Annotated in this window: 425 protein-coding genes and 7 pseudogenes (2 of these 432 running past the window's edge); 237 read left to right on the top strand and 195 right to left on the bottom strand. The window is 58.3% G+C overall.

Annotated elements, in window-relative coordinates; genetic code table 11:
* Positions 1-135: the end of a sigma-54-dependent response regulator transcription factor AlgB gene (algB, locus tag ACF0H7_RS32135; RefSeq protein ID WP_397450792.1), read on the top strand. 1,212 nt of this gene lie to the left of the window's left edge; 135 of the gene's 1,347 nt are visible here — the last part of the coding sequence; its start codon lies off the left edge, out of view; the stop codon is at positions 133-135.
* A 10-nt stretch (positions 136-145) separates the two neighbouring features.
* Positions 146-1,933, top strand: a complete 1,788-nt coding sequence (locus ACF0H7_RS32130; protein ID WP_397450791.1) for an ATP-binding protein — start codon at positions 146-148, stop codon at positions 1,931-1,933.
* Positions 1,934-2,031: 98 nt separating this feature from the next.
* On the opposite strand, the gene ACF0H7_RS32125 is transcribed toward ACF0H7_RS32130, so the two are convergent.
* From ACF0H7_RS32125 to ACF0H7_RS32095, 7 genes are all read right to left on the bottom strand, one after another.
* Entirely contained in the window at positions 2,032-3,639 is a 1,608-nt protein-coding gene (locus ACF0H7_RS32125; RefSeq protein ID WP_397450790.1) for an EAL domain-containing protein, read from the bottom strand.
* 88 nt (positions 3,640-3,727) lie between these two features.
* Complete coding sequence (locus tag ACF0H7_RS32120; protein WP_397450789.1) at positions 3,728-4,507, bottom strand: N-acetylmuramoyl-L-alanine amidase; 780 nt, start codon at positions 4,505-4,507, stop codon at positions 3,728-3,730.
* Positions 4,508-4,616: 109 nt separating this feature from the next.
* Positions 4,617-6,722, bottom strand: a complete 2,106-nt coding sequence (locus ACF0H7_RS32115; protein WP_397450788.1) for a diguanylate cyclase — start codon at positions 6,720-6,722, stop codon at positions 4,617-4,619.
* Positions 6,719-7,597, bottom strand: coding sequence for an endonuclease/exonuclease/phosphatase family protein (locus tag ACF0H7_RS32110; RefSeq protein WP_397450787.1), 879 nt, complete (start codon positions 7,595-7,597; stop codon positions 6,719-6,721). The genes ACF0H7_RS32115 and ACF0H7_RS32110 overlap by 4 nt, the downstream gene beginning before the upstream one ends.
* A 12-nt stretch (positions 7,598-7,609) precedes the next feature.
* Positions 7,610-8,251 carry a thiol:disulfide interchange protein DsbA/DsbL gene (locus ACF0H7_RS32105; protein ID WP_397450786.1) on the bottom strand — a complete coding sequence of 214 codons (642 nt, stop codon included), beginning with the start codon at positions 8,249-8,251 and terminating at the stop codon, positions 7,610-7,612.
* Between the two features lie 196 nt (positions 8,252-8,447).
* Positions 8,448-9,062, bottom strand: a complete 615-nt coding sequence (locus ACF0H7_RS32100; RefSeq protein WP_397450785.1) for a c-type cytochrome — start codon at positions 9,060-9,062, stop codon at positions 8,448-8,450.
* 46 nt (positions 9,063-9,108) lie between these two features.
* Positions 9,109-9,399 (bottom strand): c-type cytochrome, encoded by a 291-nt coding sequence (locus ACF0H7_RS32095; protein WP_397450784.1) that lies wholly within the window; start codon positions 9,397-9,399, stop codon positions 9,109-9,111.
* Between the two features lie 194 nt (positions 9,400-9,593).
* On the opposite strand from ACF0H7_RS32095, the gene yihA reads away from it, so the two are divergent.
* Complete coding sequence (gene yihA / locus ACF0H7_RS32090; RefSeq protein WP_397450783.1) at positions 9,594-10,235, top strand: ribosome biogenesis GTP-binding protein YihA/YsxC; 642 nt, start codon at positions 9,594-9,596, stop codon at positions 10,233-10,235.
* Between the two features lie 294 nt (positions 10,236-10,529).
* Here yihA and polA read toward each other — a convergent pair whose 3' ends face one another.
* Positions 10,530-13,292, bottom strand: a complete 2,763-nt coding sequence (gene polA, locus ACF0H7_RS32085; protein WP_397450782.1) for a DNA polymerase I — start codon at positions 13,290-13,292, stop codon at positions 10,530-10,532.
* 74 nt (positions 13,293-13,366) lie between these two features.
* On the opposite strand from polA, the gene ACF0H7_RS32080 reads away from it, so the two are divergent.
* Both ACF0H7_RS32080 and ACF0H7_RS32075 read left to right on the top strand, forming a co-directional pair.
* Positions 13,367-13,654, top strand: a complete 288-nt coding sequence (locus tag ACF0H7_RS32080) for a DUF2782 domain-containing protein (RefSeq protein ID WP_397450781.1) — start codon at positions 13,367-13,369, stop codon at positions 13,652-13,654.
* Positions 13,655-13,690: 36 nt separating this feature from the next.
* The gene (locus tag ACF0H7_RS32075; RefSeq protein WP_397450780.1) at positions 13,691-14,641 is read left to right on the top strand and encodes a homoserine kinase; all 951 of its coding nucleotides are present in this window, start codon (positions 13,691-13,693) and stop codon (positions 14,639-14,641) included.
* Positions 14,642-14,734: 93 nt separating this feature from the next.
* Here ACF0H7_RS32075 and ACF0H7_RS32070 read toward each other — a convergent pair whose 3' ends face one another.
* Entirely contained in the window at positions 14,735-15,658 is a 924-nt protein-coding gene (locus tag ACF0H7_RS32070; protein ID WP_397450779.1) for a zinc ABC transporter substrate-binding protein, read from the bottom strand.
* Positions 15,659-15,724: 66 nt separating this feature from the next.
* On the opposite strand from ACF0H7_RS32070, the gene ACF0H7_RS32065 reads away from it, so the two are divergent.
* The 4 genes from ACF0H7_RS32065 to ACF0H7_RS32050 all read left to right on the top strand — a co-directional run bounded on the left by ACF0H7_RS32065 (position 15,725) and on the right by ACF0H7_RS32050 (position 18,597).
* Positions 15,725-16,207, top strand: a complete 483-nt coding sequence (locus ACF0H7_RS32065; protein WP_397454099.1) for a Fur family transcriptional regulator — start codon at positions 15,725-15,727, stop codon at positions 16,205-16,207.
* Positions 16,207-17,004: a zinc ABC transporter ATP-binding protein ZnuC gene (gene znuC, locus ACF0H7_RS32060; protein WP_397450778.1), complete on the top strand. Its 798-nt coding sequence runs from the start codon at positions 16,207-16,209 to the stop codon at positions 17,002-17,004. The genes ACF0H7_RS32065 and znuC overlap by 1 nt, the downstream gene beginning before the upstream one ends.
* Complete coding sequence (znuB, locus tag ACF0H7_RS32055) at positions 16,997-17,779, top strand: zinc ABC transporter permease subunit ZnuB (RefSeq protein ID WP_397450777.1); 783 nt, start codon at positions 16,997-16,999, stop codon at positions 17,777-17,779. The genes znuC and znuB overlap by 8 nt, the downstream gene beginning before the upstream one ends.
* Before the next feature lie 101 nt (positions 17,780-17,880).
* On the top strand, positions 17,881-18,597 hold the full coding sequence (locus ACF0H7_RS32050) for a PA5502 family lipoprotein (RefSeq protein ID WP_397450776.1): 717 nt from the start codon (positions 17,881-17,883) through the stop codon (positions 18,595-18,597).
* Positions 18,598-18,703: 106 nt separating this feature from the next.
* Here the strand turns inward: ACF0H7_RS32050 and katE are convergent, their stop codons facing one another.
* The gene (gene katE, locus ACF0H7_RS32045; protein ID WP_397450775.1) at positions 18,704-20,872 is read right to left on the bottom strand and encodes a catalase HPII; all 2,169 of its coding nucleotides are present in this window, start codon (positions 20,870-20,872) and stop codon (positions 18,704-18,706) included.
* A gap of 367 nt (positions 20,873-21,239) precedes the next feature.
* Between katE and ACF0H7_RS32040 the strand changes: the two genes are divergently transcribed.
* From ACF0H7_RS32040 to ACF0H7_RS32025, 4 genes are all read left to right on the top strand, one after another.
* Entirely contained in the window at positions 21,240-22,247 is a 1,008-nt protein-coding gene (locus ACF0H7_RS32040; RefSeq protein WP_397450774.1) for a methionine ABC transporter ATP-binding protein, read from the top strand.
* The gene (locus tag ACF0H7_RS32035; RefSeq protein WP_397450773.1) at positions 22,247-22,921 is read left to right on the top strand and encodes a methionine ABC transporter permease; all 675 of its coding nucleotides are present in this window, start codon (positions 22,247-22,249) and stop codon (positions 22,919-22,921) included. The genes ACF0H7_RS32040 and ACF0H7_RS32035 overlap by 1 nt, the downstream gene beginning before the upstream one ends.
* Positions 22,922-22,977: 56 nt before the next feature.
* Positions 22,978-23,757, top strand: coding sequence for a MetQ/NlpA family ABC transporter substrate-binding protein (locus tag ACF0H7_RS32030; protein WP_397450772.1), 780 nt, complete (start codon positions 22,978-22,980; stop codon positions 23,755-23,757).
* Between the two features lie 101 nt (positions 23,758-23,858).
* Entirely contained in the window at positions 23,859-24,284 is a 426-nt protein-coding gene (locus tag ACF0H7_RS32025; RefSeq protein WP_397450771.1) for a VOC family protein, read from the top strand.
* A 10-nt stretch (positions 24,285-24,294) separates the two neighbouring features.
* Here the strand turns inward: ACF0H7_RS32025 and ACF0H7_RS32020 are convergent, their stop codons facing one another.
* The 5 genes from ACF0H7_RS32020 to ACF0H7_RS32000 are packed head-to-tail and all read right to left on the bottom strand — an operon-like array spanning position 24,295 to position 28,229.
* Complete coding sequence (locus ACF0H7_RS32020; RefSeq protein ID WP_397450770.1) at positions 24,295-24,927, bottom strand: SCO family protein; 633 nt, start codon at positions 24,925-24,927, stop codon at positions 24,295-24,297.
* Entirely contained in the window at positions 24,924-25,823 is a 900-nt protein-coding gene (gene cyoE, locus ACF0H7_RS32015) for a heme o synthase (protein ID WP_397450769.1), read from the bottom strand. Before cyoE ends, ACF0H7_RS32020 begins: the two co-directional genes overlap by 4 nt.
* 35 nt (positions 25,824-25,858) lie before the next feature.
* Entirely contained in the window at positions 25,859-26,920 is a 1,062-nt protein-coding gene (locus tag ACF0H7_RS32010) for a heme A synthase (protein ID WP_397450768.1), read from the bottom strand.
* 9 nt (positions 26,921-26,929) lie between these two features.
* Entirely contained in the window at positions 26,930-27,523 is a 594-nt protein-coding gene (locus ACF0H7_RS32005) for a hypothetical protein (RefSeq protein WP_397450767.1), read from the bottom strand.
* On the bottom strand, positions 27,489-28,229 hold the full coding sequence (locus ACF0H7_RS32000) for an SURF1 family protein (protein ID WP_397450766.1): 741 nt from the start codon (positions 28,227-28,229) through the stop codon (positions 27,489-27,491). The genes ACF0H7_RS32005 and ACF0H7_RS32000 overlap by 35 nt, the downstream gene beginning before the upstream one ends.
* A 91-nt stretch (positions 28,230-28,320) precedes the next feature.
* Here ACF0H7_RS32000 and ACF0H7_RS31995 point away from each other — a divergent pair, with 91 nt between their 5' ends.
* A complete protein-coding gene (locus ACF0H7_RS31995; protein ID WP_397450765.1) occupies positions 28,321-28,524 on the top strand; it encodes a twin transmembrane helix small protein in 204 nt (67 codons plus the stop codon).
* Between the two features lie 6 nt (positions 28,525-28,530).
* Here the strand turns inward: ACF0H7_RS31995 and ACF0H7_RS31990 are convergent, their stop codons facing one another.
* The 4 genes from ACF0H7_RS31990 to coxB form a co-directional block, all read right to left on the bottom strand.
* Positions 28,531-29,418, bottom strand: coding sequence for a cytochrome c oxidase subunit 3 (locus ACF0H7_RS31990; protein WP_397450764.1), 888 nt, complete (start codon positions 29,416-29,418; stop codon positions 28,531-28,533).
* A 55-nt stretch (positions 29,419-29,473) separates the two neighbouring features.
* Positions 29,474-30,025 (bottom strand): cytochrome c oxidase assembly protein, encoded by a 552-nt coding sequence (locus tag ACF0H7_RS31985; RefSeq protein ID WP_397450763.1) that lies wholly within the window; start codon positions 30,023-30,025, stop codon positions 29,474-29,476.
* A 1-nt stretch (position 30,026) separates the two neighbouring features.
* Positions 30,027-31,622 carry a cytochrome c oxidase subunit I gene (ctaD, locus tag ACF0H7_RS31980; protein WP_397450762.1) on the bottom strand — a complete coding sequence of 532 codons (1,596 nt, stop codon included), beginning with the start codon at positions 31,620-31,622 and terminating at the stop codon, positions 30,027-30,029.
* A 70-nt stretch (positions 31,623-31,692) separates the two neighbouring features.
* Complete coding sequence (gene coxB, locus ACF0H7_RS31975; RefSeq protein ID WP_397450761.1) at positions 31,693-32,820, bottom strand: cytochrome c oxidase subunit II; 1,128 nt, start codon at positions 32,818-32,820, stop codon at positions 31,693-31,695.
* A gap of 382 nt (positions 32,821-33,202) precedes the next feature.
* Here coxB and ACF0H7_RS31970 point away from each other — a divergent pair, with 382 nt between their 5' ends.
* Positions 33,203-33,856 (top strand): hypothetical protein, encoded by a 654-nt coding sequence (locus tag ACF0H7_RS31970; protein ID WP_397450760.1) that lies wholly within the window; start codon positions 33,203-33,205, stop codon positions 33,854-33,856.
* A gap of 34 nt (positions 33,857-33,890) precedes the next feature.
* On the opposite strand, the gene ACF0H7_RS31965 is transcribed toward ACF0H7_RS31970, so the two are convergent.
* The 6 genes from ACF0H7_RS31965 to ACF0H7_RS31940 all read right to left on the bottom strand — a co-directional run bounded on the left by ACF0H7_RS31965 (position 33,891) and on the right by ACF0H7_RS31940 (position 41,581).
* Positions 33,891-35,417, bottom strand: coding sequence for a SulP family inorganic anion transporter (locus ACF0H7_RS31965; protein WP_397450759.1), 1,527 nt, complete (start codon positions 35,415-35,417; stop codon positions 33,891-33,893).
* A 109-nt stretch (positions 35,418-35,526) separates the two neighbouring features.
* Positions 35,527-36,249, bottom strand: a complete 723-nt coding sequence (locus ACF0H7_RS31960; protein ID WP_397450758.1) for a carbonic anhydrase — start codon at positions 36,247-36,249, stop codon at positions 35,527-35,529.
* A gap of 193 nt (positions 36,250-36,442) precedes the next feature.
* The gene (locus tag ACF0H7_RS31955; protein ID WP_397450757.1) at positions 36,443-37,501 is read right to left on the bottom strand and encodes a PA0069 family radical SAM protein; all 1,059 of its coding nucleotides are present in this window, start codon (positions 37,499-37,501) and stop codon (positions 36,443-36,445) included.
* Between the two features lie 262 nt (positions 37,502-37,763).
* The gene (locus tag ACF0H7_RS31950) at positions 37,764-39,041 is read right to left on the bottom strand and encodes a c-type cytochrome (protein ID WP_397450756.1); all 1,278 of its coding nucleotides are present in this window, start codon (positions 39,039-39,041) and stop codon (positions 37,764-37,766) included.
* 12 nt (positions 39,042-39,053) lie between these two features.
* A complete protein-coding gene (locus ACF0H7_RS31945; RefSeq protein ID WP_397450755.1) occupies positions 39,054-40,838 on the bottom strand; it encodes a GMC family oxidoreductase in 1,785 nt (594 codons plus the stop codon).
* A gap of 2 nt (positions 40,839-40,840) precedes the next feature.
* A complete protein-coding gene (locus tag ACF0H7_RS31940; protein ID WP_397450754.1) occupies positions 40,841-41,581 on the bottom strand; it encodes a gluconate 2-dehydrogenase subunit 3 family protein in 741 nt (246 codons plus the stop codon).
* Between the two features lie 313 nt (positions 41,582-41,894).
* Here ACF0H7_RS31940 and ACF0H7_RS31935 point away from each other — a divergent pair, with 313 nt between their 5' ends.
* The 6 genes from ACF0H7_RS31935 to ACF0H7_RS31910 all read left to right on the top strand — a co-directional run bounded on the left by ACF0H7_RS31935 (position 41,895) and on the right by ACF0H7_RS31910 (position 47,967).
* Positions 41,895-42,827: a LysR family transcriptional regulator gene (locus ACF0H7_RS31935; protein ID WP_397450753.1), complete on the top strand. Its 933-nt coding sequence runs from the start codon at positions 41,895-41,897 to the stop codon at positions 42,825-42,827.
* An 11-nt stretch (positions 42,828-42,838) separates the two neighbouring features.
* A complete protein-coding gene (locus ACF0H7_RS31930) occupies positions 42,839-43,783 on the top strand; it encodes a GlxA family transcriptional regulator (protein ID WP_397450752.1) in 945 nt (314 codons plus the stop codon).
* Positions 43,784-43,928: 145 nt separating this feature from the next.
* The gene (locus tag ACF0H7_RS31925; RefSeq protein ID WP_397450751.1) at positions 43,929-44,609 is read left to right on the top strand and encodes an alpha/beta hydrolase; all 681 of its coding nucleotides are present in this window, start codon (positions 43,929-43,931) and stop codon (positions 44,607-44,609) included.
* A 125-nt stretch (positions 44,610-44,734) separates the two neighbouring features.
* On the top strand, positions 44,735-46,033 hold the full coding sequence (locus tag ACF0H7_RS31920; RefSeq protein WP_397450750.1) for an MFS transporter: 1,299 nt from the start codon (positions 44,735-44,737) through the stop codon (positions 46,031-46,033).
* A 29-nt stretch (positions 46,034-46,062) separates the two neighbouring features.
* A complete protein-coding gene (locus ACF0H7_RS31915; RefSeq protein WP_397450749.1) occupies positions 46,063-47,172 on the top strand; it encodes an alkene reductase in 1,110 nt (369 codons plus the stop codon).
* Positions 47,173-47,211: 39 nt separating this feature from the next.
* Positions 47,212-47,967 carry an SDR family oxidoreductase gene (locus tag ACF0H7_RS31910; protein ID WP_397450748.1) on the top strand — a complete coding sequence of 252 codons (756 nt, stop codon included), beginning with the start codon at positions 47,212-47,214 and terminating at the stop codon, positions 47,965-47,967.
* 52 nt (positions 47,968-48,019) lie between these two features.
* Here ACF0H7_RS31910 and ACF0H7_RS31905 read toward each other — a convergent pair whose 3' ends face one another.
* Entirely contained in the window at positions 48,020-48,301 is a 282-nt protein-coding gene (locus ACF0H7_RS31905; protein WP_397450747.1) for a YheV family putative zinc ribbon protein, read from the bottom strand.
* Positions 48,298-50,349, bottom strand: coding sequence for an oligopeptidase A (prlC, locus tag ACF0H7_RS31900; RefSeq protein ID WP_397450746.1), 2,052 nt, complete (start codon positions 50,347-50,349; stop codon positions 48,298-48,300). The genes ACF0H7_RS31905 and prlC overlap by 4 nt, the downstream gene beginning before the upstream one ends.
* Before the next feature lie 103 nt (positions 50,350-50,452).
* Between prlC and ACF0H7_RS31895 the strand changes: the two genes are divergently transcribed.
* A complete protein-coding gene (locus tag ACF0H7_RS31895; RefSeq protein ID WP_397450745.1) occupies positions 50,453-51,001 on the top strand; it encodes a gamma carbonic anhydrase family protein in 549 nt (182 codons plus the stop codon).
* Between the two features lie 42 nt (positions 51,002-51,043).
* A complete protein-coding gene (locus ACF0H7_RS31890) occupies positions 51,044-51,691 on the top strand; it encodes an HAD family hydrolase (RefSeq protein ID WP_397450744.1) in 648 nt (215 codons plus the stop codon).
* A 136-nt stretch (positions 51,692-51,827) separates the two neighbouring features.
* Here the strand turns inward: ACF0H7_RS31890 and ACF0H7_RS31885 are convergent, their stop codons facing one another.
* Entirely contained in the window at positions 51,828-52,892 is a 1,065-nt protein-coding gene (locus ACF0H7_RS31885; RefSeq protein WP_397450743.1) for an aminopeptidase, read from the bottom strand.
* A gap of 95 nt (positions 52,893-52,987) precedes the next feature.
* On the opposite strand from ACF0H7_RS31885, the gene ACF0H7_RS31880 reads away from it, so the two are divergent.
* On the top strand, positions 52,988-53,401 hold the full coding sequence (locus ACF0H7_RS31880) for a hypothetical protein (protein WP_397450742.1): 414 nt from the start codon (positions 52,988-52,990) through the stop codon (positions 53,399-53,401).
* On the opposite strand, the gene ACF0H7_RS31875 is transcribed toward ACF0H7_RS31880, so the two are convergent.
* Both ACF0H7_RS31875 and ACF0H7_RS31870 read right to left on the bottom strand, forming a co-directional pair.
* Positions 53,402-53,635, bottom strand: coding sequence for a DUF1161 domain-containing protein (locus ACF0H7_RS31875; protein WP_397450741.1), 234 nt, complete (start codon positions 53,633-53,635; stop codon positions 53,402-53,404).
* Between the two features lie 111 nt (positions 53,636-53,746).
* Positions 53,747-54,175, bottom strand: a complete 429-nt coding sequence (locus tag ACF0H7_RS31870; RefSeq protein ID WP_397450740.1) for an OsmC family protein — start codon at positions 54,173-54,175, stop codon at positions 53,747-53,749.
* A 238-nt stretch (positions 54,176-54,413) separates the two neighbouring features.
* On the opposite strand from ACF0H7_RS31870, the gene ACF0H7_RS31865 reads away from it, so the two are divergent.
* On the top strand, positions 54,414-55,415 hold the full coding sequence (locus ACF0H7_RS31865; protein WP_397450739.1) for an LLM class flavin-dependent oxidoreductase: 1,002 nt from the start codon (positions 54,414-54,416) through the stop codon (positions 55,413-55,415).
* 171 nt (positions 55,416-55,586) lie between these two features.
* On the opposite strand, the gene ACF0H7_RS31860 is transcribed toward ACF0H7_RS31865, so the two are convergent.
* Positions 55,587-55,808: a DUF1161 domain-containing protein gene (locus ACF0H7_RS31860; RefSeq protein WP_397450738.1), complete on the bottom strand. Its 222-nt coding sequence runs from the start codon at positions 55,806-55,808 to the stop codon at positions 55,587-55,589.
* A 136-nt stretch (positions 55,809-55,944) separates the two neighbouring features.
* On the bottom strand, positions 55,945-56,160 hold the full coding sequence (locus ACF0H7_RS31855) for a dodecin (RefSeq protein ID WP_397450737.1): 216 nt from the start codon (positions 56,158-56,160) through the stop codon (positions 55,945-55,947).
* A 153-nt stretch (positions 56,161-56,313) separates the two neighbouring features.
* Between ACF0H7_RS31855 and ACF0H7_RS31850 the strand changes: the two genes are divergently transcribed.
* Entirely contained in the window at positions 56,314-56,640 is a 327-nt protein-coding gene (locus tag ACF0H7_RS31850; RefSeq protein ID WP_397450736.1) for a YqjD family protein, read from the top strand.
* A gap of 1 nt (position 56,641) precedes the next feature.
* Here the strand turns inward: ACF0H7_RS31850 and ACF0H7_RS31845 are convergent, their stop codons facing one another.
* A complete protein-coding gene (locus ACF0H7_RS31845; RefSeq protein ID WP_397450735.1) occupies positions 56,642-57,541 on the bottom strand; it encodes a LysR family transcriptional regulator in 900 nt (299 codons plus the stop codon).
* 139 nt (positions 57,542-57,680) lie between these two features.
* Here ACF0H7_RS31845 and trpB point away from each other — a divergent pair, with 139 nt between their 5' ends.
* The 3 genes from trpB to ACF0H7_RS31830 all read left to right on the top strand — a co-directional run bounded on the left by trpB (position 57,681) and on the right by ACF0H7_RS31830 (position 60,304).
* A complete protein-coding gene (gene trpB / locus ACF0H7_RS31840; protein ID WP_397450734.1) occupies positions 57,681-58,910 on the top strand; it encodes a tryptophan synthase subunit beta in 1,230 nt (409 codons plus the stop codon).
* A complete protein-coding gene (gene trpA / locus ACF0H7_RS31835; RefSeq protein ID WP_397450733.1) occupies positions 58,907-59,719 on the top strand; it encodes a tryptophan synthase subunit alpha in 813 nt (270 codons plus the stop codon). The genes trpB and trpA overlap by 4 nt, the downstream gene beginning before the upstream one ends.
* 123 nt (positions 59,720-59,842) lie before the next feature.
* A complete protein-coding gene (locus ACF0H7_RS31830; protein ID WP_397450732.1) occupies positions 59,843-60,304 on the top strand; it encodes an anti-virulence regulator CigR family protein in 462 nt (153 codons plus the stop codon).
* Here ACF0H7_RS31830 and ACF0H7_RS31825 read toward each other — a convergent pair.
* Positions 60,301-60,642, bottom strand: coding sequence for a DOPA 4,5-dioxygenase family protein (locus ACF0H7_RS31825; protein WP_397450731.1), 342 nt, complete (start codon positions 60,640-60,642; stop codon positions 60,301-60,303). The two genes, ACF0H7_RS31830 and ACF0H7_RS31825, sit on opposite strands and share 4 nt — an antisense overlap.
* 68 nt (positions 60,643-60,710) lie before the next feature.
* On the opposite strand from ACF0H7_RS31825, the gene ACF0H7_RS31820 reads away from it, so the two are divergent.
* Positions 60,711-61,379: an NAD(P)H-binding protein gene (locus ACF0H7_RS31820; protein WP_397450730.1), complete on the top strand. Its 669-nt coding sequence runs from the start codon at positions 60,711-60,713 to the stop codon at positions 61,377-61,379.
* 98 nt (positions 61,380-61,477) lie between these two features.
* Here ACF0H7_RS31820 and ACF0H7_RS31815 read toward each other — a convergent pair whose 3' ends face one another.
* Positions 61,478-62,428, bottom strand: a complete 951-nt coding sequence (locus tag ACF0H7_RS31815; protein WP_397450729.1) for a choline sulfate utilization transcriptional regulator — start codon at positions 62,426-62,428, stop codon at positions 61,478-61,480.
* A gap of 114 nt (positions 62,429-62,542) precedes the next feature.
* Between ACF0H7_RS31815 and betC the strand changes: the two genes are divergently transcribed.
* The 3 genes from betC to ACF0H7_RS31800 all read left to right on the top strand — a co-directional run bounded on the left by betC (position 62,543) and on the right by ACF0H7_RS31800 (position 66,718).
* The gene (gene betC / locus ACF0H7_RS31810; protein ID WP_397450728.1) at positions 62,543-64,048 is read left to right on the top strand and encodes a choline-sulfatase; all 1,506 of its coding nucleotides are present in this window, start codon (positions 62,543-62,545) and stop codon (positions 64,046-64,048) included.
* A gap of 36 nt (positions 64,049-64,084) precedes the next feature.
* Complete coding sequence (gene choX / locus ACF0H7_RS31805; RefSeq protein ID WP_397450727.1) at positions 64,085-65,008, top strand: choline ABC transporter substrate-binding protein; 924 nt, start codon at positions 64,085-64,087, stop codon at positions 65,006-65,008.
* Positions 65,009-65,149: 141 nt separating this feature from the next.
* Positions 65,150-66,718 carry a SulP family inorganic anion transporter gene (locus ACF0H7_RS31800; protein WP_397450726.1) on the top strand — a complete coding sequence of 523 codons (1,569 nt, stop codon included), beginning with the start codon at positions 65,150-65,152 and terminating at the stop codon, positions 66,716-66,718.
* A gap of 1 nt (position 66,719) precedes the next feature.
* Here ACF0H7_RS31800 and aroE read toward each other — a convergent pair whose 3' ends face one another.
* Positions 66,720-67,544 (bottom strand): shikimate dehydrogenase, encoded by an 825-nt coding sequence (aroE, locus tag ACF0H7_RS31795; RefSeq protein WP_397450725.1) that lies wholly within the window; start codon positions 67,542-67,544, stop codon positions 66,720-66,722.
* 113 nt (positions 67,545-67,657) lie between these two features.
* The gene (hemF, locus tag ACF0H7_RS31790; protein ID WP_397450724.1) at positions 67,658-68,572 is read right to left on the bottom strand and encodes an oxygen-dependent coproporphyrinogen oxidase; all 915 of its coding nucleotides are present in this window, start codon (positions 68,570-68,572) and stop codon (positions 67,658-67,660) included.
* Positions 68,573-68,739: 167 nt separating this feature from the next.
* On the opposite strand from hemF, the gene ACF0H7_RS31785 reads away from it, so the two are divergent.
* Positions 68,740-69,714 carry an NADPH:quinone reductase gene (locus ACF0H7_RS31785; protein ID WP_397450723.1) on the top strand — a complete coding sequence of 325 codons (975 nt, stop codon included), beginning with the start codon at positions 68,740-68,742 and terminating at the stop codon, positions 69,712-69,714.
* Between the two features lie 9 nt (positions 69,715-69,723).
* Here ACF0H7_RS31785 and ACF0H7_RS31780 read toward each other — a convergent pair whose 3' ends face one another.
* The 3 genes from ACF0H7_RS31780 to ACF0H7_RS31770 all read right to left on the bottom strand — a co-directional run bounded on the left by ACF0H7_RS31780 (position 69,724) and on the right by ACF0H7_RS31770 (position 72,579).
* The gene (locus ACF0H7_RS31780) at positions 69,724-70,281 is read right to left on the bottom strand and encodes an L-threonylcarbamoyladenylate synthase (RefSeq protein WP_397450722.1); all 558 of its coding nucleotides are present in this window, start codon (positions 70,279-70,281) and stop codon (positions 69,724-69,726) included.
* A 37-nt stretch (positions 70,282-70,318) separates the two neighbouring features.
* Positions 70,319-71,431: a DNA-processing protein DprA gene (dprA, locus tag ACF0H7_RS31775; RefSeq protein ID WP_397450721.1), complete on the bottom strand. Its 1,113-nt coding sequence runs from the start codon at positions 71,429-71,431 to the stop codon at positions 70,319-70,321.
* Between the two features lie 122 nt (positions 71,432-71,553).
* Entirely contained in the window at positions 71,554-72,579 is a 1,026-nt protein-coding gene (locus ACF0H7_RS31770) for a LysM peptidoglycan-binding domain-containing protein (RefSeq protein WP_397450720.1), read from the bottom strand.
* Positions 72,580-72,727: 148 nt separating this feature from the next.
* Between ACF0H7_RS31770 and def the strand changes: the two genes are divergently transcribed.
* The 5 genes from def (at position 72,728) to ACF0H7_RS31745 (ending at position 77,494) form a co-directional block, all read left to right on the top strand.
* Positions 72,728-73,234 carry a peptide deformylase gene (gene def, locus ACF0H7_RS31765; protein ID WP_397450719.1) on the top strand — a complete coding sequence of 169 codons (507 nt, stop codon included), beginning with the start codon at positions 72,728-72,730 and terminating at the stop codon, positions 73,232-73,234.
* Positions 73,235-73,357: 123 nt separating this feature from the next.
* The gene (gene fmt, locus ACF0H7_RS31760) at positions 73,358-74,317 is read left to right on the top strand and encodes a methionyl-tRNA formyltransferase (protein WP_397450718.1); all 960 of its coding nucleotides are present in this window, start codon (positions 73,358-73,360) and stop codon (positions 74,315-74,317) included.
* Entirely contained in the window at positions 74,314-75,636 is a 1,323-nt protein-coding gene (rsmB, locus tag ACF0H7_RS31755) for a 16S rRNA (cytosine(967)-C(5))-methyltransferase RsmB (protein ID WP_397450717.1), read from the top strand. Before fmt ends, rsmB begins: the two co-directional genes overlap by 4 nt.
* Positions 75,637-75,675: 39 nt before the next feature.
* Complete coding sequence (trkA, locus tag ACF0H7_RS31750; protein WP_397450716.1) at positions 75,676-77,049, top strand: Trk system potassium transporter TrkA; 1,374 nt, start codon at positions 75,676-75,678, stop codon at positions 77,047-77,049.
* A gap of 124 nt (positions 77,050-77,173) precedes the next feature.
* Positions 77,174-77,494, top strand: coding sequence for a tetratricopeptide repeat protein (locus tag ACF0H7_RS31745; protein WP_397450715.1), 321 nt, complete (start codon positions 77,174-77,176; stop codon positions 77,492-77,494).
* A gap of 55 nt (positions 77,495-77,549) precedes the next feature.
* Here ACF0H7_RS31745 and ACF0H7_RS31740 read toward each other — a convergent pair whose 3' ends face one another.
* Together ACF0H7_RS31740 and ACF0H7_RS31735 are read right to left on the bottom strand one after the other, a co-directional pair.
* Entirely contained in the window at positions 77,550-78,437 is an 888-nt protein-coding gene (locus ACF0H7_RS31740) for a lysophospholipid acyltransferase (protein ID WP_397450714.1), read from the bottom strand.
* A gap of 38 nt (positions 78,438-78,475) precedes the next feature.
* Positions 78,476-79,027 (bottom strand): DNA-3-methyladenine glycosylase I, encoded by a 552-nt coding sequence (locus tag ACF0H7_RS31735; protein WP_397450713.1) that lies wholly within the window; start codon positions 79,025-79,027, stop codon positions 78,476-78,478.
* A gap of 82 nt (positions 79,028-79,109) precedes the next feature.
* Here ACF0H7_RS31735 and glyQ point away from each other — a divergent pair, with 82 nt between their 5' ends.
* The 4 genes from glyQ to ACF0H7_RS31715 are packed head-to-tail and all read left to right on the top strand — an operon-like array spanning position 79,110 to position 83,513.
* The gene (gene glyQ / locus ACF0H7_RS31730; protein WP_397450712.1) at positions 79,110-80,057 is read left to right on the top strand and encodes a glycine--tRNA ligase subunit alpha; all 948 of its coding nucleotides are present in this window, start codon (positions 79,110-79,112) and stop codon (positions 80,055-80,057) included.
* Positions 80,054-82,108 carry a glycine--tRNA ligase subunit beta gene (glyS, locus tag ACF0H7_RS31725; protein WP_397450711.1) on the top strand — a complete coding sequence of 685 codons (2,055 nt, stop codon included), beginning with the start codon at positions 80,054-80,056 and terminating at the stop codon, positions 82,106-82,108. Before glyQ ends, glyS begins: the two co-directional genes overlap by 4 nt.
* 17 nt (positions 82,109-82,125) lie before the next feature.
* Complete coding sequence (gene gmhB, locus ACF0H7_RS31720; RefSeq protein WP_397450710.1) at positions 82,126-82,704, top strand: D-glycero-beta-D-manno-heptose 1,7-bisphosphate 7-phosphatase; 579 nt, start codon at positions 82,126-82,128, stop codon at positions 82,702-82,704.
* Positions 82,705-82,742: 38 nt separating this feature from the next.
* A complete protein-coding gene (locus ACF0H7_RS31715) occupies positions 82,743-83,513 on the top strand; it encodes a lysophospholipid acyltransferase family protein (protein WP_397450709.1) in 771 nt (256 codons plus the stop codon).
* A 139-nt stretch (positions 83,514-83,652) separates the two neighbouring features.
* Here ACF0H7_RS31715 and ACF0H7_RS31710 read toward each other — a convergent pair whose 3' ends face one another.
* Positions 83,653-86,286 carry an MGH1-like glycoside hydrolase domain-containing protein gene (locus ACF0H7_RS31710; RefSeq protein WP_397450708.1) on the bottom strand — a complete coding sequence of 878 codons (2,634 nt, stop codon included), beginning with the start codon at positions 86,284-86,286 and terminating at the stop codon, positions 83,653-83,655.
* 199 nt (positions 86,287-86,485) lie between these two features.
* Between ACF0H7_RS31710 and ACF0H7_RS31705 the strand changes: the two genes are divergently transcribed.
* Complete coding sequence (locus ACF0H7_RS31705) at positions 86,486-87,115, top strand: DJ-1/PfpI family protein (RefSeq protein ID WP_397450707.1); 630 nt, start codon at positions 86,486-86,488, stop codon at positions 87,113-87,115.
* Positions 87,116-87,605: 490 nt separating this feature from the next.
* On the opposite strand, the gene gyrB is transcribed toward ACF0H7_RS31705, so the two are convergent.
* From gyrB to dnaA, 4 genes are read right to left on the bottom strand one after another with little or no spacing between them, the layout of a single operon-like run.
* Positions 87,606-90,023, bottom strand: a complete 2,418-nt coding sequence (gene gyrB, locus ACF0H7_RS31700; RefSeq protein WP_397450706.1) for a DNA topoisomerase (ATP-hydrolyzing) subunit B — start codon at positions 90,021-90,023, stop codon at positions 87,606-87,608.
* A 4-nt stretch (positions 90,024-90,027) separates the two neighbouring features.
* Positions 90,028-91,131, bottom strand: coding sequence for a DNA replication/repair protein RecF (gene recF / locus ACF0H7_RS31695; RefSeq protein ID WP_397450705.1), 1,104 nt, complete (start codon positions 91,129-91,131; stop codon positions 90,028-90,030).
* A 24-nt stretch (positions 91,132-91,155) separates the two neighbouring features.
* Positions 91,156-92,259, bottom strand: a complete 1,104-nt coding sequence (dnaN, locus tag ACF0H7_RS31690; protein WP_397450704.1) for a DNA polymerase III subunit beta — start codon at positions 92,257-92,259, stop codon at positions 91,156-91,158.
* A gap of 38 nt (positions 92,260-92,297) precedes the next feature.
* The gene (dnaA, locus tag ACF0H7_RS31685; RefSeq protein ID WP_397450703.1) at positions 92,298-93,812 is read right to left on the bottom strand and encodes a chromosomal replication initiator protein DnaA; all 1,515 of its coding nucleotides are present in this window, start codon (positions 93,810-93,812) and stop codon (positions 92,298-92,300) included.
* A gap of 603 nt (positions 93,813-94,415) precedes the next feature.
* Here dnaA and rpmH point away from each other — a divergent pair.
* The 22 genes from rpmH to ACF0H7_RS31575 all read left to right on the top strand — a co-directional run bounded on the left by rpmH (position 94,416) and on the right by ACF0H7_RS31575 (position 116,101).
* The gene (gene rpmH, locus ACF0H7_RS31680; RefSeq protein ID WP_003213577.1) at positions 94,416-94,550 is read left to right on the top strand and encodes a 50S ribosomal protein L34; all 135 of its coding nucleotides are present in this window, start codon (positions 94,416-94,418) and stop codon (positions 94,548-94,550) included.
* Positions 94,551-94,566: 16 nt separating this feature from the next.
* A complete protein-coding gene (gene rnpA, locus ACF0H7_RS31675) occupies positions 94,567-94,968 on the top strand; it encodes a ribonuclease P protein component (RefSeq protein WP_397454098.1) in 402 nt (133 codons plus the stop codon).
* Positions 94,961-95,206 carry a membrane protein insertion efficiency factor YidD gene (gene yidD, locus ACF0H7_RS31670; RefSeq protein ID WP_020292031.1) on the top strand — a complete coding sequence of 82 codons (246 nt, stop codon included), beginning with the start codon at positions 94,961-94,963 and terminating at the stop codon, positions 95,204-95,206. Before rnpA ends, yidD begins: the two co-directional genes overlap by 8 nt.
* A 2-nt stretch (positions 95,207-95,208) precedes the next feature.
* Positions 95,209-96,891, top strand: a complete 1,683-nt coding sequence (gene yidC, locus ACF0H7_RS31665; protein WP_397450702.1) for a membrane protein insertase YidC — start codon at positions 95,209-95,211, stop codon at positions 96,889-96,891.
* 79 nt (positions 96,892-96,970) lie between these two features.
* Complete coding sequence (gene mnmE, locus ACF0H7_RS31660) at positions 96,971-98,341, top strand: tRNA uridine-5-carboxymethylaminomethyl(34) synthesis GTPase MnmE (protein ID WP_397450701.1); 1,371 nt, start codon at positions 96,971-96,973, stop codon at positions 98,339-98,341.
* A gap of 563 nt (positions 98,342-98,904) precedes the next feature.
* Positions 98,905-100,797, top strand: coding sequence for a tRNA uridine-5-carboxymethylaminomethyl(34) synthesis enzyme MnmG (gene mnmG, locus ACF0H7_RS31655; RefSeq protein ID WP_397450700.1), 1,893 nt, complete (start codon positions 98,905-98,907; stop codon positions 100,795-100,797).
* A 5-nt stretch (positions 100,798-100,802) separates the two neighbouring features.
* Positions 100,803-101,438, top strand: a complete 636-nt coding sequence (rsmG, locus tag ACF0H7_RS31650) for a 16S rRNA (guanine(527)-N(7))-methyltransferase RsmG (protein ID WP_397454097.1) — start codon at positions 100,803-100,805, stop codon at positions 101,436-101,438.
* Positions 101,439-101,456: 18 nt separating this feature from the next.
* The gene (locus tag ACF0H7_RS31645; RefSeq protein WP_397450699.1) at positions 101,457-102,248 is read left to right on the top strand and encodes a ParA family protein; all 792 of its coding nucleotides are present in this window, start codon (positions 101,457-101,459) and stop codon (positions 102,246-102,248) included.
* Between the two features lie 9 nt (positions 102,249-102,257).
* Positions 102,258-103,130, top strand: coding sequence for a ParB/RepB/Spo0J family partition protein (locus ACF0H7_RS31640; RefSeq protein WP_397450698.1), 873 nt, complete (start codon positions 102,258-102,260; stop codon positions 103,128-103,130).
* Positions 103,131-103,275: 145 nt separating this feature from the next.
* Positions 103,276-103,683 carry a F0F1 ATP synthase subunit I gene (locus tag ACF0H7_RS31635; protein ID WP_397450697.1) on the top strand — a complete coding sequence of 136 codons (408 nt, stop codon included), beginning with the start codon at positions 103,276-103,278 and terminating at the stop codon, positions 103,681-103,683.
* A gap of 16 nt (positions 103,684-103,699) precedes the next feature.
* Complete coding sequence (gene atpB / locus ACF0H7_RS31630; RefSeq protein ID WP_397450696.1) at positions 103,700-104,569, top strand: F0F1 ATP synthase subunit A; 870 nt, start codon at positions 103,700-103,702, stop codon at positions 104,567-104,569.
* A 131-nt stretch (positions 104,570-104,700) separates the two neighbouring features.
* The gene (gene atpE, locus ACF0H7_RS31625) at positions 104,701-104,958 is read left to right on the top strand and encodes a F0F1 ATP synthase subunit C (protein ID WP_002555987.1); all 258 of its coding nucleotides are present in this window, start codon (positions 104,701-104,703) and stop codon (positions 104,956-104,958) included.
* 57 nt (positions 104,959-105,015) lie between these two features.
* Complete coding sequence (locus ACF0H7_RS31620; protein WP_397450695.1) at positions 105,016-105,486, top strand: F0F1 ATP synthase subunit B; 471 nt, start codon at positions 105,016-105,018, stop codon at positions 105,484-105,486.
* A gap of 12 nt (positions 105,487-105,498) precedes the next feature.
* Complete coding sequence (locus tag ACF0H7_RS31615) at positions 105,499-106,035, top strand: F0F1 ATP synthase subunit delta (protein ID WP_397450694.1); 537 nt, start codon at positions 105,499-105,501, stop codon at positions 106,033-106,035.
* A gap of 21 nt (positions 106,036-106,056) precedes the next feature.
* On the top strand, positions 106,057-107,601 hold the full coding sequence (gene atpA / locus ACF0H7_RS31610) for a F0F1 ATP synthase subunit alpha (protein ID WP_397450693.1): 1,545 nt from the start codon (positions 106,057-106,059) through the stop codon (positions 107,599-107,601).
* A 50-nt stretch (positions 107,602-107,651) separates the two neighbouring features.
* On the top strand, positions 107,652-108,512 hold the full coding sequence (atpG, locus tag ACF0H7_RS31605) for a F0F1 ATP synthase subunit gamma (RefSeq protein WP_397450692.1): 861 nt from the start codon (positions 107,652-107,654) through the stop codon (positions 108,510-108,512).
* Between the two features lie 27 nt (positions 108,513-108,539).
* Positions 108,540-109,919: a F0F1 ATP synthase subunit beta gene (gene atpD / locus ACF0H7_RS31600; RefSeq protein WP_397450691.1), complete on the top strand. Its 1,380-nt coding sequence runs from the start codon at positions 108,540-108,542 to the stop codon at positions 109,917-109,919.
* 44 nt (positions 109,920-109,963) lie between these two features.
* Entirely contained in the window at positions 109,964-110,389 is a 426-nt protein-coding gene (locus tag ACF0H7_RS31595) for a F0F1 ATP synthase subunit epsilon (RefSeq protein ID WP_397450690.1), read from the top strand.
* A 123-nt stretch (positions 110,390-110,512) separates the two neighbouring features.
* A complete protein-coding gene (gene glmU / locus ACF0H7_RS31590) occupies positions 110,513-111,880 on the top strand; it encodes a bifunctional UDP-N-acetylglucosamine diphosphorylase/glucosamine-1-phosphate N-acetyltransferase GlmU (RefSeq protein ID WP_397450689.1) in 1,368 nt (455 codons plus the stop codon).
* 253 nt (positions 111,881-112,133) lie between these two features.
* Positions 112,134-112,904 (top strand): DeoR/GlpR family DNA-binding transcription regulator, encoded by a 771-nt coding sequence (locus ACF0H7_RS31585; RefSeq protein ID WP_397454096.1) that lies wholly within the window; start codon positions 112,134-112,136, stop codon positions 112,902-112,904.
* A gap of 9 nt (positions 112,905-112,913) precedes the next feature.
* A complete protein-coding gene (glmS, locus tag ACF0H7_RS31580) occupies positions 112,914-114,749 on the top strand; it encodes a glutamine--fructose-6-phosphate transaminase (isomerizing) (RefSeq protein ID WP_397450688.1) in 1,836 nt (611 codons plus the stop codon).
* A 932-nt stretch (positions 114,750-115,681) separates the two neighbouring features.
* Positions 115,682-116,101 (top strand): hypothetical protein, encoded by a 420-nt coding sequence (locus tag ACF0H7_RS31575; protein ID WP_397450687.1) that lies wholly within the window; start codon positions 115,682-115,684, stop codon positions 116,099-116,101.
* A gap of 6 nt (positions 116,102-116,107) precedes the next feature.
* Here the strand turns inward: ACF0H7_RS31575 and ACF0H7_RS31570 are convergent, their stop codons facing one another.
* The 5 genes from ACF0H7_RS31570 to ACF0H7_RS31550 form a co-directional block, all read right to left on the bottom strand.
* Positions 116,108-117,994: an acyltransferase family protein gene (locus tag ACF0H7_RS31570; RefSeq protein WP_397450686.1), complete on the bottom strand. Its 1,887-nt coding sequence runs from the start codon at positions 117,992-117,994 to the stop codon at positions 116,108-116,110.
* 42 nt (positions 117,995-118,036) lie between these two features.
* The gene (locus ACF0H7_RS31565) at positions 118,037-119,329 is read right to left on the bottom strand and encodes a hypothetical protein (protein WP_397450685.1); all 1,293 of its coding nucleotides are present in this window, start codon (positions 119,327-119,329) and stop codon (positions 118,037-118,039) included.
* Positions 119,330-119,335: 6 nt separating this feature from the next.
* The gene (locus ACF0H7_RS31560) at positions 119,336-120,646 is read right to left on the bottom strand and encodes a hypothetical protein (RefSeq protein WP_397454094.1); all 1,311 of its coding nucleotides are present in this window, start codon (positions 120,644-120,646) and stop codon (positions 119,336-119,338) included.
* Between the two features lie 477 nt (positions 120,647-121,123).
* Positions 121,124-122,743, bottom strand: a complete 1,620-nt coding sequence (locus tag ACF0H7_RS31555; protein ID WP_397450684.1) for a glucan biosynthesis protein D — start codon at positions 122,741-122,743, stop codon at positions 121,124-121,126.
* A gap of 351 nt (positions 122,744-123,094) precedes the next feature.
* Positions 123,095-123,724, bottom strand: coding sequence for a LysE family translocator (locus ACF0H7_RS31550; protein ID WP_397450683.1), 630 nt, complete (start codon positions 123,722-123,724; stop codon positions 123,095-123,097).
* 143 nt (positions 123,725-123,867) lie between these two features.
* On the opposite strand from ACF0H7_RS31550, the gene ACF0H7_RS31545 reads away from it, so the two are divergent.
* Positions 123,868-124,341 (top strand): Lrp/AsnC family transcriptional regulator, encoded by a 474-nt coding sequence (locus ACF0H7_RS31545; protein WP_397454093.1) that lies wholly within the window; start codon positions 123,868-123,870, stop codon positions 124,339-124,341.
* A gap of 17 nt (positions 124,342-124,358) precedes the next feature.
* On the opposite strand, the gene lpdA is transcribed toward ACF0H7_RS31545, so the two are convergent.
* Positions 124,359-125,759, bottom strand: a complete 1,401-nt coding sequence (lpdA, locus tag ACF0H7_RS31540; RefSeq protein WP_397450682.1) for a dihydrolipoyl dehydrogenase — start codon at positions 125,757-125,759, stop codon at positions 124,359-124,361.
* A gap of 1,045 nt (positions 125,760-126,804) precedes the next feature.
* Between lpdA and hflK (ACF0H7_RS31535) the strand changes: the two genes are divergently transcribed.
* From hflK (ACF0H7_RS31535) to cfaB, 5 genes are all read left to right on the top strand, one after another.
* Positions 126,805-128,778, top strand: a complete 1,974-nt coding sequence (gene hflK, locus ACF0H7_RS31535) for a protease modulator HflK (RefSeq protein WP_397450681.1) — start codon at positions 126,805-126,807, stop codon at positions 128,776-128,778.
* Between the two features lie 11 nt (positions 128,779-128,789).
* The gene (gene hflC, locus ACF0H7_RS31530; protein WP_397450680.1) at positions 128,790-129,827 is read left to right on the top strand and encodes a protease modulator HflC; all 1,038 of its coding nucleotides are present in this window, start codon (positions 128,790-128,792) and stop codon (positions 129,825-129,827) included.
* The gene (gene hflK / locus ACF0H7_RS31525) at positions 129,824-130,882 is read left to right on the top strand and encodes a protease modulator HflK (RefSeq protein ID WP_397450679.1); all 1,059 of its coding nucleotides are present in this window, start codon (positions 129,824-129,826) and stop codon (positions 130,880-130,882) included. The genes hflC and hflK (ACF0H7_RS31525) overlap by 4 nt, the downstream gene beginning before the upstream one ends.
* 50 nt (positions 130,883-130,932) lie before the next feature.
* Positions 130,933-132,819, top strand: a complete 1,887-nt coding sequence (locus ACF0H7_RS31520) for a cation-translocating P-type ATPase (protein ID WP_397454092.1) — start codon at positions 130,933-130,935, stop codon at positions 132,817-132,819.
* Positions 132,820-133,102: 283 nt separating this feature from the next.
* Positions 133,103-134,287 (top strand): C17 cyclopropane fatty acid synthase CfaB, encoded by a 1,185-nt coding sequence (gene cfaB / locus ACF0H7_RS31515; protein WP_397450678.1) that lies wholly within the window; start codon positions 133,103-133,105, stop codon positions 134,285-134,287.
* A gap of 71 nt (positions 134,288-134,358) precedes the next feature.
* Here the strand turns inward: cfaB and cls are convergent, their stop codons facing one another.
* Positions 134,359-135,798, bottom strand: a complete 1,440-nt coding sequence (cls, locus tag ACF0H7_RS31510) for a cardiolipin synthase (RefSeq protein WP_397450677.1) — start codon at positions 135,796-135,798, stop codon at positions 134,359-134,361.
* A gap of 160 nt (positions 135,799-135,958) precedes the next feature.
* Between cls and ACF0H7_RS31505 the strand changes: the two genes are divergently transcribed.
* On the top strand, positions 135,959-136,480 hold the full coding sequence (locus ACF0H7_RS31505; protein WP_397450676.1) for a DUF3617 domain-containing protein: 522 nt from the start codon (positions 135,959-135,961) through the stop codon (positions 136,478-136,480).
* Between the two features lie 125 nt (positions 136,481-136,605).
* On the opposite strand, the gene ACF0H7_RS31500 is transcribed toward ACF0H7_RS31505, so the two are convergent.
* Entirely contained in the window at positions 136,606-137,505 is a 900-nt protein-coding gene (locus ACF0H7_RS31500; protein ID WP_397450675.1) for a metal ABC transporter solute-binding protein, Zn/Mn family, read from the bottom strand.
* A 49-nt stretch (positions 137,506-137,554) separates the two neighbouring features.
* Positions 137,555-138,451, bottom strand: coding sequence for a GTP cyclohydrolase FolE2 (folE2, locus tag ACF0H7_RS31495; protein WP_397450674.1), 897 nt, complete (start codon positions 138,449-138,451; stop codon positions 137,555-137,557).
* A 103-nt stretch (positions 138,452-138,554) separates the two neighbouring features.
* Between folE2 and ACF0H7_RS31490 the strand changes: the two genes are divergently transcribed.
* The gene (locus ACF0H7_RS31490) at positions 138,555-139,790 is read left to right on the top strand and encodes an N-acetylmuramoyl-L-alanine amidase (protein WP_397450673.1); all 1,236 of its coding nucleotides are present in this window, start codon (positions 138,555-138,557) and stop codon (positions 139,788-139,790) included.
* Between the two features lie 8 nt (positions 139,791-139,798).
* Here ACF0H7_RS31490 and ACF0H7_RS31485 read toward each other — a convergent pair whose 3' ends face one another.
* Entirely contained in the window at positions 139,799-140,188 is a 390-nt protein-coding gene (locus ACF0H7_RS31485; RefSeq protein WP_397450672.1) for a glutamine synthetase, read from the bottom strand.
* A gap of 106 nt (positions 140,189-140,294) precedes the next feature.
* On the opposite strand from ACF0H7_RS31485, the gene zigA reads away from it, so the two are divergent.
* The gene (gene zigA, locus ACF0H7_RS31480; protein ID WP_397450671.1) at positions 140,295-141,503 is read left to right on the top strand and encodes a zinc metallochaperone GTPase ZigA; all 1,209 of its coding nucleotides are present in this window, start codon (positions 140,295-140,297) and stop codon (positions 141,501-141,503) included.
* A 1-nt stretch (position 141,504) separates the two neighbouring features.
* On the opposite strand, the gene ACF0H7_RS31475 is transcribed toward zigA, so the two are convergent.
* Positions 141,505-141,861 (bottom strand): NADH:ubiquinone oxidoreductase, encoded by a 357-nt coding sequence (locus ACF0H7_RS31475; RefSeq protein ID WP_397450670.1) that lies wholly within the window; start codon positions 141,859-141,861, stop codon positions 141,505-141,507.
* Between the two features lie 41 nt (positions 141,862-141,902).
* Here ACF0H7_RS31475 and ACF0H7_RS31470 point away from each other — a divergent pair, with 41 nt between their 5' ends.
* Positions 141,903-142,880 carry a CobW family GTP-binding protein gene (locus tag ACF0H7_RS31470; protein WP_397450669.1) on the top strand — a complete coding sequence of 326 codons (978 nt, stop codon included), beginning with the start codon at positions 141,903-141,905 and terminating at the stop codon, positions 142,878-142,880.
* Between the two features lie 39 nt (positions 142,881-142,919).
* On the opposite strand, the gene ACF0H7_RS31465 is transcribed toward ACF0H7_RS31470, so the two are convergent.
* Positions 142,920-143,312, bottom strand: a complete 393-nt coding sequence (locus ACF0H7_RS31465) for a DUF3301 domain-containing protein (protein WP_397450668.1) — start codon at positions 143,310-143,312, stop codon at positions 142,920-142,922.
* Between the two features lie 208 nt (positions 143,313-143,520).
* Positions 143,521-144,006, bottom strand: a complete 486-nt coding sequence (locus tag ACF0H7_RS31460) for an acyl-CoA thioesterase (protein ID WP_397450667.1) — start codon at positions 144,004-144,006, stop codon at positions 143,521-143,523.
* A 259-nt stretch (positions 144,007-144,265) separates the two neighbouring features.
* On the opposite strand from ACF0H7_RS31460, the gene ACF0H7_RS31455 reads away from it, so the two are divergent.
* On the top strand, positions 144,266-146,029 hold the full coding sequence (locus ACF0H7_RS31455; protein ID WP_397450666.1) for a cation:proton antiporter: 1,764 nt from the start codon (positions 144,266-144,268) through the stop codon (positions 146,027-146,029).
* 47 nt (positions 146,030-146,076) lie between these two features.
* On the opposite strand, the gene ACF0H7_RS31450 is transcribed toward ACF0H7_RS31455, so the two are convergent.
* The 3 genes from ACF0H7_RS31450 to uvrD form a co-directional block, all read right to left on the bottom strand.
* Positions 146,077-146,484, bottom strand: coding sequence for an SMI1/KNR4 family protein (locus ACF0H7_RS31450; protein WP_259100943.1), 408 nt, complete (start codon positions 146,482-146,484; stop codon positions 146,077-146,079).
* Between the two features lie 135 nt (positions 146,485-146,619).
* Entirely contained in the window at positions 146,620-147,477 is an 858-nt protein-coding gene (locus ACF0H7_RS31445; RefSeq protein WP_397450665.1) for a Tim44 domain-containing protein, read from the bottom strand.
* A 265-nt stretch (positions 147,478-147,742) separates the two neighbouring features.
* Positions 147,743-149,926 (bottom strand): DNA helicase II, encoded by a 2,184-nt coding sequence (gene uvrD, locus ACF0H7_RS31440; protein ID WP_397450664.1) that lies wholly within the window; start codon positions 149,924-149,926, stop codon positions 147,743-147,745.
* Between the two features lie 243 nt (positions 149,927-150,169).
* Here uvrD and ACF0H7_RS31435 point away from each other — a divergent pair, with 243 nt between their 5' ends.
* The 3 genes from ACF0H7_RS31435 to ACF0H7_RS31425 all read left to right on the top strand — a co-directional run bounded on the left by ACF0H7_RS31435 (position 150,170) and on the right by ACF0H7_RS31425 (position 154,500).
* Positions 150,170-153,046: an EAL domain-containing protein gene (locus ACF0H7_RS31435; RefSeq protein ID WP_397450663.1), complete on the top strand. Its 2,877-nt coding sequence runs from the start codon at positions 150,170-150,172 to the stop codon at positions 153,044-153,046.
* 230 nt (positions 153,047-153,276) lie between these two features.
* Positions 153,277-154,143 (top strand): transcriptional regulator HexR, encoded by an 867-nt coding sequence (hexR, locus tag ACF0H7_RS31430; protein ID WP_397450662.1) that lies wholly within the window; start codon positions 153,277-153,279, stop codon positions 154,141-154,143.
* Positions 154,144-154,263: 120 nt separating this feature from the next.
* Positions 154,264-154,500 carry a PA3496 family putative envelope integrity protein gene (locus tag ACF0H7_RS31425; RefSeq protein ID WP_397450661.1) on the top strand — a complete coding sequence of 79 codons (237 nt, stop codon included), beginning with the start codon at positions 154,264-154,266 and terminating at the stop codon, positions 154,498-154,500.
* On the opposite strand, the gene ACF0H7_RS31420 is transcribed toward ACF0H7_RS31425, so the two are convergent.
* Positions 154,442-155,404 (bottom strand): LysR family transcriptional regulator, encoded by a 963-nt coding sequence (locus ACF0H7_RS31420; RefSeq protein ID WP_397450660.1) that lies wholly within the window; start codon positions 155,402-155,404, stop codon positions 154,442-154,444. The two genes, ACF0H7_RS31425 and ACF0H7_RS31420, sit on opposite strands and share 59 nt — an antisense overlap.
* Before the next feature lie 191 nt (positions 155,405-155,595).
* Here ACF0H7_RS31420 and ACF0H7_RS31415 point away from each other — a divergent pair, with 191 nt between their 5' ends.
* Both ACF0H7_RS31415 and oadA read left to right on the top strand, forming a co-directional pair.
* Positions 155,596-157,011, top strand: a complete 1,416-nt coding sequence (locus ACF0H7_RS31415) for an acetyl-CoA carboxylase biotin carboxylase subunit (RefSeq protein WP_397450659.1) — start codon at positions 155,596-155,598, stop codon at positions 157,009-157,011.
* Positions 157,012-157,021: 10 nt separating this feature from the next.
* Positions 157,022-158,830 carry a sodium-extruding oxaloacetate decarboxylase subunit alpha gene (gene oadA / locus ACF0H7_RS31410; RefSeq protein WP_397450658.1) on the top strand — a complete coding sequence of 603 codons (1,809 nt, stop codon included), beginning with the start codon at positions 157,022-157,024 and terminating at the stop codon, positions 158,828-158,830.
* Positions 158,831-158,917: 87 nt separating this feature from the next.
* Here the strand turns inward: oadA and ACF0H7_RS31405 are convergent, their stop codons facing one another.
* The 4 genes from ACF0H7_RS31405 to ACF0H7_RS31390 form a co-directional block, all read right to left on the bottom strand.
* Positions 158,918-159,490, bottom strand: a complete 573-nt coding sequence (locus ACF0H7_RS31405) for a hypothetical protein (RefSeq protein WP_397450657.1) — start codon at positions 159,488-159,490, stop codon at positions 158,918-158,920.
* 273 nt (positions 159,491-159,763) lie between these two features.
* Positions 159,764-160,438, bottom strand: a complete 675-nt coding sequence (locus tag ACF0H7_RS31400) for a GNAT family N-acetyltransferase (RefSeq protein ID WP_397450656.1) — start codon at positions 160,436-160,438, stop codon at positions 159,764-159,766.
* An 18-nt stretch (positions 160,439-160,456) separates the two neighbouring features.
* Entirely contained in the window at positions 160,457-160,903 is a 447-nt protein-coding gene (locus ACF0H7_RS31395) for a GNAT family N-acetyltransferase (RefSeq protein WP_397450655.1), read from the bottom strand.
* Complete coding sequence (locus ACF0H7_RS31390; RefSeq protein ID WP_397450654.1) at positions 160,900-161,538, bottom strand: FMN-binding negative transcriptional regulator; 639 nt, start codon at positions 161,536-161,538, stop codon at positions 160,900-160,902. The genes ACF0H7_RS31395 and ACF0H7_RS31390 overlap by 4 nt, the downstream gene beginning before the upstream one ends.
* 89 nt (positions 161,539-161,627) lie before the next feature.
* Between ACF0H7_RS31390 and ACF0H7_RS31385 the strand changes: the two genes are divergently transcribed.
* Both ACF0H7_RS31385 and ACF0H7_RS31380 read left to right on the top strand, forming a co-directional pair.
* Entirely contained in the window at positions 161,628-163,187 is a 1,560-nt protein-coding gene (locus ACF0H7_RS31385; RefSeq protein WP_397450653.1) for a PLP-dependent aminotransferase family protein, read from the top strand.
* Between the two features lie 53 nt (positions 163,188-163,240).
* Positions 163,241-164,452, top strand: coding sequence for a YeeE/YedE family protein (locus tag ACF0H7_RS31380; protein ID WP_397450652.1), 1,212 nt, complete (start codon positions 163,241-163,243; stop codon positions 164,450-164,452).
* Between the two features lie 77 nt (positions 164,453-164,529).
* Here ACF0H7_RS31380 and tkt read toward each other — a convergent pair whose 3' ends face one another.
* The 4 genes from tkt to ACF0H7_RS31360 all read right to left on the bottom strand — a co-directional run bounded on the left by tkt (position 164,530) and on the right by ACF0H7_RS31360 (position 170,113).
* Positions 164,530-166,593 carry a transketolase gene (tkt, locus tag ACF0H7_RS31375; RefSeq protein ID WP_397450651.1) on the bottom strand — a complete coding sequence of 688 codons (2,064 nt, stop codon included), beginning with the start codon at positions 166,591-166,593 and terminating at the stop codon, positions 164,530-164,532.
* 182 nt (positions 166,594-166,775) lie between these two features.
* A complete protein-coding gene (locus tag ACF0H7_RS31370; protein WP_397450650.1) occupies positions 166,776-167,876 on the bottom strand; it encodes a polyamine ABC transporter substrate-binding protein in 1,101 nt (366 codons plus the stop codon).
* Positions 167,877-167,901: 25 nt separating this feature from the next.
* A complete protein-coding gene (locus ACF0H7_RS31365; RefSeq protein WP_397450649.1) occupies positions 167,902-168,930 on the bottom strand; it encodes a histone deacetylase family protein in 1,029 nt (342 codons plus the stop codon).
* 184 nt (positions 168,931-169,114) lie between these two features.
* Positions 169,115-170,113 (bottom strand): AraC family transcriptional regulator, encoded by a 999-nt coding sequence (locus ACF0H7_RS31360; protein ID WP_397450648.1) that lies wholly within the window; start codon positions 170,111-170,113, stop codon positions 169,115-169,117.
* 238 nt (positions 170,114-170,351) lie between these two features.
* On the opposite strand from ACF0H7_RS31360, the gene ACF0H7_RS31355 reads away from it, so the two are divergent.
* Together ACF0H7_RS31355 and ACF0H7_RS31350 are read left to right on the top strand one after the other, a co-directional pair.
* Positions 170,352-170,723, top strand: a complete 372-nt coding sequence (locus ACF0H7_RS31355) for a type II toxin-antitoxin system RelE/ParE family toxin (RefSeq protein WP_397450647.1) — start codon at positions 170,352-170,354, stop codon at positions 170,721-170,723.
* The gene (locus ACF0H7_RS31350) at positions 170,716-171,021 is read left to right on the top strand and encodes a helix-turn-helix domain-containing protein (protein WP_397450646.1); all 306 of its coding nucleotides are present in this window, start codon (positions 170,716-170,718) and stop codon (positions 171,019-171,021) included. The genes ACF0H7_RS31355 and ACF0H7_RS31350 overlap by 8 nt, the downstream gene beginning before the upstream one ends.
* A 15-nt stretch (positions 171,022-171,036) precedes the next feature.
* On the opposite strand, the gene ACF0H7_RS31345 is transcribed toward ACF0H7_RS31350, so the two are convergent.
* Positions 171,037-172,041 (bottom strand): asparaginase, encoded by a 1,005-nt coding sequence (locus tag ACF0H7_RS31345; RefSeq protein ID WP_397450645.1) that lies wholly within the window; start codon positions 172,039-172,041, stop codon positions 171,037-171,039.
* 183 nt (positions 172,042-172,224) lie between these two features.
* On the bottom strand, positions 172,225-173,649 hold the full coding sequence (aspA, locus tag ACF0H7_RS31340; RefSeq protein ID WP_397450644.1) for an aspartate ammonia-lyase: 1,425 nt from the start codon (positions 173,647-173,649) through the stop codon (positions 172,225-172,227).
* Positions 173,650-173,829: 180 nt separating this feature from the next.
* Here aspA and ACF0H7_RS31335 point away from each other — a divergent pair, with 180 nt between their 5' ends.
* Complete coding sequence (locus ACF0H7_RS31335; RefSeq protein ID WP_397450643.1) at positions 173,830-174,741, top strand: LysR substrate-binding domain-containing protein; 912 nt, start codon at positions 173,830-173,832, stop codon at positions 174,739-174,741.
* 29 nt (positions 174,742-174,770) lie between these two features.
* On the opposite strand, the gene ACF0H7_RS31330 is transcribed toward ACF0H7_RS31335, so the two are convergent.
* Positions 174,771-175,424, bottom strand: a complete 654-nt coding sequence (locus ACF0H7_RS31330; protein ID WP_397450642.1) for a hypothetical protein — start codon at positions 175,422-175,424, stop codon at positions 174,771-174,773.
* A gap of 414 nt (positions 175,425-175,838) precedes the next feature.
* On the opposite strand from ACF0H7_RS31330, the gene purE reads away from it, so the two are divergent.
* From purE to ACF0H7_RS31310, 4 genes are all read left to right on the top strand, one after another.
* Positions 175,839-176,330, top strand: coding sequence for a 5-(carboxyamino)imidazole ribonucleotide mutase (gene purE / locus ACF0H7_RS31325; RefSeq protein WP_397450641.1), 492 nt, complete (start codon positions 175,839-175,841; stop codon positions 176,328-176,330).
* 9 nt (positions 176,331-176,339) lie between these two features.
* Positions 176,340-177,422: a 5-(carboxyamino)imidazole ribonucleotide synthase gene (locus ACF0H7_RS31320; RefSeq protein WP_397450640.1), complete on the top strand. Its 1,083-nt coding sequence runs from the start codon at positions 176,340-176,342 to the stop codon at positions 177,420-177,422.
* A 220-nt stretch (positions 177,423-177,642) separates the two neighbouring features.
* Complete coding sequence (locus tag ACF0H7_RS31315; RefSeq protein ID WP_397450639.1) at positions 177,643-177,888, top strand: GlsB/YeaQ/YmgE family stress response membrane protein; 246 nt, start codon at positions 177,643-177,645, stop codon at positions 177,886-177,888.
* A gap of 88 nt (positions 177,889-177,976) precedes the next feature.
* On the top strand, positions 177,977-178,510 hold the full coding sequence (locus ACF0H7_RS31310) for a DUF3299 domain-containing protein (RefSeq protein WP_397454091.1): 534 nt from the start codon (positions 177,977-177,979) through the stop codon (positions 178,508-178,510).
* A 6-nt stretch (positions 178,511-178,516) separates the two neighbouring features.
* On the opposite strand, the gene ACF0H7_RS31305 is transcribed toward ACF0H7_RS31310, so the two are convergent.
* Together ACF0H7_RS31305 and ACF0H7_RS31300 are read right to left on the bottom strand one after the other, a co-directional pair.
* Positions 178,517-179,419 carry a D-hexose-6-phosphate mutarotase gene (locus ACF0H7_RS31305; RefSeq protein ID WP_397450638.1) on the bottom strand — a complete coding sequence of 301 codons (903 nt, stop codon included), beginning with the start codon at positions 179,417-179,419 and terminating at the stop codon, positions 178,517-178,519.
* A gap of 84 nt (positions 179,420-179,503) precedes the next feature.
* The gene (locus ACF0H7_RS31300) at positions 179,504-179,905 is read right to left on the bottom strand and encodes an acyl-CoA thioesterase (protein WP_020291610.1); all 402 of its coding nucleotides are present in this window, start codon (positions 179,903-179,905) and stop codon (positions 179,504-179,506) included.
* Between the two features lie 445 nt (positions 179,906-180,350).
* Between ACF0H7_RS31300 and ACF0H7_RS31295 the strand changes: the two genes are divergently transcribed.
* From ACF0H7_RS31295 to ACF0H7_RS31260, 8 genes are all read left to right on the top strand, one after another.
* Positions 180,351-181,652, top strand: coding sequence for an MFS transporter (locus ACF0H7_RS31295; protein WP_397450637.1), 1,302 nt, complete (start codon positions 180,351-180,353; stop codon positions 181,650-181,652).
* Positions 181,653-181,821: 169 nt separating this feature from the next.
* On the top strand, positions 181,822-182,823 hold the full coding sequence (locus tag ACF0H7_RS31290) for a phosphate ABC transporter substrate-binding protein PstS family protein (protein WP_397450636.1): 1,002 nt from the start codon (positions 181,822-181,824) through the stop codon (positions 182,821-182,823).
* A gap of 425 nt (positions 182,824-183,248) precedes the next feature.
* On the top strand, positions 183,249-185,282 hold the full coding sequence (locus ACF0H7_RS31285; RefSeq protein WP_397454089.1) for an ABC transporter permease subunit: 2,034 nt from the start codon (positions 183,249-183,251) through the stop codon (positions 185,280-185,282).
* 69 nt (positions 185,283-185,351) lie between these two features.
* Positions 185,352-186,968 carry a phosphate ABC transporter permease PstA gene (pstA, locus tag ACF0H7_RS31280; protein ID WP_397454088.1) on the top strand — a complete coding sequence of 539 codons (1,617 nt, stop codon included), beginning with the start codon at positions 185,352-185,354 and terminating at the stop codon, positions 186,966-186,968.
* A gap of 71 nt (positions 186,969-187,039) precedes the next feature.
* Positions 187,040-187,873, top strand: a complete 834-nt coding sequence (gene pstB / locus ACF0H7_RS31275) for a phosphate ABC transporter ATP-binding protein PstB (RefSeq protein WP_397450635.1) — start codon at positions 187,040-187,042, stop codon at positions 187,871-187,873.
* Positions 187,874-187,991: 118 nt separating this feature from the next.
* The gene (gene phoU, locus ACF0H7_RS31270) at positions 187,992-188,753 is read left to right on the top strand and encodes a phosphate signaling complex protein PhoU (RefSeq protein WP_397450634.1); all 762 of its coding nucleotides are present in this window, start codon (positions 187,992-187,994) and stop codon (positions 188,751-188,753) included.
* 159 nt (positions 188,754-188,912) lie between these two features.
* Positions 188,913-189,851 carry a response regulator gene (locus tag ACF0H7_RS31265; protein ID WP_397450633.1) on the top strand — a complete coding sequence of 313 codons (939 nt, stop codon included), beginning with the start codon at positions 188,913-188,915 and terminating at the stop codon, positions 189,849-189,851.
* Positions 189,852-190,108: 257 nt separating this feature from the next.
* A complete protein-coding gene (locus ACF0H7_RS31260) occupies positions 190,109-191,005 on the top strand; it encodes a peptidoglycan DD-metalloendopeptidase family protein (protein WP_397450632.1) in 897 nt (298 codons plus the stop codon).
* 45 nt (positions 191,006-191,050) lie between these two features.
* Here ACF0H7_RS31260 and ACF0H7_RS31255 read toward each other — a convergent pair whose 3' ends face one another.
* The 3 genes and pseudogenes from ACF0H7_RS31255 to phoB all read right to left on the bottom strand — a co-directional run bounded on the left by ACF0H7_RS31255 (position 191,051) and on the right by phoB (position 194,553).
* Positions 191,051-192,391 (bottom strand): hemolysin family protein, encoded by a 1,341-nt coding sequence (locus ACF0H7_RS31255; protein ID WP_397450631.1) that lies wholly within the window; start codon positions 192,389-192,391, stop codon positions 191,051-191,053.
* 112 nt (positions 192,392-192,503) lie between these two features.
* Positions 192,504-193,805: a phosphate regulon sensor histidine kinase PhoR gene (phoR, locus tag ACF0H7_RS31250; RefSeq protein ID WP_397450630.1), complete on the bottom strand. Its 1,302-nt coding sequence runs from the start codon at positions 193,803-193,805 to the stop codon at positions 192,504-192,506.
* A 59-nt stretch (positions 193,806-193,864) separates the two neighbouring features.
* A pseudogene (gene phoB / locus ACF0H7_RS31245) lies at positions 193,865-194,553 on the bottom strand (phosphate regulon transcriptional regulator PhoB).
* 148 nt (positions 194,554-194,701) lie between these two features.
* Here phoB and ACF0H7_RS31240 point away from each other — a divergent pair.
* On the top strand, positions 194,702-195,088 hold the full coding sequence (locus tag ACF0H7_RS31240; RefSeq protein WP_397450629.1) for a hypothetical protein: 387 nt from the start codon (positions 194,702-194,704) through the stop codon (positions 195,086-195,088).
* A gap of 41 nt (positions 195,089-195,129) precedes the next feature.
* Here ACF0H7_RS31240 and ubiA read toward each other — a convergent pair whose 3' ends face one another.
* On the bottom strand, positions 195,130-196,020 hold the full coding sequence (gene ubiA, locus ACF0H7_RS31235; RefSeq protein WP_397450628.1) for a 4-hydroxybenzoate octaprenyltransferase: 891 nt from the start codon (positions 196,018-196,020) through the stop codon (positions 195,130-195,132).
* Positions 196,020-196,583, bottom strand: coding sequence for a chorismate--pyruvate lyase family protein (locus ACF0H7_RS31230; RefSeq protein WP_397454087.1), 564 nt, complete (start codon positions 196,581-196,583; stop codon positions 196,020-196,022). The genes ubiA and ACF0H7_RS31230 overlap by 1 nt, the downstream gene beginning before the upstream one ends.
* Before the next feature lie 213 nt (positions 196,584-196,796).
* Between ACF0H7_RS31230 and ACF0H7_RS31225 the strand changes: the two genes are divergently transcribed.
* From ACF0H7_RS31225 to ACF0H7_RS31210, 4 genes are all read left to right on the top strand, one after another.
* Positions 196,797-196,964 (top strand): rubredoxin, encoded by a 168-nt coding sequence (locus tag ACF0H7_RS31225; protein WP_397450627.1) that lies wholly within the window; start codon positions 196,797-196,799, stop codon positions 196,962-196,964.
* A gap of 41 nt (positions 196,965-197,005) precedes the next feature.
* Positions 197,006-198,154, top strand: a complete 1,149-nt coding sequence (locus ACF0H7_RS31220; RefSeq protein WP_397450626.1) for an NAD(P)/FAD-dependent oxidoreductase — start codon at positions 197,006-197,008, stop codon at positions 198,152-198,154.
* Positions 198,155-198,343: 189 nt separating this feature from the next.
* A complete protein-coding gene (locus ACF0H7_RS31215; protein ID WP_003177201.1) occupies positions 198,344-198,619 on the top strand; it encodes an HU family DNA-binding protein in 276 nt (91 codons plus the stop codon).
* A gap of 219 nt (positions 198,620-198,838) precedes the next feature.
* Complete coding sequence (locus tag ACF0H7_RS31210; RefSeq protein ID WP_397450625.1) at positions 198,839-199,216, top strand: SCP2 sterol-binding domain-containing protein; 378 nt, start codon at positions 198,839-198,841, stop codon at positions 199,214-199,216.
* A 139-nt stretch (positions 199,217-199,355) separates the two neighbouring features.
* On the opposite strand, the gene ACF0H7_RS31205 is transcribed toward ACF0H7_RS31210, so the two are convergent.
* The 6 genes from ACF0H7_RS31205 to exbB form a co-directional block, all read right to left on the bottom strand.
* Complete coding sequence (locus ACF0H7_RS31205; protein WP_397450624.1) at positions 199,356-200,756, bottom strand: aminoacyl-tRNA deacylase and HDOD domain-containing protein; 1,401 nt, start codon at positions 200,754-200,756, stop codon at positions 199,356-199,358.
* Between the two features lie 76 nt (positions 200,757-200,832).
* Entirely contained in the window at positions 200,833-202,908 is a 2,076-nt protein-coding gene (gene recG / locus ACF0H7_RS31200; RefSeq protein WP_397450623.1) for an ATP-dependent DNA helicase RecG, read from the bottom strand.
* A complete protein-coding gene (locus tag ACF0H7_RS31195) occupies positions 202,905-203,840 on the bottom strand; it encodes a hydrogen peroxide-inducible genes activator (RefSeq protein ID WP_397450622.1) in 936 nt (311 codons plus the stop codon). The genes recG and ACF0H7_RS31195 overlap by 4 nt, the downstream gene beginning before the upstream one ends.
* A gap of 92 nt (positions 203,841-203,932) precedes the next feature.
* Positions 203,933-204,676 carry a TonB family protein gene (locus ACF0H7_RS31190; RefSeq protein ID WP_397450621.1) on the bottom strand — a complete coding sequence of 248 codons (744 nt, stop codon included), beginning with the start codon at positions 204,674-204,676 and terminating at the stop codon, positions 203,933-203,935.
* Positions 204,673-205,101 (bottom strand): TonB system transport protein ExbD, encoded by a 429-nt coding sequence (gene exbD / locus ACF0H7_RS31185; RefSeq protein WP_397450620.1) that lies wholly within the window; start codon positions 205,099-205,101, stop codon positions 204,673-204,675. Before exbD ends, ACF0H7_RS31190 begins: the two co-directional genes overlap by 4 nt.
* A 3-nt stretch (positions 205,102-205,104) precedes the next feature.
* Entirely contained in the window at positions 205,105-206,064 is a 960-nt protein-coding gene (gene exbB / locus ACF0H7_RS31180; RefSeq protein ID WP_397450619.1) for a tonB-system energizer ExbB, read from the bottom strand.
* A 220-nt stretch (positions 206,065-206,284) separates the two neighbouring features.
* Here exbB and ACF0H7_RS31175 point away from each other — a divergent pair, with 220 nt between their 5' ends.
* Positions 206,285-207,139 carry an SDR family oxidoreductase gene (locus ACF0H7_RS31175; RefSeq protein ID WP_397450618.1) on the top strand — a complete coding sequence of 285 codons (855 nt, stop codon included), beginning with the start codon at positions 206,285-206,287 and terminating at the stop codon, positions 207,137-207,139.
* A gap of 111 nt (positions 207,140-207,250) precedes the next feature.
* Here ACF0H7_RS31175 and ACF0H7_RS31170 read toward each other — a convergent pair whose 3' ends face one another.
* The 6 genes from ACF0H7_RS31170 to ACF0H7_RS31145 all read right to left on the bottom strand — a co-directional run bounded on the left by ACF0H7_RS31170 (position 207,251) and on the right by ACF0H7_RS31145 (position 212,522).
* Positions 207,251-207,985 carry a hypothetical protein gene (locus ACF0H7_RS31170; protein ID WP_397450617.1) on the bottom strand — a complete coding sequence of 245 codons (735 nt, stop codon included), beginning with the start codon at positions 207,983-207,985 and terminating at the stop codon, positions 207,251-207,253.
* A 56-nt stretch (positions 207,986-208,041) separates the two neighbouring features.
* A complete protein-coding gene (locus ACF0H7_RS31165) occupies positions 208,042-208,422 on the bottom strand; it encodes a RidA family protein (RefSeq protein ID WP_397450616.1) in 381 nt (126 codons plus the stop codon).
* Positions 208,423-208,447: 25 nt separating this feature from the next.
* Positions 208,448-210,556 carry a bifunctional GTP diphosphokinase/guanosine-3',5'-bis pyrophosphate 3'-pyrophosphohydrolase gene (gene spoT / locus ACF0H7_RS31160; RefSeq protein ID WP_397450615.1) on the bottom strand — a complete coding sequence of 703 codons (2,109 nt, stop codon included), beginning with the start codon at positions 210,554-210,556 and terminating at the stop codon, positions 208,448-208,450.
* A gap of 60 nt (positions 210,557-210,616) precedes the next feature.
* A complete protein-coding gene (gene rpoZ / locus ACF0H7_RS31155; protein WP_002551500.1) occupies positions 210,617-210,880 on the bottom strand; it encodes a DNA-directed RNA polymerase subunit omega in 264 nt (87 codons plus the stop codon).
* A 148-nt stretch (positions 210,881-211,028) separates the two neighbouring features.
* Positions 211,029-211,649, bottom strand: coding sequence for a guanylate kinase (gene gmk / locus ACF0H7_RS31150; protein ID WP_397450614.1), 621 nt, complete (start codon positions 211,647-211,649; stop codon positions 211,029-211,031).
* Positions 211,650-211,658: 9 nt separating this feature from the next.
* Positions 211,659-212,522, bottom strand: a complete 864-nt coding sequence (locus ACF0H7_RS31145) for a YicC/YloC family endoribonuclease (protein WP_397450613.1) — start codon at positions 212,520-212,522, stop codon at positions 211,659-211,661.
* Between the two features lie 277 nt (positions 212,523-212,799).
* Between ACF0H7_RS31145 and rph the strand changes: the two genes are divergently transcribed.
* Positions 212,800-213,522 (top strand): ribonuclease PH, encoded by a 723-nt coding sequence (rph, locus tag ACF0H7_RS31140; RefSeq protein WP_397450612.1) that lies wholly within the window; start codon positions 212,800-212,802, stop codon positions 213,520-213,522.
* 45 nt (positions 213,523-213,567) lie between these two features.
* Positions 213,568-213,936, top strand: a complete 369-nt coding sequence (locus tag ACF0H7_RS31135; protein WP_397450611.1) for a DUF4870 domain-containing protein — start codon at positions 213,568-213,570, stop codon at positions 213,934-213,936.
* A 150-nt stretch (positions 213,937-214,086) separates the two neighbouring features.
* On the opposite strand, the gene ACF0H7_RS31130 is transcribed toward ACF0H7_RS31135, so the two are convergent.
* Positions 214,087-214,866: an exodeoxyribonuclease III gene (locus ACF0H7_RS31130; RefSeq protein WP_029289816.1), complete on the bottom strand. Its 780-nt coding sequence runs from the start codon at positions 214,864-214,866 to the stop codon at positions 214,087-214,089.
* 82 nt (positions 214,867-214,948) lie between these two features.
* On the opposite strand from ACF0H7_RS31130, the gene pyrE reads away from it, so the two are divergent.
* The 7 genes from pyrE to ACF0H7_RS31095 all read left to right on the top strand — a co-directional run bounded on the left by pyrE (position 214,949) and on the right by ACF0H7_RS31095 (position 221,799).
* On the top strand, positions 214,949-215,590 hold the full coding sequence (pyrE, locus tag ACF0H7_RS31125) for an orotate phosphoribosyltransferase (protein WP_397450610.1): 642 nt from the start codon (positions 214,949-214,951) through the stop codon (positions 215,588-215,590).
* Positions 215,591-215,603: 13 nt separating this feature from the next.
* Entirely contained in the window at positions 215,604-216,197 is a 594-nt protein-coding gene (locus tag ACF0H7_RS31120; protein WP_397450609.1) for a DUF4124 domain-containing protein, read from the top strand.
* Positions 216,198-216,717: 520 nt separating this feature from the next.
* Complete coding sequence (locus ACF0H7_RS31115; RefSeq protein WP_397450608.1) at positions 216,718-217,203, top strand: Hcp family type VI secretion system effector; 486 nt, start codon at positions 216,718-216,720, stop codon at positions 217,201-217,203.
* Positions 217,200-218,675 (top strand): hypothetical protein, encoded by a 1,476-nt coding sequence (locus tag ACF0H7_RS31110; RefSeq protein ID WP_397450607.1) that lies wholly within the window; start codon positions 217,200-217,202, stop codon positions 218,673-218,675. The genes ACF0H7_RS31115 and ACF0H7_RS31110 overlap by 4 nt, the downstream gene beginning before the upstream one ends.
* Entirely contained in the window at positions 218,672-219,058 is a 387-nt protein-coding gene (locus ACF0H7_RS31105) for a hypothetical protein (protein ID WP_397450606.1), read from the top strand. The genes ACF0H7_RS31110 and ACF0H7_RS31105 overlap by 4 nt, the downstream gene beginning before the upstream one ends.
* A gap of 386 nt (positions 219,059-219,444) precedes the next feature.
* Complete coding sequence (locus ACF0H7_RS31100; RefSeq protein ID WP_397450605.1) at positions 219,445-219,831, top strand: hypothetical protein; 387 nt, start codon at positions 219,445-219,447, stop codon at positions 219,829-219,831.
* A gap of 1,512 nt (positions 219,832-221,343) precedes the next feature.
* Positions 221,344-221,799, top strand: coding sequence for a hypothetical protein (locus tag ACF0H7_RS31095; RefSeq protein WP_397450604.1), 456 nt, complete (start codon positions 221,344-221,346; stop codon positions 221,797-221,799).
* 383 nt (positions 221,800-222,182) lie between these two features.
* Here the strand turns inward: ACF0H7_RS31095 and ACF0H7_RS31090 are convergent, their stop codons facing one another.
* Complete coding sequence (locus tag ACF0H7_RS31090) at positions 222,183-222,701, bottom strand: Hcp family type VI secretion system effector (RefSeq protein WP_397450603.1); 519 nt, start codon at positions 222,699-222,701, stop codon at positions 222,183-222,185.
* Between the two features lie 729 nt (positions 222,702-223,430).
* Here ACF0H7_RS31090 and tssA point away from each other — a divergent pair.
* From tssA to ACF0H7_RS30985, 21 genes and pseudogenes are all read left to right on the top strand, one after another.
* Positions 223,431-224,984 (top strand): type VI secretion system protein TssA, encoded by a 1,554-nt coding sequence (gene tssA, locus ACF0H7_RS31085; RefSeq protein ID WP_397450602.1) that lies wholly within the window; start codon positions 223,431-223,433, stop codon positions 224,982-224,984.
* Between the two features lie 33 nt (positions 224,985-225,017).
* The gene (tssB, locus tag ACF0H7_RS31080) at positions 225,018-225,524 is read left to right on the top strand and encodes a type VI secretion system contractile sheath small subunit (protein WP_397450601.1); all 507 of its coding nucleotides are present in this window, start codon (positions 225,018-225,020) and stop codon (positions 225,522-225,524) included.
* A 28-nt stretch (positions 225,525-225,552) separates the two neighbouring features.
* On the top strand, positions 225,553-227,028 hold the full coding sequence (tssC, locus tag ACF0H7_RS31075; protein WP_397450600.1) for a type VI secretion system contractile sheath large subunit: 1,476 nt from the start codon (positions 225,553-225,555) through the stop codon (positions 227,026-227,028).
* A gap of 14 nt (positions 227,029-227,042) precedes the next feature.
* Positions 227,043-227,450, top strand: coding sequence for a type VI secretion system baseplate subunit TssE (gene tssE / locus ACF0H7_RS31070; RefSeq protein WP_397450599.1), 408 nt, complete (start codon positions 227,043-227,045; stop codon positions 227,448-227,450).
* A gap of 114 nt (positions 227,451-227,564) precedes the next feature.
* Positions 227,565-229,340, top strand: a complete 1,776-nt coding sequence (tssF, locus tag ACF0H7_RS31065; RefSeq protein ID WP_397450598.1) for a type VI secretion system baseplate subunit TssF — start codon at positions 227,565-227,567, stop codon at positions 229,338-229,340.
* Positions 229,304-230,311 carry a type VI secretion system baseplate subunit TssG gene (gene tssG / locus ACF0H7_RS31060; RefSeq protein ID WP_397450597.1) on the top strand — a complete coding sequence of 336 codons (1,008 nt, stop codon included), beginning with the start codon at positions 229,304-229,306 and terminating at the stop codon, positions 230,309-230,311. The genes tssF and tssG overlap by 37 nt, the downstream gene beginning before the upstream one ends.
* Positions 230,312-230,323: 12 nt before the next feature.
* On the top strand, positions 230,324-232,924 hold the full coding sequence (tssH, locus tag ACF0H7_RS31055) for a type VI secretion system ATPase TssH (protein ID WP_397450596.1): 2,601 nt from the start codon (positions 230,324-230,326) through the stop codon (positions 232,922-232,924).
* Between the two features lie 49 nt (positions 232,925-232,973).
* Positions 232,974-233,114 (top strand): type VI secretion protein, encoded by a 141-nt coding sequence (locus ACF0H7_RS31050; RefSeq protein WP_397450595.1) that lies wholly within the window; start codon positions 232,974-232,976, stop codon positions 233,112-233,114.
* Positions 233,115-233,133: 19 nt separating this feature from the next.
* Positions 233,134-234,258 carry a type VI secretion system-associated FHA domain protein TagH gene (gene tagH / locus ACF0H7_RS31045; protein ID WP_397450594.1) on the top strand — a complete coding sequence of 375 codons (1,125 nt, stop codon included), beginning with the start codon at positions 233,134-233,136 and terminating at the stop codon, positions 234,256-234,258.
* A gap of 5 nt (positions 234,259-234,263) precedes the next feature.
* Entirely contained in the window at positions 234,264-234,752 is a 489-nt protein-coding gene (gene tssJ / locus ACF0H7_RS31040; protein WP_397450593.1) for a type VI secretion system lipoprotein TssJ, read from the top strand.
* A 2-nt stretch (positions 234,753-234,754) separates the two neighbouring features.
* On the top strand, positions 234,755-236,086 hold the full coding sequence (gene tssK / locus ACF0H7_RS31035; RefSeq protein WP_397450592.1) for a type VI secretion system baseplate subunit TssK: 1,332 nt from the start codon (positions 234,755-234,757) through the stop codon (positions 236,084-236,086).
* Between the two features lie 5 nt (positions 236,087-236,091).
* Positions 236,092-236,979, top strand: coding sequence for a type IVB secretion system protein IcmH/DotU (gene icmH / locus ACF0H7_RS31030; RefSeq protein WP_397450591.1), 888 nt, complete (start codon positions 236,092-236,094; stop codon positions 236,977-236,979).
* On the top strand, positions 236,979-240,482 hold the full coding sequence (tssM, locus tag ACF0H7_RS31025; protein ID WP_397450590.1) for a type VI secretion system membrane subunit TssM: 3,504 nt from the start codon (positions 236,979-236,981) through the stop codon (positions 240,480-240,482). Before icmH ends, tssM begins: the two co-directional genes overlap by 1 nt.
* Entirely contained in the window at positions 240,482-241,210 is a 729-nt protein-coding gene (locus ACF0H7_RS31020; protein WP_397450589.1) for a PP2C family protein-serine/threonine phosphatase, read from the top strand. Before tssM ends, ACF0H7_RS31020 begins: the two co-directional genes overlap by 1 nt.
* Positions 241,204-242,088, top strand: a pseudogene (locus ACF0H7_RS31015) (serine/threonine-protein kinase); the annotation flags it as partial. The gene ACF0H7_RS31020 and the pseudogene ACF0H7_RS31015, both read left to right, overlap by 7 nt.
* Positions 242,089-242,202: 114 nt before the next feature.
* Positions 242,203-244,263, top strand: coding sequence for a type VI secretion system tip protein TssI/VgrG (tssI, locus tag ACF0H7_RS31010; RefSeq protein ID WP_397450588.1), 2,061 nt, complete (start codon positions 242,203-242,205; stop codon positions 244,261-244,263).
* Positions 244,260-245,138, top strand: a complete 879-nt coding sequence (locus ACF0H7_RS31005; protein ID WP_397450587.1) for a DUF4123 domain-containing protein — start codon at positions 244,260-244,262, stop codon at positions 245,136-245,138. Before tssI ends, ACF0H7_RS31005 begins: the two co-directional genes overlap by 4 nt.
* The gene (locus tag ACF0H7_RS31000) at positions 245,131-248,532 is read left to right on the top strand and encodes a toxin VasX (protein WP_397450586.1); all 3,402 of its coding nucleotides are present in this window, start codon (positions 245,131-245,133) and stop codon (positions 248,530-248,532) included. Before ACF0H7_RS31005 ends, ACF0H7_RS31000 begins: the two co-directional genes overlap by 8 nt.
* A gap of 10 nt (positions 248,533-248,542) precedes the next feature.
* The gene (locus tag ACF0H7_RS30995; RefSeq protein ID WP_397450585.1) at positions 248,543-249,244 is read left to right on the top strand and encodes a hypothetical protein; all 702 of its coding nucleotides are present in this window, start codon (positions 248,543-248,545) and stop codon (positions 249,242-249,244) included.
* A gap of 134 nt (positions 249,245-249,378) precedes the next feature.
* Positions 249,379-249,924: a hypothetical protein gene (locus ACF0H7_RS30990; protein WP_397450584.1), complete on the top strand. Its 546-nt coding sequence runs from the start codon at positions 249,379-249,381 to the stop codon at positions 249,922-249,924.
* Positions 249,925-250,586: 662 nt separating this feature from the next.
* Positions 250,587-251,582, top strand: a complete 996-nt coding sequence (locus ACF0H7_RS30985; RefSeq protein ID WP_397450583.1) for a hypothetical protein — start codon at positions 250,587-250,589, stop codon at positions 251,580-251,582.
* 340 nt (positions 251,583-251,922) lie between these two features.
* On the opposite strand, the gene argB is transcribed toward ACF0H7_RS30985, so the two are convergent.
* From argB to coaBC, 4 genes are all read right to left on the bottom strand, one after another.
* Positions 251,923-252,828 carry an acetylglutamate kinase gene (gene argB / locus ACF0H7_RS30980; protein ID WP_397450582.1) on the bottom strand — a complete coding sequence of 302 codons (906 nt, stop codon included), beginning with the start codon at positions 252,826-252,828 and terminating at the stop codon, positions 251,923-251,925.
* Between the two features lie 28 nt (positions 252,829-252,856).
* Positions 252,857-255,472: a phosphomannomutase/phosphoglucomutase gene (locus tag ACF0H7_RS30975; protein ID WP_397450581.1), complete on the bottom strand. Its 2,616-nt coding sequence runs from the start codon at positions 255,470-255,472 to the stop codon at positions 252,857-252,859.
* 112 nt (positions 255,473-255,584) lie between these two features.
* Positions 255,585-256,040, bottom strand: a complete 456-nt coding sequence (gene dut / locus ACF0H7_RS30970) for a dUTP diphosphatase (protein ID WP_397450580.1) — start codon at positions 256,038-256,040, stop codon at positions 255,585-255,587.
* Positions 256,041-256,046: 6 nt separating this feature from the next.
* Entirely contained in the window at positions 256,047-257,255 is a 1,209-nt protein-coding gene (gene coaBC, locus ACF0H7_RS30965) for a bifunctional phosphopantothenoylcysteine decarboxylase/phosphopantothenate--cysteine ligase CoaBC (RefSeq protein ID WP_397450579.1), read from the bottom strand.
* 132 nt (positions 257,256-257,387) lie between these two features.
* Here coaBC and radC point away from each other — a divergent pair, with 132 nt between their 5' ends.
* The gene (gene radC, locus ACF0H7_RS30960) at positions 257,388-258,062 is read left to right on the top strand and encodes a DNA repair protein RadC (RefSeq protein WP_397450578.1); all 675 of its coding nucleotides are present in this window, start codon (positions 257,388-257,390) and stop codon (positions 258,060-258,062) included.
* 121 nt (positions 258,063-258,183) lie between these two features.
* Here radC and ACF0H7_RS30955 read toward each other — a convergent pair whose 3' ends face one another.
* Positions 258,184-259,761 carry an ABC transporter substrate-binding protein gene (locus ACF0H7_RS30955; protein WP_397454086.1) on the bottom strand — a complete coding sequence of 526 codons (1,578 nt, stop codon included), beginning with the start codon at positions 259,759-259,761 and terminating at the stop codon, positions 258,184-258,186.
* 371 nt (positions 259,762-260,132) lie between these two features.
* On the opposite strand from ACF0H7_RS30955, the gene rpmB reads away from it, so the two are divergent.
* The gene (gene rpmB / locus ACF0H7_RS30950; protein WP_002551514.1) at positions 260,133-260,366 is read left to right on the top strand and encodes a 50S ribosomal protein L28; all 234 of its coding nucleotides are present in this window, start codon (positions 260,133-260,135) and stop codon (positions 260,364-260,366) included.
* A gap of 11 nt (positions 260,367-260,377) precedes the next feature.
* Positions 260,378-260,533, top strand: coding sequence for a 50S ribosomal protein L33 (gene rpmG, locus ACF0H7_RS30945; protein WP_062379766.1), 156 nt, complete (start codon positions 260,378-260,380; stop codon positions 260,531-260,533).
* Between the two features lie 59 nt (positions 260,534-260,592).
* Here the strand turns inward: rpmG and ACF0H7_RS30940 are convergent, their stop codons facing one another.
* Positions 260,593-260,955 carry a cupin domain-containing protein gene (locus ACF0H7_RS30940; protein WP_397450577.1) on the bottom strand — a complete coding sequence of 121 codons (363 nt, stop codon included), beginning with the start codon at positions 260,953-260,955 and terminating at the stop codon, positions 260,593-260,595.
* A gap of 169 nt (positions 260,956-261,124) precedes the next feature.
* Here ACF0H7_RS30940 and ACF0H7_RS30935 point away from each other — a divergent pair, with 169 nt between their 5' ends.
* On the top strand, positions 261,125-262,618 hold the full coding sequence (locus ACF0H7_RS30935) for an aldehyde dehydrogenase (protein ID WP_397450576.1): 1,494 nt from the start codon (positions 261,125-261,127) through the stop codon (positions 262,616-262,618).
* Between the two features lie 172 nt (positions 262,619-262,790).
* A complete protein-coding gene (locus tag ACF0H7_RS30930; protein ID WP_397450575.1) occupies positions 262,791-263,936 on the top strand; it encodes an MFS transporter in 1,146 nt (381 codons plus the stop codon).
* On the opposite strand, the gene ACF0H7_RS30925 is transcribed toward ACF0H7_RS30930, so the two are convergent.
* The gene (locus ACF0H7_RS30925) at positions 263,933-265,504 is read right to left on the bottom strand and encodes a phospholipase D family protein (RefSeq protein ID WP_397450574.1); all 1,572 of its coding nucleotides are present in this window, start codon (positions 265,502-265,504) and stop codon (positions 263,933-263,935) included. The genes ACF0H7_RS30930 and ACF0H7_RS30925 overlap by 4 nt on opposite strands.
* Before the next feature lie 54 nt (positions 265,505-265,558).
* Positions 265,559-266,992, bottom strand: a complete 1,434-nt coding sequence (locus tag ACF0H7_RS30920; RefSeq protein WP_397450573.1) for a PLP-dependent aminotransferase family protein — start codon at positions 266,990-266,992, stop codon at positions 265,559-265,561.
* Positions 266,993-267,170: 178 nt separating this feature from the next.
* On the opposite strand from ACF0H7_RS30920, the gene ACF0H7_RS30915 reads away from it, so the two are divergent.
* Entirely contained in the window at positions 267,171-267,413 is a 243-nt protein-coding gene (locus tag ACF0H7_RS30915) for a DUF1127 domain-containing protein (RefSeq protein WP_397450572.1), read from the top strand.
* Here ACF0H7_RS30915 and ACF0H7_RS30910 read toward each other — a convergent pair.
* Positions 267,410-268,726: an NAD(P)/FAD-dependent oxidoreductase gene (locus tag ACF0H7_RS30910; protein ID WP_397450571.1), complete on the bottom strand. Its 1,317-nt coding sequence runs from the start codon at positions 268,724-268,726 to the stop codon at positions 267,410-267,412. The genes ACF0H7_RS30915 and ACF0H7_RS30910 overlap by 4 nt on opposite strands.
* A 149-nt stretch (positions 268,727-268,875) precedes the next feature.
* Between ACF0H7_RS30910 and ACF0H7_RS30905 the strand changes: the two genes are divergently transcribed.
* Positions 268,876-269,229 (top strand): YkgJ family cysteine cluster protein, encoded by a 354-nt coding sequence (locus ACF0H7_RS30905; protein WP_397450570.1) that lies wholly within the window; start codon positions 268,876-268,878, stop codon positions 269,227-269,229.
* A 24-nt stretch (positions 269,230-269,253) separates the two neighbouring features.
* Here ACF0H7_RS30905 and ACF0H7_RS30900 read toward each other — a convergent pair whose 3' ends face one another.
* Positions 269,254-269,742, bottom strand: a complete 489-nt coding sequence (locus ACF0H7_RS30900; protein ID WP_397450569.1) for an Lrp/AsnC ligand binding domain-containing protein — start codon at positions 269,740-269,742, stop codon at positions 269,254-269,256.
* A gap of 156 nt (positions 269,743-269,898) precedes the next feature.
* On the opposite strand from ACF0H7_RS30900, the gene dadA reads away from it, so the two are divergent.
* From dadA to ACF0H7_RS30870, 6 genes are all read left to right on the top strand, one after another.
* Positions 269,899-271,200, top strand: a complete 1,302-nt coding sequence (gene dadA / locus ACF0H7_RS30895) for a D-amino acid dehydrogenase (protein ID WP_397450568.1) — start codon at positions 269,899-269,901, stop codon at positions 271,198-271,200.
* On the top strand, positions 271,172-271,525 hold the full coding sequence (locus tag ACF0H7_RS30890) for a RidA family protein (RefSeq protein WP_397450567.1): 354 nt from the start codon (positions 271,172-271,174) through the stop codon (positions 271,523-271,525). The genes dadA and ACF0H7_RS30890 overlap by 29 nt, the downstream gene beginning before the upstream one ends.
* Positions 271,526-271,651: 126 nt before the next feature.
* The gene (gene alr / locus ACF0H7_RS30885; protein ID WP_397450566.1) at positions 271,652-272,725 is read left to right on the top strand and encodes an alanine racemase; all 1,074 of its coding nucleotides are present in this window, start codon (positions 271,652-271,654) and stop codon (positions 272,723-272,725) included.
* A 161-nt stretch (positions 272,726-272,886) separates the two neighbouring features.
* On the top strand, positions 272,887-273,435 hold the full coding sequence (locus ACF0H7_RS30880; protein WP_397450565.1) for a cupin domain-containing protein: 549 nt from the start codon (positions 272,887-272,889) through the stop codon (positions 273,433-273,435).
* Between the two features lie 193 nt (positions 273,436-273,628).
* Positions 273,629-274,054, top strand: a complete 426-nt coding sequence (locus ACF0H7_RS30875; protein WP_397450564.1) for a c-type cytochrome — start codon at positions 273,629-273,631, stop codon at positions 274,052-274,054.
* 132 nt (positions 274,055-274,186) lie between these two features.
* Positions 274,187-276,109 (top strand): acetyl-CoA hydrolase/transferase C-terminal domain-containing protein, encoded by a 1,923-nt coding sequence (locus ACF0H7_RS30870; protein ID WP_397450563.1) that lies wholly within the window; start codon positions 274,187-274,189, stop codon positions 276,107-276,109.
* Positions 276,110-276,209: 100 nt separating this feature from the next.
* Here ACF0H7_RS30870 and ACF0H7_RS30865 read toward each other — a convergent pair whose 3' ends face one another.
* Both ACF0H7_RS30865 and rep read right to left on the bottom strand, forming a co-directional pair.
* The gene (locus ACF0H7_RS30865) at positions 276,210-276,782 is read right to left on the bottom strand and encodes a xanthine phosphoribosyltransferase (protein ID WP_397454085.1); all 573 of its coding nucleotides are present in this window, start codon (positions 276,780-276,782) and stop codon (positions 276,210-276,212) included.
* A gap of 44 nt (positions 276,783-276,826) precedes the next feature.
* Positions 276,827-278,836, bottom strand: coding sequence for a DNA helicase Rep (rep, locus tag ACF0H7_RS30860; RefSeq protein WP_397450562.1), 2,010 nt, complete (start codon positions 278,834-278,836; stop codon positions 276,827-276,829).
* Between the two features lie 203 nt (positions 278,837-279,039).
* Here rep and ACF0H7_RS30855 point away from each other — a divergent pair, with 203 nt between their 5' ends.
* Entirely contained in the window at positions 279,040-280,704 is a 1,665-nt protein-coding gene (locus tag ACF0H7_RS30855) for a putative bifunctional diguanylate cyclase/phosphodiesterase (protein ID WP_397450561.1), read from the top strand.
* Positions 280,705-280,832: 128 nt separating this feature from the next.
* Here ACF0H7_RS30855 and ACF0H7_RS30850 read toward each other — a convergent pair whose 3' ends face one another.
* Positions 280,833-282,230, bottom strand: coding sequence for a NorM family multidrug efflux MATE transporter (locus tag ACF0H7_RS30850; protein WP_397454083.1), 1,398 nt, complete (start codon positions 282,228-282,230; stop codon positions 280,833-280,835).
* Between the two features lie 155 nt (positions 282,231-282,385).
* On the opposite strand from ACF0H7_RS30850, the gene ACF0H7_RS30845 reads away from it, so the two are divergent.
* The 3 genes and pseudogenes from ACF0H7_RS30845 (at position 282,386) to ACF0H7_RS30835 (ending at position 285,477) form a co-directional block, all read left to right on the top strand.
* The gene (locus tag ACF0H7_RS30845; RefSeq protein WP_397450560.1) at positions 282,386-283,306 is read left to right on the top strand and encodes a LysR substrate-binding domain-containing protein; all 921 of its coding nucleotides are present in this window, start codon (positions 282,386-282,388) and stop codon (positions 283,304-283,306) included.
* A 167-nt stretch (positions 283,307-283,473) separates the two neighbouring features.
* Positions 283,474-284,619, top strand: a pseudogene (locus tag ACF0H7_RS30840) (Cache 3/Cache 2 fusion domain-containing protein); the annotation flags it as partial.
* Positions 284,617-285,477, top strand: coding sequence for a methyl-accepting chemotaxis protein (locus tag ACF0H7_RS30835; protein ID WP_397454081.1), 861 nt, complete (start codon positions 284,617-284,619; stop codon positions 285,475-285,477). The pseudogene ACF0H7_RS30840 and the gene ACF0H7_RS30835, both read left to right, overlap by 3 nt.
* Positions 285,478-285,727: 250 nt before the next feature.
* Here the strand turns inward: ACF0H7_RS30835 and ACF0H7_RS30830 are convergent, their stop codons facing one another.
* Together ACF0H7_RS30830 and ACF0H7_RS30825 are read right to left on the bottom strand one after the other, a co-directional pair.
* Positions 285,728-287,221, bottom strand: coding sequence for a YifB family Mg chelatase-like AAA ATPase (locus tag ACF0H7_RS30830; protein WP_397450559.1), 1,494 nt, complete (start codon positions 287,219-287,221; stop codon positions 285,728-285,730).
* Between the two features lie 221 nt (positions 287,222-287,442).
* Positions 287,443-287,703 carry an accessory factor UbiK family protein gene (locus tag ACF0H7_RS30825; protein ID WP_397450558.1) on the bottom strand — a complete coding sequence of 87 codons (261 nt, stop codon included), beginning with the start codon at positions 287,701-287,703 and terminating at the stop codon, positions 287,443-287,445.
* 419 nt (positions 287,704-288,122) lie between these two features.
* Between ACF0H7_RS30825 and glnK the strand changes: the two genes are divergently transcribed.
* The 5 genes from glnK to ACF0H7_RS30800 all read left to right on the top strand — a co-directional run bounded on the left by glnK (position 288,123) and on the right by ACF0H7_RS30800 (position 292,216).
* Positions 288,123-288,461 carry a P-II family nitrogen regulator gene (glnK, locus tag ACF0H7_RS30820; protein ID WP_002555808.1) on the top strand — a complete coding sequence of 113 codons (339 nt, stop codon included), beginning with the start codon at positions 288,123-288,125 and terminating at the stop codon, positions 288,459-288,461.
* 35 nt (positions 288,462-288,496) lie between these two features.
* Positions 288,497-289,840, top strand: a complete 1,344-nt coding sequence (locus tag ACF0H7_RS30815) for an ammonium transporter (RefSeq protein WP_397450557.1) — start codon at positions 288,497-288,499, stop codon at positions 289,838-289,840.
* 179 nt (positions 289,841-290,019) lie between these two features.
* On the top strand, positions 290,020-290,445 hold the full coding sequence (locus ACF0H7_RS30810; protein WP_397450556.1) for a secondary thiamine-phosphate synthase enzyme YjbQ: 426 nt from the start codon (positions 290,020-290,022) through the stop codon (positions 290,443-290,445).
* Positions 290,446-290,545: 100 nt separating this feature from the next.
* Entirely contained in the window at positions 290,546-290,875 is a 330-nt protein-coding gene (sutA, locus tag ACF0H7_RS30805; RefSeq protein ID WP_397450555.1) for a transcriptional regulator SutA, read from the top strand.
* A gap of 112 nt (positions 290,876-290,987) precedes the next feature.
* Positions 290,988-292,216, top strand: a protein-coding gene (locus tag ACF0H7_RS30800) for an IS3 family transposase (protein ID WP_397449392.1) whose coding sequence is annotated in 2 segments (ribosomal slippage) — positions 290,988-291,339 and positions 291,339-292,216 — 1,230 coding nt in all. Because the reading frame shifts where the segments join, the coding sequence is not laid out codon by codon here.
* A gap of 137 nt (positions 292,217-292,353) precedes the next feature.
* On the opposite strand, the gene ACF0H7_RS30795 is transcribed toward ACF0H7_RS30800, so the two are convergent.
* Genes ACF0H7_RS30795 through ACF0H7_RS30770 form a run of 6 tightly spaced genes read right to left on the bottom strand, consistent with a single transcriptional unit; the run spans position 292,354 to position 296,950 of the window.
* Positions 292,354-293,049, bottom strand: a complete 696-nt coding sequence (locus tag ACF0H7_RS30795; RefSeq protein WP_397450554.1) for an HAD family hydrolase — start codon at positions 293,047-293,049, stop codon at positions 292,354-292,356.
* Positions 293,039-293,944, bottom strand: coding sequence for a tyrosine recombinase XerC (xerC, locus tag ACF0H7_RS30790; protein WP_397450553.1), 906 nt, complete (start codon positions 293,942-293,944; stop codon positions 293,039-293,041). The genes ACF0H7_RS30795 and xerC overlap by 11 nt, the downstream gene beginning before the upstream one ends.
* 11 nt (positions 293,945-293,955) lie before the next feature.
* Positions 293,956-294,684: a DUF484 family protein gene (locus ACF0H7_RS30785; protein WP_397450552.1), complete on the bottom strand. Its 729-nt coding sequence runs from the start codon at positions 294,682-294,684 to the stop codon at positions 293,956-293,958.
* A gap of 13 nt (positions 294,685-294,697) precedes the next feature.
* Entirely contained in the window at positions 294,698-295,528 is an 831-nt protein-coding gene (gene dapF, locus ACF0H7_RS30780; protein ID WP_397450551.1) for a diaminopimelate epimerase, read from the bottom strand.
* 4 nt (positions 295,529-295,532) lie between these two features.
* Positions 295,533-296,780, bottom strand: coding sequence for a diaminopimelate decarboxylase (lysA, locus tag ACF0H7_RS30775; RefSeq protein ID WP_397450550.1), 1,248 nt, complete (start codon positions 296,778-296,780; stop codon positions 295,533-295,535).
* An 8-nt stretch (positions 296,781-296,788) separates the two neighbouring features.
* Positions 296,789-296,950 carry a lipoprotein gene (locus ACF0H7_RS30770; RefSeq protein WP_397450549.1) on the bottom strand — a complete coding sequence of 54 codons (162 nt, stop codon included), beginning with the start codon at positions 296,948-296,950 and terminating at the stop codon, positions 296,789-296,791.
* A 242-nt stretch (positions 296,951-297,192) separates the two neighbouring features.
* Between ACF0H7_RS30770 and cyaY the strand changes: the two genes are divergently transcribed.
* Entirely contained in the window at positions 297,193-297,525 is a 333-nt protein-coding gene (gene cyaY / locus ACF0H7_RS30765; protein WP_397450548.1) for an iron donor protein CyaY, read from the top strand.
* A 2-nt stretch (positions 297,526-297,527) separates the two neighbouring features.
* Complete coding sequence (locus ACF0H7_RS30760; RefSeq protein ID WP_397450547.1) at positions 297,528-297,755, top strand: DUF1289 domain-containing protein; 228 nt, start codon at positions 297,528-297,530, stop codon at positions 297,753-297,755.
* 26 nt (positions 297,756-297,781) lie between these two features.
* On the opposite strand, the gene ACF0H7_RS30755 is transcribed toward ACF0H7_RS30760, so the two are convergent.
* The 4 genes from ACF0H7_RS30755 to argH all read right to left on the bottom strand — a co-directional run bounded on the left by ACF0H7_RS30755 (position 297,782) and on the right by argH (position 303,070).
* Positions 297,782-300,634: a class I adenylate cyclase gene (locus tag ACF0H7_RS30755; RefSeq protein ID WP_397450546.1), complete on the bottom strand. Its 2,853-nt coding sequence runs from the start codon at positions 300,632-300,634 to the stop codon at positions 297,782-297,784.
* Positions 300,635-300,818: 184 nt separating this feature from the next.
* Complete coding sequence (locus ACF0H7_RS30750; protein WP_397450545.1) at positions 300,819-301,064, bottom strand: TIGR02647 family protein; 246 nt, start codon at positions 301,062-301,064, stop codon at positions 300,819-300,821.
* 209 nt (positions 301,065-301,273) lie between these two features.
* Positions 301,274-301,561, bottom strand: a complete 288-nt coding sequence (locus tag ACF0H7_RS30745; RefSeq protein ID WP_397450544.1) for a hypothetical protein — start codon at positions 301,559-301,561, stop codon at positions 301,274-301,276.
* Positions 301,562-301,675: 114 nt separating this feature from the next.
* The gene (gene argH / locus ACF0H7_RS30740) at positions 301,676-303,070 is read right to left on the bottom strand and encodes an argininosuccinate lyase (RefSeq protein ID WP_397450543.1); all 1,395 of its coding nucleotides are present in this window, start codon (positions 303,068-303,070) and stop codon (positions 301,676-301,678) included.
* Positions 303,071-303,210: 140 nt separating this feature from the next.
* Between argH and ACF0H7_RS30735 the strand changes: the two genes are divergently transcribed.
* The 8 genes from ACF0H7_RS30735 (at position 303,211) to rsd (ending at position 310,809) form a co-directional block, all read left to right on the top strand.
* Positions 303,211-304,290 carry a sensor histidine kinase gene (locus ACF0H7_RS30735; RefSeq protein ID WP_397450542.1) on the top strand — a complete coding sequence of 360 codons (1,080 nt, stop codon included), beginning with the start codon at positions 303,211-303,213 and terminating at the stop codon, positions 304,288-304,290.
* On the top strand, positions 304,287-305,033 hold the full coding sequence (locus tag ACF0H7_RS30730; protein ID WP_397450541.1) for a LytR/AlgR family response regulator transcription factor: 747 nt from the start codon (positions 304,287-304,289) through the stop codon (positions 305,031-305,033). Before ACF0H7_RS30735 ends, ACF0H7_RS30730 begins: the two co-directional genes overlap by 4 nt.
* A gap of 86 nt (positions 305,034-305,119) precedes the next feature.
* A complete protein-coding gene (gene hemC / locus ACF0H7_RS30725; RefSeq protein WP_397450540.1) occupies positions 305,120-306,061 on the top strand; it encodes a hydroxymethylbilane synthase in 942 nt (313 codons plus the stop codon).
* On the top strand, positions 306,058-306,828 hold the full coding sequence (locus tag ACF0H7_RS30720; RefSeq protein ID WP_397450539.1) for a uroporphyrinogen-III synthase: 771 nt from the start codon (positions 306,058-306,060) through the stop codon (positions 306,826-306,828). The genes hemC and ACF0H7_RS30720 overlap by 4 nt, the downstream gene beginning before the upstream one ends.
* 73 nt (positions 306,829-306,901) lie before the next feature.
* Complete coding sequence (locus ACF0H7_RS30715; RefSeq protein ID WP_397450538.1) at positions 306,902-308,023, top strand: uroporphyrinogen-III C-methyltransferase; 1,122 nt, start codon at positions 306,902-306,904, stop codon at positions 308,021-308,023.
* Positions 308,020-309,258 carry a heme biosynthesis protein HemY gene (locus ACF0H7_RS30710; RefSeq protein WP_397450537.1) on the top strand — a complete coding sequence of 413 codons (1,239 nt, stop codon included), beginning with the start codon at positions 308,020-308,022 and terminating at the stop codon, positions 309,256-309,258. Before ACF0H7_RS30715 ends, ACF0H7_RS30710 begins: the two co-directional genes overlap by 4 nt.
* Before the next feature lie 351 nt (positions 309,259-309,609).
* Positions 309,610-310,101, top strand: coding sequence for a disulfide bond formation protein B (locus ACF0H7_RS30705; protein WP_397450536.1), 492 nt, complete (start codon positions 309,610-309,612; stop codon positions 310,099-310,101).
* Between the two features lie 237 nt (positions 310,102-310,338).
* Entirely contained in the window at positions 310,339-310,809 is a 471-nt protein-coding gene (gene rsd / locus ACF0H7_RS30700; protein WP_397454080.1) for a sigma D regulator, read from the top strand.
* A 65-nt stretch (positions 310,810-310,874) separates the two neighbouring features.
* Here the strand turns inward: rsd and ACF0H7_RS30695 are convergent, their stop codons facing one another.
* A complete protein-coding gene (locus tag ACF0H7_RS30695; RefSeq protein WP_397450535.1) occupies positions 310,875-311,552 on the bottom strand; it encodes an FKBP-type peptidyl-prolyl cis-trans isomerase in 678 nt (225 codons plus the stop codon).
* Between the two features lie 214 nt (positions 311,553-311,766).
* On the opposite strand from ACF0H7_RS30695, the gene ACF0H7_RS30690 reads away from it, so the two are divergent.
* Positions 311,767-312,846, top strand: a complete 1,080-nt coding sequence (locus tag ACF0H7_RS30690) for an AlgP family protein (RefSeq protein WP_397450534.1) — start codon at positions 311,767-311,769, stop codon at positions 312,844-312,846.
* On the opposite strand, the gene ACF0H7_RS30685 is transcribed toward ACF0H7_RS30690, so the two are convergent.
* A complete protein-coding gene (locus ACF0H7_RS30685; RefSeq protein ID WP_397454079.1) occupies positions 312,843-313,307 on the bottom strand; it encodes a TIGR02444 family protein in 465 nt (154 codons plus the stop codon). The genes ACF0H7_RS30690 and ACF0H7_RS30685 overlap by 4 nt on opposite strands.
* Positions 313,308-313,353: 46 nt before the next feature.
* Here ACF0H7_RS30685 and ACF0H7_RS30680 point away from each other — a divergent pair, with 46 nt between their 5' ends.
* From ACF0H7_RS30680 to ACF0H7_RS30670, 3 genes are all read left to right on the top strand, one after another.
* A complete protein-coding gene (locus ACF0H7_RS30680) occupies positions 313,354-315,264 on the top strand; it encodes an ATP-binding cassette domain-containing protein (RefSeq protein ID WP_397450533.1) in 1,911 nt (636 codons plus the stop codon).
* A gap of 88 nt (positions 315,265-315,352) precedes the next feature.
* The gene (locus ACF0H7_RS30675; protein WP_397450532.1) at positions 315,353-315,985 is read left to right on the top strand and encodes a LysE family transporter; all 633 of its coding nucleotides are present in this window, start codon (positions 315,353-315,355) and stop codon (positions 315,983-315,985) included.
* 5 nt (positions 315,986-315,990) lie between these two features.
* Positions 315,991-316,458, top strand: coding sequence for a YaiI/YqxD family protein (locus ACF0H7_RS30670; RefSeq protein WP_397450531.1), 468 nt, complete (start codon positions 315,991-315,993; stop codon positions 316,456-316,458).
* Between the two features lie 121 nt (positions 316,459-316,579).
* Here the strand turns inward: ACF0H7_RS30670 and elbB are convergent, their stop codons facing one another.
* Positions 316,580-317,248, bottom strand: a complete 669-nt coding sequence (elbB, locus tag ACF0H7_RS30665; RefSeq protein WP_397450530.1) for an isoprenoid biosynthesis glyoxalase ElbB — start codon at positions 317,246-317,248, stop codon at positions 316,580-316,582.
* A gap of 161 nt (positions 317,249-317,409) precedes the next feature.
* Here elbB and ACF0H7_RS30660 point away from each other — a divergent pair, with 161 nt between their 5' ends.
* The gene (locus tag ACF0H7_RS30660; RefSeq protein WP_397450529.1) at positions 317,410-318,648 is read left to right on the top strand and encodes a sterol desaturase family protein; all 1,239 of its coding nucleotides are present in this window, start codon (positions 317,410-317,412) and stop codon (positions 318,646-318,648) included.
* On the opposite strand, the gene ACF0H7_RS30655 is transcribed toward ACF0H7_RS30660, so the two are convergent.
* Entirely contained in the window at positions 318,626-319,252 is a 627-nt protein-coding gene (locus ACF0H7_RS30655) for a DedA family protein (RefSeq protein WP_397454077.1), read from the bottom strand. The two genes, ACF0H7_RS30660 and ACF0H7_RS30655, sit on opposite strands and share 23 nt — an antisense overlap.
* A gap of 205 nt (positions 319,253-319,457) precedes the next feature.
* Here ACF0H7_RS30655 and hemB point away from each other — a divergent pair, with 205 nt between their 5' ends.
* Positions 319,458-320,468 carry a porphobilinogen synthase gene (hemB, locus tag ACF0H7_RS30650; protein ID WP_397450528.1) on the top strand — a complete coding sequence of 337 codons (1,011 nt, stop codon included), beginning with the start codon at positions 319,458-319,460 and terminating at the stop codon, positions 320,466-320,468.
* Positions 320,469-320,486: 18 nt separating this feature from the next.
* Positions 320,487-322,697 carry a polyphosphate kinase 1 gene (ppk1, locus tag ACF0H7_RS30645; protein WP_397450527.1) on the top strand — a complete coding sequence of 737 codons (2,211 nt, stop codon included), beginning with the start codon at positions 320,487-320,489 and terminating at the stop codon, positions 322,695-322,697.
* Here the strand turns inward: ppk1 and ppx are convergent.
* The 7 genes from ppx to glnA form a co-directional block, all read right to left on the bottom strand.
* Positions 322,684-324,186: an exopolyphosphatase gene (ppx, locus tag ACF0H7_RS30640; protein ID WP_397450526.1), complete on the bottom strand. Its 1,503-nt coding sequence runs from the start codon at positions 324,184-324,186 to the stop codon at positions 322,684-322,686. The two genes, ppk1 and ppx, sit on opposite strands and share 14 nt — an antisense overlap.
* 192 nt (positions 324,187-324,378) lie before the next feature.
* The gene (ntrC, locus tag ACF0H7_RS30635; protein WP_397450525.1) at positions 324,379-325,815 is read right to left on the bottom strand and encodes a nitrogen regulation protein NR(I); all 1,437 of its coding nucleotides are present in this window, start codon (positions 325,813-325,815) and stop codon (positions 324,379-324,381) included.
* A complete protein-coding gene (gene glnL, locus ACF0H7_RS30630) occupies positions 325,812-326,897 on the bottom strand; it encodes a nitrogen regulation protein NR(II) (RefSeq protein ID WP_397450524.1) in 1,086 nt (361 codons plus the stop codon). The genes ntrC and glnL overlap by 4 nt, the downstream gene beginning before the upstream one ends.
* Before the next feature lie 291 nt (positions 326,898-327,188).
* Positions 327,189-327,842: a DUF4124 domain-containing protein gene (locus tag ACF0H7_RS30625; protein WP_397450523.1), complete on the bottom strand. Its 654-nt coding sequence runs from the start codon at positions 327,840-327,842 to the stop codon at positions 327,189-327,191.
* Complete coding sequence (locus tag ACF0H7_RS30620) at positions 327,826-328,344, bottom strand: DUF4124 domain-containing protein (protein ID WP_397450522.1); 519 nt, start codon at positions 328,342-328,344, stop codon at positions 327,826-327,828. The genes ACF0H7_RS30625 and ACF0H7_RS30620 overlap by 17 nt, the downstream gene beginning before the upstream one ends.
* Positions 328,345-328,479: 135 nt before the next feature.
* Entirely contained in the window at positions 328,480-329,037 is a 558-nt protein-coding gene (locus ACF0H7_RS30615) for a chorismate mutase (protein ID WP_397450521.1), read from the bottom strand.
* Positions 329,038-329,187: 150 nt separating this feature from the next.
* Entirely contained in the window at positions 329,188-330,594 is a 1,407-nt protein-coding gene (gene glnA / locus ACF0H7_RS30610) for a glutamate--ammonia ligase (protein WP_397450520.1), read from the bottom strand.
* A 332-nt stretch (positions 330,595-330,926) separates the two neighbouring features.
* Here glnA and thiI point away from each other — a divergent pair, with 332 nt between their 5' ends.
* Together thiI and typA are read left to right on the top strand one after the other, a co-directional pair.
* On the top strand, positions 330,927-332,381 hold the full coding sequence (thiI, locus tag ACF0H7_RS30605) for a tRNA uracil 4-sulfurtransferase ThiI (protein ID WP_397450519.1): 1,455 nt from the start codon (positions 330,927-330,929) through the stop codon (positions 332,379-332,381).
* A 141-nt stretch (positions 332,382-332,522) separates the two neighbouring features.
* Positions 332,523-334,343 (top strand): translational GTPase TypA, encoded by a 1,821-nt coding sequence (gene typA, locus ACF0H7_RS30600; RefSeq protein WP_397450518.1) that lies wholly within the window; start codon positions 332,523-332,525, stop codon positions 334,341-334,343.
* Between the two features lie 97 nt (positions 334,344-334,440).
* Here the strand turns inward: typA and ACF0H7_RS30595 are convergent, their stop codons facing one another.
* Positions 334,441-334,875 (bottom strand): YkgJ family cysteine cluster protein, encoded by a 435-nt coding sequence (locus tag ACF0H7_RS30595; protein ID WP_397450517.1) that lies wholly within the window; start codon positions 334,873-334,875, stop codon positions 334,441-334,443.
* Positions 334,876-335,038: 163 nt separating this feature from the next.
* Between ACF0H7_RS30595 and ACF0H7_RS30590 the strand changes: the two genes are divergently transcribed.
* Positions 335,039-335,605, top strand: coding sequence for a phosphonate degradation HD-domain oxygenase (locus tag ACF0H7_RS30590; protein ID WP_397450516.1), 567 nt, complete (start codon positions 335,039-335,041; stop codon positions 335,603-335,605).
* A 107-nt stretch (positions 335,606-335,712) separates the two neighbouring features.
* Here ACF0H7_RS30590 and ACF0H7_RS30585 read toward each other — a convergent pair whose 3' ends face one another.
* Positions 335,713-337,077 carry a GTPase/DUF3482 domain-containing protein gene (locus ACF0H7_RS30585; protein ID WP_397450515.1) on the bottom strand — a complete coding sequence of 455 codons (1,365 nt, stop codon included), beginning with the start codon at positions 337,075-337,077 and terminating at the stop codon, positions 335,713-335,715.
* Entirely contained in the window at positions 337,070-338,461 is a 1,392-nt protein-coding gene (locus ACF0H7_RS30580; RefSeq protein WP_397450514.1) for a DUF2868 domain-containing protein, read from the bottom strand. The genes ACF0H7_RS30585 and ACF0H7_RS30580 overlap by 8 nt, the downstream gene beginning before the upstream one ends.
* Before the next feature lie 76 nt (positions 338,462-338,537).
* Here ACF0H7_RS30580 and ACF0H7_RS30575 point away from each other — a divergent pair, with 76 nt between their 5' ends.
* Entirely contained in the window at positions 338,538-339,050 is a 513-nt protein-coding gene (locus tag ACF0H7_RS30575) for a dihydrofolate reductase (RefSeq protein ID WP_397450513.1), read from the top strand.
* Positions 339,051-339,061: 11 nt separating this feature from the next.
* Here ACF0H7_RS30575 and ACF0H7_RS30570 read toward each other — a convergent pair whose 3' ends face one another.
* Positions 339,062-340,069: an AraC family transcriptional regulator gene (locus ACF0H7_RS30570; protein ID WP_397450512.1), complete on the bottom strand. Its 1,008-nt coding sequence runs from the start codon at positions 340,067-340,069 to the stop codon at positions 339,062-339,064.
* A 126-nt stretch (positions 340,070-340,195) separates the two neighbouring features.
* Between ACF0H7_RS30570 and ACF0H7_RS30565 the strand changes: the two genes are divergently transcribed.
* The 7 genes from ACF0H7_RS30565 (at position 340,196) to ACF0H7_RS30535 (ending at position 346,398) form a co-directional block, all read left to right on the top strand.
* Complete coding sequence (locus tag ACF0H7_RS30565; RefSeq protein ID WP_397450511.1) at positions 340,196-341,269, top strand: fatty acid desaturase; 1,074 nt, start codon at positions 340,196-340,198, stop codon at positions 341,267-341,269.
* A 326-nt stretch (positions 341,270-341,595) separates the two neighbouring features.
* Positions 341,596-342,399: an energy transducer TonB gene (locus ACF0H7_RS30560; protein WP_397450510.1), complete on the top strand. Its 804-nt coding sequence runs from the start codon at positions 341,596-341,598 to the stop codon at positions 342,397-342,399.
* An 84-nt stretch (positions 342,400-342,483) separates the two neighbouring features.
* The gene (locus ACF0H7_RS30555; RefSeq protein ID WP_397450509.1) at positions 342,484-343,197 is read left to right on the top strand and encodes a MotA/TolQ/ExbB proton channel family protein; all 714 of its coding nucleotides are present in this window, start codon (positions 342,484-342,486) and stop codon (positions 343,195-343,197) included.
* Between the two features lies 1 nt (position 343,198).
* Entirely contained in the window at positions 343,199-343,600 is a 402-nt protein-coding gene (locus ACF0H7_RS30550) for an ExbD/TolR family protein (RefSeq protein ID WP_397450508.1), read from the top strand.
* A 296-nt stretch (positions 343,601-343,896) separates the two neighbouring features.
* Complete coding sequence (locus ACF0H7_RS30545; protein ID WP_397450507.1) at positions 343,897-344,478, top strand: alpha/beta hydrolase; 582 nt, start codon at positions 343,897-343,899, stop codon at positions 344,476-344,478.
* An 84-nt stretch (positions 344,479-344,562) separates the two neighbouring features.
* Positions 344,563-345,456 (top strand): sigma 54-interacting transcriptional regulator, encoded by an 894-nt coding sequence (locus ACF0H7_RS30540; protein WP_397450506.1) that lies wholly within the window; start codon positions 344,563-344,565, stop codon positions 345,454-345,456.
* Positions 345,457-345,615: 159 nt separating this feature from the next.
* Positions 345,616-346,398 carry a MetQ/NlpA family ABC transporter substrate-binding protein gene (locus ACF0H7_RS30535; protein ID WP_397450505.1) on the top strand — a complete coding sequence of 261 codons (783 nt, stop codon included), beginning with the start codon at positions 345,616-345,618 and terminating at the stop codon, positions 346,396-346,398.
* Positions 346,399-346,405: 7 nt separating this feature from the next.
* Here ACF0H7_RS30535 and ACF0H7_RS30530 read toward each other — a convergent pair whose 3' ends face one another.
* Positions 346,406-346,570: a hypothetical protein gene (locus ACF0H7_RS30530; protein ID WP_397450504.1), complete on the bottom strand. Its 165-nt coding sequence runs from the start codon at positions 346,568-346,570 to the stop codon at positions 346,406-346,408.
* Positions 346,571-346,789: 219 nt separating this feature from the next.
* Here ACF0H7_RS30530 and ACF0H7_RS30525 point away from each other — a divergent pair, with 219 nt between their 5' ends.
* The 8 genes from ACF0H7_RS30525 to ACF0H7_RS30490 all read left to right on the top strand — a co-directional run bounded on the left by ACF0H7_RS30525 (position 346,790) and on the right by ACF0H7_RS30490 (position 353,799).
* On the top strand, positions 346,790-347,686 hold the full coding sequence (locus ACF0H7_RS30525; protein ID WP_397450503.1) for a TauD/TfdA dioxygenase family protein: 897 nt from the start codon (positions 346,790-346,792) through the stop codon (positions 347,684-347,686).
* Between the two features lie 65 nt (positions 347,687-347,751).
* Complete coding sequence (locus ACF0H7_RS30520) at positions 347,752-348,579, top strand: ABC transporter ATP-binding protein (RefSeq protein ID WP_397454076.1); 828 nt, start codon at positions 347,752-347,754, stop codon at positions 348,577-348,579.
* A 111-nt stretch (positions 348,580-348,690) separates the two neighbouring features.
* Positions 348,691-349,560, top strand: a complete 870-nt coding sequence (locus ACF0H7_RS30515; protein ID WP_397450502.1) for an ABC transporter permease — start codon at positions 348,691-348,693, stop codon at positions 349,558-349,560.
* 131 nt (positions 349,561-349,691) lie between these two features.
* Positions 349,692-350,711, top strand: a complete 1,020-nt coding sequence (locus ACF0H7_RS30510; protein WP_397450501.1) for an ABC transporter substrate-binding protein — start codon at positions 349,692-349,694, stop codon at positions 350,709-350,711.
* Between the two features lie 113 nt (positions 350,712-350,824).
* A complete protein-coding gene (locus ACF0H7_RS30505) occupies positions 350,825-351,490 on the top strand; it encodes an amino acid ABC transporter permease (RefSeq protein ID WP_397454075.1) in 666 nt (221 codons plus the stop codon).
* Entirely contained in the window at positions 351,471-352,130 is a 660-nt protein-coding gene (locus tag ACF0H7_RS30500) for an amino acid ABC transporter permease (protein WP_397450500.1), read from the top strand. Before ACF0H7_RS30505 ends, ACF0H7_RS30500 begins: the two co-directional genes overlap by 20 nt.
* Positions 352,127-352,903: an amino acid ABC transporter ATP-binding protein gene (locus ACF0H7_RS30495; RefSeq protein WP_397450499.1), complete on the top strand. Its 777-nt coding sequence runs from the start codon at positions 352,127-352,129 to the stop codon at positions 352,901-352,903. The genes ACF0H7_RS30500 and ACF0H7_RS30495 overlap by 4 nt, the downstream gene beginning before the upstream one ends.
* A gap of 11 nt (positions 352,904-352,914) precedes the next feature.
* The gene (locus tag ACF0H7_RS30490) at positions 352,915-353,799 is read left to right on the top strand and encodes a transporter substrate-binding domain-containing protein (protein WP_397454074.1); all 885 of its coding nucleotides are present in this window, start codon (positions 352,915-352,917) and stop codon (positions 353,797-353,799) included.
* A gap of 126 nt (positions 353,800-353,925) precedes the next feature.
* On the opposite strand, the pseudogene ACF0H7_RS30485 reads toward ACF0H7_RS30490, so the two are convergent.
* From ACF0H7_RS30485 to ACF0H7_RS30415, 15 genes and pseudogenes are all read right to left on the bottom strand, one after another.
* Positions 353,926-355,087, bottom strand: a pseudogene (locus ACF0H7_RS30485) (AAA family ATPase).
* Between the two features lie 207 nt (positions 355,088-355,294).
* Positions 355,295-355,894, bottom strand: a pseudogene (locus ACF0H7_RS30480) (methyl-accepting chemotaxis protein); the annotation flags it as partial.
* Between the two features lie 258 nt (positions 355,895-356,152).
* Positions 356,153-357,085: pseudogene (locus tag ACF0H7_RS30475) on the bottom strand (cache domain-containing protein); the annotation flags it as partial.
* A gap of 442 nt (positions 357,086-357,527) precedes the next feature.
* Positions 357,528-358,154, bottom strand: a complete 627-nt coding sequence (locus tag ACF0H7_RS30470) for a class I SAM-dependent methyltransferase (RefSeq protein WP_397450498.1) — start codon at positions 358,152-358,154, stop codon at positions 357,528-357,530.
* 61 nt (positions 358,155-358,215) lie between these two features.
* Positions 358,216-358,860: a methionine ABC transporter permease gene (locus ACF0H7_RS30465; RefSeq protein WP_397450497.1), complete on the bottom strand. Its 645-nt coding sequence runs from the start codon at positions 358,858-358,860 to the stop codon at positions 358,216-358,218.
* On the bottom strand, positions 358,850-359,971 hold the full coding sequence (locus tag ACF0H7_RS30460) for a methionine ABC transporter ATP-binding protein (protein ID WP_397450496.1): 1,122 nt from the start codon (positions 359,969-359,971) through the stop codon (positions 358,850-358,852). Before ACF0H7_RS30460 ends, ACF0H7_RS30465 begins: the two co-directional genes overlap by 11 nt.
* 3 nt (positions 359,972-359,974) lie before the next feature.
* Positions 359,975-360,763 carry a MetQ/NlpA family ABC transporter substrate-binding protein gene (locus ACF0H7_RS30455; protein WP_397450495.1) on the bottom strand — a complete coding sequence of 263 codons (789 nt, stop codon included), beginning with the start codon at positions 360,761-360,763 and terminating at the stop codon, positions 359,975-359,977.
* A 128-nt stretch (positions 360,764-360,891) separates the two neighbouring features.
* Entirely contained in the window at positions 360,892-362,256 is a 1,365-nt protein-coding gene (locus ACF0H7_RS30450; RefSeq protein ID WP_397450494.1) for an LLM class flavin-dependent oxidoreductase, read from the bottom strand.
* Entirely contained in the window at positions 362,256-363,461 is a 1,206-nt protein-coding gene (locus ACF0H7_RS30445; protein ID WP_397450493.1) for an SfnB family sulfur acquisition oxidoreductase, read from the bottom strand. The genes ACF0H7_RS30450 and ACF0H7_RS30445 overlap by 1 nt, the downstream gene beginning before the upstream one ends.
* 22 nt (positions 363,462-363,483) lie before the next feature.
* Positions 363,484-364,725 carry an SfnB family sulfur acquisition oxidoreductase gene (locus ACF0H7_RS30440; protein ID WP_397450492.1) on the bottom strand — a complete coding sequence of 414 codons (1,242 nt, stop codon included), beginning with the start codon at positions 364,723-364,725 and terminating at the stop codon, positions 363,484-363,486.
* A 329-nt stretch (positions 364,726-365,054) separates the two neighbouring features.
* Positions 365,055-365,774: a hypothetical protein gene (locus tag ACF0H7_RS30435; protein ID WP_397450491.1), complete on the bottom strand. Its 720-nt coding sequence runs from the start codon at positions 365,772-365,774 to the stop codon at positions 365,055-365,057.
* Positions 365,775-366,071: 297 nt separating this feature from the next.
* The gene (gene tcyN / locus ACF0H7_RS30430) at positions 366,072-366,815 is read right to left on the bottom strand and encodes an L-cystine ABC transporter ATP-binding protein TcyN (protein ID WP_397450490.1); all 744 of its coding nucleotides are present in this window, start codon (positions 366,813-366,815) and stop codon (positions 366,072-366,074) included.
* 3 nt (positions 366,816-366,818) lie between these two features.
* Positions 366,819-367,487: a cystine ABC transporter permease gene (gene tcyL / locus ACF0H7_RS30425; RefSeq protein ID WP_397450489.1), complete on the bottom strand. Its 669-nt coding sequence runs from the start codon at positions 367,485-367,487 to the stop codon at positions 366,819-366,821.
* The gene (gene tcyJ, locus ACF0H7_RS30420; protein WP_397450488.1) at positions 367,484-368,281 is read right to left on the bottom strand and encodes a cystine ABC transporter substrate-binding protein; all 798 of its coding nucleotides are present in this window, start codon (positions 368,279-368,281) and stop codon (positions 367,484-367,486) included. The genes tcyL and tcyJ overlap by 4 nt, the downstream gene beginning before the upstream one ends.
* 214 nt (positions 368,282-368,495) lie before the next feature.
* A complete protein-coding gene (locus tag ACF0H7_RS30415; protein WP_397450487.1) occupies positions 368,496-369,494 on the bottom strand; it encodes a D-cysteine desulfhydrase in 999 nt (332 codons plus the stop codon).
* Positions 369,495-369,709: 215 nt separating this feature from the next.
* On the opposite strand from ACF0H7_RS30415, the gene epsC reads away from it, so the two are divergent.
* Positions 369,710-370,660: a serine O-acetyltransferase EpsC gene (gene epsC / locus ACF0H7_RS30410; RefSeq protein ID WP_397450486.1), complete on the top strand. Its 951-nt coding sequence runs from the start codon at positions 369,710-369,712 to the stop codon at positions 370,658-370,660.
* Positions 370,661-371,086: 426 nt separating this feature from the next.
* Positions 371,087-372,124, top strand: a complete 1,038-nt coding sequence (mgrA, locus tag ACF0H7_RS30405; RefSeq protein ID WP_397450485.1) for an L-glyceraldehyde 3-phosphate reductase — start codon at positions 371,087-371,089, stop codon at positions 372,122-372,124.
* 97 nt (positions 372,125-372,221) lie between these two features.
* Here mgrA and ilvD read toward each other — a convergent pair whose 3' ends face one another.
* Entirely contained in the window at positions 372,222-374,069 is a 1,848-nt protein-coding gene (gene ilvD / locus ACF0H7_RS30400) for a dihydroxy-acid dehydratase (protein WP_397450484.1), read from the bottom strand.
* Positions 374,070-374,550: 481 nt separating this feature from the next.
* On the opposite strand from ilvD, the gene ACF0H7_RS30395 reads away from it, so the two are divergent.
* Complete coding sequence (locus tag ACF0H7_RS30395) at positions 374,551-375,291, top strand: magnesium transporter (RefSeq protein WP_397450483.1); 741 nt, start codon at positions 374,551-374,553, stop codon at positions 375,289-375,291.
* Between the two features lie 45 nt (positions 375,292-375,336).
* Here ACF0H7_RS30395 and ACF0H7_RS30390 read toward each other — a convergent pair whose 3' ends face one another.
* Positions 375,337-376,533 (bottom strand): class I SAM-dependent rRNA methyltransferase, encoded by a 1,197-nt coding sequence (locus tag ACF0H7_RS30390; RefSeq protein ID WP_397450482.1) that lies wholly within the window; start codon positions 376,531-376,533, stop codon positions 375,337-375,339.
* Between the two features lie 266 nt (positions 376,534-376,799).
* Between ACF0H7_RS30390 and ACF0H7_RS30385 the strand changes: the two genes are divergently transcribed.
* The 3 genes from ACF0H7_RS30385 to ACF0H7_RS30375 all read left to right on the top strand — a co-directional run bounded on the left by ACF0H7_RS30385 (position 376,800) and on the right by ACF0H7_RS30375 (position 378,960).
* The gene (locus ACF0H7_RS30385; protein WP_397454073.1) at positions 376,800-377,612 is read left to right on the top strand and encodes an HDOD domain-containing protein; all 813 of its coding nucleotides are present in this window, start codon (positions 376,800-376,802) and stop codon (positions 377,610-377,612) included.
* A 31-nt stretch (positions 377,613-377,643) separates the two neighbouring features.
* Positions 377,644-378,456, top strand: a complete 813-nt coding sequence (gene mutM, locus ACF0H7_RS30380; protein ID WP_397450481.1) for a bifunctional DNA-formamidopyrimidine glycosylase/DNA-(apurinic or apyrimidinic site) lyase — start codon at positions 377,644-377,646, stop codon at positions 378,454-378,456.
* A 168-nt stretch (positions 378,457-378,624) separates the two neighbouring features.
* Complete coding sequence (locus ACF0H7_RS30375; RefSeq protein WP_397450480.1) at positions 378,625-378,960, top strand: multidrug transporter; 336 nt, start codon at positions 378,625-378,627, stop codon at positions 378,958-378,960.
* A 46-nt stretch (positions 378,961-379,006) separates the two neighbouring features.
* Here the strand turns inward: ACF0H7_RS30375 and ACF0H7_RS30370 are convergent, their stop codons facing one another.
* The 5 genes from ACF0H7_RS30370 to ACF0H7_RS30350 form a co-directional block, all read right to left on the bottom strand.
* Positions 379,007-379,258, bottom strand: coding sequence for a YfhL family 4Fe-4S dicluster ferredoxin (locus ACF0H7_RS30370; protein WP_397450479.1), 252 nt, complete (start codon positions 379,256-379,258; stop codon positions 379,007-379,009).
* Positions 379,259-379,340: 82 nt separating this feature from the next.
* On the bottom strand, positions 379,341-379,820 hold the full coding sequence (gene coaD, locus ACF0H7_RS30365) for a pantetheine-phosphate adenylyltransferase (protein WP_397450478.1): 480 nt from the start codon (positions 379,818-379,820) through the stop codon (positions 379,341-379,343).
* Positions 379,821-380,058: 238 nt separating this feature from the next.
* Entirely contained in the window at positions 380,059-381,654 is a 1,596-nt protein-coding gene (locus tag ACF0H7_RS30360; RefSeq protein ID WP_397450477.1) for a GMC family oxidoreductase N-terminal domain-containing protein, read from the bottom strand.
* 51 nt (positions 381,655-381,705) lie between these two features.
* Positions 381,706-382,251: a twin-arginine translocation pathway signal protein gene (locus ACF0H7_RS30355; protein ID WP_397450476.1), complete on the bottom strand. Its 546-nt coding sequence runs from the start codon at positions 382,249-382,251 to the stop codon at positions 381,706-381,708.
* 39 nt (positions 382,252-382,290) lie between these two features.
* Complete coding sequence (locus tag ACF0H7_RS30350; RefSeq protein WP_397450475.1) at positions 382,291-383,721, bottom strand: coniferyl aldehyde dehydrogenase; 1,431 nt, start codon at positions 383,719-383,721, stop codon at positions 382,291-382,293.
* A gap of 176 nt (positions 383,722-383,897) precedes the next feature.
* On the opposite strand from ACF0H7_RS30350, the gene ACF0H7_RS30345 reads away from it, so the two are divergent.
* Together ACF0H7_RS30345 and ACF0H7_RS30340 are read left to right on the top strand one after the other, a co-directional pair.
* Positions 383,898-384,569, top strand: a complete 672-nt coding sequence (locus ACF0H7_RS30345) for a TetR/AcrR family transcriptional regulator (protein ID WP_397450474.1) — start codon at positions 383,898-383,900, stop codon at positions 384,567-384,569.
* 51 nt (positions 384,570-384,620) lie between these two features.
* Positions 384,621-385,475, top strand: coding sequence for a sulfurtransferase (locus ACF0H7_RS30340; RefSeq protein ID WP_397450473.1), 855 nt, complete (start codon positions 384,621-384,623; stop codon positions 385,473-385,475).
* A 94-nt stretch (positions 385,476-385,569) separates the two neighbouring features.
* On the opposite strand, the gene ACF0H7_RS30335 is transcribed toward ACF0H7_RS30340, so the two are convergent.
* The 7 genes from ACF0H7_RS30335 to ACF0H7_RS30305 form a co-directional block, all read right to left on the bottom strand.
* The gene (locus ACF0H7_RS30335; protein ID WP_397450472.1) at positions 385,570-385,893 is read right to left on the bottom strand and encodes an AzlD domain-containing protein; all 324 of its coding nucleotides are present in this window, start codon (positions 385,891-385,893) and stop codon (positions 385,570-385,572) included.
* Complete coding sequence (locus tag ACF0H7_RS30330) at positions 385,890-386,615, bottom strand: AzlC family ABC transporter permease (RefSeq protein ID WP_397450471.1); 726 nt, start codon at positions 386,613-386,615, stop codon at positions 385,890-385,892. Before ACF0H7_RS30330 ends, ACF0H7_RS30335 begins: the two co-directional genes overlap by 4 nt.
* A 31-nt stretch (positions 386,616-386,646) precedes the next feature.
* Positions 386,647-387,498: an AraC family ligand binding domain-containing protein gene (locus ACF0H7_RS30325; protein ID WP_397450470.1), complete on the bottom strand. Its 852-nt coding sequence runs from the start codon at positions 387,496-387,498 to the stop codon at positions 386,647-386,649.
* A 1-nt stretch (position 387,499) separates the two neighbouring features.
* Positions 387,500-388,516 carry a hydrolase gene (locus ACF0H7_RS30320; RefSeq protein ID WP_397454072.1) on the bottom strand — a complete coding sequence of 339 codons (1,017 nt, stop codon included), beginning with the start codon at positions 388,514-388,516 and terminating at the stop codon, positions 387,500-387,502.
* Between the two features lie 248 nt (positions 388,517-388,764).
* A complete protein-coding gene (gene rsmD, locus ACF0H7_RS30315) occupies positions 388,765-389,364 on the bottom strand; it encodes a 16S rRNA (guanine(966)-N(2))-methyltransferase RsmD (protein WP_397450469.1) in 600 nt (199 codons plus the stop codon).
* Positions 389,364-390,857, bottom strand: coding sequence for a M16 family metallopeptidase (locus ACF0H7_RS30310; RefSeq protein ID WP_397450468.1), 1,494 nt, complete (start codon positions 390,855-390,857; stop codon positions 389,364-389,366). Before ACF0H7_RS30310 ends, rsmD begins: the two co-directional genes overlap by 1 nt.
* Positions 390,850-392,205, bottom strand: a complete 1,356-nt coding sequence (locus ACF0H7_RS30305) for a M16 family metallopeptidase (RefSeq protein ID WP_397450467.1) — start codon at positions 392,203-392,205, stop codon at positions 390,850-390,852. The genes ACF0H7_RS30310 and ACF0H7_RS30305 overlap by 8 nt, the downstream gene beginning before the upstream one ends.
* A gap of 226 nt (positions 392,206-392,431) precedes the next feature.
* Here ACF0H7_RS30305 and ftsY point away from each other — a divergent pair, with 226 nt between their 5' ends.
* The 4 genes from ftsY to rpoH all read left to right on the top strand — a co-directional run bounded on the left by ftsY (position 392,432) and on the right by rpoH (position 396,608).
* Complete coding sequence (ftsY, locus tag ACF0H7_RS30300) at positions 392,432-393,946, top strand: signal recognition particle-docking protein FtsY (protein ID WP_397450466.1); 1,515 nt, start codon at positions 392,432-392,434, stop codon at positions 393,944-393,946.
* Positions 393,943-394,614, top strand: coding sequence for a cell division ATP-binding protein FtsE (gene ftsE / locus ACF0H7_RS30295; protein ID WP_397450465.1), 672 nt, complete (start codon positions 393,943-393,945; stop codon positions 394,612-394,614). Before ftsY ends, ftsE begins: the two co-directional genes overlap by 4 nt.
* A complete protein-coding gene (gene ftsX, locus ACF0H7_RS30290) occupies positions 394,611-395,642 on the top strand; it encodes a permease-like cell division protein FtsX (RefSeq protein WP_397450464.1) in 1,032 nt (343 codons plus the stop codon). The genes ftsE and ftsX overlap by 4 nt, the downstream gene beginning before the upstream one ends.
* Before the next feature lie 111 nt (positions 395,643-395,753).
* Positions 395,754-396,608, top strand: coding sequence for an RNA polymerase sigma factor RpoH (gene rpoH / locus ACF0H7_RS30285; RefSeq protein WP_397450463.1), 855 nt, complete (start codon positions 395,754-395,756; stop codon positions 396,606-396,608).
* A 167-nt stretch (positions 396,609-396,775) separates the two neighbouring features.
* Here rpoH and mtgA read toward each other — a convergent pair whose 3' ends face one another.
* Positions 396,776-397,486 (bottom strand): monofunctional biosynthetic peptidoglycan transglycosylase, encoded by a 711-nt coding sequence (mtgA, locus tag ACF0H7_RS30280; protein ID WP_397450462.1) that lies wholly within the window; start codon positions 397,484-397,486, stop codon positions 396,776-396,778.
* A gap of 79 nt (positions 397,487-397,565) precedes the next feature.
* On the opposite strand from mtgA, the gene ACF0H7_RS30275 reads away from it, so the two are divergent.
* From ACF0H7_RS30275 to trmB, 4 genes are all read left to right on the top strand, one after another.
* Positions 397,566-397,949 (top strand): DUF423 domain-containing protein, encoded by a 384-nt coding sequence (locus tag ACF0H7_RS30275; protein ID WP_397450461.1) that lies wholly within the window; start codon positions 397,566-397,568, stop codon positions 397,947-397,949.
* 114 nt (positions 397,950-398,063) lie between these two features.
* Positions 398,064-398,264 (top strand): sulfur carrier protein ThiS, encoded by a 201-nt coding sequence (gene thiS / locus ACF0H7_RS30270; protein ID WP_397454071.1) that lies wholly within the window; start codon positions 398,064-398,066, stop codon positions 398,262-398,264.
* Positions 398,265-398,341: 77 nt separating this feature from the next.
* A complete protein-coding gene (locus ACF0H7_RS30265; RefSeq protein WP_397450460.1) occupies positions 398,342-399,136 on the top strand; it encodes a thiazole synthase in 795 nt (264 codons plus the stop codon).
* A gap of 9 nt (positions 399,137-399,145) precedes the next feature.
* Positions 399,146-399,871, top strand: a complete 726-nt coding sequence (gene trmB, locus ACF0H7_RS30260) for a tRNA (guanosine(46)-N7)-methyltransferase TrmB (RefSeq protein WP_397450459.1) — start codon at positions 399,146-399,148, stop codon at positions 399,869-399,871.
* A 121-nt stretch (positions 399,872-399,992) separates the two neighbouring features.
* Here the strand turns inward: trmB and ACF0H7_RS30255 are convergent, their stop codons facing one another.
* The 9 genes from ACF0H7_RS30255 to ACF0H7_RS30215 all read right to left on the bottom strand — a co-directional run bounded on the left by ACF0H7_RS30255 (position 399,993) and on the right by ACF0H7_RS30215 (position 406,631).
* Complete coding sequence (locus ACF0H7_RS30255; protein ID WP_397450458.1) at positions 399,993-400,316, bottom strand: DUF3392 domain-containing protein; 324 nt, start codon at positions 400,314-400,316, stop codon at positions 399,993-399,995.
* A 9-nt stretch (positions 400,317-400,325) separates the two neighbouring features.
* The gene (gene hemW / locus ACF0H7_RS30250; protein WP_397450457.1) at positions 400,326-401,540 is read right to left on the bottom strand and encodes a radical SAM family heme chaperone HemW; all 1,215 of its coding nucleotides are present in this window, start codon (positions 401,538-401,540) and stop codon (positions 400,326-400,328) included.
* The gene (gene rdgB, locus ACF0H7_RS30245; protein ID WP_397450456.1) at positions 401,537-402,133 is read right to left on the bottom strand and encodes an RdgB/HAM1 family non-canonical purine NTP pyrophosphatase; all 597 of its coding nucleotides are present in this window, start codon (positions 402,131-402,133) and stop codon (positions 401,537-401,539) included. The genes hemW and rdgB overlap by 4 nt, the downstream gene beginning before the upstream one ends.
* Positions 402,130-402,564 (bottom strand): DUF4426 domain-containing protein, encoded by a 435-nt coding sequence (locus ACF0H7_RS30240; RefSeq protein WP_397450455.1) that lies wholly within the window; start codon positions 402,562-402,564, stop codon positions 402,130-402,132. The genes rdgB and ACF0H7_RS30240 overlap by 4 nt, the downstream gene beginning before the upstream one ends.
* Before the next feature lie 23 nt (positions 402,565-402,587).
* Positions 402,588-403,208: a methionine biosynthesis protein MetW gene (gene metW / locus ACF0H7_RS30235; protein ID WP_397450454.1), complete on the bottom strand. Its 621-nt coding sequence runs from the start codon at positions 403,206-403,208 to the stop codon at positions 402,588-402,590.
* Positions 403,209-403,215: 7 nt separating this feature from the next.
* Entirely contained in the window at positions 403,216-404,355 is a 1,140-nt protein-coding gene (locus ACF0H7_RS30230) for a homoserine O-acetyltransferase (RefSeq protein ID WP_397450453.1), read from the bottom strand.
* A 144-nt stretch (positions 404,356-404,499) separates the two neighbouring features.
* Positions 404,500-405,090 (bottom strand): YggT family protein, encoded by a 591-nt coding sequence (locus ACF0H7_RS30225; RefSeq protein ID WP_397450452.1) that lies wholly within the window; start codon positions 405,088-405,090, stop codon positions 404,500-404,502.
* A 10-nt stretch (positions 405,091-405,100) separates the two neighbouring features.
* Complete coding sequence (gene proC, locus ACF0H7_RS30220) at positions 405,101-405,919, bottom strand: pyrroline-5-carboxylate reductase (protein WP_397450451.1); 819 nt, start codon at positions 405,917-405,919, stop codon at positions 405,101-405,103.
* A gap of 25 nt (positions 405,920-405,944) precedes the next feature.
* Positions 405,945-406,631: a YggS family pyridoxal phosphate-dependent enzyme gene (locus tag ACF0H7_RS30215; RefSeq protein WP_397450450.1), complete on the bottom strand. Its 687-nt coding sequence runs from the start codon at positions 406,629-406,631 to the stop codon at positions 405,945-405,947.
* 55 nt (positions 406,632-406,686) lie between these two features.
* Here ACF0H7_RS30215 and ACF0H7_RS30210 point away from each other — a divergent pair, with 55 nt between their 5' ends.
* A complete protein-coding gene (locus ACF0H7_RS30210) occupies positions 406,687-407,721 on the top strand; it encodes a type IV pilus twitching motility protein PilT (RefSeq protein ID WP_397450449.1) in 1,035 nt (344 codons plus the stop codon).
* Between the two features lie 89 nt (positions 407,722-407,810).
* Here ACF0H7_RS30210 and ACF0H7_RS30205 read toward each other — a convergent pair whose 3' ends face one another.
* The gene (locus ACF0H7_RS30205) at positions 407,811-408,557 is read right to left on the bottom strand and encodes a C40 family peptidase (protein ID WP_397450448.1); all 747 of its coding nucleotides are present in this window, start codon (positions 408,555-408,557) and stop codon (positions 407,811-407,813) included.
* A 251-nt stretch (positions 408,558-408,808) separates the two neighbouring features.
* On the opposite strand from ACF0H7_RS30205, the gene ACF0H7_RS30200 reads away from it, so the two are divergent.
* Positions 408,809-409,228 carry an NINE protein gene (locus ACF0H7_RS30200; protein ID WP_397450447.1) on the top strand — a complete coding sequence of 140 codons (420 nt, stop codon included), beginning with the start codon at positions 408,809-408,811 and terminating at the stop codon, positions 409,226-409,228.
* Between the two features lie 94 nt (positions 409,229-409,322).
* On the opposite strand, the gene ACF0H7_RS30195 is transcribed toward ACF0H7_RS30200, so the two are convergent.
* The 7 genes from ACF0H7_RS30195 to gshB all read right to left on the bottom strand — a co-directional run bounded on the left by ACF0H7_RS30195 (position 409,323) and on the right by gshB (position 415,364).
* The gene (locus ACF0H7_RS30195; RefSeq protein ID WP_397450446.1) at positions 409,323-410,594 is read right to left on the bottom strand and encodes a dihydroorotase; all 1,272 of its coding nucleotides are present in this window, start codon (positions 410,592-410,594) and stop codon (positions 409,323-409,325) included.
* Positions 410,591-411,595: an aspartate carbamoyltransferase catalytic subunit gene (locus ACF0H7_RS30190; RefSeq protein WP_397450445.1), complete on the bottom strand. Its 1,005-nt coding sequence runs from the start codon at positions 411,593-411,595 to the stop codon at positions 410,591-410,593. Before ACF0H7_RS30190 ends, ACF0H7_RS30195 begins: the two co-directional genes overlap by 4 nt.
* A gap of 25 nt (positions 411,596-411,620) precedes the next feature.
* Positions 411,621-412,136: a bifunctional pyr operon transcriptional regulator/uracil phosphoribosyltransferase PyrR gene (pyrR, locus tag ACF0H7_RS30185; RefSeq protein WP_397450444.1), complete on the bottom strand. Its 516-nt coding sequence runs from the start codon at positions 412,134-412,136 to the stop codon at positions 411,621-411,623.
* A 73-nt stretch (positions 412,137-412,209) separates the two neighbouring features.
* Positions 412,210-412,650, bottom strand: a complete 441-nt coding sequence (gene ruvX / locus ACF0H7_RS30180) for a Holliday junction resolvase RuvX (protein WP_397450443.1) — start codon at positions 412,648-412,650, stop codon at positions 412,210-412,212.
* Entirely contained in the window at positions 412,650-413,219 is a 570-nt protein-coding gene (locus ACF0H7_RS30175; protein ID WP_397450442.1) for a YqgE/AlgH family protein, read from the bottom strand. Before ACF0H7_RS30175 ends, ruvX begins: the two co-directional genes overlap by 1 nt.
* A 57-nt stretch (positions 413,220-413,276) precedes the next feature.
* Positions 413,277-414,173: an energy transducer TonB gene (locus ACF0H7_RS30170; RefSeq protein WP_397450441.1), complete on the bottom strand. Its 897-nt coding sequence runs from the start codon at positions 414,171-414,173 to the stop codon at positions 413,277-413,279.
* A gap of 231 nt (positions 414,174-414,404) precedes the next feature.
* Positions 414,405-415,364, bottom strand: coding sequence for a glutathione synthase (gshB, locus tag ACF0H7_RS30165; RefSeq protein WP_397450440.1), 960 nt, complete (start codon positions 415,362-415,364; stop codon positions 414,405-414,407).
* Positions 415,365-415,604: 240 nt separating this feature from the next.
* Between gshB and pilG the strand changes: the two genes are divergently transcribed.
* The 15 genes and pseudogenes from pilG (at position 415,605) to madM (ending at position 433,606) form a co-directional block, all read left to right on the top strand.
* Positions 415,605-416,015: a twitching motility response regulator PilG gene (gene pilG, locus ACF0H7_RS30160; protein ID WP_397450439.1), complete on the top strand. Its 411-nt coding sequence runs from the start codon at positions 415,605-415,607 to the stop codon at positions 416,013-416,015.
* Positions 416,016-416,065: 50 nt separating this feature from the next.
* Entirely contained in the window at positions 416,066-416,431 is a 366-nt protein-coding gene (gene pilH, locus ACF0H7_RS30155; RefSeq protein ID WP_397450438.1) for a twitching motility response regulator PilH, read from the top strand.
* Positions 416,432-416,443: 12 nt separating this feature from the next.
* Positions 416,444-416,983 (top strand): chemotaxis protein CheW, encoded by a 540-nt coding sequence (locus ACF0H7_RS30150; RefSeq protein WP_397450437.1) that lies wholly within the window; start codon positions 416,444-416,446, stop codon positions 416,981-416,983.
* Between the two features lie 75 nt (positions 416,984-417,058).
* The gene (locus tag ACF0H7_RS30145; protein ID WP_397450436.1) at positions 417,059-419,101 is read left to right on the top strand and encodes a methyl-accepting chemotaxis protein; all 2,043 of its coding nucleotides are present in this window, start codon (positions 417,059-417,061) and stop codon (positions 419,099-419,101) included.
* 146 nt (positions 419,102-419,247) lie between these two features.
* Positions 419,248-425,244 (top strand): Hpt domain-containing protein, encoded by a 5,997-nt coding sequence (locus ACF0H7_RS30140; protein ID WP_397450435.1) that lies wholly within the window; start codon positions 419,248-419,250, stop codon positions 425,242-425,244.
* A complete protein-coding gene (locus ACF0H7_RS30135; protein ID WP_397450434.1) occupies positions 425,237-425,707 on the top strand; it encodes a chemotaxis protein CheW in 471 nt (156 codons plus the stop codon). Before ACF0H7_RS30140 ends, ACF0H7_RS30135 begins: the two co-directional genes overlap by 8 nt.
* A gap of 555 nt (positions 425,708-426,262) precedes the next feature.
* Positions 426,263-427,939: a malonate decarboxylase subunit alpha gene (gene mdcA, locus ACF0H7_RS30130; protein ID WP_397450433.1), complete on the top strand. Its 1,677-nt coding sequence runs from the start codon at positions 426,263-426,265 to the stop codon at positions 427,937-427,939.
* The gene (locus ACF0H7_RS30125; RefSeq protein WP_397450432.1) at positions 427,940-428,827 is read left to right on the top strand and encodes a triphosphoribosyl-dephospho-CoA synthase; all 888 of its coding nucleotides are present in this window, start codon (positions 427,940-427,942) and stop codon (positions 428,825-428,827) included.
* 2 nt (positions 428,828-428,829) lie between these two features.
* Positions 428,830-429,129 carry a malonate decarboxylase subunit delta gene (locus ACF0H7_RS30120; protein ID WP_397450431.1) on the top strand — a complete coding sequence of 100 codons (300 nt, stop codon included), beginning with the start codon at positions 428,830-428,832 and terminating at the stop codon, positions 429,127-429,129.
* A pseudogene (locus tag ACF0H7_RS30115) lies at positions 429,122-429,974 on the top strand (biotin-independent malonate decarboxylase subunit beta). The gene ACF0H7_RS30120 and the pseudogene ACF0H7_RS30115 overlap by 8 nt, the downstream one beginning before the upstream one ends.
* On the top strand, positions 429,971-430,774 hold the full coding sequence (gene mdcE, locus ACF0H7_RS30110; protein WP_397450430.1) for a biotin-independent malonate decarboxylase subunit gamma: 804 nt from the start codon (positions 429,971-429,973) through the stop codon (positions 430,772-430,774). Before ACF0H7_RS30115 ends, mdcE begins: the two are co-directional and overlap by 4 nt.
* Complete coding sequence (locus tag ACF0H7_RS30105; RefSeq protein WP_397450429.1) at positions 430,775-431,404, top strand: malonate decarboxylase holo-ACP synthase; 630 nt, start codon at positions 430,775-430,777, stop codon at positions 431,402-431,404. It abuts the gene before it with no gap.
* A complete protein-coding gene (mdcH, locus tag ACF0H7_RS30100) occupies positions 431,401-432,336 on the top strand; it encodes a malonate decarboxylase subunit epsilon (protein ID WP_397450428.1) in 936 nt (311 codons plus the stop codon). Before ACF0H7_RS30105 ends, mdcH begins: the two co-directional genes overlap by 4 nt.
* Positions 432,337-432,399: 63 nt before the next feature.
* Positions 432,400-432,840 (top strand): malonate transporter subunit MadL, encoded by a 441-nt coding sequence (gene madL / locus ACF0H7_RS30095; RefSeq protein WP_397450427.1) that lies wholly within the window; start codon positions 432,400-432,402, stop codon positions 432,838-432,840.
* Position 432,841: 1 nt separating this feature from the next.
* Positions 432,842-433,606, top strand: a complete 765-nt coding sequence (gene madM, locus ACF0H7_RS30090; RefSeq protein ID WP_397450426.1) for a malonate transporter subunit MadM — start codon at positions 432,842-432,844, stop codon at positions 433,604-433,606.
* Between the two features lie 37 nt (positions 433,607-433,643).
* Here madM and ACF0H7_RS30085 read toward each other — a convergent pair whose 3' ends face one another.
* The 3 genes from ACF0H7_RS30085 to ACF0H7_RS30075 all read right to left on the bottom strand — a co-directional run bounded on the left by ACF0H7_RS30085 (position 433,644) and on the right by ACF0H7_RS30075 (position 435,516).
* Positions 433,644-434,567, bottom strand: a complete 924-nt coding sequence (locus ACF0H7_RS30085) for a LysR substrate-binding domain-containing protein (protein ID WP_397450425.1) — start codon at positions 434,565-434,567, stop codon at positions 433,644-433,646.
* 132 nt (positions 434,568-434,699) lie between these two features.
* Positions 434,700-435,155, bottom strand: coding sequence for a hypothetical protein (locus tag ACF0H7_RS30080; RefSeq protein WP_397450424.1), 456 nt, complete (start codon positions 435,153-435,155; stop codon positions 434,700-434,702).
* The gene (locus tag ACF0H7_RS30075; RefSeq protein WP_397450423.1) at positions 435,133-435,516 is read right to left on the bottom strand and encodes a polymorphic toxin type 44 domain-containing protein; all 384 of its coding nucleotides are present in this window, start codon (positions 435,514-435,516) and stop codon (positions 435,133-435,135) included. The genes ACF0H7_RS30080 and ACF0H7_RS30075 overlap by 23 nt, the downstream gene beginning before the upstream one ends.
* 313 nt (positions 435,517-435,829) lie before the next feature.
* Between ACF0H7_RS30075 and ACF0H7_RS30070 the strand changes: the two genes are divergently transcribed.
* Positions 435,830-436,447 (top strand): hemolysin III family protein, encoded by a 618-nt coding sequence (locus ACF0H7_RS30070; RefSeq protein ID WP_397450422.1) that lies wholly within the window; start codon positions 435,830-435,832, stop codon positions 436,445-436,447.
* 162 nt (positions 436,448-436,609) lie between these two features.
* On the opposite strand, the gene ACF0H7_RS30065 is transcribed toward ACF0H7_RS30070, so the two are convergent.
* Entirely contained in the window at positions 436,610-437,329 is a 720-nt protein-coding gene (locus tag ACF0H7_RS30065) for a 16S rRNA (uracil(1498)-N(3))-methyltransferase (RefSeq protein WP_397450421.1), read from the bottom strand.
* 95 nt (positions 437,330-437,424) lie between these two features.
* A complete protein-coding gene (locus tag ACF0H7_RS30060) occupies positions 437,425-438,831 on the bottom strand; it encodes an adenosylmethionine--8-amino-7-oxononanoate transaminase (protein WP_397450420.1) in 1,407 nt (468 codons plus the stop codon).
* 330 nt (positions 438,832-439,161) lie between these two features.
* On the opposite strand from ACF0H7_RS30060, the gene ACF0H7_RS30055 reads away from it, so the two are divergent.
* Positions 439,162-439,710, top strand: a complete 549-nt coding sequence (locus ACF0H7_RS30055; protein ID WP_397450419.1) for a cytochrome b — start codon at positions 439,162-439,164, stop codon at positions 439,708-439,710.
* Positions 439,711-439,736: 26 nt separating this feature from the next.
* Entirely contained in the window at positions 439,737-440,333 is a 597-nt protein-coding gene (locus tag ACF0H7_RS30050; RefSeq protein WP_397450418.1) for a YceI family protein, read from the top strand.
* A gap of 74 nt (positions 440,334-440,407) precedes the next feature.
* Here ACF0H7_RS30050 and ACF0H7_RS30045 read toward each other — a convergent pair whose 3' ends face one another.
* Positions 440,408-442,795 carry a penicillin acylase family protein gene (locus ACF0H7_RS30045; protein ID WP_397450417.1) on the bottom strand — a complete coding sequence of 796 codons (2,388 nt, stop codon included), beginning with the start codon at positions 442,793-442,795 and terminating at the stop codon, positions 440,408-440,410.
* A 281-nt stretch (positions 442,796-443,076) separates the two neighbouring features.
* Here ACF0H7_RS30045 and ACF0H7_RS30040 point away from each other — a divergent pair, with 281 nt between their 5' ends.
* Both ACF0H7_RS30040 and ACF0H7_RS30035 read left to right on the top strand, forming a co-directional pair.
* Positions 443,077-444,321, top strand: a complete 1,245-nt coding sequence (locus ACF0H7_RS30040) for an OprO/OprP family phosphate-selective porin (RefSeq protein WP_397450416.1) — start codon at positions 443,077-443,079, stop codon at positions 444,319-444,321.
* 61 nt (positions 444,322-444,382) lie between these two features.
* A complete protein-coding gene (locus ACF0H7_RS30035; RefSeq protein WP_397450415.1) occupies positions 444,383-445,303 on the top strand; it encodes a ParB/Srx family N-terminal domain-containing protein in 921 nt (306 codons plus the stop codon).
* A gap of 9 nt (positions 445,304-445,312) precedes the next feature.
* Here the strand turns inward: ACF0H7_RS30035 and ACF0H7_RS30030 are convergent, their stop codons facing one another.
* The gene (locus ACF0H7_RS30030) at positions 445,313-445,891 is read right to left on the bottom strand and encodes a DUF6436 domain-containing protein (protein WP_397450414.1); all 579 of its coding nucleotides are present in this window, start codon (positions 445,889-445,891) and stop codon (positions 445,313-445,315) included.
* Between the two features lie 118 nt (positions 445,892-446,009).
* On the opposite strand from ACF0H7_RS30030, the gene ACF0H7_RS30025 reads away from it, so the two are divergent.
* Complete coding sequence (locus tag ACF0H7_RS30025) at positions 446,010-446,957, top strand: alpha/beta hydrolase (protein ID WP_397450413.1); 948 nt, start codon at positions 446,010-446,012, stop codon at positions 446,955-446,957.
* Here ACF0H7_RS30025 and ACF0H7_RS30020 read toward each other — a convergent pair.
* Positions 446,954-447,712: a DUF2059 domain-containing protein gene (locus ACF0H7_RS30020; RefSeq protein WP_397450412.1), complete on the bottom strand. Its 759-nt coding sequence runs from the start codon at positions 447,710-447,712 to the stop codon at positions 446,954-446,956. The genes ACF0H7_RS30025 and ACF0H7_RS30020 overlap by 4 nt on opposite strands.
* Before the next feature lie 108 nt (positions 447,713-447,820).
* On the opposite strand from ACF0H7_RS30020, the gene ACF0H7_RS30015 reads away from it, so the two are divergent.
* On the top strand, positions 447,821-448,453 hold the full coding sequence (locus ACF0H7_RS30015) for a 2OG-Fe(II) oxygenase (protein ID WP_397454070.1): 633 nt from the start codon (positions 447,821-447,823) through the stop codon (positions 448,451-448,453).
* A gap of 49 nt (positions 448,454-448,502) precedes the next feature.
* Here the strand turns inward: ACF0H7_RS30015 and ACF0H7_RS30010 are convergent, their stop codons facing one another.
* Complete coding sequence (locus ACF0H7_RS30010; protein ID WP_397450411.1) at positions 448,503-449,003, bottom strand: transporter substrate-binding domain-containing protein; 501 nt, start codon at positions 449,001-449,003, stop codon at positions 448,503-448,505.
* 135 nt (positions 449,004-449,138) lie between these two features.
* Here ACF0H7_RS30010 and ACF0H7_RS30005 point away from each other — a divergent pair, with 135 nt between their 5' ends.
* On the top strand, positions 449,139-449,591 hold the full coding sequence (locus ACF0H7_RS30005) for a DUF4399 domain-containing protein (protein WP_397450410.1): 453 nt from the start codon (positions 449,139-449,141) through the stop codon (positions 449,589-449,591).
* Positions 449,592-449,654: 63 nt separating this feature from the next.
* Here ACF0H7_RS30005 and serA read toward each other — a convergent pair whose 3' ends face one another.
* Entirely contained in the window at positions 449,655-450,884 is a 1,230-nt protein-coding gene (gene serA / locus ACF0H7_RS30000) for a phosphoglycerate dehydrogenase (RefSeq protein WP_397450409.1), read from the bottom strand.
* A gap of 159 nt (positions 450,885-451,043) precedes the next feature.
* On the opposite strand from serA, the gene ACF0H7_RS29995 reads away from it, so the two are divergent.
* Both ACF0H7_RS29995 and ACF0H7_RS29990 read left to right on the top strand, forming a co-directional pair.
* Complete coding sequence (locus tag ACF0H7_RS29995; RefSeq protein WP_397450408.1) at positions 451,044-452,438, top strand: FAD-binding oxidoreductase; 1,395 nt, start codon at positions 451,044-451,046, stop codon at positions 452,436-452,438.
* A gap of 33 nt (positions 452,439-452,471) precedes the next feature.
* Positions 452,472-453,137: a fumarylacetoacetate hydrolase family protein gene (locus tag ACF0H7_RS29990; protein WP_397450407.1), complete on the top strand. Its 666-nt coding sequence runs from the start codon at positions 452,472-452,474 to the stop codon at positions 453,135-453,137.
* A gap of 115 nt (positions 453,138-453,252) precedes the next feature.
* Here the strand turns inward: ACF0H7_RS29990 and rpiA are convergent, their stop codons facing one another.
* Positions 453,253-453,924, bottom strand: a complete 672-nt coding sequence (gene rpiA, locus ACF0H7_RS29985; RefSeq protein ID WP_397450406.1) for a ribose-5-phosphate isomerase RpiA — start codon at positions 453,922-453,924, stop codon at positions 453,253-453,255.
* A gap of 255 nt (positions 453,925-454,179) precedes the next feature.
* Between rpiA and ilvA the strand changes: the two genes are divergently transcribed.
* A protein-coding gene (gene ilvA / locus ACF0H7_RS29980; protein ID WP_397450405.1) for a threonine ammonia-lyase, biosynthetic crosses the window boundary here: on the top strand, positions 454,180-455,390 show its 5' portion. Its footprint extends 304 nt past the window's final position; 1,211 of the gene's 1,515 nt are visible here — the first part of the coding sequence; the start codon lies at positions 454,180-454,182; the stop codon falls past the right edge of the window.

Here is a 455,390-nt window from a genome sequence, read left to right as displayed (position 1 = left end):
ATGAGTCTGGACGAGTTGGAAAAAGCCCATATTGGCGCGGTTCTGGCGACCAGCGACACCCTCGATCAAGCAGCAAAAACCTTGGGTATCGATGCCTCGACGCTGTATCGCAAACGCAAGCAGTACAATTTGTGAAGCGTGCCCCATGAAGTTGGCCATGAAATTGCGCACCCGACTGTTTCTTAGCATCTCGGCTCTGATGACGGTCGCGCTGTTGGGATTGGCGCTCGGGCTGGTCAGCGTGATGCAAATGGCAAAAAGCCAGGAGTCGTTGATTCAACGCAATTTCGTCGCCCTGGACCTCAGCCTGAAGCTGCGCCAGAACCTCGGCGACCAATTGATCCTGATGGCCAGTGAGCACCGTGACCCAAAAGCCATCGCTCAGGCAAACCAAGAGTTTCTGGACCTGTTGGCTCAGGGCATAGAGCAAGACGCGCAGAACAATAAGCCCGGCAACTTCGAGCAAGCCCGAGTCGACTATCTGCGCTTCACTCAAGACGTTGACCAACTTCAGAACCAGCCCGGCGGGCTGCGTGATCAGTTAGTGCTGATGAATAGCTTCAACGCCCTGCGCACCGAACTGATCAATGCCCATAAACAGGCGCTGGAGGCTATAAGCCAGACGCAGAATACCGCCCGCGAACACGCGCTGTGGGTCGCTGGTCTGCTCGGTCTCGTCGGTATCGCGGTGCTGTGCATTGGTTTTATCACTGCGCATGCCATTGCCCGACGTTTCGGCGCACCGATCGAAGCGTTGGTTAAGGCTGCCGATAACATCGGCCAGGGGAACTTCGAAGTGACGCTGCCGGTTTCATCGGCCATGGAAATGAACCAACTGACCCGACGCTTCGGGATCATGGCGGAAGCCTTGCGTCAGCATCAGGCAACCAATATCGATGAACTGCTCGCGGGCCAGCAGCGTTTGCAGGCAGTGCTCGACAGCATCGACGACGGATTGCTGATCATTGACCGGCAAGGTCGCCTTGAGCACATCAACCCAGTGGCGCAGCGTCAGCTCGGCTGGGAGCAGGATCGTCTCGGGCAAGGGCTTGGCGAGGCCTTGCAACGCCCTGAGCTGGACGAACAGCTGTACCTGACCTTGCGCGGCGGCAGCCTGGAACATGCCCCGGAGGATCTTTCGGTGGAGGTCGATGGCGAATCAAGGCTACTGACCTACAGCCTGACCCCGGTCAGCCACATCCAGGGCCATATTCTCGGGGCCGTGATGGTGCTGCATGACGTGACCGAACAGCGGGCGTTCGAACGGGTTCGCAGTGAGTTCGTCCTGCGCGCCTCCCACGAGTTGCGCACCCCGGTGACCGGCATGCACATGGCGTTTGGTCTGTTGCAGGAACGCATTCACTTTGCGCCTGACTCGCGCGAAACCGACCTGCTGAATACGGTCAACGAAGAAATGCAGCGTTTGATGCAACTGATCAATGACCTGTTGAACTTCTCTCGTTACCAAAACGGCCTGCAAAAACTCAGCCTCGCACCCTGTGCTATTGATGATCTGTTGGAGCAGGCGCGTCGGCGTTTTGCCGATCAGGCCGATGAAAACAACATCGTGCTGTCGATCGAGGTACAGGAGCCGCTGCCACGCCTGCATGCCGATCAACTGCAACTGGATCGTGTGCTGGATAACCTGCTGGACAACGCCTTGCGCCACACCCCGCAAAACGGGCTGATCCGCTTGCAGGCACGCCGCCACGGCGAGCGGGTTATCGTCAGCGTCGAAGACAATGGCGAAGGCATCGCCTATGGGCAACAAGCGCGGATCTTCGAGCCCTTCGTTCAGGTTGGACGCAAAAAGGGCGGCGCAGGATTAGGCCTGGCGCTGTGCAAAGAGATCGTTCAGCTGCACGGGGGAAGGATGGGCGTTTATTCACGCCCGGGGCAGGGGACGCAGTTTTATATGGCGTTGCCGCTGTAGGTGGGCACACCAAGCCAAGCCGACGCGGGATCTTCGGCCAACCCGCAACACTGTGGGAACGGGCTTGAACTGCGAAGAAGCCAGCGCGGTGTATCTGATCAAGCTTCATCATCATTACGACGCGCCAGCGCACGGCGCCCGCCTGTCACCAACTCCTTCAGCTTGGCCGCGGTCAACGGTTGGGCAAACAGCCAGCCCTGCCCATAACTGACACCCTCACTGCGCAGTAGCACGGCCTGGGCTTCAAACTCGATACCTTCGGCGATCACTCGCAGTTGCAGCGCATGGGCCATGCGAATGATGTGCGGTGCAACGCCGCTACTTGCCGCATCGTGACCCAAGGCATCGATAAAGGCCTTGTCGATTTTCAGGCAGTCCACGGGCAAGGTTTGCAGGTAAGCGAGGCTGCAATAGCCGGTGCCGAAATCATCGATCAGCACCTGATGGCCAACATCGCGCAACGCTTGCAGGTGGTTGCGCGCTGACACCACGTCAATCAACCCACGCTCAGTGACCTCAAATGCAATCTGCCGCGCGGCGACCCGATGTTGCGCCAGCAGACGGGCCGTCACCCGGCCAATACGCGGCGCCATCACGTCACAGGCCGCCAGGTTCACCGAGATGTACATCTGCGGATTGGACCGTAGCAATTGCCCTAACTGTTCCAGCAACTGCTGTAGAACGAAATCCGTGATTTGCCGGATCTGCCCGGTGTTTTCTGCCAACGGGATGAACAGATCAGGGCTGGTCAGGCTGCCGTCCGGACGGCGCCAACGCACCAACGCTTCGGCCGCGACAACCCGACGGCTGAACAGATCAAAAATAGGCTGATACAGCACCTGCAACTCACCGCGTCGCAGCGCGCCCTGAAGCTCGCCCCCCAAGGATTGGCGCTGACGCACCAGTTGCAAAACCAATAAGCCAATGCACAACGCGACCAGCAGACTGGCCGGCGCCAGCAACCACCAGGCACCGTTCATTTGCTGGCTCAGGCTGGTACGCGGGGTGATCAACACCAGTTGGTATTCGGGACTTTGCGTCGGCATCCGGTAGATCAGTTGCGTGGCTGTGGTCACCAACGTCTGCACCTTGACCGGCGACCAGTCCGGGGTCGGTGGCCACAGTTGCGACGCACCGAGGACCGGGATGGCCCTGGCGCCTCTATCCAGTATCACCAGAAGGCTGCCACCCGGCGGCAGATCGACGACATCCGTCAGGTGACCGCGAGAGGTCGAGACCCTGAAATCACCTCGTCCAAGGGTCAGCGCCGCAAGGTTGTCGTCGGGCTGCGCTGAGGTATTGAGCCAATAATCGTAAGTCGGCCCGCGAATATCAGGCGTGCGAGGGCGATTGATCGGGGAGTGCGGCGCCCAGCTGGAACAGGTCTCGGAAGTACTGACAAAAGCCGCTTCATAGATAAAGCGGTAATTGACGCTGACCTGACGCAGCATCTCCAGCATCTTCGGGCTGCAGGTCCGCAGCGGCTGAGCCTCCAGCTGATCCAGCCCCTCACGCAGTTGATTGAACAGTTGCTCCAGGCGCTGCAAAAAGCGCTGGCCCTGGGCATTCATCTGTTCGGCTTCGTCCTGCCGGGCCTGATGCATGGCGTAGCCGAAGCTGCCAGACAACAACAGGGCAGCCGTTAACACTGCCGCTAGCAATGCCAGCAGCCAAGGACGATAGCTCGCGATGCGTGCAATGGCCATGGGATGTCAACGGATTAAAAGATGAACACCACTGAGTTATAGCAATAAGTCAGGAAATAGCCCGCCCCTTCAGAGGCGCCGGGCATAATTAGCTTTGATTGTTGAGCACTTTAAGAATAGCCGCACTCTGTATGTCCGGTTGGCCGTCAAACCGCTCTGGCCGGTAGTGCATTTGAAAGGCCGCCAGCACATTGCGAGTCTTGGCATCCAGAACGCCAGTCTGCGGCGTTTCATAACCCAACCGCATCAACTGCTGCTGAAACCATACAATGTTCGGCACTTCGGTAATCAACGCCTGACGCTGAGCGACTGCCTCGGCGTTAGGCCACATGCCCAGACCCTCGTCAGCAAGGCGCTTCCACGGAAACAACGGGCCGGGATCAAGCTTGCGCTGCGGGGCGATGTCGCTGTGGCCAATGACGTTCCGGGGCTCGATGTGGTTGCGCTTGACGATGTCTTTAAGCAACAGGGTCAACGCTTGAATCTGACCTTCCGTGTAGGGATACCACAGCCGGCCAGTGGGCGTGTCGCGAAAGCCAGGGTTGACGATCTCGATACCAATCGAGCTGGAGTTCAACCAGGTGCGACCTTCCCACGAGCTTTCACCAGCGTGCCAGGCCCGCAGGTTTTCATCGACCAGCTTATAAACGACTGGCTTCTGTTGATCGCCGATCAAGTAATGGCTACTGACTTCGCCGTGGGTCAACAGTGCCAGCGAGCGCTCCAGAGGCGCATTGGTGTAGTGTACGATGACGAATTGGGCACGGCTGTCGTAATTGGACGAGGGGTGGCTGGTATCCAGCCTGAGACCGTTACTGCTACAAGCAGTCAGCAAAACGAACACTACCAGCGTGGCAAGCAATTTCATGGAGGATCGGAACACATAGGCAAGTAATGCAATAGCATAACGTACTGCCGCGAAACCGCTTCAGGAAAGCTGAGCTTTGTAATATTTACTCATCAATCGTTGAGGGTTTTTAACCCTGTTCAATCCGGTTCCGACCTTCATCCTTTGCCCGATACAACGCCTGATCCGCCCGTTGCAGCACGGACTCACTGCGCTCGCCGGCACGGAACGCGGTGATGCCCATCGACACGGTGATGGTCACGGGTTCGCCTTTGAAGTGGAATGGGCAGGCTTCGATGGCCTTGCGCAGCTTTTCCAACAGCTCGAGGCCTTCACGTACTTGGGTGTCGGGAATCAGCAGCACAAACTCTTCGCCACCGAAACGGGCAATGAAGTCATTGGGACGCAGGCGTTTGCGCAGTTCATTGGCAATGATCTTCAGCACTTTGTCGCCGGCCAGGTGGCCGTAGTTGTCATTGATGCGCTTGAAGTGGTCGAGATCGAGCATCGCCAGCAGCAGTTCATTGCGGTTCTTTTGCCAAAGGCCGACTTCCTTTTCCAGGCGCTCGCCCCACGCGGCACGGTTGGGCAGCAGAGTCAGTGGATCGATCAACGCCTTTTGCCGCTGTTCTTCGAGGTGGACTCTGAAGCCTTGCGCCTCTTGTTCCATCGTTGCGACACGGGTCGCCAGACTTTGCAGTCGCGCGGCGACTTCCTGCTCCCGCTCTTCATGCAGATGCTGGTGCTGATCCATAGTCCCCAACAAACCTTCAAGGCGGCTTTCCAGAACCGTCTTCAGGCTGCTCAGATCCTGGGCGCCTTGCACACTGGTCTGCAAACCATCGACCTGCTCACGCAGCTGACTTTGCATGTTGCGCGCAACTGAACGGTTGTCGGCGTGGCCTTCGCTGGCTGCCTGCAAGTTGCGCTGGAAAGACTCCAGCCGTTCGTTGAGCTGCTTGAGATAGGTCTCGAACTCGTGCTGGTCGCTGTTGGTAATCGCCAGCATCAATACGGCAAGATCATCGAGGATCGGCAGCAGTTCGTACCAGTTAAGGCCTTTTTCCAAGCGACTACGCATCGCTTCCGCCTGCGGGCGGTGGTGTTCTGGCAAGGTCAGGTCATTCAACAGACCGAGCAGCGTTTCTTCTATATGTGTCGCTACCGAGCTGTAGCTGGGCTCTGGGGAGGAGGGCAGCGCGTAGGCGATACCGTCTTCATCGTCACACTCGGGCCGTGCTTCAAGCAGCGCTTCTGCGGGCGCCTCGGCCTCGACCGGAGGCTCAGTGACGGGTGATTCGGTTTCCGGCGTTTCCGGTTGGGCTTCGGGCGCCGGAACCGGGGCAGACTCAACCGGTTCAGTGGTGGCGGGCGGTGCCTCAACGCGCGGAGCCAGTTCAATCGGGGCAGCAACTACCGCCGCTGGCTTTGGCGCGACCACTGGCGGTGGCGTCTCAACCGCCTCGGCCGGCTCAGGCATGATGGGCTGCGTCGCCACTACAGGCACATCAGGCGCCACATCCGCCACAGCCGCCACAGGCACTGACGCCTCAACTACCGGAGCAATCGGCGGCAACGAAGCGGCAGCAGGCATCGGCGGTTTTTCGGGGGCAGCTTCGGCTACCGCCTTCACGACGTCATCAACTTCCTGAGCGCTCTTTGCTACCGCCACCACTGTTGCTGGTGACCCTGCCTGCGCTTCCTCGGTGGCCTCGCGACCGCCAAACAAGCGCTGCAAAAACCCGGGCTTGGCCGCTTCCTCGGGATCTTCCAGCAAAACCAAAGCCCTGCCCTGCAAGCCACTCAATTCGTCGAGCAACAGCGGCAGCTCCCGCGCTTGGGAAACGCGGTCATCCAGTTGCTTGGCAAAGGCTTTGAGTGGCCGACTGACTTCGCGTGGCAACGGCAGCTTTTGCAGCTGGGTTACCAACGCGTTCAACGCCGTTCCCATCTGAGTAACCCGGGTTTCGCGGCGCTGTTCAGAGTCGAGCACGGCTTTTTCAAGGCGTGGTATCAGCGCTGCAAGGCCGGCGTCCATGTCGTCGCGGCGGACTATTTCGCGCATTTCCTTCATGCACTGGTCGACCGCTTGATCACTGCCCTCAGCCGCGAGGCTGCTGCGCACCAGGCCTCGACGCAGCAGGTCGAGACGCGCATTCCAGCGACGTTCGAGCTTGTCCTGCTGTTCGATGCTCTTGAGGTATTTTTCTCTCCAGCGTACCGCGTCGTCGCTCATGCAGGGGTTCCGCGAGGTGGCGTGCTGGTAACAGGCAGCGCATCAGTACTTAAGGAGGCCGGCAGCCGAATCTCAACCGCAACGGGCAGGTGATCAGAGATCGGTTGAGCCAATACCTGAACGCTTTCCAGCGTCAGGCTCGAGCTGAGCAAAATATGATCAAGGCAACGCTGCGGACGCCAACTGGGGAACGTCGCTTCGATCTGCGGCGCGACCAGACTCAAATCGCGTAGCGGCGAATGCTCCAACAAATCAGTGGCGTGGGTGTTCATGTCACCCATCAGGACTTGATGGCGATAATCGCCAATCAAGTCGCGAATATAGGCCAATTGGCGAGTGCGAACCCGCGCACCCAGCGCCAGGTGCATCATGACCACCACCAGCGCATCGGGGCCTTCGCCGAAACGAGCCAGAATCGCACCGCGACCGGAAGGGCCGGGCAACGGGTGATCCTCTATCGCCCACGGCCGCAGTCGGCTGAGCACGCCATTGCTGTGCTGGCCAAAATGTCCAAGGTTACGATTGAGTTGTTGATACCAGTAAGGAAAGGCACCGAGCTGAGCCAGATGCTCAACCTGGTTGACGTAGCCCGATCGCAGGCTGCCGCCATCCGCTTCCTGAAGTGCAACCAGATCGAAATCGCCGAGCAGGTTGCCAATCTTTTGCAGGTTGCCGGCCCTGCCCGTGTGCGGCAGCAAGTGTTGCCAGCCACGGGTCAGGTAATGCCGGTAACGCTCGGTACTGATGCCCACCTGAATGTTGAAGCTGAGCAAGCGCAATCGACCGTCGGCCGGTAATCCGCTTTCTAGCAGGTGGTGCTCGTTGACCTTCGCGTCATGCCGGCCAACGACGCGTTCAGTTCCCCAGCGTCGCATGGCAGGCGCCGCTTACTTGGCAGCTACAGAAGCGCGTTCTTTGGCAATCAGTTGGTCCGCAACGGCCAGTGCCGCCTCAGGACCACCCGAAGTACCCAGATCGAAACGGTATTTGCCGTTGACGATCATGGTCGGTACGCCAGAAATCTCGTACTTCTTGGCCAGATCCTTGTACTGAGCGATCTTGCCCTTCACGGCGAACGAGTTGAAGGTTTCCAGGAACTTGGCCTTGTCGACACCCTGAGTGGCAACGAAGTCAGCCATATCGTCCGGAGTGACCAGCTTCTTGTGTTCTTTCTGAATCGCATCGAACACGGCGGTGTGGACCTTAGCCTCTACACCCATGGTGTCGAGAGTAATGAACAGTTGACCGTGAGCGTCCCACGGGCCGCCGAACATTGCTGGAATACGGATGAAGTGAACGTCAGCTGGCAGCTTTGCAATCCACGGATTGATGGTCGGCTCAAAGGCGTAGCAGTGCGGGCAACCGTACCAGAACATTTCGACGACTTCGATTTTGCCCGGCACAGAGACGGGAACGGCGCTGCTCAGCTCGACATACTGCTTGCCGGCTTCGATTGGCTCGGCGGCTTGAGCGGACATTCCGAACAGGCTGGCGGCAACGAGAGCGGCGCTGAGAATCAGATTACGCATGCTTTACTCCTGGGCATTTGAGGTCGCTTGAGCGCGGTCTAGGTTCGACCGACCCAGCGGGCTTGAGTTCGCTAGTGTAACGCTGACAGGCATGAAAAAGGGCAGCCTGGGCCACCCTTTTTAAGCCCGCTATGTGCGGGAAGTCTGAAAACCGTTGCGAAAGATGTACGTCGTTCGCAAAACGGTCAGCACACTGTCAATGCAGGCCTTCGATGTAGGCCGACAGCGCTGCGATATCCTTGTTGCTCAGCTTGGACGCGACGCTACGCATGACCATGGTATCGCCATCGTTGGTGCGATCGCCTTCACGGAAGGCTGTCAGCTGCTTGGTCACGTAAGCCGCATGCTGACCACCCAGGTGCGGGAAGCCGGCAGCCGGGTTACCGACGCCATTAGGCGAGTGGCAACCGGTGCAGGCTGGCATGCCTTGATCTAGCTTGCCGCCGCGAAACAGCGCTTCACCTGCAGCAACCAGTTTCGGATCGGCCGCGCCGATACTGCCATTCTGGCTGGTGAAATAGGCTGCGATGTCAGCCAGGTCTTGATCTTGAAGATTGGTCAGCAGACCGGTCATTTCCAGGACCGTGCGCTTGCCATCCTTGATGTCATGCATTTGCTTGAGCAGGTAGCGGTTCCCCTGACCCGCCAATTTCGGGAAGTTCGGCGCAGCGCTGTTACCATCCGGGCCATGACATGCGCCACATACAGCTGCTTTTGCCTGACCGGCAGCAGCGTCGCCAACCACACCGGCAGCGTGGGCCATGCCGGAAACGCCCAAGGTCAACAGCAGACTCGCGAGTATTTTTTTCATCAGCTAATCCAACTACGGCTAAGGGTGAGAAAGTTATGTATCGGGTCTACTCGCTCATCCAGTGGATGATTGCGCGGTAATCCTCGCTACTGCAGTCCATGCACAATCCACGCGGCGGCATCGCCTTGAAACCCTGGGTTACGTGTTGCACCAGCGGCTCCATGCCTTGCGCCAGCCTCGGCGCCCAAGCCGCCTGATCGCCTTTTTGAGGCGCCGTTGGCAACTGGCCGGCATGACAAGCCGAACAAGCACGGTTGTACACGGCTTCCGGATCCTGTGTAGCCTGAGCGCTTAAAATCGGCATCAAGACACCGGCAGCTAGCAGCCATTTCTTCATGAAAAAACGACCTTTTCAGGACTGGGAACGTGCTGCGTTCTAATGCGCAATTCAATTCAATCGTTCCCGTGAACTTCATCCTGCGTTGGGACAAAGCGCACACAAAATCCGCGGCATTATATACTGGCGCTACTGAAACGGAAACGACACCACTTGCCGCACTCCCTGCTGGCAACGCCCTCATCGGAAATCCCATGCAACTCAAGAATCCCATCCTCGGTCTGTGCCAACAGGCTACCTTCATGCTCAGCGCTGCCAAAGTCGATCAATGCCCCGATGACGAAGGCTTTGAAGTGGCCTTCGCCGGGCGTTCCAACGCTGGCAAGTCGAGTGCATTGAACACCCTGACCCACGCCAGCCTGGCGCGCACGTCGAAGACACCAGGCCGCACCCAGCTCCTGAACTTCTTCAGTCTGGACGACGATCGCCGTTTGGTCGACCTGCCCGGCTACGGTTATGCAAAAGTGCCGATTCCATTGAAATTGCACTGGCAGCGTCACCTGGAAGCCTACTTGGGCAGCCGTGAAAGTCTGAAGGGTCTGATTTTGATGATGGACATTCGTCATCCAATGACCGATTTCGACCTCCTGATGCTGGATTGGGCGATCGCCAGTCACATGCCGATGCACATTTTGCTGACCAAAGCCGACAAGCTGACCTACGGAGCGGCGAAGAATACCCTGCTTAAAGTCCAGGCCGAGATCCGCAAGGGCTGGGGCGATGCGGTCAGCATCCAGTTGTTCTCGGCCCCGAAACGCATGGGTCTGGAAGACGCCTACACTGTATTGGCAGGCTGGATGGAACTGGCTGACAAAGGCGCCGAACTGGCCGAATAAGCCGTGGTGCAACAAATCGCAGACAAAAAAAACCCCGGACTTCGTATGGGGAGGGGGAAGTTCGGGGTTTAAGGTTCCAGACCTTTAGGGCGGGGTCTGAATATCTGCCAACACTTAACACAACATAGGAGCATTGAAGGGCTTCACCAGCCATTCCCAATCTATGACTGGGAATTCACCGGTTTAGTTCCTGAAGTGTTGGAGCGCTTCGCTATAAGCCATGTTCCCACGGGGAATAAGCTGTAAATCCGGGGCGCGGAGGGGTGCTGCGACCTTAAGTCGCAGCAAAAACTTTTAGTGAGCTTCATCCCAGTTGCTGCCCACTCCTACTTCGACGAGCAGCGGCACATCCAGTTCCGCCGCGCCGCTCATATACGGGCGAATTTCTTCACGCACCTGGTCGACCAAGTCTTCGCGCACTTCCAGCACCAGTTCGTCGTGCACCTGAAGAATGACCCGCGCGTCGAGACCCGACTTCGTCAGCCAAGCGTCCACCGACACCATCGCCCGCTTGATGATATCGGCGGCCGTACCTTGCATCGGCGCGTTGATCGCGGTGCGTTCGGCGCCTTTGCGCAGGGCCTGGTTCTTGGCATTGATGTCCGGCACGTACAGCCGACGCCCGAAGATGGTTTCAACAAACCCTTGCTCGGCCGCCTGGGCCCGCGTGCGCTCCATGTAGCTCAGCACGCCTGGGTAACGGGCGAAATAGCGGTCGATGTAGGCTTGCGACTCTTTACGGTCAACACCGATACGCTTTGCCAGACCAAAGGCGCTCATGCCGTAGATCAAACCGAAGTTGATCTCTTTGGCCTTGCGCCGCATATCGATGCTGACATCGGCCAGTTCGACGCCAAACACCTCGGCGGCGGTCGCCCGGTGTACGTCCAGGTTATTGCGGAATGCGTACAGCAGACCTTCGTCTTTGGCCAGGTGGGCCATGATCCGCAGCTCGATCTGTGAGTAGTCCGCCGCCAGCAGCTTGTAGCCTTTGGGCGCGACGAACGCCTGACGAATCCGACGCCCTTCGGCGCTGCGGATTGGAATGTTCTGCAGGTTTGGATCGCTGGAAGACAGACGACCAGTGGCTGCCACCGCCTGGTGGTAAGACGTATGGATACGCCCGGTGCGCGGGTTGATCTGCTCTGGCAGACGGTCGGTGTAGGTGCTTTTCAGCTTGCTGATCGATCGGTATTGCATCAGCACTTTCGGCAACGGGAAATCCTGGTCGGCCAACTCGGCCAAGACCGCTTCAGCCGTAGAGGCCTGGCCTTTGGCGGTCTTGCTGATCACCGGCAAGCCCAGCTTTTCATAGAGGATCACGCCGAGTTGCTTGGGCGAGCCGAGGTTGAACTCTTCGCCGGCAATCGCAAACGCCTCACGCTCCAGGGCAACCATTTTGTCGCCGAGCTCGACGCTCTGAATCCCCAGCAGCTTGGCGTCGACCAACGCACCCTGACGCTCGATACGTGCCAATACCGGCACCAGCGGCATCTCGATCTCATTGAGGACCGGTGCCAGACTTGGCGTCGCCGCCAGTTTCTCCATCAGCACTTCATGCAGGCGCAGCGTGAGATCAGCGTCTTCGGCTGCGTATGGCGAAGCTTGCTCCAGGGCGATCTGGTCGAAGCTCAGTTGTTTCACACCTTTGCCGGCTATGTCTTGCAGGCTGGTATTAGCGTGATTCAGGTACTTGAGCGAAAGGCTGTCCTTGTCGTGACGCGTCGCGGTGGAGTCGAGCACATAGGATTCGAGCATGGTGTCGAACGCCAGGCCCTGCACGTCAATGCCTTGGTTCTGATCGCCGCCGATTGCGCAGTTGGCGAGGATGTTGATATCAAACTTGGCGTGCAGACCGACCTTGATCTTGGTTGGGTCTTCCAGCAAGGGCTTGAGCACCTTGAGCACCGTGTCGCGATCCAGTTGCTGCGGCACGCCCATGTACGAGTGAGTCAACGGCAGATACGCCGCTTCGTTGACCTTGACGGCAAACGAGACACCCACCAGTTGCGCCTGCTGTGGGTCCGGACCGTTGCTCTGGGTCACGAAGGCAAACAGCTTGGCGTCGTTGAGCTTTTTCAGCCACGACTCGAACTGCGCCTGCTCAAGAATGGTTTCGTAGCGGGTTTCTTCGACCACCGCTTCCTCGACCACCACGATTTCTGCGCCGACGCGCTTGGCATCGCGATGCAGATCTTCAATCCAGCTTTTGAATTCCAGCTCGGTGTACAGCGCCACCAGCTTGTCGCGGTCGGGCTCGCCACAGTGCAAGTCGTCCAGTTCGACGTCCAGCGGTACATCGATCTTGATTGTGGCCAGCTCGTAGGACAGCAACGCCATGTCTTTGTGTTCTTCAAGCTTGGCCGCCAGGGTTTTCGCCCCGCGAATCGGCAGTGCGGCGACCTTGTCGAGGTTGGCGTACAGCTCGGTCAAACCACCACCGATACCCACCAACAGGCCGACGGCGGTCTTTTCGCCAACGCCGGGAACGCCGGGGATGTTGTCGACTTTGTCGCCCATCAACGCCAGATAATCGATGATGTGCTCGGGACCGACGCCAAACTTCTCCTTCACGCCAGGTACATCGAGCACGCTTCCGGTCATGGTATTGACCAAGGTAATGTGCCCATCGACCAGCTGCGCCATGTCCTTGTCGCCGGTAGAAATAATCACCGGACGGTCGGCAGCGGCGCTGCTGCGAGCCAGCGTGCCGATCACGTCGTCAGCTTCGACGTTATCCACGCACAGCAACGGATAGCCCAGCCCTTTGACACACGCGTGGAGCAGATCGACCTGCACCCGCAGATCGTCAGGCATGCTGGGGCGGTTGGCTTTGTATTCGGCGAACATCGCGTCGCGGAAGGTCCCGCCCTTGGCGTCGAACACCACGGCGAACGGGCTTTCAGGATATTGCCGGCGCAGGCTTTTGAGCATATTCAGCACGCCCTTGACCGCCCCCGTCGGCAATCCCTTGGACGTGGCGAGCGGCGGCAGCGCGTGAAAGGCGCGGTAGAGGTAAGAAGAACCGTCCACCAGGACGAGGGGAGCTTGGCTCATGTGCAGGATCAACCTTTTCGGCGGGGTCGGCGCTAGAATGCGAGGACCGTTAACGACAAAGGGACAAGGTTATCATGCGAACCACAAATCGCCTGTTGCTGACCAGTCTGTTGGTACTCTGTCCGCTGGTCGCTGTGGCAGCAGAGGACGCACCCTCAGCCGATCCAGACGTTACCATTCGCACCGAAGGTGACAAATTCATCCAGGAATACCGGCAAAACGGCTTTCTTTATGCGATCAAGATCACGCCAAAACACGGCAAACCGTACTTTCTGGTACGCGCCGATGGTACTGATGCAAACTTCATTCGTTCGGACCAACCGGACAGGCTGATTCCCGCGTGGGAAATTTTCAGCTGGTAACGCCTTACATTCACCCTATTGCTGGCAGTCTTGACCATGTCCGTGTTTACCCCCCTGGCTCGGCCCGAGCTGGAAACATTTCTTGCGCCCTACGGGCTCGGCCGTCTGCATGACTTTCAAGGCATTGCCGCCGGAAGTGAAAACACCAACTATTTCATCAGCCTGGAAGGCGGCGAATTCGTCCTGACCCTGGTTGAGCGCGGTCCGATCCAGGACTTGCCGTTTTTCATCGAATTGCTCGACGTGCTACACGACGCCAACCTCCCGGTGCCTTACGCCTTGCGTACCACCGACGGCAGCGCCCTGCGCGAGATGGCGGGCAAACCGGCGCTGCTGCAGCCGCGCCTGCCGGGCAAGCACATCAAGGAGCCGAACACGCAACACTGTGTGCAGATCGGTGAGCTGCTGGGGCACCTGCACCTCGCGACCCGCGACCGTGTGCTTGAGCGCAAGACCGACCGTGGTCTGGACTGGATGCTCACGGAAGGCACCAACTTCCTGTCGCACCTGGAAGCCGGGCAGCGCCCGTTGCTACAAGCGGTGCTAAGCGAAATCGAACAACTCAAGCCACGCATCATGGCCCTGCCACGCGCCAACCTGCATGCCGACCTGTTCCGCGACAACGTGCTGTTCGAAGGCACGCACCTGACCGGGCTGATCGACTTCTATAACGCCTGCTCGGGACCTGAGCTTTACGACGTGGCCATTGCGCTGAATGACTGGTGCTCTCATGAGGATGGCCACATCGATGGCGTCAGGGCGCGCGCGCTGCTCGGTGCCTATGCGACGTTGCGCCCGTTCACCGCGGCGGAAGCGGAGTTGTGGCCAACCATGCTGCGTATCGCGTGCCTGCGCTTCTGGCTGTCACGCTTGATCGCGGCGGAATCGTTTGCCGGTCAGGACGTATTGATCCACGACCCGATGGAGTTCCAGATGCGTTTGGCGCAGCGTCAAAAGGTCAGTACACCGCTGCCGTTTGCGTTGTAGGCAGCCAACGCTTTCGCAGCCTGCGGCAACTCCTACAGGGAACGTAATCTCATGTAGGAGCTGCCGCAGGCTGCGATGGCGTAATAGCAGGCGCTACAAGCTTTCCAAACACCCCGCCAAATCACTGCCCAGCTTTTCCATCATCTGCTCATACCCCTGCACCGATGCCGGGGTATAGCCGCCCAAGCCATCGAGTTCAGCCAGTTTCACCGGCAACCCGGAGGTCAGGGTTTCGGCCAGACGCGGGCGCATGGGGGGCTCGCTGAAGACACAGGTCTTGCCTACCTCCGTCAGTCGCGCCCGCATCGCGGCAACGTGTTGCGCGCCCGGCTGTACCTCGGCGGCGACACTGAACACACCGGTATGCTTAAGGCCATAGGCGTCTTCGAAATAATCGAACGCTTCATGGAACACGAAGAACGGCTTGCCCGCGACACCGGCAACCCGCGCCTTGATATTGGCATCCATGGTGTCGAGGCGCGTATCGAAGGCTTTCAGGTTGCGCTGGTAATGCTCGGCGTTGGCCGGATCGGCAGCACTCAAGTCAGCGGCCATCTTTGCCGCGATCACCCGAGCGTTGAACGAAGACAGCCACAGGTGCGCGTCGAGGCTGCCCGGCTGATGATCGTGGTCATGTTCGGCGGGATCGGCAGCCTCATGGGACTCACTGTCGGCCCCAAAGCGCCGTAAATGCAGGCCTGGCAAGGTCTGGACGCTGACGGTTGGCAGCTTGCGAGTGGCCAACACGCGGGGCAGGAAGCTTTCCATGTCCGGGCCGATCCAGTACATCAGGTCGACTTCACCCACGCGCCGTACATCGGAAGGCCGCAGCGCATAATTGTGCGGCGACGCTCCCGGCGGCAGCAGTACTTCAGGCATGCCGACTCCGTCCTGCACGGCAGCGGCTATCAGCTGTAGCGGCTTGATGCTGGTCAACACACGAACATCGGCACGGGCAGCGGTTGTCATGACTGCACTGGCCGTTAAAGCAAGAAAAATGGCAAAAAGACGGGACACGAAGACCACCCAAAGGGACAGGAACAGGTAACATAATAACGTCTCTCTCAAATGCCGTCGCCGCTCATGCCAAAAACACCGCTTGCCAGTCGCCCCCACGATCATTCCCATTGCGTGCACAGCGCACTCACTGAGGCGGATACGCTGTGCGCGCGTAAAGGCTTGCGCCTGACCGCACTGCGCCGTCGTGTTTTGGAGCTGGTCTGGCAAAGCCACAAACCATTGGGTGCCTACGACATCCTCGCGGTGTTGAGCGAAGAGGACGGCCGCCGCGCCGCGCCGCCCACGGTCTATCGCGCCCTGGACTTCCTGCTGGAGAACGGGCTGGTTCACCGCATTGCGTCGCTCAACGCCTTTACTGGCTGCAACCACCCGACGCATGCGCATCAGGGCCAATTCCTGATCTGCCGTGAATGTCACGCGGCCATCGAATTGCAACATCAAGCCATCACCCAGGCCGTGATCAGCGCCGCCGCTGAAGTGAATTTTGCTGTCGAAGGGCAAACCATCGAGATCGTCGGGGTATGTTCCGGCTGCAAGGCCGCCTGATGAGCACGGCCCTGATCCGACTCGACAAGGTGGCGGTCACCTTCGCCGGACAAAGCGTGCTGGATAACATTCAGCTCAGCGTCGAGCCCAACCAGATCGTCACCCTGATCGGCCCTAATGGCGCAGGCAAGACCACGCTGGTGCGGGCGGTACTCGGGCTGCTCAAGCCGACGTCGGGCAGTGTCTGGCGCAAGCCGAAATTGCGCGTCGGTTACATGCCGCAAAAGCTTCATGTCGACCCTACGCTGCCCTTGTCGGTGTTGCGCTTCTTGCGTCTGGTTCCCGGGGTCGATCGCAAGACGGCGCTGGATGCACTGGAAGAAGTCGGCGCCGAAAAAGTCATCGACAGCCCGCTGCAAAGCATTTCCGGCGGCGAGATGCAGCGCGTGCTGCTGGCCCGTGCTTTGTTGCGCGAGCCTGAACTGCTGGTGCTCGATGAGCCGGTACAGGGCGTCGATGTTGCCGGACAGGCCGAGTTGTACAGCTTGATCACCCGCCTGCGCGACCGCCACGGCTGCGGTGTGCTGATGGTGTCCCATGATTTGCACCTGGTGATGAGCACCACCGACCAAGTCGTGTGCCTGAACCGCCATGTGTGCTGCTCGGGTCATCCGGAGCAAGTCAGCAACGACCCTGCGTTTGTCGAACTGTTCGGCACCAACGCGCAAAGCCTGGCGATTTATCACCACCATCACGATCACGCCCATGATCTGCATGGTGCAGTGGTCGACGATAGCGCCACGCATGACCACGCTTCCCACACCCATGTGCACGGAGACAACTGCAAGCATGGCTGATTTCCTACTCTATGCCTTGCTTGCAGGTCTGGCCTTGGCCGTGGTCGCCGGCCCTCTCGGCTCGTTCGTGGTTTGGCGGCGCATGGCTTATTTCGGCGACACCTTGTCTCACGCGGCGTTGCTCGGCGTGGCGCTGGGCTTTTTGCTGGACATCAGCCCGACGCTGGCAGTAACCGTTGGCTGCCTGCTGCTGGCGCTGGTATTGGTGACCCTGCAACAGCGCCAGCCGTTGGCGTCTGACACGTTGCTGGGGATTCTCGCACCGAGCACCCTGTCGCTGGGCCTGGTGGTGCTGAGCTTCATGCACAACGTGCGGATCGATTTGATGGGCTACCTGTTCGGCGACCTGCTGGCGATCAGCCCGACCGATCTGGCCTGGATCCTTGGAGGCAGCGCGGCGGTCATGGCATTGATCGTCAGCCTGTGGCGTCCGCTGCTGGCGATTACCGTGCATGAGGAACTGGCGACGGTCGAGGGTTTGCCCGTCGCGGCCCTGCGCATGACCTTGATGCTGCTGATCGCCATCGTGATTGCAGTGGCAATGAAGATTGTCGGCGTGCTGTTGATCACGTCTTTGCTGATCATCCCGGCGGCCGCGGCACAACGTCACGCCCGCTCTCCGGAACAAATGGCCCTTGGCGCGAGTCTGTTAGGGGTTGTCGCAGTCTGCGGCGGCCTGATGTTGTCCTGGTTCAAGGACACGCCAGCGGGACCTTCAATTGTGGTCTGCGCAGCGGCGTTGTTCTTACTAAGCTTTGCTTTACCCAAACGCTAGTGCTTGGCTTCGGAATACACTCAGAATCGATCAGTTATTTTCGAGGCAAGCTACTTGTGTGTAGACTTGCTCGTTTTTTGCGCAATTAGAGAATCGCAGGAATGAAGCCGTTCGCATCCCGTTATCTGCTCCTTGCCGCATTTTCCATCCTGTTGGGTGCCTGCCACAGTGCGCCGACAGTAGAAACACCTGCGCCTGCGACGGAGCTTTCCGGCTTCGAGCTGCTGGATAAAACCATCGCCAGCAATGAGTTGGCCACGGCCGAAGATCAACTCTCGGCCCTGCAAAAACAGACGCCCGACGACCCGCGGATCGAGCAATACCAGCGGCAACTGGCCGAGGCGTATCTGAAACGCAGCCAGGTTGTGCTGCAGAAAGGCGACGTCAATGCCGCCGCGACGGCTCTCAGCCGCGCCCGCGTGTTGATGCCTAAAGCCCCGGCACTGACCAGCGGCGTCAACGGCGCCATCGCCCAGGCCCGCAAAGCCGAACTGGAAAAAGCCGAGGCGGAGCTGAAAGCGGCAGAAGCCAAGCGCATTGCCAAGGTCATCGACCCCACTGCCGACAGCACCACCATTGCACTGAAAATCGGCAATATGCGCGAACTGCGTCGACAATTGGATGCGATCGCCGCCGATACTGTAGCCTTCGATTGCCAGGTCAGCCTGCAAGTACCGCGCACCGACGATTATCCATGGCTGTCGGGCTTGCTAGCCAAACGCGTGACCAAGCTCAACCCTGAATTCGAATTGCATCTGGAGCGAGTGATTGATCGCGATCATCCGGCGCAAGTTGTGCTCAAGCCTGAGAAAATGTAGGGCAAACATCGATCTGTAGGAGCTGCCGCAGGCTGCGATTTACGACCGGAAGGTCGTTCCGACCTTATCGCAGCCTGCGGCAGCTCCTACAGATTATGTGTAACGCTTACGCCGGAACCGCCTTGGCTTTTGGCTCCCGCGCCCAGACCCGATGCTGGGCGATCGCAGCAAAGAACGCCTTGAAGCTCTTGGTGTCCTTGCTCAGCAGCAATCCCTCGTCCGCCTCCAGATGCAACGCATTCAGCAATTGCCCTGCCTCACCGTTCAGCTCAATCGCTTTGAGGTGCTTGTAGGCTTCCAGCAGGAAGTGCAGTGCAACGCCGTTGGCACTCAGCGCTTTCACCGACTCCGCTCCACCCGGCACGAATACCGCATCGAAGGCGATCGAAGGCATGCCTTCCATCGACGCGTCCACCACCAGGCTTTTGCCATCCGCCGTGGTGATCGGTGCCGAGGTCGGCCCCAGCAATTTGGCGCGCGCACCTTCCGCTTCCAATGCCTTTTTCAACGCGGCAATGGCGCCACCGTCGACGCCATCCGCTGCCAAAATCGCTACCTTGCGCGAAACGATATCGCCAGACAGCAAATTGGCCTGGCTCAATGCGGGGGATGCTTTCAGCGATAGCGTTTTTTCCGGCACCGTTCCTTGTTTTGGCACTGGTAGCCCAAGGTTCTTCGCCACACGAGCGGCCAACTCCAGATCGATATTGGCGAGGATTTCATTGACCTGCCGCGCCCGTATCCAGTCGCGCTCGACCTTGCCCAGTTCAAAGCTGTAAGCAGCAATGATGTGCTCTTTTTCGTGGTGGCTCATGCTCTGGAAGAACAGCCGTGCCTGGGAGAAGTGATCCGAGAACGACTCGCTGCGACGGCGAATTTTGTGCGCTTCCAGACGCTCCGGATAACTTTCGAAGCCGCCATCTTGCGGGGCAGGTGGGGTTTCCTTCGGCCAGCCGCCATCAATCGAGTTCGGCTCGTATGACGTACGCCCCTTGTCGATGGTGACGCGGTGCTGGGCGTCGCGTTGCCCGCTGTGGTTGGGCGCTAACGGCCGGTTGATTGGGATCTCGTGAAAATTCGGACCACCGAGCCGGCTGATTTGCGTGTCGGTGTAGGAAAACAGCCGACCTTGCAGTAGCGGATCATTGGAGAAGTCGATCCCCGGCACGATATGCCCAGGACAGAACGCCACCTGCTCGGTCTCGGCAAAGAAATTATCCGGGTTGCGATTGAGCACCATTTTGCCCAGCGGCGTTACCGGCACCAGCTCTTCCGGAATGATTTTGGTCGGGTCAAGAATGTCGAAATCGAACGAATGCTCGTCCTCCTCGGCGACGATCTGCACCCCCAACTCCCATTCTGGATAGTCGCCACTTTCAATCGACTCCCACAGATCGCGCCGATGGTAATCGGTGTCTTTGCCTGCGAGCTTCTGTGCTTCATCCCACAACAACGAGCACACGCCGAACTTTGGCTTCCAATGAAACTTGACGAAGGTCGACGTTCCTTCGGCATTGATCAGGCGGAAGGTGTGAATACCGAAGCCCTGCATGGTTCGCAGGCTTTTCGGAATCGCGCGGTCAGACATGGTCCAGATCACCATGTGCGCGGACTCAGGCACCAGCGAGACAAAATCCCAGAACGTGTCGTGGGCCGAGCCGCCTGTGGGAATTTCGTTGTGCGGCTCGGGTTTTACCGCATGCACGAAGTCAGGAAACTTGATCGCGTCCTGAATGAAAAACACCGGCATGTTGTTGCCGACCAGATCGAAGTTGCCTTCGTCGGTGTAGAGCTTCACCGCAAAGCCACGCACGTCACGCACCGTATCGCCTGAGCCTCGCGGCCCTTGCACGGTGGAAAAACGCACGAAAACCGGGGTCTTTTTCCCAGGATCTTGCAGGAAAGCGGCTTTGGTCAGGGGAGCGTGGTTCTCGTAACTCTGAAAGTACCCATGAGCCGCAGTACCTCGCGCGTGAACGATGCGCTCCGGAATCCGCTCGTGGTCAAAGTGGGTAATCTTTTCCCGCATGATGAAGTCTTCGAGCAACGACGGACCGCGCTCACCGACCTTGAGGGTGTTCTGGTTATCGGCAACCTTCACCCCCTGATTCGTGCGTAGCGCCTGGCCGGTAGCGTCCGACCGGAACTGTTCCAGGCTGTCCAGCTTCGCGCTGGTGTTGCCGCGGTCCAGGGTGTCGGTGCCCGCAAGTTCACTATTAGCGGTTTTAGAATTGGGGCTAGTGGTGGTGTTGGTTATGGTTTTCTTGGTGGCCATCAGACTGAAACTCCTCGGTTGCAGGCAAACCCGGCGCCGAAACGGCGGTGTTGGGTCAGCAAAAAACTCTCCTGGCACGGCACGCAGGAAAATCGGGATGTTTCTTTACTGACTGAACCGCAAAACAGCCGTTCCGTGTATTTCATGACCTTTGGTCTACCCTTCTCAGAGGGCGGAAGTCACCACCGCCATCGATCGCGTTATTGCCGTTTCGAAGGTTTGTCATGAAATAAATGCTAAGAACCTATAGCCGGACAGGCTAAAATGCGCGCCCGGCTAACCCAGCCGGCGCTCGCTGGTCGTAAGAACGCCTGAACATCCGGCATTGCCACCACCTTTTTTACCGCGCCCCCACAAGGTTCGCTAAGTGATCGAGTTTCATAACGTCCATAAAACCTACCGGGTTGCAGACCGCGAAATCCCTGCGCTGCATCCCACCAGCCTGCGCGTCGAAGACGGCCAGGTGTTCGGCCTGATTGGTCATTCCGGCGCTGGCAAAAGCACGCTGCTGCGGCTGATCAACCGTCTGGAAACCCCAAGTGGCGGCCAGATCATCGTCGATGACGAAGACGTAACTGCACTCGACGCCAATGGCCTGCGCGCCTTCCGCCGTCAAGTCGGGATGATTTTCCAGCACTTCAATCTGCTGGCGTCCAAAACCGTGGCGGACAACGTCGGCATGCCGCTGACCCTGGCCGGCGACATGAGCCGCAGCCAGATTGACCAGCGCGTGACCGAGTTGCTAGAGCGCGTCGGCCTGTCCGATCACGCCAAGAAATATCCGAGCCAGCTGTCAGGCGGGCAAAAGCAGCGCGTGGGCATTGCCCGTGCGTTGGCGACCAAACCAAAAATCCTGCTCTGCGATGAAGCCACCAGCGCCCTCGACCCGCAAACCACGGCGTCGGTGTTGCAGCTGCTGGCCGAGATCAATCGCGAGCTGAAGCTGACTATCGTCCTGATCACCCACGAAATGGACGTGATCCGGCGCGTTTGCGACCACGTCGCGGTAATGGACGCCGGTAAGATCGTCGAGCAGGGTCCGGTCGCGGAGGTGTTCCTGCATCCGAAGCACCCGACCACACGCCGCTTCGTGCAGGAAGACGAGCAGATCGACGAAGGCGAACAACGTGATGACTTCTCTCACGTACTGGGTCGTATCGTGCGTCTGACGTTCCAAGGTGAAGCCACCTACGCGCCGCTGCTGGGCACTGTGGCGCGAGAAACCGGCGTCGACTACAGCATCCTTGCCGGCCGCATCGACCGCATCAAAGACACCCCCTATGGGCAACTGACCCTGGCCATCACCGGCGGCGACATGGACGCCGCCTTTGCCGCATTCACCGCCGCCGATGTTCACATGGAGGTGCTGCGCTGATGGATACCTTGCTCGCTCTGTTTTCCAACGTTGACTGGTACGAAATTTGGGTCGCTATCGGCGATACCCTGATCATGCTCAGCGTCTCTCTGGCGTTCACCGTGCTGCTTGGCTTGCCGCTGGGCGTATTGATGTTCCTGACCTCGCCTCATCAACTGCGGGAAAATCAGCCGCTGTATGCGACCGTGGCATTGATCGTCAACCTGCTGCGGGCGCTGCCCTTCATCATCCTGCTGATCGTGATGATGCCGGTGACCGAAATCATCACCGGCACCACCCTGGGTGTACTCGGGACCTTGCCGCCGTTGATCGCTGGCGCCACGCCGTTCTTCGCCCGCCTGGTCGAGACTGCCCTGCGCGAAGTCGACAAAGGCATCATCGAAGCGACCCAGGCGATGGGCGCCACCACCCGGCAGATCATCGTCAAGGCACTGTTGCCGGAAGCGCGGCCTGGCATTCTGGCTGCGATCACCGTCACTGCGATTGCCCTGGTGTCATTCACTGCGATGGCCGGTGCCGTGGGCGCGGGCGGTCTGGGCGACCTGGCGATTCGTTACGGTTACCAGCGTTTCCAGAACGATGTGATGTTCGTGACCGTCGTATTGCTGTTGGTACTGGTGCAAATCCTGCAAACCATCGGCGACAAGCTGGTGGCGCACTACACCCACCGCTAGAATCGAGGGATCACAGTGGCGGGTCGCCGACCCGCCACCGCCCACGGAATCCACGCATGAAAAAGCTCCTCGCCGCCTTTGCCGCCGTTGTTGCTCTGACTGTGCACGCCGATGAAACCCTAACTGTCGGCGCCTCCGCCACTCCCCAGGCGGAAATCCTCGAAGTGGTCAAACCCTTGCTGGCCAAGGACGGAATCGACCTGCGGGTCATCGTCTTCAGCGACTACATCCAGCCCAATGTGCAGCTTGAAGAGCACAAGCTCGACGCCAACTTCTTCCAGAATCAACCCGCCCTAGATCAATTCAACAAAGAAAAAGGCACCGATCTGCTGGCTGTGGCCAAGGTTTATATTGATCCGCAGGGCATCTATTCAGGCACCTACAAAAGCACTACGTTCGACGACCTGCCTGACGGCTCTCGGGTTGCCCTGCCGAATGACCCAAGCAATGAAGGCCGGGCTTTATTGCTGCTGAGTAAAGCCGGGCTGATCACCCTGAAAGACCCTGCCACTCTCCCCGAAACACCCCACGACATTGCCAAGAACCCGAAGAACCTACAGTTCAGCGAACTGGAAGCCTCAACACTGCCGCGCGTGCTGACCACCGTCGACCTGACCGTGATCAACGCCAGCTACGCACACGCTGTGGACATGGACCCCGCTAAAGATGCGCTGTTCATCGAAGGCAGTGGTTCGCCATTTGTGAACCTGCTGGTGGCCCGCCCAGACAACCGCGGTTCATCGGCCATGCAGAAACTGGTGGCCGCCTTGCACAGCCCGGAAGTGAAGCAGTTTATTCTGGAGAAATACCAGGGCGTGTTTGTCCCGGTGTTTTGATTGCTTACGCCGCTGGGGCTAACGTGTTCGCGAGGCGGCATAACAGACACATCTCATTAAGCCACTCGCCAACAAGTTGGCTCCTACAGAGGATTTTCATCATGGCCCTGACACCCTTCCATCTCGCCATACCGGTTTATGACCTGGCCGCCGCCCGACACTTCTACGGCGATGTCTTCGGCTGCAGCGAAGGCCGCAGTAGCGATCATTGGGTCGACTTCAATTTCTTCGGCCATCAACTGGTCATCCATTACCAAGCCCAAAGCGCCGCGCAAGAACACGCCCTGAGCAACCCGGTCGACGGCCACGACGTACCCGTCCCGCATTTCGGCGTGGTGCTGGATTGGGATCAGTGGGAGGCATTGGCCGACCGGCTGAAATCGCGGGAGACCGCCTTCGTGATCGAACCCTACATTCGCTTCAAAGGGCAGGTGGGCGAGCAGGCGACCATGTTCCTGCTCGATCCCTGCGGCAATGCGCTGGAGTTCAAGGCGTTCAAGGATATCGGGCAGCTTTTCGCCAAATAACCCGCACAGATCACTTACGCGCCAGCAACCCCGGCAACTGCGCCACCATCTTCTGGTTGTTCAGCGGCGAACGAATAAACCCGCGCTGGGTGCCGTCCGGGCCGAGCAGGGCGAGGTTGCCGCTGTGGTCGACGGTGTAGTTGGGCTTGCTGGTGTCGGCCGGGATGAACGGAATGCTCACCGCGTTGGCCAGTTTCTGAATGTCTTCTACCGGCGCCGTCAGGCCCTGGAATTCAGGATCGAAATAGCCCAGGTATTGCTTGAGCTTTTCCGGGGTGTCGCGATTCGGGTCGACGCTGACCAGGATGATCCGCAGATTACCAACCACATCCTTGGGCAGCTGGCTTTTGATCAGGCGCAAATCGGCGAGGGTGGTCGGGCAAATGTCCGGGCAGAAGGTATAGCCGAAAAACAGCATGGTCCATTTACCCTTCAACTCATCGACCGCCACCGGTTTGCCATCCTGATCGATCATTTTCAGGTCAGGCAGGCTGCGAGTGGACGGCAGCAGAATGATGCCGGCATCGATCATCGCCGTAGGGTCACCCTGGCCTCTGCCGGACAGTACCTTATTGACCGTCAGGCCGAGTATCAGCGCCACGATGGCGACGAGGATGAATACCGTTTTTTGAACTCGAGTCATAGATTCAACATTAGGTAGTGGTCGACAAGCAGCGCGATGAACAGCAGGAACAAGTAGTAAATAGAGTACTTGAAGGTGTTGATCGCCGCGTGCGGTTTGATGCCACGGTACAGCACCCACGACCATTGCAGGAAGCGCGCACCAAGGCCCAGCGCGCAGACCAGATACAGGATGCCGCTCATGTGGATCACGAACGGCATCAGGCTTACCGCCAGCAACATGAAGGTGTACAGCAGGATATGCACCTTGGTGTAGTGCTCGCCGTGGGTCACCGGCAACATCGGAATGTCGGCCTTGGCGTATTCCTCTTTGCGATGGATCGCCAGCGCCCAGAAGTGTGGCGGGGTCCAGGCGAAGATGATCAGCACCAGCAGCAGCGGTTCAGCGCCGATATGGCCATTGGTGGCGACCCAGCCCAGCAGTGGCGGCGCAGCCCCGGCCAAGCCACCGATCACAATGTTTTGCGGTGTGGCGCGCTTGAGAAAGCCGGTGTAGACCACGGCGTAGCCGAGCAGGGACGCGAGGGTCAGCCAAGCGGTCAGCGGGTTGGTAAACGCCAGCAACAGTGCCTGACCCGCAACGGCCAGCAGCAAGGCGAACGTCAGCGCCGCGAAGGGTGTCACGCGACCTTCGGCAATCGGGCGTTTGTGGGTGCGGGCCATCACCGCGTCGATACGCCGATCCACCACATGATTGACCACCGCCGCGCCGCCCGCACAAAAGGCGATGCCCATGTTGCCGAACACCAATACGGTCCACGGCACACCCGCCCGAGTGGCGAGAAACATGCCCACCAGTGAGGTGATCAACATCAACACCACCACCTTGGGCTTGGTCAGTTCGAGGTAATCACGCCAGATCGCCTGGCGTTGCTGCTCGCGCACTAAAGTCGTCATGGCATTTCCCCTTATCGTTATTGTTCTGTGCCAGGTTATTTGCCCGGATGCAGCTGAGGGTGAGCAAGACCCTGTCCTTGAAAGCCCGGAATTCGATTGGCTTTCGTCGCCAGCCCCACGACGGAGCGGACGCGGTAATTGACCAAGGTCATGGTCAGCATCAACGCCGCGCCCCCGGCGTTATGCGCCACGGCGACCGGCAGCGGCAGGTGGAAAATCACATTGCTGACTCCCAGCGCGATCTGCACTCCAAGCGCCAGCAGCACCAGCCCTGCCATGCCTTTGAGACCGGCGCGCTTCAATTGCCAGGCCAATGCCAGCAACACCAATGTCACCACCAGCGCACCCAAGCGGTGGGTGATGTGAATGGCGGTTCGGGCATCGCTGTCCAGCTGCCCGCCCAGGTAGTTGGGGCCGATGTGCTGAGTGAGGTGGAAGCCGTTGGCGAAGTCCGCTTTGGGCCACCATTCGCCGTGGCAGGTCGGCAGGTCGATACAGGCCACCGCCGCGTAGTTGGAGCTGACCCATCCGCCCAAGGCAATCTGAGCCACCACCAACACCAAACCTGACACTGCCAAACGCCGCAGTTTTACCGGCAATTCCGGCATTGGGGCGAACCCGCCCGACAAGCGCAGGGTCAGCAAAAACAACAGGCTCAAGGTGGTTATCCCGCCCAGCAAATGCGCGGTCACCACCTGCGGCCACAGTTTTAACGTCACCGTCCACATGCCGAAGGCCGCCTGCGCCACCACCACGCCCAGCATCAACAGTGGCAGTTTGAACGGATGGCCCTCTTGATGGCGACGACGCACCGCTTGCGCCGCCAGCAAGATGATCATCAGCGTCAACGTGCCGGCAAAGTAACGATGAACCATCTCGTTACGACCTTTGTGCGCCTCCACCGGAGAATCCGGAAAGTGCAGCTCGGCGTGGGCCAATTGCGCCTCGCTGTTGGGCACGCTGATAAACCCGTAACAGCCTGGCCAGTCAGGACACCCCAGGCCCGCGTGCGTCAAGCGGGTGTAGGCACCGAGTAACACCACGACCAGCGCAAGCAGCGTGGCAAGCAAAGCGAGGCGAAATCCAGTTCTGGCCATGACGGTGCCCTATCCAATGTTCGATAGTTTCAGCAGTTGGCGTAAATCGTTGAGCAGGTCCTTGCCGTTAACCTTGGCGTCGTAACGCAGCACCAGGTTGCCATGGGGGTCGATAATCCACAGTTGTGGCGCTTGAACGTCGGGAACCGCTTTGTTGTACTGCGACACGTCCAGCGGGTAGCGCTGTAATTTCGGGTATTCGCGGGTCAGCTTGTCGGTGTATTCGGCGTCCAGGGGTTGTGCGACGGCTAACGCGTGGCTGGCCCGGGAAGAGTCCGCACCCAGGCCGACTTGCAGTTGCCGCGCCAGGTACACCAAGTGCCGGCAGTCCGCCGTGCAGCTCTGCGGCGCACTGACCAACAGTTGCCAGTGCTGGTCATCAGCCTGGATGCCAAGATCGGCGCGGCTCTGGCCGTTACCGATCATCTCGCCGTGGTAGCTGCGACCGTCTGGCACCCAGAACTGCAATTTGTACATGCCCGTGGCCAGCAGCATCGGGCCGACGGCCACCAGAAATACCAGAATCAATTGCAGGCGTCCCTTGCGCCGCTGTTGTGGCGGGCGTGCTTCAGACATGTTGAGTGGATTCATGGCCGCTCCCATGCTTTTTCTCCTTGGCGTTGTGCAATCCGAGGTACAGATAAAGTCCGAACAGGGCGGTCGCCATGGCGAACCACTGCACGGCATAAGCGAGGTGTTTTTCCGGCCCCATCGCCACGACAGGCCAATCGATCTGATAGGCCGCGATGCCAGGCTCCAGGCGCACTTCATAGGCAAACCCTTCGCGCCCCAGCTCGGGCCAGAGCTTGGCCGGATCTACGGCGGTCACCAGTCGTGGCCAAGGCGCACCGACCGGGTCAGGCGCCAATTGGAAGGTCGCGCCCGTCGGCACATAGACCCAGGCATTGAGGTTTACCGTTTGATTCGGCGTGGTGAAACTCGGCGCTGTGCGACGACTCGGCCACGGCAGCCAGCCACGATTGACCCACAGCCACAGCCCGCTGGCCTGATCATGAAAGGGTTGAATCAATTCGATACCAGGGCGGCCGTCGCGGGTGCTGTTGTCCAGCATCAGGCTGTGTTCGCTGTCGAACTGACCGCGCAACTGTACGCGGCGATAGGCAGGATCGGCGGTCTCTTGCAGGAGAGTGCTGGCCATCGGTTCGGCGACACGACGCTCGGCGTAGGTGTTCAATAACAGGCGCTTTTCTTCGCCCCGGCCCAGTTGCCAGAAGCCGAGAAATACCAGCAACGGCAGCAGCAGGAACACCACCACCGACGGCGCGACGCCAGGCTGGAAGCGAGTCATGACGCCTCCGAATCTGCTGCCCGGCGAGTAGCTATACTGCAAGACATCGCCTGTACCCCCGCCATTCAGTGAAGTGCCCTGGAGACTCAGCATGCTCAAAGCGGCAATCGTTCTAATGCTTATTGCCACGATCATCAGCTTGTTCAGCGGCCTGTTCTTTCTGGTCAAAGACGACAGCCGCTCCAACCGCGTGGTCAAGGCCCTGACCGTCCGCGTCTGCCTGGCCGCCGCGACCATCATCTTGATCGCCTGGGGCTTCTACAGCGGCCAACTGGTGTCCCACGCCACCTGGTAAGCAGCGTTAAAGCACATAAACAAAGACGAACAAGCCGATCCACACCACGTCGACAAAATGCCAATACCAACTCGCCGCCTCGAATCCGAACTGATGATCGGCGTCGAAATGCCCGCGCATGATCCGCATCAGCATCACGAACAGGATGATGGTGCCGATGGTCACGTGAGCGCCGTGAAACCCGGTGAGCATGAAGAATGTCGCGCCATAGATGCCGGAACCCAGGGTCAGACCTAACTCGTGGTAGGCCTCCATGTATTCCGAGGCTTGCAGGGTGAGGAAACTCAGGCCCAGCAGAACTGTGATCGCCAACCAGATTTTCAGCGCGCCGCGATGGCCTTTTTTCAGTGCGTGGTGAGCGATGGTCACGGTGACGCTGGAACTGACCAGCAAGATGGTGTTGATCAGCGGCAGGTGCCACGGATTGATCACCTCTTTCGGCCCTGGGAACATTTTCGGGTCCGGCGGACTCAGCAACGGCCAGGTGTAGTGAAAGTTGGGCCACAGCATGTGCGCAACGCCTTTGGAGCCTTCACCGCCGAGCCAGGGACCGGCCCAGGTCCGCACGTAAAACAGCGCACCAAAGAAGGCAATGAAGAACATCACCTCGGAAAAGATGAACCAGCTCATCCCCCAGCGAAATGATCGATCCATCTGCGCGCTGAACAGCCCGGAGCGGCTTTCCTTGATCACCGTGCCGAACCAGCCAAACAGCATGTAGGCCAGCACCAACCCGCCGACGAAAAAGATCAGCGGCCCGTGAGAGTCAGGACGCGCGGCTTTCAGGTCGTTGAACCAGGTGCCCAGGCCAAACATAGTGGTGAACATGCCGACCGTGGCAATGATCGGCCATTTGCTTTGTGCGGGAACGTAATAATGCTCATGAACTGCCATCTTATTGTTCTCCTTATCGGGCGCCCTGACTGATCAGGCCTTGGTTGCTCAGAACCTAGTTACTGGCAATGTGGGCAACCGGAGGCGAGCGCGCAGTGATATCGAACAGCGTGTAGCCCAGCGTTAGTTGCTTCACATCCTTGGGTACGGCGCGGTCGACGATAAACCGCACCGGCATTTCAATCCGCTCACCGGGCTGTAGCACTTGCTGGGTGAAGCAGAAGCATTCGGTCTTGTGGAAATACACCGCCACGTCACCCGGCGAAATACTCGGAATCGCCTGCGCCTTCATGACGTGATCGGTCGGGTTACGCGCCACGAACAGCATCTCGTTAACGGCGCCAGGGTGGACGTCCAGGTGCTCGCCCTTGGGGTAGAAGTCCCAGACCATGTCCGAGTTATTGCTCGACAGAAACTGCACGCGAATCTGCCGATCCAGGTCCACCACCTGTGAGCCTTCGTACTTGCCACCGGTCTTGCCATTAATGCCGAGGGCCTTGCACATCACGTCGTACAACGGCACCAGAGCAAAACCGAAGGCAAACATCACCACCACCATCAACAGCAGGCGAATCACCAGCTTTTTGGTAGAGCGCCCTTCGTCCATGTCATTTCACTTCCGGCGGAGTCGTGAAGGTGTGATACGGCGCGGGTGAAGGAATGCTCCACTCCAGACCATCGGCACCGTCCCACGGCTTGGCCGGCGCAGGCTTACCGCCGCGAATGGTCTTGATCACGATGAACAGGAAGAAGATCTGCGTCGCGCCAAAGGTGAAGGCACCGATGGACGAAACCATATTGAAGTTGGCGAATTGCAGGTTGTAGTCCGGAATCCGTCGCGGCATCCCGGCCAGCCCGAGGAAGTGCATCGGGAAGAAGGCCATGTTCATGCCCACGAACGACAGCCAGAAATGCAGCTTGCCGAGAGTTTCGTCGTACATGTGCCCGGTCCATTTCGGCAGCCAGTAGTAGGCCGACGCGAAGATCCCGAAGATCGCCCCCGGCACCAGCACGTAGTGGAAGTGCGCGACCACGAAGTAGGTGTCCTGGTACTGGAAGTCCGCCGGCGCAATCGCCAGCATCAACCCGGAGAAACCGCCGATGGTGAACAGGATGACGAAGGCCACCGCGAACAGCATCGGCGTCTCGAAGCTCAATGAGCCCTGCCACATGGTGCTGACCCAGTTGAACACCTTCACCCCGGTCGGCACGGCAATCAGCAGCGTGGCGTACATGAAGAACAACTCGCCCACCAGCGGGATGCCGACCACGAACATATGGTGCGCCCAGACGATGAACGACAGGAAGGCAATACTCGCCGTGGCGTACACCATCGAGGTGTAACCAAACAGTGGCTTGCGTGAGAAGGTCGGGATGATCGAACTGACCGCGCCGAACGCCGGCAGGATCATGATGTACACCTCAGGGTGCCCGAAGAACCAGAACACGTGCTGGAACAACACCGGATCACCGCCACCGGCCGCACTGAAGAAGCTGGTGCCGAAGTGGATGTCCATCAGCATCATAGTCACGCAACCGGCCAATACCGGCATCACCGCGATCAGCAGGAACGCGGTGATCAGCCAGGTCCAGACAAACAGCGGCATCTTCATCAGGGTCATGCCGGGAGCGCGCAGGTTGAGGATGGTGGCGATCACATTGATCGCGCCCATGATCGAACTGATCCCCATCATGTGGATGGCGAAGATGAAAAAGGTCACGCTCGGTGGGGCGTAGGTAGTCGATAGCGGCGCGTAGAAGGTCCAACCAAAATTCGGCCCACCACCGGGCATGAACAAGGTCGACACCAGCAGGATGAACGCCGCTGGCAGCAGCCAGAAGCTGAAGTTGTTCATCCGTGGCAGGGCCATGTCCGGCGCGCCGATCATCAACGGGATCATCCAGTTGGCGAGGCCGACGAACGCTGGCATCACCGCACCGAACACCATCACCAGGCCGTGCATGGTGGTCATCTGGTTGAAGAACGCCGGCTCGACGATTTGCAGTCCGGGCTGGAACAACTCGGCGCGAATCACCATGGCGAACGAGCCACCCAGCAAAAACATACAGAAGGCAAACCACAGGTACAGCGTGCCGATGTCTTTGTGGTTGGTGGTCAGTACCCAGCGCATGAGGCCTTTTGCCGGGCCGTGCGCATGCTCATCATGGCCGGCGTGGCCATGGTCATCGATCACTGCACTCATGTCCTGTCTCCTGCAAAACGGTGAGCTGCACACACCGGGGCGGAACGAGGCGAATAGCGGTTTGACTGAGTCATTTGCTGTCCGCCTGTTTCAGAGCCAGCACTTCTTTCGGCGTCACCATGTCGCCTTTGTTGTTGCCCCACGCATTACGTTCGTAGGTGACCACGGCGGCAATATCGACTTCGGAAAGCTGCTTGCCAAAGGCCGCCATCGCGGTACCCGGCCGACCATGGAACACCGTGCTCAGGTGACCCTCTTTAGGCCCGGTAACGGTTTTCGAACCTTTGAGCGCCGGGAACATCGGCGGCAAGCCCTGACCTTCGGCCTGGTGACAGGCCACGCAGGTGGTGTGGTAGACCTTGTCGCCACGGGCAACCAGCTCTTCCATCGTCCAGTCTTTACTGGTCAGCTCTTTGAGTTTTGCAGCCTCTTCCTTGCGACCGGCCATCCAGGTGTCGAAATCCGCCTGAGTCTTGGCCTCGACCACAATCGGCATGAAGCCGTGGTCCTTGCCGCACAATTCGGAACATTGGCCGCGATAGATGCCGGGCTTGTCGACACGGGTCCAGGCTTCGTTGACGAAACCGGGGATGGCGTCGCGCTTGACCGCAAAGGCCGGTACCCACCAAGAGTGAATAACGTCGGCGGCCGTCACCAGAAAGCGAATTTTCACACCCACCGGGACCACCAAGGGTTGGTCGACTTCCAGCAGGTAGTTTTCGCCTTTCGCTTCTTTGTTATGAATTTGGTCAGCAGGCGTGGCCAGGTTGCTGAAGAACTCGACGTCCTGCCCCATGTACTTGTAGTGCCATTTCCACTGATAACCGGTGATCAGAATGTCGATGTCCGACTGACTGGTGTCGTACATCTTGATCATGGTGCGGGTCGCGGGAATAGCCATGGCAATCAGGATCACGAGCGGAACCACCGTCCACAGGATTTCGACGGTCGTACTCTCGTGAAATTTGGCCGCCACCTGTCCGGTAGACCGCCGGTGAACAATCATTGACCAGAACATGGCACCAAATACCACGATGCCAATCACCACACATATCCAGAAAATGGTCATGTGCAGATCGAACACTTGATGGCTTACATCGGTTGCTCCAGGCGCCATATTGGTCGTCCAGGCGGCTTGCGCCTGGCCAAAAACCGACCACAACAGGAGGCCCATCCAGACATGTGGATGTCGCATCATTGCGGGTTCCCCTTATAGTTCTTGTTATCCCGCCGGCTTTCACCTGCGGCCAAGGGAGCGGCGGTCAAGAATGGTCGCTTGACGGCCGGGGCCAGGGCTGCGAATGCAGTCGGGCGTCACCAGCTAATCTTCCTTTCAGTCCCGAGTATAGACAGCGACTCAAACCTCGCAATGCGATGTCAAAAAACTAGTTAGTTGGCTAATTTGTCAATTTGCAGCTACTACGTGCGCGAGAATGTGTAACGGCAACGGACGCCATATATAGCTCCTGCACATAAATATGAATCTGTTATGACAAATACGTCTTATGGATTTTCAGAAGCAAGCTACCGTATGACTTCCTTTTCATTCTGCATTTGCTTCATTGCCTTCAGGAGACTTCATGAACACCGCCGCTTTGCGCGAGCAGATTCAACGTGCGCATCAACACGAGGCCAAAACCGGCCAATTGTCGCGTCAGCTGGAAACCCAATTACCGCACCTTCACCCAGCCATTCACCTGCCTGAATTAGATGCAAAAGGAGTTTTGACACGCTTTGTAGCGGCTTACATAGACCAGGTACCCGAACTGCTGGACGCTGCCCATGCGGTCGCCCTTGAAGCCGGTATCGAAGACCAGATCAAGCCGGTCCTGAAAATTGCCGAACACTTTTTCCTTCAGCCCCCAGCGATCATGGATGGGCACGAAGGCCTGGATAGCCTGCTGGACGAAGCCTACCTGGCTAACCGCCTGGTCGAAGAAGTGAACGACCTGTACATCAAGCATTTCGGTCAGCCGCTGATCCCGTCGAATACCACGGTCGCCAGCGTGATCGCCCACCAGTTGATCGGCGAAGAGTTTGCCAACCAACTGGATGAAGCCGTCCACCACGCCGTGGATGAGATGCTCGACGACGACAGCTTTGCGCTGGAATCGGTCGAGGCTTATCGGGAGCGTCTGAAAAGCCCGGAAACCGAAGCCGCATGGAAGCGCTGGCCAAGTCTGTCGCGCCAATTAGGTGTCGGCCTCAATCTGGACCAGACCCACACGCTTTAACGCAACACCGCAGGACCATCGCCTCGCGCACGACTCAGGCCGCCCCAAGGCCCGAGGTCGTGCGCAATCTTCCCTCCAGTCGACGCTTCAGGCCGCGAGGCTCGATGATCAACTGCGATCCCGTCGCCGCATTGGCACGCCCCCATTCTTCCAGCAATTCAAGGCACGAGTGATCGATGTAACTCAGGTTATTGAGCGGCACATGTACCGTGCTGCCGGGCGCAATGTTTGCCAGCACCTGGGTCAACGACGGGACCTTGAGAAAAGTCGCCGCCCCCATCAGACGCAGCTCTACTTCACCTTCGGCCTCAAGGTCGATCAGGCTGATTTTCAGGCGCGAGGCCTTCCAGGCCAGTTTGATCAGGGTCAAGGCAAAGCCGAGTAAAACCCCGGTCAGCAAGTCCGTAAGGATGATCGCCACGGCCGTCGCAGCATAAGTGAACATCGGCATTCGCCCATAACGCCCCAAACCGCGAAATGCTTTGAGGTCCACCAGTTTGATACCGGTATAAACCAACACGCCCGCCAGACTGGCAACCGGGATGCTCTGCAACACGCTGGACAGCAATAGCACGAACGCCAACAACCAGACGCCATGGAACACCGCCGATAAGCGTGTCCGCGCACCGGCCTGCACGTTGGCCGAACTGCGCACAATCACGCCGGTCATCGGCAGCGCTCCGAGCAATCCACACACCATATTGCCGATGCCCTGGGCGCTGAGCTCACGGTCGAAATCCGAGCGTTGACCGTTGTGCATGCGATCCACCGCTGCAGCCGAGAGCAGGGTTTCCGCACTGGCGATGAAGGCCACCGCAAAAGCGGCAACGAGGATGGCAGGGTCGGCCAGATTCAGCAGGTCGGCAGGGCGCAGCCAATCGATGGCCTCCGCGAGATTGGCCGGCACCACCACCCGTTTGATCTCCAGGGCAAAAATCAGGCTGGCCAGCGTAGCCAGCCCGACGCCCAACAACGCCCCAGGGACAAAGCGCAGCGATTGTGGCCGCCACTTTTCCCACAGCCACATCACCAAAATCGTACCCACACCCAGCATTCCGGCCTGCAACCCCGTACCCGGTCCGACCGCCTGGAACAGGGTCGCCGGGAAACTGATCAGGTTATCCAGCCCCGAAGGTTTGGGGCCGCCATCAAACATCACATGCATTTGCGACAGCACAATCAACACACCAATCCCGGCCAGCATGCCGTACACCACCGCCGGCGCGGTGACGCGAAACCAGCAACCGAGCTTGAAATGCCCAGCCATGACTTGCAGCAGGCCCGCCAGCAACAGGATCGGCCCGAGCATGGCCATCCCGTGCTCACGCACCACCTCAAACACCAACACTGCAAGCCCTGCGGCAGGCCCACTGACCTGCAACGGCGAGCCCGCCAGCCAACCGACCACCAAACCGCCGATGATGCCGGTGATCAAGCCTTTGGCCGGCGGCATGCCGGAAGCAATGGCGATGCCCATGCACAAGGGCAGGGCGACCAGAAATACCACCACGGAAGCCAACAGCTCCCGAGGCAGCACAGATTTGAATTCTGTAATACCCATGACGACTCTCCGGGGTTCTTCAGACGTGACAAAGCCCGGCCCTGCGCACGTGGCGCAGCCGCTGGCTTAAAGAAGGATTCGACCGTCAGTCGTGATTCAGCTCACGCAGTTAAAACCGCGATTTGGGCGTTGCCACCGGTATCGGACCTTCGCCATCCAAGGGCCGGAAACAGTCCTGTTCGGCGTCATAGGCCATGATTTCACTGGTCTCGATGCTGTAGACCCAGCCATGAATGAACAAGTGACCGCTGGCCATCTTTGACGCCACGGACGGGTGAGTGCGCAAATGTTGCAACTGGGCGATGACGTTTTCCTGGGTCAGCACGAGCATGCTTTCCGACTCACTCGCGCAATGGCAGTTGTCTTCAACCACGGTTCTGGCGACCTCGGCATGCCGCAACCACGCCTTGACCGTCGGCATTTTCTCGAGGGTTTGCGGGTTGAGTACCGCGCGCATCGCGCCGCAATCGGAGTGTCCGCAGATGATGATGTGCTGCACACCCAACGCAATCACGGCGTACTCGATGGCCGTAGATACGCCGCCGTTCATTTGCCCGTAGGGCGGAACCACATTGCCAACATTGCGCGTGACAAACAGGTCGCCGGGTGAGCTTTGGGTGATCAGCTCAGGGACGATACGAGAGTCGGCGCAGGCGATGAACATCGCGCGCGGTTTTTGCGCCGTGGCGAGTTTCTTGAACAACTCCTCCTGCTGGGGGAAGACTTCGTGGCGAAAATGCAGGAAGCCGTCAACGATGTGCTGAAGGGCGACGTCGGCGCTCTCAGCTTCAGGCAGCGTACTGGCCGAAGACTGTTTATCCATGTCACTCATGTCTCATCCTCTCTGACGGATTGATGTGGATGTTGGCTTTAACCGGAAAGCGACTTTTTTCAGGAATTACAGACAACTCCATTTGCCCAAGACCCAGTGGCCATTCCGATTGAGCAAACTATCTGCCAAAGCTTAATTGAAACTGAATATAACGCTCTAGCTCGCGGTTTCAGACCCGACCGACGGACAATTCCTACAGTAGCGACATCTGCCCTCCGGGCGGGCAAAACGCGTCGCAATCAAGCTTGAGGCCGTCACGCCGATCCAGGCCGAGGCGTTTCGCGGCAATGCTGTAGCGCATCGCCAACAAGTCAGCGAACGGCCCTTCACCCCGCATCCGCGAACCGAAGCGGCTGTCATACACTTCGCCGCCGCGTGACTGCCGAACCAGGCTCATCACATGCGCAGCGCGCTGCGGGTAATGCGCTTGCAGCCACTCCTCAAACAGTGGGGCGACCTCCAGCGGCAAGCGTAGCATCACGTAATTGGCGCTTAACGCTCCGGCGGCCTTGGCTTCGCTGAGCAGGCTTTCGAGTTCCATGTCGTTGATCATCGGAATCATCGGCGCGCACAACACGCCCACCGGAATACCGGCCTGACGCATCACCCGGATCGCTCGAAGCCTGGCCTTGGGCGCCGCAGCCCGAGGTTCAAGGATACGCTTGAGCTCGTCATCCAGCGTGGTCAGGCTGATGAACACCGACACCAGACGTTGGCTGGCCATCTCGCTGAGCAGGTCCAGATCGCGCAAGATCAGCGAACCTTTGGTGATAATCGTCACCGGATGCCGATAACGCAGCAACACTTCCAGCACCGCACGAGTGATTTTGTACTCGCGCTCGATAGGCTGATAGGGATCGGTATTGGCGCCCAGCGTGATCGGCGCGCATTGATAGCCAGGCTTCGATAGCTGCTGCTCCAGCACCGCAGCAGCGTTGGTCTTGGCGACCAGTTTGGTCTCGAAATCCAGCCCCGGCGACATGTCCCAGTAAGCATGACTGGGCCTTGCGTAGCAGTAGATACAGCCATGCTCGCAGCCGCGATAAGGGTTGATCGAACGGTCGAACGGAATATCCGGCGAAGAATTGCGCGCGATGATGGTCTTCGCGGTCTCGCTGCGCACTTCGGTGCCTTGGGTCAGCGGCACTTCCTGATACCAGCCATCGTCTTCGGCCACTGAACGATTCGGTGCAAAGCGATTGTGCGGGTTGGTTGCGGTACCGCGACCACGCGGGGGAAGAGAGACGGACATGAGAAGCCTCTGTACTGTTTATATATACAGTACAGGAAAAACCGGAAAAAAAGACCCCGTCTGATCAGCGGCGTCTCGTACTGAGACAATGTAAAGCGCAGCAAGCGCGGTCGTTATAGGAGCTGGCTTGCCTGCGACCTGGCGCGCAGCGGCAGTAAAATCAGCCTATGCGGAGTGTCAGTTAAACCCGACAATTTGGAATTACGACTGCTGTGCAGCCGATCGCAGGCAAGCCAGTTCCTACAAAATTGAGTTTTACCTATCAGTTCGCCGTGGTCTGCATGCCTTCTTTGCGCACCGACGCCACATCACTGGCTTTCACCGCCGCCGCTTGGTTCCCCCAACTGCTGCGAATGAAACTAACCACATCCGCCACCTGCTGATCCGTCATCCTCCAGGCGAACGCGGGCATGGTGAAGGTCGATGGCGCAGTGTGAGTCGCTGCCAACGTGCCGCCGTTCAGCACGATGTTAATCAATGAAGCCGCGTCTGCGGATTGCAGCACCGGATTGCCTGCCAGCGCCGGGAACACTCGGGTATAACCTTTACCGTCGGTGCGGTGGCAGGCCGAGCAGTTGTCCACATACAGCGCCGCACCGGTCTTGCTGTCGTCACCTTTCCACAGGGCCTTGGCGACGTGTTCGTCGTACTGCTGCGGCTGATCCTGCGGGTCGTTGGCGGGCAGGGTCTTCAGGTAGCGGGCGATAGCCGTCAGATCCTGATCACTCATGTACTGCATGCTGTGTTCGACCACATCGGTCATGCCACCAAACACTGCGCTGTGATCGCTACGACCTGTTTTGAGGAACTGCACCAGTTGCGGCTCGGACCAACTGCCCAGACCGTCTTTGTGATCCCCGCGCAGGTTCTTCGCAATCCAGCCTTCCAACGGCGCGCTGCCAGACAGAAATGCTTTGCCTTCACTCGCGCTGAGCGCTTTCTCCTGCATGGTGATCGCCCGTGGCGTGTGGCAGGCGCCGCAGTGGCCGAGGCCTTCAACCAGATAAGCACCCCGGCTAATGACCGGGTCCTGTGCGGCAACGGCCTGATACGCCTCGACCTTCGGCGCGAACATCCAGCGCCAGCCCGCCAACGGCCAACGCATGCTCAGCGGCCACGGGATGTCCACGTCCTTGTTGTCCTGGACCACTGGCGCAACGCCTTTCATGAAGTACGCATAGAGCGCCTGCATGTCAGTGTCTGTGACACGGGCGTAGGACGGATAGGGCATCGCCGGGTACAAGGTACTACCACTTTTGCCGATTCCCCGGCGCACGGCTTTGTCGAAGTCTTCGAAGCTGTACTCGCCGATACCGGTTTTATCCGGGGTGATGTTGGTCGAGTAAATCGTGCCGATGGGGGTCTGCATGGGCAGGCCGCCTGCGAACGGTTTACCGTCCTTGGCTGTGTGGCAGGCCACGCAGTCGCCAGCTCGGGCCAGATATTCGCCCTGTTTAACCAACGACGGATCGACGCTCTCGGCGGCGAACGCGGAGCTCCCAAAGCACAGCGCAAAGGTCGCGATTAGCAGATTTTTCATGGTCATCGCTCCTTATGCCTGAACCAGCGGGCCTGGGTTTTTCAGGTATTGCTCACGGATCGCCTTGGCCGACCAATAGGTCAACGCTGCCACCAGACCTGTCGGGTTATACCCAAGACCTTGTGGGAAAGCAGACGCGCCAGGAACGAAGACGTTGTGCACGTCCCAGCACTGCAGATAGCGGTTGATCACACTGGTTTTCGGGTCGGTGCCCATGATCGCGCCACCGTTGAGGTGGGTAGTCTGATAGGCCGCCGTATTGAATTGCTCACCGACTTTCTTGCCCAGCAGGGCAATGGCCTTGGGGTTCATGGCTTCGGCAATCTTGCTCATCTTCGACATCATGAACTGCGCCATCTTGATGTCGTTTTCTTGCCAGTCGAACGTCATCCGCAGCAAGGGTTGGCCATAGGCATCACGATAGGTCGGGTCCAGATCCAGGTAGTTGCCTCGGTAGGACTGGTGCGCACCATGGGCATCCATCGACACCTGGTGCGAGTAGAAATCGGCTGTGGTGCGCTTCCAGGCACTGCCCCAATTCGGCGTCCCCGGCGGATTGGAGGTGCCGGCAATCGGTCGACTGCCTGCCTGGTTGACCCACATCGGTGAGCCGCCGACAAATCCGTGCGGCCCGTGATCAAAGTTGTCGGCGTTGAAGTCATCGATGGCCACGCCTGCGCCACCGGCACCGATGAAGTTGTTGGTAAACACGTCTTTGTCGAAGAACGCCTTGATGGTGCCCATGTTCTGGTAAGCGAAATTCTTGCCGACCACGCCTTCGCCGGTTTTTGGGTCGTAAGGTTTGCCGATCCCGGAAAGCAGCAGCATGCGCACGTTGTTGAACTGAAAAGAACCCAGGATCACCAGATCGGCCGGTTGCTCAATTTCTCGGCCTTGGGCATCGATGTAGGTCACGCCGGTGGCTTTGGTCTTGCTGCTGTCGAGGTTGATTCGCAGCACCTGGGAATTGGGCCGCAGTTCGAACAGCGGTGTCTGACGCAGCGCCGGCAGGATGTTTACGTTTGGCGACGCCTTGGAATACATGTAGCAGACATAACCGCTACAGAAGCCGCAGAAATTGCATGGACCCATTTGCGCGCCGTAGGGGTTGGTGTAAGGGCCCGAGGTGTTGGCCGATGGCAAGTCATAGGGCTTGTAGCCGACTGCTGTGGCGGCAGCGTGAAACATCTGTGCGGAGTGGGTTCGTTTCTGCGGGGGCAGCGGGAAATTATCCGAGCGATCGGGGGCATACGGATTGCCGCCCTTGCCTGCGGTCACGTTCTCGCCCTTGACCGTCCAGGCCTGCCCCGAAGTACCGAAGACTTTTTCGGAGAAATTGAAGAACGGTTCCAGCTCTTCGTAACTGACACCGAAGTCCTGGATGGTCATGTCCTTGGGGATAAAGCTTTTGCCGTAGCGCTCTTCGTAATGGCTGCGCATGCGCAACTCAATCGGGTCGACCCGAAAATGCACGCCAGACCAATGCAGCCCGGCGCCGCCTACACCATTGCCAGGCAAAAACGCGCCGAGCTGACGGTTCGGCAGAGCCACTTCCGACACGTTGTGGCGAATGGTCACGGTTTCCTTGGAGATGTCCTGAAACAGCTTTTTGCGCACGCTGTAGGTCAGTTCATCGATGACCTGTGGGTAATTGCCGTCAGGGTAGGTGTCCTGCATCGGGCCGCGCTCGAGTGCCACCACGTTAAGGCCAGCCTCGGTGAGCTCTTTGGCCATGATCGCGCCGGTCCAGCCAAAGCCGATGATCACTGCATCGACCTTCTTCATTTCTGTCGCCACGCTCAAGCCCTCTCGCCACGAATGGATACTGCCGGGAAGGGGTATTGCTCGTTGCGCTCAACCCAGTCCATGAAATCGGCGCGCGCACCGGGGAAGCCGACCAGGGTCCAGCCGACCAGGCCTTTATTGCCGCCATGGATCGGATCGCAGAAAAAGCCTTCTTTGGTGTTTTGCAGTAGCAGGTTGAAAAACATGTTTGCCGGAACGGTGTCGAAGGTCGCCTTGTCGCCCTCAAGCTGTTTGAGGGCGAGGTCCTGCTCGGACGTGCTCAGCTCAGCGAAGGTCTTGCCCTGCTTCTCTTTGCACCACGCATCCGTCGCGGCAATACCCAGACGGTAGATGTCCTTGGGCACCAGTTTGCTCTGCCAGCCCATTTCCTTCGGCGCATCGGCCACGAACGGCCCCTGCATGAACCACAGCGCGCCGCTGGCGTACGGCGTGTTCATTTGCCGGTCGATGTATTCCGCAGCGCCCGCCTCAAGTGCGCCAGGCCCCATGTCGTCGGCCGGAATCAGGCGCGCGACCGCAGCCTTGATGAACGTCCATTCTTCGGCGGTGAAGTAGGTCGGCTCATACACAACGTTGCTGGCGGGAGCGGGTGGCGGCGGCGTTGCCGTGGTTACCGGAGCGGCCGGTTGTGCCATGACCGCACTGCCAAAGCCGGCGCTGGCGACCGTGACCACAGGGATCAACGTCAGGGTTTTGCGCAAAAACTCACGCCGCGGGTTGTCTTGCTCGGACATGGGGGAGACCTCATCAGGCGATCACGGATCAAGGAGCCGCTCTGGGGCGGTTATCGGAATTGCTTCGGTCGCGCTGAAAAAGTCTCACGACTTGAATTACAGAACACACCGTCAATCATTAGTTACAAATGGTAGCAGGCTAATAATTAGAAATATCGTTTCATCATCAAATAAACAGATCGATTCGACGAATGAAACCGGTATCAGCTTCAGTTTCACAGAAATTAGTGACATCTCGGAGACATCAACCCATGCTTTATTTCACTCATGGAATAATCAGTACCGGTTCACTCGAATAAGGCGCCGTATCGATATGGATAAGTTTCAAGCAATGCTGGCGTTCACTCGCGTGGTGGAAGTTGGCACCTTCACCAAAGCCTCAGAGCTGCTGGATATCCCGAAACCCACCGTGACGCGCCTGATTCAGACCCTTGAGAAAGAGCTGGATACCAAACTGCTCAACCGCACGACTCGTCGCGTAACGCTGACTACCGACGGTGCCGCGTACTACGACCGTGCGGTGCGTCTACTGTCAGACCTTAGGGAACTGGAAGGGGTGATGACCAAAGCGAAGAGCAATCCTCGCGGGCGTCTGAAAGTGAACGTCCCCGCGCCCATCGGTTTGGCCATCATCATTCCGGCATTGCCTGAATTCGCAGCCCGCTACCCGGACATTCAGATTGATTTCGGCGTCAGTGATCGCCCCGTCGACCTCTTTCTGGAAAACGTCGATTGTGTGGTTCGTACCGGGCACATTGCCGATCAATCGTTGGTGGCGCGACGCTTGGGCGATGTGCGACAAGTGCTATGCGCGACGCCCGAATATTGGAACAAACATGGGAGGCCGACCCACCCTGAAGATCTGAACGATGGGCATGTGGTGATCCGCATGATTTCTTCGCGCACCAATCGGCCCTTTCCGCTGGTGGTTTCGAAGGACGGCGAACGCGTCGAAGTCGATGGGCAACGCGATTACACGGCCAATGATGCGACCGCTACCTTGGCCCTCGGCCTGACAGGACTCGGCGTCATCCACGCACTGACCTTTCAGGCTGCAACCCACTTAAATAGCGGTGCCTTGGTCGAAGCCTTCGATGGATGGCGCGCCGACCCGATCCCGGTCTACATCGTTTACCCGCCGAATCGACACTTAAGCAGTAAAGTCCGTGTCTTCGTCGATTGGCTGGCCGAGCTGTTTGCCCGCCACGAACGTGACGAAAAGAAAACCATGCAGGGTCAAAAGTAAGGGAATCAAACGTGCAGAAAGTAGCCTTGGTGGTTCGACCCGATTTTCAGATGATGAGTATTGCGGCGCTGTCGGCATTTGAATTCGCCAACATCGTCGCTGGCGAAAAACTCTACGACATCAATGTGCTTTCCGAGCATGGCGGTCTGGTTCCCAGCTCGATGAAAACCGCCGTGCACACCGAAGCCTTCAACGACCCGTCTTTTGACACGGTGTTGATCAGCGGGGCGATGGACCGGTCTCGGGCATCGGTAGGGGTTCAAGCATTTCTGGTTCAAGCGGCAGAACACTCGCGTCGGGTTGGGGCACTGTGCGTCGGGGCGTTCGCTTTGGCCGAGGCGGGTTTGCTGGATGGGCGGCGGGCGACGGTGCACTGGCGGCGAGCCGGTGAGATGCGCGACAACTATCCCGCCGTCAGGGTTGAGGAGGATCGGATCTTTATCATCGACGGGAAAATCTGGACCTCCGCCGGCATGACCGCAGCCCTCGACCTGACCATCGGCATGGTTGAGAAAGACTTCGGCGCCCCGCTTGCACGCTCGGTTTCACAGAGCCTGGTGCTCTACCATCGGCGTGCTGGCGGCCAATCGCAGCACTCGGCGCTATTGAGCCTGAGCCCAACATCCGACCGCATTCAGCTCGCGCTGGATTACGCGCGACGCAATCTGCGGCTCGATCTTAGTGTCGAAGACCTGGCCAATGTCGCGTGCCTGAGCCCGCGTCAATTCAGCCGCACCTTTCGCGCGGAAACCGGGTGTTCACCAGCCAAAGCACTGGAAAATCTGCGACTCGAAGCGGCCCGGCTGATGATCGAGCAAGGACGACACAGCATCGAAGCCGTCGCCGCCGAGACCGGTTTTGGCGACCGGGACCGCATGCGCAGAGCCTTTCAGCGAGTCTTCGGCCAATCCCCACAGTCCTTGCGTCGAACCTTTGAGCCCGCGGCCACATTCTAAATTTGCCATCAGCGGCGCTTTTTGACTCGCCCGTATAAAAACGGACATCGAATGGCGCGAAATGCCGGTATTACGACAGTTGCACTTTCTTCGCCCCGTCTACCCTTGGTCTCCGTAGCCAACGTCCAACCAAGGGAATTGAAAGATGTCGTCGATTGAAAAAGTGATTTTTGTGCACGGCGCCTGGGTCGACAGCAACTGCTGGGACAAGGCACGGGCATTGCTGGAAACCGCCGGTGTCTCGACGCTTGCCGTGCATTTGCCGCTGACCTCACTGGCCGCTGATGCGAGCGTCGTTGCACAAGCCATCGCAGCAGAGAAGGGTCCGGTACTGTTGGTGGGCCATTCATACGGGGGCGCAGTGATTACACAAGCCGGGGCGGAGGCCAAGGTGGCGGGGTTGGTCTACATCAATGCATTCGTGCCCGACATCGGTGAATCCGCCCTCGGTCTGACGGCGCTGGCCGAACCATCGCGCATGAGTTCAGAGATCCGACCCGATGATCGCGGCTTCCTCAGCCTTACCCGCGACGGGGTCACCGAAGGTTTCGCCCAGGACGTTACTTCGCAAGAACAGGACGAAATATTCAAGACGCAGCGTCCGACTTCTGGCGAAGCGCTTTCCACGCCCGTGTCTCAGGCCGCCTGGCATGACAAACCGACCTGGTACCTGATCGCCACCGCCGACAATGCCATTCCCCTGGCACTGCAAGAGATCTTCGTAAACAAAATCGACGCAGTGACGGCTCGCGTGGACGCGGGTCACTGCTCAATGGTTTCACAGCCTCGTGCAGTGGCTGATCTGGTGCTGCTCGCTATCCGATAACTCCTGGCCTGAAACAAAACCCTGTAGGAGCAAGCTTGCTCCTACAGGGGGGCGGCTCCACACGATTCATACGCTCGCATTGTTTCACCAGTGAAATAAAGCATAAGTAAAAGCGCTATTTATTCATGAAACAGGAAAGCCTACTGTTCATCTCGTCGCAGCAAACCCACTTCAAGCCACGTGAGATCGCCATGAACGCTTCCAGCCATTTCGGTTTCAACCCATCGCTCTACTGGCTGGCCTTGGGCGCTTTCGCCATCGGAACGGAAGGTTTCATGATTGCCGGGATCTTGCCGGAAGTGGCCCGCGACCTGTCGATCAACTTAGCGAGTGCCGGGCAGTTGGTGACTATTTTCGCCTTGGCCTACGCCATCAGCTCACCCCTTCTAACTGCACTCACCGGACGCTTCAACCGCACCACGTTATTGGTCAGCGCAATGGCCGCTTTCGCCGGTGCCAACCTGATCGCCGGCTTCGCCAATAGCTATTGGATGTTGGTCGGCGCACGAATTCTGCTGGCCTTCGCCGCAGGGCTATACATGCCAGCAGCGTTTGCCCTGGCCAGTGCGTTGGTCAGCCCTGAACGTCGGGGCCGGGCACTGGCCGTGGTCAATGCAGGGATCACCGTGGCCATTGCCATGGGTGTTCCACTCGGCACTGTTGTCGGCAATCACCTCGGCTGGCGCGCTACTTTTCTCTGTGTCGCTGTCCTTGCACTGGTTGCAACCGTCGGCCTCGCGCTGGGACTGTCGCGAACAGTCGGCGAGGGCCTGTCGACTGCAACCGTCAGCCAACGTCTCGCAGTCGTTAAACAGCCCGCTGTGTTCAAGGCACTGATGATTACCGTGTTGTGGTCGGCGGGCACGTACTCGGTCTACACCTACCTGGCGACCCTGTTGAGCACCTCGACCGTCATTACGGGCCCGATGGTTGGCGTTGGCTTCTTCCTTTGGGGTAGCGCAGCCGCCGCCGGTGTGTTCCTCGGCGGTGCAGGCAACGACAAATATGGCAGCTCGAAGGTGATTCTGGTCGGCTTGCCGGTATTGGCCATCACCCTCGCCAGCCTGTCAGTGGCCACCCATTTACTCAGCCCGGCAGCCGCCACCCTCCCAGTATTGGTTGCCATCGTCATCTGGGGTGTTACTGCCTGGGCCATACACCCGGCGCAACAAGCCCGCTTGATGGATGTGGCCGGTGCCCAAGTCGCACCCGTCGCGCTCTCGCTAAACGCTTCGTTTCTGTACCTGGGCTTCGCTTCTGGCGCCGCCCTCGGGGCCTTCACCTTGGGCATAGGAACATCCGCCGATCTTGGCTGGGTCGGGGCGTTGTGTGAATGCGCAGCCCTGGCCTTGATGGGCTCGACCCTACTGTCTCGCAAGCCCAAAGCTCACGTCGCAACCACCGAATTGAACACCGTTAATTAACCCACTTGAACTGCACTGGAGAACTTCCCATGTCCATCGACAACCTCTACACCCCGCTCAAACTCGGCGCATTGGAGTTGCCTCACCGGATCATCATGGCGCCGCTGACCCGCATGCGTTCTCCAGGTGGTGTGCCTACCGCATTGAGCGCCGAGTACTACGCACAACGTGCATCAGCAGCCTTGATCGTGACCGAGTCTGCCGCCATCAGCGCCCAAGCCCTCGGCTACCCCGACATGCCTGGTCTGTATAACGCCGAGCAGATCGCTGGCTGGAAACGGGTGACTGATGCCGTGCACGCCAAAGGCGGTCGGATCATCGCGCAAATCGTTCACAGCGGTCGGACTTCGCATTCGTCCTACAGCGCTAGCGGTGCGCTTGCAGTAGCGCCTTCAGCCATCGTGCCGGTCGGTGGCCAAGCATTTACGCCCTCCTTCAGCCTCGAAGCGTTTGAAGTCCCTCGCGCACTGGAAACCCATGAGCTGGCCGGCGTCGTCGAGTCGTTCCGTCAAGCCGCTGAGAACGCCATCAGCGCCGGTTTTGACGGCGTAGAAATCCACAGCGCCAACGGCTACTTGCTCGACCAGTTCCTGCAGGACAACAGCAACCAGCGCACCGACGAATACGGCGGCTCGATTGACCGCCGCGCTCGCCTGCTACTGGAAGTGGTGGACGCGGTTGCGCAGAGCATCGGTGCAGATCGACTGGGCGTGCGCCTCTCGCCGTCGGGCAACTTCAACGACATGCGTGAGAGCGATCCAGTCGGCCTGTTCAGCCATGTGATCGAAGCGCTGAGTGACCGCGCCATCGCCTACCTGCACCTGATTGAGCCGCGCGCCTCTTCCGTCGGTCTCGGTGACGACCTGAGCTTCGACGTGGCCAACAACGCCCGCCGGTTCCGCCGCCTGTTCAAGGGCCCAGTGATTTCCGCTGGCGGCTACACCGCACAAAGCGGCAGCGAGGCACTGGCGGCCGGTGACGCCGATGCCATCGCCTACGGCCGCATGTTCATCGCCAATCCGGATCTGGTTGAGCGCTTCAAGTCCTCTGCGGACCTCAACCGTTATGACCGCAACACCTTCTACGGCGGCGCCGAGCAGGGCTACACCGACTACCCGGCCCTGAACGCTGCACAGTAATCATTTACCCACTTTTTCCATTACAAACGAGAAACACCCATGAAACTTAGCAACAACACCATCTTCATCACTGGCGGCGGCTCGGGCATTGGCCGTGGTTTGGCCGAAGCGCTGCATAAACTCGGCAACCAGGTGATTATTTCCGGTCGGCGCAAAAGCCATCTTGATGCTGTGATTGCCGCCAACCCCGGCATGGCTGCCGTGGAACTGGACATCACCAACACCGCCAGCATCAACAGCGTCGCCAACCAATTGATCACCGATTACCCAACACTCAACGTGCTGATCAACAACGCCGGAATCATGCTGCCCGACACCGCTGCCGGGGCCATCGACGACGAACTGCTGACCTCAACCATCAGCACCAACCTGATGGGCCCGATTCGTATGACCTCAGCGCTGGTCGATCACCTGAAGAAACAGGACGACGCCTACATCGGCTACACCACCTCTGTGTTGGGATTTGTGCCGATGGCACTGACAGCGGTGTACTCGGCTACCAAGGCGGCGTTGCACTCTTACGTCATGTCGCAACGTTTCATGCTGCGTGACAGCTCAGTCAAAGTGCTTGAAATCGCGCCACCATGGGTACGTACAGAATTGATGAACAGCTCTGAAGCTGAACTGGCGATGCCGCTGGACGAGTTCATTGCTGAAACCATCGCAGTGCTGGGGACGGATGCGCAGGAAGTGTTGGTAGAACGTGCCCAACCGTTGCGTGCGAACGCAGGGCCCAATGAGCATGGCTTCGTTAACCAGTTCAACCAGCAGTTGCTCGAGCTGTACGCGGAGTAAACCGATTAAAGCGGCCCGATGTTAACCATCGGGCCGTTTGGTTTTTGCAGAACTAGCTCGGATCGACGGGCTTTTTCAGTTTCGGATTCGGGAAGAATTGCACCCCCTGAACCTTCGGATCGGCCACTTTGACGGGTGCCGTGTTGACCCGCGTACCCAATTCCTTGGGCACCGACAGGCCTTGCTCGTTGAGGGTGTCGGAGTAACCACAGCTCACGCATTCGCGGTGAGGCACGTCGTTCTCGCTCCACATCATCAACTTGTCAGGCTCGCTGCACGCCGGGCAAACCGCCCCGGCGATAAAGCGCTTCTTGGTTTTGACGACCTCGGTCATGCTGCTGCGTCCTCACTCAAACCTGAATGGCGCAAGAGTGCGTCAATCGATGGCTCACGTCCGCGGAAGTCGACGAACAGCACCATCGGCGCCTGCGAACCGCCACGTGCCAGAATCGCGTCGCGGAAGGCGCGACCCGTTTCGGCGTTGAGCACGCCGTCTTCTTCGAACTTGGAGAACGCATCGGCCGACAGCACTTCCGCCCACTTGTAGCTGTAGTAACCGGCGGCATAACCACCGGCGAAAATATGCGCGAAGCTGTTGGGGAAGCGGTTGTAGGACGGTGGACGCATTACCGAGACTTCGTCGCGGATATTTTCCAGCACCTGGGCCACAGTACGGCCGTCGCCATGGGTAGCGTGCAGTTCGAAGTCGAACAGCGAGAACTCCAGTTGGCGAACCATCATCAGCCCGGACTGGAAGTTTTTCGCGGCGAGCATTTTTTCCAGCAAATCTTGCGGCAACGCTTCGCCAGTCTCGTAGTGGCCGGAAATCAGTGCCAGGCCTTCCGGCTCCCAGCACCAGTTTTCCATGAACTGGCTCGGAAGCTCGACCGCATCCCACGCCACGCCGTTAATACCGGACACACCAGCGTGTTCGACGCGGGTCAGCAAGTGGTGCAGGCCGTGGCCGAATTCGTGGAACAGGGTGGTGACTTCATCGTGGGTCAGCAGCGCAGGCTTGCCACCGACGGCTGGCGTGAAGTTGCACACCAGGTTCGCCACTGGGCTTTGCAGCTGACCTTCAGCAGTGCGACGACGATCGCGGGCGCCGTCCATCCAGGCGCCGCCACGCTTGTTGGCGCGGGCGTAGAGGTCGAAGAAGAAACGTCCGACGTGCTGGCCGTTCTCTTTGATTTCGAACAGGCGAACATCCGGGTGCCAGGTGTCGAAGCCGGTTTGCTCGGCGATTTCGATGCCGTACAGGCGTTGCACGATGGCGAACAGGCCGCTCAGCACTTTATCCACAGGGAAGTAGGCGCGCAGAATTTCCTGGGAAACGCTGTAGCGTTGCTCGCGGAGCTTCTCGCCATAGAACCCGGTGTCCCAGCTTTGCAGGTCTTCGCAACCTTGCTCGGCGGCGTAGGCCTTGAGCTGCTGCAGGTCCTGTGCGGCGAACGGCTTGCTGCGCTTGGCCAGATCGCGCAGGAAGTTCAGTACCTGGACGCTGGATTCAGCCATTTTGGTCGCCAGGCTCAGCTCGGAGAAGCTGGCGAAACCCAGCAACTGGGCCAGCTCGCGGCGCAGGTCGAGAATCTCTTCCATGACCGGACCGTTGTCGTTCTGCCCTGCGTTCGGACCTTGATCGGAAGCACGCGTGCAGTAAGCCGCGTAAACTTCTTCGCGCAGCGAACGGTCATGGGCGTAGGTCATCACCGCGTAGTAGCTCGGGAATTCCAGGGTAATCAGGTAGCCGTCGAGGTCCTTGGCTTTCGCCGCCGCAGCCATTTGCTGTTTGGACGAGTCGGTCACGCCGGCAAGGGCAGCCTCGTCGGTGACCAGCTTGGTCCAGGCCTGAGTAGCATCGAGCAGTTGGTTAGAGAATTTGCTGCCCAGCTCCGACAGTTTGCTCTGCACTTCGGCATAGCGCTGTTGTTGCGCTGGCGGCAGGTCGATACCCGACAAGCGGAAATCGCGCAACGAGTGTTCAAGAATGGTTTTCTGCGCCACGTCGAAGCCCGCCGCTTCCGGGCTGTTGGCCAACGCCTCGAAGGCCTGGAACAATTCGCGGTTCTGGCCCATCTCGGTGGAGTAGGCGCTCAAGGCTGGCAGGCAAGACTCGTAAGCTTCACGCAACTCGGCGCTGTTGCACACCGCGTTGAGGTGGCTGACCGGGCTCCAGGCAGCGCCCAGACGGTCGTTGAGTTCGTCCATGGCCAGGATCAAACCAGCCCAGGTCGGCTGTTTGCCTTGGCTGACGAGGATCTCGGCAATCGCTTTACGGTTGTCGGCAAGAATCTGTTCAATCGCCGGTTTGACGTGCTCGGCACGGATCGCGGAGAAGGGTGGTAGGTCATACGGCTGCAAAAGGGGGTTGTTCGCGCTCACGGTTTAGCACCTTGGCTGGAAGAAACACTCGCCCATCTTAATTACAATCGGCGCCGACCGCAGCACTCCGGCCCATCTATAAGTCTTAGAGAAGGAAACTATCGTGACTATCCGCAAGTATCAGAGCCACACGCCCGTGCTCGCCGAAGGTGCATTTGTCGACCGCTCGGCGGTGGTGATCGGCGATGTCGAGATCGGTGCCGACAGCTCTGTCTGGCCGCTGACAGTGATTCGCGGCGACATGCACCGCATCCGCATCGGCGCGCGCACCAGCGTTCAGGACGGTTGCGTGCTGCACATTACCCATGCCGGCCCGTTCAATCCGGCCGGATTTCCGCTACTGATCGGTGACGAAGTGACCATTGCCCACAAAGTCATGCTGCACGGCTGTACCGTCGGTAATCGCATCCTGATCGGCATGGGCAGCATTGTTATGGACGGTGCGGTGGTCGAGGACGAGGTGATTATCGGCGCCGGCAGTCTGGTACCGCCGGGCAAGCACCTGGAGAGCGGCTTCCTGTACGTCGGCAGCCCGGTGAAACAGGTCCGAGCGTTGACCGACAAGGAGCGCGCGTTCTTCAGCTACAGCGCCGGCAACTACGTGAAGCTCAAGGATCAGCACTTGGCTGAAGGCTACGACCAGCCGCAGTAAGCGAGTTATCCACAGGCCATTTATTCAGTAAGCGGACTTTTAATGCATTACCAAAATATTCTGTTCGACCTCGACGGCACATTGACCGACCCACGTGAAGGCATCACGCGTTCCATTCAGTTTGCTCTGGCTCAACTGGGGATCGACGAACCTGACCTGACCCAGCTCGAGCACTTTATCGGGCCGCCGTTATTGCAGCAGTTCATGCACGCTTATGGCTTCGACGAGGCCAAGGCCTGGGAAGCCGTGGGCTTTTATCGCGAGCGCTTCAAGGTCACCGGGCTGTATGAGAATCAGGTGTTCGAAGGCGTGTTCGCATTGCTGGACACGCTCGCCGGTCAAGGCCTTCACCTGTACATCGCAACGTCAAAACCTTGGGTCTTCGCCCGGGAAATTGCCCGGCACTTCGATTTCGCCAAGCACTTCAAGGTGATCTACGGCAGCGAGTTGGACGGCACCCGGACTGACAAGGTCGAGCTGATTCGCCATTTGCTGGCAGAGGAGGGGCTGGACCCGAAACAGACGCTGATGATTGGCGACCGCAAACACGACCTGATCGGCGCGCAGCGCAATGGATTGGATGTAGTGGCAGTGGGTTATGGCTTTGGCAGTCGTGAAGAGCTGGCGGCAGAGTCGCCGACTTATCACTTCGAGACCTTGGCCGAACTGCATGCGGCGTTTTTGAAGTAGCGCTTTATAGCCTGACCGCGCCAACCCTGTAGGAGCTGCCGAAGGCTGCGATAAGGCCGGAACGGCCTTCGCGATGTCGACTGATCGCACCTTCGGCAGCGCCTACAGGGAACGTGTGTTGCCACAGATACAACGCCTAGGCGCTAGGCGCTGCCAATTTACGCAATGCCGCTTTACGCTCCACTTCCGGCAACCCACCGAGCTTCTCCACCGCACTGAAGAACGCCGGCCAATCACCGCCGACCTGCTTATAAAGCGCCGCAAACGACGGCACCCACTGATCGTAAAGCCCAAACGGCAGCAGTTTGGCGTTGTTCATCGGCGCATCGATCCAGCGATCATAACGGTGATCTCCCGCCCACTGGCTGTCGCGCAGTTGTCGATAATCGTTGCGCAGTCGCTCGAATTCCGCCGCCTTGCGCGCCCGCATCTCAGTTGGGGGCAGGGGTTCGGCATAGAGCTTCTGCAACCGGTCGCGGGTATCCAGCACCATCTGCGTGAACTGATCACGCTGCGTTGCATCAGACACCTTTTCCGGCGCGAGTCCTCTCTCTGCGCGCCATTGACGGCCTCCCTCCTGTTCGACGAAGTTGGCGTAGGACTCGTTGAACTCAGAATCGTCCTTCACATAAAAGCGCTGATGCGCCAGCTCGTGGAAGATCAGGGCCGCCACGCGCTCATCACCCCAGGTCAGCATCGAACTGATGATCGGATCATCGAACCAGCCCAGGGTGGAATAGGTCTCGACCCCGCTCAAGTACACGTCCTTGCCTGCCAACCGCTGCAACGCTGCTTCACCTCGGGCGTCACCGGGCTTGTAATAACCGCGATAAGCGACGCAGCCGGCAATGGGGAAGCAATGGTTGATGGCATCCAGGGAAAATTCTTCAGTTGCGAACACGTTCCAGACCACATAAGGCCGGCCGATATCGACGTACAGACGATAGCTTTGGTTGTCGGGCAAATGCAGGTGGCTGCTGGCAAAAACCCGGGCCTGTTGCGACTTGATCAAATGATCGCGGAGCTTGGGATCGCTGTTCGGATCGGCGATAATGGAGCTCACTGGCTGCCGCTCGTGCAACAACTGTAATTGCCCGCTGGCAAGCTGACCGAAGTAGCTGATACTGGAGCAACCTCCCAGCAGCAACAGCGCCAACAACGCAACACCGCGGCAAATAAACCCTGCGTCGTAACGAATCATGTCACGGCCTTAATGTCTTAATTGATGAGCGTTATGCCGGACAGTGTCCCCCTGACGCAACCACCATCGACTTCTGTTCGATCACGGAGTCTTCCATGCGTCCGCTACTGTTGATACCCGCTCTGGCGATCCTCGCCGGCTGCGTCAATCCACCTCTGCCTCCGGTCGACCCGCAGCAAGCCTGGGTCGATATGTTCACCATTACCGGCAATCTGGTGATGGCCGACAAACTGGACGGCAAAAGCTGGCCTGACGGTCGCTTTTTTCAGTTTCAACCCGGCAGCCATGAGCTGCAGATCCGCTACGACTACGTGACCAATGGCAGCGGTTTCATCGGGTTTGATAACGTCACCATGCGCACCTGTTACATCGTCGTGCCCTACGATCATTTCGCGCCCGGTCAGCATTACCGCCTTGAAGCGCGGAATGCCGGCGTGACTATCAGTGGCCGCCTGTACGACGCGCAGCACAACATGGTGGCCGAAGACCGTGAGGTCAACTGCATCTGATCATTTGTCATTCTTCTGATAAATGATTTTCCGGGTGCCGCCGTCGCATGATCCCACGACCATGTTCTGATCGTGGACGTCGGCATTGCTGACGATTTCCAGGGTGTAGGACGTGACATTCCTGGCCTGGATTTTCGCCTCGATGCGCTGCTTCAACGCCTCGCAAGACAGGGGTTTTGCGAATGCGTTGATACTGGCTGTCGCACACATAAGCGCTAAAACGATACGTTTCATACTCGACTCCTTCGAGAAAACACCCTGAGAGTACTGCGCTTCGCGAAGAGGCGTCCCAAGAAAAACCCGCGCAAAACAGCTGCGCGGGTTTTCAGGTACCCGTGCTTTCGCTTAGAGCAGCGTCGCATCCAGGGTGATTTTTGCGTTCAAGACCTTGGAAACCGGGCACCCGGCCTTGGCCATGTTGGTCAACTCTTCAAATTGCTGCTGCGTCGCACCTGGGATCTTCGCCTTGAGGATCAGGTGAACCGCAGTGATCGTGAACCCATCGCCATCCTGAGCCAGGGTGACCTCGGCCTGCGTGTCGATGCTGTCGGCTTTTAGGTTGGCGCCGCCGAGAATCATCGATAAAGCCATCGAGAAACAGCCCGCGTGCGCTGCACCAATCAACTCTTCCGGGTTGGTGCCCTTGCCGCCCTCGAAACGTGCCTTGAAGCCATAGGGTGCCTTGTTCAGCACATTGGTTTCCGTGGAGATGCTGCCAATGCCGGTCTTCAGATCGCCTTCCCAGTGGGCTGATGCTTTCTTGATGATGCTCATGGTATCTCCTCATCGATGAGTGCGAGTGGTTCGCACGGGGACAGAGGTTGTGAGGATAGATGGCATTGCAAAGTTCAACCGACAGAATAAACCGACTAAAGTAGTAGGATATTTCTCGGCGGAGTCTATTGAATCCTCGAGAATTGCCCATACACCTGAGTGCTAAGGGTGGGTTTTTGGTCATCGGACAGCATGGGCCAAGCCTGCACGACACTCTCCAGAGGCTATGTAGCGGCTTATGAAACGTTTATCCGATATCAAGATCTCCACGCTCGACCTGGTGCCGGTTCGCCAAGACCTGGGCACTGCGCAGTCGCTGCGCAATTCGCTGGATTTGGCTCAACACGTCGAAAAGTTCGGCTACAACCGCTTTTGGGTCGCAGAACACCACAACATGGACGGCATCGCCAGCTCTGCGACCGCCGTGTTGCTCAGCTACCTGGCAGGCGGGACCTCGACCATCCGCGTCGGCGCCGGTGGCGTCATGCTGCCAAACCATGCACCGCTGGTGATCGCAGAACAATTTGGCACCTTGGCCAGCCTGTTCCCTGACCGTATCGATCTGGGCCTCGGTCGCGCACCGGGTTCCGATCAAATGACCGCCCGCGCCCTGCGCCGCGAGCGATCCGGCAGTGCTGACGACTTCCCGGAAGACGTCACCGAGCTGCTGCGCTACCTGGGCCCACGCACAGCTGATCAAAAAGTGATCGCCGTTCCAGGCACAGGCACCAACGTCCCGGTCTGGTTGCTGGGTTCCAGCCTGTTCAGTGCCCAGTTGGCCGGCCAACGCGGCTTGCCGTACGCCTTCGCTTCGCACTTCGCGCCGCGTTACATGCACGAAGCGATTCGCGTCTATCGCAACCACTTCCAACCGTCTGCGGTCCTCGACAAGCCGTATGTGATGCTCGGTGTGCCGCTGGTGGCGGCAGATACCGATGAGCGCGCGGATTACCTGGCGACGTCGGTGTACCAACGCATCCTCGCGTTGATGCGCGGCCAAAGCCTGATGCAGCGCCCGCCCGTGAAAACCATGGACGGCCTGTGGTTGCCTCACGAGCGCGAAGCGGTGATGGACTTCCTCGGCCTGGCAATGGTCGGCAGCCCGGCAAAAATCCGCGCCAAGCTGGAGGTGCTGGTGGAGCAGACCCAGGCCGACGAGCTGATCTTTACCTGCGATATGTACGAGCACGCAGATCGACTGCGTTCGTATGAGCTGCTGGCGCAGACGGTATTAGCCTAAAGCACTGTAGGAGCGGGCTTGCCCGCGATCGGCTTGATGCGGTGCACCTGTCGCACCACATCGCGGCGGTGCGGCGATCCGACAAGCCCGCTCCTACAGGGTGTAGGCCTAATGTCTGGCATAAAAAAACCGACGCCATTTGACGTCGGTTTTTTATGAATCAGTCAGGCATCAGCCACGCTTGTAAACAATCTCTTTCTTGCCAGCGTCGCAAGTGCCCACCACTTTCCCGCCCGCCGCGCCTTTATCGACTACTTCGAGGCTGTAGGACTGAGAACCTTTTGCTTTGATCTTCGCGTCGATTTCCGACTTCAACTCGTCGCAAGGCTTACCTGCCGCCAAGGCAGTGCCTGCGATGCTTAACAACCCTACCGCCAATATTAGCTTTTTCATCGGTCACACTCCCTCGTTAGGTTAACCAGGTTGAAAAACAACCCGAGTCATTAACCACGCCAACGGTTTCGCGGCAGCGGGTTCACTGTGTGTAGCGGAAATTATGGCAATCGGCCAGCGTAAAAGTTCAGCAGGCTCAGCTATTGGCGATGCGGAAACCGACATTCAACGTGACCTGATAGTGCGCAACCTTGCCGTCCTTGATATGCCCGCGAGTCTCGAGCACTTCGAACCACTCCATGTGTTTGATGCTTTTGTTCGCTTCGGCAATGGCATTGGTGATCGCATCATCAATCGAGGTGGACGATGAGCCGACCAGCTCAACTTTCTTGTACGTATGGTGATCAGTCATGGCAGTTCTCCTAAGGTGACGTTAAGAGCGTAGCAGCGAATTTGCAGCGTACTGCGTGGGCAAATTCTTTTGAAAAGGTCAGTTGCACTGCACTTTCTCGAACGCCCGCAGTCGGAAACAACACACGTCACTCACCAATGCAGGAGAGCCACCATGGCCAGTACTTCCCTACGAAAAGCCTCATTGCAAAGCATGGAAGCCGAGATCGAAAGTCTGCTCAAGTCCCTTGAGAGCCTTAAATCCGATGCCTCGGACGAGTCGCACAAAACCTTGAAGGCCCTCAAAGCCAACGCGGAAAGCGCCCTGAGTCATTCGCGCAGTTTGTTGAGCGACGTGTACGAAGACGCCAAAGTCAAAGCCCGCGAAACCAGCGTCGCAACCCGTGACTACGCGCAAGACCATCCTTGGACTACCGCCAGTGTCGCCGCCGGCGCGATTGGTTTGCTCGCGGCTTATTTGCTGCTCAGACGCGACAATTGACTCAACCCTTGGCGCCACGCTTCAGCTCCGCCTTTAGCCAATGCGCCAACTGCTGGGCGCGCCCGTCTGCGGCGCGTTTGGGCACCCATAACGCCAACTGCGCCGGTGTTTCACTGAAGCCCCACGGCGCAGCCAGGCGTCCGGCACGCAAATCATCCGCCACCAGCGGCTCCGGTGCGATGGCGATACCCAGACCCGCCACGGCTGCTTCCAGCAAGTAATACAAATGCTCGAAACCCTGCCCATACCGCAGCGCGTCAGGCTCGATACCGTTTTGCTGCGCCCAACTCGGCCAGGCTTGCGGCCGTGAGGTGGTTTGCAGCAAGGCTTCGCCAATCAAAATGTGAGCAGGCGCCTGACACAGTTGCTCGTAGCGGGAAAAACGCGGGCTGAGCACTGGGCCGATGCGCTCACTGGCCAGTTCGTAAACCTGCATGTCCGACGGCCAAGGCGGTTCGGCGAAGATCAGCAACGCATCGAGACCGGGACGCCGAGGATCGAGGTCACCTTCACCCGCCGACAAATGCAGCCGTAAATCCGGCAGCTCGGCATTCAGCCGTCCCAGCCGCGGAATAAACCAGCGCGCCAGCAAGCTCCCCGAACAACCGAGGACGAACGGGGCATCCTCGGAACGTTGCGTCAGCTCGGCACAGACGTTTCGCAACCGCTCGAAAGCCTCGCCACTGGCATCGCGCAATCGCACGCCTGCATCTGTGAGTTTAAGGCCGCGCCCATCCTTGACGAATAACGCCAGGCCCAAGTGTTCTTCCAGCGTTTTCAACTGCCGGCTGACCGCGCCATGGGTCACGTGCAGTTGCTCGGCAGCCTGACTGACGCTGTTCAAGCGGGCAGCGGCTTCGAAGGCGCGCAGGGCATTGAGAGGGGGAAGGTCGCGGCTCATGGTATCTGTGAGTTTTCCTGACAGGTTGCGTCGATCTTATCGGTTTTCATCGGCGCTGGCGCTGGTTAAAGTGACTTCATTGCCCCGGTACTATCGCCGGAAGTCGCAAACCCTATTCCGTACACCACCTGGAGGTCCCATGACCCAGACCAACTTTCGCAGCGGCCCTGACGCCAACGGCCTGTTTGGCGCATTCGGCGGCCGCTACGTGGCTGAAACCTTGATGCCACTGGTACTCGACCTGAACCGCGAGTACGAAGCCGCCAAGATCGATCCTGAATTCCTCAAAGAGCTGGCGTACTTCCAGCGCGATTACATTGGTCGCCCGAATCCGCTGTACTTCGCCGAGCGTCTGACCGAGTTTTGCGGTGGCGCCAAGATTTACTTCAAGCGCGAAGAGCTGAACCACACCGGCGCGCACAAGATCAATAACTGCATCGGTCAGGTGTTGCTGGCCAAGCGCATGGGCAAAAAACGCCTGATCGCTGAAACCGGTGCCGGCATGCACGGCGTGGCCACCGCGACTGTCGCTGCACGTTTCGGTCTGCCGTGCGTGATCTACATGGGCGCCACCGACATCGAACGCCAACAGGCCAACGTGTTCCGCATGAAGCTGCTGGGCGCTGAAATCGTGCCCGTCACTTCCGGCACCGGCACCCTGAAAGACGCGATGAACGAAGCGCTGCGCGACTGGGTCACCAACGTCGACGACACTTTCTACCTGATCGGCACTGTGGCCGGCCCACACCCGTACCCGGCGATGGTCCGTGACTTCCAGTCGATCATCGGCAAAGAAACCAAAGAACAACTGCAGGAAAAAGAAGGTCGTCTGCCAGACAGCCTGATCGCCTGCGTCGGCGGTGGCTCTAACGCCATGGGCCTGTTCCACCCGTTCCTTGATGACGCCAGCGTGAAAATCATCGGCGTCGAAGCCGCCGGTCACGGGGTCGACACCGGCAAGCACGCTGCCAGCCTGAACGGCGGTGTTCCCGGCGTATTGCATGGCAATCGCACCTACTTGCTGCAAGATGAAGATGGCCAGATTGCCGATGCGCACTCCATCTCTGCCGGCCTGGACTACCCGGGCATCGGCCCTGAGCACGCTTACCTGCACGAAGTAAAACGCGTCGAATACGTCAGCATCACAGACGAAGAAGCCCTCGAAGCCTTCCATCACTGCTGCCTGCTGGAAGGGATCATCCCGGCGCTGGAAACCGCTCACGCCCTGGCTGAAGCCATGAAGCGTGCGACCAACCTGCGCGATGACCACTTGATGGTCGTCTGCCTGTCCGGCCGTGGCGACAAAGATATGCAAACCGTAATGAGCCATATGGCCGCCGCTGAAGAGACTCAGGAGAAGCTGGTATGAGCCGCCTCGAACAACGTTTCGCCGAGCTGAAAACCGAAGGCCGCGCGGCCCTGGTGACCTTCGTCACCGCTGGCGATCCAGGCTATGACGCCTCGCTGGCAATCCTCAAGGGCTTGCCTGCTGCTGGCGCCGATGTGATCGAATTGGGCATGCCCTTCACCGATCCGATGGCTGACGGCGTGGCCATCCAATTGGCAACCTTGCGTGCATTGAACGCCGGTCAAACATTGGCAAAAACCCTGAAGATGGTTCGCGAATTCCGCGTCGACAACCAGACCACGCCGATCGTGTTGATGGGTTACTACAACCCGATCCACCGTTTTGGCGTTGAGGCCTTCGTTGCCGAGGCTAAGGAAGCGGGTGTCGATGGCCTGATCATCGTCGACCTGCCGCCAGAGCATGACGCCGAACTGGCGACGCCTGCCCAGGCTGCCGGTATCGACTTCATCCGCCTGACCACCCCGACCACCGACGACGTGCGCCTGCCGCGCGTGCTGGAGCGCAGTTCCGGTTTCGTTTACTACGTGTCGGTTGCGGGCGTAACCGGTGCGGGCTCTGCCACTTCCGATCAGGTCAAAGGCGCTATCGAACGTCTGCGTCGCCACACCGACCTGCCGATCAGCGTGGGTTTCGGGATTCGTACGCCAGAACAAGCCGCCACTATCGCCAGGTTGGCAGACGGTGTCGTGGTGGGTTCGGCGCTGGTGGACAAAATCAAGGATGCGGCTTCCCACGAGCAGGCGGTCGACGATGTTTTGAGCCTGTGCTCGGCCTTGGCCGATGGCGTGCGCAAAGCTCGTGTCAATTAAAGGTAAAGATTCAGTCAGTTGAGGAATCTATTCCTTGAAACATTGACTAACAAGTTAGGCAAAAGGGGTTCAAGCCATTGGTTTGAACCCCTTTTTGCTGACCGAATTTTGAGGAACAAAATAATGAAAGTTTCAAACCGTTTGATTGCAGGGCTTGGCATTTTGATGATCAGCGCCAGCCCGTTGTTGCACGCGGATGAACGCGACCAGCATGACCAGGGCCAAGGCCGACCTGGCGAATATCAGCAGGGTCATGACGACCATGATAATCGTGGCCATGATGATCATGGTCGTGACGACCACGGTCCACGCCGTCCGCCGGAGAACGAACACTTCGACGAAGCACGTCGGGCATTCCACGATCATCACGAATACTTCGTCCGTGGCCGTCCTCTGCCACCGAACTTCCACTACGAACGCGGCCGCCCTCTGCCTGCCGGCTACGGCGAGCGCATGGACCCACGCGAGGTGCAATACCTGCCGCGCTATGACGGTTACGAATGGCGTCGGGTAGGTCCTGATGCGGTATTGGTCGCCGTGACCACCGGCGTGGTCTACACCATTCTGGAAGGCGCGCTGAATTAATTTTCGGAGCGTTTGAAGATCGAAAGGTTGAGGGGCCGCACGGCCCCCATCCAGATCGCATGCTCACTGTGGTCGGCCAAATCGTCCCCAGTGAGCGGGTGGAGAAATACCACCAGCCCCTTACGGTTTAGCGCCAACCAACTCAGCACATCCGCCAGTTGTTCGTGCTCGAACGCCAACTGACAACTCCAATCCGGATGCGGGCCGACCGGCCGCTCGTGCACCCGCCCCATCTTTAGCGCAAACCGCTGCGCCGCCTCCTCACACAACGCCCGCGCCTGATCAAGGGTGTTTGCGTCGAAATACACGTGGGCGTGATAGCCCTGAATACCTTGCATGGATCACACTCCAGAAACACTGGTCAGAACTTTAGAGTGAAGTTATCCACAGACAAGGATTATTTGCCATGAAGAACGCTGAAACACCGATTCTGAAGCTGGTCCTGTACGGAGCCGTGAGCAGTCTGGGCAGTGCGTTGATGGCTGAGTGCCTGAGTCGTCAGTATGAAATCATCGCCATCCTCGACGACCTGAACGCCTTGGCGCCGCGTCCGGGGCTGCGAACCAAAGTGGGCGAACTGTTCAATGCCGAACGAGTGTGTGAAAGCATCGCGGGCGGCGCGGCAGTGGTCTGTCTGCTGGATGCCCCTGTGTTGCCGAGAGGCACAGGCAACAAACAGCTTGAAGGACCACTAAACCCGGTCGAGCAACTCGTTGCCACGCAGACATTACTCAGCTGCATGCAGCGCATGGACATCAAGCGCTTGATCCTGGTTGGCGATTTCTCAGAGATCGACGATGAAGATCATCTCGACTTTCAACGAACTGACCTGCAACAGTCACGGGCCGCGGGTTTGATCGTGTCATCTCTAACCCGAAGCGACCGCGACTGGACACTGATCAACGCCCCACAAGGCATACCCGGCCTGAGCATTGAACACTTCAGCCAAATCAGTGACACCCTCGCACCCGACATCGCCGAACCCTTACTACGACTGACCCGCGTTGCGGCCGGCATAGCCGATGAGCTGCAAACGAATCCGCACGTGGGTGAACACGTGAATTTTGTGTGTTGAGTGAAACTGTAGGAGCGGGCTTGCCCGCGATAGCAATAGTTCTGATACACCGCGTGAAATTGATCGCGGGCAAGCCCGCTCCTACAACAAGGTCGCCATCACACAGCAATCGACGGTAACGGCCTGCCCGCCAGTAAATCCCCGCTCTGCGCCTGCTCTGTCGCAAGCCAGTCGACGAATTGCTGCACCAGTTGCACCCGACGTTTGCGCTGCGGCAACACCACGTAATAGCCGTAGGCGGAAATGGCGGTGGCGGCGATGGGGCGGCAGAGCAGGCCTTGTTCCAGCAACGCGTCGACCAGGTGCCGCCAACCAATGGCAACGCCCTGGCCCGCAATCGCTGCCTGAATCAGTAGGGTGTAGTTGTCGAAACGCAATTGCCCGGGCGCCGGTGCCTTGTGGATATTCAGCGCACGGAAAACGCCGCTCCAGTCGAACCAGTTGCTGCTGTTTTCCCCGCGCAAATGCAGCAGCGGAAACTCCAGAAAGGCTTCGGTAGGCAAGGGTATTTCGCGCCCCGCGAGCAGTTGCGGGCTGCACACTGGAAACACTTCTTCGCTGAACAGCCAGCGACTTTCGCCTTGTTTGAAGCGTCCATCGCCGAACAGCACGGCAACGTCGACATCTGCCCGCAGCATGTTATAGCTGCGTTCGCTGGTGACCAGACTCACATCGACGTCTGGATTGGCCTGGTGAAAACGATGCAGGCGTGGCATCAACCAATACGCGGCGAAGGCGAAGTCGGTGGCGACTTGCAGCACCTCATGTTGACGTTGCGCTGTCACGGCATTCAAGCCGCCATCGATGGACTGTAAACCCACCTGCACATAACCAAACAACACTTCACCGGCTTCGGTCAGCTCGATGCCACGGTAGATGCGGTCAAACAGGCGCGTGGCCAGTTGTTCTTCCAAGCGTTTTATTTGCTGGCTGACGGCAGGCTGCGTGGTACCCAGTTCCACCGCCGCAGCCGTGAAGCTGTGCTGACGCGCCGCCGATTCGAACACCCGCAGCAGGTCCAGCGACATGTCGCCCAGCGCGTCATACATAAGCCAGCCTTATCCTAGGTATTGTTTGGTGTGGGCTTTACCGGCAATCCCACGGGTCGCATTCTCACTCATAGCACTCTCGCATAAATATCCACTATGGAATGCCGCGATTACATGAAGCGCAAGAACATTCTTTTCATCATGGCCGATCAGATGGCCGCGCCGATGTTGCCGTTTTACGCCTCATCTCCAATCAAGATGCCGAATTTGAGCCGCCTCGCCGCTGAAGGCGTGGTGTTTGATGCCGCTTATTGCAACAGCCCGCTGTGCGCACCATCACGTTTCACCCTGGTCAGCGGTCAGCTCCCGAGCAAGATTGGCGCCTACGACAACGCCGCTGATTTCCCCGCCGATGTACCGACCTATGCTCACTACCTGCGTCGTCTCGGTTACCGCACTGCGTTATCCGGCAAGATGCACTTTTGCGGTCCTGACCAACTGCATGGTTATGAAGAACGTCTGACCAGCGATATCTACCCTGCCGACTATGGCTGGGCAGTGAACTGGGACGAACCGGACGTGCGCCCAAGTTGGTATCACAACATGTCGTCGGTGCTGCAAGCCGGCCCTTGCGTGCGCACCAATCAGCTGGATTTCGACGAAGAGGTGGTGTTCAAGGCCCAGCAATACCTGTTCGATCACGTCCGCGAAGACGGTGATCAACCGTTTTGCCTGACCGTGTCCATGACCCACCCGCACGACCCGTACACCATCCCGAAACCGTTCTGGGACCTGTACCGCGACGAAGACATCCCGCTGCCGCCGGCTCACGCCGACCAAGACGCACTGGACCCACACTCGCAACGCCTGCTCAAGGTCTATGACCTGTGGGACAAGCCGATGCCTGTGGATAAGATTCGCGATGCGCGCCGGGCTTATTTTGGTGCGTGCAGCTACATCGACAACAACGTCGGCAAGCTGCTGCAAACCCTCGAAGAGGTTGGTCTGGCGGACGACACCATCATCGTATTCTCCGGCGACCACGGCGACATGCTGGGCGAGCGCGGCCTCTGGTACAAAATGCACTGGTTCGAAATGGCCGCCCGCGTGCCGTTACTGGTTTACGCGCCGGGGCACTACAAAGCGGGTCGCGTCAGCGCAGCCGTTTCAACCGCCGACCTGTTACCGACCTTCGTAGCGATGGCAGGTGGCGAACTGGAGGAAGGGCTGCCGCTGGACGGCCGTTCGTTGGTTCCGCACCTGAAGGGCGAAGCCGGGCACGACGAAGTGTTTGGCGAATACATGGCCGAAGGCACCATCGGCCCGCTGATGATGATTCGTCGCGGCGCTTATAAATTCATTTATTCAGAGCAAGATCCTTGTCTGCTGTTTGACGTCGACAATGATCCCAAGGAGCTGGAGGAGCTGAGCCAATCGGCCGCTCATCAACCATTGTTCACTGACTTTCTGGCTGAAGCACGGGCCAAGTGGGACATACCGGCGATACACCACCAGGTGCTCGCCAGCCAGCGTCGTCGGCGCTTCGTGGCCGAATCGCTGGCAATCGGCAAGCTGAAGAGTTGGGATCACCAGCCACTGGTAGACGCCAGTCAGCAATACATGCGCAACCATATCGATTTAGACGATCTGGAGCGTAAGGCACGTTATCCACAACCCTAACCCTGCCAAAACCAAGAAAACCAAAGGGGCACAACCATGATGAAGTTATCCACAACACTGGCAGTCGGTTTCATTGCGTTGAGCAGTGTGACCGTATTCGCCGCCGATCAAAGTTGCAGCACGGTGAAGATGGCGGATCCGGGCTGGAGCGATATCGCGGCGACCAACGCCATTACCGGCTTCCTGCTGGAAGGCATGGGCTACAAGGCCAAGGTCGATACTTTGGCAGTACCGATTGCCTACGGCGGCCTCAAGGATGGCCAAGTGGATGTGTTCTTGGGTAACTGGATGCCCGCGCAACAGGGTTTCTATGACAAGTTCGTAGCGAATGGCCAAGTAACGCAGTTGTCGAAAAACCTCGACGGCACCGAGTTCACCCTCGCCGTGCCGGATTACGTGTGGGACGCGGGTGTGCATAACTTTGCCGACCTGAACAAGTTCGCTGACAAGTTCGACAGCAAGATCTACGGCATCGGCTCTGGCGCGCCGGCCAACCAGTCGATCCAGACCATCATTACCAAGAACGAGTTCGATCTGGGCAAGTGGAAGCTGGTTGAATCCAGCGAGCAGGCAATGCTGGCTGAAGTTAATCGTCACGTGAAAAAGAACACCTTTGTGGTGTTCCTTGGCTGGACGCCGCACCCAATGAACGTGCAGATTAAAATGCACTACCTCAAAGGCGGCGAAGCCTATTTCGGCGATACCGGCAGCGTGCACACCCTGACCCGCAAGGGCTACACCGACGCCTGCCCGAACGTTGGCAAACTGTTGAGCAACCTGACGTTCACTCAGGACATGGAAAACACCATCATGGCTGACGTGGCGAACAAGAAAGTCACCAACGCCGAAGCGGTGAAAACCTGGATCAAGGCCAACCCGGCAGTCCTGGACAAATGGCTGAGCGGCGTGAAAACCATCGACGACAAAGATGCGCTGCCTGCTGTAAAAGCAACCCTTTAAAGAAATACACCTGTAGGAGCTGCCGGAGGCTGCGATACGGTCGGAACGACCGTCGCGATGCAGATTTTTCGCAGCCTTCGGCAGCTCCTACAAGTGATTCATGTACCTTTACGTCTTACGCAAATCGTTGATGAGAGATTCATGGGTTGGCTCAATCGCCACAAAATCCTGCCATTCCTCGCCTGGCTCCCCCAGCAGACCCGCGCCAGCGTCGGTAACGATGCACTGGTCGGGCTCAGCGGGGCGATTCTGGCGCTGCCGCAATCCATTGCCTACGCGCTGATCGCTGGCCTGCCGCCCGAATACGGGTTGTACGCGGCCATCGTTCCGGTGCTCATCGCCTGCCTGTGGGGCTCGTCCTGGCACTTGATATGCGGCCCGACCGCCGCGATTTCCATCGTGCTCTACGCCAGTATCAGCCCGTTGGCGGTCCCGGCCAGCCAGGACTACATCACCCTGGTCCTGTTGCTGACCCTCATCGCCGGAATCTTCCAATGGCTGCTGGGGATGTTGCGCTTTGGCGCCTTGGTTAACTTCGTCTCCCACTCGGTGGTGCTGGGGTTCACCCTTGGCGCCGCGGTGGTCATCGCGCTGGGACAACTGCCGAACTTGTTCGGCCTGGATGTCGCCAGTCAGGCCACGGCAGTGAAAAGTATCACCGTCCTGCTGGACCTTCGTGAGCAGATCGATCAACCGTCATTAATCCTCGGCCTGTTTACGTTGATGCTGGGTGCGACGCTGAAATACCTGGTGCCACGCTGGCCGACCCTGTTGATCACCCTGATCGCCGCCGGGCTGTTGGTCTGGCTGTGGCCAGCCGAGTTTGGGCACATCAAGCTGGTGCATTCATTCGTCGGGCATCTACCGCCCTTCAGCGCGCTGCCCCTGGACCTGGAATTGATCTTGAAACTGCTGCCGAGTGCGGTCGCGGTCGGCATGTTGGGGTTGGTGACCAGCCTGTCGATTGCCCGCTCGTTGTCGTCACGTTCGCAACAACTACTCGACGCTAACCAAGAAGTTCGCGCTCAGGGGCTGTCGAATATGGTCGGCGCGTTTTTCTCGGGCTATCTGTCCGCCGGCTCTTTTACGCGTGCAGCCCTGAGTTACGACGCCGGCGCGCGTTCGCCGCTGGCAGGCGTGTTTTCGGCGCTGTGGGTGTCGCTGTTTGCCGTGGCCGGGGCGTCGCTGATCGCGCATATCCCGATTCCGAGCATGGCCGCGTCGATTCTGTTGATTTGTTGGGGGCTGGTGGATCGCCGCGGCATTCGGGCCTTGTTCCGCGTCAGCCGTTCAGAGTTTCTGGTGATGGCGCTGACCTGTCTGGCCACGCTGCTGCTGGAGTTGCAGACCGCGATTTACGCCGGCGTGTTGGCGTCGCTGTTCTTCTACCTCAAGCGGACCTCGCAACCTCGCGTACAGCAGTGGCGAGACGGCGACGATGAGATTTTGCGAGTCGGCGGCTCGATCTTTTTCGGCGCCAGCCACTACCTGCAAACCATCCTGCAACGCAGCAAGGGACCGCGCGTGGTGATCGATGCGCAGCAAATCAACTTCATTGATTATTCAGGGGTAGAGATGTTGCATCAGGAGGCACGTCGCCTGAAACGCCAGGACCGCAGCCTGACGCTGCGCTGCGCCAGGCCGCACGTGATCGAAGAACTGTTGAAGCTGGAAGGGGCAGAGCACTGCCCGATCCTGTTCGAGGACTGACTCAGGCGCTCGCGAGCAGGCGCCGCAACTCCGCCAGCACCGGCGCCGTCAGTGGACGCACACCGCGCCACAGATAGAACGCTTCAGCCGCCTGCTCGGCGAGCATACCCAAGCCATCCAGCACCAGCACGGCGCCGTGCTCGGTGGCCCAGCGGCAGAACGGCGTCGGTTCTTTGCCGTACATCATGTCGTAGCACACCGTGTGGCCGGGCTTGATCAAACTGGGCGAAATCGGCGGCAGCTCACCGGCGAGGCTTGCCGACGTCGCATTGATGATCAGGTCGACCGACTCCTCCAGCCAGTCGAAACCACTGGGGAACACCGGCCCCAGATCAGCGAACTCATGGGCCAGTTGTTCGGCTTTTTCCACCGTGCGATTGGCGATCACCAGCACTTGCGGCTTCTCCGCCAACAGCGGCTCCAAGGCCCCACGCACGGCGCCACCCGCGCCTAACAACAGAATCCGCTTACCTTGCAGGCTGACGCCCGCGTTCACCGTCAAATCGCGCACCAGCCCCGCGCCGTCGGTATTGTCGCCCAACAGACGGCCATCGAGGCCCTTGCGCAAGGTGTTCACTGCGCCGGCGCGTTGCGCGCGTTCGGTCAGGCTATCGGCCAAGCGAAAGGCTTCTTCCTTGAACGGCACGGTGACATTGGCGCCGCTACCGGTGTGGAAGAATTTCTGCGCAGCGCCAGTGAAATCATCCAGGGGCGCCAACAGCGTGCTGTAGTCCAAACGCTGGCCGGTTTGCTCGGCGAACAGACGATGGATCAGCGGCGATTTGCTGTGGGCGATGGGGTTACCGAAAACGACGTAGTGGTCCATGGGGTGTTCCTGAGTCAGTCGAGTTTGCCTCTTAGGAGCGGGCTTGCCCGCGATTTCGGTTTTTCTGACACACCGCTATCGCAGGTAAACCGGCTCCTACAAAGGGGAGATTGTCAGGCTTCAGCCAACCAATCCCGATCCTGCAAGAAATACTCGGTCAGCCGCGCTTCTTCGCTGCCCGGCTCGGCCTTCCAGTCATAGCTCCAGCGCACTTGTGGCGGCAGCGACATCAGGATCGACTCGGTACGGCCACCCGATTGCAGGCCAAACAAGGTGCCACGATCGTAGACCAGATTGAATTCGACATAACGTCCGCGCCGAAACTCCTGGAATTCCCGCTGCTGCGCGGTGTACGCCGCAGCTTTACGGCGCTGGACGATGGGCAGGTAAGCATCGATGAACGCATCACCAATCGCCCGCAAAAAGGCGAAGCTGGTGTCGAAATCCCATTGATTCAGGTCATCGAAGAACAGGCCGCCAATCCCGCGCGGCTCGTTGCGGTGCTTGATATGGAAATAGCTGTCGCACCAGGCTTTATAACGCGGGTAAACGTCAGCCCCGAACGGCGCACAAGCCTGCTCGGCAACCCGGTGCCAATGCACGCAATCTTCTTCGACGGCGTAGTACGGGGTCAGGTCGAAACCGCCACCGAACCACCAGACCGGCTCTTCGCCTTCTTTTTCGGCGATGAAGAATCTGACGTTGGCGTGGGAGGTCGGCACATGGGGGTTGTGAGGGTGGATCACCAGCGACACACCCAGCGCTTCAAAGCCACGCCCAGCCAATTCCGGCCGATGAGCGCTGGCCGACGGCGGCAAACCGCTGCCGAACACGTGGGAGAAGTTCACCCCGCCTTTTTCGATCAGTTCACCGCCTTCGATCACCCGCGTACGCCCTCCGCCACCTGCCGGACGGGTCCAGGCATCTTCAACGAAATGCGCGCCGCCGTCTTCGTGTTGCAGGGCGTTGCAAATCCGGTCTTGAAGGTCGAGCAGGTAGGCTTTAACAGCTTCGGTGCGGGTAGTCATCGGGTCACCTTGAAACGTCGCTGAGCCACCGGCAGATACGGGCGGTGGCAAATTGGCGCGTAGCATACCACCGGCATAAGGGCTGACCCAGTTGACGAAGGTCAAGGGAAGGAGTCCGATAGGTGCCTTTCGCACTTCTTGTTTCCATTGATCAACGGAGAGAACAGATGGCAAAGCGTATCCAGTTCAGCAAAGTGGGCGGCCCGGAAGTCCTTGAATACGTCGACTTCGAACCGGCCGAGCCCGGCCCGCAGCAGGTACGTCTGCGCAACAAGGCGATTGGCCTGAACTTCATCGACACCTACTTTCGCAGCGGCCTGTACCCGGCGCCTTCGTTTCCGTCGGGACTGGGCACCGAAGGCGCGGGCATCGTCGAAGCGGTCGGCAGTGAAGTCAGCCAATTCAAGGTCGGTGATCGGGTGGCCTACGGCGGTGGTCCGCTGGGTGCCTACGCCGATGTGCACCTGATTCCTGCAGCAAATCTGGTGAAATTGCCGGAGTCGATCAGTTTCGAGCAGGCCGCCGCGATCATGCTCAAAGGCCTGACCGTGCAGTACCTGTTTCGCCAAACCCATGACCTCAAGGCCGGTGAAACCGTGCTGTTCCACGCAGCTGCGGGCGGCGTCGGCTCGTTGGCTTGCCAATGGGCAAAAGCGATTGGCGCGAAGCTGATCGGTACCGTCAGCTCGGCGGAGAAAGCCGCGCACGCCAAATCGCTCGGGGCCTGGGAAACCATCGACTACAGCAAGGACGACGTGGTCAAACGCGTGCTGGAATTGACTGGCGGCAAAAAATGCCCGGTGGTGTACGACGGCGTAGGCCAGGACACGTGGCTGACCTCGCTCGACTGCCTGGCACCCCGCGGTTTGCTGGTCAGTTTCGGCAATGCTTCCGGCCCGGTGTCCGGGGTCAATCTGCAGATTCTGGCGCAGAAAGGCTCGCTCTACGTCACCCGTCCAACCTTGGGCACCTATGCCACCGCCGACAACCTGCAAGGCATGGCCGACGAGTTGTTCGCGATGCTCACCAGCGGCAAGGTCAAGGTCGATGACATCAAGCAGTACGCCTTGAAAGACGCGGCCACGGCGCAAACCGAGCTCAGCGCCCGGCGCACCACCGGTTCGACCATTCTGATTCCGTAACTCGACCCTCTAGCCGGGGCGAACAATGTCCCCGGTGACGAGGTCACGAATCAAACTCGGGTGCTTGCGGCCGCCCAGCGCGCCGCCAAGCACCGCGTCGATTTCGCCACGGAAATATTGTTCCACGCGAATCCTGGTCCGTGCAGCGGGGCGCCCGGCAGGGTTGGCGGACGTGGAAATCAACGGCCCCACCAACGCGCACAACTCACGCACCTGTGGATGATCACTGACGCGCAGGGCCACGGTGTCGTGGTTGCCGGTCACCCACTCTGGCAGCAAATCTTGATGCGGCACCAGCCAGGTGTTCGGGCCCGGCCAGGTCGCAGACATGCGGTCAATCCAGGTTTCCGGAAAGTCTTCGAGAAGAAAATCGAACTGACGGATGTTGTCGGCGATCAAGATCAAGCCCTTATCCACAGGCCGGGACTTGATCGCCAGCAGGCGATACACCGCGTCTTCATTCCACGGGTCACAGCCCAGCCCCCAGACCGCTTCGGTTGGGTAGGCAATCACCGCGCCGGCTCGTATCTCTCGCGCGGCTTGTTGCACACGCCAACTGCTGACCATTCACTGTCTCTCCGGTAAAGATGCCCGCAGTTTAACCTCAGGGTGCACGGCCAAACCATCGTCCAGCCTCACAGCTTATGCGTCCATCCAGCTCTAGCTCGGTCAATGCAGCCAATACCTTAGGCAATGGCCAGCCAGCGGACAAGGCCAATGCCTCACTGGTGTGCGGCGCCGCCAGCAGCAAATCGAGCAACGGATGGCCAGGTTTGCTCGGCAACGCCAGCGCAGCGGGAGGTGAACCCACATTTTGCCAGCCGCGCAACGCGTCGAGGATGTGCTCGACGGTTTCCACTAATACCGCACCATCGCGTATCAATTGATGACAGCCGCGGGCACCGGGGTGATGAATCGAGCCGGGGATCGCATACACCTCGCGCCCTTGTTCGGCGGCGAGGCGCGCCGTTATCAACGATCCGCTGGCAACGCTGGCCTCAACCACCAACACGCCTAAGGACAAGCCACTGATAATTCGATTACGGCGCGGAAAATTGCTGGCCTGCGGTCCGGCGTCAAGTGGAAATTCAGAAACAACCGCACTGCCTTGCTCGCTCATGGCGGCGGCAAGCTGACGGTGGCGCTGTGGATAAAAATTTTCGATACCCGTGCCCAGCACGCCGATTGTCTGTCCGCCGACGTCCAGCGCACCTTGGTGCGCGGCACCATCAATACCCAGCGCGAGGCCACTGGTGATGACAAATCCGGCGCCCGCCAGGCTCCGGGAAAACGCCCGGGCGGTGTCCAACCCGGGCTTGGAGGCACGGCGACTGCCGACCATTCCCAGCTGCGGGCGCTCCAAAATGCTCGGGTCGCCTGCAATGAAAAGAAGGGGTGGCGCGTCGGGGATTTCTGCCAACAGTGCGGGGTAGGTAGGGTCGTCCCACATCAGTAAATGCTGGCCGGGACGCTCTAACCAGGCCAACGCAGCGCTGGCACCATCGCGTACCTCGGGGCTACGCCGAGCATCCGCGCTGGCGCTGGGAAAGCCCAATGCACGCCACGCGCTGGCCGGCGCACTGAGCGCGGCCGAAGCCGAACCAAAGGCGCCCATCAGTTTATGAAAGCGTTTGGGACCCACCTCTGGCAGACGGTGCACGCGCAGGCGCGCTTCGAGTTCGGCGGGTGAAAAAGCAGCAGTATCGAACAGGGGCATCGATCTTCCTTGATCTGTTGCGCCTCGTTAACAGTCGGGACAACCTGTGGATAACTCTGTTAGTAACTATTTGATAAGTTCATGTCCGGTGGAAAAAACTGTATCAATTCTGAAGCATAGCACTACGGATTACGCACCTTGTCCAAGACCGCCAAAGAACGCGTGGCATGGAGTACCAAACCATAGCTGAGCTTTTCATAAGTGCGAAAGACCATCAGTAAGCCCGCACGTTCATCCGGGATTTTGATTCGGTCACCGGCCAGTTCATCGCGGACCTGTTCGCCGGTCTTGTAGATCGCCAACACATCACCTTCGGCCAGACCATCCCGCTTGCCCCGGTTCAGCGTCACCACATCCATGACACCGATCTGCGTCACGCCACGCGGCACGTCGATGATCAGACCGTCGATGGTGGTTTGCGGTGTGCTCGGAAAGAAGGTCGAGTTGACCGGACGCTCTTCGCTGGCAAACAAATGGTCGGCCAGGCGGACTTCCTGATTGGAGCGCTGCAGCAGCAAGGTCGAGATATCGCCTTCGCGGGCGACAATTTCGCCGCTGCCAATGTCGTCGGCGTTGATCCCGAGGAATGCGCCACTCACGGGGTCGGTGTAGGTTTTGCCTTGACGGAAAATCCCGTAGACCGAGTGAGTCGAGTCGAACTTGCCCCGGGCGTACACGCGGTCACCGACGCCACTGAGCACGCTTTCTGCGTTGCCGGCGACGATGTACGGCGCTTTCTTGAAGTCGGCGGGGTCATTGATGATGCGGTTATTGAGCAGGAAACTGTTGATCGCGCCCAGCGGAATGCTCGGGATCGCTTCGGCCATCGGTGTCGTACGCACGGTCGGTGACAATTTGATGGTGCCGCGAGACTCGCCACGATTGACCACCAGCCGTGGCTGGCCATCGACATAAATCAGCGTCAACCGGTCACCGGGGTAGATCAGGTCGGGATTGGCGATTTGAGGGTTGGCCTTCCAGATTTCCTTCCACTTCCAGGGTTCACTCAGGAATTTCCCGGAAATGTCCCACAACGTATCGCCTTTAACGACGGTGTAGTTTTCCGGATGTCCTTCCTTGAGTTGCACTTGCGCCTGACAAAAGCCTGCGGAGGCCAACAGCAGCAGGGCGAGTAGTGATTTCCTCATGCGGTGAATCCCTTTATCATATGGCATCCCGTGAAACAGTCAGAGTCCCAGAGGCCTGGGTTTTACGAAATCGCTATCTTGCGCCTTTCGCGTGCAAATCCTAGCAGCCGATTTTCGACTTTACCTTACAAGTGCAGCCCTAACGTATATGGCTATTTTAAACATTCTCGAATTTCCGGATTCGCGCCTTCGCACCCTTGCCAAGCCCGTGGCAGCGGTCGACGACGGCATTCGCCAGCTGGTCGATGACATGTTTGAAACCATGTACGAAGCCCCTGGCATCGGTTTGGCTGCGACCCAGGTCAACGTCCACAAGCGCGTAGTGGTCATGGACCTGAGTGAAGATCGCAGCGAACCACGGGTGTTCATCAACCCCGAGATCGAAACCCTGACCGACGAGGTGGACCAGTATCAGGAAGGCTGCCTTTCGGTGCCAGGCTTCTATGAGAACGTCGATCGCCCGCAGAAAATCAGGATCAAGGCCTTGGGCCGCGATGGCCAGCCTTACGAATTGGTCGCCGAAGGTCTGTTGGCGGTGTGCATCCAGCACGAATGCGATCACCTCAACGGCAAATTGTTCGTCGATTACCTGTCGAACCTCAAGCGCGACCGTATCAAGAAGAAGCTGGAAAAACTGCACAAGCAGAACGCTTGATCCCTTCGCCCTTACTGTAGGAGCGGGCTTGCCCGCGATTGGCTTGATGCGGTGTGTCATTTCCATCGCCATCGCGGGCAAGCCCGCTCCTACAGGTCCGTACACTCCCTTATCGAGAAGCCCATGACTGAGCCACTGCGCATCGTCTTCGCCGGCACCCCTGAATTTGCCGCTGAACACCTCAAGGCCTTGCTCGACAGCCCCCATCAAGTGATTGCGGTTTACACCCAGCCTGATCGCCCGGCGGGCCGTGGACAAAAGCTGATGCCGAGCCCGGTCAAACAACTGGCCGAGCAGCACGGGATCGTCGTCCTGCAACCGCCAACCCTACGCAATGCCGACGCTCAAGCCGAACTGGCCGCGCTTAAGCCGGATTTGCTGGTGGTGGTCGCTTACGGGCTGATCCTGCCGCAAGTGGTGCTGGATATTCCGCGTCTGGGCTGCATCAACAGTCACGCTTCGTTGCTGCCACGCTGGCGCGGAGCGGCGCCGATTCAGCGCGCCGTGGAGGCGGGCGATGCCGAAAGTGGCGTCACCGTCATGCGCATGGAAGCTGGACTAGACACTGGGCCGATGCTGCTCAAGGTCACCACGCCGATCACTGCCGAAGACACCGGTGGCAGTCTGCATGATCGTCTCGCCAAGCTCGGCCCACCTGCCGTGGTGCAAGCCATCGCCGGCCTCGCTGCTGGCACGCTGACCGGTGAAGTCCAGGATGACAGCCTCGCGACCTACGCCCACAAGCTGAACAAAGACGAAGCACGCATCGATTGGACTCGCCCGGCCATTGAGCTGGAACGTCTGGTTCGCGCCTTCAACCCGTGGCCCATTTGCCACAGCACCTTGAATGGCGAGGCCCTGAAAGTGCTGGCCGCCAGCTTCGATGAAGGGCAGGGCACGCCAGGTGAAATCCTCGCCGCGAGCAAAGACGGCCTGATCGTCGCCTGTGGACAGCAGGCCTTGCGCCTGACCCGTCTGCAATTGCCCGGCGGCAAAGCGTTGAATTTCGCCGACCTGTTCAACAGCCGTCGTGAGAAATTCGCCGTGGGCACCCTCCTCGGCGCCGAGGTATCGGCCCAATGAATCCGCGTCTTGCCGCTGCCAAGGCTCTGGCTGCCGTCCTCAGTGGCAAAGCTTCACTGAACAGTTCGCTGCCGACCCAAATGGATAAAGTCGAAGTCCGCGATCGCGGTTTGACTCAAGACTTGGCGTTCGGCACTGCCCGTTGGCAGCCACGCCTGTCCGCGCTGGCGGCAAAATTGTTGCAAAAACCCTTCAAGGCCGCCGATGCCGATGTCGACGCCTTGCTGCTAGTCGGCCTGTACCAGTTGCTCTACACCCGCATTCCCGCCCACGCCGCCATCGGCGAAACCGTGGGCTGCGCCGACAAGCTGAAAAAGCCGTGGGCCAAGGCGCTGCTCAATGCGGTGCTGCGTCGTGCACAGCGAGAAAGCGAAGCGCTGTTGCTCGAGCTGGAGCACGATCCGGTGGTGCGCACCTCGCACCCGCGCTGGCTGCAAAAGGCCTTGAAAGCCTACTGGCCAGAACAGTGGGAAGCGATCTGCGCCGCCAACAATGCCCACCCACCGATGATTTTGCGGGTCAATCGCCGACACAACAGCCGCGATGCCTACCTGCAAAAACTGCAAAACGTCGGCATTGACGCCAACGCCTGCACCTTCAGCCAGGACGGCATTCTGCTGACTGAACCGTGCGACGTACGCACTCTGCCGGGCTTTGCCGAAGGCTGGATCAGCGTGCAGGACGAAGCCGCGCAATTGGCCGCCGACCTGCTGGATCTGGCGCCCGGCCAGCGAGTACTCGATGCCTGCTGCGCCCCCGGCGGCAAGACCTGCCACTTGCTGGAAGTCCAACCGCAGCTGTCGGGCGTGGTTGCCGTGGACCTGGAAGCCAAACGCCTGGTCCGGGTGAAAGAGAACCTCGAACGCCTGGGCCTCAGCGCCGAGCTGATCGCCGCCGATGCCCGGGAAACCGCGCAATGGTGGGATGGCAAGCCATTCCAGCGCATCCTGCTCGATGCGCCGTGTTCAGCCACTGGCGTGATCCGTCGCCACCCGGACATCAAACTGACCCGTCAGGCCGATGACATTCCAGCCCTTGCCACGCTTCAGGGCGAGTTGCTTGACGCACTGTGGCCGACGCTCGAAGTCGGCGGCATTCTGCTGTACGCCACCTGCTCGACGTTGCCGATGGAAAACACGGAAGTGGTCGAGGCGTTTCTCGCACGAACGTCGGGTGCTCGTGAATTGGATATCGCCGGTCAATCGGGCAACCCACCGCCAGGGCTAAAACAACCCCACGGTCGTCAATTGCTGGCCCAGGAAGGCGGCCATGACGGCTTCTATTACGCGAAACTGATCAAGATCGCAGCGCAGGGCTAACCCGCTTTTCAGGGGCGAATACTTTCAGGGAGAAGGCGGATGAAAATCATCATTCTTGGTGCCGGCCAGGTGGGCGGCACGCTGGCCGAACATTTGGCCAGCGAAGCCAACGACATCACCGTGGTCGACACCGATGCCGAGCGCCTGAGGGATCTGGGTGACCGCCTGGATATCCGTACTGTACAGGGCCGTGCCTCGTTTCCTACGGTGCTGCGCCAGGCCGGTGCCGATGACGCCGACATGCTGGTGGCGGTGACCAACAGCGACGAGACCAACATGCTCGCCTGTCAGGTTGCCTACACCCTGTTCAATACCCCAACCAAAATCGCCCGCGTGCGTGAGGCTGCGTACCTGACCCGCAGCGAATTGTTCCACAACGACGCGATTCCGGTGGATGTGCTGATCAGCCCTGAGCAGGTGGTGACCAATTACATCAAACGCCTGATCGAGTACCCCGGCGCGTTGCAGGTCATCGATTTCGCCGAAGGAAAAGCGCAATTGGTGGCGGTCAGGGCGTACTACGGCGGACCGCTGGTGGGTCAGCAACTGCGCCAGTTGCGCGAACACATGCCCAACGTCGATACCCGCGTCGCCGCGATTTTCCGCCGTGACCGGCCGATTCTGCCGCAAGGCGATACGGTAATCGAAGTCGACGACGAGGTATTTTTCATCGCCGCCAAAGCGCACATCCGCGCAGTGATGAGCGAAATGCGGCGACTCGACGAAAGCTACAAACGCATCATCATCGCGGGCGGCGGCAATATTGGCGAGCGTTTGGCTGAAGCCATTGAAAGCCGCTATCAGGTGAAGATCATCGACATGAACCCGGCGCGCTGCCGTTACCTGTCGGAGACCTTGAGCAATACCTTGGTGCTGCAGGGCAGCGCATCTGACCGAGATTTGCTGCTGGAAGAAAACATCGCCGATGCAGACCTGTTCCTGGCGCTCACCAACGACGACGAAGCCAACATCATGTCGTCGCTGCTGGCCAAACGCTTGGGCGCGCGCAAGGTCATGACCATCATCAACAACACGGCGTACGTGGACCTGGTGCAAGGCGGCGAGATCGATATCGCCATCAGCCCGCAGCTGGCAACCATCGGCACCTTGCTGACCCACGTGCGGCGAGGCGATATCGTCAGCGTGCATTCACTGCGGCGTGGCGCCGCCGAAGCCATCGAGGCCGTGGCCCATGGCGACAGTCATTCAAGCAAAGTTATTGGCCGCGCTATTCGCGACATTCCATTACCGCCCGGCACCACGATTGGCGCGATCATTCGTGACGAAGAAGTGCTGATCGCCCACGACAACACCGTGATCGAGTCCGGCGACCATGTGATCCTGTTCCTTGTGGATAAGAAGTACATTCGCGATGTGGAGCGGCTTTTCCACGTCGGCCTGAGCTTCTCCTAGGTCCTTGTAGGAGCCAACTTGTTGGCGAGAAGCTGTCCTCGGTGTACCTGATACACCGCCTCGCGAACAAGTTCGCTCCTACAGAAGATTGCAGTTCATCCACGAGATCTAAGGAGAGACCCCCATGCTCGAATCACTGGAAAAAATGCTCGCCAAAGGTATGGATAACGCCTTGCTGCGCTTCGGCCTGGGCAAGGGTTATCTGGACGCCGGCGATTTCGCCAAGGCCGCCGACCACCTGCAACATTGCGTCACCTTCGATCCCAAGTATTCAGCCGCCTGGAAACTGCTGGGCAAAGCCCACCAGGGCGCAGGAGATATTGCGAGCGCAAAGCTGGCGTGGGAGCAGGGTATCCAGGCCGCCCAAGGCCATGGCGACAAGCAGGCGGAGAAGGAAATGACCGTGTTTTTGAAAAAGCTTGAGCGGTTGGCGCCAAAGCCTTGACCGAAAACCGCTGTGGATAACCAAGCGCCGCCCGGTTATCCACAGACCGTTGATCTCAGTACCAGCGTTCCTCGCCCGCAGGACGCTTTCTAAAGCGCTTCATCGTCCACATGTACTGACTCGGATAAGCCCGCACGTATTTCTCGACCACTTGGCTCATGGCGGCAGCCGAGACCGCTGCGTCGGTGCTGTACATCGCTTCCGGGGCCGCTTCCAGGACCACTTTGTAGCCAGAACCATCGGGTAATCGCATGGCATGCAGGAACACACCTACCGCCTTGCCGCCCGCCAGCATATTCGGCACAAACTTGCTGGTCAGCGCCTGGATCGCACAGAAGGGAACAAAAATTCCTGCTGACTCAGCAGGCTCCGGATCCGCCGGAATCCCCACCGAGCCACCTTTGCGCACTTCCTTGATCACGCTGAGGATGCCTTCTTTGGTCGAAGCAGCCACGCGATTACCTAATTGCACGCGCTGTTTGCGCAGCAATTCGTCCACGGCCTTAAGCTTGGGTGGACGATAGAAAATGATCGGTTTGCACTGGCTGCAGTAGAAGTGGTTGAGCACTTCCCAATTGCCCAAGTGGCTAGTGATGCCAACCACGCCCTTACCCGAAGCCAACGCCGCTTCCAGCACTTCAAGCCCTTCGACTTCGCGCACCAGATCGATGGATTTTTGAGCAGGCCAGATCCAGGCGCAGGCGCTTTCGGTGAAGGTCTTGCCAATGTCCATCAGACTGCGCCCGACCAGACGCTCAAGCTCGACGGCATTTAACTCTGGAAAACACTTGCCCAGGTTGATCCGCGCGATTTCCCGCGAGCGGTTTGGTGTTTTCCACATAATCCAGCCAATGGCCGTGCCTACCCACTGCACGACACGCCATGGCAACAGGGCAAACAGCCGCAAAAGCCCCACCAGCAGGGCACCTTTGAACTTATCCACAGATCACTCCTGAATTCGCAAGGCGGCCATTGTAACCATCAGCGAGCCAAGGCGGCGTATCGATCACAATCCTGGGTGTGATCCATGACCATTCCACTGGCTTGCATGAAGGCATAACAGATGGTCGGTCCAACGAAGGTGAAGCCGGCTTTCTTCAGGGCTTTGCTCATCGCCTCGGCTTCAGGAGTGACGGCCGGAACCTGACTGCGATCCGTGAAGTGATTGACCTTGGGCTGTCCGCCGACAAACGACCACAGCCAGCTCACCGGATCGTCCTGCGCCAGCCAGGCCAAGGCATTACGCCGTGCGGCGTTGAGCTTCAGTCGGTTACGCACGATGCCGGTTTCAAGCATCAGTTCTTCGATGTAGGCGTCGCTCATCTGCGCCACTTTATTCACATCGAAGTCGAACATGACTTCACGATAACGCGCTCGCTTCTTTAAAATCGTGATCCATGACAGACCCGCCTGGAACCCTTCGAGCAATATCAACTCGAAGAGCATCTGTGCATCACGCACGGGCACGCCCCACTCTTGATCGTGATAAGCGATATAAAGCGCATCTTCGTTGCACCAAAAGCAGCGTGGCATAGGGCTCCTAGGGGTGGAGGCGCGGCTGAATCGGGTATACTCCCGCTCTTTAAATCGCAGCCCCCCAGTACAGGTGAATTTCGTGAGCCAGCCTACGCCAGCGGTGCGTACCTTCCAAGACTTGATCCTCGCCCTCCAACAATACTGGGCCGAGCAAGGTTGTGTGGTACTTCAGCCCTACGATATGGAAGTCGGTGCCGGCACATTCCATACCGCCACGTTCCTGCGCGCCATTGGCCCGGAAACCTGGAACGCTGCCTACGTGCAGCCAAGCCGTCGTCCTACAGATGGCCGCTACGGCGAAAACCCGAACCGCTTGCAGCACTACTACCAGTTCCAAGTGGTATTGAAGCCGAACCCGGACAACTTCCAGGAGCTGTACCTCGGCTCGCTGAAGCACGTCGGCCTCGATCCGCTGGTGCACGACATTCGTTTCGTCGAAGACAACTGGGAATCGCCGACGCTGGGCGCCTGGGGTCTGGGCTGGGAAGTCTGGCTCAACGGTATGGAAGTAACGCAGTTCACTTACTTCCAGCAAGCCGGTGGCATCGAGTGCTACCCGGTAACCGGCGAAATCACTTACGGCCTTGAGCGCCTGGCCATGTACCTGCAAGGTGTGGACTCGGTCTACGACCTGGTCTGGACTGACGGCCCGTTCGGCAAAGTGACCTATGGCGATGTGTTCCACCAGAACGAAGTGGAGCAATCGACCTACAACTTCGAACACGCCAACGTCGACAAACTGTTCGAGCTGTTCGACTTCTATGAAAGCGAAGCCGCTCGCCTGATCGACCTCGAGCTGCCATTGCCGAGCTACGAAATGGTGCTCAAGGCATCTCACACCTTCAACCTGCTGGATGCGCGCCGGGCGATTTCCGTAACCGCTCGTCAGCAATACATCCTGCGCGTTCGGACGCTCGCTCGCTCGGTAGCCCAGGCTTACCTGCAAGCCCGGGCCAAGCTCGGCTTCCCGATGGCGCCACCGGACTTACGTGACGAAGTGTTGGCTAAGCTGGAGGCTGCACAATGAGTGCTCAAGATTTCCTGGTTGAGTTGGGTACCGAAGAACTGCCGCCAAAAGCCTTGAATACCTTGGCTGACGCGTTCCTCGCCGGTATTGAAAAAGGCCTGCAAGCCGCTGGCCTGGACTTCACCGCCAAGCGTGTCTATGCCGCGCCGCGCCGTCTGGCAGTGTTGATCACTCAGTTGGCAACGCAACAAGCCGACCGTAGCGTCAACCTCGATGGCCCGCCACGTCAGGCCGCTTTCGATGCTGAAGGCAATCCGACTCAGGCAGCACTGGGCTTCGCCAAGAAGTGCGGCGTCGAGCTGAGCGAAATCGATCAAAGCGGTCCGAAACTGCGTTTCAGCCAGAACATCGTCGGCAAGCCTACGATCAGTCTGCTGCCGACCATCGTTGAAGACTCGCTGAATGACTTGCCGATTCCCAAGCGCATGCGCTGGGGTGCGCGCAAAGAAGAGTTCGTGCGTCCTACCCAATGGCTGGTAATGCTGTTTGGCAATCAAGTGATCGATTGCACCATTCTTGCGCAGAAGGCCGGCCGGGATTCCCGTGGTCACCGTTTCCACCACCCGGAAAGCGTGCGCATCACCTCGCCTGCCAACTACCTCGATGACCTGCGCGCCGCTCACGTACTGGCTGACTTCGCTGAACGTCGCGAGCTGATCAGCAAGCGCGTTGCTGAACTGGCTACCCTGCAGGAAGGCACAGCGATCGTTCCGCCGAGCCTGCTCGATGAAGTGACTGCACTGGTCGAATGGCCTGTGCCGCTGGTGTGCTCGTTCGAAGAACGCTTCCTCGAAGTGCCGCAAGAAGCGCTGATCACCACCATGCAGGACAACCAGAAGTATTTCTGCCTGCTGGACATCGACGGCAAGTTGCTGCCGCGTTTCATTACCGTGGCCAACATCGAAAGCAAAGACCCGCAGCAAATCATCTCGGGTAACGAGAAAGTAGTTCGCCCGCGTCTGACTGACGCCGAGTTTTTCTTCAAGCAGGACAAGAAGCAGAAACTGGAGACCTTCAACCAGCGTCTACAGAACGTCGTATTCCAGGCTCAGTTGGGCAGCGTGTTCGACAAAGCCGAACGGGTGTCGAAACTGGCGGCGTACATTGCTCCGCGCATTGGTGGCGATGCTCAGCGTGCCGCTCGCGCCGGCTTGCTGTCCAAGTGCGACCTAGCCAGCGAGATGGTCGGCGAGTTCCCGGAAATGCAGGGCGTTGCCGGTTACTACTACGCGTTGGCCGACGGTGAACCGGAAGACGTTGCACTGGCGCTGAACGAACAGTACATGCCGCGTGGTGCGGGCGCTGAACTGCCGGCCACCCTGACCGGTGCCGCGGTGGCCATCGCCGACAAACTCGACACGCTCGTCGGTATCTTCGGTATCGGCATGCTGCCTACCGGTAGCAAAGACCCGTATGCCCTGCGTCGCGCTGCGTTGGGCGTGCTGCGGATCCTGATCGACAAGAAGCTCGACCTTGATCTGGTGCAAACCGTGACGTTCGCCGTCGCTCAGTTCGGCGCGAAGATCAAAGCGGCTGGCTTGGCCGATCAGGTGCTGGAATTCATCTTCGACCGTCTGCGAGCGCGTTATGAAGACGAAGGCGTCGAGGTTGCTGTGTACCTGTCGGTACGTGCGTTGAAACCAGCTTCCGCGCTTGATTTCGATCAGCGGGTTCAAGCGGTCCAAGCGTTCCGCAAACTGTCGGAAGCCGCTGCACTGGCTGCCGTGAACAAGCGTGTGTCGAACCTGTTGAGCAAGGCGCAGGGCGGCATCGCCCACACCGTAGAGCCGAAATACTTCGATAACGCCAATGAGTTCTCGTTGTACTCGGCGATTCAGCAAGCAGACCAGGCCGTACAGCCCATGGCTGCGGCGCGTCAGTACAACGAAGCGTTGGCGCGTCTGGCTGCTCTGCGTGAGCCGGTCGATGCGTTCTTCGAAGCGGTAATGGTCAACGCTGAAGATGCCAATGTGCGTGCCAACCGCTATGCGTTGCTGGCTCGCCTGCGCGGCTTGTTTCTCGGCGTTGCCGACATCTCGCTGCTGGGCTAATGGTAAAGGGGCAAGGCTTGAAGCTGCTGATTCTCGATCGGGACGGGGTGATCAACCAAGACTCCGACGCTTACATCAAGTCGGTGGAGGAGTGGATCCCGATCCCCGGCTCGATCGAGGCCATCGCGCAGTTGAGCAAAGCCGGCTGGACAGTGGCCGTCGCCACTAACCAGTCCGGCATTGCCCGCGGTTACTACGATGTCGCCACCCTGGATGCCATGCACGCACGCTTGCGCGAGCTGGTGGCAGCCGAGGGTGGTGATGTCGGTTTGATCGTCTTTTGCCCACATGGCCCTGACGATGGTTGCGACTGTCGCAAACCAAAACCGGGCATGCTCAAAACTATTGCAGATCATTACTCGGTTAATCTGGCGGGTATCTGGTTTGTTGGCGATAGTAAGGGTGACCTGGAAGCGGCGCTGGCCGTCGACTCTCAGCCAGTGTTGGTAAAGACCGGCAAAGGCTTGAGGACAATGGGAAAACCATTGCCACCAGGAACCTTGATTTTTGACGATCTGGCGGCGATTGCCGCAGAACTTATCCACAAGAGCGCTCCCCTGACACCAGATTCCGAAGGTTCAGCGGTACGTTCTTAAAATAGGCGGGCACGATGCCTGCAACGGTAAAAACAGCTATGTCGATCATGCAGGCAATCAGAACCTTCTTCTTTTACCTGCTGCTGGGCACCTGCACCCTGGTGTGGTGCTCGCTGAGCTTCTTTGTTGCCCCGTTTATGCCGTTCCCGATGCGCTACCGGTTCATCAACGTGTTCTGGTGCCGTTGTGCGTTGTGGCTGTGCCGCGTGTTCTTGAACATCAACGTCAAAGTGACGGGTCAAGAAAACGTGCCACAAACGCCCTGCGTGATCTTGTCGAACCACCAAAGCACGTGGGAAACCTTCTTCCTCTCGCAGCACTTTTCACCGCTGAGCCAAGTGCTCAAGCGTGAACTATTGTTTGTGCCGTTCTTCGGTTGGGCGATGGCGATGCTGCGTCCCATCGCGATCAATCGCGATAACCCCAAGGCGGCCCTCAAGCATGTAGCCAAACGCGGAAACGAGCTGCTCAAGGATGGCGTCTGGGTTTTGATCTTCCCGGAAGGCACTCGCGTTCCTTACGGTCAGGTGGGCAAGTTTTCCCGCGGCGGTACCGCGCTGGCCGTGAACGCTAACCTGCCGGTGCTGCCCATTGCGCACAATGCGGGCAAGTACTGGCCGAAATCAGGTTGGGCCAAAACCCCGGGCACCATTGACGTGGTGATTGGCGAACCGATGTACGCAGAGGGTACTGGGCCACGCGCCATCGCAGCGCTTAACGACCGGGCCGCGGCCTGGAATGAAGCCACTCAACGCGCCTTGGGCTCGCCAGTTGCACCAGCGCCGAGCGCCGAGAGCGCGGTTGTCTAGCATCTGTGGATAACCTGTGCACCAATTCTGTGAATTGGTGCAATAAATTCTCTAAGTTATTAATTTTTATACTTATTTCTGAAGCTCATTAGCGAACCAAAAACGTGCATAAGTTTTTATTGGATTCGATTTTTGGCGCTCATTTCTGCAGCAGCAATGCCACCAACGCACTCCAACCGGTTTGATGGGAAGCCCCCAACCCTCGACCGGTTTCGCCATTGAAATACTCGTGAAACAACACCAAATCCCGACTCTGCGGATCTGCCTGTAACTGGGGATAAGCGCTCATGCTTGGGCGGCGGCCATCCTCATCCAGCAAGAACAAACGCGTCAGCCGCTGACCCAAACCCTCGGTGACTTCGTCCAGTGACGCCAGGAAACCCGAACCGGTCGGGTATTCGACCAAAAAGTTGTCATCGTAATAACGATGAAATTCGCGCAGGGATTCGATCAGCATATAGTTGACCGGCATCCACACTGGCCCGCGCCAATTGGAGTTCCCCCCATACAGCCGGGAATTGGATTCCGCCGGCTGGTAATCCGCGCATAAGGTATTGCCGTTGACCTTCATGCTGAACGGCTTATCTTCGTACTCCTTGGACAGAGAGCGAATGCCGAACTCGGAGAGAAATTCCTTTTCGTCGAGCATTCGCGCCAGCAGGTCTTTGGTCCGCTGTCCCCGCAACAGCGCGAGCAAAAGCCGATTACCTTTTCCCGGTTCAGTCCACCGGGATACCAGTCGGGCCAAGTCCGGACGATGTTTGAGAAAACCCAATAGTCGTTCGCGTAACCCTGGTAAACCTTCGTGTTCACGCTGCTCCAACACTTGCACCGCAAACAACGGCATCAAGCCCACCAGTGAGCGCAGCCGCACCGGCTCAATGCTGCCGTCGGGACGATGCAGAACGTCGTAGAAAAACGCGTCCTGATCATCCCAGAGACCACCTGAACTGTCGTCAACCCGGTTGATTGCCCCGGCGATATACAGAAAATGCTCGAAGAATTTCACTGCAATATCGACATACACCGCATTGCGCTTAGCCAACTCCAGGGCGATGCGCATCAGGTCCATCGCATAAGCGGCAACCCATGAAGTCCCATCCGCCTGATCGAGGTCGTAGCCGGGTGCCATCGCCGCGGAGCGATCGAACAGCGCGATGTTATCCAGTCCGAGGAAACCTCCCTGAAACACATTGCGGCCTTCGGCGTCTTTGCGATTGACCCACCAGGAGAAATTCAGCAGCAGCTTGTGGAAAATTCGCTCGAGAAAATCGAGATCACCTTCGCCCTTGAACTCCTTTTCCCGCTTATACACACGCCACGCCGCCCAGGCATGCACGGGTGGGTTTGCATCGTCGAAACGCCACTCGTAAGCCGGTAACTGCCCATTGGGGTGCATGTAGCGATCCATCACCAACAACAGCAATTGCTGCTTGGCAAACTCAGGATCTATCAGCGCAAAAGCCACCGCCTGAAACGCCAGATCCCACGACGCATACCAGGGGTATTCCCACTTGTCTGGCATCGAGACGATGTCGAAGTTGTACAGGTGCCGCCAATGTGTATTGCGTATTCCGAGGCGCTCAGGCGGGGGAGGCGGCTGAGTCGGGTCACCGTCCAGCCAGCGATTGACGTCGAAATAGTAGAGCTGCTTGGACCATAGCAGTCCCGCCAACGCCTGACGCTGTACGTTGCGCGCGTCCGCTTCCACGATGCCTTGCTGCAGTGCCTCATAGAAATCATCGGCTTCTGCACGACGTTGCTCAAACAAAGACCGCGCACTCACCGGCAACGCATCATGGGGCGCAAAGCGCAGGTAGACGATTTGGGTCTGCCGGCCAGAGAGTTGAAGCGTGAAATGCGCGGCGGCTTTAGTCCCCGCATCACGATGGACAGCGTCAGCACGACCTTCCACCAGATAATCGTTGATGCCATCCTTGAACACCCCGCTAGCCCATTCACGGTCATGCCGAAGGGGATTTGTTTCGTTTTCGCAGAAGATCCATTCACAGGTTTCCGGTCCCCATGCCGTCGCCACTCTGTCGGCATGCTGGGGATAACTCGCCAGCACCTGTTGCCCGTTGAGGGCGAGGGCAGGGCGCTCAGCTGAATCACCCCAGCTCCAGGTGTTACGCGCCCACAAGTGTGGCAATACATGCAGTTGGGCCGAATGGTCAGAACGATTGTCGACGGTGACCCGCATGAAGATATCGTCATGGGTATGCTTGGCGTATTCCACCGTCACATCAAAGTAGTGGTTGTCGTCGAACACGCCGGTGTCGAGAATCTCGTACTCGGCGTCGTTCAGGCCACGACGGCCATTCTCGCTGACCAGATCGTTATAGGGAAAAGCCAAGTGGGGGTATTTATAGAGCATGCGCATGTAGGCATGACTCGGTAGGCCATCGACGTAGAAGTAGAGCTCTTTGACGTCCTCGCCATGATTACCTTCCGAATTGTTCAGCCCAAACAGACGCTCCTTGATAATCGGATCGCGGCCATTCCACAACGCCAACCCCAGACACCAGCGCTGCCCCGCATCGGAAAACCCCGCCAGCCCATCTTCGCCCCAGCGGTAAGCACGACTCCGGGCATGGTCATGTGGGAAATATGTCCAGGCATCACCGTCCGCGCTGTAGTCCTCTCGAACCGTTCCCCACTGACGGTCACTGACATAGGGACCCCACTCGCGCCAACGCTTGGCTTCATCACCAGACAAACGCTGGCGTTCGACGGTTTCCAGTAGCGGATCAGGCTTGGGTTCAGCGGTCATCATTACTTCCCGGACGAATGATTGCACCCCAGTGTAGAGCGGTGGGAGCGACTGGGGTTCCTCAGTGTCATTCATTCAGCCAGTATTCAGATCGCGGCATTACCACCAGTGGAATGATCAATTGCCAAACCCGGCAATTCAGCTGCCAGCCGCAGAGGACTAGTATCAGCACAGACCCAATACTTGAAGAGGCTTATTGATGAAACGCGTACTGATGTTGTTGGCCAACGGCGTCGAACCCTTGGAGATGGCCGCCTTTACTGACGTATTGGGTTGGGCCAACCTGGTGGGCGACGAAAAACTGGACGTGGTTGATGTCGGCCTGCAGCCAAAAATCACGACCACTTTTGGCTTATCCCTGAGCCCCAGCCAGTTGCTCAAAGACGTGGACTTGAGCAGCTTTGATGCGCTGGCTATTCCAGGTGGGTTCGAGCCCTCGGGATTTTACGAGGAAGCGTTGAGTGAGGAATTTCTCGCCGTTATCCGCCACTTTGCGCTAGCCAATAAAGTTGTGGCCAGTGTTTGTGTGTCTTCGATATGCCTGGGAGCAGCGGGTGTTCTCAAAGGAAAAAACGCCACGACCTATCATCAGATTGGCGGCAAGCGTAAGCAGCAATTGGTCGAAAGCGGTGCGGTGTTTGTCGACCGGCCGGTGGTCATCGATGGCAATCTCATCACGTCGACAGGTCCCGGAACAGCCATTGAAGTAGCGTTCGAACTGCTCCAACGCTTAACCAGTAAAGCCAACGCCGATAAGCTGCGTGTGATTATGCGGATTCCAACGCCTTCGCAGGAGTGGTACACCACTCCACAAGTGGCTGAGAATTGAAGTCCTCTTAGTCGGCAGCAGTCGGTGGAAAGCGCATTGGATGACATTGCTATTGATGAGCTGATTGGATTAAGTCCGCGCCAACTCCCTGTGATGTTCCACGTGGAACATCACTAATTCAGAAGGCGGATACGCATTCATCCGCCTTTTAGCGGTTAAAAAAGTACGCCTGACTCAGCGAGCACACGGACCTGATCGCGCTGGGTACCGTTGTCACCAAAAGTCGAACTCGACGTGGCATCCTCGGCGCGCACATACGTGACATACCGCTTCATTGTGATGCTCTCAATACCTTGGATGAATGTTGGTTAAGCGTATTGAATCGAGCATCAAGTTACTGTCGTGTTTTTCTTCTGCTGTATAAAATTCTAATAAAAACAGTAGGTTGTATAAATGCAAAAAAGCCAACGCTTAGAGGCGTTGGCTTTTTTGTGTACTGCGGTTCAACTATTTGTAATAGCTCACATTATTTTGAGAGCCTAACAGTCGCTTAGAAATCGAGGTTGGACACCGCCAAGGCATTGCTCTCAATAAAGTCACGACGTGGTTCTACCGCATCACCCATCAGTGTATTGAAGATCTGGTCTGCGCCGATTGCATCTTCAATAGTGACCTTGAGCATGCGACGCACGCTTGGGTCCATCGTGGTTTCCCACAACTGATCCGGGTTCATTTCGCCCAGACCTTTGTAGCGCTGAATGGTGTGACGCTTGGTGCTTTCAGCCATCAACCAGGCGAGGGCTTCCTTGAACTCGGTGACAGTTTTCTTGCGCTCGCCACGCTGTACGTAAGCGCCTTCTTCCAGCAAGGTGCTGATTTGTGCGCCCAGAGCTGTGACTGTTTTATAGTCGTTGCTGCCGAAGAAGTCGCGGTTGAAGGTCACGTAATTGGACAGGCCGTGAGAGATCAGCTCGACCTCTGGCAGCCAGACATTACGTTCGCGATCTTCACGCAGATTAGCCTTGTAGACCAGACCTGATTTTTCGCCAACCCGCAGACGGGCGTCGAACAGTGCGAGCCACGCTTGCATGCCGGCGTGGTCAGACAGTTGCTCCAACGTAACCGGTGGCAGGTAAACGAAGTGCTCGGTCAGTTCCTGAGGATACAAGCGCGACAGACGCTTGAGTGTCTTCATGACCATGCGGAAGTCGTTGACCAGACGCTCAAGCGCCTCACCGGAAATGCCTGGTGCAGATTCGTTGAGGTGCAGGCTGGCATCTTCCAGAGCCGACTGCGTCATGTACTCTTCCATGGCGTCGTCGTCTTTGATGTACTGCTCTTGCTTGCCTTTCTTCACTTTGTACAACGGCGGCTGAGCGATGTAGATGTAACCACGCTCGATCAGCTCCGGCAGTTGACGGAAGAAGAAGGTCAGCAACAAGGTACGGATGTGCGAACCGTCGACGTCAGCATCGGTCATGATGATGATGTTGTGGTAACGCAGTTTGGCAATGTTGTATTCGTCACGACCGATGCCGCAACCGAGCGCAGTGATCAAGGTGCCGACTTCTTGCGAAGAGATCATCTTGTCGAATCGCGCTTTTTCTACGTTCAGGATTTTGCCCTTGAGAGGCAGAATGGCCTGAGTCTTACGGTTACGTCCCTGCTTGGCGGAGCCGCCAGCAGAGTCACCTTCCACGAGATACAGTTCGGAGAGGGCAGGGTCTTTTTCCTGGCAGTCAGCAAGCTTGCCTGGCAGACCGGCGATATCGAGTGCACCCTTGCGACGAGTCATTTCGCGAGCCTTACGAGCGGCTTCACGCGCACGCGCGGCATCGATCATCTTGCCCACGACAGCCTTGGCTTCGTTCGGGTTTTCCAGCAGGAAGTCGGAGAAGTGTTTACCCATCTCCTGCTCGACTGCTGTTTTCACTTCAGACGACACGAGCTTGTCTTTGGTCTGAGAGCTAAATTTCGGATCAGGTACTTTGACAGAAATGATCGCGGTCAGACCTTCACGCGCATCGTCACCGGTGGTGGCAACTTTGTGCTTCTTCGCCAGACCTTCCTGTTCGATGTAGGTATTCAGGTTCCGCGTCAACGCAGAACGGAAACCCACCAGGTGAGTACCGCCGTCACGCTGAGGAATGTTGTTGGTGAAGCACAACAGGTTCTCGTTGAAGCTGTCGTTCCACTGCAATGCGATCTCGACGCCGATGCCATCTTCACGCTGGATGTTGAAGTGGAACACCTGGTTCACCGGAGTCTTGTTGGTGTTCAGGTATTCAACGAATGCGCGCAAACCACCTTCGTACTTGAACAGCTCTTCCTTGCCGCTGCGTTCGTCCTTGAGGACGATACCGACACCGGAGTTAAGGAACGAGAGTTCACGAATACGCTTGGCCAGGATGTCCCAGCTGAAGTGGATATTTTTGAAGGTATCGGCGGACGGTTTGAAGTGGATCTCAGTGCCGGTTGAATCGCTTTCACCAACGATACGCATAGGTTCCTGTGGAACACCATGGATGTAGGTCTGCTCCCAAACCTTGCCGCTGCGACGGACTGTCAGCAGCAGCAATTCGGACAGCGCGTTCACCACGGAAACACCTACGCCGTGAAGACCGCCCGATACTTTGTAAGAGTTATCGTCGAACTTACCGCCGGCGTGCAGCACGGTCATGATGACCTCGGCTGCTGAAACGCCTTCTTCTTTATGGACGTCTACCGGAATACCGCGACCGTTGTCGCGCACGGTGATCGATTCATCCGGGTGGATAACGATGCTGATTTCGTCGCAATGGCCAGCCAAAGCTTCGTCGATCGAGTTATCGACCACCTCGAACACCATGTGGTGTAGACCGCTGCCATCGTCGGTGTCACCGATATACATACCGGGACGCTTGCGTACGGCATCTAGCCCTTTCAGCACTTTAATGCTGGAGGAGTCGTACGTTTGATTTTCGCTCATGCCTTCACTCCCGGTGGTCGTGGGTCTGGGTGATACGGCCTTGTTCCACGTGGAACAAAGCGACTGGCGTTTCCGTCTGCCAGCCTTCCCTCAATAATTCATGGTCTACACAGGTAATAAAAACCTGGCAGCGTAAGTCTTCCAACAAGCGGCAAAGCGCGCGGCGGTGATTTTCGTCTAGTTCAGACGGCAAATCGTCCACCAGATAAATACATTGGCCACGCCGAGCCTGGCTGACCAAATGCCCTTGAGCAATACGCAGGGCACAGACCACTAACTTCTGCTGGCCACGAGATAGGATGTCTGCGGCATTATGAGCGCCCAACCTGAGGCGCAGATCAGCACGTTGCGGTCCGGCCTGTGTGTGACCCATTTGTTGGTCGCGGTGCAAAGAGGACGCAAGCACTGCGCTCAGCTCTTTCTCTTTATCCCAACCGCGGTAGTAACTCAGGGTCAAACCTTCAAGCGCTACCAACTCGCTTAAAGTTTGCTCAAAAACCGGTTTTAGAGCTTTGATGTAAGCTCGACGATATTCATCGATTTCAGCACTGGCCAGGCATAACTCCCTGTCCCATGCGGCTTGCGAAGCGGCGTCAAGTGTACCATGCCGAAGCCACGAGTTACGCTGCCTCAAGGCCTTCTGCAAGCGCTGCCAGGTCGACATGAAACGAGGTTCCACGTGGAACACTCCCCAGTCGAGGAACTGCCGGCGAATCTTCGGCGCTCCTTCCAGCAGACGAAAACTGTCCGGGTTGATCAGTTGCAGGGGCAGCGCTTCCGCCAATTGAGCAGCACTGCGAGCGTTCTGACCATCGATACGAATTTGAAATTCGCCCTGGCGATCACGGGAAATGCCTAGACTACTATGCCCGCCCTCAGCTAATTCGACCTGACCGAATACCGTACACGCCGGTTGCTCGTACTGAATGACCGGCAATAACCGCGAGCTGCGAAACGAGCGCGCAAGGCCCAGCAAATGGATGGCTTCCAGCACGCTGGTTTTACCACTGCCATTTTCGCCGTGAAGAATATTTATTCGGGGGGAAGGGGAGAAGGTCACCGGGTGCAGATTGCGCACCCCGGTGACCGAGACGCGGCTAAGAGACATCTAGGTTCTGCTGAGCATGGACAGTTACAGGCGCATGGGCATAACGACGTACGCTGAATCGTCGTTATCCGATTCCTGAACCAGAGCGCTGCTGTTGGAGTCGGACAAGATCAAGCGAACCTGCTCTGTGGTCATCACACCCAAGACGTCCAGCAGATAACTCACGTTGAAACCAATCTCCAGCGAACCACCGCTGTACTCAACGCCGATCTCTTCTTCCGCCTCCTCCTGCTCTGGGTTGTTGGCCTGAATCTTCAACTGGCCGCTGGCGAGTTGCAGACGGATGCCGCGATACTTCTCGTTGGAAAGAATTGCGGTACGGCTGAATGCTTCACGCAGTGCCTGACGGTCCCCCAACACCAACTTGTCGCCGCCTTTAGGCAGAACACGTTCGTAGTCCGGGAATTTGCCATCGACCAATTTCGAAGTGAAGGTGAATTCACCGGTGGTCGCGCGAATGTGGTGCTGGCCCAGGACGATGCTGACAACGCCGTCCTGTTCAGTCAGCAGACGTGCCAACTCAAGGATACCCTTGCGTGGAACGATCACCTGATGACGGTCGGCTTGCTCGATATCGGCGCTCATGGAGCACATTGCCAGACGGTGGCCATCAGTGGCGACCGCGCGCAACACACCGGCATGAACTTCAAGCAGCATTCCGTTGAGGTAGTAACGAACGTCCTGCTGAGCCATGGCAAAGCTGGTGCGCTCGATCAGACGGCGCAGTTTGCTTTGTACCAGGTTGAATGTCAGCGATCCCGGACCTTCTTCGACGGTCGGGAAGTCGTTGGCAGGCAGTGTGGACAAGGTGAAACGGCTACGGCCAGCCTTGACTACCAACTTCTGCTCATCGACTTTGATGTCGATCAACGCATCGTTTGGCAGACTTTTGCAGATGTCCATCAGCTTGCGCGCAGGGACTGTGATTTCCCCCGGCTCGGCTGGCTCTTCCAACTGAACGCGGCCAACCAGCTCGACTTCAAGGTCAGTACCGGTCAGCGATAGCTGCTGGCCTTCGACGACCAAGAGCACGTTGGAAAGCACCGGCAAGGTCTGGCGGCGTTCGACGACGCCGGCGACCAGTTGCAGAGGTTTCAACAGGGCTTCGCGTTGAATGGTGAAATGCATGGTCTAGTCCCTTGCCTTAATAAGCTGCGCTGGTGTCATCAGGTTGTCAGTGTCCGCAGCAGGTTCTTGTAGTCCTCGCGAATATCCGCGTCGGATTCCTTAAGCTCGTTGATCTTGCGGCATGCATGCAGAACTGTCGTATGGTCACGGCCGCCGAACACATCACCAATCTCGGGCAAGCTGTGGTTAGTCAATTCTTTAGACAGCGCCATCGCGACTTGTCGCGGACGGGCCACCGAACGCGAGCGGCGTTTGGACAGAAGGTCGGAGATTTTGATCTTGTAGTACTCAGCAACAGTGCGCTGAATGTTATCCACACTGACCAATTTGTCCTGCAACGCCAACAAATCTTTCAACGATTCGCGAATCAATTCAATCGTAATATCGCGGCCCATAAAGTGCGAGTGAGCGATCACCCGCTTCAAGGCGCCTTCGAGTTCTCGAACGTTCGAGCGAATACGTTGAGCGATGAAGAATGCAGCATCGTGCGGCAGGTCAACTTTGGCCTGGTCTGCCTTCTTCATCAAGATCGCTACACGGGTTTCCAGCTCCGGCGGCTCGACGGCAACCGTCAGCCCCCAACCAAAGCGCGACTTCAGTCGCTCTTCCAGGCCTTCGATCTCTTTCGGGTAACGGTCACTGGTCAAGATGACTTGCTGGCCACCTTCAAGCAGCGCATTGAACGTATGGAAAAACTCTTCCTGGGAGCGTTCCTTGCGCGCGAAGAATTGGATGTCATCGATCAGCAACGCATCGACCGAGCGGTAGAAGCGTTTGAATTCGTTAATGGCGTTGAGTTGCAGTGCCTTGACCATGTCAGCCACGAAACGCTCCGAGTGCAGGTAAACGACCTTGGCATTCGGATTCTTCTTAAGCAGGTGATTGCCCACAGCGTGCATCAAGTGAGTCTTACCCAAACCCACCCCCCCATAAAGGAACAGAGGGTTGTAACCATGCTTGGGATTATCCGCGACCTGCCAGGCCGCGGCGCGGGCAAGTTGGTTGGATTTACCTTCGACGAAGTTTTCGAAGGTGAAGGTCCGGTTCAGGTAACTGGTGTGCTTGAGCGCACCTTCGACCTGCACGGTGCGTTGCTCCGCACGAGCAGGCGCCTGCTGTGAACTGGCGCCCGCCATTGGATCAAAGCTGTCACGAGACGGTTCATTATTAACCGCAATCGTTTGGCTTGGCGCAGGTGATGCTGCAGGCGTCTGCTGGATCGGCAGCGCAGCCACTTGATTCGCGGCGATTGCCTGAGAAGCCGCGGCAGCCAAAGGCGCGTTTGGAGCAGCTCGCGGTGCTGAGCTGCGTTTGCTGCCTATTAATAAGGAAAGCGCAGGCGCAAGACCCTGCCCATGCTCGCCCAAAAGCTCAAGCAGTCGGCTCAGGTACTTTTCGTTGACCCAGTCGAGAACGAAACGATTAGGCGCATAGACACGCAACTCGTCGCCTTCGGCTTCGACCTGTAGTGGACGGATCCAAGTGTTGAATTGCTGGGCAGGCAGCTCATCGCGCAAAAGCTCCACGCACTGCTGCCAAAGTTCCACTGACACGGATATCCCCTAAGTTGAAAGCCGGTGAGGCAAAAACAGCCGCCATTGTAACGATCAGCGACGGACTTATCCACATGTAGGTTGCTCAGAGGTCACGAAGAATCAAGGCTTTATGCATTGATTACGGGGTGATTGCCATGTGCATAAGCTCTGTGGATAAGCGTGCCTCAGCCCGTTGTATAAGTCGAGGTCGAACTCTGTGGATAAACACCCTGTGGATAAAATGCCTTTCCACCCACAGCTTATCCGACAGCGCAGCACAGGCAGAGCACGGCTTCTCAACCGAGTTGTCATTCTCTGTACAGCTTGTATTTACTGGCCTAGAGATACTTATCCACAGAGAATGGCGTCCCTAGCTTTTATAAGCTTTACAGAAAAGCTTTAAATACTTTCCTTCTTTATTTCTATATTTGATCATCTGGATCGTTCGGGTTTTTGGGGTCAGACGGACTCGTTCAGGAAAAGGCCATGAAAAAGCCAAAGAGAAGTAATTGAAGGAAAAGCTGGTTGGAAATTGACCTAGCCGCTTGCTTTCTCTAGAATCCCCGGTCTCTTAAAACGGGGGCCATTCCGGCCCGTTGTGGACGAACCAGGTAACACGCCATGAAACGTACTTTCCAACCCAGCACTATCAAGCGCGCCCGCACCCACGGTTTCCGTGCACGTATGGCCACTAAAAACGGCCGTGCAGTCCTGTCGCGTCGCCGCGCCAAAGGCCGTGCGCGTCTGGCAGTTTGATAAACCGCCACAGGTGGTGAGTCAGGACTTCAGTCGGGAAAAGCGTTTGCTGACACCCCGGCATTTCAAGGCAGTCTTTGACTCCCCCACCGGCAAGGTTCCGGGAAAAAATCTCCTGCTCCTTGTGCGTAATAACGACCTTGACCATCCCCGCCTGGGGCTGGTGATCGGTAAAAAGAGCGTCAAGCTCTCCGTTGAGCGCAATCGTTTGAAACGCCTAATGCGCGAATCGTTTCGCCAGCACCAGGACGATCTGGTTGGCTGGGATATCGTTGTCGTCGCGCGCAAAGGGTTGGGTGAAATAGAAAACCCCGAATTGATTCAGCATTTCGGCAAACTCTGGAAACGCCTGGCACGTAGTCGGCCTGCTCCAGATGTTAAAACCGAAACTGTAGGGGTAGACAGTCAAGATGCGTAAACTGGCGCTCGTTCCGATCCAGTTCTATCGCTATGCCATTAGCCCGCTAATGGCCAGTCACTGTCGTTTCTACCCCAGTTGTTCCTGCTACGCGTATGAAGCCATCGAAAATCATGGCCTTCTACGCGGTGGCTGGCTGACCTTTCGTCGTTTAGGTCGCTGTCATCCGTGGAATGCCGGTGGTTATGACCCGGTTCCACCTGTCCCCACCTCCCGTTCCTCTTCGATGGCCGAGTAATCATGGACATTAAACGCACAATCCTGATCGCCGCACTGGCAATCGTGACCTATGTCGGTGTTCTGAAATGGAACCAAGACTATGGCCAGGCTGCTTTGCCGACTCAGAATGTGGCTGCCAGCAGTAACGCTTCGGCTTTACCGGACACACCGACTGTCGCGAATGCATCTGCAAGTGCCGATGTTCCTAGCGCTAACGGTGAAGTGGCTGCACCTGTTGAAAAGCCGGTAGCTGCCAGCAAAGATCTCATCCAGGTCAAAACGGATGTGCTCAATCTGGAAATCGACCCGGTTGGTGGCGACATTGCACAGCTGCGGTTGCCTTTGTACCCACGCCGTCAGGACCATCCGGAAATTCCTTTCCAGCTGTTCGATAACGGTGGCGAGCGCACTTATCTGGCACAAAGTGGACTGACAGGGGCCAACGGCCCGGATGCTCGCGCTTCCGGTCGTCCGGTTTACACCAGTACGCAAAAGACTTATCAACTGGCTGATGGCCAGAACGATTTGGTCGTCGACCTGAAATTCAGTGACAACGGCGTCAATTACATCAAGCGCTTTACGTTCAAGCGTGGCTTGTATGACCTGACCGTTACCTACCTGATCGACAACCAAAGTGCTCAGCCTTGGGCCGGTAACCTGTTTGCCCAGCTGAAACGTGACGCCAGTGCGGATCCTTCCTCCAGCACAGCGACCGGCACGGCCACTTATTTGGGCGCTGCGGTAGGTACTCCTGCCGAACCGTACAAAAAAGTGTCGATGAAAGACATCGACAAGTCTTCGCTGAAAGAAACCGTTCAAGGTGGCTGGGTTGCCTGGCTGCAGCATTATTTTGTAACTGCATGGATTCCGAACAAGTCCGACAGCAATGTCATGACCACGCGTAAGGACAGCCAAGGCAATTACATTATCGGTTTCACTGGCCCGGCATTGAACATTGCAGCCGGTGCAAAAGCTGAAGCCAGCGCAACTTTGTACGCCGGCCCTAAAAGCCAGGCTGTACTCAAAGAGTTATCCCCAGGCCTTGAGCTGACTGTCGATTACGGCATTCTCTGGTTCATCGCCCAGCCGATTTTCTGGCTGCTGCAACATATCCACATGCTTGTGGGTAACTGGGGCTTCTCGATCATCTTCCTGACCATGCTGATCAAAGGGCTCTTCTTCCCTCTGTCGGCAGCCAGCTACAAGTCGATGGCGCGTATGCGTGCCGTTGCACCGAAACTGGCGGCTCTGAAAGAACAACATGGCGACGACCGGCAGAAAATGTCGCAGTCCATGATGGAGCTGTACAAGAAAGAGAAGATCAACCCGCTGGGTGGATGCTTGCCGATCGTTGTGCAGATGCCGGTTTTCCTTTCGCTGTACTGGGTTCTCCTGGAAAGCGTGGAAATGCGCCAGGCTCCGTTCATCCTGTGGATTACTGACCTGTCGATCAAGGACCCGTTCTTCATCCTGCCGATCATCATGGGCGCAACCATGTTCATCCAGCAGCGTTTGAACCCGACTCCGCCGGATCCGATGCAGGCCAAGGTCATGAAGCTGATGCCAATCATCTTCACCTTCTTCTTCCTGTGGTTCCCTGCTGGTCTGGTGCTGTACTGGGTTGTGAACAACTGCCTGTCCATATCGCAGCAGTGGTACATCACTCGCAAGATCGAAGCCGCTACCAAGAAAGCAGTTGCTTGATCTAACCTGTGTATAAGTTAAGTAAAACGCCCCCTCGTGGGGCGTTTTGCTATCCGCCATTTGTCTAGAGAGTCTGGTCATGAACGTCCCCCGTGAAACTATCGCCGCCATCGCCACAGCCCAGGGGCGCGGTGGTGTGGGTATCGTGCGTATATCCGGACCACTGGCCAACAGCGCGGCGCGGGCCATCATCGGTCGCGAACCTACACCACGTTATGCACACTACGGCCCCTTCAGCGACGAAACCGGAGAGGTCATCGATGAAGGGATTGCTCTGTATTTCCCAGGGCCGAACTCATTTACCGGCGAAGACGTGCTGGAACTTCAGGGCCACGGCGGCCCGGTAGTGCTGGATATGCTGCTGCAACGGTGCCTGCAACTGGGCAGCCGACTGGCCCGCCCGGGCGAATTCAGTGAACGCGCATTCCTCAACGACAAGCTCGACCTGGCGCAGGCCGAGGCAATCGCCGACTTGATCGAGGCCAGTTCAGCACAGGCCGCACGCAATGCACTGCGCTCTTTGCAAGGTGCGTTTTCCAAGCGTGTGGATAACTTGACCGAGAAGCTGATCAACCTGCGCATCTATGTCGAGGCTGCCATCGACTTCCCTGAAGAAGAAATCGATTTTCTGGCGGACGGTCATGTGTTGAGTTTGCTGGATAACGTTCGCGATGAGTTATCCACAGTCATGCGCGAAGCCGGTCAGGGTGCATTGCTACGGGACGGCATGACAGTGGTCATCGCCGGCCGGCCCAACGCCGGCAAATCCAGCCTGCTCAACGCGCTGGCTGGACGTGAAGCCGCGATCGTGACCGAGATCGCCGGCACCACGCGGGACATATTGCGCGAACATATCCACATCGATGGCATGCCGCTGCACGTGGTGGATACCGCTGGATTGCGTGACACAGACGACAAAGTGGAAAAAATCGGCGTGGAACGCGCACTCAAGGCAATCAGCGAAGCCGACCGGATCTTGTTGGTAGTCGATGCTACGGCGCCTGAAGCAAACGATCCCTTTGCCTTGTGGCCCGAATTTCTAGTGCAGCGCCCTGATCCAGCCAAAGTCACGCTGATCCGTAACAAGGCGGATTTGAGTGGCGACCCTACCGTGTTGGAAACCAGTGAGGATGGCCACGTGACCATCAGCCTCAGTGCTATGGCTGCCGGCGAAGGCCTGGAATTGCTGCGCGATCATTTGAAAGCGTGCATGGGCTACGAGCAGACCTCTGAAAGCAGCTTCAGCGCTCGCCGTCGCCATTTGGAGGCGCTGCGGCATGCTAGCGCATCGCTTGAGCACGGTCGGGCTCAGCTGACCCTTGCCGGCGCCGGTGAGCTGCTGGCGGAAGATCTACGCCAGGCGCAACAAGCATTGGGTGAAATTACCGGTGCGTTCAGTTCAGATGACTTGCTTGGCCGGATCTTTTCGAGCTTCTGCATCGGCAAATAATTCTTGTCATGGTTTGACCTGTGGTGCGTGATTTCTGATGAATAGCGCGACTTGAACTGCAGGCAGACCACGCTCTAACACCCTTTTCCCTACGCATTATCCCTGCCCGAGCAGAGAAATTCTGATCTTGACGGTTTTTTTGCGCCTCCATTTCTTGGCTGAACACTATTTTCGCTGGATTAAGCCCTGTGAATAACCGCCCCTCAGCTCAGTTGATAAGTAGGCTTGAAAGGTGAGGAAAAATGCCTCTGTGGATAACCATCACCTTAATCCACAGGCTTAGTGCACTTATCCAAGGGCCTCATTGGCACATGGTCACAGACTTTTGAATCGCTGTACACATTGAATATAAAGGTGTGTAGAACCTTATCCACAGAAAGGTAGCTCAGTAAATATAAACATAAAAACAAAGATTTATAAATTTCTCTCTTTTTAATTTCTATTTCCGCCAGTCATCCACAGCTGGTTAAATTTTGTGCAAAAGGTTCCTTTCAGGGGGGGTAAGTCCCTATACTTGCCGCCATTCCAAATTTTCCATAAACGAAACAGGCACGAGGTGCGTGGTGGATTTCCCTTCCCGTTTTGAAGTGATCGTCATCGGCGGCGGTCATGCCGGTACCGAGGCAGCACTAGCGTCAGCACGTATGGGTGCCAAAACCCTACTGTTGACGCACAACGTGGAAACCCTCGGGGCAATGAGTTGCAACCCAGCCATCGGTGGCATTGGTAAAAGCCACCTGGTAAAGGAAATCGATGCCCTCGGCGGCGCGATGGCAACCGCCACTGACAAAGGTGGCATTCAGTTTCGCGTGCTCAACAGCCGCAAAGGCCCGGCCGTGCGCGCTACTCGCGCTCAGGCTGATCGAGTTCTGTATAAATCGGCGATTCGTGAAATCATCGAGAACCAGCCCAACCTGTGGATATTTCAACAAGCCTGCGATGACCTGATTGTTGAACAGGATCAGGTTCGCGGCGTGGTGACACAGATGGGCCTGCGCTTCCTCGCAGACTCGGTGGTATTGACCACGGGTACCTTCCTTGGTGGACTTATCCACATCGGAATGCAGAACTACTCCGGTGGTCGCGCGGGCGATCCTCCTTCGATTGCCTTGGCGCAGCGCTTACGCGAACTGCCTTTGCGCGTCGGTCGTCTGAAAACCGGTACGCCGCCACGCATTGACGGGCGCTCTGTGGATTTCTCGGTCATGACCGAGCAGCCAGGTGATACGCCGATTCCGGTGATGTCGTTCATGGGTTCCAAAGAACAGCATCCCGCGCAAGTCAGTTGCTGGATTACCCATACCAACGCTCGCACCCACGAAATCATTGCGGCTAACCTCGATCGCTCGCCGATGTACTCCGGTGTGATCGAAGGTGTCGGCCCACGTTATTGCCCATCGATCGAAGACAAGATCCATCGCTTTGCCGACAAGGAAAGCCATCAGGTCTTCATCGAGCCAGAAGGTTTGAATACCCACGAGCTGTACCCGAACGGGATTTCCACATCGCTGCCGTTTGATGTTCAGTTGCAGATCGTGCGTTCGATTCGCGGGATGGAAAATGCCCACATCGTTCGACCGGGCTATGCCATCGAATATGATTATTTCGATCCGCGTGATCTGAAATATAGCCTCGAAACCAAGGTCATCGCCGGCCTGTTTTTCGCTGGGCAAATCAACGGTACCACCGGTTACGAAGAAGCCGGCGCCCAAGGATTGCTCGCCGGAACCAACGCTGCCCTGCGCGCGCAAGGCCGAGATAGCTGGTGCCCGCGTCGAGATGAAGCGTACATCGGCGTATTGGTCGACGACCTGATCACCCTCGGAACGCAAGAGCCTTACCGAATGTTCACCTCGCGTGCCGAATACCGGCTGATCCTGCGCGAAGACAACGCCGACCTGCGCTTGACTGAAAAAGGTCGCGAGCTGGGCCTGGTCGACGACGCACGCTGGGCGGCGTTCTGCACCAAGCGCGAAAGTATCGAGCGGGAAGAGCAACGTCTGAAAAGTACCTGGGTATTCCCGGGCACCGAGCAGGGCGATGCGATTTCAGCGCATTTCGGTACGCCGCTGACTCACGAATACAGTTTGTTGAACCTACTGACCCGTCCGGAAGTCGACTACGCTAGCCTGATCGCTATCACTGGCGATGGCTGCGACGATCCGCAAGTTTCCGAACAAGTAGAAATCAAGACCAAATACGCCGGTTACATTGATCGCCAGCAGGACGAAATCGCCCGTTTGCGCGCCAGTGAAGACACCAAACTGCCGGCAGATATCGATTACACCGGTATTTCCGGGTTGTCGAAAGAGATTCAAGGCAAGCTGGGGATAACTCGTCCCGAGACGCTGGGTCAGGCTTCCCGGATTCCAGGTGTGACGCCAGCGGCCATCTCCCTGTTGATGATTCATTTGAAAAAACGCGGCGCGGGCCGTCAGTTGGAGCAAAGCGCTTGAGTTCTATGGTCACCTCGCAACACGCGCAAGAGTTATCCCGTGGGGCGCAGCAACTTGGCGTTGATCTGAGTGAAAGCCAGCACAGCCAGCTGCTGGCTTACCTGGCTTTGTTGATCAAATGGAACAAGGCCTACAACCTCACTGCTGTCCGTGATCCGGACGAAATGGTTTCGCGGCATTTGCTCGATAGCCTGAGCGTCGTTCCGTTCATCGCGGGCGAGCGCTGGCTGGACGTCGGCAGTGGCGGTGGCATGCCTGGCATTCCGTTGGCCATCCTGTTTCCGGAGATGAACGTCACGGTGCTGGACAGCAACGGCAAGAAAACCCGCTTTCTGACCCAGGTCAAACTAGAGCTGAAACTGGATAACCTCGAAGTTATCCACAGCCGCGTAGAGGCTTTTCAACCAGCACTACCGTTTACTGGAATTGTTTCCCGAGCATTCAGCAGTCTGGAAGACTTTACCGGGTGGACACGTCACTTGGGCGACACCGATACCCGCTGGTTAGCGATGAAAGGACTGCATCCCGCCGACGAGCTGGTAGCATTGCCGAAAGATTTTCACCTCGATAGCGCACAAGCCTTGACCGTTCCAGGTTGCCAAGGCCAACGCCATCTGCTGATACTGCGCCGCACGGCATGATTGGGAACACAAGCAAGAATGGCTAAGGTATTCGCGATAGCGAACCAAAAAGGGGGTGTGGGTAAAACCACAACCTGCATCAACCTCGCAGCGTCACTGGTCGCGACCAAGCGCCGCGTACTGTTGATCGATCTCGACCCGCAGGGCAACGCCACCATGGGCAGTGGTGTGGATAAACACGCCTTGGAATATTCGGTCTATGACCTGCTGATTGGCGAGTGCGATCTGGCTCAGGCCATGCACTATTCCGAGCACGGCGGTTACCAACTGCTGCCTGCCAACCGCGACCTGACCGCAGCCGAAGTCGTTCTTCTGGAAATGCAGGTCAAGGAAAGCCGTCTGCGCAACGCGTTGAAGCCGATTCGCGAAAATTACGATTACATCCTCATCGACTGCCCACCGTCATTGTCGATGCTGACCCTCAACGCTCTGGTTGCCGCAGACGGGGTCATCATCCCCATGCAGTGCGAATACTTTGCGCTGGAAGGGTTAAGCGACCTTGTGGATAACATCAAGCGCATCGCCCATTTGCTCAACCCCGAACTGAAAATCGAAGGGCTGTTGCGTACCATGTACGATCCGCGCCTGAGCCTGGCCAACGATGTGTCTGCTCAGCTCAAAGAGCACTTCGGCGACCAGCTCTACGACACGGTCATTCCACGTAACATCCGTCTGGCCGAAGCGCCAAGTTTCGGCATGCCAGCGCTGGCGTATGACAAAACATCGAGTGGCGCCCTGTCCTACCTTGCCTTGGCTGGCGAGATGGTTCGTCGTCAACGTCGCAACTCGCGTACTGCTCAGGCAAATTAAGGAATCCGCATGGCCGTTAAGAAACGAGGTCTCGGACGTGGGCTGGATGCACTTCTGAGTAGTCCGACCGTCAGCGCGTTGGAAGAACAGGCGGTGAAAGCCGATAAACGCGAACTGCAGCACCTGCCCCTGGACGTGATCCAGCGCGGCAAGTATCAGCCTCGGCGCGACATGGACCCGCAAGGGCTCGAAGAGCTGGCCATGTCGATCAAGGCTCAGGGTGTGATGCAACCGATCGTGGTGCGTCCGATCGAAGGCGATCGCTTTGAAATCATTGCCGGCGAGCGTCGCTGGCGTGCCAGCCAGCAGGCCGGCTTGGAAACCATTCCGGCGATGGTTCGTGATGTCCCGGACGAAACCGCCATTGCGATGGCGTTGATCGAGAACATCCAGCGCGAAGATTTGAATCCTGTGGAAGAGGCGATCGCCTTGCAGCGTTTGCAGCAGGAATTCCAGCTGACTCAACAACAAGTCGCTGACGCTGTGGGTAAGTCGCGGGTGACCGTGGCTAACCTGCTACGCTTGATTACCTTGCCTGAAGTCATCAAAACCATGTTGTCCCATGGTGATCTGGAAATGGGCCATGCACGCGCATTGCTTGGGTTACCGGAAGAACAGCAGGTTGAAGGGGCGCGACACGTTGTCGCACGTGGTCTGACCGTGCGCCAGACTGAAGCCTTGGTTCGCCAGTGGTTGAGTGGCAAACCTGCACCGGTAGAAGCCGTCAAAGCTGATCCGGATATCACCCGTCTCGAACAGCGCCTGGCAGAGCGCCTAGGCTCTGCGGTGCAGATTCGCCACGGTCAGAAGGGCAAGGGACAATTGGTTATTCGTTACAACTCGCTGGATGAGCTGCAGGGTGTTCTTGCCCACATTCGCTGAAACAAATGCTTTGTAGCGAGTAGTCGGAAATCACTACCCGGCAGTTGAATAGGGGCTGAACCGCCCCTATACTCTGCGCGCATTTTGTCGGCACAAATTATGCCAAGTTATTGATTTGGCGACCGACATACCAGGAGCACATGTGATGGAAAACCGCACGCAGAAACGCCTGCCGTTCCATCGCCTGGCGGTATTTCCGGTATTGCTGACTCAATGTGTAGTTCTGCTGCTGGCCGCTTTGGCGTTATGGCAGTGGCACGGCGTCGTAGCTGGATACTCAGGCCTCTGTGGAGGTTTGATAGCTTGGCTGCCCAATTTGTACTTTGCTCACAAGGCTTTCCGGTTTTCCGGTGCTAGAGCAGCGCAAGCCATCGTCCGGTCTTTTTACGCCGGCGAGGCGGGCAAACTGATTTTTACGGCAACGCTGTTTGCGTTGACCTTTGCAGGTGTGAAGCCACTGGCCCCGCTGGCGGTATTCGGCGTGTTCATGTTGATCCAACTGGTCAACTGGTTCGCACCCCTGCTAATGAGAACAAGACTTTCGAGACCTTAGGGCGTTTGAGGCAACCATGGCAGAACAATCCGCTTCAGGTTATATCCAGCACCACCTGCAGAACCTGACCTTTGGTCAGATGCCAACCGGCGGTTGGGGCTTTGCCCATTCCGCAGCAGAAGCCAAAGCAATGGGCTTCTGGGCTTTCCACGTCGATACACTCGGCTGGTCGGTGGCGTTGGGCCTGATTTTCGTATTGATTTTCCGCATGGCGGCCAAAAAGGCTACCTCTGGTCAGCCGGGCGCTCTGCAGAACTTCGTCGAAGTACTGGTCGAGTTCGTCGATGGCAGCGTCAAAGACAGCTTCCACGGTCGCAGCGCTGTGATTGCACCGTTGGCACTGACCATTTTCGTCTGGGTATTCATGATGAACGCCGTCGACCTGATCCCGGTCGACTGGATTCCTCACCTGGTCATGTTCGTGACCGGCGATTCGCACATTCCATTCCGTGCGGTATCGACCACTGATCCGAACGCGACCCTGGCGATGGCTTTCTCGGTCTTCGCACTGATCATTTTTTACAGCATCAAAATCAAGGGCATCGGCGGCTTTATCGGCGAACTGACCCTTCACCCGTTCGGCAGCAAGAATCTATTTCTTCAAGCGCTGTTGATTCCGGTTAACTTCCTGCTTGAATTTGTGACTCTGATTGCCAAACCGATTTCGTTGGCACTGCGTCTGTTCGGCAACATGTACGCTGGCGAACTGGTGTTTATCCTGATCGCGGTCATGTTCGGCAGTGGCCTGCTCTGGCTTAGCGGCCTGGGTGTGGTGCTGCAATGGGCGTGGGCTGTATTCCACATCCTGATCATCACCCTGCAAGCGTTCATCTTCATGATGCTGACCATCGTTTACTTGTCGATGGCTCACGAAGAGAACCATTAAGACCGCCTGGCGTGTCTGATGATCCTCTCGCTTCGGCGGGAGGGTGCCCGCAAGGGCTGATGTAACCCTTTTGTTTTACCGCTTTAAAATCTAAGAAACTAACCAATACGACGTAAAAGTCGGGAGGAAAGATGGAAACTGTAGTTGGTCTAACCGCTATCGCTGTTGCACTGTTGATCGGCCTGGGCGCACTGGGTACCGCAATTGGTTTCGGCCTGTTGGGCGGTAAGTTCCTGGAAGGCGCAGCTCGCCAGCCAGAGATGGTTCCAATGCTGCAAGTTAAAATGTTCATCGTTGCCGGTCTGCTCGACGCCGTGACCATGATCGGTGTTGGTATCGCTCTGTTCTTCACCTTTGCGAACCCCTTCGTTGGTCAACTCGCTGGCTAATCACTCGAATTTTCGAGCTGATTGGTGTGATGGACAACGAACAAGCGAGGTGTTGGCGTGAACATTAATGCAACCTTGATTGGCCAGTCCGTTGCGTTCTTCATTTTTGTACTGTTTTGCATGAAGTTCGTGTGGCCTCCGGTCATCGCGGCTTTGCACGAACGTCAGAAGAAGATCGCGGATGGATTGGACGCTGCTACACGAGCAACTCGCGACCTGGAGTTGGCCCAAGATAAAGTGGGTCATCAACTGCGTGAAGCGAAGGCTCAAGCGGCTGAAATCATTGAGCAAGCCAAGAAACGCGGTACTCAGATTGTCGACGAAGCCCGTGAACAGGCTGTAGTCGAAGCTGACCGTGTGAAGGCATCGGCTCGGGCCGAGATCGAACTGGAACTGAACGGCGTCAAAGACGCGCTGCGCGCCCAATTGGGTAGCCTGGCAGTCAACGGTGCCGAGAAGATCCTGGGTGCCACAATCGATCAAAACGCGCACGCGGAGCTGGTTAATAAACTGGCCGCTGAAATCTAAGCGAGGGCGATCATGGCAGAACTGACCACGTTGGCCCGACCTTACGCTAAGGCAGCCTTCGAGCATGCACAGGCGCACCAGCAACTGGCCAATTGGTCAGCCATGCTCGGCCTGGCTGCAGCGGTGTCGCAAGACGACACTATGCAGCGCCTGCTCAAGGCCCCGCGACTGACGAGCGCAGACAAGGCCACCACTTTTATTGAAGTGTGTGGCGACAAGTTCGATGTCAAGGCACAGAATTTCATCCACGTCGTTGCTGAAAACGACCGTCTCCTGCTTCTGCCGGAGATCACCGAACTGTTCGAGCTGTACAAGGCTGAACAGGAAAAATCGGTCGATGTGGATGTCACCAGTGCTTTTGCATTGAACCAAGAACAGCAAGACAAACTCGCCAAGGTTCTCAGTGCACGGCTCGGCCGGGAAGTGCGCCTGCATGCTGCGGAGGATGCCACCCTGATCGGTGGTGTCGTAATCCGCGCCGGCGACCTGGTTATCGATGGCTCAGTTCGCGGCAAACTCGCGCAACTGGCCGAAGCATTGAAATCTTGAGTTTGAAGGGGCAGCAGAGCAATGCAGCAACTCAATCCTTCCGAAATAAGTGAAATTATCAAGGGTCGCATCGACAAGCTCGATGTAACCTCCCAAGCCCGTAACGAAGGCACAGTCGTCAGCGTGTCTGACGGTATCGTGCGGATTCACGGTCTCGCCGACGTTATGTACGGCGAAATGATCGAGTTTCCGGGCGGCGTCTTCGGTATGGCGCTGAACCTTGAGCAAGACTCTGTAGGTGCCGTTGTATTGGGCGCTTACCAGTCTCTGGCTGAAGGCATGAGTGCCAAGTGCACTGGCCGCATCCTGGAAGTTCCGGTTGGTAAGGAACTGCTGGGTCGCGTAGTCGACGCACTGGGTAACCCTGTCGATGGCAAAGGTCCGCTGAACAACACCGAGACCGACGCGGTCGAGAAAGTTGCTCCAGGCGTGATCTGGCGTAAGTCGGTAGACCAGCCTGTACAGACTGGCTACAAGGCTGTCGATGCCATGATCCCTGTCGGCCGTGGCCAGCGTGAGCTGATCATCGGTGACCGTCAGATCGGTAAAACCGCTCTGGCGATCGACGCGATCATCAACCAGAAAAACAGCGGCATCTTCTGCGTCTACGTAGCGATCGGTCAGAAACAATCGACCATCGCTAACGTGGTTCGCAAGCTGGAAGAAAACGGCGCCCTGGCCAACACGATCATCGTGGCTGCCAGTGCTTCCGAATCTCCGGCACTGCAGTACCTGGCACCGTACTCCGGTTGCACCATGGGCGAGTACTTCCGCGACCGCGGTGAAGACGCGCTGATCGTTTATGACGATCTGTCCAAGCAAGCAGTGGCTTACCGCCAGATTTCCCTGCTGCTGCGCCGTCCACCAGGCCGTGAAGCTTACCCAGGCGACGTGTTCTATCTCCACTCCCGCCTTCTGGAGCGCGCATCCCGTGTTTCCGAAGAGTACGTAGAGAAGTTCACCAACGGCGCAGTGACCGGCAAAACCGGCTCCCTGACCGCACTACCGATCATCGAAACCCAGGCTGGCGACGTTTCCGCGTTCGTTCCGACCAACGTGATTTCCATCACTGACGGTCAGATCTTCCTGGAATCGGCCATGTTCAACTCTGGCATCCGTCCAGCTGTGAACGCCGGTGTTTCGGTATCCCGTGTGGGTGGTGCCGCTCAGACCAAGATCATCAAGAAGCTTTCCGGTGGTATCCGTACCGCTCTGGCTCAGTACCGTGAACTGGCAGCATTCTCCCAGTTCGCTTCTGACCTGGACGAAGCCACCCGCAAGCAGCTTGAGCATGGTCAGCGCGTTACCGAGCTGATGAAGCAGAAGCAATACGCGCCGATGTCTATCGCGGATATGTCGTTGTCCCTGTACGCCGCCGAGCGTGGCTTCCTGGTGGACATCGAGATTCCAAAAATCGGCAGCTTCGAGCAGGCTCTGATTGCTTACTTCAACCGCGATCACGCCGATTTGATGGCGAAGATCAACGTGAAGGGTGACTTCAATGACGAAATCGACGCTGGCCTCAAAGCCGGTATCGAGAAGTTCAAGGCCACCCAAACCTGGTAAGCCGCAGCGGGGGCCGAGAGGCTCCCGCTTGCTAACCTGATAGGTGTTACATGGCAGGCGCAAAAGAGATTCGCAGTAAGATTGCGAGCATCAAAAGCACGCAAAAGATCACCAGCGCCATGGAAAAAGTGGCGGTCAGCAAAATGCGCAGGGCTCAAATGCGCATGGCTGCTAGCCGTCCTTACGCGGAGCGCATCCGTCAGGTGATTGGTCATCTGGCCAACGCCAACCCGGAATACCGCCACCCATTCATGATCGATCGCCCAGTAAAGCGTGCCGGTTATGTGGTTGTGAGCAGTGACCGTGGTCTGTGCGGCGGCTTGAATACCAACCTGTTCAAGGCTTTGGTCAAGGACATGGCGGTAAACCGTGAAAACGGCGTAGAGATCGATCTGTGCGTGATCGGCAGCAAAGGTGCGGCCTTTTTCCGCAACTTCGGCGGTAACGTCGTCGCTGCGATCAGCCACTTGGGCGAAGAGCCGTCGATCAATGATTTGATCGGCAGCGTCAAGGTGATGCTGGATGCCTACCTGGATGGCCGTATTGATCGCCTGTCCGTGGTGTCCAACAAGTTCATCAACACCATGACGCAAAAGCCAACGGTGGAGCAATTGGTTCCGCTGGTGGCAACCCCGGATCAGAAGCTCAAGCACCACTGGGACTACCTCTACGAACCAGACGCCAAAGAGCTGCTTGACGGCTTGATGGTGCGCTACGTGGAGTCGCAGGTTTACCAGGCGGTGGTCGAGAACAACGCAGCTGAACAAGCCGCGCGGATGATCGCAATGAAGAACGCTACTGACAACGCCGGTGACTTGATCAGCGATTTGCAGTTGATCTACAACAAGGCGCGTCAGTCTGCGATCACCCAAGAGATCTCGGAAATCGTCGGCGGCGCTGCCGCGGTTTAACGGCTCAAATATTCAGAGGATCCTGCTATGAGTAGCGGACGTATCGTTCAAATCATCGGCGCCGTTATCGACGTGGAATTCCCACGCGACAGCGTACCGAGCATCTACAACGCTTTGAAAGTGATCAGCGATGCTGGCACCACCCTGGAAGTTCAGCAGCAGCTGGGCGACGGCGTGGTTCGTACCATTGCGATGGGTTCCACCGAGGGCTTGAAGCGCGGTCTGGAAGTCTCCGACTCTGGCGCAGCCATCTCCGTACCGGTCGGTAAAGCGACCCTGGGCCGGATCATGGACGTCCTGGGTAATCCAATCGACGAAGCTGGTCCGATCGACACCGACGAGCGTTGGGGCATTCACCGTCCAGCACCGTCGTTCGCTGAACAGGCAGGCGGCAACGACCTGCTGGAAACCGGCATCAAGGTTATCGACCTGGTTTGCCCGTTTGCCAAAGGCGGTAAAGTCGGTCTGTTCGGTGGTGCCGGTGTAGGCAAAACCGTAAACATGATGGAACTGATCCGTAACATCGCCATCGAGCACAGCGGTTATTCCGTGTTCGCCGGTGTGGGTGAGCGTACTCGTGAGGGTAACGACTTCTACCACGAGATGAAGGACTCCAACGTTCTGGACAAAGTGGCACTGGTTTACGGTCAGATGAACGAGCCGCCGGGTAACCGTCTGCGCGTGGCACTGACTGGCCTGACCATGGCCGAGAAGTTCCGTGACGAAGGTAACGACGTTCTGTTGTTCGTTGACAACATTTACCGTTACACCTTGGCCGGTACTGAAGTATCCGCACTGCTGGGCCGTATGCCTTCCGCAGTAGGTTACCAGCCGACTCTGGCTGAAGAGATGGGCGTGCTGCAAGAGCGCATCACTTCGACCAAGGAAGGCTCGATCACCTCGATCCAGGCGGTATACGTACCAGCGGACGACTTGACCGACCCGTCGCCAGCGACCACCTTCGCCCACTTGGACGCCACTGTCGTTCTGTCCCGTGACATCGCCTCCCTGGGTATCTACCCAGCGGTCGATCCACTGGACTCGACTTCGCGCCAGCTGGACCCGAACGTGATCGGCCAGGAACACTACGACACCGCTCGCGGCGTTCAGTACGTTCTGCAGCGTTACAAAGAACTGAAGGACATCATCGCGATCCTGGGTATGGACGAGCTGTCGGAAGCCGACAAGCAGTTGGTATCCCGTGCTCGTAAGATCCAGCGCTTCTTGTCGCAGCCGTTCTTCGTGGCTGAAGTCTTCACTGGTGCTTCGGGTAAATACGTTTCCCTGAAAGACACCATTGCTGGCTTCAAAGGCATCCTCAACGGTGACTACGACCACCTGCCAGAACAAGCGTTCTACATGGTCGGCGGCATCGAAGAAGCGATCGAGAAAGCCAAAAAACTGTAATCCCGGTGCCCGGCAACGGGCGCTAATCAGGTTGAGGCAAGCAAATGGCTATGACAGTCCATTGCGATATCGTCAGCGCGGAAGGGGAAATCTTCTCCGGTCTGGTCGAGATGGTGGTTGCGCACGGGAACTTGGGTGATATTGGTATCGCTCCAGGGCACGCGCCGCTGCTCACTGATCTCAAGCCGGGTCCGATCCGCATTATCAAGCAGGGCGGGGAAGTCGAGGTGTATTACATCTCGGGTGGTTTCCTCGAGGTTCAGCCGAACATGGTCAAGGTTCTTGCCGACACCGTGCAACGTGCTGCCGACCTGGATGAAGCCTCTGCTCAGAATGCCGTCAAGGCTGCTGAGAAGGCGCTGCATGATCGAGGCGCAGATTTCGATTACGGCTCTGCTGCTGCACGTCTGGCCGAAGCGACAGCTCAGCTGCGCACCGTCCAGCAAATTCGCAAGAAATTCGGCGGCTAACCCCGTCTGCTTTCTGAGCGATTGAGTAAAAGGGTAGCCTCGGCTACCCTTTTTCTTTTTTGCTTTTCTTTTCCCAGAATCCCCTGGTCACAGTCGCTGACCACCCAGGAATGGTAGCCAGTCATGTCCCTCGATATCGTTATCCTCGCCGCCGGTCAAGGCACCCGCATGCGATCCGCATTGCCGAAGGTTCTCCATCCAGTGGCGGGAAACTCCATGCTCGGTCATGTTATCCACAGTGCCCGGCAACTTAGTCCACAGGGCATTCATGTGGTGATTGGTCATGGCGCCGATATCGTGCGCGATCGTCTGGCGGCGGATGATCTGAATTTCGTTTTGCAGGACAAACAACTGGGCACGGGCCATGCGGTAGCGCAGGCGTTGCCTGAGTTGACGGCTGACACGGTATTGATTCTCTACGGCGACGTACCGCTGATTGAAGTCGAAACCCTCCAGCGTCTGCTGAAAATCGTCAGCCCGGAGCAACTGGGTCTGCTGACAGTCAACCTTACCGACCCCACCGGTTACGGCCGCATCGTGCGTGACCAGCAGAACCGGGTCAGTGCCATCGTCGAGCACAAGGACGCAACTGAGGCGCAAAAAGCTATTACCGAAGGTAATACCGGCATTCTTGCTGTGCCTGCCAAGCGTCTTGCTGAGTGGTTGGGGCGGCTTTCAAACAATAATGCCCAAGGCGAGTACTACCTGACCGATGTGATCGCCATGGCTGTGAATGATGGCCTGGTGGTCGCTACCGAACAGCCGCTGGATGCCATGGAAGTTCAGGGCGCCAACGACCGCAAGCAGCTTGCAGAGCTGGAGCGTCATTATCAGCAACGCGAGGCTCGCCGCTTGATGGCTGCAGGCGTGACGCTGCGTGATCCCGCGCGGTTCGATGTGCGCGGCGAGGTGACTGTAGGCCGCGACGTGATGATCGATATCAACGTGATTCTCGAAGGTCGCGTGGTGATCGAGGATGACGTAGTCATTGGTCCGAACTGTGTGATCAAGAACAGTACCCTGCGCAAAGGCTCGGTGATCAAGGCCAACAGCCATATTGACGGCGCAATTCTGGGCGAGGGCAGCGATGCCGGTCCTTTCGCGCGGCTGCGTCCGGGCAGCGTGCTGGAAGCGCGTGCGCATGTGGGTAACTTTGTAGAAGTGAAGAATGCTCGCCTGGGTGAGGGTGCCAAAGTCGGTCATCTGACCTATTTGGGTGATGCTGATGTCGGAGCCCGGACCAATATTGGCGCCGGGACCATCACCTGCAACTACGACGGTGTGAATAAACACCGAACAGTACTGGGTGAGGATGTATTCATTGGTTCCAACAACTCCCTCGTTGCGCCTGTGGATATCTCTTCCGGCGCCTCGACTGCTGCGGGCTCGACCATCACCCAGAACGTTGGACCCGATCAACTGGCTGTCGGCCGTGCGCGTCAGCGCAACATCGAAAACTGGAAGCGTCCAGTAAAGATTAAAAAAGACTGAAGTTATCCACAGGCCATTCAACCACCTCTGTAGCAGTCAGGCTTGCCAGCGCAGCGTCCTTGAGATCGCTATCAGCGGCAAGCCGGACTGCTACGGGACAAGCGTCGTAAACCCGTTTTCCGACATGCTCCATTCAGCAAGCGCTGGGCAAAATATCGCGTCCAAAGTTATCCACAATGCTTTTGACACTTGACGAAATACTTCCGATAGGTTTTTATTGCCTTCGATATCTTTCGAACCGAAACTTAAAGCCATCATGTCGAAACGCAATACACCACAACGTCGCCATAACATCCTTGCCTTGCTCTCAGAGCAGGGCGACGTCAGTGTCGATGAAATGGCAAAGCGCTTTGAGACCTCGGAAGTCACTATTCGCAAGGATCTCGCTGCACTGGAGGCCGAAGGCTTGTTATTGCGTCGTTACGGCGGTGCAGTGACCATTCCTCCGGAGCTGATCGGCGATAACGGTCAGCCAGCCTCGAAGTACAAGCAAGCCATTGCGCGTGCGGCTGTCTCCCGGATCAGCGAACATGCTCGTATCATTGTCGATTGTGGCAGCACCACCGCGGCGCTGATCCCGCAACTGGGCCGTCAGCCCGGATTGGTCGTGATGACCAACTCGCTGCACGTAGCATCAGCGTTGAGCGAACTTGAACACGAGCCAGTGTTATTGATGACTGGCGGTACGTGGGACCCCCACTCCGAATCGTTTCAAGGCCGCGTCGCCGAACAGGTGTTGCGCTCGTATGACTTCGACCAGTTGTTCATTGGCGCCGACGGTATTGATCTGGAGCGTGGCACCACCACCTTCAACGAGCTTTTAGGCTTGAGCCAGGTCATGGCTGAAGTGGCGCGTGAAGTCGTGGTCATGGTCGAGGCCGATAAAGTAGGTCGCAAGATTCCCAACCTGGAACTGCCCTGGAGCAGGATCCATACCCTTATCACCGATGATCGCCTGCCCATTGCGGCTCGCGAGCAGATTCAAGCCCGCGGCATAACCCTGATTTGCGCCGCTGTTTGCTAGGAGAAAACCATGTGTGGAATCGTTGGCGCGGTTGCTGAGCGCAATATCACCGCTATCTTGATCGAAGGCCTGAAGCGCCTGGAATACCGTGGGTATGACAGTGCGGGCGTGGCTATTTTCACCAACGGGGGCAAACTGGAACGGTGCCGTCGTCCAGGCAAGGTCGCTGAACTGGATCAAGCGCTGGCTGGCGAACCTCTGATGGGCCGCCTGGGCATCGCCCACACCCGTTGGGCCACCCACGGTGCACCCTGCGAGCGCAATGCCCACCCGCACTTCTCCGCAGACGAACTGGCGGTGGTGCACAACGGCATCATTGAAAACCACGAAGAGTTGCGTATCCGTCTCAAAGGTCTGGGCTACGTTTTCACCTCCGACACTGACACTGAAGTCATCGTCCACCTGCTGCACCACAAGTTTAAGGACAGTGGTGACCTGACAGTTGCGCTCAAGGCCGCGGTCAAGGAACTGCACGGTGCCTATGGTCTGGCGGTGATCAGTGCCAAGCAACCGGATCGACTGTTGGCTGCTCGTAGTGGCAGCCCGTTGGTCATCGGTCTGGGCCTGGGTGAAAATTTCCTGGCCTCCGATCAAATGGCTCTGCGTCAGGTTACCGACCGCTTCATGTACCTGGAAGAAGGCGACATCGCCGAGATCCGTCGTGAAAGCGTGCAGATATGGGACGTGGACGGTTTGCCGGTAGAGCGTGAAGCGGTGCAGTACCACGAAGGCGCGGAAGCTGCCGACAAGGGTAAGTTCCGTCACTTCATGCTCAAGGAAATCCACGAGCAGCCTAAGGTCGTGCAACGTACCCTGGAAGGTCGTCTCGGCCAGAACCAAGTGTTGGTCCAGGCGTTTGGCCCGAAGGCGGCAGAACTGTTTGCCAAGGTGCGCAACGTGCAAATCGTCGCCTGCGGCACCAGTTTCCATGCCGGCATGGTGGCACGCTACTGGTTGGAAGAGCTCGCCGGGATTCCGTGCCAGGTGGAAGTCGCCAGTGAATACCGCTACCGCAAAGTCGTGGTGCATCCTGACACCTTGTTCGTATCGATCTCACAGTCGGGCGAAACCGCCGACACCTTGGCGGCGTTGCGCAACGCCAAAGAGCTGGGTTTCCTCGCCAGCCTGGCTATCTGCAACGTCAGCATCAGCTCCCTGGTGCGTGAGTCCGACCTGACCCTGCTGACCCAGGCCGGGCCTGAAATTGGCGTCGCATCCACCAAGGCGTTCACCACCCAACTGGTGGCCTTGTTACTGCTCACGCTGTCCCTCGGCCAAGTCAAAGGCAGCCTGGCAGAAGGCGTCGAAGCCGAACTGGTTGAAGAATTACGTCGCTTGCCAGTCCGCTTGGGTGAAGCGCTGGCCATGGACAGCATCGTGGAAAAAGTCGCCGAACTGTTCGCCGAGAAACACCACACGTTGTTCCTGGGTCGTGGCGCGCAATATCCCGTGGCGATGGAAGGCTCGTTGAAACTCAAAGAGATTTCTTATATCCACGCCGAAGCCTACCCCGCCGGCGAACTCAAGCACGGCCCACTCGCGCTTGTGGATAACGACATGCCGGTGGTGACCGTCGCGCCAAACAATGAACTGCTGGAAAAGCTTAAATCCAACCTGCAGGAAGTTCGCGCACGCGGTGGCCAACTGATCGTCTTCGCAGACGAAAACGCGGGCATGGTCAATGGCGAGGGCACCCACGTCATCTCGATGCCGCACATTCATGACACGTTGGCGCCGATCCTCTACACCTTGCCGCTGCAGTTGTTGTCCTACTACGTGGCCGTGCTCAAGGGTACGGACGTTGACCAGCCGCGGAACCTCGCGAAATCGGTGACGGTGGAATAACTTATCCACAGGTGGATAACTGAATCACAAACGCATAAAGCCCCTCATTCAGGGGCTTTCTGCGTTTTAAGCTCGGATGATTAGATTCACCAGCCGCAGGCGCAGACCCTTGATCGAGAGAGATCAAGTGGTGTGTTCCACGTGGAACACCGAACTCCGCGACGTAATGATTCAAGCATCTCGTCCATATAGCCTTTTTCCTACAGATCAAACGGACCCATCCGGTTTTCTTCGTCTTCACTGCCCCTAATACTCCGCCCTCACTCACTGATTGACTTCTCGACATCTTTTTTATCTAGAGGCGCAGATATTGCGGGCGATGCATGACCACTACATTTTCATCTAATAAACATCCCATTCTCGACCGCTCGAAGAAGATGCGGGCGACGGCCATGCGTTTGCGCTTTGGCTGTCTGGATACAGTCTGGGTGAATCAGTACACGCCGTACCGTTTTGTATGTTCGAGGGGGCATGTGGTGCTTAAGTCGCCGGTGCAGCTTCGTCAACTGGATAACCCATGCAGCGAATGCGTATTGGACAGGTTCACTGAACGTCTTAGGGCGGCAGCGAAGGCGGCAGGGGTGGAACTGGTGGAGGAGCGCTGGTTAGGGTGTCGGAGCGCTCATCGTTTCCGCTGTTCGTATGGCCATATGTGGGAGCGGCGCGGGACGCCGGCGTTGGTGTCAGCTGCGTGTCCTGAGTGTGGGCGCAAGCATCTGGATTTGGAGGTGTTGCGCTCCAGGGGGTTGCAGCGTTTGCAGGTGTCTGCCTGGCGACGAGGGGGGCGCTGTCTGACGGAGGCGTTCGGATCGATGAGTGATCGCTTCAGTTTTGTCTGTGTCCAAGGGCATGCATTTGAAGCATTGGGGACATCAGTGTTGCGCGGTAGCTGGTGTCGCAAATGCAGTGCGGCACCGCGATTGAAGCGCGGGATGGAGCGATTGCAAGAGGTGTGCGCGCGGCGCGAAGGGGTGTGTCTGACGGAAGAGTATGCCGGGTATAGCACGATGCATCGGTTTCGCTGCAAAGCCGGGCATGAGTGGGAGGCGCTGGCAGCGGCGGTGTTGCGGGGGAGTTGGTGCCGGTCGTGTCTGGAGGCGCGCAAGACGGTGGTACTGGACCTCGCAGCGGCCCAGCAACATGCGCGTTATTACGGTGGGGAGTGTGTATCAACGGAGTATGTCGAGGCGCCCGGAGACATGCAGTGGGCTTGCGGGTTTGGTCACAGCTGGTGGGCGTCGTTTGCCTCGATCAAGCGAAGTGGGCGCTGGTGTGTGCAGTGTTCAATGGGCAGTCGTTCAAGTTTGCAGAAGTGGGCGCGGCATCATCAGCGCAATGGGCTGGACAAGTGACCGGCCTCAATTCAGCTTGTCGATCTCGGGCATCACGTAGTTCTTCACGATGTAGATCGAGCCTTTTTCGCTAAGGTGGCCGGAGTCGATTTGCAGCAGTGAATTTTCGCCTTGCAGGCGGACCAGGCAGGAGTCGGCGACGCAGAGTTTGTCGATGAGCGAGACGAAGTCCACGGCGTTGTGATCGATGGAGGCCTGGATTACCCGGTCGGTGGTCATGACGCGTTGGTCGAGAGCGGCGTCGGTGATGTGGGAGTCGGTGGCGCCCCAGTGGCGGTTGGCAATGACGCTGGGCAGCGACGGATTCCATTGCGGGAGCGGACCCATCAGCACCACGTTTTTGACCCCGTAGCTCTTCAGGCGCGCGGCAATCTCGTCCCAGTGGGTTTTGTCGTGCTCGTCTTTCTGCGCGATGACCACGACGTCAGGACGCACGGCCTGAATACCTTCCAGCGCGGTTTTGTTGGAGTAGTTACAGGCCATGCGCGGAGGTGTTTTAAAGCCTGGGTCGTCGGTCAGGCTTGGTTTACAGCCGGCCGAAGCGACCTGGTAAAAGGGCGTTTCCTTGGGCAGTAAGGTTCGCAGACCAAGGGACAGTGCCTGGGCGTGGGAATCGCCCCACAGGAACACGCCGCCTTCGCCTTGTTTGTGGGTGCAGGACGGGTCGATGCCGGATTGGCCGCGTTCGGTGATCGCAGAGAACGCATCGCACTTCAGCCAGTAGGTTTCGTACAGATTGTTTTGCCGATCGGCGTAGTCCTTCACGAAGCGGGCTTTGTCCGAGATGCTGATACCGCGCAATGACGAGACCGCGCCTTCAGTCGCGTTGACCGCAGCCGCGCTGGCAAAGACCGCGACAATGAGTCCGCTGACGGTGGCGAACTTCCAGCGCCGCTGGCTCTTTTGCTCCGGGCTTTTCTCAATCAGCGCATAGGACACTTGCGCCAGAGCGAAGGAAACCACCATCCCGAGCAGCGCGTTGCGGCTGCCATTGAAGTAGCCGGCGTAGCTCATGAACACCACCACCGGCCAGTGCCACAGGTATAGCGAGTAGGACAATTTGCCGGTCCACTGTGAGAACGGGTTGTTTGTCAGCAGCGAATTCTGACGCGTAGCAACCACCACCCAAAAGGTGCCCATGACTGGCATCAAGGCCAGGTAGCCGGGCCAGACGTCTTTTTCCGAGAGCACGAAGAAGCTCAGCACCATCAGGGCGATGCCGACGGCTTCCAGCAACTGTTGTTGTGCCGCTTTGAGCCTGATCGGAAACAGGCAGGCTACGCCGCCCATCAACAACTCCCAGGCGCGCGCCGGCAGCAGATAGAACGCCGGTTCCGGAAAGTGGAAAGAGGCGTAAATGCAGAAGCCAAAGCCCAGCACGCAACCGGCGAGTACCAGCCAACGCAAGATCCGCAGCGCGATCAGCTTGCTGAGCAGCAACAGCACAATGGGGTAGATCATGTAGAACTGCCACTCTACCGAGAGTGACCAGGTGTGCAGCAGCCATTTTTCGTGGGCACCGGCAGTGAAGTAACCGGCTTCGGACCAATACACAAAGTTGGAGATAAAACCGAGGCTACCGGCGATGTGCTTGCCTAACTCTTTGTATTCGAGGGGCAGCAAGTAGAACCAGCCGAACAGCAGCAGGACGAAGCACATGGCCGCCAGCGCAGGAATAATGCGGCGCGCGCGAGATGTGTAGAAGGCGATCAGGCTAAAGGTTTTTTTCTGCAAACCACGAAAGATTATTCCGGTGATCAGGTAGCCGGAGATCACAAAAAATATATCGACGCCCGCGTACCCTCCAGGCAGCCAGGCTGGATTGAAATGGAACAGCATCACGGCAATCACCGCAATGGCGCGTAATCCGTTGATGTCTTTTCGAAAGTCCATGACGTTTCTATTCCGAATGCGAGCCGCGGGTCTGCGCACGGCTCAGCGTTTGGCCACCGCTGGTGGGGCGTTCAGGCTGATGATCTTGGGGAAGCTGGTCAGGGTGATCGACGCGGAGCATTGGTCTCCACTGCAATTCCAGAGCGTGTCACTGGTGGTCAGACCCTTGGTCGGTTGGGCGGTGTCGACCCATTGCAGTTTGCCGCTGAGCGAGGCCTTGCTGAAGACACTTTTGTCCTGTGACCGGCCAGCCGCCCATCCCACAACAATGTGCTCATCGCCCTTGTTGAAATACAGCAGATAAACGTCATTCATCATGGTGCTGGGGCCGGGATCGTAGGTGTAATCACGCACGAACGGGCTGATAGCCTTAAGTACGTTGTAGCCAGGCTTGGGTGCCATGTCGTGTTCAAGCAGCCCGAAGTTGTGCTCTTGCTCGTGTGGGTCCAGGCCATCGTTGACCAGGTCGTACCACCACATGCCTTTCACCCCCGGCAGCGTACGGGCGAGGAAAAAGGTGCGGGCCATGTAGGACGCGACTGTTTCCGGACTGTTGCCGCAATTGCCTTGATGGCTTGGCCAACTGATTTCAGTCAGGTAAATCGGAATTTGCTTACCGGCTTTTTCATTTACATGGTGAATGTAATCGCGTACCCAGATCAGCCAGCCTTCTGGCGTGTCATGGCCCATGCCGGCGCAGTGCACATAGGGGTGAATCGACAGGCCGTCAATCTGGTCGAGGATGCCCGCATTGATCAAGCGATCGGCAAACCCTTCGTTCATGCCTTCGGGGGTGACCGAGCCAGCCAGGATCTTGGCGTTGGGGTCGTTTTTGCGAATCAGTGGCGCAGCTTCTCTGACCAGGGTGGCGTAGTCGGCCGAGAGCTTGGGGTCACTCGGGCCTTCCAGATCCCATTCGTTCCAGATTTCCCAGAAGGTAGTCTTGCCCGCCAACTGGCGCGTGACGTAATCGACGTATTTGAGGTACGCGGCTTTGACGTCCGGGTTGCGCGGCTTGAGATTGCCATGAAAGTTGGTGCTGTAATCGAGGATTGTCAGGGTGCTGAGGTTCTTGCTTTGCGCCGTATTCAGGTAGGTCCGCCATTGCGGGACGATGCGCAATTGATTGCGCTCCGGCTCTGCGGTAGACCAAAACGCATCGTCCTTGACGGCGGTGATGCCCGCCTCGGACACCATTTGCAAACCGCGATTGGGCGACGTTTCGAAGTTCATCAGGTGCGTGCCAACGCCGACAATGAAGGGCTCTTTGGCATAGACAACGGTGCACAAGGCAAGGATCAGAACAGGGGCACAAATAACGCTTTTTAATGACATCTCGACTCACTCTTGTCGTTCTGACAGCCCGGAGAGTTGACCCACATCCTGTGTCGGGTTAGTGGCGGCGATGGTATTGGTCGAGCTGCAGATCACATGGCCAATGGACAAGCCCATGAACAGGTTGGAGATGGCCACCTCGAACATGTCGGTGGTCCAGCTGATCAGGCAGATGCACACGCTGATCGACAGCAACGCTAGATCCATGTGGGAGGTGCGGTCGCGCAGCAGAAAGAGCAGCGGTATTTGCAGCAGGTACAGGGCGATGCCGATCACTCCGAACGAACACCACAAGTACATTGCACTGCTGTCTGAGCCCGAAAGCAAACCGGCGCCCGGCACAGGAAACAACACCTGAGCGCTGCCAAACATGCCAAAGCCCGCGCCGGTCAAGCTCCAGCTTTGGTTGTGCATGTAGGTCACCAGGTGCGGCCAGGTGTTGACCAACCGATCGTATAGAGAAGCCAGCGAGGGATCGCCGCTGGTGATGCTGTTAGCGTCGAAGTCATGCAGCAGGCTGATGATCGGTAGCGCCATCCCGATCACCACCACGCCAGCAAACGTTATCGCGCTGGTCCAGCGCAATCGGGTGAGGGTCAGTAATGCCAGGGTAATCGCGAAGGCGGCGGCGGGCGCTTTGCTGGTGGTCAGGACGATGCTGTAGAAGCCCACGACGCAGAGTGCGCAAAACAGAACTTTCGACCGGATGAACATCAACAGGTACAGGGTGTAGATCGCAATCAGGATCGACAGCACGTTGGACACCCGGGTAAATCCGGCGATTCGGTCGTTCTCGTCATCGGCCCAGGCGGTGTTGCCCACTAACTCGGTGTTGCCCACGGTGTAGCTGTAACCTTTCCAGGGAACCGCGATGTACTTGTCGAGCAACAGGCCGATGATCGACAGCATCAAACACAGACCGATGACCCAACACAGCAGGCGCTTGCGATACAGCAGGTGATCACTGCAGACCAGGCCGAAAAACATCGGGCTGAACACGAACAAACTGAACGCAACATTGCTCGGGCTGGCGCCGTGGAGCATGGCCAGCGCCGCCGAAATCAGCAGCAGTAAAAAGCCGACCCAGACCGTGCGACTGGCTTTGATGGTCAGCAACTCCACGGCAAACAGCACCAGGCAGCCGACTTTAGGCAAGTACAACAGCGCTGAAATACCGGCTTTGTCGAAGTAGAAACGCAAAGCGCCCGCCAAGGTTTCGGTGACGATCAGGCTGATCGCAACCCAAACAATCAGCGTCGATTTGTCGAAGGACATGATCGACGGCTTTTCAGTGGAGTGAGCGGAGGCGTTCGACATCATGTGATAAGCCTCTGAAATGCTTTCGAGGCCCCTGTAGGAGCTGCCGAAAGCTGCGATTTGCCCTAAAACGCGCTGAACGTTCTGAGGCATTCGCAGCCTTCGGCAGCTCCTACAGGAGATTCAGGGTGATGAAGCATGAGTTGTAGGCAGGATGTGAAATATTCGACAAAGCTACCGCCTGTTGAACAACCACTGATGGGGTTCAAGCAAGGTTAGCGGCGTTGTTGCCAAGCGATTAACCGTATATCAGCGTCACTTGCGAGCGCTGTCAAACTAATTCGTCAATTTTTTGCTGATAAGAGGGGTTTCTAAGTATCGAGCCCGATAACTTATTGATAATTATAAGCGATGAAAAATTGACGTAATTTCTAAGTAGTGGAATAAAGCGCCGACAGACCCTGACTATGGCTCGAAAGTCTTACAGATCTGTAAATGGGCTGACGCTTTTCCAGCGCCAGCCCCGCGCCAGAGTGCTTAGGGATAGTGGCGTTTGTCAGCCGCTGGCGGGAAATACTGGTAGAGCCAGGTTTCGCTCAGGGTGCGGTCTTGGGTCCGGATGAACAAGCGGATTTCCACAGGCTCGGTGGAATCGGTTTTCGGGTACCAATCGAAGGTCACGCGATAGCCCTTGATGTCCGGGATGATCAACACGTTGAAGTCTTTCACTTCTCCGGCAGAGACCGTGACCACAGGCTCGATGGCGGTACCAGGCGGCAGTCGATCCAGACCGCCACCAATGAAGTCGACAGCAAAGCGGCGTGCCCAGACTTCCGGGTAATGTTCGCCCGGCGCCCAGCCCTCAAGGAATCCGCCCATGCCGGAACGTGTCGCGTGAACCCGAGCCAATGGGGTGCCGACCGGTGGCAAGGCACTCCAGTACAACTTGTAACCGAAGTTCAGCGACATGCCGGCGGTGACCGGGGTTTTCGGGGTCCAAAAGGCGACGATGTTGTCCAGGGTTTCACCCGTGGTAGGAATCTCCAGCAAATCGATGGAGCCCTCACCCCACTCAGTGGTCGGCTCGACCCACAGGCTCGGGCGCTGGTTGTACCAGTCCACGGTGTCCTGATAGCTGGCGAAATCGTGATCGGTTTGCACCAGCCCGAAGCCTTTGGGGTTGTTGTCGGCAAAGGCGTTGAACTGTAGCGTGGCCGGGTTGTTCAGCGGACGGCAGATCCACTCGCCGTTGCCGCGCCACATGGCCAGGCGGTCGGAGTCGTGGATTTGTGGATGAATCGTGTCGCACATTCTGCGCTCGTCGGTGCCACAGCTGAACATACTGGTCATCGCGGCGACGCCCAGTTGTTCGATATCGACACGCGCATTGATGTGCGCATCGACAGCCATCACCACTTGGTCCGCCTGGCAATCAATGTCGAAGCGATAGGCGCCGGTCGCGCTCGGTGAGTCCAGCAGGGCATAGACGACGAAGCGGGTGTTGTCCTTGGTCGGCGTTTCGAACCAGAACTTGGTGAAGTTGGGGAACTCTTCCCGCCGCTTGGCATAGGTGTCGATGGCCAGGCCGCGCGCAGAAAGTCCGTACTGGCCCGTGCTGTCCACGGAGCGGAAGTAACTGGCGCCGAGGAATGACAAGATGTCGTGGGTGGCGATTTCTGGCGCCTTGAACAGTTTGAAGCCAGCGAAGCCCAGGTCGCCCTTGAGCTGCGACTTATCCACACCGCTGCTTTCGTAGTTGAACAACTGCGGGCGAAAGTGCACTTCGCGTGACTCTTTGGTCTTGGGATCGACGCTGTACATGCGCACGGGTTGCTTGAAACCCATGCCGACGTGGAAGAACTGCACATCCAGCTGCCCTTTGATATCGCCCCACAGCGAGTGTTGCGGGTCGTACTGGATCGCATTGAATTGTTGCGGGGTCATGTTCGCCAGCGTTGGCGGCAGTATCTGGTTGGTGTCGGCGAAAGGCTTGCTGGCCAGGTCTTTGGCGTTGGCTTGCAGGGCATCGAAGTCAAAATGCTCTATCTCGCCATCTGCCGTGGCGGCCAAGGCCCTCGCGGCGAACAGTCCGGTTGCTGGCAGGCCGGTGTAGGCCGCCAGCGCGAGCGATGCTTTCAGAAGATTCCTGCGATTCATAAAGATGATGCCTCTCAGATAATTCTGTGCCGCCCTGCACATACGCGTGGGAAATGCACCGATCCAGCCTCAGGCGCACGTAACTACCCTGAACTAGATAACAAAGTCGGTTACCGGTTCGCGAAACGGGCAAAAAAATTAATATTATCTGAGAATGATGGCTTTATGCGCGGTGTCATGTGGGCCGCCGTCGCAGGCAAGCCTGCTCCGACAGGGGTTCTGCGGCAGGGACAAATCTACTGTAGGAGCTGCCGAAGGGCTGCGATCAATTGATATCGCGAAGGCCGTTCCGACCTTATCGCAGCCTTCGGCAGCTCCTACAGATTGAGGTTGAGGTCAACGCGACGCGGTTCAGGTTTGTTGCATAAACGCCAAGCGCACCGCAAAACCAATCAACAACCCACCAAACAGCCACTGCTGCACGCGCTGCGCGGCCGGGCTGCGTTCCAGCCAGCGTCCTACCCAAGCCCCGGCCATGGCGTAGCCACTGTCGAATACCAATCCCACCGCCACCAATACCACGCCGAGCAGCGCAAACTGCGTCGTTACCGGCCCCGCGTGCGGGTTGACGAATTGTGGCAACAGCACCGAGCAGAACAGCAACGCCTTGGGATTGAGCAGGTTAGTCAGCAATCCACGTTGAATCGATGCTCGCCAAGAGGTTGCCTGAGGCGTGCTGCCTGGGGTGTTCAACGAGGTCAGCGACCCCGGCATTAGCATGTGCACGCCCATCCACAGCAAATACGCCGCGCCCGCAATACGCACCACATCGAACGTCCAGGGTGCGACTTTGAATAGCGTTGCAAGGCCCATCGCAGCCAGGGCCACGTGGCAACCTCGAGCAATGGCCAGGCCCAACGCCGTTGCCAGCGCGGCGCCTCGACCCTGACGTGCGCCGGTTTGCAGCAAGAGAATCATGTCGGCGCCAGGCATCAGGAAAATCATCGCCAAGGCGAGCAGGTACAACCCTATGTCTTCCATCGTGGGTACTCGATTCGAGTGAGCGGGGAAGAAAAGTCTAAGCCTGAAGGGCAGGGTGGGTGCTTGCGTGTTTGACCCTATAAAGGCCTAGAATTGGCATGCTCTGCCATTTGTTCGTCTATGAAAGGTTCGTTATGCCAAAAATAAAACTAGATGCCTACGACCGCCGTATTTTGGCTGCCTTGCAGCGCGACGGTCGTCTGACCAATGTGCAGTTGGCGGACGAGATCGGCCTGTCGGCATCCCCCTGCCTGCGCCGGGTGCGCAATCTGGAGCAGGCAGGGGTAATTCGGGGTTATCAGGCCAGCCTCGATCCTGACGAAGTGGGGCTGGGGCTCACTGTGTTCGTGGGGATCAAAGTTGAGCGTCACCATGAAAAGGAAGCCGAGACTTTCCGTCAGGCTGTATCGGCGCTGCCGGAGGTGATTTCAGCGTTTTTGGTTTCCGGCGAGTCGGATTTTCTGCTCCACGTGGTGGTGCCGGACTTGCGCGGCTATGAGCGTTTTCTCACCGGGACGCTGTTAAAGCTGCCGGGCGTGAGTGATATCCGCAGCAATTTCGCGATTCAGACGGTCAAGGCGCAAAGCCCGCTGCCACTCAATCACTTGCCCGACTGAGTGGCAGCGGTAGCGAGTCAGGCTTGCATCGCCTTGCCGTCGACGTTCATCGCGGCCTGACGCAGGGCTTCGGAGCGGGTTGGGTGCGGGTGGCAGGTCAGGGCAATGTCCTCCGCCGAGGCGGAAAACTCCATGGCCACGCAGTACTCGGCGATCATTTCACTGACGCTTGGGCCGACCATATGCACGCCGAGGATCTCGTCGGTGCGCTCGTCTGCCAGGACCTTCACGAAGCCCTCGGTCTCGTGGTTGATCTTGGCGCGGCTGTTGGCGGTGAACGGAAACTTGCCGGCCTTATAGGCGCGGCCTTCACTTTTCAGCTGCTCTTCGGTCTTGCCGACGCTGGCCAGTTCCGGTCGGGTGTAGATAACGTTGGGGATCAAGTTGTAATTGACCTCGCCCGCTTTGCCGACGATTTGCTCTAGACACGCGATGGCTTCGTCCTCGGCCTTGTGCGCCAGCATCGGCCCGGACGTGACGTCACCAATCACCCAAATCCCCTGCACCGGGGTCCGGTGGTGTTTGTTCTCCAGCATGCCGCGCTTGTCGGTTTCGAGGCCGACGCTCTCCAGCCCAAGGCCTTTGGTATAAGGCCGACGGCCAATGCTGACCAACACGTAGTCCGCGTCGATCAGTTCTACCGCGCCCCCCGCAGCGGGTTCGACACTGAGCTGAACGCCGGTTTCTGAAGCGGTCGCTGCTGTTACTTTGGAACTGAGTTTGAAGGCGATCCCTTGTTTGCTCAGTGAGCGTTGCAGGGTTTTTCCGGCTTCCAGGTCCGTGCCGGGACAGATCCGATCCAGATATTCCACCACGGTTACCTGGCTGCCTAGCCGACGCCATACCGAACCCAGTTCCAGACCAATCACCCCGGCACCGATGACCACCAGATGCTTGGGTACTTCAGGCAGTGACAGCGCGCCGGTGGAGTCGAGAATGCGTTTGTTGTCGACCTCGACGCCCGGAAGCGGCATTGGCTCGGAACCGGTGGCGATGATGATGTCCTTGGTCAGCAGCTCGGTTTCAGTACCCTGGCTGTCAGTGACGACGACCTTTCCCGGCCCGGCAATACGCCCCCAACCCTTGATCCAGTCAGCCTTGTTCTTGCGAAACAGAAACTCAATGCCCTTGGTCAGCGCGGATACGCTTTCATCTTTCTGTTTCATCATCTGCGCGAGGTTCAGCGTCGGCGTGACCTCGATCCCGAGGTTCTTGAATTCGGCGCCGACCGCCGCTTCGTACAGCTCCGAAGCATGCAGAAGCGCCTTGGAGGGCATGCAGCCGACATTCAGACAGGTCCCGCCCAGCGTCTCGCGCCCCTCGACACACGCCACTTTCAAGCCCAACTGACCGGCACGGATCGCAGCGTTATAACCGCCAGGACCGCCACCAATGATGACAACGTCGTAGCTACTCATGTGGGTTCTCCCAGATTAAGAATCGACAGTGGGGGGAAGCGTAGACGGCCTGAGGGAAAGCACCCGGAGGTCGTAATGATTAAATTATGATCGTAATATGAGCGGGAAGACGCCTTGGGGTCAAGCCTGGATGGCAACGCAGGAGAGACATTTTCAGGTGCCGTTCAGCTAAGGTCAGCGAGACTTCGCAAAGGCATGCAAGGTGTATCGTGCAGCAAAAAAGTGATGTCGAGCGATGTTAGTTGATAGCTGGATCGCGCAAGAAAGTGGAGAAAGGATAACGAGGGTCGGAGTCGAAGTTGATACGAGGGCCTCTTATCGTGACCGAACGAGTGTCGGATTTGATATATAACGTTTGCCCGCTTTTGAAGGTAAGACGGTGAATATGTTTTCCATGTTCCTGACTGATTTCGTGGCTAACCAAATCAAGCAGATTGCTCAAGCCGAGCATCGAACCGCACTGATTTATCGTCAGACAACTTGTACTCCCGGCTTCTGCAGCATTCGCGGGAAGGCGAAAGTCCCAATGTTTGTTCATGGTGGGTTTACTCGGATGAGCGTGTTGGCAATACGCACAATCTAAACTGTAAAGGCCATAGGTGTACGAGGAAGTTGGCGATACTAAGCATTTGCTGAGCGGGCAGCAAGTCGGGTGAGTGACAAATTTGTAACTAAAGCGAAGGGTTTAAAGTAGAGAGGGGCAAGATTCAAGTTATTGATTGTAGGAATATTCTTTTTATATTGTAGGGTGTATCAATTAATAAACCGAAAATGATAACGGCATTATCATCACTACGTCGCCACACGCTGTTCGAACCGCGCGGCGCTGACAGCGCAATCGGTGAGCAAATTTATCCGCGCCCTCGACGGTTAGGCGCAAAATCCTGTGTGAGCGTGTGTGTTGGAAATATCTCAACCACAATTTCACTTCTTCTGTTATATCATAACGATTTTTCGGCCCGACCCACCGGGTTTCGGTCAGAGCGATTCAAGGGGCTTTCGATGGGCTGTGAGTCTTCACGATTGAGCAAGGTCAGGGGTTTCGATGAGGGTTGATCTGGATGGTGAAAGTGCTGGTTTAGAGGGTTTGCCACGCTTTCAAAGAGCCGCGTTCCATGCCCGTCGATTGTTACGGCTGGCGTATGGGCTGGGCGGTTTGGGGGTGGTCGGATTCGTCGTGGCGCTGTTTGTCATGCTGTTTTCGTCCACTACCTTATGGCCAGCCGTGCTGGTCAACAACATCGCTGCTCTTTGGCTGCTGGCTGCCGGGTTGCAGTCAGCCTATTGGGTAGCCCGTTGGCGTGCGCGAACCCTGGGCGCACTGCAACCGGTCGAAGCGGTGGTGGATGCGCCGGCGGTACTCAAGACAGACGACGCCGACGAAGAGCCACCCGACTGGTATGACCGTTTGATGAGCCGCATCGGTAATCGCGGTTTCGCGATGCTGTCGCAAATGGGGTTCCCGACCCTATGGCTCGGCGGTTGGGCATTGCTGTCGATGATTGCCATCGGGTTGGTATGGAATCTGAACCTCGGCGGTTCGAATCTGGGGGCGACCGGCACTGTCGCGGGGGCGATAACGCTGATTCTGGCGTTCGGGCTTTTAGTACTGGAGCGGCAACTCACTCACGAACTGACGGCCGAATGGCCTGAAGCCTCCCAGTTGGCACAATTGACTCGCGTGGTAATCGCCTGTCTGTTGCTCAGCGCCCTGTGCCTGTTCTTTTCGACCCCGGATCGAGTGTGGCCGGCCAGACTGGCGGTGCTGATAGGCGTATTACCAGGGCTGGTGGCGCTGGAGATGTTTCTGCGTGCCGTGGCGTCCCTGTTCAGCCCCCGTAACGAACGCATTGAACCGCGTCTGTTGGCCAGCAGCTTTGTCGCCGGCCTGCTGCGCTGGCCGCCGCAACCTTTGTTGGCGTTGCAGAACGAACTGCACAACCGCTTCGGCATCGATCTGCGCCAAATCTGGGCGTTTACTTACATGCGCCGGGCCTTTCTGCCCGTGTTGGCCGTGGTGGCGGGTCTCGGCTGGGTGCTCAGCGGTGTGCATGAGATTCCAATGGAAGGTCGGGGCATCTACGAGCGTTTCGGCAAACCGGTGGAAGTGTTTGGTCCCGGTTTGCATGGCGGGCTGCCATGGCCGTTCGGCCAGGTACGGGCGGTGGAAAATGGCGTAGTGCATGAACTGGCGACCAGCGTTTCCGACTCCACTGCAATCGAGCAGGTTCGCGAGCCCGCCGAAGGCCCGTCGCCGGCTAGCGCCAACCGTTTGTGGGATGCGACCCATATCAACGACAAATCCCAGGTGATCGCCAGCAGCGCGGGCGACAAGCAAAGCTTCCAGATCATCAATATGGACGTGCGTTTCGTTTATCGCATTGGTCTGAGCGATCAGGCGGCGATGGCCGCGACCTATAACAGTGCTGACGTGCCGACGCTGATTCGCAGTACGGCGAGCCGGATTCTGGTGCATGACTTTGCCACACGGACCCTCGATGAACTGCTGGGCGAACAGCGTGCTGCATTGGCGGCGGATATTGGGGAGGCCGTGCAAGCCGACCTGAAGAAGCTCGACAGCGGCGTGGAAATCCTCGCCACCGTGGTCGAGTCGATTCACCCGCCGGCCGGTGCCGCTAATGCTTATCACGCCGTGCAGGCGGCGCAAATCAGTGCTCAGGCATTGATCTCCCGAGAACGCGGTGCGGCGAGCGAGCAGACCAACCTGGCGCAGCTCAACGCCAGTGTGGCGAAAGATCAAGCGACCGCGGGTGCGCGTGAAGTCATGGCTACGGCGCAAGGCGCGGACTTGCGTTTCAGCGCCGAGCGCCAGGCCTATGAGCACGCCGGGAAAGCCTTCTTGCTGGAGCAATACCTGACTCAATTGAGCCAAGGGCTGGCCCACGCCAAGCTGCTGATTCTTGATCATCGACTGGGCGGCGAAAGCGCACCGACCATCGATTTGCGCACCTTCACGTTACCGGCAGACCCAACGGCGCCGAGTAAAGCCGTTCATTAAGGAGTCGTCCCTTGAGTCTGTTTCATAACCACGATCATCACGATCACTCTGGCCACGACCATGGTCACTCCGGGCATCAACACCACGGTCACCATCATCACGGTGAAGCGTCTGGCCCTGTGGGCTTCCCATGGCGGCGATTGGCATTGGCTGCGGTGTTGATTCTGTTTGCCGCGGCCGCCGCCAGTCTGGTGCAAGTGCGCTCAGGCGAAGCGACCGTGATTACCCGGTTTGGTAATCCGTCCCGCGTATTGCTGGACCCAGGCTTGAGCTGGCGCTGGCCGGCACCGTTCGAGGCGACCATTCCGGTGGACCTGCGTCTGCGCACCACGTCCAGCGGCCTGCAGGACGTCGGCACCCGAGATGGCCTGCGCATCATCGTGCAAGCCTATGTGGCGTGGCAGGTACAGGGCGACCCTGACAATGTGCAGCGCTTCATGCGTGCGGTGCAGAACCAGCCCGATGAAGCCGCGCGACAGATTCGCACCTTTGTCGGCTCGGCGCTGGAAACCACAGCGGCCAGTTTCGACCTGTCGAGCCTGATCAACACCGATGCCAGCCAGGTGCGCATCGTTGACTTTGAAAACCAGTTGCGGCAACAGATCGATCAGCAATTGCTCACCACCTATGGCGTACGCGTCTTGCAGGTGGGTGTCGAGCGTCTGACATTACCCTCGGTAACCTTGAACGCCACCGTCGACCGCATGCGCGCGGAGCGGGAAACCATCGCCACCGAACGCACGGCGGTCGGCAAGCGCGAAGCCGCGCAAATTCGTTCGGCGGCCGAACGTGATGCGCGTATCACCGAGGCCGATGCCACGGTGAAAGCGGCCGATATCGAGGCGCAGTCCCGCGTCGAAGCTGCGCAAATCTATGGCAAGGCCTACGCTGGATCGCCTCAGCTGTATAACCTGCTGCGCTCACTGGATACGCTTGGCACCGTGGTTACACCGGGCTCCAAGTTGATTCTGCGCACCGACGCCGCGCCGTTCCGAGTGCTGGTGGACGGTCCGCCGACGCTGGACGGCAAAAGCGGATCGCAGCCATGAGTGAAGTCGCCCCTCAACGACCTGCTGTCAGCAGCCCGTGGTTGCAGGCGAGTCGTCTGGCGTTTCTCGGTTTGTACGCAGTAACGCTGCTGGCGGCCCTTGGTTGGGGACTGTCCAACGTGCGCCAGATCGATCCACAGAATCGCGCCGTGGTCCTGCGTTTCGGTGCCTTGGAACGTATCCAGAACGCCGGGCTGCTCACCGCGTGGCCGCAGCCGTTCGAGCAGGTGGCACTCTTGCCCTCGGCGGATCGAGTGATAGAGCGTCGGGTCGAAACCCTGCTGCGCTCCAAGGCGGCACTGGACGGTGATCGGGTGGCGAGCTTCGCGACACCGATGAGCGATGCGCTGGCCGGTTCCGGTTTTCTGTTGACCGGTGATGCCGGCGTCGTACAGCTGGATGTGACGGTGTACTTCAAGGTCACCGACCCCTATGCCTACATCCTGCAAGGCGAACACGTACTGCCTGCGCTGGATCGTCTGGTAAACCGCAGTGCAGTGGCGCTAACCGCGGCGCGGGACCTGGACACGATTCTGGTGGCGCGCCCTGAGCTGGTCAGCCCCGACAGCAAGGCGGCTGAGCGTCGGGAGCGTCTGCGCGGCGATCTGGTGCGGGGGATTAATCAACGCCTGGCTGAACTGGCCGCCACGGGTGTCGGGATCGGCATCGAAGTGGCGCGGGTCGACGTGCAATCGAGCCTGCCGGCGTCTGCGGTGGCTGCGTTCAACGCAGTTCTGACGGCAAGTCAGCAAGCGGATCAAGCCGTAGCCAATGCCCGCACCGAGGCGGAAAAAACCAATCAGACGGCGACCCAACAATCCGATCGAAGCTTGCAGGTTGCTCATGCCCAGGCCTCGGAACGCTTGGCCAAGGCCCAGGCCGACACCGCGACCGTCACCAGCCTGACGCAGTCGATCGTCGACAAGAGCGACCCAGGTCTGTTGTTGCGCATCTACCGCGAACGCGTACCGAAAATTCTTGGACAGGCCAGTTCTGTTACCACGGTCGATCCTCGTGACGATTCCCACCTGATCATTCAGGGAGCAGACAAATGAGTACCCACGCAGCTCACGCCGAGCCCGCGCCCGATGACACCTCGGCGAGCATGCTGACCGGCTCCGAACAGCGCAGCGCTGCCCGCCAATTGACCTTGGCGATGCTGGCCCTCGGGCTGTTGGCACTGGGGTTGGTCTGGCGATTTTTCGCACCGGAACAAACCGGCGTCAGCCAGTTATTGCTGGGCTTTGCCTCGTTGCTGGTAGCGATTCCGGTGGTCAGTGCCGGCTGGTACAGCCTGCGTTACCCAAGCCTGCACGGCATCACCGATCAATTGATCGCGCTGGCGATGCTTGGCGCCTGGGCTACGGGCGATTTGATGACCGCGGCGTTGCTGCCGATCATCATGATTTTTGGCCACGTGCTGGAGGAGCGCAGTGTCATCGGTTCTCAGGAGGCGATTGGCGCGCTCGGGCGTTTGACCCGCAGCCACGCGCGGCTAATCGATGCTGACGGCACCGTGCGCGAGGTGGATAACTCGACGCTGGTGGCGGGTGATCTGGTGGAAGTGCGCGCTGGCGACCGCGTACCGGCAGACGGCGTGGTCCGATCAGGACAAGCCAGTCTCGATACTGCGCCGATCACCGGTGAGTCGGTGCCGCTGGAAGCGCAGATCGGTATGGAAGTGTTCGGCGGGGCGATCAACCTCGATGGTTTGCTGCGCATTGAAGTGACGCGCATTGGCAATGAGTCCACGCTGGGCAAAGTGATCGCGCTGATGCAAAACGCGGAGCGCTCGAAACCACCGATTACGCGACTTCTGGAGCGCTACGCCGGTAGCTACATGGTGTTGGTGCTGTTGATCGCGGCGGTGACCTCGTTTATCACCAACAACGCTCAGGCGATGCTGGCGGTGCTGGTGGCGGCCTGCCCCTGTGCGCTGGTGTTGTCGGCACCGGCGACCGCAATTGCCGGGATCGCAGTCGCCGCGCGCCACGGGATTTTGATTCGCAGTTCGGCGTTCCTTGAAGAGCTGGCGGACCTCACGTCGCTGGTGGTGGATAAAACCGGGACGCTGACCTACGGCACGCTGCGCTTGCAGTCGGTTGAGGCGGTGTCGACCCAGCAGGGCAACGTGCTGCCCTTGGCTGCCAGCCTGGGTTCGGCCAGCAGTCACCCGGTCAGCCGGGCACTGGCCGGTCTGGTGGCGAAGGATCAGTTGCTGGTCCTGACCGACATTCACGAGCGTCAGGGGCTGGGTGTGGTCGCCAATACCGAGCACGGTGTGGCGGCGCTGGGCCGTCCGGAATTGTTCGAACAACTGGGCATTGATACCTCTCCGGTCCCGAACCACGATGGTCCGATTGCCGGGTTGGCGGTGGACGGTGAGTTCCTTGCCTGGCTGTTGTTGGCCGACAGTTTGAAGCCCGAAGCACGTCAGGCCCTCGCCGAACTGCGAGAGCTGGGCATGGGCCGTCAGTTGTTGCTGACCGGTGACCGCCAAAGCGTGGCGGACAGCCTGGGGCGCGAAGTGGGCATCAGCGATATCGAAGCCCAGGCCTTGCCTGAAGATAAACTCAACCGGGTGATGGGCGAGATTGGCAGTGGTTTCCGGCCGATGGTGGTGGGTGACGGGATCAACGACTCGCTTGCGCTCAAGGCCGGTGTGGTGGGTGTAGCGATGGGGGCGGGCGGTGCGGATATCGCCCTGGCTTCGGCTGACATCGTGCTGATCGGCAGTGACCTGCGTCGTCTGGGCACCTGCGTCCGCTTGAGCCGCCAATGCCGACAGACGTTGCAGGTCAATGTGATCATTGGTCTGGGCTGGACCCTGGCAATCGTTGCAATGGCGGCTTTCGGGTTTCTCGGGGCAGCAGGGGCAATGATAGCGGCGCTGTTGCACAACCTCAGCACCCTGCTGGTCCTCGCCAATGCGGGTCGTTTGCTGCGTTTCCAGGAGCCGCTACTAAAGTTGGAGAACAAGCCAGAGGCCTGAAGAATCGGGCATCCGGGCGAAAGGGGCGGGCTAGACGCGTCCCTTAAGTATATAAAATTGCTTGAGGTTTGAAGAACTCTGTTACAGATTAGGGGTCATTCGTGATGAGGGTTCTCCATTACGCAGGCTGCAGATTGGCTCGAGACATTGGGCGATTTAGCGGTAACCCCAAAGTTTCAACAGCATAGCCCCCAGGCTAAACGCCAATCGCCGGAAGGCTCCGGCACCAGAGCTGCTTATGGACTACCCTTTTTCCTGAGTTTCTGGACAGGGGGTTTATTACATGCTCGCGCAACTTCCAACGGCTCTGCAGAATTTACATCTGCCGTTACGACTGAAACTCTGGGACGGCCATGAACTTGATCTTGGCCCGAAGCCCAGTGTCACCATTGTGGTGAAAGACCCACAATTGGTCTCGCAATTCACCCGGCCCAGTCTGGACTTGCTCGGGAGTGCCTTCGTTGAAGGCAGGCTTGAGCTGGAAGGTTCGATCAGCGAAGTAGTACGCGTCTGCGACGAATTAAGCCAAGCACTATTGGACGGTGATGACGACGATCTTCCCGTTCGCTCTCATCACGACAAAGCGACCGATGCGGCGTCGATTTCCTACCACTACGATCTTTCTAATGAGTTCTACCAACTCTGGCTCGACCGAGAGATGGTGTACTCGTGTGCTTATTTCAAGACAGGTAACGAGACCCTCGAACAAGCGCAGCAGGATAAATTTCAGCATCTATGCCGCAAGTTGCGACTGCAACCGGGCGAGTACCTGCTGGACGTCGGTTGTGGGTGGGGCGGGCTGGCACGCTTCGCGGCGCGTGAGTATGGCGTGAAAGTGTTTGGCATCACTCTGAGCCAGGAGCAATTGACCCTGGCCCGTGAGCGGGTGGCGGCTGAAGGTCTGCAGGATCGGGTCGAGCTGCAACTACTCGACTACCGCGACCTGCCGCAGGACGGACGCTTCGACAAAGTGGTCAGCGTCGGCATGTTCGAACATGTCGGCCACGCTAACCTGGAGCTGTACGCCAAGTGCCTGTTCGGCGCGGTGCGTGAAGGCGGCCTGGTAATGAACCACGGCATTACCTCCAAGCACACTGACGGCCGTCCAGTGGGGCGCGGCGCGGGTGAATTCATCGAGCGTTATGTATTCCCCAACGGCGAGTTGCCCCATCTGTCTATGATCAGCGCCTTCATCAGCGAAGCGGGGCTGGAAATCGTTGACGTCGAAAGCCTGCGCCTGCATTACGCGCGCACGCTGGAACACTGGAGCGAGCGTCTGGAAAACCGATTGGCTGAGGCTGGCGCAATGGTGCCGGAACAAACGCTGCGGATTTGGCGGCTGTACCTGGCCGGTTGCGCGTACGCATTTGCACGGGGCTGGATCAATCTGCATCAGATTCTGGCCGTGAAGCCGTTTGCTGATGGCAGCCATGGTCTACCGATGACGCGCGACGACATTTACCGTTAAGCCAAGCAGTACCGTTAAGCCAGGCAGTGATTGCGACGGGGCCAATATAGGCCCCGTTGTGCTGTGTGCATCTAAAGAATCGGCGACACCAGACGCGCAATACGCATCCCTAGTTGCTGCAGACGGTGGGTGTTTCTACGTTCTTCGCTGGAGATTTCCCGGGCGAGAGCAAAGTCAGCGACGAGCATGTCCTCGACCTGACGGGCAAAATCCTCGTCGACCGTGAGCAACATCAGTTCGAAGTTCAAGCGGAACGAGCGGTTGTCCATGTTCGCGCTGCCGATGGCGCTGATCTCGCTGTCCACCAACACTACCTTCTGATGCAGAAAGCCCGGCTCGTAGCGGAAGATGCGTACGCCGGCGCGCACGGCCTCAAAGGCAAACAGGCTTGAGGCGGCGTAGACCACGTAATGATCAGGGCGAGACGGCAGCAAAATGCGCACATCGACCCCGCGCAGAACTGCCAGACGCAGCGCGGCAAATACCGCCTCATCGGGAATGAAATACGGACTGGTGATCCACACGCGTTCTTCCGCTGCATGGATGGCTTCGACGAAGAACAGCGAGCAGGTTTCCTGGGGGTCGGCCGGCCCGCTGGCCAACAGTTGGCAGAGCACGCCGTCTTCGGGAAAGGTGTCAGGCAGGATCAGCGGCGGCAAGTGGCGCGTGGCCCAGAACCAGTCTTCGGCGAACGACTCTTGCAAGCTGGCCACCACCGGGCCGACGACTTGCACATGGGTGTCGCGCCACGGCGCCAGCGGCGGTTGCTTGCCCAGGTATTCGTCGCCGACGTTATGCCCGCCGACAAATCCACACACGCCATCCACCACCACAATCTTGCGGTGGTTACGGAAATTCACCTGGAAGCGGTTGAGCCAGCCGCGGCGGGTAGCGAAGGCTTTGACCTGCACGCCGCCATCGCGCAGTTTGTTGCTATAGCGGGTAGGCAATTTGTGGCTGCCAACGCGATCATAAAGCACGTACACGGCCACACCTTCAGCGGCTTTTTCCAGCAACAGCGCTTGCAGGCGGCGGCCAAGATCGTCGTCGTGGATGATGAAGAACTGGATCAGCACGGCTTGTCGGGCGCTGCGAATAGCCTCGAAAATCGCAGCGAAAGTTGCCTCGCCATTGATCAACAGTTTCACTTCGTTGTTGGCCAGGCACGGCATGCGCCCCAGCTTCGGCATGGCGCGCAACGAGGCATACGCCGCCGAGCGCCGCGCGGTGACGGCTTCTTCAATCCACGGGCGCCAGTTAAGATCGCCGATGGCCGTGCGCATCTCCTGGTTGGCCTGGCGTCGGGCCTTGATGTAGGCGTCGAAGGTACTGCGGCCAAACACCAGGTAAGGGACAAGGGTGATGAAAGGAATGAACAACAGGGACATGGCCCAGGCAATCGAGCCTTGCGCCGTGCGCACCGTCAACAGTGCGTGAATGGCCGCGATAAGGCCCAGTAGCTGGATGAAGCCGATCAGGTAGCCGAAAAAATACGGGCTGTGAAAATCCATGTGTAACCTTGCTCCGGTCTTTTATGTGTCTAACAGACCACAGCCCATCGGGAATGTCGCTATTTTATTCGGTGTGCAACTGGATGACGTTAGTGTCGTCTAAGGCTTATCGTCGAGCCGGAAGCAGTCCGGTCGTTTTTTATCTAAAGGAAAGATGCACATGAACAAACGCCACCTGGCTTTACTGTTTTGCCTGGCTGCACCGCTGGCCCAGGCGCAGATGCTGCAGCCGGGATTATGGGAGTTGACGACCAGCAACATGCAGGTCGATGGTCAGCCGTTGCCAGACATGCAGGTCATGCTTGGCCAGCTGCAAGCCTTCGCCCCTGACCAGCAAGCTCAGGTGCAAAAGATGTTGCAGGAACAGGGCGTGACGGTTGCCGGGAAGGGCGTGCGGGTTTGTCTGACGCAGGAGCAGGTGAAGACCGACGATATTCCGCTGACCGACCCGAAATCCGGCTGCAACCAGCAGATCACCGATCGTAACGGCCAGACCTGGAAATTTCGCTTCAGTTGCCCTAAAGCTCAAGGCACTGGCGTGGCGCAGTTCGTCAATGACCGCGAGTTCAGCACCAAGGTCGTCGGCACGTTCAATGCTACCGGTCAGCAGCAAGCCGGTAGCATGGACACCCGGGCGGTGTGGTTGGGGCAGCAGTGCGGGGCGGTCAAGCCGCGGACTTGATCGGGCGGCTAAAGGTTTTTTGAGATCGCAGAAATGTGTAGGCGCTGCCGAAGGCTGTGATAAGACCGTAACGGTCTTCGCGATCGGGAGTAACGCAGCCTTCGGCAGCGCCTACAATGTGTGCACTATGGCTTGTTCAGCGCGTCATACAACGCGTTGATATTGGCTTTGTACATCCCGGCAAAGGTGCTGGCCGGGCCTTTCGTCGCCAGGGCGTCGGAGTACAGCGTGCCGGCAACCGGTACGCCAGTCTGATCGGCGATCTGTTTCATCGTCGCCGGGTCTCTGACGTTGTCGAGGAACACTGCCTTGGCTTTGACCTCACCCACTTGTTTGGTCAGCGCAGCCACTTGCGCTTGCGAAGGCTCGCCGGCGCTTGCGACATCTTGGGCAGCGACGAACTCGATGTCATAAGCCTTGCCCAGATCCAGATAACCAAACGCTTCATGTGACACCACAAAACGGCGGCTGCCTGCAGGCAGGGTGCCCAGCGGAACGGTGGCCAATTTCAGCTTGGCCTCGGTCTTCAGCGAATGAAGTTGTTTGTTATAAACCTTGCTGGCCGAGATATACGCGTTGGTGTGCTCAGGGTCCACGGCACTCAACGCGTTGACGATATTGTTCATGTACAGCTCCGCATCCGGCAGGCTTTGCCAGGCGTGCGGGTCGGTGACGGTCTTGCCGTCTTCGCTTACTGTGCGCGGAATCACACCAGTGCTGGCGACCGTAACCACTTTTTTAGTGCCGCTTTTAGCCACCAACTGATCCATCCACGGTTCGAAGCCCAAGCCGTTTTCGATGATCACATCAGCGTGAGCCAGATTCTTTGCGTCGTCAGCGGTTGGCTTGTAAGCGCGGGCGTCCTTGTCCGGACCGACGATATTGATGACCTCGATGTGCTCGCCACCAATCTGGTGGGCCATGTCGGCGAGAATGCTGAAGCTGGTAACGACTTTCAATTTCTCGGCGGCCGATACCGACAACGGCAACAGCAATAGACCGGCTAGCACGAAAGCAACGCGCATCAAAAAACACCTCTTGGGAGTGTGATCGGCAGGTGAGCCCTGGCGCGCATTATGCTGTATTCCGTTGCCAACTGCTGTGGGCGACAGCGTCATGAGCGTGAAGACTTTCGGCGTGGATGACCTTGACCTCGAAGGCGCCGATTGCCGGAATCTGCGCGAGCGCTTGAGTGAGTCGTCTAGCCGCGTCCTCGCAAAACATCAGGTTCTGACCGTTGGCCAAGGCAAATGCCTGTTCATCGGCGCGCTTGACGGCGGTCTGCACGGCTGTCCCAAGGGCGGACTCAACCACATCAATTAACTCCACCAGCGGAAAGCTCGACAACTGCGGAGCGAACTCCACGCGGAACTGCGCGCTGCTGCGTTGGCTGTGCGGGGTGGCGACAATGCCCTGAGTTGTGCCCAACCATGCCAAAACATCAGCGTGCGCTAACGGCTGGTTGGCGAAGTCGGCAACGAATTGCTGCTGAATCAATTGCCTGGCAAGGGCGGCGGAGCAGGGGCAGGTTGAGGAATAGCTGACGTCAAATTTTAGTTCCACGTGGAACACTTCACGTTCCAGCCGTGCGTAAACCTCTATCGGATAAGACTTCCAGCCAGCCAATGGGCTGACCAACGCTGGGCGTTTCAGTAGCAGATTTGCGTGGATGCGCAGGTAACCGTTGCTCGACAAGCCTTCATGGGAGTCGAGAAAGCGCTGCAGTACCTGGCGCATCAGTGTCGGAGTGAGGCTGATGTCTTCGAGCATTTCCAACGCCAGATACAGCCGTGACATATGAATACCACGCGCCTCACCATCGTCGAGGCTGACGCCGGCGTCTGCCTTTGCTGCAATCCGTTGACCGTTGAACAGGATCGGCAGCGCGATACCGCACATGCCTACCCAGTCCAGCGGCAAGGCCTGATTTAAAGCCTGCGCGGCAATATCCGGCAAAGTCTGCGCATTCATGAAAAGGCCCGTCGTCTAGGGAAAAACGGCATGTTATATTATAACTATTAAACCCAGTCAGCCTTTTTTGAGCCTGGATGCTCTCCCATTGAATGGTATTGCCATGCACAGACGTCAAATGCTCCTCAACATGCTTCTGGCCAGCGCGGCCTTCGCTTTACCGTTGGGGGCATCCGCCACGCAGATCCGTAATGCCCGCTTGTGGCGTACGGACGACAAGCTGCGCCTGGTGTTCGACCTCAGCGGCCCGGTGCAGTACAAAACCTTCACCTTGACCGCGCCAGAGCGCCTGATCATCGACCTGAGCGGTGCGCAATTGACGGGCAACTTCAATCAACTGGCGTTGGCGAACACGCCGATCAAGTCGATTCGTTCCGGCCACTTCGGTCTAGGCGATACGCGCATCGTGCTGGATTTGAACGCGCCGGTGCAGCTCACCAGTTTTCTGTTGGGACCTGAGGGCGCGCAAGGCCATCGTCTGGTGGTGGATTTGGGGACTTCGGCCCATGCGCCGGTTCAAATAGCAGCGGCGGCCTCTGCCATGCATGCCGAACCCGCGCCGGCAACACGTGACAAGGCGCATCCCAAGCGCGACATCATGGTCGTGGTCGATCCCGGCCATGGCGGTAAAGATCCAGGCGCCATCGGCTCCAAGGGTGAACGCGAAAAGGATGTGGTGCTGTCCATTGCTCAATTGTTGGCCAAGCGCCTGAAGCGTGAGAAAGGCTTCGACGTACGGCTGGTTCGCAACGATGACTTCTTCGTACCACTGCGCAAACGAGTGGATATCGCGCACAAATACAACGCCGATATGTTCATCTCTGTTCACGCCGACGCGGCACCACGCCTCACCGCTTCCGGGGCGTCGGTGTATGCGCTGTCAGAAGGCGGTGCGACCTCCGCCACGGCTCGTTTTATGGCTCAGCGGGAGAACGGCGTCGACTTGATCGGTGCGACCAGTCTGCTGAACCTGAAGGACAAGGACCCAATGCTCGCCGGCGTCATCCTCGACATGTCGATGAATGCGACCATTGCCTCCAGCCTGGAGTTGGGTAACACCGTGCTCGGCAGCCTGGCAGACATCACTACGTTGCATCAGAAGCGTGTCGAGCAAGCGGGTTTCGCGGTGCTCAAGTCGCCGGATGTGCCGTCGATTCTGGTCGAGACCGGTTTCATCTCCAACGCGCGTGACAGTCAGCGGTTGGTCACAGCACGTCATCAACAGGCCGTTGCCGATGGTTTATTTGAGGGGCTGCAACGCTATTTCAAACGTAACCCTCCGACTGATTCCTACATGGCCTGGCAGCAAGAGCAGGTTCGCGAGCAAGCTTTGGTCTGATGTTCCGGTCAATAGCAGCCGTTGAGGCGACTGCAGGTGATTTTGCTGTGGGTGCCATCCGAGCCCGAGACCCGGGTGATGGTGGTCCAGCCGACTCGCTGGATATAACCGATCCACGCCTCGCCGTTTGAAGCGACGCCCGTGAAGAACGTCAGCTGGCCGTAGCGGCTATTGGTTTGCGCCCATAGCCGTTGGTCCTGCATCTCGAAGCCGCGCAAATAAGTGGTACTGCCCGCTGAGGCAACACTATAGGCATTGCCCTGCGCGTCACTGCAGGCCAGCAGGTGGGCGCTTTGCGTGCAGTGGGTGGTCTGCGCCTGCAATTGAGTCGGTGCGCCTTGCGCGAGTGCGCTTAGCAACAGTGCGGCGACCATCAACGCTTGGAAAATTCGATTCATCAAACGACCTTCGTCAGACAGGTTGGCAATTATGTATTGTTATAATATAACATTATCTCAAGAAGCCGTCGGCACCGAACGACCCGCGCTCAATGAGGAATACCTGATGCCCCATCGTCTACCCGTCACCGTGTTGTCCGGATTTCTCGGCGCCGGCAAAAGCACCTTGCTCAATTACGTCCTACGCAATCGCGAGAATCTGCGGGTGGCGGTGATCGTCAATGATATGAGCGAAATCAACATCGATGGCAGTGAAGTTCAGCGTGACGTCAGTCTGAACCGCGCCGAAGAAAAACTGATCGAGATGAGCAACGGCTGCATCTGCTGCACCTTACGCGAAGACTTGCTGGAAGAGGTCAGTCGTCTGGCGCAGGACGGGCGATTTGATTACTTGTTGATCGAGTCCACTGGTATTTCCGAACCGCTGCCGGTGGCTGAGACCTTCACCTTCCGCGACGAGCAAGGCAAAAGCCTGGCGGATATGGCGCGTCTCGACACCATGGTCACGGTGGTCGACGGCATGAATTTTCTGCTCGATTACCAGGCCGCCGAAAGCCTGGCCACTCGAGGCGAGACCATGGGCGAGGATGACGAGCGCTCGATCACCGATTTGCTGATCGAGCAGATTGAATTTGCCGATGTGATTTTGATCAGCAAGATCGACCTGATCACCTCCAGCGAGCGCCGCGAGCTGATGGCGATTCTGCAACGACTCAACGTTCAGGCTGAAATCATCCCGATGGTCATGGGCGAGATCCCGCTGAAAAAAATCCTCAACACCGGGCGTTTTGACTTTGAGCGGGCGGCATTGGCGCCAGGTTGGCTCAAGGAATTGCGCGGCGAGCACCTGCCGGAAACCGAAGAATATGGCATCGCCTCGACGGCCTATCGCGCCCGTCGTCCTTTTCATCCACAGCGCTTTTTCGACTTCATCAACCAGGAGTGGGTCAACGGGAAGCTGCTGCGTTCAAAGGGCTTTTTCTGGCTGGCGAACAAGCACCAGGACGCGGGCAGTTGGTCGCAGGCGGGTGGCTTGATGCGCTACGGTTTTGCCGGTCTGTGGTGGCGCTTCGTACCGAAACAACACTGGCCGCAGGATGAAGAAAGTGCGGCGAATATCCTGCGAAATTGGGTCATGGACAGCGGTGATTGCCGTCAGGAGTTGGTGTTCATCGGCCAACACATCAACTTCGCGCGCCTCACCGATGAACTGGACTGCTGCTTGCTGACAGACGCGGAAATGGCGCTGGGCGTTGACGGCTGGCAGTCATTCATTGATCCGTTCGGACCCTGGCACGCCGAGCAGGCAGCCTGATTCAAGGGGTCAGCCATTGACCTTGGCTTTGCCCTTCACAAAACGGCTTGAGGTAGTGCGCATCGCTGGCGACGCCGTAATAGTGAATGTTCTGGCGATAAGGCATATTGGCGACCTGGGCATTGCTGCACACGCCGAATGCGCCACTGGGGCATTGCTCGACGAAAGTCACGTCAGTTTTCTGTCCGCTAAATTGAGGTTGACAGAAACCGTCGTGAAACAGCTTTTCAGGGATGTTGCGGTTCTCTTGGCAGACTTTGACGTCAAGCCGCTCGGCCTGGGTGTGGACCACACAGGCTGTGGCCCACACCTCGCCTGAGGTCATCGACAACAGTGCCGCCAGCCAGATCACACGCATTGCACACTCCGAAACCTTTCATTTTAACGAGCCGGCCAATCATGCTGCAGAACATACCGACTCATGTCATCGCCGGGCCCTTGGGTGCCGGAAAGACCAGTCTGATCAAGCACCTGCTGGCGCAAAAACCCGCCGACGAGCGCTGGGCGATATTGATCAATGAGTTTGGTCAGATTGGTCTGGATGCTGCGTTATTGACGACGGCCGAGGATGGTATCGCACTTGGCGAAGTTGCCGGTGGCTGCTTGTGTTGTGTGAATGGTGCGCCGTTCCAGGTCGGACTTGGGCGATTACTGCGTAAGGCACGTCCTGATCGATTATTGATTGAACCGTCGGGTCTTGGTCACCCGGCGCAATTGCTGGAGCAATTACGCGACCCGCCGTGGGAGGGCGTGCTGGCGGTTCAACCGTCGGTACTGGTGCTTGATGCAGCGGCGATGGCTGCGGGTCAGCCATTGCCCGAAAGCCAGCGGGATGCGCTGGACGGTGCGGGATTGTTGGTCATGAACAAATCCGAGTCCCTTGATTCGGCGACCCGCGAAAGCATCGCCCGACAATTGCCGGACCGCCCCTTGTTCTGGACCGAACAAGCGGCTTTGCCGTTGGCTGAATTGCCCGGAGGCAATGCCAAGGCATCGGACGCTGTGGATAATTCGCCTGTGGATAAACAGGTTTTACCCAAGGGACTGGCGCAGATGCCGGCCATCTGGACCGATCCGCGTCAGCCGATCTGCTTGAGTCAGGGGCAAGCGGGGGGCTGGAGCATCGGCTGGCGCTGGCATCCGAGCCAGCAATTCGAGCTGATGCGCGTGCAGCAATGGCTCAGCAGCACCGGGTGGCGGCGGGCCAAGCTGGTTATCCACAGCAACGCTGGCTGGTTATCCGGCAATGCACTGGATGGCTCGGCGATTCACTGGCAAAACAGCGAATGGCGACGTGACTCACGGTTGGAATTGATTTTCGCCGAGCCTCAGGACGAGGCCCTGCTGAAGGCCGGGCTGGCGGCTTGTCTGCTGTGAATGAGTTATCCACAGCCCGCAGCCGTTATACAGCCTGATTTATTGCTTCCACTTGCTGTGTTCTTCGCGCCACTGGCTCATTTCGATGACATTGGCAGGCGGCGGCGGGGTTTTGATTTCGAACGGGTAGGGCGCCAGCTCGATTTGCGCGGTGTGCGCACCGAACATAGTGATAGTGCCCGGGTGGCGTTGTTCGCCGGTGACCGTGAATTCGAAGTTATACACACGGGCCAGGCGCTTTCTGCCGTTGGCATCGCGGGCAAACGTGATACGCCGCAAGGCGACGTTGCCGTCGAGCAGTTCGATGTCGAGCTTCGCGCAGTGTTGCTTGACCCGCTCCAGCGCGCGTTCGCGCAGACCATGGGAATGCCACAGCCAGGCCGCGAACGTCGCGAGCAACATCAGGACGAAAAGGTTACCCAGCGTCAGCATGAAAATAAGCTCCACGAAAGAACCACCAGCTTAACTGGGTCTGACGATGTGCAGCCATACCGTATGACTTAAATTTTGTTCTGATGCTCTTTTTCGCGATACAAATTACGTGAAGGAGCTGCCGCAGGCTGCGATCCAAATGGCGCGAAGGCGGTTCCGGCCTTGTTCGCAGCCTGCGGCAGCTCCTACAGGTGAAAGCGTTTCTGGCCTACGGCGCTTCTTCCTTGATCTCCTGGTAACGCTTTTCCAGCTCCTGACGCAACTGCCGACGCTGTTGGGCCTGAGCGAAACGACGCTTGTCTTCGCTGGTCACCGGTTCCAGTGGCGGGACCGAGGCCGGTTTACGCTGATCATCGACCGCCACCATGGTGAAAAAGCAGCTATTGGTGTGGCGGACGGAGCGTTCACGGATGTTTTCAGTGACGACCTTAATCCCGACTTCCATCGAGGTATTGCCGGTGTAGTTGACCGACGCGAGGAATGTCACCAGCTCACCGACGTGAATGGCCTCGCGGAAAATCACCTGATCCACCGACAGGGTCACCACGTAGCGGCCCGCATACCGCGCGGCGCAGGCGTAAGCGACTTCATCGAGGTACTTGAGCAGGGTGCCGCCGTGCACGTTGCCAGAGAAATTGGCCATGTCCGGGGTCATCAATACAGTCATCGACAGCTGGGCGTTTCCGGGTTCCATAGCGTGCTCACGGGTGGGGTGTTTCAGAAGTGCACCTTTTGGCGGTGCTCGCGTTCTTTGTGGACCTGATCTTTTCGGAACAGTAAGAACGGGACGCTGGCGGATTCGCCGTCGTCACGCGCCGGGCCGTTTCTGTTTCCATATATTGCGCCGACTTCCGGTGTAAATGTGCAGTGGTAACCTGCAAAAGAGCTGATGGAGGGCATTTTCCTACGCTTCTATCAGAATTTTCGCAGCGGATTAAAAGGAGTTTTACACCGTGCATGCCATCAGCTTCATCCAGGATCTTGCGGTGATCATGCTGGTCGCCGGTGTAGTAACCATCCTTTTCCATCGTCTGAAACAACCTGTGGTGCTGGGATACATCGTTGCCGGCTTGATCATTGGCCCGCATACCCCTCCTTTCGGCCTGATCCATGATGAGGACACGATCAAGACCTTGGCCGAGCTGGGAGTGGTGTTCTTGATGTTCTGTCTCGGGCTAGAGTTCAGCCTGCGCAAACTGTTCAAAGTCGGCGCCACGGCCTTCATAGCGGCGTTTCTGGAAATCGTGCTGATGATCTGGATCGGCTACGAGATCGGCCGCTTTTTCGAGTGGAGCACCATGGACTCGCTGTTCCTTGGTGCGATTCTGGCCATTTCCTCGACCACTATCATCGTTAAAGCCCTGAATGACCTGAAGATGAAGAATCAGCATTTTGCGCAGCTGATTTTCGGGGTGTTGATTGTTGAGGACATCCTGGGGATCGGCATCATTGCCTTGCTGTCGGGCATTGCGGTCAGTGGTTCGGTCAGTTCCGCCGAGGTGTTTTCGACAGTCGGTAAGCTGTCGCTGTTTATGATCGTCGCACTGGTGATCGGCATTTTGCTGGTGCCGAGGTTGTTGGCTTATGTGGCCAAATTCGAAAGCAACGAAATGCTCTTGGTCACGGTGCTGGGCCTGTGTTTCGGGTTTTGTCTGCTGGTCGTAAAACTTGAGTACAGCATGGTCCTGGGAGCGTTTCTGATTGGCGCGATCATGGCCGAATCGCGTCAGCTAGTGAAAATAGAACAGCTCATAGAGCCGGTTCGGGACATGTTCAGCGCGATCTTCTTTGTAGCCATCGGCTTGATGATCGACCCGAAAGTCCTGCTCGATTACGCCTGGCCGATTGCGGTGATTACGGTTGCCGTGGTGTTCGGCAAGATGCTGTCGTGCGGGTTGGGAGCCTTTATCGCTGGCAACGATGGGCGGACTTCCCTGCGGGTCGGCATGGGGTTGTCACAGATTGGCGAATTTTCTTTCATCATTGCCGCGCTGGGCATGACGTTGCAGGTGACCAGTGACTTTCTGTATCCGGTGGCGGTGGCTGTTTCGGCGATCACCACGCTGTTGACGCCTTACTTGATTCGCGGCGCCGATCCGTTGTCGTTGAAGCTGGCGGCGGTGATGCCCGACCGGGTTGCGCGTGTGTTTGGTTTGTATGGTGAATGGCTGCGCAGTATTCAGCCGCAGGGGCAGGGGGCGCTGCTGGCGTCGATGATTCGCCGGATCCTGCTGCAGGTCGGCGTCAATCTGGCGCTGGTGATGGCGATCTTCTTTTGCGGTGGTTATTTCGCGGAGCGTCTGGGGGGCTACCTGAGGGACTGGATCAGCGATGATCGGCTGCATAACGCGCTGATCTGGGGCGGGGCGTTGCTGGTGTCGCTGCCATTCCTGATCGCGGCTTACCGCAAGCTCAAGGCGCTGTCGATGCTATTGGCTGAAATGAGTGTCAAACCAGACATGGCCGGACGCCACACCGAGCGCGTGAGACGGGTGATCGCCGAGGTCATTCCGTTGTTGTCACTGTTGGTGATTTTTCTGCTGTTGGCGGCGCTATCGTCGAGCATTCTGCCGACCAGCGAGCTGCTGCTGGTGATTGGTGTGATCGCCGCCGTCATCGCTGCGGTGCTTTGGCGCTGGTTTATCCGCGTGCACACCGGCATGCAGATCGCCTTGCTGGAAACCCTGGAGAATCATCGCGACGCTTCCGGGCACTGATCACCATACCGGGCCGCACCAGCATCACTGGTGCGGTTCGGATGGTCTCAGCTTTCCAGCCAGACGTCTCGGGCCCAGTGCCAGACCGACTCCCAGCTCTCTTCGGTGACCAGCTCTTCTTCGCCTGACCACAGCACGACAGTGCCGTCTTCCTCTACGCAGTAGTAGTCCTCGCCATCCTGGCAGATGGGGATCAGTTCGCGCGGGACACCAATATCCCACGCATTCGCCGCTACTTCGGGCAGGTAGGTGTGGGACTGCGGATCGGTGACGGTCACGGGTTCCAGGCTGCCGTACACCACATCGCTGACGGTCAGCAAAAATTCTTTGAAGACGAAAGGAATGTTGATGAACAGTTGCTCCTCGACTTCGACCAACTGGTCTTCGTCAGGCAGCTCCAGCGGTACCGGTACCGGTTCGTTCGCTTCTCGCAGTTGCTCGATGACTTCTTCCACGTCCTTGATCCTCTAAACTTAATGGCGCGGGTTATACAGTAGCGTAAAGTTTTTCTCAAAATAACTATCCGATCGGATAAAACAAAACCCCGGACGAGTCCGGGGTTTTGTTTACCTTGGGTAGCTCAGCACAGATCAGCCGTTCTGGCGAATACCGGCCACCAGCCAAGGCTGGTTGTTGCCCTGTGGGCGTTCCATGTTCCAGCTTTCGCTGAACACTTCGCCCTGGTCGAAGCGCGAGGTCTTGGAGAGGCCAGCAAACGTCAGGGTAGCGACGGTTTTATCCGAGCGATCGTCCAGGCCGTCCAATTGCACGGTCAAGTTGTCGATGTAGGTCGACTGGAAGCCGTCGCCCAGGCTGGCGCGTTCCTGTTTCAGGAATTGCAGCATCTGCGGGGTAACGAACTCGGCGATCTTGTCCATTTCGTTGGCGTCCCAGTGCTGTTGCAGCGACTGGAAGTGGCCACGAGCGGCCGCAAGGAAGCTTTCTTCGTTGAACCAGGCTGGCGCGTTGATCACAGGATGGGCAGTCGCTGCCGGCGAACCACCGAACATCGCGTTCTGCGCCGGTTGCTGAATGGTTTCACGCTGGAATGACGCAGGACCAGCAGCCGCCATGTCCGGGTGTTGCTTGCGTCGACGAGCAGCGATGAAGCGGAAGATCACGAACGCAATGATGGCCATGATCAGGATGTCGAAGAACTGCATGCCCTGGAAGCCGCCGCCCATGAACATGGAAGCCAGCAGGCCGCCTGCAGCGATACCGGCCAACGGGCCGAGCCAGCGTGAAGCGCCGCCAGCAGGACGTGCGGCAGCAGCAGCGCCAGTCGCCGCAGCGCCTGGAGCCATGGAAGGAGAAGAAGGGGCGGCCTGGCGGGTTTGATGGCTAGGTGCCGAACCGAAGGACTTGCCACCGCCAAAACGCGCGTTTGCGTCAAGGCTCAGAGTGAGCCCGATGCACAGCGTCAGTACGATGCTTAGAAAACGTTGCATAACGGAATTCCCATTTGTGGAGTGCACGCGCGCCATGTTGCACAGGCCCCATGACGATAGCTAGCGACAGAGTGTTTCGAGCTTTTGCTTGAATTCAGTGAGGAGGCCTTAAAGGCTACGCCTGAGCGGGGTGTAGGCCAATGAATAAAACTGCGTAGGAAGGTTCGATGGCGATGTGCGGTCCCCTGTAGGAGCGGGCTTGCCAGCGCAGGCAGGTCGCCATCGCGGGCAAGCCCGCTCCTACAGAGAGCGCTCAAAGCTGGTGTCAGACCGCTTCCAGCTTCGCGTAGCCCATCATCAGCCACTTGCTGCCTTCGTCGAAGTTCACCTGCACACGGGCCTGCGCCCCAGCACCTTCGAAGTTGAGAATCACCCCTTCGCCAAACACCGCGTGTTTGACCTGTTGACCCAGGCTGAACGCGGTTTCCGGGATACCTGTGCCGTTGAACAGGCTGCTGGTGCCCATTTTCTGCGTCCCACCGAATGGACGGCTGACACTGTTGGACAGTCGCACTTCCTGAATCAGTGCCGGCGGGATCTCGCGTACGAAGCGCGACACTTTGTTGTAGGTCTCGCTGCCGTACAGGCGACGGGTTTCTGCGTAGGTCACCACCAGCTGTTGCATGGCGCGGGTAATGCCGACGTACGCCAGACGACGCTCTTCTTCCAGACGACCGGGCTCTTCCAGGCTCATCTTGTGCGGGAACAGGCCTTCTTCCATACCCACCAGGAACACGTAAGGAAATTCCAGGCCTTTGGCGCTGTGCAAGGTCATCAGTTGGATGCCGTCCTCATGCTCTTCAGCCTGGGTGTCGCCGGCTTCCAGTGAAGCATGACCGAGGAAGGCGGCCAGCGGTGTAAGTTCTTCGTCATCTTCGGCCTTTTCAAAGGCACGGGCGGCGCTGACCAATTCCTCAAGGTTTTCTACTCGGGCCTGGCCTTTCTCGCCCTTCTCTTCCTTGTGGTAGGTGATCAATCCGGACTGTTCGATCACGGTCTGGGTCATGAGGTGCAGTGGCATCTCCATGACTTTTGCCGCCAGGTTCTCGATCAGCTCGACAAATCCACCCAACGCTCCAGCGGCGCGACCGGTCAGGCCTTTGTTGACGATCAGTTGGCGCATGGCCTCCCACATCGACACATCGGCATGACGTGCGTGTTCGCGAATCGCCTCGACGGTTTTCTCACCAATACCGCGCGCAGGGACGTTGATCACCCGTTCCAGCGCAGCATCGTTGCCACGGCCCTCGAGCAAACGCAGGTAGGCCATGGCGTTCTTGATTTCGGCACGTTCGAAGAAGCGCTGGCCACCATAGATCCGGTAAGGAATACGCTCACGCAATAACGCTTCTTCCAGCACCCGCGATTGGGCGTTGGAGCGATACAGAATCGCGATGTCGCTGCGCATCAGCCCGGTTTTAAGAGCGCTTTCGATGGTTTCCACCACGTAGCGCGCTTCATCGTGTTCGTTGAAGGCCGCGTAAAGATTGATCAGGTCGCCATCGCCGCCGTCGGTCCACAGCTCTTTGCCCAGGCGCCCGCTGTTGTTGACGATCAGCGCGTTGGCGGCCTTGAGAATACTGGCGGTGGAGCGGTAGTTCTGCTCCAGGCGGATCACTTCGGCGTCGGGGAAATCCGCCGAATACTGGTGAATGTTCTCGATCTTGGCGCCGCGCCAGCCGTAAATCGACTGGTCGTCATCGCCGACCACCATCAAGCTGTCGCCACCTTTGGCCAGCAGACGCAGCCAGGCGTACTGCACGGCGTTGGTGTCCTGGAATTCGTCGACCAACACATGGCGGAAGCGGCGCTGGTAGTGCGCCAGCAGGCCCGGGTTGTCGCGCCACAGGTCCAGGGCGCGCAGCAGCAGTTCCGAGAAGTCGATGACGCCGGCACGTTGGCAGGCGACTTCGTACGCTTCGTAGATCGATTTCATGGTGCCGAGGAACATGTCCCCACTGGCCTGGATGTGTTGTGGACGCAGGCCTTCGTCTTTTTGACCGTTGATGAACCACTGCGCCTGACGCACCGGCCATTTTTGCTCGTCCAGCCCCAGCTCACGCATCACTCGTTTGACCAGACGCTGCTGGTCATCACTGTCGAGGATCTGGAAGGTCTGGCTCAGCCCGGCTTCCTGCCAGTGCGCCCGCAACAAGCGGTGCGCCAGGCCGTGGAAGGTGCCGACCCACATACCGGCCGGGTTGATACCCATCAGCTGCTCGATACGGTGGCGCATCTCGGCAGCGGCCTTGTTGGTGAACGTCACCGACAAGATCGAGTGTGGCGAGGCTTGCTCAACCTGGATCAACCAGGCGATGCGGTGCACCAGCACACGGGTTTTGCCGGAACCAGCGCCGGCCAGGACCAACTGACGACCCACGGAGGCAGCTACAGCCTGACGTTGGGCATCGTTGAGGGAATTAAGCAAAAGGGAGAGGTCATCGCGCATGGGCGCATTCTAGGGTGCTGGGCTATGGCGGGCAAACCCGGCGTTGCATGAACCGATAAAAGTCATGTCGAGGATGACCGGTCAGTCACGGCTGCAAGCGTTGCTGGCCGTGTGTGACACGTCTGGAACAAGGGTCCGGGTAAACCAATATTTGGCTTTTATGATTTATGACTGTTTGGTCTGTCGGGCGGCTTGTGTATGCTCCGTCCACGTTTAAGGCTCACCATTATAAGAACACTGCCTATGACCTTCAGTATCAGCTCTTCCGGCGCGACGCTCGCGACCGGCAGGGTTATCCGCGAGCAGTATGCTGCCCAGCTCGCGCTTGAGCGCACACGTCTGCTGTATCAAGGGTCGCTAATGCCGACCCTTTTCATGTTACTCAACGGTTTACTCTGCGCCTGGTTGCTGTGGAGTCCGCAGCGCTATCTGCTGGCCAGCATCTGGCTGGTGTGGTTGGCCCTACTGGTCAGCCTGCGCGTGATGCAGATGGCAGCCTTCAATGCGGCGCCAGCGTTGCGTCAGGCGCGGCCGCTCTGGCGTAGGATGTTTCTGCTCGGTGCTGGCGTCAGCGGCTTGACCCTCGCCTGCGCGGCGATTGCATTGGTGCCGGTTGAAAGCTTTTCGCAACAAGCCTGGGTATTTGGCCTTATTGGCGCGGCGGCTTTGTCGGCCAGCGTCGCTTATGCGGTGAGCATGCCGGCCTTCTTGACCTTTACCTTGTGCAGCTTGCTGCCGCCGATTACCTACCTGTTCTTCGCGGGCGAGCAGCAGCGCGGCTGGAGCTGGCTAGGAATGATTCTGCTGGTGGCGCTGGTGGTGGTCGCCTTGCAGGTCAATCGCTGGATTCTGCGTGGCTTGATTCGGCGCTTCCAGAATCAGGCGCTGATCGAAAGCCTGCAGCAGGCTCAGGCGCAAAGCGAGCAACTCAATCACGAGCTGGCCCGTGAAATCGAGCATCGACGCAACGCCGAGCGCGAGCTGCGGGAAGCACAGATCGGTCTGGAAGCCCGGGTGGTGCAGCGTAGTGTCGAGCTGGATAGTGCAAATCAAGCGCTAAGCAAGAGTGAGACCCGTCTGGCGCAGGCGCTTGAAGCCAGTGAGCTGGGGATGTGGGACTGGAACCTGCACACCGATGAAGTGCATCACACGCAACTTCAGGAGTTGTTCGGGCTGGAGCCCGAGCACGTCAAAGCGGTGCTAAGTCACCTCAAGCCGCGCATTCATCGCGACGACTTGTCGCTAATGGAGCATGCGCTGGTTGAGCACTTGAAGGGCCGAACTGAAGACTACAAGGTTGTGTACCGCATCCGACATACCGCCGGGCATTGGGTGTGGATCGAAGACCGTGGCCGCGCAGTGGAGCGCAGCAGTAGTGGACGAGTGCTTCGCATGCTCGGCACCCGCCGGGACGTCAGCGCCAGCAAACAACTGGAAGAACAGCGTCGATTGGCGGCGATCGTCTTCGAGGCGGCCAGTGAAGGCATCGTTATTCTCGATCGCAACTACACCATGCTGGCGGTCAATCAGGCGTTCAGTCGGGTGACTGGCTATCCGCAGGAAGACATGCAAGGTCGCCATGTTGCCGAATTGGCCTGCAGTCGCGACGCCCGGCGCCACTTCCAGGTCATTCACCAGTCACTGGAGCAAAACGACAGCTGGCAGGGTGAACTGGTCGAAACCCGCAAGAATGGTGAGTTGTACCCGCAATGGCTGCAGTTGAATGCAGTGCGCGATGTGCAGGGAAACGTCAGTCATATTGTGGGCTTCTTCGCCGATCTTTCAGCTCGGCGCGAATCTGAAGAACGTATGCGTTACCTAACGCACTACGACGAACTGACCGGCCTGGCCAATCGATCACTGTTTCGCGAACGGCTGCGAGTGGCTGGCAGCCGGGTTCGCCAGGGCAGTCGAAGTCTGGCATTGCTGCATATCAATCTCGACCGCTTCAAGCTGCTCAACGACAGCCTGGGTCATGAAGTCGCCGATCAACTGCTGCGGCAGATATCGCGTCGCCTGAGCAGCGCATTACCGGAGGCCGACACCATTGCGCGCTTGTCCGGCGATGAGTTTGCGGTGCTGTTCGATGCCTATGGCAATCTTTCCAGCCTGGCGCGGGTCACCAGTCGTTTGTTGGCCAAGCTGCGTCTGCCGCTGTCGGTCGCCGGGCAGGAGTTGGTGATCAGCGCATCGGTGGGGATCAGCTTGTTGCCAGATTCGGCGCGTGAAGTGTCGGCGCTGCTCAGTCAGGCGAACATGGCCATGCAGCACGCGAAACACTTGGGCGGCAACAATTTCCAGTTCTACACCGACAGCCTGCAAGCCAGCACGCTGGAGCGCTTGCAGCTGGAAAACCAACTGCGCAAGGCCATCGATGAAAATCAGTTGCAGGTGTTTTATCAGCCAAAACTGTGCCTGAAAACCGGGCGCCTGAATGCCGCTGAAGCCTTGGTCCGCTGGCTGCACCCGACGCTGGGCATGGTGCCGCCGGGAGACTTCATTGGACTGGCCGAAGAGACCGGCCTGATCGGACCCATTGGTGAGTTCGTACTGCGTCAGGCCTGCCGGCAGGCGTGCGAATGGCAGCGCCAAGGCATGGAGCCGATTCGGGTATCGGTCAACTTGTCGGTGCATCAGTTGCGTCAGGGCAAGCTGGTCAGCCTGGTCAAGCAAGTGCTGGACGAGACCGGTCTGGCGCCGCACTACCTGGAGTTGGAGCTTACCGAAAGCCAACTGCTCGACAGCGTGGAGCACATCATCGCGACCTTCCAGCAGTTGCGCGAATTGGGCGTGAAATTGGCCATCGATGACTTCGGCACCGGCTACTCTTCCCTGAGTTATTTGAAACGCTTCCCTGTGGACTACGTGAAGATCGACCAGGCGTTTATTCGCGGGCTGGGCGAAGGTACTGAAGACGCTGCAATTACCAAGGCCATTATCGCCATGGCCCATAGTTTGGGGCTGAAGGTGGTAGCGGAGGGCGTCGAAAATCGGGAGCAGCTGGAATTCCTCAAGGCTCACCAGTGCGACGAGGTTCAGGGGTACCTGATCAGCAGGCCGATCGAGGCGGAAGCCTTGGCGCGGTTGCTGGGGGAGTGTGGCGCAGAAGGGTGGCTGTAGGGGCTGGCTTGCCTGCGATTGGCTTGATGCGGTGTGTCAGGTATCCCGTCCTCGCGGGCAAGCCCACTCCTACATCTTTGTGTAGGAGTAAATTTGCTTGAGCATGATTTGCAGGGTTTTTCCTACAGATATTGGCCCTCAAGCTCGTTTAGCTGGGCGGCCCGCAGGTCATGTAGTATAACTACAAGAAAGCTACAATCCGGCCACGTCGTCATCATTGAGTCTGCCCTTTGAATCTGTTGCAACACATCGCCCAGTCGCGCCATCTGTTACGCAAGTCGGAGCTCAAGGTTGCCGACCACGTGCTGCTTGACCCTGCGGCCGTGATGCACAGCTCCATGGCCGATCTCGCCCATAGTGTGGGTATCAGTGAACCCACCATCGTGCGTTTTTGCCGGGCCATTGGCTGCACCGGTTTTCAGGACTTGAAGCTCAAGCTGGCGCAAAGCCTCGCAGCCGGTGCCAGTTTTGGTCAGTTTGCGATCCATGAAGACGACTCGGTTGCCGATTACAGCCTGAAAATCTTCGACACCACGCTGCACACGCTGATGGAGGTTCGCGAAAACCTCGATCCCCACGCGTTGCAGTTGGCGGTGACGGCCATGGCGGCAGCCCAGCGGGTCGAGTTCTATGGTTTCGGTGCATCGGGAGCCGTGGCGTCGGATGCGCAGCACAAGTTCTTCCGTCTGTTGCTGACGGCAGCGGCGTATTCCGATCCGCATATGCAGGCCATGTCTGCGGTGACACTCAAGCCTACCGACGTCGCGATCTGCATCTCGCAGTCGGGCCGCTCGAAAGATTTGCTGATCACCGCGAACCTGGTGCGTGAAAGCGGCGCCACGCTGGTCACCCTGTGCCCCAGCCAGACACCGTTGGCCGAGCTGTCGACCATCAACCTGGCGATCGACGTCCACGAAGACACCGAGATCTACACCCCGCTGACCTCGCGTATAGCCCACCTGGTGGTGATCGACGTGCTGGCAATGGGCGTGGCCATGGCGCGCGGTCCGAGCCTGGTGAACCACTTGAAGAGCGTCAAGCGCAGCTTGCGTAGTTTGCGTCTTTCGCCCAAGTCAGTTAAAGCCCTCGACGACTGAGTCCCAGCGGTTCGCGTTCAATTCGTCAAAAAGCATTCATCGTCCTGTCACCTGTTCGCCGCGCAATCGTCACTGCCGGCGTTCATGCTCAAACTCCCGCAAGGTAATGGGAGACAGGATATGCCTCGGCACTACGATGACTCACAGCTACACGCCAACACTTCCAAAGCCACCCGCCGGCAGCAGGAAGATCAGCGACGCATGGAATTCCGTCGCGCGATCGAAAGCTATTCCGAGCAGCGTCAACTGGCGCAGGAACTGTCAGATTACTTCGACCTTTCAGCGCCAGACACCGCGATCAACGTGTGGCAGCAACGTGCGACAAGTTCCCGCCGAAGCGCTCAACAAGCTGGATAATCTGCGCACGTTCAGCACGGATGAATGCAAGAAAGGCGTGAGCCACTGGCGACAACGGTTTGTCCTTGGCCTGCACCACGCACCAGCTGCGATACAGCGGCAACTCGGCTACCGGTAGCTCGCGCAGCATGCCGGTGGCCAACTCCAGATTCAGCGCATGGCGGGTCAGCATCGCCACGCCAAGACCAGCCACCACGCTTTCGCGCTGGGCCTCGGCCGACGCCACTTCAAAGGTATGAGTGAAGTGGACGCGCTTCTCCTTGAAGTATTCTTCGCACGCTTTGCGTGTACCTGAGCCGATTTCCCGGGTCACCAGGGTGTAGGGCTCCAGGTCCTTCAACGCCACATGTTCGAGCTGGCACAACGGATGATCCGGCGGCGCCACCGCGACAATCGGGTTGTTGAGAAAGGGCAGGAACTCCAGGCCCATGTCCTGCGGCACCATTGACATCACCACCAGGTCATCGCGGTTGTCCGAGAGGCGTCGGATGGTCTGCGCGCGATTGACTACTGTGAGATTCAGCACCACTTCCGGGTACTGGCGCTTGAATGCGGCGAACAGGTGCGGAATGAAATATTTGGCGCTGGACTCGATGGCCAGCTTGAGCTGACCTTGCAGGGAACCTTGCATGTCCGACAGCTGCATATCGAGGTTTTCCAGGCGGCCGAAAATGTCGCGACTGGCCGCCTTGAGAGCTTCGGCAGCCTCGGTCAGGTACAGCTTTTTGCCGACGTATTCGAACAGCGGCTGGCCAATCAGCTCCTCAAGTTGACGAATCTGTAGGCTAACGGCCGGTTGCGTGAGAGACATTTCGTCGGCCGCTCGGCTGTAAGACTTCAAGTCGCAGACTTCATTGAAAATTCGCAGCTGACGCAATGTCATACGCATCAATGACTTACGCATTTTCCCCACCTGATTTAACTGCTGTTACAGCAAGTATAAGTTTTTCCTTATACACATCCCAATTTTTACTGATTTTTGTTTATCGATCTTCCGGCTTAGGGTAGCTCTCGCAACGCGACTGCAACTCAACATGCAGCCACGCGCCGACTGGCTGAGCCGGTTCGTCTGTTTTAACGGTCGAGGAAATTCCAGTGATAAAAAAAATCCTGATCGCCAACCGCGGTGAAATTGCAGTCCGAATCGTGCGTGCTTGCGCCGAGATGGGCATCCGCTCGGTCGCGATCTATTCCGACGCCGACCGCCATGCCCTGCATGTGAAACGCGCAGACGAAGCCCACAGCATTGGTGCGGAACCGCTCGCGGGTTATCTGAACCCACGCAAGCTGGTCAACCTGGCCGTGGAGACCGGCTGTGACGCGCTGCATCCTGGTTACGGTTTCCTTTCGGAAAACGCCGAACTCGCAGACATCTGCGCCGAACGTGGGATTAAATTCATTGGCCCTTCGGCAGAAGTCATTCGCCGCATGGGCGACAAGACCGAAGCCCGCCGCAGCATGATCAAGGCCGGTGTTCCGGTCACGCCAGGCACCGAAGGTAACGTTGCCGACATCGCTGAAGCGCTGGTCGAAGGTGAGCGCATCGGGTATCCGGTGATGCTCAAGGCCACGTCCGGTGGTGGCGGTCGCGGTATTCGTCGCTGCAACAGCCGCGAAGAACTGGAGCAGGCGTTCCCTCGCGTGATTTCGGAAGCCACCAAGGCCTTCGGTTCGGCGGAAGTTTTCCTCGAAAAATGCATCGTCAATCCCAAGCACATCGAGGCGCAGATCCTCGGTGACAGCTTCGGCAACGTCGTGCACTTGTTCGAACGTGATTGCTCGATCCAGCGTCGCAATCAGAAGCTGATCGAAATCGCCCCAAGCCCACAGCTGACCCCGGAACAGCGCGCTTACATCGGCGACCTATCGGTGCGTGCAGCCAAGGCCGTGGGTTACGAGAACGCCGGTACCGTGGAGTTCCTGCTCGCCGAGGGCGAGGTGTACTTCATGGAGATGAACACTCGGGTGCAGGTGGAACACACCATCACCGAGGAAATCACCGGCATCGACATCGTTCGCGAACAGATCCGCATCGCCTCCGGCCTGCCGCTTTCGGTCAAGCAGGAAGACATCATTCACCGCGGCTTTGCCCTGCAGTTCCGGATCAACGCCGAAGACCCGAAAAACAACTTCCTGCCGAGCTTCGGCAAGATCACCCGTTACTACGCACCCGGCGGTCCTGGCGTGCGTACCGACACGGCGATCTACACCGGCTACACGATTCCGCCGTTCTACGACTCGATGTGCCTGAAGCTGATCGTCTGGGCGCTGACCTGGGAAGAAGCGATGGACCGAGGCCTGCGCGCCCTGGACGACATGCGCCTGCAAGGGGTCAAGACCACGGCGGCGTACTACCAGGAAATCCTGCGTAACCCGGAATTTCGTAGCGGCCAGTTCAACACCAGCTTCGTTGAAGCCCACCCGGAACTGACCAACTACTCGATCAAGCGCAAACCCGAAGAGCTGGCCCTGGCCATCGCCGCCGCCATCGCCGCCCACGCAGGCCTGTGAGGAACACACCATGTCTAAGAAGATCTTTGTAACCGACACTATCCTGCGTGACGCTCACCAGTCGCTGCTGGCCACCCGCATGCGCACCGAAGACATGCTGCCGATCTGCGACAAGCTCGACAAAGTCGGCTACTGGTCGCTGGAAGTCTGGGGCGGTGCGACATTCGACGCCTGCGTACGCTTTCTGAAAGAAGACCCGTGGGAGCGTCTGCGCCAACTGCGCGCGGCGTTGCCTAACACGCGTCTGCAAATGCTGCTGCGCGGCCAGAACCTGCTGGGCTACCGCCACTACAGCGATGATGTGGTCCGTGCATTCGTGGCCAAAGCTGCGGTCAACGGCATCGACGTGTTCCGCATCTTCGATGCGATGAACGACGTGCGTAACCTGCGGGTGTCCATCGAAGCGGTCAAGGCGGCGGGCAAGCATGCCCAGGGCACTATCGCTTACACCACCAGCCCGGTGCACACCATTGACGCCTTTGTTGCTCAGGCCAAGCAGATGGAAGCCATGGGTTGCGACTCGATCGCGATCAAGGACATGGCCGGCCTGCTGACCCCGTACGCCACCGGCGAACTGGTCAAGGCACTGAAGGCCGAGCAGTCGTTGCCAATCTTTATCCATTCCCACGACACCGCCGGCCTGGCCGCCATGTGTCAGCTCAAGGGTATCGAAAACGGCGCTGATCACATCGACACCGCGATCTCCAGCTTCGCCTGGGGCACCAGTCACCCTGGCACCGAATCGATGGTCGCCGCGCTTAAAGGCAGCGAATTCGACACCGGTCTGGACTTGGGGCTGTTGCAGGAAATCGGTCTGTATTTCTACGCCGTGCGTAAGAAGTATCACCAGTTCGAAAGCGAATTCACCGCCGTCGATACCCGCGTGCAGGTCAACCAAGTGCCGGGCGGGATGATCTCCAACCTCGCCAACCAGCTCAAAGAGCAGGGCGCGCTGAACCGCATGGCTGAAGTGCTGGACGAGATTCCACGGGTGCGCAAAGACCTCGGTTACCCACCGCTGGTTACCCCGACCTCGCAAATCGTCGGCACCCAGGCGTTCTTCAACGTGCTGGCCGGCGAGCGTTACAAGACCATCACCAACGAAGTGAAGCTCTATCTGCAAGGCGGTTACGGCAAGGCGCCGGGGCAGGTCGACGAAAAACTGCGTCGCCAGGCGATTGGCAACGAAGAACTGATCGATGTGCGTCCCGCCGACCTGCTCAAGCCGGAAATGGTCAAGCTGCGTCTGGAAATCGGCGCAGTGGCCAAGTCTGAAGAAGATGTGCTGACTTATGCAATGTTCCCGGACATTGGCCGCAAGTTCCTCGAAGAACGCGAAGCGGGCACCTTGAAACCTGAAGAGCTGCTGCCAATCCCGGAAGCGGGCGGCGTGAGCAGGGTGGGTGGCGAGGGTGTACCTACCGAGTTCGTGATCGACGTACACGGCGAGAGCTACCGCGTGGATATTACCGGTGTCGGCGTCAAGGCCGGCGGCAAGCGTCACTTCTATCTGTCCATCGATGGCATGCCGGAAGAAGTGGTGTTCGAGCCGCTCAACGAATTTGTCGGCGGCGGCATTGGCAAGCGTGCCCAGGCCACTGCACCGGGCCACGTCAGTACCACCATGCCGGGCAACATCGTCGATGTACTGGTCAAGGAAGGCGACATGGTCAAGGCCGGCCAAGCCGTACTGATCACCGAAGCGATGAAAATGGAGACCGAAGTACAGGCCTCCATCGCCGGCAAGGTCACCGCCATCCATGTCGCCAAAGGCGATCGCGTCAACCCTGGCGAGATCCTGGTGGAAATCGAGGGCTGATTCGCTGATTCGCTGATCGCTTAATTGTTTACTCTGGGGGGAGCACTCGTGGCTCCCCTTTTTTTATTCTGAAATGCTCGTGGGTGTTTAAGGTTTTTTGTAGTGCTTCTGGAAGGCATGCAGCACATTCAGAAAAGAAATTTTGCCCTTGCCAATCGACTGCATTTTGTCTTCCGGCAAGTAGCTGAATTTCACGTACAGCAGCTGACCTTTGGCTTTGTCCTTATCGCTCAACTTGTTGATGGCACTCTTCAGGCTCTTCAACTGGTCAGGCGCGCCGATAAGGGTTGCCCAGTTCGGTGTAGGAAGGAGGTTGGTCAGGAATCCCGCGACACTGGCCAGTAGTTCGTTGAGAGGAAACACACCGGAAAATCGCGTTTTAGGTGTGTAGGGACTAATGCCCATATAAATTTCCTGCAGCGATTTTATCTGACTTTCGAAACCACGCGTCTGATTGTTGAGCAGGAATTCTGTCACCTGCAAAGGCGTGCCGACAATTACCACCGACTGAACACCCACACCTGTTTCCGAAAACAGATAGTGGTTATTGCTTCCGGCCACTGCTTTTTTCAGTTCTCCGCGGTCAATGATAATACTTTGATACTTGCCCAGGTGAAGAGTTGGCGCGGAAACGCGCCACGGATTTTCTGGAGTTTGCATGATAGGTCTTCCTTGAATTGGTTTATCGTTTGGCTTGCGTCCTGCAAGCCAAACGAGCTTTAACCAATTCAGAAAAGTTTGCAATGGTGGCTCTGTTATATGCGGTTTATATATGTAACTGGTCGTTAGATGGCTTGAAGTTCACGGTGTGGATATGTTTTCTACCCGCTGAACATCAAACTTCTGACGAAGCCCGGTAACAATACGAGGATGAAAAGCGCCGGGCGCGACATTATCAGTCTGCACCCGGCAGGGTTCGTTATTCGAATGCGATCAGGACGCTCTCAACACCTCCAGCGTTTTAATTTGTTGCCCATCGCGGAAATTCCCTTCCGACAACCAACTCTCGAACGCCTGCTGCAGCGCTGGCCATTCTTCATCGATGATCGAATACCAGGAGGTATCGCGGTTCTTGCCTTTGACCACCATGTGATTGCGGAACGTGCCTTCAAAGGTGAAACCGAAACGTTCGGCAGCACGTTTGGAGCGCAGGTTGTTGTCGTTGCACTTCCATTCCAGGCGACGGTTGCCCAAGGCGAAGGACTCCTTGGCCAGCAGGTAGATGGCCTCGGTGCCTTTTGGAGTGCGCTGCATGGCGGCGCCGAAGGTGACGTGGCCGATTTCGATACGGCCATGTTCGGGGACGATGCACATTAAGGTGATGTAGCCGTCGATAACACCGGTTTCGCGATCGATCACCGTGTAGAACCATGGGTCGGTGCCCGCTGCCAGGCGAGTAATCCAGGTGTCGAAGTCTTTGCGCTCCAGGAAGGGGCCGTATGGCAAATAATCCCAGAGCTTTTCGTCAGCGCCAGGGCCTTGCAGGGCGGCCCACAAACCGTCGCCGTGCAGCGCCGGATCAAGCTTCACCAAACGGATGAAACGGCCTTCAAGGGGTTTGGCATTCGGGATCTTGACCGGTTGCCACTCTTTCAGATTGATCGACATAAACGGACTTCCAGTGCGTTAAAGGGCTTTGCGAAATTGAATGAACCCAGGGCGTTCGGCGATGCGTTCATACAGCTGAATGGCAGTGGCGTTGGTTTCGTGGGTCAACCAATGGACTTTGCCGGCACCCGCAGCCTTGGCGTCGGTGTTCACAAACTCGATCAGTTTTCTGCCCAGGCCGGTGCCGCGTTGCTCAGGCACGACCAACAGGTCTTGCAGGTAGCAGGAGTTTTCGATGCTCCAGTTGGAGCGGTGATAGATGTAATGCACCATGCCAACGGCCTTGCCGTCTTTCCAGGCGAGGGCGGCGTTGGTGGTTTCGCTCGGGTCGAGGAAGCGCTGCCAGCTGGACTCGGTCACGGCATCAGGCAGTTCGGTGTTGTAGAACTTCAGGTATGCCTGCCACAGCGGCAACCAGGCGGCGTGGTCTTCCTTGGTCACAGGACGGATCTGTAGGGCGGTCATGGTTGTTCTCCTTGGCGCATCAATTGGGCGACTTCTTGTTCATTGAGTTTTGAACTGGCGGCCAATTTGTCGCGTACACCCGCGATATCGGCGGCGCTGCGGTTCTGTGTGAGCTTGCGTTTGCCTTCGAGACGATTGATGGGAATCGTGAAGCCGACGATGGCGCTGAGCATCTTGGCGATGTAGTCGGCGGGCGCGTCTTCCAGCGTCCAGGGCTTGGGTTGCCCGGCCTCGTGTTTGTCGGTCAGGGCGCTGACCAGGTTGCGCAGGCGATGGGCGTCGTGGAACACCTCGGCAACGCCATACGCGTGGATCGCCAGGTAATTCCAGGTCGGCACCGCTTGGCCATGTTCGGCTTTGCTCGGGTAAAACGTCGGGCTGACGTAAGCGTCCGCGCCGGGAAAGATCACCAGCACTTCGGCGCCTGCCGCCAGTTCCTGCCACTGCGGATTGGCTTTGGACAAGTGGCCATGCAGCGTGCCGTATGGCCCTTGGTCAGGGCTGAGCAGCAGAGGGATGTGATTAGCCTGCAGACCGCGCTCGCCGTAAGTGACCAGGGTGGCCAGGCGCGTGCCTTCAATTTGTTGGTGAAGGATCGCCAGATCCTCTTCTTTGAATGCGCTGGGTATGTACATGAGCTTTTTCCTTGGCCGATGGCTAAATCCTAGGCATCCTATTGGTCGGATGTAAGAGCCATTAATGGTCAATTTCGTAGGGCCAATTCATGCCTTCGCGCGAACCTTCTTTTCCGTTCGACCCCACCGGTATCGAGCTTGATCGCCGTCATGGTCTGACCCGCCAGCTGTATCAGATCCTGCGCGGGCGAATTCTCGACGGCAGCCTGAGCAGTGGTACCCGCTTGCCGGCCAGCCGCGATTTGGCCGCGTCGTTGTCGATTTCGCGCAACAGCGTGATGCGCGCCTACGACCAGTTGTACGCCGAAGGCTTCACCGAAGGGCGTATTGGCGATGGCACCTACGTTGCGCAATTGCCGACCAATGCGGCGTCGTCGAAAAAAACGTCAAAAACTTTATCCACAAAAGCATCCACAGGGTTATTAACAGGCTTACCCACAGGGTTATCCACAAAACAGCCCGAGATGGCTGGTGTTTTATCCAGCAAAGTTATCCACAGCTCGGCGCTGAATCTTCTGCAGACTAACCATTTACCTCGGCCCAGGGGCGATGCGCCACGTGCGTTCAGGGTAGGTGTGCCGGCGTTCGACCTGTTCCCGTTTGCGGTTTGGGGCAAGTTACACGCGGCTTTTTGGCGCAAGCCGGATCTCGGCAAGTTGGGGTACGGCGACGCGGCGGGAGATTGGCGTCTGCGCGAGCTGATCTGCGCCTATCTGCGTAGCTCACGGGGTTTGCACTGCAGCGCTGAACAAATTGTGATCACCAACGGTGCGCAGCAGGCCATCAGCCTTTGTGCACAGTTGTTATTAGAGCCTGGCGACCAGGTGGCGATTGAAAATCCGGGCTATCGCGCGGCCGCTCATGCATTCAGCATTGCCGGCGCGCAGTTGCACGGCATTCCTGTAGATAACGAAGGCATGCAGTGCGCGCAGTTGCAGCAGAAGGACTGCAAGCTGGCGTACGTGACACCGTCGCACCAATACCCCACAGGCGTGACGATGAGCCTTGCGCGACGTCTTGAGCTGCTGGCCTGGACCGAGCGCACTCAAGGCTGGGTGGTCGAGGACGACTACGACGGCGAGTACCGCTACAGCGGCGCGCCATTGGCCCCCTTGGCGGCGCTGGACCAGCATGGCCGGGTGTTATACGTCGGCACCTTCGGCAAGATCGCCTTCCCGGCATTGCGTCTGGGTTATCTGGTGCTGCCGGTGGGGTTGGTGGAGGCCTTCAGTCAGCGGCGTGCGGTGGACATGCGTCACTCGGAAATCGGCACTCAAGCGGTCATGGCCGAGTTCATCGCCACCGGACACTTTCAACGGCACATCCGGCGCATGCGTCGCGCCGCGTTGAGTCGGCGTGATGCCTTGCTGGCGGCGTGGCCGGACGATATACCCGGTTGCGGCGCGATGCCGAAAGTGGTGGCCGGGCTGCATGTGACGGTGCCAGTAGCCACTCAGGCGCGCGAGCGGGAGTTGGTGGCGCTGGCGGAAAGTGTCGGTGTCGAGGTCAATCCACTGAGTGATTATTGGCTGCCGACATCGTCCGAGCCTGTGGATAACCGTGCCGGATTGGTGTTGGGTTTCGCCGCAGTGCCTGAGCCGGCGATCCGCGAGGCCTTGCAAAAGCTGGGTCAGGTCTGGCGGACCTAAGGTTTATACTCCGCGCCATTGCCATTCACTCACATCGAGAACCCGAGTCTTCCATGAGCCTTCCTCTTTCCGTGACGCCAGCGCGCAAGCCATTTGCGCCGCTAGTGGCGTTTGTCCTGCTGTTGTTGGGCGCGGTGTTTCTGCAAAACAATGTCGGTTCCCGCCAAGTGTTGTTGTTGGTGGTGGGCGCGGCCTTGGGCCTGACCCTTTATCACGCGGCGTTTGGTTTCACTTCAGCCTGGCGTGTGTTCCTCAACGACCGTCGAGGTGCGGGCTTGCGCGCACAAATGGTGATGCTGGCCATCGCTGTGGTGCTGTTTTTTCCGGCGCTGGGTGCAGGCACGTTATTTGGGCAGCCTGTGGTCGGTCTAGTGGCTCCGGCGGGCGTTTCCGTCGTGTTTGGCGCCTTTATTTTTGGCATCGGCATGCAGTTGGGCGGGGGCTGTGCGTCGGGGACCTTGTTCACGGCTGGCGGTGGTAATGCCCGAATGCTGGTGACCTTGCTGTTCTTCATCATCGGTTCGCTAATCGCCACCCACCATGTCGATTGGTGGTTCTCGCTGCCGGCGTTCCCGGCCATCTCCATCGTCAAAAGCTTTGGTGTGATGCCGGCGTTGGCGTTGAGCCTCGCATTGTTCGCGATCATTGCTGCCGTAACGGTACGCCTGGAAAAAGGTCGTCATGGTCAGTTGGAGGAGGGCGTGACCAGTGATCATCAAGGCTTGCGCCGTTTTCTACGTGGACCGTGGCCATTGGTGTGGGGCGCGATTGGCCTGGCGTTGTTGAACTACGCGACCCTGGCGCTGGCCGGGCGTCCATGGGGCATTACTTCGGCGTTCGCGTTGTGGGGCGCCAAGGTTGCGACTGAGTTGGGTGTCAATGTCAGCAGTTGGGTGTTCTGGCAGATTCCGGGTAATGCCAAGGCGTTGGCGGCGCCGGTGTGGGAAGACATCACCAGCGTGATGGACATCGGCATCATGCTCGGTGCGTCGGTGGCGGCAGGGCTGGCAGGGCGTTTCGCGCCGAGCCTGAAGATTCCGCTTCGTTCGCTGGTGGCGGCGGTGATGGGTGGGTTGTTGCTGGGTTACGGTTCGCGCCTGGCCTACGGCTGCAATATTGGCGCTTATTTCAGCGGCATTGCTTCCGGCAGCCTGCACGGCTGGGTGTGGTTGGTGGCAGCGTTTGTCGGCAATGGTGTGGGCGTGAAGTTGCGGCCATTCTTCTTCCCGGGCGAGCGTCGGCAAATCGTGCTGAACGGTTGCTAGATAGGTAGCCCTGTAGGCGCGGGCTTGCCCGCGATGACGCCGCGTCAGACAGGCCGCCATCGCGAGCAAGCTCGCTCCTACAGTAGTTGTTTCTTCGCCACCTTCACGATGTTTTCCACCGTAAAACCGAACTTGGCCTGTAGCTTCTCAATCGGCGCCGAGGCGCCGAAGGTGTTCATCACGATCTTGGCGCCAGTGTTGCCAACATAGCGGTCCCAGCCCACAGGCCCGGCCTGTTCGACTACCACGCGAGCGCTGACGCCGGGCGGAAACACGCTGTCGCGATAAGCCTGGTCCTGGTCTTCGAACAACTCCCAACTCGGCATCGACACCACGCGGGCGGCCACGCCTTCAGCCTTCAAGCGTTCGAACGCCGCGACGGTCATGCCCACTTCACTGCCGGTCGCGATCAAGATCACTCTTGGCTGACCCTTTTCAGCATCCGCCAGCACATAAGCGCCTTTCGCGGTGCCTTCGGCGGAGGCATAAACCGAGCGGTCCAAGGTCGGCATGGGTTGCCGTGACAACACGATGCACGACGGCCGATGGGTCTGCGCCAAGGCGATCTTCCACGCCTGAGTGGTTTCGTTGGCATCACCGGGGCGCAACGTCAGCAGGCCGGGTGTAGCGCGCAGCTGGGTCAACTGCTCGATGGGCTGATGCGTCGGCCCGTCTTCGCCCACGCCAATGGAGTCATGAGTAAAGACGAACACCACCGGCAATTCCATGATCGACGCCAGGCGAATCGGCGGCTTCATGTAGTCGCTGAATACCAGAAAGGTCGAGGTGTACGGGCGGATGTACGACAGCGCCAACCCGTTGGCAATCGAGCCCATGGCGTGTTCGCGGATGCCAAAGTGCAGGTTGCGACCGCTATAGTTCTCGGCGGAATAACTGCCCGCGCCATCGAAGGTGAGGTTGGTTTTGGTCGAGGGCGACAAGTCGGCCGAGCCGCCGATCAGCCACGGGATTTTCGCGGCGAAGGCATTCAGCACTTTGCCGCCTGATGCGCGAGTCGCCTGGCCTTTGGCGTCAGCCTCGAAGTGTTCCAGCTTGTCTTGCCATTGATCCGGCATCTCGCCAGCGCGCATGCGGCGTAACTCATCGGCCAGCTTCGGGTCGCTGTGTTCGAGGGCGGCGAGGGTCTTTTTCCAGGTGTCGTGTTCGTCGCTATTGCGCTCTATCAATACATCGCGCAGGTGATGACGGGCTTCTTCCGGCACCAGGAAACTGGCGTTTTCGTCCCAGCCGTAAAACTGTTTGGTCAGCTTGATTTCTTCAACGCCCAAGGGTTCGCCGTGGGCCGCTGCGGTGTTGTGTTTATGCGGCGCGCCGTAGCCGATCACGCTATCAACCACGATCAGCGTTGGCACGTCTGTGGTGTGTTTGAAGGTGTTCAGCGCTTTGGCCAAGGCCGTGGCGTCGTTGGCGTCGGTGACGTGAAGCGTGTTCCAGCCATAACCTTTGAAGCGCGCTTGCACGTCTTCATTGAACGCCAGTTCGGTGTGGCCTTCGATGGTGATGGTGTTGTTGTCGTAGATCCAGCACAGGTTGGCCAGTTTGAGATGCCCGGCAATCGATGCCGCCTCACCGCTAACGCCTTCCATCATGTCGCCGTCGCCGCAGAGCACGTAGACGCTGTAATCGAACAGATTCGCGTTGGGGCGATTGAAACGCTCGCCCAGCCAACGTTCGGCCATCGCCATGCCGACGCTATTGGCGCAGCCTTGGCCGAGCGGGCCTGTGGTGGTTTCAACGCCCGTGGTCATGCGGTATTCCGGGTGGCCAGGGGTTTTCGAATCGAGTTGGCGGAAGTTTTTGATGTCGTCCAGGCTGACGGCCGGTTTACCGGTTGGCTTGCCGTCTGCGTCGATCTCGATCACGCCAGCCAAGTGCAGCAACGAATACAACAGCATCGAGGCATGGCCGACGGAGAGCACGAAACGGTCGCGGTTCGGCCAGTCAGGGTGCTCGGGGTGATAGCGCAGGAATTGGTTCCACAAGGTGTAGCCCACCGGAGCCAACGCCATCGGCGTGCCCGGATGGCCGGAGTTGGCTTTTTGAACGGCGTCCATCGCCAGGGTGCGGATGGTGTTGATGCAAAGATGGTCGATGGAAGAAGACGATGAAGACGAGCCCATTGAATTAACCCTCAGTGACGTGCAGCAGAACATCCAGATAGGTGTTGAGCACGAAGAGGGTAGCTTTGTTCCATCAAAATGCTTGGCAGGACTGTAGGCGCGAACTTGTTCGCGAGGCGTTTGGCCGACACTCCGCGTCAGGCCCTCTCGCCAACAAGTTGGCTCCTACAGAATGGGTGCTGTTAAGTACCCGACTTGATTTTGGTCCAGGCCCGAGTCCGCGCACGCTCGCCTTCATGGGACAGCGGTTGCAGGGTGTAGAGGGTTTTCATCGCCTCATCGGTCGGGTACAGGTTCGGGTTGTTGCGGATGTCTTCGCTGACCAGTGTGGTCGCGTCTTTGTTCGGGTTCGGGTAGCCGACGAAGTCGCTGATCGGTGCAATCACCTTCGGTTGCAGCAGGTAGTTGATGAAGGTGTAAGCGTCTTCCGGGTCTTTTGCGCCCTTGGGAATCGAGAGCATGTCGAACCAGATCGGCGCGCCTTCTTTCGGCAGGCGCATGTCGACCACCACGCCGTTCTTGGCTTCCTTGGCGCGGTTGGCGGCTTGCGAGAAGCTGCCCGAGTAACCCACGGCCACGCAGATGTCGCCGTTGGCGATGTCAGCCATGTACTTCGAGGAGTGGAAGTAGGTGATGTACGGGCGGATTTTCAGCATCAGCGCTTCGGCTTTGGCGTAGTCGGCCGGGTTGCTGCTGTTAGGCGGCAGACCGAGGTGTTGCAAGGCCAGCGGCAGGATTTCCGATGGCGAATCGAGCATCGCCACGCCGCACTGCTTGAGCTTGCTGATGTTCTCTTCTTTGAAGATCAGGTCCCAGCTGTCCACCGGGGCGTTGTCGCCCAACACTTCCTTGACCTTGGCCGGGTTGAAGCCGATCAGGATGGTGCCGTACATGTAAGGCACCGCGAATTTGTTTCCCGGATCGTTGGCTTCCAGCAGTTTCATCAACTTTGGATCGAGATGGTTCCAGTTCGGCAGCTTGCTGCGATCCAGTGGTTGGAACACGCCGGCTTGGATCTGCTTGGCGAGGAATACGTTGGACGGCACCACCACGTCGTAGCCAGAGTTGCCGGTCAGCAGCTTGGCTTCCAGCGCCTCGTTGGTGTCGAAAATGTCGTAGATCAGCTTGGTCTTGGTCTCGGTCTTGAAGTCTTCGAGGGTTTTTGGGGTGATGTAGTCGAACCAGTTGTAGACGCGCAGGGTGCGCTGCTCTTCGGCCTGGACCGCGCCACACAACAGGGTCGCGCACAATACGGGGGCGATAAGACGTTTAGCTGTTTTCATTATTGTCTTCCGATAGGTCGTGGGGTCAGACGCGTTCAAAACCTTCCAACACATTCACTGCGTTGATGCCGATTTCTTCGACGGCATAGCCGCCTTCCATCACAAACAGGGTCGGCAGGCCGAGGCGCTTGAGGCGCTCGCCCATGGCCAGGTAATCAGGGCTATCGAGCTTGAATTGCGAGATCGGGTCGTCCTTAAAGGTGTCGACGCCCAGGGAGACCACCAACACATCCGGGGCATAGGCCGCGATCTGCTTGCAGGCCTGCTCCAGCGCCGCGCTCCACTCGTTCCAGCCGCTGCCGGCCGCCAGTGGATAGTTGAAGTTAAAGCCTTCGCCTGGACCTTCGCCGGGCTCGTCGTCATAGCCGAGAAAGAACGGAAACTCGGCTTCGGGATGGCCGTGGATCGAGGTGAACAACACGTCATTGCGTGCGTAGAAGATCGACTGCGTGCCGTTTCCGTGGTGGTAATCGACATCGATGATCGCGACTTTCTTGTGGCCCTGATCGAGAAACGCCTGGGTGGCGATGGCGGCGTTATTGAGGTAGCAGTAGCCGCCCATGACGTCGGCAGCGGCGTGATGTCCCGGTGGTCGGCAGAGGGCGAACGCACTGTTGGCGCCCTTCTGGATCGCGGCCTGGGCAGTCAACGCGACTTGCGCGGCGCTGTAGGCCGCTTGCCAGGTGCCGGCGGTGATGGGCACGCCAGCGTCGAAGCTGTAGTAACCAAACTGCCCCAGCAGACTGGTCGGTTTCACCTTGCGCAGGCTGCGGGCCGGCCAGGTGAACGGCAGGATATCGCCTTCGACATTCATCTCGGCCCAGCGCTGCCACGCGCTTTGGAAGAAAGCCAGGAAACCTTCGTCATGGACGCGTTTGATCGGCTGCATGCCAAAGTCCGTTGGCGCTTCGACGGGTCCCAACTTACGATCCATGACCCGCTGCAAGATGTGATCGGCGCGCGACGGCATTTCAAAACAGGGCATCAACTGCCCGTCTATCAACTCGCTGCGGCCATGGTGCAGGTGGTGATCGTCGGAATAGATCGTCAGCATATTGTTGTTTTCCTCAAGGCTGGGCTGTGCCTCATTCTTGGGGGGCGAGACGGATCAGTGAACGACGGGAACGGCCAAAAGGGGATAAATATGGCCAATAGTGTTGACCGGATATCGCCCTTTATTGAGGCGTTGCGCTTCAAATCGGGGCGGCGGCTAAAGGCGCCTTTCTATAAACGTCTTTCTATATACGGAAATGGTTCGGCGCGACGCCGCTCCAGCGCACGAAGGCATGGCGGAAGCTGGCGGTCTCGCTAAACCCCAGCTCTTCGGCGATGCGGTGAATGGGCAGTTGATCCTCATGCAACAACTGCTTGGCCCGTTCAAAGCGCAGTTGATCCAGCAGTTCCTGATAGCTGCAACCCAATGCCTGCAAATGCCGGCGCAGCGTGCGCTCCGAGCATTTCATCTGCTCGGCAAGACCGTTGATACCCGGCGCGCAGCTCAGTTGGTCGGCGAGCAGTTGGCGGATTCGCCCGAGCCAGGCCTGACGTCCGGTGAACTCGATATTCAATCGCCGGCAGCGCTCATGCATGTCCTGATGGGTGATGCGGTCGGCCAGCGGCAAGGGCTGATCGAGCCAGCGTTTGTCGAAGGCGAAGGCGCAGTCGTCGCCCCGATGATTGAACTGCAGCGGGCAGGGAAAGCTTTCGTGGTAACTGTCCTGATAATCCGGAGCCGCGTGAGTGAAACGTGCTTCCAGTAAGGGCAGCGATTTACCCAGCAGGTCGTCACAAATCAGCTTCATCGAGGCGAGGCACCATTCGACGTTAAACACCGCGAGCCTTTCACTGTCACGATAATCGCTGGCACTGAGCCAAATACGCTCGCCGTCTTCGCGCAGTTGCAGGTCGAACAGTGTTCCCAATAGCGCCGGGTAGGCCAGCGCCAGGCGCAGGGCGTCACCGAAGGTGGCACTGGTGAGCAACGCGTAACCGAGCACGCCATACGACGACACATGCATGTGCCGCCCCAACTCCAGGCCGATCTCGCCACGCAATGCCACGGCGTTGGCGCAGACCTGCATTTCCTGGGTGGTGGTGATGCGAATATCGGCCCGGCTCAAGTCCGCCGCAGAGATCCCGCTGCCCGCCAGCAAGGCATCGCTGGGCAAGCCTTCGGCGCTGAAAGTGTTGAGCACCAGGGATACAGCGTTGAGGGTAGTGAGGTGGGAGTGCAGCATCAGCGAAATCCAACGGCGCCCGGGGTGGGTAACAGTCGGAGAGTGAGGCAAGGTTTATGCCGTGGGGGTGAAATATGGACCGTCTTATGCGGTCACGAAATAAAACGGAGGAAGCTTCTCAGGTAGCTGTATTCGTATGCCAATCTTTGCGGTTCTAGAACGGGTCGCTACTGAACGGGACTATGAAAACCTATACAAGGATGCCCGTTACGGGTATACATCGAGGATTGGAGAGTCGATGATGATCTTGAAGCGAAGGGACTTCGCGAAATGGCAGCAGCAGGAAAAGCTACCCGACACGGCGTTATGCAATGCGGTGAAGGAAATGGAAAACGGTCTGATTGATGCAGATCTGGGTGGCCACCTTTATAAAAAGCGTGTGGCGCGTTTGGGTGCTGGGAAGCGTGGAGGCTACCGGACTCTGCTCTCTGCAAAGATCGGCTCACGTTATGTATTTCTGCTGGGGTTTGCGAAGAGTGCAACGGCGAATATCAGGCAGGACGAAAAGAAGGCTCTGCAATTCGCAGGCAGAGTGTTTTTGACGCTATCAGCGAATTCGATGTCCAAGGCGTTGGAGGCGGGTGTATTAGAGGAGATTCATTGTGGCTAGCAAAATCATCGAGTCGCTACGTTCCGATTTGGTCGATCTTTATGATGTCGGTGCAATCAACAAAGTGACGATGCGAGAGTTCCATGCGATCTCACCTGCGCCAGTCAGGGAGTTCAGTGCAGCGGACATCAAACATCTGCGAGAGGCGTTGAATTTCAGCCAGCCAGTATTTGCACATCATTTGCACACAACTGCATCAACCGTGCGCAAATGGGAGCTGGGGACGACTCGACCCGCTGGGCCAGCTCTCAAATTGCTTAATGTCATCGCTGATAAGGGGCTGCAAGCCATCATCTAAGAGGTGGAGAGTTACCTACCGCAACTCCCCACACACATCCAGCTCAACCAAACGCCGCACCTCAGCCTGAACAAGCCCGGCACCCAGCAGTGCATGGAGTTTGCCGAACGCCGCTTCGCGCGTCATGCCGCCACCAGACAATACGCCAACGCCACGCAGGCGGCTGCCGGCTTCGTAGACATCCAGCTCGACGCCACCTTCATGACATTGCGTAATCGCAACCACCACGATGCCCTTGTCCTGCGCGCGCTTGAGGCTGGCGAGGAAGTCCGGGTTGTCGCTGGGGCCGGTGCCGCTGCCGAAGCATTCGAGTATCAGCGCCTGAATTCCGCTGTCGAGCAAGGCGTCCAGATGCTGTGCGCCGATGCCGGGAAACAGCGGTAGTACGGCTACATTGGCGAGGCTTTTTGGTTGGCGATAATCCAAGGCTGCCGGCAGTGGTTGTGCGGATTCACCGCCGCTCGAGCGCTGCAACGCAGCAAATGGATGACGACCGAAGCTGCGGATTTTTGCGCAGCGGGTCGGCGCCAGCAGTTCGCCGTGGAAGTACAGTTGCACGCCTGCCGCCAGCCCTTTGCCCAGGGCGAGCAGGGCGCCGTTGAGGTTTTCCCAGGCGTCGCTGTCTTCGACGCCCGCCGGTAGCATCGAGCCGGTAAACACTACCGGCGCATTGAGGCCGAGCAACTGGAAACTCATCGCCGCCGCGCTGTAGGCCAGGGTGTCGGTGCCATGCAGGATCAGCACCGCATCGCAGCTATCGACATCCACTGCTTCGACTACCGCTTCGCGCAGGCGCTGCCAATAAGCGGGGGTCATGTTGGCGCTATCGATCAGCGGCAACAACTCGCGAAACCGCCAGTTGGGCACGATCAACTCCGGCTGGGCAGCCAATTGCTCGGTCATTCGCGCCTCGAACCCCGATGCAGGCGCCAGTCCGTTAGCGCTGGCCTGCATACCGATGGTGCCACCGGTGTACAACACCATGACGTGCTGGGCAGGTGACGGGGTTTCGCGATTCATGGCGTTGCTCCTTGAGTGTTCGACAGGCTAAGTCACGCAGGATACCGATACCACGCACCCACGGCATCGCGCTTGAATGCGGGGCGAAAAAAAAATGAAAAAAAGGGCCAGGAGAATGATCTCAAGGCCCTCAAAAGGGTGAGAGGTGTCTAGTCCCTCAACCTGGTGAGCGTATTACTGCGTTCAGGCCTTCAGAGGCACCAAGCGCGGAGCAATCATGTTTTCCGGACGCAGGATGTCGGCGAGCATGGCGTCGTCGAGCAAGCCTTCTTCGCGGACCAGTTCCAGTACGCCACGGCCGCTTTCCAGCGCGATGCGGGCGATACGGGTGGCGTTTTCATAGCCGATGTACGGGTTCAGCGCGGTAACCAGACCGATCGAGTGTTCGACCAGCTCGCGGCAGCGCTCTTCGTTGGCGGTGATGCCGACGATGCAGTGCTCGCGCAGCATGTCCATGGCGCGCTGCAGCAGGCGGATCGAGTCGAAGATCTTGTAAGCAATCAGCGGCTCCATCACGTTCAACTGCAATTGACCGCCTTCGGCCGCCATGGTCAGCGACAGATCGTTACCGATGATTTCAAACGCGACCTGGTTGACCGCTTCCGGGATAACCGGGTTGACCTTGCCTGGCATGATCGAGCTGCCCGGCTGACGCGCCGGCAGGTTGATTTCGTTGATGCCGGTGCGTGGGCCGCTGGACAGCAGGCGCAAGTCGTTGCAAATTTTCGACAGCTTGACCGCGGTACGCTTGAGCATGCCCGAGAACAGGACGAAAGCACCCATGTCGGACGTGGCTTCGATCAGGTCGGCTGCCGGCACCAGCGGCTGGCCGCTGATGGTTGCCAGACGCTGTACGGCCAGCATTTGATAGCGCGGGTCGGCGTTGATGCCGGTGCCAATCGCGGTGCCGCCGAGGTTCACTTCAGTCAGCAGTTCCGGAGCCAGGCTGCGCAGACGGTTGAGGTCTTCATTCAGGGTAGTGGCGAACGCACGGAATTCCTGGCCGAGGGTCATCGGCACAGCGTCTTGCAGCTGGGTACGGCCCATTTTCAAGACGTGATTGAATTCCTGGCCTTTGGCGGCGAACGCCTGGATCAGGCTGTCGAGGCTGGCGAGCAGGGCGTCGTGACCGAGCAACAGACCCAGGCGGATCGCCGTCGGGTAAGCGTCGTTGGTCGACTGCGCCATGTTCACGTCATTGTTCGGGTGCAGGTATTGGTATTCGCCCTTGCTGTGACCCATGGCCTCCAGCGCGATGTTGGCGATGACTTCGTTGGCATTCATGTTGGTTGAAGTGCCAGCGCCGCCTTGGATCATGTCGACCACGAACTGCTCGTGGAAATCGCCGCGGACCAGACGGGCGCAGGCTTCGCTGATCGCCGCGTGCTTGGCGGTGTTCAGATGGCCCAACTCGTGGTTCGCGTCAGCGGCGGCTTGTTTGACCATCGCCAGTGCTACAACCAGCTTCGGGTAGTGCGAAATCGGGACGCCGGAGAGGTGGAAGTTATTCACCGCCCGCAGGGTCTGGATGCCGAAATACGCGTCAGCGGGTACTTCGAGGACGCCAAGCAGGTCTTTTTCGATGCGCAATGATGCAGCGGAGGACATGATAGAGATAGTCTCAAGAGAGGCACGGACAATGCCGGAACACCCCTAATGCTAGGCCTGTGGACGATTCCGGGCTAATGCTGTTAAACGCTGTCCTATGCACATTCGGCATAATGACGATGTGACGTTCGGATTGTGACGAGCGTATGAAGAGAATACGAGCGTGTCCTGGAGGACATGATGAACCTTGAAAGTAAATGGCTGGAGGACTTCAGCGCCTTGGCCGCCACCCGCAGCTTCTCTCAAGCGGCCGAGCGCCGTTTCGTGACGCAGCCGGCATTTAGTCGCCGGATCCGCAGCCTGGAATCAGCGTTGGGCCTGACGCTGGTCAATCGCTCGCGCACGCCGATCGAGCTGACCGCAGCCGGGCAGTTGTTTCTGGTCACCGCGCGGACGGTGGTCGAGCAACTGGGTGAAGTGCTGCGTCATCTGCATCATCTGGAAGGCGGGCAGGGCGAGGTCATGCAGGTGGCTGCCGCGCACTCTCTGGCTTTGGGTTTCTTCCCGCGCTGGATCGCGCAATTGCGCAACGAAGGGCTGAACATCGCGACGCGACTGGTGGCAACCAACGTCGGCGATGCGGTACATGCATTGCGTGAGGGCGGCTGCGATTTGATGCTGGCGTTTTATGACCCTGATGCCGCTTTGCAAATGGATGCGGAGATTTTTCCGTCGCTGCACCTGGGGAATACGGAAATGCTCCCGGTATGCGCCGCCGACGCCAATGGTCAGCCATTGTTCGATCTGGAAAATGACGCCAGCGTGCCGCTGTTGGCCTACAGTGCCGGTGCGTTTCTTGGGCGTTCGGTGAATCTGCTGTTGCGTCAGCGCAACCTGCGTTACACCACCGTCTATGAAACGGCCATGGCCGACAGCCTGAAAAGCATGGCGCTGGAAGGGTTGGGCATTGCCTGGGTGCCGCAACTCAGTGTGCGCGCCGAACTGGCGCGCGGTGAGTTAGTGGTGTGCGGCGGCCCGCAATGGCATGTTCCGCTGGAGATTCGCCTGTACCGCTGCGCGCTGGTGCGCAAGGCTAACGTGCGATTGTTATGGCGCAAGCTGGAGGGTGGCGCGGCGCAGGGTACGGCTTGAGTTTTCAGGCCCGTTCAAGCCACAAGGCTTCAGGGCGATTCGCTTAGATACGCAGCAATCGCCTGCTTGTTTTTGTCACTGTAGTGATAGCAGTTAGCTCTTAGGCTAAAGCGAGTAGCGGTTAAGTTTGTTTCGCACCACCAGCCGCCTTTATAAAGTATTTCAGCCGCTTCATGTGTTCCACCCAGCATATGGCCTATTTCATGTGCGGCGGCGGGGTAAGTTCCTAGCGAAGCAATACCTGCATGGTGTTTGAGGCGTGTAACGCCGAGTGTATATTCATTTATGTTGTTGTAGGTAAGCAGTAAGTATTTACCCCTGATGTTATTCGGAAGGTTTTTGCTGATACGGTAATCGTTTACCTGTTGGGTCCAATCATTAAGCGTGGAGTTCAGGTCTTCACCTTGATAGCGAAAGCCGGTAAGGGGTGCCCTGTGTTCAATGAACTCCAGATAAATTCTGCGTCCGGTGAAACCTTCAAGGTCTTTGAGCAGCCACGCAAAATAGTCTTTTCGAAGGGATTCGCGCTTGTGGGAAGGTATGTCGTCATGGATAAATACGTAAAAAAACAAGGGTTGTTTACTGGGTTGTTCCGCTGCTGAAATCGACGCGGTGAACAGCGAGAGAAACATGAGAAGTGTCAGGGTAGATTTTCTAAAAATTGTCAGCATGGGGTCAGTCACTAAGGGATCTATTTGGAGGGTTGGTGGGTGGGCTGAACGTGTACTTATAATGTTTACAAGTTCGTAGTGTGTTAATCGCTCAATGCGTTCAACATGAAAAACAGCTAACACTAAATGTAATCGTATTGTTAGTTCGTACTGGCGCCGCAATCAGTAGTAACTCAAGGACCTGAGGCGTAGGACTCAGTACGGGTCGTTCCTTAACGGCAGTCAGTTTCTGCCACACAGCCGCCGAAAAGCCCATGCTGACAGTTGGTCACCTAGGGGGGCTGTTATCCCCGTACATTGCGGTATACTGCGCGGCCTTTGGCCGGCTCGACCGGTCATAATTCGTACAACAAGCCACGCTGGCCTTCCCGCGTGGCTTGTTGTTTTTTGATGCGCCCCCTGGCGCCAAAATGAAGAGGCACGACGATGAGCGCACTGGTTGGCGTGATCATGGGCTCCAAGTCCGATTGGTCCACCCTTAGCCACACCGCCGATATGCTGGAAAAGCTAGGCATTCCGTACGAAGTCAAAGTGGTTTCGGCCCACCGTACCCCGGATTTGCTGTTCCAGTACGCTGCAGAAGCCGAAGGCCGTGGCATTGAAGTGATCATCGCCGGTGCCGGCGGTGCTGCTCACTTGCCGGGCATGTGCGCGGCCAAGACTCATCTGCCAGTGCTGGGCGTACCCGTGCAGTCATCGATGCTGTCGGGTGTCGACTCGCTGCTGTCGATCGTGCAGATGCCAGCCGGTATTCCAGTGGCTACGTTGGCTATTGGCAAGGCGGGCGCGATCAACGCCGCGCTGTTGTCGGCCAGTATTCTTGGCGCCAAGCACCCGCAGTTCCATGCAGTGCTGAAAAAATTCCGCACTGAGCAGACAGACAGCGTCCTGGACAATCCAGACCCACGCGACGCCTGAGGTTTTTCCATGAAGATCGGTGTAATCGGTGGCGGCCAGTTGGGTCGCATGTTGGCTCTGGCAGGTACGCCGCTGGGGATGAACTTCGCTTTTCTCGACCCTGCTCCGGACGCCTGTGCTGCTGCGTTGGGCGAGCATTTGCGGGCCGATTACGGCGATCAGGATCACCTGCGTCAGCTGGCCGATGAAGTCGATCTGGTGACCTTCGAGTTCGAAAGCGTCCCGGCGGAAACCGTAGCGTTCCTGTCGCAGTTCGTTCCGGTGTACCCAAGTGCCGAAGCGTTGCGCATTGCCCGTGATCGCTGGTTCGAAAAAAGCATGTTCAAGGACCTCGGCATTCCGACGCCGGCGTTCGCTGACATCCAGTCGCAAGCGGACCTGGATGCCGCCGTGGCGAGCATTGGCCTGCCCGCCGTGCTGAAGACCCGTACGCTGGGTTACGACGGCAAGGGTCAGAAAGTCTTGCGCACTCCGGCGGACGTCGTCGGAACCTTCGCCGAGCTGGGCAGCGTTGCCTGCCTGCTGGAAGGTTTCGTGCCGTTCACTGGCGAAGTGTCGCTGATCGCCGTGCGCGGTCGTGACGGCGAAACGCGTTTCTACCCGCTGGTACACAACACCCACGACAACGGCATTCTGCGCCTGTCGATCGCCAGCACTGCGCATCCGCTGCAAGCGCTGGCTGAAGACTACGCCGGTCGCGTGTTGAAGCAGCTGGATTACGTCGGCGTGCTGGCCTTTGAATTCTTCGAAGTCGATGGCGGCCTGAAGGCCAATGAAATTGCGCCGCGAGTACACAACTCCGGGCACTGGACCACCGAAGGCGCCGAATGCAGCCAGTTCGAAAACCACCTGCGGGCGGTTGCGGGCTTGCCATTGGGTTCCACAGCCAAGGTCGGCGAAAGCGCCATGCTCAACTTCATCGGCAAAGTACCGGCTGTGGATAAAGTCATCGCCATTGACGACTGCCATCTGCATCACTACGGCAAGGCCTTCAAGGTCGGGCGTAAAGTTGGCCACGCCACCTTGCGCTGCGCTGATCGTGCGACGCTGGATCAACAGATCAAGCAGGTTGAGGCGCTGATCAAGACTTGAACCTGTAGGAGCTGCCGAAGGCTGCGATTGGCCGCGAAGCGGTCATCCATTGCAACCGGCAAAGGTCCTTCGGACCTTATCGCGGCCTGCGGCAGCTCCTACAGGGGATTTGTGTTTGCATCCCCCCTATTGAACCAATAGCGTCCGTCGTCCTCTGATGGCAGGATGCCAACGCTGTGACTAGGCTTGGCATATCCGACTTTCTACAGAGGGCACTGGCATGGGTATCATTGGAACCATCTTTATCGGCCTGATCGTTGGCCTCTTGGCGCGCTTCATCAAGCCAGGCGATGACAGCATGGGCTGGATCATGACCATCCTGTTGGGGATTGGTGGCTCGCTGGCAGCAACCTATGGCGGTCAAGCGCTGGGCATTTATCAGGCGGGTCAGGGCGCGGGGTTCCTGGGCGCACTGGTCGGGGCCGTGATCCTGCTGATCATCTACGGCATGGTCAAAAAAAGCTGACGCTTAATCGTCATCCCTCTCTGTTCTTGCAGCAGAGAGGGCTAGAATGCCCGACACTATTTTTATTACCTCTTATGTCGGGCTATCCATGCGTCGTCTCCTGTTTATTACGCTGCTGCTGGTCTGTGGACTGGCGCACGCAGAAATGCCCGAAACCGACTGGCTCGAACTGATGCCCAAGTCGGACCAGAAAGCGCTCGAAGCCATGCCTGAAATTGATCACAACTCCCCGGAGGCTCAGGGAACGTTCGATAGCAAAGGTGGCTTGAAGCAGAGCAAAGGCCTGCCGGCCGTGATGTACTCGGCCAAGACCGTGCCGGAAATGGACGGTAAGAACATTCGCATCGGTGGTTACCCCGTCCCGCTGGAAACCGATGCCAAGGGCCGCAGCACGCTGTTCTTCCTCGTACCGTACCCTGGCGCCTGCATCCACGTACCGCCACCGCCACCCAACCAATTGGTGTTGGTGCGCTATCCAAAAGGCCTGAAGCTGGACGACATCTACACGCCGTTATGGGTGATGGGGACGTTGAAAGTCGAGAAGGTCAGCAATGACATGGCCGATGCGGCCTATGCGATGGATGCGTCGAAGGTCCGCGTCGTCGTCGAAGCGGACCTTTAAGATTTCCTAGATCGCTTCAGCCCAGATGCTGACGCTTATGACATGCATGTCATCGGGCGCCAGCGTCACCACGTCGCTCATGACGTTGGCCGTCTCGACGCAAACCATTCCCTGCCAGCCATCGTCAGCCATGTCGCTGAGGGTTGTTGCCTTGGCGGTCCATGGGTTCCACACCACGGCGGACTGCGAACCAGTGCTGTGGATCTGGATCTTGCGCTTCCATTCGAGGTCGACGATGGTCAGCAGGTTCGGCGACTGTTGGTAGATGCGGTCGGTTTCACCGGCGAACGTCAGATCGCCCGACTGTACCTGGGACTCGTCCCAGCTGTGCAGGGTGTCGAGGTATTTCAGGCCGTCGAGGCCTTCGATACTGATCTGGCGTACGTCGCTGACCGCAAAATAACTGTGCAATGCCTGGCTCAGGGTCACGGTTTCGGCGCTGGCGTTGAAACACACCAGGCTGACGTTCAGCGCCTCATCCAGGCGAATGCTTAACTTGAGCGCGACGTTGTGCGGCCAACCCGGCAGTTGACCTTCAGCCATCGGCTGAATGAAGTCGATCAGCAGCGCATCGCCATCTTCGCCCATGCCCATCAGCTCCCAGTCCAGCACCCGCACCTCGCCGTGCGCCTTGGCCGGCTCGGCGCTCTGGCGCATGGCCTGGACGCTTTGTGGGTTGCGCTCCAGATTGCCGAACCATGGCCAGCAGATCGGCATACCGCCACGAATGGCTTTGCCTTGCTTGAACACGGCCTGCGGGTTGGACCAGATCAGTGGTTCCTGCCCGTCGAGCTGGTAGCTGATGATGTGCGCGCCTTGTTGGGCGACGACCAGTTCGGCCGCACCGTGGCGGATGCGCCAGCAGTTCAGCTCATCAATTTTGACGGATTCGACTTCGGGCGTTGGCATGCGGGGATTCTCACTCAAGGACAGTGATCAAGTAGACCTTACGATGGCCTACCAGTTTACCCCAACCGACCGGTACTCTCAGGCTTAACGTCGCGCCGGAACCGAACGTGTACGACCGCTGCCGTCGATGGCAACGAATACAAATACCGCTTCCGTCACTTTGCGCCACTCACTGGACAGTGGGTCATCGCTCCACACTTCGACCATCATTTGAATCGAGCTGCGACCGATTTCCAGTGCCTGGGTATAAAAGGACAGCTGGGCCCCGACGGCTACCGGAACCAGGAACGCCATGCGATCAATGGCCACAGTCGCGACACGGCCGCCTGCGACCTTGCTCGCCATCGCGGTGCCCGCCAGGTCCATCTGCGAGACCAGCCAGCCACCAAAGATATCGCCAAAGCCGTTGGTTTCGCGGGGTAATGCCGTAATCTGCAAGGCCAGGTCGCCTTGCGGAATCGGGTCTTCTTGCTCAAGTTCGATCATGCCTAGGGTGCCTCTGACCCATGACTCTCAATATTTTTGTCGCAGTGAAAAGACCACAGTAAAAAAGATGCTCGTGAACAAACGATGCTCACGCGTTCTCGGTGCTGCCTTAAGGGGAAACTCTGCGAAAGCGGCTGTATCAGACTCAGCGGCGATTTCGCACAGCAACCCCGGTATATTCCTGGATTTCTCCTGCAACCTGCGAGTATATCGGGCGACGCGTCAGGCGACGACCGTTGGGTTCTCATTTTGACTGTGCACCGCTTCGCACTGGGTGGTTTTCAGAGAGTTTGCTATCTTGCCGGACCTAAACCGTTCTGTGTCGCCAGGTCTGGCAGGCAATTTTGATGCCTGTATCGGAGTTTTCACTGTCGATTAAGCGAATGCGCCGCTAAGTATCGGTCAGGGATGCTGATCCTTATCCATTCCAAGAGACGTCCTTGTTATGTCCACAGTGTCCTCAAGCACCCTGCAACCCTCGCGTCCGTTGACGCGAAATGACTATAAGACCTTGTCACTGTCTGCTTTGGGTGGCGCGCTGGAATTCTACGACTTCATAATTTTCGTGTTCTTCGCCACAGTCGTCGGCAAGCTGTTTTTCCCCGCAGACATGCCGGAATGGCTGCGCTTGATGCAAACCTTTGGCATTTTTGCTGCCGGATATCTGGCGCGCCCATTGGGCGGCATCGTCATGGCGCACTTCGGCGACCTGCTGGGGCGCAAGAAGATGTTCACCTTGAGCATTTTCCTGATGGCGGTGCCGACCTTGATCATGGGCTTGCTGCCGACTTACGCGCAGATTGGTCTGCTGGCGCCGCTGTTGTTGCTATTAATGAGGATCATCCAGGGCGCTGCGATTGGTGGTGAGGTGCCGGGCGCGTGGGTATTTGTGTCGGAACACGTTCCTTCTCGTAGCATCGGTTACGCATGCGGCACACTTACCGCCGGCCTGACAGCGGGTATTTTGCTGGGCTCGTTGGTCGCGACGCTGATCAATAGCCTTTATAACGCACAGGAAATGCTCGATTACGCATGGCGTATTCCGTTCCTGCTGGGTGGTGTGTTCGGTTTGCTGTCGGTTTACCTGCGTCGCTGGTTACATGAAACGCCGGTATTCGCCGAGCTGCAGGCGCGCAAGGCGCTGGCTGACGAGGTGCCGCTCAAGGCAGTGTTGCGCGACCACCGTGGCGCGATCGTGCTGTCGATGCTGCTGACGTGGATGCTGTCGGCGGCCATTGTGGTGGTCATTCTGATGACTCCTACCTTGTTGCAGACAGTTTATGGGTTCGCCCCGGCGACGGCGCTCAAAGCCAACAGCCTGGCGATCATCGCGCTGAGCCTGGGTTGCATCGGTGCCGGCTCGTTGACTGACCGTTTTGGTGCCGGATGGGTGTTCATTCTTGGCTGCCTCGGGCTGTTGATCAGTTCGTGGACTTTCTACCACGGCCTGCAAGCCAACCCGGACTGGCTGTTCCCGCTGTATGCCCTGACTGGTTTGTTTGTCGGCGTAGTGGGCGCGGTGCCGTTCGTCATGGTCAAAGCCTTCCCGGCGGTGGTGCGGTTCTCGGGCCTGTCGTTTTCCTACAACCTGGCGTATGCGATCTTTGGTGGTCTGACGCCAATGGTGGTGACCTTCATGCTTAAAGCCAATCCGATGGGGCCGTCGTGGTATGTAGCGATTCTGTGTGTGATGGGGATGTTAATTGGTGTCTATTTGTTACCAAAACACCGTCTGGCCACCGCTTAAAATCCCCGCAAAGCCAGGCCCGCTGCGGCCTCCCTCTATAGTCATGGCCATCCCGAAACCCGGTGGTGGCCAGTCATCTTTCTGTCATATACCTTTCATAGAGTGTTCACGCGGCATTCAGGTAGTTGCCCACCGATTCAACACAGACAAAATTTGCTAGGAGCAAGGTATGACAATTAAGCGATTGATGGCGGCCCTGACCTTTGTCGCCGCAGGCATCGCGACTGCCAGCGCAGTAGCGGCAGTAGACCCTTCCATCCCAAGCTACACCAAGACTTCCGGTGTCTCTGGCAACCTGTCCAGTGTGGGTTCCGACACCCTGGCAAACCTGATGACCTTGTGGGCCGAGGCCTATAAGAAAGAATACCCAAGCGTGAATATCCAGATTCAAGCCGCCGGCTCGGCCACTGCGCCACCTGCGCTGACTGAAGGCACCTCGAACCTGGGCCCGATGAGCCGCAAAATGAAGGACACCGAACTGGCGGCTTTCGAACAGAAGTACGGCTATAAGCCGACCGCCATCCCGGTAGCGGTTGATGCGCTGGCTATCTTCGTCCACAAAGACAACCCGATTCAGCACCTGACCATGGAGCAAGTGGACGCGATCTTCTCGGCCACCCGTTTGTGCGGCGCGAAGACCGAAGCCAAGACCTGGGGGGATGTCGGTGTGACCGGCGACTTGGCGAACAAGCCTATCCAGCTGTTCGGTCGTAACTCGGTGTCCGGCACTTACGGTTACTTCAAGGAAGAAGCCCTGTGCAAAGGTGACTTCCGTCCTAATGTTAACGAACAGCCTGGTTCGGCTTCGGTCGTAAGCTCGATCAGCAGCTCGCTGAACGGCATCGGCTACTCGGGTATCGGTTACAAAACCTCCAGCGTGAAAACCGTTGCCCTGTCGAAGAAAGGCGGCACTGAGTTCATCGAAGACAGCGAAGAAAATGCGCTGAACGGCAAATACCCACTGTCGCGCTTCCTCTATGTCTATGTGAACAAGGCACCGAACAAGCCGCTGGCACCGCTGGAAGCCGAGTTCGTGAAATTGGTCCTGTCGAAACAGGGTCAAGAAGTTGTCATCAAAGACGGTTATATTCCACTTCCAGCCAAAGTCGCCGCAAAGGCACTGGCTGATCTGGGTCTGCAAGAAGGCGCTGCTGGTGTAGCCGCCCAGTAAGGTTGAGAATCGAGAGCAAGCGCTGTCTTGCTCTTCTCAAACCTCAGTGCGGAGCCCGTTTAACGGGACTCCGCCACTCAATTCGCAGTCCGCTGCCAGTAGGTTTGGGCGGCGGACTTTTTGCGTCTCTGCGCTGTAATGTTTTTGTCATAAAGGACCGTTAGGGTGAGCGCATGAATGATCTGGCTAACTCCAACACGACTCAAAAGTCTCCCCCCGAGCGAATTGACTTCAATACGCCCGAGCTTTTGCGTAAGCGCCGTATTCGCGCACTGAAAGACCGCATGACCCGTTGGTACGTATTTGTCGGTGGCCTGGCCGTATTGGCCGCCATTACCTTGATTTTCTTCTACCTCGCCTACGTGGTTGCGCCGTTGTTCCAAGGCGCCAAACTGACCCCGGCCAGCGCACTGAGCCCGACCTGGATGCAGGACGCGGGCAAGCCCCTGAGTATTGCCATTGAAGAGCAAAATCAGGTTGGCCTGCGGGTGTCCGATAAAGGCGAGGCGCTGTTCTTCCGCACGAACGATGGTTCTGAACTCAAGCGCGTCGCTTTGCCGATTCCGCCGGGCACCAGCGTCACGTCGATTGGCAAGGATCAGCCGGGCAGCACGCTGATGGTGTTGGGGCTGTCCAACGGCCAGGCAATGGTGTTCAAGCACATCTACGTGATCACCTACCCGGACGGTAAGAAGACCATTGCTCCCGCGATTACTTACCCCTTCGGTGAGGCGCCGCTGAGCCTGGATGAGCAAGGCCGACCACTGGAACACGTCAGCCTTAACGCCAGCGATAAGGCATTGGTGCTGGCCAGCTCCACGGGCGCGCAATTGCACGTTCTCTCCGTGACTCAGGAAGAGAACATGATGACCGGCGAAACCACCAGCGAGCAGGCACGCATTGAACTGCCGCAGATGACGGAAACGGTCAAAGCGATCTTTATCGATCCTCGTCAGCAGTGGCTGTACGTGATCAACGGCCGTGCCCAGGCCGATGTGTTCAGCCTGCGTGATCGCAGCCTCAACGGCCGCTACAAGCTGCTTGAAGATGGCAATGCCGAAGTCACCGCCAGTACGCAGTTGGTGGGTGGCGTGTCATTGATCATTGGTACGTCAAAAGGCGGTCTGTCCCAGTGGTTCATGGCCCGGGATACCGATGGCGAACAGCGTTTCCAGCATATTCGCGATTTCCAGATGGGCACTGCGCCGATCGTGCAGCTCTCCGGCGAAGAGCGACGCAAAGGTTTCGTCGCACTGGACGCTGCGGGCAAGCTGGGTGTATTCCACAGCACGGCACACCGTACCTTGTTGATTGACCAGGTAGCGGACGGTCCGGGTGTCCTGGGGTTGTCGCCGCGCGCGAACCAGATCATCGTCGAACAAGGCGGCAAGCTACTGCCGATGGCCCTCGATAACCCGCATCCGGAAGTTTCCTGGAGCGCGTTGTGGAGCAAGGTCTGGTACGAAAACTACGATGAGCCGAAATACGTTTGGCAGTCCACGGCCTCCAGCAGTGACTTCGAGCCCAAGCTGAGTCTTGCACCACTGACCTTCGGCACCTTGAAAGCCGCGTTCTACGCGATGCTGCTGGCCGCGCCACTGGCGATTGCCGCTGCGGTCTACACCGCGTATTTCATGGCTCCGGGCATGCGCCGCAAGGTCAAGCCGGTGATCGAATTGATGGAAGCGATGCCGACGGTGATCCTCGGTTTCTTCGCCGGCCTGTTCCTGGCGCCGTACCTGGAAGGGCATTTGCCGGGCATCTTCAGCCTGCTGATGTTGACTCCGATCGGCATTCTGGTAGCCGGCTTCACCTGGAGCCGCTTGCCTGAATCGATCCGCCTGCGGGTGCCGGATGGCTGGGAGTCGGCGCTGCTGATTCCAGTCGTGTTGCTGGTTGGCTGGGCGTCGCTGGGCATGAGTTCGCACATGGAAAACTGGTTCTTCGGCGGCGACATGCGTCTGTGGATCTCCAACGATCTGGGCATCACCTACGACCAGCGCAATGCATTGGTGGTGGGCCTGGCGATGGGCTTTGCAGTGATCCCGAACATTTATTCCATCGCCGAAGACGCGGTGTTCAGCGTACCGCGTGGCCTGACCCTAGGCTCGCTGGCCCTCGGTGCGACGCCGTGGCAGACCTTGACCCGCGTGGTGATCCTGACTGCCAGCCCGGGCATCTTCTCGGCCTTGATGATCGGCATGGGCCGCGCCGTTGGCGAAACCATGATCGTGCTGATGGCCACCGGCAACACGCCGATCATGGACATGAACCTGTTTGAAGGCATGCGCACCCTGGCGGCGAACGTCGCGGTGGAGATGCCGGAGTCTGAAGTGGGCGGAAGTCATTATCGAGTGCTGTTCCTCGCGGCGTTGGTGTTGCTGACCTTCACCTTTGTGATGAACACGCTTGCGGAGCTGATTCGTCAGCGTCTTCGCAAGAAATACTCGTCTCTCTAAGGAAGGTAGAAGTCTGTGAAACAGAACTCCCTCAAGAGCTGGTTCAAAAGCGGCGCCCCCGGCGTCTGGATGAGTGCGGGCGCGGTATCGATTGCCGTGATCATGACCTTGGGTCTGCTGCTGGTGCTCGCAGTGCGTGGGCTGGGTAATTTCTGGCCGGCGGACGTGGTGTTGACGCAATACAACGTGCCTAACCAACCCAGCCATGTACTGATCGGTGAATTGGTCGAGAAAGAGGAGGTGCCACGCGCACGCCTCAAAGGTGCCGGCCTGCCTGTGCCTGACGCGGGTCCAGAGTTCATGACTCGCGAATTGTTCAAAGTGGGCAACCGTGACATCAACCCGAGCGACTTTACCTGGGTGGTCGGCGAGTGGCTGACCGAACAGAAAACACCGCCTGAGCTGATGACCCTGGAGCGCCGCGAGTGGGGCAACTTCTACGGCTATCTGGTCAACGTCAAGGAAGATGGCAAGGTCATCGCAGAAGGCGACGCGGCGTGGCCAATTCTGCAGGATCGGATCAAGCGGGTTTCGCAACTCGCCGGTGAGTTGAGCAGCCTCGAAAAGAAAGACATCGGCGCCATCAACCACGGTATCGAACGTCTGCGCTTGCATAAGCGCAAGCTGGAACTCGACGGTAAGCTCGATGCCGCCGCCCAGGCGGACATGGACGGCGAGCGTGCCGAGCTGGATGCCCGTTATAAGGGTATCGAAGACCAATTGGCAGGCCTGCACCAAGCCTTCAACCGCGACAGCCTGACGGCCCGCGACGCCAATGGTAAAGAGGTCGAAATCAGCATTGGCAAAGTGGTTCACGCTTATCAACCGAACGCGATGGGCAGCGTGACCAAGCTTGGTTTCTACTTCAAAAAGCTGTGGGAATTCCTTAGCGAAGACCCACGTGAAGCCAACACCGAAGGCGGGGTTTTCCCGGCAATTTTCGGTACCGTGATCATGACCCTGATCATGGCGGTGATCGTTACGCCATTTGGCGTGCTGGCGGCGGTCTACCTGCGTGAATACGCACGTCAGGGCCCGGTAACGCGCTTGATCCGCATCGCCGTGAACAACCTCGCCGGGGTGCCGGCGATTGTCTACGGGGTCTTTGGTCTTGGGTTCTTCGTTTATGTACTGGGCGGTTCGGTCGATCGGCTGTTCTTCCCCGAATCCCTGCCTGCACCGACCTTCGGTACGCCGGGCTTGCTTTGGGCTTCGTTGACCCTGGCATTGCTCGCCGTGCCCGTGGTGATCGTCGCCACAGAAGAAGGCCTTGCGCGTATCCCGCGCACGATTCGCGAAGGTTCGCTGGCGCTCGGTGCAACCAAGGCCGAAACCCTGTGGAAGATTGTGTTGCCGATGGCCAGCCCGGCCATGATGACCGGCATGATCCTCGCGGTGGCACGAGCCGCCGGTGAGGTGGCGCCGTTGATGCTGGTAGGCGTGGTGAAACTGGCGCCGTCGCTGCCGGTGGACGGCAACTACCCGTACCTGCACCTTGACCAGAAAATCATGCACCTGGGCTTTCATATCTATGACGTCGGCTTCCAGAGCCCGAACGTTGAAGCCGCGCGCCCACTGGTTTACGCCACGGCGTTGCTGTTGGTGCTGGTGATTGCCTTGCTCAACCTGTCGGCGGTGGCCATTCGTAACCGCCTGCGCGAAAAATACAAAGCGCTGGACAGCTGATTGAAAAGCGCCGCCCACTCACCTGAGGAGGGCGGTTCGATGAAACGAATTGTTAGCGTATGGAGTACACCATGCAGCACGAAACCCATACCCACGGCATCAACATGTCGGCCTTGGGACGCAATAAGCAGAGCCTGGACCTGGGGAGCGAAACCGTTGCCCTGGAAGTGCCGGGCCTGAACCTGTTCTACGGCGACAAGCAGGCGCTTTTCGACGTCAGCATGAACATTCCCAAGCAGCGCGTGACCGCCTTCATCGGCCCGTCCGGCTGCGGCAAGTCGACCCTGCTGCGCACCTTCAACCGGATGAACGATCTGGTCGACGACTGCCGGGTCGATGGCGCGATCAACCTGTACGGCCACAATATCTACCGCAAAGGCGAGGACGTCGCTGAACTGCGTCGTCGCGTCGGCATGGTGTTCCAGAAGCCGAACCCGTTCCCGAAAACCATCTATGAAAACGTGGTTTACGGTTTGCGGATTCAGGGCATTAACAAGAAACGTGTACTCGATGAAGCCGTCGAGTGGGCACTCAGAGGCGCGGCGCTGTGGGATGAGGTCAAAGACCGTCTGCATGAGTCGGCACTCGGGTTGTCCGGTGGTCAGCAGCAACGCCTGGTGATCGCCCGCACCATCGCCGTGGAGCCTGAAGTTCTGCTGCTCGACGAGCCTTGTTCAGCACTCGATCCGATTTCGACGCTGAAAGTTGAAGAACTGATCTACGAACTGAAATCGAAATACACCATCGTCATCGTGACCCACAACATGCAACAGGCGGCGCGCGTTTCGGATTACACCGCCTTCATGTACATGGGCAAGCTGGTCGAGTTTGGCGACACCGATACGCTGTTCACCAATCCCGCGAAGAAACAGACGGAAGACTACATCACCGGTCGTTATGGCTAGGGAGCAGCGGCAAGCTTCAAGCGTTAGGCCGCAAGTCAGAAGCGGCGTTGAATGTTGGATATCTCTACATAACTATTGCAGCTTAAGGCTCGGAGCTTGAAGCTGCCGCGGAGCGATCATGATCGATAAAGACAGCCTTACGCACCACATCTCTCAGCAGTTCAACGCAGAGCTTGAAGAGGTGCGTAGCCACCTGTTGGCGATGGGTGGCCTGGTTGAGAAGCAGGTTAACGATGCAGTGACCGCGTTGATCGAAGCGGACTCGGGCCTGGCCCAGCAGGTTCGTGACGTCGACGACGAGATCAACCAGATGGAACGCAACATCGACGAAGAATGCCTGCGCATTCTTGCCCGTCGTCAGCCTGCGGCTTCGGACCTGCGTTTGATCATCAGCATCTCCAAGTCGGTGATCGACCTGGAGCGCATCGGTGACGAATCGACCAAGATCGCCAAGCGCGCCATTCAGCTGAGCGAAGAAGGCGAATCACCGCGCGGTTACGTCGAGGTGCGTCATATCGGCGATCAGGTTCGTAACATGGTTCGTGATGCGCTCGACGCATTCGCCCGCTTCGACGCCGATCTGGCGCTGTCCGTGGCGCAGTACGACAAAGTCATCGACCGTGAATACAAGACGGCGTTGCGTGAGCTGGTGACCTACATGATGGAAGATCCGCGCTCTATCTCGCGGGTTCTCAACGTGATTTGGGTCCTGCGCTCGCTGGAACGCATCGGCGACCACGCGCGCAATATCTCGGAACTGGTGATTTATCTGGTCCGCGGCACAGACGTCCGCCACATGGGCCTCAAGCGCATGAAGGAAGAAGTGCAGGGCATTAGCAGCGACAACGCTAATGTTCTGGGCAAGTCTGACGATAGATAAGATTGCCTGTAAAAAAATGCCCGGCACGCTGCCGGGCTTTTTTCGTTTCAGGTATCCATTTTCCAGCCGCCCGCGAACGAAAAGTCCGGCGTCGTTAATCGGTTTAGCAATTGGCCATCAGCCAACGCTATGCTTGCCGGGATTTTAAAGGAGTGGTCGATGAGTAAAGTCAGTGTGTTGGTCGTGGATGACGCCCCGTTTATTCGTGATTTGGTGAAGAAAGGCCTGCGTAACTACTTCCCTGGAATACAGATCGAGGACGCCATCAACGGGCGCAAGGCGCAGATTCTGCTGGAGCGCGAAACGTTCGACATGGTGTTGTGCGACTGGGAAATGCCGGAAATGTCGGGCCTTGAGCTACTGACCTGGTGCCGTCAGCAGGAAAGCCTGAAGACCATGCCGTTCATCATGGTCACCAGCCGTGGCGACAAGGAAAACGTGGTTCAGGCAATCCAGGCCGGGGTAACCGATTTTATCGGCAAGCCATTCACCAACGAGCAACTGCTGACCAAGGTCAAGAAAGCCCTGGCCAAAGTCGGCAAGCTCGACGCGCTGATGGCCGGCGCACCGACCAAAATGAACTCGGCATTTGCCAACGACTCGCTCAGCGCCTTGACCGGTGGTAAGGCAGAGGTGATCAAACCGGCTGTGCGTCCTGCCAGCGTCGGCCTGCTTGATCAGATCGCTCGCGCCAGTGGGCCTGCCGGCTCTGCCCCAGCTGCCCCGACGGCACCTGCTGCTGCGCCTTCGGTAGCGGCCAGTGGTCGCGGTCAAGGTCAGCTGCGTTTACCAAGCGGCAACCAGCAGTGCGTGATCAAGGCCCTGAGCCTCAAGGAGGCGCTGCTGGTGGTGCGTCGCGGTGAAGTCCTGCCTCAGGTACTCGACAGCGCTGTACTCGACCTTGAGCAGGGCGAGAACGCCGAAATCGCCCGCCTCAACGGCTACCTGCACGCCGTTGTCGCTTACGAGCCCAAACCTGACAGCGACTGGCTGCAACTGACCTTCCGCTTCGTCGACCAGGATGCGCAGAAACTCGATTACGTCTCCCGCCTGATTGCTCGTGGCACGGCGCAGAAGCACTTCGTTCCGGGCGGTTGATCGTTAGATAGCCGGGCGCGGTTTGCCAGGCCTGTCGATGCCCTGTAGGAGCCAACTTGTTGGCGAGGGGCCTGACGCGGTGTGTCTGGCAAACCGCTTCGCGAACAAGTTGGCGCCTAAAGAGTCGTGTGGTTGACGCGAAATTTCTGACGCTACCGACTCGCATATTTCTTTGCGACTGATTGATTCAGCCATACCCAAATGGCGGTGGATCGCTGCTACGCTTGCCCTGCCTTCCACCATCCAGATTAATCACGATGCTCAATCGTCTAATCCTCCTGTGTGCTCTGCTGCTGACTGCACAATCGGCGGCGGCGTTGACCATCTATCGATTTACCGACGCCAATGGCGTGGTGTCGTTTACCGACAAACCGACGCCCGGCGCTGTGGTCATGAAGCCGCGGGAGCGGATTGTCGAGAATTTCGATCGCCAGGTGCATCTGGAGGTCACGAAGAAAAATGGTGTACACAGTCTGTACGTGCGCAATGACACGTATGCGCCGGTCGAGGTCGAGTTACAGCTCAGCGCAATGAAGAACGTGCTGGGCGTGAACGACAAGCCGATCCGTCGGGTGGTGCAGTCGCGCAGCTATCTGCGTTTTATCGTGCTCAGTCCAAAAGACGTCGGGCAAGGTTTGGTTTACACACCCAAGCTGCGGTTCTCGCTGGGTGACCCTGAGGTTCAGGCGCTTGGCTACCGCTACCCGTTGCCGTGGAGAGGTGGCCCGTTCCGTATCAGCCAAGGTCCCAATGGCAAATTCAGTCACTTTGGTGTGCGCAGTCGATATGCGATCGATATTGCGATGCCCGAAGGCACACCGATTATCGCGGCTCGTTCCGGGACTGTGATCAAGACCGAGAATGGTCAGTCGGGTCGCGGAGTGGACCCTTCAGGCAACTTTGTGCGAATCCTGCACGATGACGGGACCATGGGCGTCTACCTGCACCTGAAGCAGGGTTCGGTGTGCGTCAAGGAAGGTCAGCGCGTGGTAGTGGGTACTGATCTGGCGCGCTCTGGCAATACCGGCAACAGCACCGGCCCGCATCTGCATTTTGTGGTGCAGCGCAATGCCGGGCTGGGGCTGGAGTCGATTCCGTATCAGTTTGCCGAGCATGTCGACATGCTGCCTAACTTCGCGGTGGGTGGGAACTGACAACCCCAATACAGGGGTGGCGTTTCAAACCGCAACGTCCAGGGTTCAGTCGATCTTCAGCACTTTGGCCAAGACGATTTTCGGGCCTTTCATCTTCTTGATGATGATGCGCAGGCCTTCGACCTCCAGCACTTCCTCTTCTTCGGGAACCCGCTTCAGGGTTTCGTAGATCAAGCCTGCGAGGGTTTCTGCCTCGATATGGTCCAGATCCACCCCAAGCAGGCGTTCGACCTTGAACAGCGGCGTATCGCCTCGTACCAGCAGTTTGCCTGGCTGATAGGCGAGGATGCCGCGTTCGGCCTTGCGGTGTTCATCCTGGATGTCGCCGACCAGCACTTCCAGCACGTCTTCCATGGTCAGGTAGCCGATGACTTTGCCGTCGGCTTCTTCAACCACGGCGAAGTGCGCGCCACCCTGGCGGAATTGCTCCAGCAGGCGCGACAACGGCATGTGCTTGGAGACACGCTCCAGCGGTCGGGTCAGTTCGTCGAGGTTGAACGACTCGGGAAGGTGATCCAGCGCTGCCAGTTCCAGCAGCAGGTCCTTGATGTGTAGCAGGCCGACGAACACGTTGCGCTCGGCGTCGTACACCGGGTAACGACTGAACTTATGGCGACGGAACAGCGCAAGGATTTCCTTGAGCGGCGCGTTGCAGTCCAGGGTCACCAGGTCTTCGCGGGAGTTGGCCCAGTCGACGACCTCCAGTTCGCCCATTTCCACAGCAGATGCCAGCACACGCATGCCCTGGTCGCTGGGGTCCTGGCCGCGGCTTGAGTGCAGGATCAGCTTCAGTTCTTCACGGCTGTAATGGTGCTCGTGATGCGGGCCGGGCTCGCCCTGACCGGCAATGCGCAGGATGCCGTTGGCGCTGGCGTTGAGCAGGTAGATCGCCGGGTACATGGCCCAGTAGAACAGGTACAGCGGCACGGCGGTCCACAACGACAGCAGTTCGGGTTTGCGGATCGCCCAGGATTTTGGCGCCAACTCACCGACCACGATGTGCAGATAGGAAATCATGAAGAACGCGGTGAAGAACGACACGCCGCGAATCACTTCCGGCGACTGCACGCCCACCGCATCAAGCAGCGGCTCCAACAGGTGTGCGAACGCCGGCTCACCGACCCAGCCGAGGCCCAGGGATGCGAGGGTGATGCCGAGTTGGCAAGCAGAGAGGTAAGCGTCCAGCTGGCTGTGAACGGTGCGCAGGATATGCCCGCGCCAGCCATTGGTCTTGGCGATCGCCTCGACCCGGGTCGCGCGCAGTTTGACCATGGCGAATTCAGCGGCAACGAAAAAACCGTTGAGCAGCACCAGGATCATTGCAAAAAGAATCATGCCGAAATCGGCGAAGAGCGATGTAAGGGTGAAACCGGGAGAAGGGTCCATGGTGGAGTTTTAAAGATTCCGTGTCATCTAAGGGGGAGTGCTGCCATCGCCAAAGTGGCGGGCATAAGACCGGCAATGTAGCGGCTACCGGCCAGCTTGCCTAGTGGCTTGGTCAAGGATTGATCACTTGCGAGGGCGCAAAGTGGCAAGTGAAGGTGCTGCCTTTACCTACCACGCTGTTGATATCCAGTGTTCCGCGATGGCGTAACAAAACATGTTTGACGATCGCCAGGCCCAGCCCCGTGCCGCCTGTATTGGAGGCTCGGCTGGAGTCCACACGATAGAAACGTTCGGTCAAACGCGGGATGTGTTTGCTTTCGATGCCGGGACCCGAATCGGTCACGCTCAGGTGCGCGCCCCGTTCATCGCTCCACCAGCGAACCTGGATTTTACCGTCGGCTTGGGTGTACTTCACCGCGTTGAACACCAGGTTGGAAAAGGCACTGCGCAGCTCGGGTTCGCTGCCTTTGAGCGAGGCGCTGCCCTCGACCTCCAGGGTGATTTCCTGGTTACGTTGTCCGGACAGTTCCTGCGCATCGTTCTTGATGCTCTGCAGCAGACTCGAGACCGCCACCGGCTGGTTATCCGAGGGGTAGTCGGTGGCTTCCAGCTTGGCCAGCAACAGCAAGTCATTGAGCAGGGTCTGCATGCGTCCACCTTGCTGCTGCATCTGCTGCAAGGCGCGCACCCAGCGTGGATTCACGCCTTCGACGTTGTCGAGCAAGGTTTCCAGATAGCCGCAAATCACCGTCAACGGCGTGCGCAGTTCATGGGATACGTTGGCGATGAAGTCTTTGCGCATCTGCTCCAACTGATGAATGCGGGTCACATCGCGGACCAACATCAGGTGTTCGTTGTTGCCATAGCGGGTGAGGAGTAATTGCACCCGTATGCGATCGTTGATCGGTGAAGGAATTTCAAGTGGCTCAATGTAATTTTCGAGCTCGAAGTATTCCTTGAAGCGCGGGTGACGCACCAGGTTGGTCACAGGCTGGCCGCTGTCTTGCGGCGTCTTCAGCCCGAGCAGGGTTTCTGCGGCGCGGTTCCACCATTCCAGATTACCGTCGCTGTCGAGCATGATCACTGCGTCACGCAATGCCGCGGTGGATTCCTGCACGCGGTCGATCACGGCCTGCAATCGGCCACGCACGCGCTGATCACGGCGTTGCAGGTGGTAAATGCTGTCAAATACTTCGCCCCACAAACCGTAACCGTCAGGCGGTGGTTCGTCGGGTTTGTGCTGGCGCAGCCACTCGTGCATACGCAGCAATTGCTTGAGCGTCCAGGCCAGGTAAATTCCCAGGCCCGCCGCCAGACTCCAGCCGTAATAGCCACTGATCAGGCCGATCACCAGGCAGGCGGTGATCAACAGCAGCACGTGACGAATCAACGTGCCATGCCAGTTTTGGTTCAATTCAAACGCATCCTTGTCGAGTGGTGTGCCAGCAGCAGGAGCGCTCTAGAAAGACACTCTCAGCTCTTTGTCGAAAAGCGGTAGCCGGTTCCGCGGACGGTTTGTACCAGATTTTCGTAAGCGTCGCCGAGGGCTTTGCGCAGGCGACGAATGTGAACATCCACGGTGCGTTCTTCGACATAGACGTTGCCACCCCAGACCTGATCCAGCAGTTGGCCGCGCGTGTAGGCGCGTTCCTGGTGAGTCATGAAGAATTGCAGAAGGCGGTATTCGGTCGGCCCCATCTCGGCCGGTTTGCCATCGATGGTCACGCGGTGGCTGATCGGGTCGAGCAGCAGGCCGCCGACTTCAATCGGTGATTCGCCATCGCTTGGGCCTGCGCGACGCAGCACGGCCTTGAGGCGGGCGACCAGTTCGCGGGGGAGAAGGGCTTGGTGATGTAATCATCCGCGCCGACTTCCAGGCCCTGAATCTTGTTGTCCTCTTCGCCTTTGGCCGTGAGCATGATGATCGGGATATCACCGGTCAGCTCATCTCGTTTCAGGCGGCGAGCCAATTCGATGCCCGACGTACCCGGCAGCATCCAGTCGAGCAGGATCAGATCCGGTTTGCGGTCAACGATAATGGTATGGGCCTGCTGGGAGTTTTCCGCTTCCATGCAATCGTAGCCGGCCATTTCCAACGCAACGGCGATCATTTCGCGAATAGGCGCTTCGTCGTCAACGATCAGAATGCTCCTGCCAACCATGCTTAATCCTCTTGTCATTTAACTGTCTTGCGCCGCATTAGATAACGGAAATATTGCAGTCGTGTGACACCTTGGGGCCAGACTAGTATGGCTGTCTATTACGGGGCTAAGCTAAGGGTTCCGACTTAAAAAAAAGAGGACGTATCTGATGCTGAAAATTTCGAGTTCTTTGCTTGGCTTATTGGCCGCTGCCGCGCTGGCTTCTTCTGGAATGGCGTTCGCTGCGGACCCGGCCATGATGAAAGACGGCATGATGGTCGATCACAAGGGCATGACGCTTTACACCTTCGATAAGGACAAAGGCGCTGCCACATCCATGTGTGCCGACAAGTGTGCTGAAAACTGGCCGCCGATGATGGCGCCGGCAGACGCCAAGGCCGAGGGCAAATGGACGATGGTCAAACGTGGCGACGGCACCATGCAATGGGCGTACGACAACATGCCGCTCTATACCTTCAAAATGGACAAAAAACCCGGAGACATGTTGGGCGACGGCAAGGGTGATGTCTGGCATATCGCCGGTCCTAAGCACTAAGCGTCGACGATTTGCGTTGCCGTCGGCCTGAAAGCCGACGGTTAGCGCATTGCGTAATCGACGACGATACCGACAAAGATCGCCAATCCCGCCCAGTGATTGTGCAGAAATGCCTTGAAGCAACGCTGCGGATCGCGATTGCGTGTGTACCAGAACTCCCAGGCAAAACAGGCGGCAGCTGCCAGAATTCCGAAATAGAAATAGACCCCCATTTCGAAACGCGCCCCGGCCAGCAACAGGCACAGCAGCGCCAGGCCTTGCAGCGACAGGATGATCACTCGATCCGCATCACCGAAGAGTACGGCGGTGGATTTGACCCCGATTTTCAGGTCGTCTTCACGGTCGGTGATCGCGTAGTAGGTGTCGTAGCCCACGGTCCACAGCAGGTTCGCGATATACAGCAACCACGCGGCGGCAGGCAGGTCGCCGGTTTGTGCGGTGAAGGCCATCGGCATGCCCCACGAGAACGCAGCGCCAAGGACCACCTGCGGGTAGTAGGTGTAGCGCTTCATGAACGGGTAGCTGGCAGCCAGCGCCACGCCGCCGAAGGACAGCCAGACAGTCAGCGAGTTGGTCAGCAGGACCAGTCCGAAGCTCAGTGCCACCAGCACCGCAAACAGCACCAGCGCTTCGCGGGCGCTGACTTTGCCGCTGACCAGCGGGCGTTGCTCGGTGCGTTTGACGTGCCCATCGACCTTGCGGTCGGCGTAATCGTTGATCACGCAACCGGCGGCGCGCATCAGGAACACGCCGATAACAAAAATCAGCAGATTGCCGACCGACGGTACACCTTTGGCAGCAATCCACAGCGCCCAAAGGGTTGGCCACAACAGCAGGTAGATACCAATCGGGCGGTCGATGCGCATCAACTGGATGAAGTCCCAGATCCGCGGGTTCAGGCGGTTCAGCGATTTAAGCAAAGTCAGGTACATCAGTGATGCTCCATCACAGCGGGCCCGGCGATCTCGACCGCGTGCCACATCGTCGGCAAAAAGACTTCGGCGACCAGCAGACTCAACGTGCCGCGACTGAAGCACGAACGCCGACCCCACAGACCTTCGGTGGTATCCGCACTGGGCAGCCAGGCGCCAGGGTAGTGACAGACCTCAAGGGCGCCGCGTTCAAAGGCTTCGTCGCAAAACAGCAGTTCGCCCAGAGAGCGGGTGCCCAACTCATCCATGTTCAAACCGCCTTCCTGCAAGGCGCTTTGCGCGGCGACACTGCGGGCGAACACCCATTTCTCACCGTTGCCGCGCAGATACACTTCACGGACCCAGCCAAGGCTGTGCTCGGCTAGATCCAACGCCAGGCACTCGTCCGCGCGCAAGGCTTGCCAGCCTTCGAACAGCGGCGTGACGCTGAAGCCATCAGCAGAAAGACGGGTCAATCGACGGGTCAGCGAGTCCTGATTGAACAGCCAATCGAGCACGACAGGGTCGGGTAATTCCGCCAGTTGATGTTGCTGGCGCCAGTCAGGAGTCGCGGGTAGAAGAATTTGCTGGGACACGGTGGGTAATTATTGGCCACAAACGAGGCGGCGAGCTTAGCATGTTTGATTACGGGGTCTGAGCCCCCAACGCATGCTCTTTACTGCATTCTTGCTTGCATCCGGGCGCGCTGATCAGTACAAAACGCGCTGAGCCTGGCGGCAATCGCATGACCCATCGACCGCCAGTGCCATAAGCCTGAGAACCGAGAGTATTTACCGATGAAGAAGTGGCAATGCATTGTCTGTGGCTTGATCTACGACGAAGCCATGGGCTGGCCGGACGATGACATCGCTCCGGGCACCCGTTGGGAAGATGTACCTGCAGACTGGCTGTGCCCGGACTGCGGCGTGGGCAAAATGGATTTCGAGATGATCGAAATCGGCTGATCAAGCTTTTTTACCTGTTTTTGCTACCTATGGAGTACTGAATGAACGCACCTGTCGTGATCGTTGGCACAGGCCTGGCGGGCTATAACCTGGCCCGGGAATTTCGCAAGCTGGACGGCGAAACGCCTCTGTTGCTGATCACTGCGGATGACGGCCGTTCCTATTCCAAGCCGATGCTTTCCACGGGCTTCGGCAAAAACAAGGAAGCCGACGGCCTGAGTATGGCTGAGCCCGGTGCCATGGCTGAAACGCTGAAGGCCGAGATTCGCACCCATACCCGCGTCAGCGGCATCGACCCGGGCCATAAGCGCTTGTGGCTTGGCGAGGAGGCCGTGTATTACCGCGACCTGATTCTCGCCTGGGGCGCGGAAACCGTGCGTGTACCGGTAGAAGGCGACGCCGGTGATGCGATCTTCCCGATCAACGATCTGGAGGATTACGCGCGTTTTCGAGCCGCTGCCGCCGGTAAACATCGGGTGCTGTTGCTGGGCGCCGGCCTGATCGGCTGCGAATTCGCCAACGACCTGATCCTGGGCGGTTACGAAGTTGATTTGGTAGCACCCTGCGAACAGGTCATGCCGACCTTGTTGCACCCTGCCGCCGCTGCAGCTGTTCAGGCGGGGCTGGAAAGCTTGGGCGCGCGTTTCCACCTGGGGCCGGTGCTGACGCGCTTGCAGCGGGTCGAGGGTGGGCTTGTAGCGCATCTGTCCGACGGTGAGGTGCTGGCGTGCGACGTGGTGGTATCGGCCATTGGCCTGCGCCCACGCGTGGACCTGGCTGCGGCTGCCGGTTTACAGACCGGGCGCGGGATTATGGTCGATCGCCAGTTGAAGACCTCCCACGCCAATATCTACGCCTTGGGCGACTGTGCCGAGGTAGATGGCCTGAACCTGCTGTATGTGATGCCACTGATGAGCTGCGCTCGAGCCTTGGCGCAGACCCTGGCGGGCAATTCGACTGCCGTGACATACGGGCCGATGCCGGTGACCGTAAAAACCCCGGTGTGCCCGTTGGTGGTATCGCCTCCGCCGCGCGGCCTGGAGGGCGCCTGGACCGTGGAGGGGCAGGGCGCAGACATCAAGGCGCTGTGTCACGATGCCAGTGGAAAGCTGCTCGGATATGCGCTGACCGGCACTGCGGTTATGGAAAAACTGACCCTAAACAAAGCGCTTCCGCCCCTATTGGCATAAATACTGGTCGTTCTGTCGGATAAGCCTCGTTTTTGTCTCGATAAACGTCGTGCTTAGGGTGGCGCAGGCCCCAACAGCATGCCATCCTCATTCCCGTCTGCCGCAATGTAGAGCTGTTGCGGCACTTTGGTCGCTGTTCGGGAAGAACGGCACGGACATAACAACAAAAAACCGTCAAAGAGGCTTCATATGCGTAAACCAGAACTCGCAGCCGCTATTGCTGAAAAAGCAGATCTCACCAAAGAACAGGCCAACCGCGTACTTAACGCCGTTCTTGAAGAGATCACTGGCGCTCTGCACCGTAAGGACAGCGTTACCCTCGTCGGCTTCGGCACCTTTTTGCAGCGCCACCGTGGGGCCCGTACCGGGAAAAACCCGCAAACCGGTGAGCCAGTCAAAATCAAGGCCAGCAACACTGTTGCGTTCAAGCCTGGCAAATTCTTGAAAGACAGCGTTAATCCTTAATCTGCAGGACGCCTTAGCGGGAGGCGAATAGCAGCAAAAAATGGGCACGCCGACTAAATCGAGTGCTCATTTTTTTTGCCTGAAGCAAACAAGATTCTAGAGCTAAAATTGTCGAACAATCCGCTCTAAGTAGCGATATTCGTCGATACACTGATATTTTGCTGCGGTGCTTTCGAGCCGAACCGCTACACTGCGACCTCACCCCATGAGGCCGTGTGCATGAAATTTCGTTTTCTCCTGTGGATGCTTGGCCTGTTGATGGCCAAAGCCAGTCGCAACAATCCCGACTTTCAAAAGCAATTGTCCGGCAAAGAGCTGACCTTCCAGCTGCAGACGCTCGATGGCAAGGTGGCGCGGCACTTCATCGTCAGTGGTCAGCGCATCGCCAGTCAGTCCGGCGTGGTTGCAGAGCCGGCATTCGCGATTACGTTCAAGGATGCGGCGTTTGGATTCGCCACGATGCAGGCCAAAAACAAGCAGTTGGCGTTCATGCAGGGGATTCAGGACAAGGACATCCAGATCAAGGGCAACCCGGGTCTGGTGATCTGGTTCCAGGGGTTGACCAAGTACCTCAAGCCGAGGAAGAAGGTGGCTTGAGTCTGTGGGAGGCGCTATGTCTTCAGGCAATACACATGTCCCGTAGGAGCTGCCGAAGGCTGCGATAAGGCCGGAACGGCCTTCGCGATTGATCGCAGCCTGCGGCAGCTCCTACGGTGGATTTGTGCCTGCGAGGTTTTTATTGCTGGGTAAATTGCGACGCCAGTTCGCGCAGCAGTACTTCAGCCTCCAATACCTTCTGCACCGACTCTTCAGCTTTTTCGCGGCTCAGTCCCAGGCGTTCGTACAGCTCGTCCGGGATGTCCTCTTCAGGGCCGGAACCGATGTTGTTCTTGCGCAGCAAACGCACCGACAGGCACACCAAGTTGGCGTACTCGGAATGAGCGCCAGCGTAGGATGGATCGTGCTGGAAGCGCAGCGCGGTCGCCAGTTCTTCGGGCATATCCCAGTAACGCATCAGCCAGGCGCCGATCTGTTCGCGGCTGATGCCCAGCAAGTGCTGTTCGACATAGCTGTGGCACAGGTGCGGGTTGACCTCCAGATGGCGGCAGATCAGCGAGAAGTGCGGTGGAAACACGTGAGCCAGCAGCAGATAGCCGAAGTTGTGCAGCAGGCCGGCAAGGTAGGTCAGGCCGGCTTCCGGACGTTGTGCACGCGGCATGGCGCGAGTCAGGCCTTCGATCACCGCAGCGGTATAAATCGACTGTTGCCAGTACGGCGTGGTGTGCTGTGGATGGTCCTTCGGCAGGCTCAAGGTCTTGCCCAGCGCCAGGCCCAGGGCCAGGTTGATCACCAGGTCAAAGCCCAGCACGCGCACGATGGCATCTTCTACCGAGCGAATCTTGCCAGGCGAGGCGTAATAAGGCGAAGCCGCCCAGCTGACGACTTGAGCGGCCAGTGCCGGATCGGTCTCGACCACGCCGGTAATGTCGTCGATCGTGGCGTCCGGGTCGACGCGCAGCTTGATGATTTTCTGCGCGGTCTCCGCCAGCGGCGGAATCTCCAGCGTGGCTTCCAGACGCTGCTGGATACGGCGCGCGGTGAATGCGTGCATTGCCTGGGTGATTTCTTCGCGGTCATCGTCCGGGCGGTCAAGGTTCGGGCGGATCGAACTGATCGGCTCACCGAAGTTTGCCGCGCTGGCCTTGCTGACCATGCCTTTGAAGGCTTCGCTGGACACTTCCAGCAACAGGCCCGGCTCGCCGGAGCTGATCAGCAGTGTTGGCTCTTGCAGCAGACGCTCTTCGTACAGGCAGGGCGAGCCGACCAGTGCGGGCAGGCCCGGCAAGATGCTTTGGTTGTGAGGGCCCAGCAAGCGGTTGATGCGTTCTTGCGGAACGGCAGTCAAATGGCGACCGGTCAGCTCTGCGAGGCGGTTGAGGTCCAGTAGATGGTTCTGCGGAAACAACACCATCAGCATGCCTATGGCGTCGCCGACCAGAATTCCCTGGACTTTGCGAGAGGCTGAAAGGCTCGAGTCATCCATGACTTCTCGGTAACTGACGGCTAACTTGCCCAGCAATAACCGGATGACAGACGGGGTGTGTGGGGTTGCATCGGCGAAAGCAACTTCTGTCATGGCGTGTATCCAGATTCCTACAATCGAGGGAGTATAACCAGCTTAGTTATTGTGCGTTGTTGTGGGCTGACACTCTTTACACTTGTCCATACTGCTGACCATGCCGCAACCAGCGTTCCAGCAGTGGGCTGACATGATGCGGCCAGCGTTCGAGCAAGGCTTGCGCGGCGTCACGAACAGCCGGTAACAAGTCTGCGTCACGCATTAGGTCAGCGACCTTGAACTGTAGTAGACCTGTCTGCCGAGTGCCGAGCATTTCTCCCGGCCCGCGCAATTCCAGATCTTTTTCCGCAATAATGAAACCATCATTCGTTTCGCGCATGATCCCCAACCGCTGGCGACCAATTTGCGACAGGGGAGGATGATAGAGCAATACGCAATGACTTGCGGCGCTGCCCCGACCCACACGCCCCCTTAATTGATGCAGTTGCGCCAGACCCAGACGTTCCGGGTTCTCGATAATCATCAGGCTGGCATTGGGCACGTCGACCCCAACCTCGATCACGGTCGTTGCCACCAACAACTGCAATGCGCCCTGTTTGAACTCGGCCATGACGGCGGCTTTTTCAGCCGGCTTCATGCGCCCGTGAATCAAGCCCACGCGCAACTCACCCAACGCACTGCTCAGGTCTTCGAATGAAGTCTCTGCTGCCTGACAGGTGAGCTCTTCGGACTCTTCGATCAGCGTGCAAACCCAATAAGCCTGTCGCCCTTCAGCGCAGGCTGCGCGTACGCGTTCAATCACCTCGACGCGGCGAGTATCGACCACCAGCACGGTGTTGACCGGCGTCCGGCCTGGGGGCAGTTCGTCGAGGATCGAGGTGTCGAGGTCGGCATAGGCGCTCATGGCCAGCGTGCGCGGGATCGGCGTCGCGGTCATGATCAATTGGTGCGGGCACATCAGGCCGCCGATGCCTTTCTTGCGTAGGGCCAGACGCTGTTGCACGCCAAAGCGATGTTGCTCGTCGATGATCACCAGAGCGAGGTTCTTGAACTGCACTTCATCCTGGAACAGCGCGTGAGTGCCGACCACCATGGGTGTGCCGGTAGCGATCTGCTCAAGCGCGGCGACTCGCGCCTTGCCCTTGAGTTTGCCCGCCAGCCACGCCGTTTCAATGCCCAGCGGTTCCAGCCAGCGCTTGAAGTTGACGTAGTGCTGTTCGGCGAGGATTTCAGTCGGCGCCATCAGTGCAACCTGATACCCGGCTTCCAGGGCCTGCAACGCCGCCAGCGCCGCGACTACGGTCTTGCCCGAGCCCACATCACCCTGAATCAGGCGCAGCATGGGTTCCGGCTGGCTGAGGTCGTAGGCGACCTCATTGCCCACGCGTTGTTGCGCGCCGGTCGGTGCAAAGCCGAGGTTGGCGAGAAATTGCGCGGGTAGCCTGGTCGCCTTGGGTAGCAACGGCGCACGTTGCGAGCGCAGGCTCTCGCGCAGGCGTTGTTGCGACAGCTGGTGCGTCAGCAGTTCCTCGAACGCCAGGCGGTGCTGCGCCCAGTGATGGCCGAGGGCCAACTCTTCGACATCGGCATCTGCCGGTGGGTGGTGCAGATAGCGTATGGCCTCGTCCAGCGGGGCTAATTGGTAATCGCGCGCCAACTCTTCGGGCAGCCAGTCCGGCAGGCTCTTGGGGCCAAGCATCGCCAGGCTTTGCTGGCTCAACTGGCGCAAGCGCTGCTGAGTCAGGCCTTCAGTGGTGGGGTAGATAGGGGTCAGGGTCTGCTCGACCGGGAAGTGCTCGTCCCCGGTCAGGGCGCGGTATTCCGGGTGATAGATTTCCAATCCTGACGCGCCGGGGCGGGCTTCGCCGTAGCAGCGCAGATGAGTACCGCGTTTCATCCCTTCTTTTTGCGCGTTGCTGAAGTGATAGAAACGCAGGCTCAGCGTGCCAGTGCCGTCGCCCAGGCGAACCACCAGACTGCGGCGCTTGCCCATGACCACGTCAGCGCCGCTGACCACGCCCTCGATCACCGCGTCCTGACCGGGGCGTAACGCGCCGATCGGCACTACACGCGTGCGGTCCTGATAGCGCAAAGGCAAATGAAACAGAACGTCCTGCAGGTTCTCCAACCCGACCTTGGTCAGCTTTTCGGCCATGGCCGCACCGACGCCTTTCAGCGCCGTGACGGAGACTTTGGACAGCTCGCTCATGTCGCGACTTGGCTCACTTCTGCTTTCGGACGAGCCACGGAGCACAGGCGCACGGAGTCGGCGAGGATTTCGATCGCCTTTGGCCGAGGGAAGCTGGCACGCCAGGCAATTGCCACGGTGCGGAACGGCACGGGTGCGCTCATCGGCCGTACTTCAATGATACCGGGTGCGTAGTGATGACTGTCGACTGCCGACATCGGCAGAATCGAAATGCCCAGACCGGAAGCAACCATGTGCCGAATGGTTTCCAGCGAGCTGGATTCGACAGTGGTGTGCTTGGCACCTTCGCCACCTTTAACCAGGGTCGGGCACGCTTCGAGGACCTGATCGCGGAAGCAATGGCCTTCGCCGAGCAACAGCAGGCTCTTGTCGTTCAGCGCGGCGGCGTCGATGGTCTCTTTGCGCGTCCATGGATGGCCCGCTGGCATGAGCACATAAAACGGCTCGTCATAGAGCGGCAGGGTCAGCACGTCGGCTTCGTTGAACGGCAGCGCAATGATGATCGCGTCCAACTCACCGTTGCGCAGTTTGTCGCGCAGTACATGGGTGAAGTTTTCTTCGATGTACAACGGCATTTGCGGGGCAACCCGATGCAGTTGTGGAATCAGGTGCGGGAACAAGTAAGGGCCGACGGTGTAGATCGCACCGACCTTGAGCGGGGCTGTCAGCTGATTCTTGCCGGCCTGGGCCAGCTCGCGAATACCTTGCGCCTGTTCCAGAACTTTCTGCGCCTGGGCAACGATGCCTTCGCCGACCGGAGTCAGGCGCACGGCACTTTTGCTGCGCTCGAAAATCAGTACACCCAGTTCATCTTCAAGCTTTTTCACGCCTACCGAGAGGGTCGGTTGGCTGACATGGCAACGCTCGGCCGCGTGGCCGAAGTGCTGCTCTTGGGCAAGCGTAACGATATAGCGCAATTCTGTAAGGGTCATAGCGTGCGTCCATGAAGTTGCGGCCCCAGCATAGCGGCTGCCATCGATAGACGCACGTTATCAACGGTGCGGAAATGAATCAAAAGCGCGATTTAGCGTTTATCCAGTGAATAATTGAACGGCGCGACCAGTTCTACCGTGCCGTTGGTCAACGACTCGGCTGGAGGTTTGGGCAGCGGCTGTGCGCGGCTGATCATTTCCAGTGTGGCGCGATCCAATGAAGCGTTCCCGGAATTGCTGGCAAGCGAGAAGGACAAGACTTTACCCTCCGCGTCCACGACAAAGCGCAAGCGGACCGAACCCTGTATGCCTCGGCGCCGGGCATCCTCTGGATAGCGCTTGTACTTGGCCAGATGGCGTAACAATTCACTTTGCCAGTTAGGCACCGCATTGCTCACCGTTGGCGGGCTCGACGTCTGTGGTGGCGCACTGGATTTGACTGGCTCCGCAGGAGTAGGCGGCGTATCCACCGGCTTGCTCTCGACAGGTTTCTCCTTCGGTAGCTCGGGCTTTTTCTCCGGCTGCGGCGGTTGCGGCTTGACCTTGGGCTTTTCCGGTTTCGGAATGGCGATGACCGGTTTCGGCGCCTCGACCAGCTTTGGCAACGGCATTTCTTCGACCGGTGCCGGCGGCGGCGGTGCTTGCACGACCCTTGGCGGCGGTGGCGGCGCGGGTTCCGGAAGGGGCGCCAGCTCGACCATCATCGCCAAAGGTGGCAACTCAATGATCTGCGGTGCCGACCAGCGCAACGCGACCAGAATCGCGGCAGCATGCACGGCGAGCACCAACAACAGACTGCCGCTATAGCGCGTCAGTTTTTGGCGCGAAGTGATCATTTCTTACCAACCGTCTCGAGACCTACCAACCCAACTTTCAGGTAGCCAGCACCGCGCAGGGCATTCATCACGTCCATCAGGTCTGCGTAGTCCACGCCTTTATCGGCCTGGAAGAAGATCGTGGTGTCTTTCTTGCCTTGGGTTTTGGCGTCGAGAATCTGTCCAATTTGCTCGCGGCTGACTTTGTCATCGCCCAGGTACAGACTCTTGTCGGTCTTGACGCTCAGGAACAGCGGCTTTTCCGGTCGCGGTACCGGCTTTGAGGTGGAGGCGGGCAGGTCGATTTTGATGTCGACCGTCGCCAGCGGTGCGGCGACCATGAAGATGATCAGCAGCACCAACATCACGTCAATGAACGGCGTAACGTTGATTTCGTGATTCTCGACCAGCTCGTCGCCGGCGTTTTCGTTCAGATGCAGGCCCATGCGTTAACCCACTTTAACCGCGTGCGGCTGGCTACGTTCTGCCGGCAGGTGGTCGAGGTCACGGCTGACCAGCAGCAGGACTTGCGCCGAAGCGTCGGCGACCTGTGCCTTGTAGCCAGTGATGGAGCGTGCGAAAACGTTGTAGATGACCACGGCCGGGATTGCCGCGACCAGGCCCAGTGCGGTTGCCAGTAGGGCTTCAGCAATGCCGGGGGCGACGACGGCGAGGTTGGTGGTCTGGGTTTTGGCGATGCCGATGAAGCTGTTCATGATGCCCCACACGGTACCGAACAGGCCGACGAAGGGCGCGGTAGAACCGATGGTTGCCAGTACGCCGGTGCCGTTGCTCATGTTGCGACCGCAGGCGGCGACAAGACGCTCCAGGCGGAAAGCCACGCGCTCCTTGATACCCTCACGCTCGCGGCTATTGGCCGAGAGGCGCATTTCTTCAAGCGCGTCTTGGACCAGCAGGTGGGCCAGCGTGCCTTCTTTCGGCGCGCTGTCGCTGGCTTCTCTTAGGGTGCGGGCTTTTTTCAGGATGACGATCTCGCTGCGCAGGCGACGCTTGGCGCCCATCAGCTCGAAGCCTTTGGCGATCCAGATCGTCCAAGTGATGACCGACGCAATGGCCAGACCGATCAACACCAGTTTTACAATGATGTCGGCATGCTGAAACATGCCCCATGGCGACAGGTCGTTGTTCATGTTCAGGGCGTTGGCCTGAGTCACGGAAGCTTCCATCGCGTGGTCGATGGCTGCCGCGTTGGCGTCCTGCTCGCTTGCAGCCGGGTCGGCTACGCTGGTTGCCGCGGCGTGAACGGCCGGTGCGGCAGGGGGCGCGGACTCAGTGGCGAAAGCGCCTGGGGCGAGCAACAGGCTCAGCGTCAGGGCGGCGATGCCACGCCATGCGCGCGGCAGGCTGGCAATCTTGGTTGGCGAGGCGGGGGATTGAATACGTGTCATGCTGGCCGGACCTGAAGGGAGAAGAGGTTTCGTTCTACGACTGCGAACTAGTCATGAGCTAGGGAGGAGAACAAACGAGCCGGCATTATTGCAAGTAATTCTCGTTAGCAAAAGTAATACAGTATCTTTTTTATTTAGATTACGACTATTCGACGAGTTTTGACGGCTGATTTTGGCCTTTTACCCCGCCATTTCGGCGCGTTTATTGTGGAGTTCAGACATGCCCGCCCCCTCTGTTTTGATCGCTGGTTGTGGTGATGTGGGAAGCCGGCTGGCCAGTCAGCTGCTCATTGACGACTGGACTGTGTACGGATTACGCCGCTCTGTTTCGAGGCTGCCAGCCGGTGTTGTCGGTGTGGCGGGTGATTTGTTCGACGCCGATTGCCCTGAAGACTGGCCAACGTCCGCGATTGATTACCTGGTTTACAGTGCCGCGGCGAGCGATCACGACGAAGCCGGCTATCGGATGGCCTACCTTCAAGGCCTGCGCAACGTCTTGAGCTGGCTTGAACAGCATGGCCAGAAGCCCAAACGCTTGCTGTTTGTGTCCAGCAGCAGTGTCTACGGGCAGCAGAACGGCGAGTGGGTCGATGAAAGCTCGCCAACTGAAGCGACGGGCTATTCCGGACGGGTGATGCTGGAGGCCGAGCAATTGGCGCTGCACAGCGGCATTCCCGCCAGCGTGGTGCGTTTGACTGGCATCTATGGGCCGGGTCGCGAATGGCTGTTGACCCAAGTGCGTCGGGGTTACCGCGTAGTGACCGAGCCGCCGCTTTACGCCAATCGGATACATTCCGACGATGCCGCCGGGCTCCTGGCCTGTCTGTTACAGGCGGATGAGCTTGGGGTTACGCTGGAGGATTACTACCTGGGAGTCGATGACGCGCCAGCGCCACTGGCTGAGGTGGTCGCCTGGTTGCGTGAATATCTGGGGGTTACCGAGTGGTCGGATGAAGCCAGCGTGCGTCGCACGGGGAGTAAGCGGTGCAGTAACGCCAGGGCGCGGGCGTTGGGCTGGGTGCCGCGTTATTTAAGTTATCGCGAGGGGTATGCGGCGGTTCTAGCGGAGCAGTAAGAGGTTCATTCAATGTAGGAGCGAACTTGTTCGCGAGGCGGAGTACCTGATGCACCGCATCCGCCTCTCGCTAACAAGTTAGCTCCTACAGAATGTGTTGCGCGGCTTGGATCAATCCCGCTCGAGCAGCCACTTGCGTGGACCTGGATGCAGGTCCGGCATGTCGTCGGCCCCAGCCTGATTCATCGCCTGGAGGATTTCCAGCTTGTCGCCCTTGCGCATGAAGATCCACGCGTTGCCGTGCTTGTTCTTTTCCAGCCACAGGCTGTCGTTCTCGCTGCTCATGGCGGCGCAATCACCCGCCAGGCACAGTGCGTAACGGTCGTTGCCCGGCAAGCCATCGACGCTGCCATCAGGATGGAATTGCACGGTACTGCCTGCGCCTTCGCCGTCGGTGATCTTCCATTTACCACCCATATAAGCGGTATACAGCGCTTTTTCGAAGCTGCTGCCAGGAGGTGCGCCTGCCGGGCTTGGCTCTTTAGGCTGTACGAAGTGTTGCTCCGGACCTGAGTCGCTGGCGGCCTGAGTCAGGTCATCGCCCTTGATCTTCAGTTCTTCAAAGGAGTGACCGTAAAACTCGATATGGTATTTGCCGTCAGCCGCGCTGGTGATCTTGCCTTCACCCAGCTCAAAACCGTTGGAAAACGAAGCCTGGCCGGCTTTGGTATTGATCTGCCATTCCAGATTCGGTCCATTGGCGAGCAGCGCCTGACGCAGGTTGCCACCTTTTACGGCAGCGTCGATGGCGGCCTGGTTGATCCAGACGCCATCGGGGTCACGGGGATGGCTGGCGCAGCCGCTCAACAAGGCGGCGAGCAGCGAGAGAGCAAGCGCAACGCGCATAGCAGTCGTTCCTATACGGGAAGGGGCGGAACTGTTCAGGCTCCGCCGGGAAAGAGTTATTCGATGACGAGGATAGCGTCCATTTCGACTTGCGAACCTTTTGGCAAGGCTGCAACGCCGATGGCCGCGCGAGCGGGGTATGGCTGCTGGAAGTATTTGCCCATGATCTCGTTGACCTTGGCGAAGTGTCCCAGATCAGTCAGGAAGATGTTCAGTTTGACGATGTCTTTGAGCGAGCCGCCAGCGGCTTCGGCAACGGCTGTCAGGTTTTCGAAGACCTGGGTGATCTGGGCTTCGATGCCCTCGACCAGTTCCATGGTTTTCGGGTCCAGCGGGATCTGCCCGGACATGTAGACGGTATTGCCAGCTTTGATCGCCTGCGAGTAGGTGCCGATGGCTGCAGGTGCTTTGTCGCTGGTGATTACGGTCTTGGTCATGAAGAACTCCTGTTGAAGTAGTTGGCTACGCGCGCATGCGGGTGATACGGATCACGCCGGTCAAGGCACGCAGTTTCTTGATCACGCGGGCCAGATGCACGCGGTCGTGCACGCTGACCACCAACTGGACCACGCTGATGCGACCATCGCGTTCATCCATGCTGATTTTTTCGATGTTGCCGTCGGCGGCGTTGACGCTGCTGGCCAGTAGGGCAATCAGGCCACGCTGATGTTCCAGCTCGACACGCAACTCGACATTGAATTCGCCGGTGACATCCTTGGCCCATGACAGCTGGATGCATTTTTCCGGGTTATGGCGCAGTTCGCTGATGTTGCGACAGTTGTCCAGGTGCACAACCATGCCCTTGCCTGCGGACAGGTGACCGACAATCGGGTCGCCAGGGATCGGTGTGCAGCACTTGGCATAACTGAGCACCAGGCCCTCGGTGCCGCGAATCGCCAGCGGGCCTTCGGAGCTTGGCAGCTGCTCGGCTTCGCTGGTCAGCAAGCGGCGAGCGACGACATAGGCCATGCGATTGCCCAGGCCGATGTCTTCGAGCAGGTCCTCGATAACTTCGACGCGGTATTCGTTGAGGATCAATTGCACGCGCTCCGCAGGAATTTTCTCCAGCGTGCTGTCGAAACCGTTGAGCACCTTGTTCAGCAGGCGTTCGCCGAGGCTGATGGACTCGGAGCGGCGTTGCAGCTTGAGGGCGTGACGAATATGTGTGCGGGCCTTGCCGGTGACCACGAAATTCAGCCAGGCAGGATTCGGACGGGCGCCCGGCGCACTGACGATTTCTACCGTCGAGCCACTTTGCAACGGCTCGGAGAGCGGTGCCAGGCGACGATTGATCCGACAGGCGATGCAGCTGTTGCCGACGTCAGTGTGCACCGCATAAGCAAAGTCGACCGCCGTGGAGCCTTTCGGCAGCTCCATGATTCGGCCTTTTGGCGTGAACACGTAGACCTCGTCCGGGAACAGGTCGATCTTCACGCTCTCGATGAATTCCAGCGAGTTGCCGGCGCGTTGCTGCATTTCCAGCACGCCTTTGACCCACTGACGGGCGCGAGCGTGGGTGCCTTTCGGCTGTTCGTCGCCACTGGATTTGTACAGCCAGTGCGCAGCGATCCCGTTGTTGGCCATCTCTTCCATTTCGCGGGTGCGGATCTGGATTTCGATGGGCACGCCATGCATGCCGAACAGCGTGGTGTGCAACGACTGGTAGCCGTTGGCTTTGGGGATAGCGATGTAATCCTTGAACCGGCCGGGCAGCGGTTTGTACAAATTATGCACAGCACCGAGCACGCGATAGCAGGTGTCGACCTTGTCGACGATGATGCGGAACGCGTAAACGTCCATGATTTCATTAAAGGCTCGGCGTTTGCCGCGCATCTTCTTGTAGATGCCATACAGATGCTTCTGCCGGCCGCTGACTTCGCCTTCGATACCGTCCACCGCCAGGCAGTGGCTCAGTGACTCTTCGATCTTGTTGACCAGTTCCTTGCGATTGCCGCGTGCACGCTTGACCGCCTGGCCAATTCGCGACGAGCGCATCGGGTACATGGCCTTGAAGCCGAGGTCTTCGAATTCAATACGAATGCTGTGCATGCCCAGCCGATTGGCGATGGGTGCATAAATTTCCAGGGTTTCCTTGGCAATGCGTCGGCGTTTCTCCCCGGACAACACTTCCAGCGTGCGCATGTTGTGCAGGCGGTCGGCCAGCTTGACCAGAATCACGCGGATATCGCGGGCCATGGCCATGGCCATTTTCTGGAAGTTTTCAGCTTGAGCTTCGGCCTTGGTCTCGAAATTCATCTGGGTCAGCTTGCTGACACCATCGACCAGCTCGGCCACGGTTTCACCGAACTGCGCACAGAGCGCTTCTTTGGCAATACCGGTGTCTTCGATCACGTCATGCAGCATGGCCGCCATCAGGCTCTGATGGTCCATATGCATGTCGGCAAGGATGTTCGCCACCGCGAGAGGGTGCGTGACGTAGGCTTCGCCGCTGCGACGGCGTTGGCCATCGTGGGCTTGTTCGGCGTAGAAGTACGCTCGGCGGACCAGGTTGACCTGGTCTTTGCCGAGGTAGGTCGACAAGCGATCGGCGAGGGCGTCTATGCTCGGCAAGGAATTTCTCCTTGTCGATGACTTTTACCCTTCGCCGTACTACGTCGACCAGGCATAGGCTTAGACGGCCTCGTTGGACTCGTCCTCAAACGCTGCAAACAATGGTTCATCTTCAACGATTTCGGCTTCGGCGATGACAGCATAATCCATCAGGCCAGCGGCGATTTCCCGCAGCGCCATAACGGTAGGCTTGTCGTTTTCCCACGCCAGCTTTGGTTCTTTGCCGCCGGTTGCCAGTTGACGGGCACGCTTGGTAGAGAGCATTACCAGCTCAAAGCGGTTGTCCACGTGTTCTAGGCAGTCTTCAACGGTTACGCGGGCCATGGGTATTCCTCGTAGCAAATGCAGTATGCGCGATGCCCGGTTGGGCGAGCGGACTTGGTAGTCTACAAGCTACAAGCGCCAAGCTTCAAGCTTCAAGCCACGAGCGGTAGGTATTTAGCGCGTGGCTTGTCCCCTGAATTCTGGTGCATCAGGCCAGTAATTGCGTCAACAGATCACTATGCAGCTCTTGCTGGTGCGGTTGACGTAGACGATTTGCGCGGAAAATTGCTTTCAAATCGTCCAGCGCGGTGGCGAAGTCATCATTGATCAAAATGTAGTCGTACTCCACGTAATGACTCATCTCGCTGACGGCTTCACGCATGCGGCCTTCGATGATGTCGTCGCTGTCCTGGCCACGGTTGGTCAGGCGCTGACGCAGTGCTTGCTGGGTCGGCGGCAAGATGAAAATCGAACGGGCTTGCGGCATCAACTTGCGCACCTGCTCGGCACCTTGCCAGTCGATTTCCAGAATCAGGTCATGACCTTCGTCGAGGGTTTGCTGCAGGCGGCTTTGCGAAGTGCCGTACAGGTTGCCGAAGACTTCGGCCTGTTCGAGGAAATCACCGTGCTCGATCATGCGCACGAATTCGGCGCGGTCGACGAAGTGGTAATTCACATCGTTGACTTCGCCAGGACGCATGGCGCGCGTGGTGTGCGAGACCGAAACGCGGATCTGCGGCTGGGCGTCGATCAGCGCTTTGACCAGGCTGGTTTTGCCTGCGCCAGAGGGTGCAGAGATGATGTACAGGGTGCCGGTGCTGTGGGTCATGTCGTTGCCTTACTCAATATTCTGCACTTGTTCACGCATCTGCTCGATCAACACCTTGAGGTTGACCGCAGCCTGGGTGCTGCGCGGGTCGAAGGCTTTAGAGCCCAATGTATTGGCTTCGCGATTGAGTTCCTGCATCAGGAAATCCAGACGTCGGCCAGCCTGGCCGCCGGTCTTCAATACGCGACGGACTTCAGTGACGTGGGTGCTCAAGCGGTCCAGTTCTTCGGCGACGTCGCTCTTTTGCGCGAGCAGCACCATTTCCTGTTCAAGGCGTTGCGGATCCAGTTCGGCCTTCATGTCGGCAAAGCGATCCAGGACCTTTTGACGCTGGGTCGCGAGCATTTGCGGTACGAGCACGCGCAGGGTGGCGACTTCGCTATTGATCGACACCAACCGTTCGTCTAGAAGTTTGGCCAGATCGGCCCCTTCACGGCCGCGACCGGCTTTCAGCTCGTCCAGCGCGTCGTTAAACAGCGCCAGGGCATCGTTGTTCAGCGCTTGCGGGTCGCTGGCGTCGGCCACCAGAACGCCGGGCCAGGCCAGCACTTCCAGCGGATTGAGCGGTGCGGGCTGTTTGATCAAGCTGGCAACAATTTCCGCCGCCGCGACCAATTGCGCAGCGCGCTCGCGGTCGACTTGCAGGGGCTTTCCGGTGGTTTCCTCGGTGAAGCGCAAGGTGCATTCAACCTTGCCGCGCGACAAACCCTGACGCAGCGCTTCGCGGACGGCGCCTTCCAGATCGCGAAAAGATTCCGGCAGTCGCAGGTGCGGCTCAAGATAGCGGTGGTTGACCGAGCGCAGTTCCCAGCTCAGGGTGCCCTGGGTGCCCGCCCGTTCGACGCGGGCGAAGGCTGTCATGCTGTGCACCATGGGAAATACCTCTTGGTTCAGACGGGTGAGACTGCCGTGGGCGATGAGTTGCCCTGCTACTGAATGTTATTAAAGACCGACAGGCTGCGAAGGCGCAGGATTGTAGCGCAGTGCAGCGGATGCTCCCAATCCGGCGATGCAACAAGGTGCTGCCAGCGGTCGATTCCAGGCCTGTCAGCAGGGCTCGATCTGACCGGTAACTTTTTAGAGGTGCCCAGGCCGGGTTGTGACCACTATAATGCTCGGCAGATTTCAGTCCCAGTACAGGTATTCCCAAATGAAACGTCCAAGTGGTCGCGCTGCCGATCAGCTCCGCTCGATCCGCATCACCCGCAACTACACCAAACACGCCGAGGGGTCTGTACTGGTCGAGTTCGGTGACACCAAAGTCATCTGCACGGTCAGCGTCGAAAACGGCGTGCCGCGCTTCCTTAAAGGTCAGGGCCAAGGCTGGTTGACGGCCGAGTACGGCATGCTGCCGCGTGCCACCGGCGAGCGCAACCAGCGCGAAGCCAGTCGTGGCAAGCAAGGCGGTCGCACTCTGGAAATCCAGCGTCTGATCGGCCGCTCGCTACGGGCGGCGCTGGACATGTCCAAGCTGGGCGACGTCACCCTGTACGTCGATTGCGATGTGATCCAGGCTGACGGCGGTACCCGCACAGCTTCCATTACTGGCGCCATGGTTGCGCTGGTCGACGCACTGAAAGTCATCAAAAAGCGTGGCGGCCTCAAGGGCGGCGATCCGTTGAAGCAGATGATTGCCGCTGTTTCGGTCGGTATGTATCAGGGTGAGCCAGTGCTCGACCTCGACTACCTGGAAGATTCGGCCGCCGAGACTGACCTCAACGTAGTCATGACCAGCACCGGTGGTTTCATTGAAGTTCAGGGCACAGCCGAAGGCGCGCCGTTCCAGCCGGAAGAGCTGAACGCGATGCTGGCCCTGGCCAACAAAGGCATGACCGAGCTGTTCGAACTGCAACAGGCTGCACTGGCTGACTGATCTCTGCTATAGCTTCAGTCATCGACTTTGCTAAGGAAGAGCCTCATGAGTGACAGCCAGCCACCGCTTCCGACGCCTGCTGCCAATATTCGGCAGTGGGCGATGTTCTGTCACTTGTCGGCTTTTTTCGGTCTGGTGTTCCCATTCGGCAATCTGCTGGGGCCGCTGGTGATCTGGCAGGCGAAGAAAGAGACTGATCCGTACATTGATGAGCAAGGCAAGGAAGCGCTGAATTTCCAGATCACCGTGAGCATTGCGGCGATGATCTGTCTGCTGTTAATGGTGGTGATCATTGGCTTCCCGCTGCTGATCGCGCTCGGCGTAGGCGCGGCGGCGTTGACGGTCATTGCCGGGATCAAGGCCAATGACGGTATTGTTTACCGGTATCCGTTTACCTGGCGGTTGATCAAGTAGAACGCGGGATTTTGTAGGAGCTGGCTTGCCAGCGATAAGCTTGACGCGGCGTGTCAGGTACATCGACATCGCGGGCAAGCCCACTCCTACAGGGCTCAACAGATGCAAAAAAGCCGACACGAAGTCGGCTTTTTTGTGGGCGGCGGGACGTCAGATGGTCAACGTCCAGTCGTAATCCACGATCAAGGGTGCGTGCTGCGAGAAGCGTGGCTGACGTGGCAGGCGCGCGCTGCGTACAAAGCGGCGCAGGCCCGGGGTCAGCAACTGATAGTCGAAACGCCAGCCGAGATTAAGCATCTCTGCCTGTTCGTTATCCGGCCACCAGCTGTACTGGTCACCTTCGCGACTGACTTCACGCAAGGCATCGACATAGCCCATATTGCCGACAATCTCGTCCATCCAGGCACGTTCAGGCGCCAGGAAGCCCGGAGATTGCTGGCTGTCGCGCCAGTTCTTGATGTCAAGCTTCTGCTGCGCCACGTACAACGAGCCGCAGTAGATGTATTCACGACGCTTACGCCGTTGCTTGTCCAGGTAACGCGCAAAGTCGTCCATGAGCTTGAACTTCTGGTTCAAGTCTTCATCGCCGTTCATCCCCGAAGGAAGCAGCAAGGTCGCAATACTGACCTTGTCGAAATCTGCCTGCAGATAGCGCCCGTAGCGGTCGGCCGTTTCAAAGCCCAGCCCACTGATAACCGCCTTTGGCTGCAACCGCGAGTAAAGCGCCACACCACCTTGGGCAGGGACTTCAGCATCGCAGGCATAAAGGAAGTAGCCATCCAGTTGGAAGGCTGGGTCGTCCAGTTCAAAGGCGGAGGCGCGGGTGTCCTGTAGACAGATGACGTCGGCATTCTGAGCTTGCAGCCAACTGAGCAAACCACGCTCGACTGCGGCCTGAATGCCATTTACGTTCACACTGATGATCCGCATAAATGGCCCCAAAAATCACGTGCGTGTATGATACCCGAGCTCTACCTAATTAGCTAAATCCGTGGTATTCGGGGCTTTTTTCATGCATGCGTATCAGCGCGATTTCATTCGTTTTGCCATCGAGCGTGGGGTTTTGCGCTTCGGTGAGTTCACTCTGAAATCTGGACGGACCAGTCCATATTTCTTCAATGCCGGCCTGTTCAACAGCGGTGCCGCCTTGGCGCAACTGGGGCGTTTCTACGCTTCGGCCGTGGTTGAAAGCGGGATTTCCTTCGATGTCCTGTTCGGGCCAGCGTACAAGGGTATTCCCCTGGCGGCCGCGACCGCCGTGGCGTTGGCGGAACAGCATCAGGTCGACACACCCTGGTGTTTCAACCGCAAAGAAGCCAAGGCTCACGGCGAAGGCGGCAGCCTGGTCGGCGCGCCGTTGGCCGGTAATGTGTTGATCATCGACGACGTGATCACCGCCGGCACGGCAATCCGGGAGGTGATGCAGATCATTAATGCCCAGGGCGCAAAAGCGGCCGGTGTGTTGATCGCCTTGAACCGTCAGGAACGCGGCAACGGTGAGCTGTCGGCGATACAGGAAGTCGAACGCGACTTCGGCATCCCGGTCGTCAGCATCGTTTCCCTGACTCAGGTTCTGCAATTCCTGGCCGATGATCCTCAATTGAAGCAGCACTTGCCTGCTGTCGAAGCGTACCGGGCGCAATACGGAATCTGAGGAAGCGGGGCCTATGCTCAAGCTGAGCGTTGTTGGGTTGTTGTTGGCGATGAACCTGGCGGCAGCGAACGCTGCCGAGGTGAAGGCGCCGATCCTGTTCTATCGCTATGTCGACGACAAAGGCGGAATCGTTCTGGACCGCCAGGGCGTACCGCCGGAGTACGTCGGCAAAGGCTATCAGGTGCTCAACGAGCGCGGACGGGTGCTGCAAGTCATACCGCCGGCACCCACCGCGGCCGAGATCCAGCGTCAACATGCCGACAAAGCTCAGGCCGAAGCCAACGCGCAACTGCTGCATCAATACAGCAGCGTCGAAGACGTCGACCGCGCCAAGGCCCGCAAACTGGCCGAACTGGACTCACTGATCGCAGTCGCGCAAGGCAACCTGCAAAACCTCAGCGCGCAGCAAAATACCCTTCAAGGGCAAGCGGCGGATCAGGAACGTGCAGGCCGCCCGGTACCACAGACATTGCTCGACCAGATGAGCAGCGTGCGTGACAACCAGAGCCATATAAAGGCTGAGATTGCGCATGATCAGGAGATGCGGGTTCAAGTTGAGGCCGGGTTTGCTGCAGATAGGGCGCGGGTTCAGCAGTTGTTGCGTTGAATCGTTTTTGACGTACCTATAGTAATGCCCGCAATCCCGTGTTTAGCCCTAAACCTAACGTTGCGTTAGCTCTGCGGCCGCCAGCTCAGACGTCAACCCAGACAGGGGCTCTCCCTCTTTCCAACCAAGATCTGCAATCGCGGTTGGACACGCATAGGACGCTGAAAAGCCGGTCTTGCGCGGGCGAGCTCACGCCATTGTGCTGAGCCACCAGGTTACACGTTCAATCAGATCAGCGACATTCTTGCCGTGACGCATGAAGCGATGGGCCTGTGGCTCAATGCGCGCGGGAGGAGCAAGCGTTGGAGGAGTTGCGTGATAACCCTCACCTCGGTCGGAATTACGCAGCGCTTGGACTCTCCGTACACCTGCGAACAAATCTTTGATATGAGGGGCGCTTAAATCTGACGCTTACCCAAGCAAGAATTTGTTTTATCGCCCAATTTTCAGAAACGTCCTACAACCTAGCTTTGCCTCTGGACAATAAACTACGCCGCTCACGGAAAAAGGAGCGGCACCAATGGCTAATAACGCATTCATGACCCTGACCGGCAAATCACAAGGGCTGATTTCAGCGGGCTGTTCAACTCTGGAGTCCATCAGCAACAAATATCAGTCCGACCATACCGACGAAATAATGGTGCTGTCTTGGGACCACCGCCTATTCAATAATTGGAGTAAGACCCGGCCAACGCATGAGCCCATTGTTGTCAGCAAATATTCCGACAAGTCCACGCCGCTATTGGCTCAAGCACTCTCAAACCGTGAAGAAATAGACGGCAAGATTGACTTCTATCGAGTGTCACCCTCTGGCACGCAGGAGAATTTTCTCTCCATCTCGTTCAAGGGCGGAATTATCGTTGAGCAGACGTTTAGTATGCCCCACGTCCTGTTACACGCGGGTGGTGAACATGAAGAGCAGCTTGCCATTCGCTACCGCGAAATTACCTGGCGCAACCACATAGCCAAAACCAGCGGCTACAGCTTCTGGGGTGAAGAAGGATGAACCCCAACCGCTATGACATTTGGGATATGTACAGCGCCGCCGGAAAACTACAGGGACAAGCACAATCCCTGAGTGCTCGACACCTTGAGTTCGGTATTCCGCGCATACGCTTCAATCGCGAAGTGGCTTATTACATAAAGCGGATTGCCGACGACGTCGAACAAGGCCATAAAACTGTCGAGCAAGGCATAGAGGCCCTGCTGCAAGAACAAAGCGACCTGTTGCTGCAATCCAAAGCCATCGCGCATACAACCCCGACCGTCATGCCTGCGGAGGTCCAACGCATCCCCGCCTATAAACTCATCCAATCCCGGCCCCAACGTGACCCTCACCGCCTGTTGCGCTATCTCCATGCTCAACAGTTGAGAACCCCTGAACAGCAGGCGCTGAGCATGACCAGCCTCGCACGCCAGCCTGCTCCGGTCCCGTTATTCAAGTATGCCGCCGGGGAATACCCGAAACCCGTCGAGTTAAACGAGCCAGGGTTCTATATCGTCCCCAAGAGCACCACAGCGGAGAAGCTCGAGGCCGAGCTCTTCACCTCACCCACGCCTGCCATCATCGCCAAATACAGGACACTCAACCCCGGCCTGGATCAGGTCAAGGCCGGCCAACTGATCGTGCTCAGCGATCCCGAGAACTACGACTACCAATGCACTCAAGCCGAAGCGCAACTGATGGACGCGGCCTACAAGGTGGAAAAGGCATTAGAGGATCTAACGCCGGAAGAAGCCGACTTTTTGGCCGACCACCGTGCTGAAATTGAAACCATGCTCACCCATGGTTCCACTGCGATAGGCATTGGAACGGCGATGTTCAGCAAACATCTGGCCAATGTGAAAGAGCTACTGGTGAACATCGAGGACATGCATAACCGCCAGATGAATCAACACGGCCACCTGCGCTCAGAGGCGTTCTTTGCCGAGCGTAAACAGCTTTTTACTCAGCTAAATAGCCAACTCAATGGGTTGACCAAAAAAGCACTCGGCATCCCCGATCATCCAAAGTTGAAAACTGCCTTGGGTATCTCCAGTCGCAGAATGGTGCATCGTAGAGGAAGAGCCGGTGGCCGGAATATGAACCCCGGCTATGCCACTTACCTAGACAACGTGGCCAAGGCTTCCAAGGTTATCCAATACGGCGGCTGGGTCGGGACGGCTATGGGGGGCGTTGCGTCGTATATGAAGGTGCAGGATGTGTGTACGGCGGGGGATAGTGAGGCGTGTAAGAAGGTGAAATATACCGAGGGTGGGGGGTTTATGGGGGGGGTTGGAGGTGGGGTTGCTGCTGGCATAGGTATGGGGGCTGTTGGGACTACCGGTATCTGTCTCGCCCTCGGGGTACCTACTTTAGGGGCCGGAACACTTGTGTGCGGCATATTGGTGGTCGGAGGCGTTTCCTTTACAGCGGGAGCTCTCGGAGGAAAATTTGGTGAGGTGGCAGGCGAACTAATTTATGAGCGTACTAGATGAGTCAGTATACGGCAGACACCATTTTCCTCTGTATCGCTATTATCGACTTTGGAGGTATATTCATTTGCATTGGTATTGGGCTATATCTTGCTTATGCCAAGATGGAGATGATGCTGAGTCATTTAAAGAACTGTCCCGCCATTATGATTCGCGTATTCTTAATATACACAGGCCCGTGGGGGCGTTTGTATGTGCTGGGATTAATAATGGGACTAATGGTTATCCCTGGTGGATTTCTCCGGGATGGGGGGGCAAGCGCAGAAGATCTGAAGAATTTTCCTGCCAGTCTTAAATACAAATTGGCCTTTCTACTCAAAACTATCTGGGGGCTGCTTGTGGTAATGTGCGGAGGGGCAGCATATGCGACGTTCGGTCGTGGTTAGCTCTTCGGGTAAACGACCTTTTCAGAAGGTTCACCTCGTTGACCAAAAAGGCCTCGGAATCCCTGAACATCCAAAGTTGAAAACTGCCTTGGGTATCTCAAGTCACAACATGGTCCATCGTAGAGGAAGTGCTGGTGGCCGGAATATGAACCCCGGCTATGCCACTTACCTAGACACGTGGCCAAGCCTTCCAAGGTTATCCAGTCCGGCGGATGGGTCGGGACGGCTATGGGGGGCGTTGCGTCGTATATGAAGGTGCAGGATGTGTGTACGGGGAAAATAAATCAGTCACCTTTTTGGTCTGTCACCTTTTTGGTCTTTGCGGCGGGGGCTGCCGTCGGAAAAATTGGTGAAATGACAGGTGAGTTAGTTTACGAAGGTACCAAATGAGCCTTGGGATCTCGCAAAAAATTTTCCTCTGCGTGAGCTTGACAAGCTTTGGTGGTCTATTCGTTTGTATTGGGGTTGCGCTGCATCTTGCTTACACCAAAATGGATATGATGCTGGAATACCTGAAAAACTGTCCTGCCGTTATAAATCGTATACTTTTCTTAAGGTCGGGCCCTTGGGGGAGGCTATTTGTGCTCGGCGGAATAATTGGTGTTCTTCTCTTGCCTCGTCCTTACCTCCGCGATGGCGGGGCCAATGCTGAGGATTTGAAAAATTTCCCTGCCGATCTCAAACGAAAATTAATTATGCTGCACTGGGCCTGCACAACCTTTCTATTGATTTTACTAGGTCTTTACCCTGTGGTTGAGTTTGGCCTTGTCTAGCCATGGGAGGCGAACCCAATTTTTTCCCTGCAAGAAATTTCTGCTGCAAGAAGTAAAGAAGTTGCACACGTGCACTTGGGCGCAACACGGCCACCTGCGCTCAGCGGGGTTCCTTGCCAAACGCAAACAGCTGTTCGTTCAACTGAATAGCCAACTCGATCCGTTGACCAAAAAAGGCCTCGGCATCCCCGATCATCCAAAACTGAAAACTGCCTTGGGTATCTCCAGTCGCAGAATGGTCCATCGCAGAGGAAGAGCCGGCGGTCGTAATATGAACCCCGGCTATGCCACTCACCTAGAAAAAGCCGCAACGATTTCCAAGTATGTGCAATACGGCGGTTGGTTCGGGACGGCTGTGGGGGGCGTGGCGTCGTATATGAAGGTGCAGGATGTGTGTACGGCTGGAAGTAGTGAAGAGTGTAAGAGGGTGAAATATACCGAGGCTGGGGGGTTTATTGGGGGGGTGGAGGTGGAGTTGCCGCCGGAGCGGCTTTGGGCGTTGTGGGGACTACCGGTATCTGTCTTGCTCTTGGGGTGCCTACTTTGGGAGCAGGAACCCTTGTGTGCGGCATCTTGGTAGTTGGAGGGGTTTCATTTGGAGCCGGTGTTCTTGGAGGGGCTTTAGGTGAAGGTATGGGCGAAATTATTTACGAGCGCACTAAGTGAGCCAGTATACGGCTGACACTATTTTTCTCTATATCGGCTTAATCGATATCGGAGGTTTGTTCGTCTGGATTGGCATAACATTGCATCTCGCGTACACAAAGATGGACAAAATATTATATCACTTGAAAAACTGTCCTGCCATTATGCTCCGTAAGTGCTTACTAGATGCAGGTCCTTGGGGGCGGCTGCATGTAATCGGAATAATAATGGGTCTAATGGTAATGCCTTATTTTTTCCTCCGCGATGGCGGCGCCGTCGCTAAAGATTTAGATAGCTTCCCGGCTGATCTCAAACGAAAATTGGTAGTTCTACAATGGGCAGGCTGGGTACTGCTTTTGGTAATGTGCGGCGGGGCAGCATACGCCAAGTTTGGTCGTGGCTAGTTACTCGGGTAAATGGCAGTTTTTTTAAAACCTTCGCAGTCAAAAAATAGGCCTCGGCATCCCCAATCATCCAAAACTGAAAACTGCCTTGGGTATCTCCAGTCGCAGAATGGTCCATCGCAGAGGAAGAGCCGGTGGCCGGCATATGAACCCCGGCTATGCCACTCACTTAGAAAAGGTTGCCCAGGTTTCCAAGTACGTTCTGGTGAAAAGGGGACTGAAAAGGGGACTTGAAAAGGGGGCTGATTTATTTTTTGACTCTAAAATAAATCAGTCTCTTTTTAGGTTGTTTTAAGCTGGGTTGCGTGGGTAGGATTTTCGGTACTGATACTTTTAATGATAGGACTCCAGTTCGCATAGAAAATAATTTAGATGGCGTATTTTCAGCCCCTCATATCTTTGTGAATGAAAATTATTACTTAAATCGATCTAGCAGAGGTGCGTTATGTGTGGTGACCTACAGGTGAAGTGGAGTGCTCAAGATGAGGATCTTTCGGGCAAAATTGAAGTGCAAGGATTTGAAGCGCAGTATGCCGAGTATTTGAAGCGTCACCGCAATCCCTTCCGGTTTTTATTTTTTGTAGGTTGGCCTATTCTCGGGGTGGGTTTTTTAACCATGCTTTTTGGGAAGTCAGCCATAGTGGTGAATATTTTCTCGGGGTCTAGTTTATTTCAGCTGATTCAGCTTCATCCTGTTCTGGTTGGAAATATCGGCCTGTTTGTGCTTTTTATAGCCGCTTGGCTAGATGTGTCAGCAAGCATTGGCCTTTGCCCAGCAGAGTATTTTTGTGAATACATTGACTGGGCTCCCATTGATGAGGCGATACCGATGCGAGCTTGGAGCATCTACTATCTAGGTGGCAGTTCTTTTTATGTCTATTGGGAAGAGGAGGAGCCTGAGACAGGTTCAGGTGAATAAAGCCTGGATGTACGCCGGGGACAATGTTTTAGTGAGCGATGGGCCGGGAAAATGGGGGCAGATTTGACCTTGGCGGATTAATCGGAGTACTTCTCATGCTCCGCCCCTACCATCCGTGATGGCAGGGGAGTGCCGAGGATTAAAAAATTTCCTCACCAAACTCAAACCAAAAACCATTATTTTACAGTGGGCCGGTTGGGAGTTTGAACTTTTAGTTTTTGTCTATATGCAGCAGTTGAGCTTGGTTTTGTTTAATTACTGCGTAAAATCGCAGTTATGTGTAACCGTGCTGTAAACTGTTACCGCTGAGCCGTAATAAGTCTACGTCTATGACGAAACAGCACCGGCCAAAAATGTGGCCGATGCTGTTGTCTCGGGCTGTCTTAGCCGGCGACAGGCTTACGCCAGTCATCACTACCAGAGGTGCTTGCAACTACGTGATCCCACTGGATCGCACGGTAGCTGAAGTACACATCTTCCAAATGAGTGAAGTGTGACTGTTGCGGGTCCTGGCAATTCGGCATCCGCGAATTAACCTCAATGATAATCGCATCAGTCAGTTTGATGGTGTAGTAGTGCTCCTGTTTACCCTCAGCAGAAGTGCGGTACCACTTGAGGGTGCAGGTGGTCAGCATCTCACCTTGGGTCAGGGCGTTGAATATTAGCGGAGACGACCTGTCGAACACCTTTGTGATCATCAGTGGATGGTGAACGCGCTGACCCGTTGGTTGGCCAGACTGTGGGTCACGCGGGATGATGATTTGGTGCTGGAACGCCTGCACCAGAATTTCGTTTTCATGGCCCTCTTGGTAAATGTTACCGACGGAGTCCTTGGTAAAGGCGTTCTCGGTGATGAGACCTTGAGTTTTTCCCTCGATAGTGAGGTAGGCGGGTGTTGGCATGTTGCTCTCCTTTGCTTGCTTTGAAATGTATTGCATAAGCGGAGTCAGGGTGACTCATCGCTCGAATGGTTTAAGCCGTCAATTTTTGCTATTCAAACGTACCAATATGTTTCGGTGTTTGATTTCGCAGAGGGCATAAACTGCCGCGCAACTCTGAGCGATGTTTTTAAATATATATATAGTCCGATTCCGACTGTGTCTGTAGGAGTTTTCTGAGAGAGTTGAGGGAGTAAGTATATGGGGTGTTTTCCGCTGTCGCCACGGGCTGTCATATCGGCAGCTCATCACATTTTTATTAAAATATGTGTATCGGTTATTGCGCAAAATAATTGGGTGGGGCTAGTATTGCTGCCGTTGAACGGGCTGGTGGGTGAAGAGTTGCCTGTGCAGTTTAAGACGCAATGCTTGATTGAATCGGTCTTGTTTGTAGCTAAACAGCCAATCGAATTACTAATAATCGTTCAAGACAGCTGATTGTTTCCATATCAGGTGTTTTGCCAGGTCAGGCTGTCTGCCAAATCTGTTGTGAGCCTATAGAGGCGAGAGCAGAAGCCTAAAATTGTTGCCTGTTTTGACATAAAGACTGTGGGTATAGCTGCTAGCCAGCAGCGGAGATATACGTGCGTGGCTGAAGGCCTGTGAAGTTGCCTCACTGTTGCGAAAACACGTCTTTATTTTGCGGTAACGCCTTGGATGCTTTTCTTGATACTCACGTGAAGACCCGGAACGATGTCACTAGCTAAGCCCCGAAAACACTATCTGGAACTTGCTCGAACTCCGATTTCCAAAGAGACGTTCGCCGGCGAGGACGTTCGCTTTACGCCCGAGTTCGAAGCGTTGGAAGACGAGTTGTCCAAAGCTCAGTCCCTGCATGACACGGGGCGGATTGATTGGCAGTGGGTTCAGGAAAACAGCGAGCTCATTTTGCGCACCTCGTCCAAGGATTTGCGTGTGGCGTCGATGTTGGCCTGGGCCTTGTACCAAACCCAGGCGTTTCCCGGTCTGGTGGCGGGTATCTGCCTGATTCAGCAGCTTTGTGAGCACCACTGGGCTGAGGTACATCCTGCCAAATTCAGGACCCGAGCAGCCACCATCAATTGGTTGATCACTCGGGTGGATAAGGTGTTGGACGGCAACGTTGCGGTTAAGGAGCAACTGGATCTATTCCGACAGTTGGGCACCGACCTGGAGTGTCTGGATGGCACCTTGATCGAGCATCTAGCGGCGGATGCGCCGTTGTTATTGCCGCTGTGCAGGCGGCTGGCGGGCATGCTGAAGCGCGCCGCTGAAAACCAGCCCGAACAGGGGCCGGTAGAGACGGTGGTTGCTCAGGTCAAGCAAGCCGCGACACAGTGGCTAAGCAACACGCAGATCATCGACAACGAAAAAGACGCGCACAAAGCGTTGCGGGCACAGCAAGACAACGCGCGCCCGTTGTGTGCCTGGTGGTTGCGACAGAAGGCCACAGACCCGCGGCCACTGGGGCTTAATCGAACCTTATTGTGGTTGGCTGTCGAGACTATCCCTGAAAGCAACAGCGAGGGTATTACCACCTTGCGTGGGCTGCCCGTAGACAAAGTGACGCGTTATCAGGAGCAGTTCGAGCAAGGCCAATACGCCGATTTGTTGCTGGACGCTGAAGCCAGCCTCGCCAGTTCGGCCTTCTGGTTGGATGGCCAGCGCCTCGTCTGGGAGTGCCTGCAGGCGTTGAACGCTGACGCTGCGAAGCGTGAAGTGGAGATGCATTTCGCGCTGTTACTTCAGCGACTGCCCGGGATCGTCGAGTTGCGTTTTCACGATGGCCTGCCATTCGCCGACGCAGCGACCCGCAGTTGGATCAGCGCCCACGTGATGCCGCATCTGCAAACGTCCAGCGCACCGCGTAAGGAACTGCCTGCCGGGGCTACGCCCGTCTGGGACGAGGCGCTGCAAAACGCTTTGCCGATTTTGCGCAAAGAAGGCCTCAAGGCTGCCGTTCAACAGCTCAAGCAAGGCATGCAAAACGCCCAAGGTGGGCGTGCGCGTTTTTTCTGGCAACTGAACCTCGCTCAGCTGTGTTATCAGGCCAAGAAATACGAGCTGGCCAAGACCCAGCTCGAGACCCTCGACCAGCAGTTACAGGATTCAGGTCTTCATGCCTGGGAGCCTGACCTTGCATTGCAGGTACTGCAACTTCTGCACACCTGTTGCGAGTTACTGCCGCAAAGCCAAGTGGTGCGCGAGCGCAAAGACAATATTTTTCAACGGCTGTGTTACCTCGATCTCGAAGTCGCACTGCCCTAGGCCCTCGGGTCATCACCGCAAAGGAGAAAAACCATGGCCAAAGAAGGCTCGGCAGCCCCTAAGGAACGCATCAACGTCACCTTTAAGCCGGCGACAGGCAACGCTCAGGAAGAGAAAGAACTGCCGCTGAAATTGATGGTGTTGGGCGATTTCACCCATCAATTGGATGAGCGCAAGGTCGAGGATCGCAAGCCCGTCAGCATCGACAAGAACAACTTCGACGACGTGCTGGCCAATCAAGACCTCAAGTTGACCCTGAGTGTTCCGAATCGGCTTCAGGGGGAGGGCGGTAGTGATGAGTTAGCGATCAATCTCAACATAGGTTCGATGAAGGGTTTCAATCCGGCCAGTTTGGTCGAGCAGGTGCCGGAGCTGAAGAAACTGATGGAGTTACGCGATGCATTGGTGGCGCTCAAAGGGCCGCTAGGTAACGCCCCTGCGTTTCGTAAGGCCATCGAGGGCGTGCTCGAAGATGAAGAGTCACGGGGTCGGGTTTTGAGCGAGCTGAACATGATTGCTGGCACCAAGCCTGACGCTTGAGCCTTCATCCGCAAAGGAAGCTGAGATTATGAGTACTAAAGCTGCACAGCAAAAAAACACTGAAACGACAGCCAGCGGTCTGCTTGATCAAATCATTGCCGAGACCAACCTGAGCCCGACCGAAGAATCCTATGCCATTGCCAAGCGCGGCGTGGCGGCTTTTATCGAAGAACTGCTGAAGCCGAAAAACAAAGGCGAGCCGGTCAAAAAAGCGGCAGTTGATCGCATGATCGCCGAGATCGACGCCAAGCTCAGTCAGCAAATAGACCAGATTCTGCATCACGCTGATTTCCAGGCGTTGGAGTCTTCGTGGCGGGGTCTGAAGCTGCTGGTAGATCGCACAAACTTTCGTGAGAACACCAAAATCGAAATCCTGAGCGTCTCTAAACAAGACCTGCTGGACGATTTCGAAGACTCACCGGAAGTCACGCAATCGGGTCTGTACAAACACATCTACACCGCGGAATACGGGCAGTTTGGTGGCGAGCCAGTGGCAGCGATCATCGCAAACTACTTCTTCTCGCCGAGCTCGCCTGACGTTAAAACCATGCAGTACGTTTCCAGCATTGCTTGCATGGCGCATGCGCCGTTTATTGCGGCGGCAGGTCCGAATTTCTTCGGTCTGGACAGCTTTACCGGCCTGCCTGACATGAAGGATCTCAAGGACCATTTTGAGGGGCCGCAGTTTGCTAAATGGCGGAGCTTCCGCGAAAGCGAAGACGCGCGTTATGTCGGTCTGACGATGCCTCGCTTCCTGCTGCGTAACCCCTACGACCCCGAAGAGAATCCGGTGAAAACTTTCGCTTACCGGGAGAACGTTGCTAATAGCCACGAGCATTATTTGTGGGGCAACACGGCTTACACCTTCGCGACCCGGTTGACTGACAGTTTTGCCAAATTTCGCTGGTGTCCGAACATCATCGGCCCGCAAAGCGGTGGTGCAGTAGAAGACTTGCCATTGCACCACTTCCATAGCATGGGTGAAATCGAGACCAAGATCCCGACGGAGGTTCTGGTTTCTGATCGGCGCGAATATGAATTGGCCGAAGAGGGCTTCATTGCGCTGACCATGCGCAAGGGTAGCGACAACGCAGCGTTCTTCTCTGCCAACTCGGTCCAAAAACCGAAGTCCTTCGGGATCGGCGAAGAAGGTAAGGATTCAGAGCTCAATTACAAGCTCGCCACCCAACTGCCTTACTTGTTTATCGTCAACCGTCTCGCGCATTACCTGAAGGTACTGCAACGCGAACAGCTGGGGTCGTGGAAAGAGCGCACCGACCTGGAGCGGGAGTTGAACACTTGGATTAGCCAATATGTCGCCGACCAAGACAACCCGAATGCTGATGTGCGGGGCCGCCGTCCGTTGCGCGCTGCTGAGATCAAGGTCAGTGATGTGGCGGGTGAGCCGGGCTGGTATCGAATCAACCTGAATGTTCGCCCGCACTTCAAATACATGGGCGCGGATTTCACCTTGTCGCTGGTCGGCAAGTTGGACAAAGAGTGATCAGGGTTTAACTCATGACGGCATACGGCAGCCTTTTCGAACGCCTTGGTGGCGAGACCAATAAGCGAAGCAAGTCGAATCGCGAAGCAGCCACTCGGGCTTCGGTGGCTGCCCACTTGGCAAAAATGCTGAGTACCCGTGCGGGCAGCGTTCAGACGCTGCCCGATTACGGGTTGCCTGATCTGAACAACATGAACATGAGCCTGCACGATGCCTTGATCTCGGCGCGTGATGCCATTCAGAACTTTATTGTGGCCTACGAGCCACGCCTGTCTCGAGTGTCCGTCAGCTCGCAACCCAACGACAAAGATCCGCTGCGTCTGGCTTTTGACATCGACGCTTTGGTTGAGGCTAACGGGGTCAAGCAGCCGATGAGGTTCTCCGCAGTCTTGAACAGTGGCGGACAGGTCGGGGTCGAGTAGCAACGCCCAGACACCTCTCAGTAGCAAACATGTTTCACGTGGAACGTTTTCCAAGTGGGCGTCATTCGCGTCCGCAACAAATCATCACACCATCGTCGTCCAGGAAGGTCGCCCGTGTCTTTTAATCAGTATTACCAAAGCGAACTGAATGCGTTGCGTCAGTTGGGCGGTGTTTTCGCTGAGCGTAATCCAGCGCTGGCGCACTTCATTGGTCAGAGTGGAAGCGACCCCGATGTAGAGCGGCTGCTGGAGGGGTTCGCCTTCCTCACCGGCCGCTTGCGGCAAAGGCTCGACGATGGCTTGCCAGAGCTGACGCAGTCATTGATGTATCTGTTGTGGCCCAACTACATGCGCCCGCTGCCAGCGTTCAGCATGCTGCAGTTCGATCCGCTGCAGCAGGCCCAACCGGCTTTGAGCATCGGACGTCATGCACAGGTGAGCAGCCGGGCGATTCAAGGTGTGCCGTGTGGTTTCAGGACTTGTTATGCAACGGAAGTGTTGCCGCTGCAACTGAGCGAGTTGCGCTATGCGGAAAACGGCGATGGTGCATACCTCACCCTGCGCCTGACGATGACCTGCGATGGGCATCTTGGCCAGCTGGAATTAAGCCGCTTGCGTTTACATTTCGCAGAAGATTCTTATATCAGGCAGACGCTTTACCTCAGCTTGTTGCGTCATCTGGACAGCATTGAAGTGACCGTGCTGGATGACGCCGGTTTGTTATTGCGAAGTGAGGGCGGTCAGGAACTTTCGTTCAAACTACCCGCCGACCGCGTCCAACCCGTCGGTTTTGCCGAAGACGAAGCGCTGATTCCGTACCCGCTGAACACCTTTCGCGGCTACCGCTACCTGCAGGAGTATTTCGCGTTCCAGGAAAAGTTTTTGTTCGTCGATGTTTCCGGACTGGACGTTCTGGGTGGCTTGTCCGAGGAAACGCTGAAGCGGGCGCGCAGTGTAGATTTACGTTTCTCTATCAATAAAAACAGCATGCAACGTCAGCGCCCGACGTTGGCAAACGTAAAGTTGTATTGCACGCCCATTGTCAATTTGTCTCGAAAAGACGTCTCACCGATCCGGCTCGAAGGCAGGGACGACGAATATCTTTTACTGCCAGATGAAAGAAATCGCAGCGGCTATGGTGTGTTCTCGGTCGACCGTGTTGCCTCCGGGCCGGACGAAGAACCCTTTGTGCTCTTTGAGTCTTTCGAGCATGACGCCAGTTTCGACGTGCTGAATGCGCGCCCCCATTACAGCATTAGACAACGTCAATCGTTAAGCCATGACGGCCTTGATACCTATCTGAGCTTTGGTGGCAATAAGCTCAAAGACGGAGAAACGATCTCCATCGAAGCCACTTGCACCAATCAGAATTTGCCGCGCCAGCTAAAAATCGGAGACATCACCGAGCGTGGCCCGGATATGCCAGAGACTGTCCGCTTCCGCAACATCAGCATACCCACGACCAGCTATGCACCGCCGTTGAATGGCGACTACCTGTGGAAAGTGATCAGCAATATGTCGCTGAACTACGTGTCCCTGGCCAACGTCAACGCGCTCAAGGTGATTCTCGAAACCTACGACCTGCCGCGCTACTACGACCAAAAGGCGCGCAACGTCAGCAAAAACCTCCTTGATGGAATGAAGTCCATCAGCCATCAAGCTGTCGATCGCCTACACCGCGGGCTACCCGTCCGCGGCATCCGCACGGAGCTGGAAATAGACCCGCAGAAGTACATCGGTGAAGGTGATTTATTCCTCTTCGCCACTGTGCTCAATGAGTTCTTCGCGCTCTACGCCAGCCTCAACTCGTATCACGAGCTACACGTGAAAAGCACACAGGGAGAGGTGTACCAATGGACACCACGAATGGGTCAGCAGCCCCTGCTTTAAACGCATTGAGCCTGGCGATACGCGAGTATTCGATCTACCAGGCCGTGCCGCTGATCATGGAGCGGTTGCGTGAATCCAACACTGACTTGGACGACGAGCAGCTCTATGATCTCGTGGAGTTTCAAGCCAATCCATGTTTCGGATTCCCCAGCAGCGACATCGAAAGCCTGCAGGTGTTTGAAGAGCACGGGCGGGTTCGCGCGCGCCTGCGAATCAACTCGGTCAACTTGATTGGCGCGGGTTCTCCACTGCCTGTGTTCTACGGCGAGCAGGCATTAGGCGATAGCCCGGACGGCAATACCACACGCGATTTTCTCGACCTGTTTCACCATCGCCTGCAACGTCTGCTGCTGCCGATCTGGCGCAAATACCGCTATCACGCCCGTTTTGAAGGAACGGCGAAGGACCCTTTTTCGGCGCAGATATTTGCCCTGATCGGACTTGGCAGCAGCGAGATTCGCGAAACCAAGGAACTGAACTGGAACCGACTGTTGCCCTATTTGGGCCTACTCAGCCTTCGTGCGCATTCAGCAGCGCTGATCGAATCCGTGCTGCGTTACTACTTCAAGCACGCCGAGCTGGTGATCGAACAATGCGTCGAGCGTCTGGTGGAGATCCGCCAGGAGCAACGCAATCGCTTGGGAGCCGCCAATAGCCGACTCGGCGAGGACCTGGTGCTCGGTCATCAAGTGCGTGATCGCAGCAGCAAATTCCGCATCCACATACGCGAACTGGACTGGCAGCGCTTCCATGACTTCTTGCCCATTGGCACTGGCTATCAGCCGCTGTGCGCGCTGGTGCGTTTCACCCTGCGTGACCCGCTCGACTACGACATCCGCCTGGTGCTGCGCCACGAAGAAATTCATGAGCTGCGCCTCGACGTACAGAACGCCTGCCGTCTTGGCTGGACCAGTTGGCTGGGACGCGAACGCGCCGACGGCATCGTCACCCTCGGCAGCAAAACTCACTAAGGACGCTCGAGAATGATCAACGTAGATCTGCAACAACTTATCCAGGCGCTGGACGCAGATACCCGTCGCGACCTTGAAGGTTCCGCCGAACGCTGTGTGGCCCGGGGCGGCAGCAAAATTCTGGTCGAAGACCTGTTGTTGGCGCTGCTTGAACGACCACAAGGCTTGCTGACGCGAGCACTACTGGACGTGGAGGTCGATGCGGGTGAACTGGCGGCGGCACTGCAACCGCGAATCGAACACAGTGCTTCGCGCAACCCAGTGTTTGCACCGGAATTGGTGCAGTGGCTGCAAGACGCGTTACTGGTCGCCAATCTGGAATTGGGCCAAAGCCAAGTGGAGCAAGCGGCGTTGATTCTGGCGTTGCTGCGCAACCCGATGCGTTACGCGGGCAGCCGTTACCAAGCGCTTTTAGCCAAGCTTGATAGCGACCGTTTGCGGGACTTTGCTCTATCCGAAAAGGCCCAACCTGAGGCCGGAAAACCTCCCGCGTCCGGCGAGTCGCTACTGGCACGCTTCACACACAACCTCACGCAACAAGCCCGTGAAGGCAAGCTCGACCCGGTGTTGTGTCGCGACGGCGCGATCCGGCAGATGATCGATATCCTTGCTCGTCGCCGCAAAAACAACCCGATTGTTGTCGGTGAAGCGGGCGTCGGCAAAACCGCCATTGTTGAAGGTCTGGCCTTACGCATAGCAAGTGGCGAGGTTCCCCAGGCGCTCAAAGGTGTCGAATTACTGTCGCTGGACATGGGTTTGCTGCAAGCCGGCGCGAGCGTCAAAGGTGAGTTCGAGCGTCGGCTCAAAGGTGTGATCGACGAAGTCAAAGCGTCGCCAAAACCCATCACGTTGTTTATCGACGAAGCCCATACCTTGATCGGTGCGGGAGGCAATGCGGGAGGCTCGGACGCCGCCAACTTGCTCAAGCCGGCATTGGCGCGTGGCGAGTTGCGCACCATCGCCGCGACCACCTGGGCCGAATACAAAAAATACTTCGAGAAAGACCCGGCGCTGGCGCGACGCTTCCAGCCGGTGCAGTTACACGAACCGACGGTCAGCGAAGCCATCACCATCCTGCGCGGCCTCGCGCCGATTTATGAAAAGAGCCACGGCATTTATCTGCGTGACGATGCCGTGGTGGCTGCGGCCGAACTCTCGGCGCGCTACCTGTCGGGACGCTTGCTGCCGGACAAGGCCGTCGATGTGCTCGACACCGCCTGCGCTCGCGTGCGCATCAGCCTGGCCGCAGCGCCCGAGAGCCTGGAAAAGGTGCGCAACGAATTGGCTGAGGGTGGTCGCCAGTGTCAGGCATTGCGCCGCGATGCAGAGGCCGGTTTAGCCATCGATCGAGAGGTGCTGCAAACACTTGAAAGTCGTCTGGCAGAGGCCGAACACGAACAGCAAACGCTGGAAAAGTCCTGGGTCGAACAACGCCAACTGGCCGAGCGCCTGCTTGATCTGCGCCAGCAATTGGTCCTGACACGCTGTGCTGAAAACGACGAAGCCACGGACGACTCGACACCGAGCGTGGCGGACCTCGAAGCCGAGCTGAACACCACGCACAATCAATTGACCGAGGCGCAGGCCGTCCAGCGTCTGGTGAGTTTCGAGGTTTGCCCACGTCAAGTGGCCGAAGTGATCAGTGCCTGGACTGGCGTGCCCCTCGCGCAATTGGCGCGCGAACACAATGCCAGAGTCGCCAGTTTCGCCACTGATCTACGTGCGCGAATTCGTGGCCAGGAGCAAGCCGTTCATGCGCTGGACCGTTCGATGCGCGCCACCGCTGCCGGCCTGAACAAACCCGACGCGCCTGTGGGCGTCTTCCTGCTGGTCGGCCCCAGCGGTGTCGGCAAGACCGAAACCGCGTTGGTACTGGCTGATCTTCTGTATGGCGGCGAACGTTTTATCACCACCATCAACATGTCCGAGTTCCAGGAAAAACACACCGTCTCGCGCTTGATCGGCGCACCGCCGGGTTATGTCGGTTACGGCGAAGGCGGCATGCTCACCGAAGCGGTAAGGCAAAAACCCTATTCGGTGGTGCTACTCGACGAAGTCGAAAAAGCCGATCCCGATGTGCTGAACCTGTTCTACCAGATCTTCGACAAGGGTATCGCTAATGACGGCGAAGGGCGGGAAATCGACTTTCGCAACACGCTGATCCTGATGACCTCCAACCTCGCCAGCGACCGCATCGACGCTCTTTGCCGCGATGAAAATCGACCTTCAGCCGAAGCGCTGGAAGAGGCCATTCGCCCTGTACTCAGCAAGCACTTCAAACCTGCATTACTGGCGCGGATGAGGGTCGTTCCTTACTACCCAGTCAGTGGCCCGGTACTGCGCGAACTGATTGAAATCAAACTGCAACGCTTGGCCGAGCGCCTGACCCGACGCAACCTGGCGTTCAGTCATTGCGAGACATTGGTCGACCACTTGGCCGAGCGCTGCAGCCAAAGCGACAGCGGTGCGCGCTTGATCGACTACCTGCTCGACACCCACGTATTGCCATTGATTGCCGACCGCTTGCTCGACGCGATGGCTGCCGGAGAAGTACTAAAGCGCGTGCATACCAGCCTCGACGAACACGGCGCCGTCGTGTGTGAGTTCGCCTGATGCCGATGCCAATCACCTGCCCGATTCGTTCACCCATGGAGACCTTCTGATGTTCGTTCGTCACTGGCCAGCCGTCCTGCTGGCGCTGCTCGTTACCTGCGGCCTCGGCGGCTGTAGCGGCAATTACAAATTCAACGACGACACCTATCGCCCCCTGGGTGACCCGCACGTGGTCAATCGCGGCAAGTGACCGCAAGGAGAGCTGTTTCATGGAATTGGTTTTGGAAATACTGAACACCGATCAATCGGCTGCTGGTCAGACGAACCGCAAGGTCTTTGACGAAGGCGGTGGGTCGATTGGCCGCAAAGCGAGCTGTGGTTGGACCTTGCTCGATCCCGCACGTCTGGTGTCCGGTCTACACGCGAAGGTCAGCCACGAGAATGGCCGTTTTTGCCTGGAAGATGTCAGCACTAACGGTACTTGGCTCAAAGACCAAGGTGGGCGAGTGGGTAAGGGGCATCGCATCGAACACGGCGGTGTTTACGTGATGGGCAATTTCGAGATCCGTGCCCACATCGACGACGGCGCGCGGCCCGCTGCTGTGCCGGTCAACACCCAGGCAGCCAGGCACGAGTTCATTCCACCGGACCTTTTTGCCAAGCCGTTCCCACCTGCCGTTGAGCCGCAGCAGTGCGCCGATTATGCGCCCATCGACCGCGAACATATGGCCGTACCGACCCTGATACCGCCTCCGCCGCCCCCTGAACCGGCACCAGAACCCGCTCCGCCGATGAACCAAAGCGATGCATTCTGGCAGCAGTTCGGCCAAGCATTGGGCGTCGACCTTGACAGCCTCGATCAGCGCGGTCGCGAAGCCTTGGCAGTGAATGCCGCACGCCTGCTTAAACTGAGCATCGGCAGCCTGCAACAAAGCCTGCGCACCCGAACCGAACTGAAAAACGAACTGCGCCTGGCCCTGACCACCGCGCAATACACGCGGCAGAACCCACTCAAACACACCGCCAATGCCGCCGACGCGCTAAACAGTTTGTTGCTCGACCACTCCTCCGTACTGAGTGCCGAGCAGTCGATCCATCGCGCCTTCAACGATCTGCAAGCCCATCAAGTTGCCCTGCTTGGCGCCAGTCGCGCCGCCTTGCGCAGCACCCTCGAACACTTCGCGCCCGAACACATGGCCCTGCGTTTCGAACGTGATGGATACAAACCCTTGTTCGACACCGACGGCGGCCTTTGGCGCGCTTACGGGCGTTATCACCAGGCATTGGGCCGGGACGATGACTGGAGCGAGCGCCTGTTGGCCCGCGACTTCTCCCGTGCCTACGAAGAACAGGTGCGCCTGATCGACAGCCTTCACACCGACCCTCAAGGATGATGCCCATGTCCGCCTTCAAGACTTCCTGTTTCAAAACCCTGACGGTCGGTGCGCTGGTGCTCCTCGCAGGCTGCTCGACCCTGTCGCCGTACTCCAAGCTGACCAAACTGGACCTGAAACTCACCGCCAACGACCGCCTCAACCCCGACCTTCACGGCCGGCCATCGCCGATAGTCGTGCGCTTGATAGAACTGAAAAACCCCGTGGCCTTCGAGACCGTGGACTTCTTCAGCTTGTACGAACGCCCCAAAGATTCCCTCGCCCCAGACCTGGTCGCCAGCGAAGAACTCGAACTGCGCCCCGGCGAAACCATCTACCTCAAACTCAGCGTCGACAGCAACAGCCGCTACGTCGGCGTACTCGCCGCCTACCGCGACCTGCCGGAAACCAAATGGCGCTACGTCGTCCAGGTAACCCCCAACGAACGCACCCACGCCGAACTGCGCCTCGACCAGGCCGGCATCCATAACGCACTGACCCAGGCAGATGACTGACCATGAACGCTCATAAAGTCATATGGCGCGAAGGCATGCTCCTGCGCCCACAACATTTTCAGCACAACGACCGTTATCACGATCACCAGATGAAGACCCGGACGCAGTTGTTGGGGCGGTTTACGTGGGGGTTTCTGGAGCTGGAAATTGCTGAAGAACCGTTGAGAACCGGAAAACTTATCCTCAGCCGAGCGAGTGGAATCTTGCCCGATGGAAGTCTGTTCGACCTCACAGGGCGCGTTGAAGCGCTATCGGTGCAGGTGCCGCCCAATGTTGGCAAAACAGAGGTCTACCTCGCATTACCGCTGATGACGGGCAATTACATCGAGGCTAGGAGTGACGGAGACATCGACGTTTTGGCGCGCTACACAATCTACGACGCCAACATCGACGACTCAAATGCCGGCGAGGGCATTTCCAGCATTGTGCAATGCGGCCGCCCCGACCTGCGTCTAGTGCTCGGTGAACAGCAGAACGATCAGGTGTTTGTGAAGCTCAAGGTGGGTGAAATCATCGATTGCTCCGCGGATAAAGGCGTGGCGCTCAACAAACAGTATTACCCGACCTTTATCCATACCCACTCCTCCCAGTATCTGACGGGGCGTCTGGAAGAAGCGGCCTCGTTACTCGGTACTCGAGCTGTCGCGTTGGCCGAGCGGATCAGTTCAAACGGCAAAGCCGGTGGTTCCGAAGTCGGCGATTTCATGTTGCTGCAGTTGATGAACCGCACGCAGTTGGTGCTGATTCATTACCTGAAATTGCAGCAAGTCCATCCAGAAGAGTTGTTCCGCACGCTGCTGGCGTTGATCGGCGATCTGTCGACGTTCGCTAGCGGTAACAGGCGTCCCTCGTTGGAGCTCGAATACCTACATAGCGATCAAGGCACCAGCTTCAGCGCATTGATGATCGAGCTCAACACATTGATGTCGATGGTGCTGGAAGAACACGCCACCGCACTGCCTCTGACTGCTCACCAATATGGCGTCCAGGTGGCGGTGGTCGGGGATCACCAACACTTCGATACCTCGTCCTTTGTATTGGTGGCCGGCGCCGCGTGCAGTCCTGAAGACCTGCGTGCGCGCTTGATCAGCCACCTCAAGATCGGAACGGTGGAAACCATCCGTGATCTGGTCAACCTGCACCTCTCCGGCTTCAAGGTGCGAGCGCTGCCCGTTGCACCCAGGCAGATCGCATTTCACTCCAACAAAGCCTATTTCACCCTTGATCTCACGGCGCAAGACCTCGAGAAGCTCAAGGCTTCTGGTGGTTTTGCGTTTCATATGTCCGGGGAAATTTCCGGGCTTGGATTGGAATTCTGGGCGATTAGGAAGTGAGTGGGATGACCGAAGAAATTAATATAGATCAGGATGTTACTAAGGTACTTGGCCTTGAAGGCGAAGGTCCTGGTGGCCGTCCTCTCACAAATGCACCGTCTCGTTCGTCTATTGGTTTGATGGAGGACGAGATGCTATCAGCCGCGAAAAGTCCGCCTGCCGAGACATTCAGTTCCAGTATCAATCCACTGATCCGCGCAGCGTCAGAACTTGTGTCGTTCGTTGTTCAAACCAAGGACACAGGCAAGTTGGGTGATCTGGTAACGACCCACAATGAACTGTTAGAGCACCTCAAAATTTTTGAAGAGAGGGCACTGTTTCAAGGCGTCGACGGCAGTCTGCTTGAGGAGGCAAGTTACGTGCTTTGCACGGTTGTCGATGACGTGGTGGTACACGCTGAGTCTGACGCTGTTGAAAAAAAAGGCTGGTTGCAGATGAGCTTGTTGGGCGAACGGCACAAAGAGACTTTCGGTGGTGAAAAATTCTTCCAGATTCTCGATCGCCGGTCTACCGATCCCGTCAAGTATTTGCACCTGCTTGAGTTGATGTACTTGTGCTTGGCGTTGGGTTTTGAAGGCAAATACCGGCTACAGGAGCGCAGTCATACAAGGCTAGGTGAGATTCGCGATGGCCTTTATCGAATCATTCGCCATTTGCGTGGCGATGTTCCGCGTGAGCTTTCCCCGCACTGGCATGGCCTCAAGGATCAACGGCGCAATCTGGTGAGAATGGTGCCCTGGTGGTTAGTTCTGCTGTTCACCTTCGTGTGTCTGGCGGTCATGTATTCCGGGTTTGCTTGGGTACTAAGTGAGCAACGCGAGAGCATTCTCGAACCGTATCGCCAACTCGATTCCGCATTGATCCAAACGCCGTCGGATGAAAGGGATGCATGATGAAATTTTTTTTTAAAAACCTTGCGACCGGCCTTGGCAAGACTTGGGCCTGGACGCTGTTATTGGTCTTGTTTGCGGCGTTGGCCGTGTGGTTCTTCGGTCCATTGCTGGCGGTGAATGATCACAAGTTTTGGGAGGAAGCCGGCGCACGCTTGATGAGCATAAGTATTCTGTTTCTGGCGTGGGGGTTGTTTGTTGTCTATGACAACTGGGCAACCGCAAACCGTCTACAGAGTGTCAAAGAGAGCACGGACGGCGCCGCTCGGTTGAAGGTTGTCTTGGAAAAGGAGACTGAAGAAAAGGTACTCCGAAAACTATTCAAACGTGCGCTCCACACCTTAAACACCTCGAGTCTTTATCGTCGGCGTAACGAACGTTGGCGTATCGAGTTGCCTTGGTATTTGCTGATAGGTCCTGAGCAAAGTGGCAAGAGTAGTTTGCTGAAAAAATCCGGGCTGGAGTTCCCAATCAACAATCTCGAAGAGGGGGTGGAGGCTGCCTCCGGTGACTCGACATTTTGCGATTGGTATTTCGGGGAGCATGGCGTTCTGGTTGATACTGGTGGCCGTTATCTGACTTCTGATAAAGAGGTTGATAGACACTCGTGGTTGACGCTTTTGCGGCTGCTGCGTAAGCGTCGGCGTAACCGGCCATTGAACGGTGTATTGATTACGGTCCCTGTGGACTTACTGTTGGAAGGCGATAGCAAAAAACTGCTGAAGCTGGCTAATCAAGCTCACACGCGGCTGACGGAAATCCAGCAGCAACTGCACATGAACCTTCCTGTTTATCTTGTGCTGAGTAAAGCCGACGCAGTACCTGGGTTCGAGGCATTCTTCGATCAGTTGTCTCGTGAAGAGAGCGACCAAGTCTTGGGAGCCAGTTTTGCCTCGGACCAAAATGGCAACGATACCGGCATCCTGCGTCATGAATTTGAGGAGTTGCTAAAGCGCCTGAACAGTCAGGTGATTACGCGCATGCATCAGGAGCGTGACCTCGGTCGTCGTACACAGATCCTCGATTTCCCACACCAGCTAGGAACGATCGGTAAGAATCTTTGCCAATTCGTTGGGGTGGCGTTTTCAGGCAACCGATATCAGAAGTCCAACCGTCTTCGCGGTTTCTATTTGACCAGTGCTGTTCAAACTGAATTCAAACGGGCAATTCCGGCATCAGGTGCAACAAAAAACCAGGTCCCGGTAGTCACGGGCTCTCCTCGTTTCATTAACCACCTTCTGAGCCGAGTTATCTTTCCGGAAGCTGAACTCGCCGGACTCAACAAGCGCGAACGCAGCCGGATCAACTGGGGCCAACGTGCCTTGTATGTTGGCGCTTTCGCTGCGTTGGGCTTGTTCGGTTTGCTCTGGGCCATCGGCTTTTCCGCCAACCACGGGCGTCTCGAAAAGCTGCGTGAATTCGCGCAAAACCTTACCCGACAGCACGCCGAATTGGCGCCGCAAGATGACGCCATGGCGTCACTTAAAGTGCTGGATACCAGCTATGCGGCAAGCCGAGTATTCCCATCGTTGAGTGAAATCAGCCTGCATGAACGTAGTGGTTTGTATCAGGGAGAAGCGAGCTTTCCCGTGCTTGACGATACGTACCAACGTGAGCTGAAAGTCCAGCTTCTACCTCGCGTTGCGCGCACGTTGGAAGGGTTGGTCCGCGCCAACATGAACGATCGCGAACGCCTGCTTGGCAGTCTGCGTGCTTATTTGATGCTCAACCTCACCGAGCGCCGAGATTCCACCTGGCTCAAGGAATGGGTTGCCGCCGATTGGTCGCAGCGTTACCTCGGCGACACCCAAACACAAAATGGGCTAAACGAGCACTTCAATCGTCTGATGGCGCAGTCCTTCGTCTACCCAATCAACGAGGCATTAGTGGCGCAAGCTCGTCAGGTGTTGCGCGCGGAGTCTCAGTCCGCTGTGGTCTATCGCACTTTGCGTGAACAAGCACGCAGCCTGCCGGATTATCGCCTCAGCCAACATTTAGGTCCGCAGGGCGCGTTATTCAGCGGCACTGATTACGCCATTCCGGGTTTCTACACACAGCGTGGTCATCAGCAGTTCTTCACCACTCGAGGTGCAACGCTGGTGAACGACATCCTGCGCGATAACTGGGTACTGGGCGAAAGCGCGGGCATCAGCGGCATGGACTTGCGGCGTTTGATGGTCGAGCTGGAACAGCTGTATTTCCGCGATTACGCCAACCACTGGAGCGAAGCGATCGGCAAGATGGCCTTGCAGCCATTCGGTAGTGCGGGCGAGGGCGCCAGTCAATTGGCCGGCCTGACCGCCGCCAACTCACCTCTACTGCAACTGCTGGTCGAAGTGCGTGACAACACTCGCTTCCCCGATTTGAGCGAAGGTGTCGAGCAGTTGGCCGACGCAGGAGGCGAGGCGGGTGGCAAGCTTGCGGTATTGGGTAAGGTTGCAACTGCAGCAGCGGGCCAAGCACAGAGCGCTTTGGCCAAGGCTCTGCCAGAAACGGCAAAAAAATCCATGCAGCGCCGCTTTGAGCCGATGCACCATTTGCTCGACGCCAACAACGGACCCGCTCCCGAGCTGATGCCGGTGTTGCAGGCGTTGAACGATCTGCAACTGCAAGTTGCTAGCCTCGCCCGTTCTAGCCAGCCAGAGCAAGCCGCTCATGAGATGGCCAAGCTACGCATGAACGGCCAGCGTGATGCCCTGAACAGCCTGCGCAGTGCCGCGACTCGTCTGCCGCGTCCAGTCAGTGCCTGGCTTGATGTGTTGGCCGAAGACACCTGGATGCTGGTACTCAACGACGCGTATCAATACCTGAACCAGCGTTACCAGAGCGAGCTGTATGGCTTCTATGAAAAAGCCCTGCACAAACGCTATCCGTTCAATGCCCACAGCAGCAGTGATGTGGCAATAAGCGACTTCCGCGAGTTCTTTAAAGCGCAGGGTGTGGCCGACCGCTTCTTCGACAGCTACATGCGCCCCTTCGTCAGTGGTACGCCGGGCAACTACCGGCTGCGCAGCATTGACGGTCGTAGCTTGCCGATGTCTAAGCTGTTTCTGACGCAAATGGGGCACGCGCAGGTCATCCGTCAGAGTTTCTTTGCCCACAATCCAAACGAGCCGCAAGTGCAGTTCAAGTTGGAACCCTACACCCTCGATCCAACGGTCAGCCGTGCTGAATTCCGTTTCGGCAATCAGCAGATGGATTATCGCCACGGACCAATTGTCCCGATGTCCTTCACTTGGCCGACCGACGCTGAAGACGGTCGCACCAGCCTGGTCATGGAAAAGATCGTTGGCCGCGCAGTTGGCATCGAGAAAAACACGGGTCCATGGTCGCTGTTCCGCCTCTTCGACTTGATGCAGACCGAGTACCTGAAGGGCCGTGATGTGATGGTGCTGAAAGCCGACGTCGGTGGCCTGCGCGCTAACTACCTGTTGCTCAGCCAGCGTTCGCCAAATCCGTTCGACGTCGATGCCTTGCGCAGCTTCCGTCTGCCGGCGCAGCTCTGATGGAGGTAAATCAACATTGGCTAAGCGCGGCGCGCACGGATATTGGAAAAGTCCGGGCGCGCAACGAAGACGCGTTTCTGGATTGCCCACAGCACGGGCTGTGGGCTGTGGCCGACGGCATGGGCGGTTATCAGTGCGGCGATATCGCCAGTCAGATGATCGTCAACAGCCTATCGGACCTTACTCCAGAAGGAAGCTTTGTCGAGCGCGTGATTGCCCTGCGCCAATGCTTGCATTGGCTAAACCGGCGCATGGCTGAGGAGTTAACCCTCAGCGAAGATCGTGACAGAGGCATCATGGGCAGCACTGTTGTGGCGCTTTTAGTTGAAGGCAATCGTGGTGCCTGCGTTTGGGCTGGTGACAGTCGTTGCTATCTGTTGCGAGAGCAGCAGTTGTATCAGTTGTCTCGCGATCACTCTTTGTTCGAGCAACTGATGAGCGAACAAAACATGACCGCTGAAGAGGCCAAGAGAGTGCGGAACCCTCGCGCCTTGACCCGTGCTATCGGTGCCAACAATCAGCTCAGGCTGGAAATTATTGAGTTCGAAGTTTGCCCAAGCGATGTGTATTTGCTCTGCAGTGATGGCCTGTATCAGGACCTGAGTAATCAGGCCCTTGGCGGCGCCATGAGCCAGGACTCACCGCAAGAAGTCATTCAACAGCTGTTCGACGACGTATTACTGGGCAGCGCGAAAGACAATCTAACCGCCGTGGTAATCAGCCAATGACCGAGACCATGGCGCCGATACCCGAAGTACTCGCGGGCCGATATCGCATCGAGCGCCTGCTGGGTGCCGGTGGCATGGGCAACGTTTATCGTGCACGCGATTTGTTGCATGAACAACACGGCGCCCCCGATCCCTGTATTGCTGTGAAAATTCTCAACGAGGTGTTCGCTGAGTCGCCGGACGCCAACACGCTGCTTTACAGCGAATTCGCCCTGACACAACGCCTACGGCACCCCGGTGTAGTCCAGGTCTTTGACTTCGATGTGGACAGTGCCAGCCAACGCGCATTCATCACAATGGAATTGATGCGAGGCCTGCCGCTGGATCGCTTGCTCTGCGAACGCCCCCTCGGCGTACCGTGGATCGAACTGCGTGACATCGCCATTGAACTGCTTGACGCCCTTGCTCATACGCATGAGCGCGGCGTACTTCACGGCGACCTGAAATCCAGCAACGTGATGCTCGCTGAAGATGGCGTGCGGCTCTTTGACTTCGGACTAGGAAATGCGCTGGAAGGCGTACTGCCGGGGTTGCCGAAGTTGAGTCGCGAGCGCTTCAACGCTTGGACACCCAGTTACGCCGCACCGGAGCTGCTCGAAGGCGCTGGGCTGTCGACTCAAACCGATATCTACGCCGTCGCCTGCGTGTTGTTCGAATTGGCGGGAGGGAAGCACCCGTTCCAGCGATTGAACGGTATCGAAGCCTCAGAGCAGAAGCTGGATCGCAAACTGAGGTCTCCCAAGCGATTGCCCAAATGCTGTTGGCCTGCGTTGAGAACAGCGCTGGCTCTCAAGCCAAGGAGAAGAACGGTGGGGGCGAGGGAGTTGTGGGATGTGTTTCGGGCCGCGCCACCTGCGAAGTCGTGGTTGTGGTTTTGATTTGCCCTACTCGAAAGCGGGAAGAATCCTACGAATAAATGGCTCTGGAGCTGACATGAAAAAGTCAGCGTACAGAGCAAAGTCTTGGCATTTCTTTAATTTGAAGAATTACATATGTCTAATGTCGACAACGCTCCAATATTTACCTTCAACATCAAGGGCGAAGACCACCTTGACCTTCGAGTACTGGAATTTAACGGCTCGGAAGGCCTGAGCCAGCTGTTCAAAATAAACATTGAACTGGTCACCCGGCGCTCATCCGTCGACCTCGACAGTTTACTCAACAAAGAGGCCTTCCTGAGTTTTGGCCCTGGCGGTGAGGGCATCTACGGGTGCATATACGCCGCAGGCAAGGGCAGATCGTCCAGCCGTTTTGAGCACTATCACGTGGTGCTTACGCCCTACCTGGCGTACCTGCAACACAGCAGCCATCGTCGTTCCTTTCAAGACATGACTGTGCCGAACATCATTCTCGCGGTGTTGAAAGAACACCGTGTACTGGATGGTTTGGACGTCATGTTTGATCGCCTCACAACGACTGCCGGTCCTCGCGAATATTGCGTTCAATATGATGAATCGGATTTCGCATTTATCAGTCGCTTGTGCGAAGAGGAGGGAATTCTCTATCGATTCGAGCACACTCCGCAAAGCCATCGACTGATTTTTCTCGATGACGAGACCCGATTCCTGCATGACAACCCTATGGTTTTACCGCTCAAATCACCCAGCGGGCTGGTGCCGGAAGGTCCTGTGGTGAGGCTATTGCAGCCTTATTCCAATACTCGTCAAAGCCAGGTGATCACCCGAGATTACGACTTTAAAAATGCCCACATACCTCTGGAAAATGTGGCAAGTCCCAGACAAACACAGGCGCAGTTGCAGAGCGGAGAGAAACCCAAACCCCTCCCGAAGCTTGAGGATTACCCCTATCCCGGCGGCTATACCGAAGGCAAGCAAGGGAATCTTCGAGCTGAGCGTGGACTTGAACGCCATAGAACAGACGCCCAAATCGCGAAGGGCGAGAGTGATCAACCGTTACTGCGTAGCGGGATGGCTTTACATGTCGTTCCTGGCTACGGCCCGACGACCAACTGGGTATTGATGACTGTTACGCATCATGGAAAACAGCCGCAAGCGTTGGAGGAGCAAGCCGATACTTCACCCGTTGAACGCTACTCCAACACGTTCACAGTCATTCCGGAATTGGTCCAGTTCCGTCCTCCTCGTAAGCACTCAATCTCGAAAATTGGGACAGTGCCAGCGATTGTAACTGGCCCGGTCAATGAGGAGATTTTCTGCGACAAATTCGGGCGGGTCCGAGTGAAGTTTTGCTGGGACCGCAGCGACAAAACCGATGAAACCACCAGTTGCTGGGTTCGTGTAGTGACCGGCTCCGCTGGCGAAGGTTTTGGCTCAGTCGTCATTCCTAGAGTGGGTATGGAGGTCGCAGTCTCGTTTTATCATGACGACCCGTCGCAGCCTTTTATTAGTGGTTGCGCTGCTAATAACCTCCATCCAACACCTTATGAATTACCCGACAACAAAACCAAAAGTGTTTTCCGTTCGAGGAGTACTCCTGACAGCACTGGGTTCAATGAATTAAGCCTTGAAGACAGGAGTGGCGAAGAGCTCATTTACGTCCGCGCCCAGCGTGACATGAAACAGAACATCCAGAACGACAGCCACATTCAGATTGGCAACAAGCGTCTGGAAAACGTCAAAGGCGACAGCACCTGCGTACTGGAAGCCAAAGAAGACCGCACTACTACAGGAGAGCGGTCAGTACAGTTGATGGCGGGTGACAACCTGCAAATAGCCACCAGTCGCCATATGAGCGTTGGCCAGGTATTGGCAGTACGGGCTGGAAACGAGGTGCACATCCAGGCCGGCATGAACGTGGTTATCAACGCCGGTGCCACGCTGACGTTAGCGGCCGGCGGTCAACACATTGTTATTGGCACTGCAGGAATTTCAAGTAGCGTGCCGATTCTGCTGGGCGGCTTTCCAGTGCCTGGAACACCCGCAATGCCGTTGGCGCCTGGGGGGCTGCAAGGATTGGTTGCTGGTGCCCTCGCACCCGCTGCACCTCCGCTGGAAAAAACGTTGCGGCGGAAAATGGAACTCGGATTGCCGCACTGTGAAGCCTGTGAATTGGCGAAAGGTGATGCTCAATGAGTCTTCCTGAGCACGCAAATTTTCTGCTGATAGATGGCGTACTCAATAAGCGCAAGCTTAATGACCTTCACCAGTACGAAGCGTCAATGGAGGTGTGCTTACTCTATGGCGGGACTCGCTGGGAGCCTCTGCAGGATCTTGGCCCAATCCTGATGAAACCGAGTACCCCCAGCTCCCTGATTACAGATTGGTTCAGTGATCCTGCTGCCCAAAAGTACTCCACGGTTTTTTCCAGCGCGAAATTTCTGAATCAGGTTACCGACCACCTCCGCCCTTTTATCTGCCCTCCCAATGCACTTGACGGCAGCGGGCTACTTCGGTTTTCTGACCCATTAGTTGCGCACTACTGGCTATCGAGTTTATCTGCGGAGCAACGGGACCAACTGCTTGGCCCTATTGACCATTGGTGGGTTCCTCTACCTACACACAGCTGGGAGCCCCCGGCCGAAATCGCTTGGCAAATCTTCAGTCGTGTCAATCCAGCCCCCTCATCAAGTCCCGTGCATGCCTCATTGGACCACGCACAACTGGCTGCGTTGGATAAGGCCCACCGCTGGAAGTTCGAGGAGGACGCTTATCAATGGTTGGCTGAGCGGGATGAACAACTGTTCGCTGGCATGGACAGTCAGTCTATTTCCGATTGGCTAAAGCACACGATTGATAGTGGTCTGGAGTGGGGATTAGTCGGTGAAAAAGCCCTGATTATCTGGGCAGAAACCTTCGCCGATTTGGGACACGACTTCACTACGCGCCCCAATGGCCCCTACTTGACATGGCTCAACCACAATCCCGACAACGCCTGTCTTGTACCAGTGTTGCGCATAAAAGCTTTCGACCACTTCCGTCGTTCGCACAAGGACACCGCCCATGACTGACAAAAACGGCAACCTGCAACAGCGTCGCAACGACCGTTTCAGCGATACACCGCTGACCGGCATGACCACCTGCCCGTTCAAGGACCCTGAGGTCGCTATCGTACCTATGCGCTACGCGCTGGACCGCTCGCGCTACGACGTCGACCCGAACCAACTCAGACCCTTGTGCCCGGAAGGTCAGTGGGCCAGGTTGCCCAAGTTGAAAACCCGCACCTACACCTTGCGCCAACTGCGCGGCGGCTATGTCTACGTCTTCGACGAGACCGCCAAAACCCTGCATGAATACAGCTACTCGGCGCTGAACGCCAACCTGACGCGCATCGTCTGGAGCGACGCCGACATTGGTCAAGATCTACGCAGCACTGAGGGCGGTGAAATCCGCAACTACCTGCTGTACCCGCGCAATAACCAGCTGCACATTGCCTTTTCGCCGCAGCAATGGACGTGGCGCGTCTGTGAGCACCTGCGTTCCCACAGCGACAGCCGTGCCCAGTGGATGCAGCCGCTGAACCTCAAAGAATACTGCCGCACCATGGACGTGCCGCACGCCCTGCAATTGATGGACCTGGATAAACACATCGTCGCCGACATCGACGTCTGGCCGATCAATCACGACGGCCGTTTCGCTGACTCCGCGTACCCCTCGGTCTCCGAAATCGGGCCCTCACAGCATGTGGTGCCCTTGGCCGCCCACGTGATTTGGACCGGCAGCGTCGAGGATAAATTCAGTTCGGTGATGGTCGCTCTCGATGACTCGCTGGCGGTGATGGAAGACCTCGGCACGCAACTGATTGCCGACCAGGCTGCGTTTCAGGAGTGGCAAGAGGCACATGAACACAAGCTGAGCATGGCCGGTGTCGTCGAGCAGCTGTGCGGGGTGGGCGGCGATCCTGAATTACTGCCAGCCTCTGTTCGCGACGACGAAACCAAGATGCGCTCCTACCTCGTCGAGGTGGAAGCCTATTTCGAACAGCTCAATGTCGAAGAAGGCGCGGGGCAGGCCGATATCGGCATCCTGCAAGGCCTGCACGACCTGCCCTCCAAAGGGCTGGCCCAACAGATAAAAGCCCGATACGGCAGCGAGCCCTCCGCCGATCTGCGCGAAAGTTGGGACAAACGCAGCAAGTGGCGACGCGAGATCGATTTAAGTGCCGCCCGCAGTTTTATCGAGGACCATCAGGAAAAGAGCATCCTTCTCCGCCAGCAAGTGCACGACACCCGCTCGGACCTGCAAACCTGGGCCACACGCATCGGCACCGAGCCACTGAAACTGTTCATGGACACCACCAACCCCAATACGCTGCTGTACCTGCAAACCATCATCGCGCAACTGATGGAAGTCATGGTTCAGGACACCGCCGCCTCGAAATGGCTGGGAGAACAAGACGTCAAAGCCACCACCCTGTTCGGCCTCGCGCGTTTCGGGTTTTCGGCACCGATCAAAGACGCCCTGGATAAAGAGGCCAACCGATTGATCGATGACCACAACGATATTACCTCGTTAATTGGTCGCCTCGCGGAATTGAACAGCTTCCTGACCCATGAGGAGATCGCCAACAAACCCTGGATGCTGGCCCTGAGCGACACGGCGCGGCAGACCCTCAAGGCACTGGGTGAAATGGCCACGGGGGCTGGCAAACAGGTAGTGGAAAAAACCCTGTTGGCTCTGCTGGCGGTGGACAGTCGTCTGGCCTACAGCAACAGCCGGAACCTTGGTGCCTTGCTGCGAAACACGCTCGTCGGGCACTTTCTGATGGGTCATCCCGAACACTTACAGCACGATCCGGATTTCAAGAAACACTACCACCAGTGGAAGGCCGACCTGCAAGCGCTGAAAAACAATTACAACAGGGCGATGAGTGAATGGTTCTATAGGCGGGGGAGCTACCGCGCCAAGGACATGGGCCACAGAATTGGGCAACTGGCGCTGGCGATAAAACAGCAATTGCTGCGCATGCCGCTGTTGTTTGATTACCAGAAGTCCCAACACGTCAGGACTATTCAGGAGGCCATCGCCAGATCGGTGACTAAAGGTCTGGCCCAACTAAAATGGCCAGAGCTAATGGAAGCATGGAGTGCCAAGCACGGATTGGTCGCCGGTGCGATTACCTATGGTGTGGTGTTGGCCAACTTGATTAATACCTCGTTGGTTTATCGAGATTTGTCTCGGGACGGAAGTCTGGACAGTAAGGACTGGGTGAAAATCAACTCGGGGATGGCGTACACCGGCAGTGCATTGATGGCGCTAGTGGTGGCGACGAAGTGGGGGTCGATAAAAGATCTCAGCATCAAGATTAAAGGTCGAGAAAGAAATATTTTTGAGCACTCTATTTCATTTTGGGAGCATGGAAATACTAAAGGACAGACGAAGGCATGGGGCGATTTGATACGTCAATTTAGCGTTCGGATGATCGCGCTGGGGGCATTTACGCTGATCGCTACTTCGACGGAGATATGGGACATCGCTGACGATATGAGCAAAACAGAATCGTCATTGGATAAAGTGTTTTTGAGCGTCAAGGGTCTTGCTGTTTTAGGAATGTCAATCATAGGGGTTATTGGGCTTTTTGCAGGCGGTGTGGCGCCCTTGGGCGTTTCTGGAGCCGTAATGTTTGCAATGGGATCCTGGGTAGCTGGCGCTGCTCTCGTAGCGGGCTTGATCTACCTGTTCGCCTCCTATGCGCTTAACAATTTGAAGCGTGACACCATTGGCCAATGGTTGCGTAAAGGCACATGGTCGCGTTACCCCGACGAGCGCCATCCCGATGATATTTCTGGGCAGTTGGAGGAAAAACGAAGCTTTCTTGAAATACAGCTTAGCCCTTCGCTCTACGTCAAACCGAGCTATGGAACAAAGCTTATCTACGTTCACCCCAATGGGTACCAAAAATTCCCCATTCTGAATGGCGCCTGGATCCAGTTACATCTTCCTGTAGAGCTGCGCGGTTCATTAGTCGAGGCGAACCTGACAGCCAGTCATCGGCCCTTATATGTATTGCCTGTTGAAACGATAGACGAGTCGTTGCAAGAGCCATTTATCAAGCACGGGGTAATCGTCGAATCAAGGTTATTGGGTCAAACACCAGATGAAATAAATACTGACGGCCCGGATGAAGGGCGTTACGACATGCCACCTGAAGGAGAAGGTGTGGTTTGGCAGACATGGGTGCCACTGACCGAGGATGCACAATTTATTGAAATGCAAGTTTGGTACTCACCCGAAATTCTGGCTTCAAGTGAAGGCGACCGGGGCTATCGTTTTCAGCTTGAGTTAGACAAAGGGGGAGTATCTGATGAGAAAGGCACGCGTCTCACGAGTTTAGATCCTGGCACTTTACAAATAGAAAATTTGGGCGGTCGAGAAAAATCAATCGCTGTTCTTGTGCCGAATTAAGGGGCGGACCATGGTTGAATTATCAGAAAATGAAACTCAAGATGTTGACGGTCAAGAGCATGTAAAGCTCGTATTGAAGGGGGCAACATTGATGAGTTGGACTATCAAGGCTCATCCTTTTCCGATGCTCTTACTCGATGCAGTAATGGCCATAGGAACTCTTTTTCCTATAGGGCTTTTAATTTATAGTTACGTGGGTGAGTTCACCAACGATGTAGAAATTTACTGGAGAGTGCTTGGGTTTTTCGGTATTTTAATTTGGCTTTTTTTATGGCTAAGAGGCGCAAGACAAAAGACGGTCTATAAATACCGAATCACCGACCAAGGTGGCGAACTTGAGTATTGGGAGGACTATCCAGAAAATATGGGGGCTTTCTTCAAATGGTTGTCCGGTATTTCGCTGTTCATCGTCATCTGTCTGATTGCTGTAGACCCTGCTTTTGTGTGGGGGCTTGCGGGACCATTGGGAATAGCGGTGACGGGGGCGAAGTTTTTTTTAAAGTGGGAAAATAAAAAAAAGTACAATTGGTTTTTTTGGGATGATTTCGATCATGTAATTATCGATCGCAAACGTAACGTAGTGGTTTTTTTGGATCATCCACTCGTTTTTGAGGCGTTCGTTGAGAAAAATAAAATAGATAGATATTTAGAAACTATTCGGACTTACATGTCTTCAAATACTCGGTATGTGGAAGGTAATTGGAAGAATTAACGAAAAAGTAAATATTCGAGGGTTTAACTCATAGCTTAGACCCTCTTTAGAGATCGTTCCGTTGCAAGTAGATACCTTAGGCGGTCGAGAAAGATCAATTGCTATTCTTGTGCCGAATGAAGGGGGAAATATTGATGAGCTGGACCATTAAAGCTCATTTTCCCCCGATGCTTTTGATCGACACCATCATGGGGTGCATAGCTCTAATGCCGGCAATTTTCATCATTTATATATATTTATGGAAGCAACCTGGTAGCAATGATGATGCTCTTTTATATTCAAGCAGCTTTGGCCTTTGCTTTTGGCTTTTTCTATGGTTAAGAAGTGCGCGGCAAAAAAAGGTGTATAAATACCGAATCACCGCCCAAGGCGGCGAGGTTGAATACTGGGAGGGTTACCCAGAGAATATAGACGCCTTCTTTAAATGGCTGTCCGGCATCTCACTGTTGGTCGTTATCTGTTTGACTGCCGTGGACCCTACATTCATTTGGGGGCTTGCTGGTCCTGTTGGGATCGCATTAGGTGGCGCAAAGTTTTTCCTTGCTTGGGAGAGCAAAAAGAAGTACGACATACCTACCTTATGGAGTATATATAATTTTGTAACCGTGGATAGAAAGAGAAGCCTGATCGCCATTCACGAAACAGACTTAAGAGTGGGCTTTGATACTCACTTGCCATAGGACTTGTTTGATCAATGTCTGGATACCCTCAAACTGGTTTTGCCGCCGACCGCGGTGTTCACTGAGGCCCAGTGGAAGAGGTAGTTAATTGATATTCAAGTCGGCCGGTAAGTAATAGTTCTGTGCGAGGGGAGAAAAATAGAATTTTCTTCCCGCTCAGGAGAGGCATCAGCGATAGGCCGTGCCAAACTTTTCTGAGAATAGGGAAATAAAATACCAGAAAACCTCTCTCGTTGGAGTGAGTTTTGCTTACGGTAGACAGGAAAATAAAAATGGTAATCACCCATAGGGAGAATTTAAAAATTGGATTTTAGACTCATTCGTCAAAAATATTATTTGACAGAGAATCTATGCAAGCTTCATAAATTTTACCGAGACGGTAGCCCTCTCTGAAGGCTGCTCGGGAGTAGAAAGTTTTTTTTCGCTCTCTTATACAAAGATCGGGGAGATATAAAGCGACGAAGGTCTTAAACTATTTCGCCTGTTCTATTGGGCGGTTGAATTCACATAATACCTGCTAATAAATAATTTAAAATTATGATTACTCTACTTAAAATTGCTTTGTTGCTCGGAAAATTTTTTGGGCTGATTATTTTTTTATTATGGCGATAGAGCGTCGTGCCGCATTCAATATATTTCGTAAGCTTCCGGCGGCGCGATGCGTGACGATTGATGAACTGAGGTTGCTCGCAACTTACTTTCCCGATGAAACGTTCTCTCGGGATGTACGAGAGCATGATGGAGTATACCTTGTCACCCAGTCTACAAGCGGATCGCAACTGCATTTAATTGGGAATATGCCTGTACGTTTCCCTCCTTGCTCCTGGGACTCTGTTAATAAAATTGGTGACAATCGAGTGGAAGTGGTTTGCGGGAAAAAGCATGTTTATGTTATTCGCATGAATGATAGCTACGATATTGTTGAGCTTGCCAGCGAGGTAGAATATAAAAGTAGGCAGTGGGATCAATGGCAGTTCGGAATTCCGGGGCTGTGCAGTGGGGGTGGAGAAATCGAAATTATCGATCAACGACATTGCGACGTAACAGAGCGTCGAGTGAATAATTACGAGGTTTTAGAAGAATCGGCCGATAGTCGCCGTTATTTGGGATCTTGTTTAATTGTGTTGAGCCTATGGTTATTTAGTTTGATGGCTATTGATCTATTTAGCAGCTACCTTTTGCTTTTTCTGTGCTCGATATTTTTCCTGGTTGGATTTGTTCCGATGATACTGGAAAAAAGCGATCCCTCTTATCCTATCAATCGCATTCGGGGTATATATAAAAGAGTGCGGGATTGTGATGACAGCTTCATGATTGGTACGTGTCGGGTTTGGCCATCGCGTCGCCTTAAACGCTTGGCTAATAACGTTCTGCGCAACGGTAAGATGGTTGCCGCCGATGTTTGTGTACATGGGATGCGGGTTATCAAGATAGAAGGTCTGCCGGATCCATATGAAGATTGGGATCATCGTAAATATGAACCGCTGGCGGGTAATATTTACATGATGATCGCGGTTGGAGGACCGCTGGCGCTTTTAGTGTGGTTGACTCCAGCTCTAGAGCGCACAGTTGCGCAATCATGGATGACTTATGCTTGTGCTACGTTGTTCATTGCTTATGGTGTGAATTTAATTCGTCGAATGTGGCAGCGCAGATAGTTAAAACGAGGAATTCGAAAATAGACCTAAAACATCTGTGAGAAAAATTATTTCTTCAGAACAGTGCTACTGCTTTAACTTCTAGGAGGAAGGCCGTCAATAAGTGCGTAGCCGCCAGTGACATATGGCGGTCAGCACTCGTTTCGTCATAACGGTTCACTCTCACCATTATCTACTGAGCATACCCATTGCCGTTTTCCACCAAGATCCGCTGAGTCTTTCGGTTTCAAGGGGCTTGACGCCAACATCTAAGGTATATCGGGCTTTGATTTTTGACACTAAATCGAACCACCACAAACAAAAAAGCCCCTAAACAGGGGCTTCATACATCACCAACCCATCAATGCCGCTTACGATTACTAATCAAAGTCCCCACACCGCTATCCGTAAAGATCTCCAACAACACCGCATTCGGCACCCGCCCATCAATAATGTGCGAGCTATTAACGCCACCCTGCACAGCCTCCAGCGCGCAGCGGATCTTCGGCAGCATGCCGCCGTAGATGGTGCCGTCGGCGATCAGGTCGTTGACTTGTTCGGTGGTCAGGCCGGTGAGGACTTGGCCTTGCTTGTCCATCAGGCCGGCGATGTTGGTCAGCAGGATCAGTTTTTCGGCCTTGAGGGCTTCTGCAACTTTGCCGGCGACGAGGTCGGCGTTGATGTTGTAGGACTCACCGTTAGGGCCGACGCCGATTGGCGCGATGACTGGGATGAAGTCGCCTTTGACCAGCATGTTCAGCAGGTCGGTGTTGACGCCGACTACTTCGCCGACCTGGCCGATGTCGATGATTTCCGGCGTGGTCATTTCCGGGGTCTGGCGGGTGACGGTGAGTTTTTTCGCGCGGATCAGCTCCGCGTCTTTACCGGTCAGGCCGATGGCGCTGCCGCCGTGGCGGTTGATCAGGTTGACGATGTCTTTGTTGACCTGGCCGCCGAGGACCATTTCCACCACGTCCATGGTTTGTGCGTCTGTTACGCGCATGCCGTCGATGAAGTGGCTTTCAATCGACAGGCGCTTGAGCAGGTCGCCGATTTGCGGGCCGCCGCCGTGAACCACTACCGGGTTGATACCGACTGCTTTCATCAGCACGATATCGCGCGCAAAGCCGGTTTTCAGCTCGTCGCTCTCCATAGCGTTGCCGCCGTATTTGATCACCAGGGTCTTGCCGACGAAGCGTCGTATGTAGGGCAGCGCTTCGGACAGGACTTTGGCGACGTTGGTGGCGGCATCACGTTCGAGGGTCATTCAGGACTCCAGGGCACTCAAAAATTGATCAAAAAGGAAGTTGGAGGTCGGGTGCAACGTTCTTCAGTTGCGCGTAGAATACGTCCTTGATCCGCTGCAATTCAGCTTCGGTTTCAGCCTCGAAGCGCAGCACCAGCACCGGTGTGGTATTGGACGCGCGAACCAGGCCCCAGCCTTTGGGGTAGTCCACGCGCACGCCGTCGATACTGGTCAACTGGGCGTCGCCCCATTGAGCGTCGCGTTGCAATGCTTCAATGATGCTGAATTTGGTGACATCCGTCACATCGATATTGATTTCCGGCGTAGAAACATCGTCCGGGAAGGTCGCGAACACGTCATCCGCGGTGCCTTTTTCCTGGCTGAGGATCTCTAGCAGGCGGGCTGCGCTGTAGATGCCGTCGTCAAAACCGAACCAGCGCTCCTTGAAGAAAATATGGCCGCTCATTTCGCCAGCCAGCAGTGCGCCGCTTTCACGCATTTTCTTCTTGATCAGCGAGTGGCCGGTTTTCCACATCACCGGGCGACCGCCGTAGCTGCTGATCAGCGGGGTCAGGCGACGGGTGCATTTGACGTCGAAGATGATATCGGCGCCGGGATTGCGCGCCACCACGTCTTTGGCGAACAGCATCAACAAACGATCCGGGAACACGATGGTGCCGGTGTTGGTCACCACGCCCACGCGGTCGCCGTCGCCGTCGAAGGCCAGGCCCAGGTCGGCGCCGGTTTCCTTGACCTTGGCGATCAGGTCGACGAGGTTTTCAGGTTTGCCCGGGTCCGGGTGGTGGTTCGGGAAGTTGCCGTCAACGTCGCAGAACAGCGGAATGACTTCGCAGTTCAGGGCTTCGATCAGTTGCGGCGCGATCACGCCGGCCGCGCCGTTACCGCAATCGACCACCACCTTCATGCGCCGGGCCAGGGCGATATCTTTGGTGATTTCTTTGAAGTAGGCCGGGAGGATGTCGACTTTCTCGACGTTGCCTTGGCCGATGCTCAAGTCGTTGGTCTTGATGCGGGTGTGCAGGGCCTGGATCTGTTCGTTGGCCAGTGTGTCGCCAGCGATCACGATCTTGAAGCCGTTGTAGTCCGACGGGTTGTGGCTGCCGGTGAGCATCACACCCGATTTGCCGGCCAGCACGTTGGCGGCGTAGTACAGCGCTGGCGTTGGCACCAGGCCGACATCGCTGACGTAGCAGCCGCTGTCGTACAGGCCTTGAATCAGTTGTTGCACCAGTTCCGGACCGGACAGACGACCATCGCGGCCTACCGAAACGTGGGGTTCATTTTTGGCCAGGCTTTCAGAGCCAATGGCGCGGCCGATCCAATAGGCGGTTTCGGCGCTCAGGGTTTTGCCGACGACGCCACGAATGTCGTAGGCGCGAAAGATGCTATCCGGGAATGTCGGTGCGACTAATGCTGGGCTGTTCATGATTGAGGTGTTCTCCGCTCTCAGGAAGTCCTGGTTTTCGTCGAGGATGTCAATATCGAGAATATCGGTGTCTTGGAACAGCGGGTCGACCCACTCCGGGTGTTGATCCAGGGGCTGAGTTGACGCTGGGGCACTGTTGGTCGCCGGCTCGTTATCGAAGCTGGCTTTACCGCTCGAGGGGCTTTGAATGGCTCCAGGGGCGGTGTTGGTCGGAGCGTTACGGAGCGAGAATCTTGCCAGGCTCTGCGCCAACCCGTTCAGGGCTGGCAGGCTCAAACCGAAGGCTTTGACGGCTTTTCCGCCGGAGAGTTCTTGCAGCAGTTGATCCAGCTGCCTCGCATCGTCGCAAATCCGCCGCTGCAATGCGCTGTCATTGAGGTATAGCCCAATCACGGCGCCGATCAGCGCAGCCAACAGGGCCAGACCAAAAAAAAGCCAAGGCATCGGCGAATCAAGTGATGGGCCGGGCGTGAACTCGAGCTTCCAGTTCGGTTGGCCGGTGTCGAAGCTTTGAGGCGTGCTGTCAGTGGGTTGACCACGTTGCAGCAGGATTTGACCGGGGCTGGCGCCGAATTGCTGGGTGATTTTTACCTGACCGATATCGGTGGGCAGTACCTGCAGCGCGTTGAGCACGCGTTGCAGGTCGAAGGCCAGTAGCAAGGTCCCGGACACCGGCCCGCTGGCGTTCGCACGTAACGGGGCGGCGCTGTAGACCAGCCAGTGTTCGCCGACTTTGCGGGCTTCCGGTGGCGGTGTCAGTCCTTGGGCGGCCTTGTTGAGCATGTCCAGGGTCGAGAAACTGATGGGCACGGCGCCTTGATTGTCGACATCGCTCAGCCCCAGGTGATTGAGTCGGGCGCCTATCACCCCGTCGCGATAACGCAGTTGGCTTTCGGCGCGGCTGATCGACGCCGGATCATTGCTTTGCAAGGCTTGCAAGAACGTATTGTCGAGCGCGGCGGCCTGGGTGTCGGCATTCAATTGCTTGAGGGCGGTCGCCAGTGCGCTGGCCTGGCCGGAGCCCCAGGCCTGACTGAGGTGGGGCTGCTGTTGCGTATGGCTGGACAACGCCAGCCACAGCAAAACGCCTGCGACGATCAGGCCGATGACAGCCGAGACCAGTCCAGGTGAAAGAATCCGCTGGCGAGCAACCGGAAGCTGGTTGTCTGCGGTTTGCGAGTGGTCGCTTGCTGTGGCTGTGCGATTCAAGCCTTTCACATAACCTCCCCGGTATTCATCCTGAATGCTAAGCGTATTTCCTGGACCGTCTGCGGCTCGTGGGCGCATCAGACGGCTGGGACAGGTTTCAGTGGCTGTCTCGCAAAGGGGCTCAGTGGCTGCCCGAGTGGCCAAAGCCGCCGGCGCCACGCTGGCTTTCGTCGAACTCTTCGACCAATTCGAAGTGCGCTTGCACGACCGGCACCAAGATCAACTGCGCCAGACGTTCGCCGATGGAAATCTTGAAGGCCGTCTGGCCACGGTTCCAGCAGGACACCATCAGTTCGCCCTGGTAATCGGAGTCGATCAGGCCGACCAGGTTGCCCAGCACGATGCCGTGCTTATGGCCGAGGCCCGAGCGCGGCAGGATCAGTGCGGCGAGGCCCGGATCGCCGATGTAGATCGACAGCCCGGTAGGGATCAGCAAGGTCTGGCCCGGTTCGAGAGTCGTGTCTTCCTTGAGCATCGCGCGCAGGTCGAGGCCGGCAGAACCGGTCGTGGCGTAGGCTGGAAGAGGAAATTCGCTACCAATGCGAGGGTCGAGGATCTTGGCTTGTAGAGCGTGCATACGTGATTAAACCTGGTTCAGACGGTCGGCGATAAAAGTGATCAGCTGGCGGGCAATCTTGCCTTTGCTGGTCTGGGCGAAAACGGTTTCGTGCAGGGCCCGGTCGATCACGCTGCAGGCGTTCTCTTCGCTGTTGAAGCCAATGCTGGGGTTGGCCACGTCATTGGCGACGATCAAATCAAGGTTCTTGTCCTTGAGTTTGCGGGCAGCGTAGTCGAGCAGGTGTTCGGTCTCGGCGGCGAAGCCGACACTGAACGGGCGATCCGGGCGGGTGGCGATGGTCGCGAGAATGTCCGGGTTGCGGACCATCTGCAACAGCAAGCCGTCACCGTTCGTAGGATCTTTCTTGAGTTTGTGCGGGGCGACTACTTCCGGGCGGTAGTCGGCTACAGCTGCGGAGGCGATGAACAGGTCGCACGGGATCGCCGCTTCGCAGGCGGCCAGCATGTCACGGGCGCTGACCACGTCGATGCGGGTCACGCGATCCGGAGTTTGCAGGTTGACCGGGCCGGTGATCAAGGTCACTCGGGCACCGGCTTCAACGGCAGCTTCGGCCAGGGCAAAGCCCATTTTCCCCGAACTGTGGTTGGTGATGTAGCGCACCGGGTCGATGTTTTCCTGAGTCGGACCGGCCGTGATCAGCACGTGTTTGCCGGTCAAGGATTCACGACGGAAGCAATCGGCGGCCAATTGGGCGAGATCGCCTGGTTCGAGCATGCGCCCGAAACCCACGTCGCCACAGGCCTGGCTGCCAGACGCAGGGCCGAACATGCGCATGCCACGCTCTTCCAGCAAACGCGCATTGGCTTGGGTCGCCGGGTCGCGCCACATGGCCTGGTTCATGGCGGGCGCCAGCGCCACGGGGGCGTCAGTGGCCAGCACCACGGTGGTCAACAGGTCGTTGGCGATGCCTTGGGCCAGGCGCGCCATCAAGTCGGCGGTGGCCGGGGCGATCAGAATCAGGTCTGCCCATTTGGCCAGCTCGATATGCCCCATGGCGGCTTCGGCCGCCGGGTCGAGCAGATCCAGGTGCACGGGATTGCCGGACAAGGCCTGCATGGTCAGCGGTGTGATGAATTCACTGCCGCCGCGAGTCATGACAACACGCACTTCCGCGCCCTGGTCGAGTAGCCGACGGACCAGTTCGGCACTCTTGTAGGCCGCGATGCCGCCGCCGACGCCGAGAACAATGCGTTTCCGATACAGCCGCTGCATAGGCCTGCCTTTTAGTCGAGTGAACGCAACGGCGATGACGCCTCCCCAGGCCAGGTCGCCGCGCAAAAAAGATGGGCTAAGATAGCACAGCGACCGCACGGGAACAGCGGCGCCCACACACATGGAGGTGTTATGAGTATTCGCGATTGGCCCGCGGCGGAACGGCCGCGGGAGAAGCTTCTCGACCTGGGGGCGGCGAGTCTTTCCGACGCCGAGCTGCTGGCCATTTTTTTACGCACCGGCGTTACCGGAAAAAGCGCGGTAGACCTGGCGCGACATTTGTTGAAGCAATTCGGCAGCTTGAGGGCATTGTTGGAGGCAGACCTGAAAACCTTCAGCCTGGAGCTGGGGTTGGGGTCGGCCAAGTTCGCGCAGTTACAAGCGGTCATGGAAATGTCCCGGCGGCATATGGCCGAGCGTTTGAAGCGTGATGCTGGCCTGCAAAACCCGCAGGATGTGCGTGAATACTTGAAAGCCATGCTGCGGCATGAGCCGCATGAAGTGTTCGCCTGCCTGTTTCTGGACACCAAGCATCGAGTGCTCGCGTTCGAGATACTGTTTCATGGCTCGATACGCAGCACCGAAGTCCATCCGCGCCAAGTGGTAAAGCGAGCCTTGGCGCACAACGCATCCGCCCTGATTCTGTGCCACAACCATCCATCCGGCGTGCCCGACCCCAGCCCGGCGGACGAAAGACTGACCAAATTACTCAAGGCTTCGCTGGCGATGATCGACGTGGAGGTGCTCGACCACTTCATCATCGGTGACGGCGAACCCTTTTCGATGGCCGAGGCTGGGTTGGTGTAGCCAGCACAATCTGTGGGTGCGCAAATGATTGTAGGAGCTGCCGCAGGCTGCGATTGGCATTGGAACGCGGCGACCGGTTCCCGGTCGATCGCAGCCTTCGGCAGCTCCTACAGGTTCAGGTTTATTTCAATGTGACGTGGGAAAAGTCCTGACGACCGAACGGACTGACCTGATAACCCTGTACGCCTTTTCGTGTCAGCGCGGCGGCTGTCGGGTGCGCCAGTGGCAGCCATAGCGCCTGTTGCTGGATCTGTGCCTGGGCTTGCTGGTACAGCGACACCCGCTCGGCGTGATCGGTGGCGGCCTTGCCCGAGGTGATCAGCTTGTCCAGATTCTGATCGCAGTAGCGTGAGAAGTTGGTGCCGGACGTCACGGCGGCGCAGGAGAACTGCGGTGACAGGAAGTTATCCGGGTCACCGTTATCGCCCGCCCAGCCCATGAACAGCACGTCATGCTCGCCGGCCTTGGCGCGACGGATCAACTCGCCCCATTCGATGACTTTGATCTCGGCGAGGATGCCGACTTTCGCCAGATCGGCTTGCAGCAACTGGGCGCCGAGGCTCGGGTTAGGATTGAGCAGGCTGCCGGACGGGCGCGTCCATATGGTGGTCTTGAAGCCGTCCTTCAAACCGGCCTTGGCCAGTAATTCGCGAGCTTTGGCGGGGTCGTAGGCGTAACCGGGCAGGTCTTTGGCGTAGCCCCAGGTGTTTGGCGGGTAAATGCCATTGGCGGCTTCTGCGGTGTCTTCGAATACCGACTTGAGGTAGGTTTTCTTGTCAAACGCCAGGTTGATGGCCTGGCGTACTTCCGGCTTATCCAGCGGCGGATGCTGGCTGTTGAGTGCGACAAACGCGGTCATGAACGCCGAGTTCCTCACGATATCCAGTTTCGGATCCTTGCTTGCGGCCTCGATATCCAAGGGCTTGGGCGACAGCGCGATCTGGCATTCATTTTGGCGGATCTTCTGCAAACGCACGTTGGCGTCCGGGGTGATCGCAAACACCAGCGCATCGACGCCCGGCTTGCCCGCGAAGTAGTCCGGGTTGGCGGCGTAACGCACCACGGCGTCCTTCTCAAAACGTTTAAACACAAACGGGCCGGTGCCGATTGGCTGGCTGTTGAGTTTTTCCGGAGTACCGGCTTTGAGCAACTGTGCGGTGTACTCGGCCGAGTAAATCGAGGCGAAACCCATGCTCAGGGTCGCAAGGAAGGTCGAGTCCGGATGGCTGAGGGTAAAGCGCACGGTCAGCGCGTCAGGTGTGTCGATACTCTTGATTAATGCGGGCAACTGCATCGATTGCGCGTGTGGGAAACCGCTCTGCGCGACTTTGTGCCACGGATTCGCCGGATCAAGCATGCGCTGGAAGCTGAACTGCACGTCTTCCGAGGTCAGGTCGCGTGTCGGATTGAAGTAATCGGTGTGGTGAAACTTCACGCCAGGGCGTAGCTTGAAGTCGTAAGTCAGGCCATCGGCGGAGATCGTCCAGCTCTCGGCCAGGCTTGGGACGACCTTTGCGGCTTGCGCATCGTAGTCCACCAGGCGATTCATCAGCGCGTCAGCCGAGGCGTTGGTGGTGGTCAGCGAGTTGTATTGCACCACGTCAAAGCCTTCAGGGCTGGCTTCGGTGCAGACGCTGAGGGTGGTTGCAGCCTGGGCAAGAAGCGGCGCGAGCAGAAGGGGAAGGGCAGCAAGTCGCATAAGACGCATGGCGGTTTTCCTGTCAGATTGGGCCCCATCTGCCGGTGCAGTCTGGTGAGGCAGTTACCCTAGACTATGAAATCGCGCAGGACAATCGGTCTGTCGCGACGAGTGGTCGTTATCCTGTCGCAGCCCGCGCAGGCTGCCTCCAATGGGATAAAGGCCATAGCTAAAGCAAGGTGATGTACATGTTTTGTTGTTGCATCGCAGGGTTTCTGGTATAAAGCAGCGCTCTTTTCTAGGGGCCCGGTTCCTGCGCTTGTAGGTCTAGCCTGGTAAGACCCCTAAAGAAACGCGGCGCCTGGCGCCAACTGAGAGATTAAGCGGCCAACCCATGCCGGGTTGGGCATGTGGTTTTAGAGGGCTGAGGCATGTCGAGAGTCTGTCAAGTTACCGGTAAGGGTCCGGTGACTGGGAATAACATTTCCCACGCAAACAACAAAACCCGTCGTCGTTTCCTGCCGAACCTGCAGCATCACCGCTTCTGGGTCGAAGGTGAGAAACGTTTTGTGCGTCTGCGCGTATCTGCTAAAGGCATGCGTATCATCGACAAGCGTGGCATTGAAGTAGTGCTCGCCGAACTCCGTCGCGACGGCAAAATTTAAGGGAGAAAGTCATGCGTGAATTGATCCGTCTGGTGTCGACCGCTAACACTGGTCACTTCTACACCACCGACAAGAACAAACGTACTACTCCGGACAAAATCGAAATCAAAAAATTCGATCCGGTAGCACGTAAGCACGTGATCTACAAAGAAGCCAAAATCAAGTAATTGATTTCGCTTCTACAAAAAAATGCCCGTATCGCTCGATACGGGCATTTTTTTTGCCTTCAGCTTTTCTGTTCGAACGCCACGTAGATCTTCCGGCAATGTTCAAGCACCTCCCAGGTGCCTTCGAAACCCGCCGGGATGACAAAACGATCACCGGCCCTCACGGTTTTCGCCCCGCCATTTCCGTCACGCAGCACGGAAACGCCCTGCACGATTTCGCAGTATTCGTGCTCGGTGAATTTCACTTTCCACTGGCCTGACTCGCCTTCCCATACGCCGGCGCCGAACTGACCGCAGGGGCTGTTGTAGTGTTGGTAGATAACTTGCTCCGGGTTGCCCTTGAGGATTTTGTCCTGCGCGGGTAAGTAGCGCTCTGGCTCCATGCTTTCTTGACTGAAATCTACAATGCTCTCGATGCCCATCGTGGTTCTCCCTGTGATTTAGGGTTTATGTTGAATAAAATGAACAATTGATCGCCATTTTAGCTCCTAGTGTCAAATATATTGGAAATTTGCCCGTCATTTGGTTTAGGGTGGCGGTTGCCCTTGGCTGATGCCATGCGTATTCAAAAAACAACAGGAGGACACTCGAATGACCACCCTGACTCGTGCTGACTGGGAACAACGCGCCAAAAATCTGAAGATTGAAGGTCGCGCTTTCATCAACGGTGAGTACACCGCCGCCGTTTCCAACGCCACGTTCGAATGCATCAGCCCGGTCGATGGCCGTGTGCTGGCGCAGGTCGCCAGCTGCGATGTTGCCGATGCCCAGCGTGCCGTCGAAAGCGCTCGCGCTACGTTCAATTCCGGGGTGTGGTCGCGTCTGGCTCCGGTCAAGCGCAAAGCCGTGATGATTCGCTTCGCCGCCCTGTTGAATGAACACGTAGACGAATTGGCCCTGCTCGAAACCCTCGACATGGGCAAGCCGATCAGCGATTCGCTGGGCATCGACATCCCCGGTGCCGCCCAGGCACTGAGCTGGAGCGGTGAAGCGATCGACAAGATTTACGACGAAGTGGCGGCGACCCCCCATGACCAACTGGGTCTGGTGACGCGCGAGCCCATCGGTGTCGTGGCCGCCATCGTGCCGTGGAACTTCCCGCTGTTGATGGCGTGCTGGAAACTCGGTCCGGCGCTGTCCACCGGTAACTCGGTAGTCCTGAAACCGTCGGAAAAATCCCCGCTGACTGCCATCCGTATCGCCCAATTGGCGATCGAAGCCGGTATTCCGGCTGGCGTGCTCAACGTGTTGCCAGGCTATGGTCACACTGTCGGCAAGGCCCTGGCCCTGCACATGGACGTCGACACCCTGGTGTTCACCGGTTCGACCAAAATCGCCAAGCAACTGCTGATCTACTCCGGCGAGTCGAACATGAAGCGCGTCTGGCTGGAAGCTGGCGGCAAGAGCCCGAACATCGTGTTTGCCGATGCCGCGGACCTGCAAGCGGCTGCTGAGTCGGCTGCCAGCGCCATTGCCTTCAACCAGGGCGAAGTGTGCACCGCAGGCTCGCGTCTGTTGGTCGAGCGTTCGATCAAGGATAAATTTCTGCCGATGGTGATCGACGCGCTGAAAGTCTGGAAGCCGGGCAATCCGCTGGATCCGCAAACCAATGTCGGTGCTCTGGTCGACACCCAGCAGATGAACACTGTGCTGTCTTACATCGAATCGGGTCACGCCGATGGCGCCAAGCTGGTCACCGGTGGCAAGCGCATCCTGCAGGAAACCGGCGGCACTTACGTTGAACCGACGATTTTCGACGGCGTGAGCAACGCGATGAAAATCGCTCAGGAAGAAATCTTCGGCCCTGTGTTGTCGGTGATTACTTTCGACAGCGTAGAAGAAGCCATTCGGATCGCCAACGACACGCCTTATGGCCTCGCGGCTGCGGTGTGGACGGCTGATCTGTCCAAGGCGCATCTGACTGCCAAAGCCCTGCGCGCCGGGAGTGTGTGGGTCAACCAATACGATGGCGGCGACATGACCGCGCCGTTCGGTGGCTTCAAACAGTCGGGCAACGGCCGCGATAAATCGCTGCATGCGTTCGACAAATACACCGAGCTGAAGGCGACCTGGATCAAGTTGTAAGCCCCAAACCTTGTAGGAGCGGGCTCGCCCGCGATGGCGGTGAGCCTGACACACCGCGCCAAGCTGATCGCGGGCAAGCCCGCTCCTACAGAGTCGATGTCCGATAGATAACAGCCGGGTTCTCCTCAAGGGAAGCCCGGCTGTGTTGCTTAGAGCCACAGGAGCGTGGGCAATGCGTTGGGGTACTTATTTCGCGGTGCTGGCCTCGGTATTGAGCGTCGGGCTGGCGCTGGGCGTGAGCATGCCGCTGGTTTCCTTGCGGCTGGAGGGGTGGGGTTATGGCTCGTTTGCCATTGGGGTGATGGCGGCGATGCCGGCCGTGGGTGTGTTGGTCGGCGCGAGTATTGCCAGTCGCCTCGCGGCACATTTCGGTACGCCCCGGCTGATGCAGCTCTGCCTGTGGGGCGGGGCGCTTTCCATCGGGTTGCTGGCTGTTCTGCCGAGCTATGCCGTCTGGGTCGTGCTGCGGCTGTTGATCGGGGTGATTCTGACCATCGTTTTCATCCTCGGTGAAAGCTGGATCAACCAACTTGTCGTCGAACGTTGGCGCGGACGTCTGGTGGCCTTGTACGGCAGTAGTTATGCCCTGAGCCAACTGGCCGGCCCGCTGTTGCTGGGGGTGATCGGCACCGAAGCGGATTACGGCTTCTGGATCGGCGCCGCGTTGCTGGTGGTTTCGCCGTTGTTGTTGCTGGGCCGCAGTGGCGCGCCAAGCGCCGAAGCCTGTGGTGTCACCTTTGTCGATCTGTTCGGTTTTTGCCGTGGGCTGCCGGCGATCGCCTGGGCGATTGCGCTGTTCGCGGCGTTTGAAGCGATGATTCTTACCCTGCTGCCGATTTATTGCGTGCAGCAGGGCTTCACCCCGGAAATCGCGTTGTTCATGGTCAGCACCGTGGTGGTGGGTGACGCGCTGCTGCAACTGCCGATTGGCGCGCTGGCGGATCGGGTCTCCCGACGTGCGTTGTTATCAGGCTGTGCGTTGCTGTTGATGCTGTCGAGCCTGGCGATTCCACTGTCGATCGATACCGTGCTGATCTGGCCGATTTGGGTGCTGTTTGGTGCCAGTGCCGGCGGCTTGTTCACCTTGTCGCTGATTTTGATCGGCGAGCGCTATCGAGACGATGCGCTGGTGCGCGCCAATGCCCATGTTGCGCAACTGTGGGGGATTGGTTGCCTGATCGGGCCGTTGGCGGCGGGGGCGGGAAGTCAGTGGATCAGCGGGCACGCGTTACCCTGGTTGATGGCCGCGGGCGCGCTGGGTCTGGTGATTCTGTCCCAGCGTCGAGGTGCATTTGGCGCGTTGCCGCTCGCGGCTTAAAGCATCTGTTCCAGGCCGATGGCGCCGCTGAGCCAGGCGTTAAATCGGCGCCAGACGTCCCCCGGTTCCTTGTGCAGCGTGTGAATCTTGCCGTTGTCTTCGGTGACCCACACCACTTGGCCGTGCTCCAGGCGCGCCTGGTAGCTCAGGGCGGGAGACATGCCATGCAGCGCCAGGCCGCGCAAGTGTCCGGCTAGCTCGGGACTGTCGACCAATACACCGACTTCGGTATTCCACAGCACCGAGCGCGGGTCGAAGTTGAATGAGCCGATGAAGGCTCTTTCGCCATCGAAGATCATGGCCTTGCTGTGCAGGCTCGAATCCGAACCCGCACTGAATCCGCTTCTCTTGAGCAAATGCAGCCCGCTGCGCTGCGGCGCTCCAGGCTGGCGTCGCAGCTCGAACAACTTCACGCCGTGTACCAGTAAGGTTTTTCGATAGGGTGTGTAGCCGCCATGCACGGCCGGGACGTCGGTGGCTTCCAGCGAGTTGGTCAGCAGGCTCACCGATACCCCGGCGTCGGCACGCCCCGTGAGGTAGCGTAAACCTTGTGGGCCGGGGACGAAGTACGCCGAAATCAGCATCAGTTCGTGGTTGACGTTGAGCAGTTCCGGTTCGAGTTGGGTGGTCAATAGCAGCTGTGGATCGGGTTCACCTTTGGCCAACACTTTACTCGGTGCATCCCACAACACCTGGCTATGGGCCCAGATCAGGTCGTTGAGCCAGGCGGCGAGGTGTGGCTGGGTTTTATAAGCCATCAAGCGTTCGTACAACGCCTTGTTTTGCTGATGAGACTCTTCCAGCGACGCTTCAAGTCTGTGTCGGGCCTGCTGTAGATCTGCCGCCGTGGGCGGGGTGTAGACGAATTCACCAATGGGCTGGCTGAGGGCGCTGTTCCAGTACTGATCGAAGCTGTGGGCCAATTGCGCGGCAACAGGGCCGACACCCAGTAGATCGATGTCGGTGAAGTTCAGGTCGGGTTCGGCGTCGAAATACTCATCGCCCAGATTGCGTCCACCGACAATCGCCACGCTGCTGTCGGCCAGCCACAGTTTGTTATGCATGCGTCGATGTTGCAGCGACAGGTCGAACAGTCGGCCCATGGCGCGCGTGACGCCGGTGCTGCGGCCCAATTGCAAGGGGTTGAACAATCGAATCTGAATGTTCGGGTGCGCAGCGAGGGTGGCGATGACCTGATCCAGGCCGTCACTGGTGGTGTCATCGAGCAAGACTCGCACGCGCACGCCTCGGTCGGCGGCTTTGAGCAGCTCCTTGACCAGCGCCCGAGTGCTGAGCCCGTCATGCACGATGTAATACTGCAGATCGAGGCTGCTTTGCGCATTGCGGATCAGCTCGGCGCGGGCGATGAACGCTTCGGTGCTGTTGGGCAGCAAACGAAAACCGGAGCTGCCCTGATGCGAGGCGGCCAGCGTCTGGATCGACCGGCCAAAGCTTGAGCCCGATGCGGGCAGCGCCTGACTGGGCTCGCGGGGTGCGCTCAAGTGCGCACAGCTGCTGAGGCAGAGGACCAGCAGGAGGTAGAAGGGCAGCGCCCAACGTTTGTTCAATGGGATTTATCCCTACACCGCAATTTGACGTTGGACCTTACCGCAGAGCAAATGTCAGACGGCTGTCGTCTCCGTTTCCGCGAGCAAGCGGGCGATGGTCGAGCCGACCTTGCGCACCGCCTCTTCAATCTGCGGCGTTGGCTTGGCAGCGTAGTTCATCCGCAGGCAATTCCGGTATTTGCCTGATGCAGAAAAGATACTGCCGACCGCCACCTGTACGCCTTGATCCAGCAAGGCCCGGTTCAAACGCAGGGTGTCGAAGTCTTCTTGCAGTTCGACCCACAGCATGAAGCTGCCCTGCGGACGACTGACGCGGGTGCCCTGTGGGAAGTAGCGCATGATCCAGTCAGTCATTTGGTCCCGACTGCGTTGATATTGCCCGCGCATCCGGCGCAGGTGCGGTTCGTAGTGCCCACCTTTGAGGAACTCGGCAATCGCTATCTGCGGTTGGGTGGCGGTGCAGCCGGTGCTGATGTATTTCATGTGCAGCACGCGTTCCAGATAACGCCCCGGCGCGACCCAGCCAATGCGCAGGCCGGGCGCCAGGGTTTTCGAGAACGAACTGCAAAGCAGGACGCGGCCGTCGTCGTCGAAGGATTTGATCGTTCGCGGGCGCGGATAGGTGTAGGCCAGGTCGCCATACACATCGTCTTCGATGATCGCCACGTCATAGCGTTGGGCGAGCACCAGCAGCGCGCGTTTACGCGCTTCAGGCATCACATAACCCAGCGGGTTATTGCAGCTGGGGGTCAGCTGAATGGCTTTGATCGGCCACTGTTCCAGCGCCAGCTCCAGGGCTTCCAGGCTGATGCCGGTGAGGGGGTCGGTGGGGATTTCCAGGGCTTTTATCCCCAGTCCCTTGAGCGTCTGCATGACCCCGTGAAAGCTTGGCGAGTCGACGGCCACAATGTCTCCGGCCTCGCAAACGGCACGAATGCTGGTGGACAGCGCTTCATGACAGCCTGTGGTGATGATTATTTCGTTGGCCGTGAGCTGACACCCGGAATCCAGCAACAGACGCGCCACCTGATCACGCAGGCATTGCGCACCGCTGATGTTGTCGTAATACAGCCCTGGCATGTCCAGACGTCGGCTGATGCTGGCCAGCGAGCGCAATAACGGCTTGAGGGTCGGACTGGAGATATCGGGCATCCCGCGTCCCAACTGAATGACGTTGGCGTTGGGCACGGCACGGATCAGTTCGAGCACTTGCTCCCACTGGGAAATATCCACAGGCCGTTGCGCTGGTTTTCCCACAGCTGGCAACGCAGGGGCCGTGCGCCCGATCGGGACGAAGTAACCGGACTTTGGCTTCGGCGCCGCCAAGCCATTGTCTTCCAGCAAGCGATACGCCTGCTGCACAGTGCTCAGGCTGACGCCATGTTCCAGACTCAACGCACGCACCGAGGGCAGCCGGTCGCCGGGGCGATAGAAGCCGTTTTCGATGCGTGAGCCGAGCATCTCGGCAAGGTTGACGTAGAGCGTCATGACGATCTCCTGAGAGCAGTCGATTCAATCGACCAGTACAGATGCCCTCAAAATACACGATTCAGGCGCACAATCGCCCATTCTGTATGGAAATAATTCTAATTTTTTGAATCTGTAATGAATTTTGTCCAGCCGTCATTCTGAATGCACTCGAAGACGATGATGGAAGGGCAAGAAAATGAACGGGATGAGCGATGTGCGGCTAATGCTGCGGGGCCAGGAGCTACTGGATGAGCAAGCGCATTCCATACAGATGGTTCGTTCGGACGTTTATCCAGCAACCAGTCGTCTGGGTTTGTTCCTCCATCGGTGGGCCAGTCGAAAGCCCCTGCTCGAAATGGATGCCGATCAACTGCGAGATATCGGCATCACCCGGCAACAGGCGCGCGCCGAAGGGCTGAAGCCGTTCTGGAAAAGCTAAGCGCGCAATTCTTTCAAGCGATGCCAGAGCATGCCGAGCGCCAGCAGTGGTGAACGCAGATGTTTGCCGCCGGGAAAGGTGATGTGCGGGACGTTGGCAAATAAATCGAATCTGCCACTGTGCTGGCCGCTGATAGCTTCGCCGAGAAGCTTTCCGGCCAGGTGGGTGGCGTTTACCCCATGCCCGGAATAGGCCTGCGCGTAAAACACATTGGGCTGGCTCTTCAGGCGGCCAATTTGTGGCAGGCGGTTGGCCCCGATGCCGATCATGCCGCCCCATTGGTAATCGATCCGCGTGTTGGCCAGTTGCGGAAATACATCGAGCATTTTCGGACGCATGTAAGCGGCAATGTCCCTCGGATCATGCCCCGAGTAATGACAGGCGCCGCCGAACAGCAAACGACGATCAGCAGAGAGTCGGTAATAATCCACGGTCACGCGCTGATCGCAGACCGCCATGTTCTGCGGCAGCAGTTCGCAAGCTTGCGCTTCGCTGAGCGGTTCGGTGGCGATGATGTAGCTGCCCGCCGGCAGTACTTTGCCGCCGAGCTCGGGGTTCAGGTCGTTCAGATAAGCGTTACAGCCCAACACCAGCGTATCGGCGCGCACCGAACCGTAGGCGGTGTGGACGCGGACCTGAGGGCCATACTCAATGCGCGTCACCCTTGAGTTCTCAAACAGCTGCACGCCCAACGACTGCGCCACCGCGGCTTCGCCCAAGGCGAGATTCAACGGGTGCAGGTGACCGGAGCCCATGTCGATCAGGCCGCCGACATAGCGGCTAGAGCCGACTACGCTGCGCATCTGCTCGGCTTGCAGCAAACGCAGCGTGTGGCGATAGCCCAGGCTGCTGAGTTCGGCCGCATCCTCGGCCAGACCCGCCAGATCCCGTGGTTTGTTGGCGAGATCGCAGTAGCCCCAGGTCAGATCGCAGTCGATCTGATAGCGCTCGACCCGCTGCCGCACGATCTCCACGGCTTCCAGGCCCATCAGTTTCATCTGACGCACACCGTCGCTGCCGATCACCTTGTGGAATTGCTCAAGACCGTGACCGACGCCGCGAATCAGTTGCCCGCCATTGCGCCCGCTGGCGCCCCAACCGATTTTGCACGCCTCCAACAGCGCCACGCTAAAACCGCGCTCCGCCAGTTCAATCGCCGTGTTCAACCCCGAAAAGCCACCGCCAATCACGCACACATCGACGTTCAGCTCGCCGGTCAAAGGCGCATGGTCCGGCTGCGCGTGACTGTTGGCGGCGTAATACGAGGGCGCGTGTTGGCTGTCGGCGGATGTTTGCTGAACGCGGGCGTTCATCGGGGGCGATCCTGCTTTTTGTGTCTGGAAAATTTGACGCAGCATAGACGTCTGCCAAGCCGCGCAGCAAGGTTCGGTCGGGCGGCGCTGTCCCGTAGGAGTCAACTGAGGCAAAATTCAGACTGATCCTACTTTCGGTAATCGTTTCGATGAGCTGCAACAGCCAGAAAATCCGCTTTCTTCGGCAGCAGATTCCGTCGTTCGAATGCGTCCCCGGCTGCCACGATTGCTGTGGGCCAGTGACAACCTCATCCGAAGAAATGGCTCGCCTGCCGCGCAAGACTGCGGCGGAGCAGGAAGCGGCCATGGATGAACTGAACTGTGTGCACCTGGGGCCGAACGGCTGCACGGTGTATGACGAGCGTCCGCTGATCTGCCGCCTGTTCGGCACCACCAAAACCCTGCCATGCCCCAATGGCCGCCGCCCGGTGGAGTTGATTCATCCACGGGCCGAGAAGCAGGTGCATGAATACATCGCGTCCACTCGCCAGGTTTTGGTGTAAATCCCTATTTATTGTAGGAGCGGGCTATTCCGGAATTGGCAAGTTAAGGCTCTCCTTCACCTCTTCCATCACGATATAGCTCTTGGATTCGCGCACATGCGGCAGCTTGAGCAGGATGTCGCCCAGCAGTTTGCGGTACGACGCCATCTCTGAAATTCGCGCCTTCACCAGGTAATCGAAGTCACCGGACACCAGGTGGCACTCCAGCACATGCGGCAGTTTCAACACGGCGCGTCGGAATTCTTCGAAGGTGTCGCCGGACTTGTAGTCGAGGCTGATCTCGACGAACACCAGCAGGTTGGCCTTCAGGTGCTGCGGGTTGAGCCGGGCGTTGTAGCCCATGATGATCCCTTCGCGCTCCAGCCTGCGTACCCGTTCGGTACAGGGAGTAGTCGACAATCCCACGCGTTCGCCGAGTTCGGTAAAGGAGATCCGCCCATCGGCCTGGAGAATGCGCAAGATGTTGCGATCGATCTTGTCCAGGTCGCGTTTGGACTGATGCTGGGTACGCATGGGTAAACCCCCTCTGCTAAAGGCGTTTTTGCCGAGAATTACCGCTAAATATAGGTGTTTATATAGTGAAAAGCACTGGCCAGAGCTTTTTATACTGCGCGTATCTTCGCTCTGATCAACAAATGTCAGCGGATATCCGCGATAGAGGTATTTAACATGCGAGTTCTGGTCCTTGGCAGTGGCGTCATCGGTGTCACCAGCGCCTATTATCTGGCCCGCGCCGGGTTTGAGGTGACGGTGGTCGACCGTCAGCCGGCTGCCGCCATGGAAACCAGTTTCGCCAACGCCGGCCAGATTTCTCCAGGTTACGCGTCGCCGTGGGCCGCGCCGGGCGTGCCGCTCAAAGCGATCAAGTGGCTGCTGCAACGCCACGCACCGCTGGCGATCAAGGCCACCGCGGATATCGACCAATACCTGTGGATGGCGCAGATGGTGCGCAACTGCACCGCCAACCGCTACGCCGTGAACAAAGAACGCATGGTGCGCCTGTCCGAGTACAGCCGCGATTGCCTCGACGAGCTGCGTGCTGAAACCGGTCTTACCTACGAAGAGCGCAGCCTGGGGACCACTCAGCTGTTCCGCACCCAAGAGCAACTGGACAACGCCGCCAAGGACATCGCCGTCCTGCAGCAATCGGGTGTGCCTTACGAATTGCTCGATCGTGACGGCATTGCGCGGGTCGAACCTGCGCTGGCCAGCGTCACCAATATCCTTGCCGGCGCACTGCGTCTGCCCAACGACCAGACCGGTGATTGTGAGCTGTTCACCACCCGTTTGGCGCAGATGGCGGTCGATCTGGGCGTTGAGTTCCGCTTCGATCAATCCATCGAACGCCTGGATTTTGCCGGCGACCGTATCAACGGTGTATGGATCGACGGCAAGCTGGAAACCGCCGACCGCTACGTGCTGGCGCTTGGCAGTTACTCGCCACAGTTGCTCAAGCCGCTGGGTATTCGCGCTCCGGTGTATCCGCTGAAGGGTTACTCCCTGACTGTGCCGATCACCAACCCGGCGATGGCCCCGACCTCGACTATTCTCGACGAGACCTACAAGGTCGCGATCACCCGTTTCGACAACCGCATTCGCGTCGGCGGCATGGCGGAAATCGCCGGTTTTGACCTGTCGCTGAACCCGCGTCGACGCGAAACGCTGGAGATGATTGTCAACGACCTCTATCCTCAGGGCGGCGATTTGGCCGAAGCCAGCTTCTGGACCGGCCTGCGTCCAACCACGCCGGACGGCACCCCGATTGTCGGCGCCACGCCTTATCGCAATCTGTTCCTCAATACCGGCCACGGTACCCTTGGCTGGACCATGGCTTGCGGCTCTGGACGTTTGCTGGCCGATTTGATTGCCCGCAAAGCACCACAAATCAGCGCCGAAGGCCTCGATATTTCTCGCTACGGTAAAACCCGGGAGAACGTAAAACATGGCAATCCTGCGCCAGCTCACCAATGACCGCATGAGTCAACTCGTCGTCCACAACGGCACCGTCTATCTGGCCGGGCAAGTGGGTGACGACATGGCTGCCGGGATCGAGCAGCAGACTCGTGAAACCCTCGCCAGTATTGAGCGTTTGCTGGACCTGGCAGGAACCGACAAAACCCGAATCCTGTCGGTGACGATTTACCTGAAAGACATCGACGCGCATTTTTCCGGCATGAACAGCGTCTGGGACCAGTGGCTGCCAAAGGGCGCCGCACCGGCCCGGGCCACCGTTGAAGCAAAACTGTGCGAACCAGAAATTTTGGTCGAACTGTCGGTGGTTGCCGCACTGCCATAGTTGTAAACGACACCTTTCCTGTAGGAGCTGCCGCAGGCTGCGATAAGGCCAACACGGTCTTCGCGACTGATCGCAGCCTGCGGCAGCTCCTACAGTTCATTTCCCCTTTTCCTCAGAAGCCTCGCCATGCGTCCAGCCCGCGCCCTGATCGATCTACAAGCCCTGCGTCATAACTATCAATTGGCTCGTGAAACCACTGGCGCCAAAGCGCTTGCGGTGATCAAGGCGGATGCTTACGGTCATGGCGCGGTGCGTTGCGCACAGGCGCTGGAAGCCGAAGCTGATGGATTTGCGGTCGCCTGTATCGAAGAAGCGCTGGAACTGCGTGAGGCGGGGATTCGTGCTCCGGTGCTGCTGCTTGAAGGCTTTTTCGAAGCCAGTGAGCTGCCGCTGATTGTCGAGCACGATTTCTGGTGCGTGGTGCATTCGCTGTGGCAACTCGACGCCATCGAGCAGACACCCGTCGCCCAGCCGCTGAATATCTGGCTCAAGCTCGATTCGGGCATGCACCGGGTCGGCTTGCATCCGGCGGATTATCAGGCGGCTTATCAGCGGCTGTTGGCCAGCGGCAAAGTGGCGAAAATCGTCCTGATGAGCCACTTCGCCCGCGCCGACGAGCTGGACTGTGCGCGTAGCGAGGAGCAAGTGGCGGTGTTCGAAGCGGCGCGCAAGGGCTTGTCGGCGCAGATCAGCTTGCGCAACTCGCCGGCGGTGTTGGGTTGGCCGAATATTTCCAGCGACTGGGTACGCCCTGGCATTTTGCTGTACGGCGCTACGCCATTCGATCAGCCGCAAGCGCTGGCCGGCCGTCTCAAGCCGGTGATGACCCTGGAATCGAAAGTCATCTGTGTGCGCGAGTTACCCGCTGGTGAGCCGATTGGTTACGGCGGCGGCTTCGTCACCGATCGGGCGATGCGTATTGGCGTGGTTGCCATGGGCTATGCCGATGGTTATCCACGTCACGCGCCGACCGGAACGCCGGTTTACATCGACGGTCAGCCAAGCCGTTTGCTGGGCCGGGTATCGATGGACATGTTGTGCGTCGATCTGACGGATGTTCCGCAGGCCGGTCTCGGCAGCCAGGTCGAGCTGTGGGGCAAAAACGTGCTGGCCAGTGAAGTCGCCACCCACGCCGGCACCATTCCTTACCAGATATTTTGCAACCTGCGTCGGGTTCCACGGCTCTACTCCGAGGCCTGACAGGCTGTAGCCTGTACCCGCTGGCCAAAACACCTGCCAGCTGGGAAAACCGCCAGTCCTTTTACGAACAGGTTACGGGTCGAAGTGTTGTAAATACTGAACGCTGTTGCCATCATGACGTTCATTTCGACCCACACCTGATCAATCGGAGGACTCCAGCATTGGACGTCGGTGAACGACTGCAAGCCATTCGCAAACTCAAAGGTCTGTCCCAGCGTGAACTCGCCAAGCGAGCAGGCGTGACCAACAGCACTATCTCCATGATCGAGAAAAACAGCGTCAGCCCCTCGATCAGTTCGTTGAGAAAGGTGCTGGGTGGTATTCCGATGTCTATGGTCGAGTTCTTTTCGGAAGAGGTCGAACAAGAGAATCCGACCCAGGTGGTCTATAAAGCCAGCGAGCTTATTGATATCTCGGACGGTGCCGTGACCATGAAACTGGTTGGGCGGGCGCACCCGAGTCGGGCTATCGCTTTTCTGAATGAGATCTATCCTCCAGGTGCGGACACCGGTGGCGAAATGCTCACGCATGAGGGCGAAGAGACCGGGATCCTGCTGGAAGGCCGACTGGAATTGGTGGTGGGGGCCGAGACTTTTATTCTTGAGGCCGGCGACAGCTACTATTTCGAAAGCACCAAGCCGCATCGCTTTCGCAATCCGTTCGACGTCCCGGCGCGACTAATCAGCGCAGCGACGCCAGCGAACTTTTGAATTAAATTAGACGCTTGTAGCAGAGGCGTGCGACTCGAGGACGAGAGCATCAAGCGCCCAAAGTAAGCTCGACGCCTGATAAATACCCTTGAAACTATAGGGTTGTTTTCAGAGTGGCGGGCCAACCGTTATACTTGCGACCGCCCGCGTAACCGTGGCCGCGGGCGTGACTAGCCACCATGAGGGTGTAAGCGTGAATCTAATCAACAAAATGCTGGCCGCACCAGCCGTCATCTTGGCCCTATGGGCCGTCAGTGCACAGGCTACGACCACCGACGATATCGCCAAGCGGCTGGATCCGGTCGGTAAGGTCTGCATTCAGGGCAAAGAGTGCGTGGGTATGAATGTGGCCGCATCGGCTGCTGGCGGCGGCGCCAAGACCCCTGACGACATCATCGCCGGCCACTGCGGCGCATGCCACGGTACAGGCGTGCTGGGCGCACCGAAAATCGGCGACGCCGCCGACTGGGGCAAGCGTGGCAAAGAGCAAGGCGGTATTGACGGCCTACTGGCTAAAGCCATTACCGGTATCAACGCGATGCCGCCAAAAGGCACCTGCTCGGATTGCTCCGATGCCGAGCTGAAAGCCACGATTTCGAAGATGTCCGGCCTGAAGTAATTCAGCGGGATGACAAAAAGCCGACGTTGAGTCGGCTTTTTTGTGCGCGAATGATTCGAAGCCTTGTCCTTTGCAGCAAACTGGGGCCAAGCTCGGTCCAACCTGCTGTCAAGGATGTACCGGGAGGGTTAGATGCCGCACATGTGTTCCATCGAACAAGCTGTCGATCACGTACTCGCGCACTTACCGGCGCATATCCACATGGGCTTGCCGCTGGGCCTGGGCAAACCCAATCGCTTCGTCAACGCGTTGTATGCGCGGGTCAGGCAACTGCCGGACCGACAGCTGACGATCTACACCGCGTTGTGCCTCGGGCGTCCGGCGCTGGGCAACGGTTTGCAAGAGCGCTTTCTTGAGCCGTTTGTGGCGCGGGTGTTTGGTGATTACCTTGAGCTGGACTTCCTTGCGGACCTGCGCCGCGACAGCCTGCCGAACAACATTCGCGTCCAGCAATTCTTCATGCAACCGGGCAGCCTGCTCAATAGCCATGCTGCGCAGCAGGACTACGTCAGCAGCAATTACAGCCATGCCGCGCGTGATATCAATGCCAATGGCCTGAATCTGGTGGCGCAACTGGTCGCCCGCAGTTCGCAGCGGCCCGACCATCTCAGCTTGAGCTGCAACCCCGATGTCACCCTCGATTTGCTGCCGATGATCGCCAAGCGTCGTGCAGCGGGCGAAACCATTCTGTTGCTCGGACAGGTTCATGCGGACTTGCCCTACATGCCTGGCGATTCGGAATTGAGCACGGAAGACTTCGACGTGTTGCTGGAGGAAGACGACCGCAGCACGCTGTTCTCCACGCCGAATATGCCGGTGGGCGTTCAGGACCATTTCATTGGCTTGCACGCCAGTACTCTGGTGCGCGACGGCGGTACGTTGCAGATCGGCATAGGTGCGATGGGTGATGCGCTGACCGCTGCATTGCTCGCCCGGCAAGCCGACAACATCACCTATCGCGGCTTGCTCGACGAACGGGATGCGACCACCTCATGGGCGGCATTGATCGAGCGCGAGGGCGGCGTTCAACCGTTTGCTCAGGGGCTGTACGGCTGTAGCGAGATGTTCGTCAATGGTCTGCTGGTGCTGGTCGACGCAGGCATTGTGCGGCGCAAGGTGTATGCGGATGCGGCGCTGCAGCGGCAAGCAAACGCCGGCACGATCGATGAATCAGCGCATCCTGAAGGTCTGTTGGTGCATGGTGGGTTCTTCCTCGGGCCACGCAGCTTTTACCGGCGCTTGAATGAGTTTTCGCTCGAGCAGATGAGCCAGTTCAACATGACCGCCATCAGCTACATCAACGAGCTGTATGGCAATGAAGAGCTCAAGCGCCTGCAGCGAAAGGATGCGCGGTTTATCAACAGCGCGTTCACCGTGACCTTGATGGGGGCGGCGATTGCCGATCAATTGGAAGACGGTCGCGTACTCAGCGGCGTTGGTGGCCAATACAATTTCGTCGCTCAGGCCCACGCCCTGGAAGGCGCGCGCTCGATTCTGATGCTGCGCAGTTGGCGTGAGTCAGGCGGGGAGGTGAGTTCCAATATCGTCTGGGAATATGGCCACGCGACGATTCCTCGGCACCTGCGCGATATAGTGGTGACTGAATATGGCATCGCCGATCTGCGTGGCAAAACCGACGCCCAAGTGATCGAGGCGCTGCTCAACATCACAGACTCGCGCTTTCAGCAGGGATTGATCGAGCAAGCGCAAAAGATCGGCAAACTGCCTCGGGATTTTCGTATCGATCTACGTTTTAGCGAGAACACGCCACAGCGCTTGCAAGCATTGAAGGTCCGTTATGCGCAGCTGTTTCCGGAGTATCCGTTGGGCTGTGATTTCACATCAGAAGAAAAGGATTTGCTGCGGGCGTTGAATTGGCTGAAGAGCAAATTCAAGCTCAGTGAGATTCTGGAGTTAGGCAAGGCGACGCTCGATGCTCCGGGACCTGAAAGCTTCCCGGCGCATTTGCAGCGCATGCAATTGGCGGAGCCGCACGGGTTGCTTGAGGAGCTTTATCAGCGGTTGCTGTTGGCGGGGTTGCAGGCCACAACCTGAGCATCACATTACTTGTAGGAGCGGGCTTGCCCGCGATCCGCTTGACGCGGTACATCAGGAAAACCGCCATCGCGGGCAAGCCCGCTCCTACACAATTTGGTTATTCCACAAACGTAACCACACCACCCGCCAGCGACTTCACCCGCGCCAGCGACTCAACCCGATAACCTTGCGCATCCAGTTCAGCCCGGCCGCCCTGGAATGACTTCTCGATCACAATCCCCAGCCCGGCGACGGTGGCGCCAGCCTGTTTGATGATCGAAATCAGCGCTTGCGAGGCCTTACCGTTGGCCAGGAAGTCGTCGATGATCAGCACGCGGTCGCTGCTGGTCAGGTGCCGTGGGGAGATGGCAACCGTGTTCTCCACACGCTTGGTGAACGAATACACCGTCGCCGACAACAGGTTTTCGGTCAGGGTCAGCGACTCGTGTTTGCGTGCGAAGATCACCGGCACACCTAGCTTGAGGCCGGTCATGATCGCCGGGGCGATGCCCGATGCTTCGATGGTGACGATCTTGGTCACGCCCGAATCGGCGAACAGACTGGCGAATTCGTCGCCGATCAACTGCATCAGGGGCGGATCGATCTGATGGTTCAGAAAGGCGTCGACCTTCAAAACTTGATCAGAAAGGACGATGCCCTCATCGCGAATTTTCTTGTGCAGTGCTTCCACAGTGGTGCCTCGGGCGGCGCAAGGGTGCGCAATAAGCATTCAGTTTAACGTTTGAGCATGGCGCGAATATCGGCCAGTGCCGTGTTGCCGCGAACGGCTTTGACTTCTACCGGGGTGTCGTCATTGCCTTCCCAGGCGAGGTCGTCCGGCGGTAGTTCATCGAGGAAGCGGCTCGGCGCGCAGTCGATGATCTCGCCATATTGCTTACGCTTGGCAGCGAAGGTGAAGGCCAGGGTCTGACGCGCGCGGGTAATACCCACGTAGGCCAGGCGCCGCTCTTCCTCGATGGTATCGGCTTCGATACTGGAGCGGTGCGGCAGGATTTCTTCTTCCATGCCCATGATGAACACGTAGGGAAACTCCAGCCCCTTGGAAGCGTGCAGCGTCATCATCTGCACACCTTCGGCGTTCTCTTCCTCTTCCTGCTGACGTTCAAGCATGTCGCGCAGGACCAGTTTGCCGATGGCCTCTTCGATGGTCATCTCGCCTTCTTCGTCTTTCTCGAGCGTATTTTTCAGCGCTTCGATCAGGAACCAGACGTTGCCCATGCGGTAGTCGGCAGCCTTGTCGCTGGAGCTGTTCTGCCGCAGCCAGTTCTCGTAGTCGATGTCCATGACCATGCTGCGCAGCGCGGCAATCGGGTCATTCTGCGCGCATTGCTGGCGCACGCCATCCATCCAGCGCTTGAAGCGTTGCAAACGGTCGGTGAAGCGAGCGTCGAGATGCGTGCCCAGGCCGATTTCGTCGGTGGCGGCGTACATCGAGATCTGGCGTTCGGTGGCATAGTTGCCGAGCTTTTCCAGGGTGGTCGAGCCGATTTCACGGCGCGGTACGTTGATCACCCGCAGAAAGGCGTTGTCGTCATCCGGGTTCACCAACAGACGGAAGTAGGCCATCAGGTCCTTAACTTCCTGACGCCCGAAGAAGCTGTTGCCGCCTGACAGACGATACGGAATCTGGTGATGTTGCAGCTTCAACTCGATCAGCTTGGCCTGATAGTTCCCGCGATAGAGGATCGCGAAATCGCTATACGGCCGGTCGGTGCGCAGGTGCAGGGTCAGCAACTCGACCGCCACGCGCTCGGCTTCGGCGTCTTCGTTGCGGCAGCGGATCACGCGGATTTCATCGCCGTGGCCCATTTCGCTCCACAGTTGCTTCTCGAACGCATGCGGGTTGTTTGAGATCAGCACGTTGGCACAGCGCAGGATGCGGCTGGTGGAGCGGTAGTTTTGCTCCAGCATGACCACTTTCAGCGACGGATAGTCGTCCTTGAGCAGCATCAGGTTTTCCGGGCGGGCACCACGCCAGGCGTAGATCGATTGGTCATCGTCGCCAACCACGGTGAACTGATGGCGAGTGCCGATCAGCAGCTTTACCAGCAGGTATTGGCTGGCGTTGGTGTCCTGGTATTCGTCCACCAGCAGGTAGCGCACCTTGTTCTGCCACTTTTCCAGAATGTCGGCGTGTTCCTGGAACAGCTTTACCGGGAGCAGGATCAGGTCGTCGAAGTCCACGGCGTTGTAGGCTTTGAGCGTGCGCTGATAGTGGGTGTAGACGATGGCGGCGGTCTGTTCCTTGGGGTTGCGGGAATTTTCCAACGCCTCGGCCGGCAGAATCAGGTCGTTCTTCCACGAGCCGATCATGTTCTTGATCTCGTCGACGCCGTCGTCGCCCGAGTATTCCTTTTGCATGATGTCGGTCATCAGGGCTTTGACGTCGGTCTCGTCGAAAATCGAGAAACCGGGTTTGTAGCCCAGCCGCGTATGCTCCTTGCGGATGATGTTCAGGCCCAGGTTGTGGAAGGTCGACACCGTCAGCCCGCGCCCTTCGCCACCCTTCAACAAGGTGCCGACACGCTCTTTCATTTCGCGCGCGGCTTTGTTGGTGAAGGTCATGGCGACAATGTATTGCGCCCGAATGCCACAGTTTTGTATCAAGTGGGCTATCTTTCGGGTAATCACACTGGTCTTGCCGGAGCCAGCACCGGCGAGCACCAAAAGTGGGCCGCCGACGTAGTTCACGGCTTCTTGTTGCCGAGGATTGAGTCGGGACATGGGGAAAAGGGTCGCTCGCGAAATGGCCGGGCATTTTAACAGGCTCAAGCATTTATGCGGTCATCGTCCGACACTGTGACGTACCACGCGATCTAAATTTGCCGGTTTTGTTACTTTCGCGCAGGATGCGCAGTGGATTGTGCTCAATTTCGGATTATTGAGCGTCGTCACCAATGAATTTTTAGTGAGTCTAGGGAGCTAGCTTGTCTACGCCTGTCGAACCCTTGCGTTTGCTGCTACTGGCACAAGAGCCAGAATGGCCAGCGTTGTTACGCGAGTGCCTGGCTCCTCTGGGAGACTCGGTAGTGCTGGTCTGCGCCCCGAGTTGGGAAGACGTCAGCAGTTTGTTCGAGGACGAACGCAGCGCGCTATTGCTCACAACACCGCAACTGCAACCAGCTCCCGGGCGCTGCAAATTGCCGGTGGTCATGCTGTTCAATGAGGAACCCGTCGAAGCGCCGTTGGGTGTAAGCGATTGGTTGGTATTCGATACATTGAGTGTCGACACCCTACGCCGCTGCCTGCGACACGTGCGCGAACGCGGTGTGCTGGAAAACACCCTGCAGCGTCTGGCCGAACAAGATCCGCTGACAGGCATTGCCAACCGCCAGGGTTTTCAGACCTTGTTGGCAGCGCGTCTGGTCGAAAATGAAGGGCGTGGCCTGGCACTGGGTCACCTGGACCTGGACAACTTCCGTCACGCCAACGATGCGCTGGGCCATCAGGCCGGCGACCGATTGATCCTGCAAGTGGTCTCGCGGCTGAAAAGCCAGCTTGAGGCCGGCGATCAACTGGCACGACTGGGCAGCGATGAGTTTGCCCTGCTGATCGACACCCGCCGCGCGCCGCAACGCGCCGAATGGATGGCCGAACGCATTACCGAAGTGTTGGCCGAGCCCTACTGGGTCGATGGCGAGAGCCTGTTGATCGGCTGTAGCCTGGGTATCGCTCACGCCCGAACGCAAGCCGGGGCTGACCCGTTGATGTGGCACGCCCACATCGCCATGCAACAGGCGAAAAGTACCCAGGGCTGCACCTTTCACATCTTCAACGAACGTATCAACCGTAACGCCCGCAGCCTTGCCGATCTGGAAAGCGAACTGCGTCGGGCGTTGCGTCGCGACGAGCTTGAGCTGCATTACCAGCCGCGACTGTCGCTGGAAGATGGTCAAATCGTCGGTCTCGAAGCCTTGGTGCGCTGGCGTCATGCTGAACGCGGATTGCTGCCGCCGAGCGAATTCGTACCCTTGGCCGAGCAGAGCGGCTTGATCGTGCCCTTGGGTTATTGGGTGATCTCTCGGGCGTTGCGCGACATGCAGGCGCTGCGTGAGCGCGGGCTGCCGGCGTTGCACATGGCGGTCAACCTGTCGTTCCGGCAGTTTCAGGACAGTCAGTTGCTCTCCACGCTCAGCCGCTTGATCGCCGAGCGCGGCGTCGATGCACGCTGGCTGGAATTTGAACTGACCGAAACCGCAGTCATGCGTCGCAGTGATCTGGTCAAACAGACCATGGATGCGCTGGGCCGCCTGGGTGTGCGTTTCTCGCTGGATGACTTCGGTACTGGCTTTTCATCCTTCGTCCACCTCAACAGCCTGCCGATCGCCTTGCTCAAAGTAGACAAGAGTTTTGTCGGGGGCATGGAGCAGCGGGAGGAGAATCGTAAGTTGGTCCACGCGATGATCAACCTGGCGCACAACCTGAGCCTGGAAGTGGTCGCCGAAGGTGTGGAAACGCCGGAACAGCTGGCGTTGCTGCGTGGGTTTGGCTGTGATCAGGTTCAGGGCTACCTGATCAGCAAGCCGTTGCCATTGCCGGAGTTGGTGGACTTCCTCACGTTCGACCGCCATGAGCAAGCCGCAAAGGCATAGGTACTGAAACACAGCCTGGTCGGGTACCACTGTAGGAGCGAACTTGTTCGCGAGGCGGTATGCCTGATTCATCGAGTCAAGCTGCTCGCCAACAAGTTGGCTCCTACAGCGGTAGGAGATAGATCCGGTTATGCCAACGCCGGCTTACCCACCGGCACCTGCCGCAACAACCTCGACGTCTTCCTCTCAAACGCCACAGTCAGCGCCAACGCCGCGCAGGCCAATCCCAACGCCAGCCCCCACCACACCCCAATCGCGCCACCCCCGGCATAAAAACCGAAGGCCCAGGCCGTCGGTGCGCCAATCAGCCAATAGCAGGCCAGGCCAATGACAAAGGTGGTCTTGGCATCCTTGAACCCGCGAATTGCGCCCATGGCCAGGGTCTGGGTGCCGTCGAACAGTTCGAACCACGCGGCAATCGCCAGCAACTTCACGGCCAACTCGACCACATCGTGATAAGCCGGATCGTTGATGTCGAGGAACAGACTGACCACCGCGCGCGGTGCCAGCCAGAACAGCAGGGCAAAGCCCGACATAATCAGCGCGCCGCAAGCGATCCCGATGCGCCCGGCCATGCGCGCCTGGAGCAAATCCCCGGCGCCGTAATGAACGCCAATGCGCATGGTCATCGCGTAGGCAATGCCTAGCGGAATCATGAACGCCATCGACACTGATTGCAGGGCAATCTGGTGCGCTGCCAATTGCGTGCTGCCCATCGCGCCCATGCAGAACGCCGCAAAGGTGAACAAGCCGACTTCCACCGCGTAGGTGCCACCAATCGGTAAGCCCAGGTGCCACAGTTCCTTCAAGTACGTCAGCGATGGCTGCATCAAACCCTGGCGAAGCGGATAGCGAGCGTAGGCCGGATGCCGACGGATGTGCATCGCCAGCAGCAACGCCATGCTGTTGGCGACGGCGGCAGTGACCAGACCGATGCCCATCAGTCCCAGATGCGGCAGGCCAAACAGGCCGTGCAGCAGGGCGTAGTTCAGGCAGAAGTTCATCACTACGCCACCGAGGCTGATGACCATCACCGGGCCTGTGCGTCCCAGTGCACTGGTGAAGCCGCGCAGGGCCATGAAACTCAGGAAACCGGGCAAAGCCAACGGCAATGTGGTCAAGAATTGAGCAGCCATGTGCACGTTGGCTTCTTTCTGGCCGAGCTTGAGCAGAATCGGTTCAAGGTTCCATAGCGCCAGTGCAGCGATCAGTGCCAAGCCCCACGCCAGCCATAACCCGTTTTGGGTCAAACGCGCCGCACCTGCTGCATCGCCGGCGCCATGCCGAATAGCAACCAGAGTGCCCACGGAGGCGATCACGCCAACGCAGAAGAACGCGATCAGGTTATAGCTTGCGGCGCCCAAACCCCCACCCGCCAACTCATCAGGCCCAAGGTGACCCATCATCACGGTGTCGGTGAAAACCATCAGCATGTGAGCCATCTGCGAGGCGATCAGCGGCCCGGCCAGGCGCAGGATGCTTCTGAGCTCTTTGATCCATGGGGCTTGAGTGGCGACAGATTGCATGGGCATGACGCTCGAAAGACGGGGTTTCGTGAACAACTGATTCTGGTCGTTTCCCGTGGCGGGTACAAAGGGATAAAGCTGATCATTGGCATGAGTAAAACTCATCTAGGGTGAATTCAGGTAATGTGGCTGATATCGCGTCAGGAGCGCCCTGTATGTCTCGCAGTCTTGCCCCGCTTTATGCGTTGCGTGCATTTGAAGCCGCAGCCCGCCACAGCTCATTCACCCGCGCGGCGGAGGAACTGTCGATCACGCAAAGTGCAGTCAGTCGGCACATTCGTACGCTGGAAGAGCACTTTTCCTGCCGCTTGTTTCAGCGCAATGGCCGCAACCTGCAACTCACTGAAGCGGCGCGACTGCTGTTGCCCGGCGTGCGTGAAGGCTTCTCCGCTTTGGAGCGGGCGTGCAGCACCTTGCGTTCCGAAGAGGGTGTTTTGCGTATGCGGGCCCCTTCGACGCTGACGATGCGCTGGTTGCTGGCGCGCTTGAGTCGCTTTCGTCACCTTCAGGTGGGCAACGAGGTACAACTGACCAGCGCCTGGATGGATATCGAAAGCGTCGATTTCAGCCAAGAGCCTTTCGACTGCGCGGTCGTCCTCAACCGTGGGCATTTTCCACCCGATTGGGAAGCCACTTTCCTGTTCCCTGAGTTGCTGATTCCGGTGGGCGCGCCGAGCTTGCTGCAGGATCGGCCGTGGAATGCTGCTCGCCTGGCCAGCGCCGAGCTACTGCATCCGACACCGGATCGCCGTGATTGGCGCAGCTGGTTGGAGCGCATGGGGTTGTCGGAGCAGATTTCGCTCAAGGGCGGTCAGGTGTTCGACACCCTTGAGTTGGGCATGATTGCGGCGGCTCGGGGTTACGGCGTGTCCATGGGAGACTTGCTGATGGTTGCCGAGGATGTTGCGCAAGGACGCCTGAGTTTGCCTTGGCCGACGGCGGTGGTCAGTGGCGAAAACTATTACCTGGTATGGCCGAAGACCCGACCGGGCGGCGATAGAATGCGTCGGCTGAGCGACTTTCTACAGGGCGAAGTGCAAGCGATGGCGTTGCCGAAAGTCGAGATACTGGAATAGACAACTGTTCAAAAAATACAGGCTCTGAGCCGCCATTCGTCATCATCCGGGTAAAAACCTCAAGTAACGTTAGTTACGGCCGACTGTTTATCTGCCAGACCTTTTTGTTCAAAAAGGTACAAGGGATTTTTTGATTATTTTGCCGAGCGCGTATCGAGGTTAGTTCGATGTCGTTGTTCTGCGTGGAGCTTTATATGTCTGAACCCCGTGCCCGTATCGCCTCGCAACTGGGTATCGCTCTGGCGGTCATTTTGGCCGTTGTCATCAGCGGCAGTACCGTGTTCGCCTTGCGTTCACTGGATTCAGCGAATCTGCAAATTCGCGAAGAGCACATGGCCAGCGAAGCGCGGTTGCTCGCCGATCAATTGAATACGTTCCACAGTACGTTGCGGGAAAGCACCCAACGCTTGAGCGGCCTGTTCGAAAAGCGCTTTGCCGGCGGCCTGAGTGTGCATGCTGATGCCCCGGTGACGGTCGCCGGTACACAAACGCCTGGCCTGTTGCTCGGCGAGCGGACGCTGAACAACGACTTCACCGATGTCGACAACTTCAAGCAAATGACTGCTGGCGTGGCGACCATTTTCGTCCGTAGCGGTGACGACTTCATCCGGATCAGCACGTCGGTGGCCAAACAGGATGGCACGCGCGCCATCGGTACGCTGCTCGATCATAAAAGCCCGGCTTACGGTCGCCTGATGGCGGGCCAGGATTATGTCGGTCGCGCCTTGTTGTTCGATCGTTATTACATGACCCAATACAGCCCGGTGCGTGATAGCAGCGGCAAAATCATCGCTGCGCTGTTCGTGGGCTTCGACTACACCGATGCACAAAACGCCCAGTTCGAAAACCTGAAGAGTTTCCGTATCGGCAGCACGGGTTCGTTGGCGTTGCTGGATGAACAGAACCACTGGCTGGTGGTACCTAACGGAGTCAAGGATTTAGCGAGCTCGACGCAAACGTTGGCGGACTTCGTCAAGCGTCCGGGGCAGGGCCACTTTTGGTCCGATGGCGGGCATGAGCTTTACAGTGTTGCCGTGCCATTCGCTGGCGGCCCGTGGACAGTTTTTGCCAGCATGCCGAAGGAAGAAATCAGTGCTGTGACCTGGAATGTCGGTACTCAATTGGCGATTGGTAGCCTGTTGGCAATGGTTATCGCGGTATCGGCAGCGATTTGGCTGTTGCGCCGCAAACTGCAACCGTTGTCCGAACTGGTGCGTCAGGCCGAGGCTTTGGGCGCCGGTGATTTGAGTGTGCGCTCGAGCGTTTCCAGCCACGACGAGATCGGTCAACTGGCACGCAGCTTCAACCAGATGGGTGTGGCGTTGTCGACCATGGTGTCGCACATCCGCACGGCGGCGCAGGAAGTCAGCAGCCGTGCGCAGGCGCTGTCCGGGTTGTCGGGCGGCGCTTACGAAGGGATGGAGCAGCAGTCGGGTGAGATCACCAGCATGGCCGGCGCGGTGGAAGAGTTCAGCGCCACGTCATTGAACATCGCCGACAACATGGGCAACACCGAGCGCCTGGCGCAGGAAAATGCCCAGCAAACCCGCATCGGTCGAACGTCGATGGAGCAAGCTTCTTCATCATTGGAGCAGATCGCCAGCTCGCTGAAAGGCACGGCTACCGTCATCGATACCTTGGGCCAGCGTTCCCAGGAAATTGGCGGGATTGTCGGTGTGATCACCTCGATTGCCGAACAGACCAACCTGCTGGCGCTCAACGCGGCCATTGAGGCCGCGCGTGCCGGTGAGCAGGGTCGGGGCTTTGCGGTGGTCGCCGATGAGGTGCGCAGTCTGGCTTCGCGCACCCGTCAGGCGACGGACGAAATTTCCGGCATGATCGCCAGTATTCAGCAAGAAACCGGCAACGCCATCAGCACGATGGAACAGGGCAATGTGCTGATGCAGGAAGGCCTGTCGCGCAACGCTAATGTCGCGGCTGCCCTGATGCAAATCGACGAACAAAGCCGCTCCGCCGGCCAACAATTCGCCGCCATCACCACCGCGACTCAGGAACAAAGCAACACCGCGACCTTACTCAGCAGCAACCTGCAAAGCATTGCTCTGGCTAACAGCGAGCAGCGGGAAGTGGTGTCGAACCTGGCGGTGACGGCCAAGGAGCTGGAAGAGTTGGCGGCTGAGTTGCGGCGTGAGGTTGACCGGTTTCGGTGACAGGTTGCGCAGTCTGAGATGACGCCTTCGCAGCGGTGCGGCGATCCGACAAGCCTGCTCCCACAGTGGGCTTGCGGCTGAAACACCAATTATGGCGACACAAATCCTGTAGAAGCTGCCGAAGGAAGCGATAAGGCTGGAACAGCCTTCGTGTGTAGATTGATCGTCCGAGTGCGGCCCAAACCTTCGGCAGCTCCTACAGAAAGTTGTGCCAGTCTCGGGCTTGCCTGGGAAAACGATCTGGCAGGGCTCAATTGCTCGACGGTCGATACTGCAACGCCTCCGCCAAATGACTACGGCCAATCGCGTCCACCTGCTCCAGATCCGCCAGCGTTCTCGCTACTTTCAGCAAGCGATGCGCCGCCCTGAGCGACAGGGTCAAACGTTCGCAGGCGGTTTCCAGCCAGTTTTCGTCTTCGCTGGATAACGGGCAGTGTTTGCGCAGGCCCTTGAGGTCGAGGAAGGCGTTGGCGCATCCTTGGCGACGATTCTGCCGGTCGCGGGCCTGGGCGACCAACTTGGCGGTGGTCGCGGTGTCTTCGCCCGTTTGTGGCTCGGGATTGAGCGCGGTGGCCTCGCGGGCGACGGTCAGGTGCAGGTCGATTCGGTCAAGCAGTGGGCCGGACAGCTTGTTGCGATAGCGCTGGATCTGTTCGGTCGAACAGCGACAACGGCCACTGGGTTCGCCCAAATAGCCGCAAGGGCAGGGGTTCATGGCCGCGACTAACTGAAAGCGGGCGGGGAAGCGTACTTTGTCACGAGCTCGGGCGATGACGATATGGCCGGACTCCAGAGGCTCGCGCAAAACCTCCAGCACCTTGCGATCAAACTCCGGCAGCTCATCGAGAAACAATACGCCGTGGTGGGCGAGGGTGATTTCGCCGGGTTGCGGACGACTGCCTCCACCGACCAGCGCCGCGCCGGATGCAGAGTGGTGCGGCTGGCGAAACGGTCGTTGTGGCCAACTGGTCAGCGTGGTCTGGCTGGCTACGGATTGAATCGCCGCGACCTCCAAGGCTTCGTGCTCATCCAGCGGCGGCAGCAGGCCTGGCAGGCGACTGGCGAGCAGCGTCTTGCCGGTGCCAGGCGGTCCGCTGAACAATAGGTTGTGCGCGCCCGCAGCCGCCACCAGCAATGCGCGCTTGGCGGCACTCTGGCCCTGGACTTCGTTTAGATCCGGATACGGCTTGCTCACGTGTAAGAGTCCGCTGGACTCGTAGGGCGCAATCGGGGCTTTCCCGTTGAAGTGCGCCACCAATTCGCGCAAGTCGTTCACGGCAATCACTCGCAACCCGGATGCCAGGCAGGCTTCCTCGGCATTGGCCGTTGGTACGATCAACGTATGCTCGGCGGCCCGCGCAGCCAACGCGGCAGGGAGTACGCCTTGCACTGCTCGAATTGCGCCCGATAGCGCCAGCTCTCCCAGGCATTCGACATCCTGCAACGCAAACGCTGGCAACTGGCCGCTGGCTGCGAGCAAACCCAAGGCAATGGCCAAATCAAAACGACCACCGTCCTTGGGCAAGTCAGCGGGAGCAAGATTGAGCGTGATCCGGCGTGCCGGGTAATCGAAGCCGGAATTCAACAATGCGCTGCGCACCCGGTCCTTGCTCTCCTTCACCGCGCCCTCGGGCAGCCCCACCAGCGTCAACGCGGGCAGGCCGTTGGCCAAGTGGCACTCCACGGTAACGGCAGGCGCTTCGACACCCACCTGGGCGCGGCTGAGGACGATGGCGAGCGACATGATCATTCCTTGATTGTCTGAATGACCGCATCGTGCGGGATTTGGAGGGACGCTGGGGTGGGGAATCGATACAGGGTGTGAATCGCGGTCGCTCAGCTCCACCGCCTCAAGCTATCCGATCTGTAGGAGCGAATTTGTTCGCTAGGCGGTGCGCCAGACATACCGGGTCAAAAACGCTCGCCAACAAGTTGGCTCCTACAGGGAAGGCGAAGCGTAGCCGATCATTCCACCGGCGGATTCAGCTTCGCTTCCAGTTCAGCCATTTTTGCTTCCAGCGCTTCGAGGCGGGCGCGGGTGCGGGCGAGGACGACCATTTGGCTATCGAATTCTTCACGGCTGACCAGATCCAGTTTGCCGAAGCCGCTTTGCAGCAGGACTTTGAACTGGGATTCGAATTCAGCACGCGGCACCGGCGTTTCACCGTTGAACAAGCGTGAGGCGTGGCCACTCAGGGCGTCGAGGAAGGCTTTAGGCGCGAGCATGGTCAGGGTTCCGGAGTCATTTGGTCCGCAGTGTATCACGCAGTGTCTATAGTCAATTTGGCCTCGTCGTTCTGCACGCTTTTCGCGCATGGCGGCGGGCACGTACGCACTGTTGTTGTGCGTTCGACCCATGATGGCACGGGACTTGGTAAGTGGCGTCTGGCCAAACCCCTGTAATCATTGATTTTAAGCGAGATGGCAAGCTTTCTGCTTAGTGGCATATGACCCAGGCACTGATGCAGTCCATGTGACGAATGCAGTGCGGCAGACGGAGCAGGGAAGTGTTTCGTCAAGGCGTTTTTTTGGGGTTGGTCTGGTCCTTATGAGGCGACCGACGCGTTACAAAGCCAGGCACTGCGCTTAGACTTGAGTCGGGTTTGTTTTCCTGGGGCAAGTCCACCAATTCGGGAGAAAGTTTCATGAAACTAGTCACTGCCATCATCAAGCCGTTCAAATTGGACGACGTGCGCGAGTCGTTGTCCGAGATTGGCGTGCAGGGCATCACTGTCACGGAAGTCAAAGGCTTCGGTCGGCAGAAGGGTCACACCGAGCTGTATCGCGGTGCGGAGTACGTTGTCGACTTCCTGCCAAAAGTAAAAATTGATGTTGCGATCGATGACAAGGATCTGGACCGGGTTATCGAAGCGATAACCAAGGCCGCCAACACCGGCAAAATCGGTGACGGCAAGATCTTCGTGGTTAATCTGGAACAGGCCATTCGCATCCGTACCGGCGAAACCGATACCGACGCAATCTAAGCCGCCAAACCCCAACGCCCCAGGAGTAAAACAATATGACTCTGCGTCAATTCGCAGGGCTAGGAGCCCTGTTGTCCTTTTTAATCCCTGGTCTGGCCCTGGCGGCTGACCCGGTACCGGTCGTAGCACCCGTCCTCAACTCCGGCGATACGGCCTGGATGTTGACCTCGACGGCTTTGGTGCTATTCATGACCATCCCAGGCCTGGCGCTGTTCTACGGCGGCATGGTTCGGCAGAAAAACGTTCTTGCGATCATGATGCAGTGCTTCGCAATCACCGCCCTGGTCAGCATTCTGTGGATCATTTATGGCTACAGCATCGCGTTTGACACCACCGGGATGGAAGCCAACGTCGTCAACTACTACTCCTTCTTCGGCAGTCTGGCCAAGGCGTTCCTCGCGGGTATCACCCCGGCGAGCATCACTGGTCCTACCGCGCTGTTCCCTGAAGCGGTGTTCGTTACCTATCAGATGACCTTCGCCATCATCACTCCGGCGCTGATCGTCGGTGCGTTTGCTGATCGGATGAAGTTCTCCTCGATGCTAGTGTTCATGGGCATCTGGTTCACCGTCGTCTATGCGCCAATCGCGCACATGGTCTGGAGCGGTCCGGGTTCGCTGTTGGGCGACATGGGTGTTCTCGACTTCGCCGGCGGCACCGTGGTTCACATCAACGCCGGTGTAGCGGGTCTGGTTGCCTGCCTGGTGTTGGGCAAGCGTAAGGGCTTCCCGTCCACGCCAATGGCTCCGCACAACCTGGGTTACACCCTGATCGGCGCGGCCATGTTGTGGGTCGGCTGGTTTGGCTTCAACGCGGGTTCCGCTGCTGCGGCCAACGGCACTGCCGGTATGGCGATGCTGGTGACTCAGATCGCTACCGCCGCTGCGGCACTGGGCTGGATGTTTGCCGAGTGGATCACTCACGGCAAGCCAAGCGCACTGGGCATCGCTTCGGGTGTGGTTGCGGGTCTGGTAGCGATTACCCCTGCAGCAGGTACCGTTGGTCCAATGGGTTCGCTGGTGATCGGTCTGGCGGCGGGCGTGGTTTGCTTCTTCTGCGCCACCACCCTGAAACGCAAACTGGGCTACGACGACTCCCTGGACGCCTTCGGCGTGCACGGTATCGGCGGTATCCTCGGCGCGATTCTGACCGGTGTGTTCGCAGCCCCTTCGCTGGGTGGCTTCGGCACCGTGACTGACATCGCGGCCCAAGTCTGGATTCAGTGCAAAGGCGTTGGTTTCACTATCGTCTACACCGCGGTTGCGACCTTCATCATCCTCAAGGTAGTCGACGCGGTCATGGGCCTGCGGGTTACCGAAGAAGAAGAAGCTGTCGGCCTCGACCTTGCACTCCACAACGAGCGTGGCTACAACTTATAAGCCACTGCATTAAAAAATGCCCGGGTAACCGGGCATTTTTTTGTCTGGTGTTTGTCGATACAGGCGCATGGGCAACAGATGTTGGCGTCTATGTAACGGCTTACATAAATGGCTGCTTATTACGCGCTTTGCTTTTTTCACCAGCGCGTTAGAATGCGCGCCGAAGCGTGGAGAATTGTATGTGGCAGCAGACGCTGATAACCCTACGGGCGAGGCCTCGCGGGTTTCATCTGGTGACTGACGAGATTCTGGCAGGCTTGCCTGAGCTGCGGGCTTGTCGGGTCGGTCTGTTGCATTTGTGGCTGCAGCATACCTCGGCTTCGTTGACCATCAACGAGAATGCCGATCCGGCCGTGCGTCGTGACTTCGAGCGTTTTTTCAACCGTCTGGTGCCCCAGGGAATGGACGGACATGAACATGACGACGAAGGCCCCGATGATCTGCCGGCGCACTTCAAGGCCAGCCTGCTGGGCTGCCAATTGAGTTTGCCGATTACGGCGGGGCGATTGGCGTTGGGCACCTGGCAAGGTGTTTATTTGGGTGAGCATCGTGATAGTGGCGGTGCTCGCAGAGTCCTCGCTACCTTGCAAGGTGACGGGGCATAACCGCCGGTCTTCGGCGGTTGTTGAATTTTTTCTGGCAGCCTTCGAAAGTTGGCGTAGCTGGGCTATAACTAATCTGCTTTCGCAAGTCATGAGGTAGAACATGAGCGACGACGACAACGACGATCTGGTAGACGATCTGGAAGGTGAAGAAGACGGTGAGGAGCTCGCAGCAGCGGGTGGCGAGGATGACGGCCCTGAGATAGATGACAGCGCCGACGCCTCGGCGACTCCTGCCAAGGGCAAAGCCAAGGCTGCGGTCTCGGTGGATGAGCTGCCTAGCGTAGAAGCCAAGAACAAAGAGCGTGATGCTCTGGCGCGTGCGATGGAAGAGTTTCTGGCCAAAGGCGGCAAAGTGCAGGAAGTGGAGGCCAATGTGGTCGCCGATCCGCCAAAGAAGCCTGATAACAAGTACGGCAGCCGGCCTATCTAAGGTCCTGGGTGCTGTACAAGAAAAAGCCCGCTGTCGCTGCGGGCTTTTTTTTGTCTGGTTGTCTCGTCCTGAATAAGGTTTACACCTTCTGACCTATCTTCAGGAGGATGTAATGGAATCAGGCAAAAGGCGGAGCCAGCGTGACTACACGCTAGCCTTTAAATTATCGGTCGTAGACCAAGTCGAAAAAGGCGAGTTGGGTTATAAAGAAGCCCAACGGCGCTATGGCATCCAAGGCCGGTCCACGGTGCTGGTCTGGTTACGCAAGCACGGTCGGCAGGACTGGAGCCTAGGCGCATCAATTCGAGAGCCGAGGAGCAGGTCCATGACCGAACCAAACCTCCCGTTGACGCCCGAGCAACGGATCAAAGAGCTTGAAGAACAGTTGGCGCTAAGCAACCAGAAAGCGCAGTTCTTTGAAGCTGTCGTGAACGTTCTGAAAAACGACTACGGTGTTTGCGTCGTAAAAAAGCGATCCGGCAAGTCCTCACCCAAGGGCAAATCAAAGACCTGAGCATTTCCAGGGCTTGCCAGTTCATGGGCATTTCCCGACAGGCATATTACAAACGTAACCGAGCGTTTGACGCGCGCGCGAAGAGCGCCCAAACCGTAATGGGCTTCGTTCTTGAGACGCGCCTTCAGTTGCCTCGGTTAGGTACTCGCAAGCTGCATAGTCTGATGCACTCAGAGCCCGACGAGGCCCTGAAGGTCGGTCGAGACCGGCTGTTTGATATCTTGCGTGACCGCCGTCAGCTGGTTCAGCGCAAGCGTGCCTATCACAAGACAACTGACAGCCATCATCGCTTTCGCCGACACCCCAACCTGCTCAAACCTGGCCCTAATCAGGCTGTGGCTACAGGTCCCGAGCAGGTTTGGGTCGCAGATATCACCTACTTGCCTACGCAGCAAAGTGTCGTTTATCTGAGCTTGGTGACGGACGCTTACTCTCGCAAGATTGTCGGCTATCACGTGCATGAAAGCCTGCACACGGCATCAGTCATCCAGGCAATGAGTAAAGCGCTGCGACAAAGGAAAACCGATCAGCTACTGGTTCATCACTCGGATAGAGGTGCCCAGTATTGCTCTGATCTTTACCAAAGGCTGCACGCCAAGCATGGCGTCAGGTGTTCGATGACCGATGGCTATGACTGCTATCAGAACGCGCTCGCAGAGCGTGTGAACGGCATTTTGAAAACAGAATTCTTGCTGCACCGCCCCAAGGACTTGGCTGATGCGACCCACATGGTTGGAGAGTCTGTAAGGATCTACAACGAGAAGCGGCCCCACCTAGCCTTGAAATACAAAACGCCCGATGCGGTGCATCGGGCGTTTTTGAAGTGAAACAGGTGTAAACCTATTTCAGGACTAGACAGGTTGTCAGGCAATTACCCTGTAGGAGCGAACTTGTTCGCGAGGCGGCGCGTATGACACACCGCGTCAAATTCCTCGCCAACAAGTTGGCTCCTACGGGGGGGCTCTCAGCCCCAGCGTTTCAGCAGCTCGGGCAGCTCGGTGAGGCTGCGAATCTCCGCATCGGGAAGTTTCTCGGCTTCCCAGACCTTGCCCGCCGGGTTGAACCAGATCGCGCGGTAACCCGCTTGCTGCGCACCGGCAATATCGTCGCCCGGGTGGTCGCCGATATGCACTGCTGCGTGAGCGTCGACGTTGACGCGTTTCAGCGCTTCACGAAACGGCGTCGGATCAGGTTTGCCGATGCCCAGGTCTTCCGCAGACAAGGCAAACGCGAAGAAATCCATCAAGCCCAGGCGGCGAACGTCGGCGTTGCCGTTGGTCAAAACGCCCAATGTGTAGCTTTTGGCGAGGATTTCCAGGGTCGGTACGACTTCGGGGAAGATATCTACCTGATGCCGAGCATGCAGGAACACTTCGAAGCTCTCGTCGGCCAACTCCTGCGCCTGAGCGTGGGGATAACCCGCATCTTCTAGCGCATGGAACAGCACCTTGCGCCGCAGCGCACTGATTCGGTGCTTGAACGAAGGGTCGGCCTCGACCAGTTTTGAACGGATCGCCCACAGATGCTCGACCGGCACCGGGCCGAGATCAGGGGCGTTTTCGGCCAGCCAGTTACGCAACACGGCCTCGGCGCTGACGATCACCGGGGCGGTATCCCACAAGGTGTCATCCAGGTCGAAGGTGATCAGCTTAATGCTCATCGTCGGAACCCTTAACGCGTTTGGCCCGAGGATGGGCGCTGTCGTACACCGTGGCAAGATGCTGGAAATCCAGGTGTGTATAGATCTGAGTGGTCTTGATGTCCGAGTGGCCGAGCAATTCCTGAACCGCGCGCAGATCCTGCGACGATTCCAGCAAGTGGCTGGCAAACGAATGACGCAGCATGTGCGGGTGCAGATTTTGACCCAGCTCGCGCACGCCGGCAGCTTTGACCCGTAGCTGAATCGCTCGTGGGCCCAGGCGGCGGCCTTGCTGACTGATGAATACGGCATCGTCCTCGGGATTGGCCAACAATCGCAGGGGCAACCAGATTTCCAGCGCTTCACGGGCCTTCTTGCCCACGGGCAGCACACGGGTTTTGCTGCCTTTGCCGAGCACTTGAATCAGACCGTCGCTCAAGTCCAGTTGCTCGAGATTGAGTCCGGTCAGCTCTGACAGCCGTAAACCCGAGGAGTAGAAAAGCTCGAGAATCGCCTGATCGCGATGGGCCAGGAAATCATCCTCTACCGCGCCGTCGAGCAGTTGCAATGTGCGGTCGGCATCGAGGGTTTTCGGCAGGCGACGCTCGCCCTTGGGTGGCGACAAACCGTTGGCCGGGTCGTGATTGCACAGGCCTTCGCGGTTCAGGTAGTGGTACAGGCCGCGAACCGCTGACAACAGACGTGCCAGGCTGCGCGATGACTGTCCTTGCTGATGCAGGCGGGCGATCAGGCTGCGCAGGTGTCCGATGTCCAGCGCTGACCAACTGCTCAGCTGCTGTTTTTCGCAGAAAGCGAGCACCTTGTTCAGGTCGCGGCGGTAGGCTTCGAGGGTGTGGGGCGACACTTGGCGCTCACTGCGCAGGTGCGTGCAGTAAGCGTCCAGTTGCCGTTCCATGGTCAGCGGGCCTAGCGCAGCGAGTGAGTGAAGCGCGGCAAGACGCGGCCCAGCACTTCAGCGATATAGCTCAAGAACAGCGTGCCGACCGAGCTTTTGTAGTGCTGTGGATCGCGGCTGCCAATGGCCAGAACGCCGTGCAGACCCTGATGGGTCAGGGCTGCTACCGCACTGGAACCGACTTCTGCCGCCTGTTCGGCACCGTACAAAAAGCTCAATTCGTGCTCGCGCAGGACACCGCAGAACGTTTTCTCGCTGGAAATCAGGCTGCCGATGGCCTTCTGCGCGTCGTCAGTGCTGACCCAACGCCCTACGGTCATTGGGGCATCGCTGAACAGAATCAGGCTGACAAAGGGCACCTGAAACTCCAGGCGCAAACTGTCTTCCACGGCGATGACGATTTCTTCCAGACTGCTGGCATCCATCACCGCCAGAATCAGGCGGCGCGTCTTGTCGAACAGCCGATCATTATCGCGGGCGACGTCCATTAATTGCGAAAGCCGATGCCGCATTTCGATATTGCGGTCGCGCAACAGCTTGAGCTGACGCTCGACCAGCGACACGGTGTCGCCACGCTGATGCGGGATGCGCAACTCGGACAGCAGCTCTTCGTGCTCGACGAAGAACTCCGGGTGGTCCCGCAAATACGCCGCGATAGCCTCTGCTTCAAGGGCTGGCGTTGCGTTGTCGGCGGCGACTTCGCTGGGCTCTTCGGTTGAAGGTTGAGGCTGATCGGTCATCGTATTTGCTCACTCATAGACGCACCTGTCCTTCGTAAACCCGCACGGCAGGGCCGGTCATCATCACGGGGTGGCCTGGGCCAGCCCATTCGATGGACAACCGCCCACCCGGCAGGTCGATCAACAGGGGTGAATCCATCCAGCCCTGGCTGATGGCCGCCACTGCGGCCGCGCAAGCCCCGGTACCGCAGGCCTGGGTTTCCCCGGCACCACGTTCCCAGACGCGCAATTGCGCACGTTGGCGGTCAATCACATGCAAGAAGCCAACATTGACCCGGGCTGGAAAGCGCGGGTGATGTTCCAGCTTTGGCCCGAGGGTATGCACCGGGGCGTTATTAATGTCTTCGACGCGCAGCACCGCGTGGGGGTTGCCCATTGATACTGCGGCCAGTTCGATGTTTTGGCCATCGACATCAACCACGTAGCTCAACGCCTGCTCGGTGGCCTGGAAAGGAATCTGCTCCGGCACCAGACGCGGCGGACCCATGTCGACACTGATCTGTCCGTCGCTGCGGATGTCCAGTTCGATAATGCCGCTTTTGGTTTCCACGCGGATCTGGCGCTTGGCCGTCAGGCGCTTGTCCAGCACGAAGCGGGCAAAGCAACGCGCGCCGTTGCCGCACTGTTCGACCTCGGAACCGTCGGAGTTGAAAATTCGGTAGCGGAAATCGACCTCCGGGTTGCTCGGCGCTTCCACCAGCAAAAGCTGGTCAAAACCGATCCCGGTGTGGCGATCGCCCCACTGTTTGGCGTGCTTGGGCAGAATGTGCGCGTGCTGGCTGACCAGGTCGAGGACCATGAAGTCGTTGCCCAGGCCGTGCATCTTGGTAAAACGCAGCAGCATGGGGTTACTCCGGCAGCAGGCTTTCGCCAGCAAACAGCTCCGCGAGGGTCTCGCGGCGGCGCACTTCGAAAGCTTCGGCACCATCAACCAATACTTCGGCGACACGGCCGCGAGTGTTGTAGTTGGAACTCATGACAAAACCATAGGCCCCGGCCGAATGCACCGCCAGTAAATCACCTTCGGCCAGCACCAGTTCGCGCTCCTTGGCCAGGAAATCGCCGGTTTCGCAGATCGGTCCGACGATGTCGTAGGTCCGCGCCTCACCGTCCCGAGGGCGAACAGCCGTCACATCCATCCACGCTTGGTAGAGTGCCGGACGGATCAGATCGTTCATCGCCGCGTCGACGATGGCGAAATCCTTGTGTTCGGTGTGCTTGAGGTATTCGACTTGCGTCAGCAATACGCCGGCATTGGCGACGATGAAGCGGCCCGGCTCGAACACCAGCGTCAGATCGCGACCTTCAAGGCGTTCGCGCACGGCAGCCACGTATTCACCTGCCGATGGCGGCTCCTCGTCGCGATAACGCACACCCAGACCACCGCCCAGATCGACATGCTGCAAGAAAATGCCGCAATCGCCGAGGCGGTCGATCAGTGCCAGCAAGCGGTCCAGCGCATCAAGGAACGGTGGCAAGCTGGTCAGCTGCGAGCCGATATGGCAATCGACGCCGATCACTTCCAGGTTTGGCAACTGCGCCGCGCGGATGTAGACGTCTTCGGCATCGGCGATGGCGATGCCGAACTTGTTTTCTTTGAGACCGGTGGAGATGTACGGGTGCGTGCCCGCATCGACGTCCGGATTGACCCGCAGCGAGATCGGCGCACGAACGCCCAGCTCTGCGGCCACTACTTGCAGGCGCTCAAGTTCGTCAGTGGACTCGACGTTGAAGCAGTGAACGCCGACTTCCAATGCGCGACGCATGTCTTCGCGGGTCTTGCCGACGCCGGAGAACACGATCTTGTCCGGCGAGCCGCCAGCGGCCAATACGCGTTCCAGCTCGCCACGGGACACGATGTCAAAACCAGCGCCAAGACGCGCCAGGACATTGAGTACACCCAGGTTGGAGTTGGCTTTGACGGCGAAGCACACCAGGTGCGGCATGCCGGCCAGCGCGTCGGCGAAAGCGGTGTATTGCGCTTCGATGTGCGCGCGGGAGTAGACGTAAGTCGGCGTGCCAAAACGATCGGCAATGGCAGACAACGCTACACCCTCCGCGAACAGTTCACCGTCGCGGTAGTTGAAGGCGTCCATGATGTTCCCTAGTAAGTAGAGTGCTTGTGCGACGACGATTGCGACGATTTGGCTTGGTCATCAGGGTTTTTGCTGTCATCAGGCAAATACAGCGGTCCTTTTTGACCACAGGCAGTGACGAGGCAAGCAACCGCGAGGAGCGCAGCAAGGGAAGAGATCAGGCGCTTCATGGCGAAATCCTTTGTAAAAGCGTTAATTGCGCCCGAGTATACCGGCCACCCACCGCCTTGCCTATGTAGGCGCCCACCCGTCTGGCGGCACCGGGAAATAAGGGCTGGGTGAATAACCCTACCGTGACTGAAGATTATCGACGTTGCCGACAGCTGTTGGGCGGGTATGCTTTGCAATTGTCTGAAAGCGACCGTATCTTGCGGCGCTGCGTCGTCGGTAGACACTTTTTGAGGTTTGCGTAATGAGTTTGACTGAAGCCCGCTTTCACGATTTGGTCGATGCCACCCAGCAAGCGCTGGAGGATATCTTCGACGAGAGCGATCTCGATCTGGATCTGGAAAACTCGGCCGGCGTGCTGACCGTTAAGTTCGAAAACGGTCAGCAGCTGATTTTCAGTCGTCAGGAACCGTTGCGTCAGCTGTGGCTGGCGGCGCGTTCCGGTGGTTTCCATTTCGACTACGACGAAGAAGAAAAACGTTGGGTTTGCGATACCAGTGATGAACTGCTTAGTGAGATGCTGGTGCGTATCGTCCTTGAGCAGGGCGGTGTCGAGCTGGATTTCGACGAGATCTGATCGTGACCGAATACACTGCGCCAGCGCCGGTCAAACCGGCCAAGCCCCTGTTCAGCAACGTCAGCCCGGCGGTCGCGTCTCCGTGCATCAGCGTGTGCCGGCTGGACGAGCACAAGGTCTGCACCGGCTGCTGGCGCCATGTGGAAGACATCCGCGAATGGCGTTCGGCAGACGACGACCGTCGCCGCCAGATCCGCGCGGAAGCCGAACAGCGCCGCCAAAGCGTCTGACTTGACTCCCGCTCCTACAAGGTTGTTTAGGACACCCTATCCATCGCGCTATTCAGCGCTTTCTCCAGATCGGCCTTGTAACGCAGGAACAAAATGCTCTGCCCGCGCGCGTCGCCCAGCAGGCCGGACAGGTCGAGGTCGGTGATGTAGCAGCGGTAGCGCTGGGCTTCGCTGCGTTGCTCGAGAATCTGCTTGGCCACCACAGTAAACAACTGCTCTCCGTACTCCAGCTCCGAAAATTCCCGATGGTTGCAGTACAGGGTGACGCTGACTTGCCCCGGCGCGGCCTGTTCGATAATCGCCTGCACGTCATAAAAGGGTTTATCCACAGGGGTCGCCGGTGCCGCTCGGGCTTCGATGCGCCGGGCGCGGCTCGGACCGTTGGGCAAGACCTGGTAATACAGGGTTTCCAGCGCCACGGGTTGCAGCGGGTTGTCCAGCGGCAGCAAGGCGCCGCGACGGTACACCAGGGACTGGAAGAAGCGTTGCAGCGGCAGCAGCAGGCTGGTCTCGTCGTGGTACGGCAAGCGTTGATGCCACAGGGCATTGTGCTCGTCGAGCACGTAAATATCGGCGTGCAGCTCGCTGAGTCGGTAGAACACCTGGATACATTCGGGCTGGCCATGGGGCAGGATCAGCGCCAAATCGTGGTCATCAAGGGCGTGCGGATCCAGATGCAGAGGGCTATAGCCCGGCAGCTCTTCGGCCAGGTAGTCGAGCAGCGCCGGCAGGCTGGCCAGGGGTACGTGGTTGACTTGCCCGGGTTTCATTTCCAGCAGGTGGTAGTGCTGCTGAACCTGAATCAAATACCGATGATTCAGGCGCCGGGACAGCAATAGCTGAGCGGTGTTGACGATTTCCTCGACGCGCTGGGCAATCGCCGGCGCGCGGTTATGGCAGAAACAACGCACGCGTAGGTGGGGTTGCTCCGGCCCTTCGGGCAGGTTGCTGAGGAAGTCGCTGAGAAAGTCCAGCAGCGCATGCTGGCCGTCATAGCGGTTGACCAGTATTTCATTCCAGCTATTGAGGGTGATCTGGTCGAGGGTCAGCACCAGATTCTCCCGGACCCCGGCGTAACTCAGCGAATCGGTACGCTCGGTGGTCATCAGGATATTCAGGTCCCGGTGATGCTTGAGCGGATCGACGCCGACGTTGATCAGCAGCAACACCTCTCGCGGCATGCTCGGGCGCAGCAGTCGTTCTTCGCTGACGGTTTCCAGCGGCAAGGGAATCGCCTGTTGCAGGCTGCCGATCAGATTGAACAGCTCAAACTCGGTCAGATCGCTGGTGCCGGGGTGCAGCGCCAGGCGCGTGGCGTGGTCGATCACATTGTTGCGGTGACACCAGGCCAGCAATTCCAGCAGTTCCCGGCTGCGCTTGATTGGCGAAAAATGCTCCCATTCCTGGGCACCCAGGCTGCCGTTGTACAGGCCCCATTGAGTTTTGCCGGGTTCACGCTTGTTGGGCGCATGCACCAGCGTCAGGGTGTCTTCGGCCAGGTCCGGGGCAATTCCCGGGTTGATAAACTCGACTTTGCCGGCCTTGCGCTCGAACGCTGCGTACAGTCGGCGGCCGAGCACGTTCAGGTCGCGCTTGTTGATCAAGCTGGCGGCTTGTTGCGTGCGGGCAAACTGAGTCAGGAAGCGGTAGCTGTAATTCAGCTCATTGACCAACGCCCGGCGCTCGGTAGAGACCTGTCGGACTTTCCACTGGCTGCGGCTATCAAGCAGTGCCAGTTGGCGCTCATCCCAACCCCACTCCTTGGCCAGCCGCTCCAGCAGCAGGCGCTGCCAACTGGTCGTGCGCTGACGAAGCGAGGCGGTGAGCTTTTTGTTGACCTTCAGGTACAGGCTCCGACGCACCACTTCCAGGCGTTCGGGCTCGCCTCTGGCGATCAGGTATTCCTCGATGCGCCGGTACACCACCATGTACGGGTCCAGTTCATCGAGATTGAGCTGGTTGGCGAACACCGCTTGCTTGAAGCGCAGGCTCAGGCACTGCACCTGCGGGTGTTCGCTGGCGTAGACCTCAGTCAGCAACAGCTTGAGCACCGACTTGTAAGGCGATTCGATGCCTTTGAACAGCTGCCACAGGCCCGCACCGATGAACTCGCCGGGAGGAATATGCGCCAGATGGCCGAGGTCGAGGATTTCGTCGGCACGGATAAAGCGCTTGGAGATCAGGGTATGGGTGTACTCGCTGTAGCGCTGCTCCTCATAAACCGGTACCAGCCACCACAGCGGCGTGCGCCCGGCAAGCCAGATGGCGGTGCGATAGAACTCGTCCAGCAGCAGGTAATGCTGGGTGGTGCCGCAGTCTTCGGAGCTGAGCTTGGCGTCACGCTCGCCTAACACAAAGCGTGTGGGGTCGATCAGGAAGAAATGCGCTTCGGTACCCTGGCTCGCCGCCCAGGTTTCGAGGGCCTGGCATTTCTTGCGCAGTTCGGCGATCGCGTCCGGGGTCAGTTCCGGGTCATGGCAAACCCAGACATCCATATCGCTTTGCTCGGCCTGCGCCAGCGTTCCGAGGCTGCCCATCAGAAACAGGCCATGAATCGGCTCGGGCGGGTTGCCTCGGCGCTGTTTATAGGAAAACGAGCGGGTCAGGCGTTGAGCTTCAGCCAGCGCATGGGCTTCGGGCTCGTAGCCGGACACCCCGGCAGGCGCGCTGCTGGAGACATAACCGGGCAGTAGCGGGTGATTGACGTGGAAAAACAGCGGCAAGAGGGTCAGAACGGCCTGTTGGCGCGTCGACAGACCTTCCATGGCGCGGCCTAGCCGACCGTCGTTGAGGGCCAGGAACCGATTGCGCAGCTGGCTGAGAACCTTGCGGTCGATGCCCTCATCCAGGTCGGGGCGAATTTCAAAATTACGCGTCATCGCAAACTAACCGGCGTGCGGGCTCGAGAGAAGGAAGATTCAAGGCAGCGAGCAGTTTACAGCCTATGGTCAGACACTTTTAAGCAGAATTTAATTTTTGACGTCAAAATATTACCGTCTTCTCGGGTTTAACAATGGCTCGCGAGACGGGGATTTGAATTTCCCGCGAGCCAGACATCGGTAATCAGGCGGCTTCGGTGACGCTCAGGATGGTCAGGAGGGATTGGGCATGCTTGGCAGCTTCGAGCCCAAGGCTTGTCAGGTAGCCGCCATCGGTCAGGGTAATCAGCCCTTTATCGAACAGTCTGTGGGCGGCGGCAATCGCGGAAGGAGCTGCTACGTGATGGACTTTCAAGCCCTCAAGGGTATTGCCCAGATTGAACAGTGCAAGGATTTCCAGTTCGGCAACCAACTCAGGGGTATACGACATAGGTGCTCCGGACTTTTCTAGTAATACGCCCACCTGGTCTGTGGAGAAGTCTCGAGTCAAGGCACAGGAACCAGTGGTTCCGCGCTTATTGAGTTCTTGATGACCCATAAAGCAGGCTTCGCGTGACAGCCCCGGACGTCATGTGGCAGCGGGGCTTTTGCAGTGTAGTCAGGTGCTGGAGTTTTTGCTGGCGGATCGACGGTCAATCGTCACTTTGCTTCAGGCGGCAACTCGGGCAGGGCGCGCAGGGCCTGTTCGTACCACTCGGTATTGAACGCGCGGTCCTCTTCCAGCAATGCATCGATTTCCACGGCCAGGACGTGGGCCATCATTTGCAGGATGTCGTCACGCTCATAGCCCACCAGCGTCAGCTTGTTGTAGGTCGCCTTGGCGGCAGGCGGGTTGTCGCTTTCGAGCTGATTCTCGATGGCCTGGATCAGGGTCGATTCGGCGAATTCTTCTTCGTCTTCATCGATGTTGTCAATTTGGTCGTTCATGGTATTTCCTGAAATTTGGAAGAAACCTGTAGGAGCCAACTTGTTGGCGAGGCTCACGGCCTGACACGCCGCATCTGGCTGCTCGCCAACAAGTTGGCTCCTACAGGCAGAGAGTTAGCGCGAGGTCAGAAGCGCCTGGCCACGAACCACCGCAGCCTTGACCTGCGCCGGCGCAGTGCCGCCAATGTGATTACGGGCGTTGACCGAGCCTTCCAGCGTCAGCACGGCGAACACGTCCTGATCGATCTGGTCGCTGAACTTGCGCAGTTCTTCGAGGCTCATCTCGGCCAGGTCCTTGCCGCTTTCCACGCCGTACTTCACGGCATGACCGACGATTTCGTGGCAGTCACGGAACGGCAGTCCACGGCGAACCAGGTAGTCCGCCAGGTCGGTGGCGGTGGAGAAACCACGCAAGGCCGCTTCACGCATGATGGTGTGCTTGGGCTTGATCGCAGGAATCATGTCGGCGAACGCGCGCAACGAGTCGCGCAGGGTGTCGGCCGCGTCGAACAGCGGTTCCTTGTCTTCCTGGTTGTCCTTGTTGTAGGCCAATGGCTGGCCCTTCATTAAGGTCAGCAGACCCATGAGCGCACCGAACACGCGGCCGCTTTTGCCGCGAACCAATTCTGGGACGTCAGGGTTTTTCTTTTGCGGCATGATCGAACTGCCCGTGCAGAAGCGGTCCGGCAGGTCAATGAACTGGAACTGCGCGCTGGTCCACAGCACCAACTCTTCCGAGAAGCGCGACAGGTGCATCATCGCCACGCTGGCGGCCGAGCAGAATTCGATGGCGAAGTCGCGGTCGGAGACGCTGTCCAGCGAGTTGCCGCCCACGGCGTCGAAACCCAGCAGCTTGCAGGTCAGCTCGCGGTCGATCGGATAGGTAGTGCCGGCCAGTGCGGCGCTGCCCAGGGGCATGCGATTGAGGCGCTTGCGGCAGTCGACCAGGCGCTCGTAGTCGCGGCTGAGCATTTCGAACCAGGCCAGCATGTGGTGACCGAATGTCACCGGCTGCGCGGTCTGCAGGTGGGTGAAGCCCGGCATGATGGTCTCGGCTTCACGCTCGGCCTGGCCCAGCAAGCCTTGTTGCAGGCGAGTGATTTCAGCCAGGATCAGGTCGATTTCGTCACGCAGCCACAGGCGGATGTCGGTCGCGACCTGGTCGTTGCGACTACGGCCAGTGTGCAGCTTTTTGCCAGTGACACCGATACGGTCGGTCAGACGCGCTTCGATGTTCATGTGCACATCTTCCAGATCGATGCGCCATTCAAATGAACCGGCTTCGATCTCGGCTTGAATGGAGTTCAGGCCATCGATGATGGTGTCGCGCTCTGCGTCGGTCAAAACGCCGACATGGGCCAGCATCGTCGCGTGGGCGATGGAGCCCATGATGTCGTGACGATACAGGCGTTGATCGAAGGTGACGGAGGCGGTGAAGCGGGCGACGAACGCGTCGACGGGTTCACTGAAGCGGCCGCCCCAGGACTGGTTGGTCTTGTCGGTGCTCATGGGTTCGCTCGTAAGTCTGCTGGCTGCTGAAAAAAGTAGAGAGGCCGATGTGGAGACGGCGCTGGCGATAATAACAGGGTTGTCGTTTTTTTATTCTTGGGCGGCTTGCCGCTGGGGCCAGTGGCGCAGAGACTAGCCCCATGCGAAATCAATTGAAGACAAGTACGGCGCCTGCGCCGGGCAAAGAGTTCTTTCTTCCTGAGCTGTGTGTGCCCCAGGCATTGTTGGTGCTGGTGGTTCTGGCCGAGCTGTTGGTGATGGTCCTGGTGTTGGTCGAGCCCATGGTGCCGGCCTTCAATTGGGTGCGGCTCGCCTTGATTTCGTTATTCGTGCAATGGATCGTGCTGCTCTCGGCGGCCGTGATGTGCGGCCTGCGCCCGTGGCTGGCGCGTTTGCCGGCAGGGCTGGCGGGCGGTTTGTGTTGTCTGTTGGTAGTCGGTTTGACGGTGTTGTGTACCTCGGTCACAGACTATTGTGAGCTCACGGGTACCGCCTCGGTTGGCGTAATGGTCGAACGTTATCTACGGTATTCGCTGATCGCGTTGATTATGTCGGCGCTGGTGCTGCGTTACTTTTATCTGCAAAGCCAGTGGCGCAAGCAACAACAGGCAGAACTGCGGGCCAGGATCGAATCGCTGCAAGCGCGGATCCGCCCGCACTTTCTCTTTAATACGTTAAACAGTATTGCCAGCCTGGTGGCGAGCGATCCGATCAAGGCGGAGCAGGCGGTGCTAGACCTTTCCGACCTGTTTCGCGCGAGTCTGGCCAAGCCGGGGAATCTGGTGACATGGCGCGACGAACTGGAATTGGCGAAACGTTATCTATCGATTGAGCAATACCGGCTCGGAGAGCGTCTACAGTTGGACTGGGAAGTCAGTGCAATTCCAGACGACTTACCGATTCCACAGCTAACCTTACAACCATTACTTGAAAACGCCTTGCTCTACGGCATAGCCCCCAGAGTTGAAGGCGGTGTAGTTCGGGTCGAAGCGACTTATAGAGAGGGAGAGTTCATATTGTGTGTCAGCAATCCCTATGACGAAGAGGCCAGGCGGCAGGCTTCCAATGGCACCCATCAAGCATTGGTGAACATTGGTGCGCGCATCGCGGCACTTTTTGGGCCCCGCGCCAGTCTGAGCGTGGAGCGCCGTGACGGTCGTCACTTCACCTGTCTACGCTATCCTTGTGCGAGACTCACGCAGGAAGCCAAAGCAATATGAATGTCCTGATCGTTGATGACGAACCCCTGGCCCGCGAGCGTCTTAGCCGCCTGGTCAGCGAACTCGATGGTTATCGAGTCCTAGAACCCAGCGCCACCAACGGCGAAGAAGCCCTGGCGTTGATCGACAGTCTTAAACCGGATGTGGTGTTACTCGACATCCGTATGCCGGGCCTTGATGGTCTGCAAGTCGCCGCTCGATTGTGCGAGCGTGAGACACCGCCGGCCGTGGTTTTTTGCACCGCCCACGACGAGTTTGCCCTGGAAGCGTTTCAGGTCAGTGCCGTGGGGTATCTGGTGAAACCGGTGCGCGCCGAGCATTTACTGGAAGCCTTGAAAAAAGCCGAGCGCCCGAACCGGGTGCAACTGGCGGCCATGACCCGCCCCGCCGCCGAATCAGGCAACGGTCCGCGCAGCCACATCAGCGCGCGGACTCGCAAAGGTATCGAGCTGATCCCATTGAACCAGGTGATCTATTTCATCGCCGATCACAAGTACGTGACTTTGCGTCATGAGGGCGGCGAAGTGCTGCTGGATGAGCCGCTCAAGGCGCTGGAGGACGAATTCGGTGATCGATTCGTGCGCATTCACCGTAACGCGCTGGTCGCCCGTGAGCGCATCGAGCGTTTGCAGCGTACGCCATTGGGGCACTTCCAGTTGTTCCTCAAAGGCCTCAACGGCGATGCATTGATCGTCAGCCGCCGGCATGTCGCCGGTGTAAGGAAAATGATGCAGCAGCTCTAGGACGAAACGCCGCAGGTTTCGCGGGCAGCGGAGGGTATGGCTGAGCTGTTATTATCCGCCCTATCTCTTCATGTACGGATTGATCCATGTCCTCTCGCGAAATCCGCATTGCTACCCGCAAAAGTGCGTTGGCCCTGTGGCAGGCCGAATACGTCAAAGCCCGCCTGGAAGCCTCTCATCCGGGATTGATCGTGACGCTGGTGCCCATGGTCAGTCGCGGCGACAAGCTGCTGGACTCGCCGTTGTCGAAGATCGGCGGCAAGGGCTTATTCGTCAAGGAGCTGGAAACGGCTCTGTTGGAAGATGAAGCCGACATCGCCGTGCATTCAATGAAAGACGTGCCGATGGACTTCCCTCAAGGTCTGGGCCTGTTTTGCATCTGCGAACGTGAAGACCCGCGCGATGCGTTTGTCTCAAACACCTTCTCCAGCCTCGATGAATTGCCCTCGGGCAGCATCGTCGGCACATCGAGCCTGCGGCGCCAGGCGCAATTGCTGGCGCGACGCCCCGATCTGAAAATTCATTTCCTGCGTGGCAACGTCAATACCCGCCTGGCGAAGCTGGATGCCGGCGAGTACGACGCGATCATCCTCGCTGCCGCCGGTTTGATCCGCCTCGGTTTCGAAGACCGCATCACAGCGGCCATCAGCGTCGACGATAGCCTGCCCGCCGGTGGCCAAGGTGCGGTGGGGATCGAATGCCGCAGCGCCGATACGCAAATCCATGCTTTGCTTGCGCCTCTGAATCACGTCGACACGGCGGATCGGGTCACGGCCGAGCGTGCGTTGAACAAGCACTTGAATGGCGGCTGCCAAGTGCCGATCGCCTGCTACGCCGTGCTTGAGGGCGAGCAGCTGTGGCTGCGAGGGTTGGTGGGTGATCCAGCCGGTGGCTTGCTGCTCAGTGCCGACGCCCGCGCCTCACGTGCAGAGGCACAGACGCTGGGCGTGCAAGTTGCCGAAGCGTTGTTGGCACAGGGCGCGCAAGCGATCTTGCAGAAGGTCTATGGCGAGGCCGGCGAAGAGTGACGGGCTGGCGTTTGCTGTTGACGCGCCCGCAGCAGGAGTCAGCCGCGCTGGCGGCTACCCTGGCTGACGCGGGCATCTTCAGCAACAGCTTGCCGCTGCTGGACATCGAGCCGTTGCCCCTTAGCGGGGAGCATCAGTCGATGATCTATGGCCTGCATCTTTATCGGCTGGTGATTGTCGTCAGCAAGCCCGCCGCGCGCCTCGGATTGGAGCGGGTAGACGAAATCTGGCCGCAGCCGCCGATAACCACGCAATGGTTTTGTGTGGGCGCGGCGACTGCGCAGATTCTCGACGACTACGGTTTGAACGCCACTTACCCACAAACGGGTGATGACAGCGAGGCGTTGCTTGAACTGCAAACGTTCAAGGATGCTCTGACCGAGCCGGACGTTCGCGTGCTGATCATGCGTGGTGAAGGCGGGCGGGAGTTGTTGGCCGAGCGGTTGCGCGAACTAGGTGCTAGTGTCGATTATCTACCCCTGTATCGGCGTAACCTGCCGCACTACGCGGACGGCGAGCTGCCGCGGCGGATTGAGGCGGAACGCTTGAACGGGCTGGTGGTCAGCAGTGGGCAGGGTTTCGAACACTTGCGCCTGCTGGCGGGTGAAGCCTGGCCGGATCTGGCACGCTTGCCCTTGTTTGTGCCGAGCTCGCGCGTGGCCGACATGGCGCGTGCTGCCGGTGCCCAAACGGTTGTGGATTGCCGTGGCGCGAGTGCCATGGCTTTGCTGGCGGCGTTACGGGAGTTTCCCCAGCCCGCCCTCTAGGCGTAGCAGCGACAGGCCCTTCGGAATAGAGTCGTCGCAGAAATGACTGCGCACTAATGCAAAGGATGGATACGTGAGCGAAACAGACTTGCCCAAAGAACATCTCGACACCGTGCTTGAAACACCAGAGCCCATCCCGAGCAAGCCGGCCAAGAGCCGTGGCAACGGCCTGGCGCTGCTCGCATTGCTGCTGGGTGCCGCCGGCGTGGCGGTCGGAGGCTGGGGTGTCTGGCAACTGCGCAATCTGCAAAGTGGTCATCAGCAGCAGGTTGGCCAATTGCAGGATATCGATGCCCAGACCCAGGTGCTCAAACAGAACCAGCAACTGCTGGCGACGCGCTTGGGAACGCTGCCCGGTGCTGATGAGCTGGAAGACCGTCGCCGTCTGGTCGCCCAACTCCAGGGTGATCAGCAACGCCTGAGCGAGCGTCTGGAAACCGTGCTCGGCGCCAGTCGGCAAGACTGGCGACTGGCCGAAGCAGAACATCTGCTGCGCCTCGCCAGCCTGCGTCTGTCGGCGCTGCAAGATATCAACAGCGCTTCGGCGCTGGTGCAAGGCGCGGACGAGATTCTGCGTGAGCAGGATGATCCGGGAGCGTTCGCCGCTCGCGAGCAATTGGCCAAAAGTCTGGCCGCGCTGCGGAGCGTCGAACAGCCGGATCGCACGGGGCTGTTCCTGCAGCTAGGGGCCTTGCGCGACCAGGCGATCACGCTCACAGCACTGGCGCCGGAGTATGAGGACAAGGGTGGCTCATTGCTGGGGCTGACCTCACCGGGCGACGCCAGCGACAGTCATTGGGCGCAATGGTGGGATCAGATATCGCATTACATCCGCATCGACTTCAGTGCCGATAAAGACATTCGTCCGATCCTGGCGGGGCAAAGCCTGACTCAAGTTCGGCTGGCCTTGAGTTTGGCGCTGGAGCAAGCGCAGTGGGCGGCGTTGAATGGCGAGGCCAAGGTCTACAGCCAGGCGCTGGCTGAGGCGCGCAACGTGCTGCAGAGCAACTTCAATCAGGATAATCCGCAAAGCAAGGCGCTGGATGAGCGTCTGCAAGCACTGGTCAATCAGCCGGTCTCGGTGGTCACCCCCGATCTGGCGCTAAGCTTGAGCTCGCTTCAGGCGTACCTTGAGCGACGCCATGCGCCGGCCGAGAAACCGGCAGTGCAAGCCAAGCAGGAGGCGCCTCAATGAAACGCGCCTACCTGATTCTGTTCGCGGTTATCGTCATCGCGGCATTGGTTGGCGTCGCCATTGCCGAGCACCCCGGCTACGTGCTGATCGCGTACAAAAACTTCCGCTATGAATCGAGCCTGTGGGCAGCGCTGGGGCTGTTGCTGGCGATCTGGCTGGTGGTGCTATTGGTGCGCGCTTCGCTCGGTGTGGTGTTGGCCTCCAATGGTGTGGTCAATCCATGGTCGCGACGCAATCACAGTCGTCGGGTGCAGACCTCTATCGAGAAGGGCCAGTTGGACCTCGCCGAAGGTCGCTGGGCCAGTGCGCAACGTCACTTGCAACGTGCCGCCGACGCTGACCGTCAACCGCTGCTGCATTACCTGGGGGCCGCTCGGGCTGCCAACGAACTGGGCAACTACGACGAGTGCGATGCACTGCTTGAGAAAGCCCTGGCGCGTCAGCCACACGCCGAACTGGCGATCGCCCTGAGTCATGCCCAGCTGCAACTCGACCGTGGCGACAGCGACGGTGCGCTGGTCACGCTAGAGGCCATGCATGACCGTCACGCGCGTAACCCGCAGGTGCTGCGGCAGTTGCAGAGGCTGTATCAGCAACGAGGCGATTGGTTGGCGTTGATTCGACTGATGCCGGAGTTGCGCAAGGATAAAGTCCTGCCGCCAACTGAACTGGCTGAGTTGGAGCGCCGTGCCTGGGGTGAAAACCTGACACTCGCCGCGCAGCGTGATCAGGAAGGCGAAGCGGGCCTGGCGTCGCTCAATAACGCGTGGCAGCAGCTCTCCTCGGCGCAGCGTCAAGAGCCGCCACTGGTGTTGGCCTATGCCGAGCAACTGCGCCAACTGGGCGCACATGCCGAGGCTGAGGAGGTTCTGCGTGCGGCAATCAAACGTGAATACAACAGCCACTTGGCACGACTCTACGGCCTGCTGCACGGCAGCGACCCAGCCAAGCAATTGCAGACGGCCGAAGGTTGGCTCAAGCAGCATTCCGAAGACCCAAGCCTGTTGTTGACCCTCGGGCGTCTGTGCCTGCACAACAGTCTATGGGGCAAGGCGCGCGACTATCTGGAAAGCAGCCTCAGCCTGCAGCGCAACCCGGAAGCCTGTGCCGAGCTGGCGCGGCTGTTGGCGCAGTTGGGTGAAACCGATCGCAGTAATCAATTGTTCCAGGAAGGGTTGGGCCTGCTGGATGAGCGCTTTCTGTCGCGTCCGTTACCGGTGTTGGCCAGAGGCTAGCCAACAGTTAAACGACGGCCGTCCATGCGCCGGACTGCTACGGTGGTGTGCCAGATACGCCGCCTTCGCAGCCTTCGGCGGCTCCTACAGGATTTGGGCAGCGCCCGATTCCACCTTTCGCATTGATCTTGGCGATCCCGCTGGCGACCAAGGATTTTGGGTTTGATGCGGACCGGTTTTTCAACGGATTTCCGGTCTCAGCGAATAATCCTACAAGCGGATGTGCAATTTCCGTTTAAACGCGTCGGTAAGTGCCTACACCATTGCGGAAAGTTCTGCGTGTCCTCGCCTTGAAAGCGTTGGGCGCTTTACTCTACCGTAATGCCCTTCGCATTCTGTAACGGATTTGCCATGCACCTGGCCCACTCGCGCTCCTTGTTTTTTCTGGCTTTCATCGCCTGTGCGCTCATCATGGGTGGGGTGTTTTATCTTGAATACGGTGTAGGGCTGGAGCCTTGCCCGCTGTGTATCGTCCAGCGGGTTTTCATGATCGCCTTCGGTTTAATTTCGCTGGCTGCATTCCTACACGCTCCCGGCAAGATCGGCTGGCGAATTTACTCGGCGCTGATCCTGCTCTGCGCCTTGGCCGGGGCCGGCACGGCAGGGCGTCAGGTGTGGCTGCAAACGGCCCCGGCACAAGACCCTGCATCCTGCCTGCCCGGCCTGGGGTACCTGCTTCAGACAATGCCTTTCACGAAGGTGGTGAGTCTGTTGTTCGATGGCACGGCCGACTGTATTGAAATCAACTGGACACTGTTCGGCATGAGCATTCCCGAATGGAGTTTGCTGGCGTTCGCGGGGCTGATCTTGTTAGCAGCCTATCAATTACTTCAGCGTGACTAAGTGCCCCAGCTAGTACGAAACCGGGCAATTGCGCAAAGTCGGATTAAACACTTGTATGAACTTTATCTCCTGCGTACCTTGAAGGGGTCGGCGTGCGGGCATAATCTGAGCCGCACGCGTTAACGGAAATCTGCTGCTCTTGTGGCTTTATTCAGACCCGCCTCTCGTAGAGAGTCTTACTAAAAGTCTGGGCACGTGGCGCAGAGTCGCATGACCCTGAAGGGAAGAGAGATCATCATGCTGGAAAGTTGTCAGAATGCTCAGGAGCGCTGGGGTGGGGTCCATAAGCTGATTGATCGCTGGCTTGAGGACCGCCAGGAATTGGTTCGTAGCTACGATGCTCTTGGCGCCAAGCCAGAGTCTCTGGCGACGGATCGTGAGTCACTGCAAGGATTTTGCAGGATTCTGGTCGACTACGTTTCGGCCGGGCACTTCGAGGTCTATGAACAACTGACCAGCGAAGCCAAGGCCTTCAATGATCAGCGCGGCCTTGAGTTGGCCGAGACCCTCTACCCTCGTATCGAAGCCATTACCCAATTCGCATTGGCGTTCAATGATCGCTGCGACAAGGGTGACTGCTCTGATTGCACCACGGTCAAGGCTGAGTTCGAGAAGCTGGGCGGCTTATTGCACGAACGCTTCGAGCTCGAAGATTGCCTGATCGAAGTGCTGCATAACGCGCACAAGACGCAAACCGCCGAGGCCTGACGCCTGTGGCTCACCGGGCGCGTGCTCCGCGCCCCGGTTCTGAAAGTCCGCAGTGCGCTGATGCGTTACTGAGCGACTGACAACAACTCAATCTCGAATACCAACGGCGTGTACGGGTCGATCAAATCGCCGGCACCTTCCGCGCCGTAGGCTTGTGCCGACGGAATCACCAGACGCCATTTCGCACCCACGGGCATGCTTTGCAGCGCGGTGGTCCAGCCAGCGATAACGCTGTCCAGGCGAAACCATTGTGGCTGGTTGTTCTGGTCGAAGATCGTGCCGTCAGGCAGGCGACCGACATAACGCACCTGAACCCGATCCGATGCGGTAGGTTTTGGACCCGTGCCAGGCGTCAGCTCGGTCATCAGAATGCCGTCGGCCAACACTTGAACACCTGGCTTGGCTTTTTCCGCGCTCAAGAATTTTTGCTCGGTGCTCATCGCCGCTTCGCTTTGTGGCTCGGGCGGTGGAGCGTCCTCGGCTTGCGTAACCGCGGCGTCGTGATCCCGCAGAATCTGTTCGATGCGCTCGTCTTTGAGTGCCAGCGGTTTACCTTGGTAAGCCTGCTCCAGACCCTCGATCAGCGCCTGGACTTGCAGGTCGGGAACCTCTTGCCGCAGCCGCTGGCCAAGGCTCGCACCCAGGCTGTAAGCCAAATCGTGGTCGCTGGCGGGGGCCGCAGTTTCGGCAGCTTGCGCCAGCGGTAGCAATAGAAACAGAGACATTAATAGGTAGCGCGACATGGTGCACTCCAGCCTGGGAAGTGGCGATTATGCCAAAGCAATCGCCTCGCTGCTGCCTGGGATTGAAGGGAATTTCACCGGACGGTCACTGCCGATGCTTTCAACTTTCACCAGAGTGTGAAACGTGCGTCTATTGTTACTGTCAACATGGCCTAGCGGCGGTCCATGCAGAGGTCTAGTATGAGCCGCAAATACGCCAGCCAGGAGGTCAGTCATGACGGCCAAAAAGAAATCAGTAAATACTCCGCTGCACCTGTTACAGCAACTCTCCACCAGCCTGCTCGAACACCTTGAAAACGCCTGCTCCCAAGCCATGGCCGATGCAGAAAAACTGCTCGCCAAATTGGAAAAGCAACGCGGCAAGGCCCAAGAAAAACTGCACAAATCCCGCACCAAACTGCAAGACGCTGCGACTGCCGGCAAAGCCAAGGCACAAGCAAAAGCCAAGCAGGGCGTTGCTGAGCTCGAAGAGATGCTTGAAGCACTCAAGGCTCGTCAGAGCGAAACCCGCACCTACATTCTTGGGCTCAAGCGCGATGCTCAAGAGAGCCTGAAGTTGGCTCAAGGCATCGGTCGCGTCAAAGAAGCCGTGGGTAAAACCTTGAGCCTGCGCGCAGCGAAGCCTGTCGCGGTGAAAGCTTCTGCTCCTACCGCAGCGGCCAAGGCTCCAGCTAAAACTGCTGCTGCCAAAGCACCGGCAAAAGCACCTGCGAAGGCTCCGGCCAAAGCAGCCGCTGCTAAACCTGCTGCAAAAGCGGCGTCGAAACCAGCGGCCAAACCCGCTGCGAAAGCGCCGGTTGCTGCCAAGCCTGCTGCCAAACCGGCCGCAACCAAAGTTGCTGCCAAGGCGCCAGCCAAGACCGCAGCTGCCAAGCCCGCCGCCAAGCCTGCTGCTAAAACAGCGGCCGCGAAGCCAGCAGCCAAACCGGCAGCCAAGCCAGTAGCCGCCAAAGCCGCAGCGAAACCTGCTGTTGCCAAACCTGCCGCTGCCAAGGCACCGGTCAAAGCAGCTGCCAAGCCAGCCGCCGCCGCCAAGCCGGCCGCGAAACCGGCAGCCGCCAAACCCGTTGCAGCCAAGCCAGTCGCGAAGCCCGCAGCCGCTAAACCTGCCGTTGCCAAACCTGCTGCGAAGCCGGTTGCTGCCAAGCCTGCCGTTGCGAAAGCAGCTGTTGCAAAACCAGTGACGCCAGCGGCGTCGACTACACCGGCTGCTGCTGCCACACCGGCAACCGCACCTGTGTCGCCATCGTCGGTAACGCCAGCCGCACCTGCTACCCCAACCAGCGCCTCTTAAGGCTGGTTCGCCGCGACGCGCAGCACCTGCAGCGCGTCGCGGTTTTGCTGGCCAGCCTCGGCGGCGAGTCCGTCCAGCCAGGCTGTCAGATCCTGCGCAACACCTTCGGACCATCCCTGCGTCAGCGCTTCAAGTCGCGCCAGCAATTCACGTTCTGCTTCCAGTTCGAGTCCTTTCACCTGCTCACGCAAGATCGCCAATTCAGGGTCATTGACCGCTGCGGTTCGCCAGCGCGTACGCAATGCTCTCAGCGGCTGAACGACTTCATCGTGCCAGGGCGTGGCCAATTGTCTGATTTCCCGCAGGCGGTCGGCGTCGCACTCGACACCACGTCGCCCCAGCCATGCGCCACATAACAGCGTACAAACGTTGGCCCCGCTAGCTTGCAGGCGCAGGCAGGCTTGTTCCACGCCCGCACGGGCGTAGAGATTGAGGGTAAAACTCCAGAGATCAGAAGGCATAGTCATCTACTTGTTTCGGACGAAGCTGGTAGACTCCGCCGCCATTATGATTCGACTTCAAAACCTGACTTTACAGCGTGGCCCGCAACGTCTGCTAGAAGACGCCGAGCTAATCCTGCACGCCGGCCAGAAAGCCGGCCTGATCGGTGCCAACGGCGCCGGCAAATCCAGCCTGTTTGCCTTGATGCGGGGTGAATTGACCCCCGACTCCGGCGACTGCCTGTTGCCGGCCGATTGGCGTATCGCCCACATGCGCCAAGAGATCGAAACCCTCGAGCGCATTGCCGTGGATTACGTCCTCGATGGCGACCTCCGCTTGCGCGAGGTCCAACGCGATCTGGCGGCAGCCGAGGCGGCCCACGATGGCGCTGCTCAGGCACGCCTGCACGCCGAGCTGGACAGTGCCGATGGTTACACCGCCGATGCACGCGCGCGCAAGCTGCTGGCCGGTCTGGGCTTCACCAACGAACAGATGGATCGTCAGGTCGGAGATTTCTCCGGTGGTTGGCGGATGCGTCTGAACCTGGCGCAGGCGCTGATGTGCCCGTCGGACTTGCTGCTGCTCGATGAACCGACCAACCACTTGGACCTCGACGCCATCCTTTGGCTCGAAGACTGGCTCAAGAGCTATCCCGGCACCATGCTGCTGATCTCCCACGACCGGGACTTCCTCGACGCCGTGGTCGATCAGATCGCCCACGTTGAACAGAAGAAAATCACGCTCTACCGTGGCGGCTACAGCGCCTTCGAACGCGCTCGCGCCGAGCGTATGGCCCAGCAGCAACAGGCCTACGACAAGCAGCAGGTGCAGCGTGCGCACATGGAGAAATTCATCGCGCGCTTCAAGGCGCAAGCGACCAAGGCCCGTCAGGCACAAAGCCGGATCAAGGCGTTGGAGCGCATGGAAGAACTGTCGGCGGCGCACGTCGATTCGCCGTTCGACTTTACCTTCCGTGAATCCGACAAGATCTCCAGCCCGCTGCTGGACATGTCCGACGCACGTTTGGGCTACGGCGAAAGGGCAGTGCTGGAAAAGGTCAAATTGCAGCTCACCCCCGGTGCGCGAATCGGTTTGCTCGGCCCTAACGGCGCAGGTAAGTCGACGCTGATCAAAAACCTGGCGGGCGAACTCGAGCCCTTGAGTGGCCGACTGGTGCGCGGCGAGAACCTGACCGTGGGTTACTTCGCACAGCATCAGCTGGACTCACTGGATTCCAAGGCCAGCCCGCTGTTGCACTTGCAGCGCATTGCGCCGACCGAGCGCGAGCAGTCCCTGCGCGACTTCCTCGGCGGCTTCGACTTCCGTGGCGCGCGTCTGGACGAGCCGGTGCTGAATTTCTCGGGAGGCGAGAAAGCGCGTCTGGCGCTGGCGTTGATCGCCTGGGAAAAGCCGAACCTGTTGCTGCTCGACGAACCGACTAACCACCTGGACCTTGAGATGCGCCTGGCACTGACCATGGCCCTTCAGGAGTTCAGTGGTGCGGTATTGGTGGTCTCTCACGATCGGCACTTGCTCAAGAGCACCACCGATGAATTCTTGCTGGTCGCTGACGGTGTGGTCAAAGAGTTCGACGGCGATCTGGAAGATTACGCGCGCTGGCTCGTGGACTATCGATTGCGCAACGCGCCAGTCAACAACACGCCGGTCAATCCGGACAAGACCGACAAGAAAGCCCAGCGCCAACAGGCGGCTGCCTTGCGTCAGCAACTGGCACCGCACAAGCGTCAGGCCGACAAGCTGGAGCATGAACTCGGTACGTTGCACGAGAAGCTGGCCAAAGTCGAAGCGGCGTTGGCTGATCCCGCCAACTACGATGCGGCGAACAAAGACAAGCTGCGTGACCTGCTGGCGGACCAGGCCAAGCTGAAGGTTCGCGAAGCCGAGCTGGAAGAAGCCTGGATGGAAGCGCTGGAGTTGCTGGAAAGCATGCAGGCCGAGCTGGAAGCGCTGTCCTGACTCGGGCGACCGGCCTGAAAAATGAATAGTCATTTTTCGGTGCCGGTATTAGCTTAAGGGCATTACCGTTTTGCCTCCGAGGTGTGTGATGTTGCTTGAAACGTGGCTGGCTTTTTTTGCCGCCTGCTGGGTGATCAGCCTGTCGCCGGGCGCGGGTGCCATTGCATCGATGTCCTGCGGTTTACAGTACGGTTTCTGGCGCGGTTATTGGAACGCGCTGGGTCTGCAATTGGCCCTGGTACTACAGATTGCTATCGTCGCTGCGGGTCTGGGCGCGGTGCTCGCCACCTCGGCAATGGCCTTCAACGCGATCAAATGGTTTGGCGTGCTCTATCTGGTCTACCTGGCCGTCAAGCAATGGCGCGCGCTGCCCAGCGTCATGAGCACGGATTCTGATGTGCGCCCGATTGGCCGACCGCTGACGCTGGTCATGCGCGGTTTTCTGGTGAACATCAGCAACCCCAAGGCGTTGGTGTTCATGCTGGCAATCCTGCCGCAGTTCGTCGACCCTCATCAGCCATTGTTGGCTCAGTACTTGATCATCTGCGCCACCATGGTCGCGGTCGACCTGACCGTCATGGCCGGTTATACCGGTTTGGCCTCGCGCGTTCTGCGCCTGCTGCGTACGCCAAAACAACAACGCCGGATGAACCGCACCTTCGCCGGTCTGTTCGTGGGCGCGGCGGCGTTCCTGGCGACGATTCATCGCGGGACGGCGTGAGCCCCATGCGCGTCTGGATCGATGCCGATGCCTGCCCGAAAGCGGCCAAGGATCAGGTCATCAAGTTCGCTTTGAAGCGTCAGTTCGACGTGTTGTTGGTGGCTGGTCAGAGTCAGACCAAGCCGAGTTACGCGTGTGTGAAATTGATCGTGGTGCCTAGCGGCCCGGACGCGGCGGATGATTACCTGGTCGAGCATGCGGTGCCCGGTGAGTTGGTGATTTGCAGCGACGTACCGCTGGCCGATCGGCTGGTGAAGAAAGGCGTCGCGGCGCTGGACCCGCGCGGTAAAGAGTTCGATCAACAGAACATGGGCGAGCGCTTGGCGGTGCGGAATCTGTTCACTGATCTGCGGGATCAGGGCCAGATGAGCGGCGGGCAGGGCGCTTATGGCGACCGCGAGAAACAGGCGTTCGCCAACTCGCTGGATCGAATCCTCACCCGCTTAGTCCGAGACTACCCACAAACCCTGTAGGAGCTGCCGAAGGCTGCGAAAAGGCCGGAACGACCTTCGCGGTGTAGATTGATCGCAGCCTTCGGCAGCTCCTACAGAAAAATCTGCGTCTGGCGAATGGATTAATTCGGTCTGTCAGGCATTACTCGTCGTTCACCTGAATCAACTCAATCACCCGATCCACCAGCTTGTTGATCCCGGCCGCCGCTTCGCTGATCGACTGGGCGATCATGTAGCCTGGCGTGCTGACCAGTTTGCGCGCTTCATCTTCGACGATCTCGCCCACTGCGCATTCCTTATGGGTGCCGCCCATCTTGCCGATGGCTTTTGCCGTTTCCGGATCGTTACCAACGGTGCAAGTCACGCCTGGTCCGTAGATTTTCGCCGCCAGGGCAGGGGATACGCAGATCAGCCCGACTGGCTTGCTTGATTCGGCAAACGCTTCGGCCAGGGCCAGCAGGTCAGGATTGACGCTGCACTTGGCGCCTTCGATGGCAAAGTTGGACAGGTTTTTCGCCGCGCCAAAGCCGCCGGGAATGATCAGCGCATCGAAATCGTCGGCATCGGCGTCACGGATGTCCTTGATTGCTCCACGGGCGATGCGTGCGGATTCAATCAGCACGTTGCGCGATTCGGGCATTTCTTCGCCCGTGAGGTGATTGATCACATGATGCTGGGCAATGTTCGGGGCGAAACACTGTACGTCGACGCCGCGCTGGTCCAGCCGTAGCAGGGTCAGAACGCTCTCGTGGATCTCAGCTCCATCCTGGACGCCGCAACCGGAAAGAATGACGGCTACTTTCTTTTGCATCGCGTTTGCTCCTGTTCGCCAACCGTTTTTTTGAAAAAAAGCGCCTGAAAAGTGTCCGACAAGAATGTCGTTAAATGTCCACTAATTTGTCACTCGCTGCCATAGGGTTTTGGCCGAACCGGGCCTAATCTTTGACTATTGCTCCCCAAACTGGCTGCCTCATGAATTTAATCCTGTACGCGGTGCCGTTCTTCTTTGTGCTGATCGCTGTCGAGCTGCTGGCGGATCGCTGGCGCAAGGTCAGCACCTATCGGTTGTCCGATGCGATCAACAGTATGAGCACCGGCGTGTTGTCCACCACCACCGGCCTGCTGACCAAGGGTGTCGGCCTGGTGACTTACGCCTTCGCCCTGGAACATCTGTCGATAGGAACACTGTCGGCTGACAGTGTATGGGTCTGGATTTTTGCTTTTGTGCTTTACGACCTTTGCTACTACTGGCTGCACCGCCTGGGGCATGAGCGCAACATTCTGTGGGCGGCGCACTCGGTGCATCACCAGAGCGAGGACTACAACCTGTCCACGGCTCTGCGCCAGACCAGCACCGGCTTCCTGCTCAGCTGGATTTTCTACCTGCCGATGGCGGTGCTCGGTGTGCCACTCGTGGTATTTGTGGTGGTTGCGTCGCTCAACCTGCTGTACCAATTCTGGGTGCACACACGGCACATTTCGAAACTGGGCTGGTATGAATGGATCTTCGTGACGCCGTCCAACCATCGAGCTCATCACGCGCAGAACGCTATTTACATGGATCGTAATTATGGTGGGGTGTTCATTCTTTGGGATCGGCTGTTCGGGTCGTTCCAGGAAGAGCTGGACAGTGATCCGGTGATCTTCGGTGTGACCACACCGCTGCAGAGCTGGAACCCGCTGTGGGCCAACCTGCAGTTCTATGCACAGTTGGCAGCAGACGCCCGACATGCGCAAAGCCGTTGGGACAAGCTGCGGATCTGGTTCATGCGCACAGGCTGGCGTCCGGCGGACGTCGCGGCGAAATACCCGATCGCCAAGCCGGACCTGGCTCAGTTCCGCAAATTCGACGTCCCGCTCAGCCTGTCTCAGCAGGTTTACATCACCCTGCAATTCGCCGCGCATGTCGCGCTGGGCAGCTATCTGATGAACATGGGCGACAGCCTGTCTACCTCGGCGCTGGTGCTGGGTTGGGTATGGATGGCGTTCGGTTTGTTCGTGCTGGGCGTCGCCATGGAAAACCGCGCGTGGGCGATCAGGCTGGAGTACGTGCGGATACTGCTGAACCTGCCGCTGATGGGGCTGGCGCAGTCGCTGGGACTGTGGGGCGTGGGTTCACTGGGTTGGGTGGCGGTGTTGACTTACGTGCTGCTGAGCGCAATGGGGCTGTATTGCGCTCGTGGTCATTTCACTCGTCTGGCCGACTCTTGACTTCGACGGTGGCCGCTTTGACGTGAGGGGAGTCCAGCTCTTCCCTGGCAACGCGCGCTGCCTTGATGCGCCGACGCAGCCACAGCACGCCACCGAGGATCAGCAACGCGCCGAGTACCCACAGTTCGTACTTCTTGACGTTGCCCAGCAGGCCTTCGAGCAAAGCACCGAAGTGATAAGCGGCGGCGCCCAAAGCAGCGGCCCATACCGCCGCGCCGAGACCGTTCAGCAGCAAGTAGCGTCCAGGCGGATAGCCCGACAAGCCAATCGCCACCGGCATCACGGTGCGCAGCCCGTACACGAAGCGGAAACTCAGGACCCAGATATCCGGGTGCTTGCGGATGTGTTCGAGGGCTTTATCGCCCATCAACTGCCAGCGCGGTTTGCGTGCCAGCAACTTGCGGCCGTGCTTGCGCCCCATGAAATACCAGAGCTGGTCGCCGGCGTAGCTTCCGAAGAAAGCCACCACCACCACCAGGTTGATATCCATGTAACCACGGAACGCAAGAAAGCCGGCGAGGACAAGGATCGTCTCACCTTCAAAAAAGGTTCCTAGAAAAAGGGCAAAGTAGCCAAATTCTTGTAGAAATTGTTGGAGCATTATCTGGATGCTGGCGAAATGAACGCGCAGCCTAACTCGCCAACGTCATTCAGGAAAGTGTCCATATGTGTCTCGACGTTAAGATTTCCTACATAGACAATGGATGCGTCCCACAGTCGCGGGGTTACCCGGAGTTGTCATACATTGTTCATAATGGCAGCTTATAACTGTCACGCTTGCCCGTCTGAGCGGGCTCAGGAGTTTTGTCGTGAGCTTTACCCCCGCTAGTCGTTCGTTTCCGTCCACTCGCCTGCGCCGTAATCGCCGCGACGACTTCTCCCGTCGTCTGGTCCGTGAAAACGTTCTGACTGTAGACGATTTGATACTTCCCGTTTTTGTTCTCGACGGCGAGAACCGTCGCGAAGCCGTGGCTTCGATGCCTGGCGTCGAGCGTCTGTCCATCGATCTGCTGCTGCAAGCCGCTGAAGAGTGGGTGGCGCTGGGCATTCCGGCACTGGCGCTGTTCCCGGTCACGCCTGCTGAAAAGAAATCCCTCGACGCCGCTGAAGCCTGGAACCCTGAAGGTATTGCCCAGCGCGCCACTCGCGCGTTGCGTGATCGTTTCCCGGAGCTGGGCGTCATTACCGATGTCGCCCTCGATCCGTTCACCACCCATGGTCAGGACGGCATCCTCGACGAAGACGGCTACGTGCAGAACGACATCACGGTCGATGCGCTGGTCAGGCAAGCGCTGTCCCACGCTGAAGCAGGTGCCCAGGTTGTAGCGCCTTCCGACATGATGGATGGCCGCATTCAGGCGATTCGTGAGGCTCTGGAAGTCGCCGGGTTCGTCAATGTGCGGATCATGGCGTATTCGGCCAAGTACGCCAGCGCGTATTACGGCCCGTTTCGCGATGCGGTGGGTTCAGCGCTGAACCTGGGCAAGGCGAACAAGGCGTCCTACCAAATGGACCCGGCCAACAGCAACGAGGCGCTGCACGAAGTGGCGGCGGACTTGTCTGAAGGCGCTGACATGGTCATGGTCAAGCCGGGCATGCCGTACCTGGACATTCTTTTCCGGGTCAAGGAAGAGTTCAAAGTGCCGACCTTTGTCTATCAGGTCAGCGGTGAATACGCGATGCACATGGCCGCAATTCAGAATGGCTGGCTGAGTGAGGGCGTGATTCTCGAATCCCTCACCGCTTTCAAACGCGCAGGTGCTGACGGCATCCTTACCTATTTCGCCGTCCGCGCTGCTCAACTGTTAAAAGGGCAGTAAGCCCGCACAGGAACACCCATGAATACGGAAGGACTCACCGAAGCAGCTGTTCAGATTGCCGTCGAGGACGCTCAACCCGTGGTTGAGCCGAGCATCGAAGTGGTGCCCGTCCCCGAGGCGCCGCCGGCTCCTGTGACACACCCTGTTGTCGCCAACCTGGACGACAGCGGCCTGTACATCCATCGCGAACTGTCGCAATTGCAGTTCAACATTCGTGTACTGGAACAGGCACTCGACGAGTCCTACCCGTTGCTGGAGCGGCTGAAGTTTCTGCTGATCTTTTCCAGCAACCTCGATGAGTTCTTCGAAATTCGTGTCGCCGGTCTGAAGAAACAGATCACCTTCGCTCGCGAACAGGCGGGCGCGGATGGTCTGCAACCGCACCAGGCGCTGGCGCGGATCAGCGAACTGGTTCATGGTCACGTCGATCGCCAATACGCGATCCTCAACGACATTCTGTTGCCGGAGCTGGAAAAGCATCAGGTCCGCTTCATTCGTCGTCGCTACTGGACGGCCAAGCTCAAGGCGTGGGTCCGTCGTTATTTCCGTGACGAGATCGCGCCGATCATCACCCCGATCGGCCTCGACCCGACACACCCGTTCCCGCTGTTGGTGAACAAGAGCCTGAACTTCATCGTTGAACTGGAAGGTATCGACGCCTTTGGTCGCGATTCTGGTCTGGCGATCATCCCGGCGCCGCGTCTGCTGCCGCGCGTGATCAAGGTGCCGGAAGAAGTCGGCGGCGCAGGGGACAACTACGTGTTCCTGTCGTCCATGATTCACGCCCACGCCGATGACTTGTTCCAGGGCATGAAGGTCAAGGGCTGCTACCAATTCCGCCTGACCCGAAACGCCGACCTTGCGCTCGATTCCGAAGACGTCGAAGACTTGGCCCGCGCCCTGCGTGGTGAGCTGTTCTCACGGCGTTACGGTGATGCGGTGCGTCTGGAAGTGGCCGATACCTGCCCGAAACACCTGTCCGACTACTTGCTTAAGCAATTCAGCCTGAGCGAGACCGAGCTGTACCAGGTCAACGGTCCGGTGAACCTCACGCGTCTGTTCAGCATCACCGGTCTGGACAGCCACCCGGAGCTGCAGTACACGCCGTTCACGCCAGCGATTCCGAAATTGCTGCAGAACAGCGAGAACATTTTCAACGTGATCAGCAAGCAGGACATTCTGCTGCTGCACCCATTCGAATCGTTTACGCCAGTGGTTGATTTGCTGCGTCAGGCGGCGAAAGACCCGCACGTGCTGGCCGTCCGTCAGACCCTGTACCGCAGCGGCGCCAACTCGGAAATCGTTGATGCGCTGGTCGATGCCGCGCGTAACGGTAAAGAAGTGACTGCGGTGATCGAATTGCGTGCGCGATTCGACGAAGAATCCAACCTGCAACTGGCCAGCCGCCTACAAGCGGCGGGTGCAGTGGTGATCTACGGGGTAGTCGGCTTCAAGACCCACGCCAAGATGATGCTGATCCTGCGTCGTGAAGCGGGCGAGATCGTGCGTTACGCGCACTTGGGCACCGGTAACTATCATGCCGGCAACGCTCGCCTGTATACCGACTACAGCCTGCTGACCTCCGACGATGCCTTGTGCGAAGACGTCGGCAAACTGTTCAGTCAGTTGATCGGCATGGGTAAGACGTTGCGCATGAAGAAGTTGCTGCACGCGCCGTTCACCCTGAAGAAAGGCATGCTCGACATGATCGCCCGCGAGATGCAGTTCGCGATCGAGGGCAAGCCGGCGCACATCATCGCCAAGTTCAACTCGCTGACCGATCCGAAGATTATCCGCGCGCTGTACAAGGCCAGCCAGTCCGGGGTTCGTATTGACCTGGTGGTGCGTGGCATGTGCTGCCTGCGACCGGGGATTGCCGGTGTTTCGCACAACATCCACGTGCGCTCGATCATCGGCCGCTTCCTGGAGCACACGCGGGTGTTCTACTTCCTTAATGGCGGCGAGGAACAGATGTTCCTGTCCAGCGCCGACTGGATGGAGCGCAACCTCGACAAGCGCGTCGAGACCTGCTTCCCGGTCGAGGGCAAAAAGTTGATTCTGCGGGTCAAGAAGGAGCTGGAAAGTTACCTGACGGACAACACCCACGCCTGGATCCTGCACTCGGACGGCCGCTACACGCGCAGCACGCCGACCGGCAACCAGAACCCGCGCAGCGCTCAGGCAACCCTGCTCGAGCGCCTGAGCAACCCGCTGCTCAGCGTACGCTGAGGACGATATTGACTCGGGTCAGCCACTCCGCTTCAAGCGCGAAGTCGGCCTGAGTCAGCTGGTTGTTTTCCAGCCAGCCATCCGGGAACAGCACGTCCAGGTTCTGGCCGTTGGCGTACAGCACCACTTGCGGCATCTCTTGGGTGCCGCGAATGTGGTGGAACAGAATCGCAAAGCGCAGCAACACGCACAGGCGAATCAGCTTGATGCCTTCACCGCCAAACTCGGCGAACTTGTCCTTGGGAATATTGCGCCGGTGGCCACGCACCAGCAGCGCCAGCATTTGCTGGTCTTCGCGGGAGAAACCGGCCAGGTCCGAGTGCTCGATCAGGTAAGCACCGTGCTTGTGGTACTGATAGTGAGCGATGTCCAGACCCACCTCGTGGACCTTCGCGCCCCAGCTCAGCAGCTCGCGATACAGATCGTCTTCCAGGTCCCAGGCCGCAGCGACCTGCTCAAGCGCGTGCAGGGCTTTTCGCTCGACACGGGCAGCTTGTTCCACGTCGACGTGGTAACGCTCCATCAGCGAGCTCAGAGTGCGTTCACGGACGTCTTCGTGATGATGGCGGCCCATCAGGTCATACAGCACGCCTTCGCGCAGCGCGCCTTCACAGTGGTCCATGCGGGCCAGCTCCAGCGAATCGAAGATCGCCTCGAGAATCGCCAGCCCGGCCGGGAAGATTGCCCGACGGTCAGGCTTGATGCCGTCAAAATCGATTTTCTCCACGTCACCCAGTTTGATCAGCTTGCGCTTGAGCCACGCCAGACCTTCGGCGTTGACCTCGCCGGAGCCGTGACCGCCTGCCTTGAGGGCCAGGCCAATGGCGCGAATGGTCCCGGACGAACCGATGGCTTCATCCCAGGTCAGGCGATGCAGCGCGTGCTCGATGCTCATGATTTCCAGGCGCGCAGCGGTATAGGCCTGGGCGTAACGAGCCGGAGTGATCTTGCCGTCTTTGAAGTAGCGTTGGGTGAAGCTGACGCAGCCCATCTGCAGGCTTTCGCGCAGCAGTGGTTCGAAGCGCTGGCCAATGATGAATTCGGTACTGCCGCCGCCGATGTCGGTCACCAGACGCTTGCCGGGGGTGTCGGCCAGTGTGTGGGAAACGCCAAGGTAGATCAGGCGCGCTTCTTCACGGCCGGAAATCACTTCCACCGGATGGCCGAGGATTTCTTCGGCACGGCGAATAAACTCGTTACGATTGCGTGCTTCACGCAGGGCGTTGGTGCCGACGATGCGTACCGCGCCAGGCTCCATACCATTGATCAGTTGGGCAAAGCGCTTGAGGCAGTCGAGCCCGCGCTGCATGGACTCTTCAGTCAGCTGGCGCTCTTCGGTGATCCCGGCCGCCAGCTGAACCTTCTCGCCGAGCCGCTCCAGAATGCGGATTTCGCCAAGATTGGCTTTGGCAACGACCATGTGGAAGCTGTTGGAGCCCAAGTCGATGGCGGCGATCAGGGACAGATTCTTGGCTGGGGATTGCGGCATGATCAAAGAGTCTCAGTCGATAACCTTGTCATCGTGCCACGAACCATCTCCGCCGCCAACGCGAAGCGTAAGGGATGGCCTTGATACCGCTGTAGGAGCGGGCTTGCCCGCGATGGCGGAATGCCTGATTCACTGCGTCAAGCGGATCGCGGTGGTGCGGCGATCCAACAAGCCCGCTCCTACAGGAATGTGTCAGCCCTCATCCCCCTCGTCGTCATCCCCGCCATCGATCTTCATGCCCAGTTCCTTGATCTTGCGGGTCAAAGTGTTGCGGCCCCAGCCCAGCAACACAGCGGCGTCGCGACGGCGGCCGGCGGTGTGTTTGAGGGCGGTTTCGATCATGATCCGTTCGAACGTCGGTACCGCGCTGTCCAGCAGGCTGGATTGACCGCGTGCCAGTGCCTGGTCGGCCCATTGACGCAGGGCTTGTTCCCAGTTGGTCACCGGCGCCGCGTCGTGCGGCAGGCTCAGCAGTTCAGGCGGAAGGTCGCTGATATGCACTTCACGACCGGACGCCATCACGGTGATCCAGCGGCAGGTGTTCTCCAGCTGACGCACGTTACCCGGCCATGGCAGGTGTTTGAGGTATTCCTCGGTTTCGGCTTTGAGCAGCTTCGGCTCGACCGCCAACTCCTGCGCAGCGCGAGCCAGGAAGTGCTTGGCCAGGGTCGGAATGTCTTCGCGACGGTCGGACATCCGTGGAATATGAATGCGGATCACGTTCAGACGGTGGAACAAGTCCTCACGGAATTTGCCGGCCTGAACCAGGGTTTCCAGATTCTGGTGAGTCGCAGCGATGATTCGCACGTCGACCTTGACCGGCGTATGCCCACCGACACGGTAGAACTCGCCGTCAGCCAATACCCGCAGCAGGCGCGTTTGGGTGTCGGCCGGCATGTCACCGATTTCGTCGAGGAACAACGTGCCGCCGTCGGCCTGTTCGAAACGCCCGCGCCGCAGGTTGGCCGCGCCGGTAAAGGCGCCTTTTTCATGGCCGAACAGCTCGGATTCCATCAAGTCCTTGGGAATCGCCGCCATGTTCAGCGCAATGAACGGCGAAGCCGCGCGCGGACTGTGGCGGTGCAGGGCGTGGGCGACCAATTCTTTACCGGTGCCCGACTCGCCGTTGATCAGCACGGTGATGTTGGAGTGGCTCAAGCGTCCGATGGCGCGAAACACTTCCTGCATCGCCGGCGCTTCGCCGATGATTTCCGGGGTGCGGGTCAGGGCCGGCGGGGCTTCCATCCCTTGCTGTTCTTGAGCGTGCAGGTTGGCACGCTTGACCAGCGAAACCGCCTCGTCGACATCGAACGGCTTGGGCAGGTATTCAAACGCACCGCCTTGATACGACGCCACGGCGCTGTCCAGGTCGGAGTGCGCGGTCATGATGATCACTGGCAGGCGCGGGTGTTGCTCGCGGATGCGCGCCAGCAAGTCCAGGCCACTGGTGCCGGGCATGCGGATGTCGGAGATGATCACGTCAGGCTGCTGGCGAGCCAGGCGGCTCATAACGCCATCGGCGCTGTCGAAGCTCTGGGTGGTCATGCCTTCTTGTTGCAAGGCTTTTTCCAGCACCCAGCGGATGGAACGGTCGTCATCGACGATCCAGACAGTTTCACTACGGCTCATGACGACGCTGCTCCTTGTTCCAGCGGCAAGAAGATCGAGAACGTGGTATGGCCGGGATGGCTGTCACACTCGATCAGCCCTTGGTGCTGACTAATGATGTTCTGGGTTATCGCAAGGCCAAGTCCGGTTCCGTCCGGGCGACCGCTGACCATGGGATAAAAGATGGTTTCTTGAAGATCGGCCGGGATGCCCGGGCCGTTGTCGATGATTTCGATCTTGCTCACCAGACGATGGCGAACATGACCGATGGTGAACTGACGCATGGCGCGGGTGCGCAGGCTGATCCGGCCCAGGCGCAATTCGTTCTGGCCGCTGATGGCTTGCATCGCGTTGCGCACGATATTGAGCACGGCCTGGATCATTTGCTCGCGGTCGATCAGCACATCGGGAATGCTTGGGTCGTAATCGCGCACCAGGGTAATGCAGCCTTGGCTTTCAGCTTCCACCAGGCTGCACACGCGTTCGAGCACTTCATGCACGTTGGTCATGGCCAGGATGGGCAGTTTGTTCGAGCCAAGCATGCGGTCGACCAGGTTACGCAGGCGGTCGGCCTCTTCGATGATGACGTTGGTGTAGTCCTTGAGGCTTTCCTCGGGCAGTTCACGTGCCAGCAGTTGAGCGGCGCCGCGAATCCCGCCAAGCGGGTTCTTGATCTCGTGGGCCAGACCGCGCACCAGCATCTTGGTGGTTTCCTGCTTGGACAGCTGGGCTTCTTCCTTGGTGATGCGCAGCAAGCGATCACGCGGATGAACCTCCAGCAGCAGCATGGTGTTGCCCTGGCTGAGGATCGGCGTTACGGCGTAATCGACGGTCAGTGTCTGCCCGGTCAGCGCCGTAAGCATGGCTTCGCGCTTGGTGAACGGATGCGCTTGCTCCACGGCCTGACGCAGGGAATTCAGCGCTTCGACGGATTCAGTGAACAGCTCGCTGATGAATTGCCCGTGACTGCGCTGGCCGCTGATCGCCAGCAGCATTTCGGCTGCCGGGTTCATGTATTCAAGGCGCAGGTCGGCATTGAGCAGAATGGTGGCAGTGGTCAGGTTGTCGAGTAACAGCCGGTGCAGCGCGTCACTGATAGTCATAAACGTAGTTGACCTCTTTTGGCACATTGCAACCCTGATCGGGACCTGGATCGCAGGTCCGGGGTGGTCTTTGCCAGCCTTGGCTAAGCCGCTGATACGGTGCAGATGGACTGAATCTGCAAAAACCAAACCAAGGCTCCGAAAAGAAGCGCTAAACCTGCAAAATCGGGCTTTTTTTGGACGAGACGCTACCTGATGTGGCGTTGCTCGAGATTTTTTGAACCAAAATGGGCTATCCGGCCAATTCAGGGAAAAATTACTGCACCAATAGTGAGCGTTGTCGTTCAGGCGTCAAAAGAAGTGAAAGATGCCGATCGGATCTTTTGGCTTGTCTGCCAGAGGACATTCGGGCCTGACCCCGTAATCTTCTTCAGTACAGGGTTGCGCCAGTCGTTTCTGCGCCAGGCTAATGCGCAGCATATGAAAGTCCTGAGTGGGCGTGCGTTCCAGCATACGCCCTGATTCATCGAGAATCTCGACGGCCAGTTGGTGGGTGCCGCGATCAATATTGGTCAGCGGAAACACCGGGCTGCGGCCGGGCTCACCGAAGGGTTTACCGTCCAGCAACAGGCGATAGCTGTGGGCGTTTTGCAGGACAGGATCGCTGTTGATGCTGACGATCAGGTCTCCAGCGATATTGCGGATAGTGGCGTCCGGCTCGGGCACCAGAATCCGCAACAGATCGTAGTGAAACAGCGGGCCGGGTTTGGCTATCGGCGGCTTGGCCTTGGCGACGGTTTTAGTCGTAGGCTGATTCATGCTGTTGCTGGGCAGGATTTCCACGCGCTTGGCGCCACTGTGCGGTCGGTCGGTGAACACGCGATTGCCCTGGGCATCGACGTAGCTGTAGACCTCGGCCGACGCCGACCCGCTAATCAGCAGCAGGCACACCAGCAGTCCTTTCACCAGTAGGGTGCGAAGCGGGGATTCAAGGTTTACCGACATGGACTCGCTGCACCGTTACTGTAAGGGTTGAGCTTTGCTGAATGACCGTTTCACCCGCGACCACCCGAACCGCGAGACTGTGTTCGCCGCGATCAAGGTTCACCACCTGCAACCTCGGCACGTTGCTCGGCTGGCCGTAAGCGGTGCCATCGACCACCAATTGCAAGAGCTGTCCCGGCAGAAGGCGCGGTTGAATCTGCACGCCGACGGTGAAGGTGCCGTTATTGGCGCGCAACGCTTCTTCGGTCGGCAGCTCGCCGAGCTCCAGAAGGCTGTACGCGCCCTGTGGTTGGCTCTGCTGAGTGCTGGTGGGGGCGGGTGGTGCGATTGGCTTTTTGCTGTCCACGCTGTTGAGCGGCGGCAACTCCACGGTCTCGCTGGGTTCGCCATTGGGTGGCTGGCTGCTGAAGGCTGTGTTGCCATTGGCGTCGGTGTATTTATAAATCTGCGCGGTGGCGGGCAAGGCGGTCAATAGCAGCAGATAGATAAGGCTTCGACGCATGAAGGCTCCGGTGGTGTGGGGGTTAACACGAATCATCTGTAGGAGCGAACTTGTTCGCGAGGCGGTATGCCTGACATACCGAATCAAGCCGCTCGCCAACAAGTTGGCTCCTACAGTTCAATTCAGCATAGAACACTAAGCCTGCGGTTTGGCGATGCACAGTTCGCCCGTTGCCCGGATTAGAGCCATTTGATGGATCGGGTCTTTGCCAGAATGTTTGACCGCCTTCGTCAGCCAACTCGCACAAGACGGGTACGCGCGATAGGGCGTGAAATCGGCATAGTTTTTCAACAAGCGCATTTGGAGCTCATCGAGCTGTGGGCGGATCTGATTGACCAGGTCGGGCCTCGCCGTTTTTGGCGCACTTCCCGATGCATGCCATTTGGCCAACAGCGCGTACTGCACCAGTTTATTGGCTTCGATTTGTGCCGCCAGGAACTGACTGACGTCGTCGTTATCGAGGCCGAAGTTCGGCGCCAGCTTGGCGGCGTTGCCGATGACTTGCTGTTCCCGCGCGCTGTCCTGGATCGGTTTGCCGCTGTCCCATTTGGTCAGGGCAACCTGATCGGCGATGGTCAGGCGCTCGTTGATGCTTGCGATCAGTGGTGCCAGTGATGCGGGAGCCTGTGCCGCTGCAGCGCTGGCGCTGAGGACGATGGCTAAAAGAGGTAAAAGCCGCTGAAGTCTGGACATGGGTGGATCTCTGACGAGAAATGCTAAGGCGCCGAGTTAACGCCACAAGCGATGCCCTGCGCCAGTGCTGGATTGTAAAAAAACACCCGACATAAAAAAGGCCTCCCGAAGGAGGCCTCTTGTTACGCCGCTTGCGCAGGCGCGACTGGATTAGCAGCTGTAGTACAGCTCGTATTCCAGTGGGTGTACGAAGGTACGTACTTTGATTTCTTCTTCGCTTTTCAGAGCGATGTACGCGTCGATGAAATCGTCGCTGAAAACGCCGCCTTTGGTCAGGAATGCACGACCTTTGTCCAGCTCTTCCAGGGCTTCTTTCAGGCTGCCGCAAACTTGTGGGATCTCTTTCGCCTCTTCAGGCGGCAGGTCGTACAGGTTTTTGTCAGCTGCGTCGCCAGGGTGGATCTTGTTCTGGATGCCGTCCAGGCCAGCCATCAACAGTGCAGCGAAGCCCAGGTACGGGTTAGCTGCTGGATCCGGGAAGCGCGCTTCGATACGGCGAGCTTTAGGGCTCGACACGTAAGGAATACGGATCGAAGCGGAACGGTTACGAGCCGAGTAGGCCAGCATTACCGGAGCTTCGAAACCTGGGACCAGACGCTTGTAGGAGTTGGTCGACGGGTTGGTGAAACCGTTCAGTGCCTTACCGTGCTTGATGATACCGCCGATGAAGAACAGGGCAGTGTCGGACAGGCCGGCATAGCCTTCGCCAGCGAAGGTGTTCTTGCCATCTTTAGCGATGGACAGGTGAACGTGCATACCCGAACCGTTATCGCCGTAAAGCGGCTTAGGCATGAAGGTAGCGGTACGGCCGTAGGCATCAGCCACGTTGTGTACGCAGTACTTCAGGGTCTGAACTTCGTCAGCCTTTTTAACCAGGGTGTTGAACTTCACACCGATTTCGTTCTGACCGGCAGTCGCCACTTCGTGGTGGTGAACTTCGATGACCAGACCCATTTCTTCCATGGCATTACACATGGAGGTACGGATTTCGTGGTCGTGGTCGAACGGAGGAACCGGGAAGTAACCGCCTTTCACACCTGGACGGTGGCCTTTGTTGCCGCCTTCGACGTCCTGGTCGGACATCCACGAACCTTGCTCCGAGTAGATCTTGAACATGGAGCCGGAGATGTCAGACTTGAACTTCACTTCGTCGAAGATGAAGAACTCTGGCTCTGGACCAACGAAAACGGTGTCGCCGATACCAGTGGACTTCAGGTATTCCTCGGCACGGTGAGCGATGGCGCGTGGGTCGCGGTCATAGCCTTGCATGGTCGAAGGTTCGATGATGTCGCAAACCAGGATCAGGGTTGGTTCTTCGGTGAACGGATCGAGGACGGCAGTGCTGTCGTCTGGCATCAGGATCATGTCCGACGCTTCGATGCCTTTCCAGCCAGCAATAGAGGAGCCGTCGAACATTTTGCCAATTTCAAAGAATTCTTCGTCCAGCGCATCGCGCGCCGGCATGGTCACGTGGTGCTGCGTGCCTTTAGTATCAGTGAAGCGCAGATCAATCCACTTGACGTCATGATCTTTGATGAGTTGAACCGACTTCGACATAGTGTCCTCCGGGTGGCTTCGGGCCAGGTAGTGGTTTGGCCCTTAGAATTTGGGTGATGCCGGGCGCGAATATCTGCCAAGGCAACCTGCCTCACAAGGGAGCAAATTGCATGCCAGTGCCCTGAGATGGGTTTTTTGCCGAAAATTCAGGCGTACGAGGCATTTAAGCTGGGAAAAAAAGAAACGCATGCACCGATATGGGGCTTTAAATTGTGGGCGTGTTCGATTTTGGTGCGATGAATATTGCTCGTACGATAATTGGTTAAACCTTGAGCAATTTCCGCTATAATTCCGCCCCCTCTTTTTCGGCTGGCACCTCGCGCGCTGTTTACATGAAACTAATCGTAAAAGTCTTTCCCGAAATCACTATCAAAAGCCGGCCGGTGCGCAAGAAATTCATCCGCCAGTTGGCCAAGAACATCCGTGTCGTGCTCCGTGATCTGGACCCGGCGTTGGTGGTGGATGGCGTGTGGGACAATCTCGAGGTCGAGACCCGGGTCAGCGAGCCGAAAGCCTTGCAAGAGATGACCGAGCGCCTGAGTTGCATGCCGGGCATCGCGCATTTCCTGCAGGTCGATGAATACCCGCTCGGCGACATGGATGACATCGTCGCCAAGTGCAAGCAACACTACGGCAGCGAGCTGACCGGCAAAGTGTTCTCGGTGCGTTGCAAGCGTGCCGGCAAACACAGTTTCAGCTCGATGGACGTCGAAAAATACGTTGGCAGCCAGCTTCGCCAGCAGTGTGGCGCGGCGGGTATTTCCCTGAAAGCACCCGAAATCGAAGTGCGCATGGAAATTCGCGACCAACGGTTGTTCGTGATTCACAGCCAGCACAACAGCATCGGCGGTTACCCGCTCGGTTCGCTGGAGCAGACCCTGGTATTGATGTCGGGTGGTTTCGATTCCACCGTGGCCGCTTACCAGATCATGCGCCGTGGGCTTATGAGCCACTTCTGCTTCTTCAATCTCGGCGGCCGCGCCCACGAATTGGGGGTGATGGAAGTCGCTCACTTCCTGTGGAAGAAGTACGGCAGCTCGCAACGCGTGCTGTTTGTTAGCGTCCCGTTTGAAGAAGTTTTGGGAGAAATTCTCGAAAAAGTCGATAACAGTCATATGGGTGTAGTGTTGAAGCGTATGATGTTGCGCGCGGCGACAAATATCGCCGAACGACTCGACATCGATGTGCTGGTGACGGGTGAGGCGATCTCCCAGGTTTCCAGCCAGACGCTGCCTAACCTGTCGCTGATCGACTCGGCCACCGACAAGCTGGTACTGCGCCCGCTGATCGCCAGCCACAAGCAGGACATCATCGATCAGGCCACTGAAATCGGCAGCGCAGAATTTGCCCGCCACATGCCTGAGTATTGCGGGGTGATCTCGGTCAACCCCAAGACCCACGCCAAGCGCAACCGCGTGGAGTATGAAGAACAGCAGTTTGATATGGCGATTCTCGAGCGAGCGCTCGAGCGTGCCAAGCTGGTACCGATCGATCGCGTGATCGACGAATTGGGCCAGGACATTGAAATCGAGGAAGTCAGTGAAGCACTGGCCGGTCAGGTCATCATCGACATCCGTCACCCGGATGCTCAGCATGACGAACCGCTGGAGTTGCCTGGCATTGAAATACAGACGCTGCCGTTCTATGCACTGAACAGCCGCTTCAAGGAACTGGATGAGGCTCGCCAGTACCTGTTGTATTGCGACAAAGGCGTGATGAGTCGCCTGCATGCTCACCATTTGCTCAGTGAGGGGCATGCCAATGTGCGCGTTTATCGACCGAGCTAAGTGCCCGGGGCTGTTTGCCTGTGGCCTGCGTCACCGGCCCCCCGACGCCAGTCGTCAAGCCGTCATGGCTTTCGCCGACTCTACTGTTAATAGCTGCCTACAATTAGTCAGCTGACCGAATCCTCTGATCGAGATACACAAGTGATCGAAAATCTACGCAACATCGCCATCATTGCTCACGTTGACCATGGTAAGACCACCCTGGTAGACAAACTCTTGCGCCAATCCGGCACTCTGGAGCGCAACGAGCTCAACGACGAGCGCGTGATGGACTCCAACGACCAGGAGAAAGAGCGCGGTATTACCATTCTCGCGAAGAACACCGCGATCAACTGGAATGGCTACCACATCAACATCGTAGACACCCCGGGCCACGCTGACTTCGGTGGTGAAGTAGAGCGCGTGATGTCGATGGTTGACTCCGTTCTGCTGCTGGTTGACGCTCAAGACGGCCCTATGCCGCAAACCCGTTTCGTGACCAAGAAGGCTTTCGAAGCCGGCCTGCGTCCAATCGTGGTCATCAACAAGGTTGACCGTCCAGGCGCGCGTCCGGATTGGGTTCTGGATCAGATCTTCGACCTGTTCGACAACCTGGGTGCTACCGAAGAACAGCTGGACTTCAAAGTGGTCTACGCCTCGGCCCTGAACGGCATTGCCGGTCTGGAACACACCGACATGGCTGAAGACATGACCCCGCTGTACCAGTCGATCGTCGACAACGTACCAGCGCCGAAAGTCGACCGCGACGGTCCGTTCCAGATGCAAATCTCGGCACTGGACTACAACAGCTTCCTGGGTGTTATCGGCGTTGGCCGTATCGCTCGTGGTCGCGTCAAGCCAAACACTCCGGTTGTGGCTATCGACGTTGACGGCAAGAAGCGTAACGGTCGTATCCTCAAGCTGATGGGTCACCACGGTCTGCACCGTATCGACGTTGATGAAGCAGCTGCCGGCGACATCGTCTGCATCAGCGGCTTCGACCAGCTGTTCATCTCCGACACTCTGTGCGACCCACTGAACGTCGAAGCGATGAAGCCGCTGACCGTTGACGAACCAACCGTTTCCATGACCTTCCAGGTAAACGACTCGCCTTTCTGCGGTAAAGAAGGCAAGTTCGTCACCAGCCGTAACATCAAGGAACGTCTGGACAAAGAACTGCTGTTCAACGTTGCTCTGCGCGTTGAAGAAGGCGATACCGCCGACAAGTTCAAAGTCTCTGGCCGTGGTGAGCTGCACCTCTCGGTACTGATCGAAACCATGCGTCGCGAAGGCTTCGAAATGGGTGTTGGTCGTCCTGAAGTGATCATTCGTATGGTTGACGGCGTTAAGCACGAACCGTACGAAAACGTCACCATCGACCTGCCAGAAGAGTCGCAAGGCTCGATCATGGAACAGATCGGTATCCGTAAAGGCGACCTGACCAACATGGTTCCGGATGGCAAGGGCCGTGTGCGCCTTGAATACAACATCCCGGCTCGCGGCTTGATCGGTTTCCGTAACGAGTTCCTGACCCTGACCTCCGGTGCAGGCATCCTGACCTCGATCTTCGACCGTTACGACGTGATGAAGTCCGGCGATATGTCCGGTCGTCAGAACGGCGTGCTGGTGTCGGTTGCTACCGGTAAGGCTCTGACCTACTCGCTGGAAACTCTGCAAGCGCGTGGCAAGCTGTTCCTGGGTCACGGTGAAGACGTGTACGAAGGTCAAATCGTCGGCATCAACAGCCGCGACAACGACCTGGGCGTCAACCCAACCAAAGGCAAGAAGCTCGACAACATGCGTGCTTCCGGTAAAGACGAAACCATCGCTCTGGTTCCGCCTATCCGTTTCACTCTGGAACAAGCGCTGGAATTCGTACAAGAAGACGAACTCTGCGAAGTGACTCCAAAGTCGATCCGCCTGCGTAAGAAAATTCTTGGCGAAAGCGAGCGTACCCGCGCTGCCAAGAAAAGCGGCAACTGATTAAGTTGTAACGCATAAAAAAACGCCCCCGACCGCAAGGTCGGGGGCGTTTTTGTTTGTCTGAAGGAAATACAACAAACCCTGTATTTTGGTCGCATCAGAAAATAAAGACTTTCTCTTCAGGCGGCTTGCGCACTTCGGCCTTCGGCACATACGCGCAGTACCCTGGACGCGGCCCGACTTTCGGATGGTTGCGGCAGGTGTCCGGACGCTTGTCGTAGATGGTGCAGAACCGGCTCTTGCGATCCAGGTACAGGCAATCATTGTTGCTCATGCGCTGCAGGGTAAAAATACCGGTTTTCTGGTTGTAACGCTCGACGATGCCTTCTTTTTGCAGGCGTTTGGCGATGTTCTTCTCTGGATCGCCACGCTCGAACTCATCGACCAACCCGATGCGGATCAAGTCTTTGACCTTCACTTCCACAGGCAAGGTGCAGCAACTGGACACGCAGCCGCCGCACATGTTGGCGGAGTATTTGGCCCAGGTGTCGACTCGGTCGAGTTCTGCGGCGGCGATCAAGTTGGATTTCATCTGTTCAATTCCGGGTGTATCGGGCGCGCGATCATACCGGGGCTGACGGATTTCGCGTAAGCAAAAATTACCAATACGACTATCGGTTGTTTTTTAGCCAATTGTCATCAGGTGTTCGCATGGCCTCGGCAGCATGTCCTTCTTTAAATAGCGGAAGTGGAACATGCACAACGCAGAGCAGGTAGTGGCCGAGGTTTTTGCCTTGTATCAGGCCCACGGCAACACCGAATACATCGGCGAGCCGGTGTCGCAGATTGAGCACATGTCGCAGTCGGCGCAATTGGCGATGGCGGAAAACTACGATGATGAGGTGGTGTTGGCCGCCTTTTTCCACGATATCGGCCACATTTGCGGGCACGATCCGGATGCTCAGCACATGGGCGGCTACGGCGTGATGAGCCACGAGCGCGTGGGTGCCGACTACCTGCGCACGTGCGGTTTCAGTGAGCGTGTCGCCAAGCTGGTGGAGTACCACGTTCAGGCCAAGCGTTATCTGACGCTTCGGCAGCCTGGGTACTACGAGCAACTCAGCGATGCCAGCCGCCGTACCCTGGAGTACCAGGGCGGAGTGATGACCCCCGCCGAGGCCGACGCCTTTGAGCTGGACCCGCTGTGCAAGGTCAGCTTGCGCATGCGTCAGTGGGACGAATGGGCAAAGGAGATGCATGTGCCGGTGATTGATCTGGAACTGCTCAAGCGCAAGGCGTTGAAGCTGTTGATCCCTGAGTGACGGAAAGCAAATGTAGGAGCTGCCGAAGGCTGCGATCGGCCGGGAACCAGTCGTGGCGATTGATCTTTTGAAGGTCCTGCGGACCTTATCGCAGCCTGCGGCAGCTCCTACAGGTGTTTGGCGAGCGATTCGATTTGCTCCTGCCTTTCCGCCTGGCTCAACTTCGCCTGCGGATTCAGTGAAGACCATTGCGGATGCGCCCGAGCCTTGTGCAACGCGTCGGGGAGTTTGCCTTCGCGCCAGGTCTTGTCTTGAGGCGTAGTCAGCTTAATGCTGTCCATCGCCGCATGACCGCGCACGTTCAGGGCTTGCAGCAATTGGCGCTGACGCAAGGCGAGCAGGCGCAACACTGCGTCATCCACTGTCAGCTCACGCTTGCCCTTGAGTTTGCCGAGTAGGCGTCCGCCATAGCTGCGCGCGGTTTGCAACGCGCCACCGGCAATCGCACCCACCAGCGCGGCGGCCCCGAGTGTGATGCCGCCGACCAATAAATCGACCCCGGCCCCGGCTGCCGCCCCTGCGGCAATCCCACTGCCCACGCGCACTCCGAGCAGCTTGAGGGTTTCCGGGTTGAACAGATCGTCACCCCAACGCCCATCCAGTAACGGCAGATCAGTCGCGGCGGCGTCTTCACGGCGGAAGGCAAACAGTTTGAGCAGCGCTTCGACGCAACGTTGCTCGCGTTGGCGAACGGCGCTACGCAGGTCGTCGATGGCCAACTGCGCCTCGCCAGACTCGCTGGCCACGCTGCGACGGCATGCCGCGCAATCCAGCAATAGTTCAGCGATCAATCGCGCGGCACTGTGTTGCCGAACCACGCGTTGCGCCTGCTGATCTGCAATCAAGCGCTCCAGTTGATCGCGCGCGCCTTCCAGCAGCAAGGCCAGGCTTTCGTAGAGGCGTCGTTCGCCATCTTCCGGAGGCGCGACGCTGTCGAAACGCACCAGCGCATGCAGCCCCAGGCGTGCCAGCGCCTCGCGCCAATCCGCTTCGCGATGCTCGGCGCTGCTGACGAAATTCAACACCGGCAACAGCGGTTTGCCGCAGCTGGCCAGCACCGCCAGTTCGTCGCGGTACTTGGCCAAGACCGGTTCGCGGGCGTCGATCACATAAAGGCCAGCGTCCGAAGCCAGCAGTTGGCGCAGCACTTTGGCTTCTTGCTCAAATCGCTGCCGTGCTTCGCTGCCATCAAGAAAACGCGCCAGGCGAGCCGGGCCATCAAGGCGTTCGCCGGGGCGATCCAGACGTTCCAGATAGTCGAGCAGGGCGATGGCATCTTCCAGTCCCGGGGTGTCATAGAGTTCGAGCAACGGCTCGCCATCCACCGAGAGCCGTGCGCCTTCCACATGTCGCGTAGTGCTGGGGCGATGCGAGACTTCGCCAAAACCGACATCCCGGGTCAGGGTGCGCAGCAGCGACGTCTTGCCGACGTTGGTATGCCCGACGACCGCCAGTTTCAGGGCTTTAGTCATGACCGGTCTCCAGCCACATGAGTGGCGCACTGTCGGCATAGGGGATGCCCAGTTTTTGCAGCGCGGAGTGCCAGTCACCCAACCGCTCCGAGTCCAGCGCCTGACCGGAGGGTGCTTGCAGCAACCAGATTCGCGCGGCGCCGGCGCAACGGGCCAGTTCGGCAATCAGCGCGAGGCTGCCACGGTCTGGCGAGCGGCGCGGATCGCAGGCGATGGCCAGGCGAGCAGGTGGAAAGCGAGTCAGTTGATCAAGCAGTTTCTGGCGCGATTCGCGGCTGTCGAGGATACCGGCGTCCATCACTGTTTTCGACAGATGAGGCGGCCAGGGTCGCTGGTCATCCAGCTCGATGGCGACCAGCACTGCACCTTCGCTATCGGTCGCGGCACCGCCGGCCTGAACGTCATCCCAGTGATCCGGCGCAGCGTCGCTGACTCCCAGACGCTCGCTGCTGGGCATCAGGCGCTCGCGCAGTTGGCTGTAGCCCGGCAGGCTCAGGTCGAGACTCAACGCCGCACGCCCACGCCGCCAGTGCCACAGGCACATCAGCGCCAGCAGCAAACGCGGGACGATGCCATAGACCAGCAACACGCCGACCAGCCAGGACGCCCAGGCCTGACGCGCACTTTCGATACTCAAGGCGCTGTCGCCACTGGCGCGGATCATGGCTTCAGTCGGCACGTTGAAGCCCAGCAGCGCCGGGAGCGCGCCGAGTGCCTGAGTCACGTTGACGAAAGTGTCTGCGCTGAGGATCGTGGTTTCCCAGACAAAGCCGTAACGCCGGGTCGCCATTAGCAACAACAGCAACGTCAGCGCACTGAGCAGGGTCAGCAACCACGCACCGTTGACCACCATGCCCAACAGCCAGCGATTTAAACGTCGGCGTTGCAGCAACAAAATCAGCGCCGGTGCCAGTTGCGCGGCCTGGGCGTCGCGAGCGAGCTTCTCACTCAGCCACAACCACAGTCGACCAAGGCTTGCGCTGCTTTCACCGGCGAACAGCATGCCCAGCGCCCAACTGAGCAGCAGAATCAAATTCAACCCGAGCAGGCTGCCCAAGGCCCAGAACACGTTGACCGACGTCTGGCCGTTGCCCAATGCGGCAAACGCCAGGCCGGCTCCGCTGATCACCACAAGGATGGCCAGCACCAGCAGCGCCAGGCGCGCGCCCTGTTTCCAGTGCCGCAGCGCGCTGAGCAGGCCATCGCGTTCGGCCAGCCACAGGGCTCGGTTGTTGATGCGGGTCGGCAGATCGCCCGCAGTGGCGCGAGCACGGCGGTTGGCTTCCATGTCTTCCAGCGGGCCTGCGTGTTCTTCGCGCAAGCGCACAGCTTCAGTCAGCCAGAGGCTATCCATTGGGGTCAGATCGGTCACGCGGCGTTCCATTAACGAATTCAGCCTTGAGCATAACCTCTGCGGCCGCACTCGGGGCAAGCGCGACGCTTCTGGTATTCTCGCGCGTATGAAAACTCATCTCCCTCTCAGCCTGATTGCCGCGCTTGGTGAAAACCGGGTCATCGGCGTCGACAATTCCATGCCCTGGCATCTGCCGGGGGATTTCAAATACTTCAAGGCGACGACCCTCGGCAAGCCGATCATCATGGGTCGCAAGACCTGGGATTCGCTGGGTCGGCCGTTGCCCGGTCGGCTGAACCTGGTGGTCAGTCGGCAGGCAGGTCTTCGGCTCGAAGGTGCGGAGGTGTTTGCCTCGCTGGACGCCGCCGTGGTCCGTGCCGAAGCGTGGGCGCGGGAGCAGGGCGCCGATGAAGTGATGCTGATTGGTGGGGCGCAGTTGTATGCGCAAGGTTTGGCGCAGGCCGACCGTCTGTACCTGACCCGCGTCGCGCTGAGCCCGGAAGGTGATGCCTGGTTTCCCGAGTTCGATCCTGCGCAGTGGGCGCTGGTCTCGAACGCTGAAAACCCGGCGCTGGATGGCAAGCCGGCTTACAACTTCGAAGTGTGGGAAAAAATCTAACGCTTTCTGAGTTACCTACCTAACCCTTCCCGATACTGACTGGGCGCCATCCCGGTCCAGCGCTTGAAGGCTCGGCTGAAGCTGCTGGTGTCGGCGAAGCCCAACAAATACGCGATCTCGCTCAAGGTACTGCGCGGGTCGCGCATGTGTTGAATGGCGAGGTTCTGTCGGCACTGGTTGAGCAGCAAGTCATAGCGAAAGCCTTCGTCGGCCAGATGCCGCTGCAAGCTGCGCAGGCTCAGGTGCAAGGTCTGTGCGATGGCCTCGGCAGACGGCTCGCCATCCGGTAATTGAGCCTCAATGGCGGTGCGCACTCGTCGCTCCCAGGTCAGCGGCTTGAGCTGTTCAAGGGTGCGCTTGAGCACGGTTTCGTTGTGTTCGGCCAACTCCGGGTTGCCATCCTCCAGCGGGCTGTCGAAGTCGCGGCAGGCGAATTCCAGCAAATTCTCTTCGGCACCGAAAAACACCGGCGCGCGGAACACGTCGTGCCACGGCTGTGGGTCCAACGGTTTCGGGCGCTGCAAGTAGACGGCCAGCGGCGCGTAGTCGCGGCCCAGGCGGTTGCGACAGGTGCGCACATAGATCGCGGCGAACGCATCCAGCGACTCCATCGCTGGCGCTATGCCTCCCTCGGGAACCTGAAAGCGGAACTGATAGCGCTCGCCGGTCTGGCGCAGGTCCAGCGTCAGCGCATCACTGACCACCTGGTGATAACGCACGATGCGTTCGAACACCTCGCGCAAGGTGCCACTGGCTACCAGTGCGTAGCCCAGTGCGTGGAAGGTGGTGGGGCTGACGAAGCGCGACACCCGCAAACCAATCGCCGGATCGCCGCTGGCCGCAACGGCAAGTTGCCAGAGGCGCGTGGTGGCGGTCACCGGGTAGCGCGCGTTGGGGTCGTCCATCCACTGCGGATCGAGCCCGGCGGCGCGACACAGTGCAGCACTGTCGAGGCCCAGGGCATCGAGTTGCTTGCGCAGCGCGCGGGTCCAACTGGCGAGCGTGGTCGGTTCAGACATACAGGTTGGCGTCTGTGGTCAACAGGTTGGCGTTTGCGGTCGGGCGGTGACGAACTAGCTCGTGCACAGTGTGATCCATCGATGACCCCTTTGATAACGCTCACTCAATACCTAGAGGATGGAAGCATGCAAGGTACTTCTGCAAGTCCCGAACGACTCAATGCGTCGCAGCGATCAGCGCATATTCGCGCGGTGGTGATGGCGCGCGGCGATGAACTGCGCAAACGCTACCCGATTCTCAACCACCAGGATGCCATCGGCGCGGGCATTCTGGCTTTTGCCCTGACTGGAATGATTGCCAGCGCCGCGCTGTACATTGGCGGTTACATGGCTTGGTGGATATGCCTGTTGCTCAACGCGTTCCTTGCTTCGCTGACCCACGAACTGGAGCACGACCTGATCCACAGCATGTACTTCCGCAAGCAGCGCGTTCCGCACAATTTGATGATGGCACTGGTGTGGATGGCGCGGCCGAGCACCATCAATCCGTGGATTCGCCGTCACCTGCACATCAATCACCACAAGGTGTCGGGTACTGAAACCGATATGGAAGAGCGCGCCATCACTAACGGCGAGCCGTGGGGTATTGCGCGCTTGCTGATGGTCGGCGACAACATCATGTCGTCGTTGATCCGGATGATTCGGGCCAAGACCTGGACGCAAAAATTCACCATTCTCAAACGTACGCTGCGGGTTTATGCACCGTTGGCGTTGTTGAACTGGGGCTCGTGGTACGTGTTCCTCGGCTTTCACGCGGCCAATGGCATTGCCAGCCTGACGGGCGCGCCGATTGAGTGGTCTGCCAACACCCTGGCGATGATGCAGGTGATCAACGTGGCGGTGGTGGTGCTGGTCGGTCCCAACGTACTGCGGACGTTTTGCCTGCACTTCGTCAGCTCCAACATGCATTACTACGGCGACGTGGAATTGGGCAACGTGATGCAGCAATGCCAAGTGCTCAACCCGTGGTGGCTGTGGCCGCTGCAGGCGTTCTGCTTCAACTTCGGCAGCACCCACGGCATTCACCATTTCGTGATCAAGGAACCCTTCTACATTCGGCAGATGACGGCTTCGGTGGCGCATAAGGTCATGGCGGAGATGGGCGTGCGATTCAATGATTTTGGTACATTTGGCCGGGCGAATCGGTTTACGCCGAAGGAAGAAGTGGCTGGTCAAACTGTAAGCCCTGCTCAAGGCTGAAGCCTGATCCTGTAGGAGCTGCCAGAGGCTGCGATAACGCCGGAACGACCTTCGCGTTGGAGTGCCAATCGCAGCCTTCGGCAGCTCCTACAGGGGTTCGGTATCTAGATTTTTAATGCCTATCGATATAAATCTTAATATGAATATTTTGCATGATCGTCTGGAAAGTCCGCGCAAGTCCTTTATTTACGAAGCCTCTTCAACGCGTCATTTTTCTTATTCAATTACGACCTATAGATAACGAAAAATATTACTTTAAGACCTAAGTCACTCATGCCAATGATTCGTCCTACACGGATAACGAAGCGTTGCAGGAGTGTTGATCAATGGCCCAAGTCCAAACCACCGCCAACGCATTTGAGGTGCTGTGGCGCCCGAGCGGTGAATTGGTCGATCTCGGACGGCCGCATCGCTCGCCGCTGGCGCATTCTCGGTTGCAGAGCACGCCCAAAGGCGTCCTGAGCCGACGCGAAGCGATCTTGCTCGGCGTATTCGCGCTGGTGTTGCATGGCGCGGTGATCTATTGGGTCAATCAGAACCCGCCGACTGTGCTGCCGATAGTGCCGCCGGAAATTCCGCCGATGACCATCGAGTTTTCTCAGCCAGCGCCTCCGGTGGTTGAAACGCCGCCACCACCGCCGATTCCGCAGCCCATCGTCGAACCGCCGCCACCCGTGGTGGACGAGTTGGCCGTCAAGCCTGCACCGAAGCCGATTCCCAAGCCCAAACCGGTGGTGAAACCGGTACCCAAACCAGTGGCCAAACCGATCGAGCAACCCCCTGCGCCACCTGCACCGCCACAACCGGTGGCTGCTCCGGCACCGCCCGCGCCCGCCGCCCCCAAGCCTGTGACCCCGGCGTCGGCAGGGGCCGGCTATCTGCATAACCCGGCCCCCGATTACCCGGCCTTGGCGATGAAGCGCGGCTGGGAAGGCACGGTGTTGCTGCGGGTACATGTGCTGGCCAGCGGTAAACCGGGTGAAATCGACATTCAGAAAACCAGCGGCCATGACCAACTGGACGAGGCGGCACTGGCGGCGGTCAAGCGCTGGAGTTTCGTCCCGGCCAAGCAAGGCGATGTCGCCCAAGATGGTTGGGTCAGCGTGCCCATCGATTTCAAAATCAAATAAACCCAGTGCCGAATTATCTCGCGGGCCACCTGAACAGAAGGCGCATCGCTACAGACCAAACGCCTAGTCAGAGAGAGCCTTGCCATGAACCTGATTGCTTCACCTTTCGACTCCATTGAACACGCGGTCATTTGGCTGCTGATCGTTTTCTCCGTTGCGACGTGGGGGCTGGCCTTGCTCAAAGGGGTGCAGTTCACCCGACTGAAAGCCCAGGACCGTAAGTTCCACAAGCAATTCTGGGCGGCCTCAAGCCTCGATTCGGCGGCAGAACTGGCCGGCAGCCAACCCGGCGCAGCCGCCCGCGTGGCCCAGTCCGGCTATGCGGCCATTCAAGTCGGCGAGGCACCGCATGCAGCCGACTTGAGCCAGGCGATCAATCATCAGGACCGTCTGGAGCGCTCGTTGCGTCAGCAAATCGTCCGTGAGCGTCGCTCGCTGGAAACCGGTTTGGCGGTGCTCGCCAGCATCGGCAGCACCTCGCCCTTTATCGGGTTGTTCGGCACGGTTTGGGGGATCATGTCGGCCTTGAAGGGCATCAGTGCGGCGGGGTCGGCAAGCCTGGAAACCGTGGCCGGTCCGATTGGTGCGGCGTTGGTCGCGACGGGAGTGGGGATCGCCGTCGCGGTGCCGGCAGTGCTGGTTTACAACTATTTTCTGCGCCGCCTGAAGCTAACCGCCGCCGACCTCGACGACTTCGCCCATGACTTCTATAGCCTGGCGCAGAAGAGCTCGTTCCGCGTGCTGATTCATCCAGCAGCGAACAAGGTTCAGGCGCAGAAAGTGAAGGAGGCGTCCTGATATGGCGTTTTCGACTCAAGACTCGGATGAGGTACTCAGCGAAATCAACGTCACACCACTGGTGGATGTCATGTTGGTGCTGTTGGTGGTGTTTATCGTCACGGCGCCACTGCTGACCAACTCGATCCCGATCAACCTGCCCAAGACTGAATCGGTAGCGCCAGTCGAGCAAAAGGATCCGCTGGTAGTCAGCATCGACGGAAAAGGCAAACTGTTCATCAACAAGGACGAAATCCAGCCCAATCTACTGGAGACCAACCTGGAAGCGGCCAAGGCCAAGAACCCGGATGTACGCGTGCAGTTGCAGGCCGATGACGGCGTGAATTACGGCGAAGTGGCGCGGGCGATGGCATCCATTGAAAAAGCCGGCATCACCAAGTTGTCAGTGATCACTGCCAAATAGTTTTTTTGTAACAGTCTTTGGATAAGCTTCAGTCATACAGTTTTTACGGGGTCGCTCCTGGACAGGGGGCGGCCCCTTTTTTTTGCCTGTGAGAAGCCCCCTGTAGGAGCGGGCTCGCCCGCGATAGCGTCGTGTATGACACACCGCGTCAAGTTTATCGCGAGCAAGCGCGCTCCTACACAGGCTCCTCCTTATATGCATTTTAGATCTTAACAAATAGCTTCTTATTCCTTAACGAATATAACTCTCATCCCTATACTTTGCTCATGACCGTAAACAGGCAGGAGGCGCATTCCATGCGTAACGAGTCGATTCGCTATCTGATCGTGCCGGGCTGGCAGGGGTCGCCTGACGACCACTGGCAAACCCATTGGCAGAACAGTTTGCCCAATAGCGCGCGCGTGGAGCAGGCCGACTGGCTCAAACCTCGTTGCGAAGATTGGGTGGGTGAGTTACAGCGCACCATTGCCGCTGACAGCTCGCCGGTGATTCTGATCGCTCACAGCCTGGGTTGCGTCACCGTTGCCCATTGGGCGCAACTCGCACCGCTGCAGACCTTGCGTCAGGTCCGCGGCGCTTTGTTGGTTGCCCCAGCGGATGTCGAGCGCTCGAACTGCCCTCCGGCCTTGCGTAATTTTGCACCGATTCCCACGCATCTGTTGCCGTTCCCGACTCAAGTGGTCAGTTCCGACAACGATGCTGCCGTCAGCACCCTGCGCGCGTTGGAACTGGCGCGTGACTGGGGTTCCGAAGTCGGGATTCTCGGGGGCGCCGGTCACATCAATGTGAAGTCCGGGCATCAACGCTGGGAACAGGGTTTCGCTTACTTGTACCGCTTGCAGAACCGTATCGAACAACACGCGCGGCGCAGCGCCTGAATTGAATATTTTGACTGGGCTGTTTAGCCCTTCTGTCTATTTTTAACGCTTGAGTCACTCACAAGGCTCGGGCGGGAGTTTGCCATGAGCCTGCACGAAACCTTCGGTCAGCCGCTGCTGACCTTCCCCGACGCGGAAAAAAGCCCGCTGAGCATTCGCGCCAAAGCGCTGGTGTTCGTCGACCCGCGTTCCCGTGAGTTGCGCAAGGAGTTGGAGCGGCTGGCGCCCGGCGCTTCACCGGTGTTGATTCGCGGCGAAACCGGCAGCGGTAAAGAACTGTTGGCTCGCCACATCCATCGCGCCAGTGATCGCTCGGGCTTGTTCGTCTCGGTGAACTGCGGCGCGATCAGCCTGACCTATGCCGATGCCGAATTATTCGGCTATGCCGCAGGTGCCCACAGTGGCTCGGTCAGCAGCCGGGCGGGTTGGTTTGGTTCGGCCAACGGCGGCACCCTCTATCTGGATGAAATTGGCGACCTGCCGCTGCCGATTCAGGTCAAGCTGCTATCAGCTTTGGAAAACCACGAAGTCACCCGCGTCGGCGCACAACAGCCGAGCCCGGTGGACGTGCGTCTGGTGGCTGCGACCAGTTTCGATCTGGCCCAGGCGGTGGCAGTCGGAAAATTCGATGAGCGGCTTTTTCACTATCTGAGCGAAGGCCGTCTGGAATTGCCAGCGTTGCGCGAGCGGGTGGGTGACATCCTTTCACTGGCCGAGTACTTCCTGGGCATCTATAGCCAGCGCTTGAGCCTGCCGGTGCCGCTGATCAGCGAGGGCGCGCAACAGGTACTTGAAGCCCACAATTGGCCGGGCAATACCCGCGAACTGGAGAACGTCATTCACTTTGCTTTGTTGGTCAGCAAGGGTGATGAGATTCTGCCGGAGCATCTCAACTTGCCGGGTAGCATCAGTGCGTCAGCTGTATTTCCGCCAGCCAGACACCTCGCGAACGCGCAGTTATGGCAAATCGCAGTCTAAGTTCGAAAAAGCATAAGTATTAGACTAAAAAGTATTGTCTCGGAATAAAAAATATCGGTAATGTCCGCTTCAATCCGCTGACCTCCCTGGATGAAGTCAGCGGCAACCTACTGATATGCCGTCATTTGTGGCGGTCGCGAGTTTCGCTAAGGACTTTGCATGAAAAAGACGTTGTTGTTGACCGCTCTGGCGGCTGTGTTTTCGGTTGGTATTGCCAATGCTGACGAGAAGTTGGTGATCGCCGCGACGCCTGTTCCACACGCTGAAATTCTGGAGCTGATCAAGCCAGAACTGAAGAAGCAGGGCGTGGACCTGGAAATCAAAGTATTCAACGACTACGTGCAGCCAAACGTGCAGGTATTCGAGAAGCGACTGGACGGTAGCTACTTCGAGACCAAACCGTACCTGGATGGTTTCAACAAAGGTAAAAAGGCCAACCTGGTCACCGTGATCGGTGTTCACGTTGAACCGTTCGGCGGCTACTCGTCCAAGTACAAAACCCTGGCTGAACTGCCAGACGGCGCTACCGTTGCCATTCCTAACGAAGGCAGCAACGCCGGTCGTGCCCTGCTGCTGTTGCAGAAAGCTGGCCTGCTGACCCTGAAGAACCCGACCGATGCTCTGGCTACACCAAAAGACATCGCGACCAACCCGAAAAACCTGAAGTTCAAAGAGCTGGAGTCGGCCATGCTGGCTCGCGCTTACAACCAGGTCGATCTGGACATGATCAACACCAACTACGCGTTGGAAGCCAAGCTGAACCCGAAGAAAGACGCGCTGATCCTGGAAGGTGCTGATTCGCCTTACGTGAACTTCCTGGTGGCTCGTCCTGACAACGCGAAAAGCGATGCCATGCAGAAACTGGCCAAGGCTCTGACCAGCCAGCAAGTCAAAGACTTCATTGCCAAGAAGTACGACGGCGCGGTGCTGCCGGCGTTCTGATACAGATTCAAGCGTTAACGTTTTTCACGCCGGCGGCTTTCATTAGCGCCGGCGTTTTTGTTTGGGCGTCGATCTCGCAGCTCAAGGCGCGATTCAACGCCATCAGCCATTTCATCTTGGCTTCGGCATCCGGAGTGACGCGGGTTGCGTGATTCTTTGTGTGGATAGGCATTGATAACTCCCCCTGCCAGTTCCATCTGGCGGTTCAAAAATCGAGTGTTAACGACAGGGAATAGACCGCTCGCGCCTCACTTCTGTTCGCCAGCCGGGCAGGTTTTTTTTCGGCTAGCGTATTCAGCACTATCCATATGCCCTAATGGTATTTAAATTAATTTTCTTATAGCTATAAAGTCACGACTCTCAACCAAGCACACTTGGAGTCGGAGTTCTCATGCCCGCAGTCTCCCCAGCTTCCTCAGCAGTCAATGCAGCCCCCCAGGATTTCGACGTTCGTCCTTTCGCCGGTAACGTCGGCGCGGAGATCGTCGGACTGGATTTGTCCCGTCCATTGAACGACGCGGACTTCGCCCGGGTGCATCAAGCGCACCTGGACTACCACGTCGTGGTGTTCCGCGATCAACAGATCACCCCGCAACAGCAGATCGATTTCAGCCGCCGCTTCGGCATTCTGCAAATCCATGTGCTCAAGCAATTTCTGTTGGCCAACCACCCGGAAATCCTCATCGTCTCGAACATTGTCGAAGACGGTCAGCCGGTAGGTCTGGGCGACGCGGGCAAATATTGGCATTCCGACCTTTCCTACAAGGAACTGCCGAGCCTCGGTTCGATGCTGCACGCTCAGGAGCTGCCAAGCGAGGGCGGCGACACGCTGTTCGCGAATCTGCATCTCGCGTGGGACAACCTGCCGCAGCACTTGCGTGACGCGGTGGAAGGCCGTTCAGCAGTGCATTCCTACACAGCGCGTTACAGCGAAGGCAAAAACGCCGCGAGCTGGCGCCCGACCCTGACCGCCGAGCAACTGGCTCAGGTCGTCGAAGTGACCCATCCGATCGTGCGCACGCACCCGGAAAACGGGCGTAAGGCGCTGTTCGTCAGCGAAGGTTTCACCACGCGCATCGTCGGTCTGCCGGAAGACGAAAGCCGCCGGATTCTGGACGAAATCTACGCCCACAGCGTGCGTCCCGAGTATGTCTATCGCCACCAGTGGCAGCCCCATGACCTGGTGTTCTGGGACAACCGCTCGTTGATCCACCTGGCCGCCGGTTGCCCGCCTGAACTGCGCCGCAAGCTGTTCCGCACCACCATTCAAGGTGATGCGCCGTTCTGATCGGGAGCTGATTGATGAATGCTGTTTCGCAAAGCCACACGGCTAGCAGCTCGACCACGCAACAGATGAATCAGCCGACCGCTGAACCGCTGTTGCAAGTCCAGGGCGTGAGCCTGGAATACCGCACCCCTGAACGGGTGGTGCGGGCGACCCACCAGGTGAGTTTCGAAATCGACCCGGCGGACCGCTTTGTATTGCTCGGCCCGTCCGGCTGTGGCAAGTCCACGTTGCTCAAGGCCGTGGCCGGGTTTATCCAGCCGAGCGAAGGGCAAATTCGTCTGGCGGGCGTTGAGGTCAAGGACCCAGGCCCGGACCGGATCGTGGTGTTCCAGGAGTTCGATCAGCTGCCGCCGTGGAAAACAGTGATTCAGAACGTCATGTTTCCGCTGCTGGCTTCGCGCACGTTGAAGCGTCGTGAGGCCGAAGAGCGTGCGCGTTATTACCTGGAGAAGGTCGGCCTGAGTGCCTTCGCCGACGTCTACCCACACACCTTGTCCGGCGGCATGAAAGCCCGGGTCGCGATTGCTCGCGCCTTGGCCATGCAACCGAAAATCCTGTTGATGGACGAGCCCTTCGCCGCGCTCGACGCGCTGACTCGACGCAAGATGCAGGAAGAGCTGCTGGAGCTATGGCAGGAAGTGCGCTTCACGTTGTTGTTTGTCACGCACTCCATTGAAGAAGCCTTGGTGGTCGGCAATCGAATCCTGTTGCTGTCGCCGCACCCAGGTCGGGTTCGCGCCGAGATCAACAGCCATCAGTACGACCTGAACAGCCTTGGCGGCGTCGACTTCCAGCGTTCCGCACAGCGCATTCATCGTCTGTTGTTCGATGAAGGCGAGGGCGAAGTCGCCGACCGCGAGCTGAACTTCCAGGACATACGCATCGCGTATTAAACATTCACAACCCCGTAGGAGCGGGCTTGCCCGCGATCGCTGTGTGTCTGACACACCGCATCAAGCTGATCGCGGGCAAGCCCGCTCCTACAGGGGATTAGGGTACTGAACATGAGCCTTTCACCTCCGATTCGCGAGGAATACGAAGTCACCCTGGAGCCTTTTACCCAAGAGGATCTGGCCCGTGACATCTCCTTGCCGCAACGTATCTGGCAACTGAGCTGGGTGCGTAAAAGCGTGATCCTGATTGCCCTGGCGGTGATCTGGGAACTGGCCGCTCGCCTGCAAAACAACGACCTGCTGCTGCCGAGCTTCCTGCAAACCGCGCACGCTTTTTACGATGGCATTCTCAGCGGTGAGCTGCTGGTCAAGGTCTGGATCTCGCTGACGGTATTGGTCAAGGGCTATGTCATCGGCATCGTTATGGCGTTCGGCCTGACCACCCTGGCCGTGTCGACCCAACTAGGCCGCGACCTGCTGAGCACCCTGACCGCGATGTTCAACCCGCTGCCGGCGATTGCCTTGTTGCCGCTGTCGTTGTTGTGGTTCGGCCTGGGCGAAAACAGCCTGATTTTCGTGTTGGTGCATTCGGTGCTGTGGGCGTTGGCGCTGAACACCTACTCGGGCTTTCTCGCCGTTTCGGAAACCCAGCGCATGGCCGGGCGCAACTACGGTCTCAAAGGTCTGCGCTTTGTCTGGTACATCCTGATCCCGGCGGCACTGCCATCGATTCTGGCTGGCTTGAAGATCGGCTGGGCGTTCGCTTGGCGCACCTTGATCGCCGCCGAGCTGGTATTTGGCGCGTCATCAGGCAAAGGCGGTTTGGGCTGGTACATCTTCCAGAACCGCAACGAGCTGTACACCGACAAGGTGTTTGCCGGTCTGGCAGCAGTGATTTTGATCGGCCTGATCGTGGAAAACCTGCTGTTCAACACCATCGAGCGCCTGACCGTGAAGCGCTGGGGCATGCAACGCGGGTGATGGCCATTTGAGTCTATGGTTATTCCTAAATCCTATTTATTAGATGGATGCATGTAACAGTAAGCTATATGCAGCCGGGCTACCGGACGTGTCGCCCTTTTAGTGATTTCCCTATTTTTTGCGAGAACTTCATGGCCACTCCATTCAAGCGTCCGGCGCTTACAACACTCGCTGCAGCGTTCGGTTTAATCGGTGCTTTGCTGAGCACGGGGGCGCAGGCAGAAGGCAAGATCAGCATCGCCCAGCAATTTGGTATCGGTTACCTGATTCTCGACGTGGTGCGTGATCAACAATTGATCGAAAAACACGGCAAGCAGGAAGGCATCGACATCAAGGTCGACTGGAACAGCATTTCCGGTTCCACGGCGATGAACGAAGCGCTGCTGGCCGGTGCGCTGGACGTGGTGTCGGCCGGCATTCCGCCGATGCTGGTGCTGTGGGACCGGACCAAGGGCAAGCAAAACGTAAAGGCCATCGCCTCGCTCGGCTCGATGCCTAATTACCTGCTGACCAACAACCCGAACGTGAAGTCGTTGAAAGACTTCAGCGACAAGGATCGCATTGCCGTTCCAGCCGCAGGCGTTGGCTTCCAGTCACGCACCTTGCAGATTGAAACCGCCAAGCAGTTCGGCGACGCCAACTTCAAGAAATTCGACGACATCTCCGTCAGCCTGCCGCACCCGGACGCCACTGCGGCGCTGATTGCCGGTGGTTCGGAAATCAACTCGCACTTCTCCAGCCCGCCGTTCCAGTACCAGGAACTGGAAAACCCTAACGTGCACAAAGTGCTGAGTTCTTACGATGTGCTGGGTGGTCAGGCCACGTTCAACGTGCTCTACACCACGCAGAAATTCCACGACGAAAACCCCAAGACCTACAAAGCCTTTTACGACGCGCTGGCTGAGGCGGAGAGAATCATCAAGGCCGACAAACCGGCAGCGGCGCAGACTTACCTGCGTGTCGAACAGTCGAAACTGCCATTGGCCTTCGTCGAAAAAATCGTCGCCGACCCGGAAATCGATTTCACCATCACCCCTCAACGCACCTACATCTATGCCAGCAAATTGCAGGAATTGGGCGTGCTGAAAAACAAGGCAGACAGCTGGAAAGATTTCTTCTTTGAAGAAGTGCATGGGACGCCGGGTAGCTGACATACCGCTATCGCGGGCAATCGAGCGTCAACCGGCCTCTCCTTAATTGATCGCATATCCCTGTAGGAGCGGGCTTGCCCGCGATCCTCACGCTTAACTTTCAGACTGCCCCCATGACCCTCGACTACCCCTTCATCCTCAGCACCCTGCCGGCGTTTCTCAAGGCGGTAGGTGTGACGTTGCAAGTCGGCTTGATCGCCATCTGCACCTCGCTGCTGGTAGCGCTGATCAACGCAACGATTCTGGTGTTTCGTACCCCTTACCTGCATCGGCTGGTGGCGCTGTACGTCGAGCTGGCGCGTAACACCCCGTTGTTGATTCAGCTGTTTTTCATCTACTTCGCGTTGCCGACGTTGGGGATCAAGGTCTCGGGATTTTCCGCCGCGATCATCACCATGACTTTCCTCGGCGGTGCCTACCTCACGGAGGTGTTGCGGGCGGGCGTTGAAGCGGTGCCTCAGGCGCAGCTGGAATCCGGGCGCTCCATCGGCTTGTCGCAGTGGCAATTGCTGCGTTACGTGATCTTGCCCCAAGCCGGGATTCTCAGCCTGCCGGCGTTGTTCGCCAATTTCATCTTCCTGCTCAAGGAAACGACGGTGGTCTCGGCGGTAGCGGTGCCGGAGATTCTGTACACCACCAAAAGCTACATCGCGCTGTACTACAAGACCTACGAAATGCTCACCGTGCTGACGCTGATTTGCGTGCTGCTGTTTTTGCCACTGTCGCTGTTGCTCAGCCGCCTGGAACGGAGGCTCCAACATGGCCAGTTCGGGACTTGAATTGCTCTGGGTGTCGCTGCCACAACTGGCCAGCGGCGCCCTGCAGACCTTATCCATATCGTTTCTGAGCATCGCTTTAAGTACGGTCGGCGGCGTGTTGTACGGCGTGTTGCGCACTCTCAACCTGCGTTGGCTGAACCTGATTCTGCGGATCTACCTGGAACTGTTTCGCGCGATCCCGGTGTTGGTCTGGCTCTACCTGTTGTTCTTCGGCTTGCCGATTTTCTTTGGCCTGAGCATCCCAAACTTCTGGTGCTCGGTGCTGGTGCTGTCATTGTGGGGTTCGACCGAAGTCGGCGAAGTGGTACGCGGTGCTCTGCATTCGTTGCCGCGCGGTCAGCGTGAAGCAGGGCTGTCCATTGGGCTGTCCGATCCGCAGTTGTACGGCTATGTGCTGCTGCCGCAAGCGCTGAAACGCATGACGCCGCCGACCATCAACATCTACACGCGGATCATCAAAACCAGCTCGCTGGTGGTGCTGATCGGTGTTGTCGACGTGATCAAGGTCGGCCAGCAGATCATTGAGCGTACCTACGAATCGGTGCTGATCTACGGCGCGCTATTCCTGTTTTTCTTCTTTATCTGCTACCCGCTTTCGGCCGCTTCCCGCGTGCTGGAACGACGCTGGACGCAAGCATGAGCGCATTGATCGAGTTCAAGGGCTTCAACAAATTCTTCGGCGAGCAACAGGTGCTAAAAGGCATTGATCTCAGTGTCGAATCGGGCGAAGTCATCGTGATCCTGGGGCCAAGCGGGTGTGGCAAAAGCACGCTGCTGCGCTGCCTCAACGGCCTGGAAGTGGCCCACAGCGGCCAGTTGCGCTTCGCCGGTCGCGAGCTGCTGGACAAGAACACCGACTGGCGCCAGGTGCGTCAGGACGTCGGCATGGTGTTCCAGAGTTATCACCTGTTCCCGCACATGAGCGTGCTGGAGAACATCCTGCTCGGCCCACTGAAGGTACAGAAACGCGAACGTCGCGAAGCGCTGGCCCAGGCCGAAGCTTTGTTGGCGCGGGTGGGTCTGTCGGACAAGCGCGACGCCTTTCCACGACAGCTGTCCGGCGGCCAGCAGCAACGCATCGCCATCGTGCGTTCGCTGTGCATGAACCCGCAAGTGATGCTGTTCGATGAAGTCACCGCCGCCCTTGATCCAGAGATGGTCAAGGAAGTACTGGAAGTGATCCTCGACCTCGCACGCGGTGGCATGACCATGCTCATCGTCACCCACGAAATGGCCTTCGCCCGCGCGGTGGCCGACCGAGTCGTGTTCATGGAGGCCGGAAGCATCCTCGAACAAAACACCCCAGAGTCATTCTTCACGAACCCGGCGAGCGCACGGGCGCAGCAGTTTCTGGAGAAATTCTCCTACATAGAAACCATGCCCAAGAAATCGAAAATCAAGGAGCTGTCATGAGCGCTGCCCATTTGAAATCTGCCAAATCGTTATTCCTCTTTCCGCTGATCGGCCTCGGCTTGCTGGCCGGTTGCGGCAATTCCGAAACCCCTGCGAAACCGGCTGCCACCGTCAGTGTTTCAGCAGCACCATCGGCCGGTTACCTGGACAAAATCAAAGCCCGCGGCAAGCTGGTGGTGGGTGTGTTTACCGACAAACCGCCCTTTGGTTTCGTCGACGAGAAAGGTAAATACGTCGGCTTCGATACCGACATCGCTCGCCAGTTCGCGAAAGATCTGCTGGGTGACGAGAGCAAAGTCGAGTTCGTGGCCGTTGAACCCGCCAGTCGCATCCCGTTTCTGCAAAGTGACAAGGTCGACCTGATCCTGGCCAACATGACCGTCACCCCGGAGCGTCGGGAAGCGGTGGAGTTCACCAACCCGAACCTCAAAGTTGCGGTGCAGGCGTTGGTCGCTCAAGGCAGTGACGTGAAAAAGCTCGACGACCTGGCCAGCAAGACCACCATCGTCACCACCGGTACTACGGCTGATATTTGGCTGACCAAAACTCACCCGGACTGGAAACTGCTGAAGTTCGAGAAAAACTCCGAGTCCCTCCAAGCCCTGGCCAACGGCCGTGGCGATGCTTACGCGCAAGACAACCTAGTGCTGTTCACCTGGGCCAAGCAAAACCCAGGCTATCGCGTATTGCCAGAAAGGCTCGGCGGCGAAGCCCCGATTGCCCCGGCGGTGAAGAAGGGCAACATCGAACTGCGTGATTGGGTGAATACCGAGTTGGCGAAGTTGGGCGAGGACAAATACCTGCTCAAACTTTACGACCAATACGTGCGCAAACAACTGAGCGACGACACCAAGCCGGAAGACGTGATTGTCGAAGGCGGGAAGTGGCAGGGTTAAAAACCAACGCAAATCCCTTGTAGGAGCTGCCGCAGGCTGCGATAAGGCCGGAACGGCCTTCAATGTCGCGGGCGGTTCCCGCCCGATCGCAGCCTGCGGCAGCTCCTACAGGGGTTGTGTATTTCCCTAATCCGGCCAATGCCACGCCGGCTGATCCAGCATCCCTTGCCCAACAATTCCGGTCTGCCCGAGGTTCTTCTCCAGCACGATGGGATTGCACTCGGGGTGGCTTTCCAGCGCCGCAATCAATCGACTGGCATGTGATACCACCCACATCTGACACTGCTGCGACGCGCGAATGATCAAGCGCGCGAGGGCTGGCAGCAGGTCCGGGTGCAGGCTGGTTTCGGGCTCGTTGAGCACCATCATTGTCGGCGGGCGCGGGGTCAGCAGGGCGGCGATCAACAGCAGATAGCGCAAGGTGCCGTCGGACAACTCAGCCGCCGACAGTGGACGCAGCAAACCTTCCTGATAAAACTCCAACGCAAAACGCCCACCGTGCAACCAGGCGATGTTGATTCGTGCACCGGGAAAGGCGTCGCTGATAGCAGTGTGCAGCGCCTGAGGGTCTCCGATTTCCAGGATGGTTTGCAAGGCGGCGGCCAGATCTCGGCCGTCGTGGTGCAGAACCGGTGTGCGCGTACCCAGTTGCGGCAGGCGCGCCGGGGCTTCGTTGTCAGTGCGGAAGTGGTCATAGAAGCGCCAGCCGCGAATGATCTCGCGCAGTTGCAGCACTTCGGGGCAGGTGCGCAAGTTGCCGACTTGATCGAACAGGCTGTCGTAGGTCGGCGTGTGCTGCGCCAGCACATCCCAATTGTGCTCTTCGCGGGCGCGGATCATCGGGCCGCTGGCGTTGCACCAACAAACTGGCGGGGCGATAGAGCGGGCCGGCCCAGATGCATTCTTTTTTGATTTCGGGATCAAGCGTGAAGGCCGAGGTGCTGGGCGCGGGCAAGCCTAACGAGATGGCGTAACTGAAGTCCTCGCCGGCAAACCCAAGGCGCAGGCGTTTGACCTGCTGCCGCGGTCCGCCCTGAACCTCGACTTCGCCGCTGCGCATGCGCCGGGTGATGTGCTCCGGACCCGCCCAGAATGTCGAGTCCAAGCCACCTTCACGGGCCAGCGCGTTGATGACCCCACCTTGCGCCGTTTCGGCCAGCAAGCGCAGGGCGCGATAGAGGTTGGACTTGCCGCTGCCGTTGGGGCCGGTGATGACATTCAGGCGCTCAAGGGGCATCACCAACGTGTTGATCGAGCGGTAGTTGGCCACGGCGAGGGTTTTCAGCATGGGACGCGTCCTGGTTGCGTAGGAACCAAGGGTGCGGGATTTTCGCCAGGTGTGGAACAGTGACGCTGGATTTTTGCAACCCAGGTGGGAGAACTGGTTCGCGAAGGCGGTGTTTCTGAGAAGCCACATCACGCTATTCGCCAACAAGTTGGCTCCCGCCGGACTTATGTAATCCCGGTGGGAGCGAACCTGTTCGCGAAAGCGGTATTACGTGCGGAAGCGCTTGACCAGGCCATCCAGCTCTTTCGACAACCCCGCCAGACTCTGCGAATCCAGCTGCGCCGAGTTGGCCAGTTCGGCCACCAACTGCGCATCGCCGTGGATCTGGCTGATGTGGCGGTTGATGTCTTCGGCGACGTGGTGCTGCTCTTCTGCTGCGGTGGCGATTTGCGTGTTCATGTCGCGGATTACGTCCACCGATTCACGGATCTGGCCGAAGCTGGTGCGGGCCAAACCAATGCGGCTTACCGATTCTTGCGACACTTCAATGCTCGCGTGCATGCGTTGGGTCACCTGGCTGGTGCGCTTGGCCAGGTTGCCCAGCAGACCGTCGATTTCCGCAGTGGAATCGGCAGTCCGTTTCGCCAGTGCGCGAACTTCGTCAGCGACCACCGCAAAACCACGACCTTGTTCACCGGCGCGCGCCGCTTCGATCGCAGCGTTAAGGGCCAGCAGGTTAGTCTGTTCGGCGATGGAGCGGATGGTGCCGAGAATCGACTGGATATCGTTGCTGTCGCGCTCCAGTTGTTGCATCGACTGCGCGGACTGTTCGATTTCCTGGCTCAACTGATCAACGCTCTGTACGGCCGCATCGATCTGCCGCTGGCCTTCGCGGGCCTGGTTCTGGCCGCTGTCGGCTGAGTCCGCTGCCTGGCTGCAAGAGCGGGCGACTTCGTTGGCGGTGGCGACCATTTGGTGGAACGCGGTTGATACCATGTCCACCGCCTCACGCTGACGCTCGGCCGCTTTGGCCATGTCGTTGGACACTTGGGTCGAGCTGTGGGAGGTGGTGAGGATGTGGCTCGCGGCCTGGCCGATGCTCTGGATCAGGCTGCGAATGGCACCCAGGAACTTGTTGAACCAGTTCGCCAGTTGCGCCGTTTCATCGTTGCCACGGATTTGCAGGTTTTGCGTCAGGTCGCCTTCGCCTTGGGCAATGCCTTCCAGACCACTGGCGACGCTGCGAATAGGACGCACGATCACGCTGGCGAAGCTGGCACCGACCACCGCGAATACCACGGCTAGAACAGCGGCGATGATAGCGATCAACCAGGTCAACTGAGTCGCCGAGCTCATGACTTCTTTTTCTTTGATCAGACCGATGAAGGTCCAGCCCAACTGCTCCGACGGCCAGACGTTGGCCATGTAGTGCTCGCCATTCAACTCGACTTCGACCAGGCCTTTGCCGGCCTTGGCCAGTTGTGCGTAGCCGTCGCCCAGGCTGCCCAGAGCTTTAAAGTTGTGTTCGGTTTGCGCCGGGTCGACGAGCACGGTGCCGTCGTTTTCCATCAGCATCAGGTAGCCGCTTTCGCCGAGCTTGATCTGTTTCACCAGCTCAGTCAGGCGTTGCAGCGACACGTCGATACTGACGACGCCGCCGGGGTTGCCGAGCTTGTTGGCCACGGTGTGCACGGTGCTGACGTAGGTGGTGTTGGTCGCGCCCCAATAGTAGGCAGCGGTACGAATCGATTTGCCCGGATTGGCCATGGCCGCTTTGTACCAGGGCCGCTGGCGCGGGTCATAGTTGCTCATGGTCTGATCGTCAGGCCAGGACACATAGCCGCCCGCAGCGGTACCGATGATCGCGTAAGCATAGCCGGGGTGGTTTTCGCCGATGCTGGTCAGCAGCCCGAGCACCTGCCGATCAAACTCGTTGGGCACAATGCTTTTCGCATCGGCGCCGACGTAGCTCTTGAGCGTGTCATCGGTGCTTTTGATCAGCGGCTGGTTCGCCAGGTAGTCAACGTTCTGGCTGATACCTTCGAAGAACAGCTGCATGGCGTTGCTGACCTGGCGAATTTCCCGCGAACTGCCTTCGACGAACGACGTCCGCGCTTCGCTGCGCAAATTCAACACCACCAACGTGGCGACCAGTACAACGGGCAAGCAGGCGATGATTGCAAACGCCCACGTGAGTTTCTGTTTAATGTTCATCCGCGCTCCAGATTTTTTTTGTAAAGACCACGTAGTACCGATGACTCGCGGATATAAAGGCAGCTGCAAACTTTTTTTATGCCGACGGACCGTTATTCTTCGGAAAGTGTGTCCGTCGAAGTGGGCATCGGCTGGGCGTGCGGAAAATGAAGGGGTTTGAAAAAATATCCGACAGACCGCAACTCCCCGTAGGAGCGGGCTTGTCGGATCGCCGCACCGCCGCGATTGCGGTTTCTCAGATAGAGAGTGGATCGCGGGCGAGCCCGCTCCTACAGAGTTGGTGGCGTCAGGCCTTGCGCCAGACGCTCGCCAGCCAGGGCTGCTGCTCAATCGGCAAGCCCGGCGGCCGGAAGTAGTGTTCCAGTTCGACAAACCCGGCTTCGGTCAGCAACTCACGCCAGTTTTCCAGGTCGTGGTACGAGCCGTAGCGGCTGCCGTTCCAGCCTTCCTTGTTATCGCCCCGAGGGTTGGAGCTGAACAGTACGCCGCGCGGCTTCAGGGTCGCGTGCAGTTCACGCAGAACCCGTGGCAGTTCCTGGCGTGGCACGTGGAACAGCACGGCGTTGGCGAAGATGCCGTCGAAACGTTCGGCGGGCAGGTCGAGCTTCAGGAAGTTTTGCTGCCAGACCTCACACCCACTGTCGGCGCGGGCCATTTCGGTGAAGCGTTCGGTGCCATCGAGGCCAACCGCGATGTGGCCCATGGCGGTAAAGGTCTGCAGATCCCGGCCCGGCCCGCAGCCGAAGTCGAGAATTTGAAAGGGCGCAGCGCCTTCGATATGCCGCAGCAGGGCATTGATGTTCTGGCTGACGTCGTGATCGCGGGTTCCTTCGCGGAAGTCGTCAGCCACTTCGTTGTAGTGGCCGACGGTGGTGTCGGTGATTTGGGCGAGGTCCTGCGGATCGAGTTTCATTGCAGCCAGTCTGGGGTGAGTAAGCACTAAATATACCCCCGTCAGGCATTAGTTCAATTGCTCAGCGTTTGTTCAGCGCCAGCGCCAGGCGATCACCTCCTAACTGAATCACCGCCACCAGCACCACCAGCAACACGATAACCGTCAGCATTACCTGGCTGTCGAAGCGCTGGTAGCCATAGCGGTAGGCGATGTCACCCAAACCACCGGCACCGATGGCGCCGGCCATGGCCGATGAGTTGATCATCGTCACCAGGGTAATGGTGAAACCGCCGACGATGCCCGGCAGCGCTTCCGGCAGCAACACATGCCAGACGATGTGCCAGCGCCGGCAACCCATGGCCTGCGCGGCTTCGATCAAGCCGTGATCAACCTCGCGCAAACTGACCTCGGCAATCCGCGCAAAAAACGGCGTTGCGGCGATGGTCAGCGGCACCACGGCGGCCCACACCCCGTAGGTGGTACCGACGATCAGCCGGGTGAAGGGGATCAGCGCGACCATCAAAATCAGGAACGGAATCGAGCGGAACAGGTTAACGAAAACCCCCAGCAACCGATTCAGGTTCGGCGCTTGATAAATCCCGCCCTTGCCGCTGGTGACCAGAATCACCGCCAACGGAACACCCAATAACAGCGCAATCAACGACGACACGCCGACCATCAAAAAGGTGTCGATGGCACCCTGAAGCAAGCGGTCAAACCACATAACCCAATACCTCCGCGCGTTGCGCCAGTGTGCGGGCGCGGCTGAGCAATTCGTCGCGACCATGGGGAGAGCCCGCCACCGCCAGCAGCAAATGCCCAAGCGCGCGCCCTTGAATACGTTCGACGCCGCCCTGCAACAAGCTGACCTTGCCACCGAGGGCATTGAACAGCGCTGCCAGGTCCGGTTCTTCGCCGCTGACGCCGGTGAAATGCAAATCCAGCACCAGTGCTGCCCCCGGTTGTTGCGGCTGCGGCTGCAAACGCGCCTGCAAGTCCTCGGGTAGACCGTGTTGCAACGGTGCGAGCAAAGTTTTACTGACCTCATGCCGAGGATTGCCAAAGACTTGCCACACTGGGCCGTGCTCCACAACTTCACCCTGCTCAAGCACCACCACGCGGTCGCAGATATCGCGAATGACCGCCATTTCATGGGTGATCAGAATGATGGTCAGGCCCAGGCGCTGATTGATCTCGCGCAGCAGGCCGAGGATCGATTGCGTGGTCTCGGGGTCCAGCGCCGAGGTGGCTTCATCGCACAGCAAAATCGCTGGCTCGTGTACCAGTGCGCGAGCAATCCCCACCCTTTGTTTCTGGCCGCCGGACAACTGCGCCGGGTAGGCCTTGTGCTTGTCCTGCAGGCCGACCAGCTCCAGCAGCTCGGCGACTTTGCGTTGGCGCTGTTCTTTGGGAACCCCGGCCACCCTGAGCGGCAGCTCAACGTTCTGCCACACGGTCTTGGCCGATATCAGGTTGAAGTGCTGAAAGATCATGCCGACGCGTCGGCGCAGTTGCACCAGATGGTTTTCGTCGTACTCGCCGATATCCACTTGATCAATCAACACCCGGCCGCTGCTCGGGCTTTCCAGGCGATTGATGGTGCGGATCAGCGACGACTTGCCGGCACCGCTACGACCAATGATGCCGAACACCTCGCCGCGCTGGATTGCCAGGTCGATGTTCTGTAGTGCATGCACCGGACCGTGCTGGCTGTCGTAGGTCTTGCCCAGATTGATAAAGCGCACATGGGCGCGATTCAGGTCCGGATGCAGTTGAGTGGTGTGAGCGCTTTCGGGTGGATCAAGGGTCAGCCTGCGTTGCGCGGGTGCGTTCATTGGTTAGCCTTCCCAGCCGGCTTGGTAGAGCTTGCCGTGCAGCTTGTCCAGTGTGGCGCGGACCACTGGCGAGTGCTGGTAAATGTCGACGAACTTGGCCAGGCGTGGGTCGCTTTTGCTCTCTGGGCGGATCACGAATTGAATCACGTACTCCTTGTGATCCAGCCCGTCGAACAGCAAGGCAGAGTTGGCATCAAAGGTCTTCGCCATGCGGATATAGGCGGGGTAGCCCTGCACCAGATCAGCGTCGTCATAGGCACGCACCAGTTGCACGGCTTCGACTTGGATCAGTTTGATCTTCTTCGGGTTGGCAATGATGTCTTCTTCGGTGGCCTTGTAACCGACGCCGGGTTTGAGGGTGATCAAACCGGCCTTGGCCAGCAGTTGCAGACCACGCCCGCTGTTGATCGGGTCGTTGGCGATAGCGACGCTGGCGCCGACTGGCAGCTCAGCGAAACTTTTGTATTTCTTCGAGTACAGGCCAACGTTATTGATGATGCCGGAAGCGTACGGCACCAGATGAGTGCCGGCCGCCGCATTGGCGTTTTCCAGGAAGGGCACGTGCTGGAAGTAATTCACATCGATATCGCCGGCAGCCAGGCTGACATTGGGTGCGATCCAGTCGGTGAATTCCACCAGCTCGACCTTCAGGCCTTGTTTGGCGGCTTCTTCGACGGCGGATTCCAGGGCAATAGAAAACGCGGCAGTGGTGCCGACTTTGAGCGGGGCTTCGGCGGCCTGGGTGTTGAGGGCGAACAGCGCCAGGGCGAGGGTGATCAAGGTTTTGGTCATGGATGTATTCCAGAAAAATTGATGGTGTTTGTTCGGCCGTCATCGCGGGCAAGCCCGCTCCTACAAGGGATCGCATTTAATGTGTAGGAGCGGGCTTGCCCGCGATCGGCCGCGAAGCGGTCGCAATGTCATTGTTTGGAGCGCCGATATCCCGCGCCTGCATGCCGCTCCGGCAACCTGGCGCCACCCTCGCGAAACAGCTTTTCGCGCAGGCTGCCGCTGTCATAAGCGGTTTTGTAGGAACCTCGGCGTTGCAACTCCGGGATCACCAGGTCAATGAAGTCGACATAACTTTCCGGGGTCACGGTGCGCGTCAGGTTGAAGCCGTCGAGGCCGGTTTCGGCGATCCAGGATTCCAGCTCGTCGGCTATCTGCTCAGGCGAACCGACCAAGGTGATGTAGCGCCCGCCGAGGGCGTGCTGATCGAGCAAGCGGCGTCGGGTCCAGTCGTTGTTCTTCAGGTTTTTGGTCGCGGACTGAATCGCGTTGCTCTTCACGTATTGAATCGGCTCGTCCAGTTCGTACTCGGCGAAATCGATCCCGGTGGACGCCGCGAAGTGCGCAACACCTGCTTCGGCGCTGGCGTATTCCTGATACTCGCGCTTCTTCGCCTGAGCCAGTTCTTCGGTGGCGGCGACGATCACGTTCAAACCCATGAACACCTTCACGTCATCCGGGTTGCGCCCAGCGGCTACGGCACTGTCGCGCACCTTATCCACTTGCTCGCGGGTCGCGACCTTGTTCTGCCCACTGATGAACACGCACTCGGCGTGGCGCCCGGCGAACTGTAAACCGCGCTCGGAACTGCCCGCCTGGAACAGCACCGGCGTGCGCTGCGGTGACGGTTGGCACAGGTGATAACCCTCCACCTGATAGAACTCGCCCTTGTGCTCCACCTTGTGAACTTTGTCGGGCTGGGCATAGATCCGCTGCTCGCGATCATTGAGCACCGCGTCGTCTTCCCAGCTGCCTTCCCACAACTTGTAGAGCACTTCCAGGTACTCATCGGCCTGGTCATAACGACGGTCGTGCTCGGCCTGTTCGTTGAGGCCCATGGCCTTGGCGGCGCTATCGAGGTAACCCGTGACGATGTTCCAACCCACTCGGCCGCGACTCAGGTGATCGAGCGTCGACATGCGGCGGGCGAACAGATACGGCGGCTCGTAGGTGAGGTTGGCGGTGAGGCCGAAGCCGAGGTTTTTGGTGACGGCGGCCATCGCCGAAACCAGCAGCAGCGGGTCGTTGACCGGCAACTGGATGGCCTCTTTGAGTGGCACCTCCACCGAGTTCTGATACACGTCGTACACGCCGACGATATCGGCGATAAACAACCCGTCGAACAGCCCGCGCTCCAGCAGTTGCGCCAGCTCGGTCCAGTATTCGAGAGTGTTGAACTGGGTCGAGTTATCCCGCGGATGGGTCCACAGGCCGTGATTGATATGGCCGATGCAGTTCATGTTGAACGCATTGAGCAGGATCTTTTTCTTGCTCATCAGATGGTCCCCCGCAGCGGTGGGTTTTCATCGTTGAGGTAGTAATTGCCGATGGCGTGATACTTCCAGCGCACCGGGTCGTGCAGCGTGTGCACGCGAGCGTTGCGCCAATGGCGGTCGAGGCCGTGTTCGGCGAGGGTCGCCTGACTGCCAGCCAGTTCGAACAGCGTACTGCCCGCTGCCAGAGAGATATCGGTGCTGATCGCTCGGGCTTCGGCCACGGCAATCGATGCAGCGGCGACATTGGCTGCGCTGCTATCCGCCTGCGCGTGATCAAGGAATTCACCGGCGCGTTCCAGCAGCGCTTCGGCGGCGTGCAGGCGAGTGCCGAGCTTGCCGAAACTGTGCAGGGTCAGGGGATCGTCGATGGCTTTGTCGATCCCGGAATCGATCCACGGCCGGGTCCGGGTGCGGACAAACTGCAACGCATCTTCATAAGCGGCGCGGGCGATGCCGGTGTCGATCGCCGCGTGAAGGATCTGCGCCAATGGACCGAGGGTGGTCGGCCGCTCGAAAGCGGTTTGGAACGGCACCACGTCATCGGCGCTGACCCAGACGTTTTCGAACACCACCGAACCACTGCCGGTAGTGCGTTGGCCGAAACCGCTCCAGTCGTCAATCACGGTTAAACCGTCACTGTCGCGAGGCACGAACGCCAGTTGCTGCACACCGTTATCGTCGATAACCGAGGTCGGGATCCGTTGCGCATACAACGCGCCGGTCGAGTAAAACTTGCGGCCGTTGATGCGGTAACCGTCGCCGTCGCGAGTCAGGCGGGTAGTGCGGTCGTTGGCGGTTTTGGTGCCCAGTTCCGCCAGGGCGTTGCCGAAGCGTTTACCGGCCAGTACTTCGGCAAACAGGCGTTGCTGTTGTGGGGCGCTGCCGTTCACACGCAACACTTCGACGGCGTAGAAATGGTTCTGCGGGATTTGCCCGAGGGAGCCATCCGCCTCGGCAATGATCTGAATCACCTTGGCCAGGGTCACACTGGACACCCCGGCACCGCCGAAGGCTTTTGGCACGCTGATGCCCCAAAGGCCCGATCGGGAAAACAGCTCGAGTTCGGCATCTGGCAGGCGGCGCTCGCGGTCACGCTGGGCGCTTGAGGTTTTGAAAAAATCAGCCAGCTCAGCCGCCTTTTGCAGGGCTTCGGCATCGCTGCGGATCACTGCGACGGGCTCGTGCAGAGAAGAAAGAAGACTCATGTGTTGCTCTCCAGTGGTCTGGTCAGATCCAGGAATGCCGCGCGGGCACGGTGCCGTTCAGGTGATAAGCGCCCACAGCGTGGTATTTCCAGCGCACCGGGTCATGCAGGGTATGGACGCGCGCGTTGCGCCAGTGGCGGTCGAGGTTGAACTCGGCAAGGGTGGCGCGGCTGCCGGCCAGCTCGAACAGTTTCTCGCTGGCGAGCAGGGAGATTTCGGTGGTCAGGACTTTGGCTTCAGCGACCGCAATCGACGCGCGGGCCGCCGATTGTTCGTTGATCGGCGCGGCGTAGACTTCATCCAGCACCTTCCCGGCCTTGCGCAGCAGCGCTTCGGCGGCATGCAGCTCCAGTTTCAGCTTGCCGATGTCGGCGATCACATACAGATCGTCGCTGGCGCGTTCGACCTTGGCCTCGATCCATGGCCGCGAACGTTCACGAACGAAACGGATGCTGTCGTCGATGGCTTCGCGGGCGATCCCGGCGTCGATGGCCGCTTGAATCAGCTGCGACACCGCGCCCTGGATATTCGGAATCAGCGCCAGGCGCCAGTTATCGACGACGTGCTCGGCTTCGACACGCACGTTGTCCAGCAGCACGGTGCCGCTGGCGGTGGTGCGTTGGCCGAACCCGGACCAGTCGTCGACGATGCGCAGGCCAGGCGTGCCGCGCTGGACGAAGGCGAGAATCTGTTTGCCCTCTTCGTTCAACGCTTTGACCGCGACCCAATGGGCGAACAGCGCACCGGTGGAATAAAACTTCTGACCGCTGAGCAAAAAGTGATCACCGCTCTTAACGATGCGTGCCTTGATGTCCAGGGTGTTCTTGGTGCCGCGTTCGGGTCCGGCATTGCCGATGCGCCAGCCGTCCAGCACGCTTTGGAACAGCTCTTTTTTCTGCTCGGCGGTGGCGCTGCCCAGCAATGAGTTGAGGATGCCGAACTGGTTCTGCGGGATCTGTCCCAACGCCGGGTCGGCAGCGGAGATGATCGCGAACACCTCGGCGATGGTCACGAAGGAAACCTGTGGGCCGCCGTATTCATGAGGGATGGAGATACTGCCCAGACCGCTGCGGGTGAAATATTCGATTTCTGCCCAAGGCAATTTGCGCTGGCGGTCACGTTGCGCCGCATGCTGGCGGGCAATCCCGGCCAGTTCATGGGCAGCAGCGATAACCTCGGCGTCGTCGATCAGGACCTTGGCCGGCAGTAATAGTGGTGCGATGTCCAGCGCGTGCTGGAGGGATGCAGCAGCCAGGTCAGACATCAGCGCTGCTCCTTGGCTGCGAGTGATGTCCCGGCGTTGTTCGCGGGGGTGACGGTATGCGTGACCATTCCAAACCTCATCGACTTTGAAAACAAACTGATGGTGGTCCGGTGGTCCGGTCTATATACCCTAAGCGTGTATAAAAATTAAATAAACGTTGTTTTTGGAATAAGAATAGAAGGGATGAGCTTACGCTGGAGAAATGTTGCGCTTTGTATGTGTTGGCATAGCTTTGCAGCCACGGATTTTTTACGGGAGAAGCTGATGGGCGAATACAACGCGGTTTGAAACAGCGTGTGGTCGCCCATGCAGTTCATTCAATCCACTCTTCAAACACGGACTCCACTCACCTTCAGAGCGCGCGGGGGTGCCCAACGGGAGTTGTTTCCAACCCGGTCGATGACGCAGTAAGTCACTTCCAGTTGTTCATCTTCCCCGGCGTCCCGAATCAAGGTCGGCGGCACTTTCAAGGTGATGGGTTTGCCGACGTCTTCGGCGTTTATGGCGGGCAGGTCCATGCGCAGGTCTCCCCAACGCAGGGTGATTTCATCCTTGACCGCCATGTTTTGATACGCCTCGATGGTCAGCGCAACACCGTGCTTGAGCTGCCGGGCCGTCAGCCCGTTGCGTAATACGGTATCTGGCACGGCCAGTGGCGCTAACCCTTGATTCTCTCCGATACCGCTGTCGATCAACTGTCCGCCGGGGCAGTCGAGCTTGATGGACACGTCTGTGACCGGTGAGAGGGATGGTGTGCTGCCAATTTTTTGCACTTGATACCAGACGCTGATTCGACCGCTGTGCAGAAAGCTTTCCGGTACTCGCAGGGCCGCGGGCTTGCCGAGATCTGCGGCTGTCAGTTGTTTCGAGGCGACGTAACAACCGCCCCAGAACAGTTCAATCAGGTCGCCTTCCTCCATCGATGCATAGGGGCTGACCGTGACGATTAAATGTGCGGCAGCGTGTGTGCCAATGCCGTGTTTATTTGCCTGAGGCAAAACCGGCGCGAGCAGTTTCAGGGGGTTGAAAGTCGGGTCTTTACTGGCCATGTTAAACACTCCTTAGTCCTTAATTAAACGCAAATAACGGGGCATGCGGCCTAGCTAAGAGCGAAGGGCAACGAGTGTCAATGAAGGCAAAAGGCAAAAGAGCGAAGGGGCAAATTAATCAGAGATCTCCTACGCTAATACGGTCAGCGGGAGACGTGAAGGTTCAAGGTTGATCCTACAAAATCGGGGGCGCCGCGCTCGGTGCAGGCGCTGCCGAAGGCTGCGATAAATCGCCAGATCACCATCGCGATCACGTTCGATCGCAGCCTTCGGCAGCTCCTACAGGTAAGGCGTTTTTTAATTGCGGCTGCGTTCGAGGAACTGACGCGTACGTTCTTCCTTGGGATTGGCGAACAACGCCTTGGCTTCGCCTTGTTCAACGATCACGCCTTTGTCGATGAACACCACCCGGTTGGCAACGTCACGGGCAAAGCTCATCTCGTGGGTGACGATGACCATGGTGCGTTTTTCTTCCGCCAGCGCACGGATGGTGGCGAGCACTTCACCCACCAATTCCGGGTCCAGCGCTGAAGTCGGTTCATCGAACAGGATCACTTCCGGTTCCATGGCCAGCGCTCGGGCAATGGCTACCCGTTGCTGTTGGCCGCCGGACAGGCGTCGAGGATACGCATCTTCCTTGCCCGCGAGACCGACCTTGGCCAGCAGCGCACGGCCCAGGGCCAGCGCTTCCGCGCGTGGTGTTTTTTTCACCACGATCGGGCCTTCGATGACGTTTTCCAGCGCCGTGCGATGGGGGAACAGGTTGAAGTTCTGAAACACGAACCCGACATGCTGCCGCAGTTGCCGGATCAAACCCGCCTGCTGGTTCAGCGGACGGCTGCCGTCAATCTCGATGTCGCCCACGCGAATCCGGCCGCTGGAAGGTTCTTCGAGAAAGTTGAGGCAACGCAGCAGCGTGGTTTTGCCAGAACCACTGGGGCCGATGATGGCAACGACTTCGCCTTCATTGATCTGCAGGTCGATGCCCTTGAGCACGGCGTTGCCTTTGAACTCTTTGGTCAGTTTCTCAACCGTGATCATGCTTCAAGACTCCAGATCATGCCGATTGACCCTCGCTTCCAGACGGTTCTGCAAGTGCGCGAGCAGACTGGCGAGGATCCAGTAGATCAGGGCAGCGGCAAGGTACATGGTGAAAATTTCGAAGGTTCGCGCGGTGATCAGCTGGGCCTGACGGAACAACTCAGGCACCTGAATCGTGGCCGCCAGCGCGGTGTCCTTGACCAGTGAAATAAAGCTGTTGCCCAGTGGCGGCAACGCGGTGCGCGCCGCTTGCGGCAGGATCGCCCGGCGCATGGTCTGCGCGCGGGTCATGCCGATACTGGCTGCGGCTTCCCACTGACCGCGATCCACTGCGCCGATAGCCGCACGCAGAATCTCGCAGGCGTAGGCTGCCATGTTCAGGGAAAACCCGATCAGTGCAGCGGGCAGTGGGTCGAGTTCGATGCCCAATTGCGGCAGGCCGTAATAGATCACGAACAACTGCACGAGCAGCGGCGTTCCGCGAAAGAACGACACGTACACCCGTGCAATACCACTGACCAGCTTCAAGCGTGACAAGCGCATCAGCGCCAGGCCGAAACCCAGCAGCAAGCCGAAAAACATCCCGCCCAGGCTGAGAATGACGGTGTAGTACGCGCCCCTCAGCAAGAAGGGCGCGGAGTCCAGCGCGAGCTTTAGACTCTCTTCAATCATTTGGTCACGTCAGAGCCGAAGTACTTCTGCGACAACTTGGCCAGCGTGCCGTCGGCGCGCAGTTTGTCGATGGCAGCGTTGACCGCAGCCACGGTTTCAGGCTCACCTTTGCGAATAGCAATACCGGCTTCCTGACGGGAAAACGCATCGCCGGACACGGCCAGCTTGTCGCCGGTTTTTTTGGTTTCTTCCAGTGCCGCCAGACGATCGACGAGGATCGCATCGGTACGGCCAACCATCAGGTCCTGGAACTTGGTTGGGTCATCGTCATAGGTTTTGACGATTGCGCCTGGCACGTGTTCTTTCAGCCATTGCTCGTAGTTGGTGCCCAGGCCGACACCGACTTTATGGCCGGACAACGACTCAGGTGTCGGGAACTTGCCGGCATTTTTCTTGGCGGTCAGCGCTTGAATCCCGGAAATGGTGTAAGGCTCGGAGAAGTCATACTTCTTCTTGCGCTCATCAGAGATCGTCACTTGGTTGATCACCACGTCCAGGCGCTTGGATTCCAGAGCTGCCAGGATGCCGTCCCACTTGGTCGGCTGGATATCGGCCTTCACGCCCAGCTCTTTGGCCAATGCGTTGGAGAACTCGACTTCGAAACCAGTGAGCTTGCCGTCAGCATCGACAAAGCTGAAGGGCGGGTAAGTGCCTTCCAGGCCGACTTTGATCGTTTTACTGTCTTTGATTTTTTGCAGTTGGTCACCGGCGACCGCTTGGCCGACCAGAGCAGTACCAAGCACGAGGCTCAGCGTGGAAAGCAGAAATGTGCGGCGGATGGCAGCAATGTTCATGACGAGCCCCTTATTGTGATTTTTAAATGTCAGGCAAGAATCAGACCCGACGAAAGCTACTGCGGCCGAGAAACTTAATCCAGCGTTTTCAAGCGGCCTTATTCCAATTCGTAGTCCTTCACGCGGTGTGACTATAGAGGGCAGCTATATAGTAATTGAAATAACTAAAAGTGCTTTATATAGCTCCAATTCGAATATAGCTGCCCTTCAGCTTTTACCCGGAAAAAATATCGGGATAAGCAAACAATGCCGGTGCGCCACCGGTGTGCAGAAAGATGATCGGGCCGTCATCGAAACGGTTGCGGCCGATACCATCCAGCAGCCCGGCCATGGCCTTGCCGGTGTACACCGGATCCAGCAACAGACCTTCCTGGCTGGCCACCAACTTGATTGCCGCCAAGGCGCCAGCATTGGGTGCGCCATAGCCTGGGGCGAAATATTCGTCCCACAACTCGACCTTGAAACTGCTTGGCAAATTGATACCCAGCAACTCCGCAGTGCGCTCCGCCAGACCCTGAACCTTAGGCCGTTGCGCTTCATCGCTGCGGGAAACGGTGACACCGACCACCGGAAGTTTCGGCAATGACTCGCTCAAGCCAATCGCCAGCCCGCTGTGTGTGCCGGCGCTGCCCGAGGCCAGCACCACCGCAGCGAAATCCAGCCCCGTGAGTTTGATCTGCTCGGCCAATTCCAGCCCGGCGCGCACGTAACCCAGCGCGCCGACCGGGCTCGAACCACCGATAGGTACCAGATACGGTTTTTTCCCGCTGTTGCGCAGACGGGCGGCCAAGGCGTGCAATTGATCGTCGGCGTTGTCCAGGTTCTCTACCAGCTCGACCTTCGCGTCGAACAGGTCCAGCAACAAACGGTTGCCGTTGTGCAGGTAATTGCGGTCATTGGTGCCGAGTGGATTTTCCAGCAACACCACGCAACCAAGACCCAGCTGAGCAGCCAACGCGGCCGTCTGGCGGGCATGGTTGGATTGCAAACCACCGGCGGTGATCAAGGTGTCGGCGCCCTGTGCCAGTGCGTCGGCGGCCAGGTATTCAAGTTTGCGCACCTTGTTGCCGCCCAGCGCCAGGGTCGTGGTGTCATCGCGTTTGACGTAAATATCCCGCCCCGCCCAGGCGGACAGTCGCTGCAGTTTTTCCAGAGCCGTGGGGGCGCCGAGCAATTCCATACGGTTAAAACGAGACAGCTGTTGTTTGATCATGATGGGGAAATAAACCGGGCAGTGAGTCGATGGACTATAGGCAGTGCTCTCGGCTCTGCGCAACATGAGGACACGCAAAATCCGCATCCGGCAAAACCCTTACGGAAATTGTTAATTTTTCGTCGCAAAAGATTGCCGTAGAGTGAGCATATCCAGCGGCCGCACCTTTCTGGCTGTGACCTGGCTTTACCTTGAAAGCAGAAGGAGTAGTGAGCGTGAGCGACATTCCAGAAGCATCCGCCGATAACCGTTCCGGAAACTGGCAGCTGCAGCAAATCGTCAGCCAGTTACGTTCTGCGCGTGATGATTGGCGGACCCGCAACGGGCGAGTGAGCGGCGAGCAGGGTGGCCGTGAGCTGCCATCGCGCGCGGCCATGAGCGATATCCTTGATGCGCTGTGCGGGGCTTTGTTTCCGATGCGTCTGGGGCCGGTGGATCTGCGCGAAGAGAGCGAAGACTTCTACGTTGGCCATACGCTCGACGTAGCGCTCAATGCCTTGTTGGCTCAAGCCCGACTGGAGTTGCGCTATGCCGCCCGCCAGCACGGTGAAAGTATCGTGGATGCAGAAAAGCACGCCACTAAGCTGATTCAGGCGTTCGCCGCTGCACTGCCGGCATTGCGCGTGTTGCTCGATACCGACGTGTTGGCCGCTTATCACGGTGACCCGGCGGCGCGTAGCGTCGATGAAGTGTTGCTGTGCTACCCCGGCATTCTTGCGGTGATCCACCATCGCCTGGCGCACCACCTGTATCGCGCCGGTTTGCCGTTGCTGGCACGCATCAGTTCGGAAATTGCCCACTCCGCCACCGGCATCGACATTCACCCAGGTGCGCAAATCGGTCAGAGCTTCTTTATCGACCACGGGACGGGTGTGGTGATCGGCGAAACCGCGATCATCGGCGAACGGGTACGGATCTATCAGGCGGTGACGTTGGGCGCGAAACGTTTCCCGGCAGACGAGGACGGCCAATTGCAGAAAGGCCATGCCCGTCACCCGATCGTTGAAGACGACGTGGTGATCTATGCCGGCGCCACCATTCTCGGGCGCATCACCATCGGCAAAGGCTCCACCGTCGGCGGCAACGTCTGGCTGACCCGCAGCGTACCGGCGGGTTGCAATGTGTCTCAGGCGAACTTGCTGGAGAAGGATGATTGCCTGAAATAGTGGCCGCTATGGCGATCACCTGTAGGCGCTGCCGGAGGCTGCGATAGGGCCGGAACGGCCTTCCGGCCGACGGGATCGCAGCCTTCGGCAGCTCCTACAGAAATGTGTTGTTGTTCTGACATCGATCAGGCCAACCCACCCGGCGCTCACGGTGATGTTGCGACCACGCAGTTCCTTGGCGAACACGTGGTTTTCAGCCCCCCGCGTTGTTCACCAGCACATCAACCTTCCCCAGTTGCAATAAAATCAACAATGAATCCCGTAATACCTCGACAACATTAGTCGGACTATTGAAAGAATTTGCCGTGGGCGTATGCTCGGCCAGCTCGTCTGGTCCGGCTGAAAGGGATCAGCATTAATAAAAACAGGGAACTGCGGCTTCGATTCAAGAGTCGCAATCCAGGCTCCTTAAACGAGAGACGTTCGATGACTTATATCGCTGCCGAAAACCGTTACGAATCCATTCCGTACCGCCGCGTTGGCCGTAGCGGTCTGGTGCTGCCCGCTCTATCTCTGGGGTTGTGGCACAACTTCGGCGACAGCACGCCGATGGACACTCAGCGCGCGCTGTTGCGTACAGCGTTCGACCTGGGCATCAACCACTTCGACCTGGCCAACAACTATGGCCCGCCTTACGGCAGCGCCGAGACCAACTTCGGACGTCTGCTGCGCGAAGATTTCAAGCACTACCGCGACGAGCTGATCATCTCCAGCAAAGCCGGTTGGGACATGTGGCCAGGCCCGTATGGTCAGGGCGGTGGTTCGCGCAAATACGTGCTGGCCAGCCTCGATCAAAGCCTGCAACGCATGGGCCTGGACTATGTGGATATCTTTTATTCGCACCGCTTCGATCCACTGACCCCACTGGAAGAAACTGCCAGCGCACTGGCCACCGCCGTGCAGCAGGGCAAAGCGCTGTACATCGGCATCTCTTCTTATTCCGGGGCAAAAACCCGTGAGATGGCGGCGTTGCTCAAAGAGTGGAAAGTGCCACTGTTGATCCATCAGCCGGCCTACAACCTGCTCAACCGTTGGGTTGAACGCGATCTGCTGGATGCGACGGATGAGTTGGGTGCGGGCGTGATTGCCTTTACTCCGTTGGCACAGGGCCTGTTGACCGACAAATACCTCAACGGCGTGCCGAAAGATGCGCGGGTCAACAAGCCGGGCGGTGGTTCATTGCAGGCGTCGCACTTGTCGGAGGCCAACATTGCTCACGTCCGTGCATTGAATGAGATCGCCAAGCGTCGTGGTCAAAGCCTGGCGCAACTGGCGCTGGCTTGGACGTTGCGCGATCCACGGATCACCTCCGCGCTGATCGGTGCGAGCCGTCCAGAGCAAATCATTGAAAACGTCGGGGCGTTGAAGAACTTGAGTTTCACCCGTGAAGAACTGGCGGAAATCGACAGCTTCGCGGTAGAAGGCGGGATTAACCTGTGGGAAAAGCCGTCAACTGATCAGTAACGGCTCAGTAGCGCCATCCCGTTGTAGGAGCGGGCTTGCCCGCGATGCGGCTATCAGATACACCGCATCGCGGGCAAGCCCGCTCCTACAGGGGCAATTAAGGCATCAACTTATCGAGCATTGCCTTGTCACGCACAGCGCCTTTGTCGGCACTGGTCGCCAGCAACGCATAGGCTTTCAGCGCCGTGGTTACTTTGCGCGGACGCTTTTCAACCGGTTTCCAGCCCTTCGCGTCTTGCTCGACACGACGTCCTTGCATTTCCTCATCGCTGATCATCAGATTGATCGAGCGGTTCGGAATGTCGATCAACACTTTATCGCCATCGCGCACCAGACCAATCGCACCGCCTGCCGCTGCTTCTGGCGAAGCGTGGCCGATGGACAGACCCGAAGTACCGCCCGAGAAACGCCCGTCTGTCAGCAAGGCGCAGGCTTTGCCCAGGCCCTTGGACTTCAGGTACGACGTCGGGTACAGCATTTCCTGCATGCCCGGGCCGCCTTTCGGGCCTTCGTAACGGATGATCACGATGTCGCCGGCCTTCACTTCGTCGGCGAGGATGCCGCGCACGGCGCTGTCCTGGCTTTCGAAGATCTTCGCGTTGCCTTCGAACACGTGGATCGACTCGTCGACGCCGGCAGTTTTCACCACACAACCGTCTACCGCGATGTTGCCGTAAAGCACGGCCAGGCCGCCTTCTTGCGAGTAAGCGTGCTCGACACTACGGATGCAGCCGGTTTCACGGTCGTCATCGAGGGTGTCCCAACGGGTCGACTGGCTGAATGCCGTCTGTGTTGGAATACCGGCCGGGCCGGCGCGGAAGAAGGTGTGTACGGCTTCGTCCTGGGTCTGGGTGATGTCCCACTTGGCGATGCCGTCAGCCATAGTCGCGCTGTGTACGGTCGGCAGGTCGGTGTGCAGCAAGCCACCACGAGCGAGCTCGCCGAGGATGCTGAAAATCCCGCCGGCACGGTGTACGTCTTCCATGTGGTACTTCTGGATGTTCGGCGCAACCTTGCACAGCTGCGGAACGTGGCGCGACAGACGGTCGATGTCTTTCAGGTCGAAATCGATCTCCGCTTCTTGAGCGGCAGCCAGCAAGTGCAGGATGGTGTTGGTCGAACCGCCCATGGCGATGTCCAGCGTCATGGCGTTTTCAAAGGCCTTGAAGTTGGCGATGTTGCGCGGCAGCACCGACTCGTCGTTTTCGATGTAGTACTGGCGGCACAGGTCGACGATGGTACGGCCGGCTTGCAGGAACAGCTGCTCGCGATCGCTGTGGGTCGCCAGGGTCGAACCGTTGCCCGGCAGGGCGAGGCCGAGGGCTTCGGTCAGGCAGTTCATCGAGTTGGCGGTGAACATGCCGGAGCACGAACCGCACGTCGGGCAAGCGCTGCGCTCGTATTCGGCGACTTTCTCGTCGCTGGCGTCGGGGTCGGCGGCGATCACCATGGCATCGACCAGATCCAGGCCGTTGGCGGACAGTTTGGTCTTGCCGGCTTCCATCGGGCCGCCGGAGACGAAGATCACCGGGATGTTCAGGCGCAGGGCAGCCATCAGCATGCCGGGGGTGATCTTGTCGCAGTTGGAGATGCAGACAATGGCGTCGGCGCAGTGGGCGTTGACCATGTATTCCACGGAGTCGGCGATGATCTCGCGGCTCGGCAGCGAATACAGCATACCGTCGTGACCCATGGCGATGCCGTCGTCCACGGCAATGGTGTTGAATTCCTTGGCCACACCACCGGCACGTTCGATTTCACGCGCAACCAATTGGCCCATGTCTTTCAGGTGCACATGACCCGGTACGAATTGGGTGAACGAGTTCGCAACAGCGATGATCGGTTTCTTGAAGTCGGCATCTTTCATGCCGGTGGCGCGCCACAAAGCGCGGGCGCCGGCCATATTGCGGCCGTGGGTGGACGTTTTCGAGCGGTAATCAGGCATGGAGCACTCCTGGCGGCAAATCAGGTATCAGGAAAGGGGGGAGAGCTTCTATTGACGTCGCACACGTTCGGCAGTGACCGGACGTAGCGAAGAAACCGATGACGCCACGGGATCACCGCGCGCTCGGCCTGAGCTCATAAACCCGCCGGGGGATGACTGGCGATGAATAGAGCCGATTCTACACCTGTACGCGGTTGTGGGAATGCCGGGAGGCATTTTGTAGGCGCGTGCTTGCCCGCGAGCGGTCTGTAGGCTTTTTCTGAGAATCCTGAAGTCACTGCTTTTTTGGTTGTTTTCACTCAGGTGGTCTCCCTAAAATCCGCCCGCCGCATGTGCGGCTCACGAGATTCTCACTTACATGGACCTTCCCGGTTTTAGTTCATCAAGAACTTCCCATGGATATCGACCGCACCGTCGGTGGGCGTGCCTGTACAGCTGATCAGCTCGCTTCAGGTGTCCACTGCGGTGCCTGGAGTAAAAAATGACTGAACTCAATTTTGCGCAATCCCTGCGCGTTTCCCTTGAAAACACCGTTACCGATAGCGAATTGGCTGACCGGATTGGCGCGATGTCGGCTGTCGAGCGCGCGGCTCTGCTTCGCCGGTTGACGGCTTCGGCGCGGGCCGAGCGCGAGGAAGCGACCGAAGACTTTCACAAAGGCGCGTTGATCAGTACGCCGATTGGTAGCCTGAAAAACGCCAGCATCGCCCTGTTGTATCGCAAACGGGTGTTCTGGCTGGTGCTGTTGGTATTCGGCAATCTGTTCTCGGGAGCCGGGATTGCCGCTTTCGAAGACACTATTGCCGCAAATATCGTGTTGGTATTTTTCCTGCCGTTGCTGGTGGACAGCGGCGGTAACGCGGGCGCGCAGTCGGCGACATTGATGGTTCGGGCACTGGCCACGGGCGATGTGGTAATGCGCGACTGGCTGCGGTTGTTGGGGCGCGAGTGCGGAGTGGCACTGGCATTGGGCGCGACCATGTCCATCGCAGTTGCTGCGCTGGGAATGTTGCGGGGTGGTCAGGAGATTGCGCTGGTAGTGGCCAGCAGCATGTTGATCATTGTGATGGTCGGCAGCTTGATCGGCATGAGCCTGCCGTTTCTGCTCAGCCGCATGCGTCTTGACCCGGCGACGGCCAGCGGGCCGCTGATTACATCCATTGCAGATGCGGCAGGGGTACTGGTGTATTTCGGGATTGCGACGTACGTGTTGGGGCTTTGATGTGAGCCAATCGCGGGGTAGCCCGCGATTGGCTGCAAACACTGATCAGCTGTTCGGCAACAACCGGCAGGTGATGCTCTTGATGTAGCGGGTCTCGGCGATGGCTGGGTGTACCGGATGATCCGGGCCTTGGCCGCCGCGTTCCAGCAACTGGATATTGCGGTCCAGGTGGCGGGCGCTGGTCAGGAGGATGTTTTGCAGGTCGTCTTCGGGCAGGTGCATCGAGCACGAAGCGCTGACCAGGATACCGTCCTTGCTGAGCAGGCGCATGGCCTGTTCGTTCAGGCGACGGTAGGCGCCTTCGCCGTTCTTCAGGTCTTTCTTGCGCTTGATGAAGGCCGGTGGATCGGCAACGATCACGTCGAAGCGCTCTTCCGAGTTTTTCAGTTCCTTGAGGGCTTCGAACACGTCGCCTTCGATGCAGGCAATCTGATCGGTGAAGCCGTTGAGGGCAGCGTTGCGCTCAACGCCGTCCAGTGCGAAAGCGGAAGCGTCGACACAGGTCACGTCGCTGGCGCCGAACGCTGCGGCTTGTACGCCCCAGCCGCCGATATAGCTGAACAGGTCCAGTACACGCTTGCCTTTGACGTAGGGTGCCAAACGGGCGCGGTTCATGCGGTGATCGTAGAACCAGCCGGTTTTCTGGCCTTCCATGACCGGCGCTTCGAATTTCACGCCGTTTTCTTCCAGTGCCACCCACTCCGGCACCAGACCGAACGCGGTTTCGACGTAGCGATTGAGGCCTTCGGCATCCCGTGCCGCGGAATCGTTCTTGAACAGAATACCGCTTGGCTTAAGCACCTGGATCAGGGCTGCCAGCAGGTCGTCCTTATGGTTTTCCATGGTGGCGGAAGCCAGTTGCACCACCAGAATGTCGCCGAAACGATCGACCACCAGACCCGGCAACAGGTCGGAATCGCCGTACACCAGGCGGTAAAAAGGCTTGTCGAACAGGCGCTCGCGCAACGACAGGGCCACGTTCAGGCGATGGACCAACAGCGATTTGTCCAGCGGCAGCTTGATGTCGCGAGACAGCAAACGCGCGCAGATCAGGTTGTTGGGGCTCATGGCGACGATGCCCAGCGGCTTGCCGCCGGCAGCTTCCAGGATCGCTTGATCGCCTGCCGCAAAGCCGTGGAGTGGAGTGGCGGCTACATCGATTTCGTTGCTGTAGACCCACAGGTGACCGGCGCGCAAGCGACGGTCGGCATTGGCTTTGAGGCGCAAGCTAGGCAGGGACATGACGTCGCTCCGGAAAAAAGAGCGAGATTATACCGCGTGATGCAGATTCAGGGCGGGATCGCGGTAAATAAGGGCTGCAGCCTGTCTTATGGCCGAAGACAGCTGAATATTTCCATATATCAGTAGGTGACTCGGGTTTTACTGAACTACCTTGGTTGTCGAATCACCCCGCGAAGGGGTTAGAATCGCCGCCCAGTCCAGAGTGTGTACTTATGCCCCAAGAGCTTACCGCCGAGCAGATTCAGCAAGCCCTGCAAGGCATCAGCGTGCCGCCTCAGCCGCAAATCATGGTGGATTTGCAGATGGAGCAGTACATGCCCGACCCGGATCTGGGGGCGATTGCCCGTTTGATTGCGCAGGATCCGGGCCTTTCCGGCGCGCTGTTGAAACTGGTCAATTCGCCCTATTATGGCCTGACCAACAAGATCGCTTCGATCCAGCGCGCGGTGAACCTGTTGGGTAGCCGCTCGATCATTAACCTGATCAACGCGCAGTCGATCAAGAGTGAGATGACCGACGAAACCATCGTCACCCTCAATCGTTTCTGGGATTCTGCCCAGGATGTAGCGATGACCTGCCTGACCCTCGCCAAGCGCACCGGCTCGCAAGCCGTGGACGAGGCGTACGCGTTGGGCCTGTTTCATGATTGCGGCATCCCGCTGATGCTCAAGCGCTTCCCCAATTACATGGGTGTGCTTGAGCAGGCCTATGCCAATGCCGGCCCGACAAGCCGCGTCGTGGACACTGAGAACCGGGAGTTCAACACCAACCATGCCGTGGTCGGTTATTTCACCGCCAAGTCGTGGCGCCTGCCCGAGCACGTGAGCAACGCCATCGCCAACCACCACAACGCACTGGTGATTTTCCAGGACGAATCGGGGCGTAACAGTCAGCTGAAAAATCTGCTGGCAATCCTGAAAATGGCCGAGCACATCTGTGCGTCCCATCGCGTTCTGGGCAATGAGTGCGAAGACCATGAATGGAACAGCATCGGTCACTTGATTCTGGACTACGTTGGCCTGTCCGATTACGACTTTGAAAACCTGAAAGAGTCCATTCGCGAGCTGGGTGCCCATTAACCACACTCGCGCTATCTGATCTGAGTCTCCCATGCCTGAATTACCTGAAGTCGAGACCACCCGCCGCGGTATCGCACCGCACCTCGAAGGGCAGCGGGTCAGCCGTGTGATTGTCCGGGACCGCCGCCTGCGCTGGCCGATCCCGGAAGACCTCGACGTACGTCTGTCCGGGCAGCGCATCGTGCTGGTGGAGCGCCGCGCCAAGTACCTGTTGATCAACGCTGAAGTAGGGACACTGATCAGCCATTTGGGTATGTCGGGTAATTTGCGACTGGTTGAAGCCGGGTTGCCGGCAGCCAAGCATGAGCACGTGGACATCGAGCTGGAATCGGGCATGGCCCTGCGCTACACCGATCCTCGCCGTTTTGGGGCGATGCTCTGGAGCCTCGACCCGCTGAATCACGCGTTGCTGATCAACCTCGGGCCCGAGCCACTGACCGATCTGTTCGACGGCGCCCGCCTGTTCGAACGGTCCCGTGGGCGCTCAATGGCGGTGAAGCCGTTCATTATGGACAACGCGGTGGTGGTGGGTGTCGGCAACATCTATGCGACTGAAGCGCTGTTCGCCGCCGGGATTGATCCGCGTCGTGAAGCCAAGAGCATCTCCAAGGCGCGTTACGTGCGGTTGGCGACAGAGATCAAGCGGATTTTGATTCACGCCATCGAGCGCGGCGGCACCACGCTGAAGGATTTCATCGGCGGCGATGGTCAGCCCGGCTATTTCCAGCAGGAGTTGTTCGTTTATGGCCGTGGCGCTCAGCCCTGCAAGGTTTGCGGGACGGAATTGGGTGAGGTTAAGTTGGGGCAGCGGGCGAGTGTGTTTTGCCCGAAGTGCCAAAAATAAGAGAACACGCGGGCTTGCCCGCGATGGCAGATTACCTGACACACCACGTCAACTTGATCGCGGGCAAGCCCGCTCCTACATAAAATCTCACGGGCACAACCCTTGCGAAACCACCGCCGCTGTTTATAGTGACGAGCATTCCTCCCGTAGAGCTTGAAGGATCACGCCATGAGTTCGTTTCGTTCCCTTGCTGTCGTACTCGCCTTGCTGTTCGGCATGCAGATGTTGCCAGCTCAGGCTGAGACTCAGGAGCAAAGCGGTGATCCGACCTACACCATCCAGACTCCGTCCGGTTACGCGATGATTGGCGACTTGCTGGTCGCGCGCCCGATTCTGATCGCGTTGACCGCCATCGGTGCTGCGGCGTTTGTGGTGTCGCTGCCGTTTACCGCATTGGGTGGCAACGTCGGTGAAGCGGGCAAGGCATTGGTGGTCACCCCCGGCAAAGCAGCGTTTGTACGCTGCCTGGGCTGTACGGGTGAAGGCTTCGGCAAGGAAGAGTAAAGCCTGGCCAGTGAGCACTGGCGTCTAACCGGGTGATAACGAGCGATCAGGCTTTGCCGATGATGCGCTCGTATTTCCTCATCAAATCGTCTTGGCTTTCGACGTGATTTTCATCCAGCGGAATGCAATCCACAGGGCAGACTTGCTGGCATTGCGGCTCGTCGTAATGGCCAACGCACTGGGTGCACAGGTTCGGATTGATCACATAGATCTCCTCACCTTGAGAAATCGCTTCGTTCGGGCACTCGGGTTCGCAGACGTCGCAATTGATGCAGTCGTCGGTGATGATCAGGGACATGACGCACTCCTGCCTCGGTCGCCGCCGAGGCATATGAAAACTAATGCGACGAATTGTGCCGCATTAGCGCTCCGGATGCACCTTAGCGTTTGAACCGTTCGGTCAAAGCATCAGCAACGACAGGGTGCACGAACTTGGTGATATCGCCACCCAGTGCCGCGATTTCACGGACAAGCGTAGAGGAAATGAACGAATAACGCTCAGACGGGGTGAGGAACAGACTTTCGACGTCTGGCGCCAACTGGCGATTCATGTTGGCCAGCTGGAATTCGTATTCGAAGTCCGAAACCGCTCGCAGGCCGCGCAGGAACACATTGGCGTTCTGCTCTTTGGCGAAATGCGCCAGCAGCGTGGAAAACCCCACCACTTCAACATTGGGCAGGTGCTTGGTGACCTCACGGGCCAGCTCCACGCGCTGTTCCAGCGGAAACAGCGGGTTTTTCTTCGGGCTGGCGGCGACAGCGATCACCACTTGGTCGAACAAGCGCGAGGCGCGTTCGACCAGATCGCCATGGCCCTTGGTGATAGGGTCGAAGGTGCCTGGGTACAACACTCGGTTCATCGCGTCGTCCTGGTCGGAGTCCTTGGGGATTCGGATGGTATCGCAGCAATCCCGGTCGGCCAAGTCGCCTTATGGCGAGTGGGGGTGTTTTGGCCGGAACGGCCTGTGTGCAACGATTCTCTCTGTAGGGGCTGCCGAAGGCTGCGATCGGCTGCGAAGCAGTCGTGTTATCTGGCTCACCGAAGGCCCTGCGGTCCTTTTCGCAGCCTTCGGCAGCTTCTACAGGGGCCGTGTGTCGCTATGTGGATTTCAGTCTTTGCACCAACGCCGTCGCCAACTGCGCCGTCAGGCCATACACCGACAATTGCGGGTTAGCGCCAATGCTGGTGGGGAACAGCGAGCCATCGTGAATCGATAGATTACTCAACTGATGATGCCGGCCGAGGCTATCGCACACCGCAATTCCGGGCTCCTCACCCATGGCACAGCCGCCCATGACGTGGGCGCTGCCCAAGCGGGCGCGGAGGGTTTCCAAGCTCAAATCATCGATCAGCGTCTGCGCTTCTGCCATGCTCTTCACGTAACCGGCGTCTTCATGCACGGGCATCACCGTTTTCGCACCGCCGGCGAACTGGATTTCCGCCATGCTGCGGTAAGCCCGACGAATGCCGTCCCACGCATAAGACGACACCTGATAATCCAGCACCGGCGTGCCGTCGCCGCGTAATTCCACGCTGCCGCCGGTGCTGTCCGGATGAAATCCGTCGCGCATCAACGCCAGCATCATGTGGGTTTTCGGCAGTTGCGCCATGCGGTCGGCGCTTTCCTGGCCAAAACTGCCGAGCAGCGTGCTGGCCAGCGCCGGCTGTAAGGGTGGTACTTCCAGTTTGTAGGACATCTGCCCGGTTGGGCCGTCGATCCATTGAAAATGATCTGAATAGATCGATTGCGGTGCGCCGTAGAACGGGTTGATCACTCGATCGAACTGCGCGGCAGAAAAGCTCGTCAGGTGCAAAAAGGTACGCTTGCCCACGCGTTTGTGCGGGTCGGGCGCGTCTGAGCGCAGCAGCAACGCCGGGCTATTGATGCCACCGCCTGCCAACACGTAATGCTTGGCAGTAATGGTAATCGTGCGGCCATTGGGGGCGACGCAGTGTTCATCCATGGCCAGGCATTGCAGGCCGACGACCTTGTCCGCCTTGATCATCAGGCGCTCGGCGCGAGCCAGGTACAGCAACTCGCCACCCTTATCCAGGGTCGCAGGAATCGTCGTCACCAGCATCGATTGCTTGGCATTGGTCGGGCAACCCATGCCGCAATAGCCCAGGTTCCAGCAGCCTCGGACATTGCGCGGGATGACTTTCCAGCTGTAGCCCAGGTGCTCGCAGCCTTTGCGGATCACATCATTGTTGGCGTTGGGTGGCATGGCCCAGGGTGCCACGCCGAGGCGCTGCTCCATCTTGTCGAACCACGGCGCCATCTCGGCTTCGCTATGACCGACCACGCCATGCTCTTCCTGCCAGTGTTCGAGGGTTTGGCTTGGGGTGCGAAAGCTAGACGTCCAGTTGATCAGGGTGGTCCCGCCCACCGCGCGGCCTTGCAGGATGGTAATCGCGCCATCCTTGCTCATACGGCCAATGCCTTCCTGATACAGCGTGGAATAGGCCTGGTCTTCGAGCATTTTGAAGTCACTGCTGGTTTTCAGCGGACCCTCTTCAACCAAAAGCACCTTGTAACCCGCCGCGCTGAGTATTTCCGCCGTGGTGCCACCCCCCGCGCCGCTGCCGATGATCACGACATCCGCTTCCAGCGTCAGGTTTTTCTCCAGTTTCGCGCCATTCCAGGTTTTCCAGCCACGGGCAAGACCTTCTCGAAACACGTCAGGAACCGGCATATAACCTCGAACTTTATTGTTGTTGTTTTGGGGTAAACAGACGGATGCGACTCACACCGTCGGCGGCCCGGGGTAACCGCAATGCGCCCAGGCTTCCGGGCGGCTGTACCAGGACATCATCACCAATTGCAGCAACGAGCTATGCCCCATTCGCAACAGGCTCAGGCGGCTGTTTTCCCAGCGATCGAGGAAGTTGGCCACTTGCTCGAGGCTGGCACTTTCCCAACTGAGCCATACGCCGGTCAGCGGGCCGCGTGTGAGGGGAAGCGCCAGCACGTCGAACAGTTGCTGGGTCAGCTTGAACATTTCCGGCGACAAGTGCTCGAGGCTGGCGTCGATACTTTTCAGGGTTCCGGCGACCGCGCTCTGCGAGGAGCCGGCGCCAAGACTGCCGCTGACCATCGCTGGAATCAGCGCCCGCAGGAACGGCAAATCGGTTTCTCGCAGCACACTGAAACCGCTGCCCAAGCTGTTGGCCGAGCAGCCAGTCAGGCTGGCGGCAAGGCCGGCGGTTGACAGAAAGGCGCCGGCGCACAGACTGATTTTCAGTACACCCCGGCGCGACAGGCCGGGGCTTTCAGACAGGCTGCTACTCATTATTATTGTCGACCTGTTATCGGGGTGCTGAAGTCCTGATCAGCGAATGAACAGCTTGTACACCAATCGCTGGATCGCTTTGCCATAGGGCGGATAAATCACTCGCGCCGCATTGAAACGCTGCTTGATAAACACTCCCTTGGCCTTGCTGAAGGTCAGGAAACCCTCATGGCCGTGGTAGTGCCCCATGCCCGATGGGCCGATGCCGCCAAACGGCATGTCATCCTGCGCGACGTGCATCAGCGTGTCGTTCAGGCACACACCACCGGAATGCGTCTGATCCAGTACGCGCTTCTGTTCTGCTTTGTTGTAACCAAAGTAGTACAAGGCCAGCGGACGTGGGCGCTGATTGATGTAGGCAAAGGCTTCATCGATGCGGCTGTAGGGCACGATGGGCAAAATCGGGCCGAAAATCTCGTCCTGCATCACGGTCATATCGTCGGTAACGTTCAGCAGCAGGCTGAATGGCATGCGCCGGCCCTGGCTTTGGTTGAACAGCGAGATCACCTTCGCGCCTTTATCGGTGGCATCGCTGAGGTAGCGATTAAGTCGAGCCTGCTGACGCTCGTTGATGATTGAGGTGTAGTCCGGGTTGTCTACCAGTGTCGGATAAAACTGCAATACCGCCTTGCGATAAGCGTCGACGAAACCATCGACCCGATCTTCCGGCACCAGCACATAGTCTGGCGCCACGCAGGTTTGCCCGGCGTTCAGGGTTTTACCGAAGGCGATGCGTTCCGCCGCGTCCTTGAGTGGCACGTCCCGGGAGACGATGGCCGGGGATTTGCCGCCCAGCTCCAGGGTAACCGGTGTCAGGTTTTCAGCGGCTGCACGCATTACGTGTTTACCAACGCTGGTGGCGCCGGTGAACAACAAATGATCAAACGGCAGCTTGGAGAAGGCCATGCCCACTTCGGCTTCGCCCAACACGACAGACACCAGGTCTTCCGGAAACACCCGTGCGAACAGGCGCTTGATCAATTCAGCGGTGGTGGGCGTCGATTCACTGAGCTTGAGCATCACCCGATTGCCGGCAGACAAGGCACCCACCAGCGGACCAATCGCCAGAAACAACGGGTAGTTCCACGGCACAATCACGCCGATGACACCCAATGGCTGGTAAACCACTTTCGCCGACGCCGGTTGGAAGGCCATGCCGACGCTGCGTCGCGACGGTTTCATCCAGCGTTTCAGGTGTTTGCTGGCGTACTCGATGCCCAACAGGCTGGGCATCAACTCGGCGAGCAAGGTTTCGTCGGCACTGCGGTTGCCGAAATCGCTGCTGATGGCGTCGATCAGCGCCTGCCGTTCGTCGCTGAGCAGCGTGCGCAAAGTCTTCAGCCATTGCAGGCGTTGTCCGGCAGTCGGCATGGGGTTGGCGGCAAACGCCTGGCGTTGGGCCTGGAACACTTGATCCAGCTCGCTGGCGATCTGTTGGGACTCTTGCAGGAAAGCGATTTCGGCGGACATGGTCGTGTCTCGATTGGAGTTATTCTGTGTTTCTAGAGTTATTGCTCTATAAAGTCAATATTGAATGAAATATCCACCTTCCCTGAAGGAGCGGACTTGCCCGCGATAGCGGCTGAACTGACAACACCGCTAAGATGCAGACATAATTCTTTAATGGTTACCCGGTCGAGTTGAATATGGCCCCACGCATCAAAACCCGTGAGCGCATCGTGCAGAACAGCCTCGAGCTGTTTAACCAGCAAGGTGAGCGTAGCGTCAGCACCAACCATATCGCTGCGCACATGGAAATTTCGCCGGGCAACCTGTACTACCACTTCCCCAACAAGCAGGCGATTATCGCCGAGCTTTTCACCGAGTATGAAACGCTGGTAGACAGTTTCTTGCGCCCGCCAAAGGGGCGGCTGCCGACGGTTGAAGACAAGCGCTTCTATCTGCTGGAACTGCTCGACGGCATGTGGCGCTACCGCTTTCTGCATCGCGACCTGGAGCATCTGCTCGACGCTGATCCCGAATTGGCAGCGCGCTATCGACGTTTCTCCCAGCATTGCCTGATTCAAGGCATGGCGATCTACAGTCGTTTCGTCGAAGCCGGGATCTTGCAGATGGACAAGGTGCAAATCGAATCCCTGACGCTGAATGCCTGGATCATCCTCACGTCTTGGGTGCGGTTTCTGTGTACCACGCGGGAAAATTCCGCGAGGCTCAGTGAAGATGCCATCCGTCGTGGGGTGTATCAGGTGTTGATGCTGGAGCTGGGTTACGTCACGGCCGCTTCGCGAGAAGCGGTAAACGCGCTGTGCGGAGAGTTTTATGTGCCGCTGCAACGGGCGTTGGAAGAGATCGAATAACGTTCGTTTTGCAGTCGGATTGAGTTCATTTTTTCGTCATTGGAGCCTGCCATGTCTATCGCTCGATTGATCACCCCGGAACAACTGGTTGCCCGTCAGAAACAGCCGGGGTTGGTGCTTCTGGATTGTCGTTTTGCCTTGGAAGATCCCGACTACGGCCGCTGTAGCTATGCCGAGGGGCATATCGAGGGCGCCTGGTATGCCGATCTGGAGCGTGATTTCAGTGGTCCTGTAACCAAGGGCGTAACGGGGCGCCATCCATTGCCCAAGCCGGGCGATTTTATCCGGCGCTTGCAGGAATGGGGCGTCAATCAGGACAGCGATATCGTGCTCTATGACGACGGTCCCGGCGCGTACGCGGCGCGCGGGTGGTGGTTGTTGGCGTGGTTGGGCAAGCGCGACGGCGTTTACCTGCTCGATGGCGGTCTCAAAGCCTGGCATACGACTGGCCTGCCGTCGAGCCTGGATGCACCTGAGCATAAAGAGGGGCATTTCACCGGCAAGCCGGATGCGTCGTTACTGCTCAGTGCTGAAAAATTGCAGTCGCGTCTGGGGCAACCGCAAATGACCCTGATCGATGCCCGCGCCGAGCCGCGTTTCCGGGGCGAAGTTGAGCCGATCGACCCCATTGCCGGCCATATTCCCGGCGCGCAGTGTGCTGCCTTCAGTGAGAACCTCGGCAAAGACGGTCGTTTCTTGCCAGCTGAGCAGCTCAAACAACGCTTTGCAGAAAAGCTCGCTGATCGTTCACCGGATGACTTGGTGGCTTATTGCGGCTCTGGCGTAACGGCCTGCCATAATCTGTTCGCGTTGAGTTTGGCAGGGTATCCGCTGGGCAAGTTGTACGCCGGCTCGTGGAGCGAGTGGATCACCGATCCGAAGCGGGCTATCGCGACTGGCGTGTAAGCATACTTGTAGGAGCGGGCTTGCCCGCGATGGCGGTTTGTCTGATGACCGCGTCAGGCAGATCGCGGGCAAGCCCGCTCCTACAGGTCTTGGATTAAATCTGCCCTAACGCCCAGCGCAGTAAAAAGAACACCACCAAGCCGCCACCAATGGTCGCCAGCAGGTTGCGAGTAAACGCCGCGATAGCGATGCAGGCGAGGCCCGCCAGCAAATAAGCGTTGGTCACGCTCAACTGCCAATGCTCGCCATCCGGCAGCAACATGCCCGGCACCACAATCGCCGTCAGCACCGCTGTGGGGACGTAATGCAAACCCTGACGGACCACCGGCGGGAAGCGCAGGTTCGGCCAGGCGAACAAGCTGTAGCGCATCGTGAACGTGATCGCGGTCATGCCGACCACCAGCCACCAGTAGCTCATGAGTGCACCTCGTTGCCCGAAGCTGAATCGGTCAAGCCCGCGCGCCGCTCCAGCCATACGCCCACTGCAATTCCGCTGAAGGCAGCTGCCATCAGACCGAGTTTGTACGGCCAGGTGTAGGTCAGCAACGCGACGGCGCCGGCGGCCAGTGCGGCGGCGATCTGCGGACGGTTGCGCAGCAACGGCACGACAATGCCGATGAAGGTCGCCAGCATCGCGAACTCCAGGCCCCAGCTCGCCATGTTCGGTACTGCTTCACCGAACAGCACGCCAACCAGCGAGCTGCCGACCCAACAGGCATACAGCGCGCTGGCAACCCCGAGCCAATACCAATGCGCTAGCGCTGAACGGCCGTGAACCAGGTAATAGCGCTGAACCACGGCGAAGGTTTCGTCGGTCAGCCAGAACGCCAACAGTACCCGCCAGCGTTGCGGCAGCTCGTTGACTTGAGGTTGCAGCGTGGCGCTGTACAGCACATGGCGCAGGTTGACGATGAACGTGGTGAGCAGAATCACCACGGCGCTGGCACCGGCGCCTATCAGGCTGACGACGATAAATTGCGCGGACCCGGCGTAGACGAACATCGACATCCCCAGTGCCTGCCACAGTGACAGGCCACCCGTGCCGGCCAGCGTGCCGAAGATAATGCCAAAGGGTGCGATGCCGACCAGCATCGGAACGCTGTCGCGCAGGCCGTGGGAATACAACTGATAACGGGACATGTTTTTCTCCTTATGCCCGCATCTTAGGCAGTCAGGAAAACCCTGTCTTGAACGATCTTGCGCTGGCGTCGCGATACGCGCCGGGGGCGACGCCGTAGACCTGTTTGAACTGGCGCGTCAGGTGACTTTGGTCGGCGAAGCCCAGTTGCGTCGCGACATCCAGTGGCAAGCAGCCCTCGCGCAGCAGCGCTCTGGCCTTGGCGATGCGTTGTTGCATCATCCAGGTGTGCGGCGGCAAGCCCGTGGCTCGGCGAAACACCCGAGCGAAATGAAAGGGCGACAGATTCACTGCGTTTGCCAGGGTCTCCAGCGACGGTGGCTGTGCCAGATGCGCCTGCAGCAACTCTTTGGCCTGTGCCACCGCGCGGGGCTCGAGTCCCGGCAGGCTTGGCGTGGGCACATCGGCATGGCGCTGCAAGAGTGTGAGCATCACCTCGCGCCAGGCGGTTTGTTGTTGCAGTGCCGTGGCAGGGCTTTCCAGCAGACGATGCAGTTGCGAGAAGCCGGCGACAAGATCGGGGTCGCGATACAGGGTGGCGCCGAACGAGGGCAGGCCACGAACGGGCAGGTCCAGCTCCGTCAATAGCGAAACGATCTGTTGCGTGTCGGGGTAGCACGAGCGATAGAACCAGCCCGCCTCAGTCCCTTTGTGCCCGGTGTGCAGTTCGTCCGGATTGATCAGAATCAGCGTGCCGACCGGCGCCAGGTGGTCGGCTCCGCGATATCGATAACGTTGGGCGCCGCCCTCAATCACGCCAATCACGTAGCCATCGTGGGCGTGGGAGACGAAGCGCTGTTCGACGTAATGCGCCGCCAACAACTCAACGCCACCCACATGCTCCGATTGCCAGAAACGGGTGTGCTCGGCGCGTGCTGCGGCCATCTCAGCTGCTGGTTCCGTGTTTGTCGCTAAGCCACAGCGGAATACGTCGTTCCAGGTAATAGCTCGGGTTTTTCAACGAACCCTCGATAAAACCCACATGACCGCCACGCTTTTGCAGCTCGAAGTGAGTGCTCGACGACAACTCGGTGGGATCAGGCAGGCTGTGGGAGCAGACGAAAGGGTCGTCGACTGACTGAATAATCAGCGTTGGCGTACGGATCTCGCCGAGGAAATATCGACTCGACGAACGCCGGTAATAATCTTTGGCATCGAGAAATCCATTCAACGGCGCCGTTACCCGACCATCGAAATCCCAGAAAGTACGCATGTTTTCCAGGGACCCGAGGGCAGACAATTCCGCCAGGCCTTCGCTGAGTCCTTCATGCTCGAAGCGCCGCTGTTTGTCCTTGATATAGGCCAGCATCTCGCGCATGAAATGCGCCTGGTAGACCTTGGAAAAGCCTTGCCCGATGCGATCGGCACATTCGTCCAGACGAAACGGCACAGACACCGCGACCGCGCCTTGTAGCGAGCAGTTTTCGCCTTCTTCGCCAAGGTACTTGAGCAATACGTTACCACCGAGCGAGTAACCCACCGCGTACAGCGGCGCCAGTGGCCGCTTGGCGCGAACGTGATCAACCACGGCGCCGAGGTCTTCGCTGGCCCCGGAGTGATAGCTGCGCGGCAACAAATTCGGCTCACCCGAACAGCCACGCCAATTCAACGCCACGCTGGCCCAACCTTGCTGCGCCAACGCTTGCTGTAAACCCACGACGTACAGTGAATTCGATGAGCCGGTCAGTCCATGTAAAACCAGCACCAGCGGCGTATCGGCCTCATGCGGGCCATGCCAGTCCAGGTCGAGAAAATCGCCGTCGGCCAGCCAGATCCGCTCGCGCTGGCGTTCGATTGGTTTTTTCTTACGCAGCAATGGGCCCCACAAGGTTTGCAGGTGCGGATTTCCCAGGCCCATGGCTGGGCTGAAAGGGGCTGTTAGTGGCTGTGTAGCGGTTTGGATAGGCACTTTCGGGCTCGTCGGTCATTCATCGTGACTGCATGAGCGTTACGGTGCCACAAGTGAGGATTGAAGTGCGTGGGTTTTTCATGAGTGGTAGGGATTGAGCATTATTCCTGTAGGAACTGCCGAAGGCTGCGATCTATCGACATCGCGAAGGCCGTACCGGCCTTATCGCAGCCTTCGGCAGCTCCTACAACAATGAGGTCAATCTCAAATCAATGAGCCAACTTGTTGACGAAGGCGGCCTGTCAGCCGACCGTTTCTACCGACCGCTGCCACAGCGCGTAATAAACCTGCCCCGCCTTTTTCTCCCGGTGCAAACGCCAGCTGCCCGGCAAACCGGTCGTCGACGGCTGCATTTCGCTTTCGGTGTAGATCCACGCCTCGTCGGCCAGCCAGCCGCGGGTTTCCAGCAGGGCGCAGGCTGAAGCCAGTAAACCTTGGTGGAAGGGCGGATCAAGAAACACCACGTCGAAGGCTTCGCCGGGCTGGTTTTCCAGGTAACGCAGGGCGTCGGTATGCAGCACCTGGCCGTTGATGCAGTCCAGCGCGGTCAGGTTTTGCTTGAGGCTGGTGATGGCGGCGGCGCTGGAGTCCAGCGCCAGGGCTTTGTCGGCGCCACGGGACAGGGCTTCCAGGTACAGCGCGCCGCTGCCGGCGAACAGGTCGAGGACGCGTGCGCCTTCGATGGTCGGTGCCAGCCAGTTGAACAGCGTTTCACGCACTCGATCCGGCGTCGGGCGCAGGCCGGGGGCGTCAGGGAAGGTCAGGCGGCGGCTGCGCCATTGACCGCCAATGATGCGCAATTGGCCGAGGCGGTTGTGGCCCTTGGGTCTTGGATTGGCCATTAGTGCTCCGGAACGCTGAGAGGTTGTTCGATTGGATTATCGATGGGGGCGGGCAATGGCTTCTGTTCGATCGTCGGGCCAACGGTGACGATGACCATCTTGTCGGCGCTCAAATGCTTGTTCATTGCCGCTTTGACTTGTTCGACAGTGATGCTCTGCGCTTGCTGCATGAAGTCTTCAAGGTAGGTCAGCGGCAGGTCATAGAACCCAATCGCGCCTAGCTGGCCGACGATGTCCGAGTTGCTCGCCGTGGACAGCGGGAAGCTGCCGGACAGTTCGCGCTTGGCGTCATCCAGTTCTTTTTGGGTCGGACCGTTGGCGAGGAAATCGTGGACGATGTCTTGCACCAGTTTCAGGGTGTTTTCGCTGAGCTCGGCGCGAGTTTGCAGGCCGATCATGAACGGGCCTTGCACCTGCATCGGGGTGAAGCCCGACGAGACACCGTAGGTCAGGCCGCGTTTCTCGCGAACTTCACTCATCAACCGGCTGCCGAAACCGCCGCCGCCGAGGATCGAGTTACCCAGGGTCAGCGCCACGTAATCCGTGTCGTTACGGTCAATCCCCAGTTGCGCGAGCATCAGGTGCGTCTGCTTGGCATTGAACTCGATGTGGGTGAGGCCGGCTTTCGGCTCCACGGGTTCGGTAATTTTTGGCAGCGCCGGCCCTTTTGGCAGGGCAGATGACACTTGCTCGGCAATCGCCTCGGCTTCGGCGCGGGACAGGTCGCCCACCAGCGCAATCACCGCGTTACCGGCCGCGTAGGCTTTGGCATGGAAGGCTTTCAGTTGCGCGACGGTAATCGGCGTCACGCTCTTGGCCGTGCCTTCGCTCGGATGCGCGTAAGGATGGTCGCCGTATAACCGGTTGAACAGCGCCAAGCCCGCCAACTTTCCGGGGCTCTGTTTCTGATATTCGAATCCGGCCATCAACTGGTTTTTGGTGCGTGCCAGCGAGTCCGCCGGGAACGTCGGTTTGCCGACGATTTCGGCGAACAGTTTCAGGGCCGGCTCGCGTTTGTCCGGCGCGCTCAAGCTGCGCAATGACGCTATGGCCATGTCGCGATAGGCGCCGTTGCCAAAGTCGGCGCCGAGGCCGTCGAAGGTTTCAGCGATGGCACCGACATTCTTGCCTTTCACGCCTTCGTTGAGCATGGCATTGGTGATCAGCGCGATACCGGGCGTGCCGTGGTCCTGGCTACTGCCAGCGGCGAACGTCAGGCGCATGTCGAACATCGGCAGCTCCCGCGCTTCGACGAACAGCACTTTAGTGCCCTCAGCGGTTTTCCAGGTCTGGATATTCAGGGTGCGGTGCGCAGGTGGCTTGCCGTCGAGTTCTTTCAGCGACTGCAAGTTGTTGGTCGCGGTTTCAGCGGCGGGCGCGGCAGCAGCGTTGGCAGGAGCCGCGTCTTCGGCCAGTACCGGCGCAACGTTGAAAACGCCCAACAGCGCGGCCAAAGCCAGGTTGCGCAGAGCAAAAGGCGCGGGCTTATTCATGGGTTTTCTCCTCAGGCAAAACGTGTGCAACGCTGAGGCGTTCACGAACGAAATAAGTACGAGCGGCTTTCTGGATGTCTTGCGGGGTGACGTCGTTGATGGCTTTCAGCTCTTCGTCGATCAGCTTCCACGACAGGCCGACTGTTTCCAGCTCGCCGATGGCGCTGGCCTGACGAGTGATCGAGTCGCGCTCGAACACCAGGCCGGCAGTCACTTGCGCCCGGACTCGCTCCAGTTCAGCGTTGGTCGGCGGGGATTTCTTCAGCTCATCCAGCAAGCGCCAGATCCCGGCTTCGACGTCGGCCAGGGTTTTCTTTTTCTGCACGTTGGGCGTCGCGCTGATAGTGAACAGGCTGTCACCACGGGTGTAGGCGTCGTAACTCGACGACGCGCCGGAAACCAGCTCTTCGCCGCGCTCCAGGCGAGTCGGGATACGCGCGCTGTAGCCACCGTCGAGCAGTGCGGAGATCAAGCTCAGTGCATTGATCGAGCGCGAGTCTTTGCTGGTGGTCAGGCTCGGCACGTTAAAGCCGTAGATCAAGCTGGGCATTTGTGTCTGCACGTGCAGAGTAATCAGGCGTTCGCCGGGTTCAGGCAGTTCCAGCGGAGTTTTCGCGACCGGCACGTCGCGGCGCGGGATCGGGCCGAAATAGCGTTGCGCCAGCGCTTTCACTTCGTCGGGTGTCACGTCACCGACCACTACCAGCGTGGCGTTGTTCGGCACATACCAGGTTTTGTACCAGTGACGCAGCTCTTCGACGTCCATCCGCTCCAGGTCGGCCATCCAGCCGATGGTCGGCGTGTGGTAGCCGCTGGCGGGGTAGGCCATCGCTTTGAAACGCTCGTAGGCTTTGGCGCCGGGCTTGTCGTCGGTGCGCAGGCGACGTTCTTCCTTGATGACTTCGATTTCGCGTTTGAACTGCTCGGCCGGAATCAGCAGGTTGGCCATGCGATCGGCCTCCAGCTCGAAGGCTACCCCCAGGCGATCGCGGGCCAGCACCTGATAGAACGCGGTGTAGTCGTCGCTGGTGAAGGCGTTTTCCTCGGCGCCGAGGTCACGCAGGATCAGCGAGGCCTGGCCTGGGCCGACGTTCTTGCTGCCACGGAACATCATGTGTTCCAGGGCGTGGGACAAACCGGTCTGGCCCGGCGTTTCGTAGCTGGAGCCGACTTTGTACCAGACTTGCGAAACCACTACGGGAGCGCGGTGATCTTCACGGACGACGACTTTCAGACCGTTGTCCAAGGTGAATTCGTGAGTGGGTTGCGGGTCAGCGGCCAGAGCAGCCAGCGGTAGACACAACGTGCTGAGCAGCAGGCCGGCAGCGCGGCGGGCGAGAGCATTCATTCGTTTTTGAACCTGTAAGACTGGCCGCCTGAACTTAGCGTCGGCAGGCGAGGAGGTGCTAGGATACGGACCTGTTCGACCGTAGGCCACGGCTAGATGCTTTTGCTTCTTATAGAGAGAGGCCTTTGCAGCTGAACAAGCCGGGTTTAAAGCAGTCTGTTTTGCATGACTGAATTTTTCAGAGGCGCCGCATTGGCGCGTCGCGACCTTGAGATAGCCGTCCTCCATGTTTGGTTCCAACGACGACAAAAAGACCCCAGCTCCGGCTGCAGAAAAGAAAGGTTTGTTCGGATGGCTGCGCAAGAAGCCGCAGGAAACCGTCGCCGAACAGCCTCAAGACTTATCCACAGCAGCGCCAGAGCCGGTCGTCGAACCTGCGACGGCCGCTGTTGAGCCGCAACTCGCGCCGCAGTCGGTGCCAGTGCCTCAGCCAGAACCCGCTCTCGTCACGCTGGCGCCTCAGCCCTGGCTGGTATTGCCGGTGGCCGAGGAGTCAGTGGCACTGATCGACGAACTGGAACCACACGTCACGCCGCCGATTCCGCCGCAGACTCACTCTTTCACGCCGCAGCCGCCTGTCGAGTTGCCACCGGTTGTCGTGGCAGAGGCCGTGATTGTTGCTGAGCCGGTTGCTGCTCCAGATCCGGTCATCGCTCCTGAGCCAGTCATCGTTGCCGAACCCGTTCCGGTATCTGTTGTGGAGCCTGTTGTTGTGCAGCCCGTGGTTGCGGCGCCTGCACCGACGCCCGTTCAGCCTGTGATCGAGGCGGAGCCTGCCCCTGCCGCACCTGTGTCCACTGAAGCCAGCAAAGTCGGCTTCTTCACCCGTCTCAAACAAGGCTTGTCGAAAACCAGCGCCAGTCTGGGCGAGGGCATGGCCAGCCTGTTCCTCGGCAAAAAGGCAATTGATGACGACTTGCTGGAAGAAATCGAAACCCGCTTGCTGACTGCCGACGTAGGCGTTGAAGCGACCGGCGTGATCATCCAAAGCCTGACGCAGAAGGTCGCGCGCAAGCAATTGACCGACAGCGACGCGCTGTACAAATCGCTGCAGGCCGAACTGACTGCCTTGCTCAAACCCGTTGAGCAACCGCTGGTGATCAAGGCCGAGCACAAGCCGTTCGTGATTCTGGTGGTGGGCGTCAATGGCGCCGGTAAGACCACCACCATCGGCAAATTGGCGAAGAAACTGCAGCTTGAAGGCAAAAAAGTCATGCTGGCAGCGGGTGACACCTTCCGTGCCGCAGCCGTTGAGCAGTTGCAGGTCTGGGGCGAGCGCAATCACATCCCGGTGATCGCCCAGCACACGGGTGCAGATTCGGCCTCGGTGATCTTCGACGCCGTGCAAGCGGCCAAGGCACGCGGCATCGATGTGTTGATCGCCGATACCGCCGGTCGTCTGCACACCAAAGACAACTTGATGGAAGAACTGAAGAAAGTGCGTCGGGTGATCAGCAAGCTCGATGCCGACGCGCCGCACGAGGTGTTGCTGGTGCTGGACGCTGGTACTGGGCAGAACGCCATCAATCAGGCCAAACAATTCAACCAGACGGTGACGCTGACCGGCCTGGCGTTGACTAAGCTCGACGGCACTGCCAAAGGCGGTGTGATCTTCGCCCTGGCCAAACAGTTTGGCCTGCCGATTCGTTATATCGGTGTGGGTGAAAGCATCGACGATCTTCGTACTTTTGAAGCAGAACCCTTTGTTCAAGCCCTATTCGCCGAGCGGGAGCGTACATGATTCGTTTCGAACAGGTCGGTAAACGCTATCCGAACGGACACGTCGGCTTGCATGAGCTGAGCTTTCGAGTGCGTCGTGGCGAGTTCTTGTTTGTAACCGGCCACTCGGGTGCCGGCAAAAGTACCTTGCTGCGGCTGCTATTGGCCATGGAACGCCCAACCACTGGCAAATTGCTGCTGGCGGGTCAGGATTTGGGGCAGATCAGCACCGCGCAGATTCCCTTCCTGCGGCGGCAGATTGGTGTGGTTTTCCAGAACCACCAGTTGCTGTTCGACCGCACCGTATTCAACAACATTGCCCTGCCGTTGCAGATCCTTGGGCTGTCCAAGGCGGAAATCACCAAGCGTGTCGACTCCGCGCTGGAACGTGTTGCGCTGTCAGACAAGACCGATCTTTACCCTGGTGACTTATCCACAGGCCAGCAGCAGCGCGTCGGTATTGCCCGCGCCATTGTTCACCGTCCGGCGTTGCTGCTGGCCGATGAACCAACCGGTAACCTCGATCCACGGCTTGCAGCGGAAATCATGGGCGTCTTCGAAGACATCAATCGCCTGGGCACCAGCGTGCTGATCGCCAGCCACGACCTGACATTGATCGCGCGGATGCGCCATCGCATGCTGACCCTGCAACGCGGCCGATTGATCGGCGACGGGGAGGCCAGCGCATGAGTGCCACTCGCACCCCTAAAGTCTCGGATCGTGTCGCGCCCAAGGCTGCCGACCCTGAGCCGCAGAAGAAAAAAAATAAACACCGGGACGAGGACGACGGTCCGGATTTCAGTACCTTGTTGCACGCCTGGATCGAATCCCATCGCTCCAGTCTGGCGGACAGCCTGCGTCGCCTTGGCAAACAGCCCATTGGCAGTTTTTTTACCTGTCTGGTGATGGCGATTGCCTTGAGCCTGCCGATGGGCCTGTCGTTGCTGCTGAGCAACGTCGAGCGCCTGGGTGGTTCGTGGCAGCGTGCGGCGCAGATTTCGCTGTATTTGAACCTCGATGCCAACGCCAGTGACGGCGATGAGTTGCGTGAGCAGATCAAGAAAATGCCCGGCGTCGCCGATGCCGAGTACATCAACAGCGATCAGGCGCTGGCGGAGTTTCAGCAACAGTCGGGGCTGGGCGAAGCGCTGAAGGAACTGCCGCAGAACCCGTTGCCGGGCGTGGTGTTGGTGACGCCGCTGGAAGTGGACAAGCCGGCACTGGAGGCTTTGCGCACAAAGTTGGCGCAATTGCCCAAGGTGCAGCAGGCTCAACTGGATCTGGTGTGGGTCGAACGGCTGGCGGCGATTCTCAAGCTGGGTGACCGCTTCGTCTTCGGTTTGACCGTTTTGCTGGTCCTGGCGCTGCTTTTAGTAATTGGTAACACAATTCGTCTGCACATCGAGAACCGGCGCACCGAGATCGAGGTGATCAAGCTGGTAGGCGGCACGGACAGCTATGTGCGTAGGCCTTTTCTGTATATGGGCGCGTTATATGGCTTGGGGGCCGGGTTATTGTCCTGGGGCGTGCTGGAGTATGGCTTGAACTGGCTCAACGGTGCGGTTGTCGGGCTGGCAGGTTTGTATGGAAGTAATTTTTCCCTGGCCGGTGTGCCCTTAGCCGATGGTCTGTCTCTCTTGCTTGGAGCAGTCCTGTTAGGGTATATCGGTGCTTGGATTGCGGTAGCCCGCCATTTGAGGGAGCTGGCACCCCGTTAATTCTTCATTTTTGTATTGACACATTCAGCCGTTTAGGGAACTTGTTTCGCGGTTCCCGGTCAATTTCGCAGTGCTGAACTGCACGAGTATGTAAGCCGGAGGTTTTTTCGTATGACCACTTCTTTGCAACCTGCTTATGCATTAGTCCCAGGCGCGAACCTGGAGGCTTATGTGCATACGGTGAACAGCATTCCATTGCTGACGCCGGAGCAGGAGCGTGAACTGGCCGAGAGTCTCTACTATGAGCAGGATTTAGGGGCGGCTCGGCAGATGGTGCTCGCCCACCTGCGTTTTGTCGTGCATATCGCACGCAGCTATTCCGGTTATGGCCTGGCACAGGCTGACCTGATTCAAGAAGGCAACGTCGGTCTGATGAAGGCCGTGAAACGCTTCAACCCGGAAATGGGTGTGCGTTTGGTGTCGTTCGCCGTGCATTGGATCAAAGCAGAAATTCACGAATTCATTCTGCGTAACTGGCGAATCGTCAAAGTCGCTACCACCAAGGCGCAGCGCAAGCTGTTCTTCAACCTGCGCAGCCAGAAGAAACGTCTGGCGTGGCTGAACAATGAAGAAGTTCATCGCGTGGCGGAAAGCCTCGGGGTTGAACCGCGTGAAGTGCGCGAGATGGAGAGCCGTCTGACTGGCCAGGACATGGCGTTCGACCCGGCTGCTGAAGCCGACGACGATAGCGCGTTCCAGTCGCCAGCCAACTACCTGGAAGACCACCGTTACGATCCGGCGCGTCAGCTGGAAGATGCCGACTGGACTGACAGCTCCACCGCCAATCTGCACCAGGCGCTGGAAGTGCTTGATGATCGCAGTCGTGACATTCTCTATCAGCGCTGGTTGGCAGAAGAGAAAGCCACGCTGCACGACTTGGCGCAGAAGTACAACGTCTCTGCCGAGCGTATTCGACAGCTGGAAAAGAGCGCGATGAACAAGCTCAAGGTGTCGATCGCTGCTTAAACCCGGCAACCGCACAAACAAAAACGCCCCGATCTGATCGGGGCGTTTTTGTTTGGCGTTACACAATCCCTGTAGGAGCTGCCGGAGGCTGCGATTGGCCTTATAACGCGAAGGTCGTTCCGACCTTATCGCAGCCTTCGGCAGCTCCTACAGGAAGGGCGTATGCATCAAAACTTGCGGCTGTGATTCAAACCCACCAAATAATCATCCCCACCCAATTGGCGCATCTGCTGGCGAATCCAGCCGGCACGACGGGCGACATAGCTGCTCGGATGGCTGGCGCTCCATTCGCGCGGGTTAGGCAATACGGCGGCAAGGTAACTGGCTTGTTGTGTCGACAACGCGGCGGCACTGATGCCGAAGTGGTGTCGCGCTGCCGCCTCGGCGCCAAACACGCCATCGTCCCACTCGACGCTGTTGAGGTAGACCTCAAGAATCCGCTGCTTGGACCAAAACACCTCGATCAGCGCGGTAAACCATGCTTCCAGGCCTTTGCGCAAATAACTGCGCCCGGACCACAGGAACAGGTTTTTCGACACCTGTTGGCTCAGCGTACTGGCACCGCGCACCGAGCCGCCGAGTTCGTTATGCGCCAGTGCCGCCTGAATCGCTTCGACGTCAAACCCCCAGTGTTCGGCGAATTTCTGGTCTTCACCGGCGATCACCGCCACTTTCAGGTCGCTGGAGATCTTGTCCCACGGCTGCCAGGTGCGTTGCAGATCAATAGGCTGGCCGTCGGTCCAGGATTCGATCTTGCGCTCGACCATCAGCGCGGTACCCGGAGGCGGCACCCAGCGGAAGATCAACACCAGCACGACACTGGTCGCTGCGAACCAGCACAGGACTTTAACAAGACGCTTGAAGAAGAAACGCAGCATAGAGATGGCTTGGCCGGAGCATTCGAGCGGGCCATTATACAGACCACGCGTCATTGATGATCGTTGACTGGAGTTAGAGATGTTTCGAGGCTTTTTACTGCTAGCTGCCTTTTTCGGCTTTACCGGTGTGGCCTTGGGCGCCTTCGCCGCCCATGGCCTGAAAGACCGTTTGAGCACCGAGTATCTCGCGGTATTCCATACCGGTGTGCTCTACCAATTGATTCATGCCCTGGCGTTGCTGGCTGTCGCGTTAATCGCGATACAGATCCCCGGTCGCTTGATCACTTGGGCAGGCGTCTCGTTTGCCATTGGGATTGTGCTGTTCTCCGGCAGTCTGTACCTGCTGACGCTGACCGGTGTCAGTAAGCTCGGGATCATTACCCCGTTCGGCGGTCTGGCGTTCCTGATCGGTTGGCTGATCCTTGGGCTGGCAGCCTGGCGACTGGGTGCGGCTACTGCCTGACGCGCATTATCTGACCTGAAAGTCGAGCTTGAGACGAATGGCTCGGCTTTGCCTTGGTCATAAGTACTGATCGAGCTAGAATGCTGGCCCCTTAAAATGATGGCTGCTTTCCGCATGCGCATTCAGTTGAACGGTGAATCCTTTGAACTGCCCGACGGCGAAACCGTCGCGGCGTTGCTGACCCGCCTTGAGCTTGCCGGGCGCCGAGTCGCGGTCGAACTCAATATGGATATTGTTCCGCGCAGTCAGCACGTCTCCACGGCGCTGCGTGAAGGCGATCAGGTCGAAGTGGTGCACGCTATCGGCGGCGGCTAGTCCGTCGAGCAGCCCTGGCCTTGAAGCGCCGGCACCGATCCAATTTGCAAGAACCTCAACCGTAAAGAGGATTTCCGATGAGCAATGTTCGCACCGACAAGCCGTTCACCCTGGCCGGTCGCACTTTCCAGTCCCGTCTGCTGGTCGGCACGGGCAAGTACCCGGATATGGAATCCACCCGCCTGGCCATCGAAGCCTCGGGTGCCGAGATCGTTACCGTCGCGGTACGCCGGACCAACCTCGGGCAAAACCCGGGCGAGCCGAACCTGCTGGATATCCTGCCGCCGGATCGCTACACCATTCTGCCGAACACCGCCGGTTGCTATGACGCTGTTGAAGCCGTACGCACCTGCCGTCTGGCGCGTGAACTGCTGGATGGCCACAACCTGGTGAAGCTGGAAGTCCTGGCTGACCAGAAGACCCTGTTCCCGAACGTTATCGAAACCATCAAGGCCGCCGAAATTCTGGTCAAGGATGGCTTCGACGTGATGGTGTACACCAGTGATGACCCGATCATCGCGCGTCACCTGGCTGAAATCGGCTGTATCGCGGTCATGCCGTTGGCTGGCCTGATCGGCACCGGTCTGGGCATCTGCAACCCGTACAACCTGCAAATCATCCTCGAAGAGGCCAAAGTGCCGGTTCTGGTGGATGCTGGCGTGGGTACGGCTTCCGACGCGACCATCGCGATGGAGCTGGGCTGTGAAGCGGTGCTGATGAACTCGGCCATCGCCCACGCGCAAAACCCGGTGTTGATGGCTGAAGCCATGAAGCACGCGATTGTCGCGGGTCGACTGGCGTACCTCGCCGGCCGTATGCCGAAGAAACTCTATGCCAGCGCTTCCTCGCCGCTGGATGGCCTGATCAAGTAAGAGCCTGTAATGACTGAATCGCTAGAAGCAGCACCGATCCCGGAAGAGGGCGAAGAGCGCCAACACCGCCGCATCAAGAGTTTCGTGATGCGTGCCGGACGTATGACCGAAGGCCAGCAGCGCGGCCTGGACCAGGGTCGGCCGTTGTTCGTCCTGCCGCTGGTTGATGCGCCGGTGGATTACGATCAGGTGTTCGGCCGCTCTGCGCCGCGCACCCTGGAAATCGGTTTCGGCATGGGCCACTCGCTGCTGGAGATGGCGGCGGCTGCACCAGAGCACGATTTCATTGGCGTCGAGGTGCATTACCCGGGCGTCGGTGCGCTGCTGAACGGCGTGCTGACTCAAGGCCTGACCAACGTGCGCGTCTATGATTGCGACGCGATCGAAGTGCTCAACCGCTGCATCGCTGACAACAGCCTCGACCGCTTGATGCTGTTCTTCCCGGACCCTTGGCACAAAAGTCGCCACCATAAGCGTCGCATCGTCCAGCCTGAGTTTGCCGAGCTGGTGCGTAGCAAGCTGAAGGTGGGCGGTGTGCTGCATATGGCCACCGATTGGGAACCGTACGCCGAGTACATGCTGGAAGTGATGAACGTCGCGCCGGGTTATCGCAACCAGGCCGAAGACGGCAAGTGCGTCCCGCGCCCTGCCGAACGCCCGATCACCAAGTTCGAACGCCGCGGCGAGCGGCTGGGGCATGGGGTGTGGGATTTGAAGTTCGAGAAGTTGGCTTAACTTCTGGACTGAAAGATTCCCTGTAGGAGCGAACTTGTTCGCGAGGCGGTGTACCTGATACACCGCGTTAAGCCGCTCGCCAACAAGTTGGCTCCTACAGAGTTTTGCGTCGCTTCTGCGTTTAGCGTTTGTCCGCCACTACCCCAATCAACACCAGCACCACCAACAACACCGGTGCCAGGCTGTAGTTGTTGAACTGGCTCAGCCCGCGAACTACCCACGGTGTCGCGTATATCAGGGCTGCGCCGCTGCCGATGGTACACAGCAACGCCATCACCGGCACCCGCAGCGCGCCGGTCAGGCTGCTGATGCGTGCTTCCAGCCAGCCTTTGATATCCGCGCCGAATACCACCAGCAGGCATCCGACCAGCGCCAGGGCGATTTCCGAGAGGTTGCTGCGGCTCCAGCGCGAGACGGTGGCAAGCAGGTCGAGTACGAGATCCATGCAGAGTCCTTAGGTCAGAAAGTAGTGCAGTAAGTCATTGAGGAACAACTGACCCTGCGGACTGGCAACCAGTCGTGCCGGATCGGCGTCCAACAGACCGCGTTGTTCGGCCTGTTTGCGGGCCTGCGCCAGCGTGTCGAGGCTTAGACCGGTGCGTTGGGGAAATAGCTCAGCCTCGACGCCATTAGTCAGGCGCAGGGCATTCATCAAGAACTCGAACGGCATTTCTTCGTTGCTCAGCAGCTTCTCGCCGGCTTTGAAGGCCTTGTCCGGATTCAGGTAGTCCTTGGGCAGACGGGTCTTCCAGGTGCGTACGATACGCCCGTCCGGGTAGCTGAGTTTGCCGTGGGCGCCCGCACCAATGCCAATAAAGTCGCCGAAGCTCCAATAATTCAGATTGTGCCGCGCCGGGCGCCCCGCCTGTGCGTAGGCCGACACTTCGTACTGCGCGTAGCCGTTCTCGGCCAGCAACGTTTGCCCGGCTTCCTGAATGTCCCAGAGGATGTCGTCTTCCGGCAGCTTCGGCGGCTGGTTCCAGAACACTGTGTTCGGTTCCAGCGTCAGTTGATACCAGGACAGATGAGTCGGTGCCAAGGCGATGGCTTGGCGCAGATCGCCCAGCGCATCGTCCTGAGACTGATCCGGCAAGCCATGCATCAAGTCCAGGTTGAAGTTATCGAAACCGGCCTGACGCGCCATATCCGCCGCACGAATCGCTTCGTCGCCGTTATGAATGCGGCCCAAGGCCTTGAGTTTGGCTTCCTGAAAGCTCTGAATGCCAATCGACAACCGATTGATGCCCAAACCACGATAGGCGCTGAATTTCACCTGCTCGAAGGTGCCGGGGTTGGCTTCCAGGGTAATTTCGATGTCGGCGGCGAAGCGGATGCGTTGTTCCACGCCCTTGAGCAGGCGCCCCAGCGCGTCGGCGCTGAACAGGCTCGGCGTACCACCACCGAAGAAAATCGAGCTCAGCTCGCGGCCGTGGACGTGCTGCAGGTCCTGATCGAGGTCTGCGAGCAAGGCATCAACGTACTCCTGCTCCGGCAATACCGGGCTGGCGGTGTGCGAGTTGAAGTCGCAGTACGGGCATTTGCGCACGCACCACGGGATATGGATGTACAGCGCCAACGGTGGCAAATGGGGCAGGGCGATGCGTTTCTCTTGCGAAGAAAAGCCAGCCTCGCCCAGATACAGCGGCTGCACGGGCGTGTCCGGGGTCATTGCAGGCCCAGGCGCTGACGCAACAGAACCATGGCGCGGGCGCGGTGGCTAAGCAGGTTCTTTTCGACAGGACTGAGTTCGGCGCTGGAGCAATCGCGCTCGGGGACCCAAAACAACGGGTCGTAGCCAAAACCGTGTTCACCACTGGCCGAGGTCAAGATCCGCCCATGCCACAAACCTTCGCAGAGGATCGGCAGGGGGTCATCAGCATGCCGCACCAACGCCAGCACACAGACGAACTGCGCGCCACGCTCTTCAGCCGGTACATCCTTCAGCACGTCCAGCAGCTTGGCGTTGTTGGCCGCGTCACCTTTGCCATCGGCATAGCGCGCCGAGTAAATGCCCGGCGCACCGCCGAGGAAGTCCACCGCCAGGCCCGAATCATCGGCCAGCGCTGGCAGGCCGGAAATCCGTGCCGCGTTGCGGGCCTTGAGAATCGCGTTCTCGACAAACGACAGACCGGTTTCTTCCGGCTCGATCTTGCTGAATTCCCCTATTGACCGCAGATGCACGGAATCCCCAAGCATGGCCTGGAGTTCTTTGAGTTTGCCGGCGTTATGGCTGGCTAATACGAGTTGCGTGAAATTCATCATTCGCCTGGGAAGAGTTCCTGATCGAAGCTGAAGCTGTTGGAGTCGCCGGCAGCATCAACCTTGATGGAGAAGGTAAAGGTTTCCTGCTGATCGATCTTGTATTGCGCGATGTAATACACGGAGCCTTGCTCGCTGATCTGCTTGAAACTCAGCGGCGTGATGCGGCCGGTCAAGTCTCTGACGGTGCCGCTGACATTGGCATTGATGGGCTTGTCAGCCTTGAGTACGGCAATGTTCAGCACGCCCTGGTTCTTGCTGCGGATCAGGCCGGCGGCCGACGCAACCTCGGGCTGCAAGTAGCTTGAGGTAAAGGCGCTGTAATGCACGGTGGTGTCGCCAAACACTTCCTTGCGGTCAGGTTTGGCGTAATCGGCTGCGAAGGCAGGTACAGCGAGGCATAAAGCACATAGGAACAGAGCTAGGCGGCGCATGTTTGTTCTCCTTTTTAGGTGGTTCAAACCGCGATCTGGACATCCTGCAAGCCAAGGCTGCTGACGCGATAGATCCCGATCTCTCCTAACAGGTTAGGCCATAGCTTGCTTGCCCAGCCATGCCGATGTTGTTGATCGACGGCTAACCGGTCGATAACCCGCGCACTGCGACCGCGACACAACTCTTCGAAATCGCCGAAGGTGCAAAAGTGGATGTTCGGCGTGTTGTACCAGGTGTACGGCAGGAAGTCGGAAACCGGCATCCGGCCCTTGGTGGTCAGGTACCAGCGGCAGCGCCAGTGGCCGAAGTTGGGGAAGGTGATGATGCACTGACGCCCGACCCGCAGCATTTCGTCGAGAATCTTGTCTGGATAATGCACGGCTTGCAGCGCCTGGGTCATGACCACGACGTCGAAGCTGTTGCTGGCGAAGTTGCCCAGGCCCTTGTCCAGGTCCTGCTCGATGACGTTGACGCCCTTGGCCACACAGAGCGCGATGTTATCGGCGTCGTTTTCTAGGCCGTAGCCGGTCACTTGCTTGTTGTCGCGCAGCCAGGCCAACAGCTCGCCATCACCACAACCGAGGTCGAGCACGCGGCTGCCGGCAGGTATCCAGTCTTGGATGATTTCCAGGTCGGCTCTCATGGGTTCCTCAGAGTGCAATTCGGTTCATGTAGCTGGAGAAAGCCTGCAAGTAGCGCGGGATCGGAATCAGGAAGGCGTCGTGGCCTTGCGGCGCGTCGATCTCCAGGTAGCAGACGTTCTTTTTCGCCGCCATCAGCGCATCCACCAGTTCCCGCGAGCGGGCCGGCGAGAAACGCCAGTCGGTAGTAAACGACATCACGCAGAAGTCGGCCTTGGCGCCGGCGAAGGTCAACGCCAGGTTGTCACCATAGTTGGCGGCCGGGTCGAAGTAATCCAGCGCCTTGGTCATCAGCAGGTAAGTGTTGGCGTCGAAACGCCCGGAGAACTCCTCGCCCTGATACCGCAGGTAGCTTTCGACCTGGAACTCGACGCTGTGGAAGTCGTAGTTGAGCTTTTCGCTCTTCAGGCCACGGCCGAATTTCTCGCCCATGGAGTCATCGGACAGGTAGGTAATGTGCCCGACCATGCGTGCCAGCATCAGGCCGCGCTTGGGAATGACGCCGTGCTCCTGGAAATAACCGCCGTGGAATTCCGGGTCAGACAGAATCGCCTGCCGCGCCACTTCGTTGAACGCAATGTTTTGCGCCGACAACTTGGGTGCCGAGGCGATTGCCAGGCAGTGCCGTACCCGGTCTGGGTAGCTGATGGTCCATTGCAGCGCCTGCATCCCGCCCAGGCTGCCGCCGACCAGCGCGGCCCATTGCTGAATGCCCAGCACGTCGGCCAAGCGGGCCTGGCTGTTGACCCAGTCTTCCACGGTCAGCACCGGGAAATCGGCGCCGAACGGCTTGCCGGTTTCCGGGTTGATGCTGCTTGGGCCGGTCGAACCGTTGCAGCCACCGAGGTTGTTCAGGCTGACGACAAAGAACTTGTTGGTGTCGATGGGCTTGCCTGGGCCGATGCAACTGTCCCACCAACCTGGTTTGCGCTCGTCTTCGCTGTGGAAGCCGGCGGCGTGGTGGTGGCCGGAGAGCGCGTGGCAGATAAGCACGGCGTTGCTGGCCGAGGCGTTGAGCTGGCCGTAGGTTTCGTAAATCAGGTCGTAGGCAGGCAGGGAACGACCGCAGGCCAAGGCCAGGGGTTCGCTGAAATGTGCCAGTTGCGGTGTGACCAGACCGACAGAATCGGGGGGGAAGACAGTGGGCATCGACCCTGCTCTCGCATAAATGAGGCGTAAGTCTAAAGACCGCTGCCCCCAGCGGCAAGCAACACCGGGTATTGGCCAAAGGACGCGATCCCCTCTTGATTGTTCCCACGCTCTGCGTGGGAACGATCAGCCGATGGATGGCTGTTAGATCAATCGCCACAATTCCTGCGGCATACCGACGTACGCAGCCAGCGGCGGCATGACATACGACTGCAGTACCTGGATCGCGATAAACGCGAAGATCGGCGAGATATCCAGACCACCAAGGTTCGGAATCAAGCGGCGGAACGGCGCCAGGACCGGCTCGGCAATCTGGTTGGCCAACTCTGCCGCCGGGTTGTGGCTGCCCGGGGCAACCCACGACACGATCACCATCACGATCATCGCCACCCAGAAGATTTTCAGCAGCAGCGAGGTGACGCCGATCAAGGCCCAGATGATCAGGTGCGGCAGGTCGCCGATGGTGCCATAGGTCAGCATCAGCACAAACGCCATCAGCAGCGCTTGAATGATGATGGCCAGCAGCAGCGACGAAGTGTCCAGGCCCATGACGCTCGGGACTATGCGGCGGATCGGCTTGAGCAGCGGCTGCGTGGCGCGCACTGCGAATTGGCTCAGCGGGTTGTAGAAGTTGGCCTTGACCAGTTGCAGCACGAAGCGCAGCAGGACGATGGCGAGGTAAAGGCTGATCAGGGTTTGCACAACGAAAATCGTGGCGCCAGTCAGTGCATTCATAGGTGGTTCCTTATTTGCCCAGTTGTTCGGCCATTTCGGCCGAGCGATGTGCGGCAGCGCCGAGCGCTTTTTCCACCAGAGCTTCGAAACCGCCAGCCTGGAATGATTTGATTGCAGCTTCTGTAGTGCCCGCAGGCGAGGTGACGCGGCGACGCAGTTCCGCGGCGTCGACATCGCTGTCTTTGGCCATCAGTGCGGCGCCCAGGGCGGTTTGCAAGGTCATCTGGATAGCGATGTCCTTGGGCAGCCCGAGTTTTTCGCCGGCAGCGGTCATGGCTTCGATCAGCAGGAAGAAATACGCCGGGCCACTGCCAGAGAGCGCGGTGACGGCATCCAGTTGTTTTTCTTCGTCCAGCCACAGTGCAATACCCACTGCGGACAGCAGCTGTTCGGCTTGCGAGCGTTGTTCGGCGGACACTTTGGCCGTGGCAAACAGGCCACTCACGCCCTGACGGAGCAGCGCCGGAGTATTGGGCATGCAACGCACGATCGGGCGCTCACCCAGCCACTGGAGCATGCTGGCGCAGGTGATGCCGGCGGCGATCGACACCACCAGTTGCTGCGGCTTGAGGCTCGGGCGCAGTGCTTCGCAGACTTCTTTCATTTTCTGCGGTTTGACCGCGACCAGGATGACATCGGCGCCCTCAATGGCGTCGGCGTTATCGGCGAACAGTTCGATGCCATGTTCGGCAGCGATCCTGGCACGTTGTTCGGCGCCCGGATCGCTGGCACGGATCTGTGCGGCCTCCACACCTTGAGCGCGTAACCCGCCAATCAGGCTGGCGGCCATGTTTCCGGCACCGATAAAGGCAATACGAGTCTTGCTCATGACTGAGCTCCTGTTAACGAGTGATTTATGGCTGGCCGTAGTCACGGGCACCAAAAAGGGCTGTTCCGATCCGAACCCAGGTCGCGCCTTGTGCGATGGCGGCCTCCAGGTCGTGGCTCATGCCCATGGAAAGCGTATCGAGAGGCAGGTTGAGGCTTTCTTGCAGGCTGCGTACGGTCGCGAAAGCAGCGTTTTGTGCAGCGCTGTCTTCGGTAGGTTCGGGGATTGCCATCAAGCCGCGCAGTTTCAAACGCGGCAAGGCGCTGATCGCGGCGGCCAATGCCGGCAGGTCGGCTGGGGTACAGCCTGATTTACTGTCCTCGCCACTGACATTGACTTGAATGCAGATATTGAGTGGCGGCAGTTCGGCAGGGCGTTGTTCGGACAGGCGTTGTGCGATTTTCAAACGGTCCACGGAATGCACCCAAGCGAAGTTCTCGGCGATAGCTCGCGTCTTGTTCGATTGAATGGGGCCGATGAAGTGCCAACACAAGGGCAGGTCAGCCAATTCGAGCTGTTTGCTCAAGGCTTCCTGTAGATAGTTCTCGCCAAAATCATGCAGGCCGGCGGCAAACGCCTCGCGCAAGGCGGCGGCAGGTTTGGTCTTGCTTACGGCCAACAGCTGAATGGTCGCTTGATCGCGTTGCGCCACGAGGGCGGCTGCGCGAATTCGCTCATCAACTTGGGAAACGTTGTCTGCTATCGTGGACATTGATTTGCGCCAGCAGGGCTAAAGTCTGCGGCATTCTATGTGATTGGGGAGCCCTATGGATATTACCGAGCTGCTGGCTTTCAGTGCCAAGCAAGGCGCGTCTGACCTGCATCTTTCTGCCGGCCTGCCACCGATGATTCGCGTCGACGGCGATGTGCGGCGTATCAACCTGCCGCCGCTGGACCATAAACAGGTCCAGGAGCTGATCTACGACATCATGAACGACAAGCAGCGCAAGGACTTCGAAGAGTTCCTGGAAACGGACTTTTCCTTCGAAGTGCCGGGCATTGCGCGTTTCCGGGTCAACGCCTTCAACCAGAATCGCGGCGCTGGCGCGGTGTTCCGGACCATTCCATCGAAAGTCCTGACCATGGACGATCTCGGTATGGGGGAGGTGTTTCGGAAAATCACAGACGTCCCGCGCGGACTGGTGCTAGTGACCGGGCCGACCGGTTCAGGCAAGTCCACCACGCTGGCGGCGATGATCGACTACCTGAACAACAACAAACATCACCACATCCTGACCATCGAGGACCCGATCGAATTTGTCCACGAGTCGAAGAAGTGCCTGGTCAACCAGCGTGAAGTGCATCGCGATACCCTGGGCTTCGCCGAGGCCTTGCGTTCGGCCTTGCGTGAAGACCCGGACATCATCCTGGTGGGCGAGATGCGTGACCTGGAAACCATCCGCCTGGCATTGACGGCGGCCGAGACCGGTCACCTGGTGTTTGGTACGTTGCACACCACGTCGGCCGCCAAAACCATCGACCGGGTGGTGGACGTGTTCCCGGCGCAAGAGAAGTCGATGGTGCGTTCGATGCTGTCGGAGTCGTTGCAGGCGGTCATTTCCCAGACCCTGCTGAAAAAAATCGGCGGCGGGCGCGTGGCGGCACATGAAATCATGATCGGTACGGCGGCAATCCGAAACCTCATCCGCGAAGACAAAGTGGCACAGATGTATTCGTCGATCCAGACCGGTGGCTCATTGGGCATGCAGACCCTGGACATGTGCCTGAAGGATTTGGTGAGTAAAGGGCTGGTGACGCGGGAAAGCGCACGCGAGAAAGCGAAGACGCCGGATAACTTTTGAGCTGGGGGTGGGTTTGAATGCGGTCAAGGGATTGACCGTGATGCGCCGAAGGGTTCGGCGCATTGCCTGCAGGGCTGCAGGCTATACGATCAGCTTTGCGTTACACGCAGGCCAGGCTGGGCTTTCTGTTTTGGCAGAACACGCTTGGCCAGTACGTAATGGTCGTCCCAGTACGGCTTGCTCAGTGAATCGATGGTCACTGCTTTGCCACGACGCGGTGCGTGGATAAAGCGGTCGTTGCCCAGGTAGATGGCAACGTGATTCACCCGTTGGCTTTTGATGTTGAAAAATATCAAATCGCCGGGCTTCAAATCTTTGCGCTCAACCTTTTGCCCGTGGCCTTCGGCCATGGCATTGGAGGTGCGCGGCAGATCAGCTTCGTTAATGTCACGGAAGGCGTATTTCACCAGACCGCTGCAATCGAAGCCTTTGGTTGGGCTGCTACCGCCCCAACGATAAGGAGTACCGAGCACGTTCACGGCACGGCTCAACACCACACTGCTCTGCTTGGCGCCCATCTGCGGCGGGGCGATAGCGGCGACACTCGAGTTTTTGTGGTGAACGGTGTGTCCAGCAGTCTCGTGGGAGGCCTTGGAGTGTTTCGAGGCTTTCTCGTGAGTCTTCTTCTCGTGAGTCTTTTTTGCGTGTAATGCTTTTTTGCTTGAAACCTTTTCGCTGGATTCTGTCTCATTCGTGGCGACGGTAGTCGGGGTGGAATGAGATTTTGCAGTGTGGCCGTTGAAGCTCGGCGGTAAATGTTGCTCACGATTGGTGGCGTGGGCGGCCAATGGCATAAATAGGCAAATGGTTAGCCATGTCTTGAAAAATGGACGCATTAGGCAGGGCTCTTATTGGGTCAGCGCGCAACTTTATAACAGCTTTTTCGATGACTCCTATCCCGTTTGTCGAAACCTTTACACCCGCGCGCACTGATTTGTTGCAGGAATATGTCGTGCCAAATTCCGCAGGGCCATGTAAAACAAAGGGTTGCAGCGTGAATCTCAGCGACGAGCCATACGTCGGAGCGCCAGATCAAAGTCACACTAAATACAGATATTTTTTTCTATCAGCGTGAAAGAGGCAGTGAATGAACACCTATCGGCAGGACACACAACCTCAAGACACCCACAGCAAACTCCTTGGTTACCTGTTATGGATCTTCGGGTTTCTCGGGGCGCACCGCTTCTATTACGGCAAGCCTGTCACAGGAACGATCTGGTTCTGCACCCTCGGCCTGCTGGGTATTGGCTGGCTGATTGACCTTTTCCTGATCCCATCCATGGACCGTGAGGCGGACCTGAGGTTCCGCGCTGGCTCGACGGACTACAGCATTGCCTGGATTTTGCTGACGTTTCTCGGCGTGTTTGGCGTGCACCGGATGTATCAGGGCAAATGGCTCACCGGGATCATTTACCTGCTGACGGGCGGGTTGTTTCTGGTGGGCGTGCTGTATGACTTCTGGACGCTGAACGATCAGATTTCGATCAAGAATGCGCAGGAGGGTTAAGGCAAAAAAGTTCGCTGTAGGAGCGGGCTTGCCCGCGATAGCGGTGTGTCAGGTAAACGCTATCGCGGGCAAGCCCGCTCCTACAGGTAGCTCATCAGCTGCTATAGCTGATCCGGCCATCCACCAGCGTGTAACGCACGGCGCTCGGCAGGCAGTGGCCAATGAACGGGCAATTGTCGCCCTTGGATAACCAGTTCTCGCCCACCACCGTCGAAGCCGCTGGATCGAACAACACCAGGTCTGCCGCTGCCCCGGCCCTCAACTGACCCGCAGGCAGGCGCAATGCTGCCGCAGGGCCGCTGCTGAGACGTGTCAGCAGGGTTGGCAGGTCGAGCAGGCCGTCTTCTACCAGTGTCATCGCCAGTGGCAACAGCAACTCGACGCTGCTGATGCCCGGCTCGGTCGCGCCGAACGGGGCCAGTTTGGCATCGCGTTCGTGCGGCTGGTGATGGCTGGAGATCGCCGAGATAACCCCGGACTTCACCGCTTCACGCAAGCCATCGCGGTCAGTGCGGGTGCGCAGCGGCGGTTGCACGTGGTACAGGCTGGAGAAGTCGATCAGCGCTTCGTCCGTCAGGATCAACTGATACATCGCGACATCGGCCGTCACCGGCAGACCGCGCGCCTGTGCCTGAGCGATCAATTCGACACCGCGAGCACTGGTCAGCTGGCTGAAGTGCGCGCGCACGCCAGTCTGTTCCACCAGCAGCAGGTCGCGCGCCAAGGCCACGGTCTCGGCGGTTTCGGGAATGCCCGGCAAGCCGAGGAAGCTTGCCGTAGCGCCTTCATGGGCCAAACCGCCTTGCGCCAGATCGTGATCCTGCGAGTGGAAAATCACCGTCAGGTCAAAGGTCGCGGCGTATTCCAGTGCGCGGCACAGGGTGCGGGTGTTGCGGAAGCTGTCCAGTCCGTTGCCGAAGGCCACGCAGCCGGCATCGCGCAAAGCTACCAACTCAGCCAGTTGCTCGCCTTCCAGCGCCTTGCTGAAGGCACCAATCGGGAACACTTTGCAGTTGCCAGCTTCACGGGCGCGGTCGAGGATCAGTTCGGCGACGGCTGAGGTGTCCAACACCGGTTTGGTCTTGGGTGGGCAGCACAGGCTGGTCACGCCACCGGCCGCGGCGGCCTGGGTTTCACTGGCGATTGTGCCTTTGCGGCTATAACCCGGCTCACGCAGAGAGACGCTGAGGTCGACCAGGCCCGGTGCGGCGATCAAGCCATGAGCGTCGATGGTCTGGGTCGGTACGAATTCGGCCGGTGCCGCGCCAATGGCGAGGATCTTGCCGCTTTCGAGGTGCAGATCGGTGACTTTATCCAGACCGCTTGAAGGGTCGATGACGCGAGCGCCGAGGATGCTGAGCTTCACTGGGCGTTCTCCTGCTCGAATTGACGTTGTGCGGTTTGGCCACTCATGGCCATGGACAATACGGCCATGCGGATCGCGATGCCGTAGGTGACCTGATTAAGGATCACCGAGTGAGCGCCGTCAGCGACTGCCGACTCGATCTCCACCCCGCGATTGATCGGGCCCGGGTGCATGACGATCGCATCCGGCTTGGCGCCGGCCAGGCGTGCGGTGGTCAGGCCGAACAGGCGGTAGAACTCGCCCTCGCTCGGCAGCAGGCCGCCCTGCATGCGTTCGCGTTGCAGGCGCAGCATGATCACTACGTCCACGTCTTTAAGGCCGGCGGCCAGATCGGTGTAGACCTTGACCCCGTATTGCTCGATGCCCACCGGCAGCAGGGTTTTCGGCGCGATGACGCGGATGTCCGGGCAGCCGAGAGCCTTGAGCGCGATCATGTTCGAGCGGGCGACTCGCGAGTGCAGGATGTCGCCGACGATGGCCACCGACAGGTTTTCGAACCCGCCTTTGTGGCGACGGATGGTCAGCATGTCGAGCATGCCCTGGGTCGGGTGCGAATGACGGCCGTCGCCGCCGTTGATGATCGCGACGTCTGGGCACACGTGTTCGGCGATGAAATGCGCGGCACCCGAGTCGCCGTGGCGCACGACGAACATGTCGGCCGCCATCGCTTCAAGGTTGCGCAGGGTGTCGAACAGCGTCTCGCCCTTGCTGGTGGACGAGGTCGAGACGTTCAGCGTGATCACGTCGGCAGACAGACGTTGGGCCGCCAGTTCGAAGGTGGTGCGGGTGCGGGTCGAGTTTTCGAAGAACACGTTGCACACGGTCTTGCCGCGCAGCAACGGGACTTTCTTCACGGCCCGGGCGCCGACTTCGAGGAAAGAGTCGGCGGTGTCGAGAATTTCAGTCAGCAGCTCGCGGGGCAAGCCGTCGAGCGAGAGGAAGTGGCGCAGCTGGCCCTGGTGATTGAGCTGCAGCGGGCGCTTGGCGTCAAAAGGCGTCATCGCAAGGACTCTTTATAAAGAAGGGCTAGAGGGCGGCGGCGGAGAGATTCTGGTACTCAAGCGCGAGCGGCGCAGGACCGAGCAATTTTACCCGCTCATCGGGTGCCAGCGACAGGGTTGCGCCCACCACATCCGGGCTGATCGGCAATTCGCCGGCTTCGAGGTCAAGCAGGCAGACCAGGGTCACGCTGGCCGGGCGGCCGTAATCGAACAACTCGTTGAGCGCGGCACGGATGGTCCGACCACTCATCAGCACGTCATCGATCAACACCAGATGCTGGCCTTCGATCTCGAACGGCAGCGCCGACGGGCGCACTTGCGGGTGCAGGCCGTTCTGGCTGAAGTCGTCGCGGTAGAACGAAACGTCCAGAGTGCCCAAGGGCGAAGTGTTGCCCATTTCATCGAGCAAGGCCTGTGCGACCCAGATTCCGCCGGTGCGGATGCCGATAAAGCTCGGCTCGGAGATGTTGCGCTGGCTCAGGTAGGCTTTCAGATCAATCGCCATCTGGCTGATCAGTGCGGCGGGATTGGGCAGGCTCATGGTTGCTCCTTCAGGGGCCTGAGCGTCGTCGACACGCATTGCTCAGGCTGAAACGTGGATTCTGGGCGTTTGTTCACGCGTCGAACAGGGCGCCGTTGGCATCCAGCCAGCCCTGTAACAACAACGCAGCGGCAATGGCATCCACCGGGTTATCGCGATAGCTGCCTTTCTGGCCACCGCGAGCCAGGCGCTCGCCTTTGGCTTCAAAGGTGGTCAGGCGCTCGTCGTGGGTGTACACCGGCAAGTTGTAACGACCGTTGAGGCGGCGGGAAAACTTCTCTGCGCGGGCGCTCATGTCGCTCGGCGTGCCGTCCATGTTCAGCGGCAGGCCGACCACGATGGCATCGGGCTTCCACTCGCGGATCAAGGCTTCGACCTGATCCCAATTGGGCGCGCCGTTTTGTGCTTTCAACGTGCACAGCTCGCGAGCCTGGCCGGTAATCACCTGGCCGACGGCGACGCCGATCTGTTTGGTGCCGTAATCGAAGCCCAGCAGCAGACGTAATCCAGCCATCAGGCGTGGCCCGCCTGACTGGTGAGCAAGCTGAGGTTGATCCCCAGGCGCGCAGCGGCGGCGTTCAGGCGTTGCTCAACTGGAGTGTCGAACACAATCGCCGGGTCGTACGGGCAGGTCAGCCAGGCGTTTGCGGCCAGTTCGGCGTCCAGTTGCCCGGCTTCCCAACCGGCGTAGCCAAGGGTAATCAAACTCTTTTCCGGGCCTAAACCGTCGGCGATGGAGAACAGCACATCCTGCGAGGTCGACATCGACAGGCCGTCGAGGGCCAGTGTTGCCTGAAACACCTGGCCGCTCGGGTGCAGGACAAAACCACGATCGGTCTGCACCGGGCCACCGGAAAGAATAGGAATGTGCTGGCAGCGCGCTGGCGGATCGATTTCCGGTCGCAACTGCTCGAGGATATCAGCCAGGGTCAGGCTTTGCGGTCGGTTGATGACCAGGCCCATGGCGCCTTCCGCGTTGTGCTCGACAATGTAGGTCAAGGTTTGCGCAAAGTGGGGATCGGCCATGTGTGGCATGGCAATCAGGAAGTGATGCTTGAGATAGCTTGCAGTGACGTTTTTCATGAGCCCTAGTGTGGCGTTGCTCGGCGGGCCTGACAACTGGCTAAACGAGCAGTAGCGTCAGTTACTCGACAACTTATCGTTGGTGAAGCGCCAGGTGCGAATGATCTCCAGTCGATCGATGTCGGCCAGATCGCCGGTGAACGGCGCAAAAGGCGCCGCCAACCGCACAATACGCTGCGCGGCGTCGTCCAGGACCTGCTGGCCAGAGGATTCCAGCACCAGGATTTCGTACAGCGAACCATCACGATTGATCGACACCATCATCCGCAGGTTGCCGCGAATTTGCTTGCGGCGGGCTTCTTCCGGGTAGTTCAGGTTGCCGATGCGCTCGATTTTCTTGCGCCAGTCTTCTTTATACCAGGCACCTTTGTCGTGCATGGTCGAGGCGGCGTTGAGCCGATGGATCTTGGGTCGCTTGGCGTACAGCTGTTGTTCGGTGGACAGCTCGGCTTCCAGGCTGGAGATCTCGCTGGACAATTGCGAGCTGTCAAAACTCGGCGGGGCCTTGACGGTGGGCTCGTCCTTGACCTCTTCGTGCTTGGTCACGGTTTTCTGGATTCTTTCCGCCTTGGTCGCGACAGCAGTTTTCGGCGCTTCCTGCTTTTCCACCGGTTTGGCGGCGGGAGGCGGCGTCACTTTATTGATCTTGGTGTCTTGATACGGCGCCACTTCGGTGGTCTTGGGGATCGCTTTCTTGTCCAGCGTACCGCTGCCTTGCTGGTTTTCCTGGGCGAGGAAATCGGCTTTGTCCGGTGCTTCCTTGCTTTTGAAGGTAGCGAGGGTGATTTCCAGGGTTTGAGTGATGTCCTGGGGTTTGACGAAGCTGAAACCGACGCCGAGGATCAGCGCGATATGAATCAGCGCCGCGACCATTAACGTAAAGCCGAGCCGATCCCCCGGGCGCACGCCGGTACGGGACAGTTCTGGAGGCATTTGGTCGACTGGGGCGTTCATTGACTCTTGAGCATCACATTGCGCGTTTCACAGGGCGCGCATGATAGCGCACTGTCTTGATGCTGCGGTGCTCGCTGGTCTGTGACCCAGGCGCGCATGCCCCTGTAGGAGCTGCCGAAGGCTGCGATCGACCGGGGACCGGTCGTTTCGGTCGAGACCCTTTGAAGGTCCGTCGGACCTTATCGTCCGAGTGCGGCCCAAACCTTCGGCAGCTCCTACAGGGATCGTGTGTTACTTACCTTTGGCTTTTAACTTCAGCGCAATCGCGTCCATCAGCATCGAACCAATGTTGGTGCCAAACGCGTTATCGATCTCGCGGATGCAGGTCGGGCTGGTGACGTTAATCTCGGTCAGGTTTTCGCCGATCACGTCCAGACCTACAAACAGCAGGCCTTTTTCGCGCAGGGTAGGGCCGACTTGTTCAGCGATCCAACGATCTTTTTCCGTCAATGGACGCGCTTCGCCACGGCCACCGGCGGCCAGGTTGCCACGGGTTTCGCCCGCTGCCGGAATACGCGCCAGGCAATAAGGCACCGGCTCGCCGTCGATCATCAGGATGCGCTTGTCACCGTCCTTGATCGCCGGAAGATAGCCTTGCGCCATGATCTGCTGCTTGCCGTTGAGCGTCAGGGTTTCCAGGATCACCGACAGGTTCGGGTCGCCGACGCGGTGGCGGAAGATCGAGGTGCCACCCATGCCGTCCAGCGGTTTGAGGATGACATCGCCATGCTTGGCCGCGAATTCGCGCAGAATGTCCGAACGACGGCTGACCATGGTCGGCGGAGTCAATTGCGGGAACAGGGTGGCGAACATTTTTTCGTTGCAGTCACGCAGGCTTTGCGGACGGTTGACCACCAGCACGCCGGCGCTTTCGGCCTGTTCCAGCAGGTAGGTGGCGTAGACGAATTCCATATCAAACGGCGGATCCTTGCGCATCAGGATCACGTCCAGCTCGTCCAGACCGCTGTCGATTTCGGCCTCAAGTTCGAACCAGTGAGCCGGATCGGCGAAGACTTTCAGCGGCTTCATGCGTGCGCGGGCCTGGCCGGCATTTTGATACAGGTCTTGCTGTTCCATGTAGAACAGCGACCATCCGCGATCCTGGGCGGCAAGGAGCATGGCCAGCGAGCTGTCCTTTTTATAGGAGATGTTCTCGATGGGATCCATGACAATTCCGACGCGAACGCTCATGGGCAATATCCTCTGATTATGAGGGGCCATTAAGGCCCTGAAATAGGCGTCAGGGTGGCGCTGTGCATGCGTGGGGTCAAGGGGGAAAGCATGGAAAAGGGGGCTTTATGGATTGCGTCTGGAGAGTGTGCTAAAAAGGCTCGGCACTGAATCTTGAGCCCCGCAGGCTCGATCTATAATGGCTCCGCGACGCCAGGCACACAGCAGTAATTGACTCGCCGCGGCGATGGTAGAGCACACATGGAACAGCATTCCGCAGCTTTGAAAGTGATGGTTATCGACGACTCGAAGACGATTCGCCGTACCGCAGAGACGCTGTTGAAGAACGTCGGCTGTGAAGTCATCACCGCAATAGACGGGTTCGACGCGCTGGCGAAGATCGCCGATAACCACCCACGCATTATTTTTGTCGACATCATGATGCCGCGTCTGGATGGCTATCAGACCTGTGCCCTGATCAAGAACAATCGGGCATTCAAGTCCACGCCCGTTATCATGCTGTCATCCAAGGATGGGCTGTTCGACAAGGCCAAGGGCCGGATCGTTGGCTCCGACCAGTTTCTGACCAAGCCGTTTAGCAAGGAAGAGCTACTGAACGCGATCAAGGCTCACGTGCCGGAATTCGTTGCAGTAGAACAACAAGTATCTTGATGCCTTCAGACCCGGCGGGTCGAGGGCATCCATTGCATATGGGGAACACCATGGCTCGAGTTCTGATCGTCGACGATTCGCCGACCGAAATGTACAAATTGACCAGCATGCTGGAAAAGCACGGTCACCAGGTCCTGAAAGCCGAAAACGGCGCCGACGGCGTAGCGCTGGCGCGTCAGGAAAAGCCCGACGCCGTATTGATGGACATCGTGATGCCCGGCCTGAACGGTTTTCAAGCGACCCGTCAATTGACCAAAGACCCTGAAACCGCGCCGATTCCGGTGATCATCATCACCACCAAGGATCAGGAAACCGACAAGGTATGGGGCACTCGCCAGGGCGCGCGTGACTACCTGACCAAACCGGTGGATGAAGAAACCTTGATCAGGACGCTGAATTCGGTACTGGCGGGCTGACGGCCGAACGTCATGGTTGAGTCGCAAACCGCCTTCCAGCTGTTGCTTGAAATCGATCAGCGTTGTCGCTCGGTCGCGGCGGGCCTGCCGTTGCAGGAAACCCGTCAGCAAGACTGGACGGGCATCGGTTTTCGCATGGGCGAGCGGTCCTACGTGGCGCCCATGGGTGAAGTCGGAGAAATCCTGCACGAGCCGCGTTATTCCGTGCTGCCGGGGGTAAAACCCTGGATCAAGGGCGTGGCCAACCTGCGCGGACGCTTGCTGCCGATCATGGATTTGTGTGGGCTGTTCGGGTGTGAACTGTCGCCCTTGCGCAAGGAGCGGCGGGTGTTGGTGATCGAGTATCAAGACGTGTTTGCCGGATTGATGGTCGATGAGGTGCTGGGGGTGCAGCATTTCAATCAGCGCAGCCTGATGCCGGGAAGTATTGAAAGCCTTGAGCCCGGCATCGCCCCCTTCATACAGGGGCAATTCCTGCGCGAGCAGGCGTGGCTGGTGTTCAGCCCATGGGTGTTGGCGCAATCACCCGGTTTCATGGATGTAGCGCTGTAGAGTCGTTCGCTGGGCCTGAGGGCCTTTTTTTTCATGGATGAATGCACGCGGTTGGTCCAGGCGGGGGCCTGATTAATGAGCACGACAGGCAGGTCTTTGGAAGGTGCGCGCAGTCGGTCGCAGATCGTCGTGCTATTTGTCGCCCTGATCATTTTCATCATGATGTTGTTCGCCAACTTCGCGTACCTCAACACTCAGTCGAACTATGACAAGCAATACATCGGGCATGCTGGCGAGTTGCGTGTCCTATCGCAGCGTATCGCCAAGAATGCCGCTGAAGCCGCAGCGGGCAAGGGCGCGGCATTCAAGCTGCTGGCCGACGCGCGCAACGACTTCGAGCTGCGTTGGGGCTTTTTGAAGAAAGGCGATAAAGCCACCGGCCTGCCTTCGGCGCAACCGGAAGTGGACGACGAAATGCAGGCGGTGCAGAAGGACTGGGAAAGCCTGCGCAAGAACACCGATGTGATCATCGCCAGCGAACAGACCGTATTGTCGTTGCACCAGGTCGCGGCAACCCTGGCCGAAACCATCCCGCAATTGCAGGTCGAGTACGAGAAAGTCGTCGACAGCCTGCTGGCAAACCACGCGCCGGCCAGTCAGGTCGTGGTGGCGCAGCGTCAATCTCTGCTCGCAGAGCGTATTCTGGGGTCGGTCAATACCGTGCTGGCCGGCGATGAAACGTCGGTTCAGGCTGCCGATGCATTCGGGCGCGACGCCAGCATGTTCGGGCGGGTGCTCAACGGCATGCTCGAAGGCAATGCGTCGATGAAAATCACTCAGGTTCAGGACCCGGATGCCCGGGCCCGACTGAGTGAAATTGCCGAGCTGTTCGAATTTGTTTCTGGTTCCGTGGACGAAATCCTCGCAACCTCGCCCGAGCTGTTTCAGGTTCGCGAGTCGGCCAGCAATATCTTCACCACCTCGCAAACGCTGCTCGACGAAGCGTCGGTATTGGCCAACGGTTTCGAGCACCTGGCCAGCGGCCGCTCGGTGCACAGCATTGGCGGGTATGTGCTGGGCCTGTTGGCGCTGATGTCGATTATCCTGATCGGCATCGTGATGGTCCGCGAGACCAACCGCCAGTTGCGTGAAACCGCCGAGAAAAACGAGCGTAACCAGACCGCAATCATGCGTTTGCTCGATGAAATCGAAAACCTCGCCGACGGTGACCTGCGCGTGGCGGCCTCGGTAACCGAAGACTTCACGGGCGCGATTGCCGACTCCATCAACTACTCGATCGACCAGTTGCGCGATTTGGTGGCAACCATCAACCTGACCGCTGAGCAAGTGGCGACGGCGGTCGAAGATACCCAGACCACGGCCATGCAACTGGCGGCCGCGTCCGAACATCAGGCCTTCCAGATCGCTGCCGCCTCGACCGCGATCAACAATATGGCGATGTCCATTGATCAGGTGTCAGCCAATGCCTCGGAGTCTTCTGCCGTAGCCGAGCGTTCGGTGACCATCGCCAACAAAGGCAACGAGGTGGTGCACAACACCATCAACGGCATGGACAACATTCGCGAGCAGATTCAAGACACCTCGAAGCGGATCAAGCGATTGGGTGAATCCTCTCAGGAAATCGGCGATATTGTCAGCCTGATCGATGACATTGCCGACCAGACCAATATCCTCGCCTTGAACGCGGCGATCCAGGCTTCCATGGCCGGTGACGCGGGGCGTGGTTTTGCGGTGGTCGCCGATGAAGTGCAGCGACTGGCGGAGCGTTCGTCTTCGGCGACCAAGCAGATCGAAACCCTGGTGCGGGCGATTCAGAACGACACCAACGAGGCGGTGATCTCCATGGAGCAAACCACCAGCGAAGTGGTACGTGGTGCGCATCTGGCGCAGGATGCCGGGGTAGCGCTTGAGGAAATCGAGGGCGTTTCGAAAACCCTCGCGGCGCTGATCCAGAGCATTACCAACGCCGCGCAGCAGCAAGCGGCGTCGGCGGGGCAGATTTCCCAAACCATGGCCGTGATCCAGCAGACCACCACGCAAACCACCTCGGGCACCACGGCGACGGCGGAAAGCATCGGTAATCTGGCAAAAATGGCCAGCGAAATGCGTCGCTCGGTATCCGGGTTCACCTTGCCGCCGTCGCGGGATTTGGGTTGAAGTTCGCAGCTGGCAAAGCAAATTTCTGTAGGAGCGAACTTGTTCGCGAGGCGTTATGACTGAGGTGCCACGATCGACCTCTCGCCAACAAGTCGGCTCCTACAACCAGAATCGGTGTGTCAGATTGAGTAAGGACTGGAGTTGTCATGGCTGATCGGCACGACTATGTGGCCCTCGAGTGGCTCAAGGGCGAAATTGCCGAAACGCTGAAGCAGGCCCGTCAGGCCCTCGAAGCGTTTATCGCACATCCTCAGGAATCGGCCGCGTTGGCTGAGTGCCTGAGCTACGTGCATCAGGTCCATGGCAGTCTGCAGATGATCGAGTTCTATGGCGCGGCGCTGTTGGCCGAGGAGATCGAGCAACTGGTGCTGGCGCTCCAGCAAGGCCGCATCGCGCAGCAAACCGAAGCTGTTTATTTGCTGATGCAGGCGATGGTCCAACTGCCGGTTTACCTTGATCGTATTCACACCGCACGGCGTGATTTGCCGTTGGTGGTGCTGCCACTGCTCAACGACCTGCGCAGTGTTCGCGGTGAGAGCCTGCTATCCGAAACCAGCCTGTTCACCCCGCAATTGCTCAGCGTTCCTGAACTCGACAACGATGCACTGGCTGAACTCGACAGCCCTGACCTGAGCAACGTGCTGCGCAAGCTGCGGCAAATGCTGCAAACCGCCTTGGTGGGTTTGCTGCGCGAGCAAGACGTGCAGACCAACCTCGGCTACATGGCCAAAGTTTTTGATCGTCTTCAGCAATTGTGCAAAGAGGCGCCACTCGAGCCGCTGTGGCAGATCGCTTCGGCGTTGGTCGACACCATGCTTGAGGGGCAATTCACCAACAGCCCGGCACTGCGCGGGTTGCTCAAAGAGTCGGACAAAGAACTCAAGCGCCTGCTGGAACAGGGCATCGCCGGTATCAACCAGCCGGCTCCGGATGAGTTGCTCAAGAGCTTGCTGTTCTACATCGCCAAGTCCGATAGCCAGGCTCCGCATATGCTGAGCCTCAAAGAACAATATGGCCTCGCCGAGGCGCTGCCCGATACCGCCTTGGTCGATGAGGAGCGAGCGCGACTAGCCGGCCCGGATCGCGACGCCATGCGTTCGGTGGTCGGGGCGTTGTGCGAAGAATTGGTGCGGGTCAAAGAACGGCTTGATGGTTTTGTGCGCAGTGACCGTCAGGAAGTGGGCGAACTCAGCAGCTTGCTGCCGCCGTTGCGACAGATCGCCGATACCCTGGCGGTGCTCGGTTTTGGCCAGCCGCGCAAGGTCATCATCGACCAACTGGCGGTGGTCCAGGGCTTGGCTCAAGGTCAGCGTGAAGCCGATGATGCCGCGTTGATGGATGTTGCCGGTGCGCTGCTGTATGTCGAAGCGACCTTGGCCGGCATGGTCGGTACTGTCGAGCCGGCCAGCGCTGAAGGCAGTCACCTGCCGACCACCGATCTGAGTCAGATTCACCAATTGGTGATCAAGGAAGCGCGCATCGGGTTGCAGCAAGCCAAGGACATGATCATCGATTACATCGATGGCCCATGGAACCGGCAGCGCTTGACGCCACTGCCGGCACTGCTGGTGCAGGTGCGCGGTGCGTTGGTGATGATTCCGCTGGCGCGCGCTGCCAGCCTGCTGGCGGCCTGCAACGAATACATTCAGGCGCATTTGTTGACCGGAGAGACACCGCCGAGTTGGTCGCAGCTCGACAGTCTGGCCGAGGCCATCACCGGCATCGAGTATTACCTGGAACGGCTTGGTGAAGATCACGAAGCGCCGGGCGAACAGGTACTGGACAAGGCACAGGTCAGCCTCGCCGGTCTAGGTTACGCACCGACGCCGGATGAAGTGATCGACGTGCCCGTGCTGGAGGAGATGATCACTCAGGACGAATTGCTGGAGCTGGCCGCACGACAGTCGTTGGCCAGTCCTGATCGAACCCTGGCCGAAGTGCTGGGTAGCCCGGTGTCGACGGTCAATCCCCCCGCACAAGACGTCCCCACCAGCCTGCTGCCGCCGCCCTTTGGTGAGGGGCGGGTCGATGACGAGTTGTTGGAAGTCTTCCTCGAAGAAGCCGATGAAGTGCTGACCACGTTGCGCGAGCATTTGCCAGGTTGGCTGGACGATGTAAGCGATGTCGGCGAAATGACCGAGATTCGCCGCGCTTTCCATACGCTCAAAGGCAGTGGGCGCATGGTGCGCGCCTTGATCCTGGGGGAGTTGGCGTGGGCATTCGAGAACCTGCTCAATCGTGTGGTGGAAGACAGCGTCAAAGCCGATGAGCGCGTCCAGCAATTGCTGGTGGATGTACTGGCACTGTTGCCGGACGTTGTGCGAGATTTCGCTGAAAACGTTCAGCATCAACGTACGGATGTCGATCAATTGGCAACGCGGGCCCATCGATTGGCTCAAGGCGAAGAGATTTTCGTCGAGCCAGTGGTGCCTGAAGCGGTCGCGCCGGAAGTACTGGACCCGCAACTGCTGGAAATTTTCCGCCAGGAAGCGCGCAGCCATCTCGAGAACCTCAACCGTTTCCTCGACCTCGCCAGTGATCAAGAAACGCCGCCAATCAGCGACAGCCTGCAACGCGCCTTGCACACGCTCAAAGGCAGTGCATACATGGCTGGCGTATTGCCGATTGCCGAATTGGCCGTGCCGCTGGACCAACTGGTGCGTGAGTTCAAGGCCAACCTGATACCGCTGGGCCCTGCGGAAATCCAGTTGCTGCGCGACGCCGAGCCGCTGTTCAATCGCGGTTTGATGCAGCTCCACAGTGAACCGCTGGCGCCGATTCCGGGGGCTGAGGAGCTGATTGAAGCGAGCCATGCGCTACTGGATGAACGCCTGCAGGCCGCTCTCAATTCTCCGGCTCACGGGCAGCGCCTGAGGCGTAATCCGCAATTGATTGCTTCGTTTTTGGCCGAAGGCATGGACATTCTGCTGGATGCCGAAAGTTTGCTGCGTCGCTGGCGGCAGCACCCCGGCGAGCGTCAGGAACTGAGCGCCTTGCTCGACGAACTGACCGCGCTGGGACACGGTGCACAGATGGCCGATCTGCCACAGGTCGACGAGCTGTGCGAAGCGTTGTTGGACCTTTACGGTTCGGTTGAAGAAAGCAGTCTGGCGGTCAGCGAGCGCTTTTTCCACGAAGCTGAAGGGGCCCACGAAGCGCTGATCAACATGCTCGATCAGGTGGCCGCCGGTCAGGAGGTTGATGCTTGTCCGGAGCGCATCGAAGCCCTGCGTGAATTGCTCGACGAGGCGCTTGATCCCGGTGCCATGGGCCTGATCAAGAGCGATGGCAGTCGTACGCTAAGCATTACCGAACTGAACGCGGCAACCGAGCAGCTCTCGGAAAGTCGCGCGGGTGGTGAAACCTTAGCGTCCGCAAGCGAGCTGGACGATGGCATCGTCGAAATCTTCCTCGAAGAGGCGGTAGACATTCTCGAAAGCGCCGGGCACGCCTTGCATCGCTGGCTGGACGACCCCGAAAACCCTCTGCCGTTGTCCTCCTTGCAGCGCGACCTGCATACGCTCAAGGGCGGCGCGCGTATGGCCGAAGTGGTGCCGGTGGGGGATCTCGGGCATGAGCTGGAAACCCTCTACGAAGGCCTGATCGACCGCCGTTACAGTCACTCGCCGGAACTGGCGCGGCTGCTGCTGAACAGTCATGATTTGCTGGCGACCTTACTGGAGCAACTGCAGGCCCGCGAGCCGCTGAGCTCGCCGGTCGAGCTGATCAAGGTCATGCGAGCGTTTCGTCAGACCAACAATCTTGTTCCGGCGGCGGAAGCCGAGTCGAAACCCGGCAAATCAGCGGTGGAACTCCTCGAAGAGCGCGATCCCGAATTATTGGAGATCTTCCTCGAGGAAGGCTTCGATATCATTGAAAGCGCCGGTGGGGCCTTGACCCGTTGGCAGGACGAACCACAGAACACCCTGGAAGTTGAAAATCTGCTGCGCGATTTGCACACGCTCAAAGGCGGCGCGCGCATGGTGGAAATCGCCCCGATTGGCGATTTGGCCCATGAACTTGAGTTTCTCTACGAAGGCTTGGCAGCCGGGCTGTTACAGGCCAACCCGTTGCTGATCAGCCTGCTGCTGAGCGGCCACGACCTGCTGGCCGATATGCTCGACGCCGTGCGCAATCGCGAGCCGCTGCCCAGCGCAGTGCTGTTGATCGACAGCATCAAGCGTTTTAACGCGCCCGGCGGCCAGGAGGCATTCGCCACCGCTCCAGTCCCATTGGCCGAGACGCCACTGTTGGTCAACCCACCGCCTGCTTCGGCCGTTGAGCCCGAGGCCGAGCGCGCACCGGCGGAAATGGTCAAGGTCGCCGCCGATCAGCTGGAAAACCTGGTCAACCTGGCCGGTGAAACTTCGATTTTTCGCGGGCGCATCGAGCAACAGGTGATCGATGTCCAGGTCACGCTGGCTGAAATGGAAACCACCATCGAGCGCATGCGCGACCAATTGCGGCGTCTGGATATCGAAACCCAAGGGCGCATTCTCAGTCGCGAACAGGGTTATGCCGAGCGCTTGGGCTACGAAGAATTCGACCCGCTGGAAATGGATCGGCATTCGCAGTTGCAGCAGCTGTCTCGGGCGCTGTTCGAGTCCGCCTCCGACCTGCTCGACCTCAAGGAAACCCTCGATACGCGCAACCACGACGCCAAACTGTTGTTATCGCAACAGGCGCGGGTCAATACCGAGCTTCAGGAAAGTCTGATGCGCACGCGCATGGTGCCATTCGAGCGCCTGCTGCCGCGCTTGCAGCGCATCGTGCGTCAGGTGGCCGGCGAGCTGGATAAGCAGGTGTTGTTCGAAGTCGGCAACGCCGAAGGCGAGATGGACCGCAGTGTGATGGAGCGCATGGTGGCGCCGCTGGAGCACATGCTGCGCAACGCCGTCGATCATGGTCTGGAAAGCAACGAAGAACGCCTTGCCGCCGGCAAGCCGGAGGCGGGCCTGATCGAACTGAGCCTGGTGCATGAAGGCGGCGACATCGTCATCGAAATGCGCGACGACGGCGCCGGTATCGACCTCGCAGCGGTGCGGCGCAAGGCGATCAAGCGCGGGTTGATCGACGCGGACGCTGAACTCAGCGACTACGAGTTGCTGCAGTTCATCTTGCAGGCAGGCTTCTCTACGGCAGAAAAAGTCACGCAGATTTCCGGTCGCGGGGTCGGCATGGACGTGGTGCATGCTGAGGTCAAGCAACTCGGCGGCTCGATGATTATTGACTCTACGCCGGGGCAGGGCACGCGCTTCCAGATTCGTTTGCCGTTCACGGTATCGGTCAATCGCGCGTTGATGGTGCAGTGCGGCGAAGAGCAATACGCCGTGCCGCTGAACACCATCGAGGGCATCGTGCGAGTCCCGCCTCAAGAGCTGGAGGCCTGCTATCAATCACAGCCGCCGCGCTATCAGTTCGCCGAGCGCACCTACGAGCTGCGCTATCTGGGCGAACTGCTGAACAACGGCCTGCCACCGAAGTTGAGCGGCCAGAGTCAGCCACTGCCAGTGCTGCTGGTACACGTACATGATCAATGGGTGGCGGTGCAGGTTGACGCGTTGGCCGGCTCGCGGGAAATCGTGGTGAAGAGCCTCGGTGCGCAGTTCGCTCGCGTGCAGGGGATCTCCGGCGCAACCATCCTCGGCGATGGCCGCGTGGTGTTCATCCTTGATTTGCTGGCGCATATCCGCGCCCTGCATGTACGCCTGCTGGCGCAACAGGCGGCGGGCCTGGGCGTGCCGAAATACGTCGAAGTCGAGCACACCAAGACGCGTCTGGTGATGGTGGTCGATGATTCGATCACCGTGCGCAAAGTCACCAGCCGTCTGTTGGAACGCAACGGCATGAACGTGCTGACAGCCAAGGACGGGGTCGACGCGATGGCACTGCTGCAAGAGCACATCCCGGATGTGCTGCTGCTGGATATCGAGATGCCGCGCATGGACGGCTTTGAAGTGGCCAGCAGGATTCGCAACGATCAGCGTCTCAAAGACCTGCCCATCATCATGATCACGTCGCGTTCCGGACAAAAACACCGGGATCATGCGATGACCATCGGCGTTAACGACTACCTGAGCAAGCCGTATCAGGAGTCGGTATTGCTGGAGAGCATCGCGCACTGGAGCCAGGTCAATGCCTAATCTCGCCAACGCCAATCGCGTGACCACGACATTGACCGGATTGATCCTGCCCCTGGGTGACCGCAACCTGTTGTTGCCCAACGTCGCCGTCGCCGAACTGATCGACTATCAGGACAGCATCGCCGATCCCGACGCCCCCGATTGGTACTTGGGGCCGATCAGTTGGCGTCACCGCACCTTGCCGCTGCTGTGCTTCGAAGCCACCTGCGGCGCCCGCACCCGCGTCGGTGGTCGTGCGCGAATTGTCGTGCTCAATGCCCTGGGCGGCCGCCGTGATCTCGAATTCATTGCCCTGCTGGTCCAAGGCATTCCCCGTTCCTGCAAGGTCGACAGTCAACTGAGCTACGTCGACGTGCCGTTGGCCGAACTGGAACTGGCGGCGGTGCAGGTGGGCGATATCGTGGCGAAGATTCCGGATTTGGTGGGGTTGGAGGAATTGTTGGTGCGGGCCGGGTTGGTTTAGATTCCCCCAGCGAATCAGTGCTCAGGCGCAAACCCCTGTAGGAGCTGCCGCAGGCTGCGATTGGCATCCATACGCCGCGACCGGTTCCCGGTCGATCGCAGCCTTCGGCAGCTCCTACAAAGGTTTTGTACACGCCATAAATCCACTGTGGGAGATTCTATGTTGTATACCGAGCCCCTGTAGGAGCGAACTTGTTCGCGAGGCGGTGTGTCAGGCATACCGCATCAGGACTGCTCGCCAACAAGTTAGCTCAATAAATTTGAGCCGACACAAAATGTATGGCCATCCTCGAATACTGTGGGAGCAGGCTTGAACTGCAAAAGCGACGGAGCCGTCAGCAAATTCTCCTGATCTGAACAATGAGCCGAATAGCGTCTCTATTCGGCTCATGCGCATCAGGAGGCACCATGAACGAACTACCGCGCTGGGTATGGCTAATCGTATGGTTCATGCGAACCATTACTCCAACCGTAACGATTTCACCCCGTGCTTGATTGATGCCCCACACCATTCGCTCCTAAGGTGGGCCACGACAGCGAAACGCGTGGAGTGAGCATGACAACCCAAACAACACTTGACCCGCGCTGGTCGCGTCGGCGCAGCGAAAAGCAGCGTCGGCTCGATCTGGTGCGACCTCTCGCCGATGGCGTGGTACTGCCAACTGACAAAATCGTTGCGGCGCTTGAAGCCCTGATCATGCCCGGCGATCGCGTGGTGCTTGAGGGCAACAACCAGAAGCAGGCCGACTTTCTGTCGCGCTCACTGGTCAAGGCTGATCCGGCCAAGTTGCACGACCTGCACATGATCATGCCCAGCATTGGTCGGCCCGAGCACCTGGATCTGTTTGAACTGGGCATCGCCCGCAAGCTGGACTTCGCCTTCGGCGGTACGCAAAGCCTGCGCATCAGCCAGTTGCTTGAAGATGGCTTGCTGGAAGTCGGCGCCATCCATACCTACATCGAGTTGTATGCGCGGCTGGTGGTCGATCTGATCCCTAACGTTGTGCTCTCGGCCGGTTTCATGGCCGACCGCGCGGGTAACATCTACACCGGCGCCAGCACTGAAGACACCCCGGCATTGGTCGAGCCCGCCGCGTTCAGCGACGGCATCGTGATTTTCCAGGTCAACCAGATCGTCGACGACGTCAGCGACCTGCCGCGTGTCGACATCCCGGCTTCGTGGGTCGACTTCGTGGTGCTGGCTGATCAGCCGTTCTACATCGAGCCGCTGTTCACCCGCGACCCGCGCCACATCAAGCCTGTGCACGTACTGATGGCGATGATGGCGATTCGTGGGATCTACGAAAAACACAACGTGCAGTCGCTGAACCACGGCATCGGATTCAACACCGCCGCCATCGAGTTGATTCTGCCGACTTATGGCGAATCCCTCGGGCTCAAAGGCAAGATCTGCCGCAACTGGACCCTCAACCCGCACCCGACGATGATCCCGGCGATCGAAAGCGGCTGGGTAGAAAGTCTGCATTGCTTCGGCACCGAGCTGGGCATGGAGAATTACATCGCGGCGCGCCCTGATGTGTTCTTCACCGGGCGCGATGGCTCGATGCGTTCCAACCGGATGATCTGCCAACTGGCCGGTCAGTACGCAACGGACCTGTTCATCGGCGCGACCTTGCAGGTGGACGGCGATGGTCATTCTTCAACCGTAACCCGTGGCCGCCTGGCCGGTTTCGGTGGTGCGCCGAACATGGGCCATGACCCACGCGGCCGTCGCCACAGCACCCCGGCCTGGCTCGACATGCGCCAGCACACTGGCACCGGCCCGGACGCGTATCTCGAGCGCGGTAAAAAGCTCGTGGTGCAGATGGTCGAGACCTTCCAGGAGGGCGGGAAACCGACCTTCGTCGAAACATTGGATGCTATCGAGGTCGCAAAGAAAACCGGCATGCCCCTGGCGCCGATCATGGTGTATGGCGATGACGTCACGCACTTGCTCACCGAAGAAGGGATCGCCTACCTGTACAAGGCGCGTTCGCTGGAAGAGCGCCAGGCAATGATCTCGGCTGTCGCGGGCGTGACCGCCATCGGTCTGCGTCACAACCCGAAAGATACAGCGCGGATGCGTCAAGAAGGCTTGATCGCCTTGCCTGAAGACTTGGGCATCCGCCGTACTGATGCAACGCGTGAATTGCTGGCCGCCAAAAGCGTCGCCGATCTGGTGGAGTGGTCCGGCGGCTTGTACAACCCGCCCGCGCAATTCAGGAGCTGGTAAATGCACGCACTCAACTTGGCGCTGGACCTGAATCGCACCACGCTATCGCTGGCTGAACGCCTGGCCGATCTGGCAGTGGACGCGCTGATCGATGAAGCCGACCTGTCGCCAAAACCGGCGCTGGTCGATCGTCGCGGCAGTGGCGCTCACAGCGATTTGCACCTTGGCCTGATGCACGCTTCGGCGTTATCGCTGTGGCCCGCGTTCAAGGAGATGGCGGAAGCCGCTCTGGAATTCGGGGTTATCGGCCAGCCACTGCGCGAAGCCGTGGGCCGTATCGGTCGTGAAGGTGAGGCGGCAATGATGCGCTCCACCAACGGCGTCAACACTCATCGCGGTGCGATCTGGGCGCTGGGGCTGTTGGTGACTGCCGCAGCGCTGGCGCCGGGTGATGCTTCGGCGGCGGCGATCAGCTTGCGGGCAGCGCGTCTGGCGGTGATCGACGACCGACACGCGCCGCAGCAGAACAGCCACGGTGCCACAGTCGCTCAACGTTATGGCGCGCGCGGTGCTCGGGAACAGGCTCAGTTGGGTTTCCCCGCTGTGACGCAATTCGGCTTGCCGCAACTGCAGCGCAGCCGCGCTGCCGGGCATGGCGAGCAAAACGCACGGTTGGATGCCTTGTTGGCGATCATGACTACCTTGGCTGACACCTGCGTGCTGTACCGCGCTGGCGAAGCCGGGCTGGAGGCGATGCAGCAGGGTGCGCAAAAAGTATTGGATGCCGGCGGCAGTGCCAGCCTTGGCGGCCGCCGCTGCCTGAATGAACTGGATCAGCAACTGTTGAGCCTGAACGCTTCGCCCGGTGGCGCTGCCGACCTGCTCGCCGCCTGCTTGTTTATCGATAGCCTTGAGCCTGCGCTCGGCCACTCATCGAGGAATGTTTGATCATGGAAACTCTGTCTTTTGAATTCCCAGCCGGGCAGCCACCGAAAGGTCGCGCACTGGTGGGCTGTGTCGGCTCGGGCGATCTGGAAGTGATGCTGGTTCCCGGCGAGCCAGGCAAGTTGTCGATTTCGGTGGTGACCTCGGTCAACGGCGCCGCTTCTCGCTGGCAACACCTGTTCGAGCGCATGTTCGATGGGCAAACGCCACCGGCAATGGCCATCGATATCCATGACTTTGGCGCGACGCCGGGCGTGGTCCGGTTGCGCATGGAACAAGGCTTCGAGGAGATCGGTCATGACTGATACCGCACGCTTGTTGACCCAGCACAGCTTCGTCGAGCTTAACGCCCGGCAGCGTGCTCGATCGTTGCTTGATCCTGGCACATTTCGTGAGTTGCTCGATCCGTTCGATCGCGTGATGTCGCCTTGGCTGGCCAAGCAAGGCGTGGTGCCGCAAGCCGACGACGGAGCGGTGATCGCCAAAGGCACCATCGGTGGTTTGCCCGTGGTGATCGCGGCCATCGAGGGCGCGTTTCAGGGCGGCAGCATGGGTGAAGTCAGCGGCGCGAAAATGGCCGGTGCGCTGGAACTGGCAGCCGAAGACAACCGTAACGGCATCCCCACCGCTGCCATCTTGCTGCTGGAAACCGGCGGCGTGCGCTTGCAGGAAGCCAACCTCGGACTGGCGGCGATTGCCGACATCCATGCGGCGATTGTCGACCTGCGCCAATACCAGCCGGTGATCGGCGTGGTGGCGGGCAGCGTGGGTTGCTTCGGCGGGATGTCCATTGCGGCGGGCTTGTGCAGTTATCTGTTGGTGACTCAAGAAGCGCGCCTGGGCTTGAACGGGCCGCAAGTGATCGAGCAAGAAGCCGGCATTCAGGAATACGATTCACGTAACCGTCCATTCATCTGGAGCCTCACTGGCGGCGAGCAGCGCTTCGCTACCGGGCTGGTCGACGGCTTCGCCATTGACGATGCGGCTGCGATTCGGCAACAGGTCGACGCCTGGCTCAAGCAAGGCCTGCCGGCTCACGAACGCCAGCGGACAGTACGAACTGTTCCTTGAACGTCTGGCGACACTCGACACCACTACGCAAATCGACCCGCAGACCGTGCGTACCCTCTATCAAGGAGAACAGCCATGAGCGATTACTCAACCCGTGGCCTGGAATGGTTCAAAGCCCTGAGCGACGGTGCGCCTGAAGTCGGCGGTTTACCTGCATCGTTGAAAGTCGCTGACGGTGTTCTGGGCGACCAGTCTGTACGTTTTCTCTCGGTGGTGGCCGATCCGCAAAACCCTTTCCCTCGGGCACGCAACGGCGAAGTCGGTCTGCTGGAAGGTTGGGGGCTGGCCAAGGCAGTGGATGAAGTCATCGACCTGGACCGGCGCAACGAGAAAAAACGCGCGTTGATTGCCATCGTCGATGTGCCGAGTCAGGCCTACGGCCGTCGCGAAGAGGCGCTGGGCATTCATCAGGCGCTGGCCGGTGCTGCGGACAGCTATGCGCGCGCCCGTCTTGCCGGGCATCCGGTGATTGCATTGTTGGTGGGCAAGGCCATGTCTGGCGCGTTTCTGGCCCATGGTTATCAGGCCAACCGATTGATCGCCCTGCGCGATCCGGGCGTGATGGTGCATGCGATGGGTAAAGCGTCGGCAGCTCGCGTCACCCTGCGCACCGTCGAAGAGCTGGAGAAGCTGGCGGCCAGCGTGCCGCCGATGGCGTATGACATCGACAGCTATGCATCGCTGGGCTTGCTCTGGGAAACCCTGTCGGTGGAGCAAATCGAGCGGCCGACTTCGCAAGACGTCGAGCGGGTTCAATCCTGCCTGACCCAAGCGATCAATGACGTCAAAACCGGCGGTACGGACCTCAGCAGCCGTTTGGGTGCGACCAATCGCGCCGCGTCTTCCCGCGTACGTGAACTGCTGCGGGCGCAGTGGTAAATGAACGCTTCTGTCGTTGTGCGGCCCCATGACTTGCTGTGGGGTTTGCCTGTGCCTGACGACGCGCCGCTGTGGGTGGCTAAAGCCTTGCGCCTTGGTCAGCCAGTCGTGGTGCGCCGTGCGATGACGGCGGCTGATCAAGTCGCCGTCGGCGTGCGCGGGCCATTGCGCGAGCACCGCTATGCGACGTTGATGTGGCTCAGTGACATCCAGCGTTGTGTGCAGCCGGAACAGCTGATCGATCTGCCGCCCGGCGCTGACTGGCCGGCCCTGCGAGTGCTGCGTCAGGTACGTCCGTTTATGGAAGACCTGGGGCTGGTGTGGGGCGTGAGCGGCAGCGCCGGTTTCGAACTGGCCAGTGGTTTTGCTGCATTGCATCAGGGCAGCGATCTGGACTTGATCTTGCGTACACCGTCGTCGTTCAGCCGGCGTCAGGCGTTCAGGTTGGCAGCGTCGTTGTCGGTGCTGACAGAGCTTTCGGGTTGCCGAATCGACGTGCAATTGCAAACACCTCAGGGTGGCGTTGGCTTGGGTGAATGGGCCGGGTCATCACGGCGGGTGTTGCTCAAGACCGCCGAGGGGGCGCGCTTGATCGCTGATCCCTGGTCTTTGACCGAGCAAGCGGCATGAGCAGCTTTCTGGTGTTTCCCGGCCAGGGCGCACAGCAGCCGCAGATGTTGCATCGTCTGCCGGATGAGCCTTTGATTGTTGAATATCTGAATCAGGCCAGTGACGAGCTGGGTGAAGATGTTATGGCGCTGGATTCGGTCGAGGCACTGGCCGACAGCCGCGCTGTGCAATTGTGTCTGCTGATCGCCGGCGTGGCCTGTGCGCACTTATTGATCGAACGCTCACAGGTGCCTGACTATGTTGCCGGTCTGTCGATTGGTGCGTACCCGGCGGCGGTGATTGCCGGGTCACTGAGCTTCGGTGATGCCCTGCGTCTGGTGGCATTGCGGGGCGAACTGATGCAAAGCGCGTATCCCAGCGGCTTCGGTATGACAGCGATTATTGGCCTGGATCAAACCACGGTTGAAACCTTGATCGCTCACACTCACAGTGCGCAAACACCGGTGTATCTGGCCAACATCAATGCCGATAACCAGATGGTGATCGCCGGCAGCGATGTCGCGATGGCGCAGGTGGCGAGCCTGGCCAAAGCGCAGGGTGCAGGTGCGGTCAAGCGTCTGGCGGTCAGCGTACCGTCGCATTGCGCGCTGCTTGAGCAGCCGGCGCTGGCCCTGGCCGAAGCGTTCAGCAAGGTACAGATGCACGCGCCGAAAGTGCGTTACCTCAGTGGCAGCACGGCGCGATTGGTGGCCACTGCCGACAAATTACGTGCTGACCTGGCCTTCAACATGTGCCGGGTGATCGATTGGCACAGCACCGTGCAAACCGCTTACGAGCGCGGCGCACGGCTGCAGATCGAATTACCGCCAGGCACCGTACTCACCGGGCTGGGCAAAAAGGTGTTTGAGCAAGGAACGGCGGTCGCTTTTCAAGGGGCACGCCTGGACACGTTGAGCGCGTTGCTGAGCGAGGAGGGAACCCGTAACCCATAAAGCAAGTGGCTGCTGCGAAGGATAAAAACAACAACTTCAGCAAGGCAATGTGAGGATAAAAAAATGATTATCTATGGTGTGGCCTTACTGGCTATCTGCACCCTGGCAGGCGTGATTCTCGGGGATTTTCTTGGGGTACTGCTGGGCGTTAAATCGAATGTGGGCGGTGTCGGCATCGCCATGATCCTGCTGATCTGTGCCCGGCTGTGGATGCAGAAACGCGGCGGGATGACTAAAGACTGTGAGATGGGCGTTGGCTTCTGGGGCGCCATGTACATCCCTGTGGTGGTCGCCATGGCCGCGCAGCAAAACGTGGTGACCGCATTGAAAGGCGGTCCGGTGGCGATTCTCGCCGCCATCGGTTCGGTGATCATCTGTGGGTGCGCCATCGCGGTGATCAGTCGGATCAACCGGGGTGAACCGCTACCGGCCGAGGAGGATCCGACGATCCTTCCCGCAACGACGACATCAACTCCAACACCAACGCCTGTAGGAGGCCGCTGATATGTGGGCTCTTCTTGCGAAAGACCTGTCGAGTTACAGCCTGGTCACGGCATTTGCCTTTGTTGGCATCGTGATGTGGTTCTCGGTCGTTATCTCCAAACGCCTGACGTTCGGTCGCATCCACGGCTCGGCGATTGCCATCGTCATCGGCCTGGTCCTGGCTTGGGTCGGCGGCACCATGACCGGCGGCGAAAAAGGCCTGGCGGACATCAGCCTGTTCTCTGGTATCGGTCTGATGGGCGGCGCGATGCTGCGTGATTTCGCTATCGTGGCCACTGCCTTTGAAGTCCAGGCCACAGAAGCGCGCAAAGCCGGTTTGATCGGCGTGATTGCCTTGCTGCTGGGCACTACGCTGCCGTTTATCGTTGGCGCGAGTATCGCCTGGATGTTCGGCTACCGCGACGCCGTGAGCATGACCACCATCGGCGCGGGCGCGGTGACCTACATCGTTGGCCCGGTCACCGGTGCGGCGATTGGCGCGAGTTCCGACGTGATGGCGCTGTCCATTGCGACCGGTTTGATCAAAGCGATTCTGGTGATGGTCGGCACACCAATGGCGGCACGCTGGATGGGCCTGGATAACCCGCGTTCGGCGATGGTATTCGGTGGCCTGGCCGGTACGGTCAGCGGCGTGACTGCCGGCCTGGCAGCGACGGATCGGCGTCTGGTGCCTTACGGCGCGCTGACCGCGACCTTCCACACCGGTCTGGGCTGCCTGCTCGGGCCTTCGGTGTTGTTCTTCATCGTCAAAGGGATCATGGGCTGACTCTCTGTAGGAGCGGGTAAGCCCGCTCCTACAGAATCTAGACTTCAGCTTGAAGCCGATTGGCATACATTCGGCACTCGGCAACCAACGCCAGCAGATTTGGGTCGCGTTCTCTGGACTTAAGGAACACGACCCCGATGTGTTGCTGCATCCGATAACGCTCCTGCAACGGGATCAAGCGCACGCGGTTTTCATAAACCGCCGCGACCCGCCCGGGCAGCAACGCAAAACCCACCCCTGAGCTGACCATGCTCAACAAGGTAAAGATGTCGTTGACCTGCATCGCCACCTTCGGCTCGAACCCTGCCTGTTTGAACACCCGAACCCCATCCTGGTGTGTGGCGAAACCTTGGGTCAGGGTCAGGAACGTCGCTTCGTGCAGGTCGCTCAGGTCGATTTCAGTTTGATTGGAAAATGGCGAATCGACAGGCACCGCGAGAAAGATATCGTCTGAAAACAGCGGCAGCTGTTCGCAGTCGGGATCGCTGACGCTTTCATTGAGCGACACCAGAATCGCGTCCACTTCCATGTTCTTCAGCTTGTAGAACAGGTCGATGTTGGAGCCAAGTATCAAGTCGATGTTCAGTTCGCTGCGGCGCAACTTCAGGCCCATGATCAGCTGCGGTACAGTCTTGACCGTCAGCGAATACAGCGCGCCCAGCTTGAAGCGCGCAGCGGAAAAACCGGCAGCCTGACGCGTCAGTTCCACGGTAGTGACCATGTCCTGAATCAGCTTCTGCGCGCGCTCCTCCAATACATAAGCGCTTTCCAGGGGCGTCAGATTGCGGCCTTCGTGCTTGAACAGGGGGCAACGCAGGGCACTTTCCAGCGAATGAATGGCGCGATGCACGCTGACATTACTGGTCTGCAACTCGGCGGCGGCACGGGCCAGATTGCCAGTGCGCATGAACGCCAGAAAAATCTCCAGCTTCTTTAGGGTGAGCTCTTCGTCGATCAGCATGGCCGGCTCTCTTGTTCGAATGGCGACGATTGTGCCCAAGTCGTCGCCTGCTGGCTGCAACGAATTTTTCGAAGAGGTTAGAACCAGACCGCGTGAGCAGGCGACTGGTAGTTCAGACGGCTGCTCGATCCGTCAAAGCGACTCTTCGCTGTCCGCTTTTATGCTGATGTTGATGCCGGTATAGCCGTCGTCATCGGCGTGCCTCACTACCGTTCGACTGTGGAAGTCATAGACCTGTCCTTTCACCAGTACAGCGAGCTCACTGCCAGTACCTTCGATTTTGACGGCTGGGTCGGTCGTGATTAAAAATGGAATTGATCGAACAAGGCTCGATAAAATAATTTCTTCATTTTCAAGCTTTTTTGATACGTAATACCGATAGCTGTAACCAACCGTTGAGCCTCCAGGGTTATTTCTGACTCCATAGATGAAGCCGCCTTCCCCAATTGGATAGTTGAGTACTAATTTATCCAGGTTAGGGGCGCTGGGAGTGAAAAGCCAAGTTCCACCTATATAAACCAAACAGGTCAGCAATAAAATATTGGCCAGAGTTTGGGCTGTCGATTTAATACCCGTGCCACTTTGCATGTGCAATTCCTTGCTCAATCCAGTATTGATCTTGGTAGTCATCCCCATAAGGAGCAGAACCCCACCACTCTCCTAAGTCCTCCCGCGAAGTCCCAGCTAGACTTTGAGCCGCACCGGCTGCCCGCAAAAGTATCATTCTGGGTATGCCTGCGGCAGTGCCGGTAGCGCCGTAATTGTAATTGCCGAAGGCCTCATATTCACGAGAGATTTGCTTGTAGTCCCATGGGCCTCTGTTTTTGACTTGGGTATAAAACCATGAGTATAGAAATGCTGATCCGGGCTTTAGCACGGTCTTCCGATGGTTGGCGATGAACATATTTGAGTTTACAAATGCTTCTGGGGGTACCTTGGGTTCGTGCATTTCGTCTCCTAGGTATGAGAAAAAAGGGAGGCAAAATGTTATCACTCGAAGATATCAATAATTATACCTAGCCGCAGTTTCGGAAATGTCTGACATGAAATTCGGAAATAACTTTGATGGCAAGTAAACATCAAGCTTTCTGAAAGACCTGCCCTGACCATGCGACGGATTCAGAACCAGCCCGCGCCAGCAACCCGCAGGCCAATTCCAATGCTGCGCCAATCAGAGTTAGCCAGATCGCGTGATTCGGGCATTGCGCTTTTGGTGCGAAACCTTGAGCCTTGCGCTCGTTAATGATTTTGAGGCGACGAATATGTACCACGGAGAGCGATTCAACGCCTGGACTCATCTGGTCGGCGCGGTGATGGCCTTTGTCGGCGCGGTCTGGATGTTGGTGCTGGCCAGCATGGACGGTGATGTGTGGAAGATCGTCAGCATGGCGATTTACGGCGTGACGCTGTTGCTGCTGTACAGCGTGTCGACGGTCTATCACAGCGTGCGCGGGCGGGCGAAAGTGATCATGCAGAAGGTCGATCACCTGTCGATCTATCTACTGATCGCCGGCAGTTACACCCCGTTTTGCCTGGTGACCCTGCGCGGACCCTGGGGCTGGTCGTTGTTCGGGGTTGTCTGGGGCTTGGCGGTGATCGGCATGTTGCAGGAGATCAAACCACGCTCCGAGGCGCGGGTAATGTCGATCGTGATTTATGCGGTGATGGGCTGGATTGTGCTGGTGGCGGTCAAGCCGCTGATGGCGGCGCTGGGCACGGCGGGCTTCGCTTGGTTGGCGACGGGCGGGGTGTTGTACACCGTAGGGATTATCTTTTTTGCCTTCGACAACCGCTTCCGCCACTGGCACGGGATTTGGCATTTGTTCGTGGTCGCCGGCAGTTTGCTGCACTTTGTGGCGATCTTTTTTTATGTGCTTTGAGGGCTAGTGATTTGCTCCCACAAAGGATCTCTGGTTAGGCACAAATCCCCTGTAGGAGCTGCCGCAGGCTGCGATAAGGTCCGGAGGACCTTCAGCGATTATGAAAACACGACTGCTGCGCAGCCGATCGCAGCCTTCGGCAGCACTGACACACGCTGACTGTTAGAAATCACCCCAAAGCTGTTGCGCCACGCTGAGTGCTACCACCGGCGCGGTCTCGGTGCGCAACACGCGAGGGCCGAGGCGGGCAGCGTGGAAGCCGGCGTCCTGGGCTTGCTCGACTTCTGCATCATTCAACCCACCTTCCGGGCCGATCAAAAATGCCAAAGTCGCCGGTTTGGCGTGACTGGTCATTGGCTCGGACACCGGGTGCAGCACCAGCTTCAAATCGGCTTCGGTCTGCTTCAGCCATTCGCTGAGGGCCAGCGGCGGGTGAATCACCGGCACCACCGAGCGCCCGCATTGCTCACAGGCGCTGATCGCGATTTGCTGCCAGTGCAACTGCCGCTTTTCGGCGCGCTCATCCTTAAGCCGGACTTCGCAACGTTCGCTGACGATGGGCGTGATTTCGCTGACGCCCAGCTCGGTGGCTTTCTGAATCGCCCAGTCCATCCGCTCACCACGTGACAGGCCCTGACCCAGGTGGATCTTCAGCGGTGATTCGATTTGCCCGGCGAATTGCTCGCTCAGTTGCACCCGCACGCGTTTCTTGCCGACTTCGAGCAAGGTGCCGCGAAATTCGCTGCCCGAACCGTCGAACAATTGCAGCGCGTCACCTTCGGCCATACGCAGCACGCGGCCGATGTAATGCGCCTGGGCTTCCGGCAGTTCGTGTTCGCCGATGCTCAACGGGGCATCGATAAAAAAGCGGGACAGTCTCATTTTCATTCTCTCATCTGTAGGAGCGTGGCTTGCCCGCGATGGCGGTGTGTCAGGTACGCCGCCATCGCGGGCGAGCCCGCTCCTACAAGTAATGGTTAGCCCGGATCACGAAAATCGGGATGGAAATTCTCGCGCACGGCAACGCTGATCCCGGTGCGGGTCGCGATGTCGATGCCTTCGGTGGCCACTTCGGCGAGGAAGTCGATCTCTTCCGGGGTGATCACGTAGGGCGGCAGGAAATACACCACGCTGCCCAGCGGACGCAGCAACGCGCCGCGTTCCAGTGCGTGCTGAAACACCTTCAGGCCACGTCTTTCCTGCCACGGATAAGCAGTTTTAGTCGCTTTGTCCTGAACCATTTCAATGGCCAAGGCCATGCCGGTCTGGCGCACTTCGGACACGTTCGGGTGATCGACCAGATGTGCGGTCGCGCTGGCCATGCGCTTGGCCAGCGCCTTGTTGTTCTCGATGACGTTGTCTTGCTCGAAGATATCCAGGGTCGCCAATGCCGCTGCACAGGCCAGTGGATTGCCGGTGTAACTGTGGGAATGCAGGAAGGCTCGCAGCGTCGGATAGTCGTCGTAGAACGCGCTATACACGTCATCGGTGGTGATGCAGGCGGCCAGCGGCAGATAACCGCCAGTCAGCGCTTTGGACAGGCACAGGAAGTCCGGGCGAATACCGGCTTGCTCGCAGGCAAACATGGTTCCGGTACGACCGAAACCGACGGCAATTTCGTCGTGGATCAAATGCACGCCATATCGATCACAGGCCTCACGCAACAATTTGAGGTAGATCGGATCGTACATGCGCATGCCGCCGGCGCCCTGGATCAACGGCTCGACGATCACCGCCGCAACCGTGTCGTGGTTTTCGGCCAGGGACTGCTCCATGAACGCGAACATCGTGCGCGAATGCTCCTCCCAGCTCACGCCTTCGGGACGGTGGTAGCAATCCGGGCTCGGTACTTTAATCGTATCGAGCAGCAACGCTTTATAGGTTTCGGTGAACAGCGGCACGTCGCCCACCGACATCGCGGCCATGGTTTCGCCGTGATAGCTGTTGGTCAGGGTGACGAAGCGTTTCTTGTTCGGCTGACCGCGATTGAGCCAATAGTGAAAGCTCATTTTCAGCGCAACTTCGATGCAGGACGAGCCATTGTCGGCGTAGAAGCACCGAGTGAGGCCTTCCGGCGTCATCTTCACCAGGCGCTCGGACAGCTCGATCACCGGTTGATGGCTGAAGCCCGCGAGGATCACATGTTCGAGTTGATCAACCTGATCCTTGATCCGCTGATTGATGCGTGGGTTGGAATGGCCGAACACATTGACCCACCACGAGCTGACGGCATCGAGGTAGCGTTTGCCTTCGAAGTCTTCAAGCCACACGCCTTTGCCGCTCTTGATCGGGATCAGGGGCAGGGTTTCGTGGTCTTTCATCTGGGTGCAGGGATGCCAGAGCACCGCTAGGTCCCGTTGCATCCACTGGTCATTCAAGCCCATGGGCTAATCTCCTGGTGACGACTCGCTTGGTGCGAGGGCAAACAATCGCGCAAGCCTATGCAATGCCTGCCTGCGGAACAACCTCTAGTGTGCTTTCAGTACACATCCAGGGTCGCTCAGGAGCAGAATGCGAAGGCCGTACCGTTCATCGGGGTTGGATGTCCGGTTGTCACGACACGGTTTTGTCGGTCAAGCATTATCAGGATGCTGGCATTTGGTTAACAAGGTCAGATCACTGATCGTATTTTTCGATGTTTCGCAGCAAAATTTTGCGCTTTCATTCGATAGATAAAAAGCTAGTCTTGGAACCATCTTTTTAAGGAAATTGGTATGCAGCTACGCAACTCTTCCTCTCGATACGGCTGGGTCAGCATGGTGCTGCACTGGGGCGTGGCTATTACGGTCTTCGGCCTGTTCGCACTCGGGCTGTGGATGGTCGGGCTCGGTTACTACGACACCTGGCGCAAAGCCGGCCCTGACCTGCACAAAAGCATCGGCTTGACGCTGTTCGCTGTAATGCTCATTCGGGTGGTCTGGCGTTTAGTCAGCCCGCCGCCGCCAGCACTTGCCAGTTACGGGCGTTGGACCCGTATCGGCGCTACATTCGGTCATCTGTTCTTGTATCTCTGTCTGTTTGCCACGATGTTCGCCGGTTACCTCATTTCCACCGCCGAAGGCGAGGGCATCTCGGTGTTTGGCCTGTTCGATGTGCCTGCGTTGATCAGCAGCATTCCCGATCAGGCGGATGTCGCGGGCGACATTCATTTGTATCTGGCGTGGGTGCTGGTGATTTTTGCCGGACTGCATGCCCTGGCTGCACTGAAACACCACTTTATCGATCGCGACACCACCCTGGTCCGCATGTTGGGTCGCGACTAATGTTCAATCCAAACAGGAATCAAAGCATGTTGAAGAAGACTCTCGCCGCACTGGCTATCGGTACCGCTCTGTTGTCGGCCGGTCAGGCGATGGCTGCTGATTACACCGTTGATAACAAGGGCCACCACGCCTTCATCAACTTTAAAATCAGCCACCTGGGCTACAGCTTCATCTACGGTACCTTCAAGGACTGGGATGGTACGTTCAGCTTTGATGCAGCGAAGCCTGAAGACAGCAAGATCAACATCACCCTGAAGACCGCCAGCGTGTTCACCAACAACGCTGAGCGTGACAAGCACATCCAAAGCAAGGATTTCCTGGAAGTCGACAAATTCCCGGAAGCCACTTTCGTTTCCAAAAGCGTCAAAACCACCGGCAAGAATGCTGATGGCAAAGTCACTGCTGACGTGACCGGCGACCTGACCCTGCACGGCGTTACCAAGTCGGTCGTCGTCAAGACCACCTTCCTGGGTGAAGGCGCGGATCCATGGGGCGGCTACCGTGCTGGCTTCGAGGGCACCACTTCGATCAAACGCTCTGACTTCGGCAAAATGATGGACCTGGGTCCTTCCTCCGACTCGCTGGACCTGATCATCTCGTTCGAAGGCACCAAGAACAAATAAGGCTGCTGCCTGTAACAGTAAAACGCCGACCCCAGGGTCGGCGTTTTTTTGTCTGTAAAAAACTATCGGGGCCGTTACCGCCCGGGCATCAGCTTCAACGTCTGTCTGGTATTCGCCGCTACGTCGGCGTCGTCCAGATGCTGTGGCATATACCCGCCTTCGATGTAGGTTTTGGCCTGATCCGCATAGTGCTCGTCGAACGGAACGCCGCTTTGTCCTACCGGGTTGATGCTCAAGCTGTGAGCCGGGTCGGCAAAGTCGATCAGGCGGCGAGTTGAGGGGCCATACGTCACTGGCCACGGAGCGGGACCAATGCGTGAAGACAGATTGTTCGGCACTTCGTGGGTGCCAGGCGCCGGGAAGGGGCCGACGTTGAATATCCGGTCCAGCGGTTTCTGGCTGCCCAGCGGATGATCGTGGGTCAATGTATGGGCCTTGCCCCAACGCCATTCATCAGCGTTGTTCCCATACAGTTCTTTCAGGTGCAAAACGCTCTCGTGCCACGCCAGTTTGACGATGTCCGCGCGGGTTTCTTTAGCGGGCGTAGTGTGGTCGTCCCACCACGGCGAGTCAGCATCGGCGGCCAGTCGTGGCAGGGCGGCATCGATCATACGACTGGTCAGCAGCGAGTCGAAGAAACTATCGCCGAGTTCATCGTGCATGGCTTTGTTGGTCAGGTCATACAGGAACTGATTGAACAGGGTAGCGCCAACAGAATCCAGACTGTAATCGCCCTGCCACTTCGCCAGGCGCTCGACCAGGGCCAGCTCCTCTGGATTCGTGACCACGCTGCGCAGCACCGGAAGCAGCGGCCTCAATATCCGTGGGGCGTAATCGGTGATGGTACCCAGTTGCAGCCGTTTGCTGGCATCAAGGTCCCACTTTACGGATGAGTCACTCAGTTGGCGGTAAAGCTGCTGGCCACGATCGGGGAGGTTGTAATACCCCGGAATTTCCATGCCGGTCGGCGACAGGGGTTGGGCGTTGGCCGACACAATAAATCCACGTGCCGGGTTTTCTTCCTGCGGGTTGGCGCTGAAAGGATAAAAGCCGTACTTGTCCGCCTGGGGGGTGCTGCCGTCGAGAATGAACGCCGGATTGACGCCGGCTGGCCGTATTGGCAATTGAGCAGCGGCCCACCAGCCGATGTCACCTTTGCTGTTGGCCCAGATCAGGTTCAAGCCGGGCGACTGAATTTTCTGCGCCGCGCTGCGCATCTTGCCCAGCGTATCGGCGCGGTTGAGCTCGTAGAAGGCCTGAAGAATCGGGTTCTCCGACGCCAGGAACGACCACCACATGGCAATCGGCAAGCGGCCCGCGTTTTCCCCCACTACATCATTGACGATCGGCCCGTGGGGCGATTGGCGCAGATCCAGCGTCACGGCAGGCTCGCCCTTGACCAGGATCTGTTGCTGGGTGTGAGTCATCTCGACCCAGGCACCCTGGTACCAGACCTGATCGGGATTATCGGGATTGGTCTTTTCCGCGATCAGGTCGACATCGTCGTTCTGGAACATGGTCAGGCTCCAGCCGAAGTCATGGTTATGTCCGAGCAAGGCGAACGGCACAAGCGTGTTGAAATGCCCGTACAGGTCAAACCCCGGGGCCGATAACTGCGCTTCGTACCAGACCGATGGCGTAGAAAATCGAATGTGCGGGTCCCCGGCCAGCAACGGCTTGCCGCTTCGGGTGCGACTGCCGGCGATCACCCAGGCGTTGCTGCCTTCGAACTGCGGCAAGCCGGTTTTTTCCAGGGCGTCCTGACTCAGGCTCGCCAACTCACTCAGCCCCTTCCAGTCAGCGCTGCCAAGCGCAGGTGCCTGGCCGAGCACACCTTGAGGGTTCCAGTCGAGATCAAAGACTTTCAGGTACTGCGGCCCGAGTTTGTCGCGTACGAATGTCAGCAGTGGTTCAGTACGAAATGCGGCGGCAAAGCTATAGGCCATATACCCGGCGACACTGACGGTGTCCTCGGCGGTGAACGCGCGTTTTTTGATTCCCAGCACGTCGAACTCGACTGGGCTTGGATGCGTGTCCTGATACTGGTTGATGCCGTCGAGATACGCTTGCAGCGCCTTCCAGGCGGGCGCTTGTGTGTCCTGATGGGCGAGATAGGCATCGGCGCGCTCACGGATGCGCAAACCGCGGAACAGTTTGTCGGTGTGCAGCAGTTTCGGCCCCAGCACCTCGGCCAGCTCACCCCGCGCCAGGCGCCGCATGATCTCCATCTGGAACAGCCGGTCCTGAGCCTGCACATAGCCCAGGGCACGGTACATGTCGGTTTCGTTCTCGGCCTTGATGTGCGGTACGCCGCGCTCGTCGTAACGCACGGTGACGGGTGCTTGCAAATGGCTCAGGGAAACATCCCCTGAGCGCACCGGTTGTTTGCTGTGCACATACCAAAAACCGCCGCCGACAACGGTGGCGACGACGACAGCAAGGGCGGTCAGGCTGCGCTTCATTCGAATTCCTTTCAGTGAACCATTCGACCCTGCAAGCTACAGATTTGTTGTGTCGTTGTATGCGGTCTGAGCGTAGATCGGGCGTTCATCATGTGGAGTAACAATCTGCTGAACGTAGCCTGACGCCCTGAATAAAGGCGCGGAAAGCACCGTGTATATATTTGTAATAAAGCGCGGTCTGGATTGAAACCTTTCTGAAATTATCGGCCATCAGCATGCATCCCCTCGAATGGAAAGGCTTTGGGCAGGACGTCCAAAGCCGCGTTTAGGGAGATGTATCTATGTTCAGTAAATACTCCAGCGGTTTTACCTTGTGCGGCTTGGCACTGATGATTTCTACCGAGACGATGGCGGGAACGGTGACCACCGACGGCGCTGATCTTGTCGTCAAAACCAAAGGCGGGCTGGAAATCGCGACCACGGATGATCAGTTCAGCTTCCAGCTGGGCGGGCGGATCCAGGCTGACTTTGATCAGTTCAATGGCATCTACAGCGGTAATGGCAAGACTGCGGACAGTGCTTATTTACGCCGCGCCCGCCTGGAGTTATCCGGCAAGGCGTATGGGGTTTGGGGCTATGACTTGTCGTTGAAGCTGGAGGACGCCGATCCACTGATCGACGAGGCTTACATCAGTTATCTGGGGTTTGATCCAGTGACCTTCAGCATCGGCCGTTTCGACCCGGACTTCGGTCTGGAGAACGCCACCAGTTCCAAGTGGATTACCGCGATCGAGCGTAGCCAGCTCACCGAACTGGCGCCTTGGGTTAATGAGCATGACGAAGGCATGGGCGTTCAGGTGCGTGGCACAGCGGACATGTTCTACGGCTCGGCCAGCCTCATGCGACCGACATCGAACGAAAATGAAAATGGCCGCAACAGCAATAATCTCAACCTGCGAGCGGTACTCGCACCGATGGCCGTCGCGGGTGATGTCCTGCATTTCGGACTGAACTATGCCTACAGCGGCGCCGATAACTCAGACGGTCGTATCCGCACCCGCATGGGCGTTCGTGGGGTCTCGGAAAACAGCAACGGCAACCGGCCGGATCTGGCCCCGAAAGTGGCAGGAGCATTCGATGGCGACAAAGCGCTTGGGCTGGAATTTGCCTATGCTGCGGGTCCGCTCTCGCTGCAAAGCGAATACTTGCGTCGGAATATCGAGGCCAAGTCGCAGAGCGCGCGTAACGATCGACAGGCCACTGGGTATTACGGGCAACTGGCCTACACCCTGACCGGTGAGGCGCGTGGCTATAAGCTCGACGGCGGCAAGTTCGACCGTATCAAGCCCGAGAACAAACAGCTTGGCGCCTGGGAACTGTTCTACCGTTATGATCGAGCCAATGTCGAAGAACGCGATTTTCTCGACAACACGACAAAGCTTCACACCCTGGGGGTGAACTGGTACGCCAATGCGGCGGTCAAGGTGTCTGCCAATTACTTGAAAGCAAAAACCAGCAATGTGTCGAACGACGCAGGCGATCACAACGGTGATGTCATGAGTCTGCGCTTGCAATACGTGTTCTGACTCGTCAGGCGTTATGGGGCCTGCGCCTCGCGTCAGGCCCTAATCGGTAAAAGGATCTTATATGCGATTGAATTCGTGGCTGCTGGCACTGGTGCTGTGCGTCTTTACCTTGCAGGCCCAAGCGCTTTCCACCCATAAGGCGGGCGATCTAGTTGAAGTCAGCCTCGATCAGTTGCATCCGACCCAGGCCGCCATCGGTTTTGACCAAATCTATTACAAGCTCGGACGTTTCGCCGACCAGCGCGGGAAACTGTTCGACGAATACTGCGAAACTAACGGCCAGGGTGAGTCGGCCAAAGTACCAGACACTGCCGACCTGCTGCGCCCAGACAGTTTTCAGTGCCAGAGCCCGGTGGGTACACACCCTAAAGCCATGAAAACCGTGGTGGTCGGTCCGGCGGGCGAGTTGTACCTCACGGATGGCCACCACACGTTCTCCACGCTTTGGGATCAGCCGGGCGCAGGCAAGGCATTAAGGATGTGGGTCAAGGTCACAGACGACTTCAGTGACAGTGCCGACAGTGCCGCGTTTTGGCAGCGCATGCAGAGCGCACGCAAGGTCTGGCTTAAGGATGGCAATGGGCAGGTGATCAATCCGTCGCAACTGCCACAACACCTCGGGCTGGAAAACATGCAGAACGATCCGTTCCGCAGCCTGGTTTACTTCACCCGTGGTGCGGCCTACGGCAAACCTGACGGCGTGGACATCACTCCGGAGTTTCTGGAGTTCTATTGGGGCGACTGGTTGCGTAGTCAGTTGAATCTCGGACCTTACGACCTCGGTGATCGTCGCGGCTACCGGAAGGCGCTGGAGGCTGCGGCCAAGTTGATGGTGGGCTTGTCGGCGGATGCAAAGGTGGGTGATAGCGGCTTTAGTGCCAAACAATTGGGCGGGTTTTCGTCATTGAACAAGAAGGCACTGCACAAGGCCGTCAGCAGTAAGCTTTCGTATGTCCTCGCCTACAAAAAGACCCATCACTGAGGGCCATCGTCAGTTCGGCGTCAGCCACGGGCAATAGCAACCGACGGCCATGGTGTGCGTCGCGTTGACCGGTCGGCCTTCGCTGAGGGCTTTGAGGATGGGCTCGATGAAACTGTTGTTGGAGTTGCAGGTGGCACCCTCGCTATAGGGTCCGAAGTACGCCAGTTTGCCGTCACGATCCCAGATCGCCACGGCAGGGCTAGCGCTGATGTGTTCCGCGCCGGGCATGTTGGCCAGGGGTTTGATTGCGGTCAGCGTGCTGGGTAATTGACCATGAGTGCCAGGCCTCTGTACCGAGTAGAAATCCACGCCTTGCACGCCACCGAAGTGCTCGATCAACTCACCAAGGTGTTGCTGATTATTCACGTTGCAGGGACAGGCCGGGTCCCAGAAATGCACCAGACGAATTCGCCCCGGCCCTGCCAGCTCGGCCGGCAGTTTGAGGCTATCTCCTGCAAATACTGCCGTCTGATCGCCGAACGGACGCACATAACGCCCCTGGAACCAGTCATACGCCAACCACAACCCAACCGCGCAAACCAATGCGAGCAGCCAGGAAATCAAGGTAAGTCGATGGCTGGATTTCATGTGGGACGACTCTGTTTTCGGGTGGGTAGCTTGCCATGCCTGACGAGACAGATGAATATCGCAGGCTATGCGTTGTCATATTCGCCAGAACATGACCTCAGTTTTGCCTGGATGCCCAATGTCCCTTACGTTCGACCCTGAAATCCTGAGAGCCGGCCTGCAACCCTTGCTCGCCGCCCAGCCGATGTCCGAGCAAAGCTTGGCGTACCAGCGCTTTTACGGCTTGACCGTGGACAGCCGCCCGGCCGCGGTGCGCAGTTGGATGGGGCGTTTCGATGTGGGCGGCTACGAATTGGTCAGCCATATCTGGTTGCCCGAGCGCCCGGCCGCCACATTGTTTCTGGTGCACGGCTTTTACGATCACGTCGGCCTGTACAAGCACGTCATCAACTGGGCGCTGGACCACAATTTCGCAGTGATTGCCTGTGACTTGCCCGGGCACGGTTTATCCAGCGGCGAGCGCGCCAGCATCAATCACTTCGACGAGTACCAGGTCGTGCTGCAGGCGTTGTTCGCCGAGGCGCAAGGCCTGAAACTGCCACAGCCCTGGCACCTGTGTGGACAAAGTACCGGCGGCGCGATTGTGATCGACCACTTGCTGACTCACGGCCTCGACAGCCCGGCGCAAGGGCAGAGCATCCTGTTCGCTCCGCTGATCCGGCCGCGCGGCTGGGCAATGTCAAAAATCACCTATCGCCTGTTCAGCCGCTTCATCCAAGGCCTTGACCGGCGCTTCAGCGAAAACACCAACGACCCGGACTTTCTGCCGTTTCTGCTGGCCGATCCCTTACAGCCACGCCGCCTGCCGACTGTGTGGGTCGGGGCTTTGGCCGAGTGGATCAAACGCATCGAAGCAGCCCCGCGCAGCACGCGCAGTCCGCTGGTTATTCAAGGTGACGCCGACATGACCGTCGACTGGACCCACAACCTGCAAGTGCTCCACGACAAATTCGCCCAGCCACAGGTGTTCATGCTGGGTCAGGCACGTCATCACCTGGCCAACGAATTACCGGAAATGCGCGAGCGTTATTTTGCGTTTCTGGATGAGCGATTCAGTGGGTCTTAATTCCCCGGCGCCAGGTTCGAGGTACTTTGCCCAACCGCGAGCCCCGCGCGAATCGCGGCGAGGGCTGCCTGGTAATACGCCTTGCCTTGCTCTGACTCAGCGAAGGAATCGAATTCCTCCAGTTCCGGATCCGACAGGTCGCGGTAAACGTACAGCAGGGTGTTGTTCAGGTCGGCGCCGATCTGTTGCATCAGGCGTTCGCGCTGGCCGTCGAGCATGCCTTGCGCTTGTCCGCCGCCGAGCAGGCCGGGAATCATTTGGCTAAGGCTGTCGGCCGCTACACCGGCGATGGCGAGGCTGACTTCGGCGCCGGCTTCACGAGCAGGCAGCGCTTGTGCCAGATGACCGATCAGCAATTGGCGAGTAGCGCTGGCTTCGATATGCGGCAGGCCTTGTGCGTTTTTCGCCAGTTGGTCCGGGCGGGTGGCGGTGAGTTCGGCATTGACAACTTTGCGTCCCAGCGGTGATTGGAAGAATTGCAGCGCAGGGACCGGGTCTTTCAAGGACTGGCGCAAATGCTGTTCGGCGCGTTGGTCCATGGCTTGTGGCGCGAAACGTTGGTTGCTGTTATTCACCAGTGCCTGATAGACCGCTGGCGGCAAGCTGTTGCGATAACGTTGTTGGGCTGCGCTCAGGGCGGCACTGAAATGTGCGCGTTGTTCTGGCCAACCGGCGACCTTATATAACTGGTCGTGGCTGTCTGCCCGGGCGGGCAAAACACAGAACATCAGCAGCAGAACAAACAAACGGCGCATAGGGACTCCTGTCAGCAGGCCGCTATTCTCGGTGCGCTGGCCTGGATTTGTCGAGTTATGACTTTGATTGCCGGGCGGCTCTGTCCGATTTCAAGACGTATGGATACTATGCGCGGCATGCAAATAACCTCGGATCACCCATCGCTGTTGAAAATCGTCGATGACTTGGCAACACACGGCTGGTCGCAGCAGACTATTTTCTTGCCCGAAGCTCTGACCCTCGTGTTGGCCGCAGAGTGCCGTAAACGTTCAGACGAGGGTGGACTGTCACCGGCTTCGGTCGGTCGCGGCTCGTCGCAGCAAGTCCGCGAGGCGGTTCGTGGAGACCGAATTCAGTGGCTGGAGCCGGGTGAAAGCGAGGCCTGTGATCAGTATCTCGGGCTGATGGACAGCCTGCGTCAGGCGCTGAATCAGGGGTTGTTCCTGGGGTTGGAGGACTTCGAGAGCCATTTTGCGTTTTATCCGCCGGGGGCGTTTTACCGCAAGCATGTTGATCGCTTTCGTGATGATGATCGGCGCATTGTCTCATCAGTGCTGTATCTGAACCCGGCCTGGCATCCCGAACACGGCGGCGAGTTGCGGATGTACCTCAAAGATGGTGTCGAGCATGACGTACAGCCCGTTGGCGGCAGTCTGGTGGTGTTCCTCTCCAGCGACATCCCCCACGAAGTCCTGCCTGCACACCGTGACCGTCTTTCATTGACCGGCTGGTATCGGCGGCGTGGGGAAGGTGTGTTCTGACTTGAGAGCCTCTTCGCAGGCTTGCCTGCGAAGAGGCCGGACCTGCCAATCACGGCTTGGGCGGTTTGGTCGTATCCACGCCAAACCATTTCTCTGACAAAACACTCAAGCGTCCATCGGCCTTGATTCTCTCCAGCGCGCGGTCCAAAACACCCTGAAACGCCGGATTGCCCTTCTGAAACGGAATTGCCAGAGTCCCTGCATTGGAGTAGCTATAGGGCTCACTGAAGTCGACCTGCTTTTTCAATTCCGGGGTGACGGCAATATGGTTCAGGGCGATGTCATATTTATCGCTTTCAACACCCTGCATCATGTCGTCTGCGGTGGTGGGAATGAACGACGGTTGCAGATCCAGCTCTTGAGCCAGCATCTCTCCCAATTCGATTTCGAATCCGCTCAGCTTGCCCTCCTTGGTGAAGTTGAACGGCGCGAGATTGCCCTCCAGCGCAATGCGCAGCTCCCCTCGATCATTCACTTCGTCGATCAGTTCGGCATGAGCCAAAGGGCTCAAAAAGACAGATAAAAAAAACAGGCCAGGCACAACGCGCATGGGTACTCCTACAAGATAAGAAATTCAAACCGCTATGCTTTATGGTGTTGAGCGTAGTCGGCAGCAGCTTTGGACAGTCAAAAAACCGGAGTTGTCTTTTCAGCTCCAAATTTTTGTAACAAACCTGGAGAGATCATGAAGAGCTTATTTTCACGCGCTACTATCGCCGGCGTGTTGTTGGGAGGGGCCTTGTTGGGTGCCTCTGCGCTGGTTAACGCTGCTGATGTCCCGCGTACCGCTTCGCCTGCGGGCGCTGAGGTGTACATTATTTCGCCAAAAGACGGCGCCACCGTAGGCAAGACCTTCAAGGTCCAGTTCGGCCTCAAAGGCATGGGCGTTGCGCCCGCTGGCGTGGATATTCCGGACACCGGCCACCATCACTTGCTGATCGACGTGAAAGACCAGCCGGCTGAAGATGCGCCGATCCCCGCCACGGACAATCTCAAGCACTTCGGCAAAGGCCAGACCGAAACCGAGCTGACCTTGGCGCCGGGCAAGCACACCCTGCAATTGCTAATGGGTGATAAAGGCCATATCCCGCTCAACCCTTCGGTTGAATCGAAAAAGATCACCATTACCGTCAAGTAAGCGTTTTATTGCGGGCATGAAAAAGGAGACCCTCGGGTCTCCTTTTTTGTACGCCGGAAAAACCTAGAACAGCACGCGGCTACGAATCGTGCCGTTGATGTGTTGCAGTTTTTCTTGCGCCAGATCGGAGTACTCGGCATCGACGTCGATGACCACGTAGCCGACTTTCTCGTTGGTCTGCAGGAACTGACCGGAGATGTTGATCCCGTTTTCGGCGAAGACCTTGTTGATCTCGCTCATCACACCCGGAATGTTTTCGTGGATGTGCAGCAAACGGTGCTTGCCAGGGTGAGCCGGCAGCGCCACTTCCGGGAAGTTGACCGAAGACACCGACGTACCGTTGTCACTGTACTTGACCAGCTTCTCTGCCACTTCCAGACCGATGTTGGCCTGGGCTTCGGCAGTCGAACCACCGATGTGCGGGGTCAGGATCACGTTGTCCAGGCCACGCAGCGGGCTTTCGAATTCTTCGTTGTTCGAGCGAGGCTCAACCGGGAAGACGTCGATGGCGGCGCCGATCAGGTGCTTGTCCTTGATCGCGTCAGCCAGCGCTTGCAACTCGACCACGGTGCCGCGAGCGGCGTTGATCAGGATGCTGCCCTTTTTCATCGAGCGAATTTCTTTCTCGCCCATCATCCACTGAGTTTCAGCGGTTTCCGGAACGTGCAGGGTGACGATGTCCGCCAAGCCCAGCAGTTCGGTCAGGCTTGAAACCTGAGTCGCGTTGCCCAGCGGCAGTTTGGTCAGGGTGTCGTAAAAGAACACCTGCATGCCCAAGCCTTCAGCCAGCACGGAAAGCTGAGTACCGATCGAACCGTAGCCGATGATGCCCAGTTTCTTGCCGCGAATTTCGAAGGAGTTCGCTGCGCTTTTGATCCAGCCGCCACGGTGGCAGGAAGCGTTCTTCTCAGGAATGCCGCGCAGCAACAGGATCGCTTCGGCCAGCACCAACTCGGCCACCGAACGGGTGTTGGAGTACGGGGCGTTGAACACAGCGATACCGCGTTCGCGGGCTGCGTTGAGATCGACCTGATTGGTACCGATACAGAAACAGCCGACCGCTACCAGTTTCTTGGCGCAATCGAAGATTTCTTCGGTCAATTGGGTGCGGGAGCGGATACCGATGAAGTGTGCATCGGCGATCTTTTCCTTCAGCTCAGCCTCTGGCAAGGAGCCAGTGAGGTACTCAATGCTTGTGTACCCTGCAGCCTTGAGGACGTCCACGGCGGATTGGTGGACGCCTTCGAGAAGAAGGAACTTGATCTTGCTCTTATCGAGAGAAGTCTTGCTCATCTGCGTAAACCTGTGTCCCGGAGAAAAATGGCAGGGGCGCAGATCGGCTCTAGGCACGATGTGCGGGGTGCGTATGCTAGCATATGCACCCCGCGAAACACCCATTCCTGGACGTGAAGCGTTCTCAGGATGACCATGAATTGTTCGAGAGTTCCGTCGATGACCAATCCTGCCCTGATAGATGAGCTGAAGACCCTGGTTGAGCCTGGCAAGGTCCTGACCGATGCCGATTCCCTCAATATTTACGGAAAGGATTGGACCAAACATTTTGCGCCCGCACCGACGGCCATCGTGTTCCCAAAGACCATCGAGCAAGTGCAGGCCATCGTTCTGTGGGCCAACAAACACCAGGTTGCGCTGGTACCGTCCGGCGGAAGAACCGGTTTGTCTGCTGCCGCCGTTGCTGCCAATGGCGAAGTGGTCGTGGCCTTTGATTACATGAACCAGGTGCTGGATTTCAACACCACTGACCGCACCGTGGTTTGCCAGCCAGGCGTGATCACCGAGCAGTTGCAGCGTCTGGCCGAAGAAAAAGGCCTGTACTACCCGGTGGACTTCGCTTCGGCAGGTTCGAGTCAAATTGGCGGCAATATCGGCACCAATGCCGGCGGGATCAAGGTTATTCGCTACGGCATGACCCGTAACTGGGTCGCCGGGATGAAAGTCGTTACCGGCAAGGGCGACATCCTTGAGCTGAACAAGGACCTGATCAAAAACGCCACCGGTTACGACCTGCGTCAGCTGTTCATTGGCGCTGAAGGCACATTGGGCTTTGTCGTCGAAGCCACCATGCGTCTGGATCGCGCTCCGAAGAACCTGACCGCAATGGTGCTCGGCACCACCGATTTCGATGCGATCATGCCGGTCTTGCATGCGTTCCACAGCAAGCTGGATCTGACCGCCTTCGAGTTTTTCTCTGACAAGGCCTTGGCCAAAGTCCTGGCGCGCGGCGATGTGCCGGCTCCGTTCGAGTCTGATTGCCCGTTCTACGCGCTGCTGGAATTTGAAGCGACCACTGAAGAAGTGGCCAACGAAGCGCTGGCGACCTTTGAACATTGCGTCGAGCAAGGCTGGGTGATTGATGGCGTGATGAGTCAGAGCGAACAGCAACTGCAGAACCTGTGGAAGCTGCGTGAGTACATCTCCGAAACCATCTCCCACTGGACGCCGTACAAGAACGACATTTCGGTCACCGTCTCGAAAGTACCAGCGTTTTTGAAGGAAATAGACGCGATCGTCGGCGAATACTATCCGGACTTCGAAATCGTCTGGTTCGGCCACATTGGCGACGGCAACCTGCACTTGAACATCCTCAAGCCAGATAACCTGAGCAAAGACGAGTTTTTCGCCAAGTGCGCGACCGTCAACAAGTGGGTGTTCGAGACCGTTCAGAAGTACAACGGCTCGATCTCTGCCGAGCACGGCGTGGGCATGACCAAGCGTGACTACTTGACCTACAGTCGTTCGCCGGTCGAAATCGAATACATGAAAGCGGTCAAGGCAGTGTTCGACCCTAACGGGATCATGAACCCTGGCAAGATCTTCGCTGTTTGATCCGTTGCCGAACGTAGACCCAGGAGTCGCCTCATGAGCTATCAGCATCAGTACATTGACGGTACGCGCATCCACTTTCCGGTGGGCAAAGTGGTCTGTATCGGCCGTAACTACGCCGAGCATGCCAAAGAACTGAATAACCCGGTGCCGACCGAGCCGCTGCTGTTCATCAAGCCCGGCAGTTGCGTGGTGGCGCTGGAGGGTGGGTTCACCATCCCGGCCGAGCGCGGCTCAGTGCATTACGAAGCTGAGATCGCGGTGCTGATTGGCAAACCGTTGACCAAAAATCCGTCGGCTGAAGAAGTGCTGGATGCGATCACCGGTTTTGCCCCGGGCCTCGACCTGACCCTGCGCGACGTGCAGAGCAAGCTCAAGGAAAAGGGGTTGCCGTGGGAAATCGCCAAATCGTTCGACGGCGCGGCAGTGTTGGCGCCGTTCGTGTCGGCTGATGCTTACCCGGATTTGACCGATATCGGTATTCGTCTGACCGTCAATGGCGAACTGCGTCAGGACGGCAACAGCAACCTGATGCTCAACCCGATCGTACCGATGATTCAGTACATGGCCTCGTGTTTCTCGCTGCAAGCGGGCGATGTGATCATGACCGGCACCCCGGCTGGCGTGGGTCCGTTCAATGTCGGCGATGAAATTGTGCTGGAACTGACTGGCCAGAGCCGGTTCGAAAGCAGCGTTCGCTGATCGATCAAAGCCATTGTAGGAGCGGGCTCGTCGGATCGCCGCACCGCCGCGATCAGTTTGACGCGGTGTGCCTGACACACCGCCATCGCGGGCAAGCCCGCTCCTACAGGGTTATTCAGCGCTTGAGGGTTTTCACGCCTTCAGCAGTGCCCAGGAACAGCAGATCCGCCGGCCGCGCAGCGAACAGGCCGTTGGTCACGACGCCAACAATGGCGTTGATCTGGGTTTCCAGCTCCACCGGATTGGTGATGTTCATGTTGAACACGTCGAGAATGATGTTGCCGTTGTCGGTCAACACGCCCTCGCGGTACACCGGGTCGCCGCCCAGTTTCACCAGCTGACGGGCCACGTGGCTACGGGCCATCGGAATCACTTCCACCGGCAGCGGGAACTCACCCAGCACCGACACCAGCTTGCTGCCGTCTGCGATGCAGATAAAGGTCTTGGCTACGGCTGCGACGATTTTTTCGCGGGTCAGTGCTGCGCCGCCGCCTTTGATCAGGTTCAGGTTGGCGTCGCTTTCGTCGGCGCCGTCGATGTAGAACTCCAGATCGCTGACCGTGTTCAGCTCATACACCGGAATACCATGGCCTTTCAGGCGAGCTGCAGTGGCTTCGGAACTGGCGACAGCACCGTCGAACGCGCCTTTGTGCTTGGCCAGTGCGTCGATGAAGCAGTTGGCGGTGGAGCCGGTGCCGACGCCGACGACGCTTTTGTCATCGAGTTTCGGAAGGATGAAGTCGACAGCGGCTTGGGCCACGGCCTGTTTGAGTTGATCCTGGGTCATGCGGGCTCCACGGTACGAAATGGCTCGATCCTGTTGGAGTTGCCGAAGGCTGCGGTCGACAGCGAAGCGGTCGTAATGAAGGTCGTACCGACCTTATCGCAGCCTTCGGCAGCTCCTACACGTGAGCAGCGGTGTGCAAAAGGACGCGCATTATAGCGGTAAGGCGGGCGCAAAACCCCGTCATTCGTAGGGGCGCTCGTCCGAGGGCTGGGGTAGACTTCTGGCCTTGTCCTTATTCGCCAGTGATGCTTTCCGATGCTCGAACAGTACGCCAAGAAAATCCTCACCTCGCGCGTTTACGACGTCGCCATCGAAACCCCGTTGCAGCCCGCGCGCCAGCTGTCTGAGCGCCTGCATAACAAGGTGTTGCTCAAGCGCGAAGACTTGCAGCCGGTGTTCTCGTTCAAGATTCGCGGCGCCTTCAACAAGCTCGCGCAGTTGAGCGACACTGAACGCGCGCGGGGCGTGGTCACGGCGTCGGCGGGCAATCATGCGCAAGGGCTGGCGCTGGCGGCCAAGGTGATGGGGGTCAAGGCCACCATCGTCATGCCCAAGACCACGCCCGAGATCAAGATCGAAGGCGTGCGCTCGCGTGGCGGCATCGTGGTACTGCACGGCGACACTTTCCCCGAGGCGCTGGCGTTTTCCCTGAAGCTGGTCGACGAAAAAGGCTACGTCTACATCCACCCCTACGACGATCCCGACACCATCGCCGGCCAAGGCACGGTGGCGATGGAAATCCTGCGTCAGCAGCCCGGCAACCTCGACGCGATCTTTGTTCCGGTGGGCGGCGGCGGGCTGATCGCCGGCATCGCGGCCTACGTCAAATACCTGCGCCCGGAAATCAAGGTGATCGGCGTCGAGCCGGACGACTCCAACTGCCTGCAAGCGGCGATGGCGGCCGGTGAACGCGTGGTGTTGAGCCAGGTCGGGCTGTTCGCCGATGGCGTGGCGGTGGCGCAGATCGGCCAGCACACCTTTGATATCTGCAAACACTACGTCGACGAAGTGATCACCGTCAGCACCGACGAAATTTGCGCGGCGATCAAGGACATCTACGACGACACCCGCTCGATCACCGAACCGGCCGGCGCGCTGGGCGTGGCCGGGATCAAGAAGTACGTCGAGCTGTATGGCGTCAGCGGTCAGACCCTGGTGGCCATCGATTCCGGGGCCAACGTCAACTTCGACCGCCTGCGGCATGTCGCCGAACGCGCTGAATTGGGCGAAGGCCGCGAGGCGATCATCGCCGTGACCATCCCCGAGCAACCGGGCAGCTTCAAGGCCTTCTGCGAGGCCATCGGCAAGCGCCAGATCACCGAATTCAACTACCGCTACAACACCGACCGCGAAGCCCACATCTTCGTCGGCGTGCAAACCCACCCGGAAAACGACCCACGCGCCGCGCTGCTGGCCAGCCTGACGCAGCAGGGTTTCCCGGTGCTGGACCTGACTGACAATGAACT

The sequence above is a fragment of the Pseudomonas sp. NA-150 genome (genome assembly GCF_044336365.1).
GTDB lineage: Bacteria > Pseudomonadota > Gammaproteobacteria > Pseudomonadales > Pseudomonadaceae > Aquipseudomonas.
Note: the sequence above shows the minus strand (reverse complement) of the source record. Positions and strands in the feature narration are given on the sequence as shown.

Excerpts from the sequence above, each read along its gene's own strand:
- ACF0H7_RS32130 (WP_397450791.1), top strand. The coding sequence starts at position 146 with ATGAAGTTGGCCATGAAATTGCGCACCCGACTGTTTCTTAGCATCTCG.
- ACF0H7_RS32125 (WP_397450790.1), bottom strand. The coding sequence starts at position 3,639 with ATGGCCATTGCACGCATCGCGAGCTATCGTCCTTGGCTGCTGGCATTG.
- ACF0H7_RS32120 (WP_397450789.1), bottom strand. The coding sequence starts at position 4,507 with ATGAAATTGCTTGCCACGCTGGTAGTGTTCGTTTTGCTGACTGCTTGT.
- ACF0H7_RS32115 (WP_397450788.1), bottom strand. The coding sequence starts at position 6,722 with ATGAGCGACGACGCGGTACGCTGGAGAGAAAAATACCTCAAGAGCATC.
- ACF0H7_RS32110 (WP_397450787.1), bottom strand. The coding sequence starts at position 7,597 with ATGCGACGCTGGGGAACTGAACGCGTCGTTGGCCGGCATGACGCGAAG.
- ACF0H7_RS32105 (WP_397450786.1), bottom strand. The coding sequence starts at position 8,251 with ATGCGTAATCTGATTCTCAGCGCCGCTCTCGTTGCCGCCAGCCTGTTC.
- ACF0H7_RS32100 (WP_397450785.1), bottom strand. The coding sequence starts at position 9,062 with ATGAAAAAAATACTCGCGAGTCTGCTGTTGACCTTGGGCGTTTCCGGC.
- ACF0H7_RS32095 (WP_397450784.1), bottom strand. The coding sequence starts at position 9,399 with ATGAAGAAATGGCTGCTAGCTGCCGGTGTCTTGATGCCGATTTTAAGC.
- yihA (WP_397450783.1), top strand. The coding sequence starts at position 9,594 with ATGCAACTCAAGAATCCCATCCTCGGTCTGTGCCAACAGGCTACCTTC.
- polA (WP_397450782.1), bottom strand. The coding sequence starts at position 13,292 with ATGAGCCAAGCTCCCCTCGTCCTGGTGGACGGTTCTTCTTACCTCTAC.
- ACF0H7_RS32080 (WP_397450781.1), top strand. The coding sequence starts at position 13,367 with ATGCGAACCACAAATCGCCTGTTGCTGACCAGTCTGTTGGTACTCTGT.
- ACF0H7_RS32075 (WP_397450780.1), top strand. The coding sequence starts at position 13,691 with ATGTCCGTGTTTACCCCCCTGGCTCGGCCCGAGCTGGAAACATTTCTT.
- ACF0H7_RS32065 (WP_397454099.1), top strand. The coding sequence starts at position 15,725 with ATGCCAAAAACACCGCTTGCCAGTCGCCCCCACGATCATTCCCATTGC.
- znuC (WP_397450778.1), top strand. The coding sequence starts at position 16,207 with ATGAGCACGGCCCTGATCCGACTCGACAAGGTGGCGGTCACCTTCGCC.
- znuB (WP_397450777.1), top strand. The coding sequence starts at position 16,997 with ATGGCTGATTTCCTACTCTATGCCTTGCTTGCAGGTCTGGCCTTGGCC.
- ACF0H7_RS32050 (WP_397450776.1), top strand. The coding sequence starts at position 17,881 with ATGAAGCCGTTCGCATCCCGTTATCTGCTCCTTGCCGCATTTTCCATC.
- katE (WP_397450775.1), bottom strand. The coding sequence starts at position 20,872 with ATGGCCACCAAGAAAACCATAACCAACACCACCACTAGCCCCAATTCT.
- ACF0H7_RS32035 (WP_397450773.1), top strand. The coding sequence starts at position 22,247 with ATGGATACCTTGCTCGCTCTGTTTTCCAACGTTGACTGGTACGAAATT.
- ACF0H7_RS32030 (WP_397450772.1), top strand. The coding sequence starts at position 22,978 with ATGAAAAAGCTCCTCGCCGCCTTTGCCGCCGTTGTTGCTCTGACTGTG.
- ACF0H7_RS32025 (WP_397450771.1), top strand. The coding sequence starts at position 23,859 with ATGGCCCTGACACCCTTCCATCTCGCCATACCGGTTTATGACCTGGCC.
- ACF0H7_RS32020 (WP_397450770.1), bottom strand. The coding sequence starts at position 24,927 with ATGACTCGAGTTCAAAAAACGGTATTCATCCTCGTCGCCATCGTGGCG.
- cyoE (WP_397450769.1), bottom strand. The coding sequence starts at position 25,823 with ATGACGACTTTAGTGCGCGAGCAGCAACGCCAGGCGATCTGGCGTGAT.
- ACF0H7_RS32010 (WP_397450768.1), bottom strand. The coding sequence starts at position 26,920 with ATGGCCAGAACTGGATTTCGCCTCGCTTTGCTTGCCACGCTGCTTGCG.
- ACF0H7_RS32005 (WP_397450767.1), bottom strand. The coding sequence starts at position 27,523 with ATGGGAGCGGCCATGAATCCACTCAACATGTCTGAAGCACGCCCGCCA.
- ACF0H7_RS32000 (WP_397450766.1), bottom strand. The coding sequence starts at position 28,229 with ATGACTCGCTTCCAGCCTGGCGTCGCGCCGTCGGTGGTGGTGTTCCTG.
- ACF0H7_RS31995 (WP_397450765.1), top strand. The coding sequence starts at position 28,321 with ATGCTCAAAGCGGCAATCGTTCTAATGCTTATTGCCACGATCATCAGC.
- ACF0H7_RS31990 (WP_397450764.1), bottom strand. The coding sequence starts at position 29,418 with ATGGCAGTTCATGAGCATTATTACGTTCCCGCACAAAGCAAATGGCCG.
- ACF0H7_RS31985 (WP_397450763.1), bottom strand. The coding sequence starts at position 30,025 with ATGGACGAAGGGCGCTCTACCAAAAAGCTGGTGATTCGCCTGCTGTTG.
- ctaD (WP_397450762.1), bottom strand. The coding sequence starts at position 31,622 with ATGAGTGCAGTGATCGATGACCATGGCCACGCCGGCCATGATGAGCAT.
- coxB (WP_397450761.1), bottom strand. The coding sequence starts at position 32,820 with ATGATGCGACATCCACATGTCTGGATGGGCCTCCTGTTGTGGTCGGTT.
- ACF0H7_RS31970 (WP_397450760.1), top strand. The coding sequence starts at position 33,203 with ATGAACACCGCCGCTTTGCGCGAGCAGATTCAACGTGCGCATCAACAC.
- ACF0H7_RS31965 (WP_397450759.1), bottom strand. The coding sequence starts at position 35,417 with ATGGGTATTACAGAATTCAAATCTGTGCTGCCTCGGGAGCTGTTGGCT.
- ACF0H7_RS31960 (WP_397450758.1), bottom strand. The coding sequence starts at position 36,249 with ATGAGTGACATGGATAAACAGTCTTCGGCCAGTACGCTGCCTGAAGCT.
- ACF0H7_RS31955 (WP_397450757.1), bottom strand. The coding sequence starts at position 37,501 with ATGTCCGTCTCTCTTCCCCCGCGTGGTCGCGGTACCGCAACCAACCCG.
- ACF0H7_RS31950 (WP_397450756.1), bottom strand. The coding sequence starts at position 39,041 with ATGAAAAATCTGCTAATCGCGACCTTTGCGCTGTGCTTTGGGAGCTCC.
- ACF0H7_RS31940 (WP_397450754.1), bottom strand. The coding sequence starts at position 41,581 with ATGTCCGAGCAAGACAACCCGCGGCGTGAGTTTTTGCGCAAAACCCTG.
- ACF0H7_RS31935 (WP_397450753.1), top strand. The coding sequence starts at position 41,895 with ATGGATAAGTTTCAAGCAATGCTGGCGTTCACTCGCGTGGTGGAAGTT.
- ACF0H7_RS31925 (WP_397450751.1), top strand. The coding sequence starts at position 43,929 with ATGTCGTCGATTGAAAAAGTGATTTTTGTGCACGGCGCCTGGGTCGAC.
- ACF0H7_RS31920 (WP_397450750.1), top strand. The coding sequence starts at position 44,735 with ATGAAACAGGAAAGCCTACTGTTCATCTCGTCGCAGCAAACCCACTTC.
- ACF0H7_RS31915 (WP_397450749.1), top strand. The coding sequence starts at position 46,063 with ATGTCCATCGACAACCTCTACACCCCGCTCAAACTCGGCGCATTGGAG.
- ACF0H7_RS31910 (WP_397450748.1), top strand. The coding sequence starts at position 47,212 with ATGAAACTTAGCAACAACACCATCTTCATCACTGGCGGCGGCTCGGGC.
- ACF0H7_RS31905 (WP_397450747.1), bottom strand. The coding sequence starts at position 48,301 with ATGACCGAGGTCGTCAAAACCAAGAAGCGCTTTATCGCCGGGGCGGTT.
- ACF0H7_RS31890 (WP_397450744.1), top strand. The coding sequence starts at position 51,044 with ATGCATTACCAAAATATTCTGTTCGACCTCGACGGCACATTGACCGAC.
- ACF0H7_RS31885 (WP_397450743.1), bottom strand. The coding sequence starts at position 52,892 with ATGATTCGTTACGACGCAGGGTTTATTTGCCGCGGTGTTGCGTTGTTG.
- ACF0H7_RS31880 (WP_397450742.1), top strand. The coding sequence starts at position 52,988 with ATGCGTCCGCTACTGTTGATACCCGCTCTGGCGATCCTCGCCGGCTGC.
- ACF0H7_RS31875 (WP_397450741.1), bottom strand. The coding sequence starts at position 53,635 with ATGAAACGTATCGTTTTAGCGCTTATGTGTGCGACAGCCAGTATCAAC.
- ACF0H7_RS31870 (WP_397450740.1), bottom strand. The coding sequence starts at position 54,175 with ATGAGCATCATCAAGAAAGCATCAGCCCACTGGGAAGGCGATCTGAAG.
- ACF0H7_RS31865 (WP_397450739.1), top strand. The coding sequence starts at position 54,414 with ATGAAACGTTTATCCGATATCAAGATCTCCACGCTCGACCTGGTGCCG.
- ACF0H7_RS31860 (WP_397450738.1), bottom strand. The coding sequence starts at position 55,808 with ATGAAAAAGCTAATATTGGCGGTAGGGTTGTTAAGCATCGCAGGCACT.
- ACF0H7_RS31855 (WP_397450737.1), bottom strand. The coding sequence starts at position 56,160 with ATGACTGATCACCATACGTACAAGAAAGTTGAGCTGGTCGGCTCATCG.
- ACF0H7_RS31850 (WP_397450736.1), top strand. The coding sequence starts at position 56,314 with ATGGCCAGTACTTCCCTACGAAAAGCCTCATTGCAAAGCATGGAAGCC.
- ACF0H7_RS31845 (WP_397450735.1), bottom strand. The coding sequence starts at position 57,541 with ATGAGCCGCGACCTTCCCCCTCTCAATGCCCTGCGCGCCTTCGAAGCC.
- trpB (WP_397450734.1), top strand. The coding sequence starts at position 57,681 with ATGACCCAGACCAACTTTCGCAGCGGCCCTGACGCCAACGGCCTGTTT.
- trpA (WP_397450733.1), top strand. The coding sequence starts at position 58,907 with ATGAGCCGCCTCGAACAACGTTTCGCCGAGCTGAAAACCGAAGGCCGC.
- ACF0H7_RS31830 (WP_397450732.1), top strand. The coding sequence starts at position 59,843 with ATGAAAGTTTCAAACCGTTTGATTGCAGGGCTTGGCATTTTGATGATC.
- ACF0H7_RS31825 (WP_397450731.1), bottom strand. The coding sequence starts at position 60,642 with ATGCAAGGTATTCAGGGCTATCACGCCCACGTGTATTTCGACGCAAAC.
- ACF0H7_RS31820 (WP_397450730.1), top strand. The coding sequence starts at position 60,711 with ATGAAGAACGCTGAAACACCGATTCTGAAGCTGGTCCTGTACGGAGCC.
- ACF0H7_RS31815 (WP_397450729.1), bottom strand. The coding sequence starts at position 62,428 with ATGTATGACGCGCTGGGCGACATGTCGCTGGACCTGCTGCGGGTGTTC.
- betC (WP_397450728.1), top strand. The coding sequence starts at position 62,543 with ATGAAGCGCAAGAACATTCTTTTCATCATGGCCGATCAGATGGCCGCG.
- choX (WP_397450727.1), top strand. The coding sequence starts at position 64,085 with ATGATGAAGTTATCCACAACACTGGCAGTCGGTTTCATTGCGTTGAGC.
- ACF0H7_RS31800 (WP_397450726.1), top strand. The coding sequence starts at position 65,150 with ATGGGTTGGCTCAATCGCCACAAAATCCTGCCATTCCTCGCCTGGCTC.
- aroE (WP_397450725.1), bottom strand. The coding sequence starts at position 67,544 with ATGGACCACTACGTCGTTTTCGGTAACCCCATCGCCCACAGCAAATCG.
- hemF (WP_397450724.1), bottom strand. The coding sequence starts at position 68,572 with ATGACTACCCGCACCGAAGCTGTTAAAGCCTACCTGCTCGACCTTCAA.
- ACF0H7_RS31785 (WP_397450723.1), top strand. The coding sequence starts at position 68,740 with ATGGCAAAGCGTATCCAGTTCAGCAAAGTGGGCGGCCCGGAAGTCCTT.
- ACF0H7_RS31780 (WP_397450722.1), bottom strand. The coding sequence starts at position 70,281 with ATGGTCAGCAGTTGGCGTGTGCAACAAGCCGCGCGAGAGATACGAGCC.
- dprA (WP_397450721.1), bottom strand. The coding sequence starts at position 71,431 with ATGCCCCTGTTCGATACTGCTGCTTTTTCACCCGCCGAACTCGAAGCG.
- ACF0H7_RS31770 (WP_397450720.1), bottom strand. The coding sequence starts at position 72,579 with ATGAGGAAATCACTACTCGCCCTGCTGCTGTTGGCCTCCGCAGGCTTT.
- def (WP_397450719.1), top strand. The coding sequence starts at position 72,728 with ATGGCTATTTTAAACATTCTCGAATTTCCGGATTCGCGCCTTCGCACC.
- fmt (WP_397450718.1), top strand. The coding sequence starts at position 73,358 with ATGACTGAGCCACTGCGCATCGTCTTCGCCGGCACCCCTGAATTTGCC.
- rsmB (WP_397450717.1), top strand. The coding sequence starts at position 74,314 with ATGAATCCGCGTCTTGCCGCTGCCAAGGCTCTGGCTGCCGTCCTCAGT.
- trkA (WP_397450716.1), top strand. The coding sequence starts at position 75,676 with ATGAAAATCATCATTCTTGGTGCCGGCCAGGTGGGCGGCACGCTGGCC.
- ACF0H7_RS31745 (WP_397450715.1), top strand. The coding sequence starts at position 77,174 with ATGCTCGAATCACTGGAAAAAATGCTCGCCAAAGGTATGGATAACGCC.
- ACF0H7_RS31735 (WP_397450713.1), bottom strand. The coding sequence starts at position 79,027 with ATGCCACGCTGCTTTTGGTGCAACGAAGATGCGCTTTATATCGCTTAT.
- glyS (WP_397450711.1), top strand. The coding sequence starts at position 80,054 with ATGAGTGCTCAAGATTTCCTGGTTGAGTTGGGTACCGAAGAACTGCCG.
- ACF0H7_RS31715 (WP_397450709.1), top strand. The coding sequence starts at position 82,743 with ATGTCGATCATGCAGGCAATCAGAACCTTCTTCTTTTACCTGCTGCTG.
- ACF0H7_RS31710 (WP_397450708.1), bottom strand. The coding sequence starts at position 86,286 with ATGACCGCTGAACCCAAGCCTGATCCGCTACTGGAAACCGTCGAACGC.
- ACF0H7_RS31705 (WP_397450707.1), top strand. The coding sequence starts at position 86,486 with ATGAAACGCGTACTGATGTTGTTGGCCAACGGCGTCGAACCCTTGGAG.
- gyrB (WP_397450706.1), bottom strand. The coding sequence starts at position 90,023 with ATGAGCGAAAATCAAACGTACGACTCCTCCAGCATTAAAGTGCTGAAA.
- recF (WP_397450705.1), bottom strand. The coding sequence starts at position 91,131 with ATGTCTCTTAGCCGCGTCTCGGTCACCGGGGTGCGCAATCTGCACCCG.
- dnaN (WP_397450704.1), bottom strand. The coding sequence starts at position 92,259 with ATGCATTTCACCATTCAACGCGAAGCCCTGTTGAAACCTCTGCAACTG.
- rpmH (WP_003213577.1), top strand. The coding sequence starts at position 94,416 with ATGAAACGTACTTTCCAACCCAGCACTATCAAGCGCGCCCGCACCCAC.
- yidD (WP_020292031.1), top strand. The coding sequence starts at position 94,961 with ATGCGTAAACTGGCGCTCGTTCCGATCCAGTTCTATCGCTATGCCATT.
- yidC (WP_397450702.1), top strand. The coding sequence starts at position 95,209 with ATGGACATTAAACGCACAATCCTGATCGCCGCACTGGCAATCGTGACC.
- mnmE (WP_397450701.1), top strand. The coding sequence starts at position 96,971 with ATGAACGTCCCCCGTGAAACTATCGCCGCCATCGCCACAGCCCAGGGG.
- rsmG (WP_397454097.1), top strand. The coding sequence starts at position 100,803 with ATGGTCACCTCGCAACACGCGCAAGAGTTATCCCGTGGGGCGCAGCAA.
- ACF0H7_RS31645 (WP_397450699.1), top strand. The coding sequence starts at position 101,457 with ATGGCTAAGGTATTCGCGATAGCGAACCAAAAAGGGGGTGTGGGTAAA.
- ACF0H7_RS31640 (WP_397450698.1), top strand. The coding sequence starts at position 102,258 with ATGGCCGTTAAGAAACGAGGTCTCGGACGTGGGCTGGATGCACTTCTG.
- ACF0H7_RS31635 (WP_397450697.1), top strand. The coding sequence starts at position 103,276 with ATGGAAAACCGCACGCAGAAACGCCTGCCGTTCCATCGCCTGGCGGTA.
- atpB (WP_397450696.1), top strand. The coding sequence starts at position 103,700 with ATGGCAGAACAATCCGCTTCAGGTTATATCCAGCACCACCTGCAGAAC.
- atpE (WP_002555987.1), top strand. The coding sequence starts at position 104,701 with ATGGAAACTGTAGTTGGTCTAACCGCTATCGCTGTTGCACTGTTGATC.
- ACF0H7_RS31615 (WP_397450694.1), top strand. The coding sequence starts at position 105,499 with ATGGCAGAACTGACCACGTTGGCCCGACCTTACGCTAAGGCAGCCTTC.
- atpA (WP_397450693.1), top strand. The coding sequence starts at position 106,057 with ATGCAGCAACTCAATCCTTCCGAAATAAGTGAAATTATCAAGGGTCGC.
- atpG (WP_397450692.1), top strand. The coding sequence starts at position 107,652 with ATGGCAGGCGCAAAAGAGATTCGCAGTAAGATTGCGAGCATCAAAAGC.
- atpD (WP_397450691.1), top strand. The coding sequence starts at position 108,540 with ATGAGTAGCGGACGTATCGTTCAAATCATCGGCGCCGTTATCGACGTG.
- ACF0H7_RS31595 (WP_397450690.1), top strand. The coding sequence starts at position 109,964 with ATGGCTATGACAGTCCATTGCGATATCGTCAGCGCGGAAGGGGAAATC.
- glmU (WP_397450689.1), top strand. The coding sequence starts at position 110,513 with ATGTCCCTCGATATCGTTATCCTCGCCGCCGGTCAAGGCACCCGCATG.
- glmS (WP_397450688.1), top strand. The coding sequence starts at position 112,914 with ATGTGTGGAATCGTTGGCGCGGTTGCTGAGCGCAATATCACCGCTATC.
- ACF0H7_RS31575 (WP_397450687.1), top strand. The coding sequence starts at position 115,682 with ATGGAGCGATTGCAAGAGGTGTGCGCGCGGCGCGAAGGGGTGTGTCTG.
- ACF0H7_RS31570 (WP_397450686.1), bottom strand. The coding sequence starts at position 117,994 with ATGGACTTTCGAAAAGACATCAACGGATTACGCGCCATTGCGGTGATT.
- ACF0H7_RS31565 (WP_397450685.1), bottom strand. The coding sequence starts at position 119,329 with ATGTCATTAAAAAGCGTTATTTGTGCCCCTGTTCTGATCCTTGCCTTG.
- ACF0H7_RS31560 (WP_397454094.1), bottom strand. The coding sequence starts at position 120,646 with ATGTCGAACGCCTCCGCTCACTCCACTGAAAAGCCGTCGATCATGTCC.
- ACF0H7_RS31555 (WP_397450684.1), bottom strand. The coding sequence starts at position 122,743 with ATGAATCGCAGGAATCTTCTGAAAGCATCGCTCGCGCTGGCGGCCTAC.
- ACF0H7_RS31550 (WP_397450683.1), bottom strand. The coding sequence starts at position 123,724 with ATGGAAGACATAGGGTTGTACCTGCTCGCCTTGGCGATGATTTTCCTG.
- lpdA (WP_397450682.1), bottom strand. The coding sequence starts at position 125,759 with ATGAGTAGCTACGACGTTGTCATCATTGGTGGCGGTCCTGGCGGTTAT.
- hflK (WP_397450681.1), top strand. The coding sequence starts at position 126,805 with ATGAGGGTTGATCTGGATGGTGAAAGTGCTGGTTTAGAGGGTTTGCCA.
- hflK (WP_397450679.1), top strand. The coding sequence starts at position 129,824 with ATGAGTGAAGTCGCCCCTCAACGACCTGCTGTCAGCAGCCCGTGGTTG.
- ACF0H7_RS31520 (WP_397454092.1), top strand. The coding sequence starts at position 130,933 with ATGCTGACCGGCTCCGAACAGCGCAGCGCTGCCCGCCAATTGACCTTG.
- cfaB (WP_397450678.1), top strand. The coding sequence starts at position 133,103 with ATGCTCGCGCAACTTCCAACGGCTCTGCAGAATTTACATCTGCCGTTA.
- cls (WP_397450677.1), bottom strand. The coding sequence starts at position 135,798 with ATGGATTTTCACAGCCCGTATTTTTTCGGCTACCTGATCGGCTTCATC.
- ACF0H7_RS31505 (WP_397450676.1), top strand. The coding sequence starts at position 135,959 with ATGAACAAACGCCACCTGGCTTTACTGTTTTGCCTGGCTGCACCGCTG.
- ACF0H7_RS31500 (WP_397450675.1), bottom strand. The coding sequence starts at position 137,505 with ATGCGCGTTGCTTTCGTGCTAGCCGGTCTATTGCTGTTGCCGTTGTCG.
- folE2 (WP_397450674.1), bottom strand. The coding sequence starts at position 138,451 with ATGAATGCGCAGACTTTGCCGGATATTGCCGCGCAGGCTTTAAATCAG.
- ACF0H7_RS31490 (WP_397450673.1), top strand. The coding sequence starts at position 138,555 with ATGCACAGACGTCAAATGCTCCTCAACATGCTTCTGGCCAGCGCGGCC.
- ACF0H7_RS31485 (WP_397450672.1), bottom strand. The coding sequence starts at position 140,188 with ATGAATCGAATTTTCCAAGCGTTGATGGTCGCCGCACTGTTGCTAAGC.
- zigA (WP_397450671.1), top strand. The coding sequence starts at position 140,295 with ATGCCCCATCGTCTACCCGTCACCGTGTTGTCCGGATTTCTCGGCGCC.
- ACF0H7_RS31475 (WP_397450670.1), bottom strand. The coding sequence starts at position 141,861 with ATGCGTGTGATCTGGCTGGCGGCACTGTTGTCGATGACCTCAGGCGAG.
- ACF0H7_RS31470 (WP_397450669.1), top strand. The coding sequence starts at position 141,903 with ATGCTGCAGAACATACCGACTCATGTCATCGCCGGGCCCTTGGGTGCC.
- ACF0H7_RS31465 (WP_397450668.1), bottom strand. The coding sequence starts at position 143,312 with ATGCTGACGCTGGGTAACCTTTTCGTCCTGATGTTGCTCGCGACGTTC.
- ACF0H7_RS31460 (WP_397450667.1), bottom strand. The coding sequence starts at position 144,006 with ATGGAACCCGGAAACGCCCAGCTGTCGATGACTGTATTGATGACCCCG.
- ACF0H7_RS31445 (WP_397450665.1), bottom strand. The coding sequence starts at position 147,477 with ATGCAACGTTTTCTAAGCATCGTACTGACGCTGTGCATCGGGCTCACT.
- uvrD (WP_397450664.1), bottom strand. The coding sequence starts at position 149,926 with ATGCGCGATGACCTCTCCCTTTTGCTTAATTCCCTCAACGATGCCCAA.
- ACF0H7_RS31435 (WP_397450663.1), top strand. The coding sequence starts at position 150,170 with ATGACCTTCAGTATCAGCTCTTCCGGCGCGACGCTCGCGACCGGCAGG.
- ACF0H7_RS31425 (WP_397450661.1), top strand. The coding sequence starts at position 154,264 with ATGCCTCGGCACTACGATGACTCACAGCTACACGCCAACACTTCCAAA.
- ACF0H7_RS31420 (WP_397450660.1), bottom strand. The coding sequence starts at position 155,404 with ATGCGTAAGTCATTGATGCGTATGACATTGCGTCAGCTGCGAATTTTC.
- oadA (WP_397450658.1), top strand. The coding sequence starts at position 157,022 with ATGTCTAAGAAGATCTTTGTAACCGACACTATCCTGCGTGACGCTCAC.
- ACF0H7_RS31405 (WP_397450657.1), bottom strand. The coding sequence starts at position 159,490 with ATGCAAACTCCAGAAAATCCGTGGCGCGTTTCCGCGCCAACTCTTCAC.
- ACF0H7_RS31400 (WP_397450656.1), bottom strand. The coding sequence starts at position 160,438 with ATGTCGATCAATCTGAAAGAGTGGCAACCGGTCAAGATCCCGAATGCC.
- ACF0H7_RS31395 (WP_397450655.1), bottom strand. The coding sequence starts at position 160,903 with ATGACCGCCCTACAGATCCGTCCTGTGACCAAGGAAGACCACGCCGCC.
- ACF0H7_RS31390 (WP_397450654.1), bottom strand. The coding sequence starts at position 161,538 with ATGTACATACCCAGCGCATTCAAAGAAGAGGATCTGGCGATCCTTCAC.
- ACF0H7_RS31385 (WP_397450653.1), top strand. The coding sequence starts at position 161,628 with ATGCCTTCGCGCGAACCTTCTTTTCCGTTCGACCCCACCGGTATCGAG.
- ACF0H7_RS31380 (WP_397450652.1), top strand. The coding sequence starts at position 163,241 with ATGAGCCTTCCTCTTTCCGTGACGCCAGCGCGCAAGCCATTTGCGCCG.
- tkt (WP_397450651.1), bottom strand. The coding sequence starts at position 166,593 with ATGGGCTCGTCTTCATCGTCTTCTTCCATCGACCATCTTTGCATCAAC.
- ACF0H7_RS31370 (WP_397450650.1), bottom strand. The coding sequence starts at position 167,876 with ATGAAAACAGCTAAACGTCTTATCGCCCCCGTATTGTGCGCGACCCTG.
- ACF0H7_RS31365 (WP_397450649.1), bottom strand. The coding sequence starts at position 168,930 with ATGCTGACGATCTATTCCGACGATCACCACCTGCACCATGGCCGCAGC.
- ACF0H7_RS31360 (WP_397450648.1), bottom strand. The coding sequence starts at position 170,113 with ATGCTGCACTCCCACCTCACTACCCTCAACGCTGTATCCCTGGTGCTC.
- ACF0H7_RS31355 (WP_397450647.1), top strand. The coding sequence starts at position 170,352 with ATGATGATCTTGAAGCGAAGGGACTTCGCGAAATGGCAGCAGCAGGAA.
- ACF0H7_RS31345 (WP_397450645.1), bottom strand. The coding sequence starts at position 172,041 with ATGAATCGCGAAACCCCGTCACCTGCCCAGCACGTCATGGTGTTGTAC.
- aspA (WP_397450644.1), bottom strand. The coding sequence starts at position 173,649 with ATGTCCTCCGCTGCATCATTGCGCATCGAAAAAGACCTGCTTGGCGTC.
- ACF0H7_RS31335 (WP_397450643.1), top strand. The coding sequence starts at position 173,830 with ATGAACCTTGAAAGTAAATGGCTGGAGGACTTCAGCGCCTTGGCCGCC.
- purE (WP_397450641.1), top strand. The coding sequence starts at position 175,839 with ATGAGCGCACTGGTTGGCGTGATCATGGGCTCCAAGTCCGATTGGTCC.
- ACF0H7_RS31320 (WP_397450640.1), top strand. The coding sequence starts at position 176,340 with ATGAAGATCGGTGTAATCGGTGGCGGCCAGTTGGGTCGCATGTTGGCT.
- ACF0H7_RS31315 (WP_397450639.1), top strand. The coding sequence starts at position 177,643 with ATGGGTATCATTGGAACCATCTTTATCGGCCTGATCGTTGGCCTCTTG.
- ACF0H7_RS31310 (WP_397454091.1), top strand. The coding sequence starts at position 177,977 with ATGCGTCGTCTCCTGTTTATTACGCTGCTGCTGGTCTGTGGACTGGCG.
- ACF0H7_RS31305 (WP_397450638.1), bottom strand. The coding sequence starts at position 179,419 with ATGCCAACGCCCGAAGTCGAATCCGTCAAAATTGATGAGCTGAACTGC.
- ACF0H7_RS31300 (WP_020291610.1), bottom strand. The coding sequence starts at position 179,905 with ATGATCGAACTTGAGCAAGAAGACCCGATTCCGCAAGGCGACCTGGCC.
- ACF0H7_RS31295 (WP_397450637.1), top strand. The coding sequence starts at position 180,351 with ATGTCCACAGTGTCCTCAAGCACCCTGCAACCCTCGCGTCCGTTGACG.
- ACF0H7_RS31290 (WP_397450636.1), top strand. The coding sequence starts at position 181,822 with ATGACAATTAAGCGATTGATGGCGGCCCTGACCTTTGTCGCCGCAGGC.
- ACF0H7_RS31285 (WP_397454089.1), top strand. The coding sequence starts at position 183,249 with ATGCAGGACGCGGGCAAGCCCCTGAGTATTGCCATTGAAGAGCAAAAT.
- pstA (WP_397454088.1), top strand. The coding sequence starts at position 185,352 with ATGAGTGCGGGCGCGGTATCGATTGCCGTGATCATGACCTTGGGTCTG.
- pstB (WP_397450635.1), top strand. The coding sequence starts at position 187,040 with ATGCAGCACGAAACCCATACCCACGGCATCAACATGTCGGCCTTGGGA.
- phoU (WP_397450634.1), top strand. The coding sequence starts at position 187,992 with ATGATCGATAAAGACAGCCTTACGCACCACATCTCTCAGCAGTTCAAC.
- ACF0H7_RS31265 (WP_397450633.1), top strand. The coding sequence starts at position 188,913 with ATGAGTAAAGTCAGTGTGTTGGTCGTGGATGACGCCCCGTTTATTCGT.
- ACF0H7_RS31260 (WP_397450632.1), top strand. The coding sequence starts at position 190,109 with ATGCTCAATCGTCTAATCCTCCTGTGTGCTCTGCTGCTGACTGCACAA.
- ACF0H7_RS31255 (WP_397450631.1), bottom strand. The coding sequence starts at position 192,391 with ATGGACCCTTCTCCCGGTTTCACCCTTACATCGCTCTTCGCCGATTTC.
- ACF0H7_RS31240 (WP_397450629.1), top strand. The coding sequence starts at position 194,702 with ATGCTGAAAATTTCGAGTTCTTTGCTTGGCTTATTGGCCGCTGCCGCG.
- ubiA (WP_397450628.1), bottom strand. The coding sequence starts at position 196,020 with ATGTACCTGACTTTGCTTAAATCGCTGAACCGCCTGAACCCGCGGATC.
- ACF0H7_RS31225 (WP_397450627.1), top strand. The coding sequence starts at position 196,797 with ATGAAGAAGTGGCAATGCATTGTCTGTGGCTTGATCTACGACGAAGCC.
- ACF0H7_RS31220 (WP_397450626.1), top strand. The coding sequence starts at position 197,006 with ATGAACGCACCTGTCGTGATCGTTGGCACAGGCCTGGCGGGCTATAAC.
- ACF0H7_RS31215 (WP_003177201.1), top strand. The coding sequence starts at position 198,344 with ATGCGTAAACCAGAACTCGCAGCCGCTATTGCTGAAAAAGCAGATCTC.
- ACF0H7_RS31210 (WP_397450625.1), top strand. The coding sequence starts at position 198,839 with ATGAAATTTCGTTTTCTCCTGTGGATGCTTGGCCTGTTGATGGCCAAA.
- ACF0H7_RS31205 (WP_397450624.1), bottom strand. The coding sequence starts at position 200,756 with ATGACAGAAGTTGCTTTCGCCGATGCAACCCCACACACCCCGTCTGTC.
- recG (WP_397450623.1), bottom strand. The coding sequence starts at position 202,908 with ATGAGCGAGCTGTCCAAAGTCTCCGTCACGGCGCTGAAAGGCGTCGGT.
- ACF0H7_RS31195 (WP_397450622.1), bottom strand. The coding sequence starts at position 203,840 with ATGACCCTTACAGAATTGCGCTATATCGTTACGCTTGCCCAAGAGCAG.
- ACF0H7_RS31190 (WP_397450621.1), bottom strand. The coding sequence starts at position 204,676 with ATGATCACTTCGCGCCAAAAACTGACGCGCTATAGCGGCAGTCTGTTG.
- exbD (WP_397450620.1), bottom strand. The coding sequence starts at position 205,101 with ATGGGCCTGCATCTGAACGAAAACGCCGGCGACGAGCTGGTCGAGAAT.
- exbB (WP_397450619.1), bottom strand. The coding sequence starts at position 206,064 with ATGACACGTATTCAATCCCCCGCCTCGCCAACCAAGATTGCCAGCCTG.
- ACF0H7_RS31175 (WP_397450618.1), top strand. The coding sequence starts at position 206,285 with ATGCCCGCCCCCTCTGTTTTGATCGCTGGTTGTGGTGATGTGGGAAGC.
- ACF0H7_RS31170 (WP_397450617.1), bottom strand. The coding sequence starts at position 207,985 with ATGCGCGTTGCGCTTGCTCTCTCGCTGCTCGCCGCCTTGTTGAGCGGC.
- ACF0H7_RS31165 (WP_397450616.1), bottom strand. The coding sequence starts at position 208,422 with ATGACCAAGACCGTAATCACCAGCGACAAAGCACCTGCAGCCATCGGC.
- rpoZ (WP_002551500.1), bottom strand. The coding sequence starts at position 210,880 with ATGGCCCGCGTAACCGTTGAAGACTGCCTAGAACACGTGGACAACCGC.
- gmk (WP_397450614.1), bottom strand. The coding sequence starts at position 211,649 with ATGACCCACAGCACCGGCACCCTGTACATCATCTCTGCACCCTCTGGC.
- ACF0H7_RS31145 (WP_397450613.1), bottom strand. The coding sequence starts at position 212,522 with ATGGTGCACAGCATGACAGCCTTCGCCCGCGTCGAACGGGCGGGCACC.
- rph (WP_397450612.1), top strand. The coding sequence starts at position 212,800 with ATGAAACGTCCAAGTGGTCGCGCTGCCGATCAGCTCCGCTCGATCCGC.
- ACF0H7_RS31135 (WP_397450611.1), top strand. The coding sequence starts at position 213,568 with ATGAGTGACAGCCAGCCACCGCTTCCGACGCCTGCTGCCAATATTCGG.
- ACF0H7_RS31130 (WP_029289816.1), bottom strand. The coding sequence starts at position 214,866 with ATGCGGATCATCAGTGTGAACGTAAATGGCATTCAGGCCGCAGTCGAG.
- pyrE (WP_397450610.1), top strand. The coding sequence starts at position 214,949 with ATGCATGCGTATCAGCGCGATTTCATTCGTTTTGCCATCGAGCGTGGG.
- ACF0H7_RS31120 (WP_397450609.1), top strand. The coding sequence starts at position 215,604 with ATGCTCAAGCTGAGCGTTGTTGGGTTGTTGTTGGCGATGAACCTGGCG.
- ACF0H7_RS31115 (WP_397450608.1), top strand. The coding sequence starts at position 216,718 with ATGGCTAATAACGCATTCATGACCCTGACCGGCAAATCACAAGGGCTG.
- ACF0H7_RS31110 (WP_397450607.1), top strand. The coding sequence starts at position 217,200 with ATGAACCCCAACCGCTATGACATTTGGGATATGTACAGCGCCGCCGGA.
- ACF0H7_RS31105 (WP_397450606.1), top strand. The coding sequence starts at position 218,672 with ATGAGTCAGTATACGGCAGACACCATTTTCCTCTGTATCGCTATTATC.
- ACF0H7_RS31100 (WP_397450605.1), top strand. The coding sequence starts at position 219,445 with ATGAGCCTTGGGATCTCGCAAAAAATTTTCCTCTGCGTGAGCTTGACA.
- ACF0H7_RS31090 (WP_397450603.1), bottom strand. The coding sequence starts at position 222,701 with ATGCCAACACCCGCCTACCTCACTATCGAGGGAAAAACTCAAGGTCTC.
- tssA (WP_397450602.1), top strand. The coding sequence starts at position 223,431 with ATGTCACTAGCTAAGCCCCGAAAACACTATCTGGAACTTGCTCGAACT.
- tssB (WP_397450601.1), top strand. The coding sequence starts at position 225,018 with ATGGCCAAAGAAGGCTCGGCAGCCCCTAAGGAACGCATCAACGTCACC.
- tssC (WP_397450600.1), top strand. The coding sequence starts at position 225,553 with ATGAGTACTAAAGCTGCACAGCAAAAAAACACTGAAACGACAGCCAGC.
- tssE (WP_397450599.1), top strand. The coding sequence starts at position 227,043 with ATGACGGCATACGGCAGCCTTTTCGAACGCCTTGGTGGCGAGACCAAT.
- tssG (WP_397450597.1), top strand. The coding sequence starts at position 229,304 with ATGGACACCACGAATGGGTCAGCAGCCCCTGCTTTAAACGCATTGAGC.
- tssH (WP_397450596.1), top strand. The coding sequence starts at position 230,324 with ATGATCAACGTAGATCTGCAACAACTTATCCAGGCGCTGGACGCAGAT.
- ACF0H7_RS31050 (WP_397450595.1), top strand. The coding sequence starts at position 232,974 with ATGTTCGTTCGTCACTGGCCAGCCGTCCTGCTGGCGCTGCTCGTTACC.
- tagH (WP_397450594.1), top strand. The coding sequence starts at position 233,134 with ATGGAATTGGTTTTGGAAATACTGAACACCGATCAATCGGCTGCTGGT.
- tssJ (WP_397450593.1), top strand. The coding sequence starts at position 234,264 with ATGTCCGCCTTCAAGACTTCCTGTTTCAAAACCCTGACGGTCGGTGCG.
- tssK (WP_397450592.1), top strand. The coding sequence starts at position 234,755 with ATGAACGCTCATAAAGTCATATGGCGCGAAGGCATGCTCCTGCGCCCA.
- icmH (WP_397450591.1), top strand. The coding sequence starts at position 236,092 with ATGACCGAAGAAATTAATATAGATCAGGATGTTACTAAGGTACTTGGC.
- tssM (WP_397450590.1), top strand. The coding sequence starts at position 236,979 with ATGAAATTTTTTTTTAAAAACCTTGCGACCGGCCTTGGCAAGACTTGG.
- ACF0H7_RS31020 (WP_397450589.1), top strand. The coding sequence starts at position 240,482 with ATGGAGGTAAATCAACATTGGCTAAGCGCGGCGCGCACGGATATTGGA.
- tssI (WP_397450588.1), top strand. The coding sequence starts at position 242,203 with ATGTCTAATGTCGACAACGCTCCAATATTTACCTTCAACATCAAGGGC.
- ACF0H7_RS31005 (WP_397450587.1), top strand. The coding sequence starts at position 244,260 with ATGAGTCTTCCTGAGCACGCAAATTTTCTGCTGATAGATGGCGTACTC.
- ACF0H7_RS31000 (WP_397450586.1), top strand. The coding sequence starts at position 245,131 with ATGACTGACAAAAACGGCAACCTGCAACAGCGTCGCAACGACCGTTTC.
- ACF0H7_RS30995 (WP_397450585.1), top strand. The coding sequence starts at position 248,543 with ATGGTTGAATTATCAGAAAATGAAACTCAAGATGTTGACGGTCAAGAG.
- ACF0H7_RS30990 (WP_397450584.1), top strand. The coding sequence starts at position 249,379 with ATGAGCTGGACCATTAAAGCTCATTTTCCCCCGATGCTTTTGATCGAC.
- argB (WP_397450582.1), bottom strand. The coding sequence starts at position 252,828 with ATGACCCTCGAACGTGATGCCGCCACCAACGTCGCCAAAGTCCTGTCC.
- dut (WP_397450580.1), bottom strand. The coding sequence starts at position 256,040 with ATGCACGCTCTACAAGCCAAGATCCTCGACCCTCGCATTGGTAGCGAA.
- coaBC (WP_397450579.1), bottom strand. The coding sequence starts at position 257,255 with ATGCAGCGGCTGTATCGGAAACGCATTGTTCTCGGCGTCGGCGGCGGC.
- radC (WP_397450578.1), top strand. The coding sequence starts at position 257,388 with ATGAGTATTCGCGATTGGCCCGCGGCGGAACGGCCGCGGGAGAAGCTT.
- ACF0H7_RS30955 (WP_397454086.1), bottom strand. The coding sequence starts at position 259,761 with ATGCGACTTGCTGCCCTTCCCCTTCTGCTCGCGCCGCTTCTTGCCCAG.
- rpmB (WP_002551514.1), top strand. The coding sequence starts at position 260,133 with ATGTCGAGAGTCTGTCAAGTTACCGGTAAGGGTCCGGTGACTGGGAAT.
- rpmG (WP_062379766.1), top strand. The coding sequence starts at position 260,378 with ATGCGTGAATTGATCCGTCTGGTGTCGACCGCTAACACTGGTCACTTC.
- ACF0H7_RS30940 (WP_397450577.1), bottom strand. The coding sequence starts at position 260,955 with ATGGGCATCGAGAGCATTGTAGATTTCAGTCAAGAAAGCATGGAGCCA.
- ACF0H7_RS30935 (WP_397450576.1), top strand. The coding sequence starts at position 261,125 with ATGACCACCCTGACTCGTGCTGACTGGGAACAACGCGCCAAAAATCTG.
- ACF0H7_RS30930 (WP_397450575.1), top strand. The coding sequence starts at position 262,791 with ATGCGTTGGGGTACTTATTTCGCGGTGCTGGCCTCGGTATTGAGCGTC.
- ACF0H7_RS30920 (WP_397450573.1), bottom strand. The coding sequence starts at position 266,992 with ATGACGCTCTACGTCAACCTTGCCGAGATGCTCGGCTCACGCATCGAA.
- ACF0H7_RS30915 (WP_397450572.1), top strand. The coding sequence starts at position 267,171 with ATGAACGGGATGAGCGATGTGCGGCTAATGCTGCGGGGCCAGGAGCTA.
- ACF0H7_RS30910 (WP_397450571.1), bottom strand. The coding sequence starts at position 268,726 with ATGAACGCCCGCGTTCAGCAAACATCCGCCGACAGCCAACACGCGCCC.
- ACF0H7_RS30905 (WP_397450570.1), top strand. The coding sequence starts at position 268,876 with ATGAGCTGCAACAGCCAGAAAATCCGCTTTCTTCGGCAGCAGATTCCG.
- ACF0H7_RS30900 (WP_397450569.1), bottom strand. The coding sequence starts at position 269,742 with ATGCGTACCCAGCATCAGTCCAAACGCGACCTGGACAAGATCGATCGC.
- dadA (WP_397450568.1), top strand. The coding sequence starts at position 269,899 with ATGCGAGTTCTGGTCCTTGGCAGTGGCGTCATCGGTGTCACCAGCGCC.
- ACF0H7_RS30890 (WP_397450567.1), top strand. The coding sequence starts at position 271,172 with ATGGCAATCCTGCGCCAGCTCACCAATGACCGCATGAGTCAACTCGTC.
- alr (WP_397450566.1), top strand. The coding sequence starts at position 271,652 with ATGCGTCCAGCCCGCGCCCTGATCGATCTACAAGCCCTGCGTCATAAC.
- ACF0H7_RS30870 (WP_397450563.1), top strand. The coding sequence starts at position 274,187 with ATGCCGCACATGTGTTCCATCGAACAAGCTGTCGATCACGTACTCGCG.
- rep (WP_397450562.1), bottom strand. The coding sequence starts at position 278,836 with ATGTCCCGACTCAATCCTCGGCAACAAGAAGCCGTGAACTACGTCGGC.
- ACF0H7_RS30850 (WP_397454083.1), bottom strand. The coding sequence starts at position 282,230 with ATGCAATCTGTCGCCACTCAAGCCCCATGGATCAAAGAGCTCAGAAGC.
- ACF0H7_RS30845 (WP_397450560.1), top strand. The coding sequence starts at position 282,386 with ATGTCTCGCAGTCTTGCCCCGCTTTATGCGTTGCGTGCATTTGAAGCC.
- ACF0H7_RS30835 (WP_397454081.1), top strand. The coding sequence starts at position 284,617 with ATGGGTGTGGCGTTGTCGACCATGGTGTCGCACATCCGCACGGCGGCG.
- ACF0H7_RS30830 (WP_397450559.1), bottom strand. The coding sequence starts at position 287,221 with ATGTCGCTCGCCATCGTCCTCAGCCGCGCCCAGGTGGGTGTCGAAGCG.
- ACF0H7_RS30825 (WP_397450558.1), bottom strand. The coding sequence starts at position 287,703 with ATGCTCGCGCCTAAAGCCTTCCTCGACGCCCTGAGTGGCCACGCCTCA.
- glnK (WP_002555808.1), top strand. The coding sequence starts at position 288,123 with ATGAAACTAGTCACTGCCATCATCAAGCCGTTCAAATTGGACGACGTG.
- ACF0H7_RS30815 (WP_397450557.1), top strand. The coding sequence starts at position 288,497 with ATGACTCTGCGTCAATTCGCAGGGCTAGGAGCCCTGTTGTCCTTTTTA.
- ACF0H7_RS30810 (WP_397450556.1), top strand. The coding sequence starts at position 290,020 with ATGTGGCAGCAGACGCTGATAACCCTACGGGCGAGGCCTCGCGGGTTT.
- sutA (WP_397450555.1), top strand. The coding sequence starts at position 290,546 with ATGAGCGACGACGACAACGACGATCTGGTAGACGATCTGGAAGGTGAA.
- ACF0H7_RS30795 (WP_397450554.1), bottom strand. The coding sequence starts at position 293,049 with ATGAGCATTAAGCTGATCACCTTCGACCTGGATGACACCTTGTGGGAT.
- xerC (WP_397450553.1), bottom strand. The coding sequence starts at position 293,944 with ATGGAACGGCAACTGGACGCTTACTGCACGCACCTGCGCAGTGAGCGC.
- ACF0H7_RS30785 (WP_397450552.1), bottom strand. The coding sequence starts at position 294,684 with ATGACCGATCAGCCTCAACCTTCAACCGAAGAGCCCAGCGAAGTCGCC.
- dapF (WP_397450551.1), bottom strand. The coding sequence starts at position 295,528 with ATGCTGCTGCGTTTTACCAAGATGCACGGCCTGGGCAACGACTTCATG.
- lysA (WP_397450550.1), bottom strand. The coding sequence starts at position 296,780 with ATGGACGCCTTCAACTACCGCGACGGTGAACTGTTCGCGGAGGGTGTA.
- ACF0H7_RS30770 (WP_397450549.1), bottom strand. The coding sequence starts at position 296,950 with ATGAAGCGCCTGATCTCTTCCCTTGCTGCGCTCCTCGCGGTTGCTTGC.
- cyaY (WP_397450548.1), top strand. The coding sequence starts at position 297,193 with ATGAGTTTGACTGAAGCCCGCTTTCACGATTTGGTCGATGCCACCCAG.
- ACF0H7_RS30755 (WP_397450546.1), bottom strand. The coding sequence starts at position 300,634 with ATGACGCGTAATTTTGAAATTCGCCCCGACCTGGATGAGGGCATCGAC.
- ACF0H7_RS30750 (WP_397450545.1), bottom strand. The coding sequence starts at position 301,064 with ATGTCGTATACCCCTGAGTTGGTTGCCGAACTGGAAATCCTTGCACTG.
- ACF0H7_RS30745 (WP_397450544.1), bottom strand. The coding sequence starts at position 301,561 with ATGAACGACCAAATTGACAACATCGATGAAGACGAAGAAGAATTCGCC.
- argH (WP_397450543.1), bottom strand. The coding sequence starts at position 303,070 with ATGAGCACCGACAAGACCAACCAGTCCTGGGGCGGCCGCTTCAGTGAA.
- ACF0H7_RS30735 (WP_397450542.1), top strand. The coding sequence starts at position 303,211 with ATGCGAAATCAATTGAAGACAAGTACGGCGCCTGCGCCGGGCAAAGAG.
- ACF0H7_RS30730 (WP_397450541.1), top strand. The coding sequence starts at position 304,287 with ATGAATGTCCTGATCGTTGATGACGAACCCCTGGCCCGCGAGCGTCTT.
- hemC (WP_397450540.1), top strand. The coding sequence starts at position 305,120 with ATGTCCTCTCGCGAAATCCGCATTGCTACCCGCAAAAGTGCGTTGGCC.
- ACF0H7_RS30710 (WP_397450537.1), top strand. The coding sequence starts at position 308,020 with ATGAAACGCGCCTACCTGATTCTGTTCGCGGTTATCGTCATCGCGGCA.
- ACF0H7_RS30705 (WP_397450536.1), top strand. The coding sequence starts at position 309,610 with ATGCACCTGGCCCACTCGCGCTCCTTGTTTTTTCTGGCTTTCATCGCC.
- rsd (WP_397454080.1), top strand. The coding sequence starts at position 310,339 with ATGCTGGAAAGTTGTCAGAATGCTCAGGAGCGCTGGGGTGGGGTCCAT.
- ACF0H7_RS30695 (WP_397450535.1), bottom strand. The coding sequence starts at position 311,552 with ATGTCGCGCTACCTATTAATGTCTCTGTTTCTATTGCTACCGCTGGCG.
- ACF0H7_RS30690 (WP_397450534.1), top strand. The coding sequence starts at position 311,767 with ATGACGGCCAAAAAGAAATCAGTAAATACTCCGCTGCACCTGTTACAG.
- ACF0H7_RS30685 (WP_397454079.1), bottom strand. The coding sequence starts at position 313,307 with ATGCCTTCTGATCTCTGGAGTTTTACCCTCAATCTCTACGCCCGTGCG.
- ACF0H7_RS30680 (WP_397450533.1), top strand. The coding sequence starts at position 313,354 with ATGATTCGACTTCAAAACCTGACTTTACAGCGTGGCCCGCAACGTCTG.
- ACF0H7_RS30675 (WP_397450532.1), top strand. The coding sequence starts at position 315,353 with ATGTTGCTTGAAACGTGGCTGGCTTTTTTTGCCGCCTGCTGGGTGATC.
- ACF0H7_RS30670 (WP_397450531.1), top strand. The coding sequence starts at position 315,991 with ATGCGCGTCTGGATCGATGCCGATGCCTGCCCGAAAGCGGCCAAGGAT.
- elbB (WP_397450530.1), bottom strand. The coding sequence starts at position 317,248 with ATGCAAAAGAAAGTAGCCGTCATTCTTTCCGGTTGCGGCGTCCAGGAT.
- ACF0H7_RS30660 (WP_397450529.1), top strand. The coding sequence starts at position 317,410 with ATGAATTTAATCCTGTACGCGGTGCCGTTCTTCTTTGTGCTGATCGCT.
- ppk1 (WP_397450527.1), top strand. The coding sequence starts at position 320,487 with ATGAATACGGAAGGACTCACCGAAGCAGCTGTTCAGATTGCCGTCGAG.
- ppx (WP_397450526.1), bottom strand. The coding sequence starts at position 324,186 with ATGCCGCAATCCCCAGCCAAGAATCTGTCCCTGATCGCCGCCATCGAC.
- ntrC (WP_397450525.1), bottom strand. The coding sequence starts at position 325,815 with ATGAGCCGTAGTGAAACTGTCTGGATCGTCGATGACGACCGTTCCATC.
- glnL (WP_397450524.1), bottom strand. The coding sequence starts at position 326,897 with ATGACTATCAGTGACGCGCTGCACCGGCTGTTACTCGACAACCTGACC.
- ACF0H7_RS30625 (WP_397450523.1), bottom strand. The coding sequence starts at position 327,842 with ATGTCGGTAAACCTTGAATCCCCGCTTCGCACCCTACTGGTGAAAGGA.
- ACF0H7_RS30620 (WP_397450522.1), bottom strand. The coding sequence starts at position 328,344 with ATGCGTCGAAGCCTTATCTATCTGCTGCTATTGACCGCCTTGCCCGCC.
- ACF0H7_RS30615 (WP_397450521.1), bottom strand. The coding sequence starts at position 329,037 with ATGTCCAGACTTCAGCGGCTTTTACCTCTTTTAGCCATCGTCCTCAGC.
- glnA (WP_397450520.1), bottom strand. The coding sequence starts at position 330,594 with ATGTCGAAGTCGGTTCAACTCATCAAAGATCATGACGTCAAGTGGATT.
- thiI (WP_397450519.1), top strand. The coding sequence starts at position 330,927 with ATGAAACTAATCGTAAAAGTCTTTCCCGAAATCACTATCAAAAGCCGG.
- ACF0H7_RS30595 (WP_397450517.1), bottom strand. The coding sequence starts at position 334,875 with ATGAAATCCAACTTGATCGCCGCCGCAGAACTCGACCGAGTCGACACC.
- ACF0H7_RS30590 (WP_397450516.1), top strand. The coding sequence starts at position 335,039 with ATGCACAACGCAGAGCAGGTAGTGGCCGAGGTTTTTGCCTTGTATCAG.
- ACF0H7_RS30585 (WP_397450515.1), bottom strand. The coding sequence starts at position 337,077 with ATGACTAAAGCCCTGAAACTGGCGGTCGTCGGGCATACCAACGTCGGC.
- ACF0H7_RS30580 (WP_397450514.1), bottom strand. The coding sequence starts at position 338,461 with ATGGAACGCCGCGTGACCGATCTGACCCCAATGGATAGCCTCTGGCTG.
- ACF0H7_RS30575 (WP_397450513.1), top strand. The coding sequence starts at position 338,538 with ATGAAAACTCATCTCCCTCTCAGCCTGATTGCCGCGCTTGGTGAAAAC.
- ACF0H7_RS30570 (WP_397450512.1), bottom strand. The coding sequence starts at position 340,069 with ATGTCTGAACCGACCACGCTCGCCAGTTGGACCCGCGCGCTGCGCAAG.
- ACF0H7_RS30565 (WP_397450511.1), top strand. The coding sequence starts at position 340,196 with ATGCAAGGTACTTCTGCAAGTCCCGAACGACTCAATGCGTCGCAGCGA.
- ACF0H7_RS30560 (WP_397450510.1), top strand. The coding sequence starts at position 341,596 with ATGGCCCAAGTCCAAACCACCGCCAACGCATTTGAGGTGCTGTGGCGC.
- ACF0H7_RS30555 (WP_397450509.1), top strand. The coding sequence starts at position 342,484 with ATGAACCTGATTGCTTCACCTTTCGACTCCATTGAACACGCGGTCATT.
- ACF0H7_RS30550 (WP_397450508.1), top strand. The coding sequence starts at position 343,199 with ATGGCGTTTTCGACTCAAGACTCGGATGAGGTACTCAGCGAAATCAAC.
- ACF0H7_RS30545 (WP_397450507.1), top strand. The coding sequence starts at position 343,897 with ATGCGTAACGAGTCGATTCGCTATCTGATCGTGCCGGGCTGGCAGGGG.
- ACF0H7_RS30540 (WP_397450506.1), top strand. The coding sequence starts at position 344,563 with ATGAGCCTGCACGAAACCTTCGGTCAGCCGCTGCTGACCTTCCCCGAC.
- ACF0H7_RS30535 (WP_397450505.1), top strand. The coding sequence starts at position 345,616 with ATGAAAAAGACGTTGTTGTTGACCGCTCTGGCGGCTGTGTTTTCGGTT.
- ACF0H7_RS30530 (WP_397450504.1), bottom strand. The coding sequence starts at position 346,570 with ATGCCTATCCACACAAAGAATCACGCAACCCGCGTCACTCCGGATGCC.
- ACF0H7_RS30525 (WP_397450503.1), top strand. The coding sequence starts at position 346,790 with ATGCCCGCAGTCTCCCCAGCTTCCTCAGCAGTCAATGCAGCCCCCCAG.
- ACF0H7_RS30520 (WP_397454076.1), top strand. The coding sequence starts at position 347,752 with ATGAATCAGCCGACCGCTGAACCGCTGTTGCAAGTCCAGGGCGTGAGC.
- ACF0H7_RS30515 (WP_397450502.1), top strand. The coding sequence starts at position 348,691 with ATGAGCCTTTCACCTCCGATTCGCGAGGAATACGAAGTCACCCTGGAG.
- ACF0H7_RS30510 (WP_397450501.1), top strand. The coding sequence starts at position 349,692 with ATGGCCACTCCATTCAAGCGTCCGGCGCTTACAACACTCGCTGCAGCG.
- ACF0H7_RS30505 (WP_397454075.1), top strand. The coding sequence starts at position 350,825 with ATGACCCTCGACTACCCCTTCATCCTCAGCACCCTGCCGGCGTTTCTC.
- ACF0H7_RS30500 (WP_397450500.1), top strand. The coding sequence starts at position 351,471 with ATGGCCAGTTCGGGACTTGAATTGCTCTGGGTGTCGCTGCCACAACTG.
- ACF0H7_RS30495 (WP_397450499.1), top strand. The coding sequence starts at position 352,127 with ATGAGCGCATTGATCGAGTTCAAGGGCTTCAACAAATTCTTCGGCGAG.
- ACF0H7_RS30470 (WP_397450498.1), bottom strand. The coding sequence starts at position 358,154 with ATGAAACTCGATCCGCAGGACCTCGCCCAAATCACCGACACCACCGTC.
- ACF0H7_RS30465 (WP_397450497.1), bottom strand. The coding sequence starts at position 358,860 with ATGTGGTTTGACCGCTTGCTTCAGGGTGCCATCGACACCTTTTTGATG.
- ACF0H7_RS30460 (WP_397450496.1), bottom strand. The coding sequence starts at position 359,971 with ATGAACGCACCCGCGCAACGCAGGCTGACCCTTGATCCACCCGAAAGC.
- ACF0H7_RS30455 (WP_397450495.1), bottom strand. The coding sequence starts at position 360,763 with ATGACCAAAACCTTGATCACCCTCGCCCTGGCGCTGTTCGCCCTCAAC.
- ACF0H7_RS30450 (WP_397450494.1), bottom strand. The coding sequence starts at position 362,256 with ATGAGCAAGAAAAAGATCCTGCTCAATGCGTTCAACATGAACTGCATC.
- ACF0H7_RS30445 (WP_397450493.1), bottom strand. The coding sequence starts at position 363,461 with ATGAGTCTTCTTTCTTCTCTGCACGAGCCCGTCGCAGTGATCCGCAGC.
- ACF0H7_RS30440 (WP_397450492.1), bottom strand. The coding sequence starts at position 364,725 with ATGTCTGACCTGGCTGCTGCATCCCTCCAGCACGCGCTGGACATCGCA.
- ACF0H7_RS30435 (WP_397450491.1), bottom strand. The coding sequence starts at position 365,774 with ATGGCCAGTAAAGACCCGACTTTCAACCCCCTGAAACTGCTCGCGCCG.
- tcyN (WP_397450490.1), bottom strand. The coding sequence starts at position 366,815 with ATGATCACGGTTGAGAAACTGACCAAAGAGTTCAAAGGCAACGCCGTG.
- tcyL (WP_397450489.1), bottom strand. The coding sequence starts at position 367,487 with ATGATTGAAGAGAGTCTAAAGCTCGCGCTGGACTCCGCGCCCTTCTTG.
- tcyJ (WP_397450488.1), bottom strand. The coding sequence starts at position 368,281 with ATGAACATTGCTGCCATCCGCCGCACATTTCTGCTTTCCACGCTGAGC.
- ACF0H7_RS30415 (WP_397450487.1), bottom strand. The coding sequence starts at position 369,494 with ATGATCAAACAACAGCTGTCTCGTTTTAACCGTATGGAATTGCTCGGC.
- mgrA (WP_397450485.1), top strand. The coding sequence starts at position 371,087 with ATGACTTATATCGCTGCCGAAAACCGTTACGAATCCATTCCGTACCGC.
- ilvD (WP_397450484.1), bottom strand. The coding sequence starts at position 374,069 with ATGCCTGATTACCGCTCGAAAACGTCCACCCACGGCCGCAATATGGCC.
- ACF0H7_RS30395 (WP_397450483.1), top strand. The coding sequence starts at position 374,551 with ATGACTGAACTCAATTTTGCGCAATCCCTGCGCGTTTCCCTTGAAAAC.
- ACF0H7_RS30390 (WP_397450482.1), bottom strand. The coding sequence starts at position 376,533 with ATGTCCCTGCCTAGCTTGCGCCTCAAAGCCAATGCCGACCGTCGCTTG.
- mutM (WP_397450481.1), top strand. The coding sequence starts at position 377,644 with ATGCCTGAATTACCTGAAGTCGAGACCACCCGCCGCGGTATCGCACCG.
- ACF0H7_RS30375 (WP_397450480.1), top strand. The coding sequence starts at position 378,625 with ATGAGTTCGTTTCGTTCCCTTGCTGTCGTACTCGCCTTGCTGTTCGGC.
- ACF0H7_RS30370 (WP_397450479.1), bottom strand. The coding sequence starts at position 379,258 with ATGTCCCTGATCATCACCGACGACTGCATCAATTGCGACGTCTGCGAA.
- coaD (WP_397450478.1), bottom strand. The coding sequence starts at position 379,820 with ATGAACCGAGTGTTGTACCCAGGCACCTTCGACCCTATCACCAAGGGC.
- ACF0H7_RS30360 (WP_397450477.1), bottom strand. The coding sequence starts at position 381,654 with ATGCCGGTTCCTGACGTGTTTCGAGAAGGTCTTGCCCGTGGCTGGAAA.
- ACF0H7_RS30355 (WP_397450476.1), bottom strand. The coding sequence starts at position 382,251 with ATGAGTAGCAGCCTGTCTGAAAGCCCCGGCCTGTCGCGCCGGGGTGTA.
- ACF0H7_RS30350 (WP_397450475.1), bottom strand. The coding sequence starts at position 383,721 with ATGTCCGCCGAAATCGCTTTCCTGCAAGAGTCCCAACAGATCGCCAGC.
- ACF0H7_RS30345 (WP_397450474.1), top strand. The coding sequence starts at position 383,898 with ATGGCCCCACGCATCAAAACCCGTGAGCGCATCGTGCAGAACAGCCTC.
- ACF0H7_RS30340 (WP_397450473.1), top strand. The coding sequence starts at position 384,621 with ATGTCTATCGCTCGATTGATCACCCCGGAACAACTGGTTGCCCGTCAG.
- ACF0H7_RS30335 (WP_397450472.1), bottom strand. The coding sequence starts at position 385,893 with ATGAGCTACTGGTGGCTGGTGGTCGGCATGACCGCGATCACGTTCACG.
- ACF0H7_RS30330 (WP_397450471.1), bottom strand. The coding sequence starts at position 386,615 with ATGTCCCGTTATCAGTTGTATTCCCACGGCCTGCGCGACAGCGTTCCG.
- ACF0H7_RS30325 (WP_397450470.1), bottom strand. The coding sequence starts at position 387,498 with ATGGCCGCAGCACGCGCCGAGCACACCCGTTTCTGGCAATCGGAGCAT.
- rsmD (WP_397450469.1), bottom strand. The coding sequence starts at position 389,364 with ATGGCCAATCCAAGACCCAAGGGCCACAACCGCCTCGGCCAATTGCGC.
- ACF0H7_RS30310 (WP_397450468.1), bottom strand. The coding sequence starts at position 390,857 with ATGAATAAGCCCGCGCCTTTTGCTCTGCGCAACCTGGCTTTGGCCGCG.
- ACF0H7_RS30305 (WP_397450467.1), bottom strand. The coding sequence starts at position 392,205 with ATGAATGCTCTCGCCCGCCGCGCTGCCGGCCTGCTGCTCAGCACGTTG.
- ftsY (WP_397450466.1), top strand. The coding sequence starts at position 392,432 with ATGTTTGGTTCCAACGACGACAAAAAGACCCCAGCTCCGGCTGCAGAA.
- ftsE (WP_397450465.1), top strand. The coding sequence starts at position 393,943 with ATGATTCGTTTCGAACAGGTCGGTAAACGCTATCCGAACGGACACGTC.
- ftsX (WP_397450464.1), top strand. The coding sequence starts at position 394,611 with ATGAGTGCCACTCGCACCCCTAAAGTCTCGGATCGTGTCGCGCCCAAG.
- rpoH (WP_397450463.1), top strand. The coding sequence starts at position 395,754 with ATGACCACTTCTTTGCAACCTGCTTATGCATTAGTCCCAGGCGCGAAC.
- mtgA (WP_397450462.1), bottom strand. The coding sequence starts at position 397,486 with ATGCTGCGTTTCTTCTTCAAGCGTCTTGTTAAAGTCCTGTGCTGGTTC.
- ACF0H7_RS30275 (WP_397450461.1), top strand. The coding sequence starts at position 397,566 with ATGTTTCGAGGCTTTTTACTGCTAGCTGCCTTTTTCGGCTTTACCGGT.
- thiS (WP_397454071.1), top strand. The coding sequence starts at position 398,064 with ATGCGCATTCAGTTGAACGGTGAATCCTTTGAACTGCCCGACGGCGAA.
- ACF0H7_RS30265 (WP_397450460.1), top strand. The coding sequence starts at position 398,342 with ATGAGCAATGTTCGCACCGACAAGCCGTTCACCCTGGCCGGTCGCACT.
- trmB (WP_397450459.1), top strand. The coding sequence starts at position 399,146 with ATGACTGAATCGCTAGAAGCAGCACCGATCCCGGAAGAGGGCGAAGAG.
- ACF0H7_RS30255 (WP_397450458.1), bottom strand. The coding sequence starts at position 400,316 with ATGGATCTCGTACTCGACCTGCTTGCCACCGTCTCGCGCTGGAGCCGC.
- hemW (WP_397450457.1), bottom strand. The coding sequence starts at position 401,540 with ATGACCCCGGACACGCCCGTGCAGCCGCTGTATCTGGGCGAGGCTGGC.
- rdgB (WP_397450456.1), bottom strand. The coding sequence starts at position 402,133 with ATGATGAATTTCACGCAACTCGTATTAGCCAGCCATAACGCCGGCAAA.
- ACF0H7_RS30240 (WP_397450455.1), bottom strand. The coding sequence starts at position 402,564 with ATGCGCCGCCTAGCTCTGTTCCTATGTGCTTTATGCCTCGCTGTACCT.
- metW (WP_397450454.1), bottom strand. The coding sequence starts at position 403,208 with ATGAGAGCCGACCTGGAAATCATCCAAGACTGGATACCTGCCGGCAGC.
- ACF0H7_RS30230 (WP_397450453.1), bottom strand. The coding sequence starts at position 404,355 with ATGCCCACTGTCTTCCCCCCCGATTCTGTCGGTCTGGTCACACCGCAA.
- ACF0H7_RS30225 (WP_397450452.1), bottom strand. The coding sequence starts at position 405,090 with ATGAATGCACTGACTGGCGCCACGATTTTCGTTGTGCAAACCCTGATC.
- proC (WP_397450451.1), bottom strand. The coding sequence starts at position 405,919 with ATGAGCAAGACTCGTATTGCCTTTATCGGTGCCGGAAACATGGCCGCC.
- ACF0H7_RS30215 (WP_397450450.1), bottom strand. The coding sequence starts at position 406,631 with ATGTCCACGATAGCAGACAACGTTTCCCAAGTTGATGAGCGAATTCGC.
- ACF0H7_RS30210 (WP_397450449.1), top strand. The coding sequence starts at position 406,687 with ATGGATATTACCGAGCTGCTGGCTTTCAGTGCCAAGCAAGGCGCGTCT.
- ACF0H7_RS30205 (WP_397450448.1), bottom strand. The coding sequence starts at position 408,557 with ATGCGTCCATTTTTCAAGACATGGCTAACCATTTGCCTATTTATGCCA.
- ACF0H7_RS30200 (WP_397450447.1), top strand. The coding sequence starts at position 408,809 with ATGAACACCTATCGGCAGGACACACAACCTCAAGACACCCACAGCAAA.
- ACF0H7_RS30190 (WP_397450445.1), bottom strand. The coding sequence starts at position 411,595 with ATGACGCCTTTTGACGCCAAGCGCCCGCTGCAGCTCAATCACCAGGGC.
- pyrR (WP_397450444.1), bottom strand. The coding sequence starts at position 412,136 with ATGAGCCTGCCCAATCCCGCCGCACTGATCAGCCAGATGGCGATTGAT.
- ruvX (WP_397450443.1), bottom strand. The coding sequence starts at position 412,650 with ATGGCTGGATTACGTCTGCTGCTGGGCTTCGATTACGGCACCAAACAG.
- ACF0H7_RS30175 (WP_397450442.1), bottom strand. The coding sequence starts at position 413,219 with ATGAAAAACGTCACTGCAAGCTATCTCAAGCATCACTTCCTGATTGCC.
- ACF0H7_RS30170 (WP_397450441.1), bottom strand. The coding sequence starts at position 414,173 with ATGAACGCCCCAGTCGACCAAATGCCTCCAGAACTGTCCCGTACCGGC.
- gshB (WP_397450440.1), bottom strand. The coding sequence starts at position 415,364 with ATGAGCGTTCGCGTCGGAATTGTCATGGATCCCATCGAGAACATCTCC.
- pilG (WP_397450439.1), top strand. The coding sequence starts at position 415,605 with ATGGAACAGCATTCCGCAGCTTTGAAAGTGATGGTTATCGACGACTCG.
- pilH (WP_397450438.1), top strand. The coding sequence starts at position 416,066 with ATGGCTCGAGTTCTGATCGTCGACGATTCGCCGACCGAAATGTACAAA.
- ACF0H7_RS30150 (WP_397450437.1), top strand. The coding sequence starts at position 416,444 with ATGGTTGAGTCGCAAACCGCCTTCCAGCTGTTGCTTGAAATCGATCAG.
- ACF0H7_RS30145 (WP_397450436.1), top strand. The coding sequence starts at position 417,059 with ATGAGCACGACAGGCAGGTCTTTGGAAGGTGCGCGCAGTCGGTCGCAG.
- ACF0H7_RS30140 (WP_397450435.1), top strand. The coding sequence starts at position 419,248 with ATGGCTGATCGGCACGACTATGTGGCCCTCGAGTGGCTCAAGGGCGAA.
- ACF0H7_RS30135 (WP_397450434.1), top strand. The coding sequence starts at position 425,237 with ATGCCTAATCTCGCCAACGCCAATCGCGTGACCACGACATTGACCGGA.
- mdcA (WP_397450433.1), top strand. The coding sequence starts at position 426,263 with ATGACAACCCAAACAACACTTGACCCGCGCTGGTCGCGTCGGCGCAGC.
- ACF0H7_RS30125 (WP_397450432.1), top strand. The coding sequence starts at position 427,940 with ATGCACGCACTCAACTTGGCGCTGGACCTGAATCGCACCACGCTATCG.
- ACF0H7_RS30120 (WP_397450431.1), top strand. The coding sequence starts at position 428,830 with ATGGAAACTCTGTCTTTTGAATTCCCAGCCGGGCAGCCACCGAAAGGT.
- mdcE (WP_397450430.1), top strand. The coding sequence starts at position 429,971 with ATGAGCGATTACTCAACCCGTGGCCTGGAATGGTTCAAAGCCCTGAGC.
- ACF0H7_RS30105 (WP_397450429.1), top strand. The coding sequence starts at position 430,775 with ATGAACGCTTCTGTCGTTGTGCGGCCCCATGACTTGCTGTGGGGTTTG.
- mdcH (WP_397450428.1), top strand. The coding sequence starts at position 431,401 with ATGAGCAGCTTTCTGGTGTTTCCCGGCCAGGGCGCACAGCAGCCGCAG.
- madL (WP_397450427.1), top strand. The coding sequence starts at position 432,400 with ATGATTATCTATGGTGTGGCCTTACTGGCTATCTGCACCCTGGCAGGC.
- madM (WP_397450426.1), top strand. The coding sequence starts at position 432,842 with ATGTGGGCTCTTCTTGCGAAAGACCTGTCGAGTTACAGCCTGGTCACG.
- ACF0H7_RS30085 (WP_397450425.1), bottom strand. The coding sequence starts at position 434,567 with ATGCTGATCGACGAAGAGCTCACCCTAAAGAAGCTGGAGATTTTTCTG.
- ACF0H7_RS30080 (WP_397450424.1), bottom strand. The coding sequence starts at position 435,155 with ATGCAAAGTGGCACGGGTATTAAATCGACAGCCCAAACTCTGGCCAAT.
- ACF0H7_RS30075 (WP_397450423.1), bottom strand. The coding sequence starts at position 435,516 with ATGCACGAACCCAAGGTACCCCCAGAAGCATTTGTAAACTCAAATATG.
- ACF0H7_RS30070 (WP_397450422.1), top strand. The coding sequence starts at position 435,830 with ATGTACCACGGAGAGCGATTCAACGCCTGGACTCATCTGGTCGGCGCG.
- ACF0H7_RS30065 (WP_397450421.1), bottom strand. The coding sequence starts at position 437,329 with ATGAGACTGTCCCGCTTTTTTATCGATGCCCCGTTGAGCATCGGCGAA.
- ACF0H7_RS30060 (WP_397450420.1), bottom strand. The coding sequence starts at position 438,831 with ATGGGCTTGAATGACCAGTGGATGCAACGGGACCTAGCGGTGCTCTGG.
- ACF0H7_RS30055 (WP_397450419.1), top strand. The coding sequence starts at position 439,162 with ATGCAGCTACGCAACTCTTCCTCTCGATACGGCTGGGTCAGCATGGTG.
- ACF0H7_RS30050 (WP_397450418.1), top strand. The coding sequence starts at position 439,737 with ATGTTGAAGAAGACTCTCGCCGCACTGGCTATCGGTACCGCTCTGTTG.
- ACF0H7_RS30045 (WP_397450417.1), bottom strand. The coding sequence starts at position 442,795 with ATGAAGCGCAGCCTGACCGCCCTTGCTGTCGTCGTCGCCACCGTTGTC.
- ACF0H7_RS30040 (WP_397450416.1), top strand. The coding sequence starts at position 443,077 with ATGTTCAGTAAATACTCCAGCGGTTTTACCTTGTGCGGCTTGGCACTG.
- ACF0H7_RS30035 (WP_397450415.1), top strand. The coding sequence starts at position 444,383 with ATGCGATTGAATTCGTGGCTGCTGGCACTGGTGCTGTGCGTCTTTACC.
- ACF0H7_RS30030 (WP_397450414.1), bottom strand. The coding sequence starts at position 445,891 with ATGAAATCCAGCCATCGACTTACCTTGATTTCCTGGCTGCTCGCATTG.
- ACF0H7_RS30025 (WP_397450413.1), top strand. The coding sequence starts at position 446,010 with ATGTCCCTTACGTTCGACCCTGAAATCCTGAGAGCCGGCCTGCAACCC.
- ACF0H7_RS30020 (WP_397450412.1), bottom strand. The coding sequence starts at position 447,712 with ATGCGCCGTTTGTTTGTTCTGCTGCTGATGTTCTGTGTTTTGCCCGCC.
- ACF0H7_RS30015 (WP_397454070.1), top strand. The coding sequence starts at position 447,821 with ATGCGCGGCATGCAAATAACCTCGGATCACCCATCGCTGTTGAAAATC.
- ACF0H7_RS30010 (WP_397450411.1), bottom strand. The coding sequence starts at position 449,003 with ATGCGCGTTGTGCCTGGCCTGTTTTTTTTATCTGTCTTTTTGAGCCCT.
- ACF0H7_RS30005 (WP_397450410.1), top strand. The coding sequence starts at position 449,139 with ATGAAGAGCTTATTTTCACGCGCTACTATCGCCGGCGTGTTGTTGGGA.
- serA (WP_397450409.1), bottom strand. The coding sequence starts at position 450,884 with ATGAGCAAGACTTCTCTCGATAAGAGCAAGATCAAGTTCCTTCTTCTC.
- ACF0H7_RS29995 (WP_397450408.1), top strand. The coding sequence starts at position 451,044 with ATGACCAATCCTGCCCTGATAGATGAGCTGAAGACCCTGGTTGAGCCT.
- ACF0H7_RS29990 (WP_397450407.1), top strand. The coding sequence starts at position 452,472 with ATGAGCTATCAGCATCAGTACATTGACGGTACGCGCATCCACTTTCCG.
- rpiA (WP_397450406.1), bottom strand. The coding sequence starts at position 453,924 with ATGACCCAGGATCAACTCAAACAGGCCGTGGCCCAAGCCGCTGTCGAC.